We start from the raw sequence: 461373 nt of genomic DNA, 5'->3' as shown, positions 1-461373 counted from the left end.
AATTGTCAAATATCCAGTTACATCAACAACAGACGATGCACCGTCGATCAATGTTCCACCCGGAGAAGATGTTGTTTACTACAAAATTTTATCATGTGGAAAAGGACCTCAAGAACAAATTGTTCCTCTTGAATTAATTGTTTCAGCCCCAGTTCAAAAAGGAGATGTAGGAGACGGTAAAATTGCACTCACAGAGGAAGACTTAAACGATCTAACTGGTCAAGAAGGTACTCCATTAATCACACCTTTAAATAATTATATTGCACAAGAAGGAGTTACTGGAGATATTAAAATTCAAACCAAAGATAATACTAATACAAACTTTTATGTTTTTAAAAGGTCTATGGAGCAATGTAGTAACTCTAATTCATTTACAGATTTCAGTGCAGCCTCGTCATACTCTGAAGGAGACTGTGCAGAATTTGAAGATAAATTGTATTTCCTAGAAAAAGATGATGGAAAATCAGCTGGTGACGATTTTATTGAGGATGATTGGTCTGAAGTATTAGGCAGTGATTGTGACGGTGTACAGTTTACCTCAACTGTAAATGATAATAGTTATGGTCATTATTATAAATATTTTTCAACTGCACCAAATGTAACTTCTGATTTAGGTTACAATGGTGACTCAATTGACTGGTGGGAAGCAAAAAGAAGAGCTGAGCAATCTACTTGTGGAGGTATGCGAGGATATTTGGTTTCTATAGAAAGTGCTGAAGAAAATGAATTTATTAAAGATGCTGTAATGTGCAATAGCAGTACTCAGTCTGGCTGCACTGGAGTTACCCCTTTTCATGTTGCCGCTGGAGAAACCAGAGAAAATTACTATGGCACAAGATTAGATCAATCTAGTGATCAACACTATATTTGGCTATCAAACTCAGATTGGAGAAATCCAACCTCGAATGCAGCTAATATGCAATCAGAGTCAGGACCTTTAATGGGAATGAGTGTTTCCTATACAAACTGGCAAAGTGGTGAGCCCAATAATTCAGCAGAGCCATATGCTGATATGGAAATAAATAGAAGCGGTAGAACCAACGGAGGTTGGAATGATTTAAGAAGAATTCCAAATTGTAGTTCTGGAGGACTAGATTGTATTACTGGTTATGTTGTTGAATATGGAGGTTTTGATCATTTTAGCTTAGAGCATGATATTAACCAAGATGGTGACACTGACGATGCAGATGAAATAGATATTAGTGGCCATAATTTTTGTGTTGCAAGAGCCACTATAGAAGCAGACACATATGTAGCTCCAGTAGATGGAAACAGTGATGGAGATTTATTAGATCTTGATGCAGACACCAACCCAGACGTAATAGAAGATTATTTAAAACTTGATACTGGTGCTGAAGATTATCCTTCAGCAATAACAGGTGACACATCTTCATCTTCTGTAGATCATGACACGACTGATGATTATCCAGGTTGGAATGCCTACACAGGAGTCCTTACTATGGTTCATTCTGGTAAACCAAATGATTGGAGCTCAACATCAACTTATTCAGCTAATGATTTTGTTTGGTTTAATAATAGAGTTTGGAAAAATACTTCAGGTGGTACGATAACTGGTGGTTCTTCTTTAGATTTAACTCAAACTCCTACTATTTATAATCCACATAATTGGACTATGTATGAAGGTGACGAGTCTGATGCACCGTGTGCAGATGTAGATGTTTGGACACAAGCATTTGAGTCTATAAAATATTACAATTCAAAAGAAGTAGATGCAGAAGAAGGAGCAAACCCTTATGCTTATGAAGGAACAGATGGTTCAGACGGCACAGAAGGTGAAGATGCTGAAACTACTACAGCCTCACTTGGAGAAAGAACAATTTTATTTTCTTTGGGTCCTCTTCATGTTGAAGAGCATAGAGATGGATATAATCACTTCTACGAATTTTATGAGTTTCCTGCTAGACCAGATGGAACCGCTAATTCAAGTCAAAACCTATACAATAATAAAAATAGAAGAATGAATGAAGCGTTCTCTTTATCTAGACAATTAGATTATTTTGGAAAAAGTGGATACCTCGCAACTATAACAAGTGAGTCTGAAAATGATATCATTACAACTAAAGCAGTTGGTAACGGATGGATGGGTGGATTAGCTATGTCGGATAACGCAAATACCGTAGCTAATTTAAATAAATGTGGTGGTTTCCGACAAAGATCTAATAGAGCTCAAGCAACAGCTGATTTTCAGGCTTTACGAGATTTTGAAAATATACCGTTTTATAGAAATGGCCAAACTTATGGTGCTAGTACGAGATATGTTAGAAACATAGTTGAAAAATATCAAACAACAACAGCAAGAACAATTACATCGATATCAAAAGATAATCCGGCATTAATTACAACAAGTTCAGCACATGGGCTTACCAGTGATGATATCATTAAGATTGCAGATATTAGCACTGCTAATCAAATGAATGTTGATGGTATGACACAGCTAGCAACTGGATTTTATAGAGTTAGGGTTGTTTCCAACACAACATTCAGACTTGTCGATTTAGATACTAGAAATAATATAAATTCTACGTCTTGGTCTAATTATACAGCAAGTTCAGCTCAAATGTGGGTATTGGAAGGGTATCAGAATGAATATTACAGAAAAGGATCTTCATCACTAACTGCATCAAATGCAAACCCCCAATCTCAGTCTGGTTTAACATTGTTTTATAAAGATCCGAAAATAGCTTTGTCTTCAAATGCAGCAATTACAGGCAATAATACAAAAAGATATTTTACAGATTCTTTTACAAACGTTGATGATACGGTAACAAGCACAGAATGTCCTGTATGGAGATGGATGACTGGACCTGAAGGCATGTTATGGAATGGAAGAGGTTTGGCTTTTGCTCCAACACGAACAGCTTCTGGAACACCTTCTGCTAACAATGGAACCTGGGAAAGAGGTGTTACAGCTGGTTCTAATGATCCTCAAGGTCAACAAATTGGTGAAGTGTTTGTTGATGGAATGCCATTTAGAAATTGGAATGGAACTGGAGAACCTAATAATGTTGCACAAACAGAACATGGTATTCATTTATTAGGAACTCATTTCGATGACGATGATGAGCTGACATGGAATGATTTACACAATTGGAGTGCAAGTTACTCAAATAACTTTAATTATTCAATAAGAGGATTAGTTTTAGAATATGGGGGTATGGAAAATGATGAAGATCCTAATATTAGAATAGCTACAAAAAGAGTAATTAAACTTTTTGATAGGAGGGTAACAAAAGCCATTGTGAAAATAAAATCAGGAGCTGAAACTGGTGACAAGCTTGTGGTAGGCTCAGAGGAACTTAATGCAGTTAATTTAACTGCTACAGGAAATGAAACTAGTGAGGTTACTTTATCTGGAGATGCAACTTGTAAAAATTATGTTGATTTAATTAAATCTATGTATTTTGAACATAATGCATCTGCTGATGGAACAAGAGAAATAGAAGTATTGTTAGGAGATATTCAAAAGCCAAGTAACGCTGAACATTATTATCAGTTAAAAGATACTGAGTTAAGTTACAATCAAGCAAATTTTCAAGCGAGCTATCAAAATCTTTGTGGTATTCAAGGTTATTTAGCTAATGTTACAACATCCGCGGATCTAGATGCAATTGAAGAGCTTGGTGTAACTGATGATAAACAAGTTTGGGTCAATGGAACAGATGAATGTCAGGGTGGAATTTTTAGATCTGGATTTTGGAGATATACATCTGGACCTTGGAAGGACAAAGAGTTTTGGAGATTAAGATTAGATATTGATTTGGATGACGCAGACGACATTAGAGATAATTTAGAAAATGAAGCAAGTTGCGGTGTAACTTCTACGAGGTCTAGTCAGGCTAGTGTTAGAGTAGGACCTTTTACTGCTGCAAACTGGATTAGCTCTCATCCAGCTGCTAATACAAATGATTATCTCGTTTTCCAACAGACTAGCTCTGCATCTACTACCGGAATTATGACTAGAGGTGGTATGGCTAGCTCCGATGTTGAAGGTTTCATCATTAGATATGGAGGAAGTGTAGGAGATTTTACTGGTGCTGATATTGAAGAAGATGATAATGATATTAATGTGCTATTAGGTCCTGAAAGAGCTGAAATTTCTTTTTACAATGATGGAAGTGATAATAGTATTTTTATAAGCGATGAGGACTCTGTTAAAGTTGATACCAGTGGTGATTTAGCATTATCTTCAGGATGGTCTAAAACAGCTGATTTTGTAGCTTCTAGTAATTCACCGTTAAAAATTACATCACCTTCTGGTGAGGTTGCAACCATTCAACAATGGCGAGACGAACTTCAGAAAGTTTATTATCAAAGTACTGATACTAGTGATTTTACCCCAGGAAATAGAAAAATTAAAATTAAGCTAGTGTATGGAGATACTACATTGAATCAAGAAATTGGAATTGTAAAAGCTATTGGAAGCAGAAACGCTGTTACGGTTACACCTATATCTTGGAATAATAGATAGTTTTAATTTCTTGATGGCATAATTCCAGTTCTTTGGCCATCTATTGTATTTTCTGTATCACTTCCATCTGTTTTATAGTCAGTAACATTTAAAGCAATTGTTGCTACAGAACCAGTTGATGGATTTGGAGATCCATTCATTTGAACATTAAAGAAATCCGTTGCGGCATCAGCATAATAACTTGAAGCATTAGTAGCAAAGTCAGTTGGAGTAAATCCTGCTTCACCTGATTTAGTTGTTGTAGCGGTTGTACCATTTGAATTATTTATACTAAAAATCCCATTATTTTTTCCCCACATGGATGTAGATGCTGATCCACTAGAGTAATCAGTTGTAAAAGAATAACTAAAATCTACATCTGCATTACCGTTTAAAGATAATGTTCCTGAATAAGTATTATTAATTGTTTGTGATGCAAAGTTAACTGTTGTTACACCACTAAAAGTCCCAGAACCAGTTCCTTTAGTTGCTGCCATATTAATATTGTTACCTGTATAAGTATAAGTTCCTGAAGTAATTCCTTGAAAATCTCCGTAATTAGTTTGTCCTAAATTGGTACCACCATAACGTAATATATATGCTAGACCGTCTCCGCCTTCAGCGTTTGCCATCGCAATTTGGTTTTCTGCTGACTCGTTTTCAAATTCAGCTTGACCTTCCTCGCCAATGATATCTACAACATCAACACCTAGTACTTCTGCAATTTGATCAAAAGTTAATCCACCATCACTTAAATTAAGGGCAGTCGTAACTATTTCACCTATTATTTCATTTCCGCTTATTTGTTGATCATCAAATAAACCTTCTTTAATTGCACTCTCTACATCTTGAACATCAAGATTTGCTTTAACATCTAAGAAATTTTGGAATTGTTGTAATTGTTCCTGTGTAATTTCAACTGGAGGAGTTGGAATTTGGTTTAAAGATAATTGAGTGAATGAAAAAGGTGTATCTAATAATACACTTCCAAGTTCATTTGCAACTTCTACCGCACCTGGTCGTAATCCTAAAGTGTTGTCCTCTCCAGGACCAATTAGCAATACTTGTGCATTATCTTCTTCATCTATAATTGTTTGAAACTCTGTACCTCTTGAACCTATTGTTCCCGCTGCAGTCTTAACTTCTAATTTTTCAGGGTTTTTCTGATTAATTAATCCACTTAAAACTTTTACACTACCTTCATTAAGTGTAGCTAAAAAACTGCCGTCCAATGTACTTGGGTCAAAAACAAATTCATCTATTGTTATTGATGTTTTTTCTCCGATTGTAAGAACGGTCTCGTCTAAAAAGATTATTTGAGATTTAGATTTTCCATCAGAAATAATTTCATCTCCAAAGAAAATTTTATCTCCAGCTTTTAAAATTTCTCCTTTTTGATTGGTAATTTTTCCAATCGATAATGTAATTGCACCTACAATTTTCTCATCAGCAACTGAATGACTGATAAAAAATAGGGTTAAAATTAGAGCTAATATTTTCTTCAAAACATCATCCTTTTTGTTAATCCAAATTTAATTATTTCCTTATCATAGTCGTAGTTAAGGATATTTGAGGTCGACTCTATATCAGAATAAGAAAGATTGTAAAAAACATTCTTTATATACCTATTCTTTATTAGATCTTCTAAATTTCCAGAAAGTGTAACACTATTTGTTACAATCTCATCATCTCTGACCGTATCGCTTTTTACAAAAGTGTCAGATTTATCATATTTATTTGAGTTATTTGAATGAGAAATTGTATAATTTAAAAATCCAATTTTTCCCGAATTTGAAATAGTATAAAAGTTATTTTCATATCCATAAGAGTCTAGCTTAGCGTTATATTGATTTATACCTAATTTAAATTTTATATTATTGATATTACTCAAAAAATATTCATAACCCGTTGCAAGTCCATAATAAGTATTATTTTTATTATCTGCAGAACTAAAGGTAGTATCTGTTCTATAATCTGTAATACCTATATTTGAAGATACTAATAGATTTTGATTTGGTTTAGTTAGATATCTGTTTTCAAGAGTAAAATTATAAATTACATTTTCAGCATCATTAACAAAATTATTGTTATTTATTGAAAAGAAAGCGGACGTATAATTTTTATTGAATTGTTTATTGTAATTAACAAACAAAGAATCTAGATCATTTTCTTTATTCTTGTCTCTATTTTGTCTTGTTACATTTTTACCTAAACTTAAACTTAAATTAGAAGTATCAGATAGTTTTTTAAAAGCGCCTGTTCTTATAAAGATGTCACTATAAGAATCTTCGTAAATAGTGTCAGCAGCATAATTACTTAAACTATCACTGATATATAATGTTTTTGAATTTGAAACAGTATTAACATTGTTTTCTTCTGCAAGATTAACACCAAAATCTACATATCTAATCCAGTCATTTTCATCTCTAGGTTTCTTCTGATTTTCTAAAGTTTGAGTTAGTGAGTTAAGCTGCTCTCTGATATCAGCTGTTAATTTTTCACTCTGTTTTATTTCATCAATAATTGCTTTTGTTCTTTCTTTAGAATCTATTTTTAACGATATTGACAATAAATATAATTTTAAATCTAAATTTTCTGAGTATAGATCAGATAGTCTTTCTAAAGTTGCAATAACAGTTTTATAATTTCCTAAACTTTCTTGCTCCTTTGCAAATCTTAAATTTAATTCAAGATCAGTTGGATTATTAAGAATTTCAGAATATTTTATTCCTTTAGAATTATCATTTGATATCTGTAAATTTTCTTTCTCAGATTTATTTTCTGAAACAATTAATTCATTTATTTTACTTACAATATAACTTGGAACGTTTTCAAATTCCTTTAACTCATTTAATAACTTTTTTAACTCTGTCTCATTTTGATTTTTTTCATAAAGATAAAATAGTTTTATTTTGATCTCTAAATTTTCTGGGTAAACTTTTTTTAAAACTTCGAGCGCATAAATTGCCTCATTAACTTTGTTATCTTTTTCTTGATCAACAAATAAAAATGCTTGTTCAAGATCTTCTGGTTTATTTAAAACTTCACTTAAAACCAAATTTGCATGAGCCTTAGTGATTGAAATAAATATAAAAATAAGAAAGATTGGTAATTTCATAGTAGCTTTTAAAAATTAAAAATCATTAGAGAGGTAGTGCGATTACGTCAACTCTTATATTTAGTAATTATAAATTTACCTAATCTCTTCCATTACTTGAGGTGCCTGATATTTGATTAGTTGTTCCATCAGAGTCTTTTGTTTGAACAGTGACAGTAGTTGAAACTGAGTCTGCAAAAGATTTTCCAGACAAGTTTTCAAAATTTGACTCTACAGTTACAAAATAATTTGCATTTGTACCGTCATTATAACCACTTGAAGGTAATGTTTTACTTATGTCTCCAGTTATAGAATTATTTATATCAGTAATGTTGCTGCTACTATCTACTTGAAATGAAGATGCGGGTGTAACATTTCCTGAAGATCTTGAGTTATATGTGATATCTTTATCAATAGTAAAATCTCTAGCTGAGGCACTTCCTATTTGCACATCAGTAGCAACAATGCCTTGATTAATAGTTCTTGTGCTATAATTTATAGTATGAGTAGGAGTAAAAGATCCTGCAGTGTCTCCTGGGTTATCAACTGCTGTTGCTGCATTACCACCTGCAGTATCCACATAAAGCGTTGTACTTGTACCAGTAAAGGTTTCTGTGCCACTTGTTTTAGTATTTAAGTCTGAGTAAGTAGTAGTACCTATTTTGTAGCTTTCAGTGTTTAATACAAGAGGATCATTAATTTTTATTTCATTTCCATAAGCTAAATCTAAATATCCTCTTAATGATAATTCAAAACTAGGTAGAACCTCTTCCTCTTTATTTTCAACTTCTGAATTTCTATCAAGTTTTATTTCTTCTTCAGGAAGTTCTTTTTCTTCTACTTTGCTTTCTGAAATTATTTCGTTTGCACCAATTTCTATTACTTCGGTTTTTATTTCAGCAAGAGCAATTTGTTGAAAAGCTTCATCTACTTCTAAATAAATCTCATTTAATTGACTATCAATTTTTGTATACAGTTCATTTATTTCTTCCTCAGAAGCTCCAGCTTGTATAGCTTGATCTACTCTAGAATATAATAAATTTGCTTCCTGATCTGCTTTTTGTGCCAATTCTTCAGCTCTCTTTTCTGCTTCATAAATTTCTGGAAATTGTTGTGCAAATTGTTGTTCATATTGTTGATCTACTTCTTGCCAAGCAATATCTGCCTGATCTTCTTCGACAAAAGTCACGCTTCCATCCAATTGAAATATTGGAACCAATCCTTCATCACCAGCATTTATCCAATTTTGAGAGTATTTATTTGTATCAAATATAAAACTTTCTTTTGTTTGATTAAATTCCTCATTAGTAAATACATCTAATTTAAAATCATTTCCAAATTGACCCTCTATTGATGCCAAACCAAAAGCCTCTATAGATTGATTTGCTTCAAACATTACATTATCCATTTCAAAAATTATTTGATCTAATTCCTCTGGTGAAGCTCCAGACTTTAGTGCTGTTTCAAATCTTTGATTAAGAGCATCCATTTGAGGATCAATTTGTTGTTCATAAAATTGACCTTTTTCTAAATCAATTGCTATTCCATCTTGACCTTTTAAAATAATTTGTTCGGGTATAAAATTTTCAATTAAATTATTTCTATCTCCAGGAAAATTCGCAAACTGTGGTTTAAAATCTATATCTCCCATTTCTAAAAATACTACATCGCCAGTTTGATCATTAAAGACAGGAACTTTAATGTCATTAAATCCTGCATTAAATTGATTAAATTCTGTTGGAACAAAATCTACATCTTCTATTCTTGCAGAAATAAGCATTGCTTTTTCAATTTCATTTTGCAATTCGTTTGCAAAGAATGCATCTGCCTCAGGTGAATTTATATCTATACCATCTGGTAATTCATTTTTTACGTCATCAGGTATCAACGCTCTTGGTATAACTTCTCCACTGTTTAAAAATGATTTTCCAAGTAGTTGAGCAGTGATACCTCCATCATCTTTAGAAAGTGCAGTCACCAAAGTATCTAAGACAAGATCACCTAATTCTTGATCTTCACCAAAAATTTCTGCTTGGATTAACTCTTTAATATCCTCAACTTGTTCTTCTGTTTGAGCTAGCAAAGTTTCCTCTGTCTCCTCATTTTCTGTTACTTCAATTTCTGGCTCTATCTCAAGCTCCTGAAATTTTTTTAACTCATTTTGTGATACGATAACAGGTTGTCTTGGAGCAGTATTTTGATTAACTTCTGTAAATAAATAAGGTTTGTCTAGAAGAACTGTTCCCGCTGCATTTGAAACTTCTACAGCACCAGGTCTAAGTCCAAGTGAATTTTTTGGTCCTGGACCAATAAGTAATATTTTGCTTTTAGTTGTATTTGGATCAACTGCCGCTTTAAATTCAGTACCTCTAGTTCCTATTGTTCCAGCAGGAGTTTCAACAACTAAATTTTCTGGATTTTTTTCACTTATTTTTCCAGTAAGAATTTTTACACTTCCAGATTTTATAGTAGATAATAATTTTCCATCAGCACTTTCAGGATCAAAAATAAATTCATCAATTGTCAATTCTGTACTAGATCCCACAGTCATAACTGTTTGGTCTATAAATAATATCTGAGATTTGCCTCCATCTTCAGTATTGATTGTGTCACCAAAATATACTGGATCACCAACATTCAGTTTTTTCCCATCTTGGTTGAAGGCATTTCCAACCACAAAACCAATAATTCCAATTTCTTTAGCAAAAGAATTAGAAATGTTTAGTAAAATTAATAAAATTAAAGAATAGATTATTTTCATTGGAATTTTCTTATATGTGTTTTTCATTTAAAATAAACTCTTTTTGATAAACTAAAATTTAATGTTTCTTTTTCATAATCATTTTGTAGCCAGTTACTATTATTATTAGTTTCAGACCAAGAGATACTGTAAGTAAATGTATTAAGGAAATTTTGAAGTTTATCAGACGCTTTTAACAGTTTAATTGAATTAGAAATTTGCCCTAGTCCACCATTTAATGAAATAGAGTAATTTTCAACATCATCGTTTCTGACAATTGATGGATGCACAAATGTGTCTACTTGATTATATTCTTTATCAGTTTTTGTATAACTTAAGCCCAAATTACCAATTGGTAAGTTTTTTGAGTAAGAAACTGTGACAGAGTCATCAGTAAGACCGTTATAATCTGCAATTGCCTCAGTTTCATTAAATGCATATTTTAATGTTAAAGATTGTTGCTGGCTAAAAATATATTGGTATCCAATATTAAATCCTTTTTTAAAAGTATTAGTCTCTCTTTTTGTTGAGTTTGAAGGATTTTGATTACCTCTAGTATCTGATAAAATTAAACCAGACAATATTTTATGGTTATCAATTAAATTATAGGTATTGCTTAAATTGAAACTTCTTGAAATAGAATCAGCAGCTCTCCTAGAGTTTGTGTCTGTTAATGAAACTGATGCACTAAATGTATTTTTGTTTGAAAAATTACTATAACTTGTTGAAAAACTATTTGTATCATTTTCATCAGATGTAGCTTTATTTTGTTCTGAACTTGAAGTACCTAAAGAAAGATTTAGATTTGAGTTATCATTTATTTGATAAATTGCCCCCAACATTGAATTAATAGTTTCAATATTATCACCTTCAGTACCTGTCATGTTAACAATTGTTCCAGAAGAATATTTAGTTTTAGTATTTGAAATACTTCCAACGTTAGAATGCAACGCTGTTTTCCAACCAAAATCCTGATAAAAAGTCCAATTTGATTTAGATACTTTTGTTGATTTTTCTCTATCTTTTTCGGCTTCGTTTACAATATCTCTTGCTTGTTGTCTTGCTTCTGATTTGTTTTCATTAATTTTCTTTTTATTAATATCATCAAATACCTGTGCTACTCTTTTTTTAGTTTTTTCATCAATTTCATTCGATTGTCTTATTTCAGTCACTAACCTGAGTACTTTCTCTGTACTATCTGTCTTAACTGCAATTGATAATAGATATAATTTTAGATCTATGTTTTCAGGATATAAAGCAGTCAATCTCTCAAGAGTAGCAATTACATTTTTATATTCACCAAGATTTTCTTGTTCTTTTGCATATCTAAGATTTAGTTTAAGATCAGTTGGTTGTTTTAATATTTCTGTATAAGTAACTTCAGCTTTAGCAACCGAGTTAATTGTAAGAAGCAAAAACAAATATATAAATCTATTCATTTTTTTTCCCCGAAATAACCATGCAAGTTATATCGTCTCTAAGTGGTTTTTTTGAATTTGTTAGTAGCGTGCTTAATTTGTCTATTATTTCTTGAGGCTTAAATAAACCATGATTTTTAAGGTTTTTTTCAAGCCCTTTAACTTGTAATTCTTCACCGTTTTCTAAATACCCCTCAGTAACTCCATCAGTATAAATCATCAAATTTTTTTCTTTTATATTAATTGTAGAGGTTTGAAAAAAGCTGTCCTCTTCCATTTTCATTATCCCAAGAGGCGGCAATGTAGATTTTAAATAGTCAAATTTATAATTATTATCAAAAATCATTATAGGTTCGTGGCCAAGGTTAATATATTCTACTACGTTACTTTCAATATTTAGTTTTCCAATTACAGCAGTAATAAACATTCCTTGATATGAAGAGTCCGCTACTTGATTATTTATAAATTTTGCTATTGTTGAAACTGGCTTTTCTAGTCTTGCCATAGACCTAAACACAGCTGCAGCATTTGCCATTAAAATTCCAGCTTTTACTCCCTTTCCAGAAACATCCGCTAGAGTAAAATATAGTTCATTATTATTTATTTGAATGTAGTCGTAATAATCACCCGAGACATCTCTTGCAGGTATATTTTTTGCATACAAAACTTCATTATCTTTAAAATCAACTGGAAATAATTTTTTTTGAACTTCACCAGCAATCTCCCTTTCTTTTTTAAGAACAATTTGTTTTTTTTCGTTTTCAATTGCGATTTCGTTTTCTTGAAGATATCTAAAATAAAGTGTTATTAAAAACAACAAAGCAGAACTTAAGATTGTATAAAAAATATCTACGAAATAATTAAATTGATAAGAAACTAAACTAAGCAATATTAAACCAAAAACTAAACTAATATAAAAAACAATACTTAATTTTGGATTTATTTTTTTTGGAATAATTAAAACTAAAATTAAAGATAATAATAAAATTATATTTTCAACAATGTCAGTAGTTAAATTTCTTACAATGAAGTCATTGTTAATAATATTTTCAATAGCATGGGCATGAGTCTCGACTCCAGGAATTACCTTGCCACTCGGTATTTTTACGAAGTCAAAAATTCCTTGAGCTGAACTACCTATTAAAATAATTTTATCTTTAACAATATTTTTACTAATTTTGTCATTTAATATATCTACTGCAGATAAATATTTTTCTTTATCAAATTTTTTATAATTTATATACACTATTGAATTAGGGTCAGTATTAATTTTATATTTTCTAGTTTTAATTTCCTCAATTCCACTTTCAGATGATTTTACTAAAATACTTTTATTGTCATGAAGTAGTCTCAGTGTTTCCAAACTTAAAGCTGGCCAAATATCACCATCAATTTTTAATAAAATTGGTAGAGATCTTAAAACTCCATCTTGATTATCCAGATAAGAAATATTTCCAATTCCCTTAGCTGAATTATTTATTTCTTCTAATGAAGTAATTTTGTTTCTAAAATTGTATAAAAATTTAGAAGCATCTCCACCTCTAGAAACTAAATTTGTTTTCGGTTTTGAACTATTCATCTTATCAAAAATTGAAACATCACCTAACACTGGCAAAACTACATTGGAATTGTTAATAGCATCCGAAAGCAACTGGTCAGAATCTAAAATATTTTCATTAGATATGTTGAATTGTTTTAAAATTTTTTTTGGATTTTGTTTGTCTTCTTCACTAAAAAAAATATCGAAAGAAATTACTGATGCTTCCAAATTCTCTAATTTGTTAACAAGTTTAGCAAAAACGTCTCTTCTCCAGGGAAATTGGCCTATTTCACCTATACTTTTCTCATCAATATCAACGATTAAAACATCATTAAACTCGCTATTTTCCTCAAAAATAGACTGGTAAATATCATATGAGATATTCTCTATTCGTTTAACAAAATTACTGTCCTGGATTTTAATTAGCACTAACAGCGCTAAAAAAATAAACCCAAGGTATTTTTTCAAATTTTTCACAAATTTTTAATTTTTTTGTTTTTCAAATTCAGTAAGGGCATCTTCAAAACCTTGTAATGAAGATTTAATTAAAAATGGCTTTTCTCTAAATCCATCAACTAAAATTTCAAAGTAGATTGATTTTTTCATTGCTTCTTTAATTTGTTTAAAAAGACTCTCTATCGCAGGATCGGTAGTATCATTTGAAATTGATATTATACATCCAACAACTTCACATTTTATGAAAGGTAAATTAACAGCAGTTCCTTTATGAAAATTTATTGATGCAGGTCTTTGAACATTAACACCTAGAGGAGTAATTATATTGATTAATTTTTTTAACTCATTTTTATTATTTAAAAATTCAGAATACACTACTGTAAATTGTAGATTTAAATTTTTAACTTGTAAAAATTGTACAATTTCACATTTTTGTTTCTTGTTTTCAGTAACACATCGCAAAGTCCAATCTCTAAACTGTTTTGTAGTAACAGTTGGTACTTTTTCTTCACTTTGCTCTGCATGAGTAAAATTTAAATTAAATACTAATATAAATATAAAAGTTAGTAATAATCTCATATTTTAATCTCCAGTCGTTATAACCATAAAGCATTTTTTAAAGCTTCATTGGTTGTATTAATATTTTTTTTATTATTTTTATTTTGAATAAATAAAATATCTCTATTCATTTGAGGTTTATTTATTTTAGTGAATAAAAGTTTATGATCAATTGCTACACTTTCAGGAATTATTGCGACCCCTAAACCACTTTTAATACAAGAGGCTGCTGTTGTATCGCTATCAGTAAAAACAATATCTCTATCACTATTTTCTTGCTTTCTTTTTTTAATATTTTTTTGGATTTCTTTAAAGTCTGGGAAGGAACCTTTATTCTTTAAATAATCATAGTAAAAAAATTCACAAGTATTTCTAAAGATATAATTTTTTTCTTTTCGGACCATATCAATACTTACTTCTTTAACTTCTTGAAATTGGTGCCCCTTATAAAAGGCAACACAAAACGGATCTTCATATAAATTGACTTTATCAATATTATCATTTGAAAATTTGATACAACTTAACGCAAAATCAATTTTATTTTTTTCAACTAGATTAATCATTCCAAAACTATCACTCTCAATAACTTTTATTCTTACTTTAGGATTATTTTTTTTAATCAACCAAAGTATATTTTGTTTATGGGAATAGGTAAGGGTACTTGGAATACCAAAAATAATTTGATCATTATTTTTATTTTCATCATCAAATTCTATTGATTTTATATTTTCTATAACTTTATCATTGAACGCTAAAATCGATTTTGCATTCATATAAAAAATTTCACCTTCTTTAGTTAAAGTGACTCCTTTTTTTGTTCTGATAAATAATTTTTTACCCAAACTATTTTCAATAATTTGTACAGATCTTGTAATTGAAGGTTGAGCAACATTTAAACTCGAACTTGCAGATAAAATACTTCCGGTATCTGCAACAGTTATAAAATACTTTAAAAACTTAGGGTTTAAGAACTCTTGATTACTCATAATCGCATTTATAGAATTTTTTTATATTTAATCAAATTGTATATATAACTAATATTATATATCATGGGTTGTATATAAACAGCTTTAGCTACTCTATTTAAGTTTAAGTTTAAATGTTAATGGAATTAAACAAAAAATTTCTTTTTTTGAAAAAGTTTCTTTGTTTTACGATTTTGATACTTATTTTTTTATTTATTAATAAAACAAATGCAGACACAATAAGTTCAAGTTCTGATACTACTTCGAATGATACAGTTGATCTTCAAGGGGATATTAAAGAGAATAGAACTTACGATATAACCAATAGTTCAGTATATACTTTAGATGCACAAATAATTTCTTCTTCATATTCAGTAACAAAAACTGGAAATGGAACTTTAGTTTTAAATGTTGATAACTCTTCAAATCTTTCCTCTCAAACTACTATTACAGCAGGCACAATAGCAGCTGGTGCTAATAACGCATTAGGAACTGGTAGTGTAGTATTAAATGGAGGAACATTATCCTCTAACAATTCCACTGCTAGAACTTTAGGGAATGCAATTGTAGTTCAAAATTCGAGCACACTGGGAAATTCAACTAACAACGGAACTTTAACTTTATCAGGTGGAATAACTTTTAATGATAAAAATTTAGTTTTGACCTCAAATAGTAATAATTCTATCTCGTCTGTAGATTTTGGAACTGAACCAACTACATTATCAGTTTCCAGTGGAGTTACATCAACTGTCACGGGTGCTGTATCGAATGGTACATTAACAAAAAGTGGAGCAGGAACTTTAGTTTTAGCTGGTACAAATACTTATGTGGGTGGAACAGTTATTTCAGCTGGTATATTAGAAATTCAAGGACAACTAGGTAGCGGAAATTATACCAATACAATTTCTAATTCTGGTCAATTAAAAATTAATTCTTCTTTAAATCAAACTTTAGCTGGAACAATTTCAGGCACTGGAACTTTAGCTAAAACTGGTTCAGGAACACTTACACTTACAGGAACAAATACTTATAGTGGCCAAACAACAATTGAAGGTGGAACTGTAGTTGCTTCAAACTTATCTAGTTTAGGAGCAACACCTGGATCTGTAACAAATAACAACATAGTTTTAAATAATGGAACACTTCAAACTACAAACTCTTTTTCAATAGGCTCAAATAAAGGAATTATGGTTGTTGGTAGTGGAGGAACAATTAATACTGATGCATCAACAACATTAACCTATGGTGGTGTAATTAGTCAAACTGGTCCTTTAACAAAGACTGGTGATGGAACCTTAACTTTAAGTGGAGCAAATACATATACAGGTGCCACCACAGTGAGTGCTGGAACATTAAATGTTACAGGAACCTTATCTGACGATACGGCAATTACGGTTTCATCTGGAGCTACTTATGATGTTGATGCGACTGATACAATTAAATCTATAGATGGAGCTGGAACAATTGATATTGCAAGTGGTCAAACATTAACAGCAGGGGATGCTACAAACAAAACTTTCTCTGGTGTCATTCAAGGATCAGGAGGACTTACAAAAACTGGAACTGGCACATTAACTCTTAGTGGAACAAATACATATACTGGTGATACAACTATTTCCCAAGGAGGTATTACACTTCAAGGCCAACTTGAAAGTGGAAATTATGATGGTGCAATTGCAAATTCAGGAACTTTAACAGTCGATTCATCATCTAACCAAACTTTAGCAGGTGTGATTTCAGGAACTGGTGCTTTAAATAAATCAGGTAGCGGAACTTTAACTCTTTCAGGTACGAATACTTATTCTGGTTCAACAACTATTACAAATGGAACAATTAGCGTTTCAAGTTCAGCTAATTTAGGAGCAACGCCAGGCAGCGCAGATGGAGACAACATAATTTTTAACGGTGGAACTTTGAGTGCTACAAATGATTTTACTTTAGGTACAAACAAAGGAATTACGCTAACTGGTAATGGCACAATAGATGTAGCATCATCTAACACAATGACCTTTGATGGTATCATTACAGATTCTGGTAATTTAACTAAATCTGGAAGTGGTACTTTAGTCTTGGGTGGAGCTAATCAGAATGATGGAACAATTACAGTAAATGCAGGTATTTTAGAAATTTCAAATCAATATTCTTTAGGTACGGATACTAACGGCACAACAATTGCTAATGGAGCTACTTTAAAAATCACTGACGCAATTACGATAACTAATGAGAGCTTAACATTAAATGGAACTGGTGTGAGTAATGGTGGCGCTTTACAAGCTACAAATACTTCTGGAACAATCACATTAACAGGAACTACTACTCTTGGTTCAGATACAACAATCAATATTGACGATGGAAATTTAACATTTGATGGCGGATTAACAGCAGGAGCCAATAATTATGATTTAACTATCACAGGCGGAGATGGAATAATAAGACCATCAGGTGGATTGATATTGAATTCTGGAACTTTGACAATGTCAGCAAGCGGTACTTTTTTCGCGGAAACCACAGGTAGATATTCTGGTGGAACTACAGTTACTGCAGGTGCTATTCAATACGGAATAAATAATGCATTTGGTACAGGTGATATCACAATGACAGGTGGTAAATTCTATACATCAGATGCAAGTGATTTCACAATAGATGAGAATTTAAATTTACAAGGTTCAATAACTTTAGGAAATAGTGGAGATAGCAATACAATTACTTTTTCAGGATCCAATACTCTAACTGGAAATACCACTGCTAGCATTGATAGTGCTGTATCAATGGCAGCAATTGATGATGGGTCTAACACTTATAATTTAATTAAATCTGGAAGTGGAACCTTAACTTTAACTGGCTCAAATGGTTACGATGGTACTACCACCATCAGTGCTGGAACTTTAACTGTAACAGGAACTCTTGACAACAATACAGCAGTAACGGTTTCAAGTGGCGCTACTTATGATGTTGACGCAAGCGATACTATATCATCATTAGCTGGAGCAGGTACAATTGATATAGCAAGTTCACAAACATTAACAGCCGGAAATAGCAGTGATCAAGAAATTTCAGGCACAATAACGGGATCAGGAGCTTTTAATAAAACTGGTACTGGTAAAATTACACTAAGTGGAACTGGGACTGACGTAGGATCAATTATAATTTCAAATGGAACACTTGAAGTAAGTGGACAGTTAAATAGCGGATCATACTCAGGAAATATTACTAATAGATCAGCATTAATATTTAGCTCTTCAAGTGATCAGACTATTTCAGGAATTATTACAAGGGAAGGTACTTTAACAAAAAATGGATCAGGAACTTTAACTTTATCTGGTGCCAATAACTATGGAGGAGCAACAACAATTAATTCAGGGACGTTAACTGTTACAGGCGTTTTATCTGACAACACTGCGGTAAGTGTTGCATCAGGTGCAGTTTATGACGTAGATGCAACTGATACAGTCGCCTCAATAGAAGGAGCTGGAAATATTGAAATAGCAAGTAGTCAAACTTTAACTGCTGGAGACGCTAATAACAAAACTCTTTCAGGTGTAATCAGTGGCTCAGGTGGATTTACAAAAGCTGGCTCTGGAACTCTTACTTTAAGTAGTACAAATACGTTTTCTGGTATAACAACAATTAACGCAGGAACTTTAACTGTTACTGGTGCTTTGTCTGATAGTTCTGCAGTGTCTGTTGCTTCTGGTGCTATTTATGATGTTGATGCAAGTGATACTGTTGCTTCAATAGAGGGAGCTGGAAACATTGAAATAGCTAGCTCTCAAATACTTACAGCTGGAGATAGCAATAATAAAACTTTATCAGGTGTAATCAGTGGCTCAGGTGGTTTTACTAAAACTGGTTCTGGAACTCAAACATTAAGTGGAAACAATTCATTCTCTGGTGCTACAAATATAAATTCTGGAACCTTGACCGTTACGGGCACTTTATCAGATAGCACAGCGGTGTCTGTTGCTTCAGGAGCAGTTTATGACGTAAATGCAAGTGATACTGTTGCTTCTATAAGTGGTGCTGGAAATATTGAAATAGCAAGTTCTCAAACTCTAACTGCTGGAGATAGTAATGATAAAACTTTGTCAGGTGTAATATCAGGTTCTGGAGGTTTAACAAAAGTGGGATCAGGTACTCAAACTTTAAGTGGCACAAATACTTATACAGGCGCCACAACAGTTAGTGCTGGAACTCTAACTGTCTCAGGATCATTGTCAGATAGTACTGCTGTTTCTGTTGCTTCTGGTGCGGTATATGACGTAGATGCAAGCGACACGGTAGCTTCGATTAATGGTGCGGGTAACATTGAAATTGCTAGCTCACAAACTTTAACTTTTGGTGACGGAAATAATAAAACTTTATCTGGTGTAATATCAGGCTCTGGTGGATTGACTAAAGCTGGCTCTGGAACTCAAACTTTAAGTGGTAACAACACATTTTCTGGCTCAACAACTATTAATGCTGGAACCTTGACTGTTTCAGGAATTTTATCAGATAGTACAGCTGTTTCCGTTGCTTCTGGTGCGGTTTATGACGTAGATGCGAGTGATACTATTGCATCTGTAAGTGGTGCTGGAAACATTGAAATTGCGAGCTCTCAAACACTTACGACTGGAGATAGTAATGATAAAACTTTATCAGGTGTGATAAGCGGTTCAGGTGGTTTTACTAAAGCTGGATCAAGCACTTATACTTTAAGTGGAACAAATACTTATACAGGTAATACAAATATTAATTCAGGAACTTTAACTGTTTCAGGTACTTTATCAGATAGTACTGTTGTAACTGTTGCATCAGGTGCAATTTATGATGTCGATGCTAGTGATACTGTTGCTTCAATTGAGGGAGCTGGAAATATTGAAATAGCAAGTTCACAAGTTCTAACTGCTGGTGATACTAACAACAAAACTGTTTCTGGTGTAATTTCAGGATCTGGTGGATTAACAAAAGCAGGTTCTGGAACTCTTACTTTAAGTGGAACAAACACTTATTCAGGTAATACGACTATATCAGCAGGTACAATTGATATAAGTGGACAATTAAATAATGGATCATACGCTGGTAATATATCAAATTCAGGCACGTTAACTTTTAGTTCATCTAACAGTCAAACTTTATCTGGAACATTATCAGGTTCAGGAGATCTAAATAAATCTGGTTCAGGTAATTTGACTTTAACAGGAACAAATACTTTCACAGGAGATACAACATTAACCGCAGGGACTTTATACGTTGGAACAGCAAGCGATGGATCAAATACCATTATTCCAAGAGATATTAGTGTAGAGGGAGGTACATTAAGTGGAGGTGGTGTTATAGGGCGCAATGTTACGTTTTCGTCTACCGCAGGTACTTTAGCACCTGGAAATAGCATAGGCACTCTTACTATTACTGGTAATTTAACGCTGACTGCAGACGACACTACAAACATAGAATTTAATTCAACAACAGCAGACAAAATAGTAATTAATGGAAATACTGAACTTGCTGGAACTATTTCTTTATATCCTGAAGATACCACATACTCAGATGTGACACATACAATTGTAGATGCCTCTGGTGGTGGAACATTTAATGGAACTTTTTCAACAGAGACAATGAACAGTGAGAGTAATCTTAATGATGCTACATGGGATATTGTCTATGATACCTCTGCAAAAACTGTTTCTTTGCAAATTACTGAAGCAGCTAGCACATGTAATATAAACTGCACAACAACAGTTTCATCATCAAAAGACGTTGCAAAAGTTTTTGACAATGCAACTAATGGAACATTAAAAGACGTGAAAGATGTTTTGGATAGCGCAACAGTTTCTTCTGTTAATACTGAATTAGATAAATTGAAAGGTACTGTAATTGCAACATCATCTATTCAATCAAATACTAATCATAATTATTTTAATAGAGCTGTTGCTAATACTACGTCTCTTTCAAATACAACCTTTGTATCAAATTTTACTTCAACAGCTAATGAGCTCACTTTAGCATCATTACAAGATCAAGGTTTATATGGAGATAAAAAAAGATACAGTGAATACTATGATTATAGTGATGTATCTGTTTTAGGTTTTATAAAAAATAATAAAAATAAATCATTTTTTGAAAGGTTTGAGTCAGATGATAGTGCTTCATTTTTGAGAACTTTTGGAACAAATACTAAAAGAGATAATATTGGTGAAGGCTACACGGGATATAATTCTGATACGACGGGAATATTATTTGGAGAACAATTTAAAAAAGACGATATAAATTTTGATGGTTACTCAATAGGAATTTCAAAAACAGACACAACTTACAATGATAGTTATGGAGATGCTGAAATTTATTCAATGCATGCATCAATGTTTAAGCAAATTGATGATGAAGATTATGCATTTAATTTGTTAGGTAGCGCTTTTGTCTCTAAGACCAACAGCAATAGAAATGTATCAGTATTTGGAACCTCAGTAGATGACAAATATAAATCTGACTTTTATGATGTTGGTTTAAATTTAGAAGCTCAGCATATAGCAAAGTATGATTTTAATGGTTATAAAATATCTCCATCTGCTAAAATAAATTATAGCTATATTTTCAAGGGAGATACAAAAGAAACAGGTGGTGATTTAGCATTAACAGTTGATAATGAAGATCTTTTTATCGTCAAACCTGAGGTTGGAATTTCAGTATCAAAAAACTTTTCTGAAAAAGATAATAAATTAAGTCAGTTGGAATTAGCAGCTTTTGTATCTAGAGATTATTTTATTGAAGGAACAGAAAATAAAGCCAGATTTGCATCTGGCTCTACTTTTAACCACGATTTACCAAGAGACAAAGAAGACTACTACTCTTTAGGGGTAGGGTATAATTTTCTTAATAAAGAGAATAACACAAGCCTAATGGCTAATGCATTTTTGTTAGAAAATACAAAAGAAGACATCAGCTCTAATATTTTTTCAATTACATTTAGAAAATTCTTTGGTGAATTTGCAAAAGGTAGAATACCAAGCGTGATTGCAAAAAAAGATATCCCAGTAAAATCTGATCAGGATCAAAATGATAATGAGGAACAAACTAAAGTAGTTTTAAAGAAAGATCCTCCTATGAAATCTGATAAAGATTTAGAACAGAGTAATGAAGTTATATCGAGCGATAATGAAATAGGAAAGGATGAAACTATCATAGCAACTTTTCCAGATCAAAATTTAAACAATGATATTAAAAAAGACGTTAAAGAAAAAATTAAAAATTTTGAGAAAAAAATTGAAATAGTTTTAAAAGAAAATCCAACAAAAGAGGAAGTTGAGGAAATTTATATCAGTTTAAACAATGAAATGAAAAATTCATCTAAAAGAGATCTAACTTTAGATGACGTTTATAATAATTTGTTTGCAAATTGTTATGCGGTAGAAAAAAATCTAACAAGATTAATTAATTATTATGATAAATTACAATTATACCAAATATTGGATAAATGTTCTCAGTTAAAAGATCCAAAAATACATTTAATCGCAAATAGGTTACATGATATTCAAATGGACGAAAGATCTGCTATTGAGATTTTATATTCAAGATATCTTAAAATTTTAAGTTACATTCCAATAGTAACTTTCATAGCATTAATCATTCTATTTTATGAAATTATTAGAAGATTTATTACTTATCGATATAAATCAAGAATTATAAGTTAAGAAAAATTATTGATAGTATTTTCAATATCTTCTTTTTTTATCATCATTAGATCTAATTTTGTTTTATTTTCTTTCTTATTCAATCTTACAGATTGAATTTGAATACAATTTTCAAAAAACCTTCTTAAATCCCTTGCATTAGAATACTGGTCACCAGTTATTTCTATAATTTTATTACACGCGTTTTTAATTGAAGTACTTGCATCATTTGCAATCATATATTTATTATCTCGACAGAGTTTGTAGAAGATCTGGTATAATTCTAAATCATTGTAATTTTCAAAAATTATATTTCTCTTAAAACGTGATGCAAGACCAGCATTTGATGATATGAATTTTTTCATATTTTTTTCGTATCCAGCTACAATCACTATTAATCTATCCCTATAATCTTCCATAAATTTCAGTAATTCATCAATTGCTTCTTGACCATTATCATTGGGGTCATCTTTGTTTATCAAAGTGTATGCTTCATCAATAAATAATACATTGTCTATTGCTTGATTAAATTTTTCTGCCGCTCTTTCTGCAGTTTTGCCTTTTTCCGCCACAACTAGATCACTTCTGGTTACTTCTATAAGTTTTCCTCCAGCAATAATGCCAAGATCCCTGTAAATATTAGACAAAAGTCTAGCTACTGTAGTTTTCCCCGTTCCTGGATTGCCAGAAAAAATTAAGTGGTAGGTAAGTGGCATTGCATCACCTAAACCCTGTTCTTTTCTATCCTTAGAATTTTGAAGAAAAGCCAATAAGTTTTTAACTTCTTCCTTTACTTTTTTTAATCCAGGCAATCTATTAATTTCGTTCAGGTTTTTTTCGAGATCTTCATTCATTGATTTCTATTGAATTATAGTTAAAAATTAATTTAGGATCTTTTTATTTAAATGAAACTAATAATTCAAACACTTTTAATTTTATTTTTTTCATCTTCTTTTTTGTACTCGGGTGAGCCTGGAGATTTACCTGGAGAAGAACAAAAAAAGCCAGAAGAAATGTTTGATGAAAAACCCATTGAAAAAGAGGGTTTGGATGTTTCAAATATTACTGAATTATTGAAACCAAAAAATACAGAAGTTGTACTTCCTAAAAATAGGCTAGAGAAAATATTCAATCAGTTTTTTTTAGCTGAACTTAATAGGGATCAATTAAATATAATTGGTGAATGCGAAAACAATCTCGCAGAGGGAAAATGTTTTAAAGTAGAGCCAAATAAATTATCAAATCATTTTAACAATTATTACTTTTACACAAATTCTCAAAATCAAGTTTATTCAATAATTGCATTTAATAATAAAAGACAAGGTGACTTAAACAAGTGCAAAGAGAAAATTTCTCTATGGAAAGATTATTTTAATAGTTATGATTTAATCGAAAAGGAACCTAAAGATAATTCGTTAAATTTCGTATTAACTGATGCTCCTCAAAAAAATAGTATTGAAATCTTTGCTTCTTGTTATGATGAACAATTTAGAGATATATCATCTAGTTTTAGTATTAAATTTTTCAAAAATGTTTAATGAGAATTTTTGTTATTCTCATACTAAGTGTCTTTATTCATAATCAATTATACGCTGGTAATATTACTCCTGAGGTAAGACAAGCTTACAAGGAAAGAACAGAATTTGTAAAAAAATATATATCCACGATAAAAGAGAATAGAAAAACAAATAAAAAATTTAAGGGAAGCATAGTAGAAGCTGTTTCCGGGAGATTGTACACTAGCTGGGGGACTTTATCTCAATATGAATTAGATCAAAAAGCTTTAAAAAATTGTAAGAGTGACGGTGAAATTGAATGTCTTGTGCGATTTAGAACACTTAAGAAAAATCCTAAATATAATAGATATGCAAAATATATTAATTCAAAATCAAGTTTAAAAGTTTTGGGTGAACATATTAAATCAAAAAAAAAATTTTCTTCAAAAGGGATAGATATCTTAATTAGTACTGAAAACTTTAAAAACAAAAATGATTTTTTTTGTGGTCAAACAAAGTCGAATTATAAAGATGTTATTAATAATCTTGTAAAAGAAATAAATGTCTATCCAGTATCTTTCTTACAAAATTCAGGACTAAAATATGTCATGATTTGTGAAAAAATTACTGACAAATCATTAGGATTTGAGCCAGGTGGATTGGCACCAGGACATGTCGATCAATCACCTGGAGTTTTTTATTTGAACTTGTCAGCGGTTAATAAAATTAAAAATTCAAAAGCAAAAAAAGATTATATTAGAATTTTGTTCCATCACGAATTTTATCACATAATCGATTCTAAATTGTCTTTAATGCAATTAGATGAAGCTTGGGAAAAAATAAACAAAGTGGATTATTCTAATGATTTAATAACAGGGGGTATTGGAATAGATACATCTGTTGAAGGTTTTATTTCAGGTTATGCTAGAAATAATTCTGCAGAAGATAAAGCAGAATTATTTGCTTTTATGGTAGCTCAACATAAAGAATTTAAAAAAGCCATTGCTAAGGATGAAATATTATTAAAGAAATCAAAACTAATGATTTCAAGGCTTAAAGGAATTTCTAAAGAAATAGATAAAAGTTTTTGGAAAAAATTAAATTAAGATTTTCTTAAATCACTGATATTTTTAATTAGCTCTTGGCAATCCTTTTCCACCCTTGAAAATACATCCGACCAGTCTCCCTGTATTTTTTGGCGATAAATTCTAAAATTGTCATACCAAATAGTTTCATCTTTAGAATTTAACCATCTCCAATCAGAAACTTTTGGAAGTAATAACCAAGTTTGAGTACCAAGTGTTCCAGCCAAATGAGCAATTGAGGTGTCAGTTGTAATAACTAGATCTAAATATTTTATAATTGCAGCTGTATCTACAAATTTTTTTGATCCTGTATCCATCAGTAAATCATAATTTACAATATTTTCTTCCAACTGAAATTTTTCAATTTCTGAAACAGCGTTGCCTTTTTGCAAATTTATGAATGTAGCTAATGGATTCTTAACAATGCTCTTAAAACCATTTAAAGAAACTGAGTTATTAGCAACTCTAGGATTTAAACTGCTACCTTGCCAATTTAAACCAATTTTCACATTATCATTTACTTCGATAAGAGTTTCCCATTCCAGAAGTTTATTATCATTTATTTTTAGAGGTGATGGAAAAGGACAATTGCTATTAAGATCTGGTGTAAGTAAATAGATTAAATTTTGTAAGGGTATCCAATAATCATAATCATCATATTCACTTTCATTAGAAATAATTTCTTCTATAAAAACCATATCCTCAAAAAAATGATGCAGTTCTTCTTGGCACTGGAATATAATTTTACAATTTAGTTGGCTTAATGTTTCAAGATATCTCGAAAATTGTAAAGTATTACCTAATCCATTTTCTGCGATAATAAGAATTTTTTTATTCTCAATATTTTGACCATTCCAAATTAAATTTTTTTTATGAAGTACTGATTTAAAATTTTTATCCTCATATATTCTATGATGATATTCTTTAAAACCTTCTTCAAAATTTGACATTGATAAAAGAGTAGTTCCTAAATTAATTTTTGATTTGTTAAAATTAGGATTAAGTTCAATTGTTTTTCTATACATTTCAATTGCCTCAGAGTACTTTCCAGCATTTAGTAAAGTATTTGCAAAATTAAAATGTACTACATGTGAATCTGGTTTAGCCTTAATCGCTCTTTGATGACAGATTATTGCATCTTCGTATTTATGCTGAAGATAGAATAAGTTCCCAAGGTTACTTAAAATGAAATGATTACTTGGATTATTTATAAGTCCTTGTTGATAAACTCTTATCGCTTCATCATATTTTTGATCTTGTTTGTATAAAGTTGCAAGACTTAAATATGCCTTTATTTCTTTAGGATCTATTTTGATTACAGCCTTATAACATTCTATTGCTTTTTCTAACTTTTTACTTTGTTCATATACTAGACCTAAACTTAAGTAACCATCGACATAAGTAGGGTCGTGAGCTAAAAGATTTGTCAAAACTTTTTCGGCAGCAGAGTTATTGTTTAATAAAAAAATATTTGTACCTAATCTATTAAGAGCTTTACGATCAAAGTTTCTATCTAGTGAAGATAGATAATACCAAATAGATTTATCAAAATTGTTTTGTTTATAATGAATATCTCCTATTAAATTATAAATTTCATGATTGTTAGGATCATGCTTTAATAAATTACATGCATTCTGTTCAGCAAGACCATATTGTCTATTGTCTAATAATTGATAATTTTTTTTTATGTTTTGAGCAACAAGAGATTTATTCATTTTTAAACGAATCAGTTAACTAACAATATATCTTTAAATCCAATTATAAAAGACTGATCCTAGATATGGATAAAGTGCTGAAGCTATGACAATAAAACACCCGTATGGAATTTGAAAATCTTTATCTTTTTTGTAAACATAAATGATCATTATACCAACAATTGCTCCAGTAATTGCTGAGCTTGCTAAAATTAAATAAATTGATTTTATTCCAAGCCAAATACCAACCATTAAAAATAATTTTGCATCTCCTAGCCCCATACCTTCAACTTTTCTAATTTTAAAGAATAAAAATCTAATAATATAAATAATTAAATAACCAACTATCCCACCGATGATAGAGCTTAATATACTCACATTAAAAGGATTAAACTTGAAAAAAGTAAAAACTAACCCAATAACAGAAAGTGGAATTGTGATTTTATCTAAAATTAAATAATATTTTAAATCAGTAAAAAAAATTATTAACAACCCTGAATAAAAAATAATATAAGCTAAAGTTTTAAAACTAATACCGTGTAAACTATAAGCGTAGACAAATAAGCTTGCCGTTAAAATCTCTACTATAAGATAACTTAAACTTATTTTGCTTTTGCAATTTTTACATTTACCAAGATTTGCTATGTATGAGATGATTGGAACATTGAAATAAAAAGGTATTTTATATTTACAAGTTGTACAAAATGATCGTTTTGCAATAACATCTAAATCATTAGGAAGTCTATAAATACAGACATTATAAAAACTACCGAAGATTGAACCAATAATAAAAAGAGAAAGGGTAAGCACTTACCTTTTAAATTTTATTTTATCTCCATCGTCATCATCTCTTTTGATGCTAGGGTTTGTTTCCTCAGTTTCTGTGTTTTCTATTTCTTTATTCTCAGATTGTTGCTGAGGTTCTTCGTTTGGAGCAAGATCTACGTTTTCACTTGCTTGAGGCTCAGGCTCTTGAACTGTTTCTGGCTCTGAACTTACTTCTGCTGCATTTGTGCCAGTTACATTTTTAATTTTAAAAATTTTATCCAAATGAGCTAATTTAATTACTTTCATGACTTCATTACTAACATCAGTTAGAAAAAATTCTTTAGATTTACTTTTTGAAAGCTGCATACCTTCAACTAACGCAGCTATACCTGAAGAGTCTATGTAGTTCACCTTTGACAGCTGAACTTCAATTGTCTTAACATTATCAATTAAATCTTTTATATTATCTCTTAATTCGGGTGAACTATCTAAATCAACTTCACCAGCAACAAACAATTTTCCTATATTTCCATTAATTTTTTGTTCGATAGACATATGTATTTTTTTATATTATTAGTTTTAAATTACAACATATGATTATCGACTGCATTTGCGGAAAAAAAAAGTTTAAGTTAGCTGACGGAGTTATGCCAGAACAGGGCTCAAAAGTTAGATGTGGCTCATGTTCTGAAGTATGGTTTTATCATCCAGATCAAGGAAGCAATCCAATCAATCAAGATACTAATGTTGATGAAGAGAAAAATTCTTTAATAGAGAATGAAATTGAAAATGATACTCAAAATAATAAAGAAATTGATGATTTCGCCGCAACAACTCAATCTGAAGTACAAGAAACCGAAAATGTAAATCAAACATCCAGCTTAGAAGACTCAGAAGATTTATTATCCACTCCTGAAGAGAATTCGTCAGAAGAAAAATTTGTAAATGAAAATTTTGACGAAAACAAAAAAGAAAATCAAGAAGGTATTTCAAATTTTAAAATATTTACAGATGAAGATCAAAATGATCTTCCATCAAAACAAGAGATGGATAAAAATTTAGATGAGTACAAAATTGATAGAGATAAAAATTTAAATTTTTTTCAAAAATTAATTAAAAAAGATAGAATTAAAGAGGCACAAAAATCTTTAGAAAAAGAACAGCAAGAACAATCTGAGCAAAAAATAAACGACGGAAGAAGAGCTAGATTGCTCACTTATCTACTTTTACTGTTGTTGATTGTTTTTTCTATTTTAATAGTTCCTTTTAGAGATCAGGTTGGTATGGCATTTCCATTTATGGAAAGTTATTTGGAATTTTTAATTCCTATGTATGAATATATCAAAGGACCTTTAGGACTAAACTAGAGAGATTTTTTTAATTCTTAGTTTCTTTGTTTTCTTTTTCAGCCAATTTCTCTTCTTCAGCCCTAAATATTTCAATTATTTTTGACTTATCTTTTAATAATTTTTCTTTTCCAGGAAAAACATAAACTCCAATTTTTCCATTAGCCAAAACTTTATCAGAGTTAGCATTTTCTCTAGAAATATTTTCTTCAATAATATTTATTTTAAATTCACTCTCTGCAATTTTGTTTTTTAAATAAGTTAGATTTTGAAAAGTACTTAAGAACTGATACTCAATATAATTTATTGAATATATTTCACCTAATTGGTCAGCTTGACTTTCATTTAAACTATTAATTTGTACATTAAATTCATTTGCAATACCTGAAATAGAATTTTTGAAATTTTGAAATTCAGTTGGAGACATAAACATCATTATTTCTTTAATGTACTCGTATTCACTTTTGTTAACATCTTTACCAACTTTGGCCATTTCAATAACAATTTTGTCAGATTGTTCCTGGATACCTCCTGCATTTGCTAAAAGTTTGCTTTGCTTGGAAAGTTGAATTGATGTGTAAATTTCACCTATTAAAAATGCCAAAAAAGCAAAAATCATTACAGTAAAACCTACAACAACAAATTTTGATTTATCTTTAATAGATTCGTCTTCGACTGTTTTTGATTTATTTTTTCCTAATCCAAACATTATAAATTTTTTACTATCATTTATAGATTTGATAAACTGTAAATGATTCGTACGTATAAATTTATTATATGAAAAAAACTCCAATTTACATCAAAAAAACTCTTGATGAAATTAGGCTTGAGTTACTAAAAGATAAAAAACTTAAACTATCAAGACAACTTTATGTGCAAAAACTCAAGGAAATTTTCAACGACCAAGTAATTGATCTTAAGGATGGCATGGAAGCAAAGATGTCATCGACAGGAACAGATAAAACTGTTGTAGTTTCATCGTCTCAAGACACAACTGTAAAACCAAAATCAACTCCAAGAAGTAATAAAAGTGAAAAAATTATTTTTCTTAATAATGAAATTGTTGATCAAAATTTGAGCGAAATAGATGAAGCTAATAATGATTTGTCTAATTTTGGAAATTTTGATGAAAATATTATTGAACTCAAAGACGAAGTTGCTGACATTAATAATCAAAAGATAATAGATTTAATTGAAGAAGTAGATGACATCATTAATCTAACTGATGAAGTTGCAGAAACTGTTGTGAATGCTCAAGAAGCCGATTATGAAAAATCTGCAAATGATGATTTAATTAAAGAAGAGCCAAAAAGTACTCAAATATTCTCTAACGAACAGTTGGAGATGTTAAATGCAAAAATAAATGATTTAGATCTTAGTAGTTCTGAACTTACAGAAAAATTAGATGAGTTATTAAATCAGAAAAACTTATTCTCTGAAAAATTTAATGATGAATTAGATATAAAACTAACTGAAGCACTTACCAGATCAGAAGAAAGTATTGAAAATAAACTTAATAACATTAACGAAAGTTACCACCAAGAATTTGAAAAATATGAAGATGAAGCAAATAAAAATTTTGCAAATTTAGAAGATCAAATCGGGAATTTAAATAATCAGTTTGATGATATCCAAAATAATATTAATTCTATTTCAACTAAAATAGATGATAGCATTAGACAACTGAATGACCCTCAAAAATCAGATGAAAGTATAAATTTAGAAAAACGATTTGAAGATAAAATAAATGATTTAAGAGATTACAATTTAAAAATCGAAAATTCTTTAAATAATTTAAATAATAAAATTGATGAGACTTTAGACAATATTTCAACTTATAGAAACGAAGCCAATCAAAAAATTGAAGAGTTAAATCAAAAAGTTCAAAATATAGAGCCAGAGTTATTTAATAAAATTGAAGAAAAACAAAAAAATAGAAGTGAGTCTGAAAAACTTCAAGATAAATTTGATCAAATGTCGAAAATTATGGACATGCAGAATATGAGAATGTTGCAAATGTATCATTCATCTGAGTTGCAACATAGTCACTCTATATTGCAAAAAAATATGGAAGCTAAATCTACAGTGCCAGAGCAAAAATCTTTTAATTCAGAATTAATTTCAGAGGAAATAAAAAAAGAATTTTTCCCAAATATTAAAAAAGAAATGGATAAACAATTTAATCTGCTTAAAGAGCAATTATCTGAGTATGAAATAAAAAGTATTTTAGATAAAATTGGTTCAACAGATTTGAATAAAGAATTTAAAAAACCAATTAAAAAATTTTCAAATATAGTAGATGCAAAGAAATATGTTAAAAATACAATTTCAAAAAAATCTAGAGAATGGATAAAACATAATGAAACTATGATTGATGAGATTGCGAAAAAATTATTAGGTTAATAATTTCTTTATTAAACTAGTTATATAAAATTGAATTAATATTAACAAAATTTTGATATTCATTTTACTTTCACTTTCATAGCGTCTATTAAAATCTATAAAGACATCTTTAGTCTTTAATTTTGCTTTTGAGTTAATTAATAAATCAGCTAAAATTTTAAATCCCTTTCCAAAAAATCTGCTTTTATTTTTTAAATAAATATCTTTTTTAAATAGAAAAAAACCGCTCATTGGGTCTTTTGTTTGAATATCAAAAACTTTAAATAAAAATATTAGAAATACAGATGCAAATCTTCTTGTTTCAGATAAACCTTTGTTTTTTCCAGATGTTAATTTTCTTGCTCCAATTACAATATCTTTACCTTTATTAAATTCCTTAAAAATTTGTGGAATATATTTTGGATTGTGTTGTAAATCTGCATCTAAAATTAAAATATTTTTATATTTTGATTTTTTTATTCCATCAAAGCAGGATTGGGTTAGATCTCTATTTTTTTTTCTGAATATTGGTTTAAAAAATTTATATTTTTTAGATAAAGCTAATAATATTTTTTTGCTTTGATCGGTCGAATTGTCATCAACAAAAATAATCTCAAATTTATTTTTTTTTAAAACTTTAATAATTCTTAGTGTTAAAGGTTTAATATTTTTTTCCTCATTAAGAGTGGGTATCACTATACTTATTTCATGTCCCATTTAATTTGTTCCAGCAATTAAGTTAGAAGTTGTTTCTCTTAAAAAGGGATTTATTTTGATAGCATCTTTAAAAAATTTAGTGGCTTCCTCATTTAATCCAAGTTTTTTCAACGTAATTGCAGCGTTATACAAAGCGGTTGCATGTAGAGGATTTATTACATTTGCTGTTTTAAAATTTTCTAAAGCTTTCTCATAATCTTCTCGATAAAAACTTATTTTTCCTAGTTCAAAATATAAATCATCTATAGGAGGATCTAAAAATGTCACTCTTCTTGAAGGTGTATCGAATTGAGATCTTATTTCTTCGTACTTTTCAAAGATTTTTTTTATTTGATCTTCGGCCTTATTATAATCCTCATACAATGTATAGAATCTTGCTAATTTAAACCTTGCAGGTGGACTATCTTTGAAGTTTTTTTCGAACTCTTCTTCAAAAAATTTGATGCCTTTTTCGTTTTTTTCATAAATGTAGTATCTTAGAAATTCCAATATGGCTTCATCAAACGATGTATCTAATTGATACATTTGATACAAATTAAATCTATAGGTTATCATATCATTTTTTAATATGGCATCTCTCATTTCTACTCCAAACGAATATCTAAAAACATTTTTAGGACTATTTTCATCTGTTAAAGTCATAAACTCAGTGTTATTGATATAAACTTTACTTCTATCGTGCAGAACAAATATTGAAGATATTAAGATTAACCCATAAAAACTTAAGATTAAGGTTTTTTTATAAAGATGATTAAAAAATTTACTGAAAATCCAAGCCAGCATCAAGGATACCGATACAACCGACGAATATTGATATCTTTCAGCTAAGTTTGAGATTAATGGAAAACCTTTTTCAATCATCCCAAACATAACTGGCAAAGTTAAACTTGCGGTAATCCAAAAAACACTAATTAATAGGATAGGATCTTTTTTTTTTAAAAATAAATAAAATGCTAATGTTGTGTATATTAAAAAAATGATAAATATAATTATCGATAAACTTAAATCATAATTTGTTGCATAAACATATATATGCTCATAGGGAAGAAATAATCCAATTAAATAAAATTTTAGTGAGGTTAAAAAATAAAATAATAAATCATTAAAATTCCCATAAAAACTAAGACTATTTTTTTCAGTAAAAACTGTTCTTAAGTAATAGTAGACAATAAAAGTCACACACAACAAAATAAAAATATCAAAATTCTTTTTAAAATTTTCTCTTAAATTCATTTGATGAAAATTGAGTAAAAAAATAGTTAATGGAATTAAACCCGCTAAATAAATAGTCATTAATTTAGAGCACAAAGATAAAAAAAATAATAATGAAATAAAAAAATAATTTATAATTCTTTTATTATGAATATTTGAGATGCAATATATGAATGTTAAAAGTCCAAAAAATAAAGCTAAGCTTTCATTTCGGGTAGTGATATTAAAAATAATTTGTGATGTAATAGGATGAAATAAAAAAATTAAAGAACTTAAAAAAATTACTATATTGCTACTTAAGTTATTTTCGATTTTCAAAATTTTTTTTATTAATAAGAAAACTAGAAAACTATTAGTTACGTGTAAAAAAATATTTGTAAATTTAGCTATTTTTGAATTTAAAATTTCAATTCCGCTAAAATTTAGCAAAAAAGTTAAAAAATTATCCAATTCATGTGTTAAAAAATAAACAGGATAAAAATGAAATTTTGCATAGAAAAAACTTGCAATCAGTTTTGCATCCCCAGGCGATTTTGTAAAACGATCTACTAAAGCAAAATCGTCATATGTTCTTCCATAATCTAAAGTGTGTCCAAAAAAAAATAAAAAAAGACCAAATGAGATTAAATATATAATGTATTCAAATATTTTATTTTGTAACTCTGTTAGTTTCATATAGGTTTTTAAATAATTAATTTTAACTTAATTTAAATTAGTAATTTTTTTAGCTTACTGGTTAATATCGTATAAAAAATTTTTTATGAATTTATATAGTAAAACCACTATAAACTAATTGCCCCCAAAATGGGCGACAAAAAACTTATATATTACAGGGTTAAAATGCTATTTTTATGATTTACATCATAAGCAAAATTGATAGAAAAGCTTCATATATATATATAATTCTTTAATTAAAGGAAAAACATAATTATGAAAAAAACACTACAAAAAGGTTTCTCACTAGTTGAGCTTCTAGTTGTTGTTGCAATTATTGGAGTTTTAGCTGGTGTTGGGATTGTGGGTTATCAAAGTTACACAGATTCTGCTAAAAGTAGAGTAGCTGTTGCAAACTTTAACTCAGTGAAAAGATTTGTTGAAACAGAACTAACACTCTTAAACAACAATATTCAAACAGTATCTGGCGCAATTAGCGCAGGAAGTTCTTGTTCTTCATTAACTCCTTACACAGTTTACAGTAATACGTTGTCTGACTTTGTAGAAGGACTAACTTGTTACTTTGCAACTGATGGATATGGTAATGCTTTTAAAAACCCATATGATGCTGCTGGTGGAAATCAAATAGTATTTAGTTCCGCTGCTGCAGACGTTAAAAAGGGTCAAGTTAACGTAAGATTTTTCCCTTCTGCTGATGCAACAGTTAATGGTGCTGTTATTCCTTCTGGAGGAATTTTTGCAGCAGCATCAACTTCAGGATATTTCTTAGTGGAATATTACACTGAAGATGGCTCTGCTGGAAGCACTGGAGAATATAAAGCAAAAGAATTTCAACTTAAGTAAATTAAGTTAAAATTAAAAGATTTAACTAAACCCCCCTCTAAATTTTTTTAGAGGGGGGTTTTTTTTGTTCCTATTAAAAAATAAAAAAATGAAATTAAAGTAAAAATAAAAGTTATTAAGCTTAAATAATTAAAAAATATTTGTAACTTTAATTGTTTAAATTCAAAAGGTTTGTAATTTAAAAATTTAGTCAATTCTTCTTTATTAGTTGCCTTGAATAGAAAATTTTCTTTACAATTATTTTCTTCAGGATTTAGATAACATGATGGATTAATGAAATTAAGATTTCCATTTCTTTCAAAAAAAGGATCTCCCTTATATACATTCATAGTTTGATTAAAATTTTGATCATTTGAGAATTCATCTTTAATAGTCCAAATCTCATGATGATTAAATATTAAAGGTTTTACCACAGGTTTAAGTGCTTCTAGGCTATATCCGAATACTGAAAAATAACAAAATTGAATAGATTCATTTTCTAAAAAAAAGTCATGTTGTTTAGGACCATCTACTTTAGAGTCTTTGTCTAAAATTGTTAGAATTTTTTCAATATTATACTCATCTATATTTGATCTTGATACTTCATAATTTAATAAGTCTTTCAGATTTGTGTGTGAAAAAAGATTATATAATTTATTTCTATCAAAAGATAAGTTTTGAATAATTATTATTGATAAAAATATAATCGCAAAAGTATTATTTTTTTTAAAAGAAATTTTATCAAACATCATTGCAGTAAGTATTGAAAATAAGATTATTAATGGAGCAAGCATTCTAAAGGATATCCAATCATTTGTTATAAAAGGTATTTTTCTTACAATTGATCCAACTGCAGTATTTGAAAAATTTAGTAGGATTAGAATAAAAACACTTATGAATAAAATAAAACTAAAGGTTAATTTAAATTTATCATCAGTAAATTTTGGAAAATTTCTTAAATAAATAATAAAAATAACCAAAGGTAAAATTGTTACATTAAATGACAATTCTTCAATAGATAAAATTGCTGACATTGAGCCAACATCATTTTCTATACTTTCTCGTGGTGATAAAAAGAAAAAGTCAAAAAAGACTGAAATAAACTTCCAAATACTATCAAAATAAATTGGTGCCACATTCCTCGACAGACCTTCTACAAATGACCATGCAGCATAAATTTTAGAGGCAGAAATTAACAATCCAATTAAAACACTAATAGAAACATAAAGTATGATTTTATAATTTTTGTATTTAATTAAATGCAATAAAGTTAAAAAAAATACAGAAACTAAAATTTCCATAATTATTCTAGTGCCACCACTATGCATCATGACTGCAAAAATTAATGCTGAACTTGTAATTAGAAAAAAAGAATATTTTTTATTGGTTTGATCTAAAGATATTGCTGAAATATAAAAAAATATTGGAATAATAGAGAATAAACCCCAACCAATATGGCCTGATAAATAATGAAAAGCAAAATAATGATTAAAGAGGAATATAGTTGATCCAATTAAAGCTGCATTATTAGTGAGTTTAAATATTCTTCTTAAAATTAAAAAAGAGCCAAGATATCCCAAAACAGAATATATAAAAAAGATAACTTTAAATGTTGTTAAAGGTTTTAAAAAATGAAATATAAATTGAATAGGTGAGTAAAATTCTGATTGAGGATTTGAAAAAAAGGGTGCACCACAGCAAATATGTGGTGTAAACCAAGGAACAGTTAATCCATTCTTTAAAAACCAAATTTTCCCAAATATTAATCTTGATAAAGCTGATTGGTAGTCAAAATGAAAAGATCCAATATTCAAATAAGATAGAAACATTATTTGATGAATTGCAAATATTAGAACTGCTAAAGAAATAAATAATGCTTTATTTTTATTATTTAAAGTAAGCATATTTGATTATTTGAAAATTAATTAAGTAAAAATTTTTTAATGAAATTTTATATTTTTTATCAAATTTAATTTGTTCATAAAGTTTAAATAAATTTTCAAATCTTCTTTGATCTATATTTTTTAAAGATTTGTAAATTTCTTGGTGGGTCATATAATTTAATAAATTCTTATTATTTTTTCTAAGTTTATTAAAAAATAATTTGTACAAAAAATTTCTAGCATAAATAAATAGTAATATCTTTATAAGATAAATGAAGGCTATTATTGAAAATAAAATAAAGAAAATTGATTTGTACATATCTGTGTTAGAGAGTTTTTCTTTAATAAAGTTTGTTCTAGATCTTTCATCATATCTTAAAAAACTATTAGTCCATACATAATTGATATATTCAAAATAAATTCCAACTCTACTAATATCTATTTTTTGTTCATTATTGGAACTTACCGAAGATATCTCAAAACTTTCGAAGTTAGAATTGTTTGAATTAAGAATATTTTCATTTGGCACAGAAAGTGTTGGATCATATAGAAACCAATTATTATCAATAAATACTTCCACCCAAGAATGGGCATCACGCTGCTTAAAAGTGTAGAAATTACCAAGATTATTGTACGATCCACCATAATAGCCAGTAACTATTCTAGCTGGAATACCAACTAATCTTGCAAGTATAGTAAAAGTTCCAGCATAATACTCACAATATCCAGTTTTAGTGTTGAAAAAAAAGTTTTCATAATCGTTACCTTGATTAACTGGAGTTAAGCTATAAAAAAAATTATTAGTTTTAAATTCGTTTAATATCTTATCTAAATAATCTTTAGGATCACTTGTGTTTTCAAAGTTTGTTTTTGCCCACTGTTTTAACTTTGGGGAAATATTGTTAGGTAAAAGTGTATAAAAATCTAAAAGTTTTTTTTGATATGTTGCATCTCTTTTATCATAAATTAGTTTATAAGATTTTTTGTTGGTCACTACCTTATTAGTGGTGAGTGTATTATTAATGAGGTTTAAATTTAGATTTGAATTTTTAAAGTTATAGTTGGCTAATTTTGGAAACCATTTTTTTTCGTGTGGGAACATTATTAAGGACGCATCTACATCTTGTTTTTCAATAGGATTTGAAACCTTAAAACTATCTTTAAACTGGGCTAATAGTATTTTATAATCAGAATTTAACCAATCTTTACTAATACTTAATTTGTCAAATACCTTAACTCTAAAATAGTATTTTTTATTTTCATCTTGAATATTAGTTTTAAAAATAAAAACATTTTCTTCACTATCTGAAATATTTTGAAACGAACCCAAACTTATTTTATCAGGAATTCCTAATTGATTTTTTTTAGTTTCAAATAATTTGACATTTAATTCTGCTCTTGGAAAGACAAAATAAATAATTGCAATGATTGGAATGATACTCAGCGCAAATATAAAATATCTAAAAAGGTTATTTAAGTTTAATTTTAAAATTTTGGTTTGATTTAAGGAATATAAATGGATGATCGATAATAGGATTATAGTAAATGATAAAAATGAGCTGATTAAATCCTGGCCGTATACTAGAGAGCTAACAGCTAAAAACACACACGAAAATCCAAAAAAATAATGATTTTCTTTTTTTTCAATTTCTGAATATTTGAGAAATATTAATCCTAATATTAAATTGATAAAATATTCTTTAGATAACGTTTGGTCATTTAAGATAAATAAAATGTATATTGTTGCTATAGCTAAAATAGAGCTAAATATTTTCTTATATTTATAACTAAAGCTTTTTTGAATAACTGCAAAAAAGAATAATATTAGAAAAAAAATATTAGTTGAAATTTCAACTTCAGGAATTAGAACTAAATAGCTGCAAACTAGTATCACCAAAGCATTAAAATTATAATTTAATAAATTTATTCTAGGCATTAGCAAGATAGGTTAAAAGTTTATTTCTATGATCTAAAGAGCAAGCAATTGCTGAAATAAAATCTTTGTTCTTTAATAAAAATGGTTTTTTTAATTTATAGAAATATTCAATTAAATAACTGGCATAAGAGAGTTTTTTTTCAAAACTTTCAGCATTTATCATTTGTAAATCTATTGTTATATGCTGCAAATTATTATTAAATTTGAATTTTTTTTCATAAAATTTTTTTTTAATTGATGAATGTTTCCATGAAATTTTTGAAAAATTAATATTTTCTTTGTTTTCTTCTATTTTATCAAACTCATATTCAAACCCTTCATCAGTATTAAGTTGATATAATTGTTCCAATATTTCAGTTGAAGGTCTAATGGGCTCTGGATAGATAGTTAAACGTTCTTTAAAGGATACATTAGTAAATGTTTTTATAATTCCAAAAGGAAATAAAGAATGAATGTTTAAAGCAGGGGTATCTGTTTTACCTCTTCTATCAAATTTATATTTTAAATTAATTGTTGTTTTACGATTGATGTCTTTTTTAGTAGTTTCGTTGTCCAGATCAAAACTAACATTTAGCCTTTCTCTATTTTGTTTATCATTGATTTGGTAAATTAAACTTACAAATTTATTTGCTGGATGAAGTTTATTACTAATTGATAAATCTAAATTGAGTAAATTTTGATATGATATCAAAATTGAAATGAAGTAGATAAAAAAAAGAAGAATTGATAACAATAATGCAAAATTATTTTGATAAAAAATAGCTACTGCAAAACAAAAAAAAATTAAAGTAGCAATTTGAAACCCTCTTAAATTTGGAAAAATATATAAATTTTTTCGACTTATAGTATTAGGATTTTTTAAGGATTTTTTTAAAATAATTTTTTTCCAAAAACTATTTTTCATCAGGTAATGGAACTTTATTTAAAATTTCATTATTCATGAATTCTATGAATTCTTTTTTTTCAACAATATTTAATCGATGACGAAGTATAAAAGGCAAGACATCTTTAATCTCTTGATAGGTCACATATTTCTTTGAGTTAAGAAAACTTAACGATTTTGACAGATGAATAGTTTGTTTTAAACATCTAGGGGAAATATGGGTGTTACTAAAATTGTTTTTAATATATTCAGATACATTATCTAAATATTCAATTACATTATCATTTATATTTATTTGATTAATATCTTCAACTACTTCATTAAATGAGAAGTTTGATTGAATTAAATTATTATCTATTTCATTTTTTAATAATTTTATTCTTTGATCTTTGCTCAATTCTTCTAAAGAAAATGAGATAGTAAATCGATCTAATTGAGATTCAGGTAATAATGAAGTTCCAGATAAGTCCGAGGGGTTTTGAGTTGCAATAACTGAAAATGGCTTAGGAAGTTCAAATGTATCTTTATCGATTGTAACTGTTTTTTCTTCCATCGACTCGAGAAAAGCACTTTGGGTTTTTGGACTTGCACGGTTTAATTCATCTGCAAGAACAATGTTTGTAAATATTGGACCTTTGTTAACAATGAATTCATCGTTTTTTAAAAAAGTATATCCAAGAATATCGCTCGGCAATAAATCAGATGTAAATTGAATTCTTTTAAATTTTAAGTTCATTGCTGAAGTTAAAGATTTTGCAAATGTTGTTTTGCCAGTACCTGGAAGATCTTCGATTAATATATGACCACCACTCAAAATGGTGGCTATGGAAATTTTAATCTTAAACTCATTTCCAATAATGCTTTTTTGAATATTATTAATTAGTTTATTAATCATATTTAATATAGTTACTTCTAATAGACCATAATTTTTAATATCAAAATAAAAAATTGTAAAACAAACATGATATTATAAATAACTTATCTATTTATGAATAAAATTAATTATCAAGGCTGGGAGCTAGAACATTTTGATAATTCTATAAATTTTCGAAACTATCAAAATGATTTAATAAAAGATTATATCTCTGGATATACTGCTGAAATAGGTCCTGGTAATGGTAAAAATTTAAAACTCTATATAGATAAAGTAGAAAAAGTTGATTTATTTGAACCTTCAAAAATCTTATTTGAAAATCTAAAATCTAAATATCAACATAATGAAAACGTATTTTTAATAAATAAAGAGTTTCCTCTCACGCCTAATACTTATGATACTATTTTATATCTTGATGTTTTAGAGCATATACAAAATGATTTAGATGAGATTAATAAATCATTTAATTCACTTAAATCAGGGGGTAAATTGATTATTAATGTTCCAGCTTTTCAATATCTATATTCGAAATTTGATGAAGATGTAAATCACTTTAGAAGGTATGATAAAAAAAGCATTAAAGATTTAATACAAAATCTTGACCATTCAAGCTATCAAATGAAATATTATGACAGTATTGGTTTTTTACTTTCGTTGATATCAAAGATTTTTTTAAACGATTATAAAAAAAATTTTCATCATAAAATTAAAATTTGGGACTCTTTGATACCACTATCAAAACTATTTGATAAATTATTCTTTAATTTATTTGGAAAATCATTATTTATAATTGTTAATAAAAAATAACTTTTTCATAACCAAAATGTGTACTTTTCAATAACTAACGAATTTTGTAGGTTTATATTATGAAGTTAATTCAAAAAGGTTTTTCTCTTGTCGAACTTTTAGTCGTAGTTGCAATTATTGGCGTATTAGCGGGTGTTGGGGTTGTTGGGTATCAAAGTTATGTAGACTCTACTAGGCTAAAAGTTTTAGAACAAAATTACGCAACAATCACAAAATATATGGAAACTGAAACTATTATTGTTCAAAATGATCTTGGAAGTGCTACTCCTGAATACGATGATGGAGGTAATTTAACTGGTGATATGATTAATTCAGACACTACTTGTAAACAATTTTTAATTTCAATGAAAAATTATTTTTTAGATGGTGGCACGGATAATTCTACGTTTAAAAATCCATGGAAACCTAATAAGACTAGCATAACAATTGATAATGAGTCTTGGTCAAACCACAAAAGAGGAATGATACAGATGTTTTGTTATAAATCGACTGGTGGTTATGGTTCAGGTGGTGGATGCCCGATGGAAAAAGCTAGATTTAGAGTGATCATTCATAGAGACACGGGAGATTATTCGCATAAATCAATTGGCGGAAAATATTTTTCAAGTAGTGCTGCAGATGGTCAAGCAGACTGTGGTTGGAACTTATCAGATCATGGTGCATGGCATACAGGTGCAGACGCTATTGATACTGACGCAGATTACGATTAATAGAAGAGGGTTTAAATTTAAAATATTTAATATTAATTCTCGATGTCAAAAAAACTTGTTAGTTTTGCAAGTTTTAAAACTGAAACTACAGCTTCGCTAGGTTTAACTATTTTAAATTCTTTACTTCCTTCCCCAGCTCTTTGTTTACTTTCAATCAATACTGCAATTCCTGAACTATCAATATAATTTACAGCACTCATATCAACTGATACAGCTTTATTGTCATCTAAAGCTCCGTGTACTTGTTGTCTTAAATTTCCAGAATTTTCTAGATCTATTTCACCACTGACTGTTATTATCAGAACATCATTTTCAGTTTTTTCTGGATAACTCATAATTTGAATATAATCAGAGTAAACACGTAGTCAACAAAATCATTAAACTTAAATGTTATTGCTGATGATAAATATTGAATTTAATTTAAATAATTAAGCCTAAGAGTAGCTTGCAGCAATTAATGCGATTGCAGAAACAGTGGATACAAAATAGATTAGTTTTTTCTTTTTCTTCTCTTTCCCATTAATCTTATTCATCATTTCTTCATAGCTTAATTTAGCGTTATATTCATTATTCTCTAAATAAGCTTTAGGTACCACCACATCATTTATTTTTTTATTTTTTAAAATTATATGTTGAATATTGTTCATAATTTAAATTTTTGTAGAAAGCTCAATTAATTCTTTGAGAATTATTTCATTATTTTCTAAATTTTTTTTTCTCCATTCTTGAGAAACATAAATTTTTGAATTGTCTCTAATTAACCAATTTAACTTGATTAATTCTGAAACTTTTCTTCTAACAGTTTCTCTTGGAAGACCAAGACTTCTTGAAATTAAATTAATACTTGCTCCATTTGAAGTAGAGCAAAAAACCTCATTTTCACAAATTAGATTTTCATTTGTGAAATTTTTTAAATTAATTCTGCTTACTAATTTTAATATTTGAGGGTAATAAGATCTGTCACCAAAGTCTGATATATCTTTTGTATATATTGAAGCGACTAAATCTTCGATTATTTTATAATTATGTAAATGCATGAGGTGATCTTTTACCCAAATTGGGTTGCATTTAAAATAAAATTTATATTATTATCTAAGCTTAATATATAATTTTTCTATAGATATTTATTGAATAGCTTGAACTTCTAGCTTTTTAGTTTTTAAAGATTTAATTGCTTCTAAACATGCTAAAGCAGTGGACATGTTTGTACAATATGGAACTTTATTTTTAAGAGTTGCTCTTCTTAATGCAATAGCATCATTTAATCTGTGCTCACTGTTTCCACCACCTGTATTTATTACAAGGGCAATTTTATTTGAGTCTAAAACATCTACAATGTGAGGACTACCACTACTTACTTTATTAATAATTCTACATTTCATTCTATGTTTTTGTATGTATTCAGCAGTACCTTTAGTTGCGCATAATTTGAATTTAAGCTTTGTTAGCTCTCTTGCAAGATCAATACCTTCATCTTTATGCGAATCTTTTAAAGATATAAATGCAAGACCTTCTTTTGGAAGTGAATTAGCTGCAGCAATCTGACTTTTAGCAAAAGCCATTCCAAAATCTTTGTCAAACCCCATTACTTCACCTGTAGACTTCATTTCAGGTCCTAAGAGTAAATCGCTATTTGGAAATTTATTAAAAGGAAATACAGCCTCTTTTACTGCGTACATTCCTTTTGATTTATCTTTTAGATTAAATTTAGAAAGCTTTTCACCAGCCATTATTCTTGATGCAATCTTTGCAAGCGGAATACCTTTTGCTTTAGATACAAAAGGCACGGTTCTACTGGCACGAGGATTAACTTCAATGATATAAATTTCATCTTTTTTGATTGCATATTGAATATTCATAAAACCTTTTACTTTTAAAGCTAGAGCTAGTTTCTTTGTTTGGTTTTCAATTTCTTTAATTAGATATGGTTTAATAGATACCGGTGGCAAACTACATGCTGAGTCCCCTGAATGAATTCCTGCCTCTTCAATATGTTGCATGATACCTGCTACATAAACATCTTTACCATCAGAAATAGCATCAACATCAACTTCCATTGCATGATCTAGAAATTTATCAATTAAAATTGGATTTTCTTCAGCAGCTTTAAATGCTTCCTCAACAAAGTTTTTCAATTGACTTTTTTCATGAACAATTTCCATTGCTCTACCACCCAGAACATATGAAGGCCTAACAACTAGTGGTAAGCCAATTTTCTCTGATATTTTGATTGCTTCTTTGAATGTTTTTGCAATTCCACTATCAGCTTGTTTTAAATTTAATTTAATTAATAAATTTCTAAATTGATCTCTATCCTCTGCTAAATCTATTGATTTATATTGTGTTCCTAAAATTGGAAGTTTGTTATCATTTAAAAATTTAGCAAGCTTAATTGGAGTTTGTCCTCCAAACTGAGCAATAACTCCTATTAGATTTCCTTTTTCTTGCTCTTTTTTAATAATGTTAAATACATACTCTTCTTTCAAAGGTTCAAAATATAACCGGTCACTCGTATCATAATCAGTAGATACAGTTTCAGGGTTACAATTAACCATGATGGTTTCAAAACCTGCGTCTTTTAAAGAAAAACTTGCCTGACAACAGCAATAATCAAACTCAATCCCTTGGCCTATTCTGTTAGGTCCACCACCTAGAATTATTATTTTCTCTCTATTTGAAGGACCTGCTTCACACTCAGTGCTTATTGAAAAATTTCTTTGATAAGTCGAATACATGTAAGGCGTAAATGATTTAAATTCAGCAGCACAGGTATCAACTTTTTTGTATACAGGTAGCACTTTTAGAGCTGTTCGTTTTCTTCTTACCATATCTTCTGAGGAATTAGTAAGCTCAGCTAATTTTTTGTCTGAAAAACCAATAGATTTAATTCTATTAAATTCATTATAATTTTTTGGAAGACCTTTTTTTTTAATAACTAGCTCGTTATCAACAATCTCTTTAATTTGTCCTAAGAACCAAGGATCAATTTTAGATAAACTATATATTTTTTTTAAGCTAATTTTTTTTCTAAAAGCCTCGGCAACAAGAAGCATTTTATTTGGAATATGCTCTTTAAGTTTTTTTTCGATTTGTTTTTTATTTAAATTGAATATTTGGTCAAAACCAGAAAAACCAGTTTCTAAAGAGACCAATGCTTTTTGCACAGACTCCTTGAAGTTTCTCCCAATAGCCATTGCCTCTCCAACAGATTTCATTGAAGTGCCTAAAGTTGCTGGCGATGTAGAAAATTTTTCAAAAGTAAACCTTGGTATTTTAGTTACTACATAATCAATACTTGGTTCAAAAGAAGCAGGTGTTACTTTTGTGATCTCATTTTTAAGTTCGTCTAAAGTATAACCAACTGCGAGCTTAGCCGCTACTTTTGCAATTGGAAACCCGGTTGCTTTAGATGCAAGTGCTGATGATCTAGATACTCTAGGATTCATTTCAATAACAACCATTCGTCCATTTTTTGGATTGATTGCAAATTGAACATTAGATCCACCTGTCTCAACTCCAATTTTTCTCAAACACGCAATAGAGGCATTTCTCATAACTTGATATTCTTTATCAGTAAGAGTTAAAGCTGGAGCAACAGTTACAGAATCTCCTGTGTGAATTCCCATTGGATCAATATTTTCTATTGAGCAAATGATGATACAGTTATCTTTTTTATCTCTTACAACTTCCATCTCAAATTCTTTCCAACCCTCTAAACACTCCTCTACAAGAACCTGGCTAACTGGTGACTCGTGTAATCCATTTTTTATAATTTTAAGATATTCTTTTTTATTTTTTGCTATTCCACCACCTAGACCACCTAGGGTAAATGCAGGTCTAATGATTGCAGGTAAACCAATTTTATTAAGTACTTTAGAAGCTTGATTGATATTATTAACAATTTCAGATTTTGGTAAATCCAAACCAATATCAATCATATTTTTTCTAAATTTCTTTCGATCTTCAGCATTAGAAATTGCTTTAGAATTTGCACCAATAAGTTCTATTTTATATTTTTTTAATATCCCTTTTTTCTCTGCTTCCATTGCAAGATTAAGAGCAGTTTGGCCTCCCATTGTTGGAAGAATTGCATCTGGTTTTTCTTTTATAAGAATTTTTTCTAGAACATCTAATGTGATAGGTTCTATATAAGTTTTATCTGCAACATCAGGATCGGTCATGATTGTTGCAGGGTTAGAATTAATTAAAACAACTTTATAGCCTTCATCTTTTAAAGCTTTACAAGCTTGAGTTCCTGAATAATCAAACTCACATGCTTGGCCAATAATAATTGGACCAGCACCTACTACTAATATTTTTTTAAGATCTTTTCTTTTTGGCATTTTTTTTCATATTGTTAATAAATTCTTGAAATAAATAAACACTGTCCTGAGGTCCTGGATTAGATTCAGGGTGATATTGAACTGAAAATACAGGTTTATTTTTTAACTTAATTCCTTCAACACTATTATCAAATAATGATTTATGAGTGACTTGAATTTTTTTTGGTAAAGTTTCTTTAACAACTTCAAAGCCATGGTTTTGACTAGTGATCTCTACATTGTCATGAATTAAATTTTTTACAGGATGATTTGCACCTCTATGACCTAACTTCATTTTTTTTGTTTTACCACCAAGTGCTAAAGCGAGAATCTGGTGACCTAAACAAATACCAAATATTGGAATATTTTTTTTAATAAGGTTTTTAATTATATTTATCGCATACTTCCCTGTAGCAGCTGGATCTCCAGGACCATTTGATAGAAATATTCCATTAGGCTTAAGTTTAATTATATTTTCAGCAGAAGTTACACATGACACTACTGTCACTTTGCAATTAAAATCAGAAAAATATCTTAAAATATTTTTTTTAATTCCATAATCTATTGCAACAACATGAAATTGATTTCTTTTATTTTTTACAAATCCATCTTTCTTTTTCCAAGTTTTAAAACCCTTCCATGTATAATTTTTTGGAGTTGATACTTCTTTAGCAAGATCTAGATTTTTTAACCCACTCCAATTTAAAGTAGTATTTATTAGTTTACTTATATTGAATTTTTGTTTTTTTGAGAAAGCAATTGTTCCTTTTGGTGCTCCTTTATCCCTAATAAAATTAGTTAAACTTCTAGTATCTAGACCAGTGAGACCAACAATTTTGTTTTTCTTAAGCCATGCATCTAGATGTAAAAAAGCTCTATAATTTGATGGATCTGTTATTTCTGAATTAAAAATTACTCCTTTGGTCCATATCTTATCTGACTCTATATCTTCTTTATTAGTTCCAACGTTTCCAATATGTGGAAAGGTAAAATTAATAATTTGCCCTGCATATGAAGGGTCTGAGATTATTTCTTGGTAACCAGTCAAAGAGGTATTGAAGCATACTTCTCCAGTTGCCTCTCCCTCGTAGCCAATACCAATTCCTTTAAACACCTTCTTGTTTTCTAGAACTAAAAAGCCTGTATTATTTTGATGATTATTTTTTGAGTTTATTTTTTTTGAATTTTTGATCAATTACAACTCATGAGTTAAAGGTTAATACAATAATTGCTTTATTATCGCAACAGAGATGTATTATAAAATTGTAAAAAAACAATTTTTCTTTTGAAGAATTTTTTCTTTGAAGTAGATTAAAAAAATTATGTCTTTAAAGAACACTATCGAAAACGAATATAAAAATGCTCTAAAATCGAAAGATAAAAATAAAATATCAACCTACAGGTTAATTTTATCTTCTATTAAAGATTTAGACATTGCAAATCGTTCTGGGCCCAACAAAAAAGATACAGATGATGAGGATATAAAAAAGCTTCTTAAAAAAATGATTAAACAAAGAGCCGAATCTATTGAGATTTATAAAAAAAATAACAGATCTGACTTATTAGAAGTTGAACAAAATGAATATGATATTTTAACCAGTTTTCTGCCTAAACAAATGAGCGAAGAAGATACAAAAAAACTTTGCGCTGAATTAATCTCAAAATTGGGTGCTAGTTCGATTAAAGATATGGGTAAAATAATGGGTGAGTTAAAGAAATCTCATTCTGATGAAATTGATTTTTCTAAAGCTGGATCAATAATTAAGGAATTATTGAATAGTTAATGAAATACCCCAAAGAGTATTTAGATGAAATTAAGACACGGTTGAAAGTATCAACTGTTGTTTCAAAAACAGTCTCATTAAAAAAAAGAGGTAAAGAATTTGTGGGATTGTCTCCATTTAAAAACGAAAAAACACCTTCATTTACAGTTAATGATGAAAAAGAATTTTATCATTGTTTTGCTACTTCTGAACATGGAAATATTTTTGATTTTGTAATGAAAACCCAAAATTTAAAATTTGGCGAAGCAGTTAAACATTTAGCTCAATTAGCAGGTATGCAACCATATTTATTTTCAAAGAAAGATGAAGAAAGAGAAAAAAAATGGAATGAATATAAATCAACTTATAATGAGTATGTTGATTTTTACCATGATGAGTTAATAAAAAATGAACAACATACTAATGCTAGGGAGTATTTAAAAAATCGATCTTTAAGTAAAGAGGACGTAAAAAGATTTAAAATTGGATATGTTAAAAAAAATCCAAATATTTTTGAACAGTTAAAAAATAAATATAGTGAACAAACCTTAATTGAAACTGGATTGTTTTATCTAGATGAAAAAAAGAAAATTTATGTTGAAAGATTTAGAGGAAGATTAATTTTTCCAATTAATAATATAACTGGTCAACCAATTGCTTTAGGTGGCAGAATAATAGAAAACCTAGATTATCTTGCAAAATATATTAACTCACCTGAAACTTTATTTTTTAAAAAAGGATCAAACTTATACAATCTTGATTTAGCAAGAAAATTATCAAACAAAGTAGATCATATTTATTTGGTAGAAGGTTATATGGATGTTGTTGGGTTAAGTAAAAATGGAATTAATAATGCTGTTGCAAATCTTGGTACCTCACTAACTGATAAACAAATTCAAATTCTTAACCAATTTTTTGATGATATAATTATATGCTTTGATGGTGATGAAAGTGGCTATAAAGCAGCATTAAGAGCTGCAGAAAATTCAATTAAAGAATTAAAACCGGAAAAACAAATTTCATTCTTATTTTTACCAAATAAAGAAGACCCTGACAGTTATGTAAATAAAAATGGTAAAGCTAATTTCATAGAATTTACAAAACAATCTAAATTATCAATTCATCAATTTATTTTTAGTCACTATAAAAAACAAACTGAAAATAATCCTTCTTCCATGGCTATTTTTGAAAAAAGATTAAGAGAGGTAGCAAACACTATTAAGGATGATTATATAAAAAAATATGTATTAGAATATTTTTTAGAGAAAATTGCAGAATTAACGCCTCATTCAAATCAAAAAAATAAAAAATCTTATAAAAAACCAACCAAATCTTTAGATGCTACCAAGAGGTATTACAATGAAAGCCAATCTTTATCTGGAGTTGAGCTTAAAGAATATTCCTTAATTTATTTGATAATTAATAATTTAAATTTAATGCAATCTAATATTCATTTAATAGAAAATATTAAATTATTTACTGAAGTTAATAAAAAAATCTTTTATCAAATAATTGAAGTTTTAAAATCTGAAAATCAAATAGCTCTTCAGGACTTAAACTTGGATAGTCAGATAATCGAAAAAATAAATAAATTTGCACCTATAAAATATATTTTAAAAAATAATTCTGAAGATGAACAGAAAATCATTGAATTACTTGAAGATATCTCACGAGATTTGATGAATTATGATCTTGAGTTTAGAATCCAAGAGTTAGAATCGAAGTTCTCAGTCGATATGAGTGAGAGCACATTTAATGAGCTAAAAGAGCTCAAAAAAAAGCAGAATCTCAATTAATCTGGACAAATTTGTAATGGATTTTTACAGATTTGACATTATATAAGACTTTCAACTTTATCGCTGTGGAAAGAATTATTACAAAATCATTTGCTAGATTAATGGGTCGTGGAACTCATAGAGGTTTCATAACTTATGAAGAATTAAGTAAATCGTTAGGTAAAAGAAATTTATCAGATGAAAATCTTGCTCAAGCTTTTATTCATATCTTAGATGAAAATATTTCATTAGTTGAAAAAAAATCAGATTTTAAAGTTCTTAGAAAAAAAGAAAATTCAAATAAAGAAGAAGGAAAAACAATTGAGAAAAGCGATGATCCTATCAGAATGTATCTTAGAGAAATGGGAGGTGTTGAATTACTTTCAAGAGAAGGAGAAATTGCTATTGCAAAAAGAATAGAGGCTGGAAAGGATGTGATGTTAATTGCATTATCACAAAGTCCTATAACAGCACAACAATTTTTTGAGTGGAATGAAAAACTTCAAAAAGATGAAATTTTAGTTAGAGAAATTATAGATATAGATACAAACTATATGGAAGATGAATCAACTGGACCAAGTGCTAAACAAAAAAATGCAGGAGAGACAGATAAAGATGAAGGCTCTTCAGATGAAGATGATGACTTCAATCCAACTCTTGCTGCAATGGAGACAGAAATTAAACCAAAAGTATTAAAAACAGTAAACACTTTAACTAAAGAATATACAAAGCTTATTAAATATCAAAAAGAAAAATTAGATTGTGTATTAAATTCTCAAAATTTTACACCTGCGAAGGAAAAAGGATATGAAAAAATTGTAAATGATATTTTAGAAAATATTAAATCACTTCAACTATCTCCTTCTGTTTTAGAAGAACTTGTTCAAAAACATTATGTTGAGAATAAAAAAATAATTTCTTTAGAAGGTAATTTATTGAGACTTGCGATGGATCAAAAAATACCAAGAAATGAATTTATAAAATTTTATGTAGGTAATGAAATAAATCCAAATCTTAAAAAATTTTTAGATACAAATTTAGTATGGAAGCAATTCTTTGCAAAAAATAAGGAAGAATTTAAAAATATAAGAGAAAGACTTATTGAAATTAGCTACAAACTTGGAATTTCTGTAACTGATTTTAAAAAATTAGTTAGCAGAATTCAAAAAGGTGAAAAAGAGTCTAGAATAGCTAAAAAAGAGATGGTTGAAGCAAACCTAAGATTGGTAATTTCAATAGCAAAAAAATATACAAATAGAGGATTGCAATTTTTAGATTTAATTCAAGAGGGTAATATTGGATTAATGAAAGCAGTTGATAAATTTGAATATAGAAGAGGATATAAATTTTCTACATATGCAACTTGGTGGATTAGACAGGCAATAACTAGATCAATTGCAGACCAAGCAAGAACAATTCGTATACCTGTTCATATGATAGAGACAATTAATAAAATAGTGCGAACTCAAAGATTAATCTTAAGTGAATTTGGTAGAGAGGCAACACCTGAAGAATTGGCACAAAAATTAAGAATGCCTTTGGATAAAGTTAGAAAAGTTCTAAAAATTTCAAAAGAACCTGTTTCTCTAGAGAAACCAGTTGGTGATGAGGAAGATAGTAGCTTAGGAGATTTCATTGAAGACACAAAAGCTTTAGCTCCATTAGAGCAAGCTATTAAATCTAACCTTGGAGAGGCAACTACAAAAATTTTATCTACCTTAACTCCAAGAGAGGAAAGAGTATTAAGAATGAGATTTGGTGTAGGGATGAATACCGATCACACTTTAGAGGAAGTAGGTTTGCAGTTTTCTGTAACAAGAGAAAGAATTAGACAGATAGAAGCCAAGGCTCTTAGAAAATTAAAGCACCCAAGTAGATCTAAACAACTAAAAAGTTTCTTAGAAAGCTAGATTGGGCCGTTAGCTCAATAGTAGAGTACTGCATTGACATTGCAGGGGTAGTTGGAGCGTAACCAACACGGCCCACCATTTTTGATTTATCTCTATTTGATAAGTTAATAAAAATGATATATCTAACTATTGTTTTGGGCCTGTAGCTCAGTTGGTTAGAGCAGTACACTCATAATGTATTGGTCCCAGGTTCGAGTCCTGGCGGGCCCACCACACTTAATCTTTTGATATACCTGCTAGTTTCTGCAAAAGGTATATTTCTTTATCAGTTAACCCTTTTTTATTTAATTCAGCAATTATTGTTTTTTTAAGATTCTTAACTGCTAAAAATGAAAGAATACCTACAGTTAAAGTAATTAACGAAATCCAAAAATTTGAGAAATTTATAAGCGTTAAAAATATTGAAATTGTGATCCAAAAAATTGTTAAACTAATAACAATAATTTTTTGACTTTTTAAATCTTTAATTTTTAAAAAAAATAAAAACATTAAAGTTATAAGCATTAAAATTCCAGAAATTGTAAACCACAAAAAAATTGAAATATCAGATGCACTTCCACCTACAAAAGTATCTTCCAATGCGTCATTAACGAAGTATAAAATTATTCCTTTGTACGATGAATAAATAAAAAAAACGGAAGAAGTTAAAGCTGAAATTAAAAGTATTAATTTAGTTGAAATTTTCAAAATTAATTAGCTATTTGAAAAATCTCTTAATTTTGAAATCAATGCATCGATATTACCATCAGCACTAAGAATAATTGAATTAAATTCCTCTTTCTGAGTTCTTGCTAAACTTAATCCTTCAATAATAAGATCTCTAATAAGTGGTTGTTCCTTATTTTTTGTATAGATTCTCCAATCTATTTTGACTGCTGGTCTCTTATCGGTCGCCACAAGAGTACTTGAGACTATAGTGTAGTTTTCATTTATTTTTTTTTTTGAATCAACGTTTATAATTGGATTTGAATATTCTGCCAATCTACTTGAGAAGCTTTGTAAAAAATATTCAGTGAATACTTTTTCATATTCATTTTTTTGTTCGTCAGATGCACTTTTCCTATGTGTTCCAAGTGAATAGAAACCTATACCTCTTATATCAACTGTATCTAAAGCTATCGATTTTAATTTATCCATCCTTTCTTCTTTTGTTAGACCGCTACTTAAAGTTTCAGCAGCTCTATTGACAGTAGACTGAACAAAAACATCTGCTTCTATCGAGAAACAGTTTGTTAAATTAAGATTAAATAAGATTAACAATATAAGTAATTTTTTCATTTTATTGGAATAATTAATTATTTGTTTTCGATTTCTTCCCAGCCATTATCATCTTCAAAAATTATTTCTAAGTTTCCTCTTTGAAGGTTTTTAATTTTATTTTCTCTATCTTGTAAATATAAACTTCTGATAGAAGCATAAAAATCTATTGAATTTTTTTCAAGGTTTTCAAGTGACTCTATGTTATTTGCTCTAAATTCGATACCACTTACACCTTTAGATGCCAAATAAACTCCTTCACTCAAAAATTCATTGTTCCCATGAGTAGAAGCATTATACCAAGGGTCCCCACCCACTATATTAACAAATGATCCTGTAGTGTCCCTAACGGTAGATGGCCCTAGCACTGGAAGCACAAGGTAGCAACCTGGCCCAAATCCCCATTTACCTAATGTCTGACCGTAATCTTCTCTTACGTATTTTGGAAATCCCATTTTATTAGCAACATCAACAAATCCTAAAATCCCAACAGTGCTATTAACTAATAATCTTCCCGTATTAACGAATGCAGTTTTAACATCACCTTGTAAAACATTATTTGGGATTGTTATTAAGTTAGATAAATTTCTTACTGCATTGCTTGTGCCTGTTTGCACTCCTTCTGGTAGTTTTCTATATCCTTCTGCAATAGGTTTTAATAATGCTTTATCAAGACCTTGGTTAAATGAAAAAGTTGCTCTATTTAACTTTTCAAAGCAGTCTCTAGTTTTTGTTATTTGCTCAGTTTTCTTTTTGTTTAAAGTGTTTTCTCCATCTGATCCAGCATAGGCATTAAATCCTTGTAGGAAGATTAGAACAGAGATTATTAATATTTTCTTAAGCATTGGTCACCTTATATTATATAAATTCTTATAATAAAGGAATTTTTTAAATTAGAAAAATGTCGATAAAGTGTTTAATAATTGGTGAAAATAGACCCCAAATTGAGCATGAAAATTAATCCAAATTATTCACCTAATTTTGATTCAAAAAAAAGGAGTTTAGATAAAATTAATTTCATTATTTTTCATTATACAGGAATGAAAAATGAGAAAAAAGCTATTGATAAATTATTAGATATTAAGTCCAAAGTAAGTTGTCATTACTTTATAAAAAATAACGGTGAAATTTTAAGAATGGTACCTGACTCATATACTGCTTGGCATGCAGGAGTTTCTAGTTGGAAAAAGTTTAAATCTTTAAATAAAAATTCTATTGGAATTGAAATAAGTAATCCTGGTCATCAGTTTAAGTATAAAAAATTTTCAAAAGAACAGGTTTATTCTGTAATTAAATTAACAAAATATATTATTAAAAAATATAAAATTAATCCAAAATCAATATTAGGTCATTCGGATATTGCACCAGATAGAAAAAAAGATCCAGGTGAAAAATTTCCGTGGGAATTTTTGTCAAAAAATAAGATAGGTATCTGGCATGAGTTAAAATCAAACGAAATTAAATTTTATAGAAAATTAAAAATAAGCAACATATTAAAAATAAAATTTATAAATAATCTTTATAAAATTGGATATCCTAAGAACTCGAAAATAAATAAAAATAAATACATCAAAAATATCACTTTTGCATTTCAAAGGAGATTTAGACAAGAATTGATAGACGGGAAAATTGATAAAGAATGTTTGTTAATAAGTAAAAACCTAATAAAAAAGCTTAATTAAATTGTCTTGTAATTTTTAAGTTTGATAATAAGTTAACTCTGCCAGATAAATGACTTGTCGCTTTAATTTATTTTAAAGAGGAAAGTCCGGGCTCTACAAGGACACAGTGCCAGGTAATACCTGGCGGGGGAGACCCTAGGGACAGTGCCACAGAAAATAAACCGCCATAACATGGCAAGGGTGAAAAGGTGTGGTAAGAGCACACCGGTTCTATTGGTAACAATGAACGCTGGAAAACCCCACTGGGAGCAAGACTAAGTAGAGATGACATTGTTGCAAAGCTAAAAGCCGTCCTTGGCTAGTCATCAGGGTTAGTTGCTTGAGTTTAAGAGTGATCTTAAGCCTAGATAAATGATAAGTTTAAATGACAGAACCCGGCTTATAGTTTATCTGGCACTCAAAAGTTTAATAAACAAAAGAAACAAAAATCAATAAGATTATTGTTCTAAGTATTAGAATAAATTAAATAGAATAATAAAAAGCATCTTCATTATTTAAGCAGACTAATAAATTAAGAACACATCCATCCCCATTCATAATATTTAATTTTTCCCTATAAAATGACTTTAATTAAGCACAGAATCAACATTTGACTATCATTTTAAATACCCATATATTCCCATATATTCCCATTTATGGAATTTATAAAATTAAAAATATATGTTTTTATCTACTTACGAGAACAAATTGGACAAAAAAGGGAGGGTGTCTGTGCCTGCTAGTTTTAGATCTCATCTGTCCAATTTAGGTTATAATGGAGTAATTTGTTATCCATCTTTTAATAATTCCTCGATAGAAGCATGCTCTCAAGACAGAATTGAAAAAATTTCATTAGCGATAGACTCTTTAAATCCTTTTGAGGAAAAAAGAGATTATTTTGCAACATCAATATTGGCAGAAAGTACTAATTTACAGTTTGATAGTGAAGGTAGAATTTCTCTTTCATCAAAATTATTAAAACATGCAAAAATAAAAAATAGCATGTTGTTTGTTGGTCAAGGTCAAACCTTTCAAATATGGGAACCAACAGCATTTGAAAAATTTAAGACATCAGCAAGAAAAAAAGCAAATTTAAATCGAGCAAGTCTTAAATGGGAAAAACATTTAAACAACAACGAGGGGAAATAAGATGACAATTAACTTTAAAGCACCAGAGATTAAAGAACTGCAGCCACGACTTTTAGTTTTAGGAGTAGGTGGAGCTGGAGGAAACGCAATAAATGAAATGATTGATAATAAACTTCAAGGAGTAGAGTTTATTGCTGTAAATACAGATGCTCAAGATTTAAAGTTAAGTAAAGCAAAAACTAGAATTCAAATTGGTTTAAATTTAACAAAAGGTTTAGGTGCAGGTGCAAAATTGGATATTGGACAAGCGGCTGCTGACGAATCTTTAAATGAAATTGTAAATACACTTCAAGGTGCAAATATGGTTTTTATTGCGGCTGGTATGGGTGGTGGAACGGGCACTGGTGCTGCTCATGTCATCGCTAGAGCTGCTAAAGAATTAAATATTTTAACTGTAGGTGTTGTGACTCTTCCATTTTTATATGAAGGCCCCTCTAGAATGAGAAGAGCACAACAAGGATTGGAAGAATTAAGAAAGCATGTGGATACTATAATTGTAATTCCAAACCAAAACTTATTTAAAATTGCAAATGAACAAACAACTTTTGAAGAGTCTTTTAATCTGTCAAATAATGTTTTGATGCATGGAGTTCAGAGTATTACAGATTTAATGGTAAGACCTGGATTAATTAATCTTGATTTTGCAGATGTTGAAACTGTAATGGCCTCAATGGGTAAAGCAATGATGGGCACTGGAGAAGCTGAAGGTGAAGGTAGAGCACTTAAAGCTGCGGAGATGGCAATCAGCAATCCATTAATTGACGATTATACTTTAAAGGGTGCTAAAGGGTTACTAGTAAATATCACTGGTGGTAAAGATTTAAAACTTTTTGAAGTTGATGAAGCAGTTAACAAAGTAAGGGCAGAGGTTGATCCAGAAGCTGAGTTAATTATAGGAGCAATAACTGATGCTGACTTAGACGGAAAAATGAGAGTTTCAATTGTTGCAACTTCATTAGATGGACAACAACCTGAATCTAAATCAGTAGTAAATATGGTGCATAGAATACAAAATCGTAATCCTGGTTACTCTGATTTTTCGAATATGGGGTCTCCAGCATTTAATTTTTCAAACTCATCAAGCCCAATTACTCATGGTGCTAACGCTCTTAAGGTTGAGAATGATATAGTTCATGAACAAGAGCAAGTAAGTGTTGAAAATAACTTGATGAATGAAAATTTTGCTACAGAAAATAGTGTAGTTACAGAAAACATTGTAGATGACAGCACCGTAAATGAAATGGAAAAATCTTTTACTCAAGAAGCAGTAGAAACATTTGAAGAAAAAAATCATGATGAAAATGTTCAAGAAGAACCATCAAATGATCTCAAGGAATTTGGTGTAGATTCAGATTCACCAGATTTATTTAGTTCAGAAAGTGAAAACTCTTCACCTTCAGATTTGTTGAATTCTGAGGATCAAGAAGATGAAGACGATCTTGAAATTCCTGCTTTCCTAAGAAGACAAAAAAATTAATGGTCTTCAAAGAAATAAATGGAAGCCACCATAGTACCGGATGTACAAAAACATTATCCTGTACTGCTAAAAGAAATTATTAGCGTTATCACCCCTCAACATGGTGGCACATTTATTGACTGTACATTTGGTCAAGGTGGATATTCAAAAAAAATATTAGAGTTTGAAAATACAAAAGTAATAGGACTTGATAGAGATATAGAAAGTCAAAAGGTTGCAAATTCAATTTTAGAAAACTTTGAAGAAAGATTTATTTTTAAAAACTTGAAATTTAGTCAATTAACTAATTTAAAAATAAAAAATGAAAATATCAAAGGTGTTATTTTTGATCTTGGATATTCATTAACACAAATGAAAGATCCAAAAAAAGGGTTATCTTTCAACTCAATGACAGATTTAAATATGCAATTGGGTTTAAATAACTATTCAGCTGCTGATGCCATAAATAAACTTGATGCGAAAGAGTTGGAGAAAATTTTTAAATATTTTGGAGATGAAAAAGATGCAAAATATATTTCTAAAAATATTATTAAAGAAAGATTAAATAAGAAAATTGATACACAGGGTTTAATTAAAATTGTTGATAAATCAAAAATAAGAAAAAATTTTAAAGTTCATAATTCAACTAAAGTTTTTCAAGCTCTTAGAATTTTTGTAAATAAAGAAATAAGTGAATTAATTTATGGACTGATAAATGCTACAAAAGTACTAAAAAAGGGAGGTGTTTTAGCAGTCGTTACGTTTCACTCTTTAGAAGATAAAATTGTAAAATATTTTTTAAAAAGTCTTTCTCAAAATAAAAGTATTTCAAGATACACACCTCAAACAGAACAAAAAGAAACTCTTTTTAGTTTAAGTCAAAAAAAACCAATTGTTCCATCTGATCTTGAAATAAAAGAAAATCCTCCTTCGAGATCTGCAAAACTAAGATATGCAATTAAGAAAAGTGATTTCTTTAATTTTGAAACAGATATAGAGGAAAAATTTAAAAATTTTTTAGAAATAGAAAAGTTTGGAGATAAGCTTTGAAAAAATTATTACTAGCACTAACAATTATAATTTTAGTTTTAACCACAGCAATTATCAAAAATACCACAAAAAAAATCGAAGATAAAATATTCGCTTATAAAGAAAGTGTAAGACTTTTAAAATCAGATTTAGAAAATATTCTGTTGGAATATGATTATTTAAGTTCTGCTGAAAAATTATTAGAATATCAATCTTTATATTTTGAAGATCAATTAATTCAAAAAAAAATAGAAGATATTAAAATTTATAATGTTTCAGAAAATGTAAATAAATTAGAGGATTATAAAATAACTAAAGAAAAATGAGGAATTTTAAAGAAAGATTAACAATTGAAGATCACAAAAATGATTTTGTTTATAAAAAAAGTAGTACTGGATTAAATATTCAATTTAATCGAGTTGCTTTTATTTTTTTTGCCTTTTTTGTTATTTTTTCAATATACACGATACATTTAATTCATTTAGGGTCTCGAGAGGCAAAAATTGAAAATACAAGCAACACACTTCCTTCCAGTAGTGATCTTTATAGAGCAGATATTTTAGATATTAATGGAAATTATTTAGCAAAAACAGTTAAGTCTGTTGATGTTGGTCTTAAAACTTCAGACATAATTAGTAAAGAAAAATTACTGTTAAGTCTAAAAATTATTTTCCCAGATAAAGATTTTAATGAAATTGAAAAAAAAATAGAAAACAAAAAGTTTTTTTATTTAGAGAAAAAAATTTCAGAGGAAAAATATGAGCAAATTATGAAGTTAGGAGATAAATCTCTTATCCCTGAAGAAAAAGTGCTTAGAATGTATCCACAGAAAAATCTTTTTAGTCATGTTTTAGGACAAATAGATAATGATAATAATGGTATTTCTGGATTGGAAAAATCGTTAAATGAAAATCTCAGATTATCCAGAGACCCAATTAAATTAACTGTTGATAAAGACATTCAATTTTTAATTAGAAAAGAATTATTAAAATATCAGGAAATTTTTAAAAGCAAAGGAAGTGCAGCAATTTTAATGGATGTTAATAATGGCAATATACTCTCTTTAGTTTCGTTACCTGATTTTAATCCAAATGAGAGAAAAAATATATCGGATGTAAATTATATTAATAGAGTAACAAAAGGAACATATGAGCTTGGTTCAGTTTTTAAGGTTTTTACTTATGCAAGTGCTTTAAATGAAAAATTAATTAAACCAGATACAGAATTTTTAGATTTACCAAAATCAATTAAATGTGACAGATATAGAATAGGAGAATATGATAATGAAATACCTTCAGATTTAACTGCTGAGCAAATTTTAGTTAGGTCTGGAAATATAGGATCTGTACGAATTGCTCAAAAAGTTGGTCCAGAAAAATTTAAATCTTTTTTAGAGGATATTGGAGTGTTGAGACAAATTGATTTTGATTTTGAAGAGGTGGCACCACAAATTGATTATGATTTTGGAAAATGTAGATTAGCAACGGCATCTTTTGGTCATGGAGTAGCAACAACCATTCTTCAACTAGCAAAAGGATATGCAATTTTGGCCAATGGTGGCTATGATGTAAAACCAACATTGGTTTTCAAGGAAGATAACAAAAAAAATAACAACAAAAGAATTATTAATAAAGGAATTTCAGAACAAGTTGTTAACGCTTTAAGAAAAATTGTTAACACAAAGGAGGGTACTGCTAGATTTGCAGATGTTCAAAATTATGAAATTGGAGGTAAAACAGGAACAGCCGACCAACCAGAAGGAGGAAAATATTCAGAGGCAAAAATAAATACTTTTAGTTCGGTATTTCCAACATCAAATCCACAATTTGTATTTGTTGTGATGTTAGATACACCCAAAAAATCAAAAGATTACTATTATAAGTATAGGCATAGAAAAGGTGGATGGAAGGGAACACTTTATAATACAGCTGGGTGGACATCAGTAGAGGTAGCAGGCAAAGTAATTGATAAAATTGGGCCTATTTTAGCCACAAAATATTTACAGGTTTACTAACAATGTTACTTGGAAAGTATTTTAATGGTATTCACAAAAATTATAAAAAATTATTTTTTTCAGGCATTTCTTTTAATACTAGATCATTAAAAAAAAATAATATTTTTTTTGCAATTAAGGGAAATAGTATAGATGGAAATAAATTCATTTGCAAAGCTATAGAAAAAGGTTCTAAAATAATTGTAACAGAACAAAAAATAAAAAATTTTCGTAATGGAATTTTGTTTATAAGAACAAAAAATATAAGAAAATTATTAGCAGAAGTCTCATTTAAAATTTACAACAAAATACCAAAAAATTTAGTAGCTGTTACAGGAACCAATGGAAAATCTTCAGTTGCTGAATTTTATCTTCAAATAATGCAATTAAATAAAAAAAAGGTTGCTTCAATTGGAACACTAGGGGTTAAATCAAAAAGTATAAATTTAAATTTATTTAATACAACAACTGATCCAATTAATTTAGGTCAGATCTTACAAAAATTAAAAAAAGATAAAGTTGATAATGTTATTATGGAAGCCTCCAGTCATGGATTAAAACAATATAGATTAGATGGATTAAACTTTAAATCTGGAATTTTTACAAATTTATCACAAGATCATCTCGACTATCATAAAAATTTAAAAAATTATTTAAAAGCGAAACTTTATTTATTTGAGAATTTAATAGAAAAAAAAGGAAATATAATTACAGATAAAAATATACCTCAATACAAAACAATCAAAAAAATCTCTTTAAAGAAAAAATTAAAATTATCAGCAATAAATGAAAAACAAAATAATTTTCAAATACTATCTCATAGTTATGAAAATGAAAATCAATTGATTAAAATAAAACATAAAGATTCAATTAATGAAATTAAATTAAATTTAATAGGTAAAATTCAAATCAAGAATATTTTGATGGCTGCGATTGCAGCACAAAAAAGTAATATAAATTTTGAAAATATTTTAAAAGTCTTACCAAAATTAAAACCAGTTGAAGGTAGATTAGAAAAAATTGGAACAATTAAAAATAATTCAATTGTTATTCTTGATTATGCACATACTCCTGATGCTTTAAAAGTTTGTCTTTTAAATATTAGGGAGCAATTTCCTGATAAAAAGTTGAATCTTTTATTCGGTTGTGGTGGGAATAGAGACCAAAACAAAAGGATGAAAATGGGTAAAATAGCAAGTATTTATGCAGATAATATCTATCTAACAGATGATAACCCTCGTTACGAAAACCCAATAAAAATAAGAAAAGATATTAAAAAGGGTATCAATGCTAAGAAAATTACAGAAATTTCTAATAGAGGAAAAGCAATATCGGAGGCAATTAAAAATTTGAAAAGTGGAGATGTTTTATTGGTAGCGGGAAAAGGACACGAAAACATACAGGAAATTGGTAAAAAGAAAATTAAGTTTTCTGATAGAATAAAAATTCTAAAAGAAATTAATAAAAAAAACAAAAATTTATCAGATCAATTAAAGTTAAATATAATTAAAGAACTTTCCAAAACTCAAAAATTATCAAAGTCTATTTCTATAAATAATGCTTGTATTAATTCTAAAGAAGTAAACAAAAACGATATATTTTTTGCTATCAAAGGAAAAGTAAATGATGGAAATAAATTTGTTTCACAATCATTTAAGAAAAAAGCATCATTCGCAATTGTAAACAAAATTCAAAATAATCTTGATATTAAACGGCAAATTAAAGTTAAAAATACCTTAAAATTTTTAACAAATGTTTCAAAAGTATACAGAAAAAATATAAGCACTAACATTATAGCTATCACTGGTAGTTGTGGGAAGACTACACTCAAAGAACTATTGGGAAGTGTGTTGGGAAAAATTTCAATCACAAGTATATCACCAAAATCTTATAACAATAAATTTGGAGTTCCTTTAAGTCTTCTTAATATTAAAGAAAATGATCAATATGGAGTTTTAGAAGTAGGAATGGACAAAAAAGGTGAGATTGATTATCTAACAAAAATAATTGAGCCAAATATTGGAGTTATTACAAATATAAATTATGCGCATGCAAAAAATTTTAAAAATATAAAAGAGATTGCCTTAGCAAAATCAGAGATTATAAATAATATTAAATTAAATGGTTCTATTATCTTAAATGCAGATGATAAATTTTTTAAACTTCATAGGCAAATTTCTAAAAAGAAAAAACTAAAATTAATTTCATTTGGTATCAAAAGCAAAAGAGCAGATATTAAGTTAATAGATATTAAATCGTTTGGAAAAAATTTTAAAATTAAAATTAGATTTATGAATGAAATTAAACATTTTATAATCTCTGATGACTATCAAAACAATATTTATAATATTCTATCCGCATTAGCTGTTATTAGTGTGAATTTAAATATATTTAATTTAAATAAAAATATTTTTTTAAATTTCAAAATTCCTGGTGGAAGAGGGGATCATTCATTAATAAAGATAAATAATAAAAAAATAAATTTAATTGATCAAAGTTATAACTCAAACCCATTATCATTAAGTTCAGCTATTAAAAATTTTGATAAAATAAAGTCAACCAAGTCTAAAAAATATTTATTGCTTGGAGATATGTTGGAGCTTGGTAGTCATTCTAAAAAACTTCATGAATCTATTGCTCCATTAATAAATCAAACTAAAATTGATAAGGTTTTTGTAAAAGGAAAAATGGCTTCTTTGATATATAAAAAAATATCTAATAGTAAAAAAGGTAAAATATTAAGTAACAATTCCCAGATAGATGATTTGATTAGAAATGATATTAAAAACAATGATTATTTAATGATTAAAGCCTCACTTGCGACAGGTTTCAATAAGATAGTTAATGAAATAAAAGGTTTAAACTAAATGCTATACCAGTTTCTATTAAATTTCGTTGATAATTTTAGCTTTTTAAACGTCTTTAAATATTTAACTTTTAGAACAGGTTTATCTTTTTTTACATCATTAGTGATAGTTCTATTTATTGGTGGACCTTTTATAAAATTTTTTTCAAATCAAAAAATTTTTAATCCAATCAGAGAGGATGGACCTGAAGACCACATAGTTAAAAAAATTGGAACACCAACAATGGGTGGAATTATTATTTTACTTGGCCTAGTTATTTCAGTTATTTTATGGGCAGATTTATCAAATATTAATATTTTATTTTGTTTATATATTGCTCTTTCATTTGGATTACTTGGTGCATTTGATGATTATAAAAAAATTAAGCAAAGTAATTCCTCTGGTATTTCATCAAAGTTTAAAATAACTGTACAAATTATATTAGCATTACTAGGTATAGGTCTTTTTGTTTATTTGAATGATTATCAAGATTTAAATAATTTATATTTTCCTTTTTTTAAAAATTTAATAATTAATCTTGGATGGTTTTTTATACCTTTTGCTGTATTTGTAATAATAGGTTCTTCTAACGCTGTAAATCTTACAGATGGTCTAGATGGTTTAGCAACAGTACCAGTAATATTGGTAGCAGCTTGTTTTGCATTTATAAGTTATGTAACTGGAAATATTGTTTTTTCAAATTATTTGCAAATTCCTTATATTGAAGGAACAGGTGAAGTTGCAATTTTTTGTGGTGCAATTATTGGAGCTTGCTTAGGATTCTTATGGTTTAACGCTCCTCCAGCTAAAATTTTTATGGGAGACACAGGCTCTTTATCTTTAGGTGGTTCTTTAGGAGCTGTAGGTATTATAACAAAACATGAGATTGTTTTAGCAATAACAGGAGGTCTTTTCGTTTTAGAAGCTGTCTCAGTAATGGTTCAGGTAATTTCATTTAAACTTACAGGAAAAAGAATTTTTAGAATGGCACCCATACACCATCACTTTGAGAAAAAAGGTTGGCCTGAGTCAACTGTAGTTATTAGATTTTGGATTATCTCAATAATTTTAGCAATGATAGGACTTGCTACGTTAAAATTAAGATAATGAAAAATAAAAAAAATATTTTTTTAAGAAAAAAAATATTAATATACGGATTGGGAAAAAGTGGAATATCTTCATACAAATTTTTAAAAAAAAAAGCAGATGTTTATCTTTTCGATGATAATTCAAAAATAAACAAAAAATTAATTAGTTTAAGTGAAATTTCAAAAATAAGCTTTGATGTAATTATTATTAGTCCTGGAATAGACATTTCGAAATGTAAATTATCAACGCTCTTGAAAAAAAATTCACAAAAAATTTATACAGATCTTGATGTTTTGTACTCTTTTTATGATAACCTGAGCATAACAATCACAGGCACTAACGGAAAATCAACTACAGCAAAAATACTACATGATGCTTTAGTTGATCAAAAAAATGATGCTCGATTAATTGGAAATATAGGAAATCCAGCGCTTGCAGAGAAAAAAATAACAAAAAAAACAATTTTTGTGATTGAAGCCTCTTCGTATCAGCTAGATTATTCAAAGATTTTTAGATCAAAATATAGCTTAATTCTAAATATTTCAGCAGATCATATTGAGAGACACAAGAACCTTAAAAACTATGTCAATGCAAAATTTAAATTAATTGAGTCACAAGTTAAGGGAAATTTTGCGTACGTTAAAAAAAATGATTTATTAATTTCAAAAAAAATTAAAAAAAATAAATTTAAGTCAAAAATTTATAAAGTTGATATCTCAAATTTGAAAAACATAATTGATAAGATTACTAATAAATACTTTGCTTCTGACGGCAATAGAGAAAATCTTTCATTTATTTTTGAAATTGCACCTAAATTGAAACTTTCTAAAAACAAATTAATCCAAACAATTAATAATTTTAAGGGACTTGATTATAGACAACAAATTGTTTTTGATAAAAAAAATTTAACAATAATTAATGATTCTAAATCAACAAGCTTTGCTTCTTCAGAAAATATATTAAATAATTTGAATGATGTTTATTGGATTTTGGGAGGAATACCAAAAAAAAATGATAAATTCAAATTATCTAAAATAAAATGTAAAAATATAAAAGCTTTCATTTTTGGTTCATATCGAAATAAGTTTCATAAAGTTTTGAGAAATAAATTAAAGGTTAAAAAATATAAAACCTTAAACGAAACCTTAAGTGCAATTTTCTTAGAAATAAAAGATCAAGAAATTAAAAAAAATATAATTTTTTTTAGTCCTGCCGGTGCATCATTTGATAGTTTTAAAAATTTTGAAGATAGAGGAGATTACTTTAATAAAGTAGTTAAAAAAATAATATATGCAAAGTAATAGCATAATTTATAAATTTTATTACCAGTGGTGGAAAAATATAGACAAACCTATATTATTTTTAGTTAGCTTTTTATTCACAATTGGACTTTTTTTCTCTTTAGTGTCAACATCACTCATAGCTTCAGACAAATTAGATACCAACAATTATTTCTTTTTTTTTAAACATTTAATTTATGTAATTATCGGAGTAATTTTAATTTTTATTTTTTCATCTTTAAATCAAGATAAATTGTATAAATTTTCAATAATTCTCTTTTTTATTTCATTACTCTCTTTGTTTTTAGTACCTGTAATTGGCATAGAAGTTAAGGGGTCAAGGAGATGGATCGATTTAATTTTTTTACCAAGATTTCAACCCATAGAAATAGTGAAACCTTTTTTGATTGTAATTTTTGCAATTATTTTATGTAAAAATGAAACTAATATTTTATTCAAATATTTAGCATCAACAATTTTAATGACTTTAGTTTCTTTGCTACTGATAATTCAGCCAGACATTGGCCAAACATTATTGGTAGTTTTTTTATGGGCTGTTTTGATATTTTGTTCAGGTATTAATTTATATTTTTTGCTCACAATCTTTTCCATTGGATTAATTTTGTTGTCATATATGATTATTTACATACCAAAATTTAATTATATTAAAGCTAGAATTTTTTCATTTTTTGATAAAGAAACAGGTACTCATAATTTTCAATCAGATAAAGCAATAGAGTCAATAACAAGTGGAGGTTTTTTTGGAAAAGGGATAGGAGAAGGAACATTAAAAAATAGAGTACCAGAAGCGCATACTGATTATATTATTTCGGTAATTTCCGAAGAGTTTGGTGTGATTGCCATAATTTTAATCTTAATTTTGTTTTTAGTCCTAATTTATATGGTTTTTAAAAAAATCAGTTTTGAAACTGAGGAGCAAAATAAACTTATTCTAATTGGATCAGTAAGTTTAATTCTTATGCAGGCAGCAATTCATATTGGAGTTAATATAAGATTATTCCCAACAACTGGAATGACATTACCTTTTTTGAGTTATGGAGGCTCTTCAATTGTAAGTACCTCAATATTGACAGGTATAATTTTAAACTTAACAAAAAGAAAAATATAATAAGTGAAAGAAAAAGTATTAATTTCCACTGGAGGTTCTGGAGGACATGTCATTCCTGCAATTACAATTCATGACCATTTAAAAGAAAAATATGAAACAATAATCTCGACAGATTCTAGAGGATTAAAATATTTAGAAAAAAATGATTATAGATCTATTTTAATAGATACACCTCAGTTTAATAGCTTAATACTTTTTCCTTTTAAATTATTTAAAGTCTTAATATTAACAATTAATTCACTAAAAATATTAAAAAATGAAAAAATTTCTTACTTAATTTCAACGGGTGGGTACATGTCGTTACCTTTATGTTTAGCAGCAAAAATTCTAAATATTAAAATTTTTTTAATTGAACCAAATATGGTTTTAGGAAGAGCGAATAAATTTTTTTTAAATTTTTCTAAAAAATTAATTTGTTATTCAAACAACTTAAAAAATTATCCAAAAAAATTTGCAAATCAGAAAAAAATTTCAAAACCCTTTATAAGAAAAAAATATTATGAATCAGATTTATTTAAAAAAGATGTAAATTTATTTACCATTATGATTATTGGAGGTAGTCAAGGAGCTAAAATTTTTGATTCACTTATTAATGAATCAATTTTGAGTGTCTCAAAATCTTGCTTAATTAATGTAATCCATCAAACTAGTGAAAAAAACATAAATTATTTAAAAAATTTTTATAAAATTAATAATATAGAAAGCAATGTTTTTAGTTTTGATCAAAATTTAAATGAACTCATGAAACAGTCTGATTTATGTATATCAAGGTCAGGAGCTTCAAGCTTAGCTGAAATGTCATTAATGAATATTCCTTTTATCGCTGTGCCACTTCCTAGTTCCAAGGATAATCATCAATACGAAAATGCTAAATATTATTATGATAAAAATTGTTGTTGGATAATTGATCAAAAAAAATTTGATAAAAATAAATTTGAAGAATTATTGTTGAAAATATCAAAGAAAGATGAAGATTATGTTGCAAAAAAAGAAAATTTAAAAAAATTAAATTATCAAAATACTTGGAATAATGTTAATCAAAATTTATTGGAAATTTTAAATGAAAATTGAATTAGCTAAATCAGAGGTTATTCATTTTGTTGGTATAGGTGGGATAGGGATGAGTGGCCTTTCAATGATAATGAAGAGAAAAGGTTTTAAAGTTCAAGGAAGTGATATTTCAAATAATAAAAATATTAATAGAATTAGAAAAGAAAAAATCAAAGTTTATATTGGACATAAAAAACAGAATATAAATAAGGCTACAATTCTGGTTGCTTCTTCTGCAATTAAAAAAAATAACCCAGAATTAATTGAGGCAAAATCAAAAGGTCTACCAATATACAAAAGAGGAGAAATGCTAGCAAACATTGTGTCTCTTTCTAAAAATATTGTTGTCGTTGGCTCTCATGGTAAAACAACAACTACTTCTTTAATTGCATCAATTTTTCAGAATACAAAAATAGACCCAACTATTATTAATGGAGGAATTATAAATTCGATAAATAATACAGCAAAACTAGGTAAAAGTGATTGGTCTATATTAGAAGCTGACGAGTCTGACGGTAGCTTTATATTTATTCCTCCAACTTACTCTATCATAACCAACATTGATAGAGAGCACATGGATTTTTATAATTCGATGAAAAAATTAAATAAATATTTTATTGATTTTGTTGAAAAGGTTCCATCTTTTGGAAAATCATTTATCTGTTTAGATGATAAGAATAACAAAAATCTAATAAAAAATATTAAAAAGAAAAATTTCTATACATACGGTGAAGACTCTAAATCAAACTTTTCTATAAAAAATATAAATCAATTTAAAGAATTTTCAAAATTTGACTTATTAATAAAATTACCAAATAAAAAAAATCGATATTTAAAAAATATAACAATCCCTCTACTTGGAAATCATAATATTAAAAATGCAGTTGCTGCTCTTGCGGTATCTTTGACTGTTGGAATATCAATATTTGACATAAAAAAAGGACTTAAAAATTTTAAAGGTGTTCAAAGAAGATTTAATAAGATTTTTTCTTTTAATAATGTTGATTTTTTTGATGACTATGCACATCACCCAACTGAGATAAGAGAAGTACTTAATGGGGTAATGAAAGTTTATAAAGGTTATGAGAAGATATGTATTTTTCAACCACATAGAATATCAAGAGTAAAAGATTTAAAAAAAGAATTTAGTTTCGCTTTTAGAGATGCTGATAAAGTAATTTTATTTCCAATTTATAATGCTGGTGAAAAAATGAAACTCGGATTTAGTTATCTTAGTTTTGCAAAACAAATTATCAAAAATTCGAGGGTTGAATTATTGATAATTGAGGATCAATTGCAATTAGCAAAATATGTAAAAAGTAATATTTATGGAAAAAAAATTGTCATTGGTATGGGTGCTGGTTCAATTTCAAGCTGGATGAGAGAATTACCTAAATATTTATAATGAAAACTAATTTGAAAGAACTGTCGGAAGAGTTTGGTCAAAACCTTAAGCTAGACTATGATTTAAAAAAAAAAAATTGGTTTAATATTGGTGGCAAAGCTAAAATTTATTTTAAAGCAGATAATTTAAAAGACTTAATCAAATTTTTAAAAATTATAGAAAATAAAGAAAATATCTTTGTCTTAGGTGGAGGATCCAACACATTAATAACTGATGACAAATTTGACGGTGTAGTAATCAAGCTTGCAAATAATTTTAATAATTTATCAGTTCTGTCAGATGATATAATTATTGCAGGAAGTATTGTTACTGACAAAGTATTATCAGAATTTGCATTAGAAAGTAGTTTGGGTGGTTTTGAATTTTTATCTTGTATTCCAGGTACAGTTGGGGGTGGAATAAAAATGAATGCTGGCTGTTTTAATAGAGAATTTAAAGATATTCTAATTTCGATTCAAGCAATTACTAAATCTGGCCAGGTATTAACTATACCTGCAAAAGATATAAATTTTAAATACAGAGATAGCGGTTTATCTGATGACCTTATTTTTTTAAGCGCTTCCTTTAAAGGGTTTAAGAAAGAAAAAGAATTAATCCAAAATGAAATGAATTTTTTAAAAGAAAAAAAAGAAAAAGCACAACCAACAAGAATTAAAACTAGCGGAAGTACTTTTAAAAACCCTTTAGATAAATCTGAAAAAAAGGTTTGGGAACTAATAAAAGAGTCTGTTCCATTAGATATTTCTTTTGGTGATGCATATATTTCAGAAAAACACTGTAATTTTTTTGTAAATAAAGGTAATGCTAAATTTAAAGATATGAAGAGTTTGATTGAATATGTGTCAAAAAATGTTTTTGAGAAAACAGGTGTAAAGTTAGAAACTGAAATTAAAATTTTAGAATAAATTGAAAAAAAAAATACTAATACTTTCAGGTGGAATATCAAAGGAGAGATTAATAAGTCTTGATACAGGTAAACAGGTTGCCAAAGAGCTGAAAAAAAATGGTTATAAAATTCAGATTTCTGAACCAGATAGATCTTTATCTTTAAATATCAAAAAATTTAAACCTGATATAATTTTTAATGCATTGCATGGTCAATTTGGAGAGGATGGATATATCCAAAGTATTTTAGAGAAATTTAAAATTCCATATACCCATTCTGGTGTTGTTGCTTCATCTTTAGCTATGGATAAAGAAATTTCAAAAAAAATCTTTATAAAAAATAAAATTAATACACCAAAATTTTTTGTTTATAATTATGGTTATAAATCATCTACCTTAATAAAAAAAATTCAGTCAAAATTAAAATTTCCTGTTGTCATAAAACCTTTAAATGAGGGTTCAAGTGTTAATGTTTTTATATGCAACAAATCTAATCTAGCACAAAAAGTTAAATCATTAAAAGATTACAAAAAAATTATGATTGAGGAATTTATTAGAGGAAGGGAAATTCAGGTAGCAATTATGGGTAATAAAAAACTTGGAGCAATTGAATTAAAACCCAAAAGAGCTTTCTATGATTATCAAGCAAAGTATAATAAAAATGCAAAAACTGAACACATAATACCTGTTGATTTACCAAATAAAAAATTAAATCAAGTATTGAACATGGCGCTTAAAGCACACCAGATTATTGGTTGTTCTGGCGTTACACGTTCTGATTTTAAATATTACAATGATAAATTTTACTTATTAGAAATTAATACTCAACCAGGTATGACTAAATTATCTCTTGTCCCTGAAATAGCTTCTTATAGGGGAATAAATTTTTTGAAACTAATTGAATGGATTTTAAAAGATGCATCAAAGAAAAAGTAAAAAAATATTAATTTACTTTTTTTTATTAATTTTAGTGGGTTCAATAAATAATAGCTCAATAGATAATTTTAAATTAGAAAAAGTAAATAACATAAATATTTTTGGATTAGAAAAAAATGATCAAAATGAAATACTTTATAATTTAAATAAATTAGATTTAAAAAATATTTTTTTTATAAATAAAAAAAACATTGGAAATATAATTGAATCGAATTCATTAGTTGAAAAGTACAATGTTATAAAAAAATACCCTCATTCAATTGAAATTAATATTAAAAAGACAAATTTTATTGCCACGATTAATAAAAATGGAAAGTCTTTTTTAATTGGAAATAATGGCAAATTATCAAGTAACAAGAGTTCAGTAACACAACTTCCTTACATATTTGGAAATCCAAAAATAGAAGAGGTTTTAGAATTAAAAAAAATTATTGATCAGTCAAATATTGATTATTCACAAATAAGTTCTCTATATTATTTTAAATCTAATCGATGGGATTTAAAATTTAACAATAAATTAGAAATTAAATTACCTGAGAATATTGAAAAAGAAACCTTAGATAAATTATCAATTTTTCTAAAAAATATTAAATTAGAAGATAAAAAAATTGTAGATGCTAGAATAAAAAATCAAATAATAATTTTACATGAATAAAGAATTAGATTTTGAGACAAATTTAATTATTTCTTATGACAAATTTGAAATATTTTTACTAGATATTAAAAGTTATAAAAATATATATTACAAAGAATTTAAATTTGGATACGAAACAGAAAAAATAAATTTCAATCTTTTGAGTGAGTTTATAGAAAACAATATTTTTAAAATTGAGAAATTAGCAGGAAATTTTGTAAACAATATAAACGTAGTAATTGAAAATAAATTAATTCTTACTTCTGACATAAGTATAAAAAAAAAAAATTATTCTGGAGAAGTTACAGGTGCATTATTGCAGGGTATGCTTACAGATATTAAAGAATTATTTAAAGAAAATTATAATGAATATCAATTCATGCACTTGATAATAAATAAATATATAATTGACGGCGAAAGTTACTCTTCTTTAAATGATCAAATTGTTAATAATAAAATTTGTCTAGAAATCAAAATAATTTTAATTTCCAATTTAATTATACTTGAAATAGAAAATATTTTAAAAAGATATCAAATCAAAGTTAATAATTATTTTGATAAAAAATATATAGAGAATTTTTTAAACGACGAAAGATTAGACGTATCGATGAAGATGCATAAATTATCTAATGGTTTGAATGCCAACGAAGTTCGCATAACTTCAAAAATTATAAAAAAACAGGGTTTTTTTGAGAAATTTTTTCAATTATTCAGTTAATTTTGTTTTATCTTGTAACAATAGTTGTTTTTATGTAGCTCAACATTCATTCTAAAAAACAATGTGTCTTATTTAACCCAAAAAACAGTAAAAAATAATATTTCTTTTAGCGGTATATCTCTACATAGTGGCCTTGATGTAAAAGTTTGCATCAAACCAGCATTACCTAATCACGGCATAGTTTTCAAAAGAGTAGACTTAAAAAGTAATAATTTAGTTTATCCAAGTTTTATGAATGTTACAAATACATCTCTAAATACAACAATTGAAAATGAATATGGAGTTAAGGTTTCAACAATTGAGCATTTGATGTGTGCATTATTTGGATTAGGTATAGATAATGCTTTAATTGAAATTGATAATGAGGAAGTTCCTATTTTAGATGGATCTGCAAAAATATTTATCGAAAAAATTATCTCAGCTGGAATTGAAATTTCAGAGTTTCCAATAAAAATAATTAAGATAAATAAAGAAATTAGTTATTCAGAAGGTGATCGTTCTATAATAATTAAGCCATCAACTTTAAGTTTAGATATTGACTTTGAACTAAAATATAAAAACCCTATCATTGGAAATCAAAGTAATAAGTTTAAGGTTTATGAAGATGATTTATCTGATGTTTACAATTCAAGAACTTTTTGTCTGTTTGAGGATATTGAAATGATTAAAAAAAGTGGCCTAGCTAAAGGTGGAAGTTTGGAAAATGCTGTTGTTGTTAATGATAAAGAAATTTTAAATCCAGAAGGATTAAGAAATGAAAAAGAATTTGTAAATCATAAAATATTAGATTGTATAGGAGATTTATATACTGCTGGTTATAGAATAATTGGATCCATAAAATGTAGTCAAGGAGGCCATTATTTGACAAATAGACTACTAAGAAAAGTTTTTGAAACCGAAGAAAATTTTTCAATTTTAGAAATTAAAGAAAAAAACTTGCCCCATACTTTAATTAATAGAAAATATTTAAGATCTATAGCATAATTACAAGTAAATCTTTTAAAATTTTTTAAACTAAATATAAATTTGAGATGAAAAAATTATACGTCTTCTTAATTTGTTCCTTAATTTTATTTGTATCTTGCACTAAAGAACCGATTAAAAAATCTGAAATTAAGGAAGAAACATTGATTTCACAAGTAATCGAAGCTTACGATGAAGGAATGGAGGCTTTGAAAGCAGGAGATGTGCTTTTTGCGGCTTTAAAGTTCAATGAGGCTGAAATTTTATTTCCTCAATCTTCATGGGCTCCCAAGTCTGCATTGATGGCATCATATAGTTATTATTCTCAAGACTATTATTTAGACGCAATAGCAGAACTAGAAAGATTTATAAGAGTATATCCTAAACATAAAAATATGGATTATGCATATTATTTACTAAGTCTCTGTTATTATGAACAAATAGTTGATGAAAAAAAAGATCTAAGATCAATTACAGAAGCAAAAAAATTTTTTGATATTATTTTAAGAAATTATCCAGATGGTGATTATGCAAAAGATGTAAATTTTAAAAATGATTACGTCAATGATATTTTAGCATCCAAGGAAATGTATCTTGGCAGATATTATCTTGATAGAAAAAAATGGATACCAGCAATAAATAGGTTTAAAAATATTATAAACTTTTATGACACAACAATTTACACAGAGGAAGCTTTATACAGGTTAGTTGAAATATACTATTTGCTAGGATTAGAACAAGAAGCAGAAAAATATGCATATCTTCTAGGATACAACTACCAATCCTCATATTGGTATGAAAAATCTTATAGTTTTTTTGATAATATGTATGCAAAAAAATTAAAAAAAAATAAAAAAGATAAAAACAAAAAAAAAAATATTATAATCAAAAAATTTAAATCTCTTTTTGATTAGAATGAACAAAAAAAAAATTAAAAGTCTCTACAACTTAAAAATAAAGTTATTTCATAAATTTAACGAAAGTTATTTTGATAAAAATAGTTCATTAGTTTCTGATCAAGAATATGATAGTTTGAAAAATGAAATATTGGAGCTAGAGAAAAATAATAATTTTCTAAATTCGAAGTATTCACCATCTAAAAATGTAGGATTCAAACCATCTAAAAATTTTAAAAAATCATTACACAAAATACCAATGTTATCTTTAGGGAATGCTTTTTCCAAAGATGATTTAATAAATTTTGAAAAGAAAATTAAAAATTTCTTATCTATAAAAAAAGACTTCGAAATTAATTATAGTGCTGAGCCTAAAATTGATGGCATATCTGCGTCATTAACTTTTAAAAATGGTAAATTTTATAAAGGTCTTTCTAGAGGAGATGGAAAAGAAGGAGAAGATATAACTGAAAATCTTAAAACAATAGAAGATATACCCAAAAAAATTTCTAACAAAGATTTTCCAGAAGAAATTGATATAAGGGGTGAGGTATTTATACAAAATAGTGATTTTAAGAATTTAAATGAAAAGTTTGCGAACCCTAGAAATGCAGCATCTGGTTCGCTTAGACAAAAAAATCCAGAGGAAACAACAAAAATACCATTAAAATTTATCGCCTATACATTTGGATATGAAAAAGGACTAGAAGTTAACAATCAATCTGATTTTCTTAACAAATTAAGTGAATGGGGGTTTAAAACAAATCCATTAAATAAGTTAACCACAGGAATTAAAAATTTAATGGAAAATTATAATGAAATTGAAAAAAAAAGAGCAACTTTAGATTTTGACATAGATGGAATAGTTTACAAAGTGAACGATTTTTCCATGCAAAGAAGATTAGGTAATGTTGCTAATGCTCCAAGATGGGCCATTGCACATAAATTTTCATCTAACAAAGCAGTTTCTAAAATTTTAGATATAGAAATTCAGATAGGAAGAACTGGTGCCTTAACACCGGTTGCAAAAATTAAACCAATCAATATTGGCGGCGTTATAGTTTCGAACGCAACATTGCATAATGAAGATGAAATTAATCGAAAAGATATTAGAGTAGGTGATACAGCAGTTATAGAGAGAGCTGGAGATGTAATACCACATATACTTTCAGTGGATAAACAAAAAAGATTGAAAAATTCAAAAAAATTCATTTTCCCAAAAAATTGTCCATCATGTGGATCTGAAACAATTAAAGAATTTAATACAGTAACAAAAAAAGTTGATGCTGTAAGGAGATGTTCTAGTGAAGGTTATTATTGTGACAAAATATCAATCGAAAAATTAAAACATTTTGTTTCAAAAGAAGCCTTTAATATAGATGGTTTTGGTAAAAAAATAGTTGAAAATTTTTGGAAATTAAAATTCATTAAATATCCTCAAGATATTTTTAATTTAGATTTTTCAAAAATTGAAAATTTAGATGGTTGGGGAAAACTATCTGTCCAAAATTTAAAGTATTCAATAGATCAAAAAAAAAATATTTCTTTAGAAAGATTTATATATTCTCTGGGTATACGACATATAGGTTTAGAAAATGCAAAACTGTTATCTAAACATTTTGTATCATTTTCAGAATTAAAAAAGTTATCTAAACAATTTGATTATGAAGATTTGCTAAATATTGATGGAATTGGTGAAACACAAGTCAGTTCAATTAAGAGTTTTTTTTCAAATGAAGTAAATAAAAGAGTTCTGAATGAATTAGAAAAAGTTTTGTTAATTAAAGATGCTATTCAAAATTCAAATGATGGATTGCTGAAAAATAAGACTTTTTTGGTTACTGGAAAATTAAATGGGATTAGTAGAGCTGAAGTTAAATCTTTAATTGAAGAAAATTCTGGAAAAACAATTAGCAGTGTATCTAAAAAACTAAATTTCTTAATTATTGGTGAAAAACCAACTAAGAAGAAAGTAGATTATGCTAAAGAATTGAAAATAAAAATCATTGACCAAGTTGAATTTTTAAAAATACTAAATAAAACTAGCTAACCACTTTCTCTCATTTGGATTTAAATATTTTGATATCTTTGAATAAACTTCTAAATGATATTTAAATAGATAGTCTTTTTCATTACTCGTTAATAAATCTAAATTTATTAAATCCTTCTCTATAGGCGCCAGTGTTAAATTGTGAAATAACAAATTATTGTTTATTTTTTTTACATAAACTAAATTTTCAATCCTAATTCCATATTCATTAGTTTTATAATACCCAGGTTCATTACTTAAAATCATCCCTTCTCTGATTTTTACTGAATTTATTTTTGTAATAGATTGAGGCCCTTCATGAACATTAAGAAAAAAGCCAACACCATGTCCTGTACCATGCGCATAATCCAGGTTGCTTTTGTTTAAAAATTTTCTTGCTCTTTTATCAATTTTTTTACCAGTATCATCTTTATTAATATCAGTTGTAGCTACAGCAATATGACCTTTTAATACTTTTGTGAAAATATTTTTGATGTTTTGTTTTTGTTTTGCAAAACATATTGTTCTTGTGACATCAGTTGTACCATATTTATATTGTCCACCTGAGTCACATAACAAAATATCATTCTTATTAATTGTTCTGCAATTTTCTTTTTTAGCACGGTAGTGTACTATAGCTCCATTTTTACCCGAGCCAGCTATTGTATCAAAACTTGGATAGAGAAAGTTTTTATTTAATTTTCTAAAATTTTCTAATTTCTTAGCCGCTTCTACTTCTGTAATTTTTTTTTTATTAATTTTTTTTATCCAAAATAAAAATTTGGTTAATGCTACTCCATCTGCAATATGTGCTTTAATTGTATTTTTAATTTCAGTTTTATTTTTGATTGCTTTTAAAAGATAAATTGGATCTTCTGTTTTTACGATCTTAAATTTAGACTTTATTAAATTTTCATAAAATATTGAACAAGATTTATTATCAACAATAAAATTTTTTCCCTTAAGATCTAGTATTTTACTTGATAAATTATTTACATCTAAAAATTCATTTTTCTTAATAATTTTATTTTTTAATAATTGCTTACATTTTTTAAAATTACTTATGAGTAATATTTTTTTTGATTTACTTACTATCAATCTTGAATTGGGAATCGGGCTATTGGGACCATCTCCGCCTCGTATATTTAAAGTCCACGCAACATTTTCTGGCGCACTAATAAAAATATAATCTGATTTGTTTTTTTTTAAGTATTTAGATATTTTATTTAATTTAGAATTAATACTTTCACCAACAATATTCTTATCTAAAGAAAAAAACGGAATAGAGGTATGCTCTTTCTGTTTTTTGATTTCATCAATTAGATTTTTTTCAACATGTTTAATTTTGTTATATTTTAAAAAATAATTTTTTATTTGAGTATTTGTAAATAACTTTGGATCTATGCCAAGTGTGAGATTTTTAAACAAACTACAATTTATTAATTTTTCAAACCCATAAATTTTAAAATTTTTCCCACTCTCGATTTTGCTTTGAATTGTGTATCTCCCGTCAGTAAACAAATAATTTTTATTTTTAAGAATTATAGCTAGACCAGCAGATCCACTAAAATTCGAAATAACTTCTAATCTATTTAATTTTGAATATTCTGTAAAAAAATCATCATTTTTTGGAATTATGTAGCCATCAATTCCGTATTTTTTAAATTTACTTTTTAATAAATTTAAATGATTCTTCATTTAATTCTCTTTTGATACCTTATCCACCCTGGACTTCTTGTTCCTTCTTCAATTTCAAAATCCTGATTAAACTCAAAATCATCATCATTGTTAATTTCTTCTTCAAAGAAAGAATTTTTTTCTAAATGCTTTTCAGGTAATTCATCAATAAATCGCGAAGCCATACTATCTATCCAATCCCCTTGGTAAAATCTATTCATTGAGAAAGAAATTATAGCTTTCTTTTTCGCTCTTGTAATTCCTACATACGCTAGCCGTCTTTCTTCTTCTAGACCATTTTGACCTTTTTCTTCAATAGATTTTTGATGTGGAAACAGTCCTTCTTCCCATCCAGGTAAAAATACAACATCAAATTCCAAACCTTTTGCTGCATGCATGGTCATCATGTTAATTTTTTCACCATCCCATTCTTGATCTACTGAGGTTGCTAAAGATACATGTTCTAAAAAACTTTCTAAATTATCAAATTCTTTCATAGCACTTAACAACTCTTTGATATTTTCAAGTCTATTTTCATTATCTAAATCTTTTTTATTTTTGAGCATTGCTGAATAACCAGATTCATCTAAAACAATCTGTAATAACTTAATGTGATTTGATTTCTTTATGATTAAATCATTTCTCCATTTGTTTAGAGAATTAATAAACAAGCTAAGTCCAATTTTAGTTTTTGGCTTAATTAAATTTTGCTCAAGCATTTTTATTGATGCTCTTTCTAAATTTAAATTATTTTCCTTAGCAAACTCGTGAATGTTTTTTAAAGTACTATCACCTATCGATCTTTTTGGATTGTTAACAATTCTCTCAAAAGCTAAGTCATCTCTCTCTTGATGAATTAATCTTAAATAAGCAACACAGTCTTTAATTTCTGCTCTTTCGTAAAACTTTGTACCACCTAATATTCTGTAGGGCATACCAATTTTCAGGAACCGCTCTTCAAATTCACGTGTTTGAAAAATAGCTCTAACTAAAATTGCAATATTATTATATGAAAATTTCTTTTTTATTTTTTTTTCAATTTCATCAGAAACACCAATTGCTTCATCTTTACCATTTTTAAAACAGTTTAATTGAACTAAATCACCTTCTTCCATTGTAGTAATCAATGTTTTTCCAACTCTATTTTGATTATTAGAAATAAGATTTGAAGCAACTGATAAAATATTTTGAGAAGATCTATAATTTTGTTCTAATCTTATTACTTTTGTATTATCATAAACTTGGTCAAATTCTAAAAAATTTTTAATCTCAGCACCTCTCCAGCTATATATTGATTGATCATCATCACCAACACAGCAAATATTTTTATTTTTTTCAGAAAGAAGATTAAGCCATTTACTTTGAATAAAATTTGTATCTTGGTACTCATCAACCAAGATGTATTTGAAATTTTTAGAATATATTTCTCTAATATCAGGATTAAATTCTAAAATTTTTACTGTATGTAAAATTAAATCACCAAAATCACAGGAATTTAAATCAGTTAATTTTTGTTGATATATTTTGTATAATGGAAGGACAGTTTTTTCATAAATATCTTTTTTGCTTATGACTACTTCCCCAGGATAAAAACCTTTATTCTTCCATTTATCAATTATTGCAAGTATAAATCTTGGTGATAATTGTTTGATATCGATATTTTCTGCTTTGCATATATTTTTTATTAATCTAATCTGATCTTCAGTATCTATAATAGTGAAATTCGAGTTTAATTGTGCAGCTGAAGCATGTTTTCTTAACAATTTCGCACAAATTGAATGAAAAGTTCCCAACCAAGAAAGACCAACAGCAGCAGATCCTAAAATTTTACTAACTCTATTTTGCATTTCTTTAGCAGCTTTATTTGTAAATGTGACTGCAAGAATTTGATTAGGAAAAGCTTTTTTTTCTTTAATAATATTTGCTATTCTTGATGTTAGAACTTTAGTTTTTCCTGAACCAGCACCAGCTACTATTAAAAGAGGACCATCTAGATGCATTACTGCCTCCTTTTGAGCTTCATTTAAACCATTTAAATATTCTCTATTTATCATTCGAAATAATGTTTTATAAGATTACTACTTAAAATGAATAATCTTAAATTTATTGCTAATTTTAATAAAAAATTAAGTAAATTAATTAATAATCTATTAGAGAAAAATTTAAACAAGTTAAATGTTGATAACTTTAAAAATTTATTAATTAACAATAAAATATTTTTATCTATTGTCGCACTAATTATTTTATTTTTATCTTATCTTTCATTTCCAAGCATGCATAATAAAGAGGAAGTAGCTTCAGAGATTAAAAAAAATTTAAAAAACAAATTAAACCTAGAGTTTAATTTTCAAGAAGATTTAGATTATAAATTTTTACCAAGGCCTCATTTTACTACAAATAATTCCTCAATTAATTCTCAAGAAGATAAAATTACAGAAATAAAAAAACTTAAAGTTTATGTCTCTTTAGAAAATCTATTTTCTTTAAAAAATATTAAATTAAATCATGTCATTTTAGAAGAAGCAAATTTTAATTTAAACGAAGAAAATTATAATTTTTTTTATAATTTATTAGGTGGTAATTTTAATGATTTTAAATTTGAAATTTTAAAAAGTAATGTTTTTTATAGAAGTTTAGAAAATGAAGTTTTATTTATTAACAATATTAAAAACGCAAAATATTATTACGATCCTAAAGAAATTAAAAATATGCTTTATGCAAATAATGAGATATTTAATTTACCTTATTCAATCAAAGTTTTTGATGATAAAATTGAAAAGACAATATATTCTAAAATAAATATAGAAAGTTTAAGACTAGAAATAGACAATCAAACTTCATATAATGATACAAATTATTTAGGTTCCTCAGAAATAAATTTAATAAACACAAAAAGTTTATTTGAGTACCAAATAAAAGATAATTTATTTGAATATAAATTTTTTGATAAATTACAAAATTCAGAGTTTTCTTACACAGGTAAATTTAATTTTAAACCATTTTACTCAAGCATAACAGGTAATACAAATAGACTAAATTTTTCGCCTTTGTTTTCGTCAAATGCAATAATTAAAGAGCTTTTAAAGACTGAAATTTTAAACAATAACAATATTGATTTTTATTTAATCATTTCTGGAAACAGCATTAAACAATTTGATGATATTAAGAATGTTTTAATAAAATCAAAAATTCAAGAAGGTTTAGTAGATATTGATCAATCCAAAATGACTTGGAAAAATAATATTAAATTTGAGTTTTTAGATAGCTTAATATTTGTGGAAGATGGCAAATTAATTTTAGACTCTAATGTTGAAATTAATATAAATGATAGTGATGAACTTTACAAATTCTTGCTTACTCCAAAAAATTTGAGAAAAAAAATTAGTAAAGTTAATGTGAATTTCACTTATTTGTTTGATGAAAAAAACATAAAAGTTAACAATATCAGGGTAGACGGAAAAACACTTGAAAAATCTAATTATGCCTTTGAGGACATTTTACTAAAAGAAAATAATCTACAAAATAAAATTTATTTAAAAAATTTACTGAATGGAGTAATAAAAAATTACGCAGGATAAATCATTTTTCTAGGATCAACTATTTTCTCATAGTCTTTTTTACTAATTAATCCTGTTTTTAACGTCTCATGTTTTAGTGTTGTGTTATTTTTTAAAGCTGTTTTAGCTATTTTGGCAGCATTATCGTAACCAATATGTGGAGCCAAAGCTGTTACTAACATTAAAGAATTATCTAAATGCTCTTTTATTTTCTTTTTATTAGCTTTAATTCCTTTAACGCAATAAAGCGCAAAATTTTTTGTGCTGTCTGCCAATAAGTCAATAGATTGCAAAACGTTATGGGCAATTAATGGCTTAAACACATTTAATTCAAAATGACCATGAGATCCTGCCATCGTAATTCCATTGTGATTTCCAATTACGTTTGCGCACACCATTGTAACTGCTTCACACTGAGTTGGATTTACTTTACCAGGCATTATTGATGAGCCAGGTTCATTCTCAGGTAGTATTAATTCTCCATATCCAGCTCGAGGTCCAGATCCTAAAAATCTGATATCATTAGAAATTTTCATTAATGCAACGGCGCATGTATTCAATGTTCCAGAAAAATTTACTATTGCATCATGTGCTGCAAGTTCAGAAAATTTATTTGGTGCAGGTTTAAATTTTATTTTAGTAAATTTTGAAATTTCTTTGACTATTTTTTTATCAAAGTTTTTTTTTGAGTTTATTCCTGTTCCAACAGCTGTTCCACCTTGAGCTAAAAATAGAATTTCTTTCAATGCATATTCTATTCTTTCAATACATTTTTTTAATTGAGCATGATATCCAGAAAATTCCTGACCAAGAGATAATGGAGTTGCATCTTGAAGATGAGTTCTTCCAATTTTAACAATTTTTTTAAATTCTATAGATTTTTTCTTTAATTCTTTTTCTAAAATTTTTAAACTTGGCAACATTTTAGCTAGGGTTTGTATTGCTACAGAAATATGCATAGCAGTTGGGAAAACATCATTTGTAGATTGTGATTTGTTTACATGATCATTTGGATGGACTGGTTTTTTTGTACCTTTTTTTCCACCAAGCATTTCAATAGCTCTATTAGCAATTACTTCATTAACATTCATGTTTGTCTGAGTTCCAGAACCTGTTTGCCAAACTTTTAAAGGAAAATTTTCATCTAATTCTCCTTTAATTACTTCGTCTGAAGCTCTGATAATTGCTTTTGAAATCCTACTACTAATTAATTTATCTTTAGCATGAACTATAGCTGCCGATCTTTTAATGATAGCAATTGATTTTATTATAGAAATATTAACTAAAATTTTTCCAATATTAAAAAATTTATTTGATCTTTGCGTTGAAGCACCCCAGTATTTGTCGTTAGGAACTTTTATACTTCCAATACTGTCAAATTCTTTTCTTATTTTCATTGATTAATTTTTAAGTAAAAATAATTATATTCATACAATAAATTTTAAAAAACTTACAGGAGCATTATGTCGAATTTTAGTAAAGTTGGAACTTTTATGAAAACCTTTGGTCAAGATGTTAAAACTAAGCCATCTTTTAGTACCGATAAGATAAATAAATTAAGAATAGATTTAATTAAAGAAGAGTTAGATGAGCTTACAGAAGCTATGAATAATAAAGATTTATTAGAAGTTGCTGATGCACTTACAGATATTTTATATGTAACTTATGGTGCAGGTCATGCATTTGGCATTGATTTAGATAAATGTTTTGAAGAGGTTCAAAATTCAAATATGAGTAAATTAGATGAAAATGGAAAACCAATTTATAATGAAGCTGGAAAAGTGATGAAAGGCCCTAACTATTTTAAACCAGATCTATCTAAGTTTGTAAGTTAAATTTCTAGTTTAAAGTCAACTGCTGTAGCACTGTGAGTAATACTTCCTACAGAAATTCTATTTACACCAGTTGAAGCAATTGCTTTAACAGTTTTTAAATTAACATTTCCAGAAGCTTCTGTTTCGTAATACTTTTTAGCAATTTTAACTGCATTTTTTAAATTTTTGATGTTCATATTATCCAGCAGAACAGTATTAAACTTTAATCCTAAAATTGATTTAAGTTGATCGATTGTATCAACCTCTACTGTAATTTTTTTTCCTTTTTTACTTTTAATTGCTTTTATAACTAAATTTTTTAAATTTGAACTTGCGATGTGATTGTCTTTTATTAGATATTCATCACTTAAATTAAATCTATGGTTCGTACCTCCTCCTAATTTCACTGCATACTTTTGAATTACTCTAAGATTTGGAATTGTTTTTCTAGTGCAACAAATTTTAGTTTTTTTTCCAGCTAACCTTACAAATTCATTCGTCTTTGTTGCTATACCAGAAATATGTGATAAAAAATTTAGAGCAACTCTTTCAGCAATCAAAATATTTTTTGCCTTACCTTTTATCAAAGCAACTAAAGAACCTTTTTTAATTCTCGAACCATCTTTTTTTTTAACCATAAATTTTATTTTATTATCAATTAAGGAAAAAGTTTGTTTAACAAATAATAATCCAGCAACAACTGCATTTTGATTTGATATTAATTTAACGGTTACAATTTTATCGTTATTAATTAGTGCTGAAGTGATATCACCTGAAGGATAAAGATCCTCGTTTAGAGCTAACTTAACAGTACTTTTAATAAATTCTTTGCTTAATTTTATTTTTGACACTTAATTATCTGCCAATAGCTGCCATTCTCTCTACAGATATTCTGGCTTTTTCAATTGTTTCTTTATCCATTATAATTTCGCCAGTTTCGTTTTCCAAACAATCTAAAATTTTAGGTAAAGTGATCTTTTTCATATGTGGACACATATTGCATGGTTTAATAAAATCTACATTTGGATTTTCAACTTGAATGTTATCACTCATTGAACATTCAGTAACCATCATTACTTTTTTTGGTTGATTATCTTTTACATATTTAATCATTCCAGAAGTCGATCCTGCAAAATCACTTGCCTCAATTACATCTGGGGGACACTCTGGATGAGCAATAATCTTTATTCCAGGATTGTTTTTTCTAATATCTTCAATTTCTTTTTTATTAAATTGGTCGTGTACTATACAAATTCCTTTCCAGGATATAATTTCTACATCAGTCTGAGATGCAACGTACTTTGCAAGGTAATCATCGGGTAAAAATATTACTTTTTTTACACCAAGTGATTTAACAATTTTCACTGCATTTGCTGATGTACAACAAACATCTGTTTCAGCTTTTACTTCAGCTGAAGTATTTACGTATGATACCACAGGAACACCTGGGTACTTCTCTTTTAGTAATCTCACATCTTTACCAGTGATTGAGGATGATAAAGAACAGCCCGCATCCATATCAGGTAAAATTACTTTTTTATTAGGGCTCATTAATTTTGCAGTTTCAGCCATAAAATGAACTCCTGCCATTAAAATTATATTTGCTGAAGTTTTTGATGCTTCTATAGCTAGCGCAAGTGAGTCTGCAGAGAAATCAGCAACACCATGATAAATCTCTGGTGTTTGATAGTTGTGAGCTAAAATTACTGCATTCTTTTCTTTTTTTAATTTATTGATTTTATGTATGTATGGTGCATGCACTGACCATTCAATCTCAGGCATTACCTTTGAAATTTTTTGATAAATAGGATCTGTTGCTTTACGTACTTCTTGTGTAAATTCCATAAAGTTTTTTACCAATTTGAAACATAATTGTCATTCATTTATTATGAGACAAATCGCGGTCGTGCTGAAATTGGTAGACAGGCACGGTTGAGGGCCGTGTGGACCTAGTCCATGAGAGTTCGAGTCTCTCCGACCGCACCAAATTTCAATTTTTATTAATCCACTCAGGTTTTTTTATACTTATTGAAGCTTCTTTAGTTTTAAATTTAAGTTTTTCATCAAAGTTTTCATCTAAAAATTTGATTAAAGCAAAAGGGTAATCATTATTTATTAATACTTTACCTATTTCATTTTCATTATTAAAAATACTTTCTCCTTCATTTAATTTTCCATCAATAATGTTTATAGGCATCAATCTTTTTGAAAGTTTATTTTTTAATTTAATTCTAGCCGTATTTTCTTGCCCTACGTAACAACCTTTTTTAAAATCAATCCCATTTAGATCTTCAAAATTACATTCAATGCCAAACAATTTATCTTGTAATTTGTTCAAATCTTTTGGAACTATTCCTAGTTTATGACTTAAAGAGTAGTATTCTTTTACATCGGCACTGTGAAGATCTAATTTTTTTAAGGATAAATAAAGTTTTTCTAAATTAATTATTAATCTTGCTCCTAATTCTTTATTTCTTGGATCTAAAAAAATAGGATCTTCTCTATATTTAATTGTAAATCCTAATTGATCTTTTGCTTCATCAAATTTTAAAAATTTTTCATGAGTAAAAGCTGCCACAACAAACTCATTACTTAGATTAAGTATTTCAACTTTTGACCTTAGCTTATATAGAGATAACTGCTTAAACAATCCATCTGCTTGACGTTTTTCACAGTCTAAAATAAATCCAGATTTATGTTTTACAATTATAAATTCGTATAAAAATTTTCCTTGTGGAGTTAATAAAGATGTAAAACAACTATTGAATTCGCTTACTTTATTTATGTCGTTACTAATAAGATTTTGTAAAAAATCTTTTGCATCTTCTCCACTTATGTAAAGAATTGATCTGTCTTCTAAAATATAAACATTTTTAATATTCATAATTGATTAATTATAGATTGTAATATAATAACAATTTCTCAGAATGTTAGATCTTTTAATCAAAAATGGACAATGTTATATCGATGGTGAAGTAAAAGATGTTGATGTTGCAATAAAAGATGGAAAAATTCAAAAGATTGGTCAAATTTCAGACGAAGCAAAAGAAACAATTAATGCTGAAGGCCAAACAGTTTTACCCGGCTGTATAGATACTCAAACGCATTTTAGAGAACCTGGATCAACTGATACTGAAGATCTTCATTCAGGGAGTAGGGCAGCAATAGCAGGTGGGATTACTAGTGTATTTGAAATGCCTAATACTAATCCTCCAACTTCAAACATGAAAGAGTTTCAAAGAAAACTAGATCTTGCTAAAAATAGAATGTATTGCAATTACGCTTTTTATTTTGGTGCTACGGCTGATAACGCAGATGATTTAGCTAGTTTAAAAGATTTAGTGGGTTGTTGTGGAATTAAGCTTTTTGCTGGCTCTTCGACTGGTAATTTATTGGTGGCTGAAGAAGATGATATAGATAAAGTTTTTCAAAACGCTTCCAAAGTTGTTGCAGTGCATTCCGAGGATGAATCAATATTAAAAATTAATAAAAAATTAATTAAAGAAGGAGATGTTCACACACATCATGTATGGAGGAGCGCAGAATGTGCGATAGCATCTACAAGAAGAATTGTTAGAATTGCAGAAAAGCATAAGAAAAAAGCTCATGTTCTTCATATTACAACGAAAGAAGAAATTGATTTTCTTTCTCAGCACAAGGGCAACATTACTTTTGAGATAACTCCTCAGCATCTAACTCTTTATGCTCCAGATTGTTATGACAAACTTGGAACTTATGCTCAAATGAACCCACCATTAAGAGATAAATCTCACTATGATAGATTATGGTATGGGGTCAGAAATAACTTTAATGACACTATCGGATCAGATCATGCACCTCATTTAAAAGAGAATAAAGATAAAGTTTACCCCAATACTCCTTCAGGAATGCCAGGTGTTCAAACTTTAATGCCAGTAATGTTAAATCACATTAATGATGGAAAGCTGAGTTTAAATCAGTTGATCAATTTTGTTTGTGAAAATCCAGTTAAAATTTTTGGAATTCAAAATAAAGGGTTTATTAAAGAAGGGTATGATGCTGATTTTACAATTGTTAATATGAACAAAACGATCGAAATTAAAAATGAAAATATTGAGAGCAAATGTAAATGGTCTCCATTTAATGGATTTAAATTTAAAGGAACACCCACTCATACTATCATTGCAGGAAAAATTAAAATGCAAGATGGGAAAATTTTAGGAGATCCAGAAGGCACTCCTTTGCAATTTAGTTAAGCTTAACTGTAAAACTATTTACTAGAATTACTCCCAAAACAATTAAAAATAATCCTAATATTGCTTGCCAAGCTAAAGTTTGTTTAAAAAATATATATCCCAGTATAGCAATTGTAAAAATTCCTAATCCACTCCATGTAGCGTATACAATTGCAATTGGAAGTTTGTTTACAACAAAAGTTAATAAATAAAATGCACAAAGATAAAAAATTGATAAAGCAACTGTAGGTATAACCTTAGTAAAGTTTTGAGAAACTGGTAGCAACATCGTTCCAGCAACTTCGCAAAAAATTGCAGCAATTAAAAATATATAAGTTTTAATCATTATTTAAAATTTTATGACTTACTAAATCTTCTTTAATTTCATTTAGTATTGCTGGATCATCTATTGTTGGTGGAATTTTATATTCAACACCATCTGCAATTTTTCTTATTGTTCCTCTTAAAATTTTTCCTGATCTAGTTTTTGGCAATCTTTTTATAACAATAACAGTCTTAAATGCAGCAACAGGACCAATTTTATCTCTTACCATTTGCACACATTCTTTTGATATAGTTTCATTATCTTTTTCAACACCTGATTTTAATACCACTAAACCAATTGGTAATTGACCTTTTAATTTGTCTGCAATTCCTAGCACTGCGCATTCAGCAACAGATTGATTTTCAGACAATACTTCTTCAATTGCACCAGTTGATAATCTATGACCAGCAACATTAATAATATCATCTGTTCTAGACATAATCCAAATGTAACCATCATCATCAATATGTCCCGCATCATAAGTTTGGTAATATCCCTCATAATTAGTCATATAGTTTTCTTTGTATCTTTGATCTGCATTCCAAAGAGTTGGGAATGTTCCAGGAGGTAAAGGTAGTTTTACAACAATATCTCCCATTTCATTTGGTTTAGCTAAAGATTGATCTGGTTTAATGATTTTAACATCATATCCAGGTACTGCTTTGCAAGCTGAGCCATATTTGGTCTCCATCATTTCAATTCCTGTACAATTTGAGCTGATTGCCCAACTGGTCTCAGTTTGCCACCAGTGATCAATCACAGGAACCTTTAATAAATTTTCAGCCCACTTGATAGTGTCTGGATCTGCTCTTTCTCCAGCAAGGAACAAGCTCTCAAAACTAGACAAATCATACTTTGAGAAAAATTTACCCTCTGGATCTTCTTTTTTAATAGCTCTAAATGCAGTTGGTGCAGTGAATAATGATTTTACTTTATAATCTGAAATAATTTTCCAGAAAGCACCAGCGTCAGGAGTTCCAACAGGCTTTCCTTCAAATAAAACTGTAGTGCATCCTTTGAACAAAGGAGCATAAACTATGTATGAGTGCCCAACAATCCAACCAATATCACTAGCCGACCACCATATGTCGTCAGTATCAATATTGTAGATATTTTTCATAGTCCATTTAAGAGCAACGATATGGCCACCAATGTCTCTAACAATACCTTTTGGTGTTCCAGTTGTTCCAGATGTATAGAGGATGTAAGCAAACTCATTTGAATTCATTTCAACACAATCAGCATCTTTTGCATTTGACACTGCCTCTTCCCAACTAATCTCTGTTGGAGCATTTAATTTGACTTCGTTTCCTGGTCTTTGAAACAAAATCATCTTTTCAATTTTATGATTAGCTATTTTTATAGCCTCATCTACTAAAGGTTTGTACTCAACTGTCCTTCCAGGCTCAAAACCACATGAAGCCGTTACTAATAACTTTGCTTTACTGTCATCTATTCTGCTTGCAAGTTCATTTGAGGCAAATCCACCAAAGACTACTGAGTGAATGGCTCCAATTCTTGCACAAGCAAGCATAGCAATTACCGCCTCAGGGATCATTGGCATGTAAATGATTACTCTATCCCCTTTATTTACACCTTGTTGTTTTAAGGCTCCTGCAAATTTTGATACTTTTGCTCTAAGTTCTTCATAAGTGAACTTAGATTTGTTAACTGTGATAGGACTATCGTAGATTAAAGCAGTTTTTTGACCTCTTCCTTGGTCAATGTGAATGTCTAGAGCATTATAACAAGTGTTAGTAACACCATCTTCGAACCATTTATAGAAAGGAGGATTAGATTTATTTAAAATTTTTGTTGGTTTTTTAAACCAAAAGATATCTTCACTAGCTTCTTGCCAAAAATTTTCAGGGTTTTTTATGGAATTTTCATAAATACTTTGAAATTTTTTTGACATTCTAATTTGATTCGATTTTCGTTATTTTTTTGGTTTTTAACTTATAAATTGTATTTAATTTTAAAAATTCAGTAAAATCAATGCAAATTAATGACAATTAAGTCTTCATAAAACTAATTTAATTTGCTATTTAACTCCAACTTTGGCTTAGGGTTACTTAAGTCTAGTTTATATAAACTAATAAATAAAAACTAACGAAGAGGGAGTTTTTTATGAAAAAACTTAAATTGTTTGCTCTTACAGTTGTTGCTCTTATGGGCGTAACTGGTGTTGCAAACGCTGAAACAGCTATGCTGGCTCAAGACGATTTCGTAGGTATTTCGTTTTGGTTAGTATCTATGGCTTGTTTAGCTGCTACTGTATTCTTTTTCTTAGAAAGAAGTTCAGTTCCAGCTGGATGGAGAGTTTCAATGACAGTTGCTGGTCTAGTAACTGGTATTGCATTCGTACACTACATGTACATGAGAGATGTATGGATCGCTACTGGTGACTCACCAACTGTATACAGATACATTGACTGGTTAATTACAGTGCCATTATTGATGTTAGAATTCTATTTTGTTCTATCAGCAGTAAACAAATCAGACTCTGGAATTTTCTGGAGACTAATGATTGGTACATTAGTAATGCTAGTAGGTGGATACTTAGGAGAAGCTGGATACATCAACGCTACACTTGGTTTCATAATCGGTATGGCTGGTTGGGTATACATCTTATATGAAGTATTCTCTGGTGAAGCAGGTAAGAGAGCAGCGAAAAGTGGTAACAAATCACTTGTAACTGCTTTTGGTGCAATGAGAATGATCGTTACTGTAGGTTGGGCGATCTACCCATTAGGTTACATTTTTGGTTACCTAACAGGTGGTGTAGATGCTAACTCACTAAACGTGATTTACAACGCAGCTGACTTCTTGAACAAGATCGCTTTCGGTCTGATCATTTGGGCAGCAGCTATGCAACAACCTGGTAGAGCTAAGTAGTAGTTTTACTTAAAATTTAAAAAAAGGGCAGGTACAATTTTGTACTTGCCCTTTTTTTTGCCTTAGGTAAAATTATGTATAGTTATTATACATATTTTTAATTATGGATGTAAAATTAGAAAAATGGCACCGATGCCAAGTTGATATAGAGGTTCTTAAAGAGCTTTCAAAAAAATCTGACATTAAAGGACTTCAACATGTTTCGGTTTTTTTTGGGTTATTATTAGTAACAGGAATTATGGCCTACATAACTTGGGGTACTTGGTGGTCTGCTTTTTGGTTTTTGGTTTACGGAAATATTTATGGTTTTTCAAATCCATTGTGGCATGAGACAGGTCACAAAACTGCGTTTAAATCAAAATCTTTAAATGAATTTTTTTACTACATCTCTTCTTATCTTTCTAATTTTGAACCACTGAGATGGAGATACACACACTTTGTTCATCATGGAAATACATATTCAACAGAAAATCCGTTTGATCATGAAATTGAATATGGAAATAATTTAAAAGAAACTCCAAAAAATTTAATAATGAATTTAATTCCTTTTATGGAACTTATTTATTTTAAAAAAAGCATTGCATATGAAATTATTCAACATGCATTTGGTGTAAAAACAAAAGTAATGCAAGACTGCATTCCTGAAAACGCTCAATCAAAAGTTATTTTTAATTCTAGAGTTTTTGTTGCAATTTGGATTTCAATTATTTTATGGTCTTTAATTGCATCATCTTGGTTACCTGTTTTATTTTTTTTATTACCAAAATTTTATGGAAGAACTTTACACAAACTGGTTTCTTTTACACAACATGCTGGTTTAGCAAGAAATATTAAAGATCACAGATACACAACTAGAGAAATGTATTTAAATCCTATTTTAAGCTTTTTATATTGGAAAATGGAATATCATGTAACACATCATATGTTTCCAACAGTTCCATCTTATAATTTAGATAAACTTCATCATCATATTAAAGATCAGTTACCAAGAACAAATGATGGTTTAATTGATGCCTACAAAGAAATTTTACCAGCTATAATGAAACAAACAGAAGACACTAGCTACTTTTTTAAGAAGGAAGTACCAGAACCTCAGAACGTATAAATCTTGTTAAGTATGTTTTTACTTACTTGCTCATTTTAGATAAAAACCTATATATAACGCATGACAAAAATAACTTACCACACACACGATAGCAAAATTCACACTATTGATGTTCAAAATGGATTAACGGTGATGGAAGGTGCAGTTCAAAACGATATTCCAGGAATTGATGCAGATTGTGGAGGTGGAATGGCATGTGCTACTTGTCATGTATATGTTAAAGAAGATTGGTTAGATAAACTTCCAGCAAAAGAAGATGGCGAAGAAGATATGTTGGATATGGCATATGAACCAAAACAAAATAGTAGATTAAGTTGCCAATTAATAGTTTCAGACGAATTAGATGGATTAGAAGTTAATATTCCAGAAAAGCAAGCTTAGATGAATAAAAAAGATGTATTAATTATTGGAGCAGGACCAACGGGTTTGTTCTGTGCTCATCAACTTGGAATTATAGGACTTCAGTGTGAAATCGTAGATAATCTAGATAAAGCAGGTGGACAGTGTATCGAACTTTATCCTGATAAACCTATTTATGATATTCCAGCTGTACCAGAATGCACTGGAGAAGAATTAACAAATAATCTCCTACAACAAATAAAACCTTTTAATGTGAAATTTCATTTAAATGAAAGAGTGGAAGAACTCAAAAAAATTGAAAATCGTTGGCATGTTAAAACGAGTGGAAATCAAGAGTTTGATGTAGCCGCAATTATTATTGCTGGTGGAGTTGGATCTTTTGAGCCAAGAAAATTTCCAGTTAAAGAATGTGAAAAATTTGAAGGATCATCATTATTTTATTCAATTAAAGATAAAACAATTTTTAAAGACAAAACTATCTCAATTTTTGGCGGAGGAGACTCAGCTCTAGATTGGGCAATTGAATTATCAAATACATCTAAAGTAAATTTAATCCACAGACGTGATGGATTTAGTGGAGCAGAGTCTAGTGTTCAAAAAGTTAAAGAATTAAATGATCATGGAAAATTAAATTTATACACCAAATATCAAATGGACTCTATTAGCAGCGATAACCAAAGTACTTCAGTAAAAATAAAACATGATGAAGGAGAAATTAAAGAATTACAATCTGATTATGTTCTTGGTTTTTTTGGTTTAATTATGCAGCTAGGTCCCATTTTAAATTGGGGATTAAACATCAATAAAAAAACAGTTGAAGTAAACACTGAAAACTTCGAGACTAATGTTGATGGTATATTTGCAATTGGTGATATTTGTTCTTATCCAGGTAAATTAAAATTAATCCTTTCAGGTTTTCATGAGGGAGCTCTTGCTGCAAGAGGTTGTTTTAAGTACGCAAGACCAGATGAAAAATTAAGATTTGAATTCACTACTACATCAAAGGCTGCTCAAGAGAGACTTGGTGTAAAAAAATGATAGAATTATTTTCTGCTAATACTCCAAATGGTTGGAAGATTGGTATTATGCTGGAAGAAATTGGTTATCAGTATAAAGTAACTAAAATTGATATAGGAAATGATGAACAATTTAATCCAGATTTTTTAAAGATAAGTCCATTTGGCAAAATTCCTGTAATTACTGATCATGAAAATAATAAAAGTATTTTCGAATCTGGTGCAATATTGATGTACCTAGGTGAAAAAAGTGGAAAGTTTTATAACGAAAAAGATCGATTAGTGATTAATCAATGGTTAATGGCACAAATGGGAACTATTGGTCCCATGATTGGTCAGCACCATCAGTTTCATCATTATAATCCTGGAAAAAGTGAATTTGGTGAACAAAGATATTTTAAAATTGCTAAAAGAATTTATGGAGAATTAGATACAAGACTAAAAGTATCTAAGTTTTTAGCAGGAGATAATTACACTATAGCTGATATTGCAACATGGCCATGGTTAGCAAGACATGAATGGCATGATATTGGATTAAAAAATTATCAAAACTTATCTAGATGGTATCAAGAAATTTCTGAGCGTGAGGCTGTTATAAAAGGATATGCCTTTATGGATAAAGAGGCAAAAATTCCAAAGATTTAATTAATCATCCACATGAACTTTTTCTTCTTTTTCATGCTTTTCTTGTGCAGCGATAGTGTATTTAGCAACAGGTCTTGCCATTAATCTTTTTAAACCAATTGGTTCAGCTGTATCTAAACAATACCCATAAGTATCGTCCATAATTCTTCTTAAAGCTTTATCGATTTCAGAAATTAATTTAATTTGTCTGTTAATTGCTTTCATCTCTACATTTTTATCGATGTATGAACTTGCCTGATCCACAAGATCTGCTGAAATATTGTTGTCATCCATACTTCCATTGTATAGCGCTTCATTGTTTGATTTAATTAATTCTTTCTTCCATTCATTTAATCTCATTCTAAAAAATACTTTATGTTTTTCACACATATATTTTTCAGTTTCTTTTGGAACGTAAGTTTTTGAAATTTTTATAGGAACTTTTTTAGCTGGAGAAGCCGTAGTTTTCTTAGGCTTACTTGCAACTTTTGCTTTTGGTTTAGAAACTTTTTTCTTTGCTTTAGCAGTCTTTGGCATAGCGTAATTTTGAATGGTCGGAGTATATTCAGCAAAATAGGGGTGTCAAGCAAGCTGAATTGTTATAAATATTTAATTAATGACCATTAATAACAAAAATATAGATAATCTTTTTTATATTTTTGCGACATCCCATCTAATTTTCTGGACCTTGATTCCAACACTTACAAATCACAATTTACCCTTAGATACAATTGAAGCTTTAGCTTGGGGAAGCAATTTAGATTGGGGTTTTAATAAGCATCCTCCTATGAGCGCTTTTTTTCCAGAAGTTTTTTTTAAAATTTTTGGTTCACAGGATTGGGCTTATTATTTACTAAGTCAAATTTTTGTAATTATTTCATTTTATTATGTTTTCAAACTTTCTAACGAAATACTGAAAAACAAACTGTTTGCTTTAATTTCAGTTTTGTCAATTGAAACAATTTATTTTTATAATTTTACTACACCTGAGTTTAACGTAAATGTATGTCAGTTACCTTTTTGGTCATTAACAGCATATTATTCTTGGAAAATTTATAGTGGGAAAAATATTAAATTTTGGGATTGCTTTTTAATAGGTTTGTTTGGTGCATTTGGATTTTTATCGAAATATTTATTCATTTACTTATTAGTATCTATCGCACTTTTCTTTATTTATTTAATTGTAAAAAAAGAAAGAAAGTTTGATTTTAAATATTTAATAACAATCGAAGTTTTTATAGTTGTTTTAGTTCCTCACTTAATTTGGCTTAATAATAATGAATTCATTACAATTACTTATGGACTTGCAAGAACTGGTTTAGAGCAATCAAGTTTAATTGATCACATCAAATTTCCTTTATTATTTTTAGGAAAACAAATAGGTATATTAATTCCATTTATAATTTTGACTTTGTTATTGGTCAAAAAACTTAAATTCAAATTAAATTTCAAAGATAAAAATTTATTATTTTTGTTAGCAATAAATATCTTGCCAATTGCTCTGATGTTTTTAACTTCATTGATAACAGGTTCAAAAATTCGAACAATGTGGATGACACCATTTTATTTATTTTTTGGAACATTAATTGTTTATTTATTTCAATCTCAAATAAATTTGAAAAAATTAAAACCATTTATGGTTGGATTTTTGTTTTTTTTCTTTTTATCACCTGTTCTGTATGCTTATGTTTCTTTGTCAAAAGATGATAAGAGAACAGATTATCCGGGTAAAGGAATTGCAATGAAAACTCAATATGCATGGGACCAACAATTTAGTTCTAAGATCAATGTTGTTTTTGGAGACGAGTGGAATGCAGGTAATTTATCTTATCATTTAAAATCTAGACCAGTTTGGGAAGGTATAGTTGAAAGAGAGAAGCTTGATCAATTGAAAGATTATATGTGTCTTGATAGTATCTGTGTTGGATCAAGATAATCTATGAAATATGTCATTTTAGTACCCGTTTATAATGACCGCGAGTCTTTGAAGTTATTGATAGAAAATATTAATCATGAAATAAAAGATTTAAATTCTGAAATATCATTAGTTGTTATTAACGATGCCTCTTCACAGCAAATTATTGATGAATATCCTAATATTGAAAACATTCACTCAATTGAAATCATCAATATGAAAGAAAACCGAGGTCATGCTAGATGTATTGCCTCTGGATTAAAATATATCTATGAGAAAAAGGAATTTGATTATGTCATTCCTATGGATGGTGATGGAGAAGATAGACCTGAAGAAATTAAAAACTTTATTGAATTATCAAAAGAAGCTGGAGATAGATCCATAATTGGTGAAAGGATTAAAAGATCAGAAAGTATGTTCTTTAAATTATGCTACCAATTTCACAAATTTTTAACTTTAGCATTTACCGGACAATCAATTAAATTTGGTAATTTTACTTGTCTTTCAAAAGCAACTGTTAAAAAAATGTTAGATGAAAAATCTACTTGGAATAGTTTTTCAGGATCATTAAAAAAAATAGAAAAAGATTTAATTTCTACTCCATCAATTAGAGGAAAAAGATATTTTGGTCCATCTCAGATGAGTTTTTTTAATTTGTTAAAACATTCTCTTTCAATCATAAGCGTATTTAGAAAAACAGTTTTAATTCGTTCAGCTTTATTTATTATTTTTTATATTTTGTTAATCAAAAGTAATGCGTCAATTGTTACCTCATTACCTTTAGTTTTGTTATTAATAATGATTTATTCAATTTCTAGTTTAGCTTTAAGAGAAAATATTGAAGAATTTAATAATTCCTTAACAAACATTCACGATATTGATAAAATAAAGTAATTTATTTATAACGTTATTAATGAAAAACTTTTTTAGAAAAGTTGCTTTTGGAATAGGACCCAATGAAGAAGTTCCTTCAGATCCATTAAATTGGGCATTAAATCAGGTAGATGAAATTCCAGAATTTTCATGGAACGGAAAAATTCTTTCAGAAAAAGAACTTAGAGGTCATTATAGAGATTGGGTTTATGGAGACAGGAAAGTATTAAGAATAAAATATAAAGATAATAAAAATCTATATAAAACTCATAAAGATCAATTGAGACATGATACAGGACAGAAGTTTTGGGAATCTTTAGATATTTCCATAAGACACAACGAGGCAATTAATGGTAGCAATCCAGTCCTGACAAAACTATGGATGTTTTGGGGTAACTTCTTTGCTATCAGTGAAAAAGATTTTTTAGCAAATTATTCAACAGGTCCTTATCAAAGAGAAATTATTTGGCCGAACTTAAACCAGTCTTTTGAAAAAATGGTTTATGATGTAACTCTTTCTTGGGCAATGATACACCACTTAGATAACAGTGAAAGTGCAGGTCCAAAAAGTGTTACTGCTAGTGAAGATTGGAGAAGAAGAAAGAAGGAACCAGCAACAATTAATGAAAATCATGCGAGAGAACTTATGGAACTTCATACAGTTTCCCCTAAAGCTGGTTACACTCAGGAAGATGTCATTCAATTAGCTTATATTATGACAGGTTGGCAACAGAGGTGGAGTAAAAAAAAATTAGAGACAGCAAATGTTTGGTTTAATTCTGAATATCATCAACGAGGCAAAAAAAATGTTTTAGGCAAAGAATATAAAAAAGGTAAAAAAGCATTAGCTGCTGTAATTAAAGATTTAGTAAATCATCCTAACTGTAGAGATTTTGTTGCTGAAAGACTGTGTAGATATTTAATAACAGACGAGCCAACAAAAGAGATGAAGCAGCCAATAATTGATGCATTTAAAAAATCAGATGGACATATTCCTGAAATACATAAAGCAGCTATAAAGGTTGCCTTTGAATATAATGATAAATATAAAAAATTTCAGACCCCTGAAAATTGGTTGATTCAAGTTGCAAAAATTGGAGATTTGCAATGGCCACCATCACCAGAATTAATGGACTCTTATGAATTAGGCACCAAACCAACAAGAAAACAAAGAATGCCAGAAAGATTATTAAACAATCTTGGTCATCATCCATATAGAGCAAAACAACCTAATGGATGGTCAGATCACTCAGATGACTGGATGTCTCCAGAATTATTAATTAGAAGGTTGGTGTTTGCTGATAGGAGTTACTCATTTACCAAGCCTGAAAATGATAATAATGATTTTTATTATAATATAGTTAACAAAAACTTTGATAATCCTGACAAAATTCTAGACTATATGTACAAAAATATGGTTCACAGAAAAAGTGAGAGAAATGTTTTATTATTCAACCACCCGGAGTTTTTAAAAGCATGAAGATAAATAGACGAGATTTTTTAAAAGCAACTGCTCTAACTTCTTTATATTTTGCAGGTTTTGGTTCACCAACATTAGCAAATAATGCTTCTAAAAAAAATTTGGTAGTCATTATGTTGCGTGGTGGTATGGATGGATTATGCGCATTACCAATTAAAGGGGATAAAAATTTTGAAAAACTTAGAAGTAAAATAAATCTTGATAGAACTTTACAGCTAACAAGTGACTTTGATTTACATCCAGCTCTTGAAACATTTAAACAATTGTATGATCAAAATTTAGGAGCTGCAGTGCACGCAACAAATATTCCATATACTGGAAGATCACATTTTGATGGTCAAAATTTAATGGAAACAGGTGGAAAAATTCCATATCAAGAAAAAACGGGATGGCTTGGAAGAGGAATGAATATTGCTGGACTTACGGGAAATGGTTTAGCTCTTGCACTACCAATGCCTTTGTTAATTAGAGGTGTGCCAATGAATAATAATTATTATCCTGTTGGTGATAGATTGCCAAGTAATGCTACATTAGGTTTAATTGAACAAGCTTTCAAAGAATATGATGAAAAACTATTAAGTGAAAATTTAAAAATTGTTATGACAAGAGATTTAAAAAACACAGGAAGCAGAAAAAATTGGTCTCTTGCTGCAAACGCAGGAGAAGAACTTTCAAAATCTAATGGTCCAAGAGTAGCTGTATTTGAAATTGATGGATTTGATACTCATGCTGCGCAAGGAGCAACAAATGGTGCACATGCTGATTGTCTTTCAGATTATGACAGAATATTAAAAGGTCTTAAACAATCTATGTCAAAAGATGCTTTTGATAATACCCTAATTGTTACACTTACAGAATTTGGAAGGACAATAAAACAAAACAGTAGTAATGGAACTGAGCATGGCTATGGTTCTGCAATCTTTTTAGCTGGTGGATTGGTTAAGAAAGCCCAAGTTCATGCTGATTGGCCTGGCTTAAAGAAAAAAGAATTATTTGAAGGAAGAGATTTAAATTCAACAATTGATGCAAGATCAGTATATGCATCTGCTATGTCTACAGTGTTTGATGTTGAGTTTGAAAGAATTCAAAAAGATGTTTTCTGGGGTGATAAATTAGACAACTTATCCGATAAGCTTTTTAAAGCTTAATAAATTACTCTTAGATTTTTTTAATTAAAATGTATATAGGCACGCTCATGCCTGAAAAAAAATTAAATAATGAATTACTTGGTATCGTTTACATGGTTATTGCGCAATTTTCTTTTGCAACCAATGATGCATTAGTTAAACATATTTACCAAAGCTTTGATGAATTGGCAGTTTTAAATCAGATTATTTTTTTAAGAGGAATTTGTTGTCTAATATTTATAGGAATATTTTTAAGTATTAAAAACCAATTTAATTTAAGAATAATATTTTCTTCTAACAAACTAACTATAAGAGGAATTTTAGAAGCATTAGCTGCTGTTGGGTTTTTTATAGGGGTTGCAAAATTACCTTTTGCAATGGTTTATATTTTATTGAGTTTGGCCCCAATAATAATGACAACTTTTGGAGCATTATTTTTAAATGAAAAAGTTAGATGGAAAAGATGGAGCGCAGTTATAATAGGTTTTACAGGTGTTGTAATAGTCATTAATCCAGCTGAATTAAAATTTGGTTATTACTTTATATTTCCACTTCTTTCTGCAATCTTTTTATCAATAAGAGATTTGGTAACTAAAAATATAAAAACTGGACACAATAGTCTTCAAATAGCGTTTATTACTTGTTTGGTAGTTACAATATTTTTTGGAGTTCTTTCTGTTTATAAATTTTATTCATTTAACTTAGAACAAAGTATTATCTTAATTATTTCGGCTTTCTTTTTATCTTTTGGTTATATTTTCTCAGTACTAACAATTAAAGCTGCATTAGTTTCTGTTACATCAACTTTTAGATACACAGCAATACTTTGGGGAATTTTATATGGATACTTCTTTTTCAATGAGACACCAGAATATAATACTTATCTAGGTGCTGTAATGATTGTTATAAGTGGACTTATAATTATAATGAGACAGAAGCAATTAGGTAAAATTAAATAAAAATTATCTGAAACTAATCCTTAAAACTTATCCACAGGGTCTATTTTGAATTGAAATAGTATCTAAGAAATAATAGCATTTTGATTTATGAGAATAGAAGAAGAGCTTAAGCTAGATTACTCTGATGTCTTATTTAGACCTAAGAGAAGTACATTAAAAAGTCGAAAAGACGTTAATCTTCTTAGAACCTACAGATTTAAATATAGTAAAAACGAGTGGTCAGGTATTCCTATTATGGCAGCCAACATGGATGGTGTTGGTGAATTAAGTATAGCTGAAAAATTAAATGATCATCAAATGATTACATGTTTAACAAAGCAACATGATGTAAAAAAAATAAAACAAAATAAAAATATTAAAAAAATCTATCCAAACATTGCACTTAGTGTTGGTATTAAAAAAGAGGACTTTCAAAACTTAGATAAGGTTTTAAAGGAATTTAGTTTTTTCAAATTTATTTGTATTGATGTAGCAAATGGTTACTCAGAGCATTTCACAAACTTTATCAAATCAGTGAGAGAAAAATACCCAACCAAAACTATTATTGCAGGAAATGTTGTTACTGCAGATATGACCCAAGAATTAGTTCTTAGTGGCGCAGATATTGTAAAAGTTGGGATAGGACCTGGAAGTGTTTGTACAACTAGAATTCAAACTGGAGTAGGGTATCCACAATTAAGTGCTGTAATAGAATGTGCAGATGCAGCTCATGGATTAGGCGCACATGTCATTGCAGATGGAGGATGTACTTGTCCTGGTGATGTTGCAAAAGGTTTTGGAGGTGGTGCAGATTTTGTAATGTTAGGTGGAATGTTGGCAGGTCATGATGAAGGAAAAGGAAAAATAGTAAAAGTAAATGGATCTAAATATATTGAATTTTATGGATCAAGCTCAGAAGTAGCTAATAAAAAGCATTATGGTGGATTAGCAGATTACAGAAGCAGTGAAGGAAGAAAAGTTAGAGTTAAATATAGAGGCAAAATAAACGATACTGTTTTAAATATTCTAGGTGGCGTTAGAAGTAGTTGTACTTATGTAGGTGCACCATCACTTAAACAATTAAGTAAATGTACAACTTTTGTAAGAGTATCTAATCAATTTAATGATACTTTTGTAAAATAGATTTAATATTTAAAAATTAATATAAAATATTCAAAATGAAAAAAATTTTAGTTGTTTTTGTTTTGCTAATTTTAACTAACACTAGTTATTCAAAAAATTTAAATAGCTATAATGATCTTGATTTAACCTCAAAACCAAAAAAAGTTTTATCTAAAAGTAAAACTAAAGCTCTGTGGAACGTCCATAAAAAAGCAAAGGAATGTTTTGAACACCCAACCTATGGTGAAGGTTTTGGTTATAAACTAACAAAACAAAAAGAAGACTATTTCATTAAAAATGAATGGATTACTCCATTTTACAAATTGTCTGATGAAGATAAACATAAGATAGGCTTAATTAGAGCACCAAAGCCCCTAGAAATAATAAAATTAGATGAAAATTATGGTGAAGAAGTAGCAGAAGCTAATTTTGCAATGAAGTATTTTCAAGAGGCAGCATATGTAGGAAGAGCTGGCAATAAAGAAGAAAACATCGATAAAATCAAAACAGTTTTATTAGATTGGGCAAAAAAAGATGCTTTGAGAAAAGGTATTAATGTTTCGTGGGGAAAAAAACCTGTCGATTGGCAAATGATGGTTTTAATAAATTCAATCTTAACAACAACAGCTGTTATTGCTGATAAGCTAGATACAGAAGAGAGAAGAATTTTAGGACCTTGGTTAAATAATTTAGTAAAGAAAGTTGCAAAAAGTAGATGGAAGGATAGGCAAGATAATAAAGCTTATTTAACTTCCTATATTACTATGATTTGGGGATTGATGATCAATGACTTGAAAGCAATCCAACATTCGATTGATGTTGTTAAGCTTGCCGTTAATGATATGAGACCAGACGGTAGTTTTCCTATTGATACTCAAAGAAGCGGCATGGGTTTAAAATATAATTCTGATAGCTATGGATATCTCTTAATGATGGCATCCTTATTAAAAGATGCAACAGGTAAAGATTTATTTAATTATGAAGTTGATGGCAGAAGTTTACACAATGGAGCAGATTTTGTAATTCAGGGGATAATGGATCCATCAAAAACAAATCAAAAATATGCAATTTCATGTCCAGGAGCAGGTGATCGATGGGGTTCTATTGAAAAACCCTCAACAAGTTTTGTAAAATCCTCAACTTATTTGATGGTTTATGTAAGTAAATTTCCAGATTATAAAAATTCAGACATTGTTGTTAAAAAATACAACGAAACTTATAACAACAAATATCTACCTAAGATTAAATCTGAGCCTTCTCGAGTTTTTACATTACATCCAATGCTTATATCAAATTAAGCTCTAATCGTTGGTAAACAATAGAAATCAGCTGTATCAATTTTAGAAGAATATTGTCTTCTCATATTCCACTTTTTATGAACCCCAGCACTTGCAACACTTAAAGTAGATCTTCCATACCGATGATTAGTATTATCAATTGATTTCATTAAACTATTTATCTTTTCATCCTTTTCAGAAGTAAATAAATTTGTTTTATCACTAGCATTAGATAACCCCGTAAGCATCACACCTGCTTTTTGATAACGATAACCATTTTTAAAAATACTCTCCAATATTGAAACTGCAGTTTTAACTGTTTCAATACTGTTGTTTGTTGCAATAGGAAAATCAACTGTCTTTGCATTTGAATAATAACCAAAGTTTCTATGAAAAGGACTTGTTCTTACAAATACAGTGATTGCTTTTGCAACTAAAGATTCTGATCTAATTTTTTCAGATGCATTTAAGCAATAGTTTGCAACTGCTTCTTTTAATTCTTGAAACGTTTCAATTCTCTTTCCAAATGATCTTGAAACCACACAACTCTTTCTTTTGGTAGTAGTTGTTTCTAAATCAATACAAGGAATCCCTCTAAGTTCCATTGCTGTTCTTGAACTTAAAACATTGGAACTTTTCTTAATCCATGTATTAGATTTATTTTTAAGTTGCTTCGCATTATAAATTCCATGCTTTTGATAAAACTTAGTAAGTTGTCTGCCAACACCCCAGACATCATTAATTTCAACTTTTTCTAAAATAGGATCTAAATTATCTATTCCAATTAAACTCGTAACACCTGATTGTTTTTTTTTTGCAATATGATTTGCAACTTTACTTAATGTTTTTGTTTTTGCGATCCCAATACTTGTTGGAATACCAGTCCATTGCAAAACTGTTTCTCTAATTTCTTTTCCAACTTTTTCTACATCTTGATCTTTAAAGTTTGATAAATCTAAAAATGCTTCATCAATTGAATAAACTTCTATTTCAGAATTAAATCTTTTAAGGGTACGCATTACTCTTCTCGATAAATCTCCATATAAAGAATAATTTGATGAAAAAACATTTACATTATTTTTAACAATAATATCTTTTGCTTTAAAGTAAGGTTCTCCCATTTTAATTCCTAAAGCTTTTGCTTCGTTAGATCTTGAAATAATACAGCCATCATTATTAGATAAAACGACAACTGGCTTTTTTCTTATTTTAGGATTGAATAATCTTTCACAAGAAACATAAAAAGAATTGCAATCAACGAGTGCTATTTTTTTAGTATACTGAGTGGATGACATAAGTAACTACTCCCCAAATAAAAACATCTTGTTCTTCATTAATTAAAATTCTGTCAGAAAATTCTTTAGAACCAGAAGTTAAAAATTTTTTGTCTCTTTCTTGAACTAAAGTTTTAACTACAAGTTCATCATGAACATTTGCAATCACAGTTGAAAAGTTTTTTGGTTTTAAACTTTTATCAACGACCAATAAATCTCCATCATTAATACCAACATCAACCATGGATTTACCTTGAACTCTGATGATGAAAGTAGCTGGAACATTTCTTATTAAATGCATGTTCAGATCGATATCTTCTTCGATATAATCTGTTGCAGGAGAAGGAAAACCAGCGCCTGCTTTATGTAGATAATATGGGATTGTTAGTTTCATGTTCTTGTTTTGTTCTACTTTATAGACTATTTATGGAATACACTCAATAGGTTGTATTTTGAGTCTGTAACTGAATCAAAAGTGAATCAAAACGTGAACATCCAATCCACATATTGTGGACTTGTGGATAACTTCAACCATAGATAGTTTAAGTTGGTTATTTAAATATATAAATTCTGAGTTTGATTATGAACATTTTAGATTTTGTTATGGTTGGTTCTAATGATCACCAAAAATCAGGTGACTTTTATGATGCTGTTTTTGAACCTTTGAAATTAAAAAGAATTTTAAAAACAGAAAAGTATTTGGGCTATGCTCATTCAAGTGATCCAGATAAAGTTCAATTTTATGTAACACATCCTGTAAATGGAGAGCCTGCAACTTTTGGAAATGGTTCACAAACTACTTTGTTGGCTGACACCATAGAAGCAGTGGATAAATTTTATGAAGTCGCAATTTCAAAAGGAGCGACAGATGAAGGTAAACCAGGTGTTAGAAAAGATGGAAATTATTATGCATACGTTCGTGATTTAGATGGAAATAAGATTGCAGCAAAAAGTATTTTAACTTAAATTAAGGAGATATATGAAACTAAGTTGTCATTGTGGATCTGTAGAAGCTGAAATTAATTCTACAGTTAATGAATTAGCAAAAATTGTCAGATGTAATTGTTCAATTTGTAAAAGAAAAAATGCAACAATGGGTATGGTTAAAAATGAGGATTTTAAACTTACAAAAGGTGAAGATAAAATAAAACTTTATCAATATCATACAAAAGTTGCTAAACATTATTTTTGCACTGAGTGTGGAATTTACACTCACCACAATCCAAGAAGTGCGCCAGCAATGACTGGATTTAACTTAGGTTGTGTCGATGAAGTTAAAGTTGAAGATGTAAAAGAGATAGCTCAATTTGATGGTTTAAACCATCCAATGGATCAAGAAAAATAAAAGTTTAATGCAATCTACTGCTGAGTGTTTTAAAAAAGTTAAAAGTGATTGTCTAAAATTTATTAAATCACAAGAAACCTCAAAAGAAAAATTTAGTAACAAAGATAAGATGCTAAAATCTTTTCTAATACCAGTGTGTTTTTGGATTGCAAAAAAAGCTAATAATAAAAAACCTTACTTTGTTGGTTTGGCTGGAGGACAAGGGACTGGCAAGACAACTATAAGTTCGATAATAAAAATAATATTAGAAAAATATTTTAAATTAAAAGTATTTAAAATTTCTATTGATGATTTTTATAAAACTAGAAAAGAAAGATCTGCTTTATCTAATAAAGTTCATCCTATGTTAATGACAAGGGGAGTGCCTGGAACACATGATGTAAAAATTATGTTAGACTTCTTTAAAAAATCAAAAAGTAAAAACTTTAAATCAATAAAGTTACCAAGTTTTAATAAGGCAGTCGATGACCGGTCTCCTAAAAAAAATTGGTACAATATTAAAGAGCAGCCAGATGTAATTATATTTGAGGGTTGGTGTGTTGGTGCAAGAGCTGAACTTAATAAAACACTTAAAAAGTCAATTAATTCTCTTGAAAGAACTAAAGATCAAAATCTTACTTGGAGAAAATATGTAAACGAGCAACTAAAGACAAAATATAAAAAACTATATTATCAATTGAATTGTCTGATTTATTTAAAAGCAAAAAACTTCAGTTTGCTTCAGAAATGGAGACTTAAACAAGAGCGTAAGTTGTGGTTAAATACCAAAAATAAATCTAGTCATAAAATAATGAGTAAGGGAGATGTTATTAATTTTATGCAAACTTACCAAAGAATTACACAGAACATGTTTAAATTTGCACCAAAATATTCTACAATTATTTTAAATTTAAATAGCAACCATCAAATTAAGACAATAAAATATAATAAATGAAAAAGTTTTTAATAATTATCTTTTGTGTATTAGTTTTTCCATTAAGTGCATTTTCAGCAACTTTAAAGGAAGCACTTAAACAAACTTTTGATAATAATCTTGAGCTTCAAGCAGAGAGAAAAAATTTAGAAATTCAACAAGAAGTAATCAACATGTCTAGAAGTGATTTGTTACCTAGTTTAACTCTTTCTAGTACAAAAAATTTTGAAGATACCAATAAACTTACCAATCAAAGTGGAGCAGATGCTGCTATCACTGATACTGATACGATGACTTCTTCAATTAAACTTGAACAAACATTGCTTGACGGTAGTGGAAGAAAAACAGAATATGAAAAAAGTAAGTTAGGATTAAATTTAACAGAAGCAAAATTAGTTAAAAAAGAACAAGAGATTTTCTTAAGAGCTATTGAAGCATATACAGGATTAATTTTAGCTTATGAAAAATTAAATATTAATGAAGAAAACGTAAACTTACTTCAAAGACAATTTGAATTAGATAATGCAAGACTAAGTAGGGGACAGATTACAGCATCTGATTTAGCGCAATCCCAATCTTCTCTTGCAGGTGCACAAGCAAGATATATTGAAGCTCAAAATAACATTGTAACTAGTAGATTAAATTATGAAAATGTAATTGGTACTATTGCTGAAGAAGCAAAATTAAAAAAAATATATAATGCACAAGAGACAATCCCTCAAAATTTAAGTGAAGCTAAAAAAATATCTTTAGAGAAAAGTCCAGAGCTAATTATTGCTGAAATAGAATACGGACAATCAGAACTAGATGTAAAAATTGCAAGATCTGATCTTTCACCTACCGCAAAAATTTCATTAGAGAGAACTTACACTGATGACTTAAGTGCAACTTATGATGAAAGAGAAAAAGATGTCTTACAAGCAACTGTTTCATGGCCTTTCCAATTTGGTGGAAAAAATAAATCTAATGTAAGTAAAAATCTTCAAGCCAAGGGAATGAAAAGATTGTTATTAGAAAATGCACAAAAAAACAATACTCAGTCAGTGACATCTTCTTGGTCAACTTTACAATCTTCAAGAAGTTTTTTACAAGCTGTGCAATCACAAGTTAAAGCTTCAGAAGTTGCAACTGAAGGAATTAGCTTTGAATATGAAAGTGGATCTGGAAGATCTACTTTTGATGTTCTTCAATCTAGATCAAACTTAATTAACGCTAAAATCAATCTTGCTGAAGCTGAAAGAAGTTATTTGTTAGCTCAATATAGAGTTTTAAAATCAGTAGGTCTTTTAAACAGCGACTATTTAAATCTTAAGTAATTCAGTCTTTTTTAATCATTAAAAACAAAGATCTTGCCAATGAGAACAAAATGTGTACATTTAATTCATGATTCGACTGTTAAAAAACGTAAAAAAAGAGGCAAAAAATGACGAAAAGTAACCTAAAAGTAGTTAAATCTACTAAAGATCAAGAAATGGATGTTAAAGAAAAGAACAAAGCACTAGATGCTGCAATAGCTCAAATTACAGATAATTTTGGAAAAGGCTCTGTAATGAAGCTTGGCCAAAAGAGAGCTATGGATATTGAGTCTGTTTCAACAGGTTCTTTAAGCCTTGATTTAGCTTTAGGAATAGGCGGATTACCAAAAGGAAGAATTATTGAAGTTTATGGACCAGAGTCGTCTGGAAAAACAACTTTAGCATTACAAGTTGTTGCTGAAGCTCAAAAAGCTGGCGGAATTTGTGCATTTGTTGATGCAGAGCATGCTTTAGATCCAGTTTATGCAAAAAAATTAGGTGTAAATACTGAAGAACTTTTAATTTCACAGCCGGATGCTGGTGAGCAAGCATTAGAAATTGCTGATACGCTAGTAAAATCAGGCTCTATTTCAGTTATCGTAATCGACTCTGTTGCAGCTTTAACGCCAAAAGCTGAGATCGAAGGTGAGATGGGAGACCATCATGTAGGTCTTCAATCAAGATTAATGAGTCAGGCTTTAAGAAAATTAACAAGTTCAATTTCAAACACAAATACAATGATGATTTTCATCAACCAAATCAGAATGAAGATTGGAGTTATGTTTGGAAGTCCTGAAACTACATCAGGTGGTAATGCACTTAAGTTTTATTCATCTGTTAGAATGGATATTAGAAGAATAGGTGCCATCAAAGACAAAGATGAAATTATTGGTAACTCAACAAGAGTGAAGGTAGTTAAAAATAAAGTAGCTCCACCATTTAAAGTAGTTGAATTTGATTTGATGTACGGAAGAGGAATTAGCAAGATGGGTGAATTAGTCGATCTTGGTTCCAAAGCAGATATTATTGAAAAATCAGGAGCATGGTATGCTTATAAAGGAGAAAAGATTGGTCAAGGTAGAGAGAATGCTAAGACTTATCTAGCTCAAAATCCTAAAGTTGCTGCAGAAATAGAAATGGCAATTAGGGAAAAAGCAGGTGTTATTTCTAAAAAAATAGAAGGAAACCCGATAGATCCTGAAAAATTGGAAAAAGAAAAGAAAGTAGCTGAAAAAGAAGAAGAAGCAAAAGCTGAAGCTACTCCTCCATCTAAAAAGAATTAATAGGTCATCTTTATTAATAAAAGGCGCTTAATTTAAGCGCCTTTTTTCCCGTACTGCATCTAGACATAAAATAAAAAAGCTGTATTTTAAAAATATGGCAGACAAAACTCTCAATGAAATAAGAAATACTTTCCTAAAGTATTTTGAAAAGAACGATCACCAGATTGTAGAATCTAGTAATTTAGTTCCAAATAATGACCCTACATTAATGTTTGCTAACTCTGGAATGGTTCAGTTTAAGAACGTGTTCACAGGTTTGGAGAAAAGAGATTATGTTAGAGCAACTACTTCACAAAAATGTGTAAGAGCAGGTGGAAAACATAATGATTTAGAAAATGTTGGTTATACACCTCGCCACCACACTTTCTTTGAGATGTTAGGAAACTTTTCATTTGGAGATTATTTTAAAGAACAAGCAATTGATTATGCATGGAATTTAATCACTAAAGATTTTGGAATAGATAAAAATAGACTTTATGTAACGGTCTTCCATGAGGACGATGAAGCCTTTAATTTTTGGAAGAAAATAGCAGGTTTTAGCGATGATAGAATTATTAGAATAGCAACTTCAGATAACTTTTGGTCCATGGGTGAAACAGGACCATGTGGACCTTGTTCAGAAATATTTTTCGATCATGGTGATCATTTACATGGAGGATTGCCTGGTACCAAAGATGAAGACGGAGATAGATTTATCGAAATATGGAACTTGGTCTTTATGCAATTTGAACAAGTTACAAAAGACAAAAGAATAAATCTTCCAAAACCCTCTGTTGATACTGGAATGGGTTTAGAAAGAATTGCTGCATTATTGCAAGGTACTCATGATAATTATGAGACGGACCACTTTAAAAAAATAATTAATTCAGCCTCAGATATAATTAAAATTAAATCTGATAAATCTAATCTATCTAGCTTTAGAGTTATTGCTGATCATTTAAGAGCAAGTTCATTTTTAATTGCTGAAGGAGTATTACCATCTAATGAAGGAAGAGGGTATGTGCTTCGAAGAATTATGAGAAGAGGGATGAGGCACTCTCATTTGTTAGGAGCTAAGGATCCAGTATTTTCAAAATTGTTTGATACATTGTTAAACGAAATGTCAGGAAATTATCCTGAACTTAAAAGAGCAGAGTCTTTAATTAAAGAAACTTTAAAGATGGAAGAAGAAAAATTTTTAGTTCTTTTAGATAGAGGAATTAAAATTTTAAATGATGAAATTTCTAAAATAGACAAAGTTTTACCAGGTGATATTGCCTTTAAACTTTATGAAACTTATGGTTTCCCAATTGATCTTACAGAAGATATTTTAAAATCAAAATCTTTAGAATTTGATAAAGAAAGATTTGGTGAGCTGATGAGAGAAAGTATTGAGCTTGCTAGAAAAAATTGGAAAGGATCTGGAGATAGTGCGGTTGAGCAAGTTTGGTATGGAGTTAAAGAAAAACATGGAGCTACAGAATTTTTAGGATATGAAAATGATCAAGCACAAGGAGTAATAAAATCACTTCTTAAAAATCATAAAGAAGTTGATACTTTAAATGAAGGTGACGAAGGTATTATTGTTGTTAATCAAACCCCTTTTTATGCAGAGTCTGGAGGTCAAGTAGGCGACACAGGATTGATCTCTAAAGATGAATTTGAATTTGAAGTAACTGATGTTCAAAAAAAACTAGGAGATTTATTTGTTCATTATGGAAAAGTGAAAAAAGGATCAATAAAGCTTGAGCAAGATGTTGAAATGAAAATCAATATTGAAAAAAGAAATGATACAAGAGCTTATCATTCAGCAACTCATTTATTACACGAGTCTCTAAGACGAGTTTTAGGTCCGCACGTTACTCAAAAAGGATCTCTAGTTGAGCCAGAAAGATTAAGATTTGATTTTAGTCATATGAAACCAATTTCAGATGATGAGATGGTAAAAATAGAAAGTCATGTAAATGACATGATTTCTAAACAATCTGATGTAACCACAAGAATTATGACACCGAAAGAGGCAGTTGATAATGGAGCGTTAGCTCTATTTGGTGAGAAATATGGAGATGAAGTAAGAGTATTATCAATGGGAGATGAGGGAGAAAAATACTTTTCAACTGAGCTATGTGGTGGAACTCATGTAAAAAACACCGGTGATATTGGTAAATTTAAAATTATTAGCCAATCTTCAATTGCTGCAGGTGTTAGAAGAGTAGAGGCTTTAAGAGATAAGCAACTAGAGGATTACCTTAAAAATAAAGAGAAAATGTTAAATTTATCATCTGAAAAAGATGATGAACAAATTAACGAATTGAGTAAGCAAATTTCAGAATTTGGTGGAAAGCCTAATTTAGATGAAAGTGATAAAAAAGTTTTAATCAAAAATTTAAATAAACAATTAGAAACTTTATCAGTTAATTCAATATTACAAGATCAATCCAAAAATAAAGTTAATGATCTAGATGTCAATGGAGTGAAAGTAAGATTTCAAAATGTTGAAGATCTTCCGCCTAAAGAATTAAGAAAACTTGTAGACAAAGGTAAAAAAGAATTAGGTGAAGGTATTGTAATTGTTTTTGCAAGCAAAGATGAAAAAGTTGGCATTGCTGTAGGTGTCACAGAAAAACTAACCGAAAAATTTGATGCAGTACAATTTGTAAAAGCAGGTTCAGAAGTAATCGGAGGCAAAGGAGGCGGTGGAAGAAAAGACTTTGCTCAAGCTGGTGGTCAAAACCAATCCAAAATCAATGATGCTTTTGAAAAAATAAAATCTTTAATTTAATTTTTTCTTAAGATTACCATCAATTTCATCTAAAAACTGATTAGTAGTTAAAAATTTACTGTTCGGTCCAACAAGAATTGCTAAATCTTTTGTCATAGATCCATTTTCAACACACTCAATACATACAGCCTCTAATGTTTGAGCAAATTTAATTAATTCTTGATTATTGTCTAATTTTCCTCTGTGAGCCAATCCTCTTGTCCATGCAAATATAGATGCAATAGGATTTGTAGAAGTCTCTTTTCCTTGTTGATGCATTCTATAGTGTCTAGTAACAGTTCCATGAGCAGCCTCAGCTTCCATCACTTTTCCATCAGGAGTTAACAGAGTACTTGTCATTAATCCTAATGATCCATAACCCTGAGCCATAGTATCGGACTGGACATCACCATCATAATTTTTGCAAGCCCAGATATATTTTCCACTCCATTTCATTGCACATGCAACCATGTCATCAATTAATCTGTGTTCATAAGTTAATTTATGTTTTTCAAATTCTTCTTTGTATTCGTTGTCAAAAACTTCTTGGAAAATATCTTTAAATCTTCCGTCGTATTGTTTTAAAATTGTATTTTTTGTAGACATATAGACTGGCCACTTTTTAATTAATCCATAGCTAAAGCATGATCTTGCAAAGTCTTGAATAGATTTATCTAAATTATACATTGATAGTGCTACACCAGGACCAGTGAAATTAAATACCTCATATTTTATTTCATCTTTTCCATCTTCTGATGTCCACTTAACTTCCATTTTACCTTTACCAGGTACTTTAAAATCAGTTGCTCTATATTGATCACCAAAAGCATGTCTTCCAATGATCACAGGATCTGTCCACGAAGGAACCAACTTTGGAATATTTTTACAAATAATTGGTTCTCTGAAAACTGTTCCTCCAATAATGTTTCTTATTGTTCCATTTGGAGATCTCCACATTTTTTTTAAATCAAATTCTTCTACTCTTGCTTCGTCTGGTGTGATTGTTGCGCATTTAATTCCAACACCAATTTTTTTGATAGCATTTGCTGAGTCTATTGTGATCTGGTCATCTGTATTATCTCTGCTTTTCATTCCAAGATCGTAATATTCGATGCCAAGATCTATATATGGAAGAATTAATTTGTTTTTAATAAACTCCCAGATAATTCGAGTCATTTCATCGCCATCTAACTCTACAACTGGGTTATTTACCTTGATTTTGCTCATTAAATTAAATTTATCTTATTAATTGAATTTGATTGGTTTATATACATATTAATCGAAAATTAGCAAATAGAAGAATATGTTTACCAAGATATTTCCAAAGATACACACTGAAGGTTACAAGTTTATTGTAATCGCAGGTTTCATCACAATCATCTTGTTATTAGTGAATGGATTTTTAGGATTAATTGGATTGCTCTTAACAATATGGGTTTATTATTTCTTTAGAGATCCTGAAAGAATAATCATAGGAGATGATAATTATCTAGTAAGTCCAGCAGACGGAGAGATAATTAAAGTTGAAGAGGTAGATGGACCAAAAGAATTAAATTTAGAAAACAAGAAATTTAAAAAGATTAGTATTTTCATGAACGTATTTGATTGTCATGTAAATAGAACTCCTTGTTCGGGAAAAGTTGAAGATATTTTATACAAGCCAGGAAAATTTTTAAATGCTTCATTGGATAAAGCGAGCGAAGACAATGAGAGGAATTATTATAAATTAAAAGATAATCATGGAAATGATATCGTAATAGTTCAAATAGCAGGTTTGGTTGCTAGAAGAATTGTTTGTGAGACCAATAAGGATCAAACTCTTAACCAAGGAGATCGAATTGGCATGATAAGATTTGGAAGTAGAGCAGACGTATATTATGAAAATTATGAACCGTTGGTTAAAATTGGTCAGACTGCGATATCAGGTGAAACTCTATTAGCCAAAAGATAGATATGCAACAACCCAAAAAAAATTTTAAAATAGTTCCTGAAAAAAGGAGTGCAAGAGTAATTTTACCCAACATGCTTACACTTATAGGTGTTTGTATTGGTCTAACTTCTATAAGATTTGCTTTAGATGGAAGATATGAGTTTGCAATCATTGCAATAATTATTGCAGCAGTCATTGATGGATTGGATGGAAGAATAGCAAGATTAATCAAAGGCACTTCAAAAGTAGGGAAAGAACTAGACTCCTTAACAGACATGATAAGCTTTGGAGTTGCTCCTGCATTTATAATGTATTTTTGGAAATTAAATGAACTTGGAAGGTTTGGTTGGTTAGTCTGTTTAATTTACGTAATTTGTGTTGCGCTAAGACTGGCTCGTTTCAATGTGAATACAGGAGGCGAACCATCTTGGAGAGATAATTTTTTTGAAGGTGTTCCTTCTCCAGCTGGTGGAATTTTAGTATTAACACCACTGATATTTAGTATGTCTAGTATTGAATTATTTAAAATAGATTATGCGATTATTGTGCCAATTTTCTTTATCGTCACCTCTTTTTTATTGATTAGTAAGTTTCCAAGTTATTCATTTAAAAAAATTGTGATACAAAGAAAAGCAACAATATTCTTATTATTTGGAATTGTCTTATTCTTTGGATTATTGTTAATTTATCCTTTTAATGTAATTTCATTAAGTGCTTTAATTTATCTAACTATGCTCCCAATAAGCTTTTTTCATTATCAAAAACTTAAAAAACAAAACGAAGGTCAGAATTATGACGATGAAGATGACGATCTCGAAGATGTATTGTAATGAAAAAAAATACCATTGTTTCTTTAGCAGACTCTAATTATTTCCCTTTATTGGATGAATTAATAGACTCCATCAAACAGTTCGAGGCGAGCAAAGATACTGCAATATGTATTTTGGATGCCGGATTATCAGAAGAACAAAAAAATAAATTGTTATCTAAAGTAGATGAAATTAAATCTGCAGAGTGGGATATTAAAGTTCCAGAAAACAAAATTAAAGGAAGAGAGTGGTTAAAAAGTCAAGTTTCAAGGGCATTTCTCCCAAAATATTTTCCTAATTATGAAAAATTTTTGTGGATTGATTGTGATGCTTGGGTCAATGATTGGCAAACAGTAGAATTATATTTTAAAGCATGTGATGACAATAAATTGGGAATAACCCAAACTATTGGACCAGGTTATAAAATTACCTCAAAAGTAAATTGGGTTTTTGGAAAACTCGCAGTAATTAAATCTCAAAATTTTAAACATGCAGTAAAATCTAAAATTAATTTGGACAAAGCTAGGAAATTAGCTTTTGCACCTCATATAAATATAGGTGTTTTTTCTTTAGAAAAAAATTCTAAATCTTGGGAAATTTGGCAAAATAATCTTAGAGAAACTTTAAAAGGTGGAGATATTTTTGGCTCTGAACAACTTGCAATGAACATTTCGGTTTATCATGATAATATTGAAACTGAATTTTTACCTTTAAATTGTAACTGGATAACAAGCAATCTTTTACCAAAATTTGATCAGGTAAATAATACATTTGTTGAACCTTATTTGCCCAATTACAAAATTGGAATAATGCACCTTGCCGCTGGCATTTGGAAAAACAATCAAGATATGAGAGTAAATAAAGATATTAAAATAGAAATCCAAACTCTTGATGGCAAGATATTAAATAAAAGCTTAAGATTTGAAAATTAATTGAAAAAAAATAAAATTTCAAAAAATTGGGTCAACAAACAGCGAAGAGATACATACGTTAGACAATCAAAAGTTGATGGTTATAGAGCAAGATCTGCCTACAAACTTATAGAGATTGACGAAAAATTTAAAATTTTTAAAGGTGGATTAACTGTTATTGATATTGGAGCTGCTCCTGGAAGCTGGTCCCAATATGCAAATAAAGTATCTAAGAATGGGAAATTAATTTCAATTGATTTGAAAAAGATGGAGCCAATTGGATCAAGTCTTCAAATACAAGGTGATTTCACTGAAGAAGGAGTTCGGCAAGAGATAAAAAAAAATACAACCACTAAAGTAGATGTTGTGATGTCAGACATGGCTGTAAATACCACAGGAATTAAAAATATTGATTCAATTCAAACAGGAGAGCTTTGTAAAGAAGCAATGGTATTTGCAAAAGATTTATTAAATGAAAATGGTTACTTTGTTTCTAAAATCTTTATGGGCGGAACTTTCAACGAAATAGTCGCAGAAGGTAAAAAATATTTTAAAGAAGTTAAGGTTTTTAAACCTAAATCGAGTAGAAAAGATTCAAAAGAAAGTTTTATAATTTGTAAAAAACTTAGATAGAGACTTTAAAATTAAAAGGAATCGTATATAAAAGATCATGGTTCCTATAAAAGAAGCACTCACCTTTGACGATGTTACGTTAGCCCCAAAGTACTCGGAGATATTACCATCTGAAGTAAATACATCTGTAAATTTAACGAAAAATTTAAAACTTAAAATCCCACTTTTATCTTCTGCAATGGACACTGTTACAGAAAGCAATATGGCAATAGCAATTGGTAAAGCTGGAGGAATTGGAGTTATTCACAGAAATTTAGATATCCAAAAACAAATATTAGAAATTAAAAAAGTAAAAAAACAAAAATTATTAGTTGGTGCAGCTGTTGGAGCATCAATTGCTGAATTTGATAGAGCAAAAGCCATTCTTAAAGAAGGTGTAGATTTAATTGTAGTAGATACTGCCCACGGCCATACCAAAAAAGTGGGAGAAATAGTTAAATTTATAAAAAAAATTAAAGATAAGAATATCGCTTTATGTGCTGGAAATATTGCTACACCTGAAGCAGCAAAATTTTTAATTAATTTAGGGGTGGATATTATTAAAGTTGGTATTGGACCAGGATCAATCTGCACAACAAGGTTAGTTGCTGGAATTGGTGTTCCACAATTAAGTGCAATCTTATCTGTAAGAAACGGACTTAAAAATAAAAATGTAAAAATAATTTCTGATGGTGGAATTAAATATTCAGGAGATTTGGCAAAAGCTTTTGCAGCTGGGGCAGACGCTGTAATGATAGGTTCTTTATTTGCAGGAACAGATGAAACACCTGGTAAATTAATTAAGAAAAATGGAAAATTATTTAAAAGCTTTAGAGGGATGGGATCAGTAGGTGCAATGAACAAAGGTTCAGCTGATAGATATTTTCAAACTAAACAAAAAGATACATCTAAGTATGTACCAGAAGGAGTAGAGGGATTTGTGAAATACAAGGGAGATGTTGGTAGCATTATTTTTAAATTAATTGGTGGCCTTAAATCATCTATGGGTTATCTTGGTTCAAAAGAAATTGTGAAATTGAGAAATAAACCACAATTTGTTAAAATTACTAAAGCTGGATTTTATGAAAGTATGGTTCATAATGTAGATGTAATCAAAAATGATAGTAAATATTAATGAATAAAATTTTGAAATTTATTTTACCGGTTGTTTTAATTGTTTTGTTTCAGTCTAATTCTTTTTCAAAGGAAAATTTTTTTAATGAAGCAATTAAATTGTATGAAAAAGAAAAATATGAGGATGCGAGATTTTTATTTGAGAGAAATATTGTATTTAATCCAAAGGATGCAAATTCATATTTGTATTTAGCAAAAATTTATAATCACGAGGAAGATCAAAGAAAAGAAGAATACAACTTAGAAACCACTTTATTAATTGATCCTCAAAATGAAGAAGCTATTTTAATGCTAATGAAAATTGCACTTGAAAAATCTAATTACGATAAAGTTAAAGAATTATCTGAAACATTTGTTCAAGTATGTAATTCATTATGTGATGAAAATAATGAAATTTTAGAGTCTTTAAAAAATCTAGAACCAAGTAATGAGTCTTGATAACAGTCTTAACAAAATCTTAATTGTAGATTTTGGTTCACAATTTACTCAATTAATAGCAAGGAGAATTAGAGAGCTTGGAGTTTTCTCTGATATTGTAAGTCATAAAAAAATTAAACTTAATCAAATTAATCAAAGCGTAAAAGGTATAATTTTATCAGGAGGTCCTCTGAATGTTTATCAAATTAATAAATATTCATTTGACAAAAAAATTTTGGAACTGAATATTCCTGTTCTTGGTATTTGTTTTGGCCATCAAATATTATCTAAACTTAATGGTGGAAAAGTAAAACAATCAAAGCACCGTGAATTTGGTTTGGCAAATGTAATTAAAAAAAATAAAAGTCTCTTAACTAATAATTTTTTTGGTACAAAAAAATCTAAAGTGGTCTGGATGAGCCATGCCGATCAAGTATCCAAACTACCTAAAAATTTTAAAGTAATTGCTTCAAGCTCAAATTCAAAATTTGCAATTGTAGAAAATAAAATCAAAAATTATTATGGTGTCCAGTTTCATCCAGAGGTAACTCATACAGAAAACGGAAAAAAACTGATTAGCAATTTTATTTTTCTTATTTGTAAAATTAAGAAAAATTGGTCATCAAAAGATCAAAAGGTACAATTAATTAAAGATGTAAAGTCTCAAGTTGGAGATAATAAAGTTATTTGCGCGTTATCAGGTGGCGTAGATAGTAGTGTGGTTGCTCAATTATTGAATAAAGCAATAGGTAAAAAACTGTATTGTATTTTTGTAAACACTGGATTGCTTAGAAAAAACGAAGAAGTTCAGGTTGTTCAAACTTTTAAAAAAAGATTAAAAATGAATTTAATCTACGTGAATGCTGAAAAGGAATTTTTAAGTAAATTAAAAAATGTTTCCGATCCAGAGAGAAAAAGAAAAATAATAGGAAATCTATTCATCAAAATTTTTGAAAGGTATGCGAAGAAAATAAAAAATGTAAAATTTTTGGCACAAGGGACTTTGTACCCTGATTTAATTGAAAGTAAGTCTGTGACAGGAAGCCAAACTTCCAAAATAAAATCTCATCATAATGTAGGTGGTTTACCTAAAAAAATGAATTTAAAGTTAGTAGAGCCATTAAAATTTCTATTTAAAGATGAAGTTAGAAAATTAGGTTTAGAGCTAAATTTAAGTCATCAAATAATTTCACGACATCCATTTCCTGGTCCAGGTCTAGCAATCAGAATGCCCGGTATTATAACAAATGAAAAAATTAAAATTTTAAAAGAGGCTGATCATTATTTTATTCAGGCTTTAAGAGATCATGGGCTTTACCACAAAATTTGGCAAGCATATGCAGCATTACTTCCAGTAAAAACAGTTGGAGTTATGGGTGATAATCGAACATATGAATATTTATGTTTACTAAGAGCAATTACCTCTGAAGATGGAATGACTGCAGATTTTTATGAGTTTAAAAAATCTTTTATGCAAACTATTTCTAACAAAATTGTTAATAGCATAAGAGGCATTAACAGAGTGGTTTATGATATTACCTCTAAACCACCTAGTACTATTGAATTAGAGTAAATGTTTAAAAAAACTCTCTTTTTTTTTTATGAAAATTGGAAAATTTACACATCTTTAGTTTTTATAATAATCACATTTCTCTCTTTGTATCCTTTAAAAGAACAACCTAGCATTCCTGGAAGTGATAAAATTCATCATTTGATTGCATATTCAGCACTTGCAATTGGTGTTGGATTAAGAAGACCTTCGAATTATGTTTTGATAATAATTTTGTTTTCTTTTTATAGTGGTTTGATTGAAATAATTCAGCCTTATGTAAATAGATTTAGAGAACTAGAGGATTTTATATTTAACAATTTAGGTATTCTAATAGGTTTAACTTTGGGAATAGTTATCAACAAAATAATTAATAAAAATAAACTTTTGAATTAGAGTATTTTTCATCTATAAGCTTAATTAATGAAATATTTACACACAATGATCCGAATTAAAAATGTAGATGAGTCTTTAAGATTCTTCTGCGAAGGTCTAGGTTTAAAAGAAACAAGAAGAATGGAAAATGAAAAAGGAAGATTCACTTTAATTTTTCTTGCAGCTCCTAACGATGAAAAGGCAGAAATTGAGTTAACCTATAATTGGGATGGAGATGAGCTAGGCGAAGGTTCTAGAAATTTTGGTCACCTTGCATATAGAGTAGATAACATTTACGAGACATGTCAAAGATTAATGGACATGGGTTATACTATAAATAGACCACCAAGAGATGGTCATATGGCATTTGTTAGATCACCTGACAAAATTTCAATAGAAATTCTACAAGAAGGAAACTTAGAGCCTAAAGAGCCTTGGTCTTCAATGGAAAATACCGGCTCCTGGTAAGTCGATGAATAAAAAGATTTCAGATTTTATTAAGAAAAAAAATAAAACTAAATTAGTAACCTTAACTGCTTACTCTAAAAATACTGCTTCAGTTTTAGACAATTATTGTGATCTAATTTTAGTGGGAGATTCGCTTGGATCAGTTTTATATAATTATAAGTCTACTAGAGAAGTAACTTTGAATACAATGATCGAACATTCCAAGAGTGTTCGTATGGGTATTAAAAAAAGTTTAATGATTGTTGATATGCCTCATAATACTTATCGTAATCCTAAAGAGGCATTGAAAAACGCAAAATTAATTATGAAAAAAACTAAATGTGATGGGGTAAAATTAGAAGGAGGAAAGAAAATTATAAATACTATTAAAATCTTAGTTAAAAATAATATACCTGTAATGGGTCATATAGGAGTTTTACCTCAGTCAGATAAAACATTTAGATTTAAAGGTAAGAAACAAAGTGAAAAAGAAAACATTATAAGAGATGCAAAGTTAATTGAAGAAGCTGGTGCATTTTGTATGGTTTTAGAGTGTGTTCAAACATCATTAGCAAAACAAGTAACTAAAAGTGTTACTATTCCAACAATTGGAATAGGAGCATCTAATAATTGCGATGGTCAAATTTTAGTTTTTGATGATTTGATAGGTTTAAATCCAATTAAATTTAGATTTGTTAAGAAATATACAAATATAAAGAAAGAAATATCAAAAGCAGTTTCTAAATACGCTAATGAGGTTAAAGAAAGAAAATTCCCCACAAAAAAACACTCTTTTAATTAAAAGTATTTTTTAAATTCCTCGTTAATATTTAATATCTCAAGATCTACCAACCCACCAATAATTAATTGTAGACCAACAACTAAAATAAATATTAAACCAATATAAGCTATCCAAATATGTTTTTGAATATAATTAGCCATATAAGTTGCTAATGCACCTGTAAGGACAACCGATAGCACAAGACCAAAAATCATATAGCCAAAATATCCTTGTGCTGCAGCAACAACACCAATTACATTATCAAAACTAATCATCAGATCAGCAAACAGCACTTTACCTATACTATTTATATATGATGGTTGTTTTGTTTTTTTAACTGAAGGTTTTATGTTTTTAATATCAACGAGGTCTTTTCTTAAATCATTAACTATCCATACCAACAATAACCCACCTAAAATTTTTATAAAATAAAATTCAAATAAAAAAGTAGCAAAGATTGCAAAAAAGATTTTAAATACAAATGCTCCAATTACTCCCCATAAGATAATTTGCTTTCTATTTTTGGGTACAAAATTTGATGCAATAGAACCAACTATCACAGCATTATCTGCTGTTAAGATAATAGTGATAAAAATAATTTGGGTTAGAATTATGAGCTCTTCAATCAAGATGTCTAATTATTATTTCAATTTAAGAAGATTGCAATCAAAAGAATAAAAAAAGGCGGTCAAAAAATTTGACCGCCTTAATAATTGTATTTTTATTAAATTATCTTTCAGACCAAGTAGGCATAGGATATTTTAACTCACAAGCTGCTAATTCAAATGGATATACTGTACAGTATTTTCCATTTTGAACTTGCATTAAAATACCTCTAGTCTTTTCGTTTTGACCATCTGCACCAAATTTAATTCCTCTGTAAGGAACAATTAAAGACTCAGATGACATATCTAGATTTACTAGAGCTTGTCTGATTTTCTCAGGATCTGTTGATCCAGCATTATTAATTGCATTAGCTAAAGCCATAAAACCTGTAAATGCTCTTGCAGGTACATCTGATAAATCTCTTCCACCAGAGTGTGTTTTAAACAAGTCATTTACAGTTCCAATCATAGGAATAGTTTTTGCTAAGTCAGTGTTAAAAGGTGATCTTGTAATTACACCTTCTGCTTTGCTTCCCATTGTGTCTATGAATTTAGGATCTGTATAACCAGCGTTTTGAGCAACTAAAAGTTTAGGATTATAATCAAGTTCTTTTGCAGTATTTAAAAACAAATACGCATCAGCTGTATAAGATGAAGGCAATAAAACATCTGGGTTTTTTGCTTTCAATCTTTGTACTTCAGAACTTAAAGTTGTTGTTTTAGCTTTGTAGCTAATTTTCTCTATAACATCATAACCTTGTTCTTTAGCCATTTTGTCTTGAGTTCCACCACTGTCAGCACCCCACAATGTATCTTCATGAATAATACCTAGTGTCTTTAACTTATTACTATTTTTTTTGTTAAAGTCGTTCATGAATTCAAACATAAGCTGAGTAAACTCACCATCGTGTGGAGTAACTCTGAAGAAGTATTTAAATCCTCTTGTTGTTAATTTTGGAGAAGTAGACTCACCGTTTACCCAAGGTATTCCTGCTCTCTCAGATACTTGACTAGCAGCACCAGTTACTGATGAGTAGTAAGCTCCAAACATTGCATGAACTTTATCAGAATTTAACATTTTCTCAGTCTCACCAACACCGATATCTGGTTTTCCACCATGGTCTCCAACAACGATAGATATTTTACCGCCGCCCAATCCTTTTAATCCGGCATCTTTTGCAAGTGGCATACCTGGAATGTTGTGACTGTTATTGATAATATCCAAAGCTGTTTTAACTGCTGCAACAGCATCTTTACCTACCTGCGCAACAGGTCCTGTAAGTGGATAAAGTACTCCAATTTTTACATCTTCTGCGTAACTAATTGCTGGCGCAGATACTAATGAAAAAAAAGTAAATACTGTAAGAATTAATTTTCTCATTTTTTTCCCTCTTGTTTAATTTTTAAATATCTAACTTAATACTATTCAATTAATCAATTCAATGATTTAGTTTTTTTATTTTATCTATGCTTAAGAAGTATTTGTTTAATATATACATTCTTTATATATACTTTAATAATAAACCAAATGACTTCTGAAATTATAATTCAAGCTATAGTCACAGGCTTAATGATGGGATTAATCTATGCATTAATCGCAGCAGGCTTAAGTTTAATTTTTGGATTAATGGAAATTGTAAACTTTGCTCATGGAGAGCATTTGATGTTGTCTATGTTTTCATCATTTTGGCTTTGGTCTTTATTTGGTTTAGATCCACTGTTTTCAATTCCAATTACTATACTTTTGTTGGCATTTTGTGGAATTGTTACTCATTATTTTTTAATTCGATACATTTTAAAAGCAAAAATGCTTATCCAAATTTGTGCAACATTTGGATTATCTATTTTTATTAGATCGATCGCTCAATTATTATGGACACCAGACTTTAGAAACGTTGATGAGCCTTTACTAGAGGGACGTATTGAAATTGGATCTGTGTTTATTGGTCAACCTCAATTATATGCAAGTCTTGTTTGTTTGTTTGCATTTTTTGGTTTGTATTGGTTTGTAACAAAAACAGAAACTGGATTAGCTCTTCAAGCAACAGCACAAGATAGACACGCTGCTGAAATTTTAGGAATCCCATCAAATAAAATGTTTGCAATTGGTTGGGCGATTGGCCTTGGTTGTGTAGGAGTAGCGGGTGGAATGATGGCAAATTATTTTTTTATTTTTACTGATGTTGGTATTAATTTTGCACTATTTGCTTTTGTTGCTGTAGCTCTAGGAGGTTTTGGAAGTATTATTGGGTGTTTATATGCTGGTATAATTATCGGATTAGTAGAATCTTTAGGTGGATTGCTGATCGATCCATCATTTAAACTTTTATATGTATTTGCAATTTATCTTTTAGTTGTAATTTATAAGCCTCAAGGTCTGTTTGGTAGGTATTAATGGATAGTAAGTTAGCAATTGCGAAATCAGAACCGATTTGGAATACAAACAATAGAGTGATATCAATTATTGCTGGCTTAATTATACTTTTGTTTGCACTCCCACTTTTTGGGATGAATTCATTTTATTTGCATTTGTTTATTATGATTTTTATGCATGCAGTTATGGCTCAGTCTTGGAATGTAATTGCAGGTTTTTCTGGTCAAATTAGTTTAGGTCATGGAGCATTTTTTGGAATAGGTGCCTATGCAACTTCATTTTTTTATATGGAGTACGGAATAACACCATGGATCAGTATATTTTTTGGCATGTTTGTTTCAGCAATTTTTGCAGTCTTAATTGGCATACCAATGCTGAGATTAAGTGGTCACTACTTTGCAATTGCCACTTTATTAATTGGAATAAGTTTCCAAGTAGTTTTTCAAAGATGGGATTTAGTAGGAGCTGCATCAGGATTATGGGTCACAATGACACCAGAAGACTCATGGTCTGCATTGCAGTTTCACAGCAGTAAAGCTCCCTATTATTACGTTTTTTTAATATTCTTTTTAATCACATTCTTTTTAGTATGGTTGTTGAGTAGATCAAAACTTGGTTACAGATTAAGAGCAGTTAGAGACGATCCACAAGCAGCATTAAGTTTGTGTATCAATGTTTCAAATTATAAAATTATAGCTTATGTGATTTCAGCAATGATTATGGCTCCGATGGGTAGTTTATTTGCTCAATATATTTTAATTATTGATCCAGATAGAGTTTTTAATATTGAGATATCAATTATAGTTTTATTAATCACAGTACTAGGTGGAATAGGAAATGTTTGGGGTCCAATTATAGGAGCTGCAATACTTGTACCAATTTCAGAATATTCAAGAATTTATTTAGGGGGCACAGGTGGCGCTGTTGACTTAATTTTTTATGGTTTGATTTTAATGATTATTTGTATTTTTAGACCAAGTGGTCTGATCTCATTTGTTCCTAAAGATATTTTAGAAAGAAAAAAACAACGATGAAAATATTAACTGTCGAAAATCTAAGTAAATCTTTTGGTGGAATTCATGCAAATAGAGATATTTCTTTTGACGTTGAAGAAGGGTCAATTTTAGGAGTGATAGGACCTAATGGTGCTGGTAAATCTACTTTATTTGATTTGATTACTGGTTTTACAAAACCAGACACTGGAAAAGTTAAATTTTTTGATAAAAATATTTTTGGAATTAGCCCTGATAAAATTAGCAATCTTGGAGTAGGTAGAACTTTTCAAAAACTAAAACCATTTGCAGACCAAACATTACTTGAAAATGTTATGATAGGAGCATTTGTTAAAGAAAAAGATATCAAGAGAGCAAGAGATAGAGCCTTAGAGATCATTGATTTTGTAGATTTGATTGAAAAAAGACATCACTTTGCAAAAGAGTTATCAACTGGACAGAGAAAAAGATTAGAAATGGCTAGAGCTATGGCTATTGATCCCAAATTACTTTTGATGGACGAAGTAACAGGCGGTGTAGACCAAAAGACTATTCCTGGACTTGTAGAACTTGTTAAAAAATTAAAAAAGACAGGTGTAACGATTATCACTATAGAACATAATATTAATATTATTATGGAAATTTCGGATAATGTTCTTGCGTTAGATCAAGGAAAACGAATTGCATTTGGAGAACCAAAAGAAATTCAAAACAACAAACAAGTAATAGATGCTTACCTAGGAACATTTGATGCTGCTTGATGTAAAAAATATTGATGTTTTGTATGATGATTTTCAAGTTATCTGGGATGTTTCTATTAATGTAAATAAAGCTGAAATGGTTGCACTTTTAGGACCAAACGGGTCTGGTAAAAGTACAGTGTTAAACACTATAAGTAATTTAGTTGAGCATAAAAAAGGATCTATTACTTTTGACAATACCTTAATTTCAAATATTCCAACTTACAAAAGAACTGAATTAGGAATTTCACATGTACTTGAAAGAAGAAGGGTATTTCCTCATCTTACTGTTAAACAAAATCTTTTACTGGGTGCTTGGCATCCTAAGGCAAAAGAAGAGTTAACAAATTCATTAAACAAAGTTTATAAAATATTTCCAAAGTTAGAAACTAGATCAGATCAGTTAGCAAAAACAATGTCTGGTGGTGAACAACAAATGTTAGCTATAGCTAGAGGTATGATGGGTTTACCTAAACTTTTGATGGTGGATGAACCTTTTTTAGGTCTATCACCAATAGTTATGAAAGATTTAATTAAGATATTTAAAAATATAGTTGCAGAAGGGATATCAATTTTATTTGTAGAACAAAACGTAAGACTTGCATTAAGTATGGCAGATAGAGGGTATGTTTTAGAAAGTGGAAGATTAGTTATCGATGGTAAATCTGAAGATTTAATTGATAATGAAAAAGTTACTAAAGTTTTTTTAGGAAATTAATTAAAAAGCAGCAAGATCGTTATTTAGTTTATCAGTAATAAGCATTTTACCTGGACTATGAGTAATACAAAAATCAGGTTTTGAATTTTCTAAAACAGATTGAGGAGTAACACCACATGCCCAAAATACAGGAATTTCATTATTCTTTATTGTTCTAGGGGGATCACCATATTCAGGTTTCATTATATCTTTAATTCCAATTTCATCTGGATTACCAACATGTACTGGTGCACCATGCACAGCTGGAAATCTGGAACTAATTTGAATTGATCTAATTGTATCCTTTGAACTTAAGGGTCTCATGGATACAACTAGTTTTCCTGAAAATTGTCCAGCAGGTTCACAATCTATTGAAGTTTTGTACATTGGAACAATAGTATTGTTTTCTATGTGTTGAATTGGAATACCGGCTTCAATTAAAGGCAGCTCAAAAGACATTGAACATCCTAGAACAAAAGTTGTTAAATCTTCATTCCAATATTTTTTAATATCATATGGCTCATCAACTAATTTTCCTTTTTCCCATACTCTATATTGGGGAACATCAGTTCTAATATCAATATCACCAAGATCTTTTAATGAAGGATCTCCTTTAGTACCAAATCCAATTAATGGACAAGGTTTTGGATTTTTTTGACAGAAAGAAGCAAAGTCCATTGCATATTTGCTTGGTAAGATACAAAGATTTCCTTGAACATACTTGTTAGCAGCACCTGCAGTTTGCTTTTTGTAATTATTTTCTCTTATAACTTTTCTTGCCTCTAATGGATTTTGAATATCTAGCATTAAATTAGTATTTAGATTTCTTTGTTCCTTCTATTATTTCTTTTAACTCGTTGTATTCTTCACAGTTACAAGTTTCCAATACTTTAAGTCTTTCTTTAGCTAAATCCATTCTATTTGTGGCAACATATAATTCACCTAGATACTCATTTATTCCAATATGGTCTGGTTTGATTGCTAGACCTTGAAGATAATATTTTTCTCCATTTTCAAAATCACCAAGTTTTCTTGTTGTAAAACCAAGATAGTTAAGCGTATCTGCTTGATTTGGTTTTTTGTCGTTTGATTTTAAAAGGAGTTTTTGAGCTTTTTCATATCTTTTTTTAGCTTTTTCCAATTTACCTTTTTTTTCAAACTTTTTTGCAAATTTAATTGCTTGAACAGCTTTTTGATAATCAGATTTTATTTTTATTGTTTTTTTAGAATCATTAGAACTATTAGAGCTTGAACCAGCTGAAAAAGTGTTTGTAGAAAATAAAACTAAAATTAATGTAATTATTATCTTTTTTATCATTATAAAAATTTCTCCATTTTACTTAAAGGTTTCAAATTAAGTCCATTTTCAATCAAATTTTCTCTAATTGATACTGCAGTAGCAAGTGAACTTTCATTATCACCATGTATGCACACAGAGTCTATTTCACAAGGTATTTGCTTTCCGCTGTGACAATTCAGTGCCTGATTTTTTACCATACTCAATACATGTTTTTTAGCTTCTTCAGGGTCAGTAATTAATGCATGTGATTTTTTTCTAGAAACTAAATTTCCATCATCTTCATAGGTTCTATCTGCAAAAATTTCACAGGCAATTTTCATATCTAATTTTTTAGCTGCTTGTTCCATTTTAGATCCAGTAGGTACTAAATAAATCAAATCTTTACTTATTTCATTGATCGCTTTTGCTAAAGTAGTCGCTAAATCAATATCCTCACACGCCATATTGTTTAATGCTCCATGTGGTTTTATATGAGTAACATTTTCTCCATGATCTTGAGCAATCTTTTGTAAAATTTCATATTGATCAATAATTAATTTTCTAACTTCTTCAGGTGCAAGGTCCATTCTTTGTCTTCCAAAATTTTCTGGGTCATTGAATGATGGATGAGCGCCAATACTTACACCGTTTTTTTTCGATATTTGAACTACTTGGTTCATGGATTCTTCATCACCGGCATGAAATCCACATGCAACGTTAGCAGAATTTACTATATCGAGTAAATCTGGATCATATTTATTTGAATGGTGTTTTGATTTTTCACCTAAATCACAATTTATATTAATTTCCATAGTTCTAATTGTTGAAGTATAACATGCCATGATAAAAAATATATCAAATCTTGGTGACGCAGCTGTTTATTGCGATTTTGGTACAGAGGTAAATAAATCAGTTAACTCTGAAGTAATAAAATATTTTAAAGCTTTAAAAAAAGAAAACGTTGAAAGTATAAATAATCTTACTCCTTCTTATAATAAATTAATAGTTTCTTATGACCTTAGAAAAACAAACTTTAAAGAAGTTAAAAAATTAATTGAAAATTTAAACGTTAATGAAACTCAAGATAACAATAGTAACAAAATAGAAATTCCAGTTTGTTGTGATGATCAATTTTCTCTAGATATTAAAAGATTAGAAGAAAAATTAAATATCAAGCGAGATAAAATTTTAGAAAATTTTTTTAGTAAGGAATATTTTTGTTACATGACAGGATTTATAGCTGGTATGCCATTTTTAGGTGATTTGGATGAAAACATGAGAGTACCAAGATTAGAAACACCAAGAGTAAAAGTCCCAAAAGGATCAGTTGCTTTAACCGAACAATTTGCAAATATTTATACATTTGAAAGCCCTGGTGGATGGAACATACTTGGTAATACACCTGTAGATGTTTTTGATAATTCAAAAGAGGAAGAGCCAAATTTAATAAATCCTGGCGATATAGTAGTTTTTAAACAAATAAATCTTGAAAAATATAATAATTACAATGAAAAATAATTTCGAAATTATAAGAGCTGGAGTGAACACAACCTTTCAAGACCAAGGAAGAAATAATTTGTATCATATAGGAATTCCATTTAGTGGAGCGATGGATAATAGAAATTATAGTTTAGCTAATAAGCTGGCAGGTAATAAATTAAATTCACCAGTGATAGAATTTGCATATCAAGGACCACATTTAAAATATTCCGGAGATAAAATTAATATTGCAGTTACAGGTGATGTGGTTTTTAAAATTATTAAAAGTGGTATAGAAATTGATGGCAAATGTTATGAGAGTTATCAAATTGAAAGTGGAGATGAAATTAACCTAATCTCAACAAATAAATCAGTTTATGGATATTTAGCAGCTGGTGCAGAATTAGATTTAAAATTTCAATGGAATAGTTGTTCGATAAATACCAAGGCAAATATTGGATCAAATAATGGAAAAAAATTAGAGAACGGTCAAAAAATAAATATTTTAAATATTAATTCAGACCAAAGTAAAAAAAAGACTAATTATATAAACTCTAAAGTTGAAAATATTAGAGTAATAAAAGGACCAAACTTTGATTATTTTTCAGAGGAAGGAAAAAAGATATTTTTTGAAAAACAATTTTCTGTATCAAAACTTTCAGACAGAATGGGAATGAGGTTAGAGGGTCCAAAAATTGAAAATATTGTAAATACTAATATTAAATCAGAAGGTTTGTTGAAAGGGGTTATCCAGGTACCTGCAGATGGAAACCCAATTATTATGCTTTCAGACCATGGTACTATAGGAGGATATCCAAAAATTGGTGTGGTAGCTAGTGTTGATTATGATCGGTTAGTACAAATATCACCTGGCTCAAAAATCAAATTTAAAGAGATAAATTTATCTGATGCAGAAACTTTGTTTAAATTGTATGAGATGGATACTCAGAACTTACTCACTCAAATATAATGAATATTATTAGAAAACTTCCGGGGCCTTTTTTAATTTTCTTAGGTGCGTGTAGTCTTAGTTTTGGAGGTTTGATTGTAAAATCATTTGAAGGAGCAACTCTTTGGCAAATATTATTTTGGAGAACAGTATTTTTCTTAATTGTTATTAGCTTGTACTTAGCTTTAACCTATAAAAAACAAGTATTTAGATCCTTTTATAATTTAGGGTATCCTGGTTTCTTTGGTGGATTTATTTTATCACTCGGTTTTAGTGGTTATGTATTTGCGATGTATAACACAACAGTTGCTAATGCTAATTTTATTATTCAAACACAAACAATCTTCCTAGCAATATTCGGTTATTTTTTTTTAAAAGAAAAAATTTCAGCAATTACTTTAACCTCAATAATTCTTGCAATTTCAGGAATACTTCTAATGGTTGGAAGTTCTTTATCTCCAGGTCAAATGTCTGGAAATATAGCAGCATTCATAATGCCCATATCATTTGCTACATTAATTTTAGTAGTAAGAAAATATCCAACTGTTGATATGGTTCCAGCCCAATTTGTTGCAGGAGTCTTTGCGCTGTTAATTGGTTATCTAATGTCTGAAAAAATAATGATATCTCCAAATGATATTTTTTTAGGATTTTTAGCTGGATTTTTACAATTAGGATTAGGTTTTATATTTATTACTATCGGAGCTCAACGAACACCATCAGCAATGGTTGGAATCATAATGTTAACAGAAGCAGTGCTAGGTCCTTTTTGGGCGTGGTTGTTTATAAATGAACAACCGCCTTTCATAGTGATAATTGGAGGATCAATAGTTATTTTTGCAGTTTTACTTCAATTTTACAATTTATATACCTCAGAAAAAAAAGCGATCTAATAACATTTGACATTAAACAGTATTTATTAGAATATTTGCTAACGGGAGAGATCACAAACTTTGTGACACCGAAGGAGCAACCGCCCAGGAAACTCTCAGGTAAAAGGACCGTATTATATTAACTCTGGAAAGAGATTGAGTTCTCGCCGAAGGAGTAAAACTCTCAGGCAAAAATACAGATGGGTACGACAGAGTTAGTATGGGAAAAAAAACATCATTAAACAAACTTCATCAAGATAACCACGCTAAATTTGTAGAATTTGCTGGATATGAAATGCCCATACAATACAGCAAAGGAATTGTTGAAGAGCATAAATTCACAAGATCAAATGCAGGTATTTTTGATGTGTCTCATATGGGTCAATTATTTATTGATGGTGGAGAGGATTTAACCGCTGATCTTGAAAAAATTTTCCCGCTTGATTTAAAAAATTTGAAACAAAACTGTTCTAAATATAGTTTTTTAATGAACGATAGTGCTGGAATTCACGATGATTTGATAATCACTAAAATTGAAAAAGGATATTTAATTATTTTAAACGCAGCCTGCAAAGATAATGATTTTAAAATTTTATCAGATTTACTTAAAAGTAAATATGAAATGGTTCTTGATGATCAAAGAGCATTAATTGCAATTCAAGGTCCAAAGTCAGTTGAGATTTTAAACAATACTATAGAGGGTGTTGAAAAGCTTAATTTTATGACTGGGAACTGGTTTGATTATAAAGATCAGAAAGTTTTTGTAACAAGATCTGGTTACACAGGAGAGGATGGTTTTGAAGTATCTATTAATAACGATTTGGCTGAAGGATTTACTCATAATTTGATGGAAAAAGGAGCACAACTTATAGGACTTGGGGCAAGAGATACCTTGAGATTAGAGGCTGGATTGTGCTTATATGGACATGAACTTGATACTGAAAAAACACCAATTGAAGCAAACTTAAAGTGGGCGATTTCTAAAGAGAGAATTTCAAATGGCGGATTTGTTGGTTCTGATAAAATTATGAAAGAAATACAAGAAGGTACCTCTAAAATTAGAATTGGGATTAAACCAGAAGGAAGATTGATTGCTAGAGAAAAAACTAAAATTTTTGATGAGTCAGAAAAACTTATTGGCGAGGTTACCAGCGGAACTTTTGGCCCAAGTGTAAATGGTCCAATAGCAATGGGCTACATAGATAAAGAGTTTTCCAAAGTTGATACAAAAATTTTACTAGAAGTAAGAGGAAAAAAACATCCTGCAAGTGTTTGTGGGTTACCATTTTATAAAAAAAGTTACGTGAAAGGAGTAAACTAATGAGTGAAGTTAAATTTTCAAAAGAGCATGAGTGGATTACAGTAGAGGGCGATGTTGCCACCATTGGAATTACAAAACATGCAACAGAAATGTTGGGAGATATTGTTTTTGCTGAGTTACCTGAAAAAGGTTCAAGCGTTGAAAAAGATGGCACAGCAGGAGTAGTTGAGTCCACTAAAGCTGCAAGTGATGTTTATACTCCAGTAAGTGGTGAAGTAGTAGATACTAACCAAGCTATAGTAGATGATCCTGCAAAAATTAATGAAGACCCTGAGGGATCAGCTTGGTTTTTTAAACTTAAATTAAAAGATAGTTCAGAAATGGATAGCTTAATGAACAAAGAAGAATACGATAAATTTGCAAAGGAGAGTGCTAGCTAATGTTACATAACTCACAAAAAGACTTTTTAAAAAGACACATTGGGCCTTCAGAAGAAGATCAAAATAAAATGCTGAAGGAGCTTAATTATAATTCATTAGACGATTTAATAAAAAGTACAGTTCCGGAAAAGATACAATTGAAAGATGGATTAAATATAGGAGAGTCTAATTCCGAGTATGAAGCATTAAGAAAATTGAAAGCAATTTCAAAAAAAAATCAAATTTATTCAAATTTTATTGGTATGGGTTACTATGGAACTTACACTCCATATGTAATTTTAAGAAATATTCTAGAAAATCCAGGTTGGTATACATCTTATACTCCTTATCAGCCTGAAGTAGCACAAGGAAGATTGGAAATGCTTCTAAACTTCCAACAAATGATAGTTGATTTCACAGGTATGGATATAGCAAACGCATCTTTGCTTGATGAAGGAACAGCAGCTGCAGAAGCTATGGGATTAAGTCATAGGTTAAATAAAAAGGATAGTAATTTAGTTTTTGTATCAGAAAATTGTCATCCACAAACAATTGATGTAATTCAAACTAGAGCAGAGCCAATGGGATTAAAAGTACTTGTTGGTGATGAGGACAAAGTATTAGATCAACTTAAAGAGGATTTAGTTTGTGGAATTCTTCAATATCCTGGAACTTTAGGAGACATCAAAGATCCGAGTGAAGCTATTAGTAAAATCCATAAAAAAAATGGAAAAGCTGTATTAGTTTCTGATTTATTAGCTTTAGCGCTACTTAAAACACCAAGAGAATTAGGCGCTGATATTGCAGTAGGAAGCTCTCAAAGATTTGGAATTCCAATGGGTTATGGTGGACCTCATGCAGCTTTCTTTGCAACTAAAGACGAGTTTAAAAGGTCTATGCCAGGAAGAATTATTGGTGTGTCTGTTGATAGACATGGAAACAAAGCTTACAGATTATCTCTTCAAACAAGAGAACAACACATTAGAAGAGATAAAGCGACAAGTAACATTTGTACTGCTCAAGCATTGTTAGCAATTGTTTCAGCGGCATATGCAATTTACCACGGACCAGATGGAATAAAAATTATTGCAGAACGAGTTTCTCAATTAGCTAAAAATTTTGCAGATAAATTAAAACAATCTGGATATGAAATTTATTCAGATCATTTCTTTGATACAGTTACAATTGTAACAAAAGATAAGACTGATCAGATCTATAAAAATGCTTTAGATCAAAAAGTAAACATTAGAAGAGTAAATTCTGAAATGTTAGCAGTTTCTTTTGATGAAAAGAAAAACGTTTATAGAGTAAATCAATTGTTGAAAATTTTTAATGCAGCCGAGTCTATTAAAAAAGAAGATCCAACAGTAAGTTTACCTAATTTACCAAAAAATTTACTGAGAACCTCTAAATACTTAGAACATCCTGTTTTTAACTCATATCATTCAGAAACAGAGATGCTTAGATATTTAAAAAAATTAGAAGACAAAGATATAGCTCTTAACAGAACTATGATTGCACTTGGTTCATGTACTATGAAATTAAATGCTACTGCAGAAATGATTCCTATTTCATGGAGAGAGTTGGCTGAACCTCATCCGTTTGTACCAGTAGAACAGATGGAAGGGTATAGAGCTTTATTTACTGATCTTAAAAATTGGCTAAGATCAATTACTGGTTTTAGTGGTGTTTCACTTCAACCAAATGCAGGAGCTCAAGGAGAATATGCAGGGTTAATGGTAATTCGAAAATATCATTTGGACAGAGGAGAAGAAAACAGAAATATATGTTTAATTCCAAGCTCAGCACATGGAACAAATCCTGCTAGTGCACAAATGGTTGGAATGAAAGTTGTAGTTGTTGATTGTGACAAAGAAGGAAATGTTGATTTTGAAGATTTGAAGAAAAAAACAGAAGCACATTCTGAAAATCTTGGAGCATTAATGGTTACATATCCGTCTACCCACGGTGTATTTGAAGAAAAAATTACAGACATTTGTGAACTGATACATAAACATGGTGGTCAAGTTTATATGGATGGTGCAAATTTAAATGCACTTGTTGGAATAGCAAGACCTGGAAATTTTGGTCCAGATGTTTGTCATATAAACTTACACAAAACATTCTGTATTCCACATGGTGGTGGAGGACCAGGAATGGGACCAATTGCATGTAAAAGACATTTGCAAGTTTATTTACCTAATCATCCAGTTGTTAAAGATTGTGGACCTGCTACAGGAATAGGAGCAGTTTCAGCTGCACCTTGGGGAAGCTCAAGTATTTTATCAATTTCTTGGATGTATATTAAAATGATGGGTTCTGAAGGTTTAAAACTAGCTACTCAAGTTGCGATATTAAACGCAAATTATATAGCCCATAGACTTAAAGATCATTTCCCAATTTTGTACAAAGGTTCAAATGGCAATGTTGCTCATGAATGTATTATAGATATTCGATCAATTAAGAGTGAGACAGGTATCACTGAGGAAGATATCGCTAAAAGATTGATCGATTATGGTTTCCATGCACCAACAATGTCTTGGCCAGTTGCGGGAACTATGATGATAGAGCCAACAGAGAGTGAGAGTTTATCTGAGCTTGATAGATTTTGTGATACTTTAATTAATATCAAATCTGAAATAGATAAGATCAATTCTGGTGAGTTTGATAAAGTAGACAATCCTATTAAGAACGCTCCTCATACAGATATAGAGCTTGCATCAGATGAATGGGATCATAAATATTCAAGAGAGCAAGCTGCTTATCCTGCTAAGTTCTTGAAAACAAATAAATTTTGGCCACCAGTTGCAAGAGTGGACAATGTTTATGGAGATAAGAATATCTTTTGTACTTGTCCAAGTATGGATGAGTTTAAAGAAGACGCGGCATAATCATTAATGAAAATTGCTGTAGTTGGTTCTGGGATATCAGGCTTAAGTGCTGCATATTATTTATCAAAAAAACATCATGTAGATCTTTTTGAAAAAGAAGATCATTTTGGTGGCCATTCTCATACAATAGATTTAATTTTTGATGAAAAGAAAGTATCTGTAGATATTGGTTTTATTGTATTTAATTTTCAAACCTATCCAAATTTAATTAATTTCTTTAAAGAAAATGATGTTCAGATTGAAAAAAGTGACATGTCATTTTCTGTATCAGTAGAAAATACAAACTTTGAATATTGTGGAAAAGGTTTAAATGGAATTTTTTCCAATAGATCTAATTTGTTTAATCCTAATTTTTTAAAAATGTTTTTTGATATCATTAAATTTTATAAAAATAGCGATCAAATAGATGTTACAGATCAAAAACTTACTTTAGGTGAGTATTTAGAAAACAATAAACTATCAAAAACATTTATTGATTACCATATCATCCCAATGGTATCTGCAATCTGGTCTATGCCACCTTATGAAGCTAGCAAGATGCCAATAACATTCTTTTTAAAATTTTTTCAAAATCATGGGCTCTTTAAATTAAAAAATAGACCTCAGTGGTATACCGTAACTAATAGAAGTAGAACTTATGTGAATAAAGTAATTCCAAAGATAAGTGGTGAATACTATAAAAATTATAAAATTAAAAAAATTATAAGAAAATCAATAGGGTTAGATTTATATTATGGTGGTGAAAGTGAATTTTTTGATTACGATAAAGTTGTGATAGCAGCTCACGCTGATGAAGCTTTGAAGTTGATCGATAATCCTACTGAAGAAGAGACAAAAATTTTATCTAATTTTAGTTATAAGGAAAATATTGCATATATTCATACAGACAAAAGAGCGATGCCAAAAAATAAAAAGGCATGGTCCTCATGGAATTCATCAATCAATGACAAAGATTTAGAAAAAAATTCTATTACTTATTGGTTAAACCTTTTGCAAAACCTTAAATGCGATCAGGACATTTTTTTAACTCTTAATCCATATTTTGAAATTGATGAGAGTAAAATACTTAAAATAGTTAAATTTACTCATCCTTATTACGATCAACAAGCGTTAGATGCTCAATCTGAACTGTCTAGTTTACAAAATAAAAAAGATTTACTTTTTTGCGGGAGTTATTTTGGTTACGGTTTTCATGAAGATGGAATAAAATCATCTATTGAAATGCTAAAATACCTAAATGACTAACTCATGTATATATAACGGAAAAGTAATCCATAAACGTTTTAAACCTAAAGAACACTATTTTAAGTATAGTGTTTTCTCACTTTTAATTGATTTATCTGAGTTAAGAAAAATAGATCAAGAGATTAGCTTCTTTTCATTGAATAAATTCAATTTAATCAGTTTTCACGAAAAGGATCATGGTGAACGCGACGGATCTTCTCTTGATGAGTGGGTAAAGAAAAATTTAGAACAAAATAAAATAGAGACTATAGATATTAAAATTAAGCTTCTCTGTTATCCAAGGATTTTTGGATATGTGTTTAATCCTCTAAGTATCTTTTTTGTTTATAACCAAAATGACAAATTAATATCTATATTATATGAGGTGAAAAATACATTTGGTGAGCAACATACTTATGTTTTTAGAGTAGATAGTGAAAATAAATTAATTCAGAATAATTGTTCAAAAAAATTTCATGTTTCACCTTTTATAGGAATGAATTGTAAGTATTTCTTTAGAATTCTTAATCCAGATGAAAAACTTTCTGTAATCATTGATCAATACGATCAAGAAGGAAAAATTTTATTTGCATCTCAAGATGGAAAAAGAACAAACTTAAATAGCAGTCAATTATTAAAATCATATTTAAAGCACCCTCTGATGACTATAAAAATAATATCAGCAATCCATTTTGAGGCCTTTAAATTATGGATGAAAGGAATTAAGATTATTAAAAAAAAAATAAAAATAAGAAACAATTTAACGGTTGAAAATTAATGTTATTAAATAGAGCTGCAGATAAATTGGTTTTTAAATTTTTAAGTAAAATTAAAAATGGATACCTTGAAATAACTACCTATGAAGGTGAGATATTAAAGTTTGGTAATTCCGATCAATCTTTAAAGGCAAATATTAAGATAAAAAAACCAAATTTTAATTATAATTTAATTAGAGGTGGAAGCATTGGTTTTGCTGAAAGTTATATGAGAGGTGAATTTGAAACTGATAATCTTTCAGATCTAATTGAGTTAACAGCAAGAAATATTCAAGTGATATATAAATTCTCTGGTTTGCTTGATCTGCCTGTAATCAATTTTATAAAAAATAAAATAATCAAAAATACAAAAAGTCGAAGTAAGGAAAATATTGCAAAACATTATGATCTTGGAAATGATTTCTTTTCATTGTGGCTAGATGATACTTTAACTTATTCAAGTGCAATCTTTGATGATAGTTCAAAAAATTTAAGTGTTGCGCAAAATAATAAATACCAAAAATTAATTGATCTAATCAAACCTAGTTCTGGTGACAAAGTATTAGAGATTGGGTGTGGATGGGGTGGCTTTGCAGAATATTTAGGTAAGAAATATGATGTAAAGTTAGACTGTATTACTATTTCTAAAAAACAATTCGAATACGCAAAAGAAAGAATTCATAAATGTGGCCTAAATGAAAAAGTAAATATTGAGATAAAAGATTACCGTGATCTTCAAGGAAAATATAATTCGATAGCCTCAATTGAAATGATTGAAGCAGTTGGGCAAAATTATTTAGAGAGTTATTTTAAAACAATTAAGGATAATTTATCAAATGGTGGAAAGGCGGCAATTCAAGCAATAACCATTGATGACAGTTTGTTTGATAGATACAAAAATAAACAAGATTTTATTCAAAAATATATTTTTCCAGGTGGATTTCTTCCTAACAAAAATAGCATTAATAGATACGTCTCAGATAATGGCTTAACAATTAATTCATACATTTCATATGCAGATCACTATGCAGAAACGTTAGCTATCTGGAGAGAAGAGTTTTTGAGAAAGTGGGATCAAATTAAAAACCAAGGATTTGATCTAACCTTTAAAAGAATGTGGGAATTTTACTTATCTTATTGTGAAGCTGGATTTAAATCTAAAAATATTGATTTGATTCAATTTTCAATGCAGAATAAATAACTGCAATAATATGAAAATAATTAAATCAATTTCGTTGATAATTTTGGCATTCTTAATTACAAGTTGCTCAAATAATAGTGCCATGAAACCAGAAGATTTTAAAAATAAAGAACCTAGATTAATTATTGAAGAATACCTAACAGGAAATGTTAAAGCTTGGGGTGTTTTACAAAATCGATCAGGAAAAGTTACAAGACAATTCTCAGCTGATTTAGACGGAACATGGGACGGCAAGCAATTAATTTTAAAAGAAAAATTTAATTGGGACGATGGTGAAGTTCAAGATCGAGAGTGGACAATTACTAAAATAGATGAACATAATTATGAAGGTACAGCAGGGGACGTTGTTGGAAAAGCAATAGGATATTCTTACGGACCTGCGTTTAAATTTGAGTATGTTTTATTAGTTCCAGTTAAAGGAAAAGAATTAAAAATTACTTTTGATGATTGGATCTTTAAGCAAGATGAAAGAGTTGCAATCAACAGAGCTACAATGACTAAGTTTGGATTTAAGGTAGCAGAGCTAACGGTTGTGTTCGTTAAAGATTAATTATTTCTTTTGATGCTTAGTCATCTTCCCCACTAATTTAAAATAAAGTTTACTTGGAAGAAAACTAAAGAATTTTAATGTTAAAGTAAGAGCTTTTGGAAAATGAATCTCGAAAACATTTTTATTAATTAAGCCATCATAAATTTGATCTGCAGCAAATTCAGGTGTTCTCAAAAATGGCATTTTAAAATCGTTTTTATCAGTCATGGGTGTTTTAATAAAACCAGGAGAAACCAAACAAACTCGAACATCGTACCTTTTAAAATCAAAATATAAACTTTCTGCTAAATTATTTAGTGCAGATTTTGATGGTCCATAACCAGTTGAATTAGGTAATCCTCTATAACCAGCAATAGATGAAACTATAGTAATTATACCTTTTTTTCTTTCTCTATAATATTGTTCAACTGCTTTAATCGAGTTCACTGTTCCAAAAAAATTTACTTTAAAGACATCTTCCATTTGCTCAACATCGATTTCTTTTTCTTTTTTTGGATTCCATGTACCAGTTGAAAAAAAACATATATCAATATTTTCAAACTTAGTTTTAATCTGATTGAAAACTTCTATACATTTTGCTTTATCAGTAACATCTAAAGGGAATGATGAAATATTTTCATAATTATTTGAAAGTTCATCTAGGAGCTCAACTCTTCTCGCAGATACAGCAACATTCCATCCTTTGTTTGCAAATTTAATTGCCAAGGCTTTACCAATTCCTGTACTGCCACCTGTTATCCAAATAGTTTTTTTGTTCATTTTTTGTTATGTATAAACATTATGTTAAAAAATAAAATTGTAACATTTATATTATTTCTTATCATTACATTTTCAGCTTCATTAATTGGAGGTTTAGCTACATTTACTTTCAAGGAGCCTTGGTATTCTTTGTTAAATAAACCTGTTTTTAATCCACCAGACTGGGTGTTTGGTCCGGTATGGACAATTTTATATTTATTGATGACAATTTCTATTTGGATGTATTGGCATTCCAAAAATAAAGAGATGAATACAGTTTATATTTATTTTATTCATTTAGTTTTTAATGCAACTTGGAGTATAGTTTTCTTTGTATTTCACAACATGGTTTTAGCTTTATTTGTATTAATCGTGTTAATTGCATTCATTACTAATTTAATCATAAGATATAGACGCGTCACAATGATGAGCTCGTATTTGATGATTCCATATTTACTTTGGTGTTGCTTTGCTCTAATTTTAAATACTAGTTTGATTATATTGAATTAATTATGGATGATGTTGTTGTAGTTGGCGGTGGAATAATTGGGGCAGCAACTGCTTATTTTCTCTCAAAAGAAGGAAGAAAAGTTAAAGTTATTGAAAGAGATCCAACATACAAAACAGCTTCATTTCCTTTGTCTTTAGGAGGTTTTAGAAGACAATTTTTTCAAAAAGAAAATATCTTACTTGGTAAATTTGCAAGAGAATTTATTTTTCAAATACCAGAATTATTGAAAACTGAAAAAAATCCTAATCCAACAGCAAGTATGGTAACCAATGGCTACCTTTTGATGTTTGGTCCCGAACATGCTGAAGAACAATATAAAGCTTTAGAAAATCATAAAGAATGTGATGCAGGTACAAAAAATATTAAAGGCTCAGAGCTATCAAAAGTATTTCCATATATAAATGACGAAGGTGTTGAGACTGCTACTTACACAGATAATCAAAGTGAAGGTTGGATTGATCCTTTTATGTTTCATAGTGCACTGAAAAGTAAGGCAATAGAACTTGGAGCAGAATTTATAAAAGGAGAGGTTAAAAGTCTTTCAGAGATAAATGCTAAAACAATTGTTTCTGCAGCTGGTTGCTGGACTAAAGAATTACTAGAAGATATTCCTGTTGAGCCTCAAAAACACACAGTGTTCAGAGTAAAATGCCCAACATACATAAAAGAAATGCCTTTAACTGGTGACTTAACTACCGGTGTATATTGGAGACCTGAGGGTGGAGAGTATCTAGCAGGATCACCATTGTCAGTATTTGGTGCAGATGATTTAGAGCCAGCATGGAATGATTTTGAAGAATTAGTTTGGCCAGCACTAGCTAAAAGAATACCAGCTTTTGAAGAATTGAAATTAACGGGAGGATGGGCAGGTTATTATGATTGTAACAGATTAGATAATAATGCAGTTGTTGGAAAACATCCAAAATATGAAAATGTTTATATGGCGTCAGGGTTTACAGGCAGAGGTCTCATGCAAGCACCAGGTATAGGAAGAGCGTTGACTGAATTAATAACAACAGGTTCCTATCAAACAATTGATATAAGTGATTTTGCGGTTGAGAGAGTATTAGATAAGTCGGCTAGGCCCGAACCTTACGTATTATAAAAAATGGAAAAAGAAAAATTTAATATTAAAGATTACAATCACATAATTAAATTTATTGAAGAAAAAAATTTTATTAAAGCTGAAGAAGAATTATTTAAAATTATTAATAATAAAAACGACCAATTTTACTCTCATCAGCTTTTAGGTGTAATTTATTCAAAAACTGGAAATATTGACAAGGCAATAAGTCACTACCAGACTTCTATTAATCTTAATTCAAAAAATACTGGTGCACTTTTTAATTTAGCTATGTTGTATAAAAGTTTAAATAAAGATGATAGTGCAGTCGAATATTTTTTAAAAGTAATAAAATTTGATCAAAAACTTGTTGAACCGTATCTTTATATTGCAAATATTTATGAAAAAAAAAAAAAATTAAATGAGGCTAACAATTTTTATCAAAAAGCACTTTCTTTAAATAAAGATTACTTGCCTACAAATCAATCTTATTCTAAATTTTTAATGAGAGCAGGAGAAATACCAAAAGGATTATCTTATCAATACAAATACTTTGGAATAATTAAATTTAAATCTAAAGATATAGAAATAATTTAATGGAAAGAGTTAAAATTTCAGAAGAAACAAATTTTATAGGTTGTTGGAAGATTAATGATCATAAATTGTGTGAAGATATAATTAATTTGTTCGAAAATAATAAGAAATTTCATATTAAAGGGGTTACCGGACTAGGAATTGATGAAAATGTTAAGAAATCAACTGATATGCCTGTAGATCCAAAAAATTTAAATAATGATAAATTTAAACTTTTAAAAATATATATGAATAAGTTATTTCAATGTTATCAAGATTATAAAACGACTTGGCCGTATTTAAATAGAAGTTTTACTGACCTAGATATCCCTACATTTAATGTGCAAAAATATGAAGAAGGAGGTCACTTTACCTATTTACATTGCGAAAGAGAAGGGATTTCAACAATGCATAGAGTTTTTGCCTGGATGACATATTTAAATGACGTCGAAGATGGTGGTGAGACTTACTTTGAGCATTTTAAATTAAAAATTAAACCTGAAACAGGAAAAACATTAATCTGGCCTGCGGAATGGACACATGCACATAAAGGAGAGGTTTTAAAGTCAGGTTTAAAATACATAGTGACTGGTTGGATGCATTTCCCATTTAATTTTCAAGTACCACAGAAAGTCTGATATTTTTTATTACTTGAAGGAGCAGGTAATTGGTATTCTGAAGTATTTTCTTGATTTTCATATGGTGAATTCAACACTAGCAATAACTGTTTAATTTTTTGTAAATTTCCTTTTTCAGCAAAGGTTAGCGCTTCTTCCACCTTATGGTTTCTAGGAATCACAATTGGATTATTTTTTTTCATAAGTTTAATTTGTTTTTCTTTAGTAGAATTATTTAATTCAGATCTTTTTTTCCATTCATTTTTCCAATTAATAAAATTATTATTTTTGTAAACTTCATCAGAATTAATATTCATCAAATGACTAAAAGTATTTGTATAATCTACTTTGCTTTTTTCCATCCAATTAAATAAATCATTAATTAGTTTTTTATCATTTTTGTCTTCACCAAATAGACCAAGCTTATCTCTCATCATATTTAACCATTTGTCTTCATAAATATTTTGGAAATTATCTATTAAATCTGTTGCTAATTTAATTGCAGTGTTTTCATTTTTGTCAATTAGAGGAATTAAACATTCTGCAAATCTTGCTAAATTCCATTTTGTAATTGGTGGTTGATTGGAAAAGGCATATCTTCCAAATTTATCGATTGAGCTAAATACAGTCTTTGGATCATAATGATCCATGAAAGCACATGGACCATAATCAATTGTTTCACCAGAAATAGCCATGTTATCAGTGTTCATTACACCATGAATAAATCCTACTCTCATCCAATTGATCACTAACTGACACTGTCTTTCCATTACAAGACTTAATAAATCTAAAGCCTTGTTTTTAGAGGACTTAATCTCCGGATAGTGTCTATCTATTGTGTAATCAACCAAAGTATTAAGATCCTCTAGATTTTGAGTAGCTGCAATATATTGAAAAGTACCAACTCGAATATGACTGGATGCAACTCTTGTTAAAATTGCTCCATTTAACAAATTTTCTCTAACAACTTTTTCTCCAGTTTTAACAACAGCAAGACTTCTTGTTGTTGGAATATTTAAAGCGTTAATTGCTTCACTAATTATATATTCTCTCAGCATTGGACCTAAAGCAGCTCTTCCATCACCACTCCTAGAAAAAGAAGTTCTCCCTGAACCTTTAAATTGTATATCGAAACGTTGATTTTTATTATCTATATGCTCTCCTAATAGAACTGCTCTACCATCTCCAAGCATCGTGAAATGACCAAATTGATGACCAGCATATGCTTGTGCAATTGTATTAGTTCCATCAGGCAAACTATTTCCGGAGAATATTTCAGCTAATTTTTTTTTATCTATTCCTGAAAAGTTTAAATTTAAATTTTTAGCAAGTTCTTCATTTAAAATAACAAGTTCAGGTTCATGAACTGGTGTAGGCTTGATGTCTTCTTTAAATGTTTTTGATAGTTTTGAATATGAATTATCAAAATGCCAACCGATGGTCATTTTAATTAACTAACTTCAGCTTGATGTTCTTTTGGCTTAACTTCTGTTTTAAATTGATTAGAAATCTTTTGAACCTCAACTGATGAAACTTTGTATTCAGCACACATAGTTTCTTCATCTTTTCCATGACCAGTTACCATATTAACCATGTGTTCTGGGAAGTGGAATGTTGTAAATACAATTCCTTCTTTAACTTTATCTGTTACTTCTACTTTTAAAGCAACTTCACCTCTTCCAGAATATAATCTTCCAATATCACCCGTATTTAAATCTCTATGAGCTGCATCTTTTGGATGAATTAGTAATACATCCTCATCAACAATGTTTATATTTTTTGTTCTTCTTGTCATTGTCGCTGCATTGTAATGTTGCAGAACTCTACTTGTAGTTAAAATTAATGGATAATCTTTTTGATTAGCTTCTATCTCACTAGATTCTTTCCAATCAAAATTTTTCAATCTTCCTTTTCCAAGTTTAAATGATTCTGTGTGTAGAATTTGTGTATCTGTACCATCTTCTTTTACAGGCCATTGTAATCCTAATTTACCAAGTCTCTCTCTAGTAACACCTTTAAAGAACGGTACCACATCAGCAATCTCAGCTAATACTTGATCTGCATCATAAGATGGTTGATCAAAACCTAATTTTTGCATCATCTCAGTTACAATTAGTCCATCTGGTTTTGTACCTGGTAATGGAGGAACTGCTCTATTAACTCTTTGAATTCTTCTTTCAGTATTTGTAAACGTTCCATCTTTTTCTAGGAAAGTAGTTCCAGGTAAAACTACAGTTGCAAGTTTTGCAGTCTCACTCATAAAAATCTCTTGAACCACTAATAGCTCTAATGAGTTCATTGCCTCAATAACATGTGCACTATTTGGATCTGTTTGAACTATATCTTCACCAATAATCCATAAACCTTTTAGTTCTTTACTGATTGCAGCCTCAAACATTTGAGGAATTTTTAAACCTGGTTTAGTAGGGTGAGTTACACCATATTTTTCAGTATAAAATTTTTGATTGTTTTCATCTTCTACTTCAAAATAACCTGCACCTTGGTGAGGCTGACATCCCATATCCGCAGCACCTTGTACATTATTTTGGCCTCTAAGTGGATTTACACCAACACCTTTTCTTCCAATGTTTCCTGTAATCATTGCTAAATCAGCAATTAACATCACAGTTTTAGAACCTTGTTCATGCTCAGTAACTCCCAATCCATGAAACTCCATTGAATTTCTTGCTGTAGCATAAGCAATTGCAGCTTCTTTAACTAATTGTTTATCAACACCAGCAACTTTTGCTAACTGATCAACATCTTGTCTTTCAATTTCTTTCAAGAAGTTGTCAAAACCTTCTGTTCGATCTCTTACAAAGTCAGCATTATAAAGTTTAGATTTAATAATAAAGTGTAACATCATATTTAGAACCGCAACGTTAGTACCTGGTCTAAGTTTGATATGATAATCTGCAAGTTTAGCTAATTCAGTTGTTACCGGATCAAGGACAATTAATTTTTTACCTTTCATCACTTGCTGTTTAATTTTTGCTCCTGTTACTGGGTGAGCATTGGTTGGGTTTGCACCAATCACTAAAAATAAATCTGCATGATAAATATCTTCTGTTGAGTTAGTTGCAGCACCTGTTCCAAATGTTTGTTGCATACCCCAAGCTGTTGGCGAATGACAAATTCTTGCACAACAATCTACACTGTTAGTTCCAACAGCTGCTCTAATCATTTTTTGGAAAACATAGTTTTCTTCGTTTGTACATCTTGCAGAAGAAATTCCAGCAAAAGCATCTGGTCCATTTTTTTTTGTAATTCTATTCATTTCTTTTTTGATAAAGTCATACGCTTCATCCCAACTTGCTTCTTCAAACTTTCCATTTCTTTTAATCAATGGAGTTTTTAATCTGTCAGGGTGTTCATAAAAACTAAATGCGTATCTCCCCTTAATACAAGTGTGACCAGCGTTTACTTCTGTTTGCTTAGGAGTGTCTATTGCAACTACCTTATCATCTTTAATAGATGCTTCTAAATTACAACCAACACCACAGTACGAACAAGTTGTTCTAACTTTTTTATCTACAGCTGCAGACTTAGATTGGAATACATCGGAAATTGCATCCGTTGGACATGTATGAGCACAAGCTCCACATGATACACAAGAACTATCTCCAAACATCATATCGTTATCTGTTGTAATTCTAGACTCAAACCCTCTACCACTCATTGTTAAAACAAATGATCCTTGAATTTCATCACATGCTCTGACACATCTTCCGCAGTTAATACAGTTATCTAAATTCATTCTCATGTAATCATGAGAAGTATCTCTTGGAATTCCTTTATGTTGCTTAGGACTATTGTATCTATGATCAGCAACACCCAAATCATTTGCAACTGTTTGAAGTTCACAGTTATTGTTTACTTCACAAGTATCACATTCCATTGGGTGATCAGTTAAAACTAATTCAACAATATTTTTTCTAAGGCTTGTTAATGCTTCGTTTGAAGTGAATATGTGCTGGTTTTCTGCAACTGGTGTATGACAAGATGCAACTACTCTAGTTGGTCCGTCTTTTTCTAAAGCAACTTCAACAGAACAAACTCTGCAAGCTCCATATGGTGCTAAGTTAGGGTCATCACATAAAGTTGGCACCTTTTTTTCACCAACATAGCTTTTAACGAATTTTAAAATAGATGTATGATTAGGACCTATTTCGTAAGGTTTTCCATCAATATAAGCAATTTTTCTTTTCTCTGAGCTCATTAATTATCTTTCACCATATCATTTTTCATTTCATCGCCAAAGTATTTTAGGATGTTTTGAATAGGAGTTGGGATCGCTCCACATAGAGCACATAAGCAGCCTTTTTGCATAGTAACCAACAATTCCTCTAGTAATTTTAAAGGAATTTTAGCTGTTTTCTTCTTAGCTTGATCAAACATTTCTTTTCCTCTGTAAGATCCAAGTCTTCCTGGAAAACATTTTCCACAAGATTCTTCTGCAGAAAATTCAAACAAATGATGAATATATTCAGCCATTGGAAAATCTTTTGGAATACTAACTACACTTGCGTGACCTAGCATAAAACCTTTTGCAGTAAACTCTTGAAAATCTAAATTTAGATTTTCTATTTCACTTAAAGGAACGACTCCACCTAAAGGACCACCTATTTGAAAAGCTTTGACAGGTTCTTTGTATCCACCACCAATTTCATTAAATATTTTTTTCATCGGGGTTCCCATATCAATTTCATAAACACCAGGATTATTAAAGAAACTATCTAAGCAAACTAATTTTGTTCCAGCTGACTTTTTATTTCCAACTGAAGAAAATTTTTCTGACCCATTTAATAAAATTCCAGTTGCTGCAGCTAAAGTTTCAACATTGTTAACTACAGTTGGTTTTTTATATAATCCCTCAGTAACCGGGAAGGGAGGTCTTACATCTACCTCAGCTCTTCTTCCTTCAATAGAAGCTATCAAAGCTGTCTCTTCACCACAAATATATGCACCTTGACCGATACAAATTCCAAGATCAAATGAAAAATCTGTCCCTAAAATATTTTCACCTAATAGATTTAATTTTTTAAGTTCATTAATACATCCATTGATCGCTTCAATCGATTTTGGATACTCACCTCTGATGTATAAAACTCCTTCATCACTTCCAATTACAAATCCACATAACACCATTCCAAAAATAACTTTTAATGGTTGATCTTCTAACAGATATCTGTCTGAAAAAGCTCCTGAGTCACCTTCATCTGCATTGCAGATAACATATTTTTTATCACCTTTTGCTTTACTACAGAAATCCCATTTCATTCCTGTTGGAAAACCTGCGCCACCTCTTCCTGTAAGGTTTGAGTCTAATAACGATTTTATTATTTCTTTTTTATCTGTTTTTAAAAATTTACTTAGCTGTTCTTTAAATTGATCTGTTGATGATAACTTGTCATCCATTAAAAAACTTGTTGTTGCATAACTCTTAGAGAAAAACTTTTCTTGTTTAATTTCTTCACCTTTTAAAATTTGATCAATATTTTCAATATCTTTTCCAGCATAATTTTCACCATCATAGTGAAATGCATGATTTTCATAACAATGACCCAGACAAAACATCTCTCCAACTTTGTCATCACCTAATTTTTCTTTTAATTTATCTTTTAGTTTGTCTTGAGTACCTGCACACATGCATGCACTTCCGTTACATACGAAAGCTTTTTTTTCTCTATGTGAAGGTCTTAAAAATTCATAAAAAGATTCAGCGCCGTGAAGTGTTGAAACTCCAAGGTTATGTTTTTTTGCAATTTCTTTAATATCTTGAGGGTTTTCACTTAATGTATTCTCTGAAATTTGCTTAAATAGGTTGTCTTTTAGGCCAATTCTTCCAGATAAATTACTTATATTTTTTGACACAATTTCCCTTTTTTTATTATTCCACCTTAACTTTTTTGTTATTTGTGTAAATATTAAAACTGTCCCTCTTTACGAAACCTATGAGGGTAATGTCAAACTTATTAGCTAAATCGATAGCAAGACTTGTTGGCGCACCAACCCCGATCATAATCCCAATATCTGTCATCAAAACCTTCTGGACTAGCTCAAAATTAAGTCTCCCAGAACACGTAATAAATTGGTCTTTTGGATCAAATTGGTTTTTATCCAAAGCACAGCCGATAAGTTTGTCTAAAGCGTTGTGTCTTCCAACATCTTCTCTTAGAGCTATCAATTTTCCATCACTGTTAAATAGACCACTTGCATGGATACCACCAGTTTTGCTGAATTCAGGCTGACCTTCTCTTAAAATAACAGGGGATTGGATAATTACATCTTTTGAAATTTTAGGTTCTGAGGCATTTGTCTTTGTAGTTTTAATTATCTCTAGCGCATCCAATGAAGATTTCCCACAAACACCACAAGATGAGTTGGTTAAAAAATCTCTTTTAATTTTTGATATATTAACATTTTCTGAATTATTGAGTGTTGCTAGTATTTTATTTTGAATTTTATATTGACCAACTTTGTCTCCATAACTTTCAATGCTTTCGATATCATTTAAACTTTTTACAATTTGTTCATTAAATAAAAATCCTCTTACAAGATCTTCATCATTACCAGGAGTTCTCATCGTAATAGATAAAGTTTGTTCAACCCAATTATCTTTTTCTTTGTACTTTAAAGAAATCTCTAATGGTTCTTCAATAGAAACTAAATCTTCAACATCTTTAAAATTATTAGATGAATACTTTAAAACTTTATATTTTGAATTCATAAATTATTTTAAGGGATAGTTTTTTTGCAATAAATATTTATTGATTATAATTGCGAGTATCAAAATTATGATACATCCAAATATAATTGGATTAATTAAATAATCATAAGAAGCACTTCCAATAATAACAATTATTGGGTTTCCTCCTGCAGGAGGATGAACAACATTTAATAAAATCATTAAGAACACTCCAATACCTACTGCAAATGCAATACTCATATAAATTGGAAGTGGAATAAAATTAACAAATAACACACCCACTAAAGCAGTTAACAAATGTCCAAAGAAAACATTTTTTGGTTGAGCAAAAGGACTTTCAGGAAATCCAAACAATAAAACCATGGATGAGCCAAATGATGCTGCAATAAAATATCCAAGAGTACTTTTGTAAGTTAATACTGTAAGTACCCCTATAGTGATTGTTGAAAAAAAACCTGCAATCAATGCTTTTTGTAATAATGGTTTTGTGATTTTGATCATTTAAATTTTTAATGCTTTAACAATTGTTCTTAAAGGTAAAAGCAAACATTCTTTCCTTGAAAGATTTTTTTTATCTAAAATTTCTTTAAAATCTTTCCAGTGTTTTTCTAGACTTACTTTAACATCTTCAAACAATTTTTCACCAGCTGTAACAAAATCTTTTATTTCTTTTAAGTTTTTACCCTTAATTTTTCTAGACAATAAGCTGACAGATGCCTGACAATATATACAAGATTTACACTGATAACCCATATCTTTTACAACTTCATCTTTGACAATTAAGCTTATTTCCATCTCATCACCACAAATTGGATTTTTGTTTTTTGATTTGTGAGTAAAGTTTTCTAAAACTTTATTATTTTCTGTGTGAGACGCGATTTCTAAAATTCTTAAATCCATTTAATTTCTTTAATTCAACTTTGAATGTTTTATATTTTATTCATGGAACATAACAACATTTTAGGAACAGTGCTAGCAGGCGGGAAGTCACAAAGGTTTGGTGAAGACAAATCTCAGATATTGCTAGCTGATAAAATATTAATTGATTATATCCTAGCTGAAATAATTGATGAATTTAAGGAAGTATTAATAGTATCAAATGATTCAATTAAATTTACTAATTCAGATAAAATTTCACTAATTGGAGATATTAAAAAAGATCTTGGCCCTTTAGGTGGAGTTCTGTCAGCAATGAAATGGGTCAAAGATCATAATAAAAACTATCAATGGATAGCAACTTTTCCAGTAGATACTCCCTTCTTTAAAAAAGAAATTTTAGAGCAATTCATTAATCAAATTGATGAAAATGAAAGTAGTTTATTTTTTATAAAATCAAACAATACTAGGCATAACATCTTTGGTTTATGGTCGATGAATTTATTAGATCAATTAGAAGATGATCTAGAAAAAGGAGCTAGAAAAGTTGAATTGTGGGCTAATAGTGTTGGAGTTAAAACAATTAATATGGAGTTTCCAAATAAAGATCCTTTCTTTAATATCAATACAAAAGAAGATTTAGAACAAGCTAAAGAATTATTAAAAAAATGATTAGTTACGATCAATCTAGAAAAATTTTAAAAAAAGCAAAAATTAAAATTAAAGATGAAACTATATTGAGTGAAAACTCTCTTAACAGAGTGATTTCAGATAACATTTATTCAAAGATAAATTATCCAGCAGGAGATAATGCTGCATTTGATGGATTTGCAGTTAAATCAAAAGATACAAACGGAATTAAGAAAAATTTACCAAAACAATTTAGAATAATTGGATCCATTGCAGCAGGAACAAAATCATTAAATAAAAAAATTAAAAAATATGATGCTGTTGAAATAATGACGGGTGGAATAATCCCTAAAGGTTTTGATACAATCATTCCAATAGAACAGATTAATTTTTATCCAAATAAAAATAATAAAAAATACATTTTAGTTAATCAAAAAATTAAAAAGTTTAATCATGTAAGATTTGCAGGTTCAGACTTTAAAAAAGGTGAGATTGTTGTCAAAAAAAATACAATAATACAGCCAAATCATATTTTAGCTTTTAAAACTTTGGGGATAAAAAAGATTAAAGTTAAAAAGAAGATTAATATTTTATTTTTTTCAACTGGAAACGAAATTACTGACCAAGACAATATCCCAAATTGGAAAGTTAGAAACTCTAATAGTCATTACATCAAAAACCTTAAAGAAAATTTTTTATTCAATTTTAAAAATGGTGGAATACTTAGAGACAACCATCAAAATATTTATAAATCTCAAATTAAAAAACTTATAAATAGTGATACCGATATATTGATAACATCAGGCGCTGTCTCTGCTGGAAAATATGACTATATTCCAAGTATTGTTAGAACATTTAAATTATCCAATTATTTTAAAAGTGTAGCAATTCGACCAGGAAAACCAATTTTATTTGCTAAAATTAGAGGAAAACAAAAAGTAATCTTTGGTCTTCCAGGAAATCCAATGTCATCATCTGCTTGTTTTAGATTTTTCGTTATCCCTTTTATGGAAAACATTTTAGGGCTAAGTGAAGAACAGCCTATTAGGGCAACTTTAAAAAATAGTTTTTTTAAAAAACAGAATTTTACAAGGTTTGCAAAAAGCAAATTAAGCACAACTAAAAATGGAAAAATAGAAGTTGAGATTTTACAAGGGCAAGAGTCTTTTAGAGTAAAATCTTTTATTAAATCAAACATTTGGTCTTTGTTACCAGCAGGGAAATCAAAATTTAAAAAAGGAGACATCTTAGATTGTTTTTTCCCCAACCACTCCAATCAATCTTTGATTTAGAAACGTATTTTTGTTGTAGAAAAATCTTTTTAGAATTAGATTTCTACAAATGTTAGAGTTAAGAAATCCAAAACTTGCTGTCCCAATTGTACTGTTTGCTGGCATATTATGGTCATTTGGACCATTAGTTGTAAGATATATGGATAGTCCTAATCTTGTTCCTTGGCAGTATATATTTGGAAGAGGTTTAACTATTTTTATTCTTCTTAATCTCTACTTATATTTCGAAGAGGGAAAAAACTTCTACAAAAATTACTATAAAATAGGATTATCGGGGATAGTTGGTGGCTCAGGTCTTGGAGTTGCAATGATCACGTTTATTTATTCTATAACAAACACCAGTGCCGCTGTTACTTTACTTTGTTTAGCTGCAATGCCTTTTTTTACAGCTCTTTTGGCATTTTTATTTCTTAGAGAACGAATTTCACTTAATGTTTGGATATCAATTATAATTGCTTCAGCTGGTATATTGATAATGGCAATTGGTAATACTGGTGAGAAATCTTTAATTGGTTTTGTATTTGGACTAACTTCTTCGATAGGTTTTTCCGTATTTTCAGTTTCATTAAGATGGAGAAAAGAAACTCCTAAGTTTACAACTGTTGCTTTTGCTGGTTTCTTTTGTTTTGTGTTTGCATCAATTATGATTTTGTCTACTGGACAAGCATTCTTTGCTACAAGTTATAATAGTTCTTTATTTTCACTACATGGATTTTTAGTTTGTTCAGGATTAATTTTATATTCAATTGGTTCAAAAGCTATTCCAGCTGCTGAGTTAACATTATTGTCTTTAACAGAAGTCGTGGGAGGAATATTTTGGGTTTGGTTACCAATTTTAGGAATTAACGAAGTGCCATCAACAAATACAATTATTGGAGGTTTTTTTCTGTTTGTATCTTTATTCTACTACAGTTTAATTATGAGATGGAATAAACGCTACATAGCATTAAATTAAATTATTATGGAACGACCAGATTTTTTTGAACTTAAAAATGGTGAAAAAGTAAAATTACCATTTACAGATAAAGAGTATAACGATCGAGTAAGTAAACTTAGATCAGTAATGGAAAAGAATGGTCTTGATATGATTATTTTAACATCCATGCATAACGTTGCGTATTACACAGGTTTTATTTATTGTTCTTTTGGTAGACCATATGGATGTGTCATTACTCAGGATAAAATCTCAACAATTTCAGCAAATATTGATGCAAGCCAACCATGGCGTAGATCACACTGTGATAATGTAATTTATACTGATTGGAAAAGAGATAATTTTTTAAGAGCAATTGTATCAATTATTGGAAGAGATGAGCCTCCAAAAAACATTGGAATTGAAAATGATCATGTCACTTTAGATATGAGAGATAAAATAGGATCTATTTTTACTTTCTCTGTATTTAGTGATGTTTCAAAAGATCTAATGAAACTTAGAATGATTAAATCTGATGGAGAAATTGAGATCATTCGAAATGGTGCAAGGATTGCAGACATTGGTGGTGAAGAAATAGCTAAAAATATTAGAGAAGATAACACGGAGATCGAAGTAGCAATAGCAGCAAGAGATAGAATGGAAAGGGAGATTGTTAAAAGTTATCCTGGTGCAGAGTACATGGACACTTGGGTATGGTTTCAATCTGGTATCAATACTGATGGAGCTCACAATCCAAAGACTAATAGAAAATTAGTTAAAGGAGATATTTTATCTTTAAATACTTTTCCTATGATTTCAGGTTACTACACTGCACTAGAGCGAACTTTATTTTTAGATCATGCAGATGATGCCTCCCTTAAAGCTTGGGAAGCAAATGTTAAAGTTCATAAACGTGGATTAGAATTAATCAAACCAGGTGTTAAATGTTCAGACATTTGCCATGAGCTTAATGAATTATTCGCAGAACTTGGTTATCTTCAGTACCGAACATTTGGTTATGGTCATTCATTTGGTATGCTTTCTCACTTTTATGGAAGAGAAGCTGGTTTAGAATTAAGAGAAGACATTGATACTGTTCTTGAAGAAAATATGGTTGTATCTATGGAGCCAATGATCATGATCCCAGAAGGTAATCCTGGTGCTGGTGGGTATAGAGAACACGATATATTAGTGATTGGTAAAGATGGAGCAGAAAATATTACAAAATTTCCTTTCGGGCCTGAGCATAATATTATAAAAAACTAATCTTTATGAGCGAGAATAAAACTATTGTTAATAGTTGGAATGAGTGGGATCCGTTAAAACATGTAATTGTTGGAAGAGCGGATGGTACTTGTATTCCAGCACCAGAGCCAGCATTAGATGCAAAAGTTCCTGAAGATAGCGATATGCGAGGACAGTTTGGTCCAAGAACCAAAGATACTGTCGATAAAGCAAATGAATTGTTAGACAACTTTTCAAACATGCTTCAAAAAAGAGGCATTAAAGTTGACCGACCAACACCAATTGATTTTAATCAAAAGACATCCACACCTGATTGGGAAGCAGAAACTATGTTTGGTTGTATGCCTCCAAGAGATGTTTTGTTAACTGTGGGTAATGAAATTTTAGAAGCAACAATGAGTTATAGATGTCGTTGGTTTGAATATCTATGTTACCGACCATTACTTAAAGATTATTACAATCAAGATCCTAACATGAGACACGAGTCTGCTCCAAAACCAAGACTAACAGATGCAGATTACAGAAAAGATTATTTATCAGATAAAATTGGTGTTCAAAAAAGATTAGAGTGGACTGAGAAAAAATATTTCGTAACTACCGAAGAAGAGCCATTGTTTGATGCTGCAGATGTATTGAGATTTGGAAAAGACTTGGTTGTTCAACATGGATTTACAACTAATTTAAAAGGAATTGATTGGCTAAAGAGACATTACAAAGATCACAGAGTCCACGCAGTAAATTTCCCAGGAGATCCATATCCTATTCACATTGATGCAACCTTTACCCCAATAAAAGAAGGTTTAATTATCAACAATCCTCAAAGAAGATTGCCAAAAGAACAAAGAAAACTTTTTGAAGATAATGGATGGGAAATTGTTGATAGTGCTCAACCAGCTCATAACGAACCACCACCACTTTGTTATTCTTCAACATGGTTATCAATGAATGTTTTAGTTTTAGATCCTAAAACAGTTTGTGTTGAGAAAAGTGAAATTTATCAAGCTGAGCAATTAGATAAATTAGGAATGGAAGTATTGCCAGTAGAACTTAGAGATGCTTATGCATTTGGTGGAGGACTTCACTGTTGTACTGCTGATGTATATAGAGAAGGCACTTTAAAAGATTATTTTCCAAAACAATAACAATGGCAAAAATAAAAACAAAAAGAGAGCGAGTTAAATTCGCCTCCGATAATGTTGCGGGTGCTTGCCCTGAAGTATTAGAGGCAATCATAAAAGCAAATGAAGGAGACAGTACTCCTTATGGAAATGATCCTTTATCAACTGAATTACAAGATAAGTTTTCTGAAATATTTGAAAAAGAAGTAATTGTTTTTCCAACTGCTTCAGGAACAGCTGCAAATGCATTAGCTTTATCTACGATGACACCATCATATGGAAATATTTATTGTCATAAGATGTCTCATATCAATACTGATGAATGTGGTGCCCCTGAATTTTATACAGGAGGTGGAAAATTAATTCCTTTAACTGGAGTAATGGGAAAAATAACTGCAGAAGAATTACACCAATCTATTGGTGGAAAAGGAATTGTTCATCACACTCAACCCTCATCAGTTAGCATTACTCAAGTGTGTGAAACAGGTGAAGTTTATCAATTAGATGAAATCAAAAAAATTGCAGAAATTACTCACAAACATAATCTAAATTTACATATGGATGGTGCTAGATTTGCTAATGCATTGGTATCTTTAGATGAAACGCCAGCCGAAATGACTTGGAAATCAGGGGTTGATGTATTGTCGTTTGGAGCAACTAAAAATGGATGTTTAGCAGCTGAAGCAATTATATTTTTTAAGAAAGAATTAGTAGGAGATATTGCTTTTTTAATGAAAAGAGCAGGGCATTTATTATCTAAAATGCGTTTTGTATCTGCTCAATTAGATGCCTATATTTCAAATGATGTTTGGTTGAGAAATGCAAAACATGCTAATGCAATGGGTAAAAAGTTAAGTGATGGTTTATCAAAACATAATGATATTGAAATTGCTTATCCAACTGAAGCAAATGAAGTTTTTGCAAAATTTCCAAGAGAAAAAATAGAACATCTTAATTCAGAAGGTTACAAAATGAATGAAGAAGAATTGGATGGTAAAGCAGTAAGATTAGTTGCTGCTTGGAATACTAAAGATAGTGATGTTGATGAATTGTTAAATACAATTAAAGCTAGCTAGGATTTTCTTTTAAAAACTCAATATACTTTATAACTTCATCGTATTGTTCATCTGGAATATCTTTATAACTTTCATTGAATTTGCTCTTTACACAAATAGCAACATGAGCATAGGGGTTTCTTCCTTTTGGGTGATTTGGATGGTCAGGTAATTGCCCCACCAAATAATCGCCAGCTTCCTGAATAATTTTCCAGAGTTTACTTGCGTTTTCTTTGTTCATATTATTTCAAAATATTATAGTCTTAAATTATGTCAGATAAAGAAATTCATCAAGGTGGCTGTGCTTGTGGAGAAAACAGATATGAAACATTTGGTAATCCAGAAAGAGCTAGAGTTTGTCACTGTAGATATTGCCAACTAAGATCAGGTAGTCCTTTTGGTGTTGGTGCTTGGTTTAAAGAAGAAAATGTAAAACATCATTCTCGAAATTATAATCAATATAAGTTTGTAACAGAGAGTGGAAATACTTTTAAAACAAATTTTTGTAAAAAATGTGGGACTAGTGTTTATTGGACAATATCAGCACCTGCTTTAAAAGGTTTAACAGCAATTGCTGCCGCAACATTTGATCCACCAAGTTTTTGGTTTGGAGTATCAGGTGAAATTTTTACAAGATCAAAAGCACCTTATATTGATATTAAATGTGAAGAACAATTTGAGACATCACCTACTTATAATCCAACTAAACAGGATGAAGATAGGTTTGATGGATCTAAATAGAATTACTTTCCCACAATAGAGGAAAATATTCCTCATCTAATAAATCACTATTTTCTTTTTTATATTTTTTATAAGTTTTAGCTGTTCCACCTTCATTTGTTGGATGAAACTTGGCATTACTTGTAACACAATGAGAAACAATTGCTCGTCGGTGATTACTCGAAGTATTTATTCCTGATCCATGCCAGGTAAAGCCATGGTGAAATGAAACACCACCAGCTGGCACCTCTACATAAGCAACTTCTATTTGTTTATTATTTTTTTCAGCAAAAATATTTAATTCTTTTTTATAATCTTCAGGGGAGTGAAATTCTCCTTTAGGAGGCTGAAGTCCCCATTTATGAGAGCCTTTAATATACTCTAATGTTCCAGTTTCCTTTGACGTATCATCTAATGACATCCAGCAAGTCATCATGGTTTGTGGAATAAGCCAATCATCATAAGCAGCATCTTGATGAAATCCTAAGGTTTTTCCTCCAGGTGGTTTCCATAAAACATTATCCTGAACCAATCTTGCACCTTGCCAGTTCATTAAACGAGAACAAACTTCACCAATTATCTTATGACAAACTATTTTTTTTATTAAATGATCTGCTTTCCAAGCATTACAGATTTGACGAGTAACATCTTCGGGATCTTTACCAAATTTCCAGTTCCATTCATCTGGCTCAATTCCTGTTTCAAAATTACCTTTAAATAGAGGCTCAAATTTATTTCTAAGATCTCCTATATAATTTAAATCTAAAAAGTTATCTAAAATCAAAAAACCATTATTATCAAATTCTTCAATTAAACTCTCAGATAGATCAAAATTAATCATGAGTTAATCACTTTTTAAAATAGGTTTTCAATATAATTTGTAAAATAATTATTTTTTTCTACGTATTTAGTAAAGCATGTCGATTGTGGGATGCTATGACCCTTGTCGCTTTCCATTTTTCTATCTACATCTGCCCATGTACAGCTTGTTGGTTTTAGATCACTATAATCAACAAAGTTCAAATCTTTAAAATTTTTTAGAAATGACAATGTTTCTTGATCTTCCCATTTATCTTTATTGTGAGCAAATACGAGAGCATTTAATGTTTGTGTATTATTCATTATATCAACTTGCATTTGTCTAAAAGCTCCCCACTCAGGGTACTTTTTTCTCCATTCATGTTTTTTTCCTGCAAACGCAGGATTTATAGCAATTGTACCTTTAATCTTTTCAGGAAATCTAGATTGAAGATTTAAAGAAGCCCAAGCTCCTGCCGAATATCCAGAAAGTATAATATTTTCAAAACCTAAACTTAATAATTTCTCTATTTCATTTAAAATTATTTTTTGTCTTTTTAAATTTTTAAATTCATCAACTAATTCAATTTTGTCATTTTCTTTTAATTGTTTTTTGTATTTTTTTTGGTTTTTAAGAGACATACCTTTTACACCTGAACAAACTCTGTAGATTAAAATTTTGTTATCTTTAATAGTTTGATTGTGAAGTTTTAAAATTGCAGGGACAACTGCACCTTGCCAAATATATCCTGGAGATGGATTTTTTTTGCAAGAGTCTTTCTTGTGATCATTTGTACTTCCGTGATTGTAAATAATAACAATAGAATTTTTTTTATTTTCAATATTTTCTATTGGATAAGATTTACCTTTTTCATCCACAAAAGAATTAATTTTTGATAGTTTATCTAAATCTTTATAATTTAAAGTCTCAGCAAAAGAATTATTTAAAAAAAATATTAAACAAAAGAATAAAATTATTTTTTTCATAACAACTAAAAATATATACTAATTTATTTTGGTAACCACGAATTATAAAGTGGATTGTCTTTATCTATTGGAAGTTTGATGTTTTTATTTTGTCTGGAAGAATCGTAGACAGCAGTAACAAATTCCAAAGATTTTCTAGCATCTGATAAAGTTACCTCATCACTAGAAGATCCATCTAATTTGTTTGCAATTTCATCAAACATACCTGCATACCAAGATTGAGGCTCTTCTACTTTTGCCAGCACTTCATCAATTTGGGATTGAGTAACTGGGTATCTTGGTAAGAAATGCCACTCGTCGTCCGCTGGACTGTATGGTTTATCTGGTGATGCGCCAGACTCTGCTGTTAATCCATCAAAACAAAATCTAAGTCTGCTGGTATCATTTGCAGCTCCAAGTGTAATTGAGCTTGTAACTAAAGTTCCATTTTCCATTTCAATTGATAAAGCTGCACAATCTTCTACTTCAATATCATTTACTCTAGTTGATAATTTAGCAAATACATTTGAAACCGGACCCAAGATCATGCTTACTAAGTCATGAATGTGTATTGAATGACTTAATATAGCTCCACCTTGTTCACCTTCCCAAGTTCCTCTCCAAGGTTTTGAATAATAATCTTTTCCTCTATTCCAATGTGTTTCTAAGGAAGCAACCAATGGTTTTCCTGTTAAACCAGATTTTATTAGTGCTTTTAACTTTGAAAATCCTAGACCATATCGATATTGGAAAACTGGAAAAATATTTTTTCCTGTTTCTTTACTGATCTTTTCTAATTCATCGACTTCTTTAAGACTTGATACTAATGGTTTTTCACAAATTACATGTTTCCCAGCTTCCATTACTTTTTTACAAGCTGAAAAATGTAAGTGGGGTGGAAGACATATATCAATGATATCTATTTCTTTTACTTTTAATACTTCATCAAAGTTGAGTGATACTTTTGTTTCGGTGTCATTTGATAAAATATTATCAATTGCTTCTCTTGTAAGCCCACATAAAGTGTGAACATTAAATCTTTCTTTAACTTTTTGAAAATCTTCATAGTGCTTAGCACCTATGTTTGTTCCAATAATTGCTACTTGATATTTGCTCATTTTGTTTCAGCTTTTAATTGTGCTTTTATTGCAAGTTCCATTGAAAGATAAGTTAATTCCTGAGCACAAGCAGTTTCAGTTCTGTTGATTACATCATTAATTAAATTTCTAAAGTAGGGAAGCTTAACATTAGAGCAATCGATGTATTTAACTTCTTCATTATTTGCTAAATATAAATGATTACCTTTTTCTGATTTTGCTAAATCTGTATATTTTCTTATTTCTATATAGCCTTTATCTCCAAGGATTAATAATCTCCCATCTCCCCACGTTGGAAGTGCATCTGGAGTAAACCAATCTAATCTAACGTAACCATGTCCACCATTACCAGTTAGATTAACCTCTCCAAAATCTTGAAAACCAGGCTTTTCCTTCTTTGTAGTGTTTTCTACAAGAGCATGATTAATTTTTGCTTCATTTGAATTTGTAAATACTAAAAACTGATGAATTTGATGTGAGCCTATATCAGTAATTATTCCGCCATAACATTCTCTATCGTAGAACCAATCAGGTCTTTCATAATTACCTTGTCTGTGGGGACCAGTACCAATTGTTTGCTTTATTTTACCAATTTTTCCTTCGTTAATTAATTCTTCAGCTTTAGCAACAGCTGCAACATGAAACCTTTCTGAAAAATTAACTGACCAAATTTTTCCAGTTTCTTTTACTGTTTGTTTAAGTTCATTTAATTGATCTAAAGTAGTACAACCTGGTTTATCTACCATCACATCTTTCCCAGCTTTTAAAGCTTCTATTGAATTATGAGCTCTATCTTTTGGAACTGAAGATATTAAAATCATATCAATAGATGGATCATTTAATATTTCTTCCTTATTTTCTTTTCTTTTAATATTTGGATATTTTGAATTAAATTCTTTTAAAGTTAATGGATCACCCTCTGTCCAAAAGAATTCACAAGTGCATCCTTCTTTTAACATTTCATCCAACATGTCAAAGATGTGACCGTGATCGATACCAATAACACCAAGATTTAATGCTTTTTTCATAATTATTTTTTTATTTGTAGATAAACTTTGAAAAAACTTTCATCTGGAGATGTGCCCCAGATTTTATCATCAAGCATTCCATTAAAATAATAAATTTCTGATCTATCTTTACCACTTAAAACATCAAGTTTAATTGAACCGTTTAATTCTCCATTCGGGTTTATATCAATTTTTGCTGTTTCATAATGTTCTTTTGAACCAGTTTTTAATTTACTAGCTTTAATAAAGAAGATTAATTGACCATTTTTAATTTCAAGTTTTCCATTACCAATTTTTTTATTTTTACCATCCTCTGAAACACGATTTAATTTGAATTTATATTCTCCATCAAATAATTTTGATTTTTTATTAATTTCAGCTTTTTTTTCATCACTAAGTAAATAATCAACAACTAATGCATTTCCTTTTCTGTCTATCCAATTATTTACTGCTTCTTGAAGACTCATATCAAAGTAGTTCTTAGTATAAGTTTTATTATCCCAAGCTAGGACGTGTCCCCAATCTTCAAATCCTGAAATTTTTCTTTTGTCAGCTTCAATACTAAATCCAGCGTTATAAAACTCTAAATCTTTCTTGATTGCTTTTTTTAAAGCTAATTTATCTTTAATTGGGTCCGCATATCTGTCTCCAATATTCCAAATAAAAAATACATCCTTTATATTATTTTTTTCAAAGTTCTTTCTTGATGGAAAACAACTAACCCAACTATTGTTACAAGCTTCTATGGATCCTTTATAAATAAAGCTTCGATCATTATTTTTTTCAAAATTTTCATAAAATTTAGTTGTTTCCTCATCGAACCAGAAACTATCCACTAAAACCCTTACATTATTATACTGCCCAATTCTTTCCGCATGAAATCCAATACCAATTGCTCCCGCGGAATAACCTAAAAATATAATCTCATCTGCTTGTTTAAGCTGATCGTTAAGTTGGTCTAAAATATCATTAACTATTACTCTTCCTTTAAAATGAATTTCTTTACCATCTACAATGTTGAAATGGTTACCTTGATAAAGATCGCTAGAACAATAAGGAATAAACACCATATTATAATTTTTATCCTCAACATCTTTCTCTATGGCTTGTCCAAAATAATGAGGTTTTAATTCAGGAGATTTCATACCTTCAGATCGCGATTTGTATTCATCAGCATTTCGTGCAACACCACCACCTGGTAAAATTATTGCCCATTTTTTTGATTTTGCTCTTTTTATTGTAAATGTAGCTTGCTCTCCATTGTTACAAACGGCATCAGGATTTGTTGTAAACTTTAATTCATTAGCAAGAGTTGAATTTAAATTAAAAATTAAAAAGAAAATTATAAGACAAAAATATTTCATGAAATTAATATGTACCTTTTTTTTCAGAACCTTTGTAAAAAATATCTTGAAGATATTGATTTTCTCTTTTTTTAATTAATAAATCTTCTTTGTTCATTAATGATTTTGGTCTTTGAATTATCTCATGATATTGAAATTCATCAACACCTCTTGCTAATTGAACACTATTTTTACCTAATACTTGTTTAACATTGGTGCCAATATAACTTTGGATTACAAAACCAATTCTTCTGTCATTACTTTTGTTTATTCCTGATCCATGAACTATTCTTGGGTGGTGCAATGACATTTGACCTGCAACAAGCTCAACAGATTTGACTTTATTATCTGGAACATCATTAACTGTTTGACCTCTTGTTAATAAATTTCCTTCATTAAATTTTTCATCATGATCTTTGATTTCTATATGTGATTTAGGCCACATTTTCATACAACCATTTTCTTCATTTGAATCTGTTAAAGCCACCCAAGCTGTAACCCAATTATGAGGTTCTAAACCAATATATTTTGCATCTTGATGATAACTTACAAAACCTTGTTGATTAGGATTTTTTATAAACAAAGTTGTTCCACATACTAAAATATTTTTTCCAATAATACTTTCTACAGCATCTAATAGTTTTGAATTATGAACTATTGCATCTAGTTTTGGTGAAATTAAATGAGCATTGTATCTTTCTGATTTATCAATTTCATCAGGCATTTCTTTTTCGATTAATTCAATTTCATCTCTTGCTTCTTTAGCTTCTTCTTTTGATAAAATATCAATTGGGGCTAAGTAACCTTGATCTTGGTATTCTTTAAGTTGATTTGAATTTAAATTAGCCATATGCTTTTGGAATGAATATTAGCATATCCTCTATTTATTTTTCACCAGTAAAATCAATCTCGTTTCAAAAAATTAATAAATGTGAGATTAAAAAAAATATAGGAATTATTAATGATCGGTTGTTTGCATTCTCAAGATTATTAGATAGTGGAAAGGCTCAAAGGATGGAGCAGGAGCCTGGTGAAAGAAAATTGATCAACTTTCTTACTTTAAAAAATACGCCTATGCTTAACAAATATTCATTTGAATTTAATGAGGGAAATTTAGAATTATTTGATAATCAAAAAAAATTAATTTCAATTAATCCTAACAATCCTGGAGAAGTAAGTTTAATAGAAAAAGAAGTATTAAATTTAGATAACCAAGTTAAAGGACCAGTATTTCTACTAAAGAATAACCAAAATCCTTTTTTTGATACAAATAGCGGAGGAGAGGTAATGAACTCAATATCTTTGATAAATCACAATAGTATTAAAGACTTTGAAAAAAACATGGGTAAAGAAGTAGAATACCAAAGGTTTAGAGGAAACTTCTATATAAGTGGTTTAGATGCTTGGGAAGAGAGAAATTGGATAGGCAAATCTATCAACATTAATGGAGTACCCTTTAAAGTTGATGATCATATCCCAAGATGCTCAGCAACTAATTTGAAACCTAAATCAGGTGAAATAACTTTTAACCTTCCTCAGAAACTTAAAGAATTTTATGATCACATGGATCTTGGAGTTTATTTAATTCCTCTAGAGGAAGGTGAAGTATCTATTGAGGATAAAATTATAATTTAATTTGTTGAACTAGGTTCTTCAAAAACGTTTTTAGTTTCGTTTGTAGCAGCATTATCTAATGTTTCAGGCGTATCTGGGTCTAATTCTAATCCTGCAGGTGTGATGGTTGCAGGAACAGGTGTAAATGTAGAATCTGGATTATCCACAGTTTCTCTTATTCTCATTCTGTATAAACCAAATGCACCAATTAAAGCATGAACTATAATTAAAAATCCAAAAAATCCATTTAATCCAAACCAACCCATAAATAGAGAACATAAAATAGGACCACTTATAGCCCCTAAACCAAAGATTAATTGTAGTCCACCACCAGCAGCAACGAATTTAGATTTTGGAACAAAGTCATTAGTGTGTGCAAGATTTAATGAAAACAATGGAAGACATAAACTTGAATAGAGACCAACCGCAATAAAGAAAACTATTTTTTTAAATGCAAGTTCATCCATGTAATAAATATTTTGTATAGGATCATTAGCAGTTAAAATTGATAATAGTGCCAAAGCAGAACTTCCAAATGTTGTTACAATAATTACCCTTCTTCTATCGTATTGATCAGAAAAATATCCAATTGGTCCCTGACCTAACACTCCCGCAATTGTTGCTATAAATAATAAGATTGAAGTTTCAAATAAAGTTAGTTTTGCAAGGGTTGCATAAACTGAGATCAATGAAAAAAATGCAGCATGAATTACTCCAGTGAAAAAAGAACTAAAAGTTCCAAGAGGGGATATCTGATAAAGTTCTTTAATACTAATTGTTTCAATTTTTTTAAATTTTGGAGCTGGTCTTTTTGTCAATAAAATTGGAACAAGCGCTAAAGATAAAAGCACGGATACCAAAATAAAAGGTTCATAGGCTTTTGGTTCACTTAAGTTAAGTAACAACATTCCAACTGCAAGACCAAAATAAATTACCATCATGTAAGCGGATAGTAATTGTCCTCTATTCTTATTAGTTGCTCTATCGTTTAACCAACTTTCAGTGACAACATAACAACTAACTAAACTGATACCTGTTATAAATCTACTTACTGTCCACATAAATGGATTTACATAAACTACCGCAAGCAATGCACTAAGTGATGCAAGGGATGCAAACGCTGCAAACACTCTGATGTGACCAACCTTAGATACAAAATTTGGAGTTGTTCTAGACCCAACAAAGTAGCCGATATAATATCCTGACATGAAGACCCCTGTGGTAAAAACACTAAAGTCTTCAAGTACAGATCTAATACCCATTATCTGCATTTGTAATCCATGAGCTATCATCATGGTTCCAATACCTATAAATAGGGCCCAGGATTTTTTTACTTCTTTTTGCATTTCTAAATTTTAAGTATCAATAAATTGCGGGCTAAGTAGTTTTGGTTTGTGTTTTTTTTATGGCTAGGAATGAGTGAATAGCGATAGTTAAAATGATCACCACTCCTCCCTGAATTGTCTCCATTGAAGGTTGTTCTTTAACAACCATCCACACCCAAATAGGTCCCAAAACTGTTTCCATTAGAAAGAATAGATTTACCTCAGCTCCTGTTATGTATCTTGGAGCTAGTGTTACCAACACAAATGGAATTGCCACACAAAGTATACACATCGCTGGAATGATATAAATATCATTGTCTTTTAGCTCAAATGTATCGATAAAGAATAAAGCAACTAATGCTACAACCAGCTTACCAACCACAGCAGAAGGGACCAGGTTAAGACTTTTTCCAGCTCTGATAATAGTTGCTCCTGCAGCAAGACCGCATGCAGTAATAAAACCTAAAATATCACCAAAAATATTTCCTAATTTTACAGAGTCGTAAAATATATAAAGAACACTTAAAAACGTAATTGCAATAGCAACTAAAGTATTTCGATCTGGTTTTTCTTTTAAAAATATTGCACCAAAAATAGCTGACAACATTGGCGCAAGTGCAATCATAACAAGCGTGTTTGCGACATTTGTGTTTTGAATTGATAATACAAAAGTAATATTAGTTATAGAAAACGTAACTATATAAGCAACACCATAAATTGAATTTCCGTAAAGTAATTTAAAAAAACTTGATTTGTAAATAAACAACATTCCAACAAATACAGTTACAAATGGAATGATGCCTCTATAAAAAACTAATCCCCAAGTATCTATATTTGAAAGTCTAATAAATAAACTATCAGGAGTAATAAACATCACTGCAACAAAAGCCATTAACGAACCTTTTTGCTGATCAGTTAAATTGTTCACGCTTTTAATTCTTTCCAAAAAGTTTTAGCTAAATTTATTCCTGATAAATCAAAAAAAGTTTTAAGTCCAGTTGGAGAGGTAACATTGATGTCTCCATTTAATTTTTGATCTATAAAATCAATTCCTGCAAAATATATATTTTCTTTTTTTAAATCTTTTGCAATTAACTTTGAAATTTTATTTTCTTGCTTAGTTAAATTGATATTAATTGGTTTAGCACCTTTGCTGATATTACTTAAATAAGATCCCTTTTTAGGAACTCTAGAAATTGCACCACAGACTTTTCCATTAATTATAAAAACCCTTTTATCTCCTTTATTAATCTTAGGTAAAAATTTTTGACACATAATATGGTCATGCTTTTTAATAAATTTATTGATAAGTTTTGAATCAAATTTATTTAATAAGTGAATATCATTACCACTATAACTATGAATAGGTTTGATAATTACTTTCTTATGTTTTTTAATAAAATTTTTGATTTCATTTATATCCTGAGAAAAAATCGTATCAGGCATATATTTTAAATATTTTGTTGAATATAACTTTTCAGAGATGTTTCTGATAGATGTTGGGTTATTGATTATTTTAACTTTATTTTTAATGAAATCTAAAATGTAAGTCGTTGAAATATATTCTAAATTAAATGGTGGATCTTGACGGATTAAAATAAACTTACACTTTGTAAGGTCTAAAGTTTGTTTTTTAATAATTTTGTAAAATTTTTTGTTTTGATAATTAAACTTTATGAAGAAGCCTTTAGCTAAAACTTTTTTGTTAATTATTGATAGATCTTTTGGATCATAATAAAAAATTTTATATTTGTTTTGAATTTCGTTAGCTAAAAAAACACTAGTATCAGTTACAGGGTTTAAGGAAGAGGGATGATTTCCTTGAACAGCTACTATTTTATTTGTCATATAATTCTTCTAAATTTTCATCTTTTGAAAATTTACTAATCATATGATCTGCATTTGTAGTCTTATTATCAACTACATTTTGCAAATGATTTAAGAAGATAGTTTCGTTATTTCCTTTTTTACTAATGATATCTCTTTTCTCTAATCCTTTTCTAGAAATATCTAAAAGAGCAGAAGTCCAATGCAATAAGTCTTTACCCATTAATTGAGTATTAAATCCTTTTTGTGGAGCTTCTAAATAAGCATTAATTATTTTGTCCGTTTCCCATGAAGAGACTAGTTCATACGCTTCATCTAAATTTCCATACAACATACCAATATTAAAAGCCGGTCCAGCACATAGGCAATCCCAACCACAAGTATCCATTGATCTAAGCTCAATATATTTCTTTAGTCTATTTTCAGTAAAGATTGTACTTAAGTGAGTTGTAAGATCAATTTCTGTTGGAAGTCTATTTCCTATTTCTTCAATTTTTCCGTCCATAAAATCTTTAAATGTATATTTCCTTCCTGAAATATACTGATCATTATGTTGAATGAATAAAATTGGAAAGTTTATTACAAATTCCGCATATTTCTCAAAATCTAAATTTTCAAAAAATAATTTAGGCAAACCTCCTCTTGAAGTGCTTTGCCATACTTTAGATCTGTAAGATAAATAATTACTATTCTTTTTTTCAACGACTGATGAATTTGCAAATAGTGCAATTGAAATTGGAACAATAGAATTAGCTAATTTAAATTTTTTAATAAAATCTTCTTCTGAATTGTAATCAATATTTAATTGTGTTCCACACGTTCGATACATCATGTCTAAACTAAGCTCTCCACCTAGTGGCATATCTTTTGTCATTAACTCATAACGTTGCTTAGGGTTATTTGGAATATCTTCTAATTTTGAAATAGGATCAAAACCTGCACTAACTATTTTGATATCTAATTTTTTAGTAACTTGTTTTAATTCAAATAAGTAATCTTGTGACTCCGCACATGCTTCGTGCATATGGTTTAACTTGTCCCCAGATAATTCAATTTGGTTACCAGGTTCTAGTGTAATATTTTTACCAGCTTTATTTAGACCAATAATGTTTTCTTTTTCAAAAACAGGGTTCCAGCCAAACTCAGTTAGGGCTGTAAACATTTCTTTTACTTTTAGGTAATCAATTCTTTTATTATCTTTAGTATTGAACAAAAACTTTTCATGTTCGATACCAATTCTAAAATCTTTATCTTCTTTGATACCAGATTTAAAATATTCAATAATTTTCTCTTTATTGCTAATCATGCGCTTTAGATAGTGGATTTTAATTTAATTTAAAGTAAAGAATAGGGCTTTCTTGAGAATATTTTTCTCACCATAGGCGCAAATTCCTCCAATTTCATACTTTTATAGTCTGGATCAAAAGAAGCCTGGTCCCATTTCTCACAAAACTCTACAGCATCATTAAAATATTTATGATCTTTATATTTATCTCTTTGATTTTGATTCTTTCCAAGATGATGCGCATAATAATACATCTGAAACTCACCATGTTTTTGAATGATCCAATGTGTTTTTTCTGAAACATAAGGTTTTAAAACTGACGCTGCATATTCTGAATGATTAACAGGAGCTAACTCGTCTCCAATATCATGCAGTAATGCTGCAACTACCATTTCTTCATCTGCATTATCTTTAAAAGCTCTTGTTGCAGTTTGCAGAGAGTGTTCAAGTCTAGTTATTTTGTATCCCTCTAAAGTAGAATTTAATCCACTCATAAATTTTAATATTCGATCAGCAGTGCCATCAATATATTTTTGCTCATACTCATCAAGCAACAAGTACTCATCCTTGGTTCCATTTTTCATTTCAGTAAAATTTACTGTTTTCATATTTTAATTATTAGATGCTGTACTTAATAATGAAAGTTGAGTTATTTTATTATCGCCCAATTCATCAACAGGTTTAACAGGGTAATCTCCTGTAAAATAATGATCTGTTAATTGAGGATAAGCCTCATTTCTTTTTTCAAAACCAATTGCTCTATATAATCCATCAATAGATAAAAATTTAAGTGATTTTGCTCCTATGTATTCACAGATTTCATCATTAGTTTTATTTGCTGCTAATAACTCTTTTTTAGTTGGAGTATCTACACCATAAAAATCTGGATATTTGATCTCAGGACAAGCAATTCTAACATGAACTTCTTTTGCACCCGCGTCATATAACATTTTAACAATCTTATAAGAGGTAGTTCCTCTAACTAAAGAGTCATCAATTAAAATAATTTTTTTATCTTTAATTGTGCTTTGGTTTGCATTTAATTTTAATTTTACACCCAAACTTCTAATTTGCTGACTTGGTTCAATAAAGGTTCTTCCAACATAGTGATTTCTAATTAGACCATGTTCAAAATTCATTTTTAAGTGTTGTGCAAAACCAAGGGCTGCTGCATTGCCAGAGTCTGGTACAGGCACTACTATATCTGCCTCAACATCATTTTCTTTTGCAAGCTCTTTTCCTAAATTTTTTCTGTGTTCATAAGCTGTTTTGTTATCAAGTAAGCTATCTGGTCTAGAAAAATAAATATACTCAAACACACATGGTCTTACTTTCTTAGGAGGGAAGGGTTTAATACTAGTAAGTTCATCATTTTCAATTAACACTATTTCGCCGTTCTCTACTTCTCTTATAAATTTTGCTCCAATAATATCTAATGCACAAGTTTCAGAAGCTAGCACATAGCTGTTTCCTAATTTTCCAATCATTAAAGGTCTAATTCCATACGGATCTCTTACACCTATTAGAGATTTTTGGGTCATCATTACCAATGCATATCCGCCTTGGATTTGGAATATGGCATCAATAACTTTATCAATTGTTTTTGATCTTTTAGATTTAGCAATTAACTGAACTATGGTTTCTGTATCAGAGGTAGTGTAAAAAATCGCTCCTTCTTCTACGAGCTTGTTTCTTAAAGATATTGAATTTGTTAAGTTTCCGTTGTGAGATACCCCAATTCCACCCGCGTTAGTATCTGCAAAAAAAGGCTGAATATTTCTTAAAATATTATTACCAGTAGTACTGTATCGATTATGTCCAATAGCATAATTACCTTTAAGGTTTTTTAGAACTTTCTCTTTATTAAAATTATCTCCAACTAAGCCAAATCTTTTTTCTGAATAATATTTTTCGCCATCAAAAGTAACTATTCCACATCCCTCCTGACCTCTATGCTGTAGTGCGTGCAAACCTAAAGCTGTTAAAGCAGAGGCATCTTTTGCATTGCTTATGCCAAATACTCCACATTCTTCTTTTAGTTTTGGATCAAATATCCTCAATTTTTTCTTTAGATTCTTGATATGTTTTTTCATTAGGAAATTCTTCAACAAGATAACTACTACCTTTTTTCAAATATGGAAAGACGTATGATTTATCTAAATTAATTGGCCATTTATCGTAGTTATAAACAATATGCACTCCAGAAAAAATAGACACACATACAATATATGCTTTTACAAACCCAAAAAAGAATCCAAAGGTAGTATCCAATCCACCGATGCCAGTATATTTTATTGCTTTACTGATACCTTTGTTAACTAATAAGACTAAAAAGATAACAACTATAAATATTGCAATTCCAAGTCCAACATCAAGAACATACTCGTTATCAATTATGTCTTTTACATAAGGTTTTATACGTGGAAATAAAATAAGAGTGATAACGTAGGCCAGGAGCCATTTTGCCATTGAAAGGATGCTTAAGACAAATCCTTTTCTATAACAACTAATTAAAGACCATATGGTTATTGCGATATAGATTAAGTCAATAATAGAGGATGCTTCAAAAAAATCTTTAAGAGCATCTACCATTAAGCATCTTTACCAAAAGGTTTAACCACCAATATTAATGCTGGCAGCAAAGTTAACACCGATATCATTGCAAGCAACATTGCAAGACCTGTAAACATTCCAAAATAGATTGTTGGTATAAATTTAGACAATACTAAAATTGAAAAACCAAAAACAATTGTGATCGAGGTATTTAAAATTGCAACTCCAACTGTTGAGTGACAGGTTTTTAATGTGTTATTGTAATCTCTTAATTTACTAAATTCTTCCTTGAATCTGTAGATATAGTGAATACTGTTATCAACAGCAATTCCGATTGTAATTGCAGCTATCGTGATAGTCATCATGTCTAATGGTATTCCTAATAATCCAATAATTCCTAAAATAAAGAATGCAGCTATGAAATTTGGCACAACTCCAATTAATGAAAGTTTAATATTTCTAAATAAAATAATAAACATTGAGAAAATACCAATCATAACCAAACCAAGTGTCAAAATTTGTGACTTAAACAAACTTTGTAACAAATTATTAAATAATATTAGCACTCCTGCTAATTTGTAATCATCTTTTTCTAATCCTAATTCATTTTCTAGATCAAAATTAATTTTATTAATTAAGTCATTTCTTCTTAAATTTTCTTGCGAGTCTATTATTCTAAGACTTATTCGAGCTTCATTATTTTCTATTGATAAATATGGATCAATTATTTCTGTTTTAATACTTTCAGGTATTTTTGAGTACAATACTCCCATCTCTAAAGTACCAAGTGGATTATTGTTGTTTAGTTGTGTTGCAACATCAATAATTGATGAAAAAGATAAAACTTTACCTACCTGCGGAAGACTGTCTAAATAATTGTGAACAGATGCAATTCTATCTATTTTATCTTTAGTAAACCAATATTTTTCATCATTAGTATCTTCTTCGTCTCCCCAATCTTCAAATTCATCATCTTCTTCAGATTTCTTTTCTTCCTTTTTAGGAAATTTTAAAATTACTTCTAAAGGAGTAGTTCCACCTAGTTCCTCATCAATTAGCTTCATTCCTTTGTAAATTTCAGTATTTTTATCAAAATAATTTATAAAACTATTCTCAACTTCAAGTTTGCTAATCCCAACCACACTTAAGACAATAATAATCCCAGTTGTAGAAAAAATTGTAAATTTGCTATTTAAAGAAATTGAACCAAGTATGGATGTAATTTTAGATTCTTGCTCTTTTTTTAAAGATATGTTTCCAGTTGAAGTAAAACTTAAAAGAGTAGGGAGCAAAGTAAAAGTAATTATAAAAGATGTAATCAAACCAAAAGTCATCATCCATCCAAAATCTATAATTGGTTTAATTTCACTAAATATTAAAGATAAGAAAGCCAAAATTGTTGTTAAAACTGTATACAATATAGGCCAAAACATTTTGCTCGTTGTTAAAGAAATGATTTCAAAATTGTTTTTTGTTGGAAAATTTTTTTTAAGCTGAAGAAACCTTGTGCTCACATGAATATTCATCGCCATTGTAAGAATAAGCATTAAGGCAATAAAGTTTGAAGATATAACAGTTACTTTCCATCCAAGTAATCCAAGTAGACCCATCATAATAATTACAGAAAAAAAACAACTACTGATAGGAACAATAATCCAAATTAGATTTCTAAATACAAACCAAAGAGTTGCTATAATAAATAATAAAACTCCAATGCCAAACACAATGATATCACTTTTGATAAAAGTCATCATGTCATCTGCAATCATTGGAATTCCACCTAAGTAAATTTTTCCTACATCCCCATAACTTTGAATTACTTGTCTTATTTCTAAAATGTTTTGATGATTTTGTTTTTTGATTTGATCTTTATAATTTTCAATTTCTTCTCTAGATTTATTTTCAATATCTTCTAATTTTTTATTTTGTTTGATGTTAACAATGATCCCACTGGTCTTACCATCTTCACTAATTACAAAATTCCTAAAGACAGGACTATTTAAAATTTCACTAAATCCTCTTTCTCTGTCCACTTCTTCATCTTTTAAAGTTTTAAAGCTTTCTAATCTCTCTTGAAGCGGTGCGTCTGAATTATTTAAAAGTGGTATGTCTAAAAGGGTAATAACACTGTGAACCCAATCTAAACTTTGAATTTTGTATTTTATACTCAATAAATTATTTATTGAAGAATCTGTAACCATACCTTCATTAGGAGTATAGGTGAGAACTAAAAATTCCTTAGAACCATATCTTTCTGTAATTTGCTGCAGGTATGCAAGATCTGGATCTCCATCAATTAACAATGTTTCTGATGAAGCATCTAACCTGAAATCTTTAGAATAATATCCAAAACTTAAAATAGAAATAAGGAGAAATATAAATATTACCTTAGGGTTCTTTAAAACCAAGTTTTGATACATTTGAGCTAACATTAGCCCATTTATATTGGAAATTAATTAGTTTGAGTATCTTTAAATTTCGTAAATCTTTCCTCAAACTCAAGTGTTACATTACCAATTGGACCGTGTCGTTGTTTCCCAATTATAATTTGTGCTAAGTGCGCTACTTCATTCATTTTTGCTTGCCATTCAGCATGTTCTACAGTTGCTTCTCTAGGTTCTTTTCTTGATAGATAATATCCTTCTCTGTAAACAAACATCACTACGTCTGCATCTTGTTCAATTGAACCTGATTCTCTTAAGTCAGCTAGTTGTGGTTTGTGATCGTCTCTTTGCTCTACTTGTCTTGATAACTGTGATAAAGCAACAACTGGAACTGCAAGCTCTTTTGCTATTGCTTTTAGACCTTGCGTAATTTGAGAGATTTCCTGAACTCTACCGTCTTTATTATAAGTCGTTCCTCTCATTAACTGAATGTAATCAACAACAATCATATCTAATCCAAATAGTCTTTTAATCCTTCTTGCTCTATTACTTAGTGCTGCAATGCTTATAGCTGGTGTTTCATCAATATAGAGTGGAAGTTCAGCAATATTTTTAGAAGTCTCGAGAAATTTATCAAATTGATCATCTGAAATTCTTCCTCTTCTAATATCATTTGAGCTTATTCTTGCTTGTTCCGAGATAATACGAGTTGAAAGCTGTTCAGATGACATTTCTAAAGAGAAAAAAGCTATAGAGGATTTTTTACCACTATCTTGTAATTTTTGGGCCGCATTGAATGCAATATTTGTAGCAAGTGAAGTTTTACCCATTGATGGACGACCTGCGATAATGATCAAATCAGATTGATGTAAACCCCCAAGTTTATCATCCAAATCTCGAAGACCTGTTGGAACACCAACAATTCCCTCTTCATTTTTATATGCAGCAGAAGCCATTTCTATAGTTTGTTTCATTGCATCATCAAATTTAATAAGTGAGGAACTAAAAGATCCTTTTTCAGCCAAATCAAATAATTGTCTTTCAGAATTCTCAATTATAGTTTGACCACTAGTATCAAGATCATTTATTTTGGCGCTATCAATAGTCTCTTCAGAAATTTTTATTAATTCACGTCTGACAAACATATCATATATTATTTTTGAATATTCTACTGCTTGTCTTACAGGTGTAGAAAATTTTGTTACCTTAACTAAATACTCTGGAACATTAATGTCATCTTTTTCATCTTCAAAATAATTTTTTAAAGTAATGGGATTAGCAAGCATACCTTTGTAGATAAGGCTTTCAATGGCATCAAATATCTTTTGATGCATAGGATCATAAAAATTAATAGATGAAATAATTGTATTAACTTCATCAAAAATATCATTACTCACTAGTATTGAACCAATCACAGATTGTTCAGCTTCAATGTTGTTTGGTAATTCTTTAAATTTATCTTTAACGATACTTAAGTTATTTTCCATAAATAAAATCTATAGAAAAAAATTAATATTTAAATTTTAATTTTTAGCTGTTGAAAAGAATGTATAATTATTGGATTGTATCTGCTGATGTAACATTAACAACTATTTCAGCATCAACTTCAGAGTGTAAAGAAATTTTAACTTTGAATTTTCCTAAAGATTTAATTTCTTCAACTGGTTGTATCATTGAAGGTTTAATTTCAACTTTATTTTCTTCTTGAATAAGTTTTGAAATTTCAGTTGGTTTTACTGAACCATAAAGTTCATTGTTTTCGGTGCTTAATTTTTGAACGGAGTATTCTTTATTATTTATTTGTTCTGCAATATTAGTTGCTTCTTGTTTTCTCTCATTGTCTTTTTTAGATAAATCAGCTTTTATTTTTTCAACTTCTTTGATGTTTTCTTTAGATGCATAAAGAGCTTTTTTATTTGCAATCAAAAAGTTTCTAGCAAAACCCCTCTTCACATCTATCACTTCACCTATAGATCCTATTCTTTTGACGTTTTCTAATAAAATAACTTTCATTATATTAAAGCTAGGTTTCTTGCTCTTTTAATTGATAAAGATAATTCTCTTTGTTTCTTTTGAGAAACATTTGTAATTCTTGAAGGTAAAATCTTACCATTTTCAGAAACATATCTTTTTAAAAGTTTGATATTTTTATAATCAACTTTAGGTGCACCTTTTACTGAAAGTGGACAAGTTTTTTTAAATTTATATTTATTCGGTTGGAAAATACTTAGTTTTGCAAAGTTACTTTGTTTTCCTTTTTTGTTTCCACTTTGTCTTTTTGGCATTAGTTTTTAGTACTTTCTTTGTTTTCGCCTTCTTCTTTTTTTGCCGAAGTAGTTTGTGTCTAAATCAAATTCTTTTACTCTTACTGTTAGATATCTTAATAATTTTTTATCAATAGCTTCGTTTTTTTCTAATTCTTCAACTACTTTACCTTTACCTTTAATTTTAAAGTGTATGTAGCTCCCTTTTTTATTTTTCTTAATTAGATAAGAAAGGTTCAATAGGCCCCAATTTTCAGTTTTAACAACTTCACCCTCATTTTTTTCAACAATTTTTGAATATTTTTCAGTTAACTGTTTTAACTCACTTGGAGAAGTATCTTGTCTAGCTATTATAGTATGTTCGTATAAGTTCATTTATGTTCTTTAATAAAAAGTGAGGATATACTATTATAAAAGTTCAATTACAATAGATAAAAACACAAAATTAGTAATATTTTTATATGTTTTCAGTAATATTTCCAGGTCAAGGTTCTCAAATAGTTGGAATGGGAAAAGAGTTTTATGACAAATTTGAGATTGTGAAAAGCCTATTTAAAGAGGCGGACGAGACGTTAAATTATTCAATTTCAAAGCTAATATTAGATGGACCTAAAGAAGAGCTTGATTTAACTGCAAACACTCAACCTGCAATTTTTTTAATAAGCTATTCTATATTTAACGTTATTAAAAAAGAATTTAATATTGATTTAAATAAAGCAAAGTATTTTGCTGGACATTCTTTAGGTGAGTATTCTGCTTTATCTTGTGGAGGATATTTAAACTTTGCAGAAACTTTAAAGATTTTAAGAATCAGAGGTGATGCCATGCAAAATTCTGTGCCAAAGGGTGAGGGTGGAATGGTTGCAGTACTTGGATCAACTGTTGAGGTGATAGAAAAAATATTAACAGATAATGAGAACAAATTTATAGCACAAATAGCTAATGATAATTCAGAGGGACAAATAGTTTTAAGTGGAAAAACTCAAGATTTAGAAAAGTTGATTGAAGCATTAAAAGGAAACTCAATTAAAAATATAAAACTTCCAGTCAGTGCTCCTTTTCATTGTAGCCTTATGAATAAAGCAACTAAGATTATGACACAAGAATTAAACAAAATTTCATTTTCTGATGGAAGTAATAAGTTGATATCAAATGTAACAGCTGAGGCCATTTCAACTTCTGAAGATTTAAAATCACTTTTAATAAAACAAATTGAAAATAGAGTGAGATGGAGAGAAAGTGTATTAAATATGATAAATAATGATGTAGATCATTTTATAGAAATTGGACCTGGGAAAGTTTTGTCAGGTTTGGTAAAAAGAATCAATAGAGAAGTTAAAATTAACACGATAAACAGTCAAGAGGATATTGAAAATTTAAAAATATGAATGATTTAAAAAATAAAAACATAATAGTTACAGGTGCATCTGGAGGAATAGGAAATTCAATTGTTAAAAAATTATATGAAAGTGGTGCAAATGTTTTAGCTTCAGGAACAAGAATTGAGAAACTTGAAGAGTTAAAAAAAGAATTCGAAAAAATAAATATTTTAAATTTCGATATATCTCAAAGTGAAAAAATTGAGGAATTTATTGAAAATGCAACAAAAGAACTGGGTGGAAGTTTGGATTGTATTGTAAATAATGCTGGAATTACTCAAGATAATTTAGCTATTAGAATGAATTTGGATGAATGGAGGAGAGTGATTGATGTAAATTTAACGTCAACTTTTTTGATGAGCAAATTTGCTATCAAAAAAATGTTAAAAAATAAATCAGGAAAGATTGTTAATATCACTTCTGTCGTAGGACATATGGGAAACTTGGGACAGGCTAACTATACTGCATCAAAAGCAGGAATAGTTGCTATGTCTAAAAGTTTAGCAATTGAATATGCAAAGAAAAATATCAATGTTAATTGTATTTCACCAGGGTTTATTAAAACTGCTATGACAGATAAGATAGATGAAAAGTTCAAAGAAGCTATTATATCAAAAATACCTTCAGCACGCCTTGGAGAGCCTGATGATATTGCAAATGCCGTATGTTTTTTAAGTTCTGATCAATCTAGCTATATAAGCGGAGAGACATTGCATGTTAATGGTGGCATGTATATGGCTTGACAAAATAGCTTTTTAAACTATTAACGAAATATAACAAAAAGGATCAATATGTCAGAAGACGTTTCAAGCAAAGTAAAGAAAATTGTAGCAGATCATTTAGGTATCGATGAAGCAAAAGTAACTGAAGAGTCAAGTTTTATAGACGATTTGGGAGCTGACAGCTTAGATACTGTTGAATTGGTGATGGCTTTTGAAGAAGAGTTTGGGTCTGAGATTTCAGATAGCGAAGCTGAGAAAATTTTAACTGTAGGAGATGCAGTTAAATTCATCGAAGGAAAAGCTAACTAGAAATTCTAATGTCCTCAAAAAATGATGGGGTCATGATTATACTTTCCTCTCCATCTGGAGCAGGAAAGACAACACTAGTAAACTTATTGTCTAAAAAAGACAACTTTGTTACGTCTATTTCACACACAACAAGAAACCCAAGACCTGGGGAAGAACATAATAAAGATTACTTCTTTGTTGAAGATGTAGAATTTAAAAGGTTGATTAAAAATGAAGAATTCCTTGAGTACGCAAAAGTATTTAATAATTTATATGGTACCACAAGAACACCAGTTATAAATAATTTAAATGCAGGTAAAAATGTTTTATTTGATATTGACTGGCAAGGTGCTGATCAAATAAAAAATAAAAAATTAGACTATAAATTAATCACCTTCTTCATACTTCCGCCAAGTAAAGAGGTATTGTTCAAAAGACTGTCCAACAGAGATATGAAAGATAAACTAATTGCTGAGGAAAGAATGAAACAATTTGAAAGAGATGTATTGCATTGGATAAATTATGATTATGTCGTAATTAATGATGATATCAACATATGCTATGAAAAAATTACAAATTTAATAAAAGCAGAAATTAATAATGGCTCTAAAGATTATGATTTAAATTTTATTAGAGATCATGTTGAAAAATTAACTAATTAATTTTTCATATTCTTCAGTAAGTTTATAGTAAGTTTCAAAATTTAAATTTTGAGGTCTTAAATTTAAATTAATTTTATATTTCTCTGCTATTCTTAGATCACCGTTAAAAATTTGATTAAAAGGCTTCTTGATCATTTTTCTTCTATTGCTAAAAAAAATTCTTGTTATTTTCTCTAAGTTTTTTGGATTATTTATTTTGTAAAAATCATTCCTGGGTTTAAATAAAAGCAAACTGCTATCTATTTTTGGCCTTGGTGAAAAGGAAATAGGCTTTACATCACATATTTTTCTAATAATTAATTTCCAATTTGCTAGTATTGATAATCTTCCATAACTTGAATTGTTAAAATTAGCTATTATTCTGTCTGCAACTTCTTTTTGAAACATCAAAACTAGATTTTCAAACCAAAAATCATTTTTTAAATTAATTATCCATTTACTGAGTATCTCTGTTGAAATATTGTAAGGCAAATTTCCAAACACAATCATTTTTTCTTTAAATAATGTTTTTTCATCTATATTCAAAATATCATCATTAATTATATTTAAATTGTCTTTGAACTGGTCTTTTAAATAATTGGTTAGGTTGCTATCCTTTTCAACTACAGTAAATTTTTTTGGTTTTTTGTCTAAAATATATTTTGATAAGTTTCCCGTTCCTGGTCCTATTTCTAATACATACTTATTCTTAATTTCTACAGAATTAACAATTTGATTTAAAATTATATCATCAATTAAGAAGTTTTGGCCTAGGCTTTTTTTTGCTCTTATCAATTTTTATCTAAAAACTTTAATGCCCTCATTAAACTAAGAGGGTTTGATTTATTTTTTCCATACATATTTTCATTTGGGCCATGATCAGGAGAAATTCGTATAAACGGTAAGCCCAGAGTAATATTTATTGCGTCATATTCAAACAGTGTTTTTATAGGTGTTAGAACTTGGTCATGATACATGCCAACTATTACATCATATTTAAATCTGTTTTGAGTTAAAAAAATTGTGTCAGCTGAGAATGGCCCAAAAACTAAGAAATTTTTTTTTTTAAAATAGTTCACTACTGGTTTTAAAATTTTTTCATCCTCATTATATTTATCTATACTTTCACAATGAGGATTTAGACCAAGCAAAGCTATTTTTGGTTTAAATTTAAATTGTTTTTTATAAAAATCATTAATTAAAATAATTTTTTCTTTGATAATTTTTGAATTTATTGAATTTGTAACAAATTTAATAGGAAGATGTGTAGTCACAGGACAAACAGATAAATTTTTGTTGTATATTAGCATTGCGTTTTTTTTAGATTTAAATTTATTAGAAATATACTCGGTAATTCCCAAATATTTTTTGTTTAAAAATTTTTTCTTATTGATAGGCCCATTTATGAACTTATTTATTTTATGTTTTTTGATTAAATCAAAAGCTACACTAAATTTTTTTTTTATATAATCATTTGATTGATAAGATTTTTTATTTTTTACATTTTTTGATTTAACATTTACGTCGATTAAATTTATGTGCAAATTATTTAAACTTTTAATTTTAATATTCGAATAATCTAATGTTTTAATTTTTTTTTTTATTTTTTGTTTTTTCATCTCTAAAGAAACTAATTTTAATGATGCAATTAATATAATTGGACTTTTAATTTTTATTTTTTTTATAGATTTAAAAAAAATTTCTAAAAAAATACTTTTTGGTTGTCCATCTACAATTAAAATAGGTGTTTTATAGCTCATCTATTTGATATTCTTTTTTAATCTTACTAAAATAAATATTTGAAAAAGTATTGTATTGATCATTTTGTTTTTGGTTAATTAACTTGTTTAGTTCTTGATTGACATCAATCTCAGCATTTTCTTTTTTTATTTTATTTATTTTTAGAATTAAAAACCCACTTGGAATATTGATTGGTTGAGTATGCTCACCTTCTTTTAAATTTTTAATTTTTTTTAATATTAATTCACTTAAAGCATTTTTCTGAACCCAGCCTATCTTTCCACCTAAATTTGCAGAATTTGAGATGCTGTATTTAAGAGCCGTATTTTCAAAACCATTAAAAATTATCGAGTTATTTATCTCCTTTATCAAGCTATCTATCTCTTCGTTACTTGAGCTAAATACTATTTCAGAGAGCAAATATGAATATTTAACGTTTGATTGTTTGCTCTTTAATTCTAGTAATATTTTATTTTTGTCGATTTTAATTTTATCTTTATATTTAAACGAAATAAATTCGTTCCAAAGAGAATTTGTAATCAAATTTTCCTCAAAAATTTTTATATTAAATTTTTTCTCTTTTAAAAAATTTTTAAATTCTTCCAAATTAGAAAAACCTAATTTTAAATATGTATTTTCCAATGATTTATTCAAATAATCCTTATTGATCTCAATGTCAGGAAATCTTTTTGATAATTCAATTTGTTTTATTTTTCTTTTTATTAAAGAATTTTTAGATATTTCAAAAATCTGATTTTTTTCTAAAGTCAAAAAATTTTTATTTATTATTGCTAAATATTGAATTTCATTAGAAATATCCTGTGTAGTTATTATTTGGTCATTTACTTTAAATAGAATTTTATTTTCAATAGAAGCATTTGAAAATTTTATTTGCAACAAAATAAAAAATAAAAAATAAAAAATAATTCTAAAAAACATGTTTAATTTCTATACAAGTTATTATCTATTTTTTGCTCATAATTAGTTATTGGGCTGATAGTTAGGGTTAATAGTAAATCTTCATTTGGCTTTAAATCTCTATCTTCATAATAGCTTTTTTTATATTTAAATCCTGCTTGTAAACAATCATTTTTGTAATTGTATACTAGGTCATAATATTCCGTGAGAGCTATTTTTCTATTTCTTCTTGTACCGAATGTCAGCAAATGATTTTCATTAAAATTAATAACAGTTTTATTTTCTAAGATATTTGTATCACCTCTCTCTCCATTTTCTTCAGTAAATATAAAGTTTGTATTTAAAATTCCAAAATTAAATTTAGTTGTTAACGAATTATATTCAAAAGAATTGTAATCATTATCTAAAGAAAATTGATAATTTATATTAAAGAAATCATTAAAATTATTTTCAATTGATCCAAATAAATTTGAAGTTTTTTTGTTTAAAGTAGATGAGTTTGGAATAAAATTTTGTTCTTTATCTCTTAGTACAGTGCCTAATTTGAAAGAAAAATACCTATTTATGTCATTTAATTGTTCTTTTTTATAATCTAATCCCAATGTTAATGATTTGCCAGATTCAAATTCGTCACCCAAACTCATTCTATCGATATTGAAAATATTTGAAATATCTACATTTCTATTTTCTGTTGATCTATCTTTCATATTAGTTGGATTCATTCTAAGAGATACTTTTGGAATTAAATAATCAGTACTATTAAGATTTGTTTTAATTAATGGAAAACTAGTATTAGCTTCAAATATACTTTTTAATTTTGATGTTGGACTATTTTTGTGAGATGAATTTTTTTTACCCAAAAAGTTGGTATTTTTAAAATATAAATTAAAATTATTTTGAAAGCCCATAGAGCTTATAAAATCAGTACTATTTATATTAAAATTATTTGTTACTTTCGAGGTAAGTTTGTTAGTTTCAGATAATTGATTATAACCTGATGAACTAAAATTTAACAAAGTGTTTCTGAACAAAATTGGATTTCTTGTTATATCATAATATGGAAAATTATACTCGTATTTGTCATTTTTAGATACACCTTCTAGATCTTCAAAAAACTCAACACCACCATCGAATTGATATATTTCATTATCGAGAGTAATAGAAACTTTTGAATTTAGTTTATTTTTACTTCCTGGAAGAATTTTAGTATTAGTCAAATTATTTTCAAAAACTTTTAAATAAGTATCATTCGATATTTTTTCTAAATTTACTTTTAAGGAGCTACTTGTATACTGATCTAAATTTAGATCTTTTTGAAAATCTAAAAATATATGAAAAATACTATTGTGATTTTGTGAATTTTTAGATTTATATTTAGAGACATATCCAATGTCAGCAATTAAATTTGAATCTTTGTTTTTTTCTCTATATTCATTTTGTAAAAGTATTTTTTTGTCCTCAAATAAAGTAGTTTGTAGAGTTGCATCTTTATTATCAGAAATAACATGGAAATAAGGAATATAAATTGAGTTAGTTAAAGTTTCAGAACCATTTAATAAAGGTTGTAAAAACCCCGATTGACGTTTTACACTTGGATCTGGGTGAAAAAACTTTGGCATGTACATTACAGGCATGTTGTAAATTTTTAAAATTGCATCATCATAAATAATTTGTCTTTTTTTCTTATCATGTGTAATTTTATTTGCTTTAATTGCCCAAGCAGGACATTCCATGCTTTTATTACATGAGGTAAAAACTCCTTTATTAACCTTTAAATAATCATCATTATTAATTGAAGATGATCCATATAGTCTAGGTTGATTATCGATATTTCCAAATGTATTTTTTTTTAAATTAAATTTACTATTTTCAGTAATAAATTCATTATTACTTAAATTAAAAAATCCACTTGAAAAGTGCGCCTCATCACTAAATCCATTTTCTAAAAAATTTTCTGAAATAATTTTAACTTTTTTAGCTTTTAATATCTCATCATTGATGAAAAATTTAAATTTATCAAATTTATATAATTTTGAATTGTTGTCAGTTAAATAAGATTTTTTCGAAGAACTAATGGTAGAATTGTTTCTATTATATTTTGTATCTGATGAATAAAATTTAAATTTTTTGTTAATAAATGATTTAGTATCTCCCGTTGTAAATATTTCTTCTAAATTTTTTTTATAGGTTATCTTGTTTGTGAATAATTGATTGTTTGTTTTTTTATCAATTATTTCAACGTTTTCTTCAGCAGTTAAGATATTTGAATTTCTGTTAAATTCAAAAAAATTAGCATCAATAGTAATATTATCCTTTATGGCCTTAGAATTTCCTTCAGTTAAAATTTTCTCATCGTTTTTAAAATACTTTATTTTATCAGTATAAATTTTTGATTTGTCTTTTAAATCGTTGATAAAAACGTTTTCTTCAGCAGTTAAGATATTTGAATTTCTGTTAAATTCAAAAAAATTAGCATCAATAGTAATATTATCCTTTATGGCCTTAGAATTTCCTTCAGTTAAAATTTTCTCATCGTTTTTAAAATACTTTATTTTATCAGTATAAATTTTTGATTTGTCTTTTAAATCGTTGATAATTACGTTTCCATAGGCTGTTAGTATATTAGTTGATTTATTGAAATAAAATTCATCAGCTTCAAATTTTATTTGACTATCTGTGTTGACTATACCTCTATTATAACCGTAAATTTTATTACCATTATCTTTAATTTCTATATTGTTAATATCAAAGTTAAATTGATCATCTGCGAGCGTCGAGAAAACAAACGATAGGTTTAAAACTAAACTAAAAAAAATTATTATGAATATATTATTTTTCATTTATTCCATAAACCATAATCAAATTGGCAAAAGTTAAAAATATTATTGGTGTCCAAACAGCAGCTATAACAGATAATTTTTCTGTACTTCCCATAACATTGAAAAAATTGAATGTATAATAAATAATTACCGATAAAAACAAACCAATAATAATTTTTAATGTTACATTGGTATAATTTTTAACTTTAAACATAATTATAGATGATAGCAAAGTAATCATTGTTAAATAAAATGGATAAGAAATTAGTTTATTTATTTGAACTTCAACTTCAGTGGTTGAGTAATTAAGCTCAGTATAATTCTGTTTTAAATCAAAAAGTTCATCAATTGATAATGATGATAAATTTGAGAATAGATTCTTTATACGTTCATAATTATAGTTAAATTTTTTTTTGAGCAAATTTAATTTTATTTTTTCTTCATTTTCAAAAATTTCTGGGTTATAGATTTGCCATTCAAAATTTTTAATATTTATTTTTTTGCTTTTTATATTTCTTACTATATTAAAATTTTCATCAAATTGAGATATCAAAGTATCAATTAAATAATTGTCATCTATTTTGGATGCACTAATAATATAGGTGTCATTCAAAATCTTATCCTTTATCCAAAGTCCGTTATTAGTTATAACCGCTAGATACTTACCATCTGTTGTATACTTCAATTTAGATTCTAAATATAAATTTTTAAAATTTGAAGATAAAAAATAAAAACAAAAAATTATCAATACACCTAAAATAAAACTAAAAAAACATAGTATTTTTATAATAGACGAATTTCTTAATCCTGAGTATTTAAATATTTCTATTTGATTATTTGAATATAGATTAATAAAAAATAATTGAGTTGAAATTAAAAAAATAAATGGAAACATTTCAAAAATCAAATCTGGTGAATTTAAAAAAGATAGATAAATTGGATAAAAAGTAGGAACATTTATTTCATTAAAAAATTCAAATTCAGTCAACATATTTATAATTATTGATAAACTTAACATCATTAGAGTTACGAAAATTAAATTTTTAAAGTAACTTTTTAAAATAAATAAAATATAAACCTTCATAACTTATTTAAAATTCAAAAATTTATTTACAAAACTGTATCTAAAAACAAAATATAGGAAAATCGAAACTAGAAAAGGAATAATTATAACCTTAGAATTACTAACTAGATTATCATCAATAAATTTTAAAGAACTTTCAGAAATAATAATAGTAATGAAACCATATAAAAATACTAACAGTCGTAATTTTAAATAATTTGTTTCTTCTTTGGATCTAACTATTACAAAACAAGAAATTAAAATTAAAACTGGAATATAAAATGGCAATAAGGTTCTTTTAAACAATTCTGCAAAAATATTTTCTAAATTTCTTTTACTACAATTATGCGATATTCTTTCTACATTTTGTTCTTTTAATATTTTAATGCAATTTAATAGTTCATGAGTTTGAGTTTCTTGAATTTTATAAGCTAAAATAGTATTGGTTTCTAAATTTGATAAATTAAAATCCGATTTTGAAAATTTAAAACTTGAAATTTTATCATCTTGTACATTTATGGTTTCTCCATCAAAAAGAATTAAAATATTTTTTTTACCTTTTTGATCGAATAAACCTTTTTTTGCATAAGTGATTTGAAATTTTTTTGATGAAAATTCTCTTTTTATGTATATTTTTTTTAACTCACCATTTTTTTCAACTTTGTCAGTATATAGTGTTAAACCTTTAATTGTATCATTAAATTTTTTTTCTTTTATGAAAGATCCTATGAAATCAACTTCTGATGTTTTTAATATTGTTCTAGAAAATTTTTGACTAACAGGAACTATAAATGTTGTGATTATAATTTGAAATATTGTAATAATTAAAGAAATTTTAAATAAGAAATTAACAAGTTCAATTTTATTTACTCCAGAGTTCCACAATATTATTAGTTCATTATTTATTTCATATTTACCTAGGACATAAAAAAAACTAAAGAAAAGTGCAAAAGGCAAAATTTTAGTTATAATTTTGGGTAGGTTTAATGCCGTGTAATAAATATAAATTAAAAAACTACGACCATCCTCAATCATTACATCTAGAAAATTAACTGCTTGGAATACCCAAACAATTATACTTGTACTTAAAAGACTAATAAAAAAAAAAATTAGACAATCAGATAGTATTTTTCGAAATAAAATTTTTTTCATTGAAATAATGTATATTTAAACATATATAGCACTCATCACAACTAGAGTGTATTGTAAATATATGTCTGTTACAGTTAGTTATAAAAAAAATTTATCTAAAAATAAAGTTGGTAACTTAATATTCTTTGTTGACGAAAAGTACAGTATTTCTGTTTTAAATAAGTACTTCAGCAAAATAGAAAATCGTTTTATTGGGGATATATTGAAATCTCAAAATTTATCAAAAAAAATAGTTAGCTTTGATCTAAGCTCAAAAAAAAAAATTTTTTTAATTTCTGTAAAAAAAAATGTTAAATCATCTGAGGTTGAAAATTTAGGAGCTGAATTTTTTAATTATTTAAAGGATATTAAAATCAAAGAATTTCAGATTAATTCAGAAGCAGTTCCAATAAAATTAAAAAACTTTCTAGGTTATTTTTTACATGGTTTAAAACTTAAATCTTATATATTTGAAAAATATAAAACAAAAAAAAATAATAATAATATATGGATAAATGTTAATGGAAAAAACATACCATCTTTAAAAGATCAAATTAAATTCAGGTCAATAGAGGAAGGAACTTTCTATACTAGGGATTTAGTTTCAGAGCCTGGTAATATTTTGCATCCTGATGAGTACGCAAAGAGATTAAAATCTTTATCTAGGACTGGCTTGAAGATTAACGTTTATGATGAAAAAAAATTAAAAAAATTAGGAATGAATACTTTACTTGGTGTTGGTCAAGGAAGTGTAAGAGGGTCATACTTGGTGACAATGGAATGGAATGGTTTGAAAGATAAATCAAAACCTCTAGCGTTTGTTGGTAAAGGAGTTTGTTTTGACACTGGAGGGATTTCACTAAAGCCAGCTAAATTTATGGAAGATATGACATACGATATGGCTGGTTCAGCAGTTGTTGTGGGGTTGATGAAAAGTTTAGCTGTAAGAAAAGCAAAAGTTAATGCTGTGGGTGTTGTTGGGTTAGTAGAGAACATGCCTGGTGGAAATGCTCAAAGACCAGGTGATATTGTAAAATCCTACAGTGGAAAAACTGTAGAGATTTTAAATACGGATGCAGAAGGTAGATTAGTATTAGCAGATGCGCTAACTTATACTGAAAAAAAATTTAAGCCTAAATTTATAATTGATTTAGCAACCCTTACTGGTGCAATAATTGTTTCTCTAGGTTCTGAGTACGCAGGCTTGTTTTCAAATGATGATAAATTATCCGAACAATTAATTGAAGCAGGAGAGAAGGTTGAAGAAAAAGTTTGGAGAATGCCTCTAAATAAAAACTTTGATAAATTGATAGATTCTAAAAATGCAGATATGCAAAATATAAATTATGTTGGAGGAGCTGGCTCAACAACTGCTGCTCAATTTTTACAAAGATTTATTTTAAACAAAACACCATGGGCTCACTTAGATATAGCTGGAATGGCTTTCTCTAAATATGGGGGGGCATTAAATTCAGGTGGTGCTACTGGTTATGGCGTAAGATTATTAAATAAACTAATAGAGGACAAATATGAGTAATATTGAGCAAACTTTATCAATTATAAAACCTGATGCAGTTGAGAGACATCTTGAGAATGAGATAAAAGATATGTTTAAAAACAATGGTTTTTCAATTTTAAAGGAAAAAAAAATTCAAATTGAAAAATCAGAAGCAGAAAATTTCTATAGAGTTCATGAAACAAAGCCGTTTTATAACGATTTATGTGAATATCTATCCTCAGGTCCAATTGTAGTAATGGTACTTGAAAAAGAAAATGCAGTGTTAGGAAATAGAGAATTAATGGGGGCAACTAATCCTAAAGATGCTGAAGAAGGCACAATTAGAAAGAAATATGGGATTTCAATTGATAAAAATTCTGTTCATGGATCTGACAGTGTTGAAAACGCCAAAATTGAAATTAATTTCTTTTTTAAAGACTAAAGATTTTCAAAATAGCTTTCGGATATAATTTATGCTCTTGAACTAAAATTTTTTTAGAAAGACTAACTGGGGTATCTTTTTTTAAAATTTTAACCTTCTTTTGAAGAATTATTTTTCCAGAATCAAGTTTTGAATTTACGAAGTGTACAGTACATCCTGAGTATTTATCTTTATTTTCTATAGCTCTTTGATGAGTATTTAAACCTTTGTATTTTGGCAACAAGGAGGGATGAATATTTAAAATTTTCCCTTTGAAGTTTTTAATAAAATTTTTAGAAAGTATTTTCATAAATCCTGCTAAACAAACTAGTTGAATTTCATTTTTTGCAAGTTCATTAAGTATTTTTTTTTCAGCAAAATTTTTGTGACTAAAATTAATTATTTTTTTTTTAATTTTAAAAATATCTCCATACTTTAAACCTTTAGCTACCATATTATTAGTAATAATTAGGTTAATAGAAATAGGTGATTTGTTTAATTTAGAAAATTTAATAAGTGATTTTAAATTACTACCTGTTCCAGAGATAAAGACTGCAGTTTTTATTCTATTTGTTCCAGTTGATAGAACCATTTAATTTTACTTTAGTTTTACCACTTATAATTTTTCCAATTACATATGGTTTGTAATTTTTAGGAAAATAACTTTGAATTTTGTTCAAGTTTTTCTTATTAGTAATTAAGCAAAAACCAACACCGCAATTAAATGTTTTTAACATTTCATTTTCTGATATTCCATTCTTTTTCAGCCAATTAAAAATTTTTAAAGTTTTGATTTCATTTAAATCAATATCAGCCACCATGTTATCAGGTATAATTCTTTTGATATTATCAGCAAGTCCTCCTCCTGTAATATTTGCGCAACCATTAATAAGATTTTTTAAAATTAGTTTCATTACTTCATTCACATATATTTTTGTTGGTTTCAAAAGTTCTGATTTTAAAAATTTACTTTTATTTATATTTATTTTTTTTTTATTTATTAAATACCTTACAAGTGAGAACCCATTTGAATGTAATCCACTAGACGGAATTGCTAATATTATATTATTTTTTTTGATTTTATTTTTATTTAAGATTTTATTTTTACCAACAACACCAACAGCAAAACCTGCTATGTCAAATTTACCTTCTGAATAAGTACCAGGCATCTCCGCTGTTTCTCCACCCACAAGTTCACAATCTGATAGTTTACAGCCTTTAACTATTCCTTTAATGATCGATTTAAGTTTAGATAAATCAATCTTGTTTATTGAAATGTAATCTAAAAAAAGCAACGGTTTTGCACCTTGGACAATTAAATCGTTCACACTCATTGCTACAAGATCAATACCGATTGTATCAAATTTATTTAATGAATTAGCTATTTCAATTTTAGTTCCGACACCATCTGTACAAGCAACTATTTGAGGTCGCTTTATGTTACCTGGAATGTTTGAAATAGAACCAAATCCCCCGATATTAGAAAACTTTTTTTTGCCCTTTTTTTTTGATGATACTGATGAAATGAAATTTACAAACTTATCGGCTGCTTTAATGTTAACACCACTTTTTTTATAGGTAAAATTTTTATTATTCATTACAATATTCTATGAGGTGTTTTTCAAAATTAATTAAACTTAGGAATTTATATAATCTTTTTCTATTTCTTGCTTTATTAAATATTTTTTTTTCCACAGAAAATAGTGTTGCAAAAACATTTTCTATAAAAGAAATCGAAATATCATCTCCATTTGACGCCTCATTTGATAAAAATAAGATAATAAATCGAGGCTTTGTTAAAGCATATGAAGAACTTATTTTAACTATTGCTCAAAGCAAAGATCAAAAAAAACTTCAAAATTCTTCAACTAAAGAAGTCAAAAGTTTAGTTGAAACATTTTCAATTGTTCAAGAAAACTTTATTGATGAAATATATAATCTTACTTTAAATGTAGAATTTAATAAAAAAAGTTTTTTTGAATTATTGGAAAAAAAAAATGTATTTCCCTCATCTATTATTCAAAAAGATTTAATTTTTTTTCCAATAGAAGTAGATGAGGAAAAAAGTGAAATATTTCTTTTCTCCGAAAGTCAATTATTTAAAAATTGGAATTTAAAAAAAGAAAAACATTATCAATTAAATTATATTTTACCAAACGAAGATATTGATGATTATAATTTAATAAAAAAAAATATTAATAATTTAGAAGATTTTAATTTTAAAGAAATTTCAAAAAAATATAATTTTGAAGATTTTATTATAATGATTGTATTTAAAAATAATCAAGAACTTAGAGTTCTTAATCAAATTGTTTTTAACAATAGCCAAAATTTAAAAAATTTTAAATTTAAAAATATCAATTTAGAAAATTCAGAAGATCTAGAAAAATTTATAGATCAACAAAAAATGGTTTTTGAAGATTATTGGAAATTAAAAAATATAATAAATACATCAATTAAATTAGATTTGACTATCTCTGTTGATAATAGCAATATAATTAAAATCGATCAGTTTGAAGCAACACTTTCAAACATAGAGTTGGTTAATAAGTTCAATATATTTAAATTCGATAATAAAAAAAATATTTATAAAGTAATCTTTAATGGAACTCGTGATCAGTTTTTAGATGTGATGAAGGATTATGATTATTTTTTTGAAATTAAAAACAAAATTTGGTTGTTAAAATGAAATCTTTAAATCAAGAAATTTTAAAATTTGAATATGATCAAAATTTTAAAGATCAGGACTTTTATGTTTCAAAGTCTAATGAATTTTCATTTCTATTATTAAATAGTTGGCCTAAGTGGGAAAAAAATTTTATAAATCTTATTGGTGACAAATTTTCAGGAAAATCTCATTTAATTAATATTTTTTTACATAAATTTAAGGGTATTAAAATAAACGCAGCTGATATTAGTAATGAATATTTAAAAAAAATTAAAATCTATGAAAATATAATTATTGAGGATTTAAATAAAAATATTGATGAAAAGTTATTATTCACTTTTTTGAACAACATAGAGCAAGACAATAAGTATTTAATTATTACTTCAACAAAACCTATTGTTGATTACACTTTTGAACTAAATGATTTAAATTCTAGAGCTAAAAATTTTATTTTATCAAAGATTGATAAACCAGAAGATGATTTGTTATATGCCTTAATATTAAAAAATCTTTCTGATCGTCAGATATCAATTGATAAGAAATTAATAGATTTCATTATAAAAAGAATAGATAGATCCTATGGCAAAATTTCTGAATTCATATATAAGATCGACGAAATTAGTTTAAAAAGAAAAAAACCAATCGATTTTAAAATTATTAAAGAAGCTTTAGGAGAATAATTGAGTAAATATAGAACAAATACTTGTAACGAATTAAGAAAAGAAGACGTTGATAAAAAAGTATTTCTTTCAGGCTGGATCAATAAAAAACGAGACCATGGTAACTTATTATTCATAGATTTAAGAGACAATTATGGTGTCACACAATGTATTATAGATAAGGATAATAAAAATTTCACAAACTTAGAAAAAACTCAATTAGAAACTGTAGTTAAAATTGAAGGTAAGGTTGTAGCTCGATCTGAAGATACAATTAACAAAGAAATAGGCACAGGAGAAATTGAGGTAAAAATTGATACTTATGAAGAACTAGGTTCTTGCAAAGAATTACCGATGCCAGTTTTCAGTGATCAAGAATATGCTGAGGAAATAAGGTTAAAATATAGATTTTTGGATCTAAGAAGAAAAAAAATACATGAAAATATAATCTTAAGATCAAAAGTTATTTCACACATTAGAAATGAAATGACTAAATTAGGCTTTTTGGAATTCCAAACACCAATATTAACATCCTCTAGTCCTGAGGGTGCTAGAGATTTTTTAGTTCCAAGTAGATTAAATCCAGGGAAGTTTTATGCTTTACCTCAGGCGCCACAACAATTTAAACAGCTAATTATGGTATCTGGTTTTGATAAGTATTTTCAAATAGCCCCTTGCTTTAGGGATGAGGATGCAAGAGCAGACAGAAGTCCAGGTGAATTTTATCAACTAGATTTAGAAATGTCTTTTGTAGAGCAAGAAGATGTTTTTAACGTAGTTGAAAAATTAATGGTTAATACTTTTAAAACATTTTCAAATAAAAAATTATTAAACGATAAGTTTCCTAGAATTTCTTACAAAGAAGCAATGTTAAAATATGGAAGTGATAAACCTGATTTAAGAAATCCACTTATAATAAATGATATTACTGAAATATTTACAAGAGAAGATGTATCTTTTGAAATATTTAAAAAGTTAGTAAAATCTGGTTCAAGAGTAAGATGCATAGTAACAAAAAATACTAAGGACAAACCAAGAAGCTTTTTCGATAATATTGACAAATGGGCCAAAGAACAAGGAGCATCAGGTTTGGCTTATTTCACATTTGAAAAAGATACTGAGTTATCTGGTAAAGGACCTATAGGAAAATTTTTCACCAAAGAAGCATTGCTAGAAATAATGAATTTAACTAATGCAGAAGTAGGGGACAGTATTTTTCTAGCTTGTGGAAAACAAAATGAATTAGAAAAAATAACTTCTCAGGCAAGAAATAAAATTGCAGAAGATTTAGATTTAATTGATGAAGATATTTTCGCGTTTTGCTGGATAGTTGATTATCCAATGTTTGAAAGAGATGAAGTGACTAATAAAATTGAATTTAGTCATAATCCATTTTCTATGCCACAAGGTGATTTGACAGAAAAAGAATTTGAAAATCCTCTAGAACTATTGGCTTATCAATACGATATTGTTTGCAATGGTATTGAATTATCCTCTGGCGCTATAAGAAATCATAAACCAGAACTTATGTATAAGTTATTCTCAATTGCTGGTTATGATAAGCAGCAAGTAGATGAAAAATTTAGTGGTATGATAAATGCATTAAGTTATGGTGCTCCGCCTCACGGGGGTATTGCTCCTGGAATCGATAGAATTGTTATGCTGTTAGCTAATGAAAAAAATATTAGAGAAGTAACAATGTTTCCAATGAACCAAAATGCACAAGATTTGATGATGAACGCTCCATCAGAGGTTAATCCTGAACAGCTAAAAGAGTTAAACTTGTCTTTGAAAAATAAAAAATAAAATTATTTTTTACCTTTAAGACTTATTTTAACATCAGATAAATCAACTAGATTTTTTTTATAGTTATTTCTTACAAATCCTTTGCTAGTAATATCTTTTACAATTTTTAATAATTGATTTTGATCTTCATTTTCTTGATCATTCGTATCGTTTCCACCAATTGCAGGAGTATGTGCAAGATCTTCTCTATTTTGGTAAGATATAGCTAACTCTCTAAAAATATAATCTAAAATAGAGGTAGCGCTCAATATTCTATCATTTCCATGTACTTTACCTGATGGTTCAAATTTTGTTCCCACGAATGCACTTATAAATTCATCTAATGGTACTCCGTATTGAAGGCCTAAAGATACTGCTATTGCAAAGTTATTCATCAATGCCTTAACTAGTTCTCCTTCTTTACTTGTGTCGATAAATATTTCTCCAATTTTTCCATCTTCATATTCACCTGTATGAAGATAAACTTTATGATCTCCAATTGTAGCTTTTTGAATATAGCCTTTTCGTCTGTCAGGCATACTAAATCTTTTTCCACCTTTTTCTGAGGACTTGTTTAAGTTTTGAACAACGGTTTCTTTACTTATAGAATTTTCACTTGCACTTTTTGAAACTATTTCAATTTTTTTATTTTCAACTACTTTTTTGTTATTTGGATCTAAACTTTTAGTTTTTCTATTGTCTAATTTGACATCTAAAACTTCGAATTTACCATCGTCTCTTTTTTCTAGATTTTTAAGCTCTGTTTCATTTATGTCGTCTAAGTAATGATTCACCTTAAAGGTACAAGTGTAATAAGTTTCTACAAGATATTTTGCCATTTCACCTCAGTTTAAAATTAGTTTGAAAATAGATTCTTTTAATTTATATACTTATTCAAATTTTAGTCTAATTTAATTTTTACAATTTTTAATTGAAATAAAAAATAAAATAACATGTTGACACTTTTTAAAAAAATTTTCACTTGGTGGAATCAAGATACTTTTGGAACAAGATTAAAAACAATTTTTTTTGGAAAACTTGCTGGTACAGATCAGTTTGGGAACAAATATTATGAAGATAAAAAAGGAAAAAGATGGGTAATATATTCAGATGTTATTGATGCATCAAAAATTCCAGTTGAGTGGTACTCATGGATGCATTTTACACCTAACAAAATAGAAAAAAAACATGAGCTAGAAAAATATGAATGGCAAAAACCTCATCAATCAAATTTAACTGGTACCGAAGAAGCATATTATCCAAATAAAAATAAAGAAGATGTTAAAAAAAAATATACTAGTTGGAAAGAATAGTTTTTTTCTTTACTTACTAATCTTCTTTTTTCTATTTACATCTATTTCACATTCCAATATTCAACTTGAAGGTTCTTTTACTGAAATTAAAATTTTAGATAAAATTAGTTCTAAAAATACTTCGTTAAAACTTAAAAATGGTCAATTACTAAAATTTAAAGACTTATCAATTCAGAGTTTAAAATGTAAAAATTCTGAATTTGATGATAGTCCAGAAATTACTGCTTACATACAAGTCAGAGATTTATCAAATCAAAACAATGATGAAGTTTTTGTTTTTAATGGATGGATGTTTTCTTCAAGCCCTTCAATAACTCCGTTTGATCATCCTATTTATGATGTGTGGCTAATAAAATGTTATTAAACTATAGTATCTTTATCTAGCCAACTCACATTAAAATCTGAATTGATAAATTTTTTATGATTTAACAATTTTTTGTGAAGTGGAATAGTAGTTGTAATACCTTCAATTACAAATTCATCCAAAGATCTATTCATTCTTTGAATAGCTTCTGTTCTATTTCGCCCATGACAAATTAATTTACAAACCATACTGTCATAATATGGAGTAACCTTGTAACCTTGAAATATAGCTCCATCTACTCTTGTTCTAAATCCAGATGGCTGGTGACACATACTTATAACCCCTGGCGATGGTTGAAAATTTTTACTAGCATCTTCAGCGTTTATTCTGCATTCAATAGCATGACCTCTTGGATTAATATCGCTTTGTTTTAATGCCGTTTCTTCAGAAAATGCTATCCATATTTGTTCTTTAATAATATCTACTCCTGTTACCATTTCTGTAACAGGGTGTTCTACTTGAACTCTTGTATTCATTTCAAGAAAGTAAAACTTTCCATCTTCATAGATAAACTCGACTGTACCAGCACCCATGTATCCAATTTTAGAGACCATTTTTACAGTTTTTTCAAAAAGATCTTTTCTAATTTCATCATTCAAAACAGGACTAGGAGTTTCCTCAATAAGTTTTTGATGTCTTCTTTGAACAGAGCAATCCCTTTCATGCAAATGCACAACTCTATTTTTTCCAGCAAGAATTTGAACTTCTATGTGTCTTGGATTTTGAAAGAATTTCTCAATATACACTTCATCGTTACCAAAATATTTTTGTGCTTCTGATTTAGCTGTGGAAAATAAAGTTTCAAATTCTTCCTCCTTATGTACTATTTTCATACCTTTTCCACCACCTCCACCTGAGGCTTTAATCAGAACAGGAAAGCCAATTTTTTTACAAAGGTCTTTTGCTTCATTAATATCTCTGACACCACCTTCAGATCCTTCAATAACAGGTAAACCATTTTCTTTAGCTATTCTTTTAGCTTGAATTTTATCTCCCATCATTTCGATGTGTTTTGAAGATGCACCAATAAATTTAATTTTATTTTCTTCCAAAATTTTAGCAAAGTTAGCATTTTCTGATAAGAAGCCATATCCTGGATGAACAGCGTCTGCATTAGTCAGTTCTATTGCAGACATTAATGCGGGAATATTTAAATAACTGTTTGCTGGTTGATGAGAACCTATACAGACACTTTCATCTGCCATTCTTACGTGCATGCTTTCTCTATCAACATCTGAATGGACTGCTACAGTTGCTATACCCCATTCTTTACATGCTCTTATAATTCTAACTGCAATTTCCCCACGGTTTGCAATTAAAATTTTTTTAAACATTATTTATTCTAAAATAATAATTGTTTGACCAAACTCAACTGGCTGACCATCATCAACACAAATTTCTTTTACAACACCATCATGGGTAGAAGGTACATGGTTCATTGTTTTCATTGCTTCAACAATCATTATTGTGTCACCCTTTTTAATTTTTTTACCTACTTCAACAAATTTTTTTGCTCCAGGTTCTGGTGCATGATAAGCGGTTCCAATTATTGGAGAAGTAATTTCTGTTCCAAATTTAACACTTTCAGCAGCTTGAGAAGTAGAAGTTAAATTTGCATTGCTTACAGAAGCAGGGATTGTTTGATTGCTAATTGATACGTTATTTTTTGAAACTTTAATTTTTGTATCTTTTTCAGTAATTTCTATTTCAGTTAAGTTAAACTCATCCAAATAGTTGCTAAGTTCTTTAATTATGTTTTTATCTATTTTCATTTTTCAAAAGCTTTTGTAATGAAATTATGGCCAAAATATATCCTTCAGTACCTAATCCAAAAATTCCACCTGTTGCAACTCCACTAATAAGTGATTTATGTCTGAATTCTTCTCTTTTATATATATTTGATATATGCATTTCAATTATTGGTTTCTTGAATAATTCAAGTGCATCTCTTATTGCAACTGAAGTATGTGTAAATGCAGCGGCATTAATGATCATTCCATCATAATTTTTTCTTGCATCTTGAATTTTATTTACTAAATCTCCTTCCAAATTTGATTGGATAAATTCACAATTAAGTCCAATTTCTTTTGATTTTTTTATACAATTTTCTTTAAGTTGCTCATAGTTGTCAGATCCATATTGTGATTGTTCTCTTTCACCTAATAGATTAAGATTTGGACCGTTAATAATAATTATTTTATTATTCATTCAGCATTTATATACGATGAAAAAAATAAAAATCAAAGTAAATGGTAAAATCAGATCATTTTCTGAAACATATAAACTTTCAGATTTAATAAAACACCTTAAAATTCCTATGAAAAAAGTAGCAATTGAACTTAATGAAGAAATAATAGATAAAAAAAATGTTAACAAAATTAAATTAAAACAAAACGACAAAATTGAGATTGTTCATTTTATAGGAGGAGGATAACGTGAAAAAAGATGATCTCATCATCGCTAAAAAAAAATTTAAATCTAGATTAATTGTTGGTACTGGAAAATATAAAACAATGTCTGAATGCGCCAAAGCTATTAAATTATCAGGAGCAGAGATTGTAACTGTTGCAGTTAGAAGAGTAAATATTTCTGATAAAAACAAACCTTTGTTAATGGATTATATTGATCCAAAAAAGATTACTTATTTACCTAATACAGCGGGTTGTTTTAATTCTAAAGAAGCTCTTAGAACTTTAAGATTGGCAAGAGAAATTGGTGGGTGGAAATTAGTTAAATTAGAAGTATTAGGAGATAAGGAAAATTTATTCCCAGATATGATTGAAACTTTAGAGTCTACTGAAGTTCTTACTAAAGAGGGGTTTAAAGTTATGGTTTATTGTAACGATGATCCATTAATGGCAAAAAGATTAGAAAATGTTGGAGCTGCTGCGATAATGCCACTAGCAGCACCAATTGGATCAGGTTTAGGAATACAAAATAAAATTAATATTCAAATAATCAGGAAACAAACAAAACTTCCATTAATAATTGATGCGGGTCTTGGACAAGCTTCAGATGCTACAATTGCAATGGAGCTGGGTTGTGATGGAGTATTGGTAAATACTGCAATTGCAAAAGCAAAAAAACCATTTGATATGGCTCTTGCATTTAAACATGCTGTTATTGCTGGAAGACAATCGTATAACTCAGGAAGAATAGATAAAACTTTAATGGGAAACCCTTCTTCTCCATTAAAAGGTATTATTTAGTTTTTTTATAATATTTCTTTTTTTTATAATTTTTGTTTATTTTTGAAACTTCTTTTTTTTTAGAAATTTTATCTTCTTTATTTTGAGTTTCTAAGTTTTTTAATTTTTCATAATGTTCAACAAGCTCAATTGTTTTTTTTGATTTGTTTTGAATATTAACAATATATTCTGGTATTATTAAAGAATTGTCGCTAATGATATCGATAGTCACTTTATTCTTTTTTTCAAAGTAAGTTAAATCGTTAACAAAGTTTTCTTTAAGAAAATCTGAAACTTTTTCACATACTTTTACTTCAACAAATTTTGCTTTATTAATTACAGCCTTTAATTCAACAATTTTTAATAATTTTTGAGCAAAAGACTCGTCTGTTAAAGTCACCTTCCATTTAACAGCACTTTCTCTCAATCTTTGCCTAGACATTTCTAAAAGGCCAAAATTACTTATTCTTCCAATTTGAATTCGTGCTCTATCTGATCTACATTTTTCCTTAAGCTTTCTTTCTACTAAGCGTCGGTTACCAAAACTAAGCATATCAATGAAGTCTATAATTATTAATCCTGATAAATCTCTTATTTTTATTTGTCTCGCAATTTCTTCCGCTGCTTCAATGTTTGTGTCTAAGGCTGTGCTCTCAACATTTTTACCTTTAATTGAGCTACCAGAGTTAATATCTATCGATACAAGTGCTTCTGTTGGATTAATAACTAAATATCCTCCCGATTTGAGTTTAATTTCTGAATCAAAAATTTGATTTAATTTTTGTTCAATATTTTCTTCAATAAATAGTGGTGTTCTTCCTCTATATTTTTTAACCTTTTTTACACTTGATGGCATCATTGTTTTCATAAAGGATTGGGCTTTTTTATAACCTTCATTTCCTTCAACAATAATTTGGTTAGTACTATCATCGTACATATCTCTTAAAGTTCTTTTAATTATTTCACTTTCTTGATGAATTAAAGATGGAGCTATAGAATTAATTGCATTATCTTTTATCTGTCCCCAAGTATTAATAAGAGTTGTTAAGTCACTATTGATTTCATTTTTTGTTTTGTTGCTTCCTGCTGTTCTTACAATTAAGCCCATCTCTTTAGGAATTTCAATTTCATTTAAAATAGTTCTAATTTTTTTTCTATCAGCAGGATTAAATATTTTTCTAGAAATTCCACCACCTTTAGGTGTATTTGGCATTAACACTATGTATTTTCCTGCGATTGAAATAAATGTGCTTAGTGCAGCACCTTTTTGACCTCTCTCGTCTTTGATGACTTGCACAAGAATTACTTGATTAGGTTTGATTACTTCTTGAATTTTGTATCTTTTAAATTTGAATTTTTTTTCAGGTTTTTTTTCAGTTTTTTCCTCTGTATCTGAATTTTCTTTTATCTCTACTTCCTCTTTATCAGATTCTAAATTTTCAACCTTTTCCTCTATTGGATCATCTATTTCAAGTTTACCCTCAGCAATATTTTCCTCTTCTTTTGCTTCAACTTGCTTTGAAAGTTCTTCTCTTGCTTTTTCTTCTTCTTCTTTTATTTTTTCAAGATCAGCTTTTGGAATTTGATAGTAATCTGACTGAATATCATTAAATGATAAAAATCCATGTCTTTCTCTTCCAAAGTCAACAAAGGCTGCTTGGAGCGAAGGTTCAATCCTGCTTACCTTACCTAAATAAATATTATTTTTTATTAAATTATTTTTTAAACCTTCGTACTCGTAGTCTTCAATATTTTCGCCTGATTTAAGTACAACTCTAGTTTCATTTGGATGCGATGCATCGATATATAAATTTTTTTCCATAATGTGTTGATTTTTAAGTTCATTAATTTTTTGTTTAGTAATAAATTTTGTTTATCTCTGATGCCTTATCTTTAACAAATTCCAAGATATAATGGAAATAAAATGAGTAAATTATTTAAAAATATTCTGTTATTTTCCTCTACTATTTTAATATTATTGGGTATTTTAATATTTAGTATTTTATGGAAATACTCTAACGATATTCCAGATTATAAATTTTTAAAGAGTTATAAGCCACCAGTTTCAAGCAAAGTTTACTCAAGAAATGGAGAATTGGTTGCAGATTTTTCAAAAGAAAAAAGAGTTTTTGTTCCGTACAATGCTATACCAAAAAATGTAATTAATTCGTTTTTATCCGCAGAAGATAAAAATTTTTTCTCTCACCCTGGTGTAGATGCGAAAGGAGTTCTAAGAGCAGTTATTAACAATATTTCAAATATAATGGCCTCTAAAAGATTAGAAGGTGCCTCAACCATTACTCAACAAGTAGCAAAAAATTTTTTATTAACAAATGAAGTAAGTCTAAATAGAAAGATAAAAGAGGCAATTTTGGCATTTAGAATTGAGAGAGCATTATCTAAAGAAAGAATATTAGAACTTTATTTAAATCAAATTTATCTTGGTAGTGGTGCCTACGGTGTAGCTGCTGCAAGTTTGGAATATTTTGATAAATCTATAAGAGAACTTAATTATTCAGAAGCTGCATTGTTAGCTGCTTTGCCTAAAGCACCTAGTAAATACAATCCTTATAAAGATAAAGATTTAGCAAAATTTAGAAGAAATTTAGTTTTAAAAAATTTATTTGAAAATAATTATATTACATCTGAGTGGTTGGAAAAATTAAGCAATCAGGAAATTAAATTAAAGAAAAAACAAAAAATATACTTAGAAGATGCACAATATTATATTGAAGACGTTAGAAAAAATGTCATAGAAAGTTTGACTTATGACAAAGTTTATAAACAAGGTCTAAATATCAATACTCCTATAGATTTAGATTTACAAAAAATTGCAACTAATTCACTAAGATCTGGATTAATTTCCTATGATCAGAGAAAAGGTTGGAGGGGACCATTAATTAATAAACCTTACAATTCGAACTGGTACAAAGATTTAGATAAATACAAACTTGAAAAATCAATTAATTGGAAATTAGCAATTGTAAAAAAATTAAATAAATTTTCAGCAATTATAGAAACAATTGATAAAGATGATGGTGTTATTGAATATAAAGATATTTCTTGGACAAAAAAAGAGTTTAACCAATTATTAAACATTGGTGACATAATTTATGTGAGACAAATAAAAGATAAAAAATATAGCTTACAACAATTGCCAAAAATAAATGGAGGAATTGTTGTAATGGATCCTTATACAGGAAGAGTTTTGGCTCTTAATGGTGGTTTTAGTTTTAAAAAAAGTGAGTTTAATCGAGCAACACAAGCAAAAAGACAACCAGGTTCTGCATTTAAACCATTCGTTTATGCTCTTGCTTTAGAAAATAATTACACACCCACCTCATTAGTTTTGGATGCACCTTTAGTTTTAGATCAAGGAGATGATTTAAAGTTGTGGAAACCAGAAAATTATGGAAAAAAATTTTACGGTCCATCTACAATTAGAACTGGGTTGGAGAAATCAAGAAATCTAATGACAGTTAGAATAGCTCAAGATTTAGGGTTAGGCAAAATTATCAACTATTCTAAAAAACTTTCAATTTATGAAAATCCTGAGGAACTTTTGTCAATTTCCTTAGGTTCTGCTGAAACTACTTTGTTGCAGCTTACATCTGCTTACTCTGTTTTTGTTAATGGAGGAAAACTTGTTGAACCTGTTTTGATTGACAGGATTCAAGATAGTGAGGGAAATACTATTTATAATAATGATAAGAGATCTTGTGTAAATTGTGATGCAATATCCTATCTTAGTGATGATTATCCTGAGTTAAAAAATAAATTTACACAAATTTTTTCCGAAGAAACCGCATATCAAATGACGTCAATACTTGAAGGGGTGGTTCAAAGAGGAACCGCAAAAAAATTAAGAGATTTACAATTAAATATAGCAGGAAAGACTGGAACTACGAATAATAATACTGATACTTGGTTTATTGGTTTTACATCTAACTTGTTGGTAGGTGTTTATGTAGGAATGGATAGTCCAACACCACTTGGTAAATTTGAAACAGGATCAAAAACGGCCCTACCTATATTTAAAAATTTTATAAAAAATTCTGTTAAAAAGTCTGAGGCTAGACCATTTAAAGCTGCAAAGGATACAATTATGATGGTTGTAGATCCCTCAACAGGCCAGAAAGCTAAATTTACGTCTAAAAATACAATAATTGAGGTTTTTAAAAAGAAAAATGTTGTAGATGGTAAAGTTCTTTATTCAAATTCTGATAGAATAGATATAAACAACATATTAAAGTTTTACTAATGGATAACAATTACCAAAATTACAAAGAGGAAATTAATAAAATTAATCAAAGAATTAAGGAGTATCTTTGAAAACAATAAAATTTATTCAAAACTTGAAAAATTAAATTCTCAAATGTTGGATGCCAATTTTTGGCAAGATAAAGATAATTCAAAAAAAGTTATAAAAGAGAAAAAACTCTACGAAGATTTAGTAAATTCTTTAAATCAGTCTATACAAAAATTAAATGATTTTGATGATTTGAATGAGCTTGCTTTAGAGGAAAGTAATCTAGTAGTACAGGAAGAAACATTACAAAATATTAAAGATTTAAAAAAAGAAGTAAAAAAAAATGAAATCAAATGTTTTTTATCAGATGAAGCAGACTCCTTAGATTGTTATATTGAAATACATGCAGGTGCTGGAGGCACTGAAAGTCAAGATTGGGCAGATATGTTGAGAAGAATGTATTTGAAGTGGTCTGATAAAAAAAATTTTACATCAAATTTAATTAGTGAACATAAAGGAGATGAAGCTGGCATTAAATCAGCAACAATAAAAATTGAAGGTGATTACGTATTTGGTTGGTTGAAAAAAGAATCAGGCATTCATCGTTTGGTTAGAATTTCACCTTTTGACTCAGGAGCAAGAAGGCACACAAGTTTTGCAAGTATCTGGATTTACCCAGTAGTGGATGAAAATATAAATGTTGAGATTTTAGAGAAAGATTTGAGAATAGATACTTATAGATCAAGTGGTGCTGGTGGACAGCATGTAAATACAACTGATAGCGCTGTAAGAATTACTCACATTCCATCGAAAATAGTAGTCCAATGTCAAAATGAAAGATCGCAACATAAAAATAAAGAAACTTGTATGAATATGTTAAAAGCAAGATTGTACGATTTTGAAATTAAAAAAAGAGAAGAGGAGAACCAAAGTACAGAAAACAGTAAATCAGAAATTGGTTGGGGACATCAAATAAGATCATATGTTTTGCAACCTTATAGATTGGTAAAAGATAACAGAACAAATTTTGAAAGCACAAGCCCAGATAAAATTCTTGATGGAGAATTAGATGATTTTTTGGAACAATCTCTTTACAAAATTAAATGAAAATAAATATTTTTAAATACTTTTTATTATTTCTGGGATTTTTAATATCACTGATATTTTATTTAAGCATTGTTGGAATAGAAACTGACAAATTTAATCAACAGATAAAAGACACAGTTGTTCAAAGTAATAATAATTTGGATGTATCTTTAAAAAAAGTAAAATTAATTCTTGATCCACTTAAACTTAAAATTAATGCAAAAACTATTGGTGCAAAAATCTATTATGCAAATAGACCACTTGATCTCGAATATATAAAAACTCAAGTATCACTTGATTCTATTCTTAAAAATAAATTAGTTTCCTCTAATTTTGAGGTGGCAACAAAGTCAATATTATTAAAGGATTTTGTAAAATTTATAAGAGCCACAAGTAATAAACCAGAATTATTAATTTTGGAAACTTTCATTAAAAAAGGACATATAATTTTAGATCTAAATATAAACTTAGATCAAAATGGAAAAATCAAAAATGATTATAAAATCAGAGGATTGTTAAAAAATGGAAAGTTTAAATTTTTTAATGGATTAGATTTTAATAATTTTAATTTTTTATTTAATATTGAAAATGACAAGTATTTATTTGAAGATATTAAATTTGCATCAGATCAAATTGATTTTTCATCTAAATTATTAAAAGTTAACAAAAAAAATAATAGTCATTACGTAGAAGGTAAAATTAAAAATTCTGAGGCAGTTTTGTCAGATAATTTAATTAATATATTAAATTTAAATTTAAATAACTTTAATTTAAAAAATACTAAGTTTAGCTCTGAGAATATTTTCAATTTTGAAATAACTAATAAGTTTAAATTAAATAATTTAAAAGTAGACTCTGACATAACTTTTAAAAAAGTTATTTACAATAATAAATTAATTCCAAATTATATTTCAAATCAAAATGGTGAAATCTTATTGGACAATCATAAATTAAAAATAATTTATGAAAACAAAGCTCTTTTAGCTAATGGTGCAGGTGAGTTTAAGTTAGATAATAAATCAAATAAAATTGAATACACTTTTAAAAGAGACCAAAATAACATCGAATTTGAAACTAATTTAAATTTTAAAAAAGGGATATTAAAAAATCAAAAAATTATTCAGGAATATTTTCCACTTACTAAGGATGAAATAAATATTGAAAATCATCAAATAAATTTAAAGTATAAAAACAAAGGTTTAACAGTCAAAGGTGAAGGTAAAGTAAAATTTAATAAGGATTTTGATTATATTAAATATTTTTACAACAAAAATGATAAGGATTTAGAATTCATATCAGATATTAATTTAAAAAGTGTTGATTTAAAAAATCAAGAATTCTTAAAACAATTTTTTCCATCTACAAAAAAATTTCTTAACCTTCAAAACCATAAACTAAATATTAAATATAAAAATGGTTCATTAACTCTTTCAGGTAATGGAAATATAAAAATTGATAAAAATTATGATGAAATAAATTACTTTGTTCTTAGTGATGAAGAAAAAACTAGTTTTGATTTAAAATTAATTTTAAATCAAACAGATTTTGAAATTAAAAATTTAAATTATAAAAAAAATATAAATGAAAAAACAAATTTAGTAGTCTCTGGAATATTAAAAAGTTCAAAAAATTTAAATTTTGAAAGTATAAGAATTTTAGATAAGAGAAATAAAATTAAGATTAATAATTTAATATTAGATAAAGATTATTTAATAGATAGATTTGATAAAATTGATTTTGATTATATTGATACTGAAAATAAAGATAATCAATTTATTATTCAAAGAAAAAACGAAAATAATTATAGATTAAATGGATTGTTCTTGAATGCTAATTCAATTGTAACAAATTTACTTGAGAGTAAAAAAGAAAAAGAAAATAAAATTTTTAAGAATAATTTTATATTAAATATAAATCTGAATGAAATTTATATAGATGAAATTAATTTTGTTAAAAATTTACAAGGAACAATTTTGATTAAAGATAATAAGGTTGTTGATGCAAATTTATCTGCAAATTTTGAAAATAATAAAAACATAATTTTTTCTATTGAAACAAAGAATAACGGTGAAAAAATAACTAAACTTTATTCATCTAAAGCAAAACCATTGGTCAAAAGATATAAATTTATAAAAGGATTTGATGGAGGTAATTTAGATTTTATATCGACAAAAATAAATAATAAATCAGTATCAAATCTTAAAATATATGATTTTAAGTTAAAAGAAGTTCCAGCATTGACAAAACTTTTAACACTAGCTTCTCTTCAAGGAATTGCTGATATTTTAACTGGTGAGGGAATAAGATTTGATGAGTTTGAAATGAAATTCAATAATCAAAAAAATCTAATGACAATAGATGAGCTCTATGCAATTGGTCCAGCTATTTCAATATTAATGAGTGGTTATGTGGAAGAAGAAAAATTGATAAGTCTAAGAGGGACTTTGGTGCCAGCAACAACAATAAACAAAACAATAAGTAAAATTCCATTATTAGGAAAAATTTTAGTTGGTGATAAAACAGGAGAGGGTGTTTTTGGAGTAAGTTTTAAAATAAAAGGACCACCAAAAGATCTTGAAACCTCAGTAAACCCAATAAAAACATTAACTCCAAGATTTATAACTAGAACTCTTGAAAAAATTAAAAGAAACTAACTTAATTCAATTTTAATGTGCCTTTTTTTACCTATAGAAAGCTTTATATAATTCTCTGTGAATAGCTCCTGATTAATAATAAATTTTTCATCTGAAACTACAGCATCATTTATCTTAATAGCTTTACCTTTAATTAATCTTCTTATCTCACTTTTTGAATTTTCTGCTTTAGATAAAATTATTAAATCAATTATATTGACATTATTTTCTAATTGTTTTGTTTCAATTTTAACACTTGGTAAGTTAGAGCCCAAAGAATTTCCAGAAAACGCCTCTTTTGCTGCTTGTTCAGAATTTTGAGCAGCATCTTCTCCATGTAACATAGCTGTGGCTTTGTTTGCTAACAATATTTTTAATTCATTAATATTTTTTTCCTCTAAAGCATTGATTTTGCTTATATCAATATCAGTAAACATTTTTAAAAATTTAATTACATCTCTGTCGTCAACGTTTCTCCAAAATTGCCAGTAGTCATAAGCTGATAAATATTTTTCGTCTAACCAAATAGCACCATTTTCAGTTTTTCCCATTTTTGCACCTGTGGCTAAAGTAATTAATGGTGTTGTTAATCCGTATGTTTGGTTATTAGAATATCTCTTAATAAGTTCGACGCCATTTACAATGTTTCCCCATTGATCGGAACCACCTATTTGTAGAACACAATTTTCTTTTTTATTTAATTCTAAAAAATCATAGGCTTGGAGTATCATGTAATTAAATTCCATATAACTAAGTGACTGTTCTCTTTCTAATCTTAGCTTTACACTATCAAATGTAAGCATTCTATTAATGGTAAAATGTTTTCCTATATCTCTTAGAAAAGAAATATAATTTAAATCTTTAAGCCAGGTATAATTATTGACATAAATAGGTGAAGTTTTTGGATCGTCACTGTCTAGAAATTTTTTTAAGATATTTTGAATATTTTTAATATTTTTTTCAATTTCATTTTCATCTAAAATTTTTCTTGTTTTATCTTTTCCTGAGGGATCACCTATTCTTGTTGTTCCACCTCCCAATAATACTATTGGTTGGTGACCATTTTTTTGTAACAATCTCAAACACATGATTTGCAACAAACTACCAACATGCAAACTTTCAGCGGTGCAATCAAATCCTATATAAGCTTTAATGTTTTCTTTATCTAATAAATTAGATAAGTCAGCTTCACTAGTACATTGATAGAAATATCCTCTATCTTTAAATTCTTTTAAAAATTTATTCATAAGACTATAGTTACTATATACAAATTTTTTTTAAAAATAATATCAATGAAAAAAAAATTATTTTCAGCTATGGGCTTAATGAGTGGCACATCTATGGATGGAGTCGATGTTTCAATAATTAAATCTGACGGATATGATGAGGTAGAACTAATTTTTGATCAATACTTTGAGTACGATATTGATCTTTATAGGCAATTATCAACCTTAAGAAACAAAATTAAAAGTAGTGAAGATTTGACAAAATATTCTAAGGAATTGAGTGATTTGGAGAGAGCTTTAACTATTTTTCATGCTGAAAAGATCAGCAAAATAGAGTTAAAAAATGGAATAGAAATTGATTTTATAGGTTTTCATGGTCAAACGATTTTCCATAACCCTCAAATTAAAATTACTAAACAACTAGGTGACGGCAATTTGTTATCTCAATTATTAAAAAAACCAGTAATTTATGATTTTAGACAAGCAGATATTCATAACAATGGTCAAGGAGCACCTCTAACACCAATTTACCACAGATTATTAGTTAATAATTTTTTAAATAAAGAAAAAGATAATTCTGCTCAACCTATTTGCATTGTTAATATTGGAGGAATATCTAATGCTACAATAGTAAATGATATATCCAATAATATAGAAAATGACTTGATTGCTTATGATATTGGTCCGGGCAATTGTTTAATAGATGAATGGATCAGGAATAATTCAAATTTTACCTTTGATAAAGATGGTAAGATTGCAAAATCTGGAAAAATTGATCAATTAATTCTAAATCAAGCAATAGATAATTTCAAAATTGAAACTTATTCAAAATCACTTGATGTAAAAGAATTTGATATATCTTTTGCAAGAGGTTTATCTTTAGAAGATGGATGTTCAACAATTACAGAATTCACAGCATATTTGATTGCAGAAGGAATAAAATTTTTAAATAAAAATAATTCTAACAAATATTTATTTTGTGGGGGAGGTCGAAAGAACAAATTTTTGATTGAATCAATTATTAGAAATTCAAATTTAAATAAGAATAATTTCGATATGATAGATAATTTTCAGTTGAATGGAGATTATATTGAGTCACAAGCGTTTGCTTATTTAGCTATCAGATCTAAATTAAATTTACCAATTTCTTTCCCAAATACGACAAGATGTAATGCCCCGGTCATTGGAGGCAAGTTAGCAGATAATTATTAATATAAAGCTGTTTCTTTTTTTATATATTTGTCCAAAGTTTTTGTTAAAGCGTCATCAGTTTTAGAAAAGAAATGATTTGCTTCAGTTATTGTTTGGAATTCAACTTTGATACCTTTTTGAGCGCTTAATCTTTTATCTAATTCAGTAATATATTCTACTGGCACCAATTCATCTTTTTTTCCATAAACAACCATTCCAGATGTTGGACATGGAGACAAAAAAGAAAAATCATAGACATTAGGTTGTGGAGATATGGCTATAAATCTATTTATTTCTGGTCTTCTCATAAGGAGCTGCATTGCAATCAAAGAACCAAAAGAAAATCCTGATACCCAACATTGAGAATTATCAAAATTTTCTCTTTCCAACCAATCTAGTGCTGCTGCAGCATCTGCCAGTTCACCTTGACCATTATCAAACTCTCCATCACTTTTCCCAACTCCTCTAAAGTTTACTCTACAAACTGAAAAATCATTTTCCATGAATGTATGAAATGTATCTACAACTACTTTATTATTCATAGTTCCCCCATATTGTGGATGAGGCTGTAGAACTAATGCGATAGGAGAAGTATTTTTTTTACTTTTATAATATTTAGCTTCTAATCTACCAGCAGGTCCAGGTATAAAAATTTCTAAAATTTTATTATCCATATATGCAATTGATTATTGTTCTCAAAAAAAAGGTACGTTTATCACAACTGAGCGACAAAATGGTAGTCTTTTTTTACTTTATAAACTTGACCATTTTAGTCGGGTATGTATAAAAACCCAGATTTTAAAGGTAAAAATGAAACTAACATCAAAAGGAAGATATGCCGTAATGGCATTAGTTGATCTAGCAAGGTTTGATAATATCAATCCTGTATCATTAAGAGATATTTCTTTAAGACAAGGAATTTCATTAGATTTTTTAGAGCAAATATTTTCAAAACTTAAAAAAAATCAAATTGTGAAAAGTATTAGAGGTAATCAAGGAGGTTACATTTTATCAAAAGATCCAAGTGAAATAAAACTTACAAATATTTTCAATGCAGTAGACGAGAAAGTTAAAACTGTTCAGTGTAAAAAAGAATCTAAAAAAGGTTGTAATGGTAAAGCTACAAAATGTATTACACACAATCTATGGGATGAACTTGAGGTTCATATTAATACTTTCTTTGAAAATAAAAGCTTAAACGACTTATTAAAAAATAATAAAGAGAACAGAGTATAGTATGGATAGTAGGCAGAAAGAAATAGATAGTTTGAAAGATTACAAATATGGTTTTTCAACAGATATAGAAAATATAAAAGCCCCCAAGGGTTTAAATGAGGATGTAATAAAATTTATCTCCAATATTAAAAAAGAGCCTCAATGGATGTTAGATTTTAGATTAAAAGCTTTTGAAAGATTTAAACAATTAAAAGAGCCTGATTGGCAGAAACCAAAATATCCTAAAATAGATTATCAGGATCTTTACTATTACTCAGCTCCCAAAAGCATGAAAGATAAACCAAAAAGTTTAGATGATCTTGATCCTAAATTATTAGAGACATATAAAAAATTAGGAATTCCTCTTCAAGAGCAAGCAAGATTAAATGGTATTGCTGTAGATGCAGTTTTCGACTCTGTTTCTGTTGCAACTACTTTTAAAGAAGAACTTACTAAGCAAGGAATTATATTTTGTTCGATGTCTGAAGCTATTCAAAAACATCCTGAATTAGTTAAAAAATATCTTGGATCAGTTATTCCTACAACTGATCATTTTTTTGCAACTCTTAATTCTGCAGTTTTTACTGATGGCTCATTTGTATACATTCCAGAAAATGTTAAATGTCCTATGGAATTGTCTACTTACTTTAGGATCAATGCATCAGAAACAGGACAATTTGAAAGAACATTAATCATAGCTGATAAAGGAAGTTATGTAAGCTACCTAGAAGGATGTACAGCTCCAATGAGAGATGAAAATCAATTGCATGCAGCTAATGTTGAATTAATTGCTCTTGACGATGCAGAAATAAAATATTCAACAGTCCAAAATTGGTATCCAGGAGATAAAGATGGAAAAGGTGGAATATATAATTTTGTTACTAAAAGAGGATTATGCAAAGGTAAAAACTCTAAAATTTCTTGGACCCAAGTAGAAACTGGTTCAGCAATTACTTGGAAATATCCAAGTTGTATTTTGAAAGGTGATAATTCAGTAGGTGAGTTTTATTCTATAGCGATTACAAACAATCATCAAAAAGCTGACACTGGTACTAAAATGATACACTTAGGAAAAAATACAAAAAGTAAAATAATTTCAAAAGGAATTTCAGCAGGTAAATCAGATATGATGTATAGAGGATTAGTAGATATATCTTCAAAAGCCGATAATTCTAGAAACTTTACTCAATGTGACTCTTTATTGATGGGTAATAAATGTGGAGCTCACACAATTCCTTATATCAAGAACAAAAATCTTAAATCAAATATAGAACATGAAGCAACAACATCAAAAATTAGTGATGAACAACTATATTACTGTAATCAAAGAGGATTAAATCAAGAGGAAGCGGTTAGTTTAATTGTAAACGGTTTTTGTAAAGAAGTTCTGCAGCAGTTACCAATGGAATTTGCAGTAGAAGCACAAAAACTTGTAGGTATTAGTTTAGAGGGGAGTGTTGGATAGATGTTATCAATAGAAAATCTTAAAGCAAAGATTGATGAAAAGGAAATATTAAAAGGTTTAAATTTAGATATTAAACCAGGAGAAGTTCATGCAATTATGGGTCCAAACGGATCTGGAAAAAGTACATTATCAAATATTCTGTCAGGCAAAAAAGGTTACGAAATAAATGGTAAAGTTACATTTGATGGAGAAAACTTATTAGAATTAGAAACAGAAGAAAGAGCTCATAAAGGAATTTTTTTAGCGTTCCAATATCCAATGGAAATACCAGGTGTTAATACAAACACTTTTTTAAAAACATCAATAAATGCAATTAAAAAAGCTAGAGGCGAAAAAGAGCTAGATGCAATTGAATTTTTAAAATTAATAAAAGAAAAATCTGCAGAACTAAAATTTGATGAAAAAATTTTAAACCGACAACTTAATGTTGGGTTTTCGGGTGGAGAAAAGAAAAAAAATGAAATTTTACAAATGTCTATACTAAATCCAAAATTATCAATTCTAGACGAAACAGATTCAGGATTAGATATAGATGCTTTAAGAATAGTTTCAGAAGGAGTTAATTCGCTAAGAAGTAAAAACAATTCTTTTTTAATAATAACTCATTATCAAAGATTGTTAGATTATATCAAACCTGATTTTGTCCATGTTCTTAAAAATGGACAAATAATAAAATCAGGTGATTTTGAATTAGCAAAAGAATTAGAAAAAGTAGGTTATGAGGATTTTAATTAATGCAAAATGAACTTAAATTAAATTTTGATAAAATTATTAGTCTAAATAATTTTTCTGATAGTCAAAAAAAAATTAAACAAGAAAATTTTAATAATTATTTTGAAAAAGGCTTACCAAATAAAAGAAATGAGGATTGGAAATTTTCAGATATAAATCAAATTATTTCAAAAAATTTTGACAATTTAAACTTTATTGTTGATCAAAAAAAAGTTTTTGAAGAAAAAGATTTTCCACTAGATTTTGAACATAATAAAATAAGTTTTGTTGATGGAAAATTATATGATTTTGATTTTAAACACGAAGACAAAGATAAAATCTCAGTTGATCAAAATTTAGATTTAGATGATACTATTTATCAAAATACTCTTTTAAATTTGAATTCAGCCTTTCTTACAAGTGTTTCGAAAATTACTATTAAAAAAGGTTACAATGTTAAAAAACCATTGATTTTATTTAATTATTTAAGTGATGGTTTAAAATCTTCTGCAATTAATTCTAGAATAGATATTAATTTAGAAGATGACAGTTCATTGTGTTTAGTTAATTTTTTAAATGAAAATTCTGAAAAAAATTTCATTAATTTTAGACAAAAAATTAAGATTGGTGAGAATTCAATTTTAAAAAATTATAGTCTAGATTCAAATACTTCAGAAAATATAAAGTATTTCAACAAAGATATTAATTTATCTAAAAATAGTCATTTAGAATATTTTATTTTATCTGAAGGTTCTAAATTTATAAAACAAGATATCAATTGCAATCTAGATGATGAATATGGTTCTATTGCATTAAATGGAATTATCAATTTAGAAAATGAAAAACATCATGAAATAAAAACTGTAATTAATCATAAAAAAAAAAATTGTAAAAGTTATCAATTAATTAAAAGCGTATTGAATGATAAATCAAAAGGTATTTATCAAGGTAAAATTTTTGTAAGTCCAGAAGCACAAAAAACAGATGGATACCAACTAAGTAGAGCTTTATTGTTAAATGAAAGTGTTGAGTTTAATGCGAAACCAGAATTAGAAATATATGCAGACGATGTTAAATGTTCACATGGATCCACATCAGGAAATATTGATGAAAACTCAATTTTTTATTTAATGTCAAGAGGTCTCAGTTATTCAGAGTCAAAAAAATTATTAACAAATGGTTTTCTTAACGAGGTAATTGAAAAAATTTCTAATGAAGATGTAAAAAAATTAGTTAAAAAATTATCAGGTATAAATGTATGAATATAGATCAAGTTAAAAAAGAATTTCCAATATTTGATGAGAAAATCCAAAATAATGATTTAGTTTACTTAGATAGTGCAAATTCATCACAAAAACCTAAAGTAGTAGTAGATAGAATTAATGAATTTTATACTAAACAATTTTCTAATGTTGGCAGAAGTGTTCATTATCTTGCAGTTGCTGCAACAAATTTATATGAAAATACCAGAACATCTGTTCAAAAATATATTAATGCTAAAGATAAAAATGAAATAGTATTTACCAAAGGTGCTACCGAAGCATTAAACCTTGTTGCTAATACATTAGGTCAAAATCATTTAAACGAAGGTGATGAAATATTAATTACCGAATTAGAACATCATTCGAATTATGTACCTTGGCATTTTTTAAGAAAATCTAAAAATATAAAAATTAATTTTGCAGAAATAAATGATGAGGGAGAAATTACACTAGAAGAAATTGAAAAGAAAATTACTCCTAATACAAAAGTTATTTCAATTACTCATTTATCAAATGTGACTGGAGCAATATTACCAGTAAAAGAAATTACTGATTTAGCACATTCAAAAGGAATAATAGTTGTCGTAGATGGCTGCCAAGGAGCTCCTCATTTAAAGCTAGATATGCAAGACTTAGATTGTGATTTTTATGCAATTTCTTGTCATAAAATGTACGGCCCTACAGGATTAGGGGTTCTTTATGGTAAGAAAAAGTGGTTGGATGAACTTCCTCCTTACCAAGGTGGTGGTGGAATGATTAGAGAGGTTAAAAAAGATAGAATTACCTATGGTGATTTACCTAATAAATATGAAGCTGGAACCATGGCTACAGCGCAAGTTATTGCTTTTGATCAATCAATTAAATTTCTGGAGAGCGTAGGTATTGAAAATGTTATGAAACATGAAGCAGAATTAGTTGAGTATGGCCAAGAATTATTAAAAAAAAATAATTCAGTAAAATTAATTGGAAATCCAAAAAATAAAGGTGGAGTTTTGTCTTTCACTTTAGAAGGTGTGCATCCTCATGACATTGCAACAATTTTAGATGAAGATGGAGTTGCAATAAGAGCAGGTCATCATTGCTGTCAAATTTTACATGACAAACTTAATATACCAGCGAGCGCTCGAGCTTCCGTTGGAATATATAACACTAAAGAAGATTTAGATAAACTTAATGATGCAATAAATAACTGTAAGAAAATATTTAATTTAAAATGAATTTAAAAGAATTATATCAAGAAATAATTTTAGAGCATGGAAAAAATCCAAGAAATCTTCGTAAGACAGAAGATTTTAATAAAGATGCCAAAGGAAACAATCCACTGTGTGGTGATAACGTTCATGTATATTTAAAATTAAATGGTCAAAGAATTGTAGAAGATATTTCATTTGAAGGTAGTGGTTGTGCCATTTCTATGGCTTCTGCATCAATAATGACTGATTTAATTAAAGGCAAAAATGAAAATGAAGCAAAAGAGATTGTTGAAGATTTTTTGGGGATGATTAAAGAAAATCCTGAGCTTAAATCAGAAAATCTTAATGAAGATGAAAAAACAAAACTAATGTGCTTATCTGGAGTAAAACAATATCCAATGAGAGTAAAGTGTGCCACACTATCTTGGCATACGCTAGTCTCAGCTTTTGATAATAAAACTGATGAGGTTAAAACAGAAAATTAATTATGTCGAAAAAAGATCAAATTATTGAAGAAATTAGAAAAATTTACGATCCTGAGTTACCAGTGAATATTTATGAACTAGGTTTGATTTATGATATTAAAGTTGAGGATGATAAATTTGCAAAAATTAAAATGACTTTGACCACTCCTAATTGTCCAGTTGCTGAAAGTTTACCTAAAGAAGTTAAAGATGGTGCAATGCAAGTTGAGGGTATTGAGGACGTTGATCTTGAATTAGTTTGGGACCCACCTTGGAATAAGGACATGATGTCAGAAGCTGCAAAACTGGAGTTAAATTTATAATGAATCCAATTATTAAATTAAGTGACAATGCTGCGGAAAGAATTAAAGAAATTATGTCTAATGCAGAAAAAGATTCTTTAGGTGTAAGGGTTTCAGTTAAATCAGGAGGTTGTGCTGGTATGTCTTACGTCATGGAGTATACCAAAGAAGTAAATCCAAATGATGAAATCATTGAGGAGAAAGGTGTAAAAGTATTTGTTGATTCTGCAGCTATTATGTATTTGCTTGGAACAGAAATGGATTACAAAAAAGAAGAGCTATCTTCTTCGTTTGTTTTCAATAATCCCAACGAAACAGAGAGATGTGGTTGCGGAGAATCCTTTAAAATCTAGCAAAAGTAGAATATTCCCATTTAACGCATATCAGTATTGCGTAATATGCATACCTAGTATATATATTTAGGTATGAACAAATTTGAATTTAAAAATCTTGTTAAAAACCTAAAAGATACAATTAAAGAAAGAACATTCTTTAAAGATTTACGTAAAGAAGTTGAGACCGGTGCAAACGGTACTCAAGATTACGTTGTTAAAAAAGGTATTAACAAAGATACAATTGCAACAACCAAACAGTAATTAAATATTAACTACTGTAATACATCTCAAACTCTACAGGATGAGGTGCGTGTTCAAATTTATGAATTTCCTCAAACTTAAGAGCTATATAAGCATCGATTTGGTCGTCAGTAAATACACCACCTTGAGTTAAAAACTCTCTATCTTTATCTAAACTTTCCATTGCTTCTCTTAAAGATCCACAAACAGTTGGTATGGCTTTTACTTCTTCTGGTGGTAATTCATATAAATCTTTATCAAAAGACTCACCTGGATGTATTTTGTTTTTAATTCCATCAATACCAGCCATTAGCATTGCTGCAAATGTTAGGTAAGGATTACCTGCTGCATCTGGAAATCTAATTTCACATCTCGCACCTTTTTTACTTAGAGTAATTGGAATTCTACATGATGCCGATCTGTTTCTTGCAGAGTAAGCTAATAATACTGGAGCTTCAAAACCAGGGATTAATCTTTTGTAACTATTTGTTGTAGAGTTAGCAAAAGCATTAATCGCTTTAGCATGTTTTAAAATTCCACCAATATAGTGTAATGCAGTTTCTGAAAGTCCTGCATATGCTTCACCTGAAAATACAGGAGTATCACCTTTCCAAATAGATTGGTGAATATGCATACCTGAACCATTATCACCTGCAACTGGTTTTGGCATGAAAGTTGCAGTTTTCCCAAATGAATGTGTTACCATTTGAACTACATACTTATAAAGTTGAACATTATCTGCTTGGTCAACTAAAGTTCCAAAATACATACCAAGTTCGTGTTGACTTGGAGCAACTTCATGGTGGTGTTTTTCAACTTTAATACCAACTTCTTTTAAATTTTTTAAATATTCACCACGCATATCTTGCTCACTATCAACAGGTGGCACAGGGAAATAACCTCCTTTGATTTGAGGTCTATGACCCATATTTCCATTTTCATATTCTTTACCTGAATTATATGGACCTTCTTTACTATCTATTTTAAATCCACTTTCATTCATATCATTTTTAATTCTTACATCATCGAAAACAAAAAATTCTGGCTCAGGTCCAAAAAACGCTTTATCACCAATACCTGAAGCTTTTAAATATTCCTCTGCTTTTTTTGCAACTCCTCTTGGATCTCTTTCGTAAGGATCTTTTTTGATTGCATCTAAAATATCACAGAACAAAACTACAGTATTATGAGACGTGAAAGGATCCATGAACATTCTTGCAGTATCAGGTTTTAAAATCATGTCAGATTCGTTAATTGCTTTCCATCCAGCAATAGATGAACCATCAAAAAATACTCCCTCATTAAGCATGTCGGCATCCACTATTGATGCATCCATAGTTAAATGTTGAAGTTTTCCTCTTGGATCAGTAAATCTTAAATCTACAAATTCTGCTTCTTTTTCTTTAATATATTTTAAAACGTTTTCTGCACTCATTTTGTCTCCTATGTAATTTTGATGGAGCCTAATTAGCAAAAAAAAGTTAAAAAATAATGCTTATTTAATAAATAACACCTATGCATTTTTTACATAAGTAGTGTATCTACTCAATCAAATTAAGGAATTTAATAAATTCAATGGAATCAATACTAAATAAAGAACCGGTAAAAAGGGCAGAAAAAGCTCTTAAATCATTCGATCAAAATTTAAATGTTATCTTATTAGAAAAAACAGCAAGAACAGCCAATGATGCTGCTACAGCTTTGGGTTGCAACGTTGGTGCCATTGTTAAAAGTTTACTTTTTAGGGCAGGTGACAATTATATATTAAGTTTAGTATCTGGAGACAAACGTTGCTCATTAAATAAATTAAAAAAAATTCTCAATGAAAAAGACGTGTCTATGGCATCTCCTGAAGCCGTTAAAGAAAATACTGGATATACAATTGGTGGAGTGTCTCCAGTAGGGCACTTGAAGCGATGTAAAATCTTTATTGATAAAAATCTTGAGAGATTCCCTGATATATTTGGAGCAGCTGGACATCCAAATGCTGTTTTCAAAATAAATTATAATAAGTTAATTGAAATAACAAACGGAACACCAGAAGATATTATTGAATGAGAGAACCAAAACTAATTGATTATAGTTTATTAACGTTGCTAGCATTAATTTGGGCATCTGCTTTTTTTAATATTAAAATTGCAACCTATTCATTTGGACCTGTTACGATTGCATTTCTAAGAGTTTTTTTTGGTTCAATTCCAGTTCTACTACTTTGCTTTTACAAACAAATTAAAATCGAGGCATTTTCAAAAGATTGGTATTGGTTTGCAATGATTGGATTTATAAATTTAGTAGCTCCATTTTTTTTAATAGCATATGGAGTTAAATCTGTTCAAAGTAACTTGGCAGCAATTTTAATGTCATCAACTTCACTTAGCTCAGTAGTATTAGGACATTTTTACACCAAAAATGAAAAATTTAATTTAATTAGAACAACAGGAGTTCTAATTGGATTTTCAGGAATAGTTTATTTATTTTCAGATAATTTATTAATTAATGAAAATAACTTTACTTCAGCATTATTAATTTTGTTAGGTGCTACTTGTTATGTAATTGGAGGTCTTTTAACATTAAAAATAAGTAAGAAAAAAAATGAAAATGTAACCAGTTCAATTTTGATTTGGGCTACTATTATATTATTACCTTTAGTATGTTTGATTGAACAACCTTGGAAAACTGTTCCAAGATTAGATTCTACTATTTCAGTTATTTATCTTGGGTTGGTATCTACTGGAATTGCTTGGTTATTGAGATTTAGAATTTTAATTAACAATGGTTTAATTTTTCAATCTCAAGTATCTTATTTAATTCCAATATTTGGTACTATTTTAAGTTATATCTTTTTAAAAGAATTAATAACAACGAAAGTTATAATTTCATTGATAGCAGTTGCTACAGGTATCTATTTTGTAAGAAAAGGTACAAAATTTAAATAGTGTTTTTTATTGCCTCTATATGTGAAGGCCTAGTTTCACAACATCCTCCAAGAATAGTTGCTCCATTTTCTTTAAATTTTTTTGCAAAAATTGATATTTTTTCAGGATCTAAATCTTTTCTTTGACCTAAAAAACTATTGGGGTTAGATCCATCATTCTCTTTATATTGAGAAGTATAACCACCTTTTGGTTTAGTTGTGACAAATCCGTTTAATTTGAAACCAAATGGAACTTTAAGTTTTTGAATTTCATCTAAATTATTCTCATAATTTTCAGGCGAAACACATGCTAGAATTACTCCTAGGCAATTTTCGGTAACTATTGAATTAATTTCAGAAATTTTTTCTCCACTTGGTAAAGAGTTTCCCTCAGAAATATGAACCCCAACTAAGTATGGTTTATTAAATTTTTTAATAGCTTCTATTCCACATCTAATTTCTTTGATACTGCTCCATACATCAAAATAGAAAAAATCTACTGAAGGGTTTAGTATTTCTGCTAATTCCGAATGATCCTTTGTGATTTCTTTTTCACTTCTCTTGTCTTCTTCATATGTCAAATCTTGAGGCGGGAGTCCTCCTGCAATCTTAATGTGTGGATTATTTAATTTAGCTTTTTGTGCAATTTCACAGGCTTTTTGATTTAAGAATTTAAATTGATCTTCTATTCCATTTTCTCTCAATCTTTTTCTTCTCGTTGTAAAAGTTGTAGTTACAATTACATCAGCTCCAGATTTAATAAAATCATTATGAATATTAAGTATTAAGTTGTGGTATTTTTCCTCAATTAAAGCATTTGCACTCCACAAAGTTCCTTTGGGTTCCATACCTCTGGCCAATAATTCTTGACCCATTCCACCATCTAAAATTTTTGTTGTTTTAAAAAAATCTTTATTCATTTTATCCTCACTTTTTTAGTGCTTAAGCTACATGCAGGTGCACAATATAGTTCAACTACCTTGCTAATTAGATCTATTGGGAATTTCCATTTTAGCAGTTTATGCCCGCAATAGGATTAAATCGGCAATTACGTTTATATAATATTATTAAAGTTTGTAAATTATTTATTAAAAATTATTTTAGCATTGAAAGAAAACGATCTTCTTTCTTCTTCAATATTAAAGGGGTAGGCTGTATGCATTAAGTAGTTTGGAAATATTAAAAGATCGCCTGTTTTTGGTATCAAATTAAAAATACTTTTTGAAAGAAAAGCTTTTTGTCCATTTATAAAATCAATTGTTCCATTGGTTTTTATTTTTTTATTTTTAACATTTTTATTTTTTGTCATATGTTTTGGAATTTTTAAATAACCAACACCTGATAAATCTCCTTCATGATAATGTATAGGATTATACTCATTTTTGTATTGGCTAACGACCCATAGGTTTAAAATTTTAATTTCTTTAATTTTTTTAATATTTTCTTTGTTTAGAAAAATTTTAATATTTTTTATTAATTCTTTTTCCAAATTTTTTTTTATAAAACTTTTAGAAATTTGAACTTCTTTTCTAATTTGACTTGCTAGTTTTGGACTATAATCATTTGATTTTGAGAAGATTTTTGTATCAACTTCCTTGTTAATTTTTTCTAAAAATTTTTTAGAAATTTTAGATTTTCCTATTGAAGGCCCAAATGGTTTAAAATTTTTCATGAGAGATTAAATATATCAAAAAATAATTAATTCAACTTATGCAATAAGTGTTATGCCCATCCTTATAGCAACAAAAATTACTAAGAATGCAGTCATCAGAGCTAATATTTTGTTAGATAGGAATTTTATATTTAAAAAACTTCCAATTTGACCACCAATTAAGACAGCAATAAATAGTGGCCAGTAATTTAAAAATTCGTTGAAGACTATATCCTTTGTTAATTGTCCACCTATACCAAAAATTGAATTTACTAAAATAAATAAGGATGCAGTACTTGTTATATGTTTTGGAAGCCCTGCTTTCATCAAAAATAAAATAGGACTTAAAAATATCCCACCACCAATACCAACCAAACCAGATATAAAACCAATTATTGATCCTATTAATATTGATAAAACTATGGGTATTTTTTTAATTTCAATTTTTTGTTTGTTAAAGGATTTGCTTTCAATAAGTAAAAAAACACCAGCTGATATTAAAATAAAGAAAAGTAAAATTTCAAATAAATTTTTGTCAATAGAGATCGATGCTCCTATAAAAGCAAGAGGTATAGAACCAATTAAATAAGGATAAAGTAAATTAAAATTAGTATTCTTTGATTTTAAAAAATTTATAGAATTTCCAGAAACTACAATAATATTACAAATCAAAGCTAAAATTGGAAAAATATAGTAAGGGACATCCCAAATTAAAAGTAATGCAAGATAAGTAGAGCCACCACCAAATCCTATACTTGAATATAATACTGCAGTTATAAAAAAAAATATTGTAAGTATAATCATTAAAAAAATTTATTTATGATTGTAAATATAGCTTTACTAACTGTAACAGATACAAGAACAATTGATAACGATAAATCTGGTGCGATCTTGGTTGAAAAAATTAAAGAGGCCAATCATCAATTAATTGACAGAAAAATTTGTAAAGATAATAAAGCAGATATAGTTAAAATTCTAAAAGACTGGACTAATCATAAAGATATTGATGTTATTATTACAACTGGTGGCACAGGTTTAACTGGAAGAGATATTACACCCGAAGCTGTTGATGAAATAGCAGATAAACATATTCCAGGATTTGGCGAAGTTTTTAGGACTATTAGTTTAAAAACAGTTGGTACGTCTTCAATTCAATCTAGAGCTTGTGCAGTTCTATCAAATGGTAAATACATATTTGCCTTACCAGGATCCTCAGGTGGAGTAACAGATGCTTGGGACGGTATCCTTAAACATCAATTAGATATTAATCATAAACCTTGTAATTTTGTTGAATTGTTTCCTAGACTAAAAGAGAAATAAAAAAATATCTCATTATTTTTCCAAAACTCACAAGCAATAAAAAAATTAAAAATTTAATTCTCATCGTTCCAGCAATAAAAGTAATAGGGTCACCAATAATTGGTACCCACGCAAATAACAAAGACCATTTACCATACTTTATAAACCACCTGGATGATCTATCAATTTGTGTGTTAGTAAAAGGAAACCATTTTTTATCTTGAAATTTCAAGAAATAAATTCCTAGAAACCAATTGAAAATAGATCCTAAAATATTTCCAAAACTTGCAAAAAATATTAACAAAAATTTGTTATAAGTTTCTGATAACAGATAAGTTGCTAATATAGCCTCAGATGAAAAAGGAAGTATTGTTGCAGCTAAAAATGAAACAATAAATAGACTTAAATAGGCAAACATTAACTAGAATTGAATAGAAAGTTACTTCTGGTATTTTTCTTTCCATTCAGAGTAGGGCATTCCATAAATATGCTGCCTTGCATCAGGATCTGATATTTCTACTCCTTTTTTTTCAGCTTCTTCTCTATACCATCTAGACAAACAATTTCTGCAAAATCCAGCTAAATTCATTAAATCAATGTTTTGAACATCTTTTCTTTCATCTAAATGTTTCATTAATCTTTCAAGTGTAGCTGATTGAATTTCTTTTTTTAGATTATCATCCATAATTTACGTTCCTATTTTTAATTTTAATTCTTAAAGCAAGTAAAACAAGTATTATTACCAAATATACTAGTGGTCTAAAAAAAATTGTTTTAGATAACCATATATAATGAAGAGCTCCAAATATCGCTATTACGTAAATTAATCTGTGTAATTTTTTCCAATTGTTTTTAAGCAACTTCATCATCATTTGAGAAGATGTAATTGCCAATGGAAGTAGTAATACCCATGCTGCAAATCCAATAAAGATGTATTTTTTTTTCAGAACATCATCAATTATCGGCTGTAAATTAAATCTATAATCTATACCTACGTAAGTAAGGAGATGAAGAGATGCATAAAAAAAAACAAACAATCCCAACATTCTTCTAAAACTTATCCAAATATTTAAATTAGTTAGCCTTTTAAGTGGCGTCATACTTAATGTTAGACAGATAAATATTAAAGTCCACTCTCCAGTAAAATGAGTAATTTCTTTTACAGGTTCTGGCCCAAGTTTATTGAAGTATATTTTGTAAAAAATTAATAAAAAAGGAATTGTACTTAAAATAAATACACCTGGTTTAAAATATTTTCTCATTAAAAATATTTTTTTAGATCCATCCCTGTATATAAATTTGCAACTTCATCTCCATAACCATTAAACATGAGCGTTTTTACTCTTGGCACCCAAATATCTTTACCAATTATTCTTTCTGTTGCTTGAGACCATCTAGGATGATCTACATTAGGATTAACATTAGAGTAAAATCCATATTCTCGTGGAGATGCCCACATCCATGATGAAGTCGGCATTTTTTCTACAAATTTTATCTTAACAATTGCTTTTGCACTTTTGAAACCATACTTCCAAGGGATAAATATTCTCAGAGGCGCCCCATTTTGATTTGGAAGCTTTTTACCATACAAACCTGTTACAACTGTAGTTAAAGGGTGCATTGCTTCATCTATTCTTAATCCTTCTTTATAAGGCCAGTTCAAAACTGGATATCTTTGACCTTTCATTTGTTCAGGATCATAAACACTTTCAAATTCAACATACTTTGCTTTGCTAGTTGGATTTACTTTTGACAATAATTTACTTAGCGAAAAACCCATCCATGGAATAACCATTGACCATCCTTCCACACATCTTAATCTGTATATTCTTTCTTCAGAGACAAACGTTTCGGTTATTTCTTCCATAGAAATTTTGATAGGTTTTTCAACTTCTCCTTCAATACTTAGTGTCCATGGTGATGTTTTAAAATTTTGTGAATTAACATAAGGATCACTCTTTGAAGTACCAAACTCATAATAATTATTATAAGTTGTTATATCTTTAAAACTTGTAAGTTCATTTCTATCATCAGCTTGAGATTGACTTGCAAAAGGAATTGTGGCTAAAGCTAAAGAACTTGCTCCATACCCAAGAGATTTAACAAAAGATCTTCTATTTTTATAAATTTTCTCTGGTGTTATTTCTGAATACTTAATTTTTTTCATGAATAATAGGATTTCCTTTTAACCAATCACTTTGATTATTTGTGTAATGTTCTTTTTTCCATATAGGAGACCTTTTTTTAATTTCTTCAATTATATATCTTGATAGTACATAAGCCTCATCTCTATGCTTGCACGCAACTGCTATAATAATACTAATTTCGCCTAAGTTTAAGTAACCTTTGGCATGTTCAATAAAAACACTCTTATTCTTTATGTTTAGTTTTTCTTCTGCCTCACTATAAATTTCTTCAAAACTTTTTATTACCAAAGCATCATGGCTATCATATGTAATACCTAAAACACTTTTATTATTATTTTGATTACGAACTGTGCCACTAAAAATTAATGAAGCTCCAAAATCATTGGATGCTATAAATTTTTCAGCATCAATTAATGATAATTTTTTAACTTTACTATCTACAATGTCAGTATGAAGCATTAACCTCCTCCAATTGGAGGTATGATACCAATTTTTTCATTATTTGTGATTTTATAATTGTCGCTAACAATATTATTTTTTTCCGAACAAAAAGCTGAAGAGTTAATGATTTTTATATAATTTTCATTTCCATTAAATTTCTGATCTACATATTGAATTATTTTATTCCTTATATCCTTGATTGTTGTTTTTTGACCTAGATCTAGTTCTAATAAATTTTGGTCATTAAAATCTCTTGCGGCTCCAAACAACTCAATTTTAACTTTCATAAATTTTAGAAAAAATCTTTTAAAAAATTTGGAAGTCCATCTGGATTTTTCCATAATCCAGTTTTTCCACCTTCTTTAATTAATAATTTTACATTATCTATTTTTAGATGAGGATTTACAATTTTGCTTAAATCGTAAATTGTAATCAGAGCTGCATTTACACCCATTATTGCTTCCATCTCCACACCTGTTTTGGCATAAGCGGAAACCACACAGTATACTTCTAGTGAACTATCTTCTTCATTCATTATGATTTTAGTAGCCGTATGATCTATTGGAAGAGGATGACACAAAGGTATTAATTCACTTGTTTTTTTAACACCTAATACTGCAGAAACTTCTGCTAAAGTAATTGGATCACCCTTAGGCATCTTTTTATTTTTAATAAGTTCGAATACCTCTTTGCCAACATAAATTTTTCCTGATGCCAAAGCTCTACGGAATGTTTCTTTTTTTTCAGAAACATCAATCATTTTAAATGAATTTTTTTCAAAAATTTCCTTTGCCCAGTTTTTTAAATCGTTATTAGTTACAATCTTTAAATTTTTCATTTTATCCACCTGTTGTTGATAGATTTTTTGTTAATCCTGTATCTCCTATTTCAAGATAGTGAGATTCTTTTTTATAATTTAATTGTTTCAAAATTAAATCTTTCAGTTCTTCAGTTTGGTCATCTCTTTGCATCAAGTGTCTAATATTTATTCCAGTATTTCCAAATAAACACAATCTTAAATCACCTTTGGCAGTTATTCTTAGTCTGTTACAACTCTTGCAAAAATCTTTTGAGTAGGGTGCAATAACACCAAATTTTCCTTTGTATTCAGGATTTATATAATTCTTGGAAGGACCAGCATCTTTACCAAATGTTTGAATTACCCAATTATTATTATTTAAATAATCTGTAAATTTATTTGCAGACACATGATACTGATTAAAATAATCTAAATTATCTCCAGTTTGCATTAATTCTATATATCTAAAATCAATTTGATTATTTTTTATAAAATTAGCCCAACTTTTAAAATCTTCTTCTTTATCATTAACGCCTCTAAGAAGGACTGCATTAACTTTAATATTTTTAAAATTTAGTTTTTGTAATTTTTTAATTCCTTCTAAAATCTCATTTAATCTATCATGTCCTGTAATTTTTTTAAAAGTTTTTGGATCAAGACTATCAACACTTATATTTATGCCATCAAGACCACTTTCATTTAAATCATATGCAATTCTATCTAAGTGATATCCATTAGTAGTAATTACAGTTTTTTTAATTCCTGAGTTTTTTTTAATTATTTTAATTATATCCAAAAAATCTTTTCTAACGGTCGGTTCTCCTCCAGTTAATCTTATTTTAGATACACCTAATTCTGATAGAGCTTTTGCAAGTCTTCCAATTTCTTCTTTAGTGATAAAGGTTCTGTTATCACTTTTATCAATTTTATAACCATTAGGTAAACAGTAGCCACATTTAAAATTACACACATCAGATATTGACAATCTTATGTATGGAAACCTCCGTCCAAAACTATCTTTGAGAATATTCATATGATATATTGAGTATTATTTCTTAAATAATCTATGAGTCAAATTTTAAATGATAATGAGATCGAACTATTTAAAAGAGATGGAGCGGTATTTTTAAGAAATAAATTTGATATAAAATGGATTGAGCTTTTAAGATCTGGAATAAATAAAGCAAAAAATAATCCAAGCCCTAGGTTTACTAATCATACCACAGATCCAAATTTACCTTGTTATTTAGAGGATTTCTGGACATGGAACTTACATAAAGAATTTGAGAATTTTGTTTTTAATTCACCTACAGCTAAAATTGCCTCTGAATTACTAGATGCTAAGCAGATTAATTTAGTAATGGATAATTGGTTTTTTAGAGAAGCTGGCTCTAAATCTAAGCCACCATTTCATCATGATATTTCTTACTTTGATTTTGAAGGTTCAATGTGTGTTTTGTGGATACCTCTTGAGCCAGTAAGAAAAGAAGACTCTATAGCCTGGATAAAAGGATCTCATTTGTGGAATAAATTATTTCTAAGAACTCGTTTTAAAGACGGTCATAAAGTTGATGGAACGGAAGGGGTTGTTAATGGTGTTAAGTATGAATTAACTCCAGATATAATTTCTAATAAAGAAAGTTATGAGTTTTTAGAATGGGATTTAGAAGTAGGAGATTGCGTATATTTTGATATTCGGACTTTGCATGGAGCTTTGCACGAAACTACTCCAAAATCAGATATAAATAGATTTACACTTAGAATGGCAAAAGAAAATTCAAAAATAATTTATAGAGGTGATTGGGCTAGAGAAGAAAGAGCTATAATGGAAGCCAATGGATATAAAAATGGAGATAATTTAAACGGTAAAATGTTTCCAACTCTTTATGAACTTAATTCTAATTAAGTATAAAGTTTATAGATATTTTAACTTTTTATAATTTAACCTGGTGTGAATATTCTCTCAGACTCTGGATCTTTAGTAGAATAAGGCAGTTTCAAAACTTCATCCCAAAATTCTTCCGGTATATCTGTTTCAGCCCAAGCAAGAGTTTTTTCAATACTGTTAACACTAGTAACTCCACAAATAGTAGAAGTAATTCTTTTATCTTTCATTGAAAACTGTAAAGCTGCAGCACCCATTTCAACATTATATTTTTTACAAACTTTTTCTATTTCTCTTGCTGGTGCAAGTTTTTCTTCAGAAGCATCTTGATAAGTTATTTTTTTAAAGTTACTTGGTCCTTTTGCTAAAACACCACCTGCGTAAGGAGCAGCGTTGAAAATAGATATATTTTTACTATGAGCATAACTGTACATTTCATCTGCTTCTCTATTCAACAAAGTGTATCTGTTGTGATTTATTATGACATCAAAGTCCCACTTTCTTAAGATAGGGAACATAATATCTATTCTTCCCATAGCTAAACCAACTGCTTTTGCCAAACCTTCTTCTTTAATTTTAAACAATTCATCTAATGCCCCATCTTTTTTAGTTACATCATTTATATCTTTTACGTACTCTGGATCATGGAGAAATAAAATATCAACAGAGTCTACATTTAAAGTTTTTAAACTTTCTTCAATAGATTCTCTTGTTCTTTTTTTATCAAGAACTAGAGTATCCATATTTCTATCGATTTTAGTTGATAAGACAAAATTTTCTGGCCAACCACCATTTTCTTTTATTGCTTTACCAATTCTTTTTTCACTTTCTCCCATTGCATAGTTTCTTGAGGTATCAAGCACATTTACTGGACCTTGAAAAAATCTTTTTAACATTTCCTGAGCTCTTTGTTCAGGTACTTCATAACCGTAAGTATCTGGCATACTACCTAAAGAGGAGGTTCCAAAACTCAATTCAGTGACTTCAACACCAGTATTTTTGATTTTATTTTTTTTCATAAATTATATTTTAAGTTTATAAAACTTTTTTGCATTATTATAAAAGATGTTTTGTTTTTCATCTATACTTAAATCTTTAAGTAAATTTGTTGCTGCATTATACCATCCTGAATAATTTGTTCTTAAGTTACAGACAGGCCAATCAGATCCCCACAAAATTTTTTTATCAGTAAATAGATTTAATATCTCATCTACATATGGTTTTAGATCTTGCTCAGTCCAATTTTCGCAGGCTTCTGTGACCATACCAGAAAATTTACAATATACATTTTCTAGCTTAGATAATTTGTTCATACCTTTTTGCCAATGAATAAATTCTTCTTGTTTATTATTACAGATTTTTGGTTTCATTAAATGATCTATGATAAATCTTAGAGAAGGATATTTTGTAGCAATTTTGTAAAAATTTTCTAAGTGCACTGGAAATCCTAGTGCATCAAAGCTTAAATCTAAATTAATTATATTTTTAAAAAAAGTATCAAAATTTTTATTTAAAACCCAATTTTCATCTGGAATATCTTGTATCATAGGTCTTACTCCAAGAAATTTAGAATGTTTTGAGAAAATTTTTAATTGTTCTAATTGATTTTGGTCTTCAAAATTCACCCAACCAATAACTCCACAAACTAAATCAGAACCTTCAGCAATATTTAACATATATTCAGTTTCTGCATTAGTTGCTGCAGCTTGAACTAAAACAGTTTTGTGTAAATCTATTGAGTCAGAAACTTGAATTAAATCTTTAACTTCATATTTTTGATTTAATATTGGATTGTCTTTTGGCATCCAATGATAATCACCCCTTGAAGGATCCCAAAAATGTTGATGTGAATCAATAACTTTCATAAGTTATTATAAATTAGGTTCACTCTCCCAAAATGCTTTCATCTAAAATCTTAGTGTCATATGCTGAATAAGAATGCCATCCTGCAACTGTTTGATCAAAATCAACAATACTTCCAGTCATAATACCCGACTCATCTGAGCACAAGAAAGCTAAAATCTTAGCAACATCCAAAGGTTTGTTTAATCTTTTAAATGGAACTTTGGCTTCAGCTTTTTTTAACCAGTCATCATCTGCATTATGAAATTTTTTTTGAATTACTGTTTCTGCTGGCGTATCTGTCCAACCTAAATTTACACCATTCACTCTTATTTGGTGCCCAGATACTGAATTTGCAACATTTTTAATCATTATAGCTAATGCTGCTTTAGAAGAGCTGTAAGCAGTTAAGAAAGGCATACCACTATATCCAGCCATTGATAAAATATGAGCAATAGTTCCTTTTTTTTTATCCCTAATCATTATTTTTATAACATCTTGCATCATAAAAAGTGGAGCTTTCACATTTACATTAAAATTTTTGTCATAATTTTCCTCTGTTGTACTTAAAATTGTTCCTCTCTCAGTAAAAGCAGCAACATTAATAAAACTATCTACAGTATTAAATTTTTTATCAGTCTCAGAAATTATTTTTTTACAATCTTCAAGTTTTTCTAAATCTGCTTGAACGTATAAGCATTCCGCACCTATACTTTCTATTTCAGATTTTACTTTGTTTCCTTTGTCGCTATTTCTACCACAGATAGTTACGCCTTTAGCACCTCTACTTGCAAGCAATTTTGCTGTCTCAGCTCCACTACCTTGAGTACTTCCTGTTACAATTATTATTTTATTTTTAAACTGGTTAGCTAGATCAGATATATATTTATTAGTCATAAAATTTTAAGTTATACAGATAACTAAGCCCAATATAAAATTGGGCTTAGAAACTTTTAAGAAGAATAATGATTTTATCCTGCAATACAAGATCCAATGTTTGGTTTCATACAAACATCAAGACCTGTATAGATTGCTTTTAGTGATGGGTTGTCAAATTTTAATGCTTTACCATCTACTATGTCTTTAAGAACATACATAGCTTTATAGCCCATCATATATGGCTGTTGACCTACTTGACCATGAGTTCTTCCAGCATCTAAATCTTCCATTTGCATTGGAAGAGTGTCTGCAATTACTACAGCAGTTTTCATAGAACTAATTCTATCTGCATGCTTTTCAGCAACTCTTCTGAAAGCTTTAGATACGAATTGAGGGAAACCGCCTGTTGGTACAAATGCTGTTAGGTTTGGATGTTTTGCAAAGATATCTTCCATTTGTTGAACAGAAAGAGGGAAATCATCGTTCGTGTACAGAGGACATCCGCTAGCTTCAGTCCATCCATTTTCACCCTTAAGAGCCGCACTAGGATAAGTTCCTGAGTCTGCTCTTCCAGCAATAGTATCTCTTATACCTGACATTCTTTCATTGTGGTTTGCAGCTGCAGCACCACCAGATTGTATACAAATTTCACCACCGTTAGGTTTTAACATCATAACAATTTGAGCAAGGTATACACCAATGTCATAGTTTTTTGTTCCGACATAAGCTGCTCTTAAACCAGCATCTTTAGTTAAAAGATCTGAGTCCCAAGTAATGATTGGAATATCTGTTCCTTTAACAGCTTTTGCCATTGCAGCCGCATTAGAAGATGCAACAGCAATTCCATCAACACCTTTAGCAATTAAATCTTGAACAATTTGCACTTGTTCTTGTTCAGTATGCTCTCCAGGTCCAATGTATAAACACTCTATCCCGCCAATTTCTTTCTCAGCAACTTTACAACCATCTCTCGCTAAATCAAAAAACGGGTTGTTCATAGCTTTTGGAACTAATGCAAAAACTTTATCAGCTGCATATGAAATTCCAGAAATTGATACAAAAATAAATGCTAACATTGCAATTATTGTTTTTCTCATATTTCTCTCTCTCTTAGTTAGTTAATTTAATAAACAGATACTATTTAGAATGTTTTTACGTTTCAAGTAAAATGATGTTATTCAACTAAAAAGTGATACATCAAATGATTGATTTTACATCAATTAATGTTACGATGTTTATATGAAAAATCATTGGAAAAATGTCTCTATTAAGAAAATTTCTGAGGAATCAGGATATGGTACAGCCACTGTAGATAGAGTTTTAAATAACAGAAAAGGGGTGAGTAAAAAAACTAAAGATAAAATTATAAAAATTTTAAATAACCTTCAAAACGGAAATAATACAAATCAAACTAAAAATATTTTAATTTGTTGTCAATCAGGACCTTCATACAATAAGACTCTTGAGGAGAGCTTAGATAATATTAATAATGAAATTTATAAGTTTAATTTAATAAAACATTTTATTCCTGCAAAAGAATTTAAACCCAGTCAATTTGTTAAAATTTTAAGAGAAACTTCAAATTTTGATGCAGTGATTATAGTTTCACAAGAGGACCAAAATATAAATAACGAGCTAAGTAAAATTGCGAGTGAAGGAAAACCTGTGATTACATTAACAACTGATTTTCCAAATTCGAACAGAGTAGCTTATATTGGTAACAATCAATCTAATGCCGGATCGACTGCTGCAAGTATAATTGGAAAAAATGTTGGTAAAAGATCAGGTTCAATTTTGATGGTCATGAGTATGCCATATAGGTGTCAACAGGAAAGAGAACTGGGTTTTAGAAAAGTATTAAGATCAGAATTTCCAAATCTTAAAATCAAAGAAAGTGTTTTCAATTTAGATACATCGGAACAAAGTTATAAATATGTAAAAAAATATATTAAAGAAAATGGACCACCTTTAGGAATTTATAATATTGCTGGAGGAAATTTAGGTGTCGCTAAAGCAATTAGTGAAATGAATGTAAAAGATCATATTATATTTGTAGGTCATGAACTAAATAAAAATTCTAAAAATCTTTTAGAAAATGATAAAATGGATTTTGTTATAGGCCACGATGTTGAATTAGAAATCAAAGTTGCATTTGATAAAATTTTAGATTTTGAGAAAAATCCAGATAATCAAAATTCTTTTTTTTCAGATATATTAATTTTCAATAGATATAATTGTATGGATAAAAAAGTTTATTAACTAATTCTTTTTATTCTTAACTTTTTCTAACCAAACTGCACCTACGATAAATATTCCTAAAAATGTTCCTTGCCAATAAGGGTCAATTCCAGCCATTAGAAGACTGTTTCTAATTGTTTCCATTAATGCAGCACCAATAAATGCTCCAAAAGTACCACCAACACCACCCATTAAGTTAGCACCACCAATAACTGTTGCTGCAATAACTCTTAATTCATAAGTATAACCTAAAGCATTAGTTACAGAGCCCATCCATCCAACTATCATAACAGCAGAAATTGCCGCAAATAGTCCACTGATCATGTAGACTGACATTTCAATCCATCTCGTATTAATTCCAGATAATTCAGCAGCTTTTTTATTACTACCAACCGCAAAAACATGTTTGCCATATGAGGTATATTTCAATACTAAACCCATAACTATCGTAAGAAATATTAATAACCAAGTTGCGTTAGCAAGACCTAGCATTGAACCTCCTCCAATTTCATAAAACATTTCATCTTTAGGTCCAAATTCATAAAACATTTTATTGTTTGAGACTACTAAAGCTAAACTTCTTGCAGCAGCCATCATTCCTAAAGTGACTACAAAAGGAGAAAGTTTAACATAAGCAATTAGATATCCATTTACTGCACCAATTAATGTACCAGCAAGTAAAGCTAAAATTATTGATACCCAAACATAAACTCCTTCAAAATATGAGGCTTTGGAATACCATTCAGGTAAAAATTGAGCATCCAAAAATAAACCACATATAACTCCTGTAACACCCATTATTGACCCTACAGACAAATCTATCCCAGCGGTAATAATCACAAATGTCATTCCAATTGCCATTATTCCGATGAAAGAAAAGTTTCGTGTAATATTAAAAAGATTATCTTTGCTAGAGAAAGCATCTTCTACAAAAAACATAATAAAACAAATCCCAAATAAAGCTATTGTTACCCAAAAAGATTGTTCAGAAACAAGTTTTTGTAATAAATTTTTTTCAGTCTTAGAGATTATTTCCTGATTAAATTTTACTGAACTCATACTCTATTTATTGCTCCTGTAATTAAGCCTGTAGCTTCTTCTGTAGAAGAATCTTTTATATTTTTTTCGCAAACTTTTTCACCTCGTCTTAATACTACTAGCTTGTCGCATACTTCAAATATATCTGGCATTCTGTGACTAATTAACATCACTGCTATTCCTTGATCTTTTAATCTTTTTATAAGATCTAATACTTCAGCAACTTGCCTAACACTAATTGCTGCTGTTGGTTCATCCATTAAAACTAATTTAGGATTTGTAAGTCTTGTCCTTGCAATAGCCACAGCCTGTCTTTGTCCACCAGACATTTGCATAACTAAATCTTTTGGTCGAGTTTCGGATTTAAGTTCCTCAAATAATTCAGAGGATTTTTTAAACATTGCAGGATAATCCAAATACTTAAATGGCCAAATACCTTTTTGTATCTCTCTACCTAGAAAAACATTAGATGCTGCAGTTAAATGATTACAAAGAGCTAAGTCTTGATAAACTACCTCAATACCAGATTTTCTTGCATCTATTGGTTTTTCAAATGACACAGTATTATTTTCAAACTTTATTTCACCATTTGAAGGTTTAAAATTACCAGCTATTATTTTTAGTAGTGTAGATTTACCTGCTCCATTATCACCCATTAATCCTACAGTTTCAGCTTCTTTAATATCAAAACTAACCCCTGTTAAAGCCTGTATGGCTCCAAAATTTTTTTCTATATTATTTAAAGAAAGAATGCTCATTTTAGAATTTTACATCTACAACTTTGCCACTTTCAAATGATTCATATGCTGCATTAGCTATTATTAAAGCGTTTCTACCATCTTCAAATCCTACTAATGGTTTTGTTTTATCTTCAACACATTTTACAAACTCATTAAATTGATCTCTGTAAGCTTGCTCATATCTTTCAATAAAAAAGAAATGTATGGGTTCTTTTTCATTTGTAGATGTACTTGTGTATCTTTCTAAAGAAGTTGGGGTTTGATTGTTTGAAATTACCATACCTTTACTTCCAAACACTTCTACTCTTTGGTCATATCCATAAACTGCTCTTCGAGAGTTATTAATATGGATTAAAACTCCTTTTTTTGATTTTAGAATAAACATTGCTGTATCTAGATCTTTTTCTTTCTGTGAATTTTTATCAAACAAAGCACCTCCAAATGCAGATATCTGAACTACAGGATCATCCCCTAAAATAAATCTAGTTAAATCGAAATCATGTATAGTTGTATCTCTAAAAAATCCTCCTGCAGCTTTTAGATAGTCAATCCCTGGGGGCTCAGGATCTCTACTTGTAATAACAACCATTTCTAATTCACCAATTTCTTTTTTTACTCTTGCTTGTTGAGCTTTTGCATGACTTGCATCAAATCTTCTATTAAAGCCGATTTGAATAGGAACGTTTGTTCCCTTTATATTTTCCATGCATTCATTTACTTTATTGATATCTAAATCAATTGGCTTTTCACAGAAAATTGCTTTTCCTGCTTTTGCAGCCATTGTGATAAATTGAGTGTGTGTTGGTGTAGCTGAAGCTATAAGAACTGCATCTACATCATCTGAATTTATTGCTTCTTCAGGTGAAGATGTAATTGAACATCCTGTTGATTTTGATACTTCTTTAGCAAATTCTGAATTAACATCATATATATATTTTAATTTTGCATTCGGATGTGCTGCAATAAATTTAGCATGCATTTTTCCAATTCGTCCTGCTCCCATTAAAGAAAAGTTAAGCATAAGAATATAGAACAGAATTAAAAAATAAAATCAAGAAACATTTTTTAATGATGAATTAAACATCAAATTAAATTATAATTTTCTTGATGCACAAAACATCATAATTTAAAAATAAATTTAACTTTTTAAATAATTAATATGTCAGTAAAATTAGGAATAGCACCAATTGCTTGGAGTAACGATGATATGCCAGAATTGGGTGGTGATACTTCTTTAGAACAATGTTTATCTGAAGCTAGTCAGGCAGGATTTATTGGAATTGAATCTGGTGGTAAATTTCCAAAAAAATCAGAAGAATTAATTCCAAAACTTACCAAATTTAATCTTAATCTATGCTCAGGTTGGTATGGAGCTAATTTAAGAACAAATAGTGTTGATGAAGAAAAAAATCTCATTCAAGATCAACTAAAACTTTTTAAAGATTGTAATTCACCATGTATGGTTTTTGCTGAAGTGTCTGGCTCAATTCAAGGAGATCCAAATCGAAAACTATCTACTAGACCTCAAATGGATCTCGAAGAATCTAAAAAATATTATGAAAAAATTTCTGAAATGGGAAAATATCTTGAAGACGAAGGTATGCCGCTTGCTTATCACCATCATATGGGAACCGTAATAGAGACAGAAGAAGATACAGTAAGATTACTTGAAAACACTCATGATAGTGTAAAACTAACATTAGATACTGGTCATATGTTGTTTGCTCAGGGAGACTCATTAAAAATATTAAACGACTTTAGCGAAAGATTAATTCATATGCATTGTAAGGACATTAGAAAAAATGTTTTAGAAAAATCTTTAAAAGAAGACTTAAGTTTTAGAGGAGCATTTTTAGAAGGTGCATTTACAGTTCCAGGCGATGGATGTATTGATTACAAGCCTTTATTTGATGTGTTGAAAGAAAAAAATTATTCTGGATGGTTAGTAGTAGAGGCAGAACAAGATCCTGCAAAAGCAAATCCATTTGAATATGCAAAAATAGGTTACAAGTATTTAACTGAAACTTTAAATCTTAGTGGTATTGAGATTTATAAAAGTTAACTTTCAATAAAAATAAACTTAAACTTTAAGATTAATTTCTTACTACAGTCTTACAATTTTTGATTTTTCTAAAGTATCATCGAAATAATCAATTATATTTTGAATTGTTTCTACACCCATTCTTGTCATACATTCATCAGTAAATGCTGCTGTATGTGGACTTAAATAAACTTTTTCATTCTTTAAAAGAGGATTATCATTTTCTGGTGGCTCTTGTTTGAATACATCAATTCCTGCTCCAAATATTAAATCTTCATTTAAAGCCTTATCAAGATCTTCCTCATGAATAATTCCACCTCTTGCAGCATTAATGATGATGCAGTTTTTCTTCATCGTTTTAAGTAAATCATAATTAATAAGATTTTCTGTTTTTTCTGTTAAAGGCATATGTAAAGATATTACATCCATTGTTTTTACTGCCTCTTCAAGATTATCAACTTTTTTTCCACCAAGCTTCTCTATTGTATCTTTATCTACAAATGGATCATAGACGAACACATTCATTTCAAATCCCAAACATCTTTTAATAAGTGCTTTACCTATTCTACCAAATCCCATAATTAGGAAATTTTTTTTCCATACTTCAATAGTTTTGGGTAATTTATTTCTATCCTTAAAATTACCTTCTTTAACCGTTGTATGATAAAGCTCTCTTCTTTTTGCAATATTTAGCAAGACAAACATAACATGCTCTGCAACTGTAACTGCATTTGCATTAGCTGTAATAGCAATTTTTATATCTCTTTCTTTAGCTGTTTTTAAATCAATATTATCGTAGCCAACTCCATGTCTAGATATTACTTTAAGATTTTTGGCTTCGTTAATTACCTCACCTGGTAGTTTTGCTATTCTTATTGAAGCACCATCACAATCTTTTATTTTAGCCTTTAAGTTTTCTACTGAAACATCGTCTGTTACCTCTACATCAAAATCTGGATGGTTATTAATTAATTCCATGCCTTTATCATGAACTTTTTGGATAATTAGAATTTTCTTTTTATTACTCATAATTTTATTTAAGCTTTTCTGTTGAAGGCTTTTCTAATACGAAAAATATCTAACAAAGTAAAATAGTTTTTTAAAAAGTTGTAATTATTTTCTTATTAAAATAAATTTAGTTGTGAATTTAACTATAAAAACTCTACTTTACATTTTTAACTTTCTTGAAAAGATAAATACTTTTTTTCTAAGAATTGGAAGACAATTTGCATGGATCGCAATTTTTTTAATGGTTGTCGTAATTATGATCCAGGTTTTCTTTAGATATGTTCTCAACAACGCATTACCTTGGCCTGATGAAGTTGCGAGATTTTTAATGTTATGGATGACAGGGTTAATTGCTCCTTCAGCTTATAGATGGGGTGGTTTTGTCTCAATTGATATGCTGGAAAGATTTTTACCTAAAATCATATCAACTTTTTTAACTTTATTTTTATTGATCATATCTTTATTAGTTTTGATCATTGGACTTGAATTAGGTTTGAAACACATTAATGCTGGATGGATATTTAATTCAGCTTCAATCAAAATTCCATTTAATTTAATTGGCGGCAAAGCAGAGCCAATAAAATTAGCCTGGATGTATATGTCGTTACCTGTTGGAATTGTTTTTTTGATTTCAGTAAACATAGAGTTAATTTTAAGAAATTTTTTAAGTAATTTTACAAAATTAGAATTACCTGATGATTTAGATAAACAAAAATTGGAGACACAATAATGTTAATTTGGTTTCTCCCTTTATTTTTATTATTTTTGTTAATTGGATTACCAGTATTTTTTGGATTGTTGGCTGCTCCTGGAATTTTACTTTGGCTGAATGATCAATCTAGAGATGGAGCAATGCTTTATAGAAATATTTACAATGGTATTGATAGCTTTCCTTTAATGGCAATTCCTTTTTTTATGTTAGCTGGTGAGCTAATGAATAGGGGAGGAATTACTCAAAGATTAGTAGAATTTAGCCAGGCGATGATGGGGCATTTAAAGGGTGGCTTGGCACATGTTAATGTTTTAACTTCAATGCTCTTTGCTGGCCTATCTGGATCTGCAGTTGCAGATACTTCTGCAATTGGTTCAATGTTAATCCCTGCAATGGAGAAGCAAGGGTATACTAAAAAATTTTCAGCAGCAATTACCGCAGCGAGTTCAGTAATTGGTCCAATTATTCCACCTTCAGGAATAATGATTATTTATGCATACGTTATGGGAGAGAGTGTAGCTGCCTTATTCCTAGCAGGTATTATTCCTGGAATTTTAGTTGGTGTTAGTTTGATGGTTACAATCAAGTTTATGGCTAAAAGATATAATTTTCCTGCCGTAACAAAAAAGACAACATGGAGACAAAGAGGAAAAGCTTCTTTGAAAGCTTTTTTCCCATTAATGACTCCTGTTATAATTTTAGGAGGTATACTTGGAGGAATTTTTACTCCAACTGAAGCATCTGCAGTTGCAGCTGCTTACGCAATGTTTATTGGTTTGTTTGTTTTAAAATCTTTAGAGTGGAAAGACGTACCAAAGGTTATGACAAAAGCTGCAATGGTTTCATCTGTAGTATTACTTTTGGTTGGTGCTGCAATGGCTTTTAAAACAGTTGTTAGTTTATCTCATGCACCAGAATATCTTGCTGAGTTTGTTTTGGGATTAACTGATAATCCTTATATATTATTATTTCTTATTAATATTTTACTATTTGTTGTTGGAATGTTTTTAGATGCAGGTCCTGCAATAATTATTTTAGGACCAATACTAGGACCAGTGTTTGTAGAATTAGGTGTACATCCAGTTCATTTTGCAATTATTATGTCAGTTAACTTAACTGTTGGTTTAGCAACACCACCAATGGGTTTAGTTTTATTTGTTGCATCCTCAGTTTCTGGTGAAAGAGTTGAAACTATATCAAAAGCTATATTGCCATTTTTAGCAGTAGAAGCAATTGTGATATTTTTAATTACTTACTTTCCATCAATCTCAATGACCATACCTTTACTTACAGGTTTTGCAAAATAATTTTAATTTTTAGACAATAGACACAAAGGTGCAATTTATGTATATTTTCTATACTTAAATATATATTTAATAAGAGGGAAATAATTATGAGTAAATTAATTAAATCATTTTTTTCATTATTATTCTTAATTAGTTTTACAGCTTCTGTTTCAGCTGCTGATTACAATTTAAGAATGACAATGAACTCTAATGATCAAGATGAAGACTATGATGGTGCAGTAGTATTTAAAAACTATGTAGAAGCAGCATCAAATGGAAAAATATCTGTAGAACTTTTTGTAGGTACACAATTATGTTCTAAAGGAGCAGAATGTTTACAAGGTGTTTCTGATGGAAGCATCGACGTTTACATTTCTACTTCTGGAGGAGCAGCTGGTGTATTCCCATATGTTCAAGTTTTAGATTTACCATATCTAATGGCAGACGACAGAATTGCTGAAGATGTTATGCAAGGTGATTTTGTAAGAACTATGAGACAAATGGCTTTAAAAGATTCAGGCGATACAATAAGATTAATGACTATCGGAAACACTGGTGGATGGAGAAATTTTGCTAACACTAAAAGAAGAGTTGCAGAACCATCAGACATGAAAGGTCTAAAAATTAGAACTGTTGTAGCTGACTTACCTCAAGAGCTTGTAAGAGCTTTAGGTGCATCACCAACTCCTATTCCATGGCCAGAATTATTTACATCTTTTCAAACAGGTGTAGTTGAAGGTTCTAAAAATGGAATAACTGACATTATGAACATGAAGTTTCCAGATGCAGGTCTAAAATATGTTACTTTAGATGGTCATGCGTACATGGGAGCACTTTGGTGGATGAACAATGCAAAATATCAATCTATGCCAAAAGAACTTAAGAAAGTTATTACGGATGGATTTTATGCATTGCAACAAGCTACATTTGCATCTCCAAAAAGAAAATCAATCAAAGCTTATGAAGACTTTGTAGCAGGCGGTGGAGATTTATATGTTCCAACTCCAGCACAAAAAGCTAGCTTCAAAAAAGCTGCTAGTCCAGTTTATGATTGGTTTAAGTCAAATGTTAAAGGTGGAGGACAAATCTTTGACGCTTTAACAAGTGCAGTTGCTGATGCTGAGAAAAAAGCATCAAGTGCATACGACAAAGACTTATAATCTTAATTTAATAATGGGGCGGATTTAATTATTCGCCTCATTACCTAAACGGATAAATCCAAGCTTTGTAATCTTTGATAAGTATATGTGCTTTTTCAATTTGTTCAGGTGTCATTTTTTTAATAACTTCTTCTTGAGAAATCGCAGCATCAGGATCACCTCCAATAGCAGACAAACCATACCACATGTAAGCTCTAACAAGATCAGGAGCAGGAAGTCCTCTACCGATTTCATAATACCATCCAACACCCGATTGAGCACCGGGATGACCTTTCATCGAAGATCTAAGATACCATTCAAAAGCTCTAACATCGTCTTGCTCAACTCCAAGACCCATTGCATACATTATTCCAATAAGCTCTTCAGCATCAGCGTTCCCAGATCTGGCAGCTGGCATCAGCTCTTCCATAGCTTCTTGAAATTTTCCAGCTTCCATCAAATCTCTAGCATTTTCAATTTCTGCAAAAACTATAGATGGAATAAAAAAAATTATAAAAAAGTATCTCAACATATAAAAATATTAATATTTATAATTCCATTTTTAATTTCAGCAAACAAAACATATTCAATTGAATTACCAAAACCTTTAACAGGTAATGATTTTCATAAAGTTGATATGGAAAAGGTTAAAATAGGAAGACTTTTATTTCATGATAAAATTTTATCTGCCAATCGTAATATTGCTTGTGCAACTTGTCATAGCCATGATCTAGGAGGTTCTGATGGACTTTCATTGGGAATTGGTGAAGGAGGACATGGTATTGGATTAGAAAGAACAGCTGGATCAGGGGATGATAAAATTAAAAAACGTATTCCAAGAAATGCTTTAGCATTATGGAATTTAGGATTTAAAGATATTACCACATTACTTCACGATGGAAGAGTGACTAAATCTGATATATTTGGAAATGGTTTTAATACCCCAGCACAAGAACTGCTTCCAAAAGGTCTTGATAATATAGTAGCAGTACAAGCTTTATTTCCAATGACAAGACAATTCGAAATGGCTGGAAATCCAGGTGAAAATGAAATTATAGGATTGGTTTCAAAAGTTGGTAAAGATAGTATGAGAATTGATAGAGTCTGGCCTGTAATCGCTCATAGAATAAGAGGGGTTCCTGAATATGTTGAGATGTTTAAACATGCTTTTGATGATGTTGATAATGCTTTAGACATAAATATTACACATATAGTAAACTCAATTGCGGCTTTTGAAATTCATGAATGGACATCTTTTGACTCTCCATTTGATGAATATTTAAACGGAAATAAATTGGCTTTAAATCAAAATCAGATTGCAGGTATGAATTTATTTTATGGCAAAGCTAATTGTAGCTCATGTCATTCAGGGTCTTTATTGTCTGATCAAAAATTTCACTCAATAGGTATTCCACAATTTGGACCAGGCAGAACCAGACCATTTGATCCTTATGCACGTGATGTTGGAAGAATGGTTGAAACAGATGATGTGTATGACATGTATAAATTTAAAACACCCGCTCTAAGAAATGTTTCTTTAACGGCACCTTATGGTCATAATGGTGCTTATCCAACACTTAAGGGTATAATTAAACATCATTTAAATCCAGTAACTATGAATAAAAATTGGAAACCTCAATATGCAAATTTACCAAAGGCTCCATGGTTAGAACAAATAGATTTTGTGACTTTTTCTGACAAAAGAGAACAGGATAGAATTATTTCAAGTATAGATATCAAGCCAATAGATTTAAGTGAAAAAGAAATTGATCAATTAGTCTCTTTTTTACAATCTCTAACTGGAAAAAGTGGAAATCAAAGACCGCTCGGTAAACCAGAAAAAGTACCAAGTGGATTAACAATTGATTAAATTTATTTAATTAAACTGATAGATAATAAATATGGAAAAAATTAAATATGGAATAATTGGAGCTGGCACAATGGCTCGAGAACATATTTTAAATTTATCTCTAATAGATGAAGCCGAGGTAGTTGCTCTTTCAGATCCTCACGAAGAGTCTTTGAAACAGTGTCAAGAATTACTTAAATCAGAAGTTGTTTGCTTTAAAAATCATCAAGATTTGATTAAAGAAAATTTAGTCGATGTATATATAATCTCATCTCCTAATTTTACTCATATTCAAATTTTAAAAGATGTAATTCAAACTAAGAAACACATATTGGTTGAAAAACCTTTGTGTACTAAGACAAAAGATTGTTTAGAAATAGAAAAACTTACTAAAGATTATCCATCAGTATTTTGGACTGCAATGGAATATAGGTACATGCCTCCTGTTTCAAAATTTATTAAAGAAATTCACAACAAAACAATTGGTGATCTAAAAACATTAACAATAAGAGAGCACAGATTTCCTTTCCTAAAAAAAGTAAATGACTGGAACAGATTTGAAAAAAATACTGGAGGAACTTTAGTTGAAAAGTGTTGTCATTTTTTTGATTTGATGCGTTTTATTGTTAAGAGTGAGCCCGTAAGTGTTTATGCGAGTGGGGGACAAGATGTAAATCATTTAGATGAGGAATATGATGGGAAAAAACCAGATATTATTGATAATGCTTACGTAATTGTTAATTTTGAGAACGGATCAAGAAGTATGCTTGAGCTCTGTATGTTTGCTGAAAATTCTGAAATGCAAGAAGAGTTAACCGCAACAGGAAATATTGGTAAAATTGAAACTTCAGTTCCTTCAAACGAGTCTGGGAAAACTACTTCTGATGTAAGAATTGGTATGAGAGATGGAAAAATTAAACAAGAAAGTGTTAGTGTAGATCCAAAAATACTTGAAGCAGGACATCATCATGGTTCAACTTATTATGAACATTTAGCCTTTATAAATGCAGTAAAAAATAAATTAAAGCCAGAGGTATCTTTGAGTGATGGATTGATTGCAGTTGCTGTTGGTGAAGCTGCTGAGACATCAATTAAACTTGGAAGAGTGGTTAAGTTAAACGAGATAATTACTTAAAAAAATCAATCGCCTTTTTAACTATAAAATTACTAACTCTTATATTTGACTCTGTAGTGACGCCTGAAATATGAGGAGTTAAAATACAATTAATTTCAGATGTTATTCTTTCGTATAAATCTTTTTTAATAGGTTCATTTTCAAATACATCTAATGCAAATCCTGAAATTAGATTTTGATCATAAGCATTTATAAGATCATTCTCATTTACAACACTACCTCTAGAAGTATTGATTATAATTGGCTGTTTTTGCATTTTAGAAAATGAAGTCTTGTTGATTAAATTTTTAGTATTTTCTGTTAAAGGTAAATGTAAAGAAATAATATCTGCATTTTTAAATACATCTTCTAATGTAGATAATTTATAATTTTTTTCATTATCTTCTAATTTTTTAATATAAGGATCATAAGCCAAAACATTTAGTCCATTTTTCAAACTATAGTCAGCAACTTTTCTGCCGATAGTACCAAAACCTACTATTCCAATACACTTTCCATTTATTTCAGCAGATTTAATAGTTGTTCTAGGCCAATCACCTTTGACCGTTCCATTATGAAACATAGGAATTTTTTTTATTAAAGACATAGAAGATGAAATCACATACTCAGCTACAGAGTCTGCGTTCATGCCGGTTGCAGGTTGGACATGAATATTTTTGGTTTTACAAAATTCAGTATCAATGTTGTCTAAACCAACACCTAATCTTCCTATAAATTTTAAATTATTAGCGTTAGATAAAATATCTTTATTTACTTGAGTTTTATTTCTGACAATTAAACCATCATAATCTTTAATAATTTCTTTAAGCTCATCTTTTTTTTCCCAAAGCTTTTCATCAAATTTGATTTCAAAACTCCTGTTTAGATTGTTCAAACTGTCTTGATTAATAAACTCTGTTATTAATATTTTAGCCATACTTACTTATATATATTTTTAACTTAAATTGAATAACTTACTTTTTAATTGAAATAGTTGTTGGCCTTATTGAATTTGAAACAATATTTCTAGAAAGTTTTATCTCTCTTAAAACGATATAAATTCCAGCACCAATTATAAAAACATTTCCTAAATAAATATTCCAAGTAGGGATTTCATTAAAAATATAAAAACCGATCAATGCACCAATTAATAATTGAACATATTGTGTGTTCGCAAATATTGAAGCAGGAAGATGTCGAGCAGAATTTATAATAAAAATCATTCCCATTCCTCTTAATAAACCTGCGTTAAAATTTAAGAAAAAATCTGTTTTAGTCATTGGTATATAAAGCTCAAATGTAATCACACCTGAAATAACAATTAAGATTAACTTTCCAATTATTAAAAATGAATACACACTCTCTGATTGACCATATTTTTTAACCAACAAATGACCCACAGACCCAAAAATTGGTATTAATAATGCCAATAATACATAGTTATTAATTTCTCTTCCAAAAGGATCGATTGCAATTATTGTTCCAATAAAACCTACTAATATTGCCGTATATCTTCTCCAACTTACTTTTTCTTTTAGAAAAATTACAGAACCAATTGTTAATACAAAGGGTGTAAAGAAGATTATGCTATACATGGTTGTCAGTGGAAGTTTATTTATACAAAGAAAAAATAATCCCATTGAAATTATTAAAGTTATTGCTCTAACCAAATGTACAAAAAAGTTTTTAGTCTTAATTTTTTTCCAAGAATTTCTAACTTGCGTGTAAAGTAAAATTGGCAGTAATGCCGATAAAGAATTAATAAATATTATTTGTGTTACATGATAATAATTTGTCAATTCTTTTGCTATAGAGTCCATGATAACAAATAAGGAATAACCAAGAATTGCTAAAAAAAAGTCTACCGAGTAGACACGGGTAGTTACTGAATTCATTTGTTAATTTTTATAATAATTTTGAAAGATCTTTTTTACTATTCTTAAACGTTGGCAAAGGATATTTAAAGGCATATTTGCGTGGAATACATTTTTCTTTTGCTTTTTCCCAAAGAGCTAACCATTGTTTAAAATTCTGAATTTTAAGATTTTTTTTATTTTTGCTTCTTACATAGAAATTTGGAAGTGGATCTCTCCCAGAAGGTTGACCAGCTACATTGTATCTAAGGTCTGCACTTATTCTAAAATCATTTGATCTATTAGGTAAGGAGCAGTGAATTGAATGTTTATGCAAAAGAATTACATCTCCAACGTCTGCCTCTAAGTGAATATGCTGCATTTTATCCAGTAATTTACTGTCTTTAATTTCTACTTGGCCTCTATAACCAGCAATATGATTTAATAATCCCATTTTATTAATTTTCTTAACAGTAATCATGCACCCATTTTTTTTTGTAGTTTTTGTAAAAGGTATCCATACAGTAACCATGTCAGTCAATTTTTGCCCTTTAGGACTTAGAACTGCAGCATCCTGATGCCAAGGTGTTCTTCCACTTAAACCGTCTAAAATTGAACCTTTTGGTAATTTTTTTTCAGGTTGTTTAATTCTAGTATTTTGTACTGGATTAGACATGATTTCTTTTCCCAAAATTTTTTCAACAACATCTAAAATATTTTTATTAGTAATTAAATTCCATAAAGATTGAGTAGCAAAGTAATCACTATCTTTCTTAACGTGATCTCTTGGCAATCTAGTATTAAAATATTGATCTAAATCATCAATTTTTAATTTCGATATATAAGAATATTTTTTTTTAAAATCTAAATTAAGAACTTTTTTTACATCCTTTTTTTTTGCAAATTTTTGGATCAAACAATCCATTACAAATTCCATGTCATTAAGGATTGGCTTTAAATCTCTTTGATAGTTAAGAACATTTTTTACTTTTAAATATCCTTGTTCAAATAATTTCTTTTTTAGATTATTTGGCATTAATAGAACCTAGTAGAAATTTTTAACAATATCAATTCTTAGGAGCAGTTGTTAAATAATTTGCATCATGAAAAGAAGTTAACATTTTTTTCTTCGTACTGATGATGTGTGGATAGTAAGCTGTTCCTTTATAATTCCAAATAACTGGCTTATTGAGTGCGTAACTTCCATAAATAAAAAATCTTTTTGGACAGTTTTTTTCTATAAAACGTTTAACTCCATGATAAGAATTTGGTGTAGATTGAAAAAATACCACAGTTCCTTTCTTTGGAGTAAATGCTTTTACTATTTCTAATTCACTCATTTTTGGAAATCGCCTGAAACTTTTTCTTAAATTTTTCTTTGATTTTTTTCTATAAATTGTAAGTGATCCTCCATTTTTCTTTGGAATATCTGTTAGATAAATTAAGAAATTATACAATCTCGTAATATCATCTCTATGAGGACGTAGTCTGTATCCTCCTTTAGAAACCGAAAAATCAATATCTAAATTAACTTTTGGGTTAGTGTAATTGTTTCCTAATAATTTTTTTAATTCACTTGAATTTAATTTCTTTTTAATAGTAAATTTTTTTTGATTAAATATTTTTGGTTTGTGAGTGTTTGTCCAAGATCCATCTTTAAAATTTTTAGAAAAAAGAGTTTCAATTTTTTTATAAAATGCCTTGCTATTAAAAAGTTTGAAGAGTTTTGCAGAATTATTTGAAGATTTAATATAGTTATTAAAATTTTTTGAGCCTTTATTAATTCTGCTTCGACCACCCATTATCATGTCATCAAAAGCTTTAGATTTACTAATTTCATCAATTAATAAATTGCAAGTATTTTTCTCAACGACTTTATCTCCAACTAGTACAGGAAAATTACTTTTAATTTTTTTTAATCGATTAATTTTAAGCATTAACTATACATACCTTCTTTAACCTTGATCATTTTATACATCAGGTCATTTAAAGGTGTTTTTACTCCATGTTTTTTTCCAATTTTAGAAACAGCACCACTTATAAAATCAATTTCTGTTTTTCTTTTGTATTGAACATCAAAAGCCATTGAAGATTTGTTAGTTTGCATAGAATCTACAATTTTATTGAACATAAATAGACACTCATCTTCAGAAACATTAACTCCATCAGCAAGTGCTACTTCTCTTGTCTCTAAAATGATTTCTTTACCAAGCCCTCTTGAAACATCATTAGCCTTATTATTTACGTAAAGATCGGTGTGATGTAGGTCAAATATAGCTGAAAGAGGACCAATCGCTGTTAGAGCAAAAAGCTTCATCCATTTTCTTTTTTTAACATCTTCAGCTGCAATCATTTCTAAATTATGTGCAGTAAAAGTATCAGCTATTTCTGTAATTCTTTCCGTTATTCCTCCTTCATATTCACCAATCCATGAAGGCAATGCGCCATGGTTCATTATATGACCTGGTCCTAAAATATTAGAAGCTTGTGTTGTTGTTCCACCGATTACTTTTTCATTTCCAACGATACTTTGAATTATTGCTTCATGACCAATTCCATTTTGAAAAGACATGAAAACTGTTTTTTCACCAATAATATTTTTAATGCTATTTAACGCTGGTTCTAATGCAGTTGCTTTACACATAACAATCACTGCATCCATCTTATCTAACGATGATGGATCTGAAGTAGCATTAACTTTAATTATACGATCACCACCGTGACCATCCATTTTCAAACCATCTTTATTAATTGCATCAACATGCTCTTTCCAAACGTCAATTAAAGTTACATTTAAACCTTTTTCAGCTAGTAATCCTCCAAACAGACATCCCATTGCACCTGCGCCTAATACGGCTACTTTTAAATCTTTATTTATCATCGTTACCTTTTTAAAATTATTTATGTATAGAAATTATATATATTATCTATAGACAATATGCAAAATAAATTATAGCTTATTAACATCATGCAATTAAAAATAGAAAAAGGAACTTTCACAAATCATTCACTTGAAGATATAGCGAGTGCATTAAAAAAAGGTCTCTCAGAAAATTTTAAAAATGTTGAAGTAGAAGTTGTAGATTGTCCTAATCTTCGTGAATGGGATTGTCCATCTGAAGGGATAAGTGGCAATCAAAAAATTATCGATGTTGGTGGTGAGCCATACATGCATGATCCTAATTTTATCGGTGCTGAATTTGATTACCAAGAAATTTCTAAAATGATTGGATCAGAAAAATCTTATGCTTTAGGTGCTGGATCTGGTGCAATGTCGTGTTTGGATGGTCACTGCGGAGAATTAGTAATTAATGAAAATTTAAGTACTGACGAGTCTAGATCTATAATTGCAAGAGTAAGTCCTGATAAAAAATGTATAGTTGAAAAATATAGTGCAAGAAAACACGGTGGACTTGGAAATATTTATTATACAGATGGCAAACAAGGAAAAGTGATTAAAATAAAAATTAAAGGAAGATCAGGAGATCAAGGTTCGCTACCGCAAGCAATGAGGTCTTCTTTATCAAATAATTTAAATCTCAAAGAAAATGAACACATTGCGATCGCAGGTGTGTTTAGAATTTTAGAAGGAAAAGTAAGATCGCATGTTCAACCAGATTATAAAGATATTAAACATGAATACTATGATCCAAAACAAATGAAGTGTGTAAAAGATTTTCTTCAATTTTACGAACCTGTTGGTCCAAAATTGCAGTGTTATACAGTACTTTGGACTGGAGATCCTACAGGAGGAGAATTGAATTTAAGAGAGTCTGGTGAACATACACATTTTCATTCTTATGAAGACGATAAAGATGCTGGTCATTACCATTTTGATGTAACACCAGATGAAATAGAATATGAAGGATATTTTAATACAGCTTCAGAAGTGCATAGAGTGAATAACATTTATAAAGAACTACAAAGTAAAAATAGTATTGAATAGAAAACTTAATAAGTTTAAGTTTATTTAAATGAAAAGACAGTTCAAGTATCCAAAAAATTTTGAAGAACAGAAAAAAATTTCAAAATCAACTCAGAAAAGAATTACCTTAGCTGAAATTTCACTTGGGGATTTTGAGGGAAGGTTAGCAAATGATTTATTAAATTGGTTTTCTCTGACACCTCAACATTGGATTATGCTGCACATGGTAATGCTTGCTTATTATAAAAATAAATCTATTACAAAAAATGAACTACTAAGAGTTATAGAGAAATCTTATCTAACTTCTAATGTTTATATCGATACAGCGATAAAAAAAGGTTATTTTAGAATTATTAGAAACGAAAAGGACAAAAGATCAATTTTTATTTTACCATCAGTTGTTACCATTAAGACTTTTGAGGAATTTATTGATCGAAGAGACGTTCTTTATAAAGGTATTTAATGAAGAATGTATATACATGGGCTGCTAAACCAGCCAAAAGATCAACTACAGTAGGTGATTTAAAAGCGGCAAAAGGAAAAAGAAAATTTACTCAAGTTACCGCGAATACTGTTGATGAGGCTGCTGCTGCAGAAAAAGCTGGCTTTGACATGATTATTGCTAACGCTAAAAATGTTATTCCAGTTAGGGAAGGGTCCAAAAATCTTTTTTTAACCGCAGCTTTAGTTTTGAACGAATTTGTTACAGCAGATGATATTATGCGTGGAGCGTTCAAAGCTTTAGAAAATGGTGCTGATGCAGTGATGACACCAAGAAGTATGGATATAGTAGAAATGCTAGCAAAGGAAGATGTGCCTGTTATGGGTCACTTAGGATTAGTTCCAAGAAAATCAACTTGGATAGGTGGACTTCGAGCAGTTGGTAAAACAGCAAACGAAGCTTATGAGTTATTTCAAAAATTTAAAAGATTAGAAGATGCAGGAGCTTTTTCTGCTGAGTGTGAAGTGATACCTGAAAATGTGATGGGAGAAATTTCTAAACGAACAGATATTGTTACTGTTTCTTTAGGATCTGGAAGAAATGCAGATGTGATGTATTTATTTATGGAAGATATTTGTGGTGATACCGAAAATCCTCCAAGACATTCTAAAGCTTATGGAAACTTATTAAAACTTAGAAATGAAATTAAAGTTGAAAGAGTTAAAGCTCTTAAAGCATTTAAAAAAGATTCTATGGCTGGAAAGTTTCCAAGTAGGAAACAATCCTCTAATTTAGATAAAAATCAGTTTGAAGAATTTTTAAATCAACTTGATTAATAAGTAGCGTCGTCGTCTTTTTTAGACAAAGAACCTTTCATCTTATCAACAGTTGCTTTAGCACCAGCACTTAAAGCTCTTAAATCAGAAGCTATGGTTACAAAATCAAAACCTTTTTCAATCATCTTCATTGCGTAGTCTGTTGTACCATTGTGAATTCCAGCAAAAATATTATTTTTCTTCGCATGTTCTAGAATTCTCAAAATTTCAGAATAAGCTTTTGTAGTTTCAGCTCGATCAAATCCAGGCTTTTCTCCAATTGCTAAACTTAAGTCTGCAGGCCCAATATAAATACCATCAACACCTGGTGTAGACATTATCTCATCTAAATTTTCTAAAGACTCTTTTGTTTCTATCATTGCTAATTTAAGAATTTCTTCATTAGCGTGATCTGCATAATCTGCACCACCATAAATTAATCCTCTAACAGGACCAAAGCTTCTGTAACCATCAGGTGGGTACATACATGCTTGAACAAAATTTTCAGCTTCTTTTCTATTGCTTACCATTGGACAAACAATTCCATAACAACCAGCATCTAAAATTTTCATTATTTGTCCTGGCTCATTCCAATTAACTCTAGCAAGTGGAGTGACATCCGTTGTCGAAATTGTTTGAAGCATTGGAAGTGCATTACTGTAATCAACTAAACCATGCTGCATATCTATAGTTAATGAATCCCAGCCTTGATGTGCCATTGCTTCTGCAGATGCAGTACTTGGAATTGCGCACCAACCATTAATGACGGGCTTACCGTCTTTCATCATTTGTTTTATTTTATTTTTTCTCATTATTATACCTTTAATGCCATGTGGGTGTATTTAACGTTTAGATAATCTTTGATCGCCATTGATCCTCCTTCACGTCCATAACCAGTTTGTTTGATACCACCGAAAGGAGCTTCTGCTACAGCAACTGCACCAGTATTAACAGCAACGCAACCAGACTCTAACATTTCAGAACCTCTGTTGGCTTGATCCATGTTATTTGTATACAAATAACTGCATAAACCAAGGTCATTATTGTTTGCTCTTTCAATAACTTCATCAAATGTTTTAAACGTAAGAACGGGTACGAGAGGACCAAATGGCTCTTCTCTCATAATCGTAAAATCGTCTTTTACATTATCAAAAACAGTTGGCTCATAAAAATAACCTTTGTTAAAACCCGAAGGTCTTTTTCCTCCCATTAAAACATCGGCTCCCTCATTTTTTGTTGTCTCAACTAGTTTTTCAATTTCCTCTAATCTTTTTGCAGTTGTTAAAGGACCTAAGATAGTTCCTTCATCCATACCATTTCCAATTTTTAATTTCTTAGCTCTATCCATAAAAGCTCCAAGAAATTCATCTTTTTTATTTTCTTGGATATAAAATCTGTTTGGAGAGATACAAACTTGTCCATTGTTTCTGAATTTTGCAGTTATAGCAATGTCTGCAACTTTATTCATATCAACATCATCACAAACTATGAACGGTGAATGACCACTAAGTTCCATTGTTACTCTTTGAACTTTATCTGCAGCTTTCTTTAATATTAATTTTCCAACTCTTGTTGAACCAGTAATTGATACTTTTTTAATAATATCAGATTCTAATAATTCATTAGAAATTTCTGCAGGATCACCAGATAATAAATTAACCACACCATCAGGAACTCCCGCTTCTTTACAAATATTAACTAATTCCATAACTGCACCAGGTGTAATTACATCTGGTTTACAAATTACAGAGCAACCTGCTGCTAATGCTGTTGAAATTTTTCTTGCAGCCAAAATAATTGGAAAGTTCCATGGTATTAAAGCAGCCACAACACCTACTGGCTGATAATAAACATGAACTCTTGTATCAGGAAATCTACTTTGTACTGTTTGACCGTAAATTCTTTTTGTTTCTTCAGCATTCCATTCAAATATATCTGCTCCTCCACCAACTTCTCCAACTCCTTCAGCAAGAGGTTTACCAACCTCAAGAGTTAACCATTTAGCAAGAACATCTTTTTTCTCTCTCATTAGATCTGCAATTTTTCTAATTACATATGATCTTTGCCATGGAGTAGTGTTACTCCAAACTTTAAGACCTTTCTCAGCTGACTTTAATGCTTTTTGCACATCTGCTGAAGATGCTTTTGATGCTTTTCCAATCACTTCCTCAGTTGCAGGGTTGATTACATCATATGTCTCTTTTTTTTCTGCCTCTTGCCATTTTCCATCAATGAATTGTCCAAATTTGCTATACATAATTTTTTATTTTTTTAAGGTTTACTAAGTTGGGTTTTTTAATTTATAAATATAAATATATATAAACATTATACATAAAAAAAATAAACCCAATTATGAAAAAAATCACTCTTACTTGTGCACATGCAATCGTTAAATATTTAATTGCTCAAAAAATATTAATTAATGGCAAAAAAGAACCACTCTTTCCTGGTGTCTTTGGAATTTTTGGACATGGAAACGTAGCGTGTTTAGGTCAGGCACTTGAAGAAAATCAAAAAGAATTACCAACTTATAGAGGCCATCATGAGCAGAATATGGCTTTAACTGGAATAGGTTATGCCAGAGCAAAAAGAAGACAACAAATTTTTGTTGCTACTTCATCTGTTGGCCCAGGAGCAACCAATATGGTTACTGCTGCAGCAGTAGCGATGAGTAACAGATTGCCAATTTTATTTTTACCAGGTGATACTTATGCAAATAGAATGCCAGATCCAGTATTGCAACAAGTTGAACATTTTAACAATCCAAGTGTAACTGCAAACGATGCTTTCAAACCAGTTACAAGATATTTTGATCGTATCACTAGACCTGAACAAATAATTCAATCATTTCCTATAGCAGTTCAAACCATGTTAGATCCTGCTGATTGTGGCCCTGCTTGTATTGCTTTAAGCCAAGATATCCAAGGCCAAACTTTTGATTATCCAGAAGAATTTTTTCAAGATAAAGTTCATACAATTAGAAGACCAAGACCAGATGAATTTCAAATTAAAGAGGCAGCTGAAAAAATTAAATCTTCAAAAAATCCAATCATAATATCTGGAGGTGGAGTTTTTTATTCAGATGCAATGGAAGAGTTAAGTCAGTTTGCAATTAAACACAATATTCCAGTTACACAAACTGTAATGGGTTATTCAACAATGAAGAGAGATCATTCTCATTTTGCAGGTCAAATCGGAGGACTTGGTGGAAAAAATACAAACTCATTAGCAAAACAAACCGATCTTGCTATTGCAATAGGTACAAAGCTAGCTGATTTTACTACTGGATCATGGGCAAATTTTGAAAACGAAAATTTTAAATTAGTTTCAATTAATGTATCAAGATATGATGCAAATAAACATTTGGCTCAAGCTGTTGTTGGAGATGCAAAAGTTTCATTAACTGAACTTTCTCAAGCTTTAGGTGATTGGAAAGCAGGGGAAGAATGGAATAAGAAATCTCAAACAGAACTTAAGTCATGGAATGAACATATAGATAAAGAGAGCGCTCCAACTAATCAGGAAGTTCCAAGTTATGTCCAAGTAATTGGAGCAATTTATAGAAATTCTGATCCAACTGATATTGCAGTTACAGCTGCAGGAGGTTTGGTAGGTGAAGTAATCCAAGTATGGAGACCAAGAGAACTTAATACCCATGAAACAGAGTGGGGTTTTAGTTGTATGAGTTATGAAATATCTGGAGCATTAGGAATTAAGATGGCTAATCCAGATAAAGAAGTGATCTCATTTGTTGGTGATGGTTCTTATCTATTAAATAACACTGATATTTATTCGTCAGTAATTACAAAAAATAAATTGATCATAGTTGTTTGTGATAATGGAGGCTTTGCAGTTATAAACCGACTTCAATTATTCAAAGGTGGAAAAGAGTATAATAACTTATTAAAGAGTTCTAATACTCCTGGTTTAGTAGATGTAGATTTTGCAAAACATGCAGAGAGTATGGGTGCGAAATCTGAACACGTTACTTCAATTTCAGATCTTGAAGCTGCATTTAAAAGAGCTAAAGCGTCTGATGTAACTTATGTTATTTCAATTAAAACTCATGCTTATAAATGGGTAGAAGGATCATCTTTTTGGGATAGTCCAACTTTAGAAATTCCAACTACTAAAGAAAATGAAGAAGCTTTAAAACTTTATAAAGAAGGAAGAAGCAAACAAAGACAAGGTATTTAATCCTTTATGAATAAAGTATTTAAAGTAGGCCTTATAGGATGTGGTCATATTTCAGAAACTTATTTTAGAGCTCAGGAGTATTTCAATAATATCAGAATTGTTAAATGCGCTGATATTAATATGGAAACAGCGAAGAAGTGTGCAATTCATTACAATATTGAAGCTGTAACTGTTGAAGAACTTCTTAAAGATAAAGAGATTGAAATAATTTTAAACCTTACAATTCCTGGCGCACATTTTGAAGTTTCAAAAATGGCTTTAGAAAATGGTAAGCATTCTTATGCTGAAAAACCTATGGCTGTTAACTTTGAAGATGGAAAAAAATTAGTTGAACTTGCTAAAGAGAAAAATCTTTATATTGGAAATGCACCAGATACTTTTTTGGGTGGGGGCATTCAGAAAACTCGTGAACTCATTGATAACGGTGTAATTGGTGACATTAAATTAGGTAATGCTATTTTTGCTTTCCCTGGAGTGCAATCTTATCATCCAAACCCAGAACCTTGGTTTGCTGAAAATGAAGGGGGTCCCGTAATAGATATGGGTCCATATTATCTTACGGCATTAGTAAATTTAATTGGTCCAGCAAAACAAGTACAAGGAAGATGTACAAAAGTTTTTGAAGAAAGAGAAATTGGGATAGGCCCAAAAAAAGGTCAAAAATTTAAAGTAGAAACTCCAACAACTTATCTTGCAACTATACAATTTGAAAATGATTGCATTATACAGATAACTTTATCATTTGATGTAGTCGCTCATCAAAGAAACCACATAGAGCTATATGGTAACAAAGGATCAATTATTGTTCCTGATCCAAATATGTTTGGTGGATCAGCTTTTGTCTCAGTGACTGCTGGTGGTAATTGGGGTGAGCACAAAACAGATATGATGCCTTTAGGAAAAATTAACATTAAAAGTCAAAGCTCAAGAGCAAATGAATCTCCAACAAATGCAAATTACAGAGGAGCTGGTCTATCGGAGATGGCTTATGCAATTGAGCACAATTTAGAACATAGATGTAATGGTGAGCTTTCTTTGCATGTTTTAGATATCATAGACTCAACTATGAGAGCATCTCAAACAGGTATCCCGCAAGAAATAAAGACTACTTGCAAAAAACCTAAACCATTTACGTTAGAGGAAATAAAAAAAATTATGAATTAATTTTTTAATTTATGAAAAAATTAATTGTAATTTCAGATCCTTTCCCAAGAACTTTAGATCTAATTTTCACAAAAAAAAAACTAAAAGAACTTAAAACTAAATACACACTTATTGTAGCCCCAAGCAAAAACAAAAAAAAATTTTATGAAAGCAATATTCACAAAGCTTCATTTATAATGGGTCAACCCGATCTAGATAAAAAACTTTTATCAAAAGCAATTAAATTAAAAGCAATTATAAATGTTGAAAGTAATTTTATGAACAATGTTGATTATAAATATTGTCATAAAAGAGGTATTCATGTGATAGCTACTTCTCCTGTTTTTTCAAAACCTGTAGCTGAGATAGCATTAGGAATGACATTATCCCTATTAAGAAATATTCATGAAGCGCATTTCGATTTTCTAAAAGGTAAAGAGAAATATGGCCTAGAAAGTAATCTTAAAGCATCAATGTTGTCAGGTAAAAAAATTGGTTTATTAGGGTTTGGTGATTTAGCAAAATCTCTTTATCCACTACTTTTACCATTTACAAAAGATATCTCTGTTTATGATCCATGGCTTCCAAAAAATGTGATCAAAAGATATGGATTTCAGCCGATCAATTTAAAAGATATGTTTTCAAAATGTGAGGTAATTTATGTTTTAGCAGCCGTGACAACTGAAAATAAAAATTTAATTGATAAAAAATTGTTAAACAGAATGAAGCCAAATACTCTATTTATTCTAATGAGTAGAGCAGCAGTTGTTAATTTTAAAGATTTAGTTACTAGATTAAAAAAAGGAGATATTTATGTAGCCACTGATGTATTTCCAGAAGAGCCTGTAAGAAAAAATGATCCTATAAGAAAAGTAAAAAATATTTTATTTTCAGCTCATAGAGCCGGTGCATTAAAGGAGGCTTTTTTTGACATGGGAAATATAGTTCTTAAAGATATGGATTTAATTTTAAAAAATCAAAAACCAAAATATTGTAAAAAAGCACAATTAAAAACAGTTGAATTGTTAAGCTCCAAACCTGTCAGTGTTAACTAAATTTAAAAATTATTTGTTTGACAATTTATTCAACTTTTAGTTGTGAGCGTTTTTTTTTGTTGCTAATCATTTCCAATTACATTTAACTCTTAATAAATAAAAGGGAGATATATATGAAAAAACTAACGTTAACTCTCGCTTCAATGATTTTAAGTGGTCTATTTTTTGTGACTACTTCAGCGAATGCTGCAATTGAAGCTTGTTTGATTACTAAGACGGATATCAATCCATTTTTCGTAAAAATGAAAGAAGGTGCTGAGGCTCGTGCTAATGAGTTAGGTGTAAAATTATCATTTTTTGCTGGAAAAATTGATGGTGACCATGAAACTCAAGTAAGAGCTGTTGAAACTTGTATAGCATCTGGTGCAAAAGGAATTTTAATTGCTGCATCTGATACTAAAGCAATAGTTCCAGTTTTAAAAAACGCACAAGATAACGGTCTATTAGTTATTGCGCTTGATACACCTTTAGAACCTATCACAGCTGCAGACTCTACTTTTGCTACTGATAACTTTGAAGCTGGTAGACTAGGCGGTGCTTGGGTTGCTGCAAAATTAGGAGCAAATGCTGCTAATGCAAAAATTGCAATGTTAGATCTTAATGAAAGTCAACCATCTGTTGGTGTTTTAAGAGACCAAGGTTTCTTAAACGGATTTGGTATTGATACTAAAGACGTTTCAAGATGGGGAGACGAAGATGATCCAAGAATCATTTGTAATGAAGTTACAAATGGTAACGAAGAAGGTGGAAGAACAGCAATGGAAAAATGTCTTCAGAAAGATAGAGACATTAATGTAGTTTATACAATTAACGAACCAGCAGCTGTTGGTGCTTATGAAGCTTTAAAAGCAGCGGGCAAAGCAGATGGAAGTGTATTAATTGCTTCTGTTGATGGTGGATGTCCAGGTGTAGCTGATGTTAAAAAAGGTATAATTGGAGCTACATCACAACAATATCCTCTTTTAATGGCTTCTTTAGGTGTTGAGGCTATTAAAGCTTGGGCAGAAAATGGAACTAAACCTGAGAACTCTCCAGGATTAAAGTTTTTTAATACTGGTGTAAATTTAGTTACAGATGATGCTGCAAGTGGTGTTCCTTCAATAAGTGTTAAAGAAGGAATGGACAGATGTTGGGGATAATCCAATAACTTTTCATTTTATCAGGGCAGAATATTTCTGCCCTGATAAACTTGACTTTAAATTCTGTAATTATTAATTTTATTTTTTATTCATGAGCAAAATATCTGATGACATATCAAAAGATTTAAAAGATCAGCCAAAGTTTACATCAGATATAGGTGACAAGGCTCAAGACCACCATACATTTGATATTGGTGAGCAAACGTTTTTAAAAAAACTTCAACATTTTCTACATGGTAATCCAACTATTGTTCCAGTAATTATTTTAATTTTAAGCGTAATTGCGTTTGGATTTATAGCTGGAGGAAAATTCTTTTCTGCATTCAATTTATCTTTGATTGTTCAACAGGTAACAATTGTTGGAATTTTAGCTGCCGCACAAACACTGATCATTTTAACTGCTGGAATTGATTTAAGCGTTGCTGCAATGATGGTTCTCGCATCAGTCGTTATGGGAAAACTTTCAATTGATTTTGGGATGCCCACTTTACCCGCAATTGCAATAGGTATGATTTCAGGAGTTGTAACGGGTGCTATAAATGGTTTATTAGTAACAAGATTAAAATTACCTCCATTTATTGTTACTCTAGGAACTTGGAATATATTTTTTGCATTAGTTATTTTTTTTACTGGTTCTCAATCTATAAGAAGCTCAGTAATTGAAGAGAATGCACCTTTATTACATTTTTGGGGTGAAAGAATAAATCTTGGAGGTTTCGTATTTACTTACGGTGCTTTCTTGATGATCGCTATATTTGTTTTCTTATGGTTTATGCTCAACAAGACTGCATGGGGAAGACATGTCTATGCAATTGGAGATGATAAAGACGCTGCAGAGCTGTCGGGTATTAGAACAGATAGAATGCTTGTATCAATTTATGCTGTTGCAGGATTGGTTATTGCTATAGGAGCATGGGTTTCAATAGGAAGAGTCGGATCAGTTTCACCTACAAGTTTTTATGAAGGAAATCTAGATTCTATTACAGCAGTTGTAATAGGTGGAACTTCACTTTTTGGTGGAAGAGGAACTATTATTGGATCTCTATTCGGAGCATTAATTGTAGGTGTATTTAGTTCTGGTTTATCAATTGCTGGATTAGATGTTTTATGGCAAAGGTTCGCGCTCGGTTGCTTGATCATTATTGCTGTTGGTATAGATCAATGGATTAGGAAGGTATCAAATTAATGAAACCTGTTCTTGTTGCAAAAAATTTATCAAAAAAATATGGAAGAGTTGTTGCTTTGGATAGTGCTGATCTGGAGCTTTATCCCGGAGAGGTATTAGGAGTTATTGGAGACAATGGTGCTGGTAAATCAACTTTAATTAAAGTTTTATGTGGAGCAGTAATACCTGATAGTGGCGAAATACTTTTAGATGGAGAGAATGTAACTTTTACTTCACCTATTGAGGCTAGAAAACTAGGTATAGAAACCGTTTACCAAAACTTAGCTCTTTCTCCAGCTTTATCAATAACTGACAATATGTTTCTGGGAAGAGAAATTAGAAAAAAAGGATTTCTAGGAAAATTTTTAAGATTTTTGGATAAAAAAGCTATGGCTGATGAAGCTCGAAAACGTCTTTCAGATCTAGGATTGTTAACAATTCAGAATATTGATCAATTAGTAGAAACTTTATCAGGAGGGCAGAGACAAGGTGTAGCCGTAGCTAGAGCAACATCATTTGGAACTAAAGTAGTAATTATGGATGAGCCAACAGCTGCCTTAGGTGTTAAAGAAAGCAGAAGGGTTCTTGAGTTGATAGGTGAGGTAAGAGCGCGTAAAATTCCTATTATATTAATTTCTCATAATATGCCTCATGTCTTTGAGGTAGCTGACAGAATTCATATCCACAGACTAGGAACTAGATTATGTGTTATTGATCCTAAAAAATATGAAATGTCAGATGCCGTTGCATTTATGACTGGAGCTAAAGAACCGCCAAAAGCTTAATTAATTAAAGTGTAGTCTGCCTCAATACTATTTTGCAAAACATTTAATCCGTTCGGAAGATCATTTTCATATACTTTTTTATGAATTTCTTCTTTAGGTAAATTAAAATTTTCCCAACGTTTAATAAGCCTTTCTTCTCTAATTTTTTCTTCACAATCAATTATGATTTTAGATTGAAAATAATTATGTAATTTTTTCCAAGGTTCAGAATTCAGAAGAAGATAATTTCCTTCAACTATTATAACTCTTGTTTTTTTTGAAATTATAACCGCTGACGATTTAGATAATTCTAAAGAACGATCGAAAATTGGGACAATAACTTCATCTTCATCATTTAATCTGTTTAAAAAATTTTTTAAACCCATAACATCAAAGGTTTCAGAGGATCCTTTTTTGGATAGTAAACCTTTATTTTCTAAAATATCATTATCATAATGAAACGCATCCATCTGAAGAATATTTGATGGATATCCTTTTAGATTTAAATCTTTTGTTATCTTTTCAGAAACAGTGGTTTTCCCTGAAGCAGGCGGTCCAGCCAAAGCTATCAAATATCTATTTTTTATATTATCTAATTTTTTTATTAAATCGCTGATTAGTTCTTCATAGATTAATCTTTTCATAATTATAATTTTAAGTTTTAGTATAAAATTTTTTCCATTTATCAAACCTATGTGAAAGCAAAGAAGCAAGTTCAGGATCTTTTTTTATAATTTTTTTCACTTTAGGAGATTTCAGTTCTTTTTGGTGATCAAGATTATTGTAACCTAAAAAAGCTATTTTTGCTGCTCCATAAGCAGCCATTGAGTCTGAAGTTTCTGTAATTGAAAGATTTTTATTTAGAATAGATGCTAAAATTTTAATCCAAGTTTCATTATTTGAACCTCCTCCAATTACATAAAGATTTTCTAATTTAATGTTTGTTTTTATAAGGGCTTGATAGTTGTCATTTAATGCAAATGAAATTCCTTCTATCAAACTGTAAATCATTGAGGATCTTGTTGTACTTATATCAACATTGTTAAAACTTGCACGAACATGAGGGTCGTTAATAGGCGTTCTTTCTCCAGTTAAATAAGGTAAATAGTATGGAGCATTTTTGATTAAATTTTTGGCTTTAATTGCTTTTTTTAGATTTAGTGAAATTTCTTCTATAGATGAATTAAAAGTTTCAACAAACCAATTAATATTAGATGTACAAGACAACATAACAGACATTAAATGCCATGTGTTAGGTAAACAATGGCAAAATGAATGAATCGCATCATCATAGTTTTTTAAAAATTTTTTTGTTGATGCAAATATTACACCTGATGTACCTAAAGATATTGATGCATCGCCTTCATCATATAGACCCAGACCAACAGCTGCTGCCGCATTATCTCCTCCACCTCCGTAGACTTTACATTTTAAATCTAAACCATATTTTTCTGCGATTTCTTTTTTGACAATTCCAGTTTGATCTGTCCCTTCACAAGTTATAGGCATTTGAGAAAGATTCATAAAAGTAGTTTGTAATAATTTCTTTGACCAGGATCTATTTTTTACATCAAGCCAATATGTTCCAGATGCATCAGACAAGTCACTATAAAATTCTCCAGTAATATAAAATCTCAAGTAATCTTTAGGTAGTAAACATTTGTGAATTGATTTGAAGTTTTTAAATTCATTATTTTTAAGCCATAAAATTTTTGGAGATGTAAACCCAGGCATTGCAATATTTCCCGCAATATCTAAAACATTTTTATTATTCATTATATCATTACACTCATTATGACTTCGAGTATCATTCCATAAAATACATTTTCTTATCACGTCATAATTTTTATCAAGACATGTAGCACCATGCATATGTCCAGAAAATGAGATTGACTTAATATTTTTTAAATTAATTTCTTTTTTTAATTTTTTGATGCAGTAATTGAGGGCAATGATCCATGATTTAGGATCTTGTTCTGACCACCCACTTTTTAGATTAGATAATGGAATATTTTTGCTAGAGGTTTTGCAAATTATTTCTTGATTGTCTCCAATAACAACACATTTCATTAATGTTGTTCCAAGATCGATACCTAAATACATTTTATGATTATATATTTTAATTATTGTAATTGAATTAATTTATTGAATTATTGAAATTAATTTAGTTGTATAAGGATATGTTAATTAAAATTGATCCAATACTAAGCCCTGATGTTTTACACTGCTTACGCAGTATGGGACATGGTGATAAGCTAATACTTTGTGACTCAAATTTTCCAGCATATTCTTTGAATAAAAGAGTTTATCGAATTGATGGTGTAAACGCTTCAAGAGCGGCAGAAGCTATTCTTTCAGTTTTTCCCTTAGATAGTTTTATAGAATATCCAATTTTGAGAATGGAAATTGATGGAAAACCAAATGAATTAAATGATGTCCACAAAGAACTTATAGATACAACAAAAAAAGTATCTGGTGATCATTGGAAAATAGGATCTATAGAAAGAAATAATTTTTATAAAGAAACAAAAAATGCTTACGCAATTATAACTACTAATGAAACAAGACCATTTGGCTGTTTTATTTTTACAAAAGGTGTAGTTAAACCCAATGGCGATGTTTGGGTTCTTGAAAAATAATGAATTCAATTTGTGTATTTGGAGTTTTTGTTGCTGATCTTTGCTTCTTTGGTGAGACAATTCCAGTTAAGGGTCAAACAGTTTTAGGAAAAAATCATATTGTTGGACCTGGAGGTAAAGGCTCTAATCAAGCAATTGCAGCTGCAAGATTAAAAGGTGATGTACATTTTATAACAAAAATTGGCCAGGATAGTCATGCCGATATGGCATTAAAATTATATAAAAAGGCTCAAATAAATATAAATTCAATCATCCAGGATAAAAATCTTTCCACGGGAGTTGCGGGTATCATGGTTGATGAAAAAGGTCATAACGCAATTAATGTTGTTGCTGGGGCAGCTGCCCACTTAAATAATGAAGATATAGATCAAAATCTAAACACCATAAAAAATTCAAAAATTTTTCTTACTCAATTAGAAACTCCAGAGCAAGTGACACTTTATGCTTTAAGTAAAGCTAAAGAAAATAATTGTGTTACAATTTTAAATCCAGCACCTGCAAGAAAAATAAAAGAGGAGTACTTTAAATTAATTGATTATTTTACTCCAAATGAAACAGAAGCAGAATTTTATTTAAATAAAAAAATAAAATCAGAAAATGATATTAAAGAAGCTGCAAATCAGTTTTTAAAAAAAGGAGTTAAAAATATTATAATTACATTAGGAGAGAAAGGTGTTTATTATTCTAATGGAAAAGAAGATTATTTTGTTGAGGCATTTAAATTAAAAAATAATGTTGTAGATACTACTGGTGCGGGTGACGCATTTAATGGTGCTTTTGTTGTTGGATTATCTAATGACCTAAAAAATAAAGATGCATTAGTATTTGCAAATAAAGTAGCAGGAATATCAACAACAAAATTAGGTGCAGCAGCATCAATGCCATTACTTCAAGAAGTAGAAAATTATTAAGTAAAATAAAAATGAAAGTAGAATATTTTGATTTAAAAGGAAAACGTGCTTTAGTTTCGGGTGGAGCATCTGGTATTGGCGCATCAATTGTTGAACATCTTTGTGAACAAGGTGTTGAGGTCTATTTTTTTGATATAGATAAAAAAGAAGCTCAAAAATTAATTTCAAAAATTAAGAGGAAAAAACATAAAATACCTACTTTTCATATCTGCAACATTAAAAATATAAAAAAATACAAAACTTTAATTCAGAGCATTATAAAAAAAAAAGGAGCAATTGATATTTTAGTAAATAATGCATCCAATGATCAAAGACATACACTTGAGGAAGTTACTGAAAAATACTGGGACGAAAGAATGGCAATAAATTTGAGGCATTATTTTTTTGCTACTCAAGCGGTAAAAAAAAGTATGATTAAAAATAAAGGTGGATCAATAATAAATTTAGGCTCGGTTAGTTGGATTAGAGGGGCCGTAATGTTTCCAGCATATAGTACTGCAAAAGCCGCAATTTATGGTTTAACCAAATCTTTAGCTAGAGATTTAGGACAACACAATATTAGAATAAACTCCATTGCACCTGGTTCAGTTGCAACTAAAAGACAGTCAAAATTATGGTTAAATCCAAAATTTAAAAAAGAAATTTTAGATAAACAGTGTCTTAAAAAACAAGTATTACCTGAGGATGTCTCAAGGATGGTTTTATATTTAGCATCAGATGTTTCATCTGGATGTACTAAACAAAATTTTACGGTAGATGCAGGTTTAATATAAGGCTTAGCTTAACTTCTTTTTATTTTCAGCCATTGATAATGCAATTTTAAATGAGTTTAAAATTGGAGCTAAGTTAGCTTCATTTTTACCAGCAATTGCAAACGCAGATCCATGTGCTGTAGTTGTTACAGGAACTGTCAACCCACCTTGAACTGTAACTCCTCTATCAAAACCAAATGCTTTAAGTCCAGACTGAAGTGCATCATGATACATTCCAACCATGCAATCATGATTTTTATTTTTATATGCAACTACAAAAGATGTATCACATGGTAACGGACCATCTGTATTAAATCCAAGTTTTTTTGCTTCTTCTATTGCTGGAATAATTTCATCTTTTTCTTCAGTACCAAATTCTGCATGTGGGTTAAGTGCTTGAACTGCTATTCTAGGATTTTTTACGCCATTCAATTCCATAACTTCATTAATTAATTTAATAGGCTTTAATATATTTTCTTTTGTTATGTGTTGAGCAACTTCTTTAATTGGAATGTGAGAGGTTACTCTTGCAGTCCAAAAATTATCTATAACATTAAACTCACAACAAAAACTTTTTACATCTAATTTTTCTGCCATCAATTGCAATTCATCTGAGTGGGTATTTCCTCCAAGTTTCAAACTTGTTTTATTCATTGGAGCAAAATTAATTGCATCAATTTTTTTTTCTTTAGCAAGATTTAGCGCTAAATCTAAAGCCTCCAAAACACTCTCGCCTGATTCTTTTGAAGGTTCAGCTATTTTGTATTTATGGTTTTTTCCTTTTGAAATATCCAATAAAAATCTGTTTGATTTATTAAAATCAATTTGATCAAAATCTTCAACGATTTCAAGTTGGTGAGAATTGCCAGTTACGTTATTTCCACTCTCGAGAATTTGTTTTTCACCAATAACAACAATATTTGCTTTGTTAGTTATTTCTTCACTTAATAGTTTTGAGATAAGTTCAGGTCCTATCCCTGCAGGATCACCAAGTAGTAGAGCGATGTTAGCTTTTGTTTGAGTCATTTTTTACTTTACGTTTTGTATCAGAATATGATTATATATTTATATATAAGTTATATATATAAAAACTAAATAAACTAAAGAGGGAAATAATGAAAAAAAGCTTTAAACTATTTTTAGCAGCTGCTTTTTTAGTAACTGAATTTTTTGTTGTAGCTCTTCCATTAATGATCACTTCAGCAAAAGCTGATGGACATCCAATACAAGCAATTACTCACGCTGGTTTTGGTGGTGGAACTGATGTTACTACTAGAATGATGTTGTTAAGAGCAAGAAGAGTTCTTAAGCAAGATATGCAGTTAGTTAACAAAAAAGGTGGTGGTGGAGCAGCATCTATGGATTACATGATGTCTTTACCTGCAGATGGTAACCACACTTTAACTTGGACTACTGGTCATGCAGTATCAATGGCTTTAGGAAAAACTAAAGTAAAATTAAGCGATATGCAGCCTTTAGCAAGAGGTACAGATGATCCTCAATTATTTGTTGTTAACTGTAACAATGAAATTAAAGATGCTAAAAAATTCATTAGCGCACAAAAATCAAAATCACTAAAATATGGAACAACACATACAGGTGGTATTGATGACGTTAGTGCAATTGCATTTACTAAAAAAGGTGGATTAACAGATCCAACTATTGTTGCTTACAAAGGTGTAGCACCAATTAAAACAAACCTAATCAAAGGTGATATCGATGTAGGTGTTTTAAACTTAGGTGAAGCATTAACTGAAATCAACGAAGGTAAACTTTGTGTATCAGTTGTTTTAGCAAATAATAGAATGGCTAAAATTGGTGACTCTCCAACAGCTAAAGAATTAGGAATTCCTGTTTCTTTATCTACTGTTAGAGGTTTCGTAACTAAAAAAGGTGCTCCAGCAGAAAGAGTTAAACAACTAGAAGCTGGAATGATGAAAGCTATGAGCCACAACTATTACAAAAATTTCTTAACTGAAATTGGTCTTGATGACACTAGTGTAGTTGGTGCTGACGAGTGGGGTAAGCAAATGGAAGAAATGCTTGCTGAAATGACTGCTCAGCTAAAAGCTTTAGGTTACATTAACTAATCTAATTAAAAGTACATTTGCATATGAAAAATGTACAAAAACAAAAAAGGGCAAATAAAAGTTTGCCCTTTTTTTTTAGAGATGAATTTAAAGTCTCTTTTGTAATTATTTTTATTTCTGTAGCATTATTAATCACTACTTTTACTTTTGATATTGTTCCTCCTATATTGAATAGAGGAATACAGCCTGCAACTTTTCCAAAAGCACTATTGGTTTTAATAATAGCTATGACTTTATTAATATATTATTTAGCAACAAAAAATCCTTGGAAGGTTCAAAAAAAATTACCAAAATCATTCTATTTAACACTTTCAAGTTTTGTAATTTTTTTAATCATCTCAAAAACTTTAGATTTCTTTTTAGCAATTTCAGTTTTATCTATTTTTGTTTCTTATTGCTGGGGAGAGAAAAGAATATTTTATTTATTACTTGTTGGAATTATTTTTCCAGTGATTGTCTTTATTTTCTTTGAAACAATTTTAGGTTTAAGATTTCCTCCTGGAATTATAACTAACATTTATTATAGCTAGATGGATAATTTATTATTAATGATGGCTCCTTTATTTAGCTCAAAGCTATTATTGGTTTTATTTTTTGGAACATTGTTTGGATTAATTTTAGGAGTGTTACCTGGTTTAGGCCCAACAACTGGTGGTGCATTAATTTTACCTTTTACAATGACACTTGATCCATTGTCAGCAATTGTATTGTTAACTTCTATTTATTGTGCAGGTACTTACGGTGGTGCGATAACAGCAGTTCTAATTAATACTCCTGGAACACCAGCTGCTGCAGCAACTTGTTTAGATGGTTATCCTTTAGCACAAAAAGGAGAAGCTGGAAGAGCTTTAGGAATGGCTACTGTTTCTAGTACAGTTGGTGGTATTTTTAGTGTTGTTATACTTGTCTTTTTTGCACCTATATTAGCTCAACTTGCATATGAATTTGGTCAACCAGAATATTTTGCTTTAGCGATCTTTGGTTTAACTATGCTTGCATCAATTGGAGAGGGAAGTCCAATTAAGAATTTGATTGCAGGTGCATTTGGAATTTTGATTTCAACAGTTGGTAAAGATTTTATGACATCAATTGATCGATTTACTTTTGGAATTAATGAATTAACAGAAGGGATTGGTTTTATTCCTGTTGTTGTTGGATTATTTGCAATGAGTGAGATGTTAACTCAGTCAACTTTAATTAATCAAGTATTTAACAGAATAGCTTTAAAAGCAATTAAACTTCCAAGTAAAGATGATTATAAAAAAACTTGGAAAACAATTTTAAGATCTAGTGGTATTGGTTCTTTTATTGGAGTGTTGCCTGCAGAAGGTGGAACGGTTGCATCTTTAATTGGATACTCAGAAGCAAAAAGATTTTCAAAAAACCCAGAAGAATTTGGAAAAGGATCTATTGAAGGTATAGCTGGTGCTGAAGCTGCAAACAATGCAGCAACTGGTGGAGCAATGGTACCAACACTTGCACTTGGAATTCCTGGTAGTGCAACAACAGCAGTTATTTTAACTGGATTAATTATACATGGGGTTAGACCTGGACCTGATTTATTTAGAGAACAACCTGACTTTTTATATGGAATTTTTGGTGCAATGCTTATTGCTAATGTTTTGTTCTTTATATTTGGTTTTTTTGGTGCAAAAATTTTTGCAAGAATAACTTTAGTGCCTAATAAAATATTATGGCCAATGATTTTTGCAGTTTCAGTTTGTGGAACCTATTCATTAAATCAATCTATAATTGATGTTTGGATCATGTTATTTTTTGGTGTGCTTGGTTTCTTTATGAGAAGATATGGTTTCTCAGTTGTACCTGTTATAATTGGATTAATTTTAGGTGAGTTAGTTGAAGGTACTTTGAGACAATCTCTGGTTATATTTGATGGAAATTGGTTAATGTTTTTTACAAGACCAATAGCTTTAACATTCTTTATTTTATCTTTAATTGCTTTAGCTTTTCCATTAATAAGATCTAGAAAAATTAAAAAATAAACTATGATTAAATTTGATTTAAATAACAGAGTGGCAATTGTAACTGGTGGAGCCCAAGGGTTTGGATTGGCTATCACTGAAAGATTTATCGAGTCAGGTGCTAAAGTAGTAATTTGGGATATCGATGAAGGAGAAGCCAAAAAAGCATTAGAAAAAGTAAATTCAGAAAATTTAACTTATCAAATAGTTGATGTGAGCAACTATGAAACAATTAATTCAAAATTATCTGAAGTTGAAAAATCTCATGGTAAGATTGATATCTTTATAAACAATGCAGGTGTAGCAGGCATGAACACTACTGTTGCAGAATATCCAATAGAAGAGTGGAATAAGGTAATTAACCTTAACTTAAACGCAGTTTTTTATTGTTGCAAAGCAGTTGTTCCATTTATGGTTAAGAATGACTATGGAAGGATTGTAAATATTGCATCTATAGCAGGTAAAGAAGGAAATCCAAATGCAAGTGCTTACAGCACTTCAAAAGCAGGAGTTATAGGATTAACTAAATCTTTAGGTAAAGAGCTTGCGCAAAAAAATATTGCAGTAAACTGTGTTACTCCAGCAGCAGCAAAAACTAGAATTTTTGATCAAATGACTGAAGAGCATATAAATTATATGCTTTCAAAAATACCAAGAAACAAATTTGCTAAGGTAGAGGAATTAGCTTCTTTAGTTGCTTGGTTATCAAGTGAAGAAAACTCTTTCTCAACAGCTGCAGTATTTGATCTAAGTGGTGGTAGAGCAACATACTAATCATTATGCAAGTAGGTATAGACGTTGGCGCAACAAAGATAGAGAGCGTTGTACTTGAAGAAGATGGACAAGAAAAACATAGATCTAGAATAGCGTGCCCAAAAAATTATACTAAAATTATTACTGCAATAAGAGATATTCATAAAAAATTAGAAGAAGAGTTTAAACAAGAGCTTCCAATTGGAGTTTGTCATCCAGGAGTTCACTCTCCTCAAACAGGTTTGGTTAAAAATGTACCCAACATAAGTTGGTTAGAAAAAAAACCATTTCAAAATGATTTACGTAAAGCACTTGGTAAAGAAGTGTTTTGTGAGAATGATGCAAATTGTTTTGCATTGTCAGAGGCTATAGATGGAGCAGGGAAACATTATAAAATTGTTTATGGAATTATTTTAGGATCTGGAGTTGGGGGAGGTTTGGTAATTGACAGAAAAATTGTAAGTGGTCCTAATGGTGTTGCAGGAGAGTGGGGTCATAATCAAATTCCTTATTTCGCTGCTAAGAAAGAAAATTTCGACTCTAGTAACCCTAGAGAAGCAGAAATTGAGAGTTTTTTATCTGGATTAAGTTTGGCTAAAAGATTTAAAAAACTTTATGGAAGAAGTTTAAAAACAAATGAAATTTTTGAATTAAATAGAAAACATGATTTGGATGCAGAAAGATTTATAGATGATTTTAAAGTAAATTTAGCAATGTCACTTTCAAGTATAATAAATATTTTAGATCCCGATGCTTTTGTTTTTGGTGGTGGAGTTTCAAATGAAATTGATTTCTTGCATGAAATAGATTCACTGGTGCGAAAATTTGTAATTGGAAGAGAGTACGAAGGTGTTTTTTTAAAACCAAGATATGGTGATGCTAGTGGTGTTAGAGGTGCTGCAAGATTGGGAAGAAGCGCGACATATTAGTTTTTAATTTAAATTAGAAAAATTCTAAATTTCAAAAACAAGAAAAGAAGCTAAAAAAAATTTAAAAAAAAAAATCAATTAAAAGTTGTATTAATATTTTTTGTTATGATCTTTACTCAAAGTGGGTATATTTCGTTTTTTAAATTAATTTAAAAATATAAAAAAAAGGGAGAAATAATGAAAAAACTTATACTTTCGATTGCAGCTCTTGCATTATTTGCAACTTCTGCGTTCGCTGAAAGATACGTCATGATTACTCATGGTGAAGGAAAAGATCCTTTTTGGCCTGTAGTTCAAAAAGGTGGTGAAGATGCAGCTAGAGCAATCGGCGCTGACTTCGAATATATCTACAACCCTTCTGCTGATATGGCTGATATGGCAAGCTCAATTCAAGCTGCTGCAGCTACTCAACCAGATGGAATGGTGATTTCTTTACCAGACCCAGATGCATTAGGCCCAGCTATTAAAGCTGCTGTTGCTGCTGGTGTTCCAGTAATTACAATGAACTCTGGTTTAGAGTCTTCTGCTAGCCTAGGTGCTTTAATGCACGTTGGTCAGCCTGAATTACTTGCTGGTCAAAAAGCTGGTGAAAGAGCAAAAGCTGAAGGTGCTTCTAAAGCACTTTGTATGATTCAAGAAGCATACAACACAGCTCTTGTAGACAGATGTGAAGGTTACGGTTCAGCTGTTCCTATGCAAATGACTGATACTACATCTGACCCTGCAACTATTCAAACTAGAGCAACTGCTGCTTTACAAGCTAACAGCGATATCGATGCGATCCTTTCAGTAGGACCACACGTGTGTGAAGCTGTTGATAAAGCTTTAGCTGATCTAGGTATGACAGTACACCACTCTTGCTTCGACTTAAGTCCTGCAGTTATGGATTTAATCGGATCTGGAAGAGTTGCTTTCACTATCGATCAACAACAAAGATTACAAGGTTATATGCCAATCATCGTATTACACTTGTACAACAACAGTGCTGGACTTTTACCAGGAGCTAACATCCCATCAGGACCTGGCTTCGTTGACAAGTCTAACGCTTCTTCAGTTGCTGCTTTAGCAGGTATTGATAGATAGTCTGTAATAATTTAAAGGGTCGATTATTCAATCGGCCCTTTTTTTTTAACAAAATTAATAAGTCTTTAATTAATGAATACTTCAACAACAAAAAAACCAAGACAAGAGTCAGACCGACAAGGTGAAAAAAAATGGTACTCTGCATTTATGTCTCGACCAGAAGTTGGACCTTTTGGAGTTATGGTTTTACTTTTTTGTATGTTGGGATACTTTTCTATTCCAGAAGGACAATTTTCTCTTAACCCTTTCTCTGGTGAAGGATTTAACGCTTTAGGAATTAGAAATAATTTTAGGGTAATTGCACAATTAGGAATCGTTGCACTTGCTGCTGGAATGTTAATCATTGCAGGCGAATTTGATCTTTCTGTTGGTTCAATGATTGGTTTTGCTGGTGGTTGTATGGCAATGATACTTAAATGGGGTTTTGCTGTTGTTATTCCTTACATATCTTTTGAGGGAGGTTTTCATTTTGAAGGATTTACATTATTTAAAATTCAAGATGTATCTCCATTATTAGCAATATTAATTACATTATGTATGACATTATCTTTTGGATGGATACAGGGATGGATAATTGTTAAGAGTGGAATATCTTCTTTCATCGTTACACTAGGAGGACTTTTCTTCTTAAGAGGTTTAACTGAGGTTTCATACAGAGCATTTAACAAAGCTCCTGATCAAACTGCTGGATCAACAACTGTTACAGATTTACCAGATATAAAAAACATTATAAATGTACCAGGTCATGGAGAAATGGAAAGAGACGCAGCTAAATCTTTACCAAATGACCAATTATTAGAAATTCTTAGTACTGTGCCAGCTAGCACGGTTGCAAAATTAACAGAACGATTAACATATATTAACGAAAAAGTTGCAGCTTACAAAACTGCTATGAATGCTGAAAAGATGATTGCAACTTTAGAAAAGTCATTAGCTGGGGCAAAAAAATCTGGTAATGACTCAATGGTTGAAATTTTAACAAAGAAAATTGAAGCTGGTGTTAATGTTCCTGAAGTTGCAGCAAAAGCGGTTACTGATATTGATATAGCAAAAGCTTATATTGACACCATAGTTACCGCAAGACCTGTAGCTAATTTCTTTGGAGGCGATATTATGGAGCCAGTGTTTAACTGGCTATATTATACGGTAGATTGGAACGTAAATAACTTTGGAAACATTTTTGCAAAAGGGATGTATTCTTGTTTGATGATTTGGGGACTGATTGCATTTATTTGTTATTTAATTTTAAGTAAAACTCAAGCAGGTAACTGGATTTATTCAACTGGTGGAAATCTTAATGCTGCAAAAGCTAATGGTGTACCAACTAATAAAGTTAAGATTTCACTATTTATGTTTACTGCATTCTGCGCAACTATGTTTGCGGCGTGTCAGGTATTTGAAGTTAACACAGCAGATACAGCTAAAGGTAATTTAAAAGAGTTAGAAGCAATTGCTGCAGCCGTAATTGGTGGTGTTGTTTTAACTGGAGGTTTTGGAACCATTGGTGGGATAATTCTAGGTACAATTATTTTCGGAATTGCAAAAGAAGCTTTCTTTTATATTCCTGGAATTGATGGATCGTTCTACAGAGTGTTCCTTGGAGCAGTTCTTGTTACTGCTGCCTTTACCAATGAGAATATACGAAAACGAATTATGGGAAATATCTAATGGATAAAAAACCATTAATTGAAATAAAAAATTTAGTAAAAAAATTTGGAGCATTTACTGCTTTAAACGGTGTTTCGTTAGATGTTTATCCAGGAGAAGTTCATGCATTATTAGGTGATAATGGTGCTGGAAAATCAACTTTGATTAAAGTTTTATCTGGTGTTCATCCTATGACAAGTGGAGAAATAAAAGTAGATGGAGAAAATGTTAACTTTACTACACCACGACAAGCATCTGATGCAGGTATTGGAACAGTTTATCAAGACTTAGCACTCAACGCTTTAACATCAGTAACAAGAAATTTTTTTCTTGGACGTGAAATAATCAAAGGTCCCGCCGGATTTGGTTTAATGCAAATGGATGAGATGGATAGAATAACAATAGAAGAGATGTCTAAAATTGGAATTAATATTGCAAACCCTAATCAGCCAGTTGGAACAATGTCAGGCGGACAAAGACAAACACTAGCTATTGCAAGAGCAATTTACTTTGGTGCAAAGATATTAATATTAGATGAACCTACATCAGCGTTAGGTCAAAAGCAGCAAATGGAAGTTTTAAAGACAATTAAAAAAGTTCAAAATCTAGGAAACATCGCAATTATACTTATCACACACAATGAAATTCATGCTCGTCTTATAGCTGATCGATTTACATTTTTAAGTTTAGGAGAAGTAATTGGTTCAGGATTGTCTTCAGAACTAGGTAATGAAGATGTGAAAAGATTGATGGCGGGTGGTGCTAAAATTGGCGATCTAGCTAAAGAATTAGAGTTATAATTTTTTTTATTTTTTTTTAATTTTTTTTCACTTAAAATTTATCTATGCGTAAATTCTCAAGAGATAATTTTAATATTACTGAAGCAATAAACGAACTGATGCATGAATCTGGAGTTATTGTTGTTGAAAACGTATATAATTTAAACGATATCAAAGAAGCAAGAGAGATTGTTAATCATTTTGCAGATACACAAGAGCAAAAAGAAACCCACTTTAATGCTGAAGCTGAAGCATCTGATAAAATTAAACTACAGCAAAGAATATGGAATTTATTTGGTAAAGGAGAGGTTTTTAGTAAATTAATAACAAATGACATTATTTTTAGCTTAATGTCTAAACTTTTAGGTTCAGAGTTTTTTTGTGGGTCATACTGCGCAAGTAGATTGCTACCAGGATCAATAGGTCAAGAACTACATATCGATTATCCGTATTGGGATTTTTATAATAGTGAGACTTTTCCAATGGGTCTTAATAGTTCATTTGCACAAAACTGTCAGGCTACTATACCTTTAGATATCTGCTCAGAACAATCAGGAGCAACGGCTTTCATACCAGGATCACAAAAGAAACTACACTATCCAAATGAAAATGATGACTTTTCAAACAAGCAACAAATGATTGCTAATCCTGGAGATTTAGTTTTTTTTAATGGTAACTGTTGGCATGGAGCATCACCAAATAAATCAGATCACCAAAGAGCAGCATTACTGATAGAGTTTCTTCCAAAGTATATAAAACCAGTTGAAGATTTGGTAACTTATTTATCGGAAGACTTCAAAAATAATTCACATCCAAAAGTGCGACAGCTTTTAGGATTAAATTATGAATATCCAAAAATAATGGATGCAAGTAAAAAAATAAATAATATTGGTTTAGGTTATAAAGCTAAATAAAATATATATTTTTAATTTAAATACTCTATAAATAGTAAAAATAATAAAAACAGCATTAAGAAAATTAATCAAATAAAAATTATAAATAATGCTGATAGAGATTTTTGTAACTATTGGAGGATTAAGAAAATGAAAGTAAAATATTACGATTTAGAAAATAAAAGAGTATTTATCACTGGCGGAGGATCAGGAATTGGAGCTTCAATTGTTGAACATTTTTGTGAACAAGGTTCAGAAGTTTACTTTATAGACATTAATGTATCAGAATCCGAAAAATTAATTGAAAGTATAAAAAATAAAAAATATTCAATACCAACTTTTATTGAATGTGATTTATTAAACATAAAACAACTTCAAAAGACAATTGCAGATATCATTGATCAAAAAGGTCCAATTGATATTTTAATCAATAATGCTGCTAATGATACAAGACATAAAATTGATGATGTTACAGAAGAATATTGGAATGAGAGAATAAATGTAAACTTAAGACATTATTTTTTCACAGTACAGTCAGTTAAAAAATCAATGATTGAAAATAAAGGTGGTGTAATTGTTAATATGGGTTCAGCATCTTGGATGGTTGGACAAGGTGGTATGGCAGCTTATACAGCAGCGAAATCTGGAGTAGTTGGCTTAACAAGGTCATTCGCTAGAGATTTGGGAGAATTTAATATTAGAGTTAACTCAGTAGTTCCAGGGTGGGTCTTAACACAAAGACAAATTGATATGTGGTTAAACGAAGAATCTGAAAAAGATTTGATGAAAAACCAATGTTTAAAAGAGAAACTAATGCCTCATGAGCTTGCTCAAACAGTATTATTTTTTTCATCAGAACAGTCTTCTGGTTGCACAAATCAATCTTACATCGTTGATAAAGGTTGGCTATAAGAGACTTTGTGCAAGTACAAAGTTCAACGATAGAAAATAAATATTTAAGAGTTAAGTCAATTAATATTGGCGCTTGTTTGTACGAGGTTTATGACAAGAAAAGGAGAATTAACTTAATCTTAAATCTAGGTCCTACAAAAAATTATGGCAGTAAGAATTTTTATGTGGGCGCTACTTGCGGCAGGTACGCAGGCAGAATTTCAAATTCAAGATTTAAGATTAAAAATAAGATTTATAAACTTGAAGGCAACGAAGGAAGAAATACATTGCATGGAGGAAAAATAGGATTTGATAGATTAGAATGGAAAATAAAACACCATTCAAAAACTAAAATTATTTATAAATTATTATCTAAAAATTTAGACCAAGGTTTTCCAGGAGATCTAAATTCAGAGTGTATTTTTGAAATCAAAAACAAAAGCTTATTTATAAAATATCAATATAAATCAAGCGAATTAACTCATGTGAGTTTAACCAATCATAGTTATTGGAACTTGAATAAGAGTAAAAAAGAGACAATTTTCAATCATGATTTAAAAATTAACTCTGAAAAATATCTTGAAGTAACTAATAAATTAATCCCAACTGGTAAAATTAAAAAAGTTAAAAATACTATTAATGATTTTAATAAGTTTCAAAATATTAGAAAAAAAATAGACATTATTAAAAACAAAAAAATAAAGAGAGTATCTAATACAATCAATCAATTGGGATTTGATTTAACATATTGTATTAAAAAAAATTCTAAAAATTATTTAGCCTCTCTAAAAAATAAAAAAACTAATATTCAATTAGACTTTTATTCAAATCTTCCAGGTGTACAGCTCTATACTAGCCAAGGTTTGAGATATAAAAATAAACTTGCTCCTTACCAGGGTGTTTGTTTAGAAACCCAACACTATCCAGATGCACCTAATAATAAAAATTTTCCAAGCACTTTAATTAAACCTAAAAAACTTTATAAGTACTTTACAAAAATAAATATTTCATAAAATGAATAAAAAAATAAACATATCCATTGTTGGAACTGGCTTAATGGGATTGCAACATATAAAGGCAATTTCAAAATCTAAAAAAGCTAACCTTCATTCAATAGTTGATATCAGTAACAATGCTAAAAATTTATCAAAAAAATATAAAATCCCATTGTATTCAAATGTAGACGAACTTTTAAACTCACAAAATTTGGATGCAGTAATTGTAGCTACTCCAAATCAACTTCATGAAAAACATACAGTCAGTTTTTTAAAGAAAAAAATTCCGGTATTATTAGAAAAACCTATTTCAGATAACATTAATTCAGCTAAAAAAATTATTAGTAGTGCTAATAAAAATAAAACACCGTTACTGATAGGTTATCATAGAAGACATAACTCTATTGTATCAAAGGTAAAAGAGTTAATCGATAAAGGTAAATTAGGAAACATCGTTTCAGCAAATGTATTGTGTTGGTTATATAAACACAAAGCTTATTACAAAGAAAAATGGAGAATTAGTAAAGGTGGAGGGCCTTTAGGAATTAATTTAGTCCATGATATCGATATGATTTGCTACCTACTTGGATCTATTAAATACGTTCAAGCATTTACAACCAATAAAACTAGAAAATTTGCAGTTGAAGATACAGCAACTATTAGCTTAATTTTTAATTCAGGTGTACTTTGTACTTTAAATTTGTCAGATACTATTGTTGCTCCATGGAGTTATGAGTTAACTGCTGGAGAAAACCCTGCTTATCCTATAACTAATCAATCTGCATATATGATTGGTGGTACTAAGGGATCATTGCAATTTCCTAATTTAAAATATTGGTTCTATAAAAATGAACGTAGTTGGTGGAATAAGATTTTTGTTAATGAAGATAAAAACAAAAAAGACGATAGTACTTTAGTAAACCAAATTGATCATTTTGCTGATGTGGTATCTAAAAAAGTTAAGCCAAAAGTTAATGGTAATGATGGTTTGATCTCTCTTAAGATTTTTGCTGCAATAACCAAAAGTGCAAAAACTGGTAAGAAGGTTAAGATTTAAAGATTAGCCAATATTGAATTAGAACATTTTAAGGTATCAGCATCTCCACCTAAGTCTTTAGTTCTGTTTTCTTTTTCACTTAAAGATTTTTCAATAGCTTCAACAATTGAATTGGAAGCTTCTTTTTCTCCTAAATAATCTAACATCATTGCACCAGACCAAATTTGTCCTACAGGATTAGCAATACCTTTTCCCGCAATATCAGGTGCTGAACCATGAACTGGTTCAAATAAAGATGGAAATTTATTTTCAGGATTAATATTACCAGATGGAGCAATTCCAATAGTTCCAGTGCAAGCAGGTCCTAAATCAGAAAGAATGTCTCCAAATAAATTAGATGCAACAACAACATCAAACCATTCTGGATTTAGTACAAATCTAGCAACCAAAATATCAATATGATATTGATCTGTTTCAATATCAGGATAATTTTCTTTCATTGCATTAAAACGTTCATCCCAAAATGGCATTGTAATTGAAATACCATTTGATTTTGTTGCATTCGTTAATTTTTTTCTTTTTCTTTGTTTTGCTAATTCAAAAGCAAATTTTTGAACTCTATCTACTCCATGGGCAGACATGATAGTTTCTTGAATAGCTATTTCTCTATCAGTATTTTTAAACATTCTTCCACCAACAGAAGAGTATTCACCTTCGGTATTTTCTCTAACAATTAGCATATCGATATCACCTGGTTTTTTATTTGCTAAGGGAGGATTAATTCCAGGAAATAATTTTACCGGTCTAAGATTTATATATTGATCAAACTCTCTTCTAAACTGAAGTAAGGATCCCCATAAAGATATATGATCTGGAACTTTATCTGGCATTCCAACTGCGCCAAAGAATATTGCATCATGTTTTCCTAATTTTTCCTTCCAATCATCTGGAAGCATTTTTCCATGTTTTTCATAATAATCGCATGAAGCAAAATCATATTCTGTAAAATTTATTTTAAATTGATGTTTTTCAGCAGCATCTTTTAATACTTTTAAGCCTTCAGGAACTACTTCTTTTCCTATTCCATCTCCTGCTATTGATGCAATGTTATATTCTTTCATAGGTTGATTTTTATACTTCAAAAATACAATAATTTATAATGTTAAATTATTTTTAAAGGCATAAACCTTCATTGTTTTGACATATTTTATTTGTTAGTTTTGATTATGAAAAAAATACTTCTTTTAATCTTCTTTAGTTTCTTTTTTATTTCAAATTCAAATGCTGCATGTGATGATCCATTAACAGATGGTGTAGATTATTCTAAATGCAGATTTTCAGATGCACAGGATCTACAAGGTAGTTATCTACCTAACTCAAATTTATCTTTTGCAAGTTTTGTGCAAGTAAATTTAGATAAAAGCATAATGATGAATTCAAATTTATCTTTTGGAACTTTTCCAGAGTCTACATTTGTTAGAGCCAATCTTTATGAAACAATTAGTATTGGTGGCAATTTTGAAAAAACAAATTTCACTAATGCAAACTTAACTAGAGTTGATTTTATGGGAGCAACTTTAATAGAAGCTAATTTTCAAAATGCAAATTTAATGGAAGCAAATTTCACCTCCGCAAACATTACTAGTGCAAATTTTGAAAACGCAAATCTGATTGGTGCTACTTGGACTAATGGTAAGACATGTGGTCCAGACTCAATCGGAACCTGTATTGAGCAATAAGATATGAACACTTCAGTTAATACTGATGATGTTATTTTTAATTTTTTCAAACAAATCTGTGATGAAAAAGATGATCAAAAATGTATTGAGCTTGGAAAAGAATGGATAAAAGCAATGGAAACCAACCTTTCTTCAATGGAAGCAAATCTAAATGGAGCTGATTATCTAAAACATAAAGACGATATTCAAAGTAACCGCGATCACTTAAATAGCTTAAAAAATAAGAATTCTACAGAGTGGAGAGAGTATGCTACTCAGTGTATGATCGAAATAATGAATCACAAAGGTCAACAATAATGAGTAATCAAGAGAGAGTATTTCTAATTATTTGTGCTTCTTTAATTATTTTTACTCTTCATTATTTAATTGAAAAACACTTCTTTTAATAAGAACTAGATCTTGCCCACTTATTAATATTTCCGTCTTTAGCTTTTTTATTTATTTCTTTAAGTTCAGATTTGGAAAAATTTAAATTATTTAAGCTTTCAATATTTTCTTTTATTTGTTTTACACTACTTGCGCCAATTAAAGCTGTAGTCACTGCTTTGTTGTTTAACACCCAAGCTAAAGCCATTTGCGATAATGTTTGACCTCTTTTTTTAGCAATTTGATTTAAATCTGAAATTATCTTTATGTTTCTTTTGTTTATAAAGTTTTTATCTAATGCAGATTTTGGATCACTTGCTCTTGATGCTTTTGGAATTCCTTTTAAATATTTATCCGACAACATTCCTTGTGCTAATGGAGAAAAAGCAATAGTTCCAATTCCTAATTTAATTAAATTTTTATCCAAGTCTTTTTCAAACCATCTATTTATTAAAGAGTAAGAAGGTTGATGGATAAATATTTTAATGTTTCTTTTTTTTAAAATATTGAACATCTGAAAGGTTTTCTTTGAAGAATATGAAGAGATCCCAATATAAAGTGCTTTACCAGATCTATAAATAAGCTCTAAGGCATCTGCTGTTTCTTCTAATGGTGTATTTGGATCAAATCTATGAGAATAAAATATATCTACATAATCTAATCCCATTCTTTTTAAACTTTGATCACAGCTTGCAATAATATATTTTTTTGAACCCCATTCACCGTAAGGTCCTTCCCACATATCATAACCTGCTTTAGATGAGATAATTAATTCATCTCTATATCTTTTAAATTCTTTACTTAAAATTTTTCCAAAATTAGCCTCAGCACTTCCTGCTGGCGGACCATAATTATTTGCTAAATCAAAATGAGTAATCCCTGAATCAAAAGAATAAAACAACATTTTCTTTGCTTCAGATGTAAGTTGTTTACCACCAAAATTATGCCAAAGACCAAGGCTTATTAAAGGTAGATCAACACCACTCTTCCCACATCTTCTATATTTCATGTTGGAATATCTTTTTGGTGATGCTTTGTAGTTCATAACTATTAATATAACTTAATATTTTAGTTTAAAAACTTAAAATTAAAGATATATTTAAAATATAGGGGTGTCTTAACAGACTGAGATTAAACCCTAAGAACCTGTCCGGTAATTCAGAAAGGGATAAAATGGATAACACATACTTTTTAAGTCAATCATCATCATTAACATTAGTAATTATTATTAGTTTGGTATTTGCTGCATTAGGAATTTATCATTCTAAAAAATTCCAAGGAATAAGTAACTATTTAACAGCAAATAGAAATATAGAATTATTTTCATTAACGACCAGTCTTGTTGCGTCTGCTTTAGGAGCATGGATTTTATTTGGCCCTGTTGCTGCTGCCACATGGGGAGGAATAGGGGCTGTTATTGGTTATGCACTTGGTACAGCTTTTCCAATGATTTTCTTAATTTATTTTGGAAGAAAAATTAGATCAGAGTTTCCAAAAGGCTCATCTTTAATTGAGTTTATGAGAAAAAAATTTGGAAAAAGTTTATTTAAACTGATTTTGTTAATGACAATTTTTTACATGTTTATTTTTCTTTGTGCTGAGGTGACAGCTGTTGCAGTTTTAATCAATTATTTATCAGGTACAGATCTTTGGATTACTGCATTAATAGTGCTTTTAGCTACTTTAACTTATACGCTTTATGGAGGTCTAAGAGCTTCTATTTTTACTGATAATATTCAGATGATTGTAATTGGCTTTCTTTTATTAATCATAATTTTAATTATCAGTTCATCAACAGGAGATAATTTTTCATTTGCATTGATTAAAGAAAAAAATCCACAATTATTAAGTTCATCTTATATTCCTAGTTATACAGCTGGATTAACTTTTTTTATAGCTGTTGCAGCTACAAATTTATTTCACCAAGGAAATTGGCAAAGGGTATATGCTGCTAAAGATTACAACACTTTAAAATCAGGATTAATCATTTCGTTTTTTGTAATTGTACCGATAGTTTTTTTAATGGGCTTTATTGGAATGGTTTCATTTTCTATTGATCCTTCAGCAAGAGCTGATTTAGGATTTTTTACTTTATTGTTAAAAGAACAAACCGAAATGCTTTCCTTAATTATTATTATTCTTGGATTAGCTTTAACAATTTCAACAGTTGATACATTGGTTAATGCGATATCAAGTTTGTTTATTGTTGATGGTAAGGCAACTTTTAATTTAGATAAAAAAACAGATTATTTAAAAATTTCTAAATACTTTATTATATTTTTATCATTGATTGCATTTGGTGTTGCATCAAAAGGATTTGATATTTTGTATTTATTTTTACTTGCAGATTTATTTTGTTGTGCATTTGTGTTCACAGTCTTTTACAGCTTTTACAACAAGGTAAATGAAAAAACTGCTTATGTGTCTATTATAATTGGTTTAATTGGTGGATTTTTAATGTTTCCATATCCAGATTTTTCTAAGAGTTTATTAGTTGGGGGATTGATGTCTAAAGATCTATTTTCACCATTTGTTGCACAATCTTTATTATTTTTATCATTTGTTGTTGCAACTTTTTTACCAGCAATAATTTTAAAATTGAAAAGTAATTGATTTAGACAACGGAGTTTAAAGCTTCATAAATAAGTTCTTTGGTAGTCTCACCAATGCTTCTGTAAACTTCTTTATTATCTTTAAAAATTAAAAGGGTTGTTTGGTATTGAATATTAAAAAATTTAGCTATTTCTTTATTAGTTACATCAAATTTAAAGTATTCAATATTATCAAAATCATTTTTTGCTTTATCAAGAACTTTCATTTGGCTGGCACAAGATGTGCAATATTTAACCCAAGAACTAACCACTACAACTTTTCCATCCGCTAAAGCCTTATCAAACAACTCTTTAGTATAAGTTGTTTCTTTAGCCATCACATTAGTGGTGAATGCAAAGATAAAACAAATAAATACAAAAATTTTTCTCATTAATCGAGGGTTGTAAACAAATTTTAAAATATTGTAATACAATAAATTGTCTCTATATATGCTTTGTCCATGTCAGATCAAATAAGCATAAATAATCTATCAAAAGTCTACGATAATGGCTTTGAAGCATTAAAGAAAATAAACCTAAACATTAAAAAAGGTGAAATTTTTGCAATGCTTGGACCGAATGGTGCAGGTAAAACTACTCTTATAAGTATCATTTGTGGAATCGTTAGACCATCTTCAGGAAAAGTTACTGTAGATGATTTTGATATCATTGATGATTACAGAGAAACTAGATCTAGAATCGGATTAGTTCCACAAGAGTTAACCTTAGAACAATTTGAAACAGTTTTTAACAATGTCTCTTATTCAAGAGGTTTGTATGGAAAAAAACCAGATCCAAAACATATTGAAAAAATTTTAAAAGATCTAAGTTTATGGGATAAAAAGGATCAGAGATTAAGGCAGTTATCTGGAGGAATGAAGAGACGAGTGTTAATTGCAAAAGCATTGTCTCACGAGCCAACTATATTATTTTTAGATGAGCCAACAGCTGGTGTTGATGTTGAATTGCGTCAAGACATGTGGAAGGTAGTTGAAACTCTAAGAAAAACTGGTGTTACAATTATTCTTACTACTCATTATATTGAAGAAGCAGAAGCAATCGCGGATAGAGTAGGTGTAATTAATCAAGGAGAAATTATTGTTGTAGATGAAACAAAAGAATTATTAAAAAAAATGGGACATAAAAAGCTTACAGTAGATCTTCAAGAAGAAATTACTGAAATCCCAAGCAGTTTAGATAAGTATAATCTAGAAATTGGAGAAGATAAAAAATCAATTAATTACACATATAACGTTAGAGCTAAAAGCACTGGAATAACTAACTTGTTACAAGATTTAAAAGATGCAAATTTAAAATTACAAGATTTAAAAACTGAACAAACTACTTTAGAGAAAATATTTGTGACATTAGTAAAGGAGAACAATGAAGTTTAATTATTACGCATTTAGAGCAATGTACTTACATGAAATGGATCGATTTAAGAGAACATTGATGCAATCATTATTTTCACCAGTTCTATCAACCTCTCTTTATTTTATTGTTTTTGGATCTGTAATTGGTGGATATGTAGAAAAGATTGATGGAATTAGTTATGGATCTTTTATTGTTCCTGGTCTTTTAATGTTAACGTTGTTAACTCAATCTATCAGTAACACTTCATTTGGGATATTTTTTCCAAAATTTAATGGAACTATTTATGAAATTTTAGCTGCACCAATTTCAACTTTTGAAATTGTTCTAGCTTTTGTGGGCGCTGGAGCTACTAAAACTCTTATTGTTGGATTAGTTATATTTTTAACATCAACGTTTTTTGTTGAGGTTCAAGTAATGTATCCATTGTTAATGATATTTTTATTAGTATTAGTAGCATTTACATTTGCTCTATTTGGTTTTTTAATTGGTTTAATGAGCTCTAATTTTGAGCAAATGTCTATCATTCCAACTTTAGTTATTACGCCAATGGTATTTTTAGGTGGTAGTTTATATTCTTTAGATATGTTGCCTGAGTTTTGGCAAACAGTTACTTATTTTAACCCGGTTGTTTATTTGATTAATGGTTTAAGATTTGCCTTTTATGGTGTTTCAGATTTCAACATTTGGGTGAGTGTTATTTCAATGGTAGTATTTTTGATGTCATGTGTAACTGTGGTTACAGTTCTATTGAAAAAAGGATACAATATTAAATCTTAGCTGCTAGCTATTTTCTTTTTTGGATCGTAAAAAGGTTTTTCTACTATTGTAGCCGAATATTTTCCTTCGTGAGTTTCTATATCTAATTTATTACCTAACTCTGAATGATTAACTTCAATCATTGCAAGTGCAATATTCTTTTTCAATCTAGGGGAATATACAGCTGAAGTTACCTTACCAATTTTCTTGCCATCTTTTTCAATCTGCCAAAAAGTTGTGTTTGGTCCTGATAATGGATCACAATCAATGATAAGCCCAACTTGTTTTCTTTTAATTCCTTCTTGCTTGATTTTTTTAAGTGCTTCTTTACCTATAAAATTTATATCAGCATCTAAATTAACTAATCGATCAAATCCTAATTCGAATGGATTTGTATGAATATCTGCATCTGCGTGATAAGAAAGCATACCACCTTCTATTCTTCTAATAGAGGATGTATGACCAGGTTGAATACCATGTTCTTTACCAGCTTCCATTATTTTTTCATAAAGTTCATTACCTCTTGAGCCATCTCTTAAATATATTTCGTAACCAAGTTCACTTGACCAACCAGTTCTTGATACAATTAATGGAATTCCATCAAGTTCATATTCTCTTAACCAATAATATTTAAGATCTCTGATATCTTCACCAAATAGTTTGACCATTATTTCTTGTGAGGTAGGGCCTTGTAACTGTAGAGGGGATACATCTGGTTCAGATATTTTAACATCTAAACCTGAGTTAACTGCAACACCTTGTGCCCATAACAAAACATCACTATCTGCTAAAGATAACCAAAAATGATTTTCAGCCAGTCTTAATAAAACTGGATCATTTAAGATACCGCCATCATTGTTTACGATTAAAACATATTTACATTGTCCAACTGATAACTTTGAAAGATCTCTAGGAGTTAAAAGCTGAGTAAATTTATATGCATCAGGACCAGTGATCTCAACCTGTCTTTCGACTGCAACATCACATAAAATTGATTTTTCAATAAGGTTCCAAAAGTTTTGCTCAGGACTTCCAAAATCCCTTGGAATATACATGTGATTATATACAGAAAAACCTGTTGCTCCCCATTTTACAGTAGCATCAAAATATGGAGACTTTCTTATTTGTGTTCCAAAACCAAAGTTTTTATTAGACATTTGTGACCCTTAACAGTCTGAGTATTAATTACAAATAAAAAAATAGCCCAATTAAGGGCTACTAAAAAAAATGGAGAGGGAAAGTATTTTTTTTAAAATTGTTCAGATTCAGTAGATCCAGCCATAGCTGTTGTTGAGCTTTGGCCGCTGCTAATAGTATTTGAGACTGCATCAAAATAAGATGTACCAACTTCTCTTTGGTGCTTAACACTAGTATAGCCATCTTTTTCTCTAGCAAATTCTTGTTGTTGAATTCTAGAATATGCAGCCATACCTTCTTTTCTATATTTTTCAGCAAGCTCGAAAATTGCAATGTTTTGAGTATGAAATCCAGCAAGAGTAATGAACTGGAATTTGTAACCCATTTTAGCAATTTCTTGTTGGAATGAAGCAATCTCGTCATCACTTAAATGTTTTTTCCAATTGAATGATGGAGAACAATTGTAAGCTAATAGTTTTCCAGGAAATTTCTCATGAATTGCATCTGCAAATCTTTTGGCTTCAGCTAAATTAGGAGTAGCTGTTTCACACCAAATTAAATCAGCATACGGTGCATAAGCTAAACCTCTAGAGATAGCTTGTTCAATTCCATCTTTAACATAATGAAAACCTTCAGGAGATCTTTCGCCAGTTAAAAATGGTTTATCATTTTCATCAAAATCATTTGTAATAAGTTTTGCAGCATTAGCATCTGTTCTTGCCAATATAATTAGTGGAACTTCTGCAATATCGGCAGCTAATCTTGCAGCTTTTAGGTTTTTGACCATAGTGCCGGTTGGAACAAGAACTTTTCCACCCATATGACCACATTTCTTTTCGCTAGCTAATTGGTCTTCAAAGTGAACACCTGCAGCACCAGCTCTTATAAATTTTTTAGTTAATTCAAATACATTTAATGGTCCACCAAAACCCGCTTCACCATCAGCTATAATTGGAAGCATATAATCAACTTTTTCTTCAGGTTTCATATCACCATCTTGCATTTCCATATGTTGAATTTGATCTGCTCTAATTAAAGAGTTGTTCATAGACTCAACTAATTTAGGAGCACTATCATAAGGATATAAAGATTGATCTGGATACATTTCTCCAGCAGTATTAGCATCTGCTGCAACTTGCCAACCACTTAGATATATTGCTTTTAAACCTGCTTTTGCATGTTGAACAGCTTGGTTACCTGACAAAGAACCAAGTGTATTAACATAAGCTTCAGTATTTAATAATTTCCAAAGTTTTTCAGATTGATTTTTGCAAAGTGAGTATTCAATTTTAATTGAACCTCTTAATCTCTCCACTTCTTTATCAGTGTAGTCTCGTTTGATACCAGTATATCTTTTTAACTCATAAGAGATTTTCTCTGCACTCATTACTTATAATCCTTTTTTTAAGAAAATTGAAAAAGTTGAATTAGTTACTATCGTTTAAAGCGTCGATTAGTTCACTCATTCCACTTGAACCCCAATCACAATGATCATCTCTCATGTAAATTCCTTTATTATGATGGTGATCTAAATCCTCTTTTTTGATGATTTGAGCTTCATTTTCTGTGTTTTTTAAGTTTTTATCCATACGAGTCATATATTTTACAAAATTTACAAAATCTATAAAAAACGTTAAAAAGCTTTGTAAATAGGGAAAAAATATTGTAAAAATAAATTTACAAAATTTACAAATAGTAAAATGAGTCAAATAGATCTTAAAATAGGGCCAAAAATAAGAGCTTTTAGAAGACAACTTGGGCTACAAGCTAACAAATTAGCTGAAGATTTAAGCATTTCTCCTAGTTATTTGAACTTAATTGAAAGCGGTAAAAGAAAAATAGATGGCGATTTACTTTTAAATGTTTGTGAAAAACTAAATATTCAATTATCAGATCTTACATCAAAGACAGATATCAATCTTCAAAATACAATTTCTGAAATTTTAGATGATAGTTTATTTGAAGACTTAGATATTTTAGGTCCAGAGGTGAAAGATTTAGTAAGCACCAACCCAAAGATTGGAAAAGCAATTGTAAGACTTGGAGATATTCTTAAAAAAAAAGATCATGAATTAATAAGTAAGATTGAAAAAATTTCAGGTAAAATTGTAGATAATAGAAAAAATTCTTTTCCTGGAGAAGTAGTAGTTGATTTTTTTCAAGAGAATAAAAATTATTTTCCAAAGCTAGAAGAGTTTGCAAATAAAGTTTTTAATAAAATTCAAAAAAATAATCGAACAAGATATTTATCTCTATGTGATTATTTACAGTCAGAATATTCAATCACTGTAAAAGATGTCATTCCTGATGAGGATAAACCATTTTCAAAAATTTATAACAAAAATAAAAAAGAGTTATTACTTAGTGATTATAGTTCTTTAGAAACAAAAAAATTACATGCTGCCTCTCAAATTGCACAACTGGGTGCAATTAAAGATGTTGAATATTATTTAACTAAATTTAGCTTTCCATCAGAAGAGTCAAAAAAACTTACTAAAGTTGCTTTGTTAAATTATTGTGGTGCTGCAATTTTGATGCCATACAAACTATTTCATTCTGAATGTAAAAAACTAAAATATGATTTAGAGCTATTGCAAAATACATTTGCAACTTCATTTGAACAAGTAGCTCACAGAGTTACATGTTTGCAAGATCCAAAACTACCAGGTATTCCATTTCATTTCTTAAGAGTTGATATGGCTGGAAATATTTCAAAAAGATTTTCTCTATCTGGAATTGATATACCAAGATATGGTGGAGCATGTCCAAGATGGAATGTTTACACTGCATTCACTACTCCAGGAGTTTTACATACGGCAGTTAGCAAAATGAATAATGGTGAAAAATATGTTTGTATTGCAAAAACTGTGGAAAAAGGAATTGGAAGATTTGGACAATCTAAAAATGTATTATCGATTGGTTTAGGTTGCGAAGCAAAATATGCAAAAGATTTTATTTATACTGAAAATATGAACATTAATGATAAATCAACGGAAATTCCTATTGGTGTTTCATGTAGAACCTGTGACAGATTAGATTGTTCACAAAGAGCATTTCCACCACTACATAAAAAATTCGACGTTGACTTAAATAGTCGTGGGGTTTCTGTTTATGTTAGTGACGATAAATCTTAAACTATGATTAAATATATTTTACCTGCCATAATAATTTTTCTGATAGTATTATTTTGGGAAAAAATAACTGATTTTGTTGAGAAAAAGTTCAACATAAAGCTTAATTATATCGTTGTTAGTTCTATAGTTGCTGCAATAGCAATTATCCTTTTGCTCCTTAATTACTAGGATTTATGAACAGCATTGATTTATCTACTTATAAATTAGATGAAGCGGATGGTGTTTTTACTTATAAAAATGAAAATACAACACTAGGCTTTGTTCGATTTAATGAAAAGGGAGAAGTCGAATACATTTTTGTTAATCCAATTTTTAGAAAAAAGGGAATAGCAACAAAATTGTTACAGTTGGTTAAACAAAAAACAGGAAAAGAAATAATTCTTCAAGAACCAATTAGTCCTTTAGGATCAAAACTATTAAATTCATTAAATAAATGGAAATAAACTTTTTATTTTTCTTCACAGTTGTTCCAGCAATAATTTTGTACGGTATAGCAAAATCAGGTTTGGGTGGATCGATGACATTAATATCTATTCCATTAATGACCATTGTAATGCCTTTGAACCAAGCGTTAGGAATAATTTTACCAATTTTAATATTTTCAGATTTTATTGCAGTTTACAAATATAGAAAAGAATATGACTTAGGTACTTTAAAGTTAATGGTTCCATTTGCTGCTGTTGGAATAATAATTGCATCTTTCACATTCACATATTTTTCTGAAGATCTATTAAAATTTATGATTGGTTTAATGGGATTTATTTTTGCAGGTCATTATTTTTTTTTTAAAAAAGATAAAGAAGCTAAATCTCAAAAAAATTCTATCAAAGGAAGTATTTGTTCTGTCATAGCTGGCTTTACAAGTTTCTGTGTCCATGCAGGAGGAACACCTGTAAGTGTTTATATGCTTCCTTTAAGAATGCAGAAAGAAATTTATGTGGGAACAAGAATTATATTTTTTACTTTTGTTAATCTAATAAAACTTCCTTTATATATTAACCTTTCAATGACAAATTTAGTGACTTTTAAACAATCAGTATTTTTATTTCCAATTGCTTTTATAGGAATACTAATTGGTTATCGATTAATTAAAATTATAAACGAAAAATTATTTTATAATATTTTGTATATTTTGATTTTTATAAGTAGTTCAAAACTTTTATATGATTATTTAATATGAAAAAAAAATTTAATCCTAGAATAAAAGCTCGTATTAGAAAAAATAAGCAAGTTCTTAATAAAAAAATTGATAATTTTTTCGGTTGGGTAAAAGGTGCTAAACTTGTTGAACTTAAAGAATGTAATGCAGAGGAAGATCCAGTTCGACCAGAATTAGATAATGAATTTAGAACAGGATTTGGAAGAAAAATTTATGGAGTTGAGTATCAAGGCGAAATTCATGCTGTTATGTGTTTTGCTTATACTAATGAAATTCCCAAAAGTGTAGATGAACTTGAAAAATTAAGTACTGATGCTTTTTTACAAAGTGCAATGAGAGATCAAAAAGGTGGTCAAATTGCTATTGCTTATACTGTATGGTCAAAGAAAAAGGGTGGAGGAAAGTTAATTGTAAAAGAAGTGTTTAAAAAGATAAAAAAATCTAATCATTTAAATAGATTAGTAACACTCTCACCTTTAACAGAAATGGCAACGAATTTTCATGAAAGAAATGGAGCAAAATTAGTTCAAATTAATGAAACTACACAAAATTTTGAATATAAAGTTATTTAACCATGAAGTTAAAAAAACTATTAATTCTTCTATTTTGTACTTTTTTTGTTTTACCGTATTCTATTGTCATGGCTAATGAAGAAGCAAAGTATGAGGTAGTAGATAAAAATGAAATTTATGAGATTAGAAAATATTCTGATCGTTTAGCAGTTGAAACCTCTAGAGCAGGAATAGATAGTAATTTTAGAAAATTATTTAATTATATTTCTGGAAGAAATGATGCTCAAGAAAAGATAGCAATGACCACTCCGGTTACTCAAATCGAAAAAAATGGAAATATGACTATGCAGTTTTATTTACCTTCAAAGTTTAATTCAGATAATGTACCTAACCCAAGTAGAGATGATGTAAGAATAGTAAATATTGAAGGAGGATATTATGCTGTGCTTAGATATTCTGGTCGAGCTTCTGATGGAAATTTCATAAAACATAAAGAAATCCTAGAAAAAGAGTTAAACAAAAATAATATTTCAATTATAAGTCCACCTATTAGAGCTACATATGATAGTCCTTTTACCCTTCCAATGAATAGAAGGAATGAGGCAATGTATAAAGTGGAGTTTAATTCATGAAGTCAAAGTTTAAAGCAATGGTGTTATCTTGTATGGACCCAAGATTTCAACATTTAGTTCACAATCATTTAAAGAAAAAAAAATTAACTGGTAAGTACAGTGCTTTCACTATTGCTGGTGCTGCGGTTGGTGTCACACATAATAAATTTAAAAAATGGCATAATACTTTTTATGATAATCTTGGAACTTCAATTCAGCTTCATAAAATAGAAAAGCTTATTGTTATTAATCACAAAGATTGTGGTGCTGCAAAAATTGCTAATGGAAAAAAAGAATTTACACCTGCAAATGAAAAAAAAATACACCAAGACTCATTTAATAAACTTAAAAAAGAAATTAAAAAAAGATTTCCAAAACTTAAAGTAGAATTAAATGTAATTGCTTTAGATAGTAAAATTACAAAATTTTAATTATTGATTTCTAATCAAAGGGTAAACTTTTGGATTTAAATATTTCAAATTTGTTAACATAATCAATATCAATGTTACAAATCCAATTGAAAAACCTAAGTAGATTAAAACTTTAAAATCAAACATCCACACAAGTTCAAAGATATTTTCCATAATAAATTTAGAACCAATTACTGCAAAGAATATTGCAATCAGTATGACTGATTTAAAGATAATGATAAACTCTATTAGTGATGAGAGGATTATTTCTCTTTTCGAAAAGCCTAGAATTTTAAATACTAAGTTTTGATACTCTTTAACTTTACCTTGAACCATAATTGCACTCGAAATAACAATTAAACCAATAACAATTGTTACAGCTGATATCAGAGTAACTGCAATGAATACTTTATTTAGCACAGCTGTCACTTTTGTCAGATAATCTGCAATTTTAATCATGGATAAGCTAGGCATAATTTCGATCATTTCAGTTTCATCAAATTTATCAGAATTAAATTTTGCTGTTGCTAAATATTCATGAGGAATATTTTGAGCGAATTGAGGATTAAATAGCATTGCAAAGTTAATACTTAAATCTCGATAATCAACTTCTCTAAAGTTAACTACTTCACCATTAATTTCTCTTCCATAAATATTTAAAGTAAAAATATCTCCTAATTGAATATTAAAATCTCTTGCAACTTTAGCATCTAAAGATATTTGAAGTTGATTAGGTTTATTTAAATCCCACCATTTGCCAGCAACTAATGGATTATCTTCAGGAACATCTTCCACCCATGAAGATCTTCTCTCACTTCCAATTACCCAATAACTATCATTATCAGGTTTAATATAAGTATTTGGATTAATACCATTAATTTTTGTAATGCCAGATGAAACCATTGGAACAACTTCAATGTCTGCATTTGGATCCATTTTTAATATTCCTTGTTCAAATTTTTCACGTTCTCCTTTTTGAATACCCACAAAGAAATAATCAGGTGCAATATCAGGAATTGATTTAGCAATTTCTCTTTGAAAATTTGTTCCAACTAACGCCAACGTTAAAAGTAATGTAACTCCCAACCCTAAAGACATAATAGTAATTGGAGTGATACTTTTAGTTTGAGTGATATTTTTAATTGATACCTTTAATGAGATATTGGAGCTTGATTTAAATTTTTTAAGAAAAAATACAATTATTCTTGAAAGAAAGAAAAATACAATCAAACACACAAAAAATGCAGCAAAGTACCCAAGACTGTAAGTTGGTTGCTCTGAACCAACTGTAAATAACAAAACCAAAATAGAGAGCAAAATAAAACTTAAAACAACAGATTTTTTTGAATAATAAAATTGTAAGTTTTGAAAAACATTTCTAAATAAATTAGAGGCTTTTACTTGGTCAATTGAACTTATTGTTGGGATAGAAAATATTACAAGTACCAATAAACCTACTAAAAATATTTTAATAAAATTAACTATAGAAAATACTGGATAAACATTTAATCCAAGTCCATCTGATAAGTATTTGTCGGCAATAGGGACTATTAAAAAACTAGATCCATAGGAAACAACTGTGATTACAAACAACAAAATTAATAATTGAAGATAATAAAGTGTCTTTATATTTCCTGAGTAAAATCCAACTGCTTTTCTAACAGCAATTGACATATTGTTTTGGTTAATAAAAGAGAGAAGGGTGTTTGCAATTCCAATACCAGCAATCAACATTGCACTTATTGAAACAAGAGATAAAAATTGTGAAAAATTATTAATTATTCTCTTTATTCCACTTGCTGAATTTTCAGGATAACGAAGTTTTACTTTTTGATCATCTTTAAAAATATTTTCAATTCTTTGTTCTAATTCTTCAGGGTTATCTCCTTCATTAAATTTTACTTTGTATTCGTAGTTTAAAAAGCTTCCAATACCATTTAGTTTTAATATTTCTAAAGTTTGTTTTCCTGCTAGCGCCCAATCACCAAAAGCAACAAATCCACTTACATCAGGAACTGATTTTATAATTCCAATAACTGTAAAGTTTTGGTCTTGAACTTTAACTTGTTCATTAAGTTTTATGTTCAGTGTTTTTGATAAGCTTTCATTTATTAAAATAGTATTTGGTTCTTTTTGCATTCGCTCATATGCACCTTCAGGCTCAAATACTACTTCGCCATATAAAGGGTATTTTTCATCAACTGTTTTAATTCTCGTGAATAAAGATTTGTTTTTTTCTCTTCCAGTTGTTGAAAGCATTGTACTGAACTCAATCATTTGAGATACAGTTGCAAATTCTTTTACCTGATTAACTAGTTCTAGATTTCCTTGGTTACGATTGTAATCAATTTCTAAATCACCACCCAATAAGGCTTTTGCATTATCGTTCAGCTCTTTTTTAAGACTATCTTCAATTGTAAAAATAGCACTCAATATAAAGAGACTAATAAATAGAGTAACAATAATACTTGAAATTTTGTGATAGTTTCTGCTTAAATCTTTTAAAGCATATTTAAAAATCAAACTAAATTCAGATCGATTATTTAATTTTTCCATCTTTTATTTTGATTTTTCTTTTTGCTTTATTAGCAAGTTTTGGATCATGCGTTACCATGATTAAGGAAGACCCTTCCTCTTTTACATATTTGAACAAAATATCTGAAATCATTAAAGAGTTTTCAGTGTCCAAGTTTCCAGTAGGCTCATCAGCTAAGATTAATTCAGGTTTCATTGCTATAGCTCTTGCAATCGCAACTCTTTGCTGTTCACCACCAGATAACTGACTAGGTAAATTATTAAATCGGTGCTTTAAACCAAATCTATCTAATAAATTTTTTGCCTCACTCTCAGGATTTTTAAAATTATTTAATTCTAAGGTTAAAGCAACGTTTTCAACCGCTGTATAATTTGGAATTAAGTAGAAGGATTGAAATATAATTCCAATATTCTTCTTTCTAATTTCTGAAACTTCATCTTCATTTAAACCAGTTATTTCTTGATCTTGAAAAAAAATTTTACCTGAAGTTGGTTTTTCTAGCCCTCCAACCAGCATGATTAAACTTGTTTTACCAGATCCACTTTCACCAACGACAGAAACTGTCTCCTTTTTCTTAATAGTAAGATCAATATTCTTTAAAACACTGATACTTTCTTTACCAGTTTGGTATTTGAGATTTATTTTTTTTAATTTAAGAAGTGCACTCATGAACAAAAGTTTATTTATTAAAATTTTGGTAATCTTTCTAGTGCACATTAATGCAAGTGCAATAGAAAAGGTTGTCTTATTTGGTGATAGTTTAATGGCAGGATACGGCTTACCCAAAGAACATCATTTATCAGTAGTATTAGAAGGTAATTTTAAAAAAGATGGTTTAAATATAAAGATAATTAATGGCAGTGTTTCAGGGAGCACATCTTCAGGAGGACTCAACATTGCTGAATGGAGTTTATCTGAACCTGGTATTGATTTAATCATTTTAGGGTTGGGTGCTAATGATATGCTTAGAGGAATAAAACCAGAGGAAACTGAGAAGAATTTAGAAGAAATCATAAAGATAGCTAATAATAAAAAAATCAAAATTATAATTGCTGGCATGGTAGCTCCAACAACACATGGCGCTGAATACAAAAAAAGTTTTGATGCAATTTATCCAAAACTATCAAAAAAATATAATTTACCTCTGATCCCATTTTTACTTGAAGGTGTTGCACTTGATCCAAATTTAAATCAGCAAGATGGAATTCATCCAAATAAAGAAGGAACAATTAAAGTAAGTGAAACTATTAAAAAAAGTATTATTAATATTTTTAAATTAAATGAATAAATTTTTATATAATCTTAAAGAAAGTAGAATCTTCCAATTTGTTGTTATTTCAATCATCATATTAAATGCAATCACAATTGGGGTTAACACTTATGAATTAAGTGATCTTACCAGACAAGCAATCAACTATTTGGATTATTCAATAACTATATTTTTTGTCATTGAAATTATAATTAGATTTGTTGGAGAACCTAAAAAACTACATTTTTTTAAAAGTGGATGGAATGTATTTGATACTTTAATTGTTTTAATTTCATTAATTCCAATACCTAATAATTCTAGCTTCTTACTTTTAAGGTTATTAAGAGTATTTAGAGTATTGAGAATTATCTCAGTTGTTCCAGAATTAAAAAAAATCATTGAAGCACTGCTTACTTCGGTCAAAAGAGTGTTTTACGTTGGATTATTATTGTTCATAATTCTTTATATATACGCAACTATAGGCTCAATTTTATTTAGTACAGATATTCCTGAGAGATGGAGCGACGTTGGAGTTGCTATGATCACATTGTTCCAAGTTTTAACATTATCAAGTTGGGAACAAGTAATGTTACCATTACAAGATGTTTACTGGTGGGCTTGGATTTATTTTTTCAGTTTTATAATTATATGCGGAATTACAATGCTTAATTTGTTGATTGCGATATTAGTGGACGTAGTAATCAATCAGAAAAAGCTATAAGGCTTTTAAATGAAAAGATTTATTATAGTTTTAAGTTTCATTTGTTTTGGTTATGCTAATGCACAGAATACAAATATTACTATAGATAAAAATTTAAATTTTACATGTGCATTTGAAAAAGTAATTTTAAAAAATCCAGATCATAACTTTGAAACGTTTACAAAAGATCAAATTAAGAGAGATGATATTACTAAATTAGTAATAGAGTCTAAATCACCAAATGTATTAAACATCAAAAATTTATCCAATTTTATTGATAAAATTGAATTAGACGTAAAAATTTCTAATAAAGATATCGTTTTGATCCAAGCTCTTGATGATAATAAGAATTATTCAGAATCAGCTGTTTTAACTTTTAAAACAGGAGAACTTATTCATGAGATAACAAAAAATATTAATCAAAAAGAAAAAGAAAAGGAAAAAGAAATCTTATTTTATAACTGTAAGAATAAAAATCAAAACACTTGATGGTTTTTAACCAAATAATTCTAATAATATTATCAATTTGTATAAATAATAGATTATAGAAAGAGCTATAGAAACTTTTACCACTCGTGGCCAAAACCAATTTTTATTATTACTTGCACTTCTCCACATCGCAATAGTAATTATTAATGTATAAATCAACAGTATTGCCAACTCTATTACGAGTATAGTTGAGTAAAAATTATTAATATTTGAAAAAATTTGTTTAATAATTGACTCAGGATTTTGACTATAATTTATAAGAGATTTATCAATCGAATCTAAAGCAAAAAAAAATGTTATAAAAATTATTAAGCTAAATATTAATTGGTATAGAGTTCCATAAACCCAGAATGTTTTTCCAAGTCCGTAATCACCTTTAATTAAATTTTTAAAAAAATTCATTAATTTTCTATAGTCGCAATAATAATTAAAAAATAAACAAAATATTTAAATCTATTAAGCAATAAAGAGAATTTTTGATAAATAAATATTTTTTTTTCCATATAATAATTTAAAGTGAAATAATAATTTCATGAAAAAAGTACTAATCACATTATTTTGTTTAAATTTTATTTTTTCTTCAGCTATTGCTGACTCACTCGGAAATCTTAGAACAGTAAATCATTATCTATCAAATGGATTTAATTTAGAGAGTACAATTTTAATAAATGATCAAAAAATATTGTATAATCTTGAAAATAATGGTTCACCAAAAATGCAATTTGAGCCTAAGTTAATTACTTGCATTTATAATATAAAAAAAGAAATCACCAATTGTTACAAACCTTAAGAATTTTCATCTTAATAAATTTATAAATTCATTTTGAAGTTGTAAAAATATGATCATATTGTTTTAAGAATAAAGACTCTATTGTTCACATTTGTTAATATTTGATTATGAAAAAGTCATTTATAGTAATTTTGATTTTAATATTTTCACAATTGCAGTCTTTTGCAAATGATCGAGATATAAAATTAAATCAATTATTCAATGAGCTTAAAGTTAATAAAGCAAAGGTAGCATCTATTGTTGAACAAGAAATTTGGTCTTTATGGAGCACTCATCCAACTGACGAAAAATTGACTGCTCGTTTAGAAGAAGGTTCAATGTTTGTTAGAAACCAACAACCAAAAATAGCAAGAGAAATATTTACTGAAGTAATAAAACTTGATGAAAATTGGGCTGAAGCCTGGAATAAGAGAGCAACTGTACTTTATATGTTAGGAGAATATCAAAAATCACAAGATGATATTGATAAAGTTTTGGAATTAGAGCCAAGACATTTTGGTGCTTTAGCAGGGCAGGGTTTAGTAAATATTCAGTTAAAAAATTTTGAAAAAGCAATTAGAAGCTACAAACAAGCGCAAGAGATTTACCCTTCCATGCGATCTCCAGAAATTATGATAAAACAAATCGAAGATTTAATGAAAGAACAAACAATTTAAAATGTGTGGAAGATACGTTGTTAAAAATCCAGTTACCAAAACTAGTACTCTAGTTAAATCTGCAATTCAGGTTGAGGATAATGAAAACTATAATGCTCATCCTTATCAAAAACTTCCAGTTATAAAAAAATATAAAAATGGAAATACTTTAGAAGTTTTGAAATGGGGTTTAGTTCCAAGCTGGGCAAAAGATAAAGATTTTAAAGCTCTGATTAATGCACGACTTGAGACAATTGATGAAAAGGTTTCATTTAAAAAATTGATTAAAAACAATAGATGTGTTGCTGTTGCAGATGGATTTTATGAATGGAAGAGGGAAGAGAAAGAAAAAACTCCTCATTACTTTACTCGTGAAGATGCTAATACCATTTATTTTGCAGGGATATTTGAAGATGGTCAGTTTTGTTTAATTACAGAAGAAGCAAAAGAAAATATTAAGGAAATTCATCACCGTCAACCAGTTATTCTTAATCAAGCGGATGTTAATAGATATCTAAATATAGAATTACAGGGATCAGCGTTTCTTAATGAACGTAAATCACCAAATCTTATATTTCATGAAGTTTCAAAAGATGTAAATAAGCCTACAAACAATAGTGCTTCTTTAATTCAAAATGTAACTACTAGTTAGATAGTTTTTCAAAAGATCTATAAATTTAATTTTATTTACGTTTATGCTTTTTGAATGAAAAATTTTTTGGTCTCTTACGATTTTTAAATTTATTTTTTTTCTTAAATGATTTTTGTTTAAAGTTTTCATTTTCCATTGGATTTTCTTGTTTTTTGCTAAAATATTTTGGATTATTTGTGTATCCAACTGTTGTTTCTTTTTTTTTAAATTTAGATCTTTTGTGATCTTTATTAAAAGATTTTTTTTTATCTTTAAAGTTTGATCTTTTGTTATCATCTTTTTTGCTAAATTTTTTGTTTTTATTAAAACTAGATTTTTTTTTATCTTCTTTTTTAAAGAATTTATTTTTATCTCTAAAATTCCTCTTTTTATTGAATGATTTTTTTTCTTTTTTATTTTTTTTCGATCTATTTTTTTCAATTTCTTGAAAAGTTTTAAAATTTGGATCTATTAATTTTTGTATAGATCTCCACATATTTCGATCGCTATTGGTTAAAAAGGTCAAAGCAGAACCATCTTTTCCAGCTCTACCAGTTCTACCTATTCTGTGAATATAATCTTCTGGAACTTGTGGAAGATCATAATTAATTACATGTTTTATAACAGGAATGTCTAAACCTCTTGCAGCAACATCTGTTGCTACTAGAATTCTACTATTACCATTTCTAAATCCTTTAATAACTCTGTCTCTTTTGCTTTGTCTAAGATTACCATGGATAGCATCAGCTTTATGACCATCATATTTTAATCTTTTTACTATTTTATCAGCACCATGTTTTGTTTTAACAAAAACTAGAATAGATCCACTTCTTTCAACTAATTGATTAATCAACTCATGATATTTTTTGTCTGTTGTAATTTCGAAAGTTTCTTGTTTAATTTTTTCAATTGGTGTCGATAAAGACCCGACTGATATTCTTTCAGGATTATTAAGATATTTTTGAGAAATCTTTAAAATGTTTTCAGGCAAAGTTGCAGAAAACAATAATGTTTGATGATCTTTTGGAATAAATTTTAAAATTACTTCTATTTGTGGGGTAAATCCCATATCTAACATTCGATCTGTTTCATCTAGAACCAGGTAATTTACATTTGATAAGTTTAAACTTCTACGCTCAATGTGATCGTTAATTCTTCCAGGGGTTCCAACTATTATTCTTGCTCTTTTTTTTAATTGTCTAAGTTGTTTTTGCATACTCTCACCACCAATTAAAAGAGCATTACCAATTCCTATTTCTCTAATATTAAGTTTTAAAACAGTTTCCATTACCTGTGTTGCAAGTTCCCTTGTTGGACAAATTATTAATGCCATTGCTTGCTTATCTTTTAAAAGCTTATTCAGCATTGGAATTGTGAAAGCTAAAGTTTTGCCAGTGCCGGTTTGAGCAGTTCCTAAAACATCTTTTCCTTCTAAACTAATTGGTATCGATTGACTTTGAATAGGGGTTGGGGTTTTAAATTCAGCTAATTCAATTGATCTTTTTAATTTATTTTCAATATTTAGATCAGAGAAGTTCATTATGTCGGGATTGGTATAAATTTTAAGTAATTGAGTGTCTGCTTATATCTTTTTGTACCAAATACAATAAATAGTTTGAAAAGATTAATCTCTAAAGTTTACAAAGTCTATTGGAAGCCCAATATCAATAGCTTTAATTGCTGCTATAGCTTCTTGAAGGTCGTCTCTTTTTTTACCATCTACTCTTAATTCATCACCTTGAATTTTTACCTGAATTTTTAGCTTAAGTTTTTTAATGTCAGCTATAACTTTTTTTGCGTTTTCTTGGCTAATTCCTTCTTTAAGTTCACTTACTTGTCTTATTGCTCCACCTGAAGCACCTTCCGAACTTTTAACTTCTAAAACTCTTGGATCTACTTTTCTTCTTACTAAATGTGTTTGTAATAATTCATTAACTTGCTTTAATTTTAATTCATCAGGAGCATTGGTTGTAACTGATTTATCTTTTCGCTCTATAGTGATGTGAAGTCCTTTAAAGTCATATCGATTACTTATTTCTCTTAAGCAATTTGCTAAAGCATTATCAAATTCTTGATAATTAATTTTACTGATTACATCAAATGAAGGCATAGTTATTTATACAATAATCTATTTTTTATTAAACGAAATTAAAGATAATATTAATTTAAAATATGAAAAAAATTAAAATTCACATCAGAAATAATCATTGGAAAGAGGGATTTTTGCCTTGTGATGCTGAAGGTGAGAAAAATAATACAATTACTAAGGAAGAAATTGAAAAGGGTTTTGATAAATATCCTGAGTTAAGGGATAAAGTTGAATATGTAATTGATTGGGATGATGATAATTTTGTCTCTTCAATGCAATCTGCTGATATTTTACTCGGCTGGCAGTTTCCAACACAAGATTTAAAACAAATTGCACCTAATCTTAAATGGATCCATGTGATTTCTGCTGGAGTTAATCATTTATCTCCTTTTAATTGGATGAAAGAAGACTTAGTTTTAACAAACAGTAGTGGGGTACATGCTAAAAAAGCAGGTGAGTTTGGTTTGATGAGTATTTTAATGCTCCAAAATCACATGACGAGAATTGTAACCAACCAAAAAAATAAAGAGTTCGTATCTTTACTTGGAAAACCAATCGAGGGAAGGAAAGTAGTTGTTGTTGGAACTGGTTCTTTAGGTGGTTCAATGATTAAACATATCAGTAAGCTTGGAGCTGAAGTTATTGGTGTAAATAGAAAAGGAAAAAATGTTGAGGGGTGCTCTAAAGTTATTACATTTGATAAAATTGATGAAGTATTACCTGATGCTGATTTTTTATATCTAGCAGTTCCGGAAACAGAAGAGACTAAAGGATTAATTAATAAATCAAGATTAGATAAATTAAAATCTACGTGTGGGATTGTTAATATTGGAAGGCAATCTGTTTTAGAATACGAAGCTTTAAGGATTAAACTTCAAAAAAATGAAATTGCTGGAGCAATTTTAGATGTATTTTCACAAGAACCTATTCCAAAAACATCAAACCTTTGGGATACCCCAAATTTAATTATCACTCCTCATATTTCATCTGATAGTGAGGGTAATTATATTGAGATGGTTCTTAAAATTTTCTTTAAAAATCTAAAATTGTTCATAGATAATAAAGAATTAATTAATCAAATAGATAGAAAATTAGGTTATTAGATCTGGTTTAAACAATTATTAAATGTTTGGGAAAAAACATTTATATTTTCTATTTTCTTTATCAGTTTCTGAAGGATTAACATCTTTACATTTTTCAGTTTTATTTTCACATCTAGAATAAAACGAACATCCTTTTGGTGGATTAATTGGATCAGGTAGCTCTGTTTCAACCAAACTTTGAATTTCAATTTTTTGATTAGTTTTAGGCACACTATTTAAAAGTAAATTTGTGTATGGATGATAAGCTTTTTGAAATAATTCTTTAGCATCAGATTTTTCAACTATATCACCAAAATACATGACCATTACTCTGTCACATATAGCTTCTATCACAGCAAGGTCATGACTAATTACAATATAAGACAATTCAAATTTTTTCTGTAAATCGTTTAATAAATTTAATATTTGTGATTGAACCGAAACATCTAGAGCGGAAACTGGTTCGTCTAAGATTATAATTTTTGCTTTTGAGAGCAATACTCTTGCAATACCAATTCTTTGAGCTTGGCCTCCTGAAAATTCGTGTGGGAAACGATTTAAAAATTCTTCCTTTAAATTAACTTCTTTAATTATGCTTTTAATCTCATTTTCAATTTCTTTTTCATCAAGATTTCTAAGATATTTTAAAGGTGCTGCTAAAGATTGATAGATTGTTTTTCTTGGATTGAGACTACTGATTGGGTCTTGGAACATATATTGAATATGATTTGGTAGTTCATACTTTTCATAATTATTTATATCTTTGTCTTGTATCTTTATTTCTCCAGAAGAAGGAGTAATTAATCCTGCCAACATTTTTGCTAATGTTGATTTACCACAACCAGACTCGCCAACTATTCCAAGTGACTCTTTTGCTTTTAAATTAATATTAATATTGTTTACGGCTCTTAGATTTATTGATTGCTTGTTAAATAAACCTTTATTTTTTGAATAAAACTTTGAAAGATTATTTGCAGATAAAATGTCCATCGTATTATTCATGAGGATATAAACACCTAACCTCACTATCTCCTTTCTGAACTATTTTGATATCTTCATTTACACAGTTATCTTTTTTAATTAAGCACCGACTAGCAAATGAACATCCAATTTCTTTCTTATGTGTAATTGATGGGGGACTACCTAATATCGTTGGAAGTTTTCTTTTACCAAATCCAATATGAGGAACACACTCCATTAACTGACTAGTGTATGGATGTCTTGGTTTGCTCATTATATTTTCTGTTTTACCTTCCTCAACAATTTGGCCTCCATACATTACAATCACACGATCACAAATTTGTGAAACAACTCCAAAGTCATGTGAAATAAATAAAACGGATAATCCTCTTTCTTTTCTTAAAGTATCCAGTAATGATAATATTTGAGCTTGAACTGTAACATCTAGAGCAGTTGTTGGTTCGTCTGCAATAATTAATTCTGGATCATTAGTTAATGCCATTGCAATAGAAACTCTTTGTCTCATACCACCTGAAAGTTCATGAGGATATGAATTCCATACATTTTCAATATTAGGAATTTGAACTAACTTTAATAACTCCTTACCTTTCAATGTAGCTTCGTTACTTTTTTGATGATTGTGTTCAATAAATGCTTCTTCAAGCTGTTTTCCAATTTTTATCAGTGGGTGTAGGGTAGAAAGAGGATCTTGGAAAATATATGAAATTTTATTTCCTCTTAACTGTCTAATTTGTTCATAATTCATTTTTAAAATATCATCACCCTGAAATTTTACTGATCCATCAACAATTACTCCTGGAGGAGAGGCAACAAGACAAGTAATTGATAAAGCTGTTACAGATTTTCCCGAACCACTTTCACCAATTAACCCTAAACATTCACCTTTTTTTATATCAAACGAAACATCCTTAGATGCTAGGTGTAATTTGTTATCAAATTCAAAAGCTGTAGTTAAATTCTGTACTGATAAAAAAGAATTGTTATTATTTTCAACATTTCTATTTAATTTAATTTGAGTAACAGGTTGAGGTTTAACTAATTCTCCTTTGCTTAATCTTGGATCTAATGCATCTCTAATACCATCACCAAATAAATTAACTCCAATAACAATTAAGAAAATCATTGCACCAGGTACATATGAAGTATGAGGATTTACAATTAATGAACTTCTCCCTTCTCCAAGCATTGAACCTAAATCAGCTTGTGGAGGTTGCGAACCTAAACCTAAAAATGATAGACCAGCTGTCTCTAATATCATCCAGCCAACGGTCGTTGAAATTGTAACGACTATTACCGGAAGAATATTTGGAAAAATTTCATTAATAATAATTTTAAAATTACTCATTCCAGATAATCTTGCAGCATCAATAAATTCTTTGTTAGCAATCGTGACAGTGACACCTCTGATGTTTCTTGCAAAAAAAGGAATGTTAACTAAAGCAACTGCAATCATAGCATTAAAAAGACCGGGGCCTAAAACAGCAACTATTGCAAGTGCTAACAGAATATAAGGAAAAGCCATTAAGACATCAATGATACGCATAATAACGTTGTCAGTTTTATTTCCATAAAACCCAGCAATAGTTCCAAGTATTGAGCCAATGGTTGCTGAAATTAAAGCTGCTGATATTCCAACCAATAAACTTAATCTAGTTCCCCATAATAATCTTGATAACAAATCTCTACCTAAGTGATCTGTACCCAGTAAGTATCCATCTGAAAAAGGTAAAAGAAATCTGTCGCTGGTTTTAATGACATCAGGATCTTTTAATGGTAACAAAGGACTTAGAAATGAGACTACAAAAATAATTACTAATAAAATCCCACCAAATAATGCAAGTTTGTTTCTTGAAATTAATTTTAAAAAATTAATCATTTAATCCTTGGATCTAAATATCTTTGTAATAAATCGACTGCGATATTGAATAATACATAACAAGCAGCAACAAACATGACGCCACCTTGAACAAGTAAAATATCTCTTTTTAAAATTGCATCGACCAACATTCTTCCAACACCTGGCCATTGAAAAACAATTTCAATAAAAACAGATCCAGATAAAACAAATCCAGCCTGCAAACCTAAAATTGGAAGAATAGTGACGATTGCAATTCTTAAAACATGTTTGAAAAGTACATTTCCTTCTCTAACTCCTTTAGCTCTTGCTGTTCTAATATAATCTTGTCTAAGTATTTCTAAAACAGAGTTTCTTGTTATTCTTGCAACTACCCCAGTTGCAACTAATGCAAGTGCTATTGCAGGCATTATTAAATGATGAATTAAATCTAAAAAATCACCCCCACCATAAATTGCATACATTCCTGATACTGGGAGCCACTGAAGATTAACTGCAAATAATAGAATCATCATCATTCCTAAAAAAAATGATGGCAATGAAATTCCAGTTAAAACAGTAAAAGTGATTATTTTATCTGTAATGGTGTATTGTTTAAATGCAGAGATTGTTCCAATTAAAACTCCAACTACAGAGCATAAAATAAATGCAGTTCCTGATAAAATTAATGTAGCGTTAAATCTTTCTAAAATCTCATCCAATACTGGACGATTTAAAGCAAACGATCTTCCAAGATCACCTTGAACTAAATTACCAAGCCAAATGAAATATCTTTGAACTAATCCCTTATCTAATCCTAGTTGTTCATTAAGAAGTTTTACATTTTCTGGTGTTGCATAAGAACCAAGTATTGCTGTTGCTGGATCTCCTGGAATTAGTGAAATAATAAAAAAAACTATAATTGTAATACCTAAAAGTACAGGAATTGCAGATAGTAATCTTTGAAGGAGATAATTCATGATAATACCCTAGGCTTTTTTAAGCCTAGGGCAACTATTATAATTCTTAACTTTTTTTAGTTTTTCTTAACGTCTTTTAATAAAAGTAAGAATGAAGGTTGAAGTGAGAAGTTACTCACTTTGTTGCTTGTAACTGCATTTTGTTTCCAGTTAGCAACAAAAACCCATGGAGCATCTTCTTGAACAATTTCTTGCATCTCTTGATACAGTTTTGCTCTTTCTGCTTGGTCAGTAGATGATCTTGCTTTATTTAAAAGATCATCAACTTTAGGGTTTGAGTAATATCCAGAGTTAAATCCTCCTTTGTCAGGCCAAGATTCTGTTCTTAGCGCTAAGAAAGGAAGAGTATCAGGATCGTTTGTCATCCATGCCATTTCTGCCATGTCTGCTTTTCCTTCTAAACCTGGGTTTACTTCACCTAGGAACGAGTTCCATTCAAAAGTTTTGATTTCAACATCAAAACCTACAGCTTTAAGATCTGCTTGTATTGCAGTTCCCATTGCAACAGGATCTAACATTCCAGAACCACCTTCAGTAACATAGAAAGTAAGTTTTGCACCTTCAACACCCGCTTCTTTAATTAAAGCTTTAGCTTTAGCAGGGTCATAAGGGTATGGTTGTAAACTATTGTTATACGCCCAAGCAAATGCAGGTGGTGTTGGTCCAGCAGCTATTGCAGCTGTTCCTTCTAGCACGTCATTTACAATTGCTTGTTTGTTAATTGCATAGTTAGCAGCTTGTCTTACTTTCTTATTAGCAAAAGGACCTTCTTTTGCATTTAAGATTAAGAACCAAACGTGAGGTCCAGCTTGTTCAACTACGCTAAATTTACTTCCACCAAATTTACTTAATGATGCAGGAGGAACTTCAACCATCATGTCAATTCCACCTGAAAGCATTTCAGCAACTCTAGTGTTAGCATCAGTTATAGGTCTAAAGACAACTGCATCTGTTCCAGCTTTTCCATCCCAATAACCAGAGTTTTTGTCTACAACAACTCTTTCATTTGATTTCCATTCATTAAATTTGAATGGACCAGTACCAGAAGGATTTCTTCCAAAATCTTTTCCGTGTTTTTTAACACCTGCTGGTGAAACAATTAAACCTGTTGGATACGCTAAGTTAGATAAAAAAGGAGCGTAAGGCTCATTCAATGTAAACTTAACTGTATTAGCATTTACTACATCAACTGATTTGATTGCTGAAAAAAAGAAAGATAGCGGGAAAGGTCCTGTATTATGATAAGGATGATCTTTGTTTAACATTCTATCAAAGTTAAACTTCACTGCATCAGCATTAAAGTCTGATCCATCATGAAACTTAATTCCTGATCTTAAGTTGAATGTATAAACTGTTCCGTCGCTACTAATGTCCCAACTTTTTGCTAAAGCTGGTTCAACTTCTAATTTTCCGTCTGTATATCTTACAAGTCCATCATAGATATTCATTACGATTCTAAAGTCATTTACAGCCGTAACTGTACTTGGATCTAAAGATTTTGGCTCAGCTATTTGACCTACCACCAATACTTTGGCGTTAGATGCAACTGTAAAACCAGTTATGAAAACTAATGATAAAAGACTAATAAAAAACGTTCTTAACTTTTTTAACATTTTATCTCCATCGTTGTATTTATTATAAATAAAGCCTAACAATTGATAATTTTGAATTCAACCCGATCATTTGTTCATTTCAGTTTTTTTCTGGTTAAAAAAAATAGTAAAATTAAGCAATTTTGTAGTAGGCTATTTATGTTATGACATTTTCAATTTTAGCTAGAAATCCAAAAACGGGCGAAATAGGTGGGGCTGCTGCTACAGGAAATCTTTGTGTAGGAGGATGGGTTTTAAGAGGAGATATAAAAAAAGGTGTTACAGCATCACAAGGTTTTTATCCAAGCACTATTTGGGGTGAAAACATTTTAAATAATTTAGGTAAATATTCGCCAACAACAGCAACCAATAAAGTTATCAAAAATGATAAGCAAAAACATTACAGACAAGTTGCTTGTTTAAACATATCTGGCAAAGGTTTTTCATTTACAGGAAATAAAAATACAAAATACTTTAATCATATTGTTATGCCAAATTTGGTTGTAAGTGGAAACATGTTGTCCAACGATAAAGTGATCAATAAAATTGTGGATAATTTTAAGTTGAAAAACGAACCATTAGCTAAGACATTGCTAGAAGCTCTTAAAATAGGCAAAAAGTTTGGCAGCGACAAAAGAGGATTGATGTCTGCTGCATTACTGGTCTTTAAAAAAAACAATCCACCACTAAATATAAGAGTGGATCATGATACAAATCCATTGGTAAAACTAGAAAAAATTCTAAAAATGACTAATAAAACTAAATATAAAGAGTGGTTAAAAAAACTTCCTACTAAATAATGATTATACAAAATTATATTGAAAAAATTGCAAAATGTTCAAAACCTGCAGAAGGGGTAACGAGGTTACCTTTTACAAAAGAACATAAATCTGCAAACAATCTTTTAAAACAATGGATGAGTGATGCTGGATTAAAAATTAGTTTAGATGCAGCTGGTACTTTAATTGGCAAATACGTCAGTCCTAAAAAAAATGCTAAAACGTTATTGATAGGTTCACACCAAGATAGTGGTTATAATTCTGGAAGATATGATGGTATCATGGGAGTGATACTTCCAATTTTAGCTTTAAAAGAATTAAAGAAAAAAAAAATTATTTTACCTTACAATGTAGAAATTTTAGCTTTCGCAGATGAAGAAGGTGTTAGGTTTCCAACAGCTTTGATGGGACCAAGATCATTAGCAGGAACATTTAATAAAAAAGATTTAAAACTTAAAGACAAAAATAATATTTCTATTGAACAAGCTTTAAAAAGTTTTGGATGTAATCCATCAAAAATTAACTCATTAAAAAGAAATAAAAAAGATCTATTAGGCTTCTTTGAGGTTCATATTGAACAAGGACCAGTTCTAGAAAGTAAAAACTTAGCAGTTGGAATAGTAAATGGCATTTCTGGAATATCTAGATTTAAACTTGAAATCGAAGGTTATGCTTCTCATGCAGGAACTACTCCAATGCATCTTAGAAAAGATTCATTAGCTGCAACTGCAGAAGTAATTAATGCTGTAGAAAATTTGGCTAAAAAAAATAAAAACTTTTTAGCAACGATGGCATCGATTGAGAATAGACCAAATAGTGTAAATGCTATTCCTGCAAAATCACTATCTTTTGTAGAATGTAGAAGTGTCGATGATAAAAAAAGAAAAAAAGTAGAAAAAGAGATTTCTAAAAAAATCGGGCTAATTTGTAAGAAAAGAGGTCTTAAATTTAATTTAAACAAAACTTACGATCAAAGTGCTGTTAGTTGTGATAAGAAAATTATGAGTACACTTAAAAAATCATTTCAGAATTTAAAATTAAATCCATTTGTATTGATGTCGGGAGCAACACACGATGCATCAGCAATGTCTGATTTATGTCCTATTTCAATGCTTTTTGTAAGAAGTCAAAAAGGTTTAAGTCATAACCCAAAAGAATTTACTATCGAAAAGGATATGCAAATAGCAGTCAAAGTTATTGAGAAATTTTTAATTAATTTTAATTGATTTAATAAGAGGTATTGATGTTGAAAGTATATTTAGCAGGAGAAATTCACACAAATTGGCGAGATGAAATTATTGATGAATGTAAAAAACAAAATTTAGACATTCAATTTTCGTCTCCTGTAACAGATCACGCATCTTCAGATGATTGTGGAGTTGAAATCTTAGGTCCTGAAGAGAAAAATTTTTGGAAAGATCGAAAAGGGGCTAATATCAATTCAATTAGAACTAAAAAATCAATCAAAGAAAGCGATGTGGTCGTTGTTAAATTTGGTGAAAAATACAAACAATGGAATGCAGCATTTGATGCTGGATATGCATCTGCATTAAACAAATCTATTATAGTTATTCATAGCGACGATCATCAACATGCCCTTAAAGAGGTAGATGCTGCAGCATCAGCTGTTGCCTCAGATCAAAAACAAGTTGTCAGAATTCTAAAATATGTTCTAGAGGGCTCTTTAAAATAAAATAATGAAATTATTAAAATCGTTATTTGTTATTATTTTTTTTATCTCGACTAATTCATACGCTGAAATTTATAAATTAAATTGCAAGTATTCAGAGGAATTAGGTGGGGGCAACAAAAGTGTGAAAACTTCTGTTTGGTACATAAACAACGAAAAAAAGATGATCGCTCTTGCAAAAATAAATAATACCAATGTAAAGTACACTTCAAATAAATGGGATAGTAAAAGTTTTGGAGTCAAAAATGATGAGGTATTTATTAATCGATCCCAAATGAAAATTAAAAATAATATTTATGAAGTAGGCGCAAGTACCAATAAGGATACCAAAGAAATTATCTTAATGGCACTGAGTGAAGAAGGTTTAGATAAAGATCCAACTTGGATTAAACTACAAAAAGATACTAAAAAGTTATTAGCAAAAAAAAATACCCCTGAACTCGAGAAGCAAGTTGAAAAAATTTATAAATTGAATGATCAAGTAGTAGCAAAATGGACAATAGAGCAAAAATGCTCAAAACCAAGTAAAGTAAAAACTGCTAAGAAAGATCCTCTTAATAAAGTTAAAGACAAGTTAAAAGAAACTTTAGATAAAATTAATTAATATTCAAGATCACTAAAAATTGGTTTAATTGAGTTTTTATATTTAATATGAAAAAAATACTTTGGTTTAGACACGATTTAAGAATTGAAGACAATGAAGCTTTCAACAAAGCTTGTAATGATGGAGAAGTCTTACCAATTTTTATTTATGATGACGTGTACTGGAAATTAGAAACATCAAGTTCATTTCATTTAAATTTTACTAAAGAAAGTTTAGAAGAATTAAATAATGAACTGATAAGTAAATATAATTCTAAAATTTCTATATTTTATGGAAATACAATTGAAATTTTAAATAAATTAATTAATCAATTTAAAATTACAGATATTTTTACCAACCAAATATTTAGAAATAAATATACACTAGATTTAGATCAAAAATGCTCTGAGTTCTTTGTTGAAAAAGGAGTTAATTGGCATCAATTACAACAATTTGGAATTCAACTTGAAAATAGAAAAAGAAATTATTGGGCTAATCAGTGGAATAAATTTATAGATAACGGACCACAAACTATTAAAGCTAATTGTAAATTTTTAACCACTGAAACATCATCTATTGAGGTCAAAACAAATCAAATTGATGGTTTAAATATTCAAAAAGGTGGAAGAACTCAAGCGCTTTCCCTCTTAAATAGTTTTTTAGAACAAAGATCTGAAAATTATCAAAAAGAAATGTCTTCACCAATTACAGGCGAAGTTGCTTGTTCTAGATTAAGTCCTCACATTACTTATGGAACTATTTCATTGAGAGAAATTAATCATGCAATTGATAATGCTAAACAAATCAATATGTCTTTTAATAAAGTTAAATCTTTAAGATCTTTTAGAAGTAGACTTGCTTGGCACTGTCATTTTATTCAAAAACTTTATGATGAACCTGAAATTGAATATCAAAATATGAATAGAGCCTATGATGGTATCAGAGAGAATGATTTTAATGAACAGTATCATCAAGCCTGGAAGGATGGTTTAACTGGTTATCCTTTTGTTGATGCTTGTATGAGATATTTAAAATCAAATGGATGGATTAATTTTAGAATGAGAGCCATGCTTGTTTCCTTTGCATCATACCAACTTTGGCTTGATTGGAGAAAAACTAGCAAACATTTAGCAAGATTGTTTACTGATTATGAACCTGGAATTCATTATTCCCAGTTTCAAATGCAATCAGGCACAACAGGAATTAATACTATTAGAATTTATAACCCTATTAAACAATCAACAGATCAGGATCCAGAAGGTGAATTTATTAAAAGATGGGTGCCAGAATTAAAAGAAATACCCAATAAATTAGTCCATGAACCATGGAAACTTACTTATATAGATCAAAAGGGCCTAGGAATTGAAATAGGAAAACATTATCCAAATCCAATTGTTGATCACCATTCTTCATCAAAGATTGCAAGAGATAAGATTTGGATGGTTAAAAAAACAGAAGAGGCAAAGTTCAATGCTAAAAAAATCTTAGAAAAGCACGCAAGTGCTAAGGGTAGACGATAATCTTTTAAAAGTGCAATTTAATTAACAACATTTAAGAAATAAAACTTGAGTTATTTAATATTAATGTAATATGCGTGATTTAATTAAACATATGAGCTTTTTTCCAGCCTTAGCAGATTTTGTTCTTAAGAGAAGAATAACAGTTATTGTTTTTGGTTTCTTGGTTGCACTAGGACTTATGGCAGGAGCACCAAATCTTAATTTTGATACTGACGCTAGAGTTTTTTTTGACAAAAATAATCCAGATCGGATTGCTTTAGATAAATTTGAAGCAGCGTATTCAAAAGATGACAACCTTATTTTTATCATATCCCCAAAAGATAAAAATATTTTTACTGCAGAAACATTAAAAGCAATTGGTCAATTAACAGAAGAATCTTGGCTCCTTCCGTATGTAAGAACTGTAAACTCTTTAACTAATTATCAAAATAGTTATGCTGAAGAAGACAGTCTTGTTGTAGAAGATTTAATCACTGACATAAATAATATTTCTCCTGAAGATGTTGCAAAAGCTCAAGAAGTAGCAAACTCTCGAATTGAACTTAAAAATACTTTCATTAACAATGACAACTCTATTTCTCAGGTAAATGTATTGTTCAGACTTCCTGGAAAGAATGCCATTGTAGAAGTACCGTTTGTTATGGGTGAGGCTGAAAAGCTAAAAGAGAAATTTGAGGCAAGTAACCCGAACATCAAAGTTAGGTTGGCTGGTTTTGTACCTTTAAACAACCAATACAGCGAGTCAGGACAAGACGACTCAGCTACTCTTACACCTTTGATGGTTGTGGTTATACTTATCTCTGTTGCAATAATTTTAAGAAGTGTTTTTGGAGTTGGTTTAATATTTATTATCATCATCCTTTGCGCTGGATCTTCCTTAGGTGCACTAGGTTGGTCTGGAACCAATATAAATAATGCAACTGTTGTTGCTCCACTTATGGTAATGATTTTAACTGTAGCTAGTACAGTTCACATCTTATCTTCAGTTCGTCAGACAATGACTATTACTTCAGATCGAAACGAGTGGGTGAGAACAGCAATTATTGATCATGGTCCTGCAATTACTGTTGCTTGTCTTACAACAGCTGTAGGATTTCTTTCTTTGAATTTTTCTATTTCTCCTCCCTTTAGACAACTTGGAAATATCGTCTTTGTTGGGGTGATTGCAGCTCTTTTTTACACACTAACAATGCTGCCCGCACTGATCAGCTTGTTACCTATGAAAAAAATAAGTTCGCAAGCCTCAATGGATAAAGGAATGTCAGGACTGGCAGAGTTTGTAATAAAATGGAAAAATTTTCTTTTGATTTCAACTGCTACACTTGTAGTGGTTCTAATTTATGGAATTACTAAAATTTCATTGGAAGATGATTTTTTAAGATATTTTGATAAGAAATATGAATTAAGACAATCAATTGATTATTATGAGGAGAATTTTGGAGGTCTTAATGCACTTGAGTATTCTATTAATTCAGGAGTTGAAAATGGAATAAATGATCCTGAATACCTACAAAAGGTTGATGATCTTGTTGATTTTATTAGAAACCAACCAAAGGTAACGAGTGTAAGGTCTTACACAGATGTGGTAAAAAGATTGAATCAAAACTTTAACAACGACAATCAATCATTTTATAAAATTCCAACTACTGAACTCGAAGCAGCTCAATATCTGTTTCTTTATGAATTATCACTTGGTTACGGGTTAGATTTAACTGATCAAATCAATGTTAATAAATCTGCTCTTCGTGTAACAGCAAATGTTGCTAATGCCACAACTAAAGAATTTTTAAATTTAGATAAACAAATTCAAGAATGGTTTAAAGACAATGCACCTGAATTAATGACAAAATCAACTGGACCTTCTCAAGTCTTTTCACAAATTTCATCAAGAGATGTGCCAGCTATGCTGAAAGGAACAGGTTTTGCCCTCATCGGTATTTCATTTATTATCTTAATTGTAATTAGAAATATTAAATATGGACTAATGAGTTTAATTCCTAACTTGTTACCTGCTGCTATGGCGTTTGGGTTGTGGGGATATTACACAGGTAGCGTAACTTTAGCTGTCTCTATTGTAGTTGCAATGACATTAGGAATAGTTGTCGATGACTCAGTCCATTTTATGCTGAAATATGCTAAGGCTAGAAAAAAAGGTAAGTCACCCGAGGATAGTGTTCGAGAAGCATTTCAAAAAGTAGGGATGGCACTTACAACAACAACAATCGGTTTATTTTTAGGTTTCTGTGTTTTGGCTCAATCAGGATTTACAGTAAATAAAGATATGGCCCAGCTTACTGCAATCACTGTTGTTTTTGCTTTAGTTGTCGATTATTTACTTTTACCACCAATATTAATTTTGATTGATAATTTTAAACAAAAAAGGAAAGCATCAATATGAAATATTTAATATCAATTGTTATAACCTTAACCATTTGGTGTACATCGTTATCAGCTCAAACCAATGAAGAAAAAGGGTTAGAGATTATTGAAAAAAGTATTGCCTTAGACAATGGTTTTATCGACAGCACTGTAGAGGGACAAATGGTTTTAAAAGATAAGTCTGGAAATGAAAGTGTTAGAAAATTTAAAAACCTAATTTTTGAAGAACTAGATGATACACTTGGAGATAAAAGTATTATAGTTTTTACAGAGCCAAGAGATGTAAAAGGCACATCGCTTTTAACTCATGCCAAAATAGAGCCTCAAGATGATGATCAATGGTTATATCTTCCAGCTCTTAAAAGGGTAAAAAGAATTTCTTCTTCTAATCGTACTGGTAAATTTGTTTCCTCAGAGTTTTCTTATGAGGATTTATCAACTGATGAACCAGAAGATTATACTTTTACTTGGATCGAAGATGGACCGTGCTTAATTGAAACTTCTCTTACATGTCACTTGATTGAAGCAACTCCTAAAAACAAAAAATCAGGTTATTCTAAAAGAGTAATTTATGTTGATACTGATGAATTTTTATATCAATCAGTTAAGTTTTATAATCGAAGAGGTGATTTAGAAAAAGAACTACATTTCAAAGGTTATCAAAAATATTTAGATAAATTTTGGAGAGCAGACACATTAGAAATGACTAATCTTCAAACAGGAAAATCGACAGTAATTGCTTGGGAAAATTATCAATTTCAAACTAATTTATCTTTGAATGATTTTAAACCTGAGAAGTTAGCCAAAATGGCTAGATGATTATTAGATTTTTAATTATTTTATTTACACTTATTAATACTAGCTCATTAGCAGAAACATATACAGAGCAGTACGGAGAGGTAGAAGTAAGTTCATCTGTATTTTTTGATGATGTTGAAGGCGATGATCGAAAAAATACTCTGAATTCATCATCCCTCAAGTACAACTTCTTTTTTGAAAAGAATAATTTATCTGGAAAATTAAAAATAAATTCAGCAATATCAGATCCTGAAGCAGCTCAAGATATTGATTTTAATGAAGCTTATTTAGAATACGCTAACAATGATTTAAGTTATTTAGTTGGGAATAACATAATTTTTTGGGGCAAGAATGAATTTTATAACCCCGTAGATATCATTAATTCAAAAGACTTTTCAAATGGTTTGGCTCAAGGTGAAAAAAAAGGTCAAACGATGGTTAATGTTAAAAGATACTTCGAGTCTAGTGAATTAAATTTTTTTATACTACCAGCAGTAACCAACACATACCCAACTTCTAAAGTAAGACCTCAACTATCACTTGATATTGATACCACCCATACTTATGCTGATGGAGCAAGTAAAGATAACATAGGAATGGCATTACGTTGGTCAGGCTATATTAATGAATATGATTATGGACTTTCATTTTATGAAGGAAATACAAAAGATCCTGCTTTAGTTTTAAATTCAGGCAAATTTATTCCAAAATATTCTGAAATTACGCAATTAGGTTTAGATCTTCAGGCTACCAAAGGAGATACTTTGTATAAGAGTGAAGTGGTTTATCGTGAAAACCAATATGATTATAACGGTAATATAGAGGATTATACTAATTTGATCCTTGGTATTGAGCACAACAATTATGGAATTATAGAAAAGAGTTGGGATTTAGCAAATATAATTGAATATTCTTACGATACTCGTAGCACAAAATCTCACCACGGTTATCAAAACGATCTATTTTTAGGCGCTAGACTTGTACTTAATGATATTGAGGACACTCAGTATTTTGTCTCTATTCAAAATGATTTAGATAAAAATACACGTGCTTTAACTTTTAATTATGAAAGTAGATTTTTTTCATCTCTTAGAGCTGGGATTGATATTTACCACCCTTTAAATCTTGAAGATGACACTCATCAATCTTCTTTTAAGGATGAGAATAATATCAAATTTTACACCAGTTATTCTTTTTAGATTTAATTATTTTTATTTTGTTAATCAAAAATAGTTAGATCAAATTATCTTTACCTAAGGACAAAAATATAATACGATTTTATTATGAATCTTAATCTTTTTACTCACTGCCATAGACTGGCTAGAGTTGGTCTGAGTACAAAGTTATCATCTAATCTATTTAATTTATTACTTCAAAAAGTAGACTGTAAAAATCATATAAATTCTTCAACGCCCACGAAATTGTAATCACTTCTTTTTTTAAAAAATTAATTTTAATTAAAGGAGAATTATGGAAATAAAAAACATTGTTAACTTAAAAGATTACCCAATTGATCAGACAGGATCAAAAGAGTACCAAGATTTAATTACTAAAAATAGAGAGCTACTTGATAAAGATGGATGCTGTGTACTTCCTAACTTTGTACTTAGCGAGTCATTAAAAAGAATGAAGGAAGAAGTTGAAAGAAATCTTCCTAAAACTCATTGGACCAAAGATCATCACAATCCTTATTTTTCAAAAGATGATGAAAATTTATCTAAAGATCATCCAAAGAGAGTATTTTCATTTAGAGAAAGCGGATACATCAATTCAGATGATTTAGAAGAACAATCTGATTTAAATAAAATTTACGAGTCTGAAGAAATGTTAAAATTTATTTCAGATAGTTTAGGAGTTTTTCCTCTTTATAGATGGTCAGATCCTTTAGGTAAAAATCCATACAGTATCATGCATAAAGATCATTACTTCCCTTGGCACTTTGATGGAAATGAATTTACTTTAAGTATTTTAGTTCAAAAAGCTGAAAAAGGTGGATTGTTTGAATACTCACCGGATTTAAGAAGCACTGAAAATGAAAACTTTGATGAAGTAACAAAGGTTCTTCGAGGTTCAAGAGATAAAGTTAAATCATTAGACCTTCAACCAGGGGATCTTCAAATATTTAAAGGAAGATTTTCTATGCATAGAGTAACAAAAATTGAAGGAAATACTTCTCGTTACATTGCATTACCAACATATGTAAAAGATAGCTACAGAGTAAATAAACCTGAACACTCTAAACAAGTTTACGGTAAAGCACTTCCAATTCATTATGAGCGTAATAATGTTGAAGTAGATGGGTTAATGGATTGATATGAAAATAGGTTTTATTGGTTTAGGAAATATGGGTATGCCAATGGCATTAAACTTACATAAATCCAAAAGAATAGATTTATTAGGTTACGATGTAAGTCTTAAATCTTTAAAACAATTTAAATCCAAAAAAGCAAAAGCAACAAGCTCATTAGATGAATTAATCAAGTTTTCTGATGTAATTATCACCTGCGTTCCTGGACCAAACCAAATCAAAGCATTATCAATTGGTAAAGGTAAAATCATTGATCAATTAGGTAAAAATAAAATTTGGATTGATTGTTCTACCAATTCTTTAACTTGCTTTAATCTTTTAAAACAAAAGTTAAGTAAAAAAATAAATCAATTTGTTGATGCAACAATATCAGGCGGAAATTTAAAGGCTCAATCAGGAGATTTATCAATATTTATTGGTGGTAATAAAAAGACAGTTAGTAAACTTAAGTTTGTCTTTAATATATTAGGTAAAAACATTTATTATTTAAATAAATCAGGTGCTGGTTATGCTGCTAAAATTGCACAAGTTAGCCTTTGTTATTTAAACTATTTATCACTCTCAGAGTCGTTGATGCTTGGAGTAAAGTCAGGGATTAAACCAAAAACAATGTTAGAGATCATCGATAAAAGTGCAAGTGGTGGTTATACATCAACAAGATACGGACCCAACATGATTAATGGAGATTATGATCCATCTTTCTTTTTAGGTTTATCAATGAAAGATCTAAATCTTGCTAATGAAATTATTAAACTTCAAAAATTAAAACTACCAATAATGAACCTAACTTCAAAAATATATAACAAAGCAATTAAAAAATACGGACCAAATTCTAATCACTTAAAAGTGATTAAACTTTTAGAACAAAATAATAAATTAACTTTTTCAAAGGAGGGACGATGAAGAATAATATAAGCGAAGCAGATTGGAAAGTAAGAGTAGATCTTGCTGCCATGTTTAGATTAACAAACATGATGGGTTGGAACGATACGGTATGGAACCATATCACTGCAAGAGCACCTGGAACAGATCATACATTTTTTATGCATGAGATGGGTTTGTTGTATGAAGAAGTAAAAGCATCAAACTTAATTAAAGTAGATGAACATGGTAAAGTTTTAGAAGGACCTGAAAAAGCTAATACTGCAGGTTTTATAATTCATAGCGCTATTCATTTAAATCATCCAAATGCAAAATTTGTCTTTCATGCACATCCTCCTTCAGCTTTGGCTGCAACTGCATTGAAAGATGGTATTCCACATTTGGTTCAAGATAGTTCAATGCTTTATGGAAAAGTTGGTTACCATGAGTGGGAAGGCTTATCGATTAATAAAGATGAGAGAGTTCGAATTGCTGAAAACATGGGAGACAATAAGGTTTTGATTATGAAGAACCACGGTCTTCTTACTGTTGGTGCAACAGCTGGAGAAGCATTTATGAACATGTATTATGCAATTAGAATGTGTGAAGTTGCAGTACAAGCAACAAGTTCAGGTTTACCTCTTGAAAGAGCAACGGAGGAGATGTGGAAATTATCTCAAAAGCAATATGATTTATTTTCACCAGGTTTAAACGAGTGGCCAGCATTACTTAGAAGATGTGATGCAAAAGACCCATCTTATAAAGAGTAATGACAAAAATTAATTCTTTAGACGATATTGTAAAGAACGGCCTATGTATTGGCTGTGGTATTTGTAAAAGTATTGCAGGTAACTCAATTGAGATGGAGATGAGTGACAAAGGTAATTTAGAACCTAAAGAGTTAACACCAATATCAAATGAAACTTTAGAGGAAATTAAAAAAGTTTGTCCTGGAGTTATTGCTGAGGGACCTGAAGATCATAAAGAAAATGAAGGAGCTAATAAAGATTTGGTTTGGGGAAATTATTTTAATTTATATTATTCATGGTCCACTGATCCAAAGATAAGATTTCAAAGTTCCACAGGAGGTTTGTTAAATGGTTTGTCTTTATATTTACTAGAACAAAAGAAAGTTGATTTTATAATGCATACAGCAGGGGACAAAGATAACCCTATGCGAAACATTGTAAAATATAGTTATAATAAAGAGGACTTAATTAACTGCGAAAGTAGATCAAGATACGGTCCATCTTCACCTTTAAGTGAATTTCATAAAGCTTTAGACAAAAAACAAACCTTCGCTTTTGTTGGAAAACCTTGTGATGCAGGAGCTATTAGATTACTTGCTAAATCAGATCAAAGAGTGGATCAGTATTGTAAATATATATTCACTCTTGTTTGTGGAGGCTTTCAAGAACTTGCAAAATCACAAGAATTTATTGATAGCTTTAATGTTAAAGAACAAGAGTTAGAAGAATTTAGATACAGAGGATTTGGTAATCCTGGAAGAATGTATATCAAAACAAAAGATCAAAGAGAGTTTGATAAAGATTATAATTCTTTTTGGGGTGATGAAAGTAACTGGAAAGTTCCATTTAGATGTAAAATTTGTCCCGATGCAATAGGAGAGAGCTCTGATATTGCAGCACTTGATACTTGGAGAGGGGGTTCACCTAAAGGAGAAGATGAAGGTTTTAATGCTGCAGTGATGAGAACTAAAAAAGGAATTAAAGTTTTTAATGAAGCAGTTGAGAAAGGATACCTTGTTAAAGGAGATAAAGTAACCATTGAAGACATTAAAGATTTTCAACCTCATCAAACTAGTAAAAAACAAGCAGTTTATGCAAGACATCTTGGGATGAAAAATAAAAATGTGCCAACAATTAAGACCAAAAACCTTAGAATAGAAGAATTGTATAACTTAAACGATGATGAGTTTAACAAACAACAAGAACAAGGTGTTTCAAAAAGGTTAGGAAATTAATTAAGTATAAAATTATGAAAGGTATTCATTTAATCGGTCACGGAGGTTTTGAAAAATTAGTATTAAATTTAGATATACCAAAACCAGAACCTAAAAATGATGAGGTGTTAATTAAAGTATCTGCAGCAGGCATTAATAATACAGACATTAATACTAGGATAGGATGGTACTCAAAGTCAGTTACAACTGACACAAATGATGGTGGTGAAAAGGGTTTTGCTTCTTCTAATGATAAAGATGCCACTTGGTCAGGTAATGCTCTAAAGTTTCCAAGAATTCAAGGCGCAGACATTTGTGGAAAAATTATTTCTGTGGGTAAAGACGTTAATCAGTCTAGAGTAGGGGAAAGAGTAATAGTTAGGTCGATGCAATCTGATCCAAATAATTTACAAAAAATTTCACCGTATGTTATTGGTTCTGAAATTGATGGTGGGTTTGCAGAATATGTTGCAGTGAGATCCTCCGAGAGTTTTAAAATTAATTCTGACTGGTCAGATGTGGAGCTTGCATCAATTCCTTGTGCTTATTCAACAGCAGAAGGTATGTTGCATAGAGTTAACTTAAAAAAAGAAAAAGTTTTAATAACAGGCGCCTCAGGAGGAGTTGGTTCTGCAGCAATTCAATTGGCAAAAAGAAGAGGTGCTTTTGTAATAGCACAGTGTTCAAAATCTAAATTTGAAGATATTAAAAAAATCGGAGCAGATGATGTGGCAGATAGGAATGAAGATTTAATTAACAAATTAGGAATAAATAAAATTGATGTAGTCGTTGATTTAGTTGCTGGTAGTAATTGGAAACAATTATTAGATATATTAAAGCCAGGCGGAAGATATGTCACCGCAGGAGCCATAGCAGGTCCAATTGTAAATTTAGATATAAGAACTCTATATCTTAAAGATTTAACTTTTTATGGTTGCACTTATCAACCTTTAGAAATTTTTAAAAATTTAATTAAATATATTGAAAGCAATGAAATTAAACCTTTGATTGCTAAAACTTTCCCACTAGAAAAAATTGTAGATGCTCAAAAAGAATTTTTATCAAAAAAATTTATAGGAAAGATAGTGTTAGAGATTTAAAACATTTATGCGTTTAAATATCCAACAAGTAATGAGATAAAAGCACCTACGTGTACGACCATTATTGCTTTATCTTTCCACATAACTCCAACTGCAAACCAAAGAAAAATCCCTAAAAAAAATAAATAAACATTATAGGGAGTCATATTTAGACCAGTCATCCCGTAACCAATTAATTGAATGATGGTTGCTATCCATTTTACATAATCAACTAATTTTATTTTATTCATGATGAACTATATATACTTCGTTATGATATATGATAATAAAATTTAAATATGACTTTATTGCTAAACCAAACACAGCCTATACCATTTCACGCTATATTGGCAATGATTGCTATAATTTTAGGTGGCATACAACTTTCTATGAAAAAAGGTGGAGCAACTCATAAATTGTTAGGTCGTATTTGGGTAGCCTTAATGCTGATTGTAGCGATAACTTCTTTTTTTATACATGAGATAAAATTATGGGGTGCTTATAGTCCTATACATTTATTGAGTTTGTGGACAATTTTTATACTTGGTGTTGGTGTTTATTATGCACGTGTAGGAAATATTAAACGTCATAAACAAGTAATGATCGCTACATATTTTTTTGCTTTAATCCTTACAGGCTTTTTTACGCTTTATCCAGGACGTATCATGCATCAAATTTTGATTGGCTGACAATTCCATTACTGCATATACGCGCCAATAACATTGGTAATAGAGGTTAATTTAACTTAAGACTTCTTTTTTGATTTAGATTTTTATCTAAATTTTTGCTTGATAAATATTTCAAATAACCTTTTTTTATCTTTTTCCAATCTTTATCAATAATTGCATACCAGGAAGTGTCTCTATTTCTTTTTTTATAAATTGTTGCTTGTCTAAATATACCTTCAAATTTAAAACCTAATCTTAAAGCTGCTTTATTCGATTTCTTATTTAAACTATCACATTTCCACTCGTATCTTCGGTAACCTAAATTCTCAAAAACATTTTTCATCATAAGATACATTGCCTCTGTTGCCTCAACTGTTCTTTGAAGATTTTTAGCATAAGTAATCCAACCTACTTCGATAGTTCCTATTTCTGGTTTAATTCTAAGATAACTTGCTAAACCACAATAGGTTTTAAGCCTTTTTGAATAAATTGAGTAAAAAAATGGATTACCTGATAACTTGTCAGTAGTTAAATACTTCTTAAAAGAACTAAAAGTCTTATAGGGTCCTGTTGGCATATAAGTCCAATCAATTCCTTTTTTGTCTAAAGAAAAGTTTTTATACAAATCTTTAGCATGCTTTTTTGCGCTAACTGGTTCTAAGAAACAATATTTACCAATTAATTTTTTTTTTGAAGGGTATTTTGCTTTATTAAATTTTACACTAAAGCCTATTTTCATTATTTAATTTTATTAACAACAGCTTTTTTTCTCAGTGTCTGACCTTGCGCCCGATGTATTATAAATCTCGGCATCTTCCATTGTATGGTAAGCTTCCCAAGCAACTCCGTTTGGATCATTTACCCAAGATTTTTCTGATTTTGCATAACAACATGTTACCTCACCATCAGAATAAGTAGATATATCTGCTTTATCTAAATTAGTTCGTATATCGTTTAGTTTCTCAACTTTATCAACCTGTATTCCAAGATGATCTACACCTAAAGTTTTTACTCTAGTAGATATTGCAAAATTAACTTTAGGATCTTCTAAAATCCATTGAGCATAATCTTCTTTTACTTTTGTTGGTTCAGATTTGAATAAATTTTTGTAAAAATTTATACTTTCGTTTAAGTTTTTAACTCCAAGATGTAAGTGTAGTCTTTGCATATTTTTATTTATTTTTTAATTAGTTTTAAAAACTTACTATATGTCAAATTTTTCTAATAAGAAATTGATTAGTAGATTGTAAATGAATGCAAAACTAAAAATATAAAACAGAAAAATTGCAGCTTTAGAATTAAATATGTATCCAGTGGAAGTTAAAAGAACTAAGAAAAAGCTTATCGATAAAGCAAGTTTAGATAGTGCTTTTTTCTTAAAATGAGATTTAATTTCTTTTTTCTTCATATATACGATTAACTAAAATACTTAATATACCAATGAATTTTAAAAAATATATATGGAAATGTAGATTGTTAGTTTTGAATACTCCAAACTACACCAATCAAGAGTATAAAAATTCAAAAGATATTTACCAAAAACACATAAAAGAATTTCATAAACGATTTATTAAACTCGTTACAAAATTAGATAAAGCTAAAAACTTTAGTGTTAGTTTAATTGGCTTTGATGGAACTGAAAAAGCTAAGTTAGATACAATAAATATAAAAAAAATTTTTACCTTAGTGGATAAAATGCCAATGAATAAAATGATAAAAGATAAAAGTTTTAAACCTTTAAATCTTTCATTATTTTCTGATTATAAACCTGAGACAACTTTACATGGATTAGGTTTTAAGAATAAAGAAAAGGCGCTTTATACAGTTAAAGCTATCAAAAAAAGATCAATTAAGTATCAAGTAAATGTTATTGCAACTATGCTTGGAAGAGCAAAAAATCATCCTAACAAAACTAAAGATATGGATGATGCAATTGTGATCTTTGAAAAGTGGATGAGAATGTATAAGAAGGATAAAAAGGCCTAAATTAAAGAATAGTATAAATTTAATCACTTATTAAAATATGACTCTAATTGAAATAGTAGCTTTAATAATTTTTTTATTTCCTCTGGCTTTTAGCCCGGGACCTGGGAACATGTTCTTTGCAGCTAATGGAGCTAGATTTGGTTTTGCTAAAACTTTATCAGCAAATTTTGGTTATCATCTTGCAACTATTATAGTTACTTTTCTTATAGGTTTTGGTTTTAATATTTTTTTTTCATTTATTAGTGATCAATATCAATACATTCAGATAATTGGATCATTATATGTAATCTATCTTGCTTATAAATTCTTAAAGGCAAGCACATATGAAAATAACAATCAAAATTTAAAATGCACTTTTGTTGATGGAGTTATACTTTTAGTATTTAACCCAAAAGCTTATGTGATAATTTCTTTAATGTTCACAATCTTTTTAGATGGTTCTCAAAGTTTAATAAGAATAATTTTAATCAGTACAATTTTTACAGTTAATAACTGCGTGTCATTTACTCTGTGGACATTATTTGGTGACTTACTAGGTGCAAAATTTAGAAATGAAAAATATTCAAAAATATTAAACAAATTCTTCTCATTGTCTTTATTTTTGGTTGGTATATGGATGCTTTCAATTAAAATTTAAAAATAAAAACAATGAAAAAATTTATATCTGCAATAATTTTTAGTATCTTAAGCACAAGTGCCAATGCTGATGACCAACAAACATTTGTATTTAATAACCTGCAAGGAGATTTCACGACTTGTTATAGTTATTACTTGTTATCTGAAGAAGGTTTTAAAAAAAGTGGTAGTGCTAATGATGAAACTTTAGCAGGACTTAATAAATCAGCAGATTTATCATTAGAATCTGTTTTTATGATTGGTCAGCAATTAGGTATGAATACAGACACAATGAGAAATAGAGTTAAAACATCCTTTGAAAGTATGAAAAAAGAGATGGGTGAAGATTTTAAAAACTTTTCAGTAGTTTTAGATAAATACGGAATATTCTGTAAGGACTTAATAGAAAAAACAGACGATAGAGTTGTATTCTGGGAAGATAAATTTAAGTAAATTATTATTTAGATAATTAAGGTTTATGTTAACCTAAAATTAACCAATGAATAATATTTATCATTCAGATATTTATCAGTTCAATAAACCTGCTCCTAGTTATTGGGAAGCAACCTCAAGTGAAAATTTAAATTTAGAAAAACTTCAAAAAGATATTAGTTCTGAAATAGTGGTCATAGGTGGGGGTTACACAGGTTTACTTTGTGCAATTAACTTAATTGAAAATTATAATTTAGATGTGGTTTTGGTTGAGGCTGGAAAAGTAGGTTGGGGCGCTTCTTCTCGTAATGCAGGATTTTGCTGCCTTCCTCCAAGCAAGATGTCTTATAAAAAAATGCAATCTGTTTATGGAACAGAGGAGACTAGAAAATTTTTTAAAAACTCTGTTGAAGGAGCTAATTATACTAAAGAATTAATTGATAATTATAATATTGATTGTGATGTAACAGGTGAAAATAATTTTGTTGTAGCTCATCATAAAAATAAATTTGAACAAATCAAAGAACAAGCTGAAGTATATAAATCTGAATTTGGTATAGAGACTAAAGTTTATTCAAAAGAGGAATTTGATGAAGTAGGTCATGGTGGAACTGAGCAATTTGGTGCATTTTCATATAAACCTGGATTTGCGATCAATCCATTAAAATTTGTAAACGGACTTGCAAAACATGCTTTATCAAAAAAGTTAAAAATATATGAGCACACCAAAGTTGAAAAAATCGAAAAAGAAAATGGCTCTTATCTTTTAAGAACTTATGAAGGATTAATAAAGACAAAAAAAATAGTTGTTGCAACTAATGGATTTTATCAAGAGGGATTAATTCCTGAAATGGATGGAAGGGTATTACCTGTTATTTCAAATATTATTGTAACAAGACCACTTACAAATGAAGAGCTTAGCTTACATAACTTTAATACTTATGCCCCAATAGCTAATTCTAAAAACCTTTTATATTATTATAGAAAGTTACCTGATAATCGAATTTTATTTGGTACTAGAGGAGACTTTGAAGGAAGCGATCAATCTAATCAGAACAGAGCAAATGATATGGAAAAATTTTTAAAAAATATTTTTCCTAAATGGAGCAATGTAACAATTGATTATAATTGGAGAGGTTTAATTGCTTTGTCTCAAAAGCTTACTCCTTCAATTGGTAAAATAGATAATGAAGAAATTTATTATGGATTTGGTTATAGTGGAGTTGGGGTTAGTGCAGCTCCTTGGACCGGAAAACAATTGTCTAAATTAGTCTTTTCATCAAATAGTAAAGACCTTGATATATCGTTAATTTACAAAGGTTTGCCTAAGAAATTTATTTTCCCACAATTAAGAGTATTTTATTTTAAATTAGCAGTGTGGTTTTATAGAATTAAGGATAAGTTAAATATTTAATGATTGAGTTTATAGATATATTTTTTAATCAATACTTAAGGATATTTGTAGGTATTGTACTTGTGGGTCTAATTTTATTTTCTTTATATTTTAAGTTTATGAAAAAATAATAACTCTTAATTATTGAGTTTTGTGAAGAAAAATTTGATATAGATTTAGCAATATTAAATTTAATTTTTAGGAAATAATGAAAAAACTTTTAGGGGCCTTAGTTCTAGGATTCTTATTGAATGGATGTGTAAATGAGTCAGGAGCACGAATGGGTTTGTTTACTGCTAAGTCACCTGTAGCAGTTACAATCAAGGGAGATATTTTTGTTGGTTGGGCAGTTGGAGATATATCAGGTAGTGGAACAGTTGATATTCAGTCTGCAATTGATCCAGAAAATACTTGTGTTGGAGAATTTAGATATACCTCAACCTGGTCACTTGTTGGCAAAGGAACTCTTTCTTGCAAAGATGGAAGTCAAGGAACTTTTAACTTTAAAGGTTTAACTAATCTAAAAGGTTATGGATATGGAAATAGTAATAGAGGTGCTGTTACATTTACTTACGGAATGACAGCAGAAGAAGCAGCTAAATATTTGCAAAAACCATTTCCAGAACTTGATAAAATTATAGAAGAGAGAAAAAAAAGAGATAAAGATAAAAAAGAAAAATCTGTGTAAAGACAAAAAGTATCAGTATTATTAGAAATTGTGAGGTTGTTAACTATTATATATTCATTTAAAATATTAAATTATGCTTAGTTATATTGTTCCATTTTTAATCCTTATTTTAGTTGTCGTATTTATACACGAATATGGACACTATTATTTTGCTAGAAAGTATGGAGTGGGGGTTACTGATTTTTCTATTGGATTTGGTAAAGAATTATTTGGTTGGAATGATAAACATGGAACTAGATGGAAAGTATGTGCTATTCCTTTAGGTGGCTATGTTAAGTTTTTTGGAGATCGTAATGTTTATTCACAAGCAGATCATGAAGAAATTTTAGAAAAATATAATGAAGAAGAGAGAGATAAATTATTTATTTTAAAACCTTTATATCAAAGAGTTTTAATTGTATTTGGTGGTCCTTTAGCTAACTTTTTATTAGCTTTAGCAATCTTCTTTTGTATTTATACTTTTGTTGGAAAAGATTTTACTCCAGCAGTTATCAGTGAAGTTCAAAAAGATAGTCCTGCAATGGTTGGAGGCTTAAAAAACCAAGATATTATTTTAGAAATTGATGGAAATGAAGTTAAAAGCATCATGGAAGTCTCAAAATATATAACAATGTCCACAAGTGACTTTATAGATTTCAAAGTTAAGCGTTCTTATGAAGAATTAATTTTAAAAGTAAAACCGAACATTGTTGAAGGTGAAGATGGTTTAGGAAATAAAATTAATAAAAGAATGGTTGGTATAAAATTAAGTGCTTACAATGATAAAATTAATCATGTTAAATTAGGACCAGCGCAAGCATTGTATCATGCAGCAAATGAAGTCTATTTTGTTAGTGTTTCTTCATTAAAATACATTGGTGGAATGATCATGGGTAAAGCAGATACCTCACAACTTGGCGGACCTATAAGGATTGCAAAGATATCAGGGCAAGTTGCAACCTTTGGAGTGTTAGCTTTTATTAGTATGATGGCTTATATTTCAATAAGTTTGGGCTTAATTAACCTGTTTCCGATACCAATGTTAGATGGAGGACACTTAATGTTTTATGCATTTGAAAAGGTTTTAGGGAGGCCTTTATCTCAAAAAACACAAGAAGGCTTTTTTCGAATCGGATTGTTTTTGTTGCTTTCATTGATGTTTTTCACCACATTTAATGACCTAAAAGACCTTGGTTTATTTAGATAATTTAAATTTCTAAATTGTTAAAAAGATCAATAAAATCAACGTTTATTTAATTTTAAACAAGATATTGTGTGTCTTATTAATAAAGACACTAAAAAAAAGCTTGATTTATCAACGTTTATGATAAGTATCAATATTAACCAACAAAACCGGAGCTAAAATGAACAAAAAACAACTAGTAGCAAAGCTTTCTGGCTCATTAAACTTGAGCAAAGCAGACGCTGAGCGAACTTTTGATACAATTACCAACACTATTTTAGATGCACTAAAAGGTGATGATTCAGTTAAAATCGCTGGATTTGGTACGTACAAAGTAGCTAAAAGAAAAGCTAGAGTTGGAAGAAATCCTAGAACTGGTGAGCAGATTCAAATCGCTGCTTCTCAGAAAGTAAAATTCTTACCAGCAAAAGCTTTAAAAGAAGTATTCAATAGATAATATTTTTTTAACAGCCCTAACGTAATGTAAAAACACGTTTAGGGCTGTTACTATATGCAAAAACTGCATACCCAATTTTCCTAATCAGCGTTAGTTTTTAAATTTTTTAAATTTATAAACCACCACTTTAACAAGTGGAGGTCTTATGACTAAAATAATAAAGAGAATGTCTGCACCATTGCTAAGTTTAGTATTTTTACTAAACATGAGTAGTGCGGGTATGGCAGAGACAACTGTTTCTGCTGAAGTGGGGTTTATATTTAACACTCTACTATTTTTAATTTGTGGTTTCCTTGTCATGTTCATGGCAGCAGGTTTTGCAATGTTAGAATCTGGAATGGTAACTTCAAGAAGTGTTTCAGTGATTTGTGCAAAGAATATTGGTTTGTATGCAATCGCTGGGATTATGTTTTGGCTAGTTGGTTACAACCTAGCTTATGGTATTCCAGAAGGCGGATACATTGGATCGTTTGTTCCATGGTCAGATGCAAGTGCAATTGACACTGGTTATTCAGATGGTTCAGACTGGTTCTTCCAAATGGTATTCTGTGCAACAACAGTTTCAATTTGTTCAGGTGCTATGGCTGAAAGAATCAAGTTATGGCCGTTCTTCTTATTTGCAGCTTTATTAGCTGGAGTTATTTATCCAATCGTAATGGGTTGGCAGTGGGGCGGAGGCTGGTTAGCAGAACTAGGCTTCTCTGATTTCGCAGGTTCAACTTTAGTACACTCAACTGGTGGTGCAGCTGCTTTAGCAGGTATCATGTTGTTAGGTGCTAGAAGTGGAAGATTTGACAGTAAAGGTCAACCAAAAGCGTTACAACCTTTTGCTGCTTCTTCAATTCCATTAGTAACAATAGGTGTATTCATCCTGTGGTTAGGTTGGTTTGGATTTAACGGTGGTTCACAATTAGCATTAGGTACTTTTGATGATGCAGTTGCGATCTCATCAATCTTTATCAATACAAATCTTGCAGCTTGTGGTGGAGTAATGGCCGCTGGTATCATTACAAGATTAATGTACGGTAAAACAGATGTTATTCAAATGTTAAACGGAGCAATTGGTGGTCTAGTAGCAATCACTGCAGAACCATTAGCACCATCTCCATTTGCAGCAATTTTAATTGGAGCTGTTGGTGGATTAATCGTAGTGTTTGGAACTAAATTATTATTTAGCTTTAAACTTGATGATGTTGTAGGTGCAATCCCAGCTCACTTATTTGCTGGAATTTGGGGAACACTTGCAGTGCCATTAACAAACGCTGATGCATCGTTCAGTGCACAATTAATTGGTGTACTTTCAATTAACATTTTTGTGTTTGCTGTGTCTTACATCGTATGGTCAATAATGAAAGGTACGTTTGGAATCAGATTAAGTAAAGAAGCTGAAACTAAAGGTACAGACGTTACTGAAACAGGTGTAATTGCTTACGCAATACGTGACTAATTGCATGCAATATAGAGGCTCTTCGATCTCCATGTCGTTATCTCATTGAAGAGCCTCTAAACAAAGAATTAACTTATATCTCTCTCTAGTTAGTTAATAACCAAAGGCCCCAGAAATGGGGCCTTTTTTTTACACATATGCTTATTTCTCATAACTCTTTTGACCTATCAGCAGTACTTAAAATTTAAATGTTTATTAAAACGACATGATTAAAAAAAGGAGAGATAATGATTAATCATTTAAAAAAAATATCATTAAGCTTATTAATATTTTTAAGCTTTACTAATTTAGCTTCAGCAGAAACTACAATGTCAGCTGAAGGACAATATATTTTCAATTCATTAGGATTTTACCTTGGTGGTGTTTTAGTTGCATTCATGGCAGCAGGTTTCTGTATGCTTGAAAGTGGATTGGTGACAACTAAAAGTGTTTCAACAATTGCGGCAAAAAATATTGGTAAATTTGCAATCTGTTCATTAATATTTTTTTTCTGTGGTTACAATTTAGCTTACGGAATTCCTGAAGGTGGATTTATTGGCTCATTCTCAATGTGGAGCGATGCTTCTGAACTTTCAACTGGTTATTCTGATTATTCAGATTGGTTTTTCCAAACAATGTTTGTTTGTGCAACTGCATCAATTGTGTCTGGTGCTGTAGCAGAAAGAATTAAAATTTGGCCATTTTTTATTTTTGCAGCGATTATGGCTGGTATCATTTATCCTATTTCAATGGGTTGGCAGTGGGGCGGAGGTTGGTTAGCAACTTCAGGCTTCTCTGATTTTGCTGGTTCAACTTTAGTTCATGCTTGTGGTGGAGCAGCTGCCTTAGCAGGTGTAATATTATTGGGTGCAAGAGAAGGAAGATTTAATAAAAAAGGTGAAACAAAATCTTTAGTACCTTTTGCAGCATCTTCAATACCACTAGTTACATTAGGAACTTTCTTATTATGGTTCGGTTGGTTCGGGTTTAATGGTTTTAGTCAACTTGCAATGGGAACTTTTGACGATGTTAATGCAATTAGTAAAATTGCAGTTAACACACATTTAGCAGGAGCTGCTGGTACTGTTACTGCTGCAGTCGTTACAAGATTATTAGGTGGTAAAACAGATATCGTAATGATGCTTAATGGAGCATTAGCAGGTTTAGTTGCAATTACTGCTGAACCTTTAACTCCAAGTCCAGTGCTTGCAATTGCTATTGGAGCGGTTGGATCAATCATCATGTACTTTGGTACAAAGTTTTTAGAAAGCAAAAAAATTGATGATGTTGTAGGTGCAATTCCTGTTCATTTATTTGCTGGAATTTTTGGAACTTTGGTTGTGCCTTTAAGTAACTCAGATACAAATTTTGGAACTCAGTTAACAGGTGTGATTGCAGTATGTGCATTTAGTTTCATACTTTCTTACATCACATTTAAAGTTCTAAAACAAACAATTGGTCTTAGAATTAGTTCTCAAGCTGAAAAACTTGGAACTGATGTTGCAGAAGTTGGTGTCAAAGCCTACGCAATAAGAGACTAAAATATCTCTCAATATATAACAATTAAAGGCTCCTTAGAAATAAGGAGCCTTTTTTATTTTGAAATATCTTTTAATATTTCTAGGACTTCTTTTGCGTGATCTTTTACTTTAACGTTTTCCCAGATTTTTAGAATTTTACCTTTTTTATCAATTAAAAAAGTTGTTCTATTAATCCCCATAAATTCACGGCCCATAAATTTTTTCTTTCCCCAGACTTTGTATTTTTTTAATACTTTAATCTCTTCATCTGCAAGTAAATCAAATTTGATTTTATATTTATCTCTGAATTTATCATGGCTTTTTAAGCTATCTTTTGAAATCCCGTATACTTCACATTCTAGCTTTTTAAATTTGGCTAATAATTTATTAAAGTCATTAGTTTCAATTGTACATCCAGGTGTGTCATCTTTTGGATAAAAATACAAAACTACATATTTTCCAAGTGAGTCTTTTAAAGAATATTTATCCTTTGAAGTTGATGGTATTACAAATGTTGGAGCTTTTGAGTTTATTTTTAATGTCATAATTTATTTTTTTCCCATAATTTTTTATAATCTATTAACGGTGATAAACCGTAAATTGAATTAATATTAGTAAAATGAACAGCTATTGCTGGCATAGGACTAATGCAAAGTTCCTTTTTATATATATCATGAAAAGGTTTTTCAAAAGGATAATGTTCAAACTCACATGCACTAACAAATTTTTTAAAATGTTTATTAATTATTTTTTTACTAGTAAGGAACGTACATAAAGTTTCGTTAATTTTACGCCAATGATATTTGTTTCCTAATAAAATATTTGAATTCTCCACCTTGTTATATAAATAAGGGTAATCTGATGGACACATTATAAGTTCGGTTCCTAGTTGAGTAGATATTCTTTCGTAAGCATATATCATTTCCTCAATAGCGTCGGGTTTGTGAATATAATCATCCTCTACAAAATATACTAAATCTTCACAATTTTTGCCTAAATTTAAAGATTGATTTATATTAGACATGTTTGAAATTTGATTATTGGTAACAATTTTTCCCTGTTGATTTATTTTTTTAATATTCCTTTTATACTTATTTATATCCAGTTGAATTATTTCATTTTCAAAAAATTGATTATTTAAAATTTTTTCAAATTTTTTAATGATAGCTTTGTCACTATTGTGATCAACAATTGTCAATTTTAGTTTAATCTTTTTAAATATTTTTTTATTATTATTAATTGAGTTAATAATCGAAACTAATGTTTTTAAAGAATATTCAGATTTATTTTTTTTAAAAACTCTTTTTTTTGATTGTGATAACATATTTACTGAGGCACAGGTTCTTAAAATTATATCTAAAGATTTAACTGACCGTGTAATCTTAATTCTACCCATCGGAATGATTAAAGACTCTTTGCCTATATTAGAGAGGTTTTTTATGTCTTTTTTGTTACTAACAGGAAGTGTTAAATTACCTTGATCAATAATTTCAAAGTCAAAAATTCTACAAATTTTAATAAACAGTTTTTTTAAAAAATTTGATTTAATTGTTTTATTTTGAACTTTCATAAGCTAGAAATAATTAATAATAACAGTTAAATCAATTCAAACTTTATTTATTGATACTATGAGTGAAATTAAAACTATAAATGCTGATGAAGCTTATCAAATGGTTCAAGAAAAAAAATGCAATTTAATTGATATTAGAGAATTAAATGAACTAGAACTTACTGGAAGAGTTGAAGGAGCCAACCATATACCTATGGGAAATTTAGAAGCTCTTCTTGATCCTAATAGTGAAATTTTTAAGGAAGGCCAAATTGATAGAGACAAAGAGGTAGTCTTATTTTGTGCTGGAGGAATTAGATCTGAAATGTCAGTAAAGTCTTTAACTGAAAAAGGTTTTAAAAATATTTCTCACATTGAAGGTGGTTTTGGATCTATCAGCAATAGTAGTTTTAAAATAGTCTAAATATTTTTAATCTCATCTAAAGCATATTCTAGACGGTCTTGTCCCCAAAAAATTTTATTATTTACTATAAATGTTGGAGCACCAAAAACCTCTTTTTTAAAAGCTTCTTGTGTTAATTGTTTTAATTTATCTTTAATATCTTGGTTACTAATCGAATAGAAAAAATCATTTTCATTAATTTTTAATTTTTTTAATAGTATTTTAATATTTTCTTCTTTGTATAAATCTTGATCTTCTTTCCAATAAGCTTCAAAAAAACTATTTAAGTATTCTTCTTTTTTATTATCATTAACAAAAAGATAGCCTCTCATTATATGCAAAGAGTTTATTGGAAATCTAGAATTCCACTTGAAATTAATGTTGTTTTTTTTTGCAACAAGCTCACAATCATTTTGCATATTTTTTATTTTATATTTGTTAAATGCAGGAGCAGTAATACCTGCTAAGTTATGAAGACCGCCTAACAGTATTGGCTTTAATTTAAAACTAACATTATTAATTTTTAAAATTTTTTTATATGCGATGTAAGCGTAAGGACTGATGATATCGAAGTAAAAATCTATATGATTACTCATATAGATTTAATTTTTTGGCGTAAAAAATTCTAATTATCCAATAAATAAACAATCCAATAGGTCCAATTAAGTATGTAATTATTAAAGGGACTGACATTAATACTTTGTTTATGTAGTATTTTTGAGAGTCTTTCACCATCCATCCACCAACAAATAAATTTATAGCTATAAAATGAGTCCAGAAAAGAGTTAGGTACAGATTGTCTTCAAACAGCCGAGATAATTCAACCAAACCAAGGTACAAACTAAAATTAGCGTCGAAGTCATAACCAACTATGAAAGATCTATATAAAATATAAATATAAACCCCGCCTAATAATAGAAATGGAAATATAGTAGTTACTAAATATCTACTCAAATGAGACTGGGGAAATACAATTAATATGAACCAAAAAGGTATAACTCCTAAATTGATCCACATATACAGCACATCAATTGTGAAATAGTTATAAATTTGTTCGATCATGTTTATATTATATAAAATCTAACGATGATTCCTATAAGAAATAAGAGAAAAACACTTCAAGTTACTGTTGATGAAATGAGGAATTTTGCGTTTGCCTATGTTGAAAAATATGCACCTTCAAAACAACAGCTTAAAACATATTTATTAAAAAAATATATGAAACTTTCTGCAACAGACTCTAGAAAAAAAGATGTAAATAAATTAATTGATATTGTTTTATCTGATCTAGAAAAAAATAAATTTATCAATGATCAATTTTATTCAGAAAGTAAAGCAAAGAGCATGATCCAAAGAGGAAATTCTATAAATAAAATTAGAAATTATTTAATGGGCAAAGGAATTGATGATGGTTTTATCAAGGATACAGTTGATAAAATAAAAGAAGATAATTCTGATCAGGATTTTTTTTCAGCTATAAAATTATGTAAAAAAAAGAGAATAGGACCAGCAAGAGCAGAGGATAATAGAACTTTGTTTTATAAAAAAGATATTTCTTTACTAGCAAGAAATGGATTTGATTTTGAAACATCAAAAAAAGTAATGGATATTGATAAAAATGAATATGAAAAGATAATTAAATTACTTTAGTTTTCTTTTTTTCTCTTCATCAACAAGATGATTTATTTTGTTTCTAATATAATTTTTAACAAAAACAAAAACTAGTAATCCGAAAATTGAGACGGATACTATTATAATTAAAATAATTCTTAATTGCTCATCCATTAAATTATATTTTTACTTTTTAAAATTAAACTTGGATTTTTTAGATCTTTCTTACCATATAAAATTTCATTACCATAAAAGTCTCTCACAGATCCTCCTGCATTTTCTAAAATTGCATGTCCTGCTGCAATATCCCATTCGTAAGCTCTAGGCTCAGCAACATAACCATCAAATTCACATGCAGCAACAACACAAAATTTTAAAGAACTTTTCATTCTAGTATGTTCCTTAACACTCAATTGATCATAAATTTTTTGTATCTCAGGTTTAATTTTATTGCTGTAAGAAATGAAATTAAGTGGCTCTGTTCTTTTAGATGGTAACTCAGAAAGGTTTATTGTTTTTTCATTAGTAAACTCAAAAGATTTACCTTTCCCATATGAATAAAACATTCTTTTTTTAGCAGGTGCATTTATTAAACCTGCAACAGGTTTGTTATTAATAATTAAGCCTGCATTAATAGTAAATTCTTCTAAATTATTTATGTAATCATAAGTTCCATCTATAGGATCCACCAACCAAAAATCTTTTAATTTAGAATTATTTTTGTTTTCTGAAGTTTCTTCTGAAATAATTGGAATCTCAGGTGTTATTTTAGATATTTGAGAAGATATGAAATTATTTACTTCAATATCACCATTACTTACTGGTGTATTGTCAGATTTAATTTCTTTACTTAATCCTTTTTCTCTTAGTTGAATGGACAAGTCTCCCGCTGATAAAAAAGTATCAACTAAATCTTCAATGATTTTTTGTAAGTCCATCTTTTATTTACCTATTTTTTTTAATTCTATATTTTTTGCATTTATTACTTTTTTACCTGCATTTTCAAAATTAACAGTAACCTTATCTTTTATAATTGATTGTACTTGTCCAATGCCCCATTCTTTATTCTCAGGATTAGTGACTTTGTCACCTGGTTCATAATCTAAAATCATTTAATTTAACTTATATTGTAAATAAGTATAAATACCACCTAATGAATAAAGAATTAAACTCTATCGGAATTAACAAAAAACCTGAAGACACAACGGTTGTTGTTGCAATGTCTGGTGGAGTAGACTCGTCAACTGTAGCAGGAATTATGAAAAACGAAGGTTATAAAGTTATAGGCATTACTCTTAAACTTTATGACGACGGAAAAGAAGTAGCTCAATCTAAACAGTGTTGTTCAGGTCAAGATATTATGGATGCAAAACGTGTTGCTCATAAATTAGGTATTGAACATAAAATTTTATACTATCAAGATAAATTCAAGCAAGGAGTAATAGATAATTTTGTTGATAGTTATTTAAAAGGTGAAACTCCAATTCCATGTGTTCAATGTAATCAAACAGTAAAGTTTAAAGATTTATTTGAAGTATCAAAAGATCTTAAAGCAGATGCATTAGTTACAGGACATTATGTAAAAAATATTACATCAAACAACACCAATAATATGTACAGAGCAATTGATGAAAATAGAGATCAAAGTTATTTTTTATTTAACACAACAAGAGAGCAGCTAGATTATTTAAGATTTCCATTAGGTGGAATGTTAAAAGATAAAACAAGAGAAATTGCTAAAGAGCTAGATTTAAATGTAGCTGATAAACCAGATAGTCAGGATATTTGTTTTGTGCCTAATGGAGATTATGCATCAGTAATTAGAAAATTTAGACCAGACTCTTTTCAAAAAGGTAACATTAAAAATTTAGATGGAAAAGTAATTGGTGTTCATGATGGTATTATTAATTTTACCATTGGACAAAGAAAGGGAATTAAGGTTTCTGATAAAGAAGCTTTATATGTCTTAAAAATAAATTCAGATAAAAATGAAATTATAGTAGGACCTAAAGAAAACCTTGGAAAAAAAGAAATATCTTTAAAAGATTTAAATTTATTAACTGATAAAAAAGATCTTGATCAAAATATATTTGTGAAGGTTAGATCAACAGGTAGTCTTCTTGAGGCAAAAGTAGATTTAAAAGATAATAATACTGCAAATGTTCATCTATTAAATCCTGAGGATGGAATATCTCCAGGACAGGCATGCGTATTTTATAGCAAAGACCAATATGGTCATAGAGTTCTCGGCGGTGGTTGGATTAAAGAATAGCGGTGGTTGGATTAAAGAATAAAAGAATTATTTCTTCTTATTTTTTCTTTTTGCTCTTCTCTTTTTGGAGCCTTGTTTTCTTCGACCCCTATGTTTCTTCGGATAACTCATTTAGTCCTATTTATTAATTTATTGACGTTTTTTACGGGATATAGCATTGTCTTTTAAACATATCAAATTTTATTATGAGCAATTCATTTAAAACATTTTTAAAACATACAGCGAAAGACTTTCATAATCAGTCTGTAAATCCTCCAATTGTGCGTGCATCAACGATTATTTTCAAATCGATGCAAGATATTAGAAAAACTCAAGAGAAAGCCAAAAAAAATCCTACCGGTGGACATTTTGATTACGGAAGACAAGGAACTTCTACGACTCATATTTTGCAGCAAATTTTATCTAAACTTGAAGAAAGTTATTTTACTTTTTTAACACCCACCGGATTTGGAGCAGTATTCCTTGCAATCTTCAGTGTTACAAGACCTGGTGATGAAATTATTGCAGCTGACCCAGTTTACAGTCCAACTAGACTTTTGACACAAGATTTTTTAAAAGAATTTAATATCAAAACAACTTTTTATGATCCACACGATCTTAAGACATTAGAAAAAGCAATTACCAAAAAAACTAAATTAATTTTTGTAGAAAACCCAGGAAGTAATACTTTTGATTTTCAAGATTTAGGGAAGATTGTCTCGATAGCAAAAAAACATAAAATTTTAACAGCACTTGATAATACGTGGGGAACTCCATATTTTTTAAAACCTATTAAACTCGGTTTTGATATGGCAATTGTTTCAGCAACAAAATACTACTCAGGCCACTCCGATGTGATGGGTGGAAGTTTAGCAGTTAATAAAAAAGTATTTCCAAAAGTAAAAGCAACTGAAAGGCTTACAGGTTTAAGATTAGGACCTGATGATGCTTATCTAATTACAAGAGGATTAAGAACTTTAGATGTAAGATTAGATAGACATAGAGAAAATGCAAAAAAAGTAGCAGAATTTTTATCTAAATTTAAAAATATAAAATTATTGTATCCATACAAAAAAGACTCTTATAATTTTAGAATGTGGAAGAAATATTATTCAGGCGCTTCAGGTTTAATGGGTTTAAGAATTAAAGCTAAAAGCGAAAAAGCAGTTGTTAAATTTGTAAATAATTTAAAATTATTTGGACACGGTTATAGTTGGGGAGGGTTTGAAAGTTTAGCTTTACATCAAAATGTTAGAGAACAAGGAAATAGAAGCTATCTTAAATTAGCGAAAAACGAGTACATAGTTAGACTGCACATTGGTTTAGAGGATCCAAGTGACCTTATCGCTGATATTAAGCAGTCAATGAAACATTTAAAGTAAACTGTGAATAATTTTTTTCAAACCAAAACAGCAATGGTTACGCTCATTGCATGTTGCTTAGTTGTAATTATATCTCTTGGAATTAGACAAACATTTGGTTTGTTTTATTTTGATTTTTCAACAGATCTAGACATCACTATTTCTCAATTTGGTTTTGCAATGGGTTTACAATTATTTTTATGGGGTGCTTTCAATCCTCTGTTTGGAGTTATTACAGATAAGTATGGAGGTAATATTGCAATTTTCATTGGTTTCTTTTTTTATTTACTAGGAGTTTTTCTTTTTTATTTGGGTTTTAATACTGGTGTTAATTTTATTTATACAATAGGTATTTTAATAGGTGTAGGCTTAGGATCTACAGCAATCAGTATACCTGTTTCTGTTGTTGCTAAACATTATCCAGCATCCAGAAGGACAATGGCCACAGGAATAGTTACAAGCGCAGGTTCTTTTGGTTATTTTGTTTCACCTTTAATTGTAAGTTATTCTCTTGTTGAAAATGGTTGGGAGAGCACGATGCTTTACTTCTGTTTTTTGTTGGGACTAGGATTAATCGTTTCTTTGTTTGTTAGTACTCCAAAAACTCCTGTTGGCGTTAAAGATAATAATAATCAAACTGCAAGAGAGGCTTTGAAAGAAGCACTTAATAATAAAAGTTTTATTTATTTAACTTTAGGATTTTTTGTATGTGGATGGCACATAGCACTAGTGGCAACACATATACCAACTTATATGGTAGACAAAGGTTTGCCTGATTGGTGTGCAACAACTGTTCTTTCATTAATAGGACTTTTTAATATGGTGGGAACTATTGTGAGTGGTTATCTGGCAACAAAATATAGTAAAAAATATTTATTAAGTGCAATTTATTTATTAAGAGGCGTCTCTATAATTGTTTTTATTTCTTTTCCTCCAAGTGTAATTAATTCAATAATATTTGGTATTACTTTTGGTTTTTTGTGGCTTTCTACTGTTCCACCAACTAACGGGATAGTTGCTCATATATTTGGAACAAAGTATGTGGGAATGCTTTATGGTATCGTGTTTGTTAGTCATCAATTTGGATCATTCTTAGGAGCATATTTAAGTGGAGTTTTTTATGAACTTACAGGAAATTTTGATTATGCATGGTACGGATCTATCGCATTATCAATTTTTGCAGGTTTGATACATTTGCCTATTAATGAAAAAGCAATTGAAAGAACTCAACCGGCATAAATTTAATCCTTATTTAGAGGATCTTTATCAATCAGATAAACCCATGATTATCTACAAGGTAAGTGGTGGGTATAATATTTATACTGATTTTTCTAAAAAGATTATTTTAACAAATAAAAATATTAATAATTTTTTAAACAATTTTAATAAATCAAAAAAAAAATCAGAAACTGATATGTTTATTGGTTTTTTTGGCTATGAAATTTTATGTAATTTGCTTGGATTAAAAATAAAAAAACAAAAAAAATTAAATTTTTATAAAGGTGCGTTTTATAAACCTGAAACAGTAATAAAAATTAGAAAAAAAATTTCAATATTTTCTAAAGTTAAGAAACAAAAGTTTAACAGCAGCTTTAAAGCTACAAAAATATTATCACCTTTTAAATTAAATATTGATTTCAAAAAATATGAAAAAATTTTTAATGTTTTTTCAAAAAAAATTAGACAAGGGGAAACATACCAAATTAAAATTTGTACTAAATACAAAAATAAATCAGATATAGATCCTATCAACTTTTTTTGGAAATTAATGAAAGTTAATGCGTCTCCAGAAGCTTTTATGATAAGAGATAAAACTTACTCTATAGTAAGTTGCTCACCTGAAACATTGATTGATAAAAAAGGACTAAGTATTTTAACAAAACCTATTGCTGGAACACTTAGAAAAAATAGAAATCTTAACAAAAATAAAGCGTTAAGTTTTTTTAGAAAAAATATTAAAGAAACCAAAGAACACAATATGATTGTAGATATGGAAAGAAGTGATCTTTCAAAAATTTGTAATCCAGGAAGTGTAAAAATTATCAAAGAGAAAACTGTTGAAGAGTATAAGGATCTTTATCACTATGTTACTTTAATTAAAGGAATATTAAAAAAGAGTGTTAAAAATATTGATATAATTAAAGCAATGATGCCTGGAGGTTCAGTAATAGGTTGTCCTAAAATAAGCACTCTAAATCTTTTAAATAACCAAGAAAAAGAAAACAGAAACATTTACACAGGAAGTTTTGGTTATATGAAATTTAATGGAGATATGAGATTTAATATTATTATTAGATCAATTTTAAATTATAAAAATACATCAGAAATTTCTGTAGCCTCAGGAGTTGTTGTGGATAGTAATGCCAAACATGAATTCAATGAAAATTATATAAAGGCAAAAGCATTAATAGATTTATTTAAATGATTTATGTGATTGATCATAAAGATTCATTTACTCACAATGTAGTACATCAACTTTCTATATTTGATGAAGTTGAGTGCAGTGATTTTAATGAAATTAATTATTCTAAACTTCACAAAGCTTCAACAATAGTGCTATCACCAGGTCCAGGTTCACCAAAAGATTATCCTTTAACAACTAAAATTTATAAAAAATTTAAAGGTAAAAAAAAAATAATAGGAATTTGTTTAGGATTTCAACAAATCTTATTTTCTGAAGGAGGAAAAATAGTTGAACAAAATAAAATTTATCATGGTTTTCAATCCAATGTCATAGTGAATAAACAGAGTAAGTTATTTAAAAAAGGTCAAATTTTTAAAGTTGGAAGATATCATTCATTAAAACTAAAAGAGCCTTTTAAGGCAAAAAATTTTGATATAACTATGAGATGTGCTATTTCAGGTTCTGCAATGTCTATAGAAAATAACGTTGATAAAGTTTATGGATTTCAATTTCACCCAGAATCATTTTTAACAATCAATGGTAACACTCTTATTAAAAAAATCTTATCAGCTAAGTAATCTCAAAGAAGTTTCTTTTAAAGATCTTTGGGGGTCTAGAGGTGTATTTACAACAATGCGAATGGTTGGAAAACCTTCCAAGCTAATATTGTTAAAACCACATATTGAAAATTTAATTAAATCTACAAAAAAATATGAAATTAGAAAAAAAAACTTAAAGAATATTATTTTAGATCTAATTAAGAAAAATACACTCTACAAAGGTCCTGACAATTTATTTCGAATTGCTTTAAATAAAAAACTAATATCTGTATCTATAAGAAAAAGACCAATACTTAAAAAAAATTTTAGTCTTTTATTATTTAAATATAAAAGAGTTGAGCCAAATTATAAAAATCTTTATTACAAAAAAATTTTAGCAAAACTTAATAAGGTTGACTCATCTAAATTCGATATTGCTTTAGTTGCAAACAATAAAATTTTAGAAACTGGTACTTCAAATTTAGTCTTTGTTAAAAAAGGAAAAATATTTTCTCCAAAAAAAAATTGTTATTTTGGAAATACACTTAAATTTATAAGTAAAAAAGTTAAAATTAATTTTAAAGATATATCAATCAAAGAAATTAAGGATTTTGAAGAAATTATTCTTATTGGATCAGGAAAGGGAGTTACATCAGTGTCAAAAATAGATGAATTGAAATGGAAAAGTAGAAACAATATTTCCTTTAATAAACTTAGCAAAATATATAATACTCTTATTTAAACATGAGAGATCCAAACAATCCTTGTTTATTCTGTGATTCAAAAAAAAGTGGTATTGCTCACGAAAATGATCTTGCTTATGCAAGTTACGACTCTTATCCTGTTTCTGATCATCACTGTTTAATAATTCCTAAGCGACATATTAAAGACTATTTTGACATGACTAATGATGAGTTGATTGCATGCAATGATTTATTGCAAATGATTAAAAATGAGATTTTAGAAAAAGATAATACTGTAAAAGGGTTTAACATAGGCACAAATGCTGGAAAAATTGCAGGTCAATCTATACTGCATTGTCATATACATTTGATACCAAGAAGAGAAGGTGACGTAGATAATCCCCAAGGTGGGGTAAGATCGGTAATACCCAACAAACAACATTACAAACGTAAACCGTAAGTTGTTATTAATGACAATATTGACCAATAGTTTTGGTTGAACTCTTTATTCAACTAGATTAGAAAATCTCAAACTAACTTTATAAATAATTAAAAATTATGTTATCTACAAATCCTTTTTCAATATTAGCTGAAACTGTTTCACCTTTTGCAATGCAAAGCTTCATAATTGCTATGGTAATTTTGATTGCAGCTGGAACAATTATACAGATGATTGTTCACAAAAATGTTACTTATTTTTTTAACAATGCAAAAAAAGCAAAAGCAAATGCTGTTAAGGAATTGAGTTCAGGAGAAAGAGCTTCAATTATCGCAAAGACAACAGTTTATGATATCGGCACAACTGCAGAACTTGGATTTGGAAAAAGAAGACTTGCACATGTTCTTGGTATGTACGGGACAATATTATTTTGGGTTGCATCAGCAGTCCTAGTATTCTGTTATACAGGGGCTGATAAACCAACTTCATCTACATGGTCAATGATTTGGCATGTAGGTGCAATACTTACATGTATCGGTGGATATTGGTTCTGGTTTTTCTTAAGAGTAGACGTATCTGCGGAGGCGCATCCTTGGTACAGAATAATTAAAGCTGATTTATTTGTTTTAGCTTTATTAGCTTGCTCAACATTTGGTTTGTTGTGGTCTTACACACAATCTAATGGTCAAGCAGGATTATCTTATTTATTTTTGACTTTATTTGTTCTTTCAAATTTAGTTTTATTTGGAGGAGTTTATTGGTCTAAATTTGCACACATGTTTTATAAACCTGGTGCAGCAATACAAAAAAATTTAGCAGAAGCAGATGGTTCACGAGACAACTTACCTCCTCCTGCTGACGCGCCTGAACAGTTTGGTTTAGGTATTAAAAGAGAACAACCTAAACACTATTAATATGATGAAATTAAAAAAGGAGAATAAATAATTATGTCAACTTTCGTATACATGACAAGATGTGATGGCTGTGGTCACTGTGTAGATATTTGTCCATCAGATATTATGCACATAGATGAAAATATCAGACGTGCAAAAAATATTGAACCTAACTTTTGTTGGGAATGTTATTCATGTGTAAAAGCATGTCCAAATCATGCAATTGACGTAAGAGGTTATGCTGATTTTGCTCCTATGGGTCACAGCGTTAGAGTTAGAAGAGAAGAAGAAAAAGGAACAATCTCATGGAAGATTAAATTTAGAAATGGAACAGAGAAAAACTTTGTTTCTCCAATTACTACAAAACCATGGGGTAAATTTATTCCAAAACTTGCTGAAGGTGACAAACCAAATCAAGGTGAGATTAATTCACAAAGACTTTATACTGAGCCAGAAGGTTTGAATATTGATGGTGAATTACCATCAGTTCCAAAAGAGTCGTTTAAAAAAGGAGTTTATTACTAATGGCTAGACATAAGACACATTACGAGGATTGCGATATATTAGTTGTTGGTGGTGGTATGGCTGGAACAGGTGCTACGTTCGAGGCTAGACACTGGGGAAGAGATATGAAAATTGTTTGTGTAGAAAAAGCAAACATAGATAGAAGTGGGGCTGTTGCTCAAGGTCTTTATGCAATTAATTGTTACATGGGAATGCAATGGGGAGAAAATCAACCTGAAGACCATGTTAGATATGCAAGAAATGACTTAATGGGAATGGTTAGAGAAGATTTAGGTTACGACATGGCAAGACACGTAGACTCTACTGTCCACATGTTTGATGAATGGGGTCTTCCAATGATGAAAAATGAACAAACTGGAAGATATTTAAGAGAAGGTAAATGGCAGATCATGATCCATGGTGAAAGTTACAAACCTATTGTTGCTGAGGCGGCAAAAAAATCTGCTGACAAAATTTATAATAGAATAATGATCACTCATCTTTTGATGGATGAAGAACAAGAAAATAGAGTTGGTGGTGCTGTTGGTTTTAATATGAGAACAGGTGATTTTCATGTTTTTAGAGCAAAAGCTGTAATAGTTGCAGCTGGTGGTGCTTCTCATATCTTCAAACCAAGAGCAGTTGGTGAAGGAATGGGTAGAACTTGGTATGCCCCTTGGAGTAACGGTTCAGCATATGCTCTTCCTATTGCTGCTGGAGCTAAAATGACACAAATGGAAAATAGAATTGTGTTATGTAGATTTAAAGATGGTTATGGGCCAGTTGGAGCTTATTTCTTACACTTAAAAACGTATACCCAGAACGCTAATGGGGAAAATTATGAGAAGAAATGGTATGATCAAACTAAAGAATTAGTTGGCGAATATATTGATCATCACCCAACACCTACTTGTTTAAGAAATCATGCTTTCATTCAAGAAGTTGCTGCTGGTGGTGGACCAATTCATATGGTTACAACTGAAGCTTTCCAAGATCCACATTTAGAAACAGTTGGTTGGGAGAATTTCTTAGGTATGACTGTTGGTCAAGCTGTAGTATGGGCGTCTCAAAACATTGATCCTAAATACACAAACCCTGAATTAACAACTTCAGAACCTTATGTAATGGGTTCACACGCTACTTGTTCAGGAGCTTGGGTAAGCGGTCCTGAAGATTTATCTCCACCAGAATATTTCTGGGGTTATAACAGAATGCTTACAATTGATGGTTTATTTGGTGCTGGAGACACTGTGGGTGGAAGTGCTCATAAGTTTTCATCTGGATCTTTCACAGAAGGTCGATTAGCTGCTAAAGCTGCTGTTAAGTATATCGAAGATAAAAAAGCTGAAGGAGTAAAGGTTTCAGACAAACAATGTGAGGATTTCAAAGTTATGGTTTACAAACCACTTGAAAACTTCACTGTTGCACAAAACGAAATCACTGGTGGAACTGTTTCTCCTAGCTATATATCACCAATCCAAGGTCTACAAAGACTACAGAAGATTATGGATGAATATGTAGGTGGAATTACATCTAATTATATGACTAATGGCAATATGTTGAAAAGAGGCCTTGAATTACTTGAATGGCTTCAAGAAGATCTTGAGCATGTTGGTGCTGAGGATTATCACCAATTGATGAGAGCTTGGGAGTTGAAACATAGAGCTTTAACTTCTCAGTGTGTAACTGAACATACTTTATTTAGAGAAGAAACTAGATGGCCAGGATACTATTATAGAGGAGATCATATGAAACTTGATGATGATAATTGGCATTGTCTGACAGTTTCTAGAAGAGATCCAAAAACTGGTAAATTTAGTATGGAGAAGGTTCCGGTCTACCACATCGTGGATGAGAACGAGAAGAAAAAAGCTTCTTAAGATACTTTAATTAGAATTAGACAAGTAATGGATATTTTATCAAAAAAAGATGATGAAATATATGAGTTGGCAAAACCTATTTGGTTCAACTTGGTAAAATCATCAAACCTTAAAGATTATGGAGGATTTACTAGAGATTTTTCAACTCAGATGCTCTTTGGAGCCAATGAAGTAGAGCTTGGAAAACAATGGGCTAACAATAAGCTTATCACTAATCTTCACGAAACGTTTGAGCCTTTTGGGTGTCTTAGAAGAGGAGAGCATATAACTGTTCTGATAAAACAGACCAATAAAGAAATTCCAGGAGAATTTTTAGGAAGGTTAGTATTGGGTGTTGAGGATGAAATGGTTAAAGTTTTTGGCGCAACGATCTATTAGAAAAAAATTTATCTAATTTTAAAATAATATTTGACAATTTGTTCTCTGGGTGTATTGACGCACTTAATGCAAATTTCTAACGTAAAAATTTTCAATAAACTAACTAGCTTAAAAGTTTCTTTAATGAAGACAGGTATATTTTTAAGTCTAGCTGCTTATTGGGGAGTTATTATAGTTGGAACTTTTATTACTTTTAACTAAGTTGTTTTTAAACAATTTATTTATTTAAATGGATGTATTTTTACCCATAGCGCAAGTTTTTGTTAATCCAATAGAAATTCTTATATTAAGCGCAATCGTTGGTGTCCTTTCCGGATTGTTTGGAGTGGGAGGTGGTTTTTTAATGACACCTTTTTTAATTTTTTTAGGAATTCCTCCTGCATACGCAGTTGCAAATGAAGCAAACAATATCTTAGCCACTTCAGTTTCTGGTTCAACAACACATTATCTAAAAAACACTTTAGATTACAAAATGGGTTTAATGATTGTCATTGGTGGCGCTATAGGTACCTCATTAGGAATTTTTACCTTTTCTTATTTTAAAGGTATCGGGAAGATAGATACCGTAATCTCTTTAGCTTACATGTATATTTTAGCAATCATTGGATCTTTAATGTTAGTCGAAAGTCTTGGTGAAATAGATAAAGCTAAAAGAAACGTTTTAGTTAAAAAAAAATTACATGTTCATTATTGGATCCATGGTCTTCCTTTAAGAATGAGATTTCCAAAATCAAAATTATATGAAAGTATTTTTACTCCAATAGTTATTGGTTTAGTAGTTGGTTTTATTGCTGCAATAATGGGAATAGGTGGAGCATTTATATTAGTGCCAGCAATGATTTATATAATTAAAATGCCAACTAAACTTGTTCCTGGAACTTCATTATTTGTTACTATTTTTGTCAGTGTAATTGTTACTTTCCTGCATTCATTTAATTATGGTTCGATTGATTTACTTTTAGTTTTTCTACTTGTTATTGGATCAATAATTGGTGTTCAGATTGGACAAAAATTAGGAGAGAAAATTGATAGCTCAGGATTACGAGCATTGATGGCTATTTTGATTTTAGCAGTTGGTATTGCAATTGCTTATGATTCATTTTTTGCAGATCATGATACAAATGCAACAACTACTTCTGCAATTTCGGATTTAAATTTTTTCTCACAATTTATTTTAGATTTTTCTAATGAGATGCCATTCTTTTATGGATTATTTTCAATTATGTTTGCAATATTTTTAGGTGTAGCAGCAGCGTTTATTAGAAGATTTTTTTCAAATCTTAAAAAACAAATTTTGTTGAAATCTTAATTGAATAAATAAAGATACAACTCAATAGTCCCCAAACAAACAATTCCAACAGTAGCCATTCCAATAAATCCTACCACAAAAGGTTTATACCCCATATCTTTTATATCTCTTAAATTGGTAGACATACCAATTGCTGCCATTGCCATTGTTAGGAATATTTTTGAAAAAGACTTAATACCATCCACAGTGTTAAACCAAAGTTCACTGTTGTTTGAAATAAAAAGTTGATCACCAACATTTCGAACAATAATCATTGCAACAAACCCAAGAACAAAATAGGGAAAAATATCAATTATTGAGTATTTTTTTTCTTTAGCTTGTCCTCTGTTATAAAGATAAGCAAATAATGGTATCATTATAATCAAAAAAGTATTTCTGATTAGTTTAGTAACTGTTGCTACATTTAAAGTCTCTGGACTATTGAATTGCTGATCATAGATCAATCCTGCAGCTGCTACTTGCGCTGTTTCATGTATAGAAGTTCCTAAAAACAAACCGATTAGAAGTGGTTCACCATTAAAATAAAAATTTGCAAAGTATGGGTAGATCAACATTGAAAGAATTCCAAACAAAGTGATGTTTGCAATTGCGTAAGATATCTCATTTTTTTTGGCACCAATTACAGGTGCAGTTGCCATGATTGCTGTTGTTCCACAAACTGTACTGCCAATTGATATTAAATAAGCCATTCTTGTTGGGATTTTTAATTTTTTAATTAAAAGTTTAATTACTGCTAATACACTTACAATACAAATTACAATTAAAGGAATAGCAATTGCACCAAATTCAAGAAACTCAAAAGGTTTTAATTGAATACCTAAACAAATTATTCCAAGTTTTAAAATATTTTTTTGAGTAAAATCCAAACCCCTTTTGAAACTTTCTCTTATTTTAAAAATGTTTCCAAAGAACATTCCTAATAGGATAGCTATCATTGCAGTGGATATAGGACTTTTTTCGTATCCTAATAATTCAATACCAATAATATTATTAAAGCCTTGAGATAATGTGTAGAGAACAAACGCAAGTATAATACCAGGTAAAAGTACCAGGTACTTATTTTTAGCCATAAAGTAGGATTTTTAATTAAGCACTTCTGTAAAGCTTAGTCATTACAAATTCTCTATGACCTAAAGCTTCAGCACAAGTTAACCTTCCATTAGCTGTTCTAATAGTTGCTTTAATTAGCTCATCACCAGCTTGATCCAAATTCATTTCTCTAGAAAGTATTTTAGAAACATCGCAGTCGATATGTTCTTTCATGCTGACTGCTGTTAATGGATTGGCTGTTAATTTTACAACTGGTTCAATTGGGTTTCCAATAATATTTCCTTGTCCTGTTGGGAATAAGTGAATATTAAAACCACCAGCGGCTTGCAAAGTAACACATTCTGCTGCAGCTGAAGAAGTATCCATAAAATATAACCCTGGACCTTTTTGTGGTTCTTCAGCAGGTGTTAAAACATCTACAAATTGTCTTGATCCTATTTTTTGGAAATTACCAAATGCTTTTTCTTCAATTGTAGTCAGTCCTCCAGCAATATTTCCAGCAGTGGGTTGACTTTCTGATAAATCATCTGTTGCTTCTTTTAAAATGAAATCATTGTATTCATTCCATGTTTTTTTAAACTTTTCTTGTGCTTCTGGAGTTTTACCTCTTTTTTCACAAACAGTTTCAGCACCTGTAAGTTCTGAAGTTTCACCAAAACATAAATGAACTCCTAATGGCTCTAATTTATCCATTAAATTTCCAACTGTTGGATTAGATGCAAGACCTGAGGTAGTGTCAGACTCTCCGCATTTTACTGAAATCCAAAGATCACTTATTGGACACTCTTCTCTTTGTTTTTCAGAGGCCCACATTGAAAATTCTTGAGCTTTTTTTGAAGCTTTCATGATTGTTTCAATGTCACCAGCACCCTCAATACTAAAACCTTCAACAGGTTTTCCAGTTTTTGCTACTTCATCAACAATTCTTTTAGTCCATTTAGGCTCAATGCCAATAATTATAGCAGCAGCAACATTCGGGTTTTTTGCTGTACCTATCATTGTTCTAAAATGTAACTCTAAATCAGCACCAAACTGTAATCTTCCATACGAGTGAGGTAACGCAATTGTGCCTTTAATATTGTTTGCGACAGCTTCTGCACAAGCATTTGAAATATCATCAACAGGCAAAATGATTACATGATTTCTTGTTCCAGCTCTGCCATTTTCTCTTTTATAACCTAAAAAACTTTTTGGGATTTCCATATTACTACCACTTCTTTGTTTTAACGTTGTGAACATGTACGTGTTCACCTTTTTTGATTGATTTGACTACTTTACCAATATCATGACCGTATTTAATAATAGTGTCACCTTCATTTAAATCGTTCATTGCAATTTTGTGTCCTAGAGGGATTTCATCTTCAGATTGAATGTTAACTGTCTTGTCATTTTCCATAATCCAGCAAGAGCAGTCCTGTTTTGGAGTGATTTTTTCAATAACAACTACCCCTACGTTGTCTTTTTCGTCGTGTATAATGATGTCTGTAGCCATAATGTTGTGTCGAATTGTTTGTTTGAAATTTAGGAAATCTTATATATTAATCGCGAAAATTGACAAACGAATTTTATAAATTCTTAATAATTATACTTTAGAGGGGTTCTAGTCTTATGACAAAAATGACAACAGAAGAAGCTTTTGTAAAAGTTTTACAAATGCATGGTATCGAGCACGCTTTTGGAATTATTGGTTCTGCTTTTATGCCAATATCAGATATTTTTCCTGATGCAGGAATTACTTTTTGGGATGTAGCCCATGAAACAAATGGTGGTTTAATTGCTGATGGTTACACAAGAGCTACAGGTAAAATGTCTATGGTCATTGCACAAAACGGACCAGGAATAACAGGATTAGTAACTCCAATTAAAACTGCATATTGGAATCACACACCTCTATTATTAGTAACACCACAAGCTGCAAACAAAACTATGGGTCAAGGAGGTTTTCAAGAAGTAGAACAAATGAATCTCTTTAAAGATATGGTTTGTTATCAAGAAGAAGTTAGAGATCCCTCAAGAATGGCAGAAGTTCTAAACAGAGTAATTGAAAAAGCTATAAGAGGCTCAGCCCCTGCACAAATAAACGTTCCAAGAGATTATTGGTGCCAGGTTATTGATATTGATTTACCACCAATTGTAAGATTAGAAAGACAAGGTGGAGGTAACGACGCTGTTTCTAAAGCTGCTGATTTGTTATCTAATGCAAAATTTCCAGTAATACTTTCAGGTGCTGGTGTTGTTATTGGTGGAGCTATTGATGCTACTAAAAATCTTGCTGAAAAATTAGATGCACCAGTATGTTCTGGTTATCAACATAACGATAGTTTTCCAGGAAGTCACCCACTAGCAGTAGGACCTTTAGGTTATAATGGTTCTAAAGCTGCAATGGAATTAATTTCAAAAGCCGATGTTGTTTTAGCGCTAGGTACAAGATTAAATCCATTTTCAACTTTACCAGGATATGGAATTGATTATTGGCCAAAAAATGCAAACATCATTCAGGTAGATATTAATCCTGATAGAATTGGTTTAACTAAAAAAGTAACAGTTGGAATTAGTGGTGATGCAAAATTAGTTGCTGAGCAAATTTTAGCAAAACTATCTTCGAACGCAGGAGATACTGATAGGCAAGCTAGAAAAGATTTAATTCACCAAACAAAATCTGCATGGTTACAAAAACTTTCAAGTTTAGATCATGAAGATGATGATGAAGGAACAGTTTGGAATAAAGAAGCTAGAGAAAGAGATTCAGATAGAATGTCACCAAGACAAGCTTGGAGAGCAATTCAATCTGGTATGCCTGATGACGTAATTATTTCAAGTGATATTGGAAATAACTGTGCAATAGGAAATGCTTATCCTACTTTTGAAAAACCAAGAAAATATTTAGCTCCAGGTTTATTTGGACCTTGTGGATATGGATTTCCATCAATATTAGGCGCAAAAATTGGTTGTCCTGATACTCCGGTAATTGGTTTTGCTGGTGATGGAGCTTTTGGAATTAGTATGAACGAAATGAGCTCATGTGCAAGGGAAGAATGGCCCGCAATAACAATGGTAATTTTTAGAAATTATCAATGGGGTGCAGAGAAAAGAAATACTACTCTATGGTTTGATAATAATTTTGTTGGAACTGAGTTAGACCCTGAATTAAGTTATGCTAAAGTCGCTGATGCATGTGGTTTAAAAGGTGTAACTGTTAGAACAATGGAAGAAACAACAAATGCAATCAAGCAATCTTGTGAAGATCAAAAGAAAGGAATTACAACATTTATAGAAGTAATTCTAAACCAAGAGCTTGGAGAACCATTTAGAAGAGATGCAATGAAGAAACCGGTAAGAGTTGCTGGTATCAACAAAGCAGATATGAAGAAACAACCTTCATTAAACTCTTAATATCTTTTAAAAATTTGTCAATTATCGTAAAGTCACTTCATGGAAGTGACTAACGATAATAGCTGTAGTTGGATTAATGACCTTAATCCAAGAACAAACATCAAGTCTCTTCTATCAAACGATGAGTGTGATTGGTTAATAATTGGTGCTGGTTACACAGGTCTGTCTGCTGCAAGAAAATTAGCTCAAATAAATTCAAATTTAAAAATTATACTAGCAGATGCTCAACTAGCAGGCGAGGGTGCTAGTGGAAGAAATTCTGGTTATTTGGTTGATACAACTTTGAACGATGGTTTTACATCAAATAAAGAACTGCAAAATTACAAAAAGAAAGCTGATATTTATTCATTAGGAATAGATGTAGTAAAAAAATTTATTAAAGAACATCAAGTAGATTGTGATTGGAATGAATGTGGTAAATATTTTGCTTCATCAAAAATTGAAGATAAAAAAATTTTAGAAAATTTTTCAAATACATTATCTAAGTTAGGCTTTGAACACAGTTTATTAGGAAACAAAGAATTGTCTGAAAAATTAGGTACTAGTTTTTATAATATCGGACTTTACACAAAGGGTGGTATTTTAATACATCCAGGAAAATTAGTTAGAGCAATGGTTGATGTTCTTCCTACTAATGTTTTTTTGTATGAAAATTCTTGTTTATTAAATTGGACTAAAAATAAAGATTTCATTTTTTGTAATTTCAAAAATGGAAAAATTAAATCAAAAAATATTATTTTTGCTACGAATGGTTTCTTAAAATCACTAGGGATAAAATCAAATTATAACTTTCCCATTACTTTAACTGCGAGCATGACAAGAAGATTATCTGATGAAGAATTTAAATCAATCGGTGAACCAAAAGAATGGGGTGTATTACCAGTAAGGCCAATGGGTGCAACAATTAGAATGACAAAAGATAGAAGAATTTTGATAAGAAATACAGCAGAGGTACACAATCCATTTAGTATGTCAAATTACACTCTTAAAAAAAGATCTTTCAATCAGAAACTTGGAATACAAAAAAGATTTCCACAATTACCTAATGATATAATTAAATCATCTTGGTCTGGCATTGTTTCAAGAACAAGGAATAGTTCTCAAATATTTGAGAAAATTGATAGTAATATTTTTGCAGCTGGTTGTTATAACGGTTCAGGTATCGGTGTAGGAACTTTATTCGGTGAACAAATTGCTCTTAAAGCAATTAATGAAAGTACAAATGAAATAAAAACAATTGAATCAAGAAACAAACCTACCTGGTTACCACCTCAACCATTTTTGAATATAGGAATAAAAACTAGATTGGTTTATGAACGTTTGAGAGCCAAATCAGAAATCTAATTGGCTCTAATTTTTTGATTTATCACAAGAACAGCACCAATAATTAAAATTGGAAGACCCATTATTAGATCATATTGCCATTCTAAATTTTCAAATATTGTTGAAATAATTAATGCTAATACTGGCATTACAACACCAACATAACCAGCTCTTCCAGGTCCAACTTTTTCAAGTAACTTTAAATAAGATACAAAAGCAAATATTGAACCAAAAATTGAGAGATAAAGCAGTGAAGAGATGTAGCTAAAACTATTTTCAAATAATAATTCAGCTCCTCGAAATTTTGCAATTACCAATGTAACAATTGAACCATAAAACATAGCGTATGCTATTGTTTGTATTGGAGGAAAATTATTGTTTAAGTTTCTTTGATGAACCATATTACCTGTTGATGCACAAAATGTTCCAACTAGAGCTAGAAACAATCCTATATGAGTTCCTTCGCTAAAACTAAAATTGAAAATTTCATCATTAAAAATGATCACTATACCTACCATACCAATTGATGCTCCAATTAAAGTTTTTATAGAAGGCTTCTTTTTGAAATAGAAGGATTCACCAACTATATTCATTATTACCACAGTTGAAAATACAATTGCTGGAAAAGCACTAACTAAATAAGTGTTAGACAAATAGAAGAAAACATAATTTACCGAATACAAGCAAATTCCAAAAAACAAAAACCAAAAATGCTGATTAATTGAAAATTTTAATTTTTCTTTTTTAATTATTAAAAAAATAAAAATTATAAATGAAGCTATTAAAAATCTATAAAATACAGATACCAGTGGATCAACATAGCCTAATTGAAATTTAATTAGATACCAAGTGGGTGACCAACAAAAAAGAGTGATTATAAAAAGAATAATATTATTCATGATTAGCTAATTTTTACACACGTATTCTATGAATAAAATTATCCTTATGATTATAATATTATGAAATAACTGCTCTTACAGATCCAAGTTTATCAATTTTTGCTGTATATGTTCCTTTTTTTATAATAGGCACAACCCCAACTGTGGATCCTGTAAAAACATAAAAATCTTTGTCTAAATTAATTTTATCTTTTTTAACTTTATTTAAAACAAATCTTAATGAATTTATTGGATTTACATAAACAGCATTTGTGTTTCCATCTACACTTTGCTTAGCTTTTTTATTTGAAATATTTGTTTTTAAATTATCTATGTTAATTTTTTTAAATTTTTTCTTTTGACCAATCAAAAATTTAATATTACCTCCAAAGTCACTACTTAAATCTCCAAAAGAAGTAATACCTTTTCTTTTTTGCCTATATCCAACTACTTCGATACATGGTGCCATGTGTGAAATATATTTAGTTACGTTACTATTTGTGATCTTACCTTTTGAAGTAAAAAAAGTTTTTTTGATTAAATAACAAACTTCAAGTTCAATCCCTAAAGCATATTTATTTATTTTGACTTTTTTTCCACTTTTTATTAAGTTTTTTTTGAAAACAGATGCAATAAAAGGCTCTTTTTCTTTTAATTTTTTCATTAACGGAATGCCAGTTCCACCAGCTTTAAAACCTATTGTTGGATCTTTTATTTTGCTTTCACATAATTTTCTAAATTTGTCTGCCTCAGTAAGTTTTTTTGTAAATCTACTAGGTATAGGAGAGATAATTTTATTATTAAGAAAAGCATTAACTAATTTATCTGAAATTTTATCTTTAAGTGTTTTTGTCATAAGAATTTTTAATTTATTTTTTTGATGTTTGATTAATAACAAATATTCCTGAAGTTGTAATTATTATTGCGCCTATAATAGTAAATAAATCTGGAACATCATCATAGAAGAAAAATCCAAAAATTATTGCCCAAAAAATTAAAGTATAATGAAATGGTTGTATTATGCTAGCTCTTGCATTTTTAAGTGCTAATATTTGGAAGTATATACCTAATGAAAAAAATAAACCAATTGGCACAAAGAAATATAAAGAATTAAGATTTACAGGTTGCCAAAAATTAAATGCCATTATTGAGGTTATAACAATCCCTACTAAAGAAGAGTAGAACAAGGATACTTCAGGAGCATCATATTCAGTTATTTTTTTTGTTGCGATTTGATAAAGACCCAGAAAAAAAGCTGCTAGCAACGGAATAAAAGAATTTACACTAAATACATCAGACGCTGGTCTAATAATTATCAAAACTCCAATAAAACCTATAAAGATTGCTATCCAAGTTTTGATTGATACTCTCTCATTTAAAATAAATACAGATAAGGCAACTATAATTATAGGTGCTAGTGCACCTATGCTATGAGCGTTCGCTAAAGACAGGTGTTTAAAAGATAAAACAAAAAAACCAGATTCTAAAATAGATAATAGACTTCTTATAATTTGAAGTTTTAAATTATTAGATCTATAAAAATTATTATTGTTAGCTCTTTTTGCTTCTATCAAGCCCAACAAAAGCACAAAAGTATATTTGATAAATAATAATTGAAATATAGAGTAATGAATAACTGCAGTTTTCTGAATTGCATCAAGGATTGAAAATGAAAAGTAAGCAATTATTGCAAAAATAATTCCCAGTGTTTCTCTTGATTTAAATTTCATTTTTTTTGTTTTAATTTTATCTCAAGTTGTTATTGATTAATTCAGACTGTCATGGATTTTGTATTACTATATTTTGTTATAGCAAGTTTTTTAATAGTGATAGTGCCTGGCCCCACTGTTAGTCTGATAATTGCTAATTCTTTAAGATCTGGTGTAAAAGCAGGATTATTAAATGTTTTTGGTACTCAAGTTGGTGTTTTAATTTTGTTATTTTTATTAGCACTTGGATTTGAGATAGTTTCTCCTTTTCTAGAAGTGATTATTAATTATGTAAGAATTCTAGGTTCAATTTATTTAATTTCACTTGGAGTAATTGCAATTAAGTCAGATATTGATTTAAAAAAAACTCAAATAACTAAATTTGAAAAAAAATATTTTCTCCAAGGGTTAATAGTGATTTTAACTAATCCAAAAATCTTTTTGTTTCTGGGTGCATTTATTCCTCAATTTATTAATATAAATGAACCTGTTAGTTATCAGATAATTTATTTTGGAATTATCTTTATAATAGTAGCTACAATATTTGATAGCTCATATGCATTTGTATTTGGCAAGTTTAGAGAATTCATAGCATCAAAATATTTAAAAGTTTTAAATAAAATTGGCGGATTTATATTAATTCTTGTTGGTATTTGGATGTTTTTTTATTAATTTTCCAAAACAGACATTGGGTCCAATCTAGTTTGAAACCAATTAATTCTAAAATCAAGATGAGGTCCAGTTGATCTACCTGTCGATCCGACGGTTCCAATAATATCTCCTTGATTAATTAAATCTCCAACAGAAACTAAAACGTTTTCTAAATGTGAATAAATTGTTGATATACCATGACCATGATCCATAATGACTGTACCCCCGGTATAATATAAATCATCTTCAGCCATTGTAACTTTACCTGAGCCTGATGATTTAATCATAGTGCCTTGTTTTGCAGCTATATCAATTCCGTAATGTGGCCATCTAGGTTTACCGTTTAAAATTCTTTGACTCCCATAAACACCACTAATTATTCCTTCAACAGGCATTATAAATTTTTGCTTAAAAAACTGTAATTCAGAATTAATTGCTCTTGCTTCACCAATTGCATTATTTTCTTTTTTAATTCTTTTATAAACTGACTCGGGTGGGGTTACTTTGCTTTCTTCTAAGCCATCTATTCTTTGAATGTTGTATTTTCTTTTTAAAACTTTTTTAGTTATTGTAGATTTCTTTCCATTAAAGATTTTTGTAAAAGTAAGATCATATTTTTGATCTCTATCAATACCAAAAACAAAAAAACCATCATTTGATACTCTTACTTCTTTTTTTCCAACAATTATCTTAGCACCAGGATTTGTTTTTCCTAAGATAAAATGACCTTGTAAGAATTTACCTTGAAATTCTATCGCGTTTGCAGTTGAAAAAAATAAGAAAAATATTAAAAAAAATCTATTTATTACTGAGCTGTCCATCCACCATCTATTATAATTGATGTTCCAGTTATCATTGAGGAAGCAGGTGAGGCTAAGAAACAAACTGTTGTCGCTACATCACTTTCAGTTGCTGCTTTTCCCATTGGAATATTTCCAAGTGCTAGTTTTTTAAATTTTTTATTTTTAAAGAAATTTTTAACCATTGGAGTTTCAACAAACGTAGGAGCTACTGTGTTAACTCTTATATTTCTTTTAGCTAACTCTACTCCCATACCTTTTGTCAAACCTTCAATCCCAAATTTAGTCATATTGTAAACATTTCTCCCACCCATACCAACATGACCTAATTGAGAAGACATATTGATAATAGAGCCGGGTCTCTTTTTATTTTTAAGCATTTTTTTAACTACTAATTGCGCAACATTAAATGCAGCTTTTAGATTTAAATCTACCAAGTAGTTCATACTTTTTTGTTTAATTTTTTCAAAAGGTTCAGGAATATTAGTTCCAGCATTGTTTACTAACACATCAATAATTTTGATTTTTTCTAATTTTGCTTTTAGATCTTCATAATTCATTACATCACAAGGAACTTTAATTACTTTACCTTTAATTTTTTTAATATCTTTTTCTAATTTATTTAAATCAGATGGAGTTCTGCTTAAAGCTATTACAGTTGCCCCAGCTTCTGCGAGTGCAATAGAGCAAGCTCTCCCAAGTCCTTTACCAGCACCAGTAACTAGTGCGTACTTATTTTTAAGATTAATTTTTTGAAGATACATTAAAAGAATATTATTTTAATATCTGTATAAATCAACTCAACAGCTACTATTAATATTGCTAATAAACCAACCCATGCAATCCATTTGTATTTTTTTATCCATCCAGAAATTAATGTTGCAGCAGTTGCCATTAAAACAATCGATAGAACCAATCCAAATACAAGTAATCCATAATGATCACCTGCAGCACCAGCAACACCTAAAACATTATCTAAACTCATTGTAAAATCAGCAAGTAAAACAGTCCAAATTGCTTTTAAAAAACTTGAGTTGTCTACTTTTATATCTTCCTCTGAATCTGAGCCTTTGATTACATCAACATAAAGTTTGTAAACAATATAAAGGAGTAAAATTCCCCCAATAAGCCTTAGTCCTGTAATTTGTAACAAATAAGCTGTTAGTAACGTTAATATTATCCGTAATATTACTGCACCACCAATTCCCCAAAATATAACTTTCTTCCTTTGTTCAACTGGAAATTTTGAGGCTACCATTCCAATTATAATGGCATTGTCACCAGCTAACACTAAATCAATAAAAATTATTTGTGTTAAAATAGCAATTTGTTCGGGAGTAAAAAATTCTGCAAACATTATTGTTGTAGTATCATGTCAGCACCTTTTTCTGCAATCATAATCGTAGGTGCATTAGTATTTCCTGAAGTAATGTTAGGCATTATTGATGCATCAATAACTCTAAGATTTTCTATTCCTCTTACTTTTAATTTTTCATCAACTACTGACATCTCATCTTGTCCCATCTTACATGTACCAACAGGATGAAAGATGGTTTGTGCAAAATTTGATGCTTCTTTCACCAATTCCTCGTCATCATCAATATGAATACCAGGTCTATATTCCTCAGGTGTATATTTCTTAAAAGTTTCAGATTCCATTATAATTTTTCTTGTCAATTTTAATCCTTTAGCAGCAATCATTCTATCGTGATCAGTTGATAGGTAGTTTTGTTTTATTTTTGCGTAAACACGCGAGTCTTTATCAACAATACTTACGTGACCTCTACTTGTAGGTCTTATATTTGAAACAGTTGGAGTAAACGCGTGAAAATCATGATTTTTTGTAGCTCCCAAAGTATCCATACTCATTGGCTGAACGTGCCATTGTAAATCTGGTAATTCTAAAGAAGGGTCACTTTTTGCAAACATACAAAGCTGACTTGCTCCCATAGTCATTGGACCACTTCTTTTAAAAACATACTCTAATCCGATAAGCAAATTTCCAAACAAGCTATTAATTTTTTTGTTAAGAGATTTTAAACCGTTAATTTTATAAATAGGTCTTAACATTAAGTGATCGTGTAGATTTTCACCTACACCATTTAAATTATGAACCATATCAATTCCTAAATTTTTTAGTTTTTCTGGATTTCCAATTCCTGACACTTGCAATATTTGAGGAGAGCCTATTGCACCAGAAGAAACTATAACTTCTCTATTTGCTTCAGCTGTTTTCAATTCATTATCTTGCCAATACTCAACTGATTTTGCCTTTTTATTTTCAAAGTTAATTTTTTTAACATGAGCGTGAGTAATAATTGTTAAATTTTTTCTATGCTTAACAGGGTTTAGATAACCAACAGCAGTACTGCATCTAAATCCATCTTTTTCTGTTACTTGAAAATAACCACAGCCATGATTGTCTCCTGTATTAAAATCTTTTGTTTTTGGTACACCAAATTCTTCAGCAGCGTTCTGAAACTCATCTAATAGAGGAAGATGTATTCTTTGATCTGAGACAGAGAGAGGTCCACCAACTCCATGGTATTCACTTTTGCCTCTTTCTTGATTTTCTGCTTTTATAAAATAGGGCAGAACATCATCCCAACCCCAGCCTGTATTTCCAAGCTGTCTCCAAATATCATAATCTCTGTGTTGTCCTCGGATATATAAAAGTCCATTGATAGAAGAGCTTCCTCCTAAAGTTTTTCCACGGGGATAACGTATTGAAATATTATTCATGCTTTCATCTGGTTCTGTCTTGTAGCACCAGTCAGTATTAGGATTGTGCATCGTTTTAAAATAACCAACTGGAATATGGATCCATGGATAATTATCTTTACCTCCAGCCTCAATCAAAAGAACTTTGTGTGAAGGATTTTCTGATAGCCTATTTGCTAAAACACAGCCTGCAGATCCAGCTCCTAGTATAATGAAATCAAAATTATTCATAAATTAGAACTCTTATAAATTAAAAAAATTATATTTCTAACAAATCTGTTAAAAATTTTAAAATATACCAATATTAACACTTGTTTTAGTTTTCATTCTTTGACAAAGTTTCGACTTTAAAAATAAAGAGAGGGAAACAAATGAAAAAAATCATTTCAATGTTATTTGCAGTTGCAATGGTGTTTGGATTTATTTCAAACGCTAATGCTGCAAAAACACTAAAATGTCAGACAGTTCTTAACACAAAAGCTGATGAAGTTAAGATGTTAAAGGATTTTACTGACACAGTAACAGCGTTAACTGGTGGATCTCTTAAGTTTGAAATTATGCCAGCTGGAGCTGTTGTTGGTGTAAAAGAAACTTTAGATGCAGTTGACAAAGGCCTAATCGATTGTGGTTTCGCATGGACTCACTATTGGTCAGGTGACCATCCTGCAGCTATGCTATTCGGTTCTCCAGTAGCTGGTGGTGGTGTTGGTATTGACAACATTGCATTCTTATCATGGTTCCAGTATGGCGGTGGAAAAGAGTTATACGACAGACTATGGAAAGAAATGGGAAGAGACATCAAAGGATTTATGATTCAACCAGTTGGACCAGAAGCTTTAGGTTGGTTTCCAAAACCAATTAAAGATATGGCTGACTTTAGAAAATATAAGTTCAGAACTCCTCCAGGAATTCCAGGACAAACATATAAAGACATCGGTATCGCATCTGTAGCTATGGGTGGTGGAGATATTCTACCAGCTTTAGAAGCAGGAACAATTGATGCTGCTGAATGGTGTTGTCCAAAACCAGACTTAACGTTTGGTTTCCAAAAAGTATTAAAGCACTACTACCTACAAGGTCTACACCAAGTAGTCGTAAATGCTGACTTTTATATTACTGGAAAAACTTACAACGCTATGAGCGATCATGAGAAGAAGTCTCTTGAAGTTGCAGCTAATGCTTCATTAGCTAAATCTTTAAGTTACAGAATCTATGAAAATGGTAAAGCTTTAAGAGAGCTTACTGAAGTTCATGGAGTTAAATTAGAGGACACACCTTCTGATTACTTCACAGAATACATGGCTGCAGCTAAGAAAAGTTTGGAAACAAACGCTGCAAACAATGCATTCTTTGCAGAAGTATGGGACTCTATGAAAGAATTTGCTGATATAGCAGTTCCTTTCTGGAGTGGTGCTCAAATGTCTAATGCGAAGCTAGGAATGGCTCACGCAGCAACATTAAAGTAATCCAATAATTAATCTATAATTCAATTAGAGCGGACTTAATTGTCCGCTCTAATTTTTCTAAAAAATTTTTATGGCTGAAGAACCAACTAAACTAGATATATCAGATGAAATGATAGCCGAAAGGCGAGGTGGTTCAGGGAAGATGCCAAATGATATGCCATCATGGATGGCAAGTTCTATTGTAAATATTGATAAATTTAGCAAATGGATAGGTAACGTTGTTTGTTGGATACTGATGCCACTTATCTTTGCTATGACTTACGAAGTTTTGGCAAGAAAACTTTTTCATGCACCTACAATTTGGGCTTATGACATAAGTAGATTTTTGTATGGCGCACTATTCATGTTAGGTGCAGGTTACGCACTTTCAAAAGGTGTTCATATAAGAGCAGATTTTTTATACAGAAATTTCAAAACAAAAAACCAAGGGACGATTGATTTTTGGTTATATATTTTATTTTATTTTCCAGGACTAATAGTCTTTCTTTATATGACAATTGGTTATGTAGGTGAGTCTATTCAAAGAGGCGAAAGAGGAATGGATACTACATGGATGCCTTATATGTGGCCAATTAAGAGTTGTTTATTGATTGGTATCGTATTTTTATTAATCCAAGGTATTTCAGAAATATTAAAAAGTTATTGGGCTGCTACTAGAGGAAAATGGCCAGGAGAAGATGAATAATGTTAGCTGAATTTATAGATCCAGCATATTTAGGTTTTATTCTGGTAGGAGTAATGCTTTTTGCGATTTTCGTAGGATTTCCTATTTCATTTACACTTATATTTTTAGGTTTCGTATTTGGATATTTAGGGTTTGGAAAATTGGTCTTTTATTTAATGACCCTCCAGTTTTCGATGGTCATGACCGAACAAACCCTCGCCGCCGTCCCGCTCTTTGTCTTTATGGGTATTATGATGGAACAGGCAGGTTTAATGGAAAGATTATTCTCATCATTTCAAATGATGCTAGCAAGAGTTAGAGGTGCATTATATTACGCTGTCCTTTTTGTTTCAGTTATTTTTGCTGCAGCAACAGGAATTGTTGGTGCTTCAGTAACCATACTCGGTATCATGGCTGCAAAATCAATGAATAGATCTGGCTATGACGTCAGGCTTGCTGCAGGTACGATAACAGCTGGTGGTACTTTAGGAATTTTAATACCTCCAAGTATCATGCTTGTTGTTATGGGCCCAATTATGGAAATTCCAGTTATTGATTTATTTGCGGCTGCTATAATTCCAGGAATTCTTTTAGCAAGTTTATACGCTGGATACACAACAATAAGATGTATGATAAATCCTAAATTGGGACCTGTAATTCCTGAAGAGATGAGAGCCGCTAGTATGAAAGAAGTTTGGATTGAATTCTTCTTAGGTTTAGTTCCTCCAGCAGCGTTAGTGTTTGCAGCATTAGGAAGTATACTTTTTGGTTTTGCAACTCCAACAGAAGCAGCTGGTTGTGGTGCAATGGGAGCTTTATTACTTTCTTTAGCATACAAAAAATTAACCTTTTCAAAACTTCAAGAAGCTCTTGTTAAAACTTTAGAGATAACAGCTTTAATTATGGTTTTAGTTGCTGCATCAAACTTTTTTGGTGCTGTTTTTGCAAGACTAGGTACTCCAACTTTATTAACTGAATTCTTGTTAGGTTTAGACATGAACAAATATTTAATATTAGCGATTGTAATGGTGGCAATATTTTTATTGGGTTGGCCTTTAGAGTGGGTACCAATCGTAATGATTATTGTGCCAATTATTTTACCATTAATTGAAGCTCTTGGCTTTAATCTTACTTGGTTTGCAATATTAGTTGCCGTCAATCTCCAGACCGCCTGGCTATCTCCTCCAGTGGCATTGTCTGCGTATTTCTTAAAAGGGGTAGTGCCTGAATGGGATTTAAAAGATATTTATTATGGAATGATGCAATTTATGGTGCTTCAAATAATTGGTTTGGTTTTAATTATAATATTTCCTAAAATTGCACTTTGGTTACCAACTCTCCTATATGGACAGTAGAAATTATTAGTTTAAAATAATTTCTAGTGAATCAACCTAAAGTTAAATACTCCCTATCAAATTGGGATTTAGTTTCGGTAAATCCAAATTATAAAACTTGGGATTGGAAAGACCTGTTTTGTTACTGGGGAGTTAATGTACAAAGTGTAATTGGTTTTTCTCTAATTGCCTCGCTTTATATAATGTACAATTTAAACACCTTTGTGGTTTTAATAGGAACTTTATTAGGTTCATTTTTTGTTTATTTATTTGCTAATTTTATTGGAAAACCTTCACAAAAATTTGGATTACCTTTTGTAGTTTTGTTGAGATCTTCTTTAGGATTTAATGGAGCGAAATTTTTTGGATTAATCAGAAGCTTGGTTGGAATTTTCTTATTTGGAATTCAAACTTATTTTTTATCAAAAATTTTAACTTATCTTATTAGAATATTACTTTTCACTATCGATGAGTCATTGTTAGTACAAGATATATTTATTTTTTATTTTTTTGGTTTAAATATTATAGATTGGTCATCAATTTTAATTGTAATTATTTTTCAAACATTTTTGTTTAGTATTGGTGCTCAATATAATAAAAAAATAATAAATTTTTCAGCAATCAGTGTTTATGTAGGAATTGTTGTTTTTTTCTTTCTTGTTTTCTTAAGTGATGTCAAATTAACATCAAAAGCATTTGTAAATATTATTAATACCAAAAACTTTTTTGATATTAATAATTTATTACCACTTTTAACTGTAGCAGGAACTGTCTTTGCTTATTTTTCAATATTAATAATTAGTTTTGGGGACATTTCTAGGAATGTTAAAAATACTAAAGAGTTGGGTAAAGGGAATTTAAGTTTGCTTATTAATTTAATTATTTTCTCTTTTTTCTCTATATTTATTGTTGCCGGATCAGATGCACTTTTAAATCAAAAATTTTCAGACATAGACAGAATTTTTACAAATCCCACTGATATAATTGGCAAATATGACAATATTCAAATAACTACATTGGTACTATTTTTTGTCGTAATTGCTTCAGCATCCACGAATTTAGTAGCCAATTATATTCCATCTCAATATTCACTAATAAATTTTGTTCCAAATAAATTATCTTTAAGGAGTGCAAGCTATATAATTTCTTTCCTCGGTTTGTTGGTGGCTATTTTTTGGCTTACAATTTTGAGTCAAATTGGCATTTTATCTTTTATAGATACATTTGGTGCATTTTTTGGTCCGTTATTTGGAGTAATAGTTGCTGACTATTACCTGATCAATAAACAAAGCTTGAGTAACAAAGATTTGTATTCAGTAGAAAAAGAAAGTAGTTACTATTATTCAAGAGGGTGGCATATCAAAGGTGTTTACTCAGTATTTCTAGGTTTTATTTTTTCAGCATCAACAATTTGGAACACAAATTTAATGTTTTTACAGTCTTATGCGTGGTTAATTGGTGCATTTGTAGGCTGGATAACGTATTACTTGTTGGCAAAAAAATAATATGAAAGCTTTAGTATATACTGGAACACAAGAATTAGTTTACAGAGACGAACCTAATCCAATTGAAGTTTCGGGAGAAAGTATTTTAAAAATCCATGCTTCAGGAATATGTGGTTCTGATATGCACGCGTATCATGGACATGATGAGAGAAGAATTCCTCCTTTAATATTAGGCCATGAAGTTAGTGGTGAAGTCCAAAATGGTAAATTTAAAGGTAAAGACGTTGTTTTAAATCCTCTGATAACTTGTGGTAAATGTGAATACTGCACAAGTGGAAGAGAACATCTTTGTCCTCATAGAATTATTTTAGGCATGAATAAACCAATTGAAAGACAAGGGGTTTTTGCAGAATTTGTCTCAACACCAGACACAAATATTTATGAAATCCCAGATGGATTAGATAAAAATGAAGCGCCAGTAGCAGAGCCAACTGCAGTTTCTTTGCATGCAGTATTAATTGGTGAACAATCTTTAAAAAAACCTTTATCTGAATGTAAAATTTTGATCCAAGGTGGTGGTGCAATAGGATTATTATGTGGTTTAATTTTATCTAAAATTAAAAATAGTAAAAATATAATTCTTTCTGATCCTAATAAATTGAGATTGAATGAGTGTTCAAAATATTTAGATGCAAAATATGTTGCACCAGACCATAACGAAATAGAAAGTAATAAGTTTGATATTGTATTTGATACAGTAGGTTTAGAAATTTCAAGACAACAGGCTATTGAAGTAGTTAAGCCAGGTGGTTCAATTATTCACATAGGCTTAACTCAGCCAGCTGGAACCTTTAATTTTAGAAAAATGACACTTCAAGAGGTGACCGTAATAGGAACTTATTGTTATACTAATAAGGATTTTGAGCAAACTTTAGCAATATTAGCCAACAAAGAGATAGGTTCTCTAGATTGGATTGAATTTAGAGATTTAAAAAATGGCGGTGATGCCTTTAAACAAATTCATGATGGCACCTGTGTTGCACCTAAAATTATACTGATACCTTAGAATTAAAATTTAATTTTATAGCTCTAGAACTACCCATTTTGAGGTCATTAGACATAATTGGTGCAGATATCATTATTGACCAATAAATTAAAAGTAAAAAAATTGAAATTGTTTTCATATTATTTATTTAAAAATTAATTCTGATTTTTGCATGTTTAAATCTTGTCTAAATAATGTATTAAGAACTTAAATTATGAAAATATTTTTTAAACTCATTTCAATTTTTTTGATTTCAATCAGCTCAGTTGTTGCAAATGAAGTTATAGTGTTTGAGTTTACAGAAGCAGAACTTTCAGAATTAACTGTCAGAAAAGTAAGAGGAGCAAAGAACGAGACAAGTTATACTGTTGGTAAGAATGAAAATGGAAATTTCCTTAAGGCTGTTGCCGATAATGCAGCATCTGGTCTAGGCAAAGAAGTTAAAATTGATCTAAATAAGACACCTTTTATAAATATTACATGGAAAGTTGAGAAAGATTTATCAGGAATTAAAGAAGACACTAAAAAAGGGCATGATTTTGCCGCTAGAGTTTTTGCGGTAAAAAAAACAGGTGCAACACCATTGTCAAACAGAGCAGTTAACTATGTGTTTTCAAGCAATAGAGATGTTGGAGTTAGTTCACCAAGTCCTTACACAAAAAAATCTATAGATAATGTAATGTCAACTACAAAAACTAATTTAAATGAATGGGTAACAGTTAAATCAAATGTAAAAGAGGATTTTAAGAAATTCCACGATTTAGATTTAGATGAATTAGATGGCTTGGCGGTTATGGCGGATACGGATAATTCTAAAATGAAATCTATAGCCTATTTCCAGAATATTTATTTTTCAGCAAATTAATTAAAGTTTAGTATATTTTTTTAGACCCATACTCAGGAATGACAGTATGATTGCTACAATGACGTCTTCTATTGGAGTAGCATTAGGAACACCAAAGTTCCATAAAATTACTCCAATCAACCAAATTATATAAACTTTCATTGTAGTTATTATATCTTAGTTTGTATAAAAATTTCTCATTATTTGATATTAATGAACAATGCATAAAACTTTTAGTCATAATGTTAAAATTTACTATGAAGACACCGACTCTGGAGGAGTAGTTTATTACGCAAATTATTTAAAATACTTTGAAAGAGCTAGAACAGAAGCATTATTAGCTATTGGTTTAAGTAATTTGAAAATTAAAGATGAGTTTAATTCTTTAATAATCGTTAAGTCATGCAATATTGAATATAAAAAATCAGCGTACTTAGAAGATAATTTAACAATAAAATCTTTTATTTCCTCTTTGTCAAAAACCTCTTTTGTAATGGATCAATCAATTTACAGAGATGATTTATTAATTGTAGATGCAAAAATACATTTAGTATTTGTAAATACAATCGGAAAACCTACAAAAATTCCTGAGTTAGTTTTAAATAGCTTTGAGCCTTATATTTTAAAATCTAAATAGCTGTTACTCTTTTTATTTTTTTAAAAAAATTAACTATCATTTTTTCAGATATTAATTTTGTATTTACATTTCGAGGACTTGGATGATAACAAGCGTACAATCTGATTTTATTTGATAAATCATAATATTTCCCGTGCTTAAAAGTATACTTTCCATTTAATTTATTTTTACTTTTGTAATATTTAACACAATTATCAAAAGCAACTTTACCTAAAGCAACAATTGTTTTTATTTTGCTTAAAGTTTCAATCTCATTTTGAAAATGATTTGAGCAATTTGATAATTCTTCATTTGTTGGTTTGTCACCAGGAGGAACACATTTCAGTATATTGGTTATAAAAGTTGATTTTAATTTCAATCCATCATTTAAATTTTCTGAATAAGGTAGATTAGAAATATTTGCTTTTTTTAAACAAGAAAACAAGAAATCGCTTGATTTGTCTCCAGTGAAAGGTCTTCCTGTTCTGGTTCCCCCATGTGCAGCTGGTGCCAAACCTAAAATTAATAATTTCGAATTTATCTTACCAAATCCAGGAACCGGTTTACCCCAATAGGTTTCGTTAATATTTTGTTTTCGTTTTACAGTAGATATTTTTTTAATAAAATTAATTAATCTAGGACATTTTCTACATTTAATAATTTTCTTATTAAGTTGTTTTAATTTATTATTCATCTATGAAAATTTTAAAATTTTTTTTAATTATATTTATATTTTTAAGTTCTCCAATTAAAGCAGATTCAAATGAAGCTATGATTGGTGAGCTTCAAAAAGGTGGTAAATTAATATTTATTCGTCATGCTTATGCACCGGGAGGAGGGGATCCATCTAATTTTGATGTCAATAATTGTGAAACCCAAAGAAACTTAAATGACGAGGGAAGAGTACAATCAAAAAAAATTGGAAATTTTTTTAAACAAAATGATATTTTAATAAACAAAATTTACTCTAGTGAATGGTGCAGATGCAAAGAAACTGCAGAAATAGCCTTTAAAAATTATGAAACAAAAAATTTTTTGAATTCATTTTTTAGTGCAAAATTTGCTAAAAATAGAAAACAACAAGTTATTGATTTTAATAAATTTTTAAACACGTGGGATCAAAAACAAAATATAATTTTTGTAACACATTACGTGGTAATATCTGAGCTTTTAAACTACGCACCATCATCAGGTGAGATTGTTATTTCAGATAAAAATTTAAAAGTAATTGATACTTTAGAAATAGAATATTAAATTAGAATTTATGTCATCAAAAAGAGCTATGCGACAAGCACAAAAACAAGCATTCGCTAAACATAGATCTAATATTTCAAATAGTAGATTTGATTTTAAAAAAAAAAATTTAGATAAACTTAAGGAAAATAAAAAAAAGAAAACCTAACTTTGGTTTGCAAATTTTTCTATTTTTTTACACGTAGAAATTTTTGAAATACCTTCGATATCGTTCATAACACTTTTAATAAATATCTCAGGCTTGTTCTTTTCAATTAATATTTGAGTATAAAATTGAGGATAACCATGTTTTAAAGTAAAAATTTTACCATCCTCTTCGTAAATATTTCTTACATAGGAGTTTGATTTTTTTACACTTAAATCAGTAATTCTATATTTTTGATAAGTTTTTTCTGCATAAACATAATTTCTAGTCATAATTAATTCATTAAGATTAAATATGTATTCATTTTTTAAATATTTATCTTCTTTATGATCACATTTACTTAAAATTATAATTTCTGAAAATGAATGATTTATAAATAAGAAAGAAAATAAAATGAGAGAAAAAAAAAATAATTTATTTTTTTTCATTTTTTTCAGCAAAAAATAATCCAATTAAAAAAAGTGCTGTCCACCCAATACCCAGTAATGCTTTAGGGCTAGTCTCAGCGCTCCACATATCTAAAACTAAAGCACCAAAGATTAGTCCTATAATATAAATTATAACTACAATTGTTGATTTACTCATTTTTAAGATTTTTTTTGAACAGAGATATGCCGTTATTTATTTTATGCTCATAAGACTCGTTAAAACTATCTAACTGCCAACCAGTTAATCTTTTTCTGATACTTTCTAAATTATTTTGTTTCCATTCATCTGTAGTTTCTTCTAGTTTCCACAGTTTTTTTTCATCATTATTTCTTCCACAACCATAACAATAACCTGTTGAAGGATCTGTTTTGCAAATACTAATACAAGGCGAAATAATCATATTATTTATATTTTTATATCCTTTTACACTATTATTCGGATTGGACAAATGAGTTCAATAATATATAAAGCACCTAATTTAACTGGGGCGATGGCGGAATTGGTAGACGCGCTGGTCTTAGGAACCAGTCGAGCAATCGGTGAAGGTTCGAGTCCTTTTCGCCCTACCATTAAATGATTATGAAAGTAACTGTAGAAAATAAAAAAGGTTTAAATAAAGATCTAAAAATTTTTATCGATAAAGAGACTATGAACTCTTATATGGATGAAAAATATGAAGAGATCAAAGGAACAGTAAATTTAAAAGGTTTTCGACCAGGAAAAGTACCAAAAGAAATTTTAAAAAGACAATTCGGCAAAGCTGTATTTGGTGAAGTATTAGACAAAGTTTTAAAAGACACATCTACAAAAGCGTTAGAAGAAAACAAAATTAAACCAGCAGGTCAGCCAAAATTAGATCTAAAGACATATGGTGAAGATAAAGAATTGGAATATGTCTTGTCAGTTACAGAATTACCTAAAGTAGAGATTAAATCATTAGAAAACATTAAATTTGATGAATACACTGTTAAAATTGATGATAGTGAGACAGATAAAAGAATAAAAGAAATTGCTAAGAACCAACCAAATTTCAAGGAAGGTGCAGCAGATACGAAAGCAAAAGAAGGTGATCTAGTTGCATTAGATTACAAAGCAACAATTGATGGAAAAGAATTTAAAGGAAGTGAAGGAAAAAATACACAGCTTACATTAGGTAAAGATTTATTTTTGAAAGGTTTTGATAAGCAGCTAATTGGTGTTAAAAAAGATGATGAAAAACTTGTTGAAGCAATACTCCCAGAGAATTATCCTGAAAAAGAATTAGTTAATAAAAAAGCTAAATTTAATTGTAAAATTTTATCAGTTAAACAACCACAAGAGGTGAAAATAGATGATGATTTTGCAAAAAATTTAGGAGCTAAAGATTTGAAAGATCTTAAAGCTTTAATTTCAAAACAAATAAATGACGAATATAAAAATTCTTTAGATCAACTTTCAAAAAATCAAATTTTAAAAGAAATTGAAAAAATTAAAGTTGAAGAAGTTCCAGGAAACTTAGTCGAGGAAGAAGTTAAAATTCTTTCACAAGGTATGTCTGAAGAGGAGGCTAAAAAAAATAAAAAATCTTTTGAAGAAAAAGCAAAAACAAGAATTAAAACTGGGTTAATCTTAAATGAATTTGGTGAAAAAAATCAAATCAAAGTTAGTGAACAAGAAATTCAAGCTGAAGTTCAAAAACAATTAAGAATGATGCCAGGACAAGAGAAAATGGTTATGGATTTTTATCAAAAAAATCCGTCTGCTTTAGCCAGTCTAAGAGGGACAGTTTATGAGGAGAAAATTTTAAATCTTATAAAAGAAAAAGGCAAACCAAATAAAAAAGAAATTTCAAAAGATGAGGCAGAAAAAATCTTAAAAGAAGCTCACAAACATGATCACGATCATGACCATGATCATTCACATGATCACGAACCAAAAAAAGAAACAAAAAAGAAACCTGCAGTAAAAGCTTCAGAGAAAAAAAAACCTTCTGCAAAAACAGCAAAAGCAAAACCAGCCGCTAAAAAAACAAAAAAAGTTAGCAAAAAGTAATCACAAGTTGTATAAGTAGAAAGAATCAACTTATGACAACAAAATTATCAGAACATATGAGCAATCTAGTGCCGATGGTTGTAGAGCAATCAAGCAAAGGTGAGAGAGCTTATGATATTTATTCAAGACTTCTAAAGGAAAGAATTATTTTTTTAACAGGTCAGATAAATGACAATATTGCATCCTTAGTAACAGCTCAGTTATTATTTTTAGAAGCTGAAGATCCTAAAAAAGAAATTTATTTATATATCAATAGTCCTGGTGGATTGGTTACAGCTGGTCTTGGGATTTACGATACAATGCAATATGTAAAACCTGATATATCAACTTTATGTATTGGCCAAGCTGCATCAATGGGATCATTTTTGTTGGCTGCAGGAACTAAGGGTAAAAGGTTTTCGTTACCCAACTCAAGAATAATGGTTCACCAACCTTCAGCAGGTTTTCAAGGACAAGCTACAGATATTGAAATACATGCAAATGAAGTCTTGTCATTAAAGAAAAGATTAAATGAAATTTACTCAAAACATACAGGTAAAACTGTTGATGAAATAAAATCTGCATTAGAGAGAGACAATTTCATGACCGCTGATTTCGCAAAATCATTTGGTCTTATTGACGAAGTAGTAGAAAAAAGATCATAATACACAATATATTGACAACTTACTAATCCAAACTTGATTAGTATGAGTCATCTATAATAAAGTAATGAAATTGATTCGTTTAAAAAATTATGAGTACAAATAATAAAAATATTCTTTACTGTTCTTTTTGTGGAAAGAGCCAACACGAGGTTAGAAAATTAATCGCAGGTCCAACTGTATTTATTTGTGATGAATGTGTTGAGCTTTGTATGGATATTATAAAAGAGGAAAGCAAAGATACTTTTGTTAAACACCAAGACGGTCTTCCTTCACCAAAAGAAATTTGCACAGTGCTAGATGATTATGTAATTGGCCAAGCACATGCCAAGAAAGTTTTGTCGGTAGCTGTACACAATCATTACAAAAGACTTAATTATGAAAATAAAACTAGTAAGAATGTAGAATTATCTAAATCCAACATTTTATTAGTTGGTCCTACTGGTTGTGGTAAAACTTTATTAGCACAAACTCTAGCTAGAATTTTAGATGTTCCATTTACAATGGCAGATGCAACAACATTGACTGAAGCAGGATATGTTGGTGAAGATGTTGAAAATATTATTTTAAAATTACTTCAAGCTTCAGATTATAATGTTGAAAAAGCACAACGTGGAATAGTGTATATCGACGAAGTTGATAAGATTAGTAGAAAATCTGAGAACCCATCCATTACAAGAGATGTATCTGGTGAAGGCGTTCAGCAAGCTTTATTAAAAATAATGGAAGGAACTGTTGCAAGTGTTCCACCTCAAGGAGGTAGAAAACATCCTCAACAAGAATTTTTACAAGTAGACACAACAAATATTCTTTTTATTTGTGGAGGTGCTTTTGCTGGATTAGACAAGATTATTTCTCAAAGAGATAAAGGTACTTCAATTGGTTTTGGAGCGGACGTAAAAAACACTCAAGATAAAAAAACAGGAGAGTGGATGAAGGGACTAGAGCCTGAGGATTTACTGAAATTTGGGTTAATACCAGAGTTTATTGGAAGATTACCAATGATAGCAACCCTTGAAGATTTAGACGAAAAATCATTGATAAAAATTTTACAAGAACCTAAAAACTCTTTAACTAAACAGTATCAAGAATTATTTAAGTTAGATGGAGCGAAGTTAACATTTAAAGAAAATGCTCTTAAAGAAATAGCCCAAAAAGCAATTAGCAAAAAAACAGGAGCAAGAGGATTGAGATCAATTTTAGAAAATATATTATTAAAAACTATGTATGATCTCCCAAGCCAAGATAACATTGAAGAAGTAATTGTTGATGCAGGAGCTGCAAAAGGTCAATCACAACCAATTTTAGTTCATTCTAAAGGCGAAAATAAATCCAAGTCTGGCAAAACATCAGCGGCTTAATACCCTTAATAAGTAACAAAAACCTATTGCAATATAATATATAATATCCATATTAAACCCATGGACGTTAAAATATCATTGCCGTTATTACCTTTAAGAGACATTGTAGTCTTCCCAAGCATGGTAATACCTCTGTTTGTCGGAAGAGATAAATCGATTTCTGCACTTAATGAGGTGATGAAAAAAGATAAGAAGATTATTCTTGTAACTCAAAAAAATTCAGAGATCGATGATCCTAAAAAAACAGACGTATTTATGTATGGCTGTGAAGGAAGCATTCTACAATTATTAAAGTTACCTGATGGAACTGTAAAAGTTTTAGTAGAAGGAATTAAAAGGGTTAAAATTTTAGATTTTAAAGATAATGAGAAGTTTATTACGTGTGACTATACATATTTCAATGATATTTTGCCAAAAGACGAAGATTTATTTCCTTTAGCAGCTACTGCTTTAAGAAGATTGGAAAAGTTAACTTCAATAAACAAGAAAATTTCGAACGAAACAATAAATACAATTAAGCAGTTAAAAGATCCTTCTCAAATAGCTGATAATATTGCTTCACATATCACAGCTACAATTTCAGAAAAACAACAAATATTTGAAACAGTTGATGTTAAGAAAAGATTAAACGCCATAATTAAAATTATGGAGAATGAAACAAGCATAATTGGTGTAGAGAAAAGAATTCGAGGACGAGTTAAAACTCAAATGGAGAAAACCCAGAGAGAATACTATTTAAATGAACAGCTTAAAGCTATTCAGAAAGAACTTGGAGAGATTGAAGACGGTAAAGATGAAACAACTAGTTTAAATAAAGCTATTACAAAAGCAAAAATGCCAAAAGAAGTTGAAAAGAAATGTCTACAAGAGCTTAAAAAATTAAAGAACATGAGCCCAATGTCAGCTGAAGCCACAGTGGTTAGAAACTACTTAGATTGGATGACAGAATTACCTTGGCACAAGAAAAGTGAAGTTGATATCGATTTAACTAAGGCATTAAATATTCTTGATAAAGATCATTTTGGACTAGAGAAAGTTAAAGAAAGAATAATAGAATTTTTAGCTGTTCAAAAAAGAATGGAAAAAATTAAAGGACCAATATTATGTTTAGTTGGTCCCCCTGGTGTTGGTAAAACATCTTTAGGTAAATCTATCGCAAAAGCAACTAACAGAGAATTTGTTAGAATGTCTGTAGGTGGGATGAGAGACGAAGCAGAAATAAGAGGGCATAGAAGAACTTATATCGGATCATTACCAGGTAAAATAATTCAAATGATGAAAAAAGCTGGAACAAAAAATCCTCTAATTTTATTAGATGAGATAGATAAAATTGGAAATGATTATAGAGGTGATCCATCTTCAGCGTTATTAGAAGCGTTAGACCCAGAACAAAATACAACTTTTAACGATCACTATTTAGAAGTTGATTATGATTTATCTGATGTAATGTTTGTAACAACAGCAAATACTTTAAATATTTTACCTCCTTTATTAGACAGAATGGAAGTAATAAGATTGGCTGGTTACACTGAAGATGAAAAAATTAGTATAGCTAATAAATATCTACTTCCTAAACAAATAAAAGATAATGGTGTTAAAGAAAAAGAAATGAAATTGGAAGACGACATCATAAAAGAAGTAATCAGAGGATACACAAAAGAGTCAGGAGTTAGAAATTTAGAAAGAGAAATTTCTAAACTTGCTAGAAAAGTTGTTAAGAAAATTGTAGCTGGTGAAGAAAAAGAAGTCCAAATTAATAATAAAAATTTATCTGATTTTCTTGGTGTAGCTAAATTTAAATTTGGAGAATTAGAATCTGAAAATAGAGTAGGTATTGTAACTGGACTTGCTTGGACTGAGTATGGTGGGGAAATTTTAAAAATTGAAACAGTAACTATGCCTGGTAAAGGAAGAATGCAGATTACTGGTAAGCTAGGTGATGTGATGCAAGAGTCTGTAAAAGCTGCAAAATCTTTTGTTAGATCAAAATGTTTAGAGTACGGAATTATTCCTCCTCTATTTGAGAAAAAAGATTTTCACATTCATGTACCAGAAGGAGCAACACCAAAAGATGGACCATCTGCTGGAATAGGAATGGTTACTTCAATTGTTTCATCGATTACAAATATTCCTGTAAGAAGAGATGTTGCGATGACTGGTGAGGTAACATTAACAGGTCAAGTGTTACCAATAGGAGGCCTTAAAGAAAAATTACTAGCTGCTCATAGAGCTGGAATTAAAGAAGTTTTGATTCCTAAAGAAAATGAAAAAGATTTAGTCGATATGCCTAAGAAAATTATAGATGATATTAAAATTACACCAGTCGAATATGCCGACCAAGTAATCAAAATTGCTTTAACCAAAGAACTAAAACCTACGGAATGGGTTGAGGTAGATTTGGCTAAAAAAGACGATAAATCTCAAGCTAGTATTCAATAATAATTAATTTACTTTATTTAAGTGTTGATGTAATAAGTAGCTCTGTTTTGGGGCGGTTAGCTCAGTTGGTAGAGCATCTCGTTTACACCGAGGGGGTCAAAGGTTCGAGTCCTTTACTGCCCACCAAACAAATTAAGTGGGGGTGTAGCTCAGTTGGTTAGAGCGATCGCCTGTCACGCGATAGGTCGAGGGTTCGAGTCCCTTCACTCCCGCCACTTTTTCCCAATAAACTGTCTGTTAATATTAATAAAATGTGACTTATCTTCCCTTCAACATCAGATAAAAACTGATATATAGATTTTCATGTTATCTGAATTTTTAAAAGATTACCTACCAATTATTCTATTTTTAGTTATCGCTCTTGGTTTAAGTGTTGCTTTTGTGGTGTTAAATTTTTTACTTTCTCCAAAAAAACCTGATCCAGAAAAATTATCTGCATATGAATGTGGTTTCGAACCGTTTCAAGACTCCAGAATGGAGTTTGATGTAAGATTTTATTTAGTTGCTATTCTATTTATCATATTTGATCTCGAAATTGCCTTTCTATTTCCATGGGCAATATCATTAGGGAACATTGGTTTATTAGGTTTTTCATCAATGATGATTTTTCTATTCATACTAACAGTTGGTTTTATTTATGAATGGAAAAAAGGTGCTTTAGATTGGGAATAAAATTAATTTAATGAACGATAAAATAGAACAAGTTCCTGAAGAATTTAAACAACTTGCTAAAGATTTTAGTAAAAATGGTTTTATAACTACATCGCTAGATAATTTAATTAATTGGTCTAGATCTGGCTCTTTGCATTGGATGACTTTTGGTCTTGCGTGCTGCGCAGTCGAAATGATGCAAACAGCAATGCCTAGATATGACTTGGAAAGGTTTGGAGCTGCTCCCCGTGGATCACCAAGACAATCAGATGTAATGATTGTTGCTGGAACGTTGACAAATAAAATGGCACCAGCTTTAAGAAAAGTTTATGATCAAATGCCAGAACCTAGATATGTAATTTCTATGGGTAGCTGTGCTAATGGTGGAGGTTATTATCATTATTCTTATTCAGTTGTAAGAGGGTGTGATCGTATAGTTCCAGTTGATGTTTATGTTCCTGGATGCCCTCCTTCAGCAGAGGCATTATTATATGGAATTTTACAATTACAAAAAAAAATTAGAAAAAAAGGATCTTTTACAAGATAGCCATGAATAGTTTAGAGGATCTAGAAAAAAAAATTAATTCTGAATTAACCACGAAAATTAATAATTCAGAAATAAAACATAATCAAATTTATCTAGAAACAGATAAAGATGATTTTTTAGATGTAATTTTATTCTTAAAAACTAATTTAGATACAAAATTTCGTCAGTTAATAGATATTACAGTTGTAGATTATCCTGAAAATAATCAAAGATTTCAAGTAGTTTACTTATTTTTAAGTCATGAATTTAATCAAAGACTAGTTCTAAAATACTCCATTTCTGAAAATGAAGTTATACCTTCTTTAACAAGTGTTTTTCCTGCCGCAAATTGGATGGAAAGAGAAGTTTTTGATATGTATGGTGTAAATTTCAAAGATCATCCCGATTTAAGAAGAATACTTACAGATTATGGCTTTGAAGGACATCCTTTAAGAAAAGATTTTCCTTTAACTGGTCATTCCGAAGTTAGATATAGCGAAGATCAAAAAAAAGTTATTAGCGAACCAGTTAAACTAGAGCAAAATTATAGAAATTTTGATTACGAGAGTCCTTGGGAAGGAACAAAATACATTAAAGAAGAAATTGAAAATAATGACAAAAAAAATTAAAAATTTAAATCTAAATTTTGGTCCTCAACATCCAGCAGCTCACGGTGTATTAAGATTAATATTAGAATTAGACGGTGAGGTTGTTGAAAAAGCAGACCCACATATAGGTTTGCTTCACAGAGGCACTGAAAAATTAATTGAAAACAAAACATATATGCAGGCTGTTCCTTATTTTGACCGTTTGGATTACGTAGCTCCAATGAATCAAGAACATGCCTTTGCTCTTGCTGTAGAAAAAATTCTTAAAATAGATGTGCCGATCAGAGCTCAGTATATAAGGGTTATTTTTTGTGAAATAGGAAGAATATTAAGTCATATTCTTAACGTAACAACTCAAGCACTTGATGTTGGCGCTTTAACTCCATCACTTTGGGGTTTTGAAGAACGAGAAACATTAATGACATTTTACGAAAGAGCTTCTGGATCAAGATTACACGCCAACTACTTTAGAGCAGGAGGTGTTCACCAAGATTTACCCAAAGGTTTAGAGGAAGATATCTCAAACTTTTGCGATACATTTCCAAAAGTGATTAATGATTTGGAAAGTCTTTTAACAGACAATAGAATTTTCAAACAAAGAAATGTTGATATTGGAATTGTAAGTAAAGAGGATGCTTTAGATTATTCTTTTTCAGGAGTTATGATTAGAGGATCAGGGGTGCCTTGGGATTTAAGAAAGTCTCAACCTTATGATTGTTATGAAGATTTAGATTTTAAAATACCAGTTGGAAAAAATGGTGATTGTTACGATAGATATTTATGCAGAATTGAAGAGATGAAAGAGAGTGTTTCTATTATCAAACAGTGTTTATCTAAAATGGAAAAAGGACCAATTAAATCATTAGATGGCAAAATTAGCCCGCCATCAAAAAAAGATATTAAGCAATCAATGGAAGCGTTAATTCATCATTTTAAACTATTTACTGAGGGTTATAGAGTGCCTAAGGACGAGATTTACACAGCTGTTGAAGCACCTAAGGGAGAATTTGGAGTTTATTTAATTTCTGATGGTTCAAGCAAACCTTATAAATGCAAGATTAGAGCCCCAGGTTTTTCACATTTGCAATCAATGGATTATTTAATTAAAGGACACATGTTAGCAGATGTACCAGCTGTTCTAGGTTCATTAGATATTGTTTTTGGTGAGGTGGATAGATGAGTTTAAGAAAACCAGCAAAAGATCAACCAGAAAGTTTTGAATTTAATGCTTCTTCTTTAGAAGCAGCAAATAATATTGTTGCAAAATATCCAAAAGGAAAACAACAAAGTGCTGTGATGGCCTTGCTTTATATTGCTCAAAGACAAAATAATAATTGGATACCATTAGCTGCAATGAAGTATATCGCTAAGTTTTTAGACATGCCTTATATAAAAGTTTATGAGGTTGCCACTTTCTACACAATGTACAATCTATCACCAGTTGGAAAATATTTTGTTCAAGTATGTACTACAACACCTTGTATGATAAGAGGTGCAAATAAATTGGTTGAAGCTTGTAAGGAAAAAATTTCTGAAAATGAATGTGAGTTATCAAGCGATAAGAGTTGTTCATGGATGGAAGTTGAATGCTTAGGTGCATGCGTGACTGCTCCTATGATGCAAATAAATGATGATTATTACGAAGATCTTGATAAAGAAAAAACATCTGAGATTTTAGATAAAATTTTAAACGGAGAGACTCCAAAACCAGGTTCATACAGAGGAAGAATTAATAATGAGCCAGAGAATAATAGAAAAACACTAATGGATTTAAAAAATGCTTAAAGATCAAGATAGAATTTTTCAAAATTTATATAATGATAAAGGTTCTGATGTAGCAGCGTCACAATCAAGAGGTGATTGGGTAAACACTAAAGAAATTACTGAAAAAGGAAGAGATTGGATTATTAATGAAATTAAAGAGTCTCAACTTAGAGGTCGAGGTGGAGCAGGATTTCCTACTGGTTTAAAGTGGTCATTTGCACCCAAAGAAGTTGGATCCAGACCACATTATTTAGTTATTAATGGTGATGAGTCTGAACCAGGTACTTGTAAAGATAGAGATATTTTAAGATTTGAACCTCATAAACTAATAGAGGGTTGTCTAATAGCATCATACGCAGTTCAAGCACACGTTTGCTACATATATATTAGAGGAGAATATTTTGTTGATGGTCAAAAACTTCAAGCTGCAATTGATGAAGCTTATGAGAAAAAACTATTGGGAAAAAATGCAGCTGGAACTGGCTGGGATTTAGATATTTATATTCATTATGGAGCAGGAGCGTATATTTGTGGTGAAGAAACAGCATTACTTGAAAGTTTAGAGGGTAAAAAGGGTCAACCAAGACTAAAACCACCTTTCCCAGCTTTGATTGGTTTATATGGATGTCCAACTATAATTAATAATGTTGAAACGATTGCTGTGGTACCAACTATTTTACGAAGAGGAGCAAAATGGTTTGCTTCTTTAGGAAGAGAAAAAAATACAGGTACTAAAATTTTCTGTATTTCTGGAAATGTTAACAATCCTTGTAATGTAGAAGAGGAAATGAGCATTCCTTTAAAAGAATTAATAGAAGTTCACGCTGGTGGAGTGATTGGCGGATGGGATAATTTACAAGCTGTAATACCAGGTGGATCCTCTATGCCTCTAATTCCAAAAGACAGATGTGAAACATTAAAAATGGATTTTGATGCGTGTGTCGAAGAAAAAAGTGGATTAGGGACAGCAGGGATAGTAGTTATCAATAAAGATCAAGACATTATTAAATGTATGGCGAGAATTGCTAGATTTTACAAACATGAAAGTTGTGGACAATGTACACCTTGTAGAGAAGGTTCTGGATGGATGTGGAGAATGCTTGAACGTATGGCAAAAGGTGATGCAACTAAAGATGAAGTGGACATGTTAGGAGATGTAACAACCCAAATCGCTGGTCATACAATTTGTGCATTTGGAGAAGGTTCTTCATGGCCAGTTCAAGGTTTGTTAAGACATTTTAAGAAAGAAATTCAAGAAAGAAATAATTTGGACCCAATTGTTCAGAAAAAAAATAATATACCTTATTTGGTTGATCAACATTTATTAGATAAAAAAAATGCTTAAATTAAAAGTAAATGACATTGATGTAGAAGTTGAAGAAGGGCTAACAGTTCTTCAAGCCTGTGAAAAAGCAGGAGTTGAGATACCTAGATTTTGTTATCATGAAAAATTATCTATAGCTGGAAATTGCAGAATGTGTTTGGTTGAAATGGAAAAATCACCAAAACCTATTGCATCATGTGCAATGCCTGCTGCAGAGGGAATGAATATTAAAACAAATACAAGTTTAGTTGAAAAAGCTAGAAAAGGTGTAATGGAATTTTTACTAGCAAATCACCCTTTAGATTGTCCTGTATGTGACCAAGGTGGTGAGTGTGATCTTCAAGATCAATCAATGTTTTATGGGGTAGATAAATCAAGATTTAAAGAAAATAAAAGAGCAGTTCCAGAAAAAAATATGGGCCCATTAATCAAAACTCAAATGACAAGATGCATACATTGTACAAGATGTGTGCGATTTGCTACTGAAGTTGCAGGCGTTCCAGAACTTGGTGCTATAGGTAGAGGTGAGGATATGCAAATTACAACATATCTTGAGCAATCAATGCAATCAGAATTATCTGCCAATGTAGTTGATTTATGTCCTGTTGGAGCTTTGACATCAAAACCTTATATTTTTGAAGCGAGACCATGGGAGTTAAAAAAGACTGAAACAATTGATGTCATGGATGCAATAGGTTCAAACATTAGAGTTGATACATACGATTGGGAAGTAAAAAGAGTTCTTCCAATAATTAATGAAGATATTAACGAAGAATGGATTTCAGATAAAACTAGATATGCGTGTGATGGCTTACTTCATCAAAGATTAGATACCCCGTATATTAAATACAATGGTAAATTTGAGAAAGCTTCGTGGCAAGAAGTTTATAAAATAATAAAATCTAAATTAGAAAATACATCAAAAGAAAAAGTATCTGGTTTTGTTGGAGATTTAACAAACATGGAAACTGCGTACATTTTTAAAGAATTTTTTGACCGAACACTTGAAACTGATAATTATGAATCAAGATCAGATAATAGATATATTAATATTTCAAAAAGAGAAAATTATTTGTTTAATTCCTCAATTAACGGAATTGAAGATGCTGATTTAATTTTATTGTTAGGCGCCAATCCTAGGTATGAAGCCACAATTTTAAATGCAAGAATTAGAAAATCTTATCTAAATAATAGTACGAGAATTGTATCATTAAATGATTGTGGAGATCTAACTTATCCTTATGAAAGCTTAGATGAACAAACTAAAACAATAAAAGAAATTATAGATGACACACATAAACTTTCAAAAGAAATAGAAAGTGCAAAAAAACCAATGATAATTATTGGTGAGTCTTTATTAAGATTAGAAAATGCACAATATTTATTTGATAATTTAAAAGATTTTTTGAATAAAAAAAACAAGTTCTCAGAAGAGTGGAATCCTTTGAATGTTTTATCATGTGATGCAGCAACTGTAGGAAATTTTGATTTAGGGGTTTTAAATAATAAAACAAATTTAATAGAAGATTTAAAATCAAATAAATTTGAAATAGTGTTTTTAATAGGTCAAGATAATTTAAATTTTGTTAAAAAAAATGAATTTGTTATTTATCAAGGGAGCCATGGTGACAAAGGGGCAGAGTGTGCAGATATAATTTTACCTGGCTCAGCTTATACAGAACAAGACGGTTATTATACAAATTTAGAGGGAAAAATTCAAAAAGCATTTAAGGCTTCTTATCCACCTGGAGATGCAAAAGAAGATTGGCAGATAATAAATGAACTAGCTGAATTCATGAATAATAGAAAATTGTTTAACGATAAAGAAGAGCTAGATAGCAGCATGTTAAATTATTTAAAATTGCAAAGTGAAAAACAAACTGAACAAAATAATAACAAATCAAATTCTGATTTTAATAATGAAAATTTAAAAATTGAAATTAAAGATTATTATTTTTCTAATGTTGTTGCTAAATCATCAAAAACAATGATCGAGTGCAATAATGCAAAAATGAATTTAAAATCAACAGGCACAGAAGGTTAAGATGGAATATTTAAATATAGTCTTTCAAGAGGTATACAAAATTTTATTTTTGTTAGTTCCAGTTTTGGTTTCTGTAGCTATGATTGTTTGGCTAGATAGACGAGTTTGGGCTTTTGTCCAAAAAAGACAAGGACCTAATGTAGTTGGACCATTTGGATTACTTCAATCATTAGCTGATGCGTTGAAATATATTTTTAAAGAAATAATCATCCCATCAAGCTCAAACAAAGTAATCTTCATATTAGCACCTATCGTTACTATGACATTAGCCTTGATAGCTTGGGCTGTTATACCATTTAGTGCAACACAGGTCTTAGCTGATATTAATGTCGGTATACTTTATCTATTTGCTGTTTCATCGTTAGGTGTTTATGGAATAATTATGGGAGGATGGGCTTCAAACTCTAAATATCCTTTCCTAGGTGCAATTAGATCTGCGGCTCAAATGGTATCATATGAAGTTTCTATTGGAGTTATTATCATCAATGTATTGTTGTGCGTAGGCTCATTGAATTTGAATGACATCGTAATTGCTCAACAAAATCTATGGTTTGTAATTCCGTTATTTCCAATGTTTGTAATATTTTTTATCTCTGCTTTAGCTGAAACTAATAGACCACCTTTCGATTTACCTGAAGCTGAAGCAGAATTAGTTGCTGGATATCAGACAGAATATTCAGGAATGATGTATGCAATGTTTTGGTTAGGTGAGTATGCAAACATCTTATTGATGTGTGCTATGGGAGCTATATTATTCTTAGGTGGTTGGTTATCTCCAATAGATATTTATCCATTTACTTTAATTCCAGGTGCAATTTGGTTAATTTTAAAAATTTTACTTTTATTTTTCTTATTTGCTTTAGTAAAAGCAATTGTACCAAGATATAGATATGACCAATTAATGAGATTAGGTTGGAAAGTATTTCTTCCTTTGTCATTAACTTGGGTTGTTTTAACAGCGAGTTATTTATTTTACTTTAACCTTTTACCAACAAACTAATTATGAATTTATCTAGATTTTTTAAAACTATTTTTATGGTTGATTTTGTAGGCGGTTTGTTCATTGCAATAAAAGAATTGTTTAAACCAAAAAAAACAATCAATTATCCTTTTGAAAAAGGAAAAATTAGCCCAAGATTTAGAGGTGAGCACGCTTTAAGAAGATATCCAAATGGAGAAGAAAGATGTATTGCATGCAAACTTTGTGAAGCTGTATGTCCTGCCCAAGCAATTACAATTGAATCTGCTCAGAGAGAAGATGGCAGTAGAAAAACTACTCGTTATGACATTGATATGATGAAATGCATTTATTGTGGTCTATGTGAAGAGGCTTGTCCTGTTGATGCTATAGTGCAAGGTCCAAATTTTGAATTTTCGACAGAGACAAGAGAAGAATTATATTACACAAAAGAAAAACTATTAGATAATGGTGATAGATGGGAGAATATTCTAGACGCTAATATAAAAGCAGATAGTTCACATAGATAAATGATTGCTCACGCTATTTTCTTCTACACTTTTTCTATAATTGCAGTTGTTTCTGCAATAATGGTTACAGTATCTAAAAATACTGTCCATTCAGTATTTTTTTTAATATTAGATTTTATCAGTATTTCTTGTCTATTTATTATGATTGGTGCTGAGTTCTTAGGTATGATAATGTTAATTGTTTACGTTGGAGCTGTAGCAGTTTTATTTCTTTTTGTTGTAATGATGCTAAATGTTGCTCAACAAAAAAATCAATGGTTTGCGTCTGCTGCTAGCTCAAAACATATTCCTGTTGGACTAATTATTAGCACAATCATTTTCTTTGAATTAATTATTGTAATTGGTGGATGGAAGTATAAACCAGAGATTTTTGATGTTAACAATTCATTAAAAGTTTCAGACTTAAGCAACACACACTCACTAGGTCAAGTATTATACACTGATTACATACATATATTTCAAATCAGTGGTATGATTTTGTTAGTTGCGATGGTTGGAGCAATCGTTCTGACTTTTAGACAAAGATCAAACGTTAAAAGACAAAGTTATATAAAACAAATTTCTCGTGAAAGAGCAGAAGGAGTAAGTGTTCTAGAAGTTGCTTCTAACAAAGGAGTTAAAATAGATGACTGAGATAGGTTTAGGGCACTATTTAACTTTAGGTGCTGTGATTTTTTCAATTGGAGTTATTGGAATTTTTCTTAATAGAAAAAATATTATTGTTATATTAATGAGTATTGAGTTGATTTTATTAGCTGTAAATATCAACTTAGTTGCTTTTTCAATCTTTCTTGGAGATTTAGCTGGTCAAGTATTTACCTTATTTATTTTAACTGTAGCAGCTGCAGAAGCTGCGATTGGTTTAGCTATAATCGTTGTTTACTACAGAAACTCTGGAACTATCAGAGTTGAAGAAATTGATGAGTTGAAAGGATAATAATGGAACTTTCAATTTTATTTCTTCCATTAATAGCATCAATTATTTCAGGCTTTTTTGGACGTTACATTGGTGATAGAAATTCTGAAATAGTAACTAGTGCATTAGTTTCTATATCTGCAATTTTATCAATAATTGTATTGTATCAAGTAATTGTTAATCAATATGAGGAAAATATTGTTATAGCAACTTGGATTAATTCAGGTTCACTTGATGTTAATTGGTCAATGTTAATTGATCCTCTATCAGCTGTGATGTTGGTTGTAGTTACTTCTGTATCAGCATTAGTCCATATTTATTCTATCGGATACATGTCTCACGATCCACATAAACCAAGATTTATGGCCTACCTATCATTATTTACATTTGCAATGTTAATGCTTGTAACATCAGATAATTTTATTCAACTATTTTTTGGTTGGGAGGGAGTTGGTCTTTGTTCTTACTTCCTAATTGGTTTTTGGTTTAAAAAAGAAAGTGCTAATGCAGCTGCAATCAAAGCATTTGTAGTTAATAGAGTAGGTGACTTTGGTTTTGCGTTAGGTATTTTTTTAGTTTTTTATTTATTTGGAACTGTAAATTATGATGAAGTTTTCCAACAAATTCCAACAGTTGTAGATAAAGATTTATCCTTCTTAGGTTTTGAGGTTAAAGCGATAGATTTGGTTTGCTTATTGTTATTTATCGGAGCTATGGGTAAATCAGCTCAAATCTTACTTCATACATGGTTACCTGATGCGATGGAGGGACCAACACCAGTTTCTGCTTTAATTCATGCTGCAACAATGGTTACTGCAGGCGTATTTTTAGTTGTTAGATGTTCACCTATATATGAATTTTCTCCAGTAATTTTAAACTTGATTACTGTAGTTGGAATGACAACAGCTTTTTTTGCTGCAACGGTAGCATTGGTTCAAACAGATATTAAAAAAATAATTGCTTATTCAACTTGCAGTCAGTTAGGTTACATGTTTTTCGCAGCTGGTGTAGGAGCTTACAATGTTGCTATGTTTCATTTATTTACGCATGCTTTTTTTAAAGCTTTATTATTTTTAGGATCAGGATCAGTAATTCATGCTTTTAAAGATGAGCAAAATATTAATAACATGGGAGGTGTATGTAGAAAATTACCTTACACTTATGCTTTAATGATTATTGGAACTCTTGCTTTAACAGGTTTTCCTTTTTTATCAGGCTTTTATTCAAAAGATGCAATTATTGAATTTGCATATTTGAAAGGAAATACAACAGGTTATTATGCAGCTGGAATTGGAATAGTTACTGCGTTTTTAACGTCAGTTTATTCGTGGAGACTAATATTCAAAACATTTCATGGCGAATATAATAATAAAGAGATTAAAATTGAGGAAACGCACGAGTCACCTTTGGTAATGCTTGTTCCGTTATTTGTGCTTTCTATTGGTGCAATTTTTGCAGGCATGTTATTTAAAGATTTGTTCATTGGACACGGTGGTGAAAATTACTTTTGGTCAGAATCAATCAAATTTTTAGAACCTCTAAGCACAGATCATCCACCAACATGGTTTTTACTTTTAACACCTAGTTTAGTTATCCTATCAATACCTATTGCTTATTACTTATTTGTTAAGAACAAAGAGTTGCCAAATGAAATAGCTTCAATTAATAAACCTTTATACAATTTCCTTGTCAATAAATGGTACTTTGATGAGTTGTATGAGGTTATTTTTATTAAATCATCGAAAAAACTAGGGACATTTTTATGGAAAGTTTGTGATGGAACTATAATAGATGGATTTGGTCCTGATGGAATTTCTTCTTTTATAAAAAAATGTTCAATTAAAGCAAATAAATTTCAAAGTGGTTTTATCTATCAATATGCTTTTGTAATGTTGTTAGGTTTTTCTGCTTTATTAACCTTTTTGATAGTTAAATAATGAGCTTTCCAATTTTATCATCTTTAATCTTGTTACCAACTATAGGATCTCTTTTTCTATTTTTTACAAAAGATAAAGATGGAAATAATTCAACAGCTAAATATGTAGCTTTATTTACAAGTATAGTTAATTTTTTAATTTCTATTTATTTATGGATATCTTTTGACCAAAGCATATCTGATTTTCAATTTGTTGAAGACAGAACATGGATTGAGGGATTTATTAATTATAAAGTTGGTGTCGATGGAATTTCTATATTATTTATAATCTTAACAACCTTCATAACTCCACTTTGTATTATTTCAGTTAACAATTCAGTAAAAAATAGATTACGAGATTTTTTAATTGCAATTTTAATCATGGAAAGTTTCATGATTGGTGTGTTTTGTGCACTTGATTTAGTTGTTTTTTATTTATTTTTTGAGGCTGGATTAATTCCAATGTTTTTAATTATTGGTATTTGGGGTGGTCCAAAACGTGTTTATTCAGCATTTAAATTTTTTCTATATACTTTACTTGGATCAGTCTTGATGTTGGTTGCGATCATCTCAATATACTGGATATCAGGCACAACAGATGTAGTTAAACTTTATGAAATTGGAATTGATGCTAAATACCAAAATTTATTATGGTTAGCTTTCTTTAGTTCTTTTGCAGTAAAAACACCTATGTGGCCTGTTCACACTTGGTTACCAGATGCTCATGTTGAAGCTCCTACAGCTGGTTCAGTTTTATTAGCTGCTATACTATTAAAAATGGCAGGATATGGTTTTATTAGGTTTTCACTTGGATTATTTCCAGTAGCTTCGGAAGTATTCACACCTCTTATTTATACTTTGAGTGTTATAGCAATAATTTTTACATCCTTTATCGCTTTAATGCAGGAAGATATGAAAAAGTTAATAGCATATTCGTCTGTTGCACATATGGGTTTTGTAACTTTAGGTATTTTTACTCTTCAACAACAAGGTATAGAGGGAAGTATAATCCAGATGATTAGTCATGGATTAGTATCCGCAGCTCTATTTTTATGTGTTGGCGTTGTTTATGACCGTATGCATTCAAGGATGATAAATTCTTATGGTGGTATAGTTGCCATAATACCAAAGTATTCGATTTTATTTATGTTGTTTACATTAGCTGCTTTAGGATTACCCGGAACAAGTGGATTTGTTGGTGAATTTTTAATTTTAATGGGTGCTTTTAAGGACAATTTTTTAGTAGCCGTGTTAGCAAGTTTAGGAGTGATTTTAGGGGCCGCTTATATGCTTTGGTTGTACAAAAGAGTTGTTTTTGGAAAATTAGTTAATGAAGATTTAAAACAAATGTTAGATTTAAATAAATCAGAATATTTAATTTTAACATGCTTAGCTATTCCAACCTTATTTTTTGGTTTTTATCCAGATCCTCTGATTAATACAATAGAGGTTTCAGTTTCAGATTTAATAAATATGCATAACATTAATTTAGCGAGCAAATAATATGGAAAATTTAAATTTAATTTTACCTGAAATTTTTATCTCATTATCAATAATGTTTTTACTTGTATTAGGGGTGTTTAAAAAAAATAGTTCTGGCATTACTTTTAACTTGTCTTTATTTGTATTTTTAATTGCTGCTATAATAGCTATTAACGAAACTTTCTCTGTACATAGAGAAACTTTGTTTAATGGTAGTGTCGTAATAGATAAAATGTCTTCATTTATGAAGATAATAACATTGCTAGGTGGTTTTCTAGTATTAGTTATTTCTTCTAGTTATTTAAAAATTTTTAAAATTTTTAATATTGAATATCCAGTTTTAATTTTGAGTTCTGTACTAGGAATGATGGTAATGATTAGTTCTAATGATCTAATTGTATTTTATATGGGTCTAGAGTTACAATCATTAGCCTTATATGTTTTAGCAACTTATAACAGAGATCAACTAAAATCATCTGAAGCAGGTTTAAAATATTTTGTATTAAGTGCATTATCATCAGGATTATTACTTTATGGATGTTCACTAATTTATGGTTTTTCAGGATCTACAAACTTTGATGTGATTTCCACACAACTTAATTCAAATGAGTATGTACTGACTTTTGGTATAGTTTTTATTTTAGTAGGTTTAGCATTCAAAATTTCAGCAGTGCCATTCCATATGTGGGCACCAGACGTATACGAAGGATCTCCAACTACAGTAACTTTATTTTTTACAATGGTACCAAAAATTGCTGCGTTAACTGTATTTATTAGATTTTTATATGTACCATTTTTAAATCTAATCGATCAATGGCAAATGATAATTGTATTTTTATCTATTGCCTCAATGCTATTTGGTGCAATTGCTGCAATTGGACAAACAAATATTAAAAGACTAGTTGCTTATAGCTCTATTGGACACATAGGCTACACATTGGCTGGTCTTGCCACTGCTTCTAATGAAGGAATTCAAAGTTCAATAATTTATATTTCAATTTATGTTGTAATGAATTTGGCCCTTTTTTCTTGTTTGTTAATGCTTAGAAGAAATAATCAATATTACGAAGATATTGATGACTTATCTGGTTTATCGAAAAATCATCCATTATTATCACTTTCTTTACTTGTAATATTGTTTTCATTGGCAGGGATACCACCATTAGCAGGATTTTTTGCTAAGTTTTATGTTTTCAAAGCAGTTTTAGAACAATCAATGTATTTTTTAGCTATTGTTGGATTGTTATCTACAGTTGTTGCAGCTTTCTATTACTTAAGAATAATCAAGATTATGTACTTTGATAAAGAAAAAGATAAATATGATACGGATCATAGTTTATGGTTAAAATTTTCATTAACTTTTTCTACAATATTAATTCTTTTATACTTCATATTTCCAAGCCAATTAATTGAGGTAGTATCAAGAATTAATATTATTTAATGAAATTTAAGAAATTTAACTTTAAAATAATAAAAAGTACCAACGATACAGCTGCAAGAATAATAAAAAAAACTAACTTTAAATTTGGTATGGTTGTTGCTGAAAAACAATTTAGTGGTCGAGGTCAGTACGGAAGAAAATGGATTTCATATAAAGGTAATTTATTTGCCTCTTTTTTTCATCCATTTGATGAAAATAAATTCTCAATTGAAACAGTTACAAAGTTAAATTGTAAATTAGTTAAACAAACACTCTCTAAATATATAAAAAATAAAATTGACTATAAAAAACCAAACGATTTATTAATTAATAAGAAAAAAATTAGTGGGATTTTACAAGAAATTATAACGAAATCAGATAAAAAATTTTTAATTACAGGAATAGGGATTAATGTAATAAAAAATCCAGATATTAAAAATTATCCAGCTACAAATTTATATAGAATAACAGGAAAAAAAATTAATAAATCTGAATTAGAAAAAAATTTGAAACTAGTTTTTGAAAATAGAATATCAAAAATGTATAAAATAAATTAATTAATATGTATATTTTAGGTGACATAGGAAATACTGACACTAAAATTTTTTTAGTTTCCAAAAGAAATAAAATTTTAAAAAGAATTACTTTTATTTCAAAAAAAATAAGTAATAAGCAATTAAAAATTTTATTTAAAAAAAATAAAATTCAAATAAATGAAATTGAAAAAATATTGTTTTGTAGTGTTGTCCCAAACACTTTTAAAATTATAAAAAACTACTTTTCTAAAATCACTAAAGTTAAATGCAATGAAGTAAAAAATTTGAATTTAAAATCAATGATTAAAATTAAAGTTGATTACAAGCAGGTAGGTTCTGATAGAATTACAAATGCCATAAGCTTATTGGATAACAAAAATAATTATATAATTTTAGATTTTGGTACTGCTACAACATTTGATGTTTTAATAAAAAATACGTATATGGGAGGAATCATAGCTCCTGGTATTAAGTTGTCTCTTAATACTTTGTCAGACAGAGCTACTTTGATCCCAAAAATTGAGCTTAAACGTATGAAAAAGGTAATAGGCAGCAACACACTTTCTGCTGTTAGATCAGGTTTTTTTTGGGGTTATTCTGGTTTAATTGACAATATGATTAATTTAATTATGAAAGAGACAAGAAAATCCTTTAAAGTTGTATTGACAGGTGGATTTTCTGATTTATTTACAAGTTCAATAAAATCGAAAGTTAAACATAACCAAGATATTACAATTAAAGGTCTAATAAAAATTTCTGAGCAAATAAAATAATATGAAAGATGAATTGTTATTTTGTCCACTAGGTGGATCTGGAGAGATTGGTATGAACATGAATTTGTTTGGTTACGGTCAACCAAGCGATCATAAATGGATAATGGTAGACATTGGTGTAACTTTTGCTGATGATACTATACCAGGTGTTGATTTAATTTATCCTGATCCTGGATTTATTGTTGAAAGAAAAGATAACTTGTTGGGTATAGTTTTAACTCATGCACATGAGGATCACATTGGAGCAATCGCACATTTATGGCCAAAATTAAAATGTAAAATATTTGCTACTCCATTTACAGCAGTTTTGATTAGAGAGAAGTTTCGAGAAAAACAAATAGATATTACTAATGATTTACAAATTGTTGAATTAAATGGAACTGTTTCATTAGACCCATTTGAAATTGAATATATAACTTTAACTCATTCAATTTTAGAACCCAATGGCCTGAGAATAAAAACTCCTGCTGGTGTAATTTTACACACTGGAGATTGGAAAGTAGATCCCAATCCACTTATTGGTGACAATATAAATGACAAGAGATTAAAAGAAATTGGTGATGAAGGAGTATTAGCAATGATCTGTGACTCTACAAATGTTTTTAGTGCCGGTAAGTCTGGATCTGAACTTGATGTAAGAAAAAATATGTTAAATGTAATGTCGAGATTGAAAAAGAGAATTATCATCACTTCATTTGCATCTAATGTAGCAAGAATGGAGACAGCATTTTATTGTGCTGAGCAAACAGGAAGACAAATTTCACTAGTTGGAAGATCGATGCATCGTATTTATAAAGCTGCACGTCAATGTGGATATTTAAAAAATACAATTGAACCAATTGACCCTCGTGAAGCTAAAAATTTCTCAAGAGAAAAAATAGTTTATCTTTGTACAGGTAGCCAAGGAGAACCAATGGGAGCCATGATGAGAATTTCTAGTTATGTACACCCTGATGTTTTTATTGAAAACGGTGATGCTGTAATATTTTCATCAAAAATTATACCTGGAAATGAAAAAAAACTTTATAAATTGCACAACCAACTTGTTAAAGATGGTATAGAAGTGATATCTGAAGAAACTGAATTTGTTCATGTTTCTGGTCATCCAAATAGAGAAGATTTAAAAGAAATGTATCAATGGGTTAAACCTAAATGCGTAATACCTGTGCATGGTGAACATAGGCACATGATAGAACACATAAATTTTGCAAAAGAAATGCAAGTTCCATATCCTGTACAAGTAGAAAACGGTGATATAGTTAAGTTATATCCTGGTAATCAGCCTGAAGTTTACGACAAAGCTCCAAGTGGTCGATTATATTTAGATGGCAATGTAAGTGTTGATCCAGATTCACAGTCAATAAAAGATAGAAAAAATTTGAGTGCTAATGGATATCTTGAAATAACTTTAATGATAACACCTAAAGGAAATATTCACAACAATCCTGTGCTTTCTTTTCGTGGGTTGCCAGTAGATGATAGAGAAGAATTTGTTTATGGACTAGAAGAAGAAATAGAAAAAACTTCTAGGACATTTAAAATTGGAAGCAAGCAACAAGAGCATAATTTAATTGATGCATTGAAAATTGCCTGTAGAAAATTTTCAAAGGAAAGAACGGGAAAAAAACCATTTACTAATATTAACTTAGTTAGAATTTAATGAGTGTAACTGGTTTAGCAATTATCTATGTAATTATATGGTGGATTGTTTTCTTTGCTATACTTCCTATTGATGTAAACAGAGCAAAAATAGTAAAAATTGATGGTGAAGATCCAGGATCACCTGAAAACCCAAAAATGTTGAAAAAATTCTTGTATTGCACTGGTATAACAACTGTAATTTTTATTATTATTTATTTACTAATAAAATTTGAATATTTAAATTTAAGAAATATGATTAGTTAAGATGCTTTTATCAAATTCATTTATTCCGATATTAAAAAATAATCCTTCTGAAGCAAAAATTAAATCTCATCAATTAATGTTGAGAGTTGGCATGATAAAACAAGCTTCAGCAGGAATATACTCATGGTTACCTTTAGGTTTCAAGGTAATGAAAAAAATAGAACAAATTGTTAGAGAAGAACAAAATAAGATTGGAGCTCAAGAAATATTAATGCCAACAATTCAATCTAGTGAGATATGGAAAGAAAGTGGTCGATATGATGATTATGGTGAGGAGATGCTTAGAATAACTGATCGTCAAAATAGAGAAATGCTTTATGGACCTACCAATGAAGAGCAAGTTACAGAAATTTTTAGATCTTCAATTAAATCTTATAAATCATTACCCCAACTTATGTACCACATACAATGGAAATTTAGAGACGAAATAAGACCTAGATTTGGAATAATGAGAGGAAGAGAGTTTTATATGAAAGATGCTTATTCATTTGATGTATCAGACCAGGAAGCATTTTTTTCTTACAATAAATTTTTTCTTTCATATTTAAAAACTTTTAAAAGATTAGATTTAACTGCAATACCTATGGCTGCTGACACAGGTCCAATTGGAGGAAATTTGTCTCATGAATTTATTATCTTAGCAGACACAGGAGAAAGTAAAATTTTTACTGATAAAAGAATTTTTGACTTAAACAGTGATGATACTCAATTAGAAAAATCTTCATTAGAAGAAATGAGAAAAAAATATGAGCAATTTTATGCTGTGACTGATGAAAAGTTTAACAAAGATGAATTTGAAAAAATAGTTTCTAAGGAAAATCAATTAATCACAAAAGGTATTGAGGTAGGCCACATATTTTATTTTGGTGACAAATATTCAAAACCTATGAATGCATCAGTAGACTTACCAGGTGGAAAAAAAGATTTTGTTAAAATGGGTTCTTATGGAATTGGTGTATCAAGGTTAGTAGGGGCCATAATAGAAGCAAAATATGATGAAAAAAATGAAATCATGAAATGGCCATTGTCTGTTGCTCCATATGATATTGCTTTGATACCGATGATAAATAAAAACGATAATTCAGCACTAGATAAGGCAAATAATATTAATAATGAGTTATTAAAAAATAATATTGATGCAATTATTGATGACACAGATGAAAATTTTTCATCTAAAATTAAAAAAATGAATTTGATTGGGGCTCCATACCAAATTATCATTGGTAAGAAGAGTGAGGGTGATTTACTAGAGTTCAAAGAAACAGGTGGTGAAACTCAAAACTTACCTTTAAGCAAAATTATAGAAATTATAAATAAACAAAAAAATTCAATTTGATTTCTACTTTAGAAAAGAAAATTACTTTTAGATTTTTAAAAGCTAGAAAAAAAGATGGCTTTTTAAATGTCATTTCAATATTTTCCTTCATTGGAATAAGTCTAGGTGTTGCGGTTCTTATTATTGTTATGTCAGTAATGAATGGATTTAGAACTGAATTAATCAATAAAATTGTAGGATTTAATTCACACTTAACTGTTAAACCTTATTCAAATTCAATAGATGAAACTAAAATAAATAATAAGCTAAAGTCAATCTCTAAGAATATTATTTTTAGTAATTCAGGAGAGGCAATTATCCTTAAAAACAATAATACCAAAGGAATAGTGTTACGAGGCTATAAACAAAATGATCTTTTAAATTTAGAAGTATTAACAAATAAAAAATTTAAAGGCGACTTAAACCTATTTGATGAAAATTTTATATCAATTGGAAGCGAACTAAGTTTTTCTCTAAATCTTGAAATAGGAGATGAATTAACTCTAATGTCACCATCCGGTGTTCAAACAATAATTGGCGGTATGCCAAAACAAAAAACTTTTATTGTTAATTCAATTTTTAATAGTGGTTTAGCAGAATTTGATAACAATATTGCATTTATTGAACTTAATGTTTTAGAAGAGTTCTTTGGATATGATCGCAATGAAAGAAACTTAGAAATTTATCTGAAAAATCCAAATAATATTGATTCCCAAAAATTAATAGTAAAACAAGTTTTTGATGATGAGTTTGTTTTTAGTTGGGCAGATATGAATAGTTCATTATTTTCAGCTCTAAAAGTTGAACGGAATGTTATGTTTATTATTTTGTCATTAATAATAATTGTTGCTGCATTTAATATTATTTCAGGATTAACTATTTTAGTAAAAAACAAAACGAGGGATATTGCTATCTTAAAATCAATTGGAGTATTAAATAAATCAATAATTAAAATATTTTTTTTAGTTGGAGTAATAATAGGTACTTCTGCAACAATTTTTGGTATTTTTATAGGTGTAACTTTTTCTATCTATATTGAAAATTTTAGACAATTTTTAAGCTCAGTTTTCAATATAAGTTTATTTCCTGAAGAAATATATTTTTTAAGCAAGATGCCTTCTGAGATCAATCCGACATCAATTATTCTAATTTCAGTTTGCTCAATAATTATAACTATTTTAGTATCAATTTTTCCAGCTTTTAAAGCGGCTAGATTAGATCCAATTAAATCTTTAAAATATGAGTGAGTATTTAGAATTAAAAAGTGTATCTAAAACCTTTGAGACTGAAAAAAAGATTAAAGTCTTAAAAGGTTTGTCACAAAATTTTGAAAAAGGTAAAATTTATTCAATTATGGGCCCTTCTGGCTCAGGTAAATCAACTTTGTTAAATTTAATTTCTTTAATAGACAGACCTTCATCAGGTCAAATTATGTTTAATCAAAATCAAATTAATTTTAATGACACAGAAGGAAATGATATTTTTAGATCAAAAAAAATTGGTATTGTTTATCAACAAAACAATCTTCTTTCTGATTTTACTGCCATCGAAAATATTTATTTAGCATCACTTGCTAACAATAATGACAAAGAATTAGCAATTACAAAGGCTAAAAAATTATTAAAAAAAATTGGTCTTTCAAATAGATCAAAACACTTTCCTTCACAACTTTCAGGTGGTGAGGCTCAAAGAGTAGCTATAGCAAGAGCTATCGTAAATGATCCTGAAATAATCTTGGCAGATGAGCCAACAGGAAGTTTAGATATGAATACAGCAAAAGAAGTTTTTAAACTTTTATATAATCAAAAAAAACCAGATAGATTAATAATATTTGCAACTCACAATAGATTTTTTGCTAATAAGGCAGATTGCCTATTGGAGATGAGAGATGGTATTATAAAATCATCAAATGTCTGAGTCATTAAATCAAAACTTTAATCATTTAAAAGTCCATACACAATATTCTATATGTGAAGGCGCAGCCAAGATTGATGATTTACAAGAATATTGCAAATCAAACAAAATTAAATCTTTAGGAATAAGTGACACTTCTAATTTATGTGGAGCTTTAGAATTTGCAGAAAAAATTTCTAAATCAGGAACACAGCCAATTATTGGTACTCAAATTAATTTTAAACTAAATGATACAACTGGATTGTTACCTTTATTTGCCTTGAATGAAATAGGTTATAAAAACATTATTGAATTGTCCTCGAATTCATATTTAGAAAATGATGAATTAAGTGACCCTCATGTAAATTTTGATGAATTATTAAAAAATTCTGATGGTGTTTCAGTTTTTTCAGGTACAGTTTTAGGTCTTTTTGGAAAATTATTTGATAAAGGAAAATTTATAGAAATAAACGAAATTTATTCAAAAATTAAAGAAGTTTTTGGAGATAGGTTTTATTTAGAAATTCAACGACACAACGACACTAATGAAAATGGGTTTGAAAAATTTAATCTAAAAAAGTCTATAGAACTAGAGATACCAATAATTGCTACTAATGAAGTTTTTTATTTATCAAAAGATATGCATGAAGCACATGATGCTTTGATTTGTATTGGTAACAAAACCTATATTAATGAAAAAAATAGATTAAAATTAAGCGATCAACATTATTTAAAAACTAACTCTGAAATGACAGAGTTATTTGCTGATATACCAGAGGCATTAGAAAACAATTATAACTTTCCTTTAAGATGTAATTTTAGACCATTATTCTCTAATCCTATATTGCCAAACATTAGTACTGATAAAGATGGTAATGCAGATGATCTTTTAACTAAATATTCTTTAGAAGGACTGCGAGATAAATTTTTAAAAGTTTTTAATGTTAAAGATAGCGAACTTGAAAATGATAAAAATTTTCTCCTTTATAAAGAAAGACTAGATCATGAACTTTCAATAATTATTAAAATGAAATATTCAAGTTATTTTTTAATTGTATCTGATTATATAAAATGGGCTAAAGAAAATGATATACCAGTTGGTCCTGGTAGAGGTTCAGGTGCTGGATCATTGGTTGCTTGGTGTATATCAATTACTGATGTTGACCCAATTAAGTTTAATTTAATTTTTGAGAGATTTTTAAATCCAGACCGAATTTCTATGCCTGATTTTGATATAGATTTTTGTGAGGATAAAAGAGACCTTGTTTTCGAATATTTAACAAAAAAATACAAAGATAGTGTAGCTCACATAATTACTTTTGGTAAACTTAAAGCAAGGATGGTGATCAGAGATGTTGGTAGAGTTATGGGATTACCTTATGGGTTTATTGACAGCATATCAAAAATGATACCTTTTGATCCTTCTAGACCTCAAAACTTAACCCAATGTATAGCTGGAGAGCCAAGATTACAAAAGCTAATTAATGAAGATACTAGAGTAAAAAAATTAACAGAGTTATCATTAAAATTAGAAGGTCTTAATAGAAACGTTGCTACTCATGCAGCAGGAGTTGTGATTGCAGATAAAAAATTAACAGAAGTGGTTCCTTTATATAAAGATACTTCTGCAGATTTACTTTTACCTTCAACACAATTTGATATGTATTCAGCTGAAAATGCTGGTTTAATTAAATTTGATTTTTTAGGGTTAAAGACATTAACGGTAATAAATAACACTCAAAAATTAATTAGAAAAAAAGATAAAAAATTTAATATTGAAGAAATAGATTTTGATGATCAGAAAGTTTTTGATCTATTATCATCTGGTAAAACAGTAGGCTTATTTCAAATTGAAAGTGCTGGAATGAGAGAAGCTTTGCTTCACATGAAGCCGAATCATATTGAAGATATTATTGCACTGGTAGCATTATATAGACCAGGTCCAATGAGCAACATACCAACCTATAACGACTGTAAACATGGAAAGCAAAAACCTGATTACTTACACCCATTATTGGAAGATATTTTAAAACCCACATATGGTGTAATTATTTATCAAGAGCAAGTAATGCAGATTGCTCAAAAACTCTCAGGATTTACCGCGGGTCAAGCCGATCTTTTAAGAAGAGCAATGGGTAAAAAGAAGAGAGCAGAACTAGAGAAACAAAAACAAGGTTTTATTGCTGGAGCAGTTAAAAACGGCATTGCTAAAGATGTTGCAGCTGGAATATTTTTAAAAATCGAACCTTTTGCAGAATATGGTTTTAACAAAAGTCATGCTGCAGCTTATGCAATAATTTCTTATCAAACTGCATATTTAAAAACTTATTATCCTAAAGAATTTATTGCCGCATCAATGACTATGGATATTTCTAATCAAAATAAATTAAGTGAGTTTTATGAAGAATTAAAAAGACTTAATGTTGAAACAATTAGACCTGATATTAATGAATGTTTTGCTGATTTCAGAACTATTGATGGAAGATTTTATTATGCCTTAGGTGGGATTAAAGCTGTAGGTTATGAGGCAATTTCTAACATTGTCAAAGAGAGAGAGTTAAATGGAAAATTTGAATCTATAAATGACTTCATAAATAGAGTTAATCCAAAAGATATTAATAAATTACAATTAGAAGGATTAGTAAAAGCAGGAGCATTTGATAATTTAAACTCAAATAGACAAGCAATCTTTAACTCCATACCTAATTTAATTTTAAAAAATAAAAATATTTCTGAAAATAAAATAGCAAATCAAATAGATTTATTTTCTGATAATATTGAAACAGAGGAGGATATTGTAGCTAAAACAGACGATTGGAAATTTGAAGAGAGATTATCAAAAGAATTTGAAGCAGTCGGTTTTTTTATATCCGATCACCCATTAAATCAATTTACAGAAATTTTTGAAGATTATAAAATTAATGATTATGCAAAATTCATATCAGATGATAATTCAGAAAATGTTAATGTAGCCGCAACATTACTTAAAGTTCAAGAGAGAAAAACTGCTAAAGGAAATGCTTATGCTGTTTTAAAGTTAACAGATTTAAATAGTGTATTTGAAATATTTATTTTTTCAGATTTATTGGAATTAAATAGAGAAATTTTAAAAGAAGGTAACTCATTGATTTTAACATTGATTAAGAATGTTTCTAACGATGAGAACCGTTTTAAAAGAATTAATGTTCAAAAAATTGCCTCTTTAAAAGATTTATTTAATAGTCCAATTAATGAAATTTCATTTAATGTTAAAAAAATGGAGCAAATTCAAAAGATTTCAAAATTTTTAAACCAAGAAGGCAAAACCCAAGTAAAATTCAATCTCTCAACAGAAAATCAAATTTTAAATTTTAAATTAAAAAAACCAATGAATCTTGATAGAAAATCTTTAAATCTTTTAAGAAAACAGCAAATTCAAGCTGAAATTAGTTAAATAAAACTTGTCAATTTTAACAAATATTTGTAAATAACCATTAAATTAAATTAACACGCACACAGTTGTTGGTTTTATACCTCCGGTCCTTAATTGGAAATTACTGTGGTGGCTTAACCGGGAATAAATATGAAAATACCTAACGTTACAATTCAACAATTATTAGAAGCAGGTGTTCATCTAGGACACAAAACCTTGAGATGGAATCCAAAAATGAAGAAATACATTTTTGGAAAAAGAGATTCAATTCATATTATAGATTTAACACAAACACTTGAGTTAACTAAAGTAGCTCTAGAAAAGGTCTATAATACAATAGCAAATAACGGAAAAATTTTATTTGTTTCAACTAAAAAACAAGCATCAGAAGCTATTGCAGAAGTTGCTAAAGAAACAGATCAGTATTTTGTTAATTATAGATGGTTGGGTGGAATGCTAACTAATTGGGGAACAATATCTAATTCAATTAAAAAACTAAAAAAATTAGAAATTGATTTAGCTGCTGAAAACAGAGGTTTTACTAAAAAAGAACTTCTTAAGATGAGTGTGAAAAAAGATAAATTACAAAGATCTTTAGGAGGTATAGCTGAAATGAAAAAAGTTCCTGAATTAGTTTTTGTAATTGATACAAACTATGAGTCTTTAGCAATTGCTGAGTCTTCTAAATTAGGTATTCCTATAATTGCTATTTTAGATAGTAATTCTAATCCTGATCATATTGATTACCCAATTCCAGGAAATGATGACGCAAGAAGAGCAATAGATCTTTATTGTAACTTAATTAAAGAAACAATTAATAATGCAAAAAGTTCAATCCAATCATCTGAGCCTAAGCAAGAAAAAGCAAAGGAAAGTAATGATGATAGCAAAAATAAAACTATTCAAGAAATTGATAGAGAAAAATTAGAAAAAAAATTCTCAAACGAAGATAAAGGAAAGTTAAATTAAAATGAGTGATATAGAAAAAGTAAAAAAACTAAGAGAAGCGACAGGTGCTGGATTTAAAGATTGTAATTTAGCAATTAAAGAATCTGGTGGAGATTTAGATAAAGCAATTGAAATTCTTAGAGTTAAAGGAATATCTAAAGCTTCAAAAAAAATGTCTAGAGATGCTAAAGAGGGTGTTGTTGTAGTTTCAGGTGATCATAACAAAACTTCTGTGATAGAAGTAAATTGTGAAACTGACTTTGTTGCAAAAAATGATGACTTTATAAGCTTTGTTAAAGAATTAAGTGAATTAAACAATCAACACAACTCTAATCAAGATGAATTAAAAAAAGCAATGATGAAAAATGGGCAAAGTGTAGATGATAATTTGGTAGCGCTAATTGCTAAAATTGGTGAAAAAATTACAATTGGAAAATCAAAAACTATTGAAAATAAAAGTGGAGTAAATAACCATTACCTACACACAGTTGTAAAAGATAATGTAGCAAAATTAGCAGTATTAGTATCTCTTGATACAAGTGATAAATCAGATACAGTTAAATCATTTGGTAAACAACTTTCTATGCATATTGCAGCTTCAAATCCATTAGCATTAGAATCAAATTTAATAGATCAGTCAGTAATTGATAAAGAACAGGAGTTAGTTGCTGAGGAATTGAAGAACTCAGGTAAACCTGAGGAAATAGCTAAAAAAATAAGCTTAGGTAAAATGAATAAATTTAAGGAAGAAAATGCACTTTTAACTCAAGCTTGGGTAATGGAACCAAAGAAAAAAGTTCAAGATATAGTTAAAGAACTATCTGTGGCTGATTTAAAAATTAAGGAATTCTTTAGAATAAAAATAGGAGAATAAATGTTTGATGAAAAAGCTTATGGTGTAAAAATGGATAAAGCCATAGATGTATTTTCTAAAGAATTATCATCCTTAAGAACAGGTAGAGCTAATGCTGCAATGCTAGATCTAGTCAAAGTTGATGTATACGGTCAACAAATGCCAATCAATCAAATTGGGAGTATAACAACTCCTGAACCAAGAATGATAAATATTCAAGTGTGGGATGCTAATAATGTACCTCTTTTAGATGCTGCAATAAAAAAATCTGATTTAGGTCTTAATCCACAAATAGATGGTCAATTAATTAGACTTCCTATACCAGAATTAAATGAGGAAAGAAGAAATGAATTAAAAAAAATAATTAAATCAATTGGTGAAAAATGCAAAGTTTCTATAAGAAATATTAGGCGAGAGGCAAATGAAGACCTAAAAAAGTTATTAAAATCTAAAGAAATTGGTGAAGATGATGAAAAATCTAAAGAAAAATTAATTCAAACAATTACTGACGAACATATCAAATTAGTGGACGAAAAAGTTTCTTCAAAAGAAAAAGAAATAATGACAATATGAACCTATTAAATCACGTGGCCATAATAATGGATGGCAATGGACGATGGGGTTTAAAAAACAAAAATTCTAGAAATAAAGGTCATAAAGCAGGACTAGTTACAGTTGAAAAAATAATTAAAGAAACGATTAGAAATAATATTAAATTTCTAACATTATATACATTTTCAACTGAAAATTGGAAAAGGCCACAAGATGAAATCAAATATTTATTTGAACTAATGGAAAGTTTTTTGTCATCAAAACTATTAAGTATACATGAACAAAACATAAAATTAAAATTTATAGGTTACAAAAATTTTTCAAAAAAATTAAATAATTTATTAAATAGAGCAGAAAAACTGACATCAAAAAATACAAGATTACAAATTAATATTGCACTTAATTATGGATCAAAATTTGAAATTTTAAATGTTTGCAGAAAATTTAGAAAAAGTAATAAAAAAATAAATTTAACAAATTTTACTAATTTCTTATTAACTAAAAATATACCAGATCCAGATTTATTAATTAGAACAGGTGATACAAAAAGATTAAGTAATTTTTTGCTATGGCAAATAGCATATTCAGAAATTTTCTTTGAAAAAAAACTTTGGCCTGATTTTAATGAAAAAGATTATAAAAAAATAATAAACAAATTTAGATCTATAAAGAGGAATTTTGGTCAAATTTAATGAAAAATGAATTCTTACTAAGATTAATTAGTTCCATATTAATACTTCCCTTAGTTTTTTATATCATTATCTCTGGATCAACTCTTTTTAACATATTTATCATTTTATGTTATTTAATTGCTTCTTTCGAATGGTACAAAATGAATATTGGTAACCAATATAAATATTATGGTGCATTTTTTCTTATATGTTCATTTTATAGCATTTATAGTTTAAGAAATAATATTTACAGTGAATATGGTTTTATTTTATTCGTTTTAATTATTTGTATAGCCACTGATTTAGGTGGATATTTTTTTGGAAAATTATTTAAAGGACCAAAGTTAACAAAAATTAGTCCAAATAAAACTTATTCAGGTGTTGTAGGGAGTTATTTTTTTTCAATAGTTTTTGTTTATGTTTTAGCAAAAACTAATATTTTGGGTATTACAAGCAATAATTCTTTGGTTACAATCGTTTTATTTATTTTGTTAATCTCATCTGTCAGCCAGATAGGAGATATAACTGTTTCTTATTTTAAAAGAAAAGCTAAAATCAAGGACACAGGAAAAATTGTACCTGGTCATGGTGGACTTTTAGACAGAATAGATGGAATGATTTTTGCATTTCCCATTTCTTATTTAATGTATTTATTTGAAATTATTAAATTATGAAAATTGCAATTTTAGGTTCCACTGGTTCGATTGGCAATACTCTTTTAAAAATAATAAAAAAAAATGAATCTAAAATAAAAGTAGTTCTTTTAACAGCTCATAAAAATCATAAAAAATTACTTCATAATGCAAAAAAATTTAACGTCAAAAATTTAATTATAACGAATCCTAAGAGCTTCAAAATATTAAAAGAAAAAACAAAAACTTTAAAAATAAATGTTTATAATGATTATGAAAATTTGGATAAAATTTTTAACAAAAAAATAGATTATACTATGAGCTCAATTATTGGATTGAGCGGACTTGAACCAACACTCAAAATAATTAAACATACAAAAAAAATAGCAATTGCTAATAAAGAGTCGATTATATGTGGATGGAATTTAATAAGCAAAGAGCTCCGTAAATTTAAAACAAAATTTATACCAGTTGACTCTGAGCATTTCTCAATTTGGTATGGTTTAATAAATAATAATGTGAAAAAAATTTTGAGAATTTATTTAACTGCCTCTGGTGGATCAGTTAGAAAAATCCCTATAAATAAAATTAATGGTCTCAAAATTAAACAATTTTTGAAACATCCAAATTGGCAAATGGGAAAGAAAATAACAATTGATTCAGCAACTATGATGAATAAATTATTTGAAGTTATAGAAGCTAGAAACATATTTAATATAGGTTACGAAAATATAAAAATAATAGTACACCCTTCTTCATATGTGCATGCAATTTTAGAATATAACGATGGTTTAATTAAAATTATTGCGCATGATACAACTATGGAAATTCCAATCTTTAATTCTATTTTTAATAATAAAAATATAAAATTTAATTCAAATAAAATAAACTTTAATTTATTGAATAATTTAAATTTTACTGATTTAGATTTGAAAAGGTATCCTGCTATTAAACTTTTAAAAAAAATACCAAAAAAATTTTCTTTATTTGATACAATTTTAGTCTCAGCTAATGACTATCTTGTTGAACTTTTCTTGAATAAAAAAATTTTATTTTACGAAATATATTATTTCATTAATTATATAATTAATCTTAAAGAGTTACAAAAATTTAAAAGGATTAAGCCTAGTAGTACTGAAGATATAATGCGTTTAAACAAATATGTTCATTTAAAACTTAAAGAAAAATGTGTATAAGAAGCGAAATGTATAAAATTAACTTTAAAAACTATATAAATATCTTTCTAATTTATTTTATTTTTACAAGCGTATCGTTTGGTAAAACTTTAAATAAGATAGAAATTATAGGCAATGATAGAATTGCTGATGAAACTATATTAATGTTTTCATCAATTTCTGAGGGTCAAAAAATTGAAAACTTAGATTTAAATAAAATCATTAAAGATTTATATGACACAAATTACTTTAAATTAATTAACACTAAATTAGATGATGATGTTTTAACGATTAATGTTGAAGAAAACCCAATTATTGGAAATATAAATTATGATGGGATAAAGGCGCAAAAGATAATAGATGTTATAAAGGAGAACATTAAACTAAAAAGAAGATCCTCTTATACAAAATTTTTATTAAAAGAAGATAAAGAAATAATTTTAGATACCTTAAAGAGACAAGGTTATTATTTTTCAAAGGTTAATACTTTTATAGAAGATAAGGGTAATAATATAATTGATATTCGATATAACATTGAAATTGGTGAAAAAGCAAAAATAAAAAAAATTACATTTACTGGAGACAAAATATATAAAAATTCTCAATTAAAAAGAATTATCGTAAGTGAAGAATACAAACCATGGAAATTTATATCTGGTAAAAAATATCTTAATGAAGATCTAATTAAATTAGATAATAGACTTTTAAAAAATTTTTATTTAAACAATGGTTTTTATAGTGCAAGTGTTAACTCTTCTTTTGCTAAGTTATTATCTAAAAATGAATTTGAATTAGTTTTTAATATTAAACCAGGTGAAATATTCTATTTTAATGATTTAGATTTAAAATTGCCTATTGATTTTAAAAAAGAAAATTTTAATAAAATTTATAAATTATTTTCTAAACTTAAGGGTAAACCTTATTCAATAAACATAATAGAAAATATAATAGAAGAATTAGACGATGTATCTATAAGAGAACAATTTCAATCAACAAAAGCATCAGTTGTAGAAAATATTGATGGAAATAAAATCAATTTAGACTTTATTATTGAAGAAACAGAAAAGTTAATTGTTGAAAAAATAAATATTTTTGGAAATTTTGTAACTAATGAAAATGTAATTAGAAATCAATTTGAATTAGATGAGGGTGACCCATTTAATGAAATTTTATTAAATAAAACATCTAATAATCTAAAAAGTTTAAATTTTTTTAAAAATGTAAATACAAGTGTTAATGAAGGTAGTACAAAAAACTCAAAAATTATAGATATTGAGGTTAAAGAAAAACCAACCGGAGAGATAACTGCAGGTGCTGGTTTTGGAACATCTGGTGGTTCTATAGGATTTGGTGTTACCGAAAACAATTATTTGGGTAAAGGCATAAGACTTGATGCTAATATAACATTAAGGGAAGATTCTGTTAAAGGACTTTTTTCAGTGAATAATCCAAATTTTAAAAATTCAGATAAATCTCTTTATACAACAATACAATCAAGTGAATTAAATAAATTATCTGATTTTGGGTATAAATCAAATAAGACGGGTTTTAAATTTGGGACAAAATTTGAGTATTTAAAAAATCTTGAACTAGGTCTAGGAATAAACTCATTTTATGAAAAAATTGAAACAGACTCAACTGCATCTGCTAGGCAAAAAAAACAGGAAGGAGATTATTTTGATAATCATCTTAGTGTAAATTTTGATTATGATAAAAGAAATCAAAAATTTAAAACCTCAGAAGGGATCAAATCATTTATTGGATTTGAAACACCTTTGATAAGTGAAACAAACACTTTTTCAAATACTTTTATTTTTGATAATTATAATAAACTGTTTTCTTCAAATATTATAAAATCCTCATTTTATTTTAAAAGCTCAAATTCATTAACAGGAGATGATATTAAATTATCAGAGCGAATAAATTTACCTTCAAATCGTTTAAGAGGTTTTGAATACGGGAGGGTTGGACCAAAAGATGGTAATGATTTTATCGGTGGTAATTTTGTTTCTTCATTAAATTTTTCATCTACAATTCCACAAATTCTTGAAAATGTTGAAACTACTGATGTTTTAGTATTTATGGATATTGGCAACGTGTGGGGAGTTGATTATGACTCATCTTTAGACAATAATGATGATATTAGAAGTTCTATTGGAATTGGATTAGATTGGTTTAGTGTGGTCGGCCCTATGAATTTTACTTTGTCACAGCCAATTAGTAAAAATTCTAGTGATGTTACTGAGACATTTAGATTTAATTTAGGCACAACCTTTTAATGCATTTCAAAAAATTTTTTTTAATTTTTTTTTTTATTTCAACAAATTCTTTATCAAGTGAAAATGTTGCTTATATAGATATTGATTTTATTTTAAACAATTCATTAGAAGGAAAATTAATTATAAAACAATTAAATGAATTAAATGACAAAAATTTAAGTAATTTACAAAATAAAGAAAAACAACTTGAAAATGAAAAAAAAGAGATCAATAACGAACAGAATATTCTTTCAAACGACGAATTAAATAAAAAAATAAAAGATTTCCAAAATAAAATAAAACTTTTTCAAAAAGAAAAGGACTTAATGGTAAAAAATATAAATCAAATAAAAAAGGAAAAAATTAACAATTTTATAAGTAAAATTTCACCAATAATTGAAAAATTTATGAAGGAAAAATCTATCTCGTTACTAATTGATAAAAAAAGTGTATTTATAGCAGACCCAAAATATGACATAACAAAAAATATTTTAATTATAATTGATGAAAAATTAAAAAATGAATAATCTTAATAAAGAACAAATCCGCAATTTATTACCACATAGAGAACCTATGCTTTTAATTGATGAATTGTATGATATTAAAAAATTATTATCTGCAACTGCAGTTGTGAACGTCAAGAAAGATAGTTTTTTTGTTCAAGGACATTTTCCTGATCAGCCAGTAATGCCCGGTGTCCTTATTGTAGAGTCTTTTGGTCAAGCTGCAGCCGCCCTTACAGCTCATGGATTGGATAAATCAACTTATGAAAATAAGTTAGTTTTTTTAATGGGTGTTGAAAAAGCACGTTTTAGAAACCCAGTCATACCTGATTGTAAACTTATCCTAAAAATTGAAGCTATAAGATCTCATGGAAGAGTTTGGAAATATAAAGGTGAAGCTTTTGTTAATGAGACCAAAATGGCAGATGCAATTTGGTCAGCTACAATTGTAGATAAGAAATAAATAGCAATAATTTTTGATAAGTTTTTTTACCTCGCTTTGTTAAAAGCAGAAATGTCATTTCCTTTTTTTAAAAACAATGGTCCATTTAAAGTTTCTAAGATTTTGAATAACTTAAATTTACAAAATAATAGATTAGACTTAAATTTTGAAATTAATGATATTAAAGATTTATATAACTCTAATAATTCTGATATCAGTTTTCTTCATTCAAAAAAATATAGAGAAATTGCTAATAAAACAAAAGCATCTTTTTGCATCACAACAGAGTCTTTAAAAAGTGAACTCCCAACCTCTTGTATTCCTCTAATTGTTGAAAATGTATTGTTGTCAGTATCAAAGATAACCTCAATGTTTTACCCTGATGCAGTGAATGATGATTTTGATAATAGTGCAATTGATATTAATGAAACTGATTTTAATGATAAAGTAATTTATGGTAAAAATGTTTTAATTGGAAAAAATGTATCAATAGGTAAAAATTGTAATATAGGTCATAACACAATAATTGAAAAAAATGTTTCAATTGGAGATAATTGCACAATAGGTTCAAATACAATAATAAGAAATTCACTCATAAGTAATAATGTAAAAATTCTTGATAACTGTGTAGTTGGAAAGCATGGTTTTGGTTTTTTTCCTAATAAAATTAAGAATTTAAGATATCCACATATTGGAGTTGTAATTATTGAAGAAAATTGTGAAATTGGATGTGGGTCTACTATAGATAGAGGCTCGATGTCAAATACAGTTATTGGTAAAAACACGTATTTAGATAACCAAATACACATAGCTCATAATGTTAAAATAGGCGAAAACTCTATCATTGCTGGACAGGTAGGTATTGCTGGCAGTTCAATCATTGGTTCAAATGTAAGAATAGGTGGTCAAGCAGGAATCTCAGGACATATTAGAGTTGGTAATAATGTTGAAATTGGAGGTGGCTCAGGTGTAATAAAAAATATTCCAGATAATACAAAAGTAATGGGTTATCCAGCAAAAAATATTAGAGAATTTTTAAGAGATAAAAAATGATCCACAAAACAGCTATTATTGATACAAATGCTAAAATTTCTCAAAATGTAACAATTGGACCTTATTCTGTTATTGGCTCAAATGTAGAAATAGGAAATGGAACAGTTATTCAGTCCCACGTAAATATAACAGGTAATACTAAGATTGGTGCTAATAATAAAATTTATCCATTTGTTTCTATAGGAAATGATCCACAAGATTTAAAATTTAAGGGTGAAGAAACTTCATTAGAGATAGGTGATAATAATAAAATAAGAGAATACGTTACTATAAATCCAGGTACAGAAAGTGGTGGAGGTAAAACTAAAGTAGGTAATAATTGTCTGTTTATGGTGTCTTCTCATATTGCTCATGATTGTATTGTTGGTGATAATGTTATTTTAGCAAACAATGTTCCGTTAGGTGGCCATGCTCATGTTGATGATAATGCCATAATTGGTGGCAATTCAGCTGTACAACAATTTACTAGAGTTGGTAAATTTGCAATGATAGGTGGGATGTGTGGTGTAGTAAGAGATGTCATACCGTATAGTATAGCACATGGAAATAGAAGTATATTGCAAGGATTAAATCTTATTGGTTTAAGAAGAAATAATATACCAAATAAAGAAATATTATCTCTTAGTGAAGCTTATAAAATAATATTTAAGAATGAGAATTTAACAGAGAATTTAAGTAATTTATCAAACGATTTAAGAAAAAATGAATTAGTTTCCGAAGTAGTTAATTTTATAGAAAAAGACAAGAAAAGACCAATTTGCACTCCCTTTTCAAAATAAAATGATTGGTTTATTTTTAGGTGATACAGATTTCCCTGAAATAGTTTTAAAGAAAATAAAAAAATTAAAAAAAAAATATTTTATTATAGATTTTTCAAAAAATAATAAATTTAAAAGAGATAAAAACTCTTACAGGATTAGCATTGGTAAATTTGGAAAAATAATAAAATTAATTAAACAAAAAAAATCTAAAAAAGTTTTGTTTGCAGGTAAAATAGCAAAGCCTAATTTTACATCACTTAGATTAGATTTTAAAGGTATATATTATATGCCAAGTGTTATTAGAGCTTCTAAAATTGGTGATGCTGCAATTATAAAATCTATAATTAGGATTCTTGCAAATGAAGATATTAAAGTTATTAGCTCTGTCTATTTTAATCCAGAACTATCTCTTAAAAAAGGAAATTATACAAAAAATAAGCCTAATAAGAATGATAACAACTCAATTAAAAAAGCTAAAAACTATTTCAATAAAATTAATAGTTTGGATCATATACAGGCTTTAGTTGTCAAAGATGAAAAAATAATTGCAAAAGAGGGAAGGCAAGGAACAAAAAAAATGCTTTCAAAAGTAAAGAAAAATTCAAAAGGTATATTAATAAAATTACCTAAAAATAAACAAGATTTAAGAATGGATTTACCAACTGTTGGTTTGCAAACTTTAAAAGATATAAAAAAATATGGATTAAAGGGTCTAGTTTTAAAATCTAAAAAGAATATTTTTCTCGATAAAAAAGAGGTAATAAATTTTGCAAATAAAAATAAAATTTTTATTAAAATTATATGAAAAAAATCTTTGTATTAACTGGCGAACCATCAGGAGACAAACTTGCATCAACTTTAATTTCAAGATTAAAACTAGAAAATTCTGAAATTGAATATTTATCTGTTGGCGGCACCCACCTAAAGAAACTAGGAATTAATTCTATATATGATTTGAAGGAAATTACATACTTGGGGTTTACAAGTGTATTGCTTAATATTTTTAGAATTAAATCAAAAATAAATAAAACCGTAGAGGAAATTATAAAGTTTAACCCTGATTTATTGTTAAGTGTTGATAGTCCTGATTTTACTTTGCGTGTAGCAGAAAAGGTTAAAAAAATTAATAATAACATTAAAACAATTCACTATGTAGCACCTCAAGTATGGATATGGCGAAAGAATAGAGTTAAAAAAATTAAAAAATTTATTGATCATATTCTTTTATTGTTTGAATTTGAAAAAAAATACTTTGATGAAGAAAATATAAATAATACTTTTGTTGGCCATCCTCTAATAGAAATAAATCAAAATAACAAAACTATTGTTGATAATATTTTACCTAAAAATAAAAAAATAATATCTATATTTCCTGGTAGCAGAAATTCTGAAACTAATGTTTTGTTACCTATATTATTGGATTTTATTAAATTAATGAACAAAAAGCATAATGAATATTTTTTTTATATCCATGCAACAGAAGAAAATAAAAGTTTAATTTTAGAATATGTAAAAAAATATAACTTTGAAAATATTGATATAGTGTCTGATGAAAATATTAAATCTGAAATTTTGTCTAAATCTATTTTTGCTGTTTCAAAATCTGGTACTGTTTCATTACAAATTTGTAATTTTAATGTTCCATCAATTATTATTTATAAACTTAGTTTTATTAATTTTATGATTTTTAAAATGTTAGTTAATGTAAAATTTGCAAATATTATAAATATAATTAATAATCGTGAGATAATTCCTGAATTACTTCAAAAAGAATGCAATGCAGATGAAATTTATAGGTCTGTTATTTATTTTCTTAAAAACCCTGAGTTAATGAAAAAACAAGTAAGTGAGTGCTCCAAAACTTTAGAGGGCATCAGATCTAAAACTTCATCTGCTGGTGAGGCAAGTTCTATTTTAATGAAGTATCTTTCTTAATCTTTTCTCAACATCTGCTTTACCTAAAGATATAACAATATCATATAAGCCTGGTCCAAACTTTGATCCTGTTAGGGCCACTCTTAAAGGTTGGCCTACACCTTTGAAATTTGTTTCATGTTTTTTTATCAAGTTGTTGACTATTGGTTCTAAATTATCTCTAGTTAAACTTTCTAAGTTTTTAATTTCATCTTGAAATTCATTGATTATTTTTTTGGATTTATTGTCAATTAGTTTTAAATCATTTTCATTAAAATTAACCTCATCATTAATGATATATTTTGAATTATTAAATATTTCTTCCAGTGTTTTTGCTTTATTTTTTAAAAATACTAAAGATGATTTTATTTTTGATGCTTTTTCTGTATTAATTTTATCTTTATATTCTTCACAATATCTCAAAAGATGATCATACAGATCATTTTCATCAATATTTTTGATATAGTACTCATTCATTGACAAAATACGGCTCATATCTAATTTTGATGGTGATTTTCCAATACCTTCTAAGTTAAAAAATTTTATACTTTCCTCTAAAGTAAATATTTCTTTGTCTTGATATGACCATCCTAGTCTTAGTAAATAATTTCTTAATGCGTCAGGCATAATTCCAATTTTTGAATAGTCGTCCAATGTTGAAGCATTATCTCTTTTGGATAATTTTTTACCGTCTATTGTGTGAATTAAAGGAATATGGGCAAACAGTGGCACACCCCATTTCATTGCTTCATAAATTTGAATTTGTTTAAAAGTATTTATTTTATGGTCATCACCCCTAATTATATGCGTCATTCCCATTTCATGATCATCTACAGTTGCTGACAAATTATAAGTTGGAGTTCCATCATTTCTTAATATTACAAAATCTTCTATTGTACTGTTTTCAATTTCAACATCGCCCTGAACTAAATCTTTAAGAATTGAACTTCCTTCAATTTTACTTTTAAATCTAATTACAGGTTTAATTTCTTTAGGAGCATCTTTTTCACCTGCATCTCTCCATTTTCTGTTGTAAATATAAGGTATTTTTTTTTGTCTAGCTCTTTTTTTTTGCTCTTCTATCTCTTCAGATGAACAGTAACATTTATAGGCATACCCATTTTTTAATAATTCATGTACAATTTTTACATGATCATCAATTTTACTTGACTGAATATATTCTTCACCATCATGTTTTATCCCTAACCAATTTAAGGATTTAATTATTTGTATTTTATGTTCTTCTTTAGATCTTTCTTTGTCAGTATCTTCAATTCTCAAATGAAAAGTGCCTTTTTGATTTTTCGAATATAACCAATTAAACAAGGCAGTTCTAACACCACCAATGTGAAGAGCCCCAGTAGGAGAGGGAGCAAAACGAGTTGCTACTTTTGACATCAGTGATGTTTAGACTATTTTTTTAGAAGTTTCTATATAAAGATACCAAAACACCTTGAACTTTAACTCTATCAGGGCCAAATATTTTGGTTTCATAGTTTCTATTTGCACTTTCTAATGCAACAACTTTACCTTTTTTACGAATTCTTTTTAACATTGCCTCGTGTTCATCAATTAATGCGACTACAATTTTTCCATTATCTGCTGTATCTGTTCTTTTAATAATAACTGTATCTCCTTCGTGGATTCCAGCTTCAATCATTGAATCTCCTTGAACTTTCAATCCAAAATAATCTCCATTTTTTTCTAAATTATTTGGTAATGGTATTCTTGAAACTTCATTTTGTATTGCTTCAACAGGAGTACCTGCCGCTATTTTTCCTAATACTGGAACTTCCATTTCATCAGAATTGTTAATTTCTTCGTCTAAACCACCTTTGATAACACTTGGCGAAAAACTATTGTAAATATCATTTGCTGAGGCTGTTTCAGGTAATTTTACTACCTCTAAAGCTCTCGCTTTATGAGCTAATCTTTTAATAAATCCTCTTTCTTCTAAGGCGCTAATCAATCTATGAATACCTGACTTTGATTTTAAGTTTAGAGATTGTTTCATCTCTTCGTAAGAAGGAGATACACCAGAACTTCTCAACTTCTTGTTGATAAACAAAAGCAGGTTTTTTTGTTTTTTTGTTAGCATAAGAACAAATATCGTACAAAATATGTTCTATAAAAGTTCTTTTGTTTTAACAATACTAAAAAAAGTGATTAAAATAGGGCTTTAATTGACTACAAAACTGAAAAAATTGAATTTTCATCCAATTTTTTCAAAAGTGATTCACCAATTAAAAAAGTATTAATTGAAGTCTTACTATTTAATTCCAATAATTCTTCTTTAGATTTAATACCACTCTCAGAAATTAGAGGTCCTTTATGGTTTTTTATAACATTATAAATATCATAGGTTGTATTTATATCAGTTTTAAGTGTTTTTAAGTTTCTGTTGTTAATACCAATTAGTGCATCTTTAAAATTTAATGCCTTTTGAGCTTCTTCAACAGTATGTACTTCTACTATTACTGACATATCTAATTTCAACGCCTCTTGATATAAATTGTTTGCAAGATCCTCTGAGACACCAGCTAAAATAATCAGAATTGCATCTGCACCATAACTTTTGGCTAACGGGACTTGAAAAGTATCAATAAAAAAATCTTTACATAAAATTGGTAAATTAACCTTATCTTTTATTTTACTTATATGGATTAAATTTCCTAAAAAATAATCTTCTTCAGTTAAAACTGATAAACAAGTAGCATTATTTTTTAAATAAATATTAGCAATTTCTACTGGATTGTAGTCTTCAATTATAACACCTGCAGAAGGACTTGCTTTTTTTATTTCAGCAATAATTGAAGTTTTATTTTCTTTTAAATTGTTTTCAATTTTATCTTTAAAATTTATGTATGATTTATTTTTTTGTATTAATTCATCTAATTTTTTAAGATCTATTGATTTTTTTAGATTATCAATTTTTTCGATTTTTTTTTTAATTATATTTTCTAAAACGTTTTCAGACATTTTGTATTTGTTCCAAATGTGAAAAAGTTTTACCTGAAAGAATAAATTGTCTTGCATGATTATAGGCCTCTTCAAAATCAACAAACTTTTCTGCGACAATTAAACCGGCTGCAGCATTTAAACAAACTGCTTTTGAAAAATCATTATCTTTACCTTTAAATATTTCAATCATTTTTTCTGCATTAAATTTTGCATCATTACCAATTAAGTTCTCAAATTTTTCTGCATTCACACCAATTGAACTAGGATCAACCAAGATTTCAGATATTTCTCCATTCTTCAATTGTATTATATTTGTTTTTGCATAAGGAGATATTTCATCTAATCCATCTTCGCTATTTACTATCCATGCAAATTTTATATTTAAATTTTTTAATCCCTCCGCAAAAATTCTTAACAATTTTTTGTCAAATACTCCAACAACCTGTCTTTCTACTAGAGCAGGATTGCTTAAAGGACCAATCATGTTGAAAATAGTTCTTTTACCAATTTTCTTTCTTATAGGACCTACAAATCTCATGGCACTATGATAATTTGGAGCGAACATGAAACCAAAATTGTTATTGCTTATTTCTTGTTCTATTTCTCTCGGCTCTAAATCAATTTTAATATTAAGAGCTTCCAAAACGTCTCCAGAGCCACATTTTGAAGATACCGCTTTATTGCCGTGCTTCGCAACTTTTATACCAATGCTAGCTAAAAGTAAGGCTGATGCAGTTGATATATTAACAGTGTTCATACCGTCACCACCTGTACCGCATGTATCTATGCAATCTTGAACGATTACTCTTTTAGATTTTTCTCTAAGCACATAAACACCTCCAGCAATTTCATCTGCAACTTCTCCTTTTTCAGACAGAAGTGTTAAAAAATTATAGATTTGATCCTCATCAGCTTTACCAGTCATTAAAATTTCAAATGCCGATTTACTTTCTTCAAATGTTAAATTTTCTTTATTTTTAAGTTTTTCTAAAATCTTTTCCATAAAATTAATAATTTATAAAATTTTTTAAAATTTTCATTCCCATCTTAGTTTTAATACTTTCTGGGTGAAATTGTACACCATGAATATTAAATTGCTTATGTTGGATAGCCATAATCATCCCATCATCAGTTTCAGCTGTAACCTCTAAATCTTTCGATAGAGTTTTTTTATCAATAACTAAGCTATGATATCTTGTAGCTTCAAATGTACGAGGTAGATTTTTTAAGATCCCAATTTTTTGTGATTTAATTTTACTAGTTTTTCCGTGCATTAATTTTTTTGCTTGAATAATTTTAGATCCAAAAACTTGACCTATAATTTGATGTCCAAGACAAACACCTAAAAAGGGTAATTTTTTATGTAATGATTTTAAAATGCTTATGCAATTTCCAGATTGATTTGGATTTCCAGGTCCAGGTGAAATAACAATTTTATCATATTTTTTTCTTAATATTTCTTTAGAGTTAATTTTATCATTTCGTATAACATCAACTTTTACATTAAATGAAGAAATGTAATGATAAAGATTAAATGTAAAACTGTCATAATTATCTATTAATAATATTCTCATTATCTTAAAGCATTTATCAAAGCTTTTGCCTTGTTCACTGTTTCATCATATTCGTTTATAGGCTTACTATCAGCCACGATACCTGCTCCAGCTTGTACATAGAATTTTTTATTTTTTGCAACAGCTGTTCTTAATGCAATACAAGTATCAAATTCTCCATTAGCAGAAAAGTATCCAATTCCACCAGCGTAAACTTTTCTTTTCGATGTTTCTAATTCATCAATAATTTCCATTGCTCTTATTTTAGGAGCACCAGAAACAGTACCAGCAGGAAATCCTGCCAATAGTGATTTAAATTTTGAAAACTTTTTATTATACTCTCCAACTACATTGGAAACTATATGCATTACATGAGAGTACCTTTCAATTATGAAACTCTCAGTTACCTTTACAGTATTTATTTTTGATACTTTACCAGCATCATTTCTTCCTAAATCTAAAAGCATTAAATGTTCAGAAAGTTCTTTTTTGTCTTTAAGAAGGTCTCTTTCATAAAAAAGATCTTCTTTTTTATTTTTTCCTCTTGGTCTAGTGCCTGCTATTGGTCTAACTGTAATTTTATTATCTCTTAGTCTTACTAAAATTTCTGGACTTGCCCCAATAATTTGGAAGTCATTAAAGTTGAAGTAAAACATAAAAGGAGAGGGGTTAGTTACTCTAAGTTTTTTATAAATTTCCAAAGGTTTTTTTGTTAATTTTGCTTCAAATCTTTGACTTAAAACAACTTGAAAAATATCACCAAGTTTAATGTATTTCTTAGCTTTATTAACCATTGCAAGAAATTTATTTTTAGATGTGTTTGATTTAACTTTAATTTTTTTTTCTTTTAACACTCTTTTTGTATCAATATTTTTGATCGTTGATTGTATTAATAGTTTAAATAGATCAGTTTTTATAGCGTCATACTTTTTTTGATAATTTTTAATTTTTTCATCATTAAAAACATTACTTATATAAAATATTTCTTTTTTTAAATTATCATGAATAACCAAGGTTCTTGGTCTCATCAACCTTACATCAGGTAAATTAAGATCATTTTTACATGAGTTAGGAATTTTTTCTATGTATCTAATAGAGTCGTATGAAAAATAACCTGAAATTAGCGAACAAATCTTAGGTAAATTCTTAGGTGTATCAAATTTAAAACTTTCAATAATTTTTTCTATTAACTCTTCTGGTTTATCTTTAAGAATGATTTTTTTATTTTCAGTAATTAAATATGATTTTTGGTTGTTGAACTCCCATATCTTATCAGGATCTTTACCAAAAATTGTGTATCTACCTTTAATTTTTCCTTTTTCAACAGACTCAAATATAAAACTATTTTTTTCCTCTAAAAAATTATCAATTAAATTTATCACTTCATCATCAGAATTTACTTTTTTAGAAGTGTATATAATCTGATTTTTTTTGCTTCTATGTCGAAACTTAAAATCTTTGAAGCTTCGATTAATTATCATTTGAAATAGTTTTTAATTCTATCAATAGTTTTTTGATTCAATTGAACCTGATATTTGTTATTCAACAGGGTATCGTAAGATTGTAAAATACTTTTTCTTTTGTTTGTATTTTGTGAATTTACAAACCCTTTATATTCCTCACCTTGTTTATTTATAGTATTTTTATTTATATCTTTTATTTTGACTAAAAATATTTGATTATTAGTATTGTTTACTAATGCAAATGAATTTTGAGGTAATGAGTAGAGCATTTTAACTGAATTTACTTCAAACAGCCCATCATCACTAATTGAACTAATTAATCCAGTTTGGATTTTACCCGAACTTAACTCTGTAAATTTACTTTCATTAAATCCATCATTCTGTATTTCTTCAATTATTTTTCTATTATAATCAAATTTACCTTTTTGATAAATAAGTTCGACAATTTCACTTTTTACTATCTCATCATTTAGATTTGGTGAACGATCGTATTCATTCTCTATATTATAAAGAATATAATTATCGCCACTTTCAAATATATCTAATTTGCTTGATTTCTTAGAGTAAATTAACTTTTCGTTCGTACTAGTGTTTTCATCTGGAGCAAATTCATTAATATTATTGACATCCACATTTATGTTTTCGATTATCGAACTAAAACTTTCATTTTGAGAAATTTTATTTTCTATTGCATCAATTTCGTTAAAAAAATCTTGATTAAATTCATCAATTCCAATTAAATTTTTTGGATTTAAAACCACATATTTGAAGTCAATATATTCTCTTTTTAATTGATCTTTATTTTCTTCAATAAATGTGTTGATTTCATCTGATGTATAATCATCTTTAATCTTATATAAATTTTCCATATCGAAGTATTCAATAGATAATGATTTATTGTTTTCTTCAAATTTACTTTCTATTAGAAATTCAGGAGTAACAGTACCTGCACCAATAAAATCAAATAAGTGTTTCTGTAAACCTTGATTTTTTAATTTCAACTCAAACAAAGGAGCAGACATATTATTTGAAAGTAAAAATTTTTCGTATTTAATTCTTTCAAAAGCACCATTCTCGTTTTTAAAATTTTTATTGTCTTTTAAATATTTTAAAATTGTCCTTTCGTTTATAGAAAGTTTGAAATCTTCAATCTCTAGATCAATTAAAGTTGTTGAAATAAGTCCTGATAGTAATTCTTCTATAATGTTGTTGTCTAAATTATTTCTTATCGCTTCTTGTGAAATTCCACTTTGATTAACATAGTCCATGAAATCTTGAGTGGTAACGTTAGTTTTATTTATTTTAGCAATATTATTTTGATTGTTAGTACTAAAGCCACCGCCAAATCCACCAAAGCCAAAAGCTATTATGATGATTATTATTAGAACTAATCCACCAAATTGTTTCCAACCTAAATTTTTTAATTTTTCAACCATAACGTTATAAATTTATTGATCTGTAAAAAACAAATCTATAGATTAAAAAGTCAATTATGACAAATAAATATATGTATTTTATAGCTAATTGGAAAATGTTTGGAGATTTAAAAACTATAAATTCATTAGATAAAGTTATTAAATTCTCAAAAAGTCATAAAAAAAATAAGTTCAAACTAATTTATTGTCCTCCAAATACTCTAATACGCCCAATTTCAAAAAGACTTAGTAAAACAAATATCGAAGTTGGTGCACAAAATTCTCATCAAAATTTAGATTATGGAGCTTTTACAGGTCAGGTTAATGCAAGAATGCTTAAAAGTGTTGGAGCAAAATATGTGATCTTGGGTCATTCTGAAAACAGAATGGCTGGAGAAAATGACAATCTAATTAATCTTAAAATAAAAAATTCAATTAAATCTGGTTTAAAAATTATTTTTTGTATTGGTGAAACTCTAAAACAAAAAAGAGATAAAAAGACTAATCAAGTTTTGAATAGTCAATTAAAGAAAGGATTAAAATCTATCAAAAAAATTAATGATATAATTATTGCGTACGAACCAGTATGGTCAATTGGAACTGGTTTAATTCCTTCATCACAGGAACTGTCTAAATCAATTAAATTTATAAAAAGTAAATTTGGAAAAAAATCTCCAAAAGTTTTATATGGAGGCTCTGTTAACAGTAAAAATATTGATCAATTAAAAATAATTCCTGACATAGATGGTTTTTTAATAGGTGGAGCATCACAAAATTCAAAGAAATTTATTGATATAATTAAAAAAACCATTAATTAGTCCACCATGGAAACATTATTACTTGTAATTAACATCATACTTGCATTTATTTTAGTAGTGCTTGTGCTACTTCAAAAATCAGAGGGTGGAGCTCTAGGTATTGGTGTTTCACAAGAAAATTTCATGCTATCGAGATCAGCTGGTAGTTTTATTACCAAAGCAACTGCGATAGTTGCAACTTTATTTATCATTTGTAGCCTAGCGCTGACAATAATTTCAAGAGCAGAATTAACGCCTACAGGATCAGTTTTAGACACGGTTGAAGAAAAAACTGAAGATACTCCATCAATTCCTGAAAATAATTAATTAATACTTTCTATTTCTTTTTTTATTAGCTATAAGATAATTCCATGGCGCGATATATATTTGTCACTGGCGGCGTGGTTTCATCACTTGGAAAAGGTCTATCATCAGCATCGCTAGCATATCTTCTGCAATCTCGAGGTTACAAAGTTAGGCTTAGAAAATTAGATCCTTACTTAAATGTAGATCCTGGAACAATGAGTCCATTCCAGCATGGAGAGGTTTTTGTAACTGATGATGGCGCTGAAACAGATTTAGATTTAGGTCACTATGAAAGATTTTCAGGAGTTACTGCTAAGAAAACAGATAATATTACTACAGGAAAAATTTATAGCGATGTTCTGAGGAAAGAAAGAAAAGGAGAATATCTTGGAAAGACAGTACAAGTTATTCCACATATAACCGATAGAATTAAAGAATTTATTAAATACGATACGTCAAAAGAAGATTTTGTAATTTGCGAAATAGGTGGAATTGTAGGTGATATTGAAAGCTTACCATTTGTTGAGGCTATAAGACAATTTTCAAATGATATTGGAAAAAAAAATGCTTTATTTATTCATTTAACTTTAGTTCCATATTTAAAAGCATCAGATGAAATAAAAACTAAACCAACTCAACACTCCGTAAAAGAATTGAGAAGTATTGGTATTCAACCTGATATAATTATTTGCAGGTCAGAAAGACCAATACCTTTGGAGCACAGAAAAAAAATATCTCTATTTTGTAATGTTGATATTAAAAATGTAATTGAAACAGTTGATGTTAAAACAATTTATGAAGCCCCGATTAGTTTTGCTAAAGAAAAGTTAGATATTCAAGTTTTAGATTACTTTAAAATAAAATCTAAAAAATCAAATAATCTAAACCCTTGGAAGAAAATTACTAAAATTACACTTAATACAAAAAAACAAGTTAATATTGCGATAATAGGTAAATATGTAGAATTAAAAGATGCATATAAATCATTAGATGAAGCCTTAACGCATGGAGGAATTACAAACAACCTGAAGGTAAATTTAGTTAGAATTGATTCAGAAAAACTAAAAGTTTCAGAAATTAAAAGTAAACTTAAAAATGTTTCAGGTATTCTAATACCAGGAGGATTTGGAAAAAGAGGAACTGAGGGAAAAATCGAAGCAATTAAATATGCCAGAATTAACAAAATACCATTTCTAGGTATTTGTTACGGTATGCAAATGGCAATAATAGAATTTGCTAGAAATAAATTAAAAATTAAAAAAGCAACTTCTTCAGAGTTTGATAAAGGTGGTGTTCATATAATTGGTTTAATGAATGAGTGGGAAAAAAGTGGAAAAAAAGTTAAAGGTACAGATAAAAATTTAGGTGGAACAATGAGACTTGGTTCTTATGATGCTATTTTAAAAGATAAGTCTAAAATTAGAGATATCTATAAATCAAGATTAATCAAAGAAAGACACAGACATAGATATGAAGTGGATATTTCATTTAATGAAAAATTTGAGAAAAATGGACTAATATTTTCTGGTTTATCACCAGATAATAAACTTCCTGAGATAATTGAACTTAAAAATCATCCTTGGTTTATTGGAGTTCAGTTCCATCCTGAATTTAAATCTAGACCTTTATCTCCTCATCCTTTATTCTCTTCATTTATCAAAGCAGCAAAAAATCATAAATGAGTAGTATTACAGTTAATTGTGGGAACATAGAAATTTCAAATGATAAAAAAATTTGTATTATTGCTGGTCCATGTCAGCTTGAAACAGAACAGCATGCAATGGACATGGCTGGAAAAATAAAAGAAATAACTTCTAAATATGGTTTAGGTTTTATTTATAAAACTTCTTTTGATAAAGCTAACCGAACAAGTTTAAAAGGTAAGAGGGGTGCTGGTTTGGAAGCTTCATTACCTGTGTTTGACAAAATTAAAAAAGAATTAAATGTTCCAATTTTAACTGATATTCATAATTCAGAGCAATGTTCAGTAGTTGCTAATCACGTTGATGTTTTACAAATTCCAGCTTTTCTTTGCAGACAAACTGATCTTTTAATTGCTGCTGCAAAAACAAATAAAATTATAAATGTTAAAAAAGGTCAATTTTTAGCTCCTTGGGACATGGTAAATGTTACAAAAAAAATATCAGACTCAGGAAATTTAAATATTCTTGTTACTGAAAGAGGTGCAAGTTTTGGATACAACACTTTGGTTTCTGACATGAGATCTTTACCTATTATGGCTAAGAATGGTTATCCAGTTATTTTTGATGCAACACATTCAGTTCAACAACCTGGAGGACAAGGAGAGTCTTCTGGAGGTCAAAGAGAATTTGTTGAGTATCTTGCAAGAGCAGCTGTTGCCGTTGGGGTTGCTGGTGTATTTATAGAAACTCATCAAGATCCTGATAATGCACCATCTGATGGACCTAACATGGTTCCTCTATATAAACTAGAAAATTTACTAAAACAATTAACTGAAATTGACAAGCTTATTAAGTGAGTAAAATAACAAAAGTTAAAGCACGGCAAGTTTTTGATAGTCGAGGAAATCCAACTATAGAAGCTGAGGTGTATGCAAATGATTTAAGTGCATCTGCAATATGCCCATCAGGTGCATCAACCGGAACTTATGAAGCTTTTGAAAAACGAGATAAAAATAACAAGAAGTATTTAGGTAAAAGTGTTTTAAAAGCTGTTGAATTAGTAAATTCAAAAATTTCAAAAAAATTAAAAGGTCAAAGCGTTCATAATCAAGAGAGAATTGATGCTTTATTAATTAATTTAGATGGTACGAGACAAAAAACCAATTTAGGTGCAAATGCTATGCTTGCAGTATCAATGGCTGTAAAAAAACTTTCTGCAAAAGTAAAAAAACTACCTTTGTATAAAACATTTTTTTTAAAAAATAATTTTCAATTACCTTATCCATTAATGAATATTATTAATGGTGGAGCTCATGCCAACAATGGTCTTAGAATACAAGAATTTATGATACGACCAGATAGAGCAAAAAGTTTCTCAGAAGCAATGAGGATTTGTTTTGTTGTAATTAAAAACCTAAGTAATTTAATAAAAAACAAAGGTTATTCTACTTCAGTTGGTGATGAAGGTGGTTTTGCACCTATGATTAGTAGCAATAACCAGGCTTTAGATTTGATTGTTTCAGCAATTAAGAAATCTGGATTTGTTAATGGTAAAGATGTTTCAATTTGTTTGGATGTGGCTGCAAATGAACTATTAAAAAAAAACAAATATTCAATCCATTCAAAAAGTTTTGTAAGCGTTGAAAAATCAATTAAAGAATACCAAAAAATTATCAAGAAATATAAAATTAAATCTATAGAAGATCCTTTTGCAGAAAATGATTGGTTAGCTTGGAATAAATTAATGCGTTCAGTAAAAAAAGTTCAGATTGTGGGAGATGATCTTTATGTTACAAATCTTGAGAGATTAAAAAAAGGATTTTTAAATATTTCATCTAATTCTATATTAATTAAACTTAATCAGATAGGTACTGTTTCTGAAACTCTAGATGTAATTAAATTTGCTCAAACTATCGGTTATAAAACAATAATTTCTCATAGGTCCGGAGATAGTGAGGACACATTCATTGCTGATTTGGCAGTTGGAACAAATTCTAATCAAATTAAAACAGGATCTTTAGCACGTTCAGAAAGAGTTGCTAAATACAATCAATTAATTCGTATTGAAGAAGAACTTGGAAATAAGGCAAGAATGAATAAAATCAATTAATGTTGAGATTAATAAAAAGAAATTATTTTTTATTAACATCAATTTTTTTAATATTTTATTTTATTTTTAATTTAGTCTCTGGAGAAAGAGGGCTTTTTTCATATTTTGAAAAAAAAAAACTTTTGTCTGACTTGAAAAAAGAAGAGGCATTATTAATTAATAATATAGAGGATATTGATCATAAGAATTCTCTATTAAGTACAAATCTGGATTTAGATTATGTGGAAATATTAATCAGAGAAAGATTTTTATTTGGTAAAAAAGGTGAAACAATTTATTTAATTAAAAAAGATGAAAAGTAGACATCCCGAAAAAGAAAATAAGCCAATAAATCCAATTAAAAAAAAACCAGATTGGATTAGATCAAAGCTTACAAATAGCAAAGAATTTTTTTTAACAAAAACAATAGTTAATAATAATAATTTAGTAACTGTTTGTCAGGAAGCAAACTGTCCAAATATTACTGAGTGCTGGAGTAAGAGACACGCAACTTTTATGATAATGGGTGATACATGTACAAGAGCGTGTGCTTTCTGTGATGTTAAAACTGGTGTTCCAGGAAATTTAGATCCATTAGAACCGATCAAAATTGCACAAGCTGTAAAAAAATTAAATTTAAAACATGTTGTAATAACTTCAGTTGATAGAGATGATCTACATGATGGAGGATCTGAACATTTTTATGATGTGATCAACCAAACAAGAAAATCAAACCCACATACAACTATAGAAGTTTTAACACCAGACTTTTTAAGAAAAGGGGACGCATATAAAAAAGTTATTGATGCCAAACCAGATGTTTTCAATCATAATATTGAGACTGTACCCAGTCTTTATTTAAAAGTAAGACCAGGATCTAGATATTTTGCATCCTTAGAGCTTTTAAAAAATGCAAAGAAAATTGATAAAAATATTTTTACTAAATCTGGAATTATGGTTGGGTTAGGAGAAACAAGAGATGAAATATTGCAAGTTATGGATGATTTAAGAGCAGCTGATGTAGATTTTATAACTATCGGTCAGTACTTGCAGCCATCAACAAAACATTTTCCATTAAATAGGTATTATACACCAAAAGAATTTCATGATTTAGGAACTATAGCAAAAGCTAAGGGATTTTTATTAGTTTCCTCATCACCTTTAACAAGATCTTCTTATCATGCTGATGAGGATTTTGCTAAGTTACAACAAAACAGAATAAAAAATTAATTAATGCCTAAAGCATCAGTCACACGTCATATCGCACGTGATAAACAAACATTAATTGATTTTGTTTTAGATATTGAAAAGTATCCTGAATTCATTCCATTTTGCATAGACTCAAAAGTTTATGAAACAAATGACGAGAAAGATGTAAAAAAAATAATTGCTGATCTGACAATTGGTAAAAGACCCTTTATAGATACTTATAAAAGTGATGTAAGATATGATAAAAAAAATGACTCTATACATGTAACTAATATTGATGGTCCCTTAAAACATCTTGAAAATAATTGGAAATTTGTAGAAAAAGATAATTTAACAGAAGTTAAATTTGATGTTGATTTTGAAATTAAAAATAAGTTTTTGAATTTAATAATGGAAAAATCATTTCAATTTGGTTTAAACAAAATAGCTGATGCTTTTCAAAAAAGGGCTGAAAATCTTTAAGAAATAATTTTTGTAATTTTATTTAATACTTCTCTTACTGTATTTTTTTGAATACTTGATCTGTTCTTAGATTTAAATTTATTTTCTAAAATTAATAAATATTTTCCTGTTTTAATCCCAATATAGACAAGACCAACTGGTTTTAATTTTGATCCTCCTCCTGGCCCAGCTATACCAGTAATTGATACATTAATTTTGCTTTTAGAAATTTTAGATAAATTTTTTAACATTTCTTCACAGCATTCTTTGCTTACAGCACCATGTTTTTTAATGATATTTCTATCTACTTTTAAGATTTTGATCTTCGCTTCATTAGAGTAAGTAATTAAACCCATTTGAAAGTATTTGGATGAATTTGCTAGTTTAGTAAGATTGCTAGCTAACAAACCTCCTGTACATGATTCAGCTACAGAAATTGTTAATTTTTTATCTATCAATTTTTTATGTATTTTTTTTAAATTCATCAAAATATGAAACTAACCAAATAGACTACAACCATTGAGTAAAGACCAGCCATTATATCATCCATAATTATACCAAAATAATTTTTATGATTTTTATCGAAATAGCTTACCGGAAATGGCTTTAAAATATCAAAAAATCTAAATGATAATAAAGATATGATGTAATAAAATTCAATAGCAATATTGATTTGATTAGTTTGATTTAAATATAGCAGAAGTATCAAAGGCATCGATTGACCCAAAACTTCATCGATTACAATTTGTCTAGGATCTTTATTTTCAAATTCACTCTCTGTGTCTTTGACTGCATAAAAAGAGTAAAAAAACAAAATAATAAAAAAAACTATTGAGAATTTTAAACTTGTATAATCAAGAATTTCATAAGCTATATAAATAAAGATTGCTGTAACAATTGAAGCAACAGTACCAGGCATTTTTGTTAAGTATCCGTAACCAAAGAAAGTTGAGATTAAAACATTAATTTTTTTCATTTTGATATCGAACAAATTACTTCACAGGCAATTGCTTTTTCTTTTCCTATTAATCCAAGTTTTTCTGTAGTCTTACCTTTTAAATTAATTAAATCTTTATTTAAATCTAAAAGATTAGAAAGCGAATTTATTATTTTATTTCTGTATTTTGATATTTTTGGTTTTTCACATATCAAATTTATATCTAAATTATTGATATGGTAATTATTTGAATTTAACAATTCTACTATTGGTTTTAGCATTTTTGGAGATCTAATATTTTTAAATTTGTTACTGTTATCTGGAAAAAAAGTTCCAATATCTTTTTTTCTCATAGCTCCCAATATTGAGTCAATTATAGAATGAATAATTACATCACCATCAGAATGTCCTTTTAATCCTGAGTGATAAGGTATTTTAACACCTCCTAAATAAAGTTTTTTACCTCTGATTAATCTATGGATATCGAATCCAATACCAAAATAAGTTATTTTTTCTTTAATATCTTCTTTGAAAGTAATTTTAGTATTTAAATTTTCACCTTGAATGAATTTTACTTTAATATTGTTTTCAATAAATAATGTTGCTTCGTCTGTAACTATCTTTTTTTGCTTTATTGATAAATTATATAAATCTTTAAAATTAAAAGCTTGGGGGGTTTGAGTTAAAATTGAATTATCTCGATTTAAATTAAATATCAGATTCTTAATCTGATATTTAATTGAGTCTTTTGATTTAATTACAGGTATGACAGCCTTATGTTTTTTTAGCGTACTGATTAATTTTTTTAAAAGAAGCAAAGTAAAATTTGGTCTTGCTGCATCGTGTATAAGAACATTGGTGGGTTTGTATTTCTTAATAAACTTTAAAGCTATTAACGAAGAATCAGATCTTTCTTTCCCACCAATTATAATGGAGACATTTTTTGCAAATTTTTCTTTAATTTCATTTTTTTTGTTAACTACAATTATTATTTTTTTAAAAAGTTTTGATTTTAAAGCCTTATCGACAGAATGTTTGAATAAAGGTTTGCCTTCATAAATGTTGTATTGTTTGGGTTTTTTTGAATTAAACCTTTTGCTTTGTCCTGAAGCTAGTATTATAAAATAGTTACTCATATTTATAGAAATTTTATACCTAAATGTCAGATTTTATTAAAAAAAATATTTATTTGATAATATTATTTATTATCACATTATCGATAGGTTTTTTAACGTTTTTAACTTTTATTGATAAAGGTTTTATTCAACTAACAGACAAAAATTTACAATATCTGCTGATACTAAATATTTTTTTACTAGCTGCTCTTTTTGTTTTTATTTTTTTTGAAATTAGAAGGGCAATAAGAACAGATATTGATAAAGATGGTTTAAAATCTAATAAAAAATACATCACTGTTTTTGCTCTCTTCACTTTAATACCTTCAGTTTTAATATCTATTTTCTCTTTGTTTCTTTTTTCGTTTGCTTTAGAAAAATATTTTGACAAAAAGGTTACTACAGTCGTTAATAATTCTTATGAACTTGCTAGAAACTATGTTGAAGAAATTAAAAACAAAATCCAATCCGATATTGTACTAATTGCTTTTGATACTAATAAAAGTAAAAATTTTCTAAATGATAATCCTAAAGAATACAAAAGATTTTTAGATACACAAAAATTAATCAGAGGTGTAGATGAAATACATATTATAAATGTTGATAAAGAACTACTGTTTACATCTCTTAAAGATAATCAGCCATATATACCACCTGTTGATAGAGCTTTAGCATTAGTGCTTGATGATGATAGACCATTGAAAATAATTAATGCTCCTGAAAATATGTCAGCTGCAATTATGAGATTGCAAAGTTTTGATAATAGATTTTTGTACGTTGTAAAATATCTTGATAAAGATATTTCAAGATACTTAAACGAGTCACAAGAAGCTATTAATTTTTATTACACTGTTGAAGAAAAGAGTACAGGCATTAAAATTTCTTTTGCAATTATTTATGTTATTGTTGTAAGTGTATTATTGTTTGTATCTATATCAATAGCTATACGGTTTTCTTCTAGATTTTTTAGATCTATTAATAATTTAATTAATGCTTCTGTCTCAATTGGAGAAGGAAAATTTGATACAAAAGTTCCAGAAGTGAAAACTGACAAAGATTTAGAAATATTAAACAAAAATTTTAACCTAATGATCGATAGACTTAGAAATCAACAAGAAAAATTAATTATTAATGAAAGGCATGAAGCATGGAGTAACCTAGCAAGAAAATTAGCACATGAAATTAAGAACCCATTAACTCCAATTCAGTTGACAATAGATAGGATGAAATCAAAATATTCCAATCAAGTTAATGAAGATGATAAAAAAAATTTTGATGAAAACCTTAAGATTATAAATAATCAAATTAAACAAATAGGAAATTTAGTTAATGAGTTTTCTGATTTTGCTCGTATGCCAAAACCAATTTTAAAAGAAAATAATTTAATTCAAATTATTGATGAAAATATCAAATTATTAAATGAGTTAGATAATTCAATTAATATTTCTGTTAACACTAATTCAAAAGAAATTTTTTTAAATAGTGACAAAGAACAACTTGCAAGAGTTTTCTTTAATTTAATTAAAAATTCTATTGAAAGTATCCAACAAAGAGCAGAAAATGACAGCAATTTTGAGAAAATAATCACGATTGAAGTTAATGAAGAAAATAACCATATAAAAATTATTTTAATCGATAATGGTATCGGTTTTGGAATATTTGCAGCAAATATCAAAGATATTTTAAATCCATACTTTACTACTAAAAAAAATGGAACTGGATTGGGCCTCTCAATAGTAAGTAAAATTATAAATGACCATAATGGAAAAATTGAATTTATACCTTTAGAGGCAGGTGCAAAAATTAAAATAGATTTTATTAAATAGAATGAGTTCTGAAATTTTAATTGTTGATGATAACGCTGATATAAGAAATATCATTAACGAGTTAATTTTAGATGCTGGTTATAAAACGAGACTTGCTGCTAATTATAGTCAAGCATTATCTGAAATAGACAAAAAACTTCCAGATGTTGCAATTCTTGATGTTAAATTAGATAAGGGTGATAATGATGGTATAGAATTGTTATCACATATTAAATCAAAAGATAAAGATGTACCTGTTATTATAATATCAGGACATGCAAATATAGAAATGGCTGTAAAATCTCTTCACGAAGGAGCATTTGAATTTATTGAAAAACCTTTTGATCAAGAGAGACTGCTTAATTTTGTTAGAAGAGCTGTTGAAAACTACAATCTTAAAAAGCAAAATAAAGAATATGAAACAAAGTTGTTTTCATCATATGAATTAATTGGAAATAGTAAAAATATTTTAAATATAAACGATCAAATTAAAAAAATTTCAATAACAGAAAGTAGAGTATTTATTAATGGTCCATCAGGATCTGGAAAAGAATTAATAGCAAGAAAAATTCATAAATTATCTAAAAGAAATAAAAATCCTTTTGTGGTATTGAATGGAGCTTTATTAGATTCAAATAAATATGAACTTGAATTATTTGGAGAGGAAAAAGACAACGGCTCTATATCTTATGGAGCGTTAGAAAAAGCCAACAAAGGTACTCTATTGATAGACCAAGTTTCAGAAATACCTTTAGATATACAATCAAAAATTTTGAGAGTTTTAACAGATCAAAAGTTTAAAAGAGTTAATGGTTCAAATGATGTAACTGTAAATGTTAGATTAATTTGCTCTTCAAGTAAGGATTTGAAGAAAGAAATTGAAATAGGAAATTTTAGAGAAGATCTGTTTCATAGACTTAATGTTTTTGAAATAAATGTTGAACCATTGAATCAACGTATTTCAGATATTCCACTTTTAATTAAATATTTTTCAAAAAAAATATCTGAAAATTACAATATTAATGAATTAGAAATAGATGAAGACAATACTTATATCCTAAATCATGATTGGCACGGTAATGTTAGAGAATTGAGAAATTTAATTGAACGAATTGCAATTTTACAACCTGATACAAAGGAAAAAATTTCAAATATAATAAAAGAATCCTTAAAAAATATTAATTTCAACGAACAATTGTCTGAAAACAGCCTATCTGTGCCATTAAAAGAGGCTAGAGAAAAATTTGAAAAGGAGTATTTAACTATTCAATTGAAAAAATTTAATGGAAATATTTCAAAAACAGCTAATTTCGTTGGAATGGAAAGAAGTGCCTTACACCGAAAATTAAAAGGCTTAGGAATTAAAGAATTTAATTAAATGAATATAATCATTTGTGGCGCTGGTAGAGTAGGCTTCACTATAGCTAAACAGCTTAGTGATCAAGGTCATTCTATTACTGTAATAGATCCATCTAGCGAAGATATTCAGAAAATTGATGATGCACTTGATGTTAAAGCTATAGTTGGAAAAGGAAGTTATCCGTCAATTCTTGAAAAGGCCAACGCACAAGAGGCCGATATGATTATTGCAGTAACTCGAAATGATGAAATTAACATGGTTATATGTCAAATTGCATTTTCTATTTTTAAAATACCAAAAAAGATTGCCAGAATTAGATCTCAGGATTATTTAAATCCCAAGTTTACAACTGTTTATAACAAAGAAAACTTACCTATAGATGTTATTATTTCACCAGAAATTGAAATTGCAAAATCAATCCAAAGAAAACTCGAAGCTCCTGGAGCTTTAGATAGTGTTCCTTTTGCAGACAATAAAATCAGGTTATTAGAAATATTAATTAATGAAAATTGTAATTTGATCAATATTAAATTAAGTGATCTTACAAAAAAATACCCTAATCTCAAAGCAAATGTAATAGGTGTGATAAGAGAGGATAAGTTTTTTATTCCAAAAAAAACCGATGAAATAATAGCCAATGATAAAATTTATGTAATTATAAATTCAACTCAAATGTCAGAAACACTGGAAGCATTTGGACATAACGAAAAAGTTTCTAAAAAAATTCTTATAGTTGGTGGAGGTAATATTGGTTTTAATTTAGCCAAAAATATTGAAGAAAATTTAGATGCTGCAAGAGTAAAAATTATTGAAAAAAATAAAGATAGGGCTGAATTTCTTGCAAGTGAACTAAATAATACAATAGTTATCAATGGTGATGCCTTAGATGAGGAAGTTTTAGCTGAAGCAAACTTAGAAGAAGCAGAGACTGTTCTGGCTCTTACAAATGATGATGAGGATAACTTAATGGTAAGTGTACTAGTTGAAAAATTTGCAAAAGATGAAAAAGAAATTGATGACAAGAGAACAATGGCATTAATTAATAAGCCAAATTATTCATTATTACAGAACTCACTCAAAATTGACGATTTGATTGATCCTAGAATGAATACTGTTTCTAGTATTTTAAAGCATATACACAAAGGAACAATTGAAACAGCTTATACAATTATGAATGGTGAATATGAGGTGATAGAAGCAGAGATAATAGAGACATCTGAATTAATTAATAAAGAATTAAAAAATTCAAATCTTCCAGAAGAAATTCGAATAGGTGCCGTACTTAGAGATAATAAAGTAATTATACCTAGATCTGACTTCGTATTTCAAAAAGACGATAAAGTAGTTTTTTTAGCTAAAAAAGACTCAATCTCAGTTGTTGAAAATATTTTTAGAATTAGCTCAATTTAATTAAATGCCAATACTTCGGGTAAAATATTTAAGTTTTTTCTTTCTATTGATTTCAGTTTTTTCATTTTTAAATATTATTTACTCTTATTATTTCAATTTATACTTAAACTTAAATACATATTACTTTAGTTTAGTAATCTCTGGTTTAATTAGTTTTTTGTTCTATAAAATAGACACCTCAGAAAAAAAACCCACAATATTTGAAAAAATATTAACAGTACTTTTGGGATATTTTATTATGCCAATAGTATTATCGATTCCATTTTATTTTAGCATTTATAATTTAACCTTTTTAAACGCTTTATTTGAAGCAGTGTCTGGCTTTACATCAACCGGTTTTACAATATTTGAAAATATAAAGCATATTGATCAGGGTTTAATAATATGGAGATCATCTATTCAATGGATAGGTGGATTGTATTTTTTATTTTCTATAATTTTTTTAATTGATATTTATGATGAAAACTTAAAAAAATCTCTTACAAATTTTTTATCATTTAATACAACCGAAATTTTAAAACAAACAATTAAAATATTTATTTTATATTCAAGCTTAACATTATCTATTTTTATAATTTTTAATTTATTTGGATTTAGATCTTTTAATTCATTAAATTTATCAATGACTATTATTTCATCAGGTGGTTTTTTACCAGTAAATGATCTCTCAACAATACTAACTCAAAATTCACAGATAATAATTTTTTCATTATTAATGCTAGTTTCTTTCTTCAGTATTTTCTTTATATACAATTTAATCTTTTTAAGAAAAAATATTAATTTTTTTCATGAGGATATTCATCTATTTTTATATTTTGTAATAACAGTTGGGATATTTTTTATATTTTTTAGTTACGATAATACTTTTTCTTATAGTTTTTTATCTTTAGTAAGTAGTATTTCAAATATAGGAATTTCATTGAAAGTTGAACAAACTAATCTTCAATTTTTGTATTTACTTTTGGTTATAATTGGAGGTTCATTTATTTCTACAAGTTCAGGATTACGATTTTTAAAAATTTACTCTTTAACAAAATATTCTTTAAATCAAATACTTTCATTTAGCAGACCAAAAAATGTATTTATGAATAAGCTAGTATTTTCTAAAATTAACTTTGCAACTCAAGATATAAATAAATATTTTCTTACAATTGTTATTTTTATAATCTCACTTTTTTCATTAACCACTTTTTTATCTTTGAGTGAAATCAATTTTGAATATTCATTTAAACTGGCGGTATTAACATTAATGAATACTGTTAATTCTTCAGCCTATGGAATGGGTGATTTTGATTTTCAAAATTTACATTTTATTACTAAATATATTCTTATTTTCTTTATGATTATTGGAAGAATTGAATTGTTATCTTTATTATTGATAGCTAAAAAATTTCTGTTTAAATATTAAATTTGTAATATATATGTATTTCAAATATTGCGCCCTTAGCTCAGCTGGATAGAGCATCGGTTTTCTAAACCGAGGGTCGTAGGTTCGAATCCTTCAGGGCGCGCCATTAAAATCAAGGCTTATTTAACCATGAGCCATGTTCAAATCTTCTAAATACATGCTTTGACGACCTGATGACGAAACGAAAGGTCAAAAAATGTATATTAGAAAGCGTTTAAGCAAATACTTTGTAGAAATCAAAAGACTAGGTCATAAAAATATCTACAAAACATTCAAACAAAAATCCGATGCAATGAAGTGGGGTAGATCAGTTGAAATACAATTAGATCAATCACGTTATAGAGACACCTCCAACGCATCAAAGACTACATTGAAGTCGGTTTTAGAACGTCATCTTAAAGAACGTTTAAGGGTCGTGAAAGAGCCAAAAAAAGAACAATCAAGGTTCAATGTCATTGTTCAGAACGAAATTGTTAAAAGATATTTATCTAATTTAACGCCTCAAATATTTGCACGTTATAGGGATGAAAGATTAGATGAAGGCCTTTCTCCTTCTACAGTATGCAGGGAATTATCTTTTATGAGTATTGCTATTAAGAAGGCTATACGTTTTTATAATTGTTGGTTGCCCGAACATCCTATCCCCAACGATATTAAACCAAAAGAAAACGCACCTAGAAATCGACGATTAGAAGAAGGGGAGTTTGATAAGCTAATGGAACACTGCAAAACCAAACGGAATAGTTATTGGTGTTCTATGATCGAATTTGCGATTGAAACTGCTATGCGTTTGAATGAACAATTAACGCTGAAGTGGGAACAGGTGGATCTTAATAATATGCTGATAACGATATTAGCTGAACATTCAAAGACAGGTATTCAACGAAAAATACCTTTAACACCAAGAGCAATTCAAATACTGAATCAGATGCCACGTCATATCAACGGCAGGGTTTTTCCTGTATCGTTAAATAATTTTCAACGTGCATGGCGTTCAATAACTAGGAATGCAAAAATAACCAACCTGCATTGGCACGATCTAAGAAGGGAAGCTTGTTCTAGATTAATGGAATCTGGTTTATCTATTAGTGAAGTTCAAATGTTCACAGGTCACAAAACGCTTTCACTTATGCTTAAAACATACAGTCAGCATAATCCGTCAGTTGTTGCTAAAAAATTAAATAGTATTTCATAAAAGCTAGTGTTTAGAGTCGTTATTTGATCTTGAAATATCGGTTCTAAAATATATATGAGTATTAACGTTGAGTATTTAATTGGGAATGGGAACTCTTAAATAACGTTAGTCCCATGGACTTAAAATCGAGTTTAGATGTTTGCAACATCATAGCCACCTCGGAAAAAGGTATTCACAAATAGCAAACTAGAACAGCAAATTTTGGTTATTAGTTATGAGTATGAATATTATATTTGAGGGAATGGATCTAGAAAACTTCATAGACGTTAATCTTCTAACGTTCATAATCATCACTACAAGTTTCATAACAATAACATTATTGAGCTAACCACTCGTCTAGTTTATGGAAAAAATAGCATCCCCCGTTTGCTGTCGGGGGAATGCAACAAGAAGAAGAAACAGCTATGCTGAAATACAAACATAAATTCCCAAATCCTTTTGGGTGGTTGTTAGATAAATTTAACAACTTTAAATCAGAACAATTAAAATATCATGAAAGCCTTTGGAGTTGGTTCCATTGGACGATAACCTACACTTGTGGGAAAGGATTATATTATAATTTATTATCTAAATTTTATTATCCTATTCGAAACTATCAAAAATGGGTTAGGTTCGGAGAACGTGTAGGCAAAAGAACCGATGTTCTTTGGAATTTAAGCAAACCATTAACTCTAACGTTCATTACAGAAGATAAAGGATATTGTCCTACCTGTCATGAAAGAGCTGTAGAAAATGGCGATGCTGAAAATAACGATTGGTATAAATTTTTTCATGCAGATTATAATCATCACTATGAAACAAATCTTTTGTTATCTAATAAAAAATACACTTACACTTATTGCTGCTGTGAAGATCTACTGTTTGAACCGTTAGAAGAATACTACACTTCAGGTGGCGAAAGTGGTTCTTCAATGTTCACTCAAGAATGTGCGCAATGGGATATCAATAAAGATATACGACCTAAAAATGGATGGGATCCGTTAAAGGAACACAAAGCGCAGAAGTTGCCAAAGGGTTGGAGGTTTAAGAATGATTACTAAAGCTCGATCTTTTGCAAAAAAAATAATGGATCAAGGGTACGGAGTTGTACCCTTATTCCCTAACGCTAAAAACACTCACGATCATAATTGGATACATAAAAAATATTTAATGGATGATTTTTTAGATGATAGCAACATTGGTATTAATTTGGGTCAATCAAACTTAATTGATGTTGATTTAGATTGTGCTTTAGCTGTTCACTTTGGACGACTTTGGTTGCCGTTCAATACATTGAAGTTAGCAAGAATAACTAATGGTGTTGAAGAGATAACCCATTATTTCTATTTGAATAATAAATCTTTGAAAGACAATGATGTCAAAAAATTCAAAGGTTCAACTATTCTAGAACATAGATGTACAGGTCAAACAGTTGTCTATGGTGCAACACCTTCAAAAGATGACACCAACGTTATGGTTATGCGAAAATTTTATGTTGATGAGCAGAAACCAATATATGTAGATAACCTGCAGGAGATAGTTAATAAGATCTATGTTGCTGTAGCTTTATGTTCATATAACGTAGGTGCTAATGTAGGTGCCTTGAAGCTAGACGCTTGCATCATGCGTTATTGTGATTGGTCAGATGAAGAACGTGAGGATTTCATTTGGCAAATTGTTCAAAAGACAGATCCAAATAGTAGGGACTGTACAATGAAGAAAATGCAAAATCATATTAGATCTAATAACAAAGAGACTAAGAACTCAGGTTATAAATCTTTTGCTAATCATGTTGGTGTAGATGAAAAAGAAATAAAAAATCTTTTTTCATTAATTGGATCAATTCCTTCTAGTGATGGTTTTGAAAAGACAAAGTCTATAGTTGATTTCAATACTGTATCTTTGGATATGCCAACGCTAATGAAGACAGAACTTCCACCAATGCAATGGGCAGTAGCAGGTATATTACCTGAGGGTTTTGTTTGTATGGCTGGTCGTCCTAAAGCTATGAAGAGTTGGACTGCATTAAAACTTTGTTATGCTGTTCAGAACGGTTCATTATTTTTAGATCATCAAACTGTACAAGGCGATGCAATCTATTTTGGATTAGAAGATTCCAAACGTAGAATAAAAGATCGAGTCTCAAAAATGGGTTTCGCTAAATTAAAACAGCCACAAATTGTTTTGGGTGGTGAAGTTCCAATGCTTGGGTTTGGCTTTGAAGAATGCCTCGAAAATTGGATTAAATCGAAAAAAAATCCACGTTTAGTTATTATCGATACTTTGGCGAGGATCAAACCAAGACAGAGCAAAAGTGGTACTGCATACGACCAAGATAATTTATTGATGAACGGTATTCAAAAACTTGCCGTACAAAATAATTTAACGGTCTTATTCATAACTCACTTGTCTAAGTCATCACAAGAGTACAGCTTTGATAAAATTCAGGGATCTGTAGGTGTTCAAGGAATGACGGACGCTATGTGGATGTTAGATAGAGGCGACGGAGTTAATTCTAAAGCGTCATTGAAAGGTCGTGGAAGAGATATCTTAGACTTTGAATATGCTTTGAATTGGGACGGCGATAGCATGTCTTATCTTTATGAAGGCAATCTCGATATCATTAATCAAAACGAAAATAGACGTGAGATAACTAAGGCAATGGAAGATCTCTCAAAAGAGTTAGATCAAGTTAGACCTTCAGATGTTGCAAAATTTTACGGTGTACCTTCGAACTCAAAAGACGGTCGAAGAATGGCTAGAACAATGCAACGTATGGCAGATCAATTCGAGTTAGATCGAGGTCTTAAGTATGGAACGTATAAATTACCAAAAACAATAGATCTATAAGGAGGCACAGCAATGCAAAAGATCAAATATCCTTTTAAATTAAGGACTCGTTTAAACAATATGAACAATAGCGAATACCATAAAAAACATGGTGGTTTTCAATTCTATTTAGATATCTATGATGACGAAAATTATCCCATCGTTTCAAATATTGAAATAACGGAAGGTCAGGCAGATAAACTGAACGGATTAGCTGATTGGCAAAGCTACTTAAGATTTCATATCTAAAAGATATATGTCGTAGTTGTCGTTGTGTCTTTTTTAAGATGTTGCGACAGCACGACAGAGTTTTGTACGTTAAATAAAAAAGTTTCGTCCGATTAAAGCGTGAACGTTCACGTTGTGATAAAAACGCTTTTATGGATTTAAAATATAAATTTAGTGCTAAAGAATATTCAACGTTATGTGGAATAACACCGTCAGCATTGAGAAAAAGAAGACTCTCAGGAAAACTAGAGGGACAGTTTATAAAAAAAGGCTCAGAATATTTTTATAGTAGCCAAGAGACACACCGTCCAAACAAGGACAAATTCACGGTTAATGTTTCACGTTCCAAACACAGAAGGCGCAATGTTCCTGAGGCAAGTACCAACTACCATAAGGCTAGAAACGGTCATCAATTAAAACTGACCAATGACCTTAGACAATTAGCTAGAATAAATAAAAGATTAAATGAAGAACAAATAGCAGAAATAACAGATGATATTTTTGAAGTAGCTAAACAACGAAGAAGAGACAGAATAAAAAAACAAGAAGTCCAGCAGTCAAAAAATTTGAAAAATTTGAATTATGGAGGCTTCAATAAAAATTCCATTATAGACGTTAGAACTAATTGGAGACCTTTGTTTCCTGAACCAAGAACAGAATATGATGAAGCAGAAACTGAACCTGCAGCAACAAAATATTATTAAATGAAAATTGGAGAATACAAACAAATGATGAGCTATTTAAAAAGACCAAAACAACCAACTGAAGCTGATCTAAAAAAAGAAGATCTAAAACCAAGTGGAGATATTGTTAGAAATCTGCTGATTGAAGAGATGCAAACAAGAGATTTAGATGCAGATGAGATTAGATACTTAATGGACTCTAAGCCAAGAGATAACATTAAAACACAAAAAATATCGAACACAGGTCGACGTATATTAGCAAAACCAAACAAACCTAATACTCAGGTCAAACCGTTTAAAGAGAATTTGAACAAAGCAAACCACCGTACAAAAATATTCAAACAAGATTTAAAGCTTGATCCAAGTCCCATTGTACTACCTCCGAAAGTTGCAGTTAAGCGATCGGAGGAAGACAACAGATTTTTCAAGATGCTTGAAGATAATAAAAAAGAAAAGCAAAGAATTAGATCTTCTGGACTAGGTTATTTAATGGGAGAAACCTAATGAAAAAATACGAATTAGAAGATCAAATAGAAAAATTAGAATATCAGTTAAATAGAAAAGAACTTCAATTAGATGAAGTGATTTCAACCAATTCAAAATTAACAGATCAATTAAAGAATTTATGGGATGAGGTTGGTTGCAAAAATGACATGATTAGATCCCTTAATAGAGACGTCGAAGAAATAAAGATAGATAGAAATAAATATGCCTCAAGGTGGAGAAGATGCGTTGCTGACAAATATGAAAAGAGAAGAGAAGAGGACGAAAAAGATAAAGCACTAATTGATAAAATTTTAAACGAAGGAAGGACTGATAACTAATGCGTTCAAATATAGAAAATACAAAAAAAGAATTAAGAAGAGATGATCTAATTAAGTTAGCTAAAGATGAAGCTGACATAAGATTTGATGTAGAAAATGAGATAATCGAAATACTGCAAGATCAGTACAACAAAGAAAAAAATGAAGGTCAGTCGTTCTTAGAGTGGCTGGACACTAAAGACGAAGATTATATTCGTAGAATTCCACTTGGTCTAAAAGAAGGTGGAACTGTTATATCAATAACTGATTACTTAAAACAAAGGGAAAAACCAAAAATAAAAAAATTAAATTTAGATTCTGTTGCACCTGGAAAAGCTATTTCACAATTAACTGATGCTGAAAGAGACGTTGTGAAAAACCTGCTGCGGATGACTTTTGAAAATTTAAACAAATAACGTTGGGGACTGCTAATTTTTGTTCAGGACAGAATAAATTAGAAAGTTATAAATGAGCATGGGCGCTCACCCCAACGACCAAAATCAATTCCAATTAGACTCTCTGTTCAGGATTTGGTAATCTTGGATTATGAAAAAATCAAAATTAGATCTTGGTAAAGGGTTTAAGAGAATTTATTTTACGTTAGCAGGGTTATGGTTAATTCTACCGTTGTATTATGTCTTTTCTGGAAGCGTAAATAAAGACGATGTATTTGGGTTTACCTGGACAGATATATTTCAAATGATTGCACTACCGTTTGTAATATATTTTATTTTGTTATTCTTCATTAAAGGTTTTAAAAAAACTGATTAGTGAAAAAATTTCTATCAATCCTCGTTCTTAGTTTGTTGTTTAGTGGAAATGTTTACGCTGGTTTGTTTTCTAAGGAGCTATATATCAATTGTTATTTTACTGAGGAGAGTGGTAACGACTTTTTTATGATTGATATTGAAGATGGAAATTTTTGTGTAAATATGGGTGGTGACTCAAAATGCACCAAAGTAGATAAGTTTAATTCTAAAGAGGTAACAAGTATTGTTCTAGATCCTGCTAATTCTGTTACAGCTAGTTTGTTCGGTCAAAAAATTTACTGGAAAGTAAACAGAAAAAATGGAGTTGCTGGAATATACGCATCTTCTAATAACAAAATAGTTTCAGAAAAATTTAATTGTAAACAAAGACCTAGTTTATAAATGAAAAAACTTCTATCAATCATGGTTATTTGTTTCTTATTTATTGGAAGTTCTTTTGCCGAAACAGTTAAACAAAGATTAGATAATATAGAAAAAAGACTAGATGATATTGAAAAAGATGTTGATGGTACTAATTTTCTAAAGAATATCTTAGGAAATAATGAAAAACTTGAGGAAGAGGGAATACCTGCTGAAACTCAAATTGGATTTAAGCTAAACTTTTTGTCCTGTAAAAATGATAGTTTGTACGATGAAATATTTATCAGGTATGAAATAACTAATAACTATAAACAACAAGTTAAACTTGTTGATGCATATTTTGTTGCAAAAGATTTATTTGGTGATTTAGTTTTTAAAGGAACTATCAGACGTGATTTTTATTTAGATCCAGGACTTACAAAAACTAGGGAAGGCTCATATGACAGTATGTTTGGAAACAGCTGTACTAAGGTTAAGATGGCAAGATTATCTGATTTAACTGTTGAACTTTATGTTTCAAAAATAGCATTTGGTGATAACACCATAAAAGAGTTTAGTAAAAATGCTAATTCAAAAACGTTAGATCAGTCTTCCTTTGGTGAAAAAGAACATTTTAATCCAAATAATATTGCAAATCTTTTAGAGCTATCAAAAAAAGAAATAGGAGAAAAAAATAGTAACACTCACTCATCATCTCTAACACTTGCTGAAGAAGAGGATATTAAATCTCAAATTTTTGGATGCTGGAGTATTCCTATGGGTCTACCTTACAGTGAAGACTTGGTGGTAAATATTAAAGTTGATTTTAGGTTAGATGGAAGTGTTGAAAAAACTGAAATACTAAATAAAGAAAATATAAATCAAGAAAATAAAGCTTACTTCAAAGTTTTAGCTGATAGCGCTCTAAGAGCCATAAAATTATGTGAGCCTTTCAGGGTACCTAATAATGGTTACGAAAGATGGAAAGAGATTGTTTTAAACTTTGATCCAAGGGCTTTATTAGGAGGGTAATGAAAAAACTTCTATCGATCCTGTTTCTTAGTTTGTTGTTAAGCGGTTGTGAAACAACTGGAGGTAATAAAGCATTAAAACCAGACGTAAATTCTAATAGTAGCAAAGACACTTCAAAAGAAAAAAATAGTAGCAAAGACACTTCTGGAAAAAAAAATCACTGGGATGCATACGCTGTTGCTTATGACGTCTGGCAAATAAATAAAGATCAAGATCCTTATGGTTATAAGGTTGATAAATTCGCTGAAGATAGCCTCATATCAGAAGAGGATGCTATGAAAAAAGTTATAGCAAAATGTGAAAAAGAAAGTTTTGAGAGAATTTTGAAGATAAGGTCGTTAAAAAAAACTGATAAATGCTTTGTTTTTCGAACAACTTACACAACCTATCCAATTTGGACTTTAGGATTGGGCTATCAAGAAATTTCAAATTCATACGTAGATGAAATTTGGAATTATCAACTTAAGTTAACAAATGAAGAGTATAAAAAAAATAAAATTAAAGAAGAGAAAGAAAAACAAATAGCTAAAGAAATCTATGAAGCACAAATAATGGAAGAAAATAAAAAAAAATGTGAACAAATTGGATTTACTCCCAATACAGAAAATTTTGCAAAATGTATCTTAAAGTTGATAGAAATTAATGAAATTCGTCAGGCCGCTTTACTTGATAGTGAGTCAAGAGCATCATTAGAAGCCAAGATACAAGAACAAGCAACAGATATTCAAAATAAAATTGCTGAAGAAGCCAAAGCATCTAGAGATCAAGAAGCCTGGGCAGCTTTGTTGGGCATGACAACAGGAAATAGTGTACTGAGTCCCTCATCGACAAAGTCAAGTATATGCTTTAAAACGAGTGAAGCAAAATCAGGACTTGGTAAAATTTGTTATTATAATTGTGGTGGAACAACAAAAGCTATGAATATTAATGCAACGCAACTGTGTCCAATAAATGCCAATTTATAAAGTGAATACAAAATGAAAAAACTTCTATCGATCCTGTTTATTAGTTTGTTTTTTAGTGGGAACGCTTATGCTCTTAAAATTAGTTTGGAATGTGGATCAGATGTAGAACGTCTTTATATAAAAATTAATAAAAAAATGATTGAGATAGTTGAGCCTTCAAAAAAAAATAAAATTAAATTTAAAGTAGATTTTATTGATGACTATAAAATTGAAGGAATGGGTAGAGGATTAGATAAAGCTACCACAAGTTATGACACCCATCTTCGAGTCTCGGATGGGTGGGATGAAGATAAATATATTAAAACGCACATATACACTATTCAGCTTGAGAGAGTGAAAGGATATTTAGGTTTTTATAGATCTACTGAACCTTGGACTGGTAGTGGAAAACAATACAATTTTAATCGTTTATGGGAAATTCCCTGTACAAAATTAGAAAAAAAATTTTAAAATATTTTGCCATCTATAACTCTAACTAAGACAATCAATGTATTACGTAGAGCAGTAATCTAAACCTAATTTGAGAAAAAGGGTGGTACCTCTAAAATTAGACATAAAGTTTCCTGAAATAGAAAAGGAAGTATTATATCTGCTTGATGAAGATAAGACGTTAGAAAGATTAGAGGAGGCAAGGAATAAACCTAGCCCAGAATTCTTTAGAGGATTAGGAATATTTCTACCTAAAAAAATCTAATATACGTTTATATTTAATAGCAATTAGACTCTCTGTTCAGGATTTGGTAATCTAGGATTATGAAAGATTATCAGTTTTCTATAGCAATAATACTTGCATCTTTAATTATTAGTATAGCGATCATTCTTAGTTCAAAAAATGATCAATTATCAAACTGTGTAGATAGATTATTAAAATTAGAGAAAAAAAAAATAACAAAAAGAGTAGTTCAAGATGTTACTTTGCTTTGTAACCGTAGAATAAATTGATGAAAAAACTCCTATCGATCCTGGTTCTTAGTTTGTTGTTTGGGGGGAGTGCTTATGCAAAAGAGGTATCTTACATTTGCCAATATGAAAACAATAGAGGAGAATTACTTCCACAAAGCAAAACACTTTATGAAATAAAAAATGGTAAAGTTTTTGAAGATACATATGAATTGGATGGTGTAAAAAACATTGTAATCAATGGATCAATTATTTCTTTTACATTTAATCCTAGAATACAGGGTTATAAAGATCAAAGCTTCCATAAGGTAAATCTAGACACAGGAAATTTTTACGAAATTGATTATACAGATGCAGGTGGTGCAAATACAACATTTGGTAAATGTAAAAAATTTTAGATAGAACATTAAAAAACTGATTAACAAATAGTTTTTTAAAATTAGATCTTAGTTAATAATACTTTAATTTAAATTTAGTAGGATAGGCTCTGTATTCATCCTCACAAGCTTCCACAAACCACTCATATTCAATTTGTTGTTTCATTTTATCTTGAAGTTTTAAATCTAAAAAATGACTGTATGTATCACCAAATTCAAGTACATAACGTTCATCTGCACATCGCTCAAAAACAATAGGTGTGATTGCGTCTAGATCTTCTTGGTAAAGAGAGTTCTTTAAATTAAATGAAATAGGTTTCTTGTTAGCTTGTTTTTCGCAATCTTCAAATAGCCATTCATAATGTTGGCTTTGGTCAATTTTAGTTTTAACTGAAAGAGAAAGATAATCTTCTAGTTGATTTCCAAAATGAGCTACAAATAATTCATCTGCACAAGATTCAAACATTTTTGTTCGATCATTATTTTCAGCATAACCAAGGTTAGTAATTAAAATAGATATAATTGTTAAAAAATAGCATCTTTTAAGCATAATTTATATTAGCAAAGCTTTGTGTTATAAATTTGGTAGATGAGCAAAGATAGAGCAGAATTTTATAAAGCCTGGGAAAAACATTCAGAATTAACCTTTGCTTGGAAAAAACTCTCAGACAAAAATACTTTACCGTTTGAAGGTATTTTTAATACCAATTCTAAGAAACTTAAATTTTTAAATGGAGCAAAAGTAAAAGGATCTTGTAGAGTATTTCTTAAAGAAGAAAAAAATTCATCAGAATGGATCTCATTCATTGGAAATGATGGTGATAGTTTTTTTTATATACCTCAAGGATTCTTAACTATGTATTTTCCAGATGGCGATATTTATAGCGGTTATTGGAAGAATGGAAATTATTACAGCCATGGTAAATATTTTAATCATAAATCTGGTACTTACATAGGAACTTGGGAAAAGGGACAAATGAATGGTTGGGGCGAGTATGAATTTAAAAATGGTGATAAATACATTGGAGAGTATAAAAATCATGAAATACATGGATTAGGAACGTTCAGATATGGTGATGGAAAAATACTAAGAGGATATTTTCAAAAAGGTGAATTTAAAAAAGAATTAAAAAATTATAAGATTAAACAAGACGATGAAGATTATACTTACATATAATAATTATAAGTATGGTTTTAATTTATAGATGAAAAAGATAGATCACACTTATGAAAATTTTGATCCACAGAAATTTTTAGAATTATTGAAAAATTTTAAAGCAGAAGTCCAGGCTCATTTTATTAAAGATTACATTGTTCCATGCATTAAGGATTACAATGACGTAAATGATCAAGATGGTTTATTTGAGTTATATTTAAAGGACTTAATCTCCTCAGGTGAGTTTTTTGAAAACATGAATAAAAAGTTTGATGTACTTTTTAAATTTGAAAATCTTATTAATGAGGACTTTTGTTGGAACACTGCCTATGTATTACTTTTTAAAAAAGAGAAAATCTGTTTATTATTAAACTTCGAGTCAGTCACAAGTATTGCAGCAAATGATGTAATATATTTATTGGATCAATTTAACTATAGTGAAAAAGACAAACTAGACATTAAACATCTTAAAGAAAAACTTAATGAAATGACAAAAGATATTTGGACCGAAGTATATAAAAATGAAACATGGGAAGAAATACTGAAGAGATTTAAGTCTCCTGAATACGATCAGGTAAGCTCAATAAAATTTGGAAAAAAATATTATAATAAACTTCATCCTGAAGCTTTAGAGTTAGAACATGTGGAGATAAACTAAGAGAATGGCTGATAATTATAATAGAAATCCTAAAGGAACAAATCAATGGGTGCTTAGAAGTAATGAAGAAATTCAAAAAATAATTGATAAACATCCAACTTGGACAAAAAAAGATTTTAGAGGAGAGGGAAAACTTAATCCTAATAAAAAAAATGCATTATTAACAAGAAAAGAAACAGATAGACCTGGTCTAAAATTTTATCAGGTAGGTAAAAGAATTAATTTAGAAAAAATATTTAAACATTCTACTCAGCAAAGTATTGAAGAATTTAAATCGAAGAAAATTGATCTAGAAACACTACGAAATAGAGCTTCTACTAAACAAATTAGAGATAATATGAGTAAGGAAGAAAAATCTGCTTATGATAAAAAAATTTATGCTAATTTAACTAAATCACAATTAGAGGAAAAAAGATTGAGACAAAGAGAGTACTACAAAAGATTAAATGAAAGAGGCAAAGATCTATAAAATGAAAAAACTTCTATCGATCCTGGTTTTTAGTTTGTTGTTGAGTGGGAGTGGTTATGCAAATGATTTTAATTTTATATGTCAAGAAGAGATAAAAACTGAAAAATTATCAAATACTAAACTTTTTTATGAATTAAAAAAAAACAATTTTTTTATTGATGGTGTTGAATACTTATTAAAAGAAAATCCGAAAATATTAGATAATTCTATAACTTTGATATGGCGAGACGATGAGGGTTGGATTTTTGAATCAATTTTTAATAAAAAAAATGGTAAAATGGTAGAAAAAGGATTTAAAGGTCCAGACGATAAAAGTCCTGCAATTTGGTATTATCAATGTGATATATTTTAAAAATTGTATAACTATGAAAAAACTCCTATCGATCCTGGTTCTTAGTTTGTTGTTTGGGGGGAGTGCTTATTCAGATTATGGAGGATGGATAGATATGATTGTTAATTCTAAAGAACACAAATACTGTGGTGATTTAGCTAGGAGCATGACATCAAACAAATTTAAACAGAGTGATATTTATTATGAATGTAGAGCAGACATAGATATTCAGCAATCTATTGATAAAGATATTAAGAAGTGGAAGAAAAAAAATAAATGAAAATAATCAAATCATTAAATGAATTGCAAAACGAATTAGCTAGTGAAGAATTATTTCCTCCTGATCAGTCATTAAGCACATTGATGAAAGATAAAACATATAACTGTGGATGTGGAAGTTGGCATGCAGTAGATAAAACACCAATAGGAGCAGCAACAAGAGGAAGAGGAATAGCACATTCTGGCGTTGGAAAAGGTTTCATATTACTTTGTGATACCCACGCAACTTTGGTAGTCACAGAAGGAATATTTAATTACACTTTTAAAAGTATTTGGACTGTTGAAAAAAATATAATGCAAGATTTTTTATAAATGAAAAAATTATTATTAACATTTCTAGCTATAATATCATTAACTACTAACGCTCACAGTTTCATGACTTATGGTGAGTTTAAAGAACTAATATTATCAGATGAAACAAGTGCCAAATGGTATTTGAGAGGAATTATAAACGGCAACCTATCTCATTCTAGATACATGTACATTGAGAAACCTGAAAATGAACAGCTCTATTGTCCTCCAGATGATATTAAATTTAGCATGGAACATGCAGTTGAGATGATTCAAACTGAAGCTAATAGAATTAAAAGTGAGACTAGTGAAGACGTTAATAAAGCGTTAGTACCATTATTATATATTTGGGGAATGCAAGACATGTATCCGTGTGAGAATTAAAAATGTATTAACGATCGAGATAATATTCTATTGCTTCTTTGCAATCTTCTCTTATCATTTTTCTACAAGCGCTTGATGAACATTCAGAATATTCTTCATCTATTAAACATCTATTGTAAGCTTTTCGTTCTTCACTTGGATTTGAAATATAAATTGCTGAAGCTATCACAATAGCTCCAAAAATAATTGCTAGTGGAGTTTTATTATTTTCAACCTTTTTAGTTTCTTTTTTTCTCATTTTAAAAAAAATTATAATATTTTTTTTTGGCACTAACAATTAAAACGAAGAACTTTTTAACAGCAATAACTTTGTGAACGTTTGTATAAACCTAAAGCAGTTGGGACTCCTTCCTGTACAAAGCCATATTAACCTTAGAAAAAGATTCAAAATTTGGTATCGTTTAGGATCCATTAGTCCTGCAACAGCAGGACGACTTTCGGATTCAATATCGTCAAAGATATAGACGGAATAATTCCTATACACACAAGATATATCAAAAGACTCGTTGTAGTTGATTGACGACTGTATGACGAAACAGTGGACGCAGAATCCATGATTTGATAGGATAACTTTATTATTAACTGTCATTAAGTTCGTCAGTTATTTAGAAAGAATAAAGCAAAATTAATAACGTGTTCTTTGGTTTAGGATCACTCATCAAATTTCTAAACCGAGGGTCGTAGGTTCGAATCCTTCAGGGCGCGCCATTTCTTGGTCTTTTGACCATAATTTTCTCTTGAAGTAGTTTTTCTAAAATGTTTTAATCCTGCGAATTCAAAACTAAGTTTTGAATTATTTGTTAACAAATAATAATAACTAAAAGGAAGAATAATGTTTAAATACTTAAAACAATTAACTTCTTTAGTAGCAATGGTCGCAGTGTTGTTTACTTTTACAACAGAAACTATGGCTGCTAAAAAATCTAAAACACTTAAAAACACTCAAAAGAAGGGTTTTGTAAGATGTGGAGTATCTCAAGGTCTTCCAGGATTTTCTAATGCTGATGCAGCAGGAAATTGGACTGGTATCGACGTTGATGTATGTAGAGCTGTAGCTGCTGCAGTACTAGGTGATGCAAACAAAGTTAAGTTTACACCATTAAGTGCTAAAGAAAGATTTACAGCTTTAACTTCTGGTGAAATTGATATCTTATCAAGAAACACAACTTGGACTCTTTCTAGAGATGCTGATATCGGACTTACTTTCGTTGGAGTAAACTTCTACGACGGTCAAGGTTTCATGGTTAGAAAAAGTTCTGGTATTACTTCAACAAGCCAATTCAAAGATGGTATCTCAGCTTGTACAAACATTGGTACAACAACTGAGTTAAACATGAGAGACTTCTTTAACTCTAAAGGAATTTCTTATGAGCCAGTTGCTTTCGAAAAAGCTGACGAAGTCGTAGCTGCTTATGATGCAGGTAGATGTGATACTTACACTACTGATAAATCAGGTCTTGCTGCACAAAGAACTAAAATGACTAACCCAGATGATCACATTGTATTACCTGAAACTGTTTCTAAAGAGCCTTTAGGACCAGTTGTTAGACAAGGTGATTCAGTATGGGAAGATATCGTTAGATGGTCTTTAAATGCTATGATCGAAGCTGAAGAGTATGGAATTACTTCAGCTAATGCAGATTCTATGAAAACTTCAGATAACCCAGCTGTAAAAAGATTAGTTGGTGCTGAGGGTGAATTAGGTGCTGCTTTTGGTCTAGACAATGAGTGGAGCTTAAGAATTATCAAGCAAGTTGGTAACTATGGTGAAAGCTACAAAAGAAATATAGCTGACACTGGAATTTTACCAGACAGAGGTCCGAATGAATTATGGACTAAAGGTGGAATTCTTTACGTACCACCTGCAAGATAATTGCATATTTAACTAATTAAAAAGGGCTAGATTTTTCTAGCCCTTTTTTTTATAAGCTCTTAAATGAACTTCAAATTACAAAAAATAGTTCCTCAGTTAGTTACAGTTTTAGCAGTTATACTAGTTTTTGGTTTCTTTAGTTACAACGCCCAAGTCAATATGGAAAATAGAGGTATTGATTTTGGTTATGGTTTTTTATCTCAAGAATCTTCATTTGATGTTCAGTTTTCATTAATTGAATATGATGGATCTCATTCATATTTTAGAGCTTATTTAGTTGGATTATTAAATACAATTTTAGTCTCTGTTATTGGAATTATATTTGCAACAATACTTGGGGTAATAGTAGGTGTTGCAAGACTTTCACCAAATTATCTTATTAATAAATTTGCAGCTTTCTATGTAGAATTTTTTAGAAATATTCCATTACTTTTACAGATATTTTTTTGGTATTTTGCAGCTTTAAGAGCTTTGCCTTTGCCTCAAGATGCTGATGCAATGTTTGGTGTTTTCTTTTTAACTATTAAAGGTCTGTATGTCCCAGCTTTTGTTTGGGAAAACTTTAATGTTTTCTTTTATTCAATAATAGCAGCAATAATTGCAATTGTAGTTATAAGAATTCATGCAAGAAAGGTTCAACAAAATGAAGGTAAACAGTTACCAGTTTTATGGATATCTTTAGGGTTAATTTTTATATTACCTTTATTAAGTTTTGTTATAGGTGGTGTAAGTCTTTCTTTTGAAATTCCAAAATTAAAACAACTTGCAACTACATCATTCATTTATGAAGGTGGTGTAAGTTTGCCTCCTGAATTAATTGCATTAACTTTATCTTTAGCATTATATACAGCAACTTTTATTGCAGAATGTGTAAGAGCTGGAATTCAAGGTGTTGGAAAAGGACAAAAAGAGGCCGCTGCATCTATCGGTTTAAATCCAAATCAAGTTTTAAAATTAGTGGTTATGCCTCAAGCTTTAAGAATTATTATCCCGCCAACTACTAACCAATATTTGAACTTAACAAAAAATTCATCATTAGCAGCAGCTATTGCTTATCCAGATTTAGTTTTAGTATTTGCTGGTACAGCTCTAATGCAAACAGGAAAAGCTATTGAGATTGTTTCTATTACTATGCTTACTTACTTAAGTTTGAGTATATCAATTTCTATATTAATGAATTGGTATAATAAAAAAATTGCTATTAAGGAAAAATAAATGTCAAAAATTAATTTTTTAAGACCTGATAAAGAAAATTTGAATACATTTTTGTATTTAGGTTCTTTGTTATTTTTTATTAGTGTATTGGATGTATTTTTGAATTCATTTTTTAATGTTAACATCACAGGTTTCCTACCAACTTTGTTAAGTTTTGTTGTACCTTTAGTGATTGGATTTATAGGTCTTCACTTTATTAGAATTGAACATAGTGGATATAAATTTTTAGACAGTCTAAACAAAAATATTAATACCAATGGTTTTAACGCTGTTCTTTCATTATTGATTATTTTTGTCATAATTAAAGCAACACCACCAATTCTAAGTTGGTTTTTTGTTGATGCTAGTTTTGTAGGAGATAGCAAGGATGTTTGTTCTGGAACTGGTGCATGTTGGACATATATTAAAGTTTGGTTTAATAGATTTATGTATGGAATGTATCCAAATGCTGAACAATGGAGAATAAATTTATCTTTTATTTCTTTGGCTTTACTTGGTTCAGTAGGTTACTTTGCTACAGAGAAATTTAAAAAGTATTTAACTTTATACTATGTAGTTATTTATCCTTTTATAGCATTCTTATTTATTTTCTTTTTTATATCAGGTGGTCCAGTATTTTTTGATTTTTCTTACGGTATAATTGCTGCAGTTATTTCAATTATTCTTGGATTTTTTATTCCTAGTAGATTTAAATTTTATTATTTTTTAATTGTACCATTAACAATTTACATAGTTCTTAAATACTTTGTTTTTTATGAAGAGTTGATTGAACTTGGTAAACTTGAAGGTTTAAATTGGGTTGAAACTGGAGCTTGGGGAGGATTATCTCTAACATTCATTATTTCTTTCTTCTGTTTAATTTTCTGTTTTCCTATAGGGATGGCTTTTGCCTTAGGAAGAAGATCTGATTTGCCTTTGATTAGATATATATCTGTAGGATTTATTGAGTTCTGGAGAGGGGTACCATTAATTACAGTTTTATTTATGTCAGCTGTAATGTTTCCAATGTTTTTACCGGAAGATTTTTTCATAGATAAATTAGTTAGAGCAATTATTGCAATTTCATTATTTGAAGCTGCATATGTTGCAGAAGTAATAAGAGGAGGCTTACAAGCTTTACCAAGAGGCCAATACGAAGCTGCTAAATCACTGGGTATGGGATATTGGAAGATGCATATATTTGTGATTTTACCTCAAGCACTTAAATTAGTAATTCCTGGCATTGCTAATACTTTCTTAGCGTTAGTTAAAGATACACCTTTGATATTTGTAGTTGGTTTATTAGAAATAGTTGGAATGTTAAATTTAGCAAAAACTAATCCAGAATGGTTAGGATTTGCAATGGAAGGCTATGTATTTGCAGCAATAATTTTCTGGATTATTTGTTATGCAATGAGTAAGTATAGCTATAATTTAGAACAAAAATATAAAACAGAGCGATAATTATGTCTGATAGTATTATTCAAATTAAAAATGTAAATAAATGGTTTGGTGACTTCCAAGTACTAAAAGATATAAATTTAGAAGTTAAACCAAAAGAAAAAATAGTTGTTTGCGGACCGTCTGGTTCTGGTAAATCAACATTAATTAGATGCATAAACAGATTAGAAGAACACCAACAAGGAGATATTATTGTTGATGGTAATACTTTAACTGAAGATACAAAAAATATTGAGCAAATTAGAGCTGAAGTTGGAATGGTATTCCAGCAATTTAACTTATTCCCACATTTATCTATTGTAGATAACTGCACACTAGCTCCTATTTGGGTAAAAAAAATGCCCAAAAAAGATGCAGAGGAATTAGCATTAAAACATTTAGAAAGAGTTCAAATACTTGATCAAGCTCAGAAATTTCCAGGTCAATTATCTGGTGGTCAGCAACAAAGGGTCGCAATCGCGAGAGCACTATGTATGGAACCAAAGATTATGTTGTTTGATGAACCAACATCAGCCCTTGACCCTGAAATGATTAAGGAAGTTTTAGATGTAATGGTTGATTTAGCCAATCAAGGTATGACAATGATTGTGGTTACACATGAGATGGGTTTTGCAAAAGAAGTTGCAGACAAAATGATCTTTATGGATGAGGGTATGATAGTAGAAAAAGCTGACACAAAAGAGTTTTTTGCCAATCCAAAGAGTGATCGTACTAAGCTCTTCTTAAGCCAAATCTTGTAGAATTTATATTCAATCTAATACTAACAATTGCTTGACAGGATTTTAGTTTTTTTGGTTTTTTTAATAAAAAAAATAAATTTTTCTATTGCAGTAGTTGAAATAAATTTGTTCAATAGACTTTTAAAATTTAATTAAGAGGGGTCTTAATGGAAGATAATTTCAATAAACACTTAGGGAACAAACTTAAGTTAAGAAGATTGGCTTTAGGTTTAACCCAAACAAAAGTAGCAAAAGCAATTAACGTAACATTTCAACAAATTCAAAAATATGAAAAAGGAACTAATGGAGTAAGTTCCATTAGGCTACTTCAACTTTCAAATTATTTAAAAGTGCCAATCAATTATTTCTTTGAAGATTTTTCAGAATATTTAGTTAATTTAGAAAAATCCCAAGAAGGACATATGAATGTTAATTATAATTTTTTAGCAAAAGTTTATTCAGAACTTAATGCTGATCAAAAATTAAAATTTAACAAAACATTACAAATTTCAGGATCAAATATTTCTAAAGCAGTTTAATCGTAACCAAAATGGGACCCCTTTGGTTAAATGTTTACTCTTAATAATTCTAGATTAATTTTTTTGGCTCCTCGGGCAGGACTCGAACCTGCGACCAATTGATTAACAGTCAACTGCTCTACCAACTGAGCTACCGAGGAATGTAAAAATCACAACTTACTTTTTTTTAAAACTAAAACAACATTTTTTTTTGGAGGCAACGCCCGGAATCGAACCGGGATACAAGGATTTGCAATCCTCTGCGTAACCATTCCGCCACGTTGCCTTCTTGTTTTAGACGAATAGCTTCAGGCCTTTTTATATTAAATATTTTATATTAGTCTATTAAATAACGTTCCAAATTGATTATTGTTAAATAGGATTATTAAATTATAAACTTTAAAATCAATGAGTAACGATAAATATATCCATTCTGAAGTTGAAAATAAGATTTATTCATATTGGGAAAAAAACGAATTATTTAAACCAAAAGAAAATTCTAAAAAATTTTCAATAGTAATTCCTCCACCAAATGTAACTGGTAGTCTTCATATGGGGCACGCATTAAATAATTCTATTCAAGATTTATTAGTTCGTTATCATCGGATGAATAATTATGAAACTTTATGGCAACCAGGAACTGACCACGCTGGTATTGCAACGCAAGCCTTAGTAGAGAAAAAACTCACTTCTGAAAAGATAGATAAGAATGAGATTGGTAGAGATAAGTTTATTGAAAAGGTTTGGGAATGGAAAGAGCAATATGGCGACATAATAATTAATCAATTAAAAAAACTTGGTTGTTCTTGTGACTGGTCAAGAAATGCTTTCACAATGGATGAAAACTTATCTAAATCAGTGATTAAAGTTTTTGTAGAACTTTACAATAAAGGTTTAATTTACAAAGATAAGAAATTAGTAAACTGGGACACGGTACTTAAAACAGCTATTTCAGATTTAGAGGTAGATCAAAGAGAGGTAAATTCAAAAATTTACTATATTAAGTATCCTATAGATGGAACTAGTGAATTTATAACTATAGCAACCACAAGACCTGAAACAATGTTGGGTGATACTGCTATAGCTGTTAATCCAAAAGATGATCGGTTTAAATCATTTGTCGGCAAAACAGTAACTATTCCAATTGTTGGTAGAAAAATAAAAATTATAGAAGATGATTATGCTGATCCTGAACAAGGCACTGGAGCATTGAAAATTACTCCTGCTCATGATTTTAATGATTATGATGTCGGTCAAAGAAACAATCTAGAAATAATAAATATTTTTACTGAGGAAGGTAAAATAAATGAAAATGCTCCTAAGCATTACGTAGGTTTTGATAGATTTGAAGCTAGAAAAAGAATTTTAAAAGAACTGAAAGAAAAAGAATTTTTTGTAAAAGAAGAAAATATTAAAAATAAAGTTCCTTATGGAGATAGATCTAATTCTATAATTGAACCTTTTCTTACAGAACAATGGTTTGCTGATGCTGGTAAATTATCTATTAAAGCTAAAGAAGTTGTTAATTCAAAAAAAACAAATTTCTTTCCTGAAAATTGGTCAAAAACGTATTTTCAATGGATGAACAATATTGAACCTTGGTGTATTTCAAGGCAACTGTGGTGGGGACATCAAATACCAGCATGGTACGGACCTGATAATAAAATTTTTGTAGCTATAAATGAAGAAGAAGCAAAGTCTCAAGCAAAAGAATTTTACAAAAAAGAAGTAGAGCTAAATAGAGATCCTGATGTTTTGGATACTTGGTTTTCATCTGGTTTATGGCCTTTTGCTACTTTGGGGTGGCCAGAAGACGATGATTATTTAAAGAAATTTTATCCAACTTCAGTATTGGTAACCGGTTTTGATATTATTTTTTTCTGGGTTGCAAGAATGATTATGTTTGGAACAGAATTTTTAGATAAAGAACCGTTTAAAGACATATATGTTCACGCGCTTGTAAGAGATGAAAAAGGACAGAAAATGTCTAAATCAAAAGGAAACGTGATTGATCCATTAGATTTAATTGAAAAATATAGTGCTGATGCGTTAAGATTTACTTTACTTTCAATGGCATCACCTGGAACAGATGTAAAATTATCTGAAGATAGAGTTAAAGGTTATAGAAATTTTTTAAATAAATTGTGGAATGCCAATAATTTTTTAATAACAAATGAATGTGATTTTAAAGATATTGATCAGCTACCAAATTTAAATGTAAATATTAATAAGTGGATATATTCAGAGTTAATAGAAGCAAAAAATAAAATTCAAAAAAATCTTGAAGATTATAGATTTGATGAAGCCGCAAAAAATGCTTATCAGTTTGCTTGGCACTCATATTGTGATTGGTATCTGGAGCTATCTAAAACTATTCTTTTTTCAGATGATAATGATGCAAAAGCTGAGGTTAAAAAAGTATCATCTTACGTATTCAAACAAATTTTAATCTTACTTCATCCGTTTATTCCGTTTGTAACAGAGGAAATATGGCTCAAAGACCAATTTGATAAGAATGGTAGTGATTATTTGATGCATAAAAATTGGGTAACAGGAGAGGTTAATAAAGATAATAGTACTGAGCAGGTAGAAAATATCATCAATATAATTTCAGAGCTTAGATCTTTTAAAAATGAGCTAAATGTTAGCCCAGGGTCATTTATTGATATTTCAGTTAAAGGTATCAATGACAATCAAAAAGAATTTATTAATAAAAATGAAGTTATTTTAAAAAAACTTGGAAGAATAAATAATATACTTGATGATGATTTAGAAAAACCTGCCGCAACAATGGTTGTCTCAGGTGAATTATTTAAAATTTATTTTAATAAAGATGTGGATTTAAAACTTATCAAAGAAAACTTAACAACTAAACAAAGTAAATTAGAACAAGAAATGAATAAAATTTCTCAAAGATTAGAGAATAAAAGTTTTATAGATCGTGCACCAAAAGAGATTGTTGAACAAGAAAAAACTAATTATAATAACTTAAAGAATGATATTGAAAAAATATTAGTAACAATAAAGGGTATATAATGGCAAAATTTAATAAAAAGAAACTTCCAAGTAGACATACATCATTAGGACCAGATAGAGCACCACATAGATCTTTTTACTATGCAATGGGTGAAACAGAAAAAGATGTAGCAAAACCCTTTGTTGGAGTTGTTTCAACTTGGAATGAAGCAGCGCCTTGTAACATTGCATTGATGAGACAAGCACAATCAGTAAAAAAAGGCGTTAGAGCAAATGGTGGAACACCAAGAGAATTTTGTACAATTACTGTTACTGATGGGATCGCAATGGGTCACGAAGGAATGAAATCTTCATTAATTTCAAGAGAAGTTATTGCAGACTCCGCTGAACTTACTGTTAGAGGACATTGTTATGATGCATTAGTTGGTATTGCTGGTTGTGATAAATCATTACCAGGTTTAATGATGTCAATGGTTAGACTTAATGTACCAAGTGTATTTATTTATGGAGGATCAATTCTTCCAGGTACTTACAAAGGAAAAGATGTAACTGTAGTAGATGTATTTGAAGCAGTTGGAAAACACTCATCAGGTCAAATGTCAGCAGCGGAACTTAGAAAATTAGAATTAGTTGCTTGTCCAAGTGCGGGTGCTTGTGGTGGTCAGTTTACTGCTAACACAATGGCATGTGTGTCCGAAGCAATTGGTTTAGCATTACCTTATTCAGCAGGAACGCCTGCTCCTTATGAGGAAAGAGATAAGTATGCAAAAGAAAGTGGCAAAATGGTTATGAACCTTTTACAGAAAAAAATTAAACCAAGAGATATTGTAACAAGAAAAGCTTTAGAAAATGCTGCAACTATTGTTGCTGCAACTGGTGGATCTACAAATGCAGGTCTCCATTTACCAGCTATTGCTAATGAAGCAGGAATTAAATTTGATTTAATGGATGTTGCAAAAATATTTAAAAGAACACCTTATCTTGCAGATTTAAAACCTGGTGGAAAGTATGTTGCAAAAGATATGTGGTTAGCAGGTGGTGTGCCAATGCTTTTAAAAACTTTATATGAAGGTGGATATATTCATGGAGATTGTATGACTGTTACAGGTAAAACCATGAAAGAAAATTTAAAAAATATTAAATTTAATCCTAAACAAAAAGTAATGAGATCTTATAAAGATCCGTTATCCCCAACAGGTGGTGTTGTTGGATTAAAAGGTAACTTAGCTCCAGAGGGAGCAATTGTTAAAGTTGCAGGACTTAAAAAATTACAATTTACTGGAAAAGCAAGATGCTTTGATAATGAAGAAAGCGCTATGAAAGCTGTGCAAAGCAGAAAGTATAATGATGGTGACGTAATTATTATTAGATATGAAGGACCAGTTGGAGGTCCAGGTATGAGAGAAATGTTGTCTACAACTGGTGCAATTTATGGTCAGGGAAAAGGGGAGAAAGTAGCTCTTATAACTGATGGAAGGTTCTCTGGTGCTACAAGAGGCTTTTGTGTGGGTCATGTAGGCCCTGAGGCTGCTCTAGGGGGTCCTATAGGCCTATTAAAGAACGGAGATATCATTGATATTGACGCAAAAAAAGGAACTATCAATGTAAGACTTTCTAAAAAAGAATTAGCTTCAAGAAGAAGAAAATGGAAAGCTAAAAAATCTGATTTTGGATCAGGTACTTTGTGGAAATATGCTCAAACGGTTGGACCAGCATATTTAGGTGCTCCAACTCATCCTGGTAAGAAAAAAGAAGTTAAAGACTATTCTGAGATTTAATGAAAATAAGACCAGTTATTTTATGTGGCGGTGCTGGTACCCGTCTTTGGCCAAATTCTAAAAATCATCAAGCAAAACAGTTTATTGATTTTGGTAATTGGACTTTACTTGGAAAAACTTTAGAGAGAACAAAAGCATCCATTTATGATGCACCAATTATAAGCACAAACAAAAAATATCTAAGCAAAGTTAAGCAACATCTAAGAAAAAATAAAATCAGTAAATATAAAATTGTTATTGAACCAGCTAAAAGAAATACGGCTCCAGCTATTTTAAGCACAGCTTTAATAAAAGATATTCCTGATAATCAGCCACTAATGTTTTTTACATCCGATCATTTGATTGAGAAGATGAATATATTTAATAAGGCCATCAATAAAAATAAGTCCAATCTTAATGAAAATAATATATTTGTGTTTGGTATCAAACCAAAATCGCCAACAAGTGATTACGGTTATTTCTTAACTAAAAAAATTAAAGGAAATATTAATAAAGTAACAAGATTTATTGAAAAACCTAAAGAAGCAAAAGCAAAAGAAATTATAAAAAAAAATGGATATTGGAACTCAGGAATGTTTTATCTTCGAAAAGATTCAATCATCAATAACTTTAAAAAATACAACCCAACAATATACAGAAATTGTGTAACGGCTGTTAATAAGGCAAAATATAAATCAAATACTTATCATTTAAATAAAGCCTCATTTATAAAAGCAACTGCTAAATCTTTTGATTATGCAATTCTTGAAAAAACTAAAGAAATTAATGCAATCAAACTAGATATACCTTGGTCAGATCTTGGAAGTTGGAAAGAAATTTTAAAAATGTATGCCAAAAATAAAAACAAATACATTAAGAAGAAAAATGTTTATTACAGACCATGGGGTAGATACACAAACCTATTTGAAGGTAAAGAGTTTTTAATTAAAGAACTTTATGTAAAACCAAAAGGAATACTAAGTTTGCAAAAACATCATCACCGTGCTGAACATTGGTTGGTTAACCAAGGGAATGCCAAAATAACTCTAAACAAAGAGACGATTATTAAAAAACCTGGAGAGCATATATTTATTCCATTAGAAGCCATTCATAGAGTTCAAAATCCTGGACAAAAACCAGTTAAAATTATGGAAGCCCAAGTAGGATCAATATTGAAAGAAACGGATATAGTTAGATATCAAGATATTTATGGCAGAGTAAAGTAGTGGACTTGTTAACAATAATTTTATTAATAATAATTGGATTATTAACTTTCTTTCTCTTAAAAAAAGAAAGAGTTTTTGGAATTAATACTGAAGAAAACTCTGAAAAAGAAACAGTTAAAATTGTTGAAAGCAAAGATTACAGAAATAATTTGTATGATTTACTAAATTATATTCCAGAAGCAGTAATCATATTAGATAAAAGTAAAAAAATTATTTTTAGCAACATTTCCTCAAATAAACTTTTTCAAATAAAGCTAAATGAAAATATTAGTGGCTTTTTACGTAATCCAGATCTTCTAAATTCTATTGATAAAGCTTTTCAAGGAACAAATGTTACAGATTTTGAAATTGAAATCAGAAATCAAGCAACTCAAAGATTAAATATCACTGCTTATTTAGATCACAATAACATTTTTTTTGATGAACAATCATGCGTGCTGCTAATGAGAGATTTAACTGAATTCCATAAATTCCAGCAGCTAAAATCAGATTTTGTAGCTAATGTTTCTCATGAACTTAGAACACCATTACAGTCAATTAAAATGGGCCTTGAGACCTTTGATGACAATTCAAAATTAAAAAAAAATTCAGAAATAAACAATTTGCTACCAGTAATGATATCTCAATCAGAAAGAATGGAAAATTTGATTAGAGATTTATTATCATTATCAAAAATAGAACTGCAAGAGCACATAAGGCCAACTCATGAGATAGATTTAATAGAATTGTTAGATTATGTAATTAAAACATACGAAAAAATAATTAGTAAAAATAATATTAAAATTGAATTTAATAAAATTGAAAATTTTAAAATAATTGGTGACAGAGATAAATTAATTGAAATTTTTACAAACCTTATTGATAACTCAATTAAATATAGTGACAAAAATAAAGAAATTACAATTTCAGCAAAAAAAGATGGTGAACTTAATATTGTTTCAATAGCAGATCAGGGAATAGGTATACCAAAAGAATCTTTGCATAGAATCACAGAGAGATTTTTTACAGTTGATCCTAGCAAAAGTCGTAGTGTTGGAGGAACTGGGCTTGGTTTAGCTATTGTTAAACATTTAGTTTCGCAACATAGAGCTGAAATGGATATTAATAGTGTAGAAAATCAAGGAACAACAATAGATATCAAATTCAACTCACTATAATACAACTAAAAAGTTAGTGGTTGTAACAAAAGTTTAACCTTCCTTTAATAAAATATTTAAGAATCAAATCTATATAGTTCGCATATGAATCTAAAAAGGAGAATTATGAAAAAAGTAATAAGTGTAATATTTGGATTTCTTTTAGTATTAAGTTTTACAACAACTAGTTACTCAAGAGATCAAATCAAAATTGTAGGATCTTCGACTGTATATCCTTACGCAACAGTGGTTGCAGAAAAATTCGGTAAAAGTGGGAAGTTTAAAACCCCTGTAATCGAAAGTACAGGTACTGGTGGTGGAATGAAATTGTTCTGCGCTGGTGTAGGTGTTAATCACCCAGATGTAACTAATGCATCAAGAGCGATTAAACCAAAAGAAAAAGCATTATGTGAAAAAAATGGTGTATCTGAAATTATTGAAATTGTAGTAGGTAATGATGGTATTTCTTTTGCACATGCAGTTAGTGCTCCAGACTCTAACTTTACAAAAGAGCAATTATGGAGAGCTTTAGCAGCTAAAGTTGATGTTGATGGTAAACTTGTTGAAAATCCTTATAAAAAATGGAGTGATATTGATGCAAGTCTTCCAAACAAAAAAATTGAAATTTTAATTGCACCCCCAACGTCAGGAACGAGAGATGCTTGGAATTCATTAGTGATGGGTAAAGGTTGCTCTAAAACAGCAAAATCTTTATTTGGTGATAAAGCTAAAAAAGAATGTGCAAAAATGAGAGAAGATGGTTATGCAGTTGAGGCTGGTGAAAATGACACTCTTATTGTACAAAAATTAACATCAAATCCTGATGCTTATGGTTTTTTTGGTTACAGTTACCTTGTGGCAAATAAAGATAAGGTAAAAGCAGCTTCTATTGAAGGTGTACAACCATCTTTAGAAGGTATTCAAGATTATTCTTATCCAATTGCTAGACCATTATTCTTTTACGTTAAAAAAGCACATATTGGTGTTGTTCCTGGTATTGAGGAATACTTAAAAGAGTTTACTTCTAAAAAAGCTATGGGTAACAGAGGATACTTGGGAAAAATTGGATTAGTTCCTTTAGCATCTGACAAGTACAAAGTTACTCGAACTGCAGCATTAGATTTAAACACAATAAGTATTAATTAATTAAAATCTTATTTTCAAAAAAAGGCCAGTTTATCTGGCCTTTTTTTATTCAATCTAGAATTTAATTTGTAACAAAACTGTAACATTTAGAAGATAGACATCATTTCAAATGAACTTCGTCTTAATATTCTTAATATCAATATTTTCATTATCTTTATTTTTCTATGGTAAATCAAAAACTAAAAGTATCTCAATAAACAAAAATATTAAATTAAACGCACTTCCAAAATTTTATGGATACTACCTGGTATTATGGTGTTCGATACCTTCTTTAGTGTTCCTGGTTATCTGGACATTGTTCGAACCAGTAATTATTAAATCAATAATTATTGAAACTGCTGCAAATAAGGGAGCTATTTTTAATGATAAGAATGAAGCAAATTTAGTTTATGAAAAAATTAAAGCAATTTATGCTGGCACATTTTTTGGAGATATAGATATTATTTTAAAAGAAAGTGCAATTTCATATGCAAAATTTATTAATATTTTTACTAATTCAAAAATAGTATTAATTTTTACTATTGTTATTGCTTCAGTAATTTATTCGTTAAAAAAAATTAAAAATAACAATAAAGCAAGAGATGATGTTGAAAAAATTTTAAAAGGATTGTTATTTGCTTCATCTCTAATTGCAATTTTAACCACTTTAGGAATAATTTTTTCACTTTTATTTGAAAGTATAAAATTTTTCTCAGTGATAAATATTTTCGATTATTTATTTGGGACCAATTGGAGTCCTCAGAGAGCTTTTGTTAGTGATGCTTCTGCAATAACAGCAGCCGAATATGAAGAACTTAAAGATGCATTTGGATTTATTCCATTGATTGCAGGTACCTCATTTATTGCTTTAATTGCTATGTTGGTCGCAGTTCCAATTGGGTTATTTTCTGGAATTTATATGGCTGAATACGCCTCATTAAAAATAAGAAGAATATCAAAACCAATAATTGAAATTTTAGCTGGTATTCCAACAGTTGTTTATGGATTTTTTGCAGCCCTAACCGTTGGTCCTTTTTTTAGACAAATTGGTGAAAATTTAGGATTAACCGTATCATCTGAAAGTGCTCTCGCAGCAGGATTAATAATGGGTATTATGATCATTCCTTATGTGTCATCATTATCTGATGATGTTATTAATTCGGTGCCACAATCTTTAAGAGATGGTTCTTATGCAATAGGCGCAACAAAGTCTGAAACAATAAAAAAAGTTGTTATACCTGCTGCATTGCCAGGTATCATAGGCTCAGTTTTACTTGCAGTATCAAGAGCAATTGGTGAAACAATGATTGTTGTTATGGCTGCTGGTCTTGCAGCAAATTTAACTATTAACCCATTAGAATCAACAACAACTATAACCACTCAGATTGTAATGATTTTAGTTGGCGACCAAGAGTTTGATAGTCCAAAAACTCAATCTGCTTTTGCTTTAGGATTAACTTTGTTCATAGCAACTCTTGTTCTTAATTATATAGCACAAAGAGCTGTTAAAAAATATCGAGAGAAATATGACTAAAGAACAAAGATTAAAAAAAAGACATAATGCTGAAAAAAGATTTAGATTTTATGGTCTAGCATCAATTTTTGTAGCATTGTTG

General features: G+C 29.2%; 470 protein-coding genes, 9 tRNA genes, 1 other RNA gene and 2 riboswitches (2 of these 482 cut by a window edge). Of the genes, 310 read left to right on the top strand and 170 right to left on the bottom strand.

The features are described 5' to 3' along the window. Positions 1-4489, top strand: the 3' portion of a protein-coding gene (locus tag ACTTAS_RS05295) for a LamG-like jellyroll fold domain-containing protein (RefSeq protein ID WP_440678606.1). It extends 1196 nt beyond the left edge of the window; the window shows 4489 of its 5685 coding nt (coding positions 1197-5685); its start codon lies off the left edge, out of view; its stop codon occupies positions 4487-4489. A gap of 2 nt (positions 4490-4491) precedes the next feature. On the opposite strand, the gene ACTTAS_RS05290 is transcribed toward ACTTAS_RS05295, so the two are convergent. From ACTTAS_RS05290 to ACTTAS_RS05260, 7 genes are all read right to left on the bottom strand, one after another. Continuing rightward, positions 4492-5973, bottom strand: a complete 1482-nt coding sequence (locus ACTTAS_RS05290) for a FecR domain-containing protein (RefSeq protein ID WP_440678605.1) — start codon at positions 5971-5973, stop codon at positions 4492-4494. Then, complete coding sequence (locus ACTTAS_RS05285) at positions 5970-7586, bottom strand: hypothetical protein (protein WP_440678604.1); 1617 nt, start codon at positions 7584-7586, stop codon at positions 5970-5972. The genes ACTTAS_RS05290 and ACTTAS_RS05285 overlap by 4 nt, the downstream gene beginning before the upstream one ends. 79 nt (positions 7587-7665) lie before the next feature. After that, positions 7666-10353, bottom strand: coding sequence for a FecR family protein (locus tag ACTTAS_RS05280; protein ID WP_440678603.1), 2688 nt, complete (start codon positions 10351-10353; stop codon positions 7666-7668). Beyond that, positions 10350-11744 (bottom strand): tetratricopeptide repeat protein, encoded by a 1395-nt coding sequence (locus tag ACTTAS_RS05275; protein WP_440678602.1) that lies wholly within the window; start codon positions 11742-11744, stop codon positions 10350-10352. Before ACTTAS_RS05275 ends, ACTTAS_RS05280 begins: the two co-directional genes overlap by 4 nt. Then, positions 11737-13740 carry a CHASE2 domain-containing protein gene (locus ACTTAS_RS05270; RefSeq protein WP_440678601.1) on the bottom strand — a complete coding sequence of 668 codons (2004 nt, stop codon included), beginning with the start codon at positions 13738-13740 and terminating at the stop codon, positions 11737-11739. The genes ACTTAS_RS05275 and ACTTAS_RS05270 overlap by 8 nt, the downstream gene beginning before the upstream one ends. A gap of 6 nt (positions 13741-13746) precedes the next feature. Beyond that, positions 13747-14298: an invasion associated locus B family protein gene (locus ACTTAS_RS05265; protein ID WP_440678600.1), complete on the bottom strand. Its 552-nt coding sequence runs from the start codon at positions 14296-14298 to the stop codon at positions 13747-13749. A 17-nt stretch (positions 14299-14315) separates the two neighbouring features. Beyond that, positions 14316-15263, bottom strand: a complete 948-nt coding sequence (locus ACTTAS_RS05260; protein ID WP_440678599.1) for a LysR family transcriptional regulator — start codon at positions 15261-15263, stop codon at positions 14316-14318. A 119-nt stretch (positions 15264-15382) separates the two neighbouring features. Here ACTTAS_RS05260 and ACTTAS_RS05255 point away from each other — a divergent pair, with 119 nt between their 5' ends. Beyond that, complete coding sequence (locus ACTTAS_RS05255) at positions 15383-22912, top strand: autotransporter-associated beta strand repeat-containing protein (protein WP_440678598.1); 7530 nt, start codon at positions 15383-15385, stop codon at positions 22910-22912. On the opposite strand, the gene ACTTAS_RS05250 is transcribed toward ACTTAS_RS05255, so the two are convergent. Then, a complete protein-coding gene (locus ACTTAS_RS05250) occupies positions 22909-23745 on the bottom strand; it encodes an AAA family ATPase (protein ID WP_440678597.1) in 837 nt (278 codons plus the stop codon). The genes ACTTAS_RS05255 and ACTTAS_RS05250 overlap by 4 nt on opposite strands. Before the next feature lie 51 nt (positions 23746-23796). On the opposite strand from ACTTAS_RS05250, the gene ACTTAS_RS05245 reads away from it, so the two are divergent. Both ACTTAS_RS05245 and ACTTAS_RS05240 read left to right on the top strand, forming a co-directional pair. Then, the gene (locus ACTTAS_RS05245) at positions 23797-24429 is read left to right on the top strand and encodes a hypothetical protein (protein ID WP_440678596.1); all 633 of its coding nucleotides are present in this window, start codon (positions 23797-23799) and stop codon (positions 24427-24429) included. Next, positions 24429-25493: a putative zinc-binding metallopeptidase gene (locus tag ACTTAS_RS05240; RefSeq protein WP_440678595.1), complete on the top strand. Its 1065-nt coding sequence runs from the start codon at positions 24429-24431 to the stop codon at positions 25491-25493. The genes ACTTAS_RS05245 and ACTTAS_RS05240 overlap by 1 nt, the downstream gene beginning before the upstream one ends. Here the strand turns inward: ACTTAS_RS05240 and ACTTAS_RS05235 are convergent. Genes ACTTAS_RS05235 through ACTTAS_RS05225 form a run of 3 tightly spaced genes read right to left on the bottom strand, consistent with a single transcriptional unit; the run spans position 25490 to position 28489 of the window. Then, entirely contained in the window at positions 25490-27187 is a 1698-nt protein-coding gene (locus ACTTAS_RS05235; RefSeq protein ID WP_440678594.1) for a tetratricopeptide repeat protein, read from the bottom strand. The genes ACTTAS_RS05240 and ACTTAS_RS05235 overlap by 4 nt on opposite strands. A gap of 33 nt (positions 27188-27220) precedes the next feature. Further along, a complete protein-coding gene (locus ACTTAS_RS05230) occupies positions 27221-27976 on the bottom strand; it encodes a prepilin peptidase (protein ID WP_440678593.1) in 756 nt (251 codons plus the stop codon). Further along, positions 27977-28489: an STAS domain-containing protein gene (locus ACTTAS_RS05225; protein ID WP_440678592.1), complete on the bottom strand. Its 513-nt coding sequence runs from the start codon at positions 28487-28489 to the stop codon at positions 27977-27979. Between the two features lie 38 nt (positions 28490-28527). Here ACTTAS_RS05225 and ACTTAS_RS05220 point away from each other — a divergent pair, with 38 nt between their 5' ends. After that, positions 28528-29301 (top strand): hypothetical protein, encoded by a 774-nt coding sequence (locus ACTTAS_RS05220; RefSeq protein ID WP_440678591.1) that lies wholly within the window; start codon positions 28528-28530, stop codon positions 29299-29301. A 10-nt stretch (positions 29302-29311) separates the two neighbouring features. Here ACTTAS_RS05220 and ACTTAS_RS05215 read toward each other — a convergent pair whose 3' ends face one another. After that, positions 29312-29989 carry a hypothetical protein gene (locus ACTTAS_RS05215; RefSeq protein WP_440678590.1) on the bottom strand — a complete coding sequence of 226 codons (678 nt, stop codon included), beginning with the start codon at positions 29987-29989 and terminating at the stop codon, positions 29312-29314. A 68-nt stretch (positions 29990-30057) separates the two neighbouring features. Here ACTTAS_RS05215 and ACTTAS_RS05210 point away from each other — a divergent pair, with 68 nt between their 5' ends. Further along, positions 30058-31683 carry a hypothetical protein gene (locus ACTTAS_RS05210; protein WP_440678589.1) on the top strand — a complete coding sequence of 542 codons (1626 nt, stop codon included), beginning with the start codon at positions 30058-30060 and terminating at the stop codon, positions 31681-31683. Here ACTTAS_RS05210 and ACTTAS_RS05205 read toward each other — a convergent pair. Beyond that, on the bottom strand, positions 31675-32379 hold the full coding sequence (locus ACTTAS_RS05205; RefSeq protein WP_440678588.1) for a glycosyltransferase: 705 nt from the start codon (positions 32377-32379) through the stop codon (positions 31675-31677). The two genes, ACTTAS_RS05210 and ACTTAS_RS05205, sit on opposite strands and share 9 nt — an antisense overlap. Further along, positions 32380-34266: a tetratricopeptide repeat protein gene (locus ACTTAS_RS05200; RefSeq protein WP_440678587.1), complete on the bottom strand. Its 1887-nt coding sequence runs from the start codon at positions 34264-34266 to the stop codon at positions 32380-32382. Positions 34267-34521: 255 nt separating this feature from the next. On the opposite strand from ACTTAS_RS05200, the gene ACTTAS_RS05195 reads away from it, so the two are divergent. Then, positions 34522-35109, top strand: coding sequence for a pilin (locus ACTTAS_RS05195; protein WP_440678586.1), 588 nt, complete (start codon positions 34522-34524; stop codon positions 35107-35109). Between the two features lie 47 nt (positions 35110-35156). On the opposite strand, the gene ACTTAS_RS05190 is transcribed toward ACTTAS_RS05195, so the two are convergent. Genes ACTTAS_RS05190 through ACTTAS_RS05175 form a run of 4 tightly spaced genes read right to left on the bottom strand, consistent with a single transcriptional unit; the run spans position 35157 to position 40685 of the window. Next, positions 35157-36992: a hypothetical protein gene (locus ACTTAS_RS05190; protein WP_440678585.1), complete on the bottom strand. Its 1836-nt coding sequence runs from the start codon at positions 36990-36992 to the stop codon at positions 35157-35159. Continuing rightward, a complete protein-coding gene (locus tag ACTTAS_RS05185) occupies positions 36976-38907 on the bottom strand; it encodes a transglutaminase family protein (RefSeq protein WP_440678584.1) in 1932 nt (643 codons plus the stop codon). The genes ACTTAS_RS05190 and ACTTAS_RS05185 overlap by 17 nt, the downstream gene beginning before the upstream one ends. Continuing rightward, entirely contained in the window at positions 38900-39811 is a 912-nt protein-coding gene (locus ACTTAS_RS05180) for a hypothetical protein (protein ID WP_440678583.1), read from the bottom strand. Before ACTTAS_RS05180 ends, ACTTAS_RS05185 begins: the two co-directional genes overlap by 8 nt. Continuing rightward, the gene (locus ACTTAS_RS05175; RefSeq protein ID WP_440678582.1) at positions 39801-40685 is read right to left on the bottom strand and encodes an AAA family ATPase; all 885 of its coding nucleotides are present in this window, start codon (positions 40683-40685) and stop codon (positions 39801-39803) included. Before ACTTAS_RS05175 ends, ACTTAS_RS05180 begins: the two co-directional genes overlap by 11 nt. Before the next feature lie 93 nt (positions 40686-40778). Here ACTTAS_RS05175 and ACTTAS_RS05170 point away from each other — a divergent pair, with 93 nt between their 5' ends. Together ACTTAS_RS05170 and ACTTAS_RS05165 are read left to right on the top strand one after the other, a co-directional pair. Next, positions 40779-41471 carry a class I SAM-dependent methyltransferase gene (locus ACTTAS_RS05170; RefSeq protein ID WP_440678581.1) on the top strand — a complete coding sequence of 231 codons (693 nt, stop codon included), beginning with the start codon at positions 40779-40781 and terminating at the stop codon, positions 41469-41471. Between the two features lie 59 nt (positions 41472-41530). Then, positions 41531-42181, top strand: coding sequence for a prepilin-type N-terminal cleavage/methylation domain-containing protein (locus ACTTAS_RS05165; RefSeq protein ID WP_440678580.1), 651 nt, complete (start codon positions 41531-41533; stop codon positions 42179-42181). 32 nt (positions 42182-42213) lie between these two features. Here the strand turns inward: ACTTAS_RS05165 and ACTTAS_RS05160 are convergent, their stop codons facing one another. The 5 genes from ACTTAS_RS05160 to carA form a co-directional block, all read right to left on the bottom strand. After that, on the bottom strand, positions 42214-42516 hold the full coding sequence (locus ACTTAS_RS05160) for an STAS domain-containing protein (RefSeq protein WP_440618851.1): 303 nt from the start codon (positions 42514-42516) through the stop codon (positions 42214-42216). Between the two features lie 99 nt (positions 42517-42615). Next, positions 42616-42828, bottom strand: coding sequence for a hypothetical protein (locus ACTTAS_RS05155; RefSeq protein WP_440618849.1), 213 nt, complete (start codon positions 42826-42828; stop codon positions 42616-42618). A gap of 3 nt (positions 42829-42831) precedes the next feature. Continuing rightward, positions 42832-43218, bottom strand: a complete 387-nt coding sequence (locus ACTTAS_RS05150) for a hypothetical protein (protein ID WP_440678579.1) — start codon at positions 43216-43218, stop codon at positions 42832-42834. An 87-nt stretch (positions 43219-43305) separates the two neighbouring features. Then, a complete protein-coding gene (gene carB / locus ACTTAS_RS05145) occupies positions 43306-46524 on the bottom strand; it encodes a carbamoyl-phosphate synthase large subunit (protein WP_440678578.1) in 3219 nt (1072 codons plus the stop codon). Then, positions 46502-47698, bottom strand: coding sequence for a glutamine-hydrolyzing carbamoyl-phosphate synthase small subunit (carA, locus tag ACTTAS_RS05140; protein WP_440678577.1), 1197 nt, complete (start codon positions 47696-47698; stop codon positions 46502-46504). The genes carB and carA overlap by 23 nt, the downstream gene beginning before the upstream one ends. A gap of 127 nt (positions 47699-47825) precedes the next feature. Between carA and ACTTAS_RS05135 the strand changes: the two genes are divergently transcribed. From ACTTAS_RS05135 to ACTTAS_RS05115, 5 genes are all read left to right on the top strand, one after another. Further along, complete coding sequence (locus tag ACTTAS_RS05135; RefSeq protein WP_440678576.1) at positions 47826-48287, top strand: GatB/YqeY domain-containing protein; 462 nt, start codon at positions 47826-47828, stop codon at positions 48285-48287. Then, complete coding sequence (gene dnaG / locus ACTTAS_RS05130) at positions 48287-50062, top strand: DNA primase (protein ID WP_440678575.1); 1776 nt, start codon at positions 48287-48289, stop codon at positions 50060-50062. The genes ACTTAS_RS05135 and dnaG overlap by 1 nt, the downstream gene beginning before the upstream one ends. A 65-nt stretch (positions 50063-50127) precedes the next feature. Continuing rightward, a complete protein-coding gene (rpoD, locus tag ACTTAS_RS05125; protein ID WP_440678574.1) occupies positions 50128-51951 on the top strand; it encodes an RNA polymerase sigma factor RpoD in 1824 nt (607 codons plus the stop codon). Positions 51952-51954: 3 nt separating this feature from the next. After that, positions 51955-52029: transfer RNA gene (locus ACTTAS_RS05120), tRNA-Val, on the top strand. A 58-nt stretch (positions 52030-52087) separates the two neighbouring features. Next, positions 52088-52164: transfer RNA gene (locus ACTTAS_RS05115), tRNA-Ile, on the top strand. Between the two features lie 3 nt (positions 52165-52167). On the opposite strand, the gene ACTTAS_RS05110 is transcribed toward ACTTAS_RS05115, so the two are convergent. From ACTTAS_RS05110 to ACTTAS_RS05100, 3 genes are read right to left on the bottom strand one after another with little or no spacing between them, the layout of a single operon-like run. After that, positions 52168-52638, bottom strand: a complete 471-nt coding sequence (locus tag ACTTAS_RS05110; RefSeq protein WP_440678573.1) for a hypothetical protein — start codon at positions 52636-52638, stop codon at positions 52168-52170. Between the two features lie 6 nt (positions 52639-52644). Next, complete coding sequence (locus ACTTAS_RS05105) at positions 52645-53229, bottom strand: MlaC/ttg2D family ABC transporter substrate-binding protein (protein ID WP_440678572.1); 585 nt, start codon at positions 53227-53229, stop codon at positions 52645-52647. Between the two features lie 17 nt (positions 53230-53246). After that, on the bottom strand, positions 53247-54053 hold the full coding sequence (locus ACTTAS_RS05100; RefSeq protein ID WP_440678571.1) for an MlaA family lipoprotein: 807 nt from the start codon (positions 54051-54053) through the stop codon (positions 53247-53249). Between the two features lie 105 nt (positions 54054-54158). Between ACTTAS_RS05100 and ACTTAS_RS05095 the strand changes: the two genes are divergently transcribed. The 20 genes from ACTTAS_RS05095 (at position 54159) to ligA (ending at position 76377) form a co-directional block, all read left to right on the top strand. After that, entirely contained in the window at positions 54159-54890 is a 732-nt protein-coding gene (locus ACTTAS_RS05095) for an N-acetylmuramoyl-L-alanine amidase (protein WP_440678570.1), read from the top strand. A 41-nt stretch (positions 54891-54931) separates the two neighbouring features. After that, positions 54932-55288, top strand: an RNA gene (gene rnpB / locus ACTTAS_RS05090) — RNase P RNA component class A. 262 nt (positions 55289-55550) lie between these two features. After that, complete coding sequence (gene mraZ / locus ACTTAS_RS05085; protein WP_440678569.1) at positions 55551-56018, top strand: division/cell wall cluster transcriptional repressor MraZ; 468 nt, start codon at positions 55551-55553, stop codon at positions 56016-56018. 1 nt (position 56019) lies between these two features. After that, complete coding sequence (gene ftsZ, locus ACTTAS_RS05080) at positions 56020-57495, top strand: cell division protein FtsZ (RefSeq protein ID WP_440678568.1); 1476 nt, start codon at positions 56020-56022, stop codon at positions 57493-57495. 18 nt (positions 57496-57513) lie between these two features. Continuing rightward, positions 57514-58524 (top strand): 16S rRNA (cytosine(1402)-N(4))-methyltransferase RsmH, encoded by a 1011-nt coding sequence (gene rsmH, locus ACTTAS_RS05075; RefSeq protein ID WP_440678567.1) that lies wholly within the window; start codon positions 57514-57516, stop codon positions 58522-58524. Next, positions 58521-58829: a cell division protein FtsL gene (locus ACTTAS_RS05070; RefSeq protein WP_440678566.1), complete on the top strand. Its 309-nt coding sequence runs from the start codon at positions 58521-58523 to the stop codon at positions 58827-58829. Before rsmH ends, ACTTAS_RS05070 begins: the two co-directional genes overlap by 4 nt. Further along, positions 58826-60517, top strand: a complete 1692-nt coding sequence (locus ACTTAS_RS05065) for a peptidoglycan D,D-transpeptidase FtsI family protein (RefSeq protein ID WP_440678565.1) — start codon at positions 58826-58828, stop codon at positions 60515-60517. Before ACTTAS_RS05070 ends, ACTTAS_RS05065 begins: the two co-directional genes overlap by 4 nt. Before the next feature lie 2 nt (positions 60518-60519). Next, entirely contained in the window at positions 60520-63363 is a 2844-nt protein-coding gene (locus tag ACTTAS_RS05060; protein WP_440678564.1) for a UDP-N-acetylmuramoyl-L-alanyl-D-glutamate--2,6-diaminopimelate ligase, read from the top strand. Then, entirely contained in the window at positions 63364-64449 is a 1086-nt protein-coding gene (gene mraY / locus ACTTAS_RS05055; protein WP_440678563.1) for a phospho-N-acetylmuramoyl-pentapeptide-transferase, read from the top strand. Then, entirely contained in the window at positions 64449-65732 is a 1284-nt protein-coding gene (gene murD / locus ACTTAS_RS05050) for a UDP-N-acetylmuramoyl-L-alanine--D-glutamate ligase (protein ID WP_440678562.1), read from the top strand. The genes mraY and murD overlap by 1 nt, the downstream gene beginning before the upstream one ends. Further along, positions 65722-66840: an FtsW/RodA/SpoVE family cell cycle protein gene (locus ACTTAS_RS05045; RefSeq protein WP_440678561.1), complete on the top strand. Its 1119-nt coding sequence runs from the start codon at positions 65722-65724 to the stop codon at positions 66838-66840. Before murD ends, ACTTAS_RS05045 begins: the two co-directional genes overlap by 11 nt. A 3-nt stretch (positions 66841-66843) precedes the next feature. Further along, on the top strand, positions 66844-67911 hold the full coding sequence (locus ACTTAS_RS05040; RefSeq protein ID WP_440678560.1) for a UDP-N-acetylglucosamine--N-acetylmuramyl-(pentapeptide) pyrophosphoryl-undecaprenol N-acetylglucosamine transferase: 1068 nt from the start codon (positions 66844-66846) through the stop codon (positions 67909-67911). Then, positions 67901-69295 carry a UDP-N-acetylmuramate--L-alanine ligase gene (gene murC / locus ACTTAS_RS05035; RefSeq protein ID WP_440678559.1) on the top strand — a complete coding sequence of 465 codons (1395 nt, stop codon included), beginning with the start codon at positions 67901-67903 and terminating at the stop codon, positions 69293-69295. Before ACTTAS_RS05040 ends, murC begins: the two co-directional genes overlap by 11 nt. Then, a complete protein-coding gene (gene murB / locus ACTTAS_RS05030; RefSeq protein WP_440678558.1) occupies positions 69295-70200 on the top strand; it encodes a UDP-N-acetylmuramate dehydrogenase in 906 nt (301 codons plus the stop codon). Before murC ends, murB begins: the two co-directional genes overlap by 1 nt. Before the next feature lies 1 nt (position 70201). Beyond that, positions 70202-71116, top strand: coding sequence for a D-alanine--D-alanine ligase (locus tag ACTTAS_RS05025; RefSeq protein ID WP_440678557.1), 915 nt, complete (start codon positions 70202-70204; stop codon positions 71114-71116). Then, on the top strand, positions 71097-71771 hold the full coding sequence (locus ACTTAS_RS05020; RefSeq protein ID WP_440678556.1) for a cell division protein FtsQ/DivIB: 675 nt from the start codon (positions 71097-71099) through the stop codon (positions 71769-71771). Before ACTTAS_RS05025 ends, ACTTAS_RS05020 begins: the two co-directional genes overlap by 20 nt. Beyond that, a complete protein-coding gene (locus ACTTAS_RS05015; protein WP_440678555.1) occupies positions 71764-72468 on the top strand; it encodes a hypothetical protein in 705 nt (234 codons plus the stop codon). Before ACTTAS_RS05020 ends, ACTTAS_RS05015 begins: the two co-directional genes overlap by 8 nt. Before the next feature lie 63 nt (positions 72469-72531). After that, the gene (gene lpxC, locus ACTTAS_RS05010; protein ID WP_440678554.1) at positions 72532-73452 is read left to right on the top strand and encodes a UDP-3-O-acyl-N-acetylglucosamine deacetylase; all 921 of its coding nucleotides are present in this window, start codon (positions 72532-72534) and stop codon (positions 73450-73452) included. A 47-nt stretch (positions 73453-73499) separates the two neighbouring features. Then, positions 73500-74345, top strand: coding sequence for an outer membrane protein assembly factor BamD (locus tag ACTTAS_RS05005; RefSeq protein WP_440678553.1), 846 nt, complete (start codon positions 73500-73502; stop codon positions 74343-74345). A gap of 1 nt (position 74346) precedes the next feature. After that, positions 74347-76377 carry an NAD-dependent DNA ligase LigA gene (ligA, locus tag ACTTAS_RS05000; RefSeq protein WP_440678552.1) on the top strand — a complete coding sequence of 677 codons (2031 nt, stop codon included), beginning with the start codon at positions 74347-74349 and terminating at the stop codon, positions 76375-76377. Here the strand turns inward: ligA and ACTTAS_RS04995 are convergent. Both ACTTAS_RS04995 and ACTTAS_RS04990 read right to left on the bottom strand, forming a co-directional pair. After that, positions 76360-78054, bottom strand: a complete 1695-nt coding sequence (locus ACTTAS_RS04995) for a M24 family metallopeptidase (RefSeq protein WP_440678551.1) — start codon at positions 78052-78054, stop codon at positions 76360-76362. The genes ligA and ACTTAS_RS04995 overlap by 18 nt on opposite strands. Continuing rightward, complete coding sequence (locus ACTTAS_RS04990; RefSeq protein ID WP_440678550.1) at positions 78051-80087, bottom strand: ATP-dependent helicase; 2037 nt, start codon at positions 80085-80087, stop codon at positions 78051-78053. Before ACTTAS_RS04990 ends, ACTTAS_RS04995 begins: the two co-directional genes overlap by 4 nt. A gap of 33 nt (positions 80088-80120) precedes the next feature. On the opposite strand from ACTTAS_RS04990, the gene ACTTAS_RS04985 reads away from it, so the two are divergent. After that, positions 80121-81611 (top strand): AsmA family protein, encoded by a 1491-nt coding sequence (locus ACTTAS_RS04985; protein WP_440678549.1) that lies wholly within the window; start codon positions 80121-80123, stop codon positions 81609-81611. Here ACTTAS_RS04985 and fumC read toward each other — a convergent pair. Further along, entirely contained in the window at positions 81599-82987 is a 1389-nt protein-coding gene (gene fumC / locus ACTTAS_RS04980; protein ID WP_440678548.1) for a class II fumarate hydratase, read from the bottom strand. The two genes, ACTTAS_RS04985 and fumC, sit on opposite strands and share 13 nt — an antisense overlap. A gap of 66 nt (positions 82988-83053) precedes the next feature. On the opposite strand from fumC, the gene ACTTAS_RS04975 reads away from it, so the two are divergent. Further along, a complete protein-coding gene (locus ACTTAS_RS04975) occupies positions 83054-83425 on the top strand; it encodes a phosphoribosyl-ATP diphosphatase (RefSeq protein ID WP_440678547.1) in 372 nt (123 codons plus the stop codon). On the opposite strand, the gene nadC is transcribed toward ACTTAS_RS04975, so the two are convergent. Then, a complete protein-coding gene (gene nadC, locus ACTTAS_RS04970; RefSeq protein ID WP_440678546.1) occupies positions 83422-84255 on the bottom strand; it encodes a carboxylating nicotinate-nucleotide diphosphorylase in 834 nt (277 codons plus the stop codon). The two genes, ACTTAS_RS04975 and nadC, sit on opposite strands and share 4 nt — an antisense overlap. 4 nt (positions 84256-84259) lie before the next feature. Next, positions 84260-85249: a quinolinate synthase NadA gene (gene nadA / locus ACTTAS_RS04965; RefSeq protein WP_440678545.1), complete on the bottom strand. Its 990-nt coding sequence runs from the start codon at positions 85247-85249 to the stop codon at positions 84260-84262. Between the two features lie 55 nt (positions 85250-85304). Between nadA and ACTTAS_RS04960 the strand changes: the two genes are divergently transcribed. Beyond that, a tRNA-Leu gene (locus tag ACTTAS_RS04960) sits at positions 85305-85390 on the top strand. Between the two features lie 4 nt (positions 85391-85394). Here the strand turns inward: ACTTAS_RS04960 and ygfZ are convergent. Continuing rightward, a complete protein-coding gene (gene ygfZ, locus ACTTAS_RS04955; protein ID WP_440678544.1) occupies positions 85395-86288 on the bottom strand; it encodes a CAF17-like 4Fe-4S cluster assembly/insertion protein YgfZ in 894 nt (297 codons plus the stop codon). A 43-nt stretch (positions 86289-86331) separates the two neighbouring features. Here ygfZ and ACTTAS_RS04950 point away from each other — a divergent pair, with 43 nt between their 5' ends. Then, the gene (locus tag ACTTAS_RS04950; protein WP_440678543.1) at positions 86332-87639 is read left to right on the top strand and encodes a dihydroorotase; all 1308 of its coding nucleotides are present in this window, start codon (positions 86332-86334) and stop codon (positions 87637-87639) included. Here ACTTAS_RS04950 and ACTTAS_RS04945 read toward each other — a convergent pair. Continuing rightward, on the bottom strand, positions 87632-87964 hold the full coding sequence (locus ACTTAS_RS04945; protein ID WP_440647812.1) for a DMT family transporter: 333 nt from the start codon (positions 87962-87964) through the stop codon (positions 87632-87634). The two genes, ACTTAS_RS04950 and ACTTAS_RS04945, sit on opposite strands and share 8 nt — an antisense overlap. Next, the gene (locus ACTTAS_RS04940; RefSeq protein ID WP_440678542.1) at positions 87957-89858 is read right to left on the bottom strand and encodes a propionyl-CoA synthetase; all 1902 of its coding nucleotides are present in this window, start codon (positions 89856-89858) and stop codon (positions 87957-87959) included. Before ACTTAS_RS04940 ends, ACTTAS_RS04945 begins: the two co-directional genes overlap by 8 nt. Positions 89859-90070: 212 nt before the next feature. Between ACTTAS_RS04940 and ACTTAS_RS04935 the strand changes: the two genes are divergently transcribed. The 5 genes from ACTTAS_RS04935 to ACTTAS_RS04915 all read left to right on the top strand — a co-directional run bounded on the left by ACTTAS_RS04935 (position 90071) and on the right by ACTTAS_RS04915 (position 93964). Further along, the gene (locus tag ACTTAS_RS04935; protein WP_440651056.1) at positions 90071-90838 is read left to right on the top strand and encodes a bacteriorhodopsin-like; all 768 of its coding nucleotides are present in this window, start codon (positions 90071-90073) and stop codon (positions 90836-90838) included. A gap of 103 nt (positions 90839-90941) precedes the next feature. Next, positions 90942-91943 (top strand): fatty acid desaturase, encoded by a 1002-nt coding sequence (locus ACTTAS_RS04930; protein WP_440678541.1) that lies wholly within the window; start codon positions 90942-90944, stop codon positions 91941-91943. A 60-nt stretch (positions 91944-92003) separates the two neighbouring features. Continuing rightward, complete coding sequence (locus ACTTAS_RS04925) at positions 92004-92324, top strand: 2Fe-2S iron-sulfur cluster-binding protein (protein WP_440678540.1); 321 nt, start codon at positions 92004-92006, stop codon at positions 92322-92324. After that, entirely contained in the window at positions 92325-93341 is a 1017-nt protein-coding gene (locus tag ACTTAS_RS04920; protein WP_440678539.1) for an NAD(P)/FAD-dependent oxidoreductase, read from the top strand. Beyond that, complete coding sequence (locus tag ACTTAS_RS04915) at positions 93338-93964, top strand: glutathione S-transferase family protein (RefSeq protein WP_440678538.1); 627 nt, start codon at positions 93338-93340, stop codon at positions 93962-93964. Before ACTTAS_RS04920 ends, ACTTAS_RS04915 begins: the two co-directional genes overlap by 4 nt. Here ACTTAS_RS04915 and ACTTAS_RS04910 read toward each other — a convergent pair whose 3' ends face one another. Then, positions 93965-94480 (bottom strand): TraR/DksA family transcriptional regulator, encoded by a 516-nt coding sequence (locus ACTTAS_RS04910; RefSeq protein WP_440652863.1) that lies wholly within the window; start codon positions 94478-94480, stop codon positions 93965-93967. Between the two features lie 79 nt (positions 94481-94559). On the opposite strand from ACTTAS_RS04910, the gene ACTTAS_RS04905 reads away from it, so the two are divergent. From ACTTAS_RS04905 to ACTTAS_RS04875, 7 genes are all read left to right on the top strand, one after another. Continuing rightward, positions 94560-95879, top strand: coding sequence for a glycosyltransferase family 39 protein (locus tag ACTTAS_RS04905; protein WP_440678537.1), 1320 nt, complete (start codon positions 94560-94562; stop codon positions 95877-95879). A 3-nt stretch (positions 95880-95882) separates the two neighbouring features. Then, positions 95883-96752 (top strand): glycosyltransferase family 2 protein, encoded by an 870-nt coding sequence (locus tag ACTTAS_RS04900; protein WP_440678536.1) that lies wholly within the window; start codon positions 95883-95885, stop codon positions 96750-96752. A gap of 19 nt (positions 96753-96771) precedes the next feature. Further along, on the top strand, positions 96772-98211 hold the full coding sequence (locus ACTTAS_RS04895) for a DUF1800 family protein (RefSeq protein ID WP_440677801.1): 1440 nt from the start codon (positions 96772-96774) through the stop codon (positions 98209-98211). Beyond that, on the top strand, positions 98208-99359 hold the full coding sequence (locus tag ACTTAS_RS04890; RefSeq protein WP_440677802.1) for a DUF1501 domain-containing protein: 1152 nt from the start codon (positions 98208-98210) through the stop codon (positions 99357-99359). Before ACTTAS_RS04895 ends, ACTTAS_RS04890 begins: the two co-directional genes overlap by 4 nt. Positions 99360-99406: 47 nt before the next feature. After that, on the top strand, positions 99407-100297 hold the full coding sequence (locus ACTTAS_RS04885) for a DMT family transporter (protein ID WP_440677803.1): 891 nt from the start codon (positions 99407-99409) through the stop codon (positions 100295-100297). An 87-nt stretch (positions 100298-100384) separates the two neighbouring features. Next, complete coding sequence (locus ACTTAS_RS04880; protein ID WP_440613904.1) at positions 100385-101419, top strand: GMP reductase; 1035 nt, start codon at positions 100385-100387, stop codon at positions 101417-101419. A gap of 35 nt (positions 101420-101454) precedes the next feature. Beyond that, the gene (locus ACTTAS_RS04875; protein WP_440677804.1) at positions 101455-102696 is read left to right on the top strand and encodes an alginate lyase family protein; all 1242 of its coding nucleotides are present in this window, start codon (positions 101455-101457) and stop codon (positions 102694-102696) included. Here ACTTAS_RS04875 and ACTTAS_RS04870 read toward each other — a convergent pair. After that, positions 102693-103970 (bottom strand): Y-family DNA polymerase, encoded by a 1278-nt coding sequence (locus tag ACTTAS_RS04870; protein ID WP_440678535.1) that lies wholly within the window; start codon positions 103968-103970, stop codon positions 102693-102695. The genes ACTTAS_RS04875 and ACTTAS_RS04870 overlap by 4 nt on opposite strands. Continuing rightward, positions 103948-104343 (bottom strand): LexA family protein, encoded by a 396-nt coding sequence (locus ACTTAS_RS04865; protein ID WP_075506508.1) that lies wholly within the window; start codon positions 104341-104343, stop codon positions 103948-103950. Before ACTTAS_RS04865 ends, ACTTAS_RS04870 begins: the two co-directional genes overlap by 23 nt. Before the next feature lie 188 nt (positions 104344-104531). On the opposite strand from ACTTAS_RS04865, the gene ACTTAS_RS04860 reads away from it, so the two are divergent. From ACTTAS_RS04860 to alaS, 6 genes are all read left to right on the top strand, one after another. Then, positions 104532-104915 (top strand): VOC family protein, encoded by a 384-nt coding sequence (locus ACTTAS_RS04860; RefSeq protein WP_440678534.1) that lies wholly within the window; start codon positions 104532-104534, stop codon positions 104913-104915. Between the two features lie 13 nt (positions 104916-104928). After that, positions 104929-105294, top strand: coding sequence for a GFA family protein (locus ACTTAS_RS04855; protein WP_440678533.1), 366 nt, complete (start codon positions 104929-104931; stop codon positions 105292-105294). A 7-nt stretch (positions 105295-105301) separates the two neighbouring features. Next, positions 105302-106228, top strand: coding sequence for a uridine kinase (locus ACTTAS_RS04850; RefSeq protein WP_440678532.1), 927 nt, complete (start codon positions 105302-105304; stop codon positions 106226-106228). Then, on the top strand, positions 106225-107523 hold the full coding sequence (locus ACTTAS_RS04845) for a TolC family protein (RefSeq protein WP_440678531.1): 1299 nt from the start codon (positions 106225-106227) through the stop codon (positions 107521-107523). The genes ACTTAS_RS04850 and ACTTAS_RS04845 overlap by 4 nt, the downstream gene beginning before the upstream one ends. A 107-nt stretch (positions 107524-107630) precedes the next feature. Beyond that, positions 107631-108785 (top strand): recombinase RecA, encoded by a 1155-nt coding sequence (recA, locus tag ACTTAS_RS04840; protein ID WP_440678530.1) that lies wholly within the window; start codon positions 107631-107633, stop codon positions 108783-108785. A gap of 94 nt (positions 108786-108879) precedes the next feature. Then, positions 108880-111546, top strand: coding sequence for an alanine--tRNA ligase (gene alaS / locus ACTTAS_RS04835; RefSeq protein ID WP_440678529.1), 2667 nt, complete (start codon positions 108880-108882; stop codon positions 111544-111546). On the opposite strand, the gene ACTTAS_RS04830 is transcribed toward alaS, so the two are convergent. Then, entirely contained in the window at positions 111538-112752 is a 1215-nt protein-coding gene (locus ACTTAS_RS04830) for an NADP-dependent isocitrate dehydrogenase (protein ID WP_440678528.1), read from the bottom strand. The two genes, alaS and ACTTAS_RS04830, sit on opposite strands and share 9 nt — an antisense overlap. A 76-nt stretch (positions 112753-112828) precedes the next feature. On the opposite strand from ACTTAS_RS04830, the gene ACTTAS_RS04825 reads away from it, so the two are divergent. From ACTTAS_RS04825 to panB, 10 genes are read left to right on the top strand one after another with little or no spacing between them, the layout of a single operon-like run. Next, positions 112829-113476, top strand: coding sequence for a phosphatidylserine decarboxylase (locus ACTTAS_RS04825; protein WP_440678527.1), 648 nt, complete (start codon positions 112829-112831; stop codon positions 113474-113476). A 2-nt stretch (positions 113477-113478) separates the two neighbouring features. After that, positions 113479-114285, top strand: a complete 807-nt coding sequence (gene pssA / locus ACTTAS_RS04820) for a CDP-diacylglycerol--serine O-phosphatidyltransferase (protein ID WP_262589630.1) — start codon at positions 113479-113481, stop codon at positions 114283-114285. Next, positions 114285-115196, top strand: coding sequence for a glycosyltransferase (locus ACTTAS_RS04815; RefSeq protein ID WP_440678526.1), 912 nt, complete (start codon positions 114285-114287; stop codon positions 115194-115196). The genes pssA and ACTTAS_RS04815 overlap by 1 nt, the downstream gene beginning before the upstream one ends. Next, on the top strand, positions 115197-115808 hold the full coding sequence (locus ACTTAS_RS04810; protein WP_440678525.1) for an RlmE family RNA methyltransferase: 612 nt from the start codon (positions 115197-115199) through the stop codon (positions 115806-115808). Positions 115809-115845: 37 nt separating this feature from the next. Further along, positions 115846-116922 carry an IMP dehydrogenase gene (guaB, locus tag ACTTAS_RS04805; protein ID WP_440678524.1) on the top strand — a complete coding sequence of 359 codons (1077 nt, stop codon included), beginning with the start codon at positions 115846-115848 and terminating at the stop codon, positions 116920-116922. Further along, the gene (locus ACTTAS_RS04800) at positions 116922-117359 is read left to right on the top strand and encodes a tetratricopeptide repeat protein (RefSeq protein WP_440678523.1); all 438 of its coding nucleotides are present in this window, start codon (positions 116922-116924) and stop codon (positions 117357-117359) included. Before guaB ends, ACTTAS_RS04800 begins: the two co-directional genes overlap by 1 nt. Continuing rightward, positions 117349-118911 (top strand): glutamine-hydrolyzing GMP synthase, encoded by a 1563-nt coding sequence (gene guaA / locus ACTTAS_RS04795; protein ID WP_440678522.1) that lies wholly within the window; start codon positions 117349-117351, stop codon positions 118909-118911. The genes ACTTAS_RS04800 and guaA overlap by 11 nt, the downstream gene beginning before the upstream one ends. Beyond that, positions 118912-119283 (top strand): VanZ family protein, encoded by a 372-nt coding sequence (locus ACTTAS_RS04790; protein WP_440678521.1) that lies wholly within the window; start codon positions 118912-118914, stop codon positions 119281-119283. A 27-nt stretch (positions 119284-119310) separates the two neighbouring features. Further along, positions 119311-119730 carry a VOC family protein gene (locus ACTTAS_RS04785; RefSeq protein WP_440678520.1) on the top strand — a complete coding sequence of 140 codons (420 nt, stop codon included), beginning with the start codon at positions 119311-119313 and terminating at the stop codon, positions 119728-119730. A gap of 4 nt (positions 119731-119734) precedes the next feature. Beyond that, on the top strand, positions 119735-120511 hold the full coding sequence (gene panB / locus ACTTAS_RS04780) for a 3-methyl-2-oxobutanoate hydroxymethyltransferase (protein ID WP_440678519.1): 777 nt from the start codon (positions 119735-119737) through the stop codon (positions 120509-120511). Here panB and ACTTAS_RS04775 read toward each other — a convergent pair. Both ACTTAS_RS04775 and ACTTAS_RS04770 read right to left on the bottom strand, forming a co-directional pair. Continuing rightward, complete coding sequence (locus ACTTAS_RS04775) at positions 120508-121119, bottom strand: YjbE family putative metal transport protein (RefSeq protein WP_262589620.1); 612 nt, start codon at positions 121117-121119, stop codon at positions 120508-120510. The genes panB and ACTTAS_RS04775 overlap by 4 nt on opposite strands. A 100-nt stretch (positions 121120-121219) precedes the next feature. Then, entirely contained in the window at positions 121220-122476 is a 1257-nt protein-coding gene (locus tag ACTTAS_RS04770) for an ABC transporter substrate-binding protein (protein WP_440651084.1), read from the bottom strand. A gap of 147 nt (positions 122477-122623) precedes the next feature. Here ACTTAS_RS04770 and ACTTAS_RS04765 point away from each other — a divergent pair, with 147 nt between their 5' ends. The 4 genes from ACTTAS_RS04765 to ACTTAS_RS04750 are packed head-to-tail and all read left to right on the top strand — an operon-like array spanning position 122624 to position 125919. Continuing rightward, positions 122624-123490, top strand: a complete 867-nt coding sequence (locus ACTTAS_RS04765) for a branched-chain amino acid ABC transporter permease (RefSeq protein ID WP_440678518.1) — start codon at positions 122624-122626, stop codon at positions 123488-123490. Beyond that, a complete protein-coding gene (locus tag ACTTAS_RS04760) occupies positions 123490-124503 on the top strand; it encodes a branched-chain amino acid ABC transporter permease (protein ID WP_440678517.1) in 1014 nt (337 codons plus the stop codon). The genes ACTTAS_RS04765 and ACTTAS_RS04760 overlap by 1 nt, the downstream gene beginning before the upstream one ends. Next, a complete protein-coding gene (locus ACTTAS_RS04755) occupies positions 124500-125222 on the top strand; it encodes an ABC transporter ATP-binding protein (protein ID WP_440672476.1) in 723 nt (240 codons plus the stop codon). The genes ACTTAS_RS04760 and ACTTAS_RS04755 overlap by 4 nt, the downstream gene beginning before the upstream one ends. Further along, the gene (locus ACTTAS_RS04750) at positions 125212-125919 is read left to right on the top strand and encodes an ABC transporter ATP-binding protein (protein ID WP_440678516.1); all 708 of its coding nucleotides are present in this window, start codon (positions 125212-125214) and stop codon (positions 125917-125919) included. Before ACTTAS_RS04755 ends, ACTTAS_RS04750 begins: the two co-directional genes overlap by 11 nt. Here ACTTAS_RS04750 and ACTTAS_RS04745 read toward each other — a convergent pair whose 3' ends face one another. Genes ACTTAS_RS04745 through ACTTAS_RS04735 form a run of 3 tightly spaced genes read right to left on the bottom strand, consistent with a single transcriptional unit; the run spans position 125920 to position 127989 of the window. Further along, a complete protein-coding gene (locus ACTTAS_RS04745; RefSeq protein ID WP_440678515.1) occupies positions 125920-126705 on the bottom strand; it encodes a putative hydro-lyase in 786 nt (261 codons plus the stop codon). Between the two features lie 4 nt (positions 126706-126709). Further along, on the bottom strand, positions 126710-127216 hold the full coding sequence (locus tag ACTTAS_RS04740; RefSeq protein WP_440678514.1) for a tetratricopeptide repeat protein: 507 nt from the start codon (positions 127214-127216) through the stop codon (positions 126710-126712). Then, positions 127216-127989: a 5-oxoprolinase subunit PxpA gene (locus tag ACTTAS_RS04735; RefSeq protein ID WP_440678990.1), complete on the bottom strand. Its 774-nt coding sequence runs from the start codon at positions 127987-127989 to the stop codon at positions 127216-127218. Before ACTTAS_RS04735 ends, ACTTAS_RS04740 begins: the two co-directional genes overlap by 1 nt. Before the next feature lie 28 nt (positions 127990-128017). Between ACTTAS_RS04735 and ACTTAS_RS04730 the strand changes: the two genes are divergently transcribed. From ACTTAS_RS04730 to ACTTAS_RS04685, 10 genes are all read left to right on the top strand, one after another. Continuing rightward, positions 128018-128695 carry an allophanate hydrolase subunit 1 gene (locus ACTTAS_RS04730; RefSeq protein ID WP_440678513.1) on the top strand — a complete coding sequence of 226 codons (678 nt, stop codon included), beginning with the start codon at positions 128018-128020 and terminating at the stop codon, positions 128693-128695. After that, positions 128685-129626: a biotin-dependent carboxyltransferase family protein gene (locus tag ACTTAS_RS04725; RefSeq protein WP_440678512.1), complete on the top strand. Its 942-nt coding sequence runs from the start codon at positions 128685-128687 to the stop codon at positions 129624-129626. Before ACTTAS_RS04730 ends, ACTTAS_RS04725 begins: the two co-directional genes overlap by 11 nt. Next, complete coding sequence (locus ACTTAS_RS04720; RefSeq protein WP_440678511.1) at positions 129626-130498, top strand: DMT family transporter; 873 nt, start codon at positions 129626-129628, stop codon at positions 130496-130498. Before ACTTAS_RS04725 ends, ACTTAS_RS04720 begins: the two co-directional genes overlap by 1 nt. A 31-nt stretch (positions 130499-130529) precedes the next feature. Continuing rightward, a riboswitch (glycine riboswitch) is annotated at positions 130530-130619 on the top strand. A 78-nt stretch (positions 130620-130697) separates the two neighbouring features. After that, positions 130698-131798: a glycine cleavage system aminomethyltransferase GcvT gene (gene gcvT / locus ACTTAS_RS04715; RefSeq protein WP_440678510.1), complete on the top strand. Its 1101-nt coding sequence runs from the start codon at positions 130698-130700 to the stop codon at positions 131796-131798. After that, a complete protein-coding gene (gcvH, locus tag ACTTAS_RS04710) occupies positions 131798-132178 on the top strand; it encodes a glycine cleavage system protein GcvH (RefSeq protein WP_262589607.1) in 381 nt (126 codons plus the stop codon). The genes gcvT and gcvH overlap by 1 nt, the downstream gene beginning before the upstream one ends. Continuing rightward, positions 132178-135048: an aminomethyl-transferring glycine dehydrogenase gene (gene gcvP, locus ACTTAS_RS04705; protein ID WP_440678509.1), complete on the top strand. Its 2871-nt coding sequence runs from the start codon at positions 132178-132180 to the stop codon at positions 135046-135048. The genes gcvH and gcvP overlap by 1 nt, the downstream gene beginning before the upstream one ends. 6 nt (positions 135049-135054) lie before the next feature. Then, positions 135055-136293, top strand: coding sequence for an NAD(P)/FAD-dependent oxidoreductase (locus ACTTAS_RS04700; RefSeq protein ID WP_440678508.1), 1239 nt, complete (start codon positions 135055-135057; stop codon positions 136291-136293). Beyond that, the gene (locus tag ACTTAS_RS04695) at positions 136286-137050 is read left to right on the top strand and encodes a DUF1365 domain-containing protein (RefSeq protein ID WP_440678507.1); all 765 of its coding nucleotides are present in this window, start codon (positions 136286-136288) and stop codon (positions 137048-137050) included. Before ACTTAS_RS04700 ends, ACTTAS_RS04695 begins: the two co-directional genes overlap by 8 nt. Continuing rightward, positions 137050-138228, top strand: coding sequence for a class I SAM-dependent methyltransferase (locus tag ACTTAS_RS04690; RefSeq protein WP_440678506.1), 1179 nt, complete (start codon positions 137050-137052; stop codon positions 138226-138228). The genes ACTTAS_RS04695 and ACTTAS_RS04690 overlap by 1 nt, the downstream gene beginning before the upstream one ends. A 10-nt stretch (positions 138229-138238) precedes the next feature. After that, complete coding sequence (locus ACTTAS_RS04685) at positions 138239-138778, top strand: DUF3833 domain-containing protein (RefSeq protein WP_440613940.1); 540 nt, start codon at positions 138239-138241, stop codon at positions 138776-138778. Here ACTTAS_RS04685 and ACTTAS_RS04680 read toward each other — a convergent pair whose 3' ends face one another. Next, a complete protein-coding gene (locus ACTTAS_RS04680; protein WP_440678505.1) occupies positions 138779-139537 on the bottom strand; it encodes an SDR family NAD(P)-dependent oxidoreductase in 759 nt (252 codons plus the stop codon). It lies immediately after the preceding gene. A 21-nt stretch (positions 139538-139558) separates the two neighbouring features. Between ACTTAS_RS04680 and ACTTAS_RS04675 the strand changes: the two genes are divergently transcribed. From ACTTAS_RS04675 to ACTTAS_RS04660, 4 genes are read left to right on the top strand one after another with little or no spacing between them, the layout of a single operon-like run. Then, on the top strand, positions 139559-140026 hold the full coding sequence (locus tag ACTTAS_RS04675; protein WP_440678504.1) for a TspO/MBR family protein: 468 nt from the start codon (positions 139559-139561) through the stop codon (positions 140024-140026). Between the two features lie 2 nt (positions 140027-140028). Continuing rightward, positions 140029-141132: an NAD(P)/FAD-dependent oxidoreductase gene (locus tag ACTTAS_RS04670; RefSeq protein WP_440678503.1), complete on the top strand. Its 1104-nt coding sequence runs from the start codon at positions 140029-140031 to the stop codon at positions 141130-141132. A gap of 3 nt (positions 141133-141135) precedes the next feature. Continuing rightward, on the top strand, positions 141136-141687 hold the full coding sequence (locus ACTTAS_RS04665) for a tetratricopeptide repeat protein (protein WP_440678502.1): 552 nt from the start codon (positions 141136-141138) through the stop codon (positions 141685-141687). Further along, the gene (locus ACTTAS_RS04660) at positions 141687-142301 is read left to right on the top strand and encodes a 2OG-Fe(II) oxygenase (RefSeq protein ID WP_440678501.1); all 615 of its coding nucleotides are present in this window, start codon (positions 141687-141689) and stop codon (positions 142299-142301) included. Before ACTTAS_RS04665 ends, ACTTAS_RS04660 begins: the two co-directional genes overlap by 1 nt. On the opposite strand, the gene ACTTAS_RS04655 is transcribed toward ACTTAS_RS04660, so the two are convergent. From ACTTAS_RS04655 to ACTTAS_RS04630, 6 genes are read right to left on the bottom strand one after another with little or no spacing between them, the layout of a single operon-like run. Beyond that, a complete protein-coding gene (locus ACTTAS_RS04655; protein ID WP_440678500.1) occupies positions 142280-143725 on the bottom strand; it encodes a protein adenylyltransferase SelO in 1446 nt (481 codons plus the stop codon). The genes ACTTAS_RS04660 and ACTTAS_RS04655 overlap by 22 nt on opposite strands. A 5-nt stretch (positions 143726-143730) precedes the next feature. Further along, a complete protein-coding gene (gene fdhF / locus ACTTAS_RS04650; RefSeq protein WP_440678499.1) occupies positions 143731-146499 on the bottom strand; it encodes a formate dehydrogenase subunit alpha in 2769 nt (922 codons plus the stop codon). Beyond that, positions 146499-148154, bottom strand: a complete 1656-nt coding sequence (locus tag ACTTAS_RS04645) for an NADH-ubiquinone oxidoreductase-F iron-sulfur binding region domain-containing protein (protein ID WP_440678498.1) — start codon at positions 148152-148154, stop codon at positions 146499-146501. The genes fdhF and ACTTAS_RS04645 overlap by 1 nt, the downstream gene beginning before the upstream one ends. A gap of 16 nt (positions 148155-148170) precedes the next feature. Beyond that, positions 148171-149010, bottom strand: a complete 840-nt coding sequence (fdhD, locus tag ACTTAS_RS04640; protein ID WP_440678497.1) for a formate dehydrogenase accessory sulfurtransferase FdhD — start codon at positions 149008-149010, stop codon at positions 148171-148173. 3 nt (positions 149011-149013) lie between these two features. Then, positions 149014-149490: an HPP family protein gene (locus tag ACTTAS_RS04635; RefSeq protein ID WP_440678496.1), complete on the bottom strand. Its 477-nt coding sequence runs from the start codon at positions 149488-149490 to the stop codon at positions 149014-149016. Beyond that, a complete protein-coding gene (locus ACTTAS_RS04630) occupies positions 149491-149889 on the bottom strand; it encodes an iron-sulfur cluster assembly scaffold protein (protein WP_440678495.1) in 399 nt (132 codons plus the stop codon). It lies immediately after the preceding gene. A gap of 42 nt (positions 149890-149931) precedes the next feature. Here ACTTAS_RS04630 and mobA point away from each other — a divergent pair, with 42 nt between their 5' ends. Genes mobA through ACTTAS_RS04600 form a run of 6 tightly spaced genes read left to right on the top strand, consistent with a single transcriptional unit; the run spans position 149932 to position 156139 of the window. Next, positions 149932-150537 (top strand): molybdenum cofactor guanylyltransferase, encoded by a 606-nt coding sequence (gene mobA / locus ACTTAS_RS04625; protein ID WP_440678494.1) that lies wholly within the window; start codon positions 149932-149934, stop codon positions 150535-150537. Further along, entirely contained in the window at positions 150534-151787 is a 1254-nt protein-coding gene (locus ACTTAS_RS04620; RefSeq protein WP_440678493.1) for a molybdopterin molybdotransferase MoeA, read from the top strand. The genes mobA and ACTTAS_RS04620 overlap by 4 nt, the downstream gene beginning before the upstream one ends. Positions 151788-151836: 49 nt before the next feature. Next, positions 151837-152742 carry a DMT family transporter gene (locus tag ACTTAS_RS04615; protein WP_262589588.1) on the top strand — a complete coding sequence of 302 codons (906 nt, stop codon included), beginning with the start codon at positions 151837-151839 and terminating at the stop codon, positions 152740-152742. Positions 152743-152748: 6 nt separating this feature from the next. Then, complete coding sequence (locus ACTTAS_RS04610; RefSeq protein ID WP_440678492.1) at positions 152749-153966, top strand: aminopeptidase P family protein; 1218 nt, start codon at positions 152749-152751, stop codon at positions 153964-153966. Positions 153967-153971: 5 nt separating this feature from the next. Continuing rightward, the gene (locus ACTTAS_RS04605; protein ID WP_440678491.1) at positions 153972-155087 is read left to right on the top strand and encodes a serine/threonine protein kinase; all 1116 of its coding nucleotides are present in this window, start codon (positions 153972-153974) and stop codon (positions 155085-155087) included. 2 nt (positions 155088-155089) lie between these two features. After that, a complete protein-coding gene (locus ACTTAS_RS04600) occupies positions 155090-156139 on the top strand; it encodes a threonine aldolase family protein (RefSeq protein ID WP_440678490.1) in 1050 nt (349 codons plus the stop codon). Here ACTTAS_RS04600 and ACTTAS_RS04595 read toward each other — a convergent pair. Continuing rightward, entirely contained in the window at positions 156132-156359 is a 228-nt protein-coding gene (locus ACTTAS_RS04595; protein ID WP_440678489.1) for a hypothetical protein, read from the bottom strand. The genes ACTTAS_RS04600 and ACTTAS_RS04595 overlap by 8 nt on opposite strands. Before the next feature lie 29 nt (positions 156360-156388). Between ACTTAS_RS04595 and ACTTAS_RS04590 the strand changes: the two genes are divergently transcribed. Beyond that, the gene (locus ACTTAS_RS04590) at positions 156389-156859 is read left to right on the top strand and encodes a GFA family protein (protein WP_440678488.1); all 471 of its coding nucleotides are present in this window, start codon (positions 156389-156391) and stop codon (positions 156857-156859) included. Here ACTTAS_RS04590 and ACTTAS_RS04585 read toward each other — a convergent pair. Genes ACTTAS_RS04585 through ACTTAS_RS04560 form a run of 6 tightly spaced genes read right to left on the bottom strand, consistent with a single transcriptional unit; the run spans position 156852 to position 162899 of the window. Next, positions 156852-157679 carry a phytanoyl-CoA dioxygenase family protein gene (locus ACTTAS_RS04585; RefSeq protein WP_440678487.1) on the bottom strand — a complete coding sequence of 276 codons (828 nt, stop codon included), beginning with the start codon at positions 157677-157679 and terminating at the stop codon, positions 156852-156854. The two genes, ACTTAS_RS04590 and ACTTAS_RS04585, sit on opposite strands and share 8 nt — an antisense overlap. Positions 157680-157693: 14 nt before the next feature. Beyond that, complete coding sequence (locus ACTTAS_RS04580; RefSeq protein ID WP_440678486.1) at positions 157694-158623, bottom strand: hypothetical protein; 930 nt, start codon at positions 158621-158623, stop codon at positions 157694-157696. Between the two features lie 23 nt (positions 158624-158646). After that, on the bottom strand, positions 158647-159720 hold the full coding sequence (locus ACTTAS_RS04575) for a Gfo/Idh/MocA family protein (protein ID WP_440678485.1): 1074 nt from the start codon (positions 159718-159720) through the stop codon (positions 158647-158649). Further along, on the bottom strand, positions 159717-160727 hold the full coding sequence (locus ACTTAS_RS04570; RefSeq protein ID WP_440678484.1) for a Gfo/Idh/MocA family protein: 1011 nt from the start codon (positions 160725-160727) through the stop codon (positions 159717-159719). The genes ACTTAS_RS04575 and ACTTAS_RS04570 overlap by 4 nt, the downstream gene beginning before the upstream one ends. 2 nt (positions 160728-160729) lie before the next feature. Further along, on the bottom strand, positions 160730-162070 hold the full coding sequence (locus ACTTAS_RS04565; protein ID WP_440678483.1) for a pectin acetylesterase-family hydrolase: 1341 nt from the start codon (positions 162068-162070) through the stop codon (positions 160730-160732). Positions 162071-162074: 4 nt separating this feature from the next. Then, positions 162075-162899, bottom strand: coding sequence for a phytanoyl-CoA dioxygenase family protein (locus tag ACTTAS_RS04560; RefSeq protein WP_440678482.1), 825 nt, complete (start codon positions 162897-162899; stop codon positions 162075-162077). A gap of 11 nt (positions 162900-162910) precedes the next feature. Between ACTTAS_RS04560 and ACTTAS_RS04555 the strand changes: the two genes are divergently transcribed. Continuing rightward, positions 162911-163684 (top strand): MOSC domain-containing protein, encoded by a 774-nt coding sequence (locus tag ACTTAS_RS04555; protein ID WP_440678481.1) that lies wholly within the window; start codon positions 162911-162913, stop codon positions 163682-163684. Here the strand turns inward: ACTTAS_RS04555 and ACTTAS_RS04550 are convergent. From ACTTAS_RS04550 to rpsF, 12 genes are all read right to left on the bottom strand, one after another. After that, positions 163681-165009, bottom strand: coding sequence for an MFS transporter (locus ACTTAS_RS04550; protein WP_440678480.1), 1329 nt, complete (start codon positions 165007-165009; stop codon positions 163681-163683). The genes ACTTAS_RS04555 and ACTTAS_RS04550 overlap by 4 nt on opposite strands. Positions 165010-165040: 31 nt before the next feature. Then, positions 165041-165916 (bottom strand): DMT family transporter, encoded by an 876-nt coding sequence (locus tag ACTTAS_RS04545; protein ID WP_440678479.1) that lies wholly within the window; start codon positions 165914-165916, stop codon positions 165041-165043. Further along, positions 165913-166836, bottom strand: coding sequence for a glutathione synthase (gshB, locus tag ACTTAS_RS04540; RefSeq protein ID WP_440678478.1), 924 nt, complete (start codon positions 166834-166836; stop codon positions 165913-165915). Before gshB ends, ACTTAS_RS04545 begins: the two co-directional genes overlap by 4 nt. Beyond that, complete coding sequence (locus ACTTAS_RS04535) at positions 166826-168121, bottom strand: glutamate--cysteine ligase (RefSeq protein WP_440678477.1); 1296 nt, start codon at positions 168119-168121, stop codon at positions 166826-166828. Before ACTTAS_RS04535 ends, gshB begins: the two co-directional genes overlap by 11 nt. Before the next feature lie 29 nt (positions 168122-168150). Then, positions 168151-168708 carry an HD domain-containing protein gene (locus ACTTAS_RS04530; protein WP_440614654.1) on the bottom strand — a complete coding sequence of 186 codons (558 nt, stop codon included), beginning with the start codon at positions 168706-168708 and terminating at the stop codon, positions 168151-168153. Positions 168709-168711: 3 nt separating this feature from the next. Continuing rightward, positions 168712-170193 (bottom strand): amidophosphoribosyltransferase, encoded by a 1482-nt coding sequence (gene purF, locus ACTTAS_RS04525; protein WP_440678476.1) that lies wholly within the window; start codon positions 170191-170193, stop codon positions 168712-168714. Then, positions 170147-170692, bottom strand: a complete 546-nt coding sequence (locus tag ACTTAS_RS04520; RefSeq protein ID WP_262589562.1) for a CvpA family protein — start codon at positions 170690-170692, stop codon at positions 170147-170149. Before ACTTAS_RS04520 ends, purF begins: the two co-directional genes overlap by 47 nt. After that, entirely contained in the window at positions 170692-173085 is a 2394-nt protein-coding gene (locus ACTTAS_RS04515; protein WP_440678475.1) for an efflux RND transporter permease subunit, read from the bottom strand. The genes ACTTAS_RS04520 and ACTTAS_RS04515 overlap by 1 nt, the downstream gene beginning before the upstream one ends. Before the next feature lie 20 nt (positions 173086-173105). Next, entirely contained in the window at positions 173106-174524 is a 1419-nt protein-coding gene (locus ACTTAS_RS04510; protein WP_440678474.1) for a replicative DNA helicase, read from the bottom strand. Positions 174525-174591: 67 nt separating this feature from the next. Next, positions 174592-175050 (bottom strand): 50S ribosomal protein L9, encoded by a 459-nt coding sequence (rplI, locus tag ACTTAS_RS04505; protein WP_440651134.1) that lies wholly within the window; start codon positions 175048-175050, stop codon positions 174592-174594. Then, complete coding sequence (rpsR, locus tag ACTTAS_RS04500) at positions 175050-175322, bottom strand: 30S ribosomal protein S18 (RefSeq protein ID WP_262589558.1); 273 nt, start codon at positions 175320-175322, stop codon at positions 175050-175052. Before rpsR ends, rplI begins: the two co-directional genes overlap by 1 nt. Positions 175323-175328: 6 nt before the next feature. Next, positions 175329-175676, bottom strand: a complete 348-nt coding sequence (rpsF, locus tag ACTTAS_RS04495; protein ID WP_440678473.1) for a 30S ribosomal protein S6 — start codon at positions 175674-175676, stop codon at positions 175329-175331. An 86-nt stretch (positions 175677-175762) separates the two neighbouring features. On the opposite strand from rpsF, the gene fabD reads away from it, so the two are divergent. From fabD to gmk, 4 genes are read left to right on the top strand one after another with little or no spacing between them, the layout of a single operon-like run. Continuing rightward, positions 175763-176689 (top strand): ACP S-malonyltransferase, encoded by a 927-nt coding sequence (gene fabD, locus ACTTAS_RS04490; protein ID WP_440678472.1) that lies wholly within the window; start codon positions 175763-175765, stop codon positions 176687-176689. Beyond that, a complete protein-coding gene (fabG, locus tag ACTTAS_RS04485) occupies positions 176686-177423 on the top strand; it encodes a 3-oxoacyl-[acyl-carrier-protein] reductase (RefSeq protein WP_440678471.1) in 738 nt (245 codons plus the stop codon). The genes fabD and fabG overlap by 4 nt, the downstream gene beginning before the upstream one ends. A 48-nt stretch (positions 177424-177471) precedes the next feature. Further along, entirely contained in the window at positions 177472-177711 is a 240-nt protein-coding gene (locus ACTTAS_RS04480; RefSeq protein WP_008544320.1) for an acyl carrier protein, read from the top strand. An 8-nt stretch (positions 177712-177719) separates the two neighbouring features. Continuing rightward, positions 177720-178352 (top strand): guanylate kinase, encoded by a 633-nt coding sequence (gene gmk / locus ACTTAS_RS04475; RefSeq protein WP_440678470.1) that lies wholly within the window; start codon positions 177720-177722, stop codon positions 178350-178352. Here the strand turns inward: gmk and rsmA are convergent. From rsmA to ACTTAS_RS04445, 6 genes are read right to left on the bottom strand one after another with little or no spacing between them, the layout of a single operon-like run. After that, the gene (gene rsmA, locus ACTTAS_RS04470) at positions 178341-179126 is read right to left on the bottom strand and encodes a 16S rRNA (adenine(1518)-N(6)/adenine(1519)-N(6))-dimethyltransferase RsmA (protein ID WP_440678469.1); all 786 of its coding nucleotides are present in this window, start codon (positions 179124-179126) and stop codon (positions 178341-178343) included. The genes gmk and rsmA overlap by 12 nt on opposite strands. Further along, the gene (locus tag ACTTAS_RS04465) at positions 179123-180091 is read right to left on the bottom strand and encodes a 4-hydroxythreonine-4-phosphate dehydrogenase PdxA (protein WP_440678468.1); all 969 of its coding nucleotides are present in this window, start codon (positions 180089-180091) and stop codon (positions 179123-179125) included. The genes rsmA and ACTTAS_RS04465 overlap by 4 nt, the downstream gene beginning before the upstream one ends. Then, positions 180081-181010, bottom strand: a complete 930-nt coding sequence (locus ACTTAS_RS04460; RefSeq protein WP_440678467.1) for a peptidylprolyl isomerase — start codon at positions 181008-181010, stop codon at positions 180081-180083. Before ACTTAS_RS04460 ends, ACTTAS_RS04465 begins: the two co-directional genes overlap by 11 nt. 2 nt (positions 181011-181012) lie before the next feature. Next, positions 181013-183829, bottom strand: coding sequence for an LPS-assembly protein LptD (locus tag ACTTAS_RS04455; RefSeq protein WP_440678466.1), 2817 nt, complete (start codon positions 183827-183829; stop codon positions 181013-181015). Continuing rightward, the gene (locus tag ACTTAS_RS04450; protein WP_440678465.1) at positions 183819-184892 is read right to left on the bottom strand and encodes an LptF/LptG family permease; all 1074 of its coding nucleotides are present in this window, start codon (positions 184890-184892) and stop codon (positions 183819-183821) included. The genes ACTTAS_RS04455 and ACTTAS_RS04450 overlap by 11 nt, the downstream gene beginning before the upstream one ends. Before the next feature lie 3 nt (positions 184893-184895). Beyond that, on the bottom strand, positions 184896-186023 hold the full coding sequence (locus ACTTAS_RS04445; protein ID WP_440678464.1) for an LptF/LptG family permease: 1128 nt from the start codon (positions 186021-186023) through the stop codon (positions 184896-184898). Between the two features lie 61 nt (positions 186024-186084). Between ACTTAS_RS04445 and ACTTAS_RS04440 the strand changes: the two genes are divergently transcribed. Together ACTTAS_RS04440 and ndk are read left to right on the top strand one after the other, a co-directional pair. Beyond that, the gene (locus ACTTAS_RS04440; RefSeq protein WP_440678463.1) at positions 186085-187539 is read left to right on the top strand and encodes a leucyl aminopeptidase; all 1455 of its coding nucleotides are present in this window, start codon (positions 186085-186087) and stop codon (positions 187537-187539) included. A gap of 1 nt (position 187540) precedes the next feature. Beyond that, a complete protein-coding gene (gene ndk / locus ACTTAS_RS04435; RefSeq protein ID WP_440678989.1) occupies positions 187541-187942 on the top strand; it encodes a nucleoside-diphosphate kinase in 402 nt (133 codons plus the stop codon). Here ndk and purN read toward each other — a convergent pair. Further along, complete coding sequence (purN, locus tag ACTTAS_RS04430) at positions 187932-188513, bottom strand: phosphoribosylglycinamide formyltransferase (RefSeq protein WP_440678462.1); 582 nt, start codon at positions 188511-188513, stop codon at positions 187932-187934. The two genes, ndk and purN, sit on opposite strands and share 11 nt — an antisense overlap. After that, positions 188488-189519, bottom strand: coding sequence for a phosphoribosylformylglycinamidine cyclo-ligase (gene purM / locus ACTTAS_RS04425; protein WP_440678461.1), 1032 nt, complete (start codon positions 189517-189519; stop codon positions 188488-188490). Before purM ends, purN begins: the two co-directional genes overlap by 26 nt. An 11-nt stretch (positions 189520-189530) precedes the next feature. Between purM and ACTTAS_RS04420 the strand changes: the two genes are divergently transcribed. From ACTTAS_RS04420 to aspS, 3 genes are read left to right on the top strand one after another with little or no spacing between them, the layout of a single operon-like run. Further along, positions 189531-190610 carry a DUF2066 domain-containing protein gene (locus ACTTAS_RS04420; protein ID WP_440678459.1) on the top strand — a complete coding sequence of 360 codons (1080 nt, stop codon included), beginning with the start codon at positions 189531-189533 and terminating at the stop codon, positions 190608-190610. Then, on the top strand, positions 190607-191269 hold the full coding sequence (locus ACTTAS_RS04415; protein WP_440678457.1) for a DNA replication protein: 663 nt from the start codon (positions 190607-190609) through the stop codon (positions 191267-191269). The genes ACTTAS_RS04420 and ACTTAS_RS04415 overlap by 4 nt, the downstream gene beginning before the upstream one ends. Next, complete coding sequence (aspS, locus tag ACTTAS_RS04410) at positions 191270-193054, top strand: aspartate--tRNA ligase (protein ID WP_440678456.1); 1785 nt, start codon at positions 191270-191272, stop codon at positions 193052-193054. It abuts the gene before it with no gap. A 2-nt stretch (positions 193055-193056) separates the two neighbouring features. Here the strand turns inward: aspS and ACTTAS_RS04405 are convergent, their stop codons facing one another. Further along, positions 193057-193872, bottom strand: coding sequence for a TSCPD domain-containing protein (locus tag ACTTAS_RS04405; RefSeq protein ID WP_440618658.1), 816 nt, complete (start codon positions 193870-193872; stop codon positions 193057-193059). Between the two features lie 114 nt (positions 193873-193986). Between ACTTAS_RS04405 and ACTTAS_RS04400 the strand changes: the two genes are divergently transcribed. Together ACTTAS_RS04400 and ACTTAS_RS04395 are read left to right on the top strand one after the other, a co-directional pair. Continuing rightward, entirely contained in the window at positions 193987-194346 is a 360-nt protein-coding gene (locus tag ACTTAS_RS04400) for an NADH-ubiquinone oxidoreductase subunit NDUFA12 family protein (RefSeq protein ID WP_440678454.1), read from the top strand. Further along, positions 194312-194710: a DUF2155 domain-containing protein gene (locus ACTTAS_RS04395; protein WP_440678453.1), complete on the top strand. Its 399-nt coding sequence runs from the start codon at positions 194312-194314 to the stop codon at positions 194708-194710. Before ACTTAS_RS04400 ends, ACTTAS_RS04395 begins: the two co-directional genes overlap by 35 nt. On the opposite strand, the gene accC is transcribed toward ACTTAS_RS04395, so the two are convergent. From accC to aroQ, 3 genes are read right to left on the bottom strand one after another with little or no spacing between them, the layout of a single operon-like run. Continuing rightward, on the bottom strand, positions 194707-196044 hold the full coding sequence (gene accC, locus ACTTAS_RS04390) for an acetyl-CoA carboxylase biotin carboxylase subunit (RefSeq protein WP_075506549.1): 1338 nt from the start codon (positions 196042-196044) through the stop codon (positions 194707-194709). The two genes, ACTTAS_RS04395 and accC, sit on opposite strands and share 4 nt — an antisense overlap. A 3-nt stretch (positions 196045-196047) precedes the next feature. Further along, entirely contained in the window at positions 196048-196482 is a 435-nt protein-coding gene (locus ACTTAS_RS04385; protein ID WP_440678452.1) for an acetyl-CoA carboxylase biotin carboxyl carrier protein, read from the bottom strand. Beyond that, positions 196469-196918 carry a type II 3-dehydroquinate dehydratase gene (aroQ, locus tag ACTTAS_RS04380; protein WP_440678451.1) on the bottom strand — a complete coding sequence of 150 codons (450 nt, stop codon included), beginning with the start codon at positions 196916-196918 and terminating at the stop codon, positions 196469-196471. The genes ACTTAS_RS04385 and aroQ overlap by 14 nt, the downstream gene beginning before the upstream one ends. A gap of 16 nt (positions 196919-196934) precedes the next feature. On the opposite strand from aroQ, the gene thiS reads away from it, so the two are divergent. Then, a complete protein-coding gene (gene thiS / locus ACTTAS_RS04375; RefSeq protein WP_440678449.1) occupies positions 196935-197144 on the top strand; it encodes a sulfur carrier protein ThiS in 210 nt (69 codons plus the stop codon). Between the two features lies 1 nt (position 197145). Beyond that, on the top strand, positions 197146-197919 hold the full coding sequence (locus tag ACTTAS_RS04370; protein ID WP_440678448.1) for a thiazole synthase: 774 nt from the start codon (positions 197146-197148) through the stop codon (positions 197917-197919). Here ACTTAS_RS04370 and ACTTAS_RS04365 read toward each other — a convergent pair. Further along, complete coding sequence (locus tag ACTTAS_RS04365; protein WP_440678446.1) at positions 197912-199720, bottom strand: Rne/Rng family ribonuclease; 1809 nt, start codon at positions 199718-199720, stop codon at positions 197912-197914. The genes ACTTAS_RS04370 and ACTTAS_RS04365 overlap by 8 nt on opposite strands. A 102-nt stretch (positions 199721-199822) precedes the next feature. Here ACTTAS_RS04365 and ACTTAS_RS04360 point away from each other — a divergent pair, with 102 nt between their 5' ends. From ACTTAS_RS04360 to ACTTAS_RS04350, 3 genes are read left to right on the top strand one after another with little or no spacing between them, the layout of a single operon-like run. Further along, positions 199823-202159, top strand: coding sequence for a penicillin-binding protein 1A (locus ACTTAS_RS04360; RefSeq protein WP_440678445.1), 2337 nt, complete (start codon positions 199823-199825; stop codon positions 202157-202159). A 3-nt stretch (positions 202160-202162) separates the two neighbouring features. Then, the gene (prfB, locus tag ACTTAS_RS04355; RefSeq protein WP_440678988.1) at positions 202163-203254 is read left to right on the top strand and encodes a peptide chain release factor 2; all 1092 of its coding nucleotides are present in this window, start codon (positions 202163-202165) and stop codon (positions 203252-203254) included. Continuing rightward, positions 203251-205887 (top strand): hypothetical protein, encoded by a 2637-nt coding sequence (locus ACTTAS_RS04350; RefSeq protein WP_440678444.1) that lies wholly within the window; start codon positions 203251-203253, stop codon positions 205885-205887. Before prfB ends, ACTTAS_RS04350 begins: the two co-directional genes overlap by 4 nt. Here ACTTAS_RS04350 and tyrS read toward each other — a convergent pair. Next, on the bottom strand, positions 205884-207113 hold the full coding sequence (tyrS, locus tag ACTTAS_RS04345) for a tyrosine--tRNA ligase (RefSeq protein WP_440678442.1): 1230 nt from the start codon (positions 207111-207113) through the stop codon (positions 205884-205886). The genes ACTTAS_RS04350 and tyrS overlap by 4 nt on opposite strands. Before the next feature lie 45 nt (positions 207114-207158). Here tyrS and ACTTAS_RS04340 point away from each other — a divergent pair, with 45 nt between their 5' ends. Further along, positions 207159-208304, top strand: a complete 1146-nt coding sequence (locus tag ACTTAS_RS04340; protein ID WP_440678440.1) for an anhydro-N-acetylmuramic acid kinase — start codon at positions 207159-207161, stop codon at positions 208302-208304. Here ACTTAS_RS04340 and ACTTAS_RS04335 read toward each other — a convergent pair. After that, entirely contained in the window at positions 208301-208945 is a 645-nt protein-coding gene (locus ACTTAS_RS04335; RefSeq protein WP_440619478.1) for an alpha/beta hydrolase, read from the bottom strand. The genes ACTTAS_RS04340 and ACTTAS_RS04335 overlap by 4 nt on opposite strands. A 148-nt stretch (positions 208946-209093) precedes the next feature. Between ACTTAS_RS04335 and ACTTAS_RS04330 the strand changes: the two genes are divergently transcribed. From ACTTAS_RS04330 to ACTTAS_RS04290, 9 genes are all read left to right on the top strand, one after another. Beyond that, a complete protein-coding gene (locus tag ACTTAS_RS04330; protein ID WP_440614619.1) occupies positions 209094-209519 on the top strand; it encodes an Rrf2 family transcriptional regulator in 426 nt (141 codons plus the stop codon). A gap of 1 nt (position 209520) precedes the next feature. Further along, on the top strand, positions 209521-210963 hold the full coding sequence (gene sufB, locus ACTTAS_RS04325) for a Fe-S cluster assembly protein SufB (RefSeq protein ID WP_440678439.1): 1443 nt from the start codon (positions 209521-209523) through the stop codon (positions 210961-210963). Then, the gene (sufC, locus tag ACTTAS_RS04320; RefSeq protein ID WP_440678438.1) at positions 210964-211698 is read left to right on the top strand and encodes a Fe-S cluster assembly ATPase SufC; all 735 of its coding nucleotides are present in this window, start codon (positions 210964-210966) and stop codon (positions 211696-211698) included. Beyond that, positions 211698-212936, top strand: coding sequence for a Fe-S cluster assembly protein SufD (gene sufD, locus ACTTAS_RS04315; RefSeq protein ID WP_440678436.1), 1239 nt, complete (start codon positions 211698-211700; stop codon positions 212934-212936). Before sufC ends, sufD begins: the two co-directional genes overlap by 1 nt. Next, positions 212933-214153 (top strand): aminotransferase class V-fold PLP-dependent enzyme, encoded by a 1221-nt coding sequence (locus ACTTAS_RS04310; protein WP_440678435.1) that lies wholly within the window; start codon positions 212933-212935, stop codon positions 214151-214153. The genes sufD and ACTTAS_RS04310 overlap by 4 nt, the downstream gene beginning before the upstream one ends. Beyond that, positions 214150-214614, top strand: coding sequence for a Fe-S cluster assembly sulfur transfer protein SufU (gene sufU / locus ACTTAS_RS04305; RefSeq protein WP_440678434.1), 465 nt, complete (start codon positions 214150-214152; stop codon positions 214612-214614). The genes ACTTAS_RS04310 and sufU overlap by 4 nt, the downstream gene beginning before the upstream one ends. 2 nt (positions 214615-214616) lie before the next feature. Then, complete coding sequence (locus ACTTAS_RS04300; protein WP_075506523.1) at positions 214617-214916, top strand: SUF system Fe-S cluster assembly protein; 300 nt, start codon at positions 214617-214619, stop codon at positions 214914-214916. Beyond that, positions 214916-215248: a HesB/IscA family protein gene (locus ACTTAS_RS04295; protein WP_440678433.1), complete on the top strand. Its 333-nt coding sequence runs from the start codon at positions 214916-214918 to the stop codon at positions 215246-215248. The genes ACTTAS_RS04300 and ACTTAS_RS04295 overlap by 1 nt, the downstream gene beginning before the upstream one ends. A gap of 72 nt (positions 215249-215320) precedes the next feature. Further along, positions 215321-215491 carry a hypothetical protein gene (locus ACTTAS_RS04290; RefSeq protein ID WP_262589515.1) on the top strand — a complete coding sequence of 57 codons (171 nt, stop codon included), beginning with the start codon at positions 215321-215323 and terminating at the stop codon, positions 215489-215491. Between the two features lie 7 nt (positions 215492-215498). Here ACTTAS_RS04290 and glnA read toward each other — a convergent pair whose 3' ends face one another. After that, positions 215499-216905, bottom strand: a complete 1407-nt coding sequence (glnA, locus tag ACTTAS_RS04285) for a type I glutamate--ammonia ligase (protein ID WP_440633955.1) — start codon at positions 216903-216905, stop codon at positions 215499-215501. Between the two features lie 140 nt (positions 216906-217045). On the opposite strand from glnA, the gene ACTTAS_RS04280 reads away from it, so the two are divergent. Further along, positions 217046-217528: a YbaK/EbsC family protein gene (locus ACTTAS_RS04280; RefSeq protein ID WP_440678431.1), complete on the top strand. Its 483-nt coding sequence runs from the start codon at positions 217046-217048 to the stop codon at positions 217526-217528. Next, positions 217525-218406, top strand: coding sequence for a DMT family transporter (locus ACTTAS_RS04275; RefSeq protein WP_440678430.1), 882 nt, complete (start codon positions 217525-217527; stop codon positions 218404-218406). Before ACTTAS_RS04280 ends, ACTTAS_RS04275 begins: the two co-directional genes overlap by 4 nt. Here the strand turns inward: ACTTAS_RS04275 and ACTTAS_RS04270 are convergent. The 3 genes from ACTTAS_RS04270 to ACTTAS_RS04260 all read right to left on the bottom strand — a co-directional run bounded on the left by ACTTAS_RS04270 (position 218399) and on the right by ACTTAS_RS04260 (position 220839). Further along, positions 218399-219304 (bottom strand): homocysteine S-methyltransferase family protein, encoded by a 906-nt coding sequence (locus ACTTAS_RS04270; RefSeq protein WP_440678429.1) that lies wholly within the window; start codon positions 219302-219304, stop codon positions 218399-218401. The genes ACTTAS_RS04275 and ACTTAS_RS04270 overlap by 8 nt on opposite strands. Positions 219305-219311: 7 nt before the next feature. After that, positions 219312-219374: riboswitch (SAM riboswitch) on the bottom strand. A 91-nt stretch (positions 219375-219465) separates the two neighbouring features. After that, entirely contained in the window at positions 219466-220056 is a 591-nt protein-coding gene (locus ACTTAS_RS04265; RefSeq protein WP_440678427.1) for a putative 2OG-Fe(II) oxygenase, read from the bottom strand. 36 nt (positions 220057-220092) lie between these two features. Further along, the gene (locus ACTTAS_RS04260; protein ID WP_440678426.1) at positions 220093-220839 is read right to left on the bottom strand and encodes a sulfite exporter TauE/SafE family protein; all 747 of its coding nucleotides are present in this window, start codon (positions 220837-220839) and stop codon (positions 220093-220095) included. Between the two features lie 15 nt (positions 220840-220854). On the opposite strand from ACTTAS_RS04260, the gene ACTTAS_RS04255 reads away from it, so the two are divergent. Beyond that, on the top strand, positions 220855-221355 hold the full coding sequence (locus tag ACTTAS_RS04255) for a molybdenum cofactor synthesis domain-containing protein (RefSeq protein ID WP_440654516.1): 501 nt from the start codon (positions 220855-220857) through the stop codon (positions 221353-221355). On the opposite strand, the gene ACTTAS_RS04250 is transcribed toward ACTTAS_RS04255, so the two are convergent. From ACTTAS_RS04250 to moaA, 8 genes are read right to left on the bottom strand one after another with little or no spacing between them, the layout of a single operon-like run. Continuing rightward, positions 221336-221752, bottom strand: coding sequence for a YqaA family protein (locus tag ACTTAS_RS04250; RefSeq protein WP_440647773.1), 417 nt, complete (start codon positions 221750-221752; stop codon positions 221336-221338). The genes ACTTAS_RS04255 and ACTTAS_RS04250 overlap by 20 nt on opposite strands. Before the next feature lie 21 nt (positions 221753-221773). Beyond that, positions 221774-222019 (bottom strand): DUF1244 domain-containing protein, encoded by a 246-nt coding sequence (locus ACTTAS_RS04245; RefSeq protein ID WP_440651169.1) that lies wholly within the window; start codon positions 222017-222019, stop codon positions 221774-221776. Continuing rightward, positions 222012-222596 (bottom strand): sulfite oxidase heme-binding subunit YedZ, encoded by a 585-nt coding sequence (locus tag ACTTAS_RS04240; protein WP_440654514.1) that lies wholly within the window; start codon positions 222594-222596, stop codon positions 222012-222014. Before ACTTAS_RS04240 ends, ACTTAS_RS04245 begins: the two co-directional genes overlap by 8 nt. Beyond that, on the bottom strand, positions 222596-223501 hold the full coding sequence (gene msrP / locus ACTTAS_RS04235) for a protein-methionine-sulfoxide reductase catalytic subunit MsrP (RefSeq protein ID WP_440618634.1): 906 nt from the start codon (positions 223499-223501) through the stop codon (positions 222596-222598). The genes ACTTAS_RS04240 and msrP overlap by 1 nt, the downstream gene beginning before the upstream one ends. Beyond that, positions 223488-223940 (bottom strand): molybdopterin synthase catalytic subunit, encoded by a 453-nt coding sequence (locus ACTTAS_RS04230; protein ID WP_440618633.1) that lies wholly within the window; start codon positions 223938-223940, stop codon positions 223488-223490. The genes msrP and ACTTAS_RS04230 overlap by 14 nt, the downstream gene beginning before the upstream one ends. Continuing rightward, positions 223940-224209 carry a molybdopterin biosynthesis protein MoeD gene (locus ACTTAS_RS04225; RefSeq protein WP_262589501.1) on the bottom strand — a complete coding sequence of 90 codons (270 nt, stop codon included), beginning with the start codon at positions 224207-224209 and terminating at the stop codon, positions 223940-223942. The genes ACTTAS_RS04230 and ACTTAS_RS04225 overlap by 1 nt, the downstream gene beginning before the upstream one ends. 5 nt (positions 224210-224214) lie before the next feature. After that, a complete protein-coding gene (gene moaC, locus ACTTAS_RS04220) occupies positions 224215-224760 on the bottom strand; it encodes a cyclic pyranopterin monophosphate synthase MoaC (protein ID WP_075506541.1) in 546 nt (181 codons plus the stop codon). Between the two features lies 1 nt (position 224761). Continuing rightward, positions 224762-225754: a GTP 3',8-cyclase MoaA gene (gene moaA, locus ACTTAS_RS04215; RefSeq protein WP_440678424.1), complete on the bottom strand. Its 993-nt coding sequence runs from the start codon at positions 225752-225754 to the stop codon at positions 224762-224764. Between the two features lie 33 nt (positions 225755-225787). Between moaA and ACTTAS_RS04210 the strand changes: the two genes are divergently transcribed. Further along, the gene (locus ACTTAS_RS04210) at positions 225788-226627 is read left to right on the top strand and encodes a phytanoyl-CoA dioxygenase family protein (protein ID WP_440678423.1); all 840 of its coding nucleotides are present in this window, start codon (positions 225788-225790) and stop codon (positions 226625-226627) included. Positions 226628-226662: 35 nt separating this feature from the next. Here ACTTAS_RS04210 and ACTTAS_RS04205 read toward each other — a convergent pair whose 3' ends face one another. The 4 genes from ACTTAS_RS04205 to ACTTAS_RS04190 form a co-directional block, all read right to left on the bottom strand. Beyond that, positions 226663-227625 (bottom strand): aldo/keto reductase, encoded by a 963-nt coding sequence (locus tag ACTTAS_RS04205; protein ID WP_440678422.1) that lies wholly within the window; start codon positions 227623-227625, stop codon positions 226663-226665. A gap of 3 nt (positions 227626-227628) precedes the next feature. Next, a complete protein-coding gene (locus ACTTAS_RS04200) occupies positions 227629-228471 on the bottom strand; it encodes an amidohydrolase family protein (RefSeq protein WP_440678421.1) in 843 nt (280 codons plus the stop codon). Positions 228472-228490: 19 nt separating this feature from the next. Next, positions 228491-229345 (bottom strand): SDR family oxidoreductase, encoded by an 855-nt coding sequence (locus ACTTAS_RS04195; RefSeq protein ID WP_440678420.1) that lies wholly within the window; start codon positions 229343-229345, stop codon positions 228491-228493. Positions 229346-229419: 74 nt separating this feature from the next. Next, complete coding sequence (locus ACTTAS_RS04190; RefSeq protein WP_440656426.1) at positions 229420-230424, bottom strand: substrate-binding domain-containing protein; 1005 nt, start codon at positions 230422-230424, stop codon at positions 229420-229422. A 142-nt stretch (positions 230425-230566) separates the two neighbouring features. Between ACTTAS_RS04190 and ACTTAS_RS04185 the strand changes: the two genes are divergently transcribed. After that, positions 230567-231586 (top strand): LacI family DNA-binding transcriptional regulator, encoded by a 1020-nt coding sequence (locus ACTTAS_RS04185; RefSeq protein WP_440656427.1) that lies wholly within the window; start codon positions 230567-230569, stop codon positions 231584-231586. Here the strand turns inward: ACTTAS_RS04185 and ACTTAS_RS04180 are convergent, their stop codons facing one another. From ACTTAS_RS04180 to iolG, 3 genes are read right to left on the bottom strand one after another with little or no spacing between them, the layout of a single operon-like run. Further along, positions 231587-232624, bottom strand: coding sequence for an ABC transporter permease (locus ACTTAS_RS04180; RefSeq protein WP_262589493.1), 1038 nt, complete (start codon positions 232622-232624; stop codon positions 231587-231589). Further along, a complete protein-coding gene (locus ACTTAS_RS04175; protein WP_440678419.1) occupies positions 232621-233361 on the bottom strand; it encodes an ATP-binding cassette domain-containing protein in 741 nt (246 codons plus the stop codon). The genes ACTTAS_RS04180 and ACTTAS_RS04175 overlap by 4 nt, the downstream gene beginning before the upstream one ends. Before the next feature lies 1 nt (position 233362). After that, on the bottom strand, positions 233363-234364 hold the full coding sequence (gene iolG / locus ACTTAS_RS04170; protein ID WP_440678418.1) for an inositol 2-dehydrogenase: 1002 nt from the start codon (positions 234362-234364) through the stop codon (positions 233363-233365). A 138-nt stretch (positions 234365-234502) separates the two neighbouring features. Between iolG and iolE the strand changes: the two genes are divergently transcribed. Then, positions 234503-235405 carry a myo-inosose-2 dehydratase gene (gene iolE, locus ACTTAS_RS04165; protein WP_440678417.1) on the top strand — a complete coding sequence of 301 codons (903 nt, stop codon included), beginning with the start codon at positions 234503-234505 and terminating at the stop codon, positions 235403-235405. A 42-nt stretch (positions 235406-235447) separates the two neighbouring features. On the opposite strand, the gene ACTTAS_RS04160 is transcribed toward iolE, so the two are convergent. Continuing rightward, the gene (locus tag ACTTAS_RS04160; protein ID WP_440678416.1) at positions 235448-236413 is read right to left on the bottom strand and encodes a hydroxyacid dehydrogenase; all 966 of its coding nucleotides are present in this window, start codon (positions 236411-236413) and stop codon (positions 235448-235450) included. Between the two features lie 112 nt (positions 236414-236525). Between ACTTAS_RS04160 and ACTTAS_RS04155 the strand changes: the two genes are divergently transcribed. The 3 genes from ACTTAS_RS04155 (at position 236526) to ACTTAS_RS04145 (ending at position 239550) form a co-directional block, all read left to right on the top strand. Next, positions 236526-237122, top strand: a complete 597-nt coding sequence (locus ACTTAS_RS04155; RefSeq protein WP_440678415.1) for a TRAP transporter small permease — start codon at positions 236526-236528, stop codon at positions 237120-237122. After that, a complete protein-coding gene (locus ACTTAS_RS04150; RefSeq protein WP_440614589.1) occupies positions 237122-238411 on the top strand; it encodes a TRAP transporter large permease in 1290 nt (429 codons plus the stop codon). The genes ACTTAS_RS04155 and ACTTAS_RS04150 overlap by 1 nt, the downstream gene beginning before the upstream one ends. An 86-nt stretch (positions 238412-238497) precedes the next feature. Further along, the gene (locus tag ACTTAS_RS04145) at positions 238498-239550 is read left to right on the top strand and encodes a TRAP transporter substrate-binding protein (RefSeq protein WP_440635021.1); all 1053 of its coding nucleotides are present in this window, start codon (positions 238498-238500) and stop codon (positions 239548-239550) included. 40 nt (positions 239551-239590) lie between these two features. On the opposite strand, the gene ACTTAS_RS04140 is transcribed toward ACTTAS_RS04145, so the two are convergent. After that, entirely contained in the window at positions 239591-240061 is a 471-nt protein-coding gene (locus ACTTAS_RS04140) for a tetratricopeptide repeat protein (protein ID WP_440618622.1), read from the bottom strand. A 105-nt stretch (positions 240062-240166) separates the two neighbouring features. On the opposite strand from ACTTAS_RS04140, the gene ACTTAS_RS04135 reads away from it, so the two are divergent. Then, positions 240167-241399 (top strand): cytochrome-c peroxidase, encoded by a 1233-nt coding sequence (locus ACTTAS_RS04135; RefSeq protein WP_440678414.1) that lies wholly within the window; start codon positions 240167-240169, stop codon positions 241397-241399. Positions 241400-241430: 31 nt separating this feature from the next. Next, complete coding sequence (locus tag ACTTAS_RS04130; RefSeq protein ID WP_440678413.1) at positions 241431-242513, top strand: Gfo/Idh/MocA family protein; 1083 nt, start codon at positions 241431-241433, stop codon at positions 242511-242513. Here the strand turns inward: ACTTAS_RS04130 and ACTTAS_RS04125 are convergent. Genes ACTTAS_RS04125 through ACTTAS_RS04105 form a run of 5 tightly spaced genes read right to left on the bottom strand, consistent with a single transcriptional unit; the run spans position 242506 to position 247226 of the window. Next, positions 242506-243429 carry an NAD(P)-dependent oxidoreductase gene (locus ACTTAS_RS04125; protein ID WP_440678412.1) on the bottom strand — a complete coding sequence of 308 codons (924 nt, stop codon included), beginning with the start codon at positions 243427-243429 and terminating at the stop codon, positions 242506-242508. The genes ACTTAS_RS04130 and ACTTAS_RS04125 overlap by 8 nt on opposite strands. A gap of 37 nt (positions 243430-243466) precedes the next feature. Beyond that, the gene (locus ACTTAS_RS04120) at positions 243467-244387 is read right to left on the bottom strand and encodes a DMT family transporter (RefSeq protein ID WP_440678411.1); all 921 of its coding nucleotides are present in this window, start codon (positions 244385-244387) and stop codon (positions 243467-243469) included. 10 nt (positions 244388-244397) lie between these two features. Beyond that, positions 244398-245381 (bottom strand): phytanoyl-CoA dioxygenase family protein, encoded by a 984-nt coding sequence (locus ACTTAS_RS04115; protein WP_440678410.1) that lies wholly within the window; start codon positions 245379-245381, stop codon positions 244398-244400. Positions 245382-245412: 31 nt separating this feature from the next. Then, a complete protein-coding gene (locus ACTTAS_RS04110; RefSeq protein ID WP_262589477.1) occupies positions 245413-246282 on the bottom strand; it encodes a 2OG-Fe(II) oxygenase in 870 nt (289 codons plus the stop codon). After that, positions 246282-247226, bottom strand: a complete 945-nt coding sequence (locus ACTTAS_RS04105; protein WP_262589476.1) for a ketopantoate reductase family protein — start codon at positions 247224-247226, stop codon at positions 246282-246284. The genes ACTTAS_RS04110 and ACTTAS_RS04105 overlap by 1 nt, the downstream gene beginning before the upstream one ends. Positions 247227-247313: 87 nt before the next feature. Here ACTTAS_RS04105 and ACTTAS_RS04100 point away from each other — a divergent pair, with 87 nt between their 5' ends. From ACTTAS_RS04100 to ACTTAS_RS04090, 3 genes are read left to right on the top strand one after another with little or no spacing between them, the layout of a single operon-like run. Then, complete coding sequence (locus ACTTAS_RS04100; protein ID WP_440678409.1) at positions 247314-248291, top strand: DUF1907 domain-containing protein; 978 nt, start codon at positions 247314-247316, stop codon at positions 248289-248291. A gap of 28 nt (positions 248292-248319) precedes the next feature. Further along, on the top strand, positions 248320-248733 hold the full coding sequence (locus tag ACTTAS_RS04095) for a MarR family transcriptional regulator (RefSeq protein ID WP_262589473.1): 414 nt from the start codon (positions 248320-248322) through the stop codon (positions 248731-248733). Next, entirely contained in the window at positions 248733-249548 is an 816-nt protein-coding gene (locus ACTTAS_RS04090; protein WP_440678408.1) for a 3-methyl-2-oxobutanoate hydroxymethyltransferase, read from the top strand. Before ACTTAS_RS04095 ends, ACTTAS_RS04090 begins: the two co-directional genes overlap by 1 nt. Here the strand turns inward: ACTTAS_RS04090 and ACTTAS_RS04085 are convergent. After that, positions 249545-250339, bottom strand: coding sequence for an HpcH/HpaI aldolase family protein (locus ACTTAS_RS04085; RefSeq protein ID WP_440614577.1), 795 nt, complete (start codon positions 250337-250339; stop codon positions 249545-249547). The genes ACTTAS_RS04090 and ACTTAS_RS04085 overlap by 4 nt on opposite strands. Before the next feature lie 2 nt (positions 250340-250341). Beyond that, positions 250342-251784: an NAD-dependent succinate-semialdehyde dehydrogenase gene (locus tag ACTTAS_RS04080; protein WP_440676712.1), complete on the bottom strand. Its 1443-nt coding sequence runs from the start codon at positions 251782-251784 to the stop codon at positions 250342-250344. 95 nt (positions 251785-251879) lie between these two features. Here ACTTAS_RS04080 and iolD point away from each other — a divergent pair, with 95 nt between their 5' ends. The 6 genes from iolD (at position 251880) to ACTTAS_RS04050 (ending at position 259011) form a co-directional block, all read left to right on the top strand. Continuing rightward, entirely contained in the window at positions 251880-253724 is a 1845-nt protein-coding gene (gene iolD / locus ACTTAS_RS04075; protein WP_440678407.1) for a 3D-(3,5/4)-trihydroxycyclohexane-1,2-dione acylhydrolase (decyclizing), read from the top strand. A 6-nt stretch (positions 253725-253730) separates the two neighbouring features. Next, positions 253731-254888 (top strand): Gfo/Idh/MocA family protein, encoded by a 1158-nt coding sequence (locus ACTTAS_RS04070; RefSeq protein WP_440676714.1) that lies wholly within the window; start codon positions 253731-253733, stop codon positions 254886-254888. An 11-nt stretch (positions 254889-254899) separates the two neighbouring features. Then, complete coding sequence (locus tag ACTTAS_RS04065; RefSeq protein WP_440654474.1) at positions 254900-255922, top strand: NAD(P)-dependent oxidoreductase; 1023 nt, start codon at positions 254900-254902, stop codon at positions 255920-255922. Positions 255923-256035: 113 nt separating this feature from the next. Continuing rightward, positions 256036-257061 carry a sugar ABC transporter substrate-binding protein gene (locus tag ACTTAS_RS04060; RefSeq protein WP_440614572.1) on the top strand — a complete coding sequence of 342 codons (1026 nt, stop codon included), beginning with the start codon at positions 256036-256038 and terminating at the stop codon, positions 257059-257061. A 91-nt stretch (positions 257062-257152) separates the two neighbouring features. Further along, positions 257153-258247, top strand: coding sequence for an ABC transporter permease (locus ACTTAS_RS04055; RefSeq protein ID WP_440614571.1), 1095 nt, complete (start codon positions 257153-257155; stop codon positions 258245-258247). Further along, on the top strand, positions 258247-259011 hold the full coding sequence (locus tag ACTTAS_RS04050; RefSeq protein ID WP_440614570.1) for an ATP-binding cassette domain-containing protein: 765 nt from the start codon (positions 258247-258249) through the stop codon (positions 259009-259011). The genes ACTTAS_RS04055 and ACTTAS_RS04050 overlap by 1 nt, the downstream gene beginning before the upstream one ends. On the opposite strand, the gene ACTTAS_RS04045 is transcribed toward ACTTAS_RS04050, so the two are convergent. Together ACTTAS_RS04045 and xylB are read right to left on the bottom strand one after the other, a co-directional pair. Beyond that, positions 259008-259634, bottom strand: a complete 627-nt coding sequence (locus ACTTAS_RS04045; RefSeq protein WP_440654472.1) for an AAA family ATPase — start codon at positions 259632-259634, stop codon at positions 259008-259010. The two genes, ACTTAS_RS04050 and ACTTAS_RS04045, sit on opposite strands and share 4 nt — an antisense overlap. Before the next feature lie 10 nt (positions 259635-259644). Further along, positions 259645-261093 (bottom strand): xylulokinase, encoded by a 1449-nt coding sequence (gene xylB, locus ACTTAS_RS04040; RefSeq protein WP_440678406.1) that lies wholly within the window; start codon positions 261091-261093, stop codon positions 259645-259647. Positions 261094-261170: 77 nt separating this feature from the next. Between xylB and ACTTAS_RS04035 the strand changes: the two genes are divergently transcribed. From ACTTAS_RS04035 to ACTTAS_RS04025, 3 genes are read left to right on the top strand one after another with little or no spacing between them, the layout of a single operon-like run. Continuing rightward, on the top strand, positions 261171-261629 hold the full coding sequence (locus ACTTAS_RS04035; RefSeq protein WP_440652622.1) for an RbsD/FucU family protein: 459 nt from the start codon (positions 261171-261173) through the stop codon (positions 261627-261629). Beyond that, the gene (gene rbsK, locus ACTTAS_RS04030; RefSeq protein ID WP_440678405.1) at positions 261629-262540 is read left to right on the top strand and encodes a ribokinase; all 912 of its coding nucleotides are present in this window, start codon (positions 261629-261631) and stop codon (positions 262538-262540) included. Before ACTTAS_RS04035 ends, rbsK begins: the two co-directional genes overlap by 1 nt. A gap of 11 nt (positions 262541-262551) precedes the next feature. Beyond that, complete coding sequence (locus tag ACTTAS_RS04025) at positions 262552-263313, top strand: SDR family NAD(P)-dependent oxidoreductase (RefSeq protein WP_440678404.1); 762 nt, start codon at positions 262552-262554, stop codon at positions 263311-263313. A 3-nt stretch (positions 263314-263316) separates the two neighbouring features. Here the strand turns inward: ACTTAS_RS04025 and ACTTAS_RS04020 are convergent, their stop codons facing one another. Then, positions 263317-264318 (bottom strand): 4-hydroxythreonine-4-phosphate dehydrogenase PdxA, encoded by a 1002-nt coding sequence (locus ACTTAS_RS04020; RefSeq protein ID WP_440678403.1) that lies wholly within the window; start codon positions 264316-264318, stop codon positions 263317-263319. A gap of 89 nt (positions 264319-264407) precedes the next feature. Here ACTTAS_RS04020 and ACTTAS_RS04015 point away from each other — a divergent pair, with 89 nt between their 5' ends. From ACTTAS_RS04015 to ACTTAS_RS03960, 12 genes are all read left to right on the top strand, one after another. Continuing rightward, positions 264408-265382 (top strand): Bug family tripartite tricarboxylate transporter substrate binding protein, encoded by a 975-nt coding sequence (locus tag ACTTAS_RS04015; RefSeq protein ID WP_440614563.1) that lies wholly within the window; start codon positions 264408-264410, stop codon positions 265380-265382. Positions 265383-265405: 23 nt separating this feature from the next. Further along, the gene (locus tag ACTTAS_RS04010; protein ID WP_440678402.1) at positions 265406-265912 is read left to right on the top strand and encodes a tripartite tricarboxylate transporter TctB family protein; all 507 of its coding nucleotides are present in this window, start codon (positions 265406-265408) and stop codon (positions 265910-265912) included. Beyond that, positions 265913-267385, top strand: a complete 1473-nt coding sequence (locus ACTTAS_RS04005) for a tripartite tricarboxylate transporter permease (protein ID WP_440656450.1) — start codon at positions 265913-265915, stop codon at positions 267383-267385. A gap of 3 nt (positions 267386-267388) precedes the next feature. Next, on the top strand, positions 267389-268138 hold the full coding sequence (locus tag ACTTAS_RS04000; RefSeq protein WP_440651200.1) for an SDR family NAD(P)-dependent oxidoreductase: 750 nt from the start codon (positions 267389-267391) through the stop codon (positions 268136-268138). 5 nt (positions 268139-268143) lie between these two features. Beyond that, a complete protein-coding gene (locus ACTTAS_RS03995; protein WP_440678401.1) occupies positions 268144-269046 on the top strand; it encodes an ROK family protein in 903 nt (300 codons plus the stop codon). Positions 269047-269223: 177 nt separating this feature from the next. Continuing rightward, on the top strand, positions 269224-270129 hold the full coding sequence (locus ACTTAS_RS03990; protein ID WP_262589451.1) for a sugar ABC transporter substrate-binding protein: 906 nt from the start codon (positions 269224-269226) through the stop codon (positions 270127-270129). Positions 270130-270201: 72 nt separating this feature from the next. Beyond that, complete coding sequence (locus tag ACTTAS_RS03985; RefSeq protein WP_440618598.1) at positions 270202-271797, top strand: ABC transporter permease; 1596 nt, start codon at positions 270202-270204, stop codon at positions 271795-271797. After that, complete coding sequence (locus tag ACTTAS_RS03980) at positions 271797-272576, top strand: ATP-binding cassette domain-containing protein (RefSeq protein ID WP_440654459.1); 780 nt, start codon at positions 271797-271799, stop codon at positions 272574-272576. Before ACTTAS_RS03985 ends, ACTTAS_RS03980 begins: the two co-directional genes overlap by 1 nt. Before the next feature lie 44 nt (positions 272577-272620). After that, complete coding sequence (locus ACTTAS_RS03975; RefSeq protein ID WP_440678400.1) at positions 272621-273469, top strand: phytanoyl-CoA dioxygenase family protein; 849 nt, start codon at positions 272621-272623, stop codon at positions 273467-273469. A gap of 129 nt (positions 273470-273598) precedes the next feature. Continuing rightward, the gene (locus tag ACTTAS_RS03970) at positions 273599-274360 is read left to right on the top strand and encodes an SDR family NAD(P)-dependent oxidoreductase (RefSeq protein ID WP_440647702.1); all 762 of its coding nucleotides are present in this window, start codon (positions 273599-273601) and stop codon (positions 274358-274360) included. An 8-nt stretch (positions 274361-274368) separates the two neighbouring features. Further along, positions 274369-275352, top strand: coding sequence for an aldose epimerase family protein (locus tag ACTTAS_RS03965; protein ID WP_440678399.1), 984 nt, complete (start codon positions 274369-274371; stop codon positions 275350-275352). Between the two features lies 1 nt (position 275353). Continuing rightward, positions 275354-276391: a Gfo/Idh/MocA family protein gene (locus ACTTAS_RS03960; RefSeq protein ID WP_440678398.1), complete on the top strand. Its 1038-nt coding sequence runs from the start codon at positions 275354-275356 to the stop codon at positions 276389-276391. On the opposite strand, the gene ACTTAS_RS03955 is transcribed toward ACTTAS_RS03960, so the two are convergent. Further along, positions 276388-277452 (bottom strand): tartrate dehydrogenase, encoded by a 1065-nt coding sequence (locus tag ACTTAS_RS03955; RefSeq protein ID WP_440678397.1) that lies wholly within the window; start codon positions 277450-277452, stop codon positions 276388-276390. The two genes, ACTTAS_RS03960 and ACTTAS_RS03955, sit on opposite strands and share 4 nt — an antisense overlap. Before the next feature lie 105 nt (positions 277453-277557). Here ACTTAS_RS03955 and ACTTAS_RS03950 point away from each other — a divergent pair, with 105 nt between their 5' ends. Beyond that, entirely contained in the window at positions 277558-278070 is a 513-nt protein-coding gene (locus ACTTAS_RS03950; protein ID WP_440678396.1) for a pentapeptide repeat-containing protein, read from the top strand. A gap of 3 nt (positions 278071-278073) precedes the next feature. After that, complete coding sequence (locus ACTTAS_RS03945; RefSeq protein ID WP_440678395.1) at positions 278074-278367, top strand: hypothetical protein; 294 nt, start codon at positions 278074-278076, stop codon at positions 278365-278367. Between the two features lie 85 nt (positions 278368-278452). Here the strand turns inward: ACTTAS_RS03945 and mgrA are convergent, their stop codons facing one another. After that, entirely contained in the window at positions 278453-279481 is a 1029-nt protein-coding gene (gene mgrA / locus ACTTAS_RS03940) for an L-glyceraldehyde 3-phosphate reductase (RefSeq protein ID WP_440678394.1), read from the bottom strand. A gap of 128 nt (positions 279482-279609) precedes the next feature. On the opposite strand from mgrA, the gene ACTTAS_RS03935 reads away from it, so the two are divergent. After that, the gene (locus ACTTAS_RS03935; protein ID WP_440678393.1) at positions 279610-281049 is read left to right on the top strand and encodes a sodium:solute symporter family transporter; all 1440 of its coding nucleotides are present in this window, start codon (positions 279610-279612) and stop codon (positions 281047-281049) included. 1 nt (position 281050) lies between these two features. On the opposite strand, the gene ACTTAS_RS03930 is transcribed toward ACTTAS_RS03935, so the two are convergent. Next, positions 281051-281419: a thioredoxin family protein gene (locus ACTTAS_RS03930; RefSeq protein WP_440678392.1), complete on the bottom strand. Its 369-nt coding sequence runs from the start codon at positions 281417-281419 to the stop codon at positions 281051-281053. A gap of 69 nt (positions 281420-281488) precedes the next feature. On the opposite strand from ACTTAS_RS03930, the gene ACTTAS_RS03925 reads away from it, so the two are divergent. After that, on the top strand, positions 281489-282421 hold the full coding sequence (locus tag ACTTAS_RS03925; protein ID WP_440678391.1) for an ABC transporter ATP-binding protein: 933 nt from the start codon (positions 281489-281491) through the stop codon (positions 282419-282421). Continuing rightward, a complete protein-coding gene (locus ACTTAS_RS03920; RefSeq protein WP_262589435.1) occupies positions 282411-283178 on the top strand; it encodes an ABC transporter permease in 768 nt (255 codons plus the stop codon). Before ACTTAS_RS03925 ends, ACTTAS_RS03920 begins: the two co-directional genes overlap by 11 nt. On the opposite strand, the gene ACTTAS_RS03915 is transcribed toward ACTTAS_RS03920, so the two are convergent. The 3 genes from ACTTAS_RS03915 to ACTTAS_RS03905 all read right to left on the bottom strand — a co-directional run bounded on the left by ACTTAS_RS03915 (position 283175) and on the right by ACTTAS_RS03905 (position 285883). Further along, positions 283175-284314: a glycine cleavage T C-terminal barrel domain-containing protein gene (locus ACTTAS_RS03915; protein WP_440678390.1), complete on the bottom strand. Its 1140-nt coding sequence runs from the start codon at positions 284312-284314 to the stop codon at positions 283175-283177. The genes ACTTAS_RS03920 and ACTTAS_RS03915 overlap by 4 nt on opposite strands. A gap of 92 nt (positions 284315-284406) precedes the next feature. Continuing rightward, on the bottom strand, positions 284407-285681 hold the full coding sequence (gene aceA, locus ACTTAS_RS03910; protein ID WP_440678389.1) for an isocitrate lyase: 1275 nt from the start codon (positions 285679-285681) through the stop codon (positions 284407-284409). Positions 285682-285721: 40 nt separating this feature from the next. Next, on the bottom strand, positions 285722-285883 hold the full coding sequence (locus ACTTAS_RS03905; protein WP_262589431.1) for a hypothetical protein: 162 nt from the start codon (positions 285881-285883) through the stop codon (positions 285722-285724). 111 nt (positions 285884-285994) lie between these two features. On the opposite strand from ACTTAS_RS03905, the gene ACTTAS_RS03900 reads away from it, so the two are divergent. The 6 genes from ACTTAS_RS03900 to ACTTAS_RS03875 all read left to right on the top strand — a co-directional run bounded on the left by ACTTAS_RS03900 (position 285995) and on the right by ACTTAS_RS03875 (position 290141). Next, the gene (locus tag ACTTAS_RS03900; protein WP_440647682.1) at positions 285995-287428 is read left to right on the top strand and encodes a helix-turn-helix domain-containing protein; all 1434 of its coding nucleotides are present in this window, start codon (positions 285995-285997) and stop codon (positions 287426-287428) included. Between the two features lie 173 nt (positions 287429-287601). Then, positions 287602-287871 carry a GNAT family N-acetyltransferase gene (locus tag ACTTAS_RS03895; RefSeq protein WP_440614542.1) on the top strand — a complete coding sequence of 90 codons (270 nt, stop codon included), beginning with the start codon at positions 287602-287604 and terminating at the stop codon, positions 287869-287871. Then, the gene (locus tag ACTTAS_RS03890; RefSeq protein ID WP_440647678.1) at positions 287862-288608 is read left to right on the top strand and encodes a sulfite exporter TauE/SafE family protein; all 747 of its coding nucleotides are present in this window, start codon (positions 287862-287864) and stop codon (positions 288606-288608) included. The genes ACTTAS_RS03895 and ACTTAS_RS03890 overlap by 10 nt, the downstream gene beginning before the upstream one ends. After that, positions 288605-289159, top strand: a complete 555-nt coding sequence (locus ACTTAS_RS03885; RefSeq protein WP_440647676.1) for a hypothetical protein — start codon at positions 288605-288607, stop codon at positions 289157-289159. The genes ACTTAS_RS03890 and ACTTAS_RS03885 overlap by 4 nt, the downstream gene beginning before the upstream one ends. 2 nt (positions 289160-289161) lie before the next feature. Then, positions 289162-289731 carry an SOUL family heme-binding protein gene (locus ACTTAS_RS03880; RefSeq protein ID WP_440678388.1) on the top strand — a complete coding sequence of 190 codons (570 nt, stop codon included), beginning with the start codon at positions 289162-289164 and terminating at the stop codon, positions 289729-289731. Beyond that, positions 289728-290141 carry a carbonic anhydrase gene (locus ACTTAS_RS03875; protein ID WP_440614538.1) on the top strand — a complete coding sequence of 138 codons (414 nt, stop codon included), beginning with the start codon at positions 289728-289730 and terminating at the stop codon, positions 290139-290141. Before ACTTAS_RS03880 ends, ACTTAS_RS03875 begins: the two co-directional genes overlap by 4 nt. Here the strand turns inward: ACTTAS_RS03875 and ACTTAS_RS03870 are convergent, their stop codons facing one another. Continuing rightward, positions 290142-292676 carry an ABC transporter permease gene (locus ACTTAS_RS03870; protein WP_440678387.1) on the bottom strand — a complete coding sequence of 845 codons (2535 nt, stop codon included), beginning with the start codon at positions 292674-292676 and terminating at the stop codon, positions 290142-290144. Next, on the bottom strand, positions 292660-293325 hold the full coding sequence (locus tag ACTTAS_RS03865) for an ABC transporter ATP-binding protein (protein ID WP_440678386.1): 666 nt from the start codon (positions 293323-293325) through the stop codon (positions 292660-292662). Before ACTTAS_RS03865 ends, ACTTAS_RS03870 begins: the two co-directional genes overlap by 17 nt. Here ACTTAS_RS03865 and ACTTAS_RS03860 point away from each other — a divergent pair. From ACTTAS_RS03860 to ACTTAS_RS03850, 3 genes are read left to right on the top strand one after another with little or no spacing between them, the layout of a single operon-like run. Continuing rightward, positions 293324-293944 (top strand): arylesterase, encoded by a 621-nt coding sequence (locus ACTTAS_RS03860; RefSeq protein WP_440678385.1) that lies wholly within the window; start codon positions 293324-293326, stop codon positions 293942-293944. The genes ACTTAS_RS03865 and ACTTAS_RS03860 overlap by 2 nt on opposite strands. Then, the gene (locus ACTTAS_RS03855) at positions 293937-294626 is read left to right on the top strand and encodes an ion transporter (protein WP_440647664.1); all 690 of its coding nucleotides are present in this window, start codon (positions 293937-293939) and stop codon (positions 294624-294626) included. The genes ACTTAS_RS03860 and ACTTAS_RS03855 overlap by 8 nt, the downstream gene beginning before the upstream one ends. Before the next feature lie 9 nt (positions 294627-294635). Continuing rightward, positions 294636-295094, top strand: coding sequence for a hypothetical protein (locus ACTTAS_RS03850; protein WP_440678384.1), 459 nt, complete (start codon positions 294636-294638; stop codon positions 295092-295094). 6 nt (positions 295095-295100) lie between these two features. On the opposite strand, the gene ACTTAS_RS03845 is transcribed toward ACTTAS_RS03850, so the two are convergent. Further along, entirely contained in the window at positions 295101-295496 is a 396-nt protein-coding gene (locus ACTTAS_RS03845) for a hypothetical protein (RefSeq protein ID WP_440678383.1), read from the bottom strand. Between the two features lie 130 nt (positions 295497-295626). Between ACTTAS_RS03845 and ACTTAS_RS03840 the strand changes: the two genes are divergently transcribed. From ACTTAS_RS03840 to ACTTAS_RS03830, 3 genes are all read left to right on the top strand, one after another. Beyond that, complete coding sequence (locus ACTTAS_RS03840; RefSeq protein WP_440678382.1) at positions 295627-295884, top strand: hypothetical protein; 258 nt, start codon at positions 295627-295629, stop codon at positions 295882-295884. A gap of 107 nt (positions 295885-295991) precedes the next feature. Continuing rightward, entirely contained in the window at positions 295992-296540 is a 549-nt protein-coding gene (locus ACTTAS_RS03835; protein ID WP_440676742.1) for a tetratricopeptide repeat protein, read from the top strand. A 1-nt stretch (position 296541) separates the two neighbouring features. Next, a complete protein-coding gene (locus tag ACTTAS_RS03830; RefSeq protein ID WP_440678381.1) occupies positions 296542-297171 on the top strand; it encodes an SOS response-associated peptidase in 630 nt (209 codons plus the stop codon). Positions 297172-297202: 31 nt separating this feature from the next. Here ACTTAS_RS03830 and ACTTAS_RS03825 read toward each other — a convergent pair whose 3' ends face one another. Beyond that, on the bottom strand, positions 297203-298690 hold the full coding sequence (locus ACTTAS_RS03825) for a DEAD/DEAH box helicase (protein ID WP_440676744.1): 1488 nt from the start codon (positions 298688-298690) through the stop codon (positions 297203-297205). An 84-nt stretch (positions 298691-298774) separates the two neighbouring features. After that, a complete protein-coding gene (locus ACTTAS_RS03820) occupies positions 298775-299260 on the bottom strand; it encodes a YajQ family cyclic di-GMP-binding protein (RefSeq protein ID WP_262589405.1) in 486 nt (161 codons plus the stop codon). Between the two features lie 62 nt (positions 299261-299322). Here ACTTAS_RS03820 and ACTTAS_RS03815 point away from each other — a divergent pair, with 62 nt between their 5' ends. Continuing rightward, positions 299323-300342: a D-2-hydroxyacid dehydrogenase gene (locus ACTTAS_RS03815; RefSeq protein WP_440678380.1), complete on the top strand. Its 1020-nt coding sequence runs from the start codon at positions 299323-299325 to the stop codon at positions 300340-300342. 18 nt (positions 300343-300360) lie between these two features. Here ACTTAS_RS03815 and ACTTAS_RS03810 read toward each other — a convergent pair whose 3' ends face one another. Genes ACTTAS_RS03810 through ACTTAS_RS03795 form a run of 4 tightly spaced genes read right to left on the bottom strand, consistent with a single transcriptional unit; the run spans position 300361 to position 305729 of the window. Then, on the bottom strand, positions 300361-301323 hold the full coding sequence (locus tag ACTTAS_RS03810; RefSeq protein ID WP_440678379.1) for an oligopeptide/dipeptide ABC transporter ATP-binding protein: 963 nt from the start codon (positions 301321-301323) through the stop codon (positions 300361-300363). After that, positions 301316-303178: a dipeptide/oligopeptide/nickel ABC transporter permease/ATP-binding protein gene (locus tag ACTTAS_RS03805; RefSeq protein WP_440678378.1), complete on the bottom strand. Its 1863-nt coding sequence runs from the start codon at positions 303176-303178 to the stop codon at positions 301316-301318. Before ACTTAS_RS03805 ends, ACTTAS_RS03810 begins: the two co-directional genes overlap by 8 nt. Continuing rightward, entirely contained in the window at positions 303175-304116 is a 942-nt protein-coding gene (locus ACTTAS_RS03800) for an ABC transporter permease (RefSeq protein WP_440614524.1), read from the bottom strand. Before ACTTAS_RS03800 ends, ACTTAS_RS03805 begins: the two co-directional genes overlap by 4 nt. 56 nt (positions 304117-304172) lie before the next feature. After that, on the bottom strand, positions 304173-305729 hold the full coding sequence (locus tag ACTTAS_RS03795) for an ABC transporter substrate-binding protein (protein ID WP_440676748.1): 1557 nt from the start codon (positions 305727-305729) through the stop codon (positions 304173-304175). A gap of 143 nt (positions 305730-305872) precedes the next feature. On the opposite strand from ACTTAS_RS03795, the gene ACTTAS_RS03790 reads away from it, so the two are divergent. From ACTTAS_RS03790 to ACTTAS_RS03730, 13 genes are all read left to right on the top strand, one after another. Then, on the top strand, positions 305873-306508 hold the full coding sequence (locus tag ACTTAS_RS03790) for a DUF1028 domain-containing protein (RefSeq protein WP_440678377.1): 636 nt from the start codon (positions 305873-305875) through the stop codon (positions 306506-306508). Next, positions 306508-307713 carry a M20 family metallo-hydrolase gene (locus ACTTAS_RS03785; RefSeq protein WP_440647637.1) on the top strand — a complete coding sequence of 402 codons (1206 nt, stop codon included), beginning with the start codon at positions 306508-306510 and terminating at the stop codon, positions 307711-307713. Before ACTTAS_RS03790 ends, ACTTAS_RS03785 begins: the two co-directional genes overlap by 1 nt. A 17-nt stretch (positions 307714-307730) precedes the next feature. After that, the gene (locus ACTTAS_RS03780) at positions 307731-308180 is read left to right on the top strand and encodes a YtoQ family protein (RefSeq protein ID WP_440647635.1); all 450 of its coding nucleotides are present in this window, start codon (positions 307731-307733) and stop codon (positions 308178-308180) included. A 4-nt stretch (positions 308181-308184) separates the two neighbouring features. Beyond that, positions 308185-308781: a hypothetical protein gene (locus ACTTAS_RS03775; RefSeq protein WP_440678376.1), complete on the top strand. Its 597-nt coding sequence runs from the start codon at positions 308185-308187 to the stop codon at positions 308779-308781. Positions 308782-308828: 47 nt separating this feature from the next. Then, positions 308829-310280, top strand: coding sequence for a deoxyribodipyrimidine photo-lyase/cryptochrome family protein (locus tag ACTTAS_RS03770; RefSeq protein ID WP_440678375.1), 1452 nt, complete (start codon positions 308829-308831; stop codon positions 310278-310280). A 70-nt stretch (positions 310281-310350) separates the two neighbouring features. Beyond that, a complete protein-coding gene (locus ACTTAS_RS03765) occupies positions 310351-312678 on the top strand; it encodes an efflux RND transporter permease subunit (RefSeq protein WP_440678374.1) in 2328 nt (775 codons plus the stop codon). After that, positions 312675-313478 (top strand): outer membrane lipoprotein-sorting protein, encoded by an 804-nt coding sequence (locus ACTTAS_RS03760; RefSeq protein WP_440676754.1) that lies wholly within the window; start codon positions 312675-312677, stop codon positions 313476-313478. The genes ACTTAS_RS03765 and ACTTAS_RS03760 overlap by 4 nt, the downstream gene beginning before the upstream one ends. Next, positions 313475-314656, top strand: coding sequence for a hypothetical protein (locus tag ACTTAS_RS03755; protein ID WP_440678373.1), 1182 nt, complete (start codon positions 313475-313477; stop codon positions 314654-314656). The genes ACTTAS_RS03760 and ACTTAS_RS03755 overlap by 4 nt, the downstream gene beginning before the upstream one ends. A 271-nt stretch (positions 314657-314927) precedes the next feature. Next, the gene (locus ACTTAS_RS03750; protein ID WP_440676756.1) at positions 314928-315770 is read left to right on the top strand and encodes a HalD/BesD family halogenase; all 843 of its coding nucleotides are present in this window, start codon (positions 314928-314930) and stop codon (positions 315768-315770) included. 1 nt (position 315771) lies between these two features. Further along, positions 315772-316668, top strand: a complete 897-nt coding sequence (locus tag ACTTAS_RS03745) for an NAD(P)-dependent oxidoreductase (RefSeq protein ID WP_440678372.1) — start codon at positions 315772-315774, stop codon at positions 316666-316668. Next, positions 316665-317396, top strand: a complete 732-nt coding sequence (locus tag ACTTAS_RS03740; RefSeq protein WP_440678371.1) for a class II aldolase/adducin family protein — start codon at positions 316665-316667, stop codon at positions 317394-317396. The genes ACTTAS_RS03745 and ACTTAS_RS03740 overlap by 4 nt, the downstream gene beginning before the upstream one ends. After that, on the top strand, positions 317396-318610 hold the full coding sequence (locus tag ACTTAS_RS03735) for a Coenzyme F420 hydrogenase/dehydrogenase, beta subunit C-terminal domain (RefSeq protein ID WP_440678370.1): 1215 nt from the start codon (positions 317396-317398) through the stop codon (positions 318608-318610). Before ACTTAS_RS03740 ends, ACTTAS_RS03735 begins: the two co-directional genes overlap by 1 nt. 14 nt (positions 318611-318624) lie before the next feature. Further along, a complete protein-coding gene (locus ACTTAS_RS03730; protein ID WP_440678369.1) occupies positions 318625-319689 on the top strand; it encodes an alcohol dehydrogenase family protein in 1065 nt (354 codons plus the stop codon). Positions 319690-319694: 5 nt separating this feature from the next. On the opposite strand, the gene ACTTAS_RS03725 is transcribed toward ACTTAS_RS03730, so the two are convergent. Then, on the bottom strand, positions 319695-319919 hold the full coding sequence (locus tag ACTTAS_RS03725; RefSeq protein ID WP_262589390.1) for a DUF6552 family protein: 225 nt from the start codon (positions 319917-319919) through the stop codon (positions 319695-319697). A 48-nt stretch (positions 319920-319967) separates the two neighbouring features. Here ACTTAS_RS03725 and ACTTAS_RS03720 point away from each other — a divergent pair, with 48 nt between their 5' ends. Beyond that, the gene (locus ACTTAS_RS03720; RefSeq protein ID WP_440678368.1) at positions 319968-320357 is read left to right on the top strand and encodes a DUF2306 domain-containing protein; all 390 of its coding nucleotides are present in this window, start codon (positions 319968-319970) and stop codon (positions 320355-320357) included. 46 nt (positions 320358-320403) lie between these two features. Here ACTTAS_RS03720 and ACTTAS_RS03715 read toward each other — a convergent pair whose 3' ends face one another. Genes ACTTAS_RS03715 through ACTTAS_RS03705 form a run of 3 tightly spaced genes read right to left on the bottom strand, consistent with a single transcriptional unit; the run spans position 320404 to position 321744 of the window. Next, positions 320404-321075: a GNAT family N-acetyltransferase gene (locus ACTTAS_RS03715; RefSeq protein WP_440678367.1), complete on the bottom strand. Its 672-nt coding sequence runs from the start codon at positions 321073-321075 to the stop codon at positions 320404-320406. A 12-nt stretch (positions 321076-321087) separates the two neighbouring features. After that, positions 321088-321504, bottom strand: coding sequence for an ArsI/CadI family heavy metal resistance metalloenzyme (locus ACTTAS_RS03710; protein WP_440678366.1), 417 nt, complete (start codon positions 321502-321504; stop codon positions 321088-321090). Positions 321505-321540: 36 nt separating this feature from the next. Continuing rightward, positions 321541-321744: a hypothetical protein gene (locus tag ACTTAS_RS03705; RefSeq protein WP_440618563.1), complete on the bottom strand. Its 204-nt coding sequence runs from the start codon at positions 321742-321744 to the stop codon at positions 321541-321543. A 32-nt stretch (positions 321745-321776) separates the two neighbouring features. Between ACTTAS_RS03705 and ACTTAS_RS03700 the strand changes: the two genes are divergently transcribed. From ACTTAS_RS03700 to ACTTAS_RS03660, 9 genes are all read left to right on the top strand, one after another. Further along, positions 321777-322322 carry a DUF4174 domain-containing protein gene (locus ACTTAS_RS03700; protein ID WP_440678365.1) on the top strand — a complete coding sequence of 182 codons (546 nt, stop codon included), beginning with the start codon at positions 321777-321779 and terminating at the stop codon, positions 322320-322322. 37 nt (positions 322323-322359) lie between these two features. Beyond that, entirely contained in the window at positions 322360-322959 is a 600-nt protein-coding gene (locus tag ACTTAS_RS03695) for a LysE family translocator (protein ID WP_440678364.1), read from the top strand. 11 nt (positions 322960-322970) lie between these two features. After that, positions 322971-323390 carry a hypothetical protein gene (locus ACTTAS_RS03690; RefSeq protein ID WP_440678363.1) on the top strand — a complete coding sequence of 140 codons (420 nt, stop codon included), beginning with the start codon at positions 322971-322973 and terminating at the stop codon, positions 323388-323390. Between the two features lie 46 nt (positions 323391-323436). After that, the gene (locus tag ACTTAS_RS03685; protein WP_440678362.1) at positions 323437-324783 is read left to right on the top strand and encodes an NAD(P)/FAD-dependent oxidoreductase; all 1347 of its coding nucleotides are present in this window, start codon (positions 323437-323439) and stop codon (positions 324781-324783) included. A 187-nt stretch (positions 324784-324970) separates the two neighbouring features. Next, positions 324971-325450: a hypothetical protein gene (locus ACTTAS_RS03680; protein WP_440678361.1), complete on the top strand. Its 480-nt coding sequence runs from the start codon at positions 324971-324973 to the stop codon at positions 325448-325450. A 73-nt stretch (positions 325451-325523) separates the two neighbouring features. Beyond that, the gene (rseP, locus tag ACTTAS_RS03675) at positions 325524-326636 is read left to right on the top strand and encodes an RIP metalloprotease RseP (protein ID WP_440618558.1); all 1113 of its coding nucleotides are present in this window, start codon (positions 325524-325526) and stop codon (positions 326634-326636) included. 157 nt (positions 326637-326793) lie between these two features. Continuing rightward, positions 326794-327069 carry an HU family DNA-binding protein gene (locus ACTTAS_RS03670; protein WP_075506581.1) on the top strand — a complete coding sequence of 92 codons (276 nt, stop codon included), beginning with the start codon at positions 326794-326796 and terminating at the stop codon, positions 327067-327069. Positions 327070-327214: 145 nt separating this feature from the next. Further along, positions 327215-328516: an ammonium transporter gene (locus ACTTAS_RS03665; RefSeq protein WP_440678360.1), complete on the top strand. Its 1302-nt coding sequence runs from the start codon at positions 327215-327217 to the stop codon at positions 328514-328516. Between the two features lie 227 nt (positions 328517-328743). After that, on the top strand, positions 328744-330036 hold the full coding sequence (locus ACTTAS_RS03660; RefSeq protein ID WP_440678359.1) for an ammonium transporter: 1293 nt from the start codon (positions 328744-328746) through the stop codon (positions 330034-330036). 53 nt (positions 330037-330089) lie between these two features. Here the strand turns inward: ACTTAS_RS03660 and bcp are convergent, their stop codons facing one another. Both bcp and ACTTAS_RS03650 read right to left on the bottom strand, forming a co-directional pair. Further along, a complete protein-coding gene (gene bcp / locus ACTTAS_RS03655) occupies positions 330090-330560 on the bottom strand; it encodes a thioredoxin-dependent thiol peroxidase (protein ID WP_440678358.1) in 471 nt (156 codons plus the stop codon). Further along, entirely contained in the window at positions 330557-331585 is a 1029-nt protein-coding gene (locus tag ACTTAS_RS03650; protein WP_440678357.1) for a glycosyltransferase family 2 protein, read from the bottom strand. Before ACTTAS_RS03650 ends, bcp begins: the two co-directional genes overlap by 4 nt. A gap of 58 nt (positions 331586-331643) precedes the next feature. Here ACTTAS_RS03650 and ACTTAS_RS03645 point away from each other — a divergent pair, with 58 nt between their 5' ends. Continuing rightward, positions 331644-331988 (top strand): rhodanese-like domain-containing protein, encoded by a 345-nt coding sequence (locus ACTTAS_RS03645; RefSeq protein WP_440678356.1) that lies wholly within the window; start codon positions 331644-331646, stop codon positions 331986-331988. Here the strand turns inward: ACTTAS_RS03645 and ACTTAS_RS03640 are convergent. Further along, positions 331985-332563 carry a 2-hydroxychromene-2-carboxylate isomerase gene (locus tag ACTTAS_RS03640; protein WP_440678355.1) on the bottom strand — a complete coding sequence of 193 codons (579 nt, stop codon included), beginning with the start codon at positions 332561-332563 and terminating at the stop codon, positions 331985-331987. The genes ACTTAS_RS03645 and ACTTAS_RS03640 overlap by 4 nt on opposite strands. Next, positions 332556-333029 carry an ABA4-like family protein gene (locus tag ACTTAS_RS03635; protein ID WP_440678354.1) on the bottom strand — a complete coding sequence of 158 codons (474 nt, stop codon included), beginning with the start codon at positions 333027-333029 and terminating at the stop codon, positions 332556-332558. Before ACTTAS_RS03635 ends, ACTTAS_RS03640 begins: the two co-directional genes overlap by 8 nt. Before the next feature lie 24 nt (positions 333030-333053). Here ACTTAS_RS03635 and ACTTAS_RS03630 point away from each other — a divergent pair, with 24 nt between their 5' ends. Then, positions 333054-333617, top strand: coding sequence for a regulatory protein RecX (locus ACTTAS_RS03630; RefSeq protein WP_440678353.1), 564 nt, complete (start codon positions 333054-333056; stop codon positions 333615-333617). Positions 333618-333751: 134 nt separating this feature from the next. On the opposite strand, the gene ACTTAS_RS03625 is transcribed toward ACTTAS_RS03630, so the two are convergent. Together ACTTAS_RS03625 and ACTTAS_RS03620 are read right to left on the bottom strand one after the other, a co-directional pair. Next, positions 333752-334516, bottom strand: a complete 765-nt coding sequence (locus tag ACTTAS_RS03625; RefSeq protein ID WP_440678352.1) for a 3'(2'),5'-bisphosphate nucleotidase CysQ family protein — start codon at positions 334514-334516, stop codon at positions 333752-333754. Positions 334517-334519: 3 nt separating this feature from the next. Further along, positions 334520-334690, bottom strand: a complete 171-nt coding sequence (locus ACTTAS_RS03620) for a DUF3553 domain-containing protein (protein ID WP_440634941.1) — start codon at positions 334688-334690, stop codon at positions 334520-334522. A 41-nt stretch (positions 334691-334731) separates the two neighbouring features. Here ACTTAS_RS03620 and mnmA point away from each other — a divergent pair, with 41 nt between their 5' ends. The 13 genes from mnmA (at position 334732) to ACTTAS_RS03555 (ending at position 346219) form a co-directional block, all read left to right on the top strand. Further along, positions 334732-335850 (top strand): tRNA 2-thiouridine(34) synthase MnmA, encoded by a 1119-nt coding sequence (mnmA, locus tag ACTTAS_RS03615; RefSeq protein WP_440678351.1) that lies wholly within the window; start codon positions 334732-334734, stop codon positions 335848-335850. Between the two features lie 185 nt (positions 335851-336035). Continuing rightward, on the top strand, positions 336036-337211 hold the full coding sequence (locus ACTTAS_RS03610) for a trans-sulfuration enzyme family protein (RefSeq protein WP_440678350.1): 1176 nt from the start codon (positions 336036-336038) through the stop codon (positions 337209-337211). 3 nt (positions 337212-337214) lie between these two features. Then, positions 337215-338429 (top strand): MFS transporter, encoded by a 1215-nt coding sequence (locus ACTTAS_RS03605; RefSeq protein WP_440678349.1) that lies wholly within the window; start codon positions 337215-337217, stop codon positions 338427-338429. Positions 338430-338472: 43 nt separating this feature from the next. Continuing rightward, a complete protein-coding gene (locus ACTTAS_RS03600) occupies positions 338473-339615 on the top strand; it encodes a chorismate-binding protein (protein WP_440678348.1) in 1143 nt (380 codons plus the stop codon). Then, positions 339612-340172 (top strand): aminodeoxychorismate/anthranilate synthase component II, encoded by a 561-nt coding sequence (locus ACTTAS_RS03595; RefSeq protein ID WP_440678347.1) that lies wholly within the window; start codon positions 339612-339614, stop codon positions 340170-340172. The genes ACTTAS_RS03600 and ACTTAS_RS03595 overlap by 4 nt, the downstream gene beginning before the upstream one ends. Next, positions 340132-340875 carry an aminotransferase class IV gene (locus ACTTAS_RS03590; RefSeq protein ID WP_440678346.1) on the top strand — a complete coding sequence of 248 codons (744 nt, stop codon included), beginning with the start codon at positions 340132-340134 and terminating at the stop codon, positions 340873-340875. Before ACTTAS_RS03595 ends, ACTTAS_RS03590 begins: the two co-directional genes overlap by 41 nt. 2 nt (positions 340876-340877) lie before the next feature. After that, the gene (locus tag ACTTAS_RS03585; protein WP_440676210.1) at positions 340878-341276 is read left to right on the top strand and encodes an HIT family protein; all 399 of its coding nucleotides are present in this window, start codon (positions 340878-340880) and stop codon (positions 341274-341276) included. 98 nt (positions 341277-341374) lie between these two features. Beyond that, on the top strand, positions 341375-342169 hold the full coding sequence (locus tag ACTTAS_RS03580; protein ID WP_440651279.1) for an adenylyl-sulfate reductase: 795 nt from the start codon (positions 341375-341377) through the stop codon (positions 342167-342169). 33 nt (positions 342170-342202) lie between these two features. Then, positions 342203-342673 carry an adenylyl-sulfate reductase subunit beta gene (gene aprB, locus ACTTAS_RS03575; RefSeq protein ID WP_075506608.1) on the top strand — a complete coding sequence of 157 codons (471 nt, stop codon included), beginning with the start codon at positions 342203-342205 and terminating at the stop codon, positions 342671-342673. Beyond that, on the top strand, positions 342673-344532 hold the full coding sequence (gene aprA / locus ACTTAS_RS03570; RefSeq protein WP_440678345.1) for an adenylyl-sulfate reductase subunit alpha: 1860 nt from the start codon (positions 342673-342675) through the stop codon (positions 344530-344532). The genes aprB and aprA overlap by 1 nt, the downstream gene beginning before the upstream one ends. Before the next feature lie 27 nt (positions 344533-344559). Continuing rightward, positions 344560-344910 carry a hypothetical protein gene (locus ACTTAS_RS03565; protein WP_075506610.1) on the top strand — a complete coding sequence of 117 codons (351 nt, stop codon included), beginning with the start codon at positions 344560-344562 and terminating at the stop codon, positions 344908-344910. A 66-nt stretch (positions 344911-344976) separates the two neighbouring features. Next, positions 344977-345111 carry a hypothetical protein gene (locus ACTTAS_RS03560; protein ID WP_440614490.1) on the top strand — a complete coding sequence of 45 codons (135 nt, stop codon included), beginning with the start codon at positions 344977-344979 and terminating at the stop codon, positions 345109-345111. 28 nt (positions 345112-345139) lie between these two features. Further along, the gene (locus ACTTAS_RS03555) at positions 345140-346219 is read left to right on the top strand and encodes a TSUP family transporter (protein ID WP_440614489.1); all 1080 of its coding nucleotides are present in this window, start codon (positions 345140-345142) and stop codon (positions 346217-346219) included. Here the strand turns inward: ACTTAS_RS03555 and ACTTAS_RS03550 are convergent. The 3 genes from ACTTAS_RS03550 to ACTTAS_RS03540 are packed head-to-tail and all read right to left on the bottom strand — an operon-like array spanning position 346216 to position 348761. Next, complete coding sequence (locus ACTTAS_RS03550; protein ID WP_440678344.1) at positions 346216-347289, bottom strand: YeiH family protein; 1074 nt, start codon at positions 347287-347289, stop codon at positions 346216-346218. The genes ACTTAS_RS03555 and ACTTAS_RS03550 overlap by 4 nt on opposite strands. Positions 347290-347305: 16 nt before the next feature. Then, the gene (locus tag ACTTAS_RS03545; RefSeq protein WP_075506613.1) at positions 347306-348472 is read right to left on the bottom strand and encodes a UxaA family hydrolase; all 1167 of its coding nucleotides are present in this window, start codon (positions 348470-348472) and stop codon (positions 347306-347308) included. 4 nt (positions 348473-348476) lie between these two features. Further along, positions 348477-348761, bottom strand: coding sequence for a UxaA family hydrolase (locus ACTTAS_RS03540; protein ID WP_440614486.1), 285 nt, complete (start codon positions 348759-348761; stop codon positions 348477-348479). Between the two features lie 116 nt (positions 348762-348877). Here ACTTAS_RS03540 and xsc point away from each other — a divergent pair, with 116 nt between their 5' ends. Both xsc and ACTTAS_RS03530 read left to right on the top strand, forming a co-directional pair. Continuing rightward, positions 348878-350662, top strand: coding sequence for a sulfoacetaldehyde acetyltransferase (xsc, locus tag ACTTAS_RS03535; RefSeq protein ID WP_075506615.1), 1785 nt, complete (start codon positions 348878-348880; stop codon positions 350660-350662). A gap of 39 nt (positions 350663-350701) precedes the next feature. Next, on the top strand, positions 350702-352006 hold the full coding sequence (locus tag ACTTAS_RS03530) for an NAD(P)/FAD-dependent oxidoreductase (RefSeq protein ID WP_440678343.1): 1305 nt from the start codon (positions 350702-350704) through the stop codon (positions 352004-352006). On the opposite strand, the gene ACTTAS_RS03525 is transcribed toward ACTTAS_RS03530, so the two are convergent. The 3 genes from ACTTAS_RS03525 to ACTTAS_RS03515 are packed head-to-tail and all read right to left on the bottom strand — an operon-like array spanning position 352003 to position 354593. After that, positions 352003-352884, bottom strand: coding sequence for a DMT family transporter (locus ACTTAS_RS03525; protein WP_440678342.1), 882 nt, complete (start codon positions 352882-352884; stop codon positions 352003-352005). The genes ACTTAS_RS03530 and ACTTAS_RS03525 overlap by 4 nt on opposite strands. A 58-nt stretch (positions 352885-352942) precedes the next feature. Further along, the gene (locus ACTTAS_RS03520) at positions 352943-353719 is read right to left on the bottom strand and encodes a fumarylacetoacetate hydrolase (protein ID WP_440678341.1); all 777 of its coding nucleotides are present in this window, start codon (positions 353717-353719) and stop codon (positions 352943-352945) included. A 13-nt stretch (positions 353720-353732) separates the two neighbouring features. Further along, positions 353733-354593 (bottom strand): DMT family transporter, encoded by an 861-nt coding sequence (locus ACTTAS_RS03515; RefSeq protein ID WP_440678340.1) that lies wholly within the window; start codon positions 354591-354593, stop codon positions 353733-353735. Between the two features lie 51 nt (positions 354594-354644). Between ACTTAS_RS03515 and ACTTAS_RS03510 the strand changes: the two genes are divergently transcribed. Further along, the gene (locus ACTTAS_RS03510; RefSeq protein ID WP_440678339.1) at positions 354645-355244 is read left to right on the top strand and encodes a LysE family translocator; all 600 of its coding nucleotides are present in this window, start codon (positions 354645-354647) and stop codon (positions 355242-355244) included. On the opposite strand, the gene ACTTAS_RS03505 is transcribed toward ACTTAS_RS03510, so the two are convergent. The 4 genes from ACTTAS_RS03505 to ACTTAS_RS03490 are packed head-to-tail and all read right to left on the bottom strand — an operon-like array spanning position 355241 to position 358975. Further along, a complete protein-coding gene (locus tag ACTTAS_RS03505) occupies positions 355241-356044 on the bottom strand; it encodes a M23 family metallopeptidase (RefSeq protein ID WP_440678338.1) in 804 nt (267 codons plus the stop codon). The two genes, ACTTAS_RS03510 and ACTTAS_RS03505, sit on opposite strands and share 4 nt — an antisense overlap. Then, on the bottom strand, positions 356029-356787 hold the full coding sequence (locus tag ACTTAS_RS03500) for an SDR family NAD(P)-dependent oxidoreductase (protein ID WP_440614478.1): 759 nt from the start codon (positions 356785-356787) through the stop codon (positions 356029-356031). The genes ACTTAS_RS03505 and ACTTAS_RS03500 overlap by 16 nt, the downstream gene beginning before the upstream one ends. Then, positions 356787-357380 (bottom strand): TerC family protein, encoded by a 594-nt coding sequence (locus tag ACTTAS_RS03495; RefSeq protein ID WP_075506621.1) that lies wholly within the window; start codon positions 357378-357380, stop codon positions 356787-356789. Before ACTTAS_RS03495 ends, ACTTAS_RS03500 begins: the two co-directional genes overlap by 1 nt. Then, complete coding sequence (locus ACTTAS_RS03490) at positions 357380-358975, bottom strand: GMC family oxidoreductase (RefSeq protein WP_440651289.1); 1596 nt, start codon at positions 358973-358975, stop codon at positions 357380-357382. Before ACTTAS_RS03490 ends, ACTTAS_RS03495 begins: the two co-directional genes overlap by 1 nt. 140 nt (positions 358976-359115) lie before the next feature. On the opposite strand from ACTTAS_RS03490, the gene ACTTAS_RS03485 reads away from it, so the two are divergent. The 5 genes from ACTTAS_RS03485 (at position 359116) to ACTTAS_RS03465 (ending at position 364719) form a co-directional block, all read left to right on the top strand. Further along, entirely contained in the window at positions 359116-360210 is a 1095-nt protein-coding gene (locus ACTTAS_RS03485; protein WP_262589327.1) for a TRAP transporter substrate-binding protein, read from the top strand. Between the two features lie 70 nt (positions 360211-360280). Beyond that, entirely contained in the window at positions 360281-360895 is a 615-nt protein-coding gene (locus ACTTAS_RS03480) for a TRAP transporter small permease subunit (RefSeq protein ID WP_440678337.1), read from the top strand. Then, the gene (locus ACTTAS_RS03475) at positions 360895-362229 is read left to right on the top strand and encodes a TRAP transporter large permease (RefSeq protein ID WP_440634050.1); all 1335 of its coding nucleotides are present in this window, start codon (positions 360895-360897) and stop codon (positions 362227-362229) included. Before ACTTAS_RS03480 ends, ACTTAS_RS03475 begins: the two co-directional genes overlap by 1 nt. A 26-nt stretch (positions 362230-362255) precedes the next feature. Continuing rightward, positions 362256-363713, top strand: coding sequence for a cytosine permease (locus ACTTAS_RS03470; RefSeq protein WP_440648701.1), 1458 nt, complete (start codon positions 362256-362258; stop codon positions 363711-363713). Position 363714: 1 nt separating this feature from the next. Beyond that, positions 363715-364719 carry an alcohol dehydrogenase catalytic domain-containing protein gene (locus tag ACTTAS_RS03465; RefSeq protein ID WP_440678336.1) on the top strand — a complete coding sequence of 335 codons (1005 nt, stop codon included), beginning with the start codon at positions 363715-363717 and terminating at the stop codon, positions 364717-364719. On the opposite strand, the gene ACTTAS_RS03460 is transcribed toward ACTTAS_RS03465, so the two are convergent. Further along, positions 364703-364837 carry a hypothetical protein gene (locus ACTTAS_RS03460; RefSeq protein WP_440654328.1) on the bottom strand — a complete coding sequence of 45 codons (135 nt, stop codon included), beginning with the start codon at positions 364835-364837 and terminating at the stop codon, positions 364703-364705. The two genes, ACTTAS_RS03465 and ACTTAS_RS03460, sit on opposite strands and share 17 nt — an antisense overlap. 75 nt (positions 364838-364912) lie before the next feature. Between ACTTAS_RS03460 and ACTTAS_RS03455 the strand changes: the two genes are divergently transcribed. Then, a complete protein-coding gene (locus ACTTAS_RS03455) occupies positions 364913-365563 on the top strand; it encodes a DUF3047 domain-containing protein (protein ID WP_440648705.1) in 651 nt (216 codons plus the stop codon). On the opposite strand, the gene ACTTAS_RS03450 is transcribed toward ACTTAS_RS03455, so the two are convergent. Continuing rightward, on the bottom strand, positions 365564-365704 hold the full coding sequence (locus ACTTAS_RS03450) for a hypothetical protein (RefSeq protein WP_440634055.1): 141 nt from the start codon (positions 365702-365704) through the stop codon (positions 365564-365566). Positions 365705-365762: 58 nt separating this feature from the next. Between ACTTAS_RS03450 and ACTTAS_RS03445 the strand changes: the two genes are divergently transcribed. Further along, positions 365763-366179, top strand: coding sequence for a YbgC/FadM family acyl-CoA thioesterase (locus tag ACTTAS_RS03445; RefSeq protein WP_440648709.1), 417 nt, complete (start codon positions 365763-365765; stop codon positions 366177-366179). Here the strand turns inward: ACTTAS_RS03445 and ACTTAS_RS03440 are convergent. Then, positions 366172-366852 carry a uracil-DNA glycosylase gene (locus ACTTAS_RS03440; RefSeq protein WP_440652533.1) on the bottom strand — a complete coding sequence of 227 codons (681 nt, stop codon included), beginning with the start codon at positions 366850-366852 and terminating at the stop codon, positions 366172-366174. The genes ACTTAS_RS03445 and ACTTAS_RS03440 overlap by 8 nt on opposite strands. A gap of 2 nt (positions 366853-366854) precedes the next feature. Between ACTTAS_RS03440 and ACTTAS_RS03435 the strand changes: the two genes are divergently transcribed. After that, a complete protein-coding gene (locus tag ACTTAS_RS03435; RefSeq protein ID WP_440648713.1) occupies positions 366855-367412 on the top strand; it encodes a histidine phosphatase family protein in 558 nt (185 codons plus the stop codon). Positions 367413-367422: 10 nt separating this feature from the next. Continuing rightward, positions 367423-367560: a hypothetical protein gene (locus ACTTAS_RS03430; protein WP_179850441.1), complete on the top strand. Its 138-nt coding sequence runs from the start codon at positions 367423-367425 to the stop codon at positions 367558-367560. Here ACTTAS_RS03430 and ACTTAS_RS03425 read toward each other — a convergent pair. From ACTTAS_RS03425 to ACTTAS_RS03415, 3 genes are read right to left on the bottom strand one after another with little or no spacing between them, the layout of a single operon-like run. Further along, complete coding sequence (locus ACTTAS_RS03425; protein WP_440648715.1) at positions 367557-367985, bottom strand: hypothetical protein; 429 nt, start codon at positions 367983-367985, stop codon at positions 367557-367559. The genes ACTTAS_RS03430 and ACTTAS_RS03425 overlap by 4 nt on opposite strands. Further along, a complete protein-coding gene (locus ACTTAS_RS03420) occupies positions 367972-368142 on the bottom strand; it encodes a hypothetical protein (RefSeq protein ID WP_179850442.1) in 171 nt (56 codons plus the stop codon). Before ACTTAS_RS03420 ends, ACTTAS_RS03425 begins: the two co-directional genes overlap by 14 nt. Beyond that, positions 368135-368386: a DUF1289 domain-containing protein gene (locus ACTTAS_RS03415; protein ID WP_075506630.1), complete on the bottom strand. Its 252-nt coding sequence runs from the start codon at positions 368384-368386 to the stop codon at positions 368135-368137. The genes ACTTAS_RS03420 and ACTTAS_RS03415 overlap by 8 nt, the downstream gene beginning before the upstream one ends. A gap of 84 nt (positions 368387-368470) precedes the next feature. Between ACTTAS_RS03415 and ACTTAS_RS03410 the strand changes: the two genes are divergently transcribed. From ACTTAS_RS03410 to lpxB, 42 genes are all read left to right on the top strand, one after another. Beyond that, a tRNA-Leu gene (locus ACTTAS_RS03410) sits at positions 368471-368555 on the top strand. 10 nt (positions 368556-368565) lie between these two features. Beyond that, positions 368566-370017 carry a trigger factor gene (tig, locus tag ACTTAS_RS03405; protein ID WP_440678335.1) on the top strand — a complete coding sequence of 484 codons (1452 nt, stop codon included), beginning with the start codon at positions 368566-368568 and terminating at the stop codon, positions 370015-370017. A 32-nt stretch (positions 370018-370049) separates the two neighbouring features. Next, positions 370050-370661, top strand: a complete 612-nt coding sequence (clpP, locus tag ACTTAS_RS03400; RefSeq protein WP_440678334.1) for an ATP-dependent Clp endopeptidase proteolytic subunit ClpP — start codon at positions 370050-370052, stop codon at positions 370659-370661. 89 nt (positions 370662-370750) lie between these two features. Then, on the top strand, positions 370751-372019 hold the full coding sequence (gene clpX / locus ACTTAS_RS03395) for an ATP-dependent Clp protease ATP-binding subunit ClpX (protein ID WP_075506632.1): 1269 nt from the start codon (positions 370751-370753) through the stop codon (positions 372017-372019). Between the two features lie 60 nt (positions 372020-372079). Continuing rightward, positions 372080-374458 carry an endopeptidase La gene (gene lon / locus ACTTAS_RS03390; RefSeq protein WP_075506633.1) on the top strand — a complete coding sequence of 793 codons (2379 nt, stop codon included), beginning with the start codon at positions 372080-372082 and terminating at the stop codon, positions 374456-374458. A 50-nt stretch (positions 374459-374508) separates the two neighbouring features. Further along, positions 374509-374584: transfer RNA gene (locus ACTTAS_RS03385), tRNA-Val, on the top strand. Between the two features lie 12 nt (positions 374585-374596). After that, positions 374597-374673: transfer RNA gene (locus tag ACTTAS_RS03380), tRNA-Asp, on the top strand. An 88-nt stretch (positions 374674-374761) separates the two neighbouring features. Then, entirely contained in the window at positions 374762-375130 is a 369-nt protein-coding gene (locus ACTTAS_RS03375; RefSeq protein WP_075506634.1) for an NADH-quinone oxidoreductase subunit A, read from the top strand. A gap of 10 nt (positions 375131-375140) precedes the next feature. Then, positions 375141-375656 (top strand): NuoB/complex I 20 kDa subunit family protein, encoded by a 516-nt coding sequence (locus ACTTAS_RS03370; protein WP_440678333.1) that lies wholly within the window; start codon positions 375141-375143, stop codon positions 375654-375656. Between the two features lie 2 nt (positions 375657-375658). Then, positions 375659-376264, top strand: a complete 606-nt coding sequence (locus ACTTAS_RS03365) for an NADH-quinone oxidoreductase subunit C (protein ID WP_075506636.1) — start codon at positions 375659-375661, stop codon at positions 376262-376264. Next, positions 376248-377423, top strand: a complete 1176-nt coding sequence (locus tag ACTTAS_RS03360) for an NADH-quinone oxidoreductase subunit D (RefSeq protein ID WP_218836792.1) — start codon at positions 376248-376250, stop codon at positions 377421-377423. Before ACTTAS_RS03365 ends, ACTTAS_RS03360 begins: the two co-directional genes overlap by 17 nt. Beyond that, a complete protein-coding gene (gene nuoE, locus ACTTAS_RS03355; protein ID WP_440678332.1) occupies positions 377420-378028 on the top strand; it encodes an NADH-quinone oxidoreductase subunit NuoE in 609 nt (202 codons plus the stop codon). Before ACTTAS_RS03360 ends, nuoE begins: the two co-directional genes overlap by 4 nt. Continuing rightward, positions 378021-379352 carry an NADH-quinone oxidoreductase subunit NuoF gene (gene nuoF, locus ACTTAS_RS03350; protein ID WP_075506639.1) on the top strand — a complete coding sequence of 444 codons (1332 nt, stop codon included), beginning with the start codon at positions 378021-378023 and terminating at the stop codon, positions 379350-379352. The genes nuoE and nuoF overlap by 8 nt, the downstream gene beginning before the upstream one ends. Then, on the top strand, positions 379345-381375 hold the full coding sequence (gene nuoG / locus ACTTAS_RS03345; RefSeq protein ID WP_440678331.1) for an NADH-quinone oxidoreductase subunit NuoG: 2031 nt from the start codon (positions 379345-379347) through the stop codon (positions 381373-381375). Before nuoF ends, nuoG begins: the two co-directional genes overlap by 8 nt. 1 nt (position 381376) lies before the next feature. Beyond that, the gene (nuoH, locus tag ACTTAS_RS03340; protein ID WP_440678330.1) at positions 381377-382375 is read left to right on the top strand and encodes an NADH-quinone oxidoreductase subunit NuoH; all 999 of its coding nucleotides are present in this window, start codon (positions 381377-381379) and stop codon (positions 382373-382375) included. A 2-nt stretch (positions 382376-382377) separates the two neighbouring features. Then, positions 382378-382863: an NADH-quinone oxidoreductase subunit NuoI gene (gene nuoI, locus ACTTAS_RS03335; protein WP_075506642.1), complete on the top strand. Its 486-nt coding sequence runs from the start codon at positions 382378-382380 to the stop codon at positions 382861-382863. After that, a complete protein-coding gene (locus tag ACTTAS_RS03330; RefSeq protein WP_440678329.1) occupies positions 382864-383496 on the top strand; it encodes an NADH-quinone oxidoreductase subunit J in 633 nt (210 codons plus the stop codon). It abuts the gene before it with no gap. Continuing rightward, entirely contained in the window at positions 383489-383800 is a 312-nt protein-coding gene (gene nuoK / locus ACTTAS_RS03325; protein WP_075506644.1) for an NADH-quinone oxidoreductase subunit NuoK, read from the top strand. The genes ACTTAS_RS03330 and nuoK overlap by 8 nt, the downstream gene beginning before the upstream one ends. A 2-nt stretch (positions 383801-383802) precedes the next feature. Beyond that, positions 383803-385716, top strand: coding sequence for an NADH-quinone oxidoreductase subunit L (nuoL, locus tag ACTTAS_RS03320; RefSeq protein WP_440678328.1), 1914 nt, complete (start codon positions 383803-383805; stop codon positions 385714-385716). Continuing rightward, positions 385716-387197: an NADH-quinone oxidoreductase subunit M gene (locus tag ACTTAS_RS03315; protein WP_440678327.1), complete on the top strand. Its 1482-nt coding sequence runs from the start codon at positions 385716-385718 to the stop codon at positions 387195-387197. Before nuoL ends, ACTTAS_RS03315 begins: the two co-directional genes overlap by 1 nt. A gap of 1 nt (position 387198) precedes the next feature. After that, on the top strand, positions 387199-388617 hold the full coding sequence (gene nuoN / locus ACTTAS_RS03310) for an NADH-quinone oxidoreductase subunit NuoN (protein WP_440678326.1): 1419 nt from the start codon (positions 387199-387201) through the stop codon (positions 388615-388617). Then, complete coding sequence (locus ACTTAS_RS03305) at positions 388617-389153, top strand: biotin--[acetyl-CoA-carboxylase] ligase (RefSeq protein WP_440678325.1); 537 nt, start codon at positions 388617-388619, stop codon at positions 389151-389153. Before nuoN ends, ACTTAS_RS03305 begins: the two co-directional genes overlap by 1 nt. Before the next feature lie 5 nt (positions 389154-389158). Further along, positions 389159-389905 carry a type III pantothenate kinase gene (locus ACTTAS_RS03300; protein ID WP_440678324.1) on the top strand — a complete coding sequence of 249 codons (747 nt, stop codon included), beginning with the start codon at positions 389159-389161 and terminating at the stop codon, positions 389903-389905. A gap of 1 nt (position 389906) precedes the next feature. Continuing rightward, complete coding sequence (locus ACTTAS_RS03295; RefSeq protein WP_440678323.1) at positions 389907-391565, top strand: ribonuclease J; 1659 nt, start codon at positions 389907-389909, stop codon at positions 391563-391565. Beyond that, positions 391565-391810, top strand: coding sequence for a DUF1467 family protein (locus ACTTAS_RS03290; RefSeq protein WP_440678322.1), 246 nt, complete (start codon positions 391565-391567; stop codon positions 391808-391810). The genes ACTTAS_RS03295 and ACTTAS_RS03290 overlap by 1 nt, the downstream gene beginning before the upstream one ends. A 1-nt stretch (position 391811) precedes the next feature. Continuing rightward, a complete protein-coding gene (proS, locus tag ACTTAS_RS03285; protein ID WP_440678321.1) occupies positions 391812-393146 on the top strand; it encodes a proline--tRNA ligase in 1335 nt (444 codons plus the stop codon). After that, positions 393143-394372: a lipoprotein-releasing ABC transporter permease subunit gene (locus tag ACTTAS_RS03280; protein ID WP_440678320.1), complete on the top strand. Its 1230-nt coding sequence runs from the start codon at positions 393143-393145 to the stop codon at positions 394370-394372. Before proS ends, ACTTAS_RS03280 begins: the two co-directional genes overlap by 4 nt. Further along, positions 394365-395042, top strand: coding sequence for an ABC transporter ATP-binding protein (locus ACTTAS_RS03275; protein WP_440678319.1), 678 nt, complete (start codon positions 394365-394367; stop codon positions 395040-395042). The genes ACTTAS_RS03280 and ACTTAS_RS03275 overlap by 8 nt, the downstream gene beginning before the upstream one ends. Beyond that, positions 395035-398451 (top strand): DNA polymerase III subunit alpha, encoded by a 3417-nt coding sequence (dnaE, locus tag ACTTAS_RS03270; RefSeq protein WP_440678318.1) that lies wholly within the window; start codon positions 395035-395037, stop codon positions 398449-398451. The genes ACTTAS_RS03275 and dnaE overlap by 8 nt, the downstream gene beginning before the upstream one ends. 129 nt (positions 398452-398580) lie before the next feature. After that, complete coding sequence (gene rpsB / locus ACTTAS_RS03265) at positions 398581-399399, top strand: 30S ribosomal protein S2 (RefSeq protein ID WP_440678317.1); 819 nt, start codon at positions 398581-398583, stop codon at positions 399397-399399. Position 399400: 1 nt separating this feature from the next. Beyond that, on the top strand, positions 399401-400252 hold the full coding sequence (gene tsf, locus ACTTAS_RS03260) for a translation elongation factor Ts (protein ID WP_440678316.1): 852 nt from the start codon (positions 399401-399403) through the stop codon (positions 400250-400252). After that, a complete protein-coding gene (gene frr, locus ACTTAS_RS03255; protein WP_440678315.1) occupies positions 400253-400804 on the top strand; it encodes a ribosome recycling factor in 552 nt (183 codons plus the stop codon). After that, the gene (uppS, locus tag ACTTAS_RS03250; protein ID WP_440678314.1) at positions 400801-401475 is read left to right on the top strand and encodes a polyprenyl diphosphate synthase; all 675 of its coding nucleotides are present in this window, start codon (positions 400801-400803) and stop codon (positions 401473-401475) included. The genes frr and uppS overlap by 4 nt, the downstream gene beginning before the upstream one ends. A gap of 140 nt (positions 401476-401615) precedes the next feature. Continuing rightward, positions 401616-402128: a phosphatidate cytidylyltransferase gene (locus ACTTAS_RS03245; RefSeq protein WP_440678313.1), complete on the top strand. Its 513-nt coding sequence runs from the start codon at positions 401616-401618 to the stop codon at positions 402126-402128. After that, positions 402125-403282: a 1-deoxy-D-xylulose-5-phosphate reductoisomerase gene (locus ACTTAS_RS03240; RefSeq protein ID WP_440678312.1), complete on the top strand. Its 1158-nt coding sequence runs from the start codon at positions 402125-402127 to the stop codon at positions 403280-403282. Before ACTTAS_RS03245 ends, ACTTAS_RS03240 begins: the two co-directional genes overlap by 4 nt. Positions 403283-403290: 8 nt before the next feature. Next, entirely contained in the window at positions 403291-405540 is a 2250-nt protein-coding gene (bamA, locus tag ACTTAS_RS03235; protein ID WP_440678311.1) for an outer membrane protein assembly factor BamA, read from the top strand. Continuing rightward, positions 405540-406046: an OmpH family outer membrane protein gene (locus tag ACTTAS_RS03230; protein ID WP_440678310.1), complete on the top strand. Its 507-nt coding sequence runs from the start codon at positions 405540-405542 to the stop codon at positions 406044-406046. Before bamA ends, ACTTAS_RS03230 begins: the two co-directional genes overlap by 1 nt. Next, positions 406039-406485, top strand: a complete 447-nt coding sequence (gene fabZ / locus ACTTAS_RS03225) for a 3-hydroxyacyl-ACP dehydratase FabZ (protein WP_440678309.1) — start codon at positions 406039-406041, stop codon at positions 406483-406485. Before ACTTAS_RS03230 ends, fabZ begins: the two co-directional genes overlap by 8 nt. A gap of 51 nt (positions 406486-406536) precedes the next feature. Further along, entirely contained in the window at positions 406537-407517 is a 981-nt protein-coding gene (gene lpxD, locus ACTTAS_RS03220) for a UDP-3-O-(3-hydroxymyristoyl)glucosamine N-acyltransferase (protein ID WP_440678308.1), read from the top strand. Then, complete coding sequence (gene lpxA / locus ACTTAS_RS03215) at positions 407514-408296, top strand: acyl-ACP--UDP-N-acetylglucosamine O-acyltransferase (RefSeq protein WP_440678307.1); 783 nt, start codon at positions 407514-407516, stop codon at positions 408294-408296. Before lpxD ends, lpxA begins: the two co-directional genes overlap by 4 nt. Position 408297: 1 nt before the next feature. Further along, positions 408298-409083, top strand: coding sequence for a UDP-2,3-diacylglucosamine diphosphatase LpxI domain-containing protein (gene lpxI, locus ACTTAS_RS03210; RefSeq protein ID WP_440678306.1), 786 nt, complete (start codon positions 408298-408300; stop codon positions 409081-409083). Further along, positions 409080-410213, top strand: coding sequence for a lipid-A-disaccharide synthase (lpxB, locus tag ACTTAS_RS03205; protein ID WP_440678305.1), 1134 nt, complete (start codon positions 409080-409082; stop codon positions 410211-410213). Before lpxI ends, lpxB begins: the two co-directional genes overlap by 4 nt. On the opposite strand, the gene gltX is transcribed toward lpxB, so the two are convergent. The 7 genes from gltX to ACTTAS_RS03170 form a co-directional block, all read right to left on the bottom strand. Then, complete coding sequence (gene gltX, locus ACTTAS_RS03200; RefSeq protein WP_440678304.1) at positions 410193-411590, bottom strand: glutamate--tRNA ligase; 1398 nt, start codon at positions 411588-411590, stop codon at positions 410193-410195. The genes lpxB and gltX overlap by 21 nt on opposite strands. Positions 411591-411612: 22 nt before the next feature. Then, positions 411613-412290, bottom strand: coding sequence for a transcriptional repressor LexA (gene lexA, locus ACTTAS_RS03195; protein WP_262589277.1), 678 nt, complete (start codon positions 412288-412290; stop codon positions 411613-411615). Between the two features lie 89 nt (positions 412291-412379). Continuing rightward, positions 412380-413171 (bottom strand): indole-3-glycerol phosphate synthase TrpC, encoded by a 792-nt coding sequence (locus tag ACTTAS_RS03190; RefSeq protein WP_440678303.1) that lies wholly within the window; start codon positions 413169-413171, stop codon positions 412380-412382. After that, a complete protein-coding gene (trpD, locus tag ACTTAS_RS03185; protein WP_440678302.1) occupies positions 413164-414156 on the bottom strand; it encodes an anthranilate phosphoribosyltransferase in 993 nt (330 codons plus the stop codon). The genes ACTTAS_RS03190 and trpD overlap by 8 nt, the downstream gene beginning before the upstream one ends. A gap of 4 nt (positions 414157-414160) precedes the next feature. Further along, positions 414161-414727, bottom strand: a complete 567-nt coding sequence (locus ACTTAS_RS03180; protein ID WP_440678301.1) for an anthranilate synthase component II — start codon at positions 414725-414727, stop codon at positions 414161-414163. Further along, positions 414727-416187: an anthranilate synthase component I gene (gene trpE / locus ACTTAS_RS03175; RefSeq protein ID WP_440678300.1), complete on the bottom strand. Its 1461-nt coding sequence runs from the start codon at positions 416185-416187 to the stop codon at positions 414727-414729. The genes ACTTAS_RS03180 and trpE overlap by 1 nt, the downstream gene beginning before the upstream one ends. Continuing rightward, positions 416184-417605, bottom strand: a complete 1422-nt coding sequence (locus ACTTAS_RS03170; RefSeq protein ID WP_440678299.1) for a SurA N-terminal domain-containing protein — start codon at positions 417603-417605, stop codon at positions 416184-416186. The genes trpE and ACTTAS_RS03170 overlap by 4 nt, the downstream gene beginning before the upstream one ends. A gap of 56 nt (positions 417606-417661) precedes the next feature. Between ACTTAS_RS03170 and tpiA the strand changes: the two genes are divergently transcribed. The 8 genes from tpiA to ACTTAS_RS03130 are packed head-to-tail and all read left to right on the top strand — an operon-like array spanning position 417662 to position 424090. Further along, positions 417662-418402: a triose-phosphate isomerase gene (gene tpiA / locus ACTTAS_RS03165; protein ID WP_440678298.1), complete on the top strand. Its 741-nt coding sequence runs from the start codon at positions 417662-417664 to the stop codon at positions 418400-418402. A gap of 6 nt (positions 418403-418408) precedes the next feature. Next, entirely contained in the window at positions 418409-418708 is a 300-nt protein-coding gene (gene secG / locus ACTTAS_RS03160) for a preprotein translocase subunit SecG (RefSeq protein WP_075506676.1), read from the top strand. Between the two features lie 44 nt (positions 418709-418752). Continuing rightward, complete coding sequence (locus ACTTAS_RS03155) at positions 418753-420369, top strand: CTP synthase (protein ID WP_440678297.1); 1617 nt, start codon at positions 418753-418755, stop codon at positions 420367-420369. After that, positions 420366-421187 carry a 3-deoxy-8-phosphooctulonate synthase gene (gene kdsA, locus ACTTAS_RS03150; protein ID WP_440678296.1) on the top strand — a complete coding sequence of 274 codons (822 nt, stop codon included), beginning with the start codon at positions 420366-420368 and terminating at the stop codon, positions 421185-421187. Before ACTTAS_RS03155 ends, kdsA begins: the two co-directional genes overlap by 4 nt. Beyond that, complete coding sequence (gene eno, locus ACTTAS_RS03145) at positions 421184-422440, top strand: phosphopyruvate hydratase (protein ID WP_440678295.1); 1257 nt, start codon at positions 421184-421186, stop codon at positions 422438-422440. Before kdsA ends, eno begins: the two co-directional genes overlap by 4 nt. Beyond that, positions 422440-422742, top strand: a complete 303-nt coding sequence (locus tag ACTTAS_RS03140; protein WP_440678294.1) for an FtsB family cell division protein — start codon at positions 422440-422442, stop codon at positions 422740-422742. The genes eno and ACTTAS_RS03140 overlap by 1 nt, the downstream gene beginning before the upstream one ends. Beyond that, complete coding sequence (lipA, locus tag ACTTAS_RS03135; protein ID WP_440678293.1) at positions 422732-423649, top strand: lipoyl synthase; 918 nt, start codon at positions 422732-422734, stop codon at positions 423647-423649. The genes ACTTAS_RS03140 and lipA overlap by 11 nt, the downstream gene beginning before the upstream one ends. A gap of 3 nt (positions 423650-423652) precedes the next feature. Next, positions 423653-424090, top strand: coding sequence for a type II toxin-antitoxin system RatA family toxin (locus ACTTAS_RS03130; RefSeq protein ID WP_440678292.1), 438 nt, complete (start codon positions 423653-423655; stop codon positions 424088-424090). Here the strand turns inward: ACTTAS_RS03130 and ACTTAS_RS03125 are convergent. Genes ACTTAS_RS03125 through ispF form a run of 3 tightly spaced genes read right to left on the bottom strand, consistent with a single transcriptional unit; the run spans position 424087 to position 426142 of the window. Beyond that, positions 424087-424554: a CinA family protein gene (locus tag ACTTAS_RS03125; RefSeq protein ID WP_440678291.1), complete on the bottom strand. Its 468-nt coding sequence runs from the start codon at positions 424552-424554 to the stop codon at positions 424087-424089. The genes ACTTAS_RS03130 and ACTTAS_RS03125 overlap by 4 nt on opposite strands. Then, positions 424554-425045, bottom strand: coding sequence for a phosphatidylglycerophosphatase A family protein (locus tag ACTTAS_RS03120; RefSeq protein ID WP_440678290.1), 492 nt, complete (start codon positions 425043-425045; stop codon positions 424554-424556). The genes ACTTAS_RS03125 and ACTTAS_RS03120 overlap by 1 nt, the downstream gene beginning before the upstream one ends. After that, positions 425042-426142, bottom strand: coding sequence for a 2-C-methyl-D-erythritol 2,4-cyclodiphosphate synthase (gene ispF, locus ACTTAS_RS03115; protein WP_440678289.1), 1101 nt, complete (start codon positions 426140-426142; stop codon positions 425042-425044). The genes ACTTAS_RS03120 and ispF overlap by 4 nt, the downstream gene beginning before the upstream one ends. Before the next feature lie 23 nt (positions 426143-426165). Here ispF and ACTTAS_RS03110 point away from each other — a divergent pair, with 23 nt between their 5' ends. The 20 genes from ACTTAS_RS03110 to ACTTAS_RS03015 all read left to right on the top strand — a co-directional run bounded on the left by ACTTAS_RS03110 (position 426166) and on the right by ACTTAS_RS03015 (position 442225). After that, complete coding sequence (locus tag ACTTAS_RS03110) at positions 426166-427947, top strand: ATP-binding protein (RefSeq protein ID WP_440678288.1); 1782 nt, start codon at positions 426166-426168, stop codon at positions 427945-427947. 1 nt (position 427948) lies between these two features. Continuing rightward, entirely contained in the window at positions 427949-429304 is a 1356-nt protein-coding gene (locus tag ACTTAS_RS03105; protein ID WP_440678287.1) for a sigma-54-dependent transcriptional regulator, read from the top strand. Next, positions 429305-430696 carry a Trk system potassium transporter TrkA gene (trkA, locus tag ACTTAS_RS03100; protein ID WP_440678286.1) on the top strand — a complete coding sequence of 464 codons (1392 nt, stop codon included), beginning with the start codon at positions 429305-429307 and terminating at the stop codon, positions 430694-430696. A gap of 238 nt (positions 430697-430934) precedes the next feature. Beyond that, positions 430935-432104: a TrkH family potassium uptake protein gene (locus ACTTAS_RS03095; protein ID WP_440678285.1), complete on the top strand. Its 1170-nt coding sequence runs from the start codon at positions 430935-430937 to the stop codon at positions 432102-432104. A gap of 29 nt (positions 432105-432133) precedes the next feature. Next, positions 432134-432210 (top strand) — tRNA-Arg (locus ACTTAS_RS03090). Positions 432211-432300: 90 nt separating this feature from the next. Next, positions 432301-433299, top strand: coding sequence for a site-specific integrase (locus ACTTAS_RS03085; RefSeq protein WP_440678284.1), 999 nt, complete (start codon positions 432301-432303; stop codon positions 433297-433299). Positions 433300-433679: 380 nt separating this feature from the next. Then, positions 433680-434339 carry a hypothetical protein gene (locus ACTTAS_RS03080; RefSeq protein ID WP_440678283.1) on the top strand — a complete coding sequence of 220 codons (660 nt, stop codon included), beginning with the start codon at positions 433680-433682 and terminating at the stop codon, positions 434337-434339. Beyond that, positions 434329-436128, top strand: a complete 1800-nt coding sequence (locus ACTTAS_RS03075; RefSeq protein ID WP_440678282.1) for an AAA family ATPase — start codon at positions 434329-434331, stop codon at positions 436126-436128. The genes ACTTAS_RS03080 and ACTTAS_RS03075 overlap by 11 nt, the downstream gene beginning before the upstream one ends. A gap of 60 nt (positions 436129-436188) precedes the next feature. Then, the gene (locus ACTTAS_RS03070; RefSeq protein ID WP_440678281.1) at positions 436189-436356 is read left to right on the top strand and encodes a hypothetical protein; all 168 of its coding nucleotides are present in this window, start codon (positions 436189-436191) and stop codon (positions 436354-436356) included. Positions 436357-436487: 131 nt separating this feature from the next. After that, positions 436488-437039, top strand: coding sequence for a hypothetical protein (locus ACTTAS_RS03065; RefSeq protein WP_440678280.1), 552 nt, complete (start codon positions 436488-436490; stop codon positions 437037-437039). Beyond that, positions 437040-437522, top strand: coding sequence for a hypothetical protein (locus tag ACTTAS_RS03060; protein WP_440678279.1), 483 nt, complete (start codon positions 437040-437042; stop codon positions 437520-437522). After that, the gene (locus tag ACTTAS_RS03055) at positions 437522-437842 is read left to right on the top strand and encodes a hypothetical protein (RefSeq protein ID WP_440651356.1); all 321 of its coding nucleotides are present in this window, start codon (positions 437522-437524) and stop codon (positions 437840-437842) included. Before ACTTAS_RS03060 ends, ACTTAS_RS03055 begins: the two co-directional genes overlap by 1 nt. After that, positions 437842-438237, top strand: coding sequence for a hypothetical protein (locus tag ACTTAS_RS03050; RefSeq protein WP_440651357.1), 396 nt, complete (start codon positions 437842-437844; stop codon positions 438235-438237). The genes ACTTAS_RS03055 and ACTTAS_RS03050 overlap by 1 nt, the downstream gene beginning before the upstream one ends. A 130-nt stretch (positions 438238-438367) precedes the next feature. Further along, a complete protein-coding gene (locus ACTTAS_RS03045) occupies positions 438368-438592 on the top strand; it encodes a hypothetical protein (RefSeq protein ID WP_440678278.1) in 225 nt (74 codons plus the stop codon). After that, positions 438592-438972 (top strand): hypothetical protein, encoded by a 381-nt coding sequence (locus ACTTAS_RS03040; protein ID WP_440651358.1) that lies wholly within the window; start codon positions 438592-438594, stop codon positions 438970-438972. Before ACTTAS_RS03045 ends, ACTTAS_RS03040 begins: the two co-directional genes overlap by 1 nt. After that, positions 438973-439962 carry a hypothetical protein gene (locus ACTTAS_RS03035; protein WP_440651359.1) on the top strand — a complete coding sequence of 330 codons (990 nt, stop codon included), beginning with the start codon at positions 438973-438975 and terminating at the stop codon, positions 439960-439962. Then, entirely contained in the window at positions 439962-440927 is a 966-nt protein-coding gene (locus ACTTAS_RS03030) for a hypothetical protein (RefSeq protein WP_440651360.1), read from the top strand. The genes ACTTAS_RS03035 and ACTTAS_RS03030 overlap by 1 nt, the downstream gene beginning before the upstream one ends. 12 nt (positions 440928-440939) lie before the next feature. After that, positions 440940-441377, top strand: coding sequence for a hypothetical protein (locus tag ACTTAS_RS03025; RefSeq protein WP_440651361.1), 438 nt, complete (start codon positions 440940-440942; stop codon positions 441375-441377). Between the two features lie 303 nt (positions 441378-441680). Beyond that, the gene (locus tag ACTTAS_RS03020; protein ID WP_440651363.1) at positions 441681-441869 is read left to right on the top strand and encodes a hypothetical protein; all 189 of its coding nucleotides are present in this window, start codon (positions 441681-441683) and stop codon (positions 441867-441869) included. Continuing rightward, entirely contained in the window at positions 441869-442225 is a 357-nt protein-coding gene (locus ACTTAS_RS03015; protein WP_440678277.1) for a hypothetical protein, read from the top strand. The genes ACTTAS_RS03020 and ACTTAS_RS03015 overlap by 1 nt, the downstream gene beginning before the upstream one ends. A gap of 52 nt (positions 442226-442277) precedes the next feature. Here ACTTAS_RS03015 and ACTTAS_RS03010 read toward each other — a convergent pair whose 3' ends face one another. After that, positions 442278-442754, bottom strand: a complete 477-nt coding sequence (locus ACTTAS_RS03010) for a hypothetical protein (protein WP_440678276.1) — start codon at positions 442752-442754, stop codon at positions 442278-442280. 39 nt (positions 442755-442793) lie between these two features. Here ACTTAS_RS03010 and ACTTAS_RS03005 point away from each other — a divergent pair, with 39 nt between their 5' ends. From ACTTAS_RS03005 to ACTTAS_RS02975, 7 genes are read left to right on the top strand one after another with little or no spacing between them, the layout of a single operon-like run. Then, positions 442794-443381, top strand: coding sequence for a hypothetical protein (locus ACTTAS_RS03005; RefSeq protein ID WP_440678275.1), 588 nt, complete (start codon positions 442794-442796; stop codon positions 443379-443381). A gap of 28 nt (positions 443382-443409) precedes the next feature. Further along, entirely contained in the window at positions 443410-444018 is a 609-nt protein-coding gene (locus ACTTAS_RS03000) for a hypothetical protein (protein WP_440678274.1), read from the top strand. Positions 444019-444022: 4 nt separating this feature from the next. Beyond that, entirely contained in the window at positions 444023-444487 is a 465-nt protein-coding gene (locus tag ACTTAS_RS02995; protein WP_440678273.1) for a hypothetical protein, read from the top strand. 1 nt (position 444488) lies between these two features. Continuing rightward, positions 444489-444839, top strand: coding sequence for a hypothetical protein (locus ACTTAS_RS02990; protein ID WP_440678272.1), 351 nt, complete (start codon positions 444489-444491; stop codon positions 444837-444839). 13 nt (positions 444840-444852) lie between these two features. Continuing rightward, positions 444853-445098: a hypothetical protein gene (locus ACTTAS_RS02985; RefSeq protein WP_440651364.1), complete on the top strand. Its 246-nt coding sequence runs from the start codon at positions 444853-444855 to the stop codon at positions 445096-445098. Then, the gene (locus ACTTAS_RS02980; RefSeq protein WP_440651365.1) at positions 445095-445409 is read left to right on the top strand and encodes a hypothetical protein; all 315 of its coding nucleotides are present in this window, start codon (positions 445095-445097) and stop codon (positions 445407-445409) included. The genes ACTTAS_RS02985 and ACTTAS_RS02980 overlap by 4 nt, the downstream gene beginning before the upstream one ends. Then, a complete protein-coding gene (locus ACTTAS_RS02975; protein WP_440651366.1) occupies positions 445410-445772 on the top strand; it encodes a hypothetical protein in 363 nt (120 codons plus the stop codon). 7 nt (positions 445773-445779) lie between these two features. Here the strand turns inward: ACTTAS_RS02975 and ACTTAS_RS02970 are convergent, their stop codons facing one another. Further along, positions 445780-446010 carry a hypothetical protein gene (locus tag ACTTAS_RS02970; RefSeq protein ID WP_440678271.1) on the bottom strand — a complete coding sequence of 77 codons (231 nt, stop codon included), beginning with the start codon at positions 446008-446010 and terminating at the stop codon, positions 445780-445782. A 594-nt stretch (positions 446011-446604) separates the two neighbouring features. Here ACTTAS_RS02970 and ACTTAS_RS02965 point away from each other — a divergent pair. The 5 genes from ACTTAS_RS02965 (at position 446605) to ACTTAS_RS02945 (ending at position 451558) form a co-directional block, all read left to right on the top strand. Then, on the top strand, positions 446605-447645 hold the full coding sequence (locus ACTTAS_RS02965; RefSeq protein WP_075506690.1) for an amino acid ABC transporter substrate-binding protein: 1041 nt from the start codon (positions 446605-446607) through the stop codon (positions 447643-447645). Positions 447646-447708: 63 nt separating this feature from the next. Next, the gene (locus tag ACTTAS_RS02960; RefSeq protein WP_440678270.1) at positions 447709-448860 is read left to right on the top strand and encodes an amino acid ABC transporter permease; all 1152 of its coding nucleotides are present in this window, start codon (positions 447709-447711) and stop codon (positions 448858-448860) included. Continuing rightward, entirely contained in the window at positions 448861-450303 is a 1443-nt protein-coding gene (locus ACTTAS_RS02955; RefSeq protein ID WP_440678269.1) for an amino acid ABC transporter permease, read from the top strand. 2 nt (positions 450304-450305) lie between these two features. Further along, the gene (locus ACTTAS_RS02950) at positions 450306-451040 is read left to right on the top strand and encodes an amino acid ABC transporter ATP-binding protein (RefSeq protein ID WP_440678268.1); all 735 of its coding nucleotides are present in this window, start codon (positions 450306-450308) and stop codon (positions 451038-451040) included. Between the two features lie 146 nt (positions 451041-451186). Beyond that, positions 451187-451558, top strand: a complete 372-nt coding sequence (locus ACTTAS_RS02945; RefSeq protein ID WP_262589252.1) for a helix-turn-helix domain-containing protein — start codon at positions 451187-451189, stop codon at positions 451556-451558. Positions 451559-451622: 64 nt separating this feature from the next. Here the strand turns inward: ACTTAS_RS02945 and ACTTAS_RS02940 are convergent. After that, a tRNA-Asn gene (locus ACTTAS_RS02940) sits at positions 451623-451698 on the bottom strand. A gap of 51 nt (positions 451699-451749) precedes the next feature. Beyond that, positions 451750-451823 (bottom strand) — tRNA-Cys (locus tag ACTTAS_RS02935). A 122-nt stretch (positions 451824-451945) separates the two neighbouring features. Between ACTTAS_RS02935 and ACTTAS_RS02930 the strand changes: the two genes are divergently transcribed. From ACTTAS_RS02930 to pstA, 7 genes are all read left to right on the top strand, one after another. Continuing rightward, a complete protein-coding gene (locus ACTTAS_RS02930; RefSeq protein WP_440678267.1) occupies positions 451946-454573 on the top strand; it encodes a valine--tRNA ligase in 2628 nt (875 codons plus the stop codon). Beyond that, complete coding sequence (gene ilvD / locus ACTTAS_RS02925; protein ID WP_440618459.1) at positions 454573-456291, top strand: dihydroxy-acid dehydratase; 1719 nt, start codon at positions 454573-454575, stop codon at positions 456289-456291. The genes ACTTAS_RS02930 and ilvD overlap by 1 nt, the downstream gene beginning before the upstream one ends. Continuing rightward, positions 456291-457496, top strand: a complete 1206-nt coding sequence (locus ACTTAS_RS02920; protein WP_440678266.1) for a sugar phosphate nucleotidyltransferase — start codon at positions 456291-456293, stop codon at positions 457494-457496. Before ilvD ends, ACTTAS_RS02920 begins: the two co-directional genes overlap by 1 nt. Beyond that, a complete protein-coding gene (locus tag ACTTAS_RS02915; RefSeq protein ID WP_440678265.1) occupies positions 457496-458653 on the top strand; it encodes an ATP-binding protein in 1158 nt (385 codons plus the stop codon). The genes ACTTAS_RS02920 and ACTTAS_RS02915 overlap by 1 nt, the downstream gene beginning before the upstream one ends. A 105-nt stretch (positions 458654-458758) precedes the next feature. Further along, the gene (locus ACTTAS_RS02910) at positions 458759-459778 is read left to right on the top strand and encodes a substrate-binding domain-containing protein (RefSeq protein ID WP_440678264.1); all 1020 of its coding nucleotides are present in this window, start codon (positions 458759-458761) and stop codon (positions 459776-459778) included. A gap of 109 nt (positions 459779-459887) precedes the next feature. After that, complete coding sequence (gene pstC, locus ACTTAS_RS02905) at positions 459888-461291, top strand: phosphate ABC transporter permease subunit PstC (RefSeq protein WP_262589244.1); 1404 nt, start codon at positions 459888-459890, stop codon at positions 461289-461291. Beyond that, positions 461284-461373, top strand: the beginning of a protein-coding gene (pstA, locus tag ACTTAS_RS02900) for a phosphate ABC transporter permease PstA (RefSeq protein WP_440678263.1). Its footprint extends 1173 nt past the window's final position; 90 of the gene's 1263 nt are visible here — the first part of the coding sequence; the start codon lies at positions 461284-461286; the stop codon falls past the right edge of the window. The genes pstC and pstA overlap by 8 nt, the downstream gene beginning before the upstream one ends.

Origin of the sequence: Candidatus Pelagibacter sp. HIMB1611 (assembly GCF_052047715.1) — a bacterium.
Classification (GTDB): domain Bacteria; phylum Pseudomonadota; class Alphaproteobacteria; order Pelagibacterales; family Pelagibacteraceae; genus Pelagibacter.
This window is presented reverse-complemented; position numbering and strand designations above follow the sequence as displayed.

What these genes read in the sequence shown, in the direction of transcription:
- ACTTAS_RS04340 (WP_440678440.1), top strand. Translation starts at nt 207,159, where the DNA reads ATGAAAAAAAAATTATTTTCAGCTATGGGCTTAATGAGTGGCACATCT.
- ACTTAS_RS05255 (WP_440678598.1), top strand. Translation starts at nt 15,383, where the DNA reads ATGGAATTAAACAAAAAATTTCTTTTTTTGAAAAAGTTTCTTTGTTTT.
- ACTTAS_RS03450 (WP_440634055.1), bottom strand. Translation starts at nt 365,704, where the DNA reads ATGAAAGTTTATATAATTTGGTTGATTGGAGTAATTTTATGGAACTTT.
- ACTTAS_RS03415 (WP_075506630.1), bottom strand. Translation starts at nt 368,386, where the DNA reads ATGATTATTTCGCCTTGTATTAGTATTTGCAAAACAGATCCTTCAACA.
- ACTTAS_RS03000 (WP_440678274.1), top strand. Translation starts at nt 443,410, where the DNA reads ATGAAAAAGATAGATCACACTTATGAAAATTTTGATCCACAGAAATTT.
- ACTTAS_RS05225 (WP_440678592.1), bottom strand. Translation starts at nt 28,489, where the DNA reads ATGTCTATCGAACAAAAAATTAATGGAAATATAGGAAAATTGTTTGTT.
- ACTTAS_RS03580 (WP_440651279.1), top strand. Translation starts at nt 341,375, where the DNA reads ATGTTATCTACAAATCCTTTTTCAATATTAGCTGAAACTGTTTCACCT.
- ACTTAS_RS03660 (WP_440678359.1), top strand. Translation starts at nt 328,744, where the DNA reads ATGATTAATCATTTAAAAAAAATATCATTAAGCTTATTAATATTTTTA.
- ACTTAS_RS04850 (WP_440678532.1), top strand. Translation starts at nt 105,302, where the DNA reads ATGCAATCTACTGCTGAGTGTTTTAAAAAAGTTAAAAGTGATTGTCTA.
- ACTTAS_RS03850 (WP_440678384.1), top strand. Translation starts at nt 294,636, where the DNA reads ATGAAAAGATTTATTATAGTTTTAAGTTTCATTTGTTTTGGTTATGCT.
- ACTTAS_RS03885 (WP_440647676.1), top strand. Translation starts at nt 288,605, where the DNA reads ATGAAAAAAAAATTTAATCCTAGAATAAAAGCTCGTATTAGAAAAAAT.
- ACTTAS_RS04405 (WP_440618658.1), bottom strand. Translation starts at nt 193,872, where the DNA reads ATGGCAAAATATCTTGTAGAAACTTATTACACTTGTACCTTTAAGGTG.
- ACTTAS_RS03700 (WP_440678365.1), top strand. Translation starts at nt 321,777, where the DNA reads ATGAATTTTAAAAAATATATATGGAAATGTAGATTGTTAGTTTTGAAT.
- lpxI (WP_440678306.1), top strand. Translation starts at nt 408,298, where the DNA reads ATGATTGGTTTATTTTTAGGTGATACAGATTTCCCTGAAATAGTTTTA.
- ACTTAS_RS03010 (WP_440678276.1), bottom strand. Translation starts at nt 442,754, where the DNA reads ATGCTTAAAAGATGCTATTTTTTAACAATTATATCTATTTTAATTACT.
- ACTTAS_RS03600 (WP_440678348.1), top strand. Translation starts at nt 338,473, where the DNA reads ATGATTATCTACAAGGTAAGTGGTGGGTATAATATTTATACTGATTTT.
- glnA (WP_440633955.1), bottom strand. Translation starts at nt 216,905, where the DNA reads ATGAGTGCAGAAAACGTTTTAAAATATATTAAAGAAAAAGAAGCAGAA.
- accC (WP_075506549.1), bottom strand. Translation starts at nt 196,044, where the DNA reads ATGTTTAAAAAAATTTTAATTGCAAACCGTGGGGAAATTGCAGTTAGA.
- rpsF (WP_440678473.1), bottom strand. Translation starts at nt 175,676, where the DNA reads ATGAACTTATACGAACATACTATAATAGCTAGACAAGATACTTCTCCA.
- ACTTAS_RS03590 (WP_440678346.1), top strand. Translation starts at nt 340,132, where the DNA reads ATGGTAACACTCTTATTAAAAAAATCTTATCAGCTAAGTAATCTCAAA.
- ACTTAS_RS04555 (WP_440678481.1), top strand. Translation starts at nt 162,911, where the DNA reads ATGAATATTAGCATATCCTCTATTTATTTTTCACCAGTAAAATCAATC.
- ACTTAS_RS03720 (WP_440678368.1), top strand. Translation starts at nt 319,968, where the DNA reads ATGACTTTATTGCTAAACCAAACACAGCCTATACCATTTCACGCTATA.
- ACTTAS_RS03490 (WP_440651289.1), bottom strand. Translation starts at nt 358,975, where the DNA reads ATGAATAATTTTGATTTCATTATACTAGGAGCTGGATCTGCAGGCTGT.
- ACTTAS_RS04930 (WP_440678541.1), top strand. Translation starts at nt 90,942, where the DNA reads ATGGATGTAAAATTAGAAAAATGGCACCGATGCCAAGTTGATATAGAG.
- ACTTAS_RS03365 (WP_075506636.1), top strand. Translation starts at nt 375,659, where the DNA reads ATGAATAGTTTAGAGGATCTAGAAAAAAAAATTAATTCTGAATTAACC.
- murB (WP_440678558.1), top strand. Translation starts at nt 69,295, where the DNA reads ATGAAAACTAATTTGAAAGAACTGTCGGAAGAGTTTGGTCAAAACCTT.
- ACTTAS_RS03445 (WP_440648709.1), top strand. Translation starts at nt 365,763, where the DNA reads ATGCATAAAACTTTTAGTCATAATGTTAAAATTTACTATGAAGACACC.
- ACTTAS_RS03055 (WP_440651356.1), top strand. Translation starts at nt 437,522, where the DNA reads ATGAAAAAATACGAATTAGAAGATCAAATAGAAAAATTAGAATATCAG.
- frr (WP_440678315.1), top strand. Translation starts at nt 400,253, where the DNA reads ATGTTTGATGAAAAAGCTTATGGTGTAAAAATGGATAAAGCCATAGAT.
- ACTTAS_RS03565 (WP_075506610.1), top strand. Translation starts at nt 344,560, where the DNA reads ATGGATATTTTATCAAAAAAAGATGATGAAATATATGAGTTGGCAAAA.
- ACTTAS_RS05015 (WP_440678555.1), top strand. Translation starts at nt 71,764, where the DNA reads ATGAATAAAGAATTAGATTTTGAGACAAATTTAATTATTTCTTATGAC.
- ACTTAS_RS04520 (WP_262589562.1), bottom strand. Translation starts at nt 170,692, where the DNA reads ATGGTAGATGCTCTTAAAGATTTTTTTGAAGCATCCTCTATTATTGAC.
- ACTTAS_RS05105 (WP_440678572.1), bottom strand. Translation starts at nt 53,229, where the DNA reads ATGAAAAAATTACTTATATTGTTAATCTTATTTAATCTTAATTTAACA.
- ACTTAS_RS03300 (WP_440678324.1), top strand. Translation starts at nt 389,159, where the DNA reads ATGTATATTTTAGGTGACATAGGAAATACTGACACTAAAATTTTTTTA.
- nuoH (WP_440678330.1), top strand. Translation starts at nt 381,377, where the DNA reads ATGGAATATTTAAATATAGTCTTTCAAGAGGTATACAAAATTTTATTT.
- ACTTAS_RS03155 (WP_440678297.1), top strand. Translation starts at nt 418,753, where the DNA reads ATGGCGCGATATATATTTGTCACTGGCGGCGTGGTTTCATCACTTGGA.
- nuoF (WP_075506639.1), top strand. Translation starts at nt 378,021, where the DNA reads ATGCTTAAAGATCAAGATAGAATTTTTCAAAATTTATATAATGATAAA.
- ACTTAS_RS04635 (WP_440678496.1), bottom strand. Translation starts at nt 149,490, where the DNA reads ATGATCAAAATCACAAAACCATTATTACAAAAAGCATTGATTGCAGGT.
- ACTTAS_RS03875 (WP_440614538.1), top strand. Translation starts at nt 289,728, where the DNA reads ATGAAGTCAAAGTTTAAAGCAATGGTGTTATCTTGTATGGACCCAAGA.
- ACTTAS_RS04110 (WP_262589477.1), bottom strand. Translation starts at nt 246,282, where the DNA reads ATGCTTAAAATTAATCGATTAAAAAAAATTAAAAGTAATTTTCCTGTA.
- ACTTAS_RS03695 (WP_440678364.1), top strand. Translation starts at nt 322,360, where the DNA reads ATGACTCTAATTGAAATAGTAGCTTTAATAATTTTTTTATTTCCTCTG.
- ACTTAS_RS04440 (WP_440678463.1), top strand. Translation starts at nt 186,085, where the DNA reads ATGTCTGTTACAGTTAGTTATAAAAAAAATTTATCTAAAAATAAAGTT.
- ACTTAS_RS03125 (WP_440678291.1), bottom strand. Translation starts at nt 424,554, where the DNA reads ATGAATTTAAAAAAAATACATAAAAAATTGATAGATAAAAAATTAACA.
- nuoE (WP_440678332.1), top strand. Translation starts at nt 377,420, where the DNA reads ATGAGTTTAAGAAAACCAGCAAAAGATCAACCAGAAAGTTTTGAATTT.
- ACTTAS_RS03755 (WP_440678373.1), top strand. Translation starts at nt 313,475, where the DNA reads ATGATTATTAGATTTTTAATTATTTTATTTACACTTATTAATACTAGC.
- ACTTAS_RS04415 (WP_440678457.1), top strand. Translation starts at nt 190,607, where the DNA reads ATGAAATCTTTAAATCAAGAAATTTTAAAATTTGAATATGATCAAAAT.
- clpX (WP_075506632.1), top strand. Translation starts at nt 370,751, where the DNA reads ATGAGTACAAATAATAAAAATATTCTTTACTGTTCTTTTTGTGGAAAG.
- ACTTAS_RS03635 (WP_440678354.1), bottom strand. Translation starts at nt 333,029, where the DNA reads ATGATCGAACAAATTTATAACTATTTCACAATTGATGTGCTGTATATG.
- aroQ (WP_440678451.1), bottom strand. Translation starts at nt 196,918, where the DNA reads ATGAATAATAAAATAATTATTATTAACGGTCCAAATCTTAATCTATTA.
- sufU (WP_440678434.1), top strand. Translation starts at nt 214,150, where the DNA reads ATGAATTTAAAAGAATTATATCAAGAAATAATTTTAGAGCATGGAAAA.
- ACTTAS_RS04240 (WP_440654514.1), bottom strand. Translation starts at nt 222,596, where the DNA reads ATGAGAAAATATTTTAAACCAGGTGTATTTATTTTAAGTACAATTCCT.
- ACTTAS_RS04055 (WP_440614571.1), top strand. Translation starts at nt 257,153, where the DNA reads ATGAGCAAAATATCTGATGACATATCAAAAGATTTAAAAGATCAGCCA.
- ACTTAS_RS05235 (WP_440678594.1), bottom strand. Translation starts at nt 27,187, where the DNA reads ATGAATAAATCTCTTGTTGCTCAAAACATAAAAAAAAATTATCAATTA.
- ACTTAS_RS04270 (WP_440678429.1), bottom strand. Translation starts at nt 219,304, where the DNA reads ATGAATAAAGATTTTTTTAAAACAACAAAAATTTTAGATGGTGGAATG.
- ACTTAS_RS03190 (WP_440678303.1), bottom strand. Translation starts at nt 413,171, where the DNA reads ATGTCTGAAAACGTTTTAGAAAATATAATTAAAAAAAAAATCGAAAAA.
- ACTTAS_RS05045 (WP_440678561.1), top strand. Translation starts at nt 65,722, where the DNA reads ATGCAAAGTAATAGCATAATTTATAAATTTTATTACCAGTGGTGGAAA.
- tig (WP_440678335.1), top strand. Translation starts at nt 368,566, where the DNA reads ATGAAAGTAACTGTAGAAAATAAAAAAGGTTTAAATAAAGATCTAAAA.
- ACTTAS_RS04985 (WP_440678549.1), top strand. Translation starts at nt 80,121, where the DNA reads ATGAATAATCTTAAATTTATTGCTAATTTTAATAAAAAATTAAGTAAA.
- ACTTAS_RS03455 (WP_440648705.1), top strand. Translation starts at nt 364,913, where the DNA reads ATGAAAATATTTTTTAAACTCATTTCAATTTTTTTGATTTCAATCAGC.
- sufD (WP_440678436.1), top strand. Translation starts at nt 211,698, where the DNA reads ATGCAAAATGAACTTAAATTAAATTTTGATAAAATTATTAGTCTAAAT.
- ACTTAS_RS04070 (WP_440676714.1), top strand. Translation starts at nt 253,731, where the DNA reads ATGAATAAAGTATTTAAAGTAGGCCTTATAGGATGTGGTCATATTTCA.
- ACTTAS_RS03835 (WP_440676742.1), top strand. Translation starts at nt 295,992, where the DNA reads ATGAAAAAGTCATTTATAGTAATTTTGATTTTAATATTTTCACAATTG.
- ACTTAS_RS04365 (WP_440678446.1), bottom strand. Translation starts at nt 199,720, where the DNA reads ATGGAAAAAAATTTATATATCGATGCATCGCATCCAAATGAAACTAGA.
- ACTTAS_RS03975 (WP_440678400.1), top strand. Translation starts at nt 272,621, where the DNA reads ATGCGTAAATTCTCAAGAGATAATTTTAATATTACTGAAGCAATAAAC.
- ACTTAS_RS03735 (WP_440678370.1), top strand. Translation starts at nt 317,396, where the DNA reads ATGACAAAAATTAATTCTTTAGACGATATTGTAAAGAACGGCCTATGT.
- ACTTAS_RS04890 (WP_440677802.1), top strand. Translation starts at nt 98,208, where the DNA reads ATGAAGATAAATAGACGAGATTTTTTAAAAGCAACTGCTCTAACTTCT.
- gshB (WP_440678478.1), bottom strand. Translation starts at nt 166,836, where the DNA reads ATGACAAATAAAATAGTAGCTGTTCAAGGAAATCATCCCTCTTCCTTA.
- ACTTAS_RS04880 (WP_440613904.1), top strand. Translation starts at nt 100,385, where the DNA reads ATGAGAATAGAAGAAGAGCTTAAGCTAGATTACTCTGATGTCTTATTT.
- ACTTAS_RS02985 (WP_440651364.1), top strand. Translation starts at nt 444,853, where the DNA reads ATGAAAAAACTCCTATCGATCCTGGTTCTTAGTTTGTTGTTTGGGGGG.
- ACTTAS_RS04885 (WP_440677803.1), top strand. Translation starts at nt 99,407, where the DNA reads ATGCCTGAAAAAAAATTAAATAATGAATTACTTGGTATCGTTTACATG.
- ACTTAS_RS03180 (WP_440678301.1), bottom strand. Translation starts at nt 414,727, where the DNA reads ATGAGAATATTATTAATAGATAATTATGACAGTTTTACATTTAATCTT.
- ACTTAS_RS04135 (WP_440678414.1), top strand. Translation starts at nt 240,167, where the DNA reads ATGGAAAAGGTTAAAATAGGAAGACTTTTATTTCATGATAAAATTTTA.
- ACTTAS_RS04875 (WP_440677804.1), top strand. Translation starts at nt 101,455, where the DNA reads ATGAAAAAAATTTTAGTTGTTTTTGTTTTGCTAATTTTAACTAACACT.
- ACTTAS_RS05275 (WP_440678602.1), bottom strand. Translation starts at nt 11,744, where the DNA reads ATGAATAGATTTATATATTTGTTTTTGCTTCTTACAATTAACTCGGTT.
- ACTTAS_RS04945 (WP_440647812.1), bottom strand. Translation starts at nt 87,964, where the DNA reads ATGATTAAAACTTATATATTTTTAATTGCTGCAATTTTTTGCGAAGTT.
- ACTTAS_RS04245 (WP_440651169.1), bottom strand. Translation starts at nt 222,019, where the DNA reads ATGGATGATAATCTAAAAAAAGAAATTCAATCAGCTACACTTGAAAGA.
- ACTTAS_RS04395 (WP_440678453.1), top strand. Translation starts at nt 194,312, where the DNA reads ATGTTAAAAAAAAATATACTAGTTGGAAAGAATAGTTTTTTTCTTTAC.
- ACTTAS_RS03610 (WP_440678350.1), top strand. Translation starts at nt 336,036, where the DNA reads ATGAGCAATTCATTTAAAACATTTTTAAAACATACAGCGAAAGACTTT.
- ACTTAS_RS04660 (WP_440678501.1), top strand. Translation starts at nt 141,687, where the DNA reads ATGGAAAGAGTTAAAATTTCAGAAGAAACAAATTTTATAGGTTGTTGG.
- ACTTAS_RS02995 (WP_440678273.1), top strand. Translation starts at nt 444,023, where the DNA reads ATGGCTGATAATTATAATAGAAATCCTAAAGGAACAAATCAATGGGTG.
- ACTTAS_RS04560 (WP_440678482.1), bottom strand. Translation starts at nt 162,899, where the DNA reads ATGGCTAATTTAAATTCAAATCAACTTAAAGAATACCAAGATCAAGGT.
- ACTTAS_RS03095 (WP_440678285.1), top strand. Translation starts at nt 430,935, where the DNA reads ATGCCAATAGTATTATCGATTCCATTTTATTTTAGCATTTATAATTTA.
- ACTTAS_RS04015 (WP_440614563.1), top strand. Translation starts at nt 264,408, where the DNA reads ATGAAAAAAAGCTTTAAACTATTTTTAGCAGCTGCTTTTTTAGTAACT.
- ACTTAS_RS03955 (WP_440678397.1), bottom strand. Translation starts at nt 277,452, where the DNA reads ATGAAAGAATATAACATTGCATCAATAGCAGGAGATGGAATAGGAAAA.
- ACTTAS_RS04825 (WP_440678527.1), top strand. Translation starts at nt 112,829, where the DNA reads ATGTTTACCAAGATATTTCCAAAGATACACACTGAAGGTTACAAGTTT.
- ACTTAS_RS03465 (WP_440678336.1), top strand. Translation starts at nt 363,715, where the DNA reads ATGAAAGCTTTAGTATATACTGGAACACAAGAATTAGTTTACAGAGAC.
- ACTTAS_RS04905 (WP_440678537.1), top strand. Translation starts at nt 94,560, where the DNA reads ATGACCATTAATAACAAAAATATAGATAATCTTTTTTATATTTTTGCG.
- ACTTAS_RS04420 (WP_440678459.1), top strand. Translation starts at nt 189,531, where the DNA reads ATGAGGTGTTTTTCAAAATTAATTAAACTTAGGAATTTATATAATCTT.
- gltX (WP_440678304.1), bottom strand. Translation starts at nt 411,590, where the DNA reads ATGTCAAAAGTAGCAACTCGTTTTGCTCCCTCTCCTACTGGGGCTCTT.
- ACTTAS_RS05100 (WP_440678571.1), bottom strand. Translation starts at nt 54,053, where the DNA reads ATGCTTAAGAAAATATTAATAATCTCTGTTCTAATCTTCCTACAAGGA.
- ACTTAS_RS03625 (WP_440678352.1), bottom strand. Translation starts at nt 334,516, where the DNA reads ATGGACTTACAAAAAATCATTGAAGATTTAGTTGATACTTTTTTATCA.
- ACTTAS_RS03870 (WP_440678387.1), bottom strand. Translation starts at nt 292,676, where the DNA reads ATGGAAAAATTAAATAATCGATCTGAATTTAGTTTGATTTTTAAATAT.
- ACTTAS_RS04630 (WP_440678495.1), bottom strand. Translation starts at nt 149,889, where the DNA reads ATGGATTTAAGAATTTTAGAAATCGCGTCTCACACAGAAAATAATAAA.
- ACTTAS_RS05155 (WP_440618849.1), bottom strand. Translation starts at nt 42,828, where the DNA reads ATGAACAATATTCAACATATAATTTTAAAAAATAAAAAAATAAATGAT.
- ACTTAS_RS03620 (WP_440634941.1), bottom strand. Translation starts at nt 334,690, where the DNA reads ATGATTTTAGATTATGAACCAGGTGACAAAGTCACTAATCCTGAGAAT.
- ACTTAS_RS03830 (WP_440678381.1), top strand. Translation starts at nt 296,542, where the DNA reads ATGTGTGGAAGATACGTTGTTAAAAATCCAGTTACCAAAACTAGTACT.
- ACTTAS_RS05175 (WP_440678582.1), bottom strand. Translation starts at nt 40,685, where the DNA reads ATGATTAATAAACTAATTAATAATATTCAAAAAAGCATTATTGGAAAT.
- ilvD (WP_440618459.1), top strand. Translation starts at nt 454,573, where the DNA reads ATGGCAAAATTTAATAAAAAGAAACTTCCAAGTAGACATACATCATTA.
- ACTTAS_RS03900 (WP_440647682.1), top strand. Translation starts at nt 285,995, where the DNA reads ATGAGTCAAATAGATCTTAAAATAGGGCCAAAAATAAGAGCTTTTAGA.
- ACTTAS_RS04445 (WP_440678464.1), bottom strand. Translation starts at nt 186,023, where the DNA reads ATGAAAAAAATTTTATTTCGAAAAATACTATCTGATTGTCTAATTTTT.
- nuoN (WP_440678326.1), top strand. Translation starts at nt 387,199, where the DNA reads ATGGAAAATTTAAATTTAATTTTACCTGAAATTTTTATCTCATTATCA.
- ACTTAS_RS04290 (WP_262589515.1), top strand. Translation starts at nt 215,321, where the DNA reads ATGAACAAATTTGAATTTAAAAATCTTGTTAAAAACCTAAAAGATACA.
- ACTTAS_RS04865 (WP_075506508.1), bottom strand. Translation starts at nt 104,343, where the DNA reads ATGAAACTAACAATCCCATATTATCTACATAAAGCAGGCGCTGGTTTT.
- ACTTAS_RS04515 (WP_440678475.1), bottom strand. Translation starts at nt 173,085, where the DNA reads ATGTTAGCTCAAATGTATCAAAACTTGGTTTTAAAGAACCCTAAGGTA.
- trkA (WP_440678286.1), top strand. Translation starts at nt 429,305, where the DNA reads ATGAATATAATCATTTGTGGCGCTGGTAGAGTAGGCTTCACTATAGCT.
- ACTTAS_RS03740 (WP_440678371.1), top strand. Translation starts at nt 316,665, where the DNA reads ATGAAGAATAATATAAGCGAAGCAGATTGGAAAGTAAGAGTAGATCTT.
- ACTTAS_RS04860 (WP_440678534.1), top strand. Translation starts at nt 104,532, where the DNA reads ATGAACATTTTAGATTTTGTTATGGTTGGTTCTAATGATCACCAAAAA.
- msrP (WP_440618634.1), bottom strand. Translation starts at nt 223,501, where the DNA reads ATGAAAAAAATTAAGTATTCAGAAATAACACCAGAGAAAATTTATAAA.
- ispF (WP_440678289.1), bottom strand. Translation starts at nt 426,142, where the DNA reads ATGAGTAACTATTTTATAATACTAGCTTCAGGACAAAGCAAAAGGTTT.
- ACTTAS_RS03245 (WP_440678313.1), top strand. Translation starts at nt 401,616, where the DNA reads ATGAATATTGGTAACCAATATAAATATTATGGTGCATTTTTTCTTATA.
- ACTTAS_RS04230 (WP_440618633.1), bottom strand. Translation starts at nt 223,940, where the DNA reads ATGCTTCATACTGACATTGTAGATAGTAAAGTTAAAAAATTATCATTA.
- ACTTAS_RS02960 (WP_440678270.1), top strand. Translation starts at nt 447,709, where the DNA reads ATGAACTTCAAATTACAAAAAATAGTTCCTCAGTTAGTTACAGTTTTA.
- ACTTAS_RS05005 (WP_440678553.1), top strand. Translation starts at nt 73,500, where the DNA reads ATGAAAAAATTATACGTCTTCTTAATTTGTTCCTTAATTTTATTTGTA.
- recA (WP_440678530.1), top strand. Translation starts at nt 107,631, where the DNA reads ATGACGAAAAGTAACCTAAAAGTAGTTAAATCTACTAAAGATCAAGAA.
- ACTTAS_RS03485 (WP_262589327.1), top strand. Translation starts at nt 359,116, where the DNA reads ATGAAAAAAATCATTTCAATGTTATTTGCAGTTGCAATGGTGTTTGGA.
- moaA (WP_440678424.1), bottom strand. Translation starts at nt 225,754, where the DNA reads ATGAATATTCTCAAAGATAGTTTTGGACGGAGGTTTCCATACATAAGA.
- fabZ (WP_440678309.1), top strand. Translation starts at nt 406,039, where the DNA reads ATGAATAATCTTAATAAAGAACAAATCCGCAATTTATTACCACATAGA.
- purM (WP_440678461.1), bottom strand. Translation starts at nt 189,519, where the DNA reads ATGAATAATAAAAATTTTACCTATAAAAAAAGTGGTGTTAACATTAAA.
- rsmH (WP_440678567.1), top strand. Translation starts at nt 57,514, where the DNA reads ATGGAAGCCACCATAGTACCGGATGTACAAAAACATTATCCTGTACTG.
- ACTTAS_RS04360 (WP_440678445.1), top strand. Translation starts at nt 199,823, where the DNA reads ATGAGTAAATTATTTAAAAATATTCTGTTATTTTCCTCTACTATTTTA.
- ACTTAS_RS04140 (WP_440618622.1), bottom strand. Translation starts at nt 240,061, where the DNA reads ATGTTGAGATACTTTTTTATAATTTTTTTTATTCCATCTATAGTTTTT.
- ACTTAS_RS04450 (WP_440678465.1), bottom strand. Translation starts at nt 184,892, where the DNA reads ATGAAGGTTTATATTTTATTTATTTTAAAAAGTTACTTTAAAAATTTA.
- ACTTAS_RS04855 (WP_440678533.1), top strand. Translation starts at nt 104,929, where the DNA reads ATGAAACTAAGTTGTCATTGTGGATCTGTAGAAGCTGAAATTAATTCT.
- ACTTAS_RS03855 (WP_440647664.1), top strand. Translation starts at nt 293,937, where the DNA reads ATGAATAAATTTTTATATAATCTTAAAGAAAGTAGAATCTTCCAATTT.
- guaA (WP_440678522.1), top strand. Translation starts at nt 117,349, where the DNA reads ATGAGTCTTGATAACAGTCTTAACAAAATCTTAATTGTAGATTTTGGT.
- ACTTAS_RS02970 (WP_440678271.1), bottom strand. Translation starts at nt 446,010, where the DNA reads ATGAGAAAAAAAGAAACTAAAAAGGTTGAAAATAATAAAACTCCACTA.
- ACTTAS_RS04330 (WP_440614619.1), top strand. Translation starts at nt 209,094, where the DNA reads ATGAAACTAACATCAAAAGGAAGATATGCCGTAATGGCATTAGTTGAT.
- ACTTAS_RS04745 (WP_440678515.1), bottom strand. Translation starts at nt 126,705, where the DNA reads ATGCTAGATATTCAAAATCCATTAGAGGCAAGAAAAGTTATAAGAGAA.
- ACTTAS_RS04455 (WP_440678466.1), bottom strand. Translation starts at nt 183,829, where the DNA reads ATGAAAAATAATATATTCATAATAATTTTTTTTAGTTTAGTTTTAAAC.
- ACTTAS_RS04815 (WP_440678526.1), top strand. Translation starts at nt 114,285, where the DNA reads ATGAAAAAAAATACCATTGTTTCTTTAGCAGACTCTAATTATTTCCCT.
- ACTTAS_RS03895 (WP_440614542.1), top strand. Translation starts at nt 287,602, where the DNA reads ATGAACAGCATTGATTTATCTACTTATAAATTAGATGAAGCGGATGGT.
- ACTTAS_RS04670 (WP_440678503.1), top strand. Translation starts at nt 140,029, where the DNA reads ATGGATGATGTTGTTGTAGTTGGCGGTGGAATAATTGGGGCAGCAACT.
- ACTTAS_RS03980 (WP_440654459.1), top strand. Translation starts at nt 271,797, where the DNA reads ATGGATAAAAAACCATTAATTGAAATAAAAAATTTAGTAAAAAAATTT.
- ACTTAS_RS03520 (WP_440678341.1), bottom strand. Translation starts at nt 353,719, where the DNA reads ATGACAAAAACACTTAAAGATAAAATTTCAGATAAATTAGTTAATGCT.
- ACTTAS_RS03050 (WP_440651357.1), top strand. Translation starts at nt 437,842, where the DNA reads ATGCGTTCAAATATAGAAAATACAAAAAAAGAATTAAGAAGAGATGAT.
- ACTTAS_RS03950 (WP_440678396.1), top strand. Translation starts at nt 277,558, where the DNA reads ATGAAAAAAATACTTCTTTTAATCTTCTTTAGTTTCTTTTTTATTTCA.
- mobA (WP_440678494.1), top strand. Translation starts at nt 149,932, where the DNA reads ATGGAACATAACAACATTTTAGGAACAGTGCTAGCAGGCGGGAAGTCA.
- ACTTAS_RS04990 (WP_440678550.1), bottom strand. Translation starts at nt 80,087, where the DNA reads ATGATAAATAGAGAATATTTAAATGGTTTAAATGAAGCTCAAAAGGAG.
- ACTTAS_RS03990 (WP_262589451.1), top strand. Translation starts at nt 269,224, where the DNA reads ATGAAAAAACTTATACTTTCGATTGCAGCTCTTGCATTATTTGCAACT.
- ACTTAS_RS05065 (WP_440678565.1), top strand. Translation starts at nt 58,826, where the DNA reads ATGAGGAATTTTAAAGAAAGATTAACAATTGAAGATCACAAAAATGAT.
- ACTTAS_RS04570 (WP_440678484.1), bottom strand. Translation starts at nt 160,727, where the DNA reads ATGAAAAAAGCATTAAATCTTGGTGTTATTGGTATCGATCACGGTCAC.
- ACTTAS_RS03725 (WP_262589390.1), bottom strand. Translation starts at nt 319,919, where the DNA reads ATGAATAAAATAAAATTAGTTGATTATGTAAAATGGATAGCAACCATC.
- ACTTAS_RS04605 (WP_440678491.1), top strand. Translation starts at nt 153,972, where the DNA reads ATGAGCGAGAATAAAACTATTGTTAATAGTTGGAATGAGTGGGATCCG.
- ACTTAS_RS05185 (WP_440678584.1), bottom strand. Translation starts at nt 38,907, where the DNA reads ATGCCTAGAATAAATTTATTAAATTATAATTTTAATGCTTTGGTGATA.
- proS (WP_440678321.1), top strand. Translation starts at nt 391,812, where the DNA reads ATGCTTTTATCAAATTCATTTATTCCGATATTAAAAAATAATCCTTCT.
- nuoG (WP_440678331.1), top strand. Translation starts at nt 379,345, where the DNA reads ATGCTTAAATTAAAAGTAAATGACATTGATGTAGAAGTTGAAGAAGGG.
- ACTTAS_RS04580 (WP_440678486.1), bottom strand. Translation starts at nt 158,623, where the DNA reads ATGAAAAAAATAATTTTATTCTTTTGTTTAATATTTTTTTTAAATAAT.
- ACTTAS_RS04935 (WP_440651056.1), top strand. Translation starts at nt 90,071, where the DNA reads ATGAAAAAACTTAAATTGTTTGCTCTTACAGTTGTTGCTCTTATGGGC.
- ACTTAS_RS03540 (WP_440614486.1), bottom strand. Translation starts at nt 348,761, where the DNA reads ATGGCTACAGACATCATTATACACGACGAAAAAGACAACGTAGGGGTA.
- ACTTAS_RS05265 (WP_440678600.1), bottom strand. Translation starts at nt 14,298, where the DNA reads ATGAGATTATTACTAACTTTTATATTTATATTAGTATTTAATTTAAAT.
- nuoL (WP_440678328.1), top strand. Translation starts at nt 383,803, where the DNA reads ATGGAACTTTCAATTTTATTTCTTCCATTAATAGCATCAATTATTTCA.
- ACTTAS_RS03925 (WP_440678391.1), top strand. Translation starts at nt 281,489, where the DNA reads ATGTCAGATCAAATAAGCATAAATAATCTATCAAAAGTCTACGATAAT.
- mnmA (WP_440678351.1), top strand. Translation starts at nt 334,732, where the DNA reads ATGAATAAAGAATTAAACTCTATCGGAATTAACAAAAAACCTGAAGAC.
- nuoI (WP_075506642.1), top strand. Translation starts at nt 382,378, where the DNA reads ATGAATTTATCTAGATTTTTTAAAACTATTTTTATGGTTGATTTTGTA.
- ACTTAS_RS04510 (WP_440678474.1), bottom strand. Translation starts at nt 174,524, where the DNA reads ATGGAAAATAACTTAAGTATCGTTAAAGATAAATTTAAAGAATTACCA.
- ACTTAS_RS03510 (WP_440678339.1), top strand. Translation starts at nt 354,645, where the DNA reads ATGGATTTTGTATTACTATATTTTGTTATAGCAAGTTTTTTAATAGTG.
- ACTTAS_RS02945 (WP_262589252.1), top strand. Translation starts at nt 451,187, where the DNA reads ATGGAAGATAATTTCAATAAACACTTAGGGAACAAACTTAAGTTAAGA.
- ACTTAS_RS03525 (WP_440678342.1), bottom strand. Translation starts at nt 352,884, where the DNA reads ATGAATAATATTATTCTTTTTATAATCACTCTTTTTTGTTGGTCACCC.
- ACTTAS_RS04595 (WP_440678489.1), bottom strand. Translation starts at nt 156,359, where the DNA reads ATGAACAAAGAAAACGCAAGTAAACTCTGGAAAATTATTCAGGAAGCT.
- ACTTAS_RS04180 (WP_262589493.1), bottom strand. Translation starts at nt 232,624, where the DNA reads ATGAGTTCAGTAAAATTTAATCAGGAAATAATCTCTAAGACTGAAAAA.
- ACTTAS_RS05020 (WP_440678556.1), top strand. Translation starts at nt 71,097, where the DNA reads ATGCATCAAAGAAAAAGTAAAAAAATATTAATTTACTTTTTTTTATTA.
- ACTTAS_RS02920 (WP_440678266.1), top strand. Translation starts at nt 456,291, where the DNA reads ATGAAAATAAGACCAGTTATTTTATGTGGCGGTGCTGGTACCCGTCTT.
- moaC (WP_075506541.1), bottom strand. Translation starts at nt 224,760, where the DNA reads ATGAAAAATTTAAAGATTGTAACTAATAACGATTTAAAAAACTGGGCA.
- ACTTAS_RS04680 (WP_440678505.1), bottom strand. Translation starts at nt 139,537, where the DNA reads ATGAACAAAAAAACTATTTGGATAACAGGTGGCAGTACAGGAATTGGT.
- bamA (WP_440678311.1), top strand. Translation starts at nt 403,291, where the DNA reads ATGTATAAAATTAACTTTAAAAACTATATAAATATCTTTCTAATTTAT.
- ACTTAS_RS04465 (WP_440678468.1), bottom strand. Translation starts at nt 180,091, where the DNA reads ATGAGCTATAAAACACCTATTTTAATTGTAGATGGACAACCAAAAAGT.
- ACTTAS_RS05060 (WP_440678564.1), top strand. Translation starts at nt 60,520, where the DNA reads ATGTTACTTGGAAAGTATTTTAATGGTATTCACAAAAATTATAAAAAA.
- ACTTAS_RS03920 (WP_262589435.1), top strand. Translation starts at nt 282,411, where the DNA reads ATGAAGTTTAATTATTACGCATTTAGAGCAATGTACTTACATGAAATG.
- ACTTAS_RS05215 (WP_440678590.1), bottom strand. Translation starts at nt 29,989, where the DNA reads ATGTTTGGATTAGGAAAAAATAAATCAAAAACAGTCGAAGACGAATCT.
- ACTTAS_RS05160 (WP_440618851.1), bottom strand. Translation starts at nt 42,516, where the DNA reads ATGAGTTATCCAGAAAAAACTGAAAATGATGTTCTGATAATAACAGTC.
- gcvP (WP_440678509.1), top strand. Translation starts at nt 132,178, where the DNA reads ATGTTACATAACTCACAAAAAGACTTTTTAAAAAGACACATTGGGCCT.
- ACTTAS_RS03960 (WP_440678398.1), top strand. Translation starts at nt 275,354, where the DNA reads ATGAATAAAAAAATAAACATATCCATTGTTGGAACTGGCTTAATGGGA.
- ACTTAS_RS03475 (WP_440634050.1), top strand. Translation starts at nt 360,895, where the DNA reads ATGTTAGCTGAATTTATAGATCCAGCATATTTAGGTTTTATTCTGGTA.
- uppS (WP_440678314.1), top strand. Translation starts at nt 400,801, where the DNA reads ATGAACCTATTAAATCACGTGGCCATAATAATGGATGGCAATGGACGA.
- pssA (WP_262589630.1), top strand. Translation starts at nt 113,479, where the DNA reads ATGCAACAACCCAAAAAAAATTTTAAAATAGTTCCTGAAAAAAGGAGT.
- rpsR (WP_262589558.1), bottom strand. Translation starts at nt 175,322, where the DNA reads ATGCCAAAAAGACAAAGTGGAAACAAAAAAGGAAAACAAAGTAACTTT.
- ACTTAS_RS04800 (WP_440678523.1), top strand. Translation starts at nt 116,922, where the DNA reads ATGAATAAAATTTTGAAATTTATTTTACCGGTTGTTTTAATTGTTTTG.
- trpE (WP_440678300.1), bottom strand. Translation starts at nt 416,187, where the DNA reads ATGATAATTAATCGAAGCTTCAAAGATTTTAAGTTTCGACATAGAAGC.
- ACTTAS_RS03745 (WP_440678372.1), top strand. Translation starts at nt 315,772, where the DNA reads ATGAAAATAGGTTTTATTGGTTTAGGAAATATGGGTATGCCAATGGCA.
- tpiA (WP_440678298.1), top strand. Translation starts at nt 417,662, where the DNA reads ATGACAAATAAATATATGTATTTTATAGCTAATTGGAAAATGTTTGGA.
- ACTTAS_RS04025 (WP_440678404.1), top strand. Translation starts at nt 262,552, where the DNA reads ATGAAAGTAGAATATTTTGATTTAAAAGGAAAACGTGCTTTAGTTTCG.
- ACTTAS_RS04255 (WP_440654516.1), top strand. Translation starts at nt 220,855, where the DNA reads ATGATTGTAAATATAGCTTTACTAACTGTAACAGATACAAGAACAATT.
- aprA (WP_440678345.1), top strand. Translation starts at nt 342,673, where the DNA reads ATGGCTAGACATAAGACACATTACGAGGATTGCGATATATTAGTTGTT.
- secG (WP_075506676.1), top strand. Translation starts at nt 418,409, where the DNA reads ATGGAAACATTATTACTTGTAATTAACATCATACTTGCATTTATTTTA.
- ACTTAS_RS04735 (WP_440678990.1), bottom strand. Translation starts at nt 127,989, where the DNA reads ATGGAAATTAATATAAATTGTGATTTAGGTGAAAAATCAAAACACCAT.
- dnaE (WP_440678318.1), top strand. Translation starts at nt 395,035, where the DNA reads ATGTCTGAGTCATTAAATCAAAACTTTAATCATTTAAAAGTCCATACA.
- ACTTAS_RS04175 (WP_440678419.1), bottom strand. Translation starts at nt 233,361, where the DNA reads ATGAGCATTCTTTCTTTAAATAATATAGAAAAAAATTTTGGAGCCATA.
- ACTTAS_RS03230 (WP_440678310.1), top strand. Translation starts at nt 405,540, where the DNA reads ATGCATTTCAAAAAATTTTTTTTAATTTTTTTTTTTATTTCAACAAAT.
- ygfZ (WP_440678544.1), bottom strand. Translation starts at nt 86,288, where the DNA reads ATGAATATTAAAAATGTTTATATTTTAGAAGACAGATCAATTCTTTAC.
- ACTTAS_RS04895 (WP_440677801.1), top strand. Translation starts at nt 96,772, where the DNA reads ATGAAAAACTTTTTTAGAAAAGTTGCTTTTGGAATAGGACCCAATGAA.
- fabD (WP_440678472.1), top strand. Translation starts at nt 175,763, where the DNA reads ATGTTTTCAGTAATATTTCCAGGTCAAGGTTCTCAAATAGTTGGAATG.
- ACTTAS_RS03480 (WP_440678337.1), top strand. Translation starts at nt 360,281, where the DNA reads ATGGCTGAAGAACCAACTAAACTAGATATATCAGATGAAATGATAGCC.
- mraY (WP_440678563.1), top strand. Translation starts at nt 63,364, where the DNA reads ATGCTATACCAGTTTCTATTAAATTTCGTTGATAATTTTAGCTTTTTA.
- sufC (WP_440678438.1), top strand. Translation starts at nt 210,964, where the DNA reads ATGTTATCAATAGAAAATCTTAAAGCAAAGATTGATGAAAAGGAAATA.
- murC (WP_440678559.1), top strand. Translation starts at nt 67,901, where the DNA reads ATGAAAATTGAATTAGCTAAATCAGAGGTTATTCATTTTGTTGGTATA.
- ACTTAS_RS04975 (WP_440678547.1), top strand. Translation starts at nt 83,054, where the DNA reads ATGTCGAATTTTAGTAAAGTTGGAACTTTTATGAAAACCTTTGGTCAA.
- rbsK (WP_440678405.1), top strand. Translation starts at nt 261,629, where the DNA reads ATGAATTCAATTTGTGTATTTGGAGTTTTTGTTGCTGATCTTTGCTTC.
- ACTTAS_RS04655 (WP_440678500.1), bottom strand. Translation starts at nt 143,725, where the DNA reads ATGACCATCGGTTGGCATTTTGATAATTCATATTCAAAACTATCAAAA.
- ACTTAS_RS03905 (WP_262589431.1), bottom strand. Translation starts at nt 285,883, where the DNA reads ATGGATAAAAACTTAAAAAACACAGAAAATGAAGCTCAAATCATCAAA.
- ACTTAS_RS04910 (WP_440652863.1), bottom strand. Translation starts at nt 94,480, where the DNA reads ATGCCAAAGACTGCTAAAGCAAAGAAAAAAGTTTCTAAACCAAAAGCA.
- ACTTAS_RS03630 (WP_440678353.1), top strand. Translation starts at nt 333,054, where the DNA reads ATGATTCCTATAAGAAATAAGAGAAAAACACTTCAAGTTACTGTTGAT.
- ACTTAS_RS05180 (WP_440678583.1), bottom strand. Translation starts at nt 39,811, where the DNA reads ATGAAAAATAGTTTTTGGAAAAAAATTATTTTAAAAAAATCCTTAAAA.
- ACTTAS_RS02930 (WP_440678267.1), top strand. Translation starts at nt 451,946, where the DNA reads ATGAGTAACGATAAATATATCCATTCTGAAGTTGAAAATAAGATTTAT.
- xsc (WP_075506615.1), top strand. Translation starts at nt 348,878, where the DNA reads ATGACAAAAATGACAACAGAAGAAGCTTTTGTAAAAGTTTTACAAATG.
- xylB (WP_440678406.1), bottom strand. Translation starts at nt 261,093, where the DNA reads ATGTATTTAGGTATCGATCTTGGAACAACATTAATGAAATGTGTTGTT.
- ACTTAS_RS03030 (WP_440651360.1), top strand. Translation starts at nt 439,962, where the DNA reads ATGAAAAAACTTCTATCGATCCTGTTTCTTAGTTTGTTGTTAAGCGGT.
- ACTTAS_RS04225 (WP_262589501.1), bottom strand. Translation starts at nt 224,209, where the DNA reads ATGAAAGTTAAAATTGAGTTGTTTGGAGCCGCAAGAGATTTTAATGAC.
- ACTTAS_RS04480 (WP_008544320.1), top strand. Translation starts at nt 177,472, where the DNA reads ATGTCAGAAGACGTTTCAAGCAAAGTAAAGAAAATTGTAGCAGATCAT.
- ACTTAS_RS02910 (WP_440678264.1), top strand. Translation starts at nt 458,759, where the DNA reads ATGAAAAAAGTAATAAGTGTAATATTTGGATTTCTTTTAGTATTAAGT.
- ACTTAS_RS03845 (WP_440678383.1), bottom strand. Translation starts at nt 295,496, where the DNA reads ATGAATTTTTTTAAAAATTTAATTAAAGGTGATTACGGACTTGGAAAA.
- ACTTAS_RS03790 (WP_440678377.1), top strand. Translation starts at nt 305,873, where the DNA reads ATGACATTTTCAATTTTAGCTAGAAATCCAAAAACGGGCGAAATAGGT.
- ACTTAS_RS03780 (WP_440647635.1), top strand. Translation starts at nt 307,731, where the DNA reads ATGTTGAAAGTATATTTAGCAGGAGAAATTCACACAAATTGGCGAGAT.
- fdhD (WP_440678497.1), bottom strand. Translation starts at nt 149,010, where the DNA reads ATGAATTCAAAATATAAAGTTTTAAAGTATTCATCTAATAATTTTAAA.
- ACTTAS_RS04750 (WP_440678516.1), top strand. Translation starts at nt 125,212, where the DNA reads ATGCTGCTTGATGTAAAAAATATTGATGTTTTGTATGATGATTTTCAA.
- ACTTAS_RS03730 (WP_440678369.1), top strand. Translation starts at nt 318,625, where the DNA reads ATGAAAGGTATTCATTTAATCGGTCACGGAGGTTTTGAAAAATTAGTA.
- ACTTAS_RS03715 (WP_440678367.1), bottom strand. Translation starts at nt 321,075, where the DNA reads ATGAAAATAGGCTTTAGTGTAAAATTTAATAAAGCAAAATACCCTTCA.
- guaB (WP_440678524.1), top strand. Translation starts at nt 115,846, where the DNA reads ATGGTTCCTATAAAAGAAGCACTCACCTTTGACGATGTTACGTTAGCC.
- ACTTAS_RS04250 (WP_440647773.1), bottom strand. Translation starts at nt 221,752, where the DNA reads ATGTTTGCCTATTTAAGTCTATTTATTGTTTCATTTTTAGCTGCAACA.
- ACTTAS_RS03555 (WP_440614489.1), top strand. Translation starts at nt 345,140, where the DNA reads ATGGATGTATTTTTACCCATAGCGCAAGTTTTTGTTAATCCAATAGAA.
- ACTTAS_RS04010 (WP_440678402.1), top strand. Translation starts at nt 265,406, where the DNA reads ATGAAAAATGTACAAAAACAAAAAAGGGCAAATAAAAGTTTGCCCTTT.
- ACTTAS_RS03935 (WP_440678393.1), top strand. Translation starts at nt 279,610, where the DNA reads ATGGATAACACATACTTTTTAAGTCAATCATCATCATTAACATTAGTA.
- ACTTAS_RS04585 (WP_440678487.1), bottom strand. Translation starts at nt 157,679, where the DNA reads ATGATTAATTTTGATCTATCTGAGAGTTTAATTGAAGAATTTGATAAT.
- ACTTAS_RS03595 (WP_440678347.1), top strand. Translation starts at nt 339,612, where the DNA reads ATGATTTATGTGATTGATCATAAAGATTCATTTACTCACAATGTAGTA.
- ACTTAS_RS04675 (WP_440678504.1), top strand. Translation starts at nt 139,559, where the DNA reads ATGTTAAAAAATAAAATTGTAACATTTATATTATTTCTTATCATTACA.
- ACTTAS_RS03690 (WP_440678363.1), top strand. Translation starts at nt 322,971, where the DNA reads ATGAAAAAATTTATATCTGCAATAATTTTTAGTATCTTAAGCACAAGT.
- thiS (WP_440678449.1), top strand. Translation starts at nt 196,935, where the DNA reads ATGAAAAAAATAAAAATCAAAGTAAATGGTAAAATCAGATCATTTTCT.
- ACTTAS_RS04845 (WP_440678531.1), top strand. Translation starts at nt 106,225, where the DNA reads ATGAAAAAGTTTTTAATAATTATCTTTTGTGTATTAGTTTTTCCATTA.
- ACTTAS_RS04080 (WP_440676712.1), bottom strand. Translation starts at nt 251,784, where the DNA reads ATGTATAGCAAATTTGGACAATTCATTGATGGAAAATGGCAAGAGGCA.
- lon (WP_075506633.1), top strand. Translation starts at nt 372,080, where the DNA reads ATGGACGTTAAAATATCATTGCCGTTATTACCTTTAAGAGACATTGTA.
- ACTTAS_RS03315 (WP_440678327.1), top strand. Translation starts at nt 385,716, where the DNA reads ATGAGCTTTCCAATTTTATCATCTTTAATCTTGTTACCAACTATAGGA.
- ACTTAS_RS03120 (WP_440678290.1), bottom strand. Translation starts at nt 425,045, where the DNA reads ATGAAAAAAATTAATGTTTTAATCTCAACTTTCTTTGGTTACGGATAC.
- rplI (WP_440651134.1), bottom strand. Translation starts at nt 175,050, where the DNA reads ATGAAAGTTATTTTATTAGAAAACGTCAAAAGAATAGGATCTATAGGT.
- ACTTAS_RS03515 (WP_440678340.1), bottom strand. Translation starts at nt 354,593, where the DNA reads ATGAAATTTAAATCAAGAGAAACACTGGGAATTATTTTTGCAATAATT.
- ACTTAS_RS03130 (WP_440678292.1), top strand. Translation starts at nt 423,653, where the DNA reads ATGCCTAAAGCATCAGTCACACGTCATATCGCACGTGATAAACAAACA.
- ACTTAS_RS04300 (WP_075506523.1), top strand. Translation starts at nt 214,617, where the DNA reads ATGTCGAAAAAAGATCAAATTATTGAAGAAATTAGAAAAATTTACGAT.
- ACTTAS_RS03840 (WP_440678382.1), top strand. Translation starts at nt 295,627, where the DNA reads ATGAAAAAAGTACTAATCACATTATTTTGTTTAAATTTTATTTTTTCT.
- kdsA (WP_440678296.1), top strand. Translation starts at nt 420,366, where the DNA reads ATGAGTAGTATTACAGTTAATTGTGGGAACATAGAAATTTCAAATGAT.
- ACTTAS_RS04790 (WP_440678521.1), top strand. Translation starts at nt 118,912, where the DNA reads ATGTTTAAAAAAACTCTCTTTTTTTTTTATGAAAATTGGAAAATTTAC.
- ACTTAS_RS03110 (WP_440678288.1), top strand. Translation starts at nt 426,166, where the DNA reads ATGTCAGATTTTATTAAAAAAAATATTTATTTGATAATATTATTTATT.
- purF (WP_440678476.1), bottom strand. Translation starts at nt 170,193, where the DNA reads ATGAAAAAACATATCAAGAATCTAAAGAAAAAATTGAGGATATTTGAT.
- gcvT (WP_440678510.1), top strand. Translation starts at nt 130,698, where the DNA reads ATGGGAAAAAAAACATCATTAAACAAACTTCATCAAGATAACCACGCT.
- ACTTAS_RS04090 (WP_440678408.1), top strand. Translation starts at nt 248,733, where the DNA reads ATGAAGAATGTATATACATGGGCTGCTAAACCAGCCAAAAGATCAACT.
- ACTTAS_RS03070 (WP_440678281.1), top strand. Translation starts at nt 436,189, where the DNA reads ATGAACAATAGCGAATACCATAAAAAACATGGTGGTTTTCAATTCTAT.
- ACTTAS_RS04740 (WP_440678514.1), bottom strand. Translation starts at nt 127,216, where the DNA reads ATGATAAAAAAGATAATAATTACATTAATTTTAGTTTTATTTTCTACA.
- ACTTAS_RS02950 (WP_440678268.1), top strand. Translation starts at nt 450,306, where the DNA reads ATGTCTGATAGTATTATTCAAATTAAAAATGTAAATAAATGGTTTGGT.
- ACTTAS_RS03585 (WP_440676210.1), top strand. Translation starts at nt 340,878, where the DNA reads ATGAGAGATCCAAACAATCCTTGTTTATTCTGTGATTCAAAAAAAAGT.
- ACTTAS_RS04765 (WP_440678518.1), top strand. Translation starts at nt 122,624, where the DNA reads ATGACTTCTGAAATTATAATTCAAGCTATAGTCACAGGCTTAATGATG.
- carB (WP_440678578.1), bottom strand. Translation starts at nt 46,524, where the DNA reads ATGCCAAAAAGAAAAGATCTTAAAAAAATATTAGTAGTAGGTGCTGGT.
- fabG (WP_440678471.1), top strand. Translation starts at nt 176,686, where the DNA reads ATGAATGATTTAAAAAATAAAAACATAATAGTTACAGGTGCATCTGGA.
- ACTTAS_RS04700 (WP_440678508.1), top strand. Translation starts at nt 135,055, where the DNA reads ATGAAAATTGCTGTAGTTGGTTCTGGGATATCAGGCTTAAGTGCTGCA.
- ACTTAS_RS04615 (WP_262589588.1), top strand. Translation starts at nt 151,837, where the DNA reads ATGTTAGAGTTAAGAAATCCAAAACTTGCTGTCCCAATTGTACTGTTT.
- panB (WP_440678519.1), top strand. Translation starts at nt 119,735, where the DNA reads ATGAATAAAAAGATTTCAGATTTTATTAAGAAAAAAAATAAAACTAAA.
- bcp (WP_440678358.1), bottom strand. Translation starts at nt 330,560, where the DNA reads ATGACATTAAAAATAAACTCAAAAGCTCCAACATTTGTAATACCATCA.
- ACTTAS_RS04115 (WP_440678410.1), bottom strand. Translation starts at nt 245,381, where the DNA reads ATGCCAAATAATCTAAAAAAGAAATTATTTGAACAAGGATATTTAAAA.
- ACTTAS_RS04685 (WP_440613940.1), top strand. Translation starts at nt 138,239, where the DNA reads ATGAAAATAATTAAATCAATTTCGTTGATAATTTTGGCATTCTTAATT.
- ACTTAS_RS04920 (WP_440678539.1), top strand. Translation starts at nt 92,325, where the DNA reads ATGAATAAAAAAGATGTATTAATTATTGGAGCAGGACCAACGGGTTTG.
- ACTTAS_RS04730 (WP_440678513.1), top strand. Translation starts at nt 128,018, where the DNA reads ATGATAAAAAATATATCAAATCTTGGTGACGCAGCTGTTTATTGCGAT.
- ACTTAS_RS03460 (WP_440654328.1), bottom strand. Translation starts at nt 364,837, where the DNA reads ATGAAAACAATTTCAATTTTTTTACTTTTAATTTATTGGTCAATAATG.
- ACTTAS_RS03020 (WP_440651363.1), top strand. Translation starts at nt 441,681, where the DNA reads ATGAAAGATTATCAGTTTTCTATAGCAATAATACTTGCATCTTTAATT.
- ACTTAS_RS04535 (WP_440678477.1), bottom strand. Translation starts at nt 168,121, where the DNA reads ATGATTAGCAATAAAGAGAAAATTATTGAATATTTTAAATCTGGTATC.
- ACTTAS_RS05220 (WP_440678591.1), top strand. Translation starts at nt 28,528, where the DNA reads ATGATTATCGACTGCATTTGCGGAAAAAAAAAGTTTAAGTTAGCTGAC.
- ACTTAS_RS04050 (WP_440614570.1), top strand. Translation starts at nt 258,247, where the DNA reads ATGAAACCTGTTCTTGTTGCAAAAAATTTATCAAAAAAATATGGAAGA.
- ACTTAS_RS03035 (WP_440651359.1), top strand. Translation starts at nt 438,973, where the DNA reads ATGAAAAAACTTCTATCAATCATGGTTATTTGTTTCTTATTTATTGGA.
- ACTTAS_RS02965 (WP_075506690.1), top strand. Translation starts at nt 446,605, where the DNA reads ATGTTTAAATACTTAAAACAATTAACTTCTTTAGTAGCAATGGTCGCA.
- ACTTAS_RS03275 (WP_440678319.1), top strand. Translation starts at nt 394,365, where the DNA reads ATGAGTGAGTATTTAGAATTAAAAAGTGTATCTAAAACCTTTGAGACT.
- ACTTAS_RS03995 (WP_440678401.1), top strand. Translation starts at nt 268,144, where the DNA reads ATGCAAGTAGGTATAGACGTTGGCGCAACAAAGATAGAGAGCGTTGTA.
- ACTTAS_RS03550 (WP_440678344.1), bottom strand. Translation starts at nt 347,289, where the DNA reads ATGGCTAAAAATAAGTACCTGGTACTTTTACCTGGTATTATACTTGCG.
- ACTTAS_RS04275 (WP_440678430.1), top strand. Translation starts at nt 217,525, where the DNA reads ATGAGAGAACCAAAACTAATTGATTATAGTTTATTAACGTTGCTAGCA.
- ACTTAS_RS04035 (WP_440652622.1), top strand. Translation starts at nt 261,171, where the DNA reads ATGTTAATTAAAATTGATCCAATACTAAGCCCTGATGTTTTACACTGC.
- ACTTAS_RS03015 (WP_440678277.1), top strand. Translation starts at nt 441,869, where the DNA reads ATGAAAAAACTCCTATCGATCCTGGTTCTTAGTTTGTTGTTTGGGGGG.
- tyrS (WP_440678442.1), bottom strand. Translation starts at nt 207,113, where the DNA reads ATGAATAAATTTTTAAAAGAATTTAAAGATAGAGGATATTTCTATCAA.
- ACTTAS_RS04925 (WP_440678540.1), top strand. Translation starts at nt 92,004, where the DNA reads ATGACAAAAATAACTTACCACACACACGATAGCAAAATTCACACTATT.
- ACTTAS_RS04695 (WP_440678507.1), top strand. Translation starts at nt 136,286, where the DNA reads ATGACTAACTCATGTATATATAACGGAAAAGTAATCCATAAACGTTTT.
- ACTTAS_RS04385 (WP_440678452.1), bottom strand. Translation starts at nt 196,482, where the DNA reads ATGAAAATAGATAAAAACATAATTAAAGAACTTAGCAACTATTTGGAT.
- ACTTAS_RS03080 (WP_440678283.1), top strand. Translation starts at nt 433,680, where the DNA reads ATGCAACAAGAAGAAGAAACAGCTATGCTGAAATACAAACATAAATTC.
- ACTTAS_RS04190 (WP_440656426.1), bottom strand. Translation starts at nt 230,424, where the DNA reads ATGAGAAAAACAATAATTGCAATGTTAGCATTTATTTTTGTATCAATT.
- mgrA (WP_440678394.1), bottom strand. Translation starts at nt 279,481, where the DNA reads ATGAACTACAAAGCATCACCAAAAAGATATTCCAACATGAAATATAGA.
- ACTTAS_RS05095 (WP_440678570.1), top strand. Translation starts at nt 54,159, where the DNA reads ATGAAAATTAATCCAAATTATTCACCTAATTTTGATTCAAAAAAAAGG.
- ACTTAS_RS04770 (WP_440651084.1), bottom strand. Translation starts at nt 122,476, where the DNA reads ATGAGAAAATTAATTCTTACAGTATTTACTTTTTTTTCATTAGTATCT.
- ACTTAS_RS03440 (WP_440652533.1), bottom strand. Translation starts at nt 366,852, where the DNA reads ATGAATAATAAATTAAAACAACTTAATAAGAAAATTATTAAATGTAGA.
- ACTTAS_RS05280 (WP_440678603.1), bottom strand. Translation starts at nt 10,353, where the DNA reads ATGAAAAACACATATAAGAAAATTCCAATGAAAATAATCTATTCTTTA.
- ACTTAS_RS04720 (WP_440678511.1), top strand. Translation starts at nt 129,626, where the DNA reads ATGAATATTATTAGAAAACTTCCGGGGCCTTTTTTAATTTTCTTAGGT.
- ACTTAS_RS03045 (WP_440678278.1), top strand. Translation starts at nt 438,368, where the DNA reads ATGAAAAAATCAAAATTAGATCTTGGTAAAGGGTTTAAGAGAATTTAT.
- ACTTAS_RS05165 (WP_440678580.1), top strand. Translation starts at nt 41,531, where the DNA reads ATGAAGTTAATTCAAAAAGGTTTTTCTCTTGTCGAACTTTTAGTCGTA.
- ACTTAS_RS04060 (WP_440614572.1), top strand. Translation starts at nt 256,036, where the DNA reads ATGAAAAAACTAACGTTAACTCTCGCTTCAATGATTTTAAGTGGTCTA.
- alaS (WP_440678529.1), top strand. Translation starts at nt 108,880, where the DNA reads ATGGCAGACAAAACTCTCAATGAAATAAGAAATACTTTCCTAAAGTAT.
- ACTTAS_RS03710 (WP_440678366.1), bottom strand. Translation starts at nt 321,504, where the DNA reads ATGCAAAGACTACACTTACATCTTGGAGTTAAAAACTTAAACGAAAGT.
- ACTTAS_RS03330 (WP_440678329.1), top strand. Translation starts at nt 382,864, where the DNA reads ATGATTGCTCACGCTATTTTCTTCTACACTTTTTCTATAATTGCAGTT.
- ACTTAS_RS04200 (WP_440678421.1), bottom strand. Translation starts at nt 228,471, where the DNA reads ATGAAAGTTATTGATTCACATCAACATTTTTGGGATCCTTCAAGGGGT.
- ACTTAS_RS04940 (WP_440678542.1), bottom strand. Translation starts at nt 89,858, where the DNA reads ATGTCAAAAAAATTTCAAAGTATTTATGAAAATTCCATAAAAAACCCT.
- trpD (WP_440678302.1), bottom strand. Translation starts at nt 414,156, where the DNA reads ATGGAAAAGATTTTAGAAAAACTTAAAAATAAAGAAAATTTAACATTT.
- ACTTAS_RS04205 (WP_440678422.1), bottom strand. Translation starts at nt 227,625, where the DNA reads ATGAAAAAAAATAAAATCAAAAATACTGGTGTTGAAGTCACTGAATTG.
- ACTTAS_RS04210 (WP_440678423.1), top strand. Translation starts at nt 225,788, where the DNA reads ATGAGTCAAATTTTAAATGATAATGAGATCGAACTATTTAAAAGAGAT.
- ACTTAS_RS04565 (WP_440678483.1), bottom strand. Translation starts at nt 162,070, where the DNA reads ATGAAATATTTTTGTCTTATAATTTTCTTTTTAATTTTTAATTTAAAT.
- ACTTAS_RS03765 (WP_440678374.1), top strand. Translation starts at nt 310,351, where the DNA reads ATGCGTGATTTAATTAAACATATGAGCTTTTTTCCAGCCTTAGCAGAT.
- pstC (WP_262589244.1), top strand. Translation starts at nt 459,888, where the DNA reads ATGAACTTCGTCTTAATATTCTTAATATCAATATTTTCATTATCTTTA.
- ACTTAS_RS04755 (WP_440672476.1), top strand. Translation starts at nt 124,500, where the DNA reads ATGAAAATATTAACTGTCGAAAATCTAAGTAAATCTTTTGGTGGAATT.
- dnaG (WP_440678575.1), top strand. Translation starts at nt 48,287, where the DNA reads ATGAAATACCCCAAAGAGTATTTAGATGAAATTAAGACACGGTTGAAA.
- murD (WP_440678562.1), top strand. Translation starts at nt 64,449, where the DNA reads ATGAAAAATAAAAAAAATATTTTTTTAAGAAAAAAAATATTAATATAC.
- ACTTAS_RS03085 (WP_440678284.1), top strand. Translation starts at nt 432,301, where the DNA reads ATGTATATTAGAAAGCGTTTAAGCAAATACTTTGTAGAAATCAAAAGA.
- ACTTAS_RS04950 (WP_440678543.1), top strand. Translation starts at nt 86,332, where the DNA reads ATGTTAGATCTTTTAATCAAAAATGGACAATGTTATATCGATGGTGAA.
- ACTTAS_RS03425 (WP_440648715.1), bottom strand. Translation starts at nt 367,985, where the DNA reads ATGAAAAAAAATAAATTATTTTTTTTTTCTCTCATTTTATTTTCTTTC.
- ACTTAS_RS03075 (WP_440678282.1), top strand. Translation starts at nt 434,329, where the DNA reads ATGATTACTAAAGCTCGATCTTTTGCAAAAAAAATAATGGATCAAGGG.
- ACTTAS_RS04265 (WP_440678427.1), bottom strand. Translation starts at nt 220,056, where the DNA reads ATGAAAAATTTTAAACCATTTGGGCCTTCAATAGGAAAATCTAAAATT.
- ACTTAS_RS04125 (WP_440678412.1), bottom strand. Translation starts at nt 243,429, where the DNA reads ATGGCTAAAATATTAATAACAGAGTTTATTAATCAAGACAGTTTGAAC.
- ACTTAS_RS04045 (WP_440654472.1), bottom strand. Translation starts at nt 259,634, where the DNA reads ATGAAAAGATTAATCTATGAAGAACTAATCAGCGATTTAATAAAAAAA.
- purN (WP_440678462.1), bottom strand. Translation starts at nt 188,513, where the DNA reads ATGGTTCTATCAACTGGAACAAATAGAATAAAAACTGCAGTCTTTATC.
- ACTTAS_RS04690 (WP_440678506.1), top strand. Translation starts at nt 137,050, where the DNA reads ATGTTATTAAATAGAGCTGCAGATAAATTGGTTTTTAAATTTTTAAGT.
- ACTTAS_RS05205 (WP_440678588.1), bottom strand. Translation starts at nt 32,379, where the DNA reads ATGGGACATGAAATAAGTATAGTGATACCCACTCTTAATGAGGAAAAA.
- ACTTAS_RS03505 (WP_440678338.1), bottom strand. Translation starts at nt 356,044, where the DNA reads ATGGACAGCTCAGTAATAAATAGATTTTTTTTAATATTTTTCTTATTT.
- ACTTAS_RS03025 (WP_440651361.1), top strand. Translation starts at nt 440,940, where the DNA reads ATGAAAAAACTTCTATCGATCCTGTTTATTAGTTTGTTTTTTAGTGGG.
- ACTTAS_RS05150 (WP_440678579.1), bottom strand. Translation starts at nt 43,218, where the DNA reads ATGCATTTACATAATTATAAAATAATCGAAGATTTAGTCGCTTCAATA.
- ACTTAS_RS02980 (WP_440651365.1), top strand. Translation starts at nt 445,095, where the DNA reads ATGAAAATAATCAAATCATTAAATGAATTGCAAAACGAATTAGCTAGT.
- ACTTAS_RS04665 (WP_440678502.1), top strand. Translation starts at nt 141,136, where the DNA reads ATGGAAAAAGAAAAATTTAATATTAAAGATTACAATCACATAATTAAA.
- fdhF (WP_440678499.1), bottom strand. Translation starts at nt 146,499, where the DNA reads ATGAGCTCAGAGAAAAGAAAAATTGCTTATATTGATGGAAAACCTTAC.
- ACTTAS_RS04000 (WP_440651200.1), top strand. Translation starts at nt 267,389, where the DNA reads ATGATTAAATTTGATTTAAATAACAGAGTGGCAATTGTAACTGGTGGA.
- ACTTAS_RS03430 (WP_179850441.1), top strand. Translation starts at nt 367,423, where the DNA reads ATGTCATCAAAAAGAGCTATGCGACAAGCACAAAAACAAGCATTCGCT.
- ACTTAS_RS03290 (WP_440678322.1), top strand. Translation starts at nt 391,565, where the DNA reads ATGAGTGTAACTGGTTTAGCAATTATCTATGTAATTATATGGTGGATT.
- nadA (WP_440678545.1), bottom strand. Translation starts at nt 85,249, where the DNA reads ATGGAATTTACACAAGAAGTACGTAAAGCAACAGATCCTATTTATCAA.
- ACTTAS_RS03370 (WP_440678333.1), top strand. Translation starts at nt 375,141, where the DNA reads ATGAACGATAAAATAGAACAAGTTCCTGAAGAATTTAAACAACTTGCT.
- ACTTAS_RS03545 (WP_075506613.1), bottom strand. Translation starts at nt 348,472, where the DNA reads ATGGAAATCCCAAAAAGTTTTTTAGGTTATAAAAGAGAAAATGGCAGA.
- ACTTAS_RS04085 (WP_440614577.1), bottom strand. Translation starts at nt 250,339, where the DNA reads ATGAGAAAAAATAAAATAAAACAAATGATGAAAGACGGTAAGCCCGTC.
- ACTTAS_RS04280 (WP_440678431.1), top strand. Translation starts at nt 217,046, where the DNA reads ATGGAATCAATACTAAATAAAGAACCGGTAAAAAGGGCAGAAAAAGCT.
- ACTTAS_RS03860 (WP_440678385.1), top strand. Translation starts at nt 293,324, where the DNA reads ATGAACAAAAGTTTATTTATTAAAATTTTGGTAATCTTTCTAGTGCAC.
- fumC (WP_440678548.1), bottom strand. Translation starts at nt 82,987, where the DNA reads ATGAAAATAAGAAAAGAATTTGACAGTATTGGAAGTATAAAAGTTCCT.
- ACTTAS_RS03665 (WP_440678360.1), top strand. Translation starts at nt 327,215, where the DNA reads ATGACTAAAATAATAAAGAGAATGTCTGCACCATTGCTAAGTTTAGTA.
- ACTTAS_RS04120 (WP_440678411.1), bottom strand. Translation starts at nt 244,387, where the DNA reads ATGAATTCAGTAACTACCCGTGTCTACTCGGTAGACTTTTTTTTAGCA.
- clpP (WP_440678334.1), top strand. Translation starts at nt 370,050, where the DNA reads ATGACAACAAAATTATCAGAACATATGAGCAATCTAGTGCCGATGGTT.
- ACTTAS_RS04575 (WP_440678485.1), bottom strand. Translation starts at nt 159,720, where the DNA reads ATGAGCAAATATCAAGTAGCAATTATTGGAACAAACATAGGTGCTAAG.
- lexA (WP_262589277.1), bottom strand. Translation starts at nt 412,290, where the DNA reads ATGCTAACAAAAAAACAAAAAAACCTGCTTTTGTTTATCAACAAGAAG.
- ACTTAS_RS03670 (WP_075506581.1), top strand. Translation starts at nt 326,794, where the DNA reads ATGAACAAAAAACAACTAGTAGCAAAGCTTTCTGGCTCATTAAACTTG.
- ACTTAS_RS03530 (WP_440678343.1), top strand. Translation starts at nt 350,702, where the DNA reads ATGGAAGTGACTAACGATAATAGCTGTAGTTGGATTAATGACCTTAAT.
- ACTTAS_RS03435 (WP_440648713.1), top strand. Translation starts at nt 366,855, where the DNA reads ATGAAAATTTTAAAATTTTTTTTAATTATATTTATATTTTTAAGTTCT.
- nuoK (WP_075506644.1), top strand. Translation starts at nt 383,489, where the DNA reads ATGACTGAGATAGGTTTAGGGCACTATTTAACTTTAGGTGCTGTGATT.
- sufB (WP_440678439.1), top strand. Translation starts at nt 209,521, where the DNA reads ATGGATAGTAGGCAGAAAGAAATAGATAGTTTGAAAGATTACAAATAT.
- ACTTAS_RS03785 (WP_440647637.1), top strand. Translation starts at nt 306,508, where the DNA reads ATGATTATACAAAATTATATTGAAAAAATTGCAAAATGTTCAAAACCT.
- ACTTAS_RS04195 (WP_440678420.1), bottom strand. Translation starts at nt 229,345, where the DNA reads ATGACTAATAAATATATATCTGATCTAGCTAACCAGTTTAAAAATAAA.
- ACTTAS_RS04160 (WP_440678416.1), bottom strand. Translation starts at nt 236,413, where the DNA reads ATGAGTAATAAAAAGAAAATTCTAATTATCCAAAAAGTTCATGATAAA.
- ACTTAS_RS05240 (WP_440678595.1), top strand. Translation starts at nt 24,429, where the DNA reads ATGAGAATTTTTGTTATTCTCATACTAAGTGTCTTTATTCATAATCAA.
- iolD (WP_440678407.1), top strand. Translation starts at nt 251,880, where the DNA reads ATGAAAAAAATCACTCTTACTTGTGCACATGCAATCGTTAAATATTTA.
- ACTTAS_RS04620 (WP_440678493.1), top strand. Translation starts at nt 150,534, where the DNA reads ATGATTAGTTACGATCAATCTAGAAAAATTTTAAAAAAAGCAAAAATT.
- ACTTAS_RS03240 (WP_440678312.1), top strand. Translation starts at nt 402,125, where the DNA reads ATGAAAATTGCAATTTTAGGTTCCACTGGTTCGATTGGCAATACTCTT.
- ACTTAS_RS02975 (WP_440651366.1), top strand. Translation starts at nt 445,410, where the DNA reads ATGAAAAAATTATTATTAACATTTCTAGCTATAATATCATTAACTACT.
- gcvH (WP_262589607.1), top strand. Translation starts at nt 131,798, where the DNA reads ATGAGTGAAGTTAAATTTTCAAAAGAGCATGAGTGGATTACAGTAGAG.
- gmk (WP_440678470.1), top strand. Translation starts at nt 177,720, where the DNA reads ATGTCCTCAAAAAATGATGGGGTCATGATTATACTTTCCTCTCCATCT.
- ACTTAS_RS05135 (WP_440678576.1), top strand. Translation starts at nt 47,826, where the DNA reads ATGTCTTTAAAGAACACTATCGAAAACGAATATAAAAATGCTCTAAAA.
- ACTTAS_RS04100 (WP_440678409.1), top strand. Translation starts at nt 247,314, where the DNA reads ATGCAATTAAAAATAGAAAAAGGAACTTTCACAAATCATTCACTTGAA.
- ACTTAS_RS03105 (WP_440678287.1), top strand. Translation starts at nt 427,949, where the DNA reads ATGAGTTCTGAAATTTTAATTGTTGATGATAACGCTGATATAAGAAAT.
- ACTTAS_RS03800 (WP_440614524.1), bottom strand. Translation starts at nt 304,116, where the DNA reads ATGAATTATCTCCTTCAAAGATTACTATCTGCAATTCCTGTACTTTTA.
- ACTTAS_RS03065 (WP_440678280.1), top strand. Translation starts at nt 436,488, where the DNA reads ATGGATTTAAAATATAAATTTAGTGCTAAAGAATATTCAACGTTATGT.
- ACTTAS_RS03495 (WP_075506621.1), bottom strand. Translation starts at nt 357,380, where the DNA reads ATGTTTGCAGAATTTTTTACTCCCGAACAAATTGCTATTTTAACACAA.
- ACTTAS_RS03805 (WP_440678378.1), bottom strand. Translation starts at nt 303,178, where the DNA reads ATGATTAATTTTTTAAAATTAATTTCAAGAAACAAACTTGCATTATTT.
- ACTTAS_RS04150 (WP_440614589.1), top strand. Translation starts at nt 237,122, where the DNA reads ATGTTAATTTGGTTTCTCCCTTTATTTTTATTATTTTTGTTAATTGGA.
- ACTTAS_RS03865 (WP_440678386.1), bottom strand. Translation starts at nt 293,325, where the DNA reads ATGAGTGCACTTCTTAAATTAAAAAAAATAAATCTCAAATACCAAACT.
- ACTTAS_RS03915 (WP_440678390.1), bottom strand. Translation starts at nt 284,314, where the DNA reads ATGTCTAATAAAAACTTTGGTTTTGGAACACAAATAAGAAAGTCTCCA.
- ftsZ (WP_440678568.1), top strand. Translation starts at nt 56,020, where the DNA reads ATGACAATTAACTTTAAAGCACCAGAGATTAAAGAACTGCAGCCACGA.
- ACTTAS_RS03640 (WP_440678355.1), bottom strand. Translation starts at nt 332,563, where the DNA reads ATGAGTAATCATATAGATTTTTACTTCGATATCATCAGTCCTTACGCT.
- ACTTAS_RS04310 (WP_440678435.1), top strand. Translation starts at nt 212,933, where the DNA reads ATGAATATAGATCAAGTTAAAAAAGAATTTCCAATATTTGATGAGAAA.
- ACTTAS_RS03560 (WP_440614490.1), top strand. Translation starts at nt 344,977, where the DNA reads ATGCAAATTTCTAACGTAAAAATTTTCAATAAACTAACTAGCTTAAAA.
- ACTTAS_RS03295 (WP_440678323.1), top strand. Translation starts at nt 389,907, where the DNA reads ATGAAAGATGAATTGTTATTTTGTCCACTAGGTGGATCTGGAGAGATT.
- ACTTAS_RS03760 (WP_440676754.1), top strand. Translation starts at nt 312,675, where the DNA reads ATGAAATATTTAATATCAATTGTTATAACCTTAACCATTTGGTGTACA.
- ACTTAS_RS04350 (WP_440678444.1), top strand. Translation starts at nt 203,251, where the DNA reads ATGAAAATAAATATTTTTAAATACTTTTTATTATTTCTGGGATTTTTA.
- ACTTAS_RS04020 (WP_440678403.1), bottom strand. Translation starts at nt 264,318, where the DNA reads ATGACTCAAACAAAAGCTAACATCGCTCTACTACTTGGTGATCCTGCA.
- ACTTAS_RS03705 (WP_440618563.1), bottom strand. Translation starts at nt 321,744, where the DNA reads ATGAAGAAAAAAGAAATTAAATCTCATTTTAAGAAAAAAGCACTATCT.
- ACTTAS_RS03795 (WP_440676748.1), bottom strand. Translation starts at nt 305,729, where the DNA reads ATGTTAAAAAAGTTAAGAACGTTTTTTATTAGTCTTTTATCATTAGTT.
- ACTTAS_RS03500 (WP_440614478.1), bottom strand. Translation starts at nt 356,787, where the DNA reads ATGTATCTTCAAAAAATTAATCTTAAAAATAAGTACGCACTAGTTACT.
- ACTTAS_RS05170 (WP_440678581.1), top strand. Translation starts at nt 40,779, where the DNA reads ATGAATAAAATTAATTATCAAGGCTGGGAGCTAGAACATTTTGATAAT.
- ACTTAS_RS03685 (WP_440678362.1), top strand. Translation starts at nt 323,437, where the DNA reads ATGAATAATATTTATCATTCAGATATTTATCAGTTCAATAAACCTGCT.
- iolE (WP_440678417.1), top strand. Translation starts at nt 234,503, where the DNA reads ATGTCAGTAAAATTAGGAATAGCACCAATTGCTTGGAGTAACGATGAT.
- ACTTAS_RS03810 (WP_440678379.1), bottom strand. Translation starts at nt 301,323, where the DNA reads ATGAATAATACGATGGACATTTTATCTGCAAATAATCTTTCAAAGTTT.
- ACTTAS_RS05260 (WP_440678599.1), bottom strand. Translation starts at nt 15,263, where the DNA reads ATGAGTAATCAAGAGTTCTTAAACCCTAAGTTTTTAAAGTATTTTATA.
- ACTTAS_RS04900 (WP_440678536.1), top strand. Translation starts at nt 95,883, where the DNA reads ATGAAATATGTCATTTTAGTACCCGTTTATAATGACCGCGAGTCTTTG.
- ACTTAS_RS03140 (WP_440678294.1), top strand. Translation starts at nt 422,440, where the DNA reads ATGTTGAGATTAATAAAAAGAAATTATTTTTTATTAACATCAATTTTT.
- ACTTAS_RS05285 (WP_440678604.1), bottom strand. Translation starts at nt 7,586, where the DNA reads ATGAAATTACCAATCTTTCTTATTTTTATATTTATTTCAATCACTAAG.
- iolG (WP_440678418.1), bottom strand. Translation starts at nt 234,364, where the DNA reads ATGCTTAACTTTTCTTTAATGGGAGCAGGACGAATTGGAAAAATGCAT.
- ACTTAS_RS03375 (WP_075506634.1), top strand. Translation starts at nt 374,762, where the DNA reads ATGTTATCTGAATTTTTAAAAGATTACCTACCAATTATTCTATTTTTA.
- ACTTAS_RS04400 (WP_440678454.1), top strand. Translation starts at nt 193,987, where the DNA reads ATGTTGACACTTTTTAAAAAAATTTTCACTTGGTGGAATCAAGATACT.
- ACTTAS_RS05190 (WP_440678585.1), bottom strand. Translation starts at nt 36,992, where the DNA reads ATGCTTACTTTAAATAATAAAAATAAAGCATTATTTATTTCTTTAGCA.
- lpxB (WP_440678305.1), top strand. Translation starts at nt 409,080, where the DNA reads ATGAAAAAAATCTTTGTATTAACTGGCGAACCATCAGGAGACAAACTT.
- lipA (WP_440678293.1), top strand. Translation starts at nt 422,732, where the DNA reads ATGAAAAGTAGACATCCCGAAAAAGAAAATAAGCCAATAAATCCAATT.
- ACTTAS_RS04065 (WP_440654474.1), top strand. Translation starts at nt 254,900, where the DNA reads ATGAAAAAATTAATTGTAATTTCAGATCCTTTCCCAAGAACTTTAGAT.
- rseP (WP_440618558.1), top strand. Translation starts at nt 325,524, where the DNA reads ATGCTTAGTTATATTGTTCCATTTTTAATCCTTATTTTAGTTGTCGTA.
- ACTTAS_RS03305 (WP_440678325.1), top strand. Translation starts at nt 388,617, where the DNA reads ATGAAATTTAAGAAATTTAACTTTAAAATAATAAAAAGTACCAACGAT.
- ACTTAS_RS04590 (WP_440678488.1), top strand. Translation starts at nt 156,389, where the DNA reads ATGTCAGATAAAGAAATTCATCAAGGTGGCTGTGCTTGTGGAGAAAAC.
- tsf (WP_440678316.1), top strand. Translation starts at nt 399,401, where the DNA reads ATGAGTGATATAGAAAAAGTAAAAAAACTAAGAGAAGCGACAGGTGCT.
- ligA (WP_440678552.1), top strand. Translation starts at nt 74,347, where the DNA reads ATGAACAAAAAAAAAATTAAAAGTCTCTACAACTTAAAAATAAAGTTA.
- ACTTAS_RS05245 (WP_440678596.1), top strand. Translation starts at nt 23,797, where the DNA reads ATGAAACTAATAATTCAAACACTTTTAATTTTATTTTTTTCATCTTCT.
- ACTTAS_RS03680 (WP_440678361.1), top strand. Translation starts at nt 324,971, where the DNA reads ATGAAAAAACTTTTAGGGGCCTTAGTTCTAGGATTCTTATTGAATGGA.
- ACTTAS_RS03060 (WP_440678279.1), top strand. Translation starts at nt 437,040, where the DNA reads ATGAAAATTGGAGAATACAAACAAATGATGAGCTATTTAAAAAGACCA.
- ACTTAS_RS04460 (WP_440678467.1), bottom strand. Translation starts at nt 181,010, where the DNA reads ATGTTTTTTAGAATTATTTTTTATTTTTTATTTTTTATTTTGTTGCAA.
- ACTTAS_RS05250 (WP_440678597.1), bottom strand. Translation starts at nt 23,745, where the DNA reads ATGAATGAAGATCTCGAAAAAAACCTGAACGAAATTAATAGATTGCCT.
- ACTTAS_RS04785 (WP_440678520.1), top strand. Translation starts at nt 119,311, where the DNA reads ATGAAATATTTACACACAATGATCCGAATTAAAAATGTAGATGAGTCT.
- ACTTAS_RS03945 (WP_440678395.1), top strand. Translation starts at nt 278,074, where the DNA reads ATGAACACTTCAGTTAATACTGATGATGTTATTTTTAATTTTTTCAAA.
- ACTTAS_RS03815 (WP_440678380.1), top strand. Translation starts at nt 299,323, where the DNA reads ATGAAAAAAATTAAAATTCACATCAGAAATAATCATTGGAAAGAGGGA.
- ACTTAS_RS03890 (WP_440647678.1), top strand. Translation starts at nt 287,862, where the DNA reads ATGGAAATAAACTTTTTATTTTTCTTCACAGTTGTTCCAGCAATAATT.
- ACTTAS_RS03930 (WP_440678392.1), bottom strand. Translation starts at nt 281,419, where the DNA reads ATGAGAAAAATTTTTGTATTTATTTGTTTTATCTTTGCATTCACCACT.
- ACTTAS_RS03650 (WP_440678357.1), bottom strand. Translation starts at nt 331,585, where the DNA reads ATGAAAGTTCAAAATAAAACAATTAAATCAAATTTTTTAAAAAAACTG.
- ACTTAS_RS03420 (WP_179850442.1), bottom strand. Translation starts at nt 368,142, where the DNA reads ATGAGTAAATCAACAATTGTAGTTATAATTTATATTATAGGACTAATC.
- ACTTAS_RS04830 (WP_440678528.1), bottom strand. Translation starts at nt 112,752, where the DNA reads ATGAGCAAAATCAAGGTAAATAACCCAGTTGTAGAGTTAGATGGCGAT.
- ACTTAS_RS04095 (WP_262589473.1), top strand. Translation starts at nt 248,320, where the DNA reads ATGAAAAGACAGTTCAAGTATCCAAAAAATTTTGAAGAACAGAAAAAA.
- ACTTAS_RS03750 (WP_440676756.1), top strand. Translation starts at nt 314,928, where the DNA reads ATGGAAATAAAAAACATTGTTAACTTAAAAGATTACCCAATTGATCAG.
- ACTTAS_RS03985 (WP_440618598.1), top strand. Translation starts at nt 270,202, where the DNA reads ATGAATACTTCAACAACAAAAAAACCAAGACAAGAGTCAGACCGACAA.
- ACTTAS_RS05200 (WP_440678587.1), bottom strand. Translation starts at nt 34,266, where the DNA reads ATGAAACTAACAGAGTTACAAAATAAAATATTTGAATACATTATATAT.
- rpsB (WP_440678317.1), top strand. Translation starts at nt 398,581, where the DNA reads ATGAAAATACCTAACGTTACAATTCAACAATTATTAGAAGCAGGTGTT.
- ACTTAS_RS04610 (WP_440678492.1), top strand. Translation starts at nt 152,749, where the DNA reads ATGGAACGACCAGATTTTTTTGAACTTAAAAATGGTGAAAAAGTAAAA.
- ACTTAS_RS04995 (WP_440678551.1), bottom strand. Translation starts at nt 78,054, where the DNA reads ATGAAGAATCATTTAAATTTATTAAAAAGTAAATTTAAAAAATACGGA.
- aceA (WP_440678389.1), bottom strand. Translation starts at nt 285,681, where the DNA reads ATGAGTGCAGAGAAAATCTCTTATGAGTTAAAAAGATATACTGGTATC.
- ACTTAS_RS04760 (WP_440678517.1), top strand. Translation starts at nt 123,490, where the DNA reads ATGGATAGTAAGTTAGCAATTGCGAAATCAGAACCGATTTGGAATACA.
- ACTTAS_RS05210 (WP_440678589.1), top strand. Translation starts at nt 30,058, where the DNA reads ATGAAAAAAACTCCAATTTACATCAAAAAAACTCTTGATGAAATTAGG.
- ACTTAS_RS03775 (WP_440678376.1), top strand. Translation starts at nt 308,185, where the DNA reads ATGAAATTATTAAAATCGTTATTTGTTATTATTTTTTTTATCTCGACT.
- ACTTAS_RS02990 (WP_440678272.1), top strand. Translation starts at nt 444,489, where the DNA reads ATGAAAAAACTTCTATCGATCCTGGTTTTTAGTTTGTTGTTGAGTGGG.
- ACTTAS_RS04295 (WP_440678433.1), top strand. Translation starts at nt 214,916, where the DNA reads ATGAATCCAATTATTAAATTAAGTGACAATGCTGCGGAAAGAATTAAA.
- aprB (WP_075506608.1), top strand. Translation starts at nt 342,203, where the DNA reads ATGTCAACTTTCGTATACATGACAAGATGTGATGGCTGTGGTCACTGT.
- lpxA (WP_440678307.1), top strand. Translation starts at nt 407,514, where the DNA reads ATGATCCACAAAACAGCTATTATTGATACAAATGCTAAAATTTCTCAA.
- ACTTAS_RS04105 (WP_262589476.1), bottom strand. Translation starts at nt 247,226, where the DNA reads ATGATAAATAAAGATTTAAAAGTAGCCGTATTAGGCGCAGGTGCAATG.
- ACTTAS_RS04550 (WP_440678480.1), bottom strand. Translation starts at nt 165,009, where the DNA reads ATGCAAAAAGAAGTAAAAAAATCCTGGGCCCTATTTATAGGTATTGGA.
- ACTTAS_RS04725 (WP_440678512.1), top strand. Translation starts at nt 128,685, where the DNA reads ATGAAAAATAATTTCGAAATTATAAGAGCTGGAGTGAACACAACCTTT.
- ACTTAS_RS04260 (WP_440678426.1), bottom strand. Translation starts at nt 220,839, where the DNA reads ATGATTATACTTACAATATTTTTTTTTATAACTGCAGTATTATATTCA.
- ACTTAS_RS03825 (WP_440676744.1), bottom strand. Translation starts at nt 298,690, where the DNA reads ATGAACTTCTCTGATCTAAATATTGAAAATAAATTAAAAAGATCAATT.
- ACTTAS_RS03970 (WP_440647702.1), top strand. Translation starts at nt 273,599, where the DNA reads ATGAAAGTAAAATATTACGATTTAGAAAATAAAAGAGTATTTATCACT.
- ACTTAS_RS02955 (WP_440678269.1), top strand. Translation starts at nt 448,861, where the DNA reads ATGTCAAAAATTAATTTTTTAAGACCTGATAAAGAAAATTTGAATACA.
- lpxD (WP_440678308.1), top strand. Translation starts at nt 406,537, where the DNA reads ATGTCATTTCCTTTTTTTAAAAACAATGGTCCATTTAAAGTTTCTAAG.
- ACTTAS_RS03005 (WP_440678275.1), top strand. Translation starts at nt 442,794, where the DNA reads ATGAGCAAAGATAGAGCAGAATTTTATAAAGCCTGGGAAAAACATTCA.
- ACTTAS_RS03770 (WP_440678375.1), top strand. Translation starts at nt 308,829, where the DNA reads ATGAAAAAAATACTTTGGTTTAGACACGATTTAAGAATTGAAGACAAT.
- ACTTAS_RS03360 (WP_218836792.1), top strand. Translation starts at nt 376,248, where the DNA reads ATGACAAAAAAAATTAAAAATTTAAATCTAAATTTTGGTCCTCAACAT.
- ACTTAS_RS05195 (WP_440678586.1), top strand. Translation starts at nt 34,522, where the DNA reads ATGAAAAAAACACTACAAAAAGGTTTCTCACTAGTTGAGCTTCTAGTT.
- ACTTAS_RS04530 (WP_440614654.1), bottom strand. Translation starts at nt 168,708, where the DNA reads ATGAAAACAGTAAATTTTACTGAAATGAAAAATGGAACCAAGGATGAG.
- ACTTAS_RS04915 (WP_440678538.1), top strand. Translation starts at nt 93,338, where the DNA reads ATGATAGAATTATTTTCTGCTAATACTCCAAATGGTTGGAAGATTGGT.
- ACTTAS_RS04005 (WP_440656450.1), top strand. Translation starts at nt 265,913, where the DNA reads ATGGATAATTTATTATTAATGATGGCTCCTTTATTTAGCTCAAAGCTA.
- mraZ (WP_440678569.1), top strand. Translation starts at nt 55,551, where the DNA reads ATGTTTTTATCTACTTACGAGAACAAATTGGACAAAAAAGGGAGGGTG.
- ACTTAS_RS04130 (WP_440678413.1), top strand. Translation starts at nt 241,431, where the DNA reads ATGGAAAAAATTAAATATGGAATAATTGGAGCTGGCACAATGGCTCGA.
- ACTTAS_RS04870 (WP_440678535.1), bottom strand. Translation starts at nt 103,970, where the DNA reads ATGTCATCCACTCAGTATACTAAAAAAATAGCACTCGTTGATTGCAAT.
- ACTTAS_RS03645 (WP_440678356.1), top strand. Translation starts at nt 331,644, where the DNA reads ATGAGTGAAATTAAAACTATAAATGCTGATGAAGCTTATCAAATGGTT.
- ACTTAS_RS04600 (WP_440678490.1), top strand. Translation starts at nt 155,090, where the DNA reads ATGGCAAAAATAAAAACAAAAAGAGAGCGAGTTAAATTCGCCTCCGAT.
- ACTTAS_RS03170 (WP_440678299.1), bottom strand. Translation starts at nt 417,605, where the DNA reads ATGGTTGAAAAATTAAAAAATTTAGGTTGGAAACAATTTGGTGGATTA.
- ACTTAS_RS04185 (WP_440656427.1), top strand. Translation starts at nt 230,567, where the DNA reads ATGAAAAATCATTGGAAAAATGTCTCTATTAAGAAAATTTCTGAGGAA.
- ACTTAS_RS03880 (WP_440678388.1), top strand. Translation starts at nt 289,162, where the DNA reads ATGAAGTTAAAAAAACTATTAATTCTTCTATTTTGTACTTTTTTTGTT.
- ACTTAS_RS03820 (WP_262589405.1), bottom strand. Translation starts at nt 299,260, where the DNA reads ATGCCTTCATTTGATGTAATCAGTAAAATTAATTATCAAGAATTTGAT.
- ACTTAS_RS04145 (WP_440635021.1), top strand. Translation starts at nt 238,498, where the DNA reads ATGAGTAAATTAATTAAATCATTTTTTTCATTATTATTCTTAATTAGT.